A 454860-nucleotide genomic window follows, 5' to 3' on the forward strand; every position below is an offset into this window, starting at 1 on the left:
ATGAGGTCCTTCAACCAGAGCATGGGCGTCTCCTCGGTTCGAGCGGCGTCGGTCGCCGCGGCAGGCGTTTGCGGGCTCCGATCAGCATGCACGCTTCCTCATCGATCGCGGCGCGGCCTTGCGGATCATGGATCCAACCCCACCCTAGAGGAATCTTCGTGGCTACGGTAGATGTTATATTGGATCCGATTTGAGGTGGTGACTGTGAGCATATGCCTGCTCAGGCGTCGATCGTGAGAGTCGATTCCCCCTCCGCTCCGGGCGGACGCTGGCAGTGGGCGATCGGGGTCCAGGCCGCCGGCAGCCAGGCGGCGTGGCAGGGCATCCGCCTCATGCTCGCGTACCAGGCTCTCGCCGAGACCGGCTCCGTCGTGTTCGTCGGGGTGGTCGCCGCCGTCATCGCTCTGGCGGGCCTCCTCGTGTCGATCCCCTCGGGTCGCCTCATCGATCGATTCGGCGGAGCCAGGGTCGCGTTCGCGGGCATGGCTGTCTCGCTCCTGTCGGTGGTCGTGGTCCTGGTCGCCCACAACGTGGTCGGACTCCTCATCTGCTCCGTCCTCGTCGGCGCCGGCTATCTGCATGTCGTGGTGGCGCAGCAGGGGATGGTCGCCCGGCTGTCGGCCGGCTCGAGCCCCGACGAGGCGTTCGGCACGCTCACCGCGGCCGCGTCGATCGGCCAGCTCATCGGTCCGCCGCTGGTCACGATGGCGGCCATCGTCTGGGCCGCCGACGCGGCCCACCCCAACACATGGGCGGGTTCGGCTGCGTGCGGACTCCTCTTCCTCGTCTCGCTTCCCCCCTCTTTCCGGCTCCGTCGTGCCGAGCGGCGCGTTCCTGCGCCGCGGCCGGCCCCCGGCGCGCCCGCCGCTTCGCTGCGCACGGTGATGCGGATGCCCGGGATCATGCGGTCGCTCGTGGTCGGCGCGGCGATGATCGTGACCGTCGACCTGCTCGGATCCTTCATCCCCGTCTGGGCGATCGCCAACGATGTGCCCGCCGACGCCGTCGGCTGGCTGCTGGCGCTGCGCGCCCTGTTCACCATCTCGAGCCGCTTCGGCATCGCCCGGCTGGTGGCGCGGTTCGGGAGGAAGGTGCTGCTGATCGGCACGCTGTCGCTCACGGTCGTGGCCCTCATCGCGTTCCCTTTCAGCAACGTGTGGTGGGCGATCCCGATCATGATGGCCATCGGCGTCGGCCTCGGTCTCCCCCAGCCGCTGACGCTCGCGTGGATGTCGTCCCTCGCCCCGGCGCACGCCCGCGGCGCCGTCTTCGGCGCCCGCATGACCGTCAACCGTCTCGCCCAGGTGACCCTGCCTCTGCTGGTGGCGTCGGTGGCGGGGCCGGCCGGTGTCGTCGCGGTCTTCTGGGTGACCGCCGGCATCCTCGCCAGCAGCGTGTTCGTGGTCGCCACCACGCACTCGGCGGCGCTGAACGAGCATGCATCGCCAGACGACGTCGACCGGGATGCCGGCAGCCCCGAGAGCGGCTGACGGCTCGGCGAAATCACGACGCACAGACCTCGACGAAGAGAGAGAGGAGACGCTCATGTCTCATGCCGATGTCCCCCGGTACGCGGAGCTGCGCACCCGCACCGATGGCCCTCCTGGATCGTCGTGGGGGGTGTTCGGCGAGAAGGACGAACTCGGGATGCTCAACTTCCTGACGCCGGAGATCACCCGCGACGCCGCGCGTCTGGTGCGCCGCGGCACGACCTTCAACCTCGACTATCCGATCAATGCGTTCGTCCCGAGCATCGCCGGTACGCGGCCGGCGACCGCGCACCACATGTTCGCGAACAACCCCAACCACCGCGACGACTGGCTCGACTCGTTCTATCTCCAGTCGACATCGCAGGTGGACGGCCTTCGCCACATCCGTGCCCCGCAGTACGGGTTCTACAACGGCGTCGCCGACGAGGAGGTCACGTTGGCGTGGCCCGACAAGCCCGCTCTCGGAGTGCAGCTGCTCGCCGAGACGGGGATCGCGTCCCGGGGCGTGCTGTTGGATGCGAAGCGGCACTTCGAGGTTGCGGGGGAGGAGTGGCGACTGGACCGTCCGCGGCACCTCTCGCCGGGCGACCTCGATGCCATCGCCGCCGCGCAGGGTGTGGAGATCCGGCCCGGCGACCTCCTGCTCCTCCATGTGGGGTGGGCGCAGTGGTGGCTCGGGGCCGGCGACGAGGAGCGCAAGGGCCGCACCGGCACCCCCGGCATCGCGCAATCCTTCGAGATGCTCGAGTGGATCTGGGATCACCGCATCGCGATGTTCGCCGCCGACAACTCCGGCCTCGAAGGGTCTCCGAAGCTTCCCGACAGCGGGCTCTTCCTCGAGGACGATCCGCTCCCGGAGAGGGGGCCCAACCACAACGGCGGCCTTCACCGCCACCTCATCCCGCTCCTCGGCCTCATCATCGGCGAACTGTGGGACTTGACCGCGCTCGCGGCGGACTGCGCCGACGACGGCGTGTACGAGTTCTTCCTGACCTGTTCTCCACTCAATGTGGTGGGAGGGGTGGGCGCGCCGCCGAACGCGATCGCGATCAAGTAGGCGATCGTCGTCCGCATCAGATGCTGTTCGCAATATTGGATACAGTTGACTGTTGATTACCGACGGGGCAACCAGTAGGTTGGTCCCCACAGCAACCCGACCCGCATGACGACGATCAGTCCCCGGGTGACATCAATGAGGATGGAGCAACACATGAGGCTTTCGCGCACGTTGACGCGCCTGACCGCGGTGGCGGCGGCCGTCGTGCTCGCCGCGGGGATGACCGCCTGCGGGCCCACCGACGGCACGGCGGCGCCGGGCGACGATGAACCGCGCGTCCTCCGCGTGGGGACCAGCGCCGCCTTGACCTCTCTCGACCCGGCCCGCTCGGCCGCTTTCGGCGTGGCCTTCCTCACGCCGGTGTACGAGACCCTGATCCTGCGCGACGCGGAGGGCCTCCTCGAGCCCGGTCTGGCGACCGAGTGGACGCTCAACGACGACGCGACGCAGCTCGAGCTCACGCTCCGCGAGGGCGTCGAGTTCCAGGACGGCGAGGTGTTCGACGCCGAGGCGGTGAAGGCCAACATCGAGGCGGCCGCCGACCGCGGCGGTCAGATCGCCACGCAGCTGTCGGTGGTCACGCAGGTGGACGTCGTCGACGACCACGCCCTGACGCTGACGATGAGTCGGCCCGCGGCCGACATCCTCGGCGTGCTCGCCAGTGAAGCCGGGATGATGATCAGCCCCGCAGCGCTCGGAGCCGACGACATCGAGACGAATCCCGTCGGCACCGGTCCCTTCACCGTCGTGGAGCAGAACCAGAGCGGGATCTCCTACGAGGCGTGGGACGGCTACTGGAACGCCGAGCGCATCAAGCTCGACCGCATCGAGATCCTCACCGGGCTCGACGACGACCAGGTGCGGCTGAACGCGGTGCTCACCGACGAGGTGCAGGTGGCGCAGACGCGCTACAGCGCGATCGAGGAGCAGGAGCAGCGCGCTCCCGACACCGTGGTCAGCCTCACCGGCAACCGGGCCACGGTCGTGGGCATCATGCTCAACACGGCCGAGGGCGAGTGGGCGAATCCTGCGATGCGGCTGGCCGCTCAGCACGCCATCGACCGGCAGGGCATCAGCGACGCGCTGTACGACGGTGGCTGCGAGCCCGTCGCCCAGCCGTATCCCACGTCGTACTGGGCGAGCGACCCCGCTCTGGAGAGCTCCGACGACGCGGCGTACGATCCCGACCTGGCCCGCGAGCTGCTCTCGGACGCCGGCCTGACCGGCACGCCCGTCACCCTCTACGTCGGCGCAGCCACGCTCTACCAGAACATGGCGGCGGCGGTGCAGCAGCAGCTGAACGACGTCGGCATGGACGTCACCGTCGAGTCCTTCGACACCGCGACGCTGGCCGACCTGCGCGCCAGCGGCAGCTTCGAGGCGAGCATCGCCCTGGTCAACTCGGCCCGACCCGACCCGGCGCAGTTCGTGCAGCAGTTCTACGCGTCCGACGGCGTGTTCAACTACGGCAAGTACGCGTACGAGGGGATCGACGAGCCGCTCGCGGCGATGAACTCCACCGCGGACCAGGAGCAGCGCGCCGCGAGCATGCACGAGATCATGGCGCGCGTGCTCGAGCAGGGCCCGCTCATCATCCCGATCTGCGCGCCCACGGACGTCGTCATGCACAGTGCGGCGATCTCCGGAGTGACGATCCCGGTCAACTACGACAACGACTGGACCTACGTCTACTACACCGAGGACGAATGACACGTGGCACGCGATGGGTTCCGCCGACGACGTGGGGGTGAATGAGCTGTGCGGTTGGCAGTGATCGGCCGGCGTGTGCTCTCAGGAGTGCTGGTCCTGTTCGGGGTGTCGATTCTGGCCTTCAGCCTCATCCAGCTGCTCCCGGGGGACACGGCCGCCGCGATCGCGGGCGAGTTCGCGACCCCGGAGCAGATCGAGGCGATCCGCGAGGAGCTGGGACTCAACCAGCCCGTCGTGGTGCAGTACTTCTCCTGGCTCCTCCAGGTGCTCCAGGGCGACTTCGGCACGTCGCTGGCCACCGGGCGCCCTGCGGTCTCGATGATCCTCGAGGCGGTGCCGCCGACCCTCTCGATCGCGGTGGTCTCGCTGACCATCTCCACCCTGGTGGGGCTCGGTCTCGGGCTGCTGGCCGCACTCAACCGGGGCCGGTGGGCCGACCACGTGCTCTCGTTCCTCGCGAGTCTCAGCATCGCGGCACCGGCCTTCTGGATCCTCCTGCTGCTGATCCTGGTCCTGGCGATCCTCAATCCGGTGTTCCCGGCGGTCGGGTACGTCCCGCTGTCGGCGGGATTCTGGCCGTGGCTCAGCTACATCCTGCTCCCCGCGATCGCGCTGTCCTTCACCCACGGCGCGGAGATCGCGCGCTACACCCGCGGGTCCGTGATCGACGTGCTGGCGTCGCCCTACATCCGGGCGGCGCGGGCGCGTGGGGCGAGCGGCGCATGGCTGTCGCGCCACCACCTGCTGCGCAACTCGGCGATCCCGATCGTGACGGTGCTGGGGCTCCAGCTCGGCAACATGCTCGGCGGGGTGATCGTGGTCGAGAGCGTGGCGGGCATCAACGGACTGGGCAGGTTCGCGGTGACCGCGGTGCTCCAGCGCGACTACATCGCGCTCCAGGCCTACGTCCTGTTCGCGGCGATCGTCATCGTGGTCGTGAACCTCATCGTCGACATCCTGTACACCGTCATCAACCCGAAGGTGCGCTCGTGACCACTGAACTCTCCGTCCGCGCGCCCAAGATCGCGCCGAAAAGGGTGCGTCGCGCGGCGGCCGGCACGATCAGGGGGCGCATGCGGCGGCCGGCGGTCTATCTGTCGGTGGGGTTCCTGCTGCTGCTCGTGGTCGTCGCCCTCCTCGCCGAGACGATCGCCCCGTACGACTACGCCGCCCAGGACCTGCAGAACCAGCTGCAGCCGTGGTCGTCCGAGCACTGGCTCGGCACAGACCACCTCGGTCGCGACGTGCTCAGCCGCCTGATGTACGCGACGCGGCTGACGCTCCTCGCGCCGCTGCTCTCCGTGGGGATCGCGCTGCTGATCGCCCTGCCGACAGGACTGTTCGCGGGATATGCGCGCGGGTGGGTCGATCAGGTGACCAGCCGGGTGGCGGAGGTCTTCCTCGCCCTCCCGGGCCTCGTGTTCGCGCTCGTGATCGTCGCCATCCTCGGGCGAGGGCTCTTCAATGCGATGCTCGCCCTCGGGATCGCTTTCGCCCCGGGGCTGTTCCGTGTCGTCCGGGCGGCCACACTCGGGGTGGCGGGGGAGACCTACATCGAATCGTCCCGCTCGATCGGGAGCTCGACGCTGCGCACGGTGTTCGTGCACGTCGTGCCCAACATCATGGCTCCGCTCGTGGTGCAGGTCACGATCCTGATGGGCATCGCGATCATCGCGGAGTCGGCGCTGAGCTTCATCGGCGTCGGCGCGCAGCCGCCTGCGGCGAGCCTCGGATCGATGCTGCGGGACGCGTACGACTTCCAGTTCCGTGCGCCCCTCGCCGTGCTGCCTCCGGGCATCCTGCTCATGGTCACCGTGCTCTGCTTCAACACGCTGGGCGACCGCTTCCGCGACGCGCTTCTGGGAGAACAGCGATGAACCACTCACAGACCCCGACCGACGTAAGGCGACCGGTGCTCGAGGTCGAAGACCTCTCGCTGCGGCGCGTCGGATCGGCCAACCCGGCTTCGCTGGTGCAGTCGGTCTCGTTCGACGTGCGACACGGCGAGTGCCTCGCCCTCATCGGCGAGTCGGGCTGCGGCAAGACGCTCACCTCGATGTCGGTGCTCGGGCTTCTTCCGAGCGCCATCAGCGTCGCCGGCGGTGCCGTGCGACTGAACGGCACGGACATCCTCGGCAGCAGCGAGGCGGAGTACGCGCGGATCCGCGGCAAGTCGATCGGCGCCATCTTCCAGGACCCGATGTCGAGCCTGGATCCGACGATGCGCATCGGCGACCAGATCGCCGAATCGCGCCGCATCCATCTCGGGGAGTCGCGCTCCGATGCGTCCCGCCGCGCCGTCGAGCTGCTCGATCGCGTCGGGATCACGAATGCGAAGAGCCGTCTCGGGTCGTACCCCTTCGAGCTCAGCGGCGGGATGCAGCAGCGAGTGATGATCGCCGCCGCGATCGCCTGCGAGCCGGACATCCTCATCGCCGACGAGCCGACCACGGCGCTCGATGTCACCGTGCAGGCCGGAGTGCTCGATCTGCTGCGCACGCTGCAGGCCGAGCTCGGTCTCGCCGTGCTGCTGGTCACCCATGACCTCGGCGTGGTGGCGGACTTCTCCGACCGCCTCGCGGTGATGTATGCGGGGCAGATCGTGGAGCGCGGCGCCACGAGAGAGGTGCTCGACGAGCTCCCCCTCCATCCCTACACGAAGGCGCTGTCGGCGAGCGTGATGCAGACCGCGCGGGCCCACTCGATCCTCCCGACCATCCCGGGCAGGGTGCCGTCGGCGGACGAGATGCCCCTCGGATGCCGCTTCCAGAAGCGGTGCGCGTTCGCCGACCCCGACCGGTGCTCGCAGCCGCAGGAAGAGGTGCCCGTCGGGCACGCGCGCACGTCGCGGTGCGTGCGCGTGCACGAGATCAACAACCTGGAGGTTCTGGCACGTGCGTGATCACACTCCCGCCGACGGCCGGAGCGCCGAGGTCGCCACGCGGTTCGCCGTCGAGGGCATCGGCCTTCGCAAGGTGTACCCGCTCCGGCGCTCCTTCTTCGGCCGCGTCACAGAGAGCGTCGTCGCCGTCGACGGCGTGAGCGTGGCCGTGGAGCCCGGCAGGACCCTCGGCATCGTCGGCGAATCGGCGTCGGGGAAGAGCACCGTCGCCCGGCTCCTCGCGAAGCTCGTGCCCGTCGACGACGGCGAGATCCGCTGGGACGGCGTGGACGTCACGGCTGCGCGCGGCCGGGCGCTGAGGCCCCTGCGCGGACGCACCCAGATGATCTTCCAGGACCCCTACGGCTCGCTGGATGCGTCCTACTCGATCGGCTATTCCGTGGCCGAGCCGCTGCTCGTGCACCGCAAGGCGAGCAGGGCGGAGGCCAAGGAGCGCGTGGCCGACCTGCTCGAGCGGGTGAACCTCGACCCGCGTCTGGCGGACCGCCGCCCGGGTGAGCTCTCGGGAGGCCAGCGTCAGCGAGTGTCGATCGCGCGTGCCCTGGCGCTGCAGCCCACCACGCTGATCGCGGACGAGCCGACCTCGGCGCTGGACGTGTCGACGCGTGCGGAGATCCTGAACCTCCTGCTGGAGCTCCAGGAGTCGATGGGCCTGGCGATCCTGCTGATCTCCCATGACTTCGCCACGATCCGTCACCTGTCGCACCGCGTCGCGGTGATGTACCGCGGGAAGGTCGTCGAGGAGGGACCGGCCGATCAGGTGGTCGACGATCCGCAGGATCCCTACACCCGGCGCCTGCTGGACTCGGTGCCGGTGCCGAACGTCGCCGAGCAGAGGAAGCGCCGCGAGAAGTTCCGCCTCGACGAGGCCGCGTGGCGCAAGACGAACCCGCCGGGAACCACCGGCACGCTCCGGCTGTGACTCAGGTCGCCGGCGCGGCAGCGGTGCTGTGCTGCGCGCGCACGACGCGGAGGGCCTGCTCGAGGCTCCGCTCGCGGCGTTCCGACACGATCGCCCGCACGCGCTCGACGTCGCGGGTCTCCACGGCGCTGATCACCGACTCGTACTGGCGCTGCAGGTGCTCGGGGTCGGGGGTCTCGTCGTAGTAGAGGGCGCGGTAGCGGTCGCAGGTGTCCCAGAGCTGGCTAAGGAGCGACGTGAGCAGGCGATTGCCGCTCGCGGAGAAGAGCAGGAAGTAGAAGGCGCGGTTGCGTTCGATCCGCTCGATGCGCGACTCGGTGGGCGAGATCTGCGTCAGGGTGGCGCGCATCGCCGCGATCGTCTCGTCGGTCAGCTGGGGGATCGCCTGCGCGATGGCCATCGACTCGAGCGTCTCGCGCAGCTCGTGCGTCTGGAGGAGATCCTGCTCGTCGAGGACCGCGACGACGTAGCCCTTGTGCTGGGTGTAGTCGACCAGCCGCTCGGACTGCAGCACGACCAGAGCCTCCCGGACGGGGAGTCGGCTCACGCCGAGCTCGGAGGCCAGCACCTCCTGGCGGATCGCCCTGCCCGGGGGGACCTCGCCTCGGATGATCCGCCGGCGCAGCTCGGTGAGCACCGCGGCCTGCGCGGTCACCGGCCTCTCGAACTTGCGGGTCACGGTAGGGCCTCCACATCCATCCGACTTCAACGGATCATGGATCCAACGTCGCCCCTCCAGGCTACCGCATCCACCCGCACGATCGCGATAACGGCGCTGACGGCGCCGACGCGCAGCAGGGGAAGGTCAGGCGTTCATTCCGGCGAAGCGATGGCCGCCAGCGCCCGCTCGTTGTGCGCGTGCACCACACGAAGGGCCTCGGCGAAGGCCCATTCCCGCCGCTCGGTCAGCAGCTCCTTCAGGCGCTCGCCGTCCCGCGCCTCGGCGGCCTCGATGATCGACCTGTGCCCGCTCACCTTGTCGACGGCCGACTTCTCCGGATAGTAGAGCGCGCGGTAGCGGTCGCACGTGTCCCACAGCTGGTTGAGGAGCGAGATCAGCCGGTTGTTGGCGCTCGCGGAGAACAGCGTGAAGTGGAAGGCGCGGTTGGCCTCGATGCGCTCCGACTTGCTGGCGGACGGATCGACGTGGAGCATCTCGTCGAGGATGGTCCGCATCTGCGCGATGTCCTCATCGGTGAGCCGGCCGATCGCCTGGTCGACGGCCACACCCTCGAGGATCTTGCGAAGCTCGTAGGTCTGCGCCAGGTCGTCCTCGTCGAGCACGGCGACGACGTAGCCCTTGTGCTGGGTGTAGTCGACGAGGCGCTCGGACTGCAGCACGACCAGGGCCTCCCTGACGGGGAGGCGGCTGACGCCGAGCTCGGAGGCGAGCACCTCCTGCCGGATCGCTTGCCCGGGGAGCACTTCACCGCGGGTGATGCGGCGTCGAAGCTCCTTCAGCACCGCAGCCTGCGCGGTGACGGGGCGTTCGAATTTCCTGCTCATTCCTACCTCTGATCCGCGCCATCTGCGCCGATGGGCCCTGTGGCCGCCAGCATATCCGACCGGTTCGGGGCGAGTCGGGACCGCCGCCGGCCGATGTCCCGCATCGTCATATCGAATCCTGGATCCAACTCTTGCGCCCAGCGCAGCTCGGGAATATTGTATCCAAGTAGTCAATGACGAAAGGTTGTCTCAATGCTGAGAAGCGACTTCTACAACGAGACCGATGAATCGCGGAAGACGCCCGATCCCCAGGTCGACGAGCTGCTGAAGGGCGCGGTGGATCTCCACCAGCACCCCGGGCCCAGCCCCCTCCCTCGTCGTCTCACCATCATGGAGGCGGTCGAAGACGCCTCGCTGGCAGGGTTCCGCGCGCTCGTCGTGAAGTCGCACCACGACAACACCGCCACGATGATCGACGTTCTCAAGACCGCCGGGCTGAACGACTTCGGAGTCCAGGTCTTCGGCGGCGTCGCGCTCAACTGGTACACGGGCAACGTCAGCCCTTACGTGGTGGAGAACGCGCTGTACGGGGGCGCGAAGCTCATCTGGCTTCCGACCATCTCGTCCCGCGCGCACATGGCGAAGGACCACCCCCCGGGGAGCACCTTCGCCAACCCGGTGCTGAAGGAGGGTGCGGCCAACCGCGTCACCGACGACGACGGCAACCCGACCGACGATGTGCGGACGATCTTCGAGCTGATCGCCTCGTACGACGCGATCCTCAACTTCGGCCACCTCTCCGCGGACGAGATCGACGCCGTTCTTCCCGCCGCCGTCGAAGCCGGCGTCACCCGCATGATCGTCAGCCACCCGCCGCTCCTGGAAGGAGGCAGCCCCGAGCGCGCCGCCAACTGGGCGGCCAAGGGCGCCAAGATCGAGCACGTGGCGGGCACTCTCCGCCGGATGGAGGTGGCCGACCTCGAGCGCTATGTCGACGCCACCGGCATCGAGAGCACCTATCTCGCATCGGACTACGGTCAGCGGGCCAATCCGCTCCCCGTGACCGGCTTCCGCATGACCGCCCGCCGACTCCTCGACGCGGGCTGGCCGGAAGACCGGGTGCGTCGCTTCATCGCCGGCACCGCCAGCGAGCTGATCGACGGATTCGAGTGACCCGGTCCGCAGCCGAGGCGGCCATCATCGGCGCGTACGAGCATCCCGCGCGGAAGATCCCCGACGGCACCGTCGCCGACGTCATCGCCGACGTCTCGTTCGGCGCCATGGCCGACGCCGGCGTGACGCCCGCCGACATCGACGGATTCTTCTTCGCAGGCGTGCACCAGGGGCTCTCGCTGGTGGCGATGGCAGATCATCTGGGACTCGACGGTCTCCGCCACCTGGACAGCACCGACATCGGCGGCGCCTCGACACTCTCGCAGATCGGCCACGCCGTCGAGGCGATCCGGTCGGGCACCTGCCGGATCGCCCTCGTGGCGATGGGCGGGAAGCCGCTGTCGGCGGCCCCGCGCCCTGCTCCCGTCGACGCGGGAGCGCGCTATCAGCAGGATGTCGATCTGTCGCAGATCGCCGCCTACGCCCTGGTCGCCCAGCGTCACATGTACGAGTACGGCACCACCCGCGAGCAGCTCGCCATGGTGAAGGTCACCGCATCCCGGCATGCCAGCCTCAACCCGAACGCCCGGCTTCCCTTCGAGGTCAGCGTCGAGGAGGTCATGGACTCGCCGCTCATCAGCGACCCGCTCCGGCGGCTCGACTGCTGCGTCACCACCGACGGCGGCGGCGCGATCGTCATCGCGGCGCGCGACGTGGCGGAGTCCGCCGGCCGTCCGGCGGCGTGGGTGCACGGCTGGTCGGAGACGGCCCGCACCACGAGCGGAGGGCGCGTGGATCTGATGCGCGGGGGCGCCGAGCGCACGAGCGCTCTCGCCTACGCGCAGGCGGGCGTGACGGCATCCGACATCGGCTACGCGTCGATCTACGACTCGTTCACCATCACGGTTCTCCTCGGCCTCGAGGGCCTGGGGTTCTGCGAGCCGGGCCGATCGGGTCGGTTCGTGCAGGACGGGGGGCTTCTCGCACCTCACGGCGGCCTTCCCACGAACACCGACGGCGGTGGGCTGAGCAACAACCACCCCGATCGCCGCGGCGGGATGGCGCGGACGATCGAGGCGGTCAGGCAGGTCCGCGGTCAGGCTCACCCCGACCTGCAGGTGCCGGACCTCCAGCACGCGATCGTCCACGGCACCGGCCACTCTCTCGGAACGATCGCCTCGGCGGCCACCGTCGTGCTCGGAAAGGAGTCGCGATGAGCAGCGTGCACGAGCGATTCCTCGAGGAGCGACGCGCGGGCAGGTTCGTCGTGCCCTCGTGCGAGACGTGCGGGCGCACGCACTGGCATCCTCGCTCGCACTGCCCCGCGTGCGGTTCCCCGAGCATCGCACTCGTCGAACCGGCCCTGCCCGCCCGCGTCTACACGTACACGGTCAACCGCCGGCCACGCCGGAGCGGCGACGCCGAAGGCGGCGACCACGGCGCGACCGCCATGATCGGCTACGTCGAGTTCGAGGACGGCATCCGCATCCTCGCGAACCTCGACCGCATCGACCCCCGTCACGCGATCGGATCCGCCGTGCGGCCGGAGGCCCGTCGCGTCGGCGAGGAGACCCTGTTCGTGTTCGTCCCGGCAAGCGACTGTTGAGTGGCCGGGTCGACGCGGACCGCGACGTCGCCGACGTCTCGGAGGTGGCAGTGGGCGCTCGGCGTGCAGGCGGCCCTGGGGCAGGCGGCATGGCAGGGGACGCGTCTCATGGTGGCCTACGCGGCGCTCGACGCCACCGGATCACCGGCGTTCGTCGGCCTCGTCGCCGCTGTCTTCGCCCTCTCCGGCTTCGTGGTCTCGATCCCGTCGGGACGCCTGATCGACCACTACGGAAGCGCCCGAGTGGCGCTGATCGCGACGCTCGTGTGCCTGGCGGGGATCGGTGTCGCGTTCGCCGTGCCGCCGGTCGTGGGGATGCTGCTCGTCGCGGTGGTGATCGGAGCGGCCCACATCTACGTCATCGTCGCCCAGCAGGGCTTCGTGGCGCGGGCGGCCTCGGGGAACCTGGATTCGGCGTTCGGCACCCAGACCGCGGCGGTGTCGATCGGTCAGCTCATCGGCCCTCCGGTCGTGACGATCGTCGCGGCGTCTGCGGGGACCAGTGCCACCCACCCCGACACCGGGGTCGGACTGATCGTCTGTGCAGCTCTCCTGCTGCTCGCTCTGCCCACCTACTTCGGCCTGCGACCGGTGGAGCGGAGGCTGCCCCCGCAGCGCGCCCCGGAGCAGAGGGCGGCCAAGCTCGGCGACATCCTCCGGGTGCCCGGGATGATGCGTGCGCTGCTGGTGGGTGCGGCCGTGCTCGTGACCGTCGACCTCCTCGCCGCGTTCACGCCGGTGTGGGCCGTCGCGCAGGACATCCCCGCCGCGGTCGTCGGGTGGCTGCTGGCGCTGCGTGCGCTGTTCACGATCTCGAGCCGCTTCGGGGTGAGCCGTCTGGTGCGGCGCTACGGGCGGAAGCCCCTGCTCCTGCTGGCGATCTCGCTCGCGGCGCTCGCCATCGCGCTGCTCCCGTTCGCCGATGCGTGGTGGGCGATCCCCGTGATGGCGATGATCGGCCTCGGGTTGGGGCTTCCGCAGCCCCTGACGCTCGCCTGGATGTCGGCGCTCGCTCCGGCGCATGCCCGCGGTGCCGTCTTCGGCGCGCGCATGACGGTCAACCGGCTCGCGCAGGTGGGGCTCCCGCTCATCGTCGCCTACGTCGCCGGACCGATCAGCGTGCTCGCCGTCTTCTGGACCACCGCCGCGATCCTCGTCAGCAGCGCGGTGGTCGTCGCGACCACCGGGGCGCAGGTGCTGAACGAGAACGCGTCGACGGACGACGTGGACCGTGACGCCGGCTCGCCGGACAGTCCCTCGTAGGACGCGCAGCCGATGGAAAACCGAAACCACCACCGAGAGAATCACCGTGACGAAGGAGTGACATGCCTCATACCGAAGGCCTCATAGGCACATACCGGCAGTTCTGGGAAGACGAGCCCGACGAGACGTCGGGCGACGCATCCATCTGGTACCACCGCACGCAGAACGGCGTGTCGGTGTACCTCAGCGGCCCGAAGGGCTCGACCTACACCCGCACGGGGAACCCCGACGAATCGTTCGTGTGGGCGCTGTTCACCGGGGTACGGGTGACGGCGGGGGGCGACGAGATCGTCGGCCAGGCCGGTTCGGTGTTCATCGTGCCGCCGGGCGACAGCACCGTCGAGCTCACCGAGGACGGATCGGTGTGGCTGGGATTCACCGCCCACGCCGACGACCTCGTGGCGAAGTGCCCGAACAAGTCGGAGTACGAGCCGCCCGTCGACAACATCGCCCCCATCACCCCTCTGGGCGAGCCCGTCGACGGATACGCGCTCAAGCACTGGGATCTCAACGCGTCCCCGGATGGTCCCCGCTGCTTCGTGCACCGCACCGCGATGTCGAAGTTCCGATGGCCGTTCCGCTCGCAGCCGCGCGACCCCGAGAAGATGAGCCCGCACGACCACGAGGACTTCGAGCAGGCGTCGCTCATCATCGCCGGCACGATGGTGCATCACATGCGCCGGCACTGGACGCGCAACTCGCGCGAATGGAAGGCCGACGAGCACTACGTCGTGGTGGCACCCGCGGTCGCCATCTCGAAGCCGCCGGACATCCACACCACCCAGGCCGTGACCAGCGGCGCGACGGTCGGGCTGATCGACTACTACGTGCCGCCGCGCTGGGACATCGTCACCACCCCCGGCATGGTCACGAACGAAGGCGAGTATCCGATCCCGGACGAGGCGCCGCGCAGCTACGGGCGATCGGACTTCGTCTATGCCGCCGACGATCCTCGCCGCGCCCTCGAGACCAAGTCCGCGGGATAGGAGGTCCTCCGGACGTGGGTGCCCGCGTGATCCGGCCCGGCATCGCTGCCGTCGCGCAGCCGATGCCGGGCCATCCGCTCGGGTCCTCGAACTGCTATCTGATCGCCACCGACGGCGGCGCCATCGTCGTCGACCCCGGCTACGAGCGGCCGGGCACCCTGCGCCGCATCGCCTCGGGGCTCGCATCGATCGATCGTCGGCTCGCGGATGTGCGCACCGTCGTGCTGACCCACCACCACCGCGATCATGCGGAGGCGGCACACGCCGTCCGGGTGCACACCGGCGCGGCTGTCGCGGTGCATCCGGCGGACGAAGGGATGCCTGCCGTCGGGGTGTGGGGGGCGACGCCGGGGTCGCCGGTGCCCGCTTCCTGGGGCGTCCCGGCGCCACTGCGGACGCGAATGCTCGCCCGGCCGCCCGCGCTCGTCGTGCACGCCGACCTCGATCTTGCACACGGAACCGCGCTGGCGACGACCCAGGGGGCGATGCGCGTCGTGCACACGCCGGGACACACCGGCGGGTCCATCTGCCTGGTCATCGACGACGCCCGTGTCGTTCTGATGGGGGACCACGTCCTGCCCGACATCCACCCCGGCGCCGGCCTGGGCGGCAGATTCGCGGCGAACCCTCTGCTCGCCTATCGAGAGTCGCTGCGCGCGATGGGCGAGTACGACGGATTCGTCGGCCTTCCCGGGCACGGCGCCCCGCTCCACGCGGTGCCGCGGCGAGCGGGGCAGATCGCGCGCCACCACGGACGGCGCACGCGGGAGGTGGCGGACGTCATCGCCGGACACCCGGACGCGACGGTGTGGGAACTCGCGAGGCGGGTCGGCTGGAGCGGAGGCTTCGAGGCCCTCGACGACGGCCGCATGCTCTCCGCCCTGCGCCAGACCTTCTGGCACGCGCAGCTCGCTCCGCGAGACGGCAGCTGAAACTGGTGCCGCCACCGCCGTGCCGAGGTGCCCGGCCGGCTAGCCGGCGGACGCGGAGGGGATCGCGGGGGAGACCGGATCGGCCGTGCTCGCCGACGTCGCGTCGAGGAACGGATACAGCCAGTCCTCGATGACCTCGAAGCGGTCGGGAGCGAGGCTGTGCAGCGCGGACAGGCCGACCCGATCCGCGGTCACCAGGCCGCACCGGCGGAGGATGGCCAGGTGCCTCGACGCCGAGAAGCGGGACAGCTCGGCCTCCTGCGCCAGTGCGTTGATCGGCATGCCGGATGAGTCCGCATCGCCGTGGTCCGCCCGATGAGCGCGCAGCACCTGAAGAAGCTGGAGTCGGTCGCGATTGGCGAGAGCGTGGAACAGCGAATCGAGGTCACCGTCCCTGTCGTCCGGCTCGGACATGATCCCTCCTTCAGCGCGCGTCGACGTGTCGAGAAATTGTATCTTGGATCCAACCGTGCCGATCGGCGGACTCGCCCCTCACGTCGTCGCCGAGGGGCTCCTACTGGCTGAGTTCCCGGCTGAGCCGATCGAGGAGGATCTCGAGCGATGCCTCGAACTCCTCGTCGCTGCGATCCTCACTCAGGAGGCCTCGGAGGCGCATGACCTCCGGCGCATCCTCCACGCTGCGGGCGGCGTCCCCCTCGGGGATGTCCGCGTCTCCCTCGTCGAGAGGCTCGTCCGCCGGGGAGACCGCCGCACCACGGACGGCGGATTCCAGGAGCAGCTGGCCCAGGAGGAAACTCGTGAACGACCGGTAGGCGCCCACCGCCTGCACATCGGTGAACCCGTAGCCGAGGAGGGCCGCCAGGAACGCGTCGACGACCTCGATGCTGCGCAGCGGCGGTCGCAGCCACGGCGCCGCGGGGTGCCGGGTCGCCACGAGCGGGAAGGCCTTCGGGTGGTCGACGGCGATCAGTCGCACCTCATGGGCCAGGCTCTGGAGGAAGCCCTGCCAGTGCTCGGTGAGCTCGGCGTTGAGTCGCGAGATCAACCCGCCCATCAGCGCGTCGACCACGCCCTCCAGGAGGTCCTCCCGGCCGTGCACGTACCGATACAGCGACATCGCCTCGACGCCGAGCTCCTTCGCGAGCGAGCGCATCGACAGGCCGTCGGTGCCGGCGCGATCGATCTGGGAGAGCGCCGTCCGCACGATCAGCTGCCGGCTCAGGCGGCCACTGTACGACGTCGTCTCGTCGCTCTGCGCCTGGCTCGACATCACCGCCCGAATCTCGCTGCGGTCTCGGTCAGCTCACTCCGCAGCGTCCGCCCACACTAGCTGCCTTACTTTGTAAGCAGCATCCTCCGTCCTCGGATAGAGTGCGACCGTGGGAACCATCTACTACGGCGGCTCGGCGACACCCGTCCATATCGAAGACCGGGCGCTGGCGCATCTGAAGGTCGTGGTCGCCACCAAGCTGCGCCGAGGCGAGAGCTTCACGCTCTCCTGGCAGCATCCCGACGGCCAGGAACGCGGGCGCAGCACGCTGTGGCTCCATCCGTCGATACCTCTGCGATTCGTGTTCGACGAGCCCGATCCCCCCGAACTCAGTCGGGCGTGGCTCGAGGAGCTCTCGCAGACGGCGAGCTCCTCCGGTGGGATCTCGCTCGTGGCGGAGCACATCGCATCCACGCCGCCCGAGGTGCCGGACCCGTCTCCGCAGCAGGTGGTGGTGGCCAAGGCCCCGACCGCGTGAGCGGTCCCCCGCACGAGCTCCGGGTCGGCACGCCGTCCTAGACGCGATCCGCCGGTCGCGCAAGGCCTTGTCCCGGGCTCGGCCGTGCCGTGAGACTCGGGCGATGGCGTTCATCGGATATCACGCATCGCACGAACAGCTGCCCCCGAGTGAGCTGCGGGAGACCGTGGTCCTCGCCGAGCGCGCCGGATTCGACGGCGCGATGTGCTCGGACCACCTCGCGCCCTGGGGCGTCGCACAGGGGCAGTCGGGGTACGCGTGGAGCTGGCTCGGGGCGGCGCTCGCCTCGACGTCCTTCTCGATCGGCGTCGTGACCGCACCGGGGCAGCGCTACCATCCCGCGATCTCGGCGCAGGCGATCGGCACCCTGGAGGAGATGTTCCCGGGCCGGTTCTGGGCGGCGCTGGGCAGCGGCGAGGCGATGAACGAGCACGTCACCGGCGACCCGTGGCCCCCCAAGCCGGAGCGCAACGCGCGGCTGCAGGCGTCGGTCGAGACGATCCGCGACCTCCTGGCCGGGCGCGAGGTGACCCGCGACGACGAGATCCGCGTGCACCGCGCGAGGGTGTGGAGCCGCCCCGAGACCCCGCCGCCGCTGTTGGGCGCCGCCGTCACCGCCGAGACCGCCGCATGGCTGGCGGGGTGGGCCGACGGGCTCGCGACCGTCAACCAGTCGCCCGACGCGCTCGCACGGGTGATCGCCGCCTACCGGGGCGCGGGCGGCCGCGGTCCCGCGGTGCTGCAGGTGCACATCTCCCTCGAGGACACGGAGGACGCGGCCCTGGCGGTGGTGCGGGACCAGTGGCGGCAGTCGGCGGTCCAGGGCGTCTCGCCGTGGGACGTCGAGCAGCCGGAGGACTTCGACGCCCTCGCGGGCAACCCGAGCGACGACGCTCTGCGCACCGGGGCACTCGTGTCCACCGATGCCGAGGAGCTCGCCGGGCGCATCGCGGGGCTCGTGAGGCTCGGATTCGACCGGGTCTACCTGCACGGGATCAGCACCGATCAGCGCGCGTTCCTCGACCGGGCGGAGCACCAGCTGCTCCCCGCGCTGAGGGGGCTGCTGTGAAGATCACCGACACGAGCGACCTCTGGTGGAAGTCGGCGGTGATCTACTGCCTCGACGTCGAGACGTATCTCGATTCCGACGGCGATGGGATCGGGGACTTCACCGGGCTCGCCCGGCGCATCGACTACCTGGCCGACCTGGGCGTGACCTGTCTGTGGCTCATGCCCTTCTACCCGACCCCGGATCGCGACGACGGCTACGACATCAGCGACTTCTACGGGGTCGATCCGCGACTCGGGAGCCACGGCGACGTGGTCGAGGTGATCCGGACCGCGCACGATCGCGGCATGCGGGTGATCGTGGACCTGGTGGTCAACCACACCTCCGACGCGCACCCGTGGTTCGTCTCCGCGCGTCGCAGCCGCAACTCCCCGTACCGGGACTTCTACGTCTGGCGGGACGAGCCGCCCCGCCATCAGCAGCCGACCGTGTTCCCGGGTGAGGAGGCGACCGTGTGGGAACTCGACGAGCGGTCCGGCCAGTACTTCCAGCACGTCTTCTACAAGCACCAGCCCGATCTGAACATCGCGAACCCCCGGGTGCGGGACGAGATCGCCAAGACGATCGGCTTCTGGCTGGCGCTCGGGGTCAACGGGTTCCGCATCGATGCCGTGCCGTTCCTCATCGAGCCTCCCGAGGGCGTCGACCTGGGCGATCCGCACGAGCTCCTGCGCGACATCAAGCGGTTCCTGCAGCGGCGCGTGGGAGACGCGGCACTCCTCGGCGAGGTCAACCTCCCCTTCGCGGAGCAGCTGGACTTCTTCGGCGGCCCGCGCGGCGGCGAACTCGACCTGCAGTTCGACTTCGTCTCGATGCAGGCGCTGTACCTCTCCCTCGCACGCAGCGATCCCGCACCCCTGGCCGACGCGCTCCGGTCCCGCCCCGTCATCCCGTCCGAGGCGACGTGGGCCAACTTCGTCCGCAACCACGACGAACTCACCCTCGACAAGCTGAGCGACGCGGAGCGCGAGGAGGTGTTCGAGGCGTTCGCCCCCGACGAGGCGCAGCGCGTCTACGGGCGGGGGATCACCCGCCGCCTCCCGCCGATGCTCGCCGGCGATCCTCGCCGGGTGCGGATGGTCTACAGCCTCATGTTCTCGCTGCCGGGAACCCCCGTCCTGTTCTACGGCGAGGAGATCGGGATGGGCGAGAACCCCGAGATCACCGGGCGCCAGGCGGTGCGGACGCCGATGCAGTGGAGCGACGAGCGCAACGGCGGGTTCTCGACGGCCCCGCCCTCGCGCCTGGTCGCGCCGCCGCCGAGCGACGGCTACGCGCCGGCCCACGTGAACGTGCGTCAGCAGCGCACCGACGACGACTCGTTGCTGCTGTTCATCCGCCGGCTCATCGGCCGTTACCGGGCCTCACCCGAGATCGGATGGGGAAGCCTGGAGATCCTCGACCACGATGCGGCCGGGGTGCTCGCGCACGCGGTGGACTCCGAGCTCGGGCGCATGATCCTGCTGCACAACTTCACGGACGCGCCGGTGGCGCTGCGTCTGGACATCGGAGCGCAGGAGGAGGGCACGCGACTCATCGACCTCGACCGCCCCGAGCGCGTCCCCGTCGGGGCCGAGCGGCGCATCGACGTGGAGCTCCCGGCCTACGGTCACCGGTGGCTCCGGGTCTCGCCTCCCGGCGACACGCGGATCGGCTGAGAAGGTGGAGCGATGATGATGCCGAAGGAATGGGTGCTCGTCCGCCACGGCGAGAGCGAGGGAAACGTCGCGGCGACGCGCGCGGAGAGGCTTGGCGCGGAGGTCATCGAGCTCGACGTCCGCGACGCCGACGTGCCCCTGTCGGGGACGGGCGAGGAACAGGCCCGCGCTCTGGGGGCGAGGCTGCGCGCGCTCGAGCCGGCGCCGCAGGTCGCCTGGGTGTCGCCCTATGTGCGCGCGCGGCAGACCTTCGCGCTGAGCACCGAGGACGGGCCGCTCATCCCGCGGGTGGTCTCCGACGAGCGGCTGCGCGACCGAGAGCTCGGGGTGCTGGACCTGCTGACGCGTCGCGGCGTCGCGGCCCGCCACCCCGAGGAGGCGGAGCGGCGGGCCCACCTCGGGAAGTACTACCACCGGCCGCCCGGCGGCGAATCGTGGGCGGACGTGGCGCTGCGCCTGCGCTCGTTCCTGCGCGACGCGGCCGACGCGGCGGACGGCTCCGGTGGACCGGGGACGACAGCGGGCACCAACCCGGGCACGATGCTCGTCGTCGCCCACGACGCGGTCGTCATGCTCCTGGTCGCGCTGCTGACCGGCATGGAGGAGTCGCAGCTGCTCGACTTCGCCGCCGCCCATACGGTGCTCAACGCGTCGATCACCCGCGTGGTGTGGGACGGCGCGCGCTGGGAGGTCGTGGAGTTCTCGGACGTCCGGCACCTCGAGCGCGCCGGTGCCGATGTCACGGTCCATCCGGGGAGTCCCGATGTCGAACCCGAGTGATCCCGTCGCCGTCACTCCCGGCCTGCTGCGGACGTGGGGCCTGCCCGAACCGGGCGAGTCGAAGAACTCCCGCGGCCGGGTGATGGTCGTGGGCGGGTCGCGGACCTCGCCGGGGGCGGTGGTGCTGGCCGGAGAGGCGGCGCTGCGCGTGGGGGCCGGGAAGGTCGGCGTCGTCACCTCGCCGGGCGCGGCCGATGCCGTCAGGGCCTCGTTCGCCGAAGCGGGGATCCACGAGCTGGCCGCCGGCGGCGGCGCGACCGCCCGGGAGGTCGTCGCGGACCTGGAGGCGGCCGATGTCGTCCTCGTCGGGCCCGGGATCGACGATCCGGATGTCGCGCGTGCGCGGCTGGGGCTGCTCGCCGAGGCGCACGTGCGATGCGCGGTGCTCGACGCCTTCGCCGTCGGGGTGCTCCCGCAGATCGATCGCCGCGCGCTGCCGGCGTCGCTCATCGTCAACATGAACCTCGACGAGGCGGCCCTCCTCCTGGGGCGCGAGGTGGACGACCCGATCCGCGACGCCGTGGACATCGCGGCGCGCCTCGATGCCGTCGTCCACTGCTACGAGGCGGTCGCCACGCCCGCGGGCGCCGTCTGGCGCGTGGCCCCCGGCGGCCCGGGACTGGGGACGGCCGGGTCGGGCGACGTGCTCGCCGGCGCGATCGCCGGCTTCGCCGCCCGCGGCATGGACCTCGAGCGCGCGGCGTCGTGGGGCGCGTGGTGTCACGGCCGGTCCGGTGATCGGCTCACCGAGCGGATGGGTCTCGGCTTCCTCGCCCGCGAGCTGGCGTCCGAGCTCCCGTACGCCGTGCGCGAGGCCGAGGGCAGCGCCTCCTAGGCGGGCGCGCCGCACGGACCGGCCTCGGCGCCGTACCCGGGATGGGGGCGCGGTGCAAGGCCCTGGAGGGATCGCGGCGGCCGACCTTGACTGGCGGGCATGGACTTCACACCTCGGCACGCCATCGTCACCGCCTCCGACTCGGGCATCGGCGCCCAGACCGCCATCGCCCTCGCCGACGCAGGGATGGACGTCGGCGTCACCTGGCACAGTGACCGCGAGGGCGCCGAGAGCACGGCGGCGGCCGTCCGGTCGCGCGGCTCGCGTGCGGTCGTGACGCGCCTGGACGTCACCCGGCTGGACGAGGTCGCGGCGGTCGTCGACGGGCTCGCCGACGAGCTCGGCGGGGTGGACGTGTTCGTCAACAACGCGGGCGGCGGGGGCGGGACGCCGTTCCTCTCCCAGTCGCTGGAGGAATGGCGCGACGTCGTCGGCCTCAACCTCGACGGGGCCTTCGTCGCCATGCAGGCCGCGGCCCGCCGCATGGTGGCGGCCGGGGGAGGCGGGCGGATCATCGCGGTCACGAGCGTGCACGAGCGCCAGCCGCGCGTGGGCTCGTCGGCGTACGTCGCGGCCAAGCACGGACTCGGCGGACTGGTGAAGACGATGGCGCAGGAGCTCGGCGCCGAGGGCATCACCGTCAACGCCGTCGCGCCGGGGGAGATCGCGACGCCGATGAACGACATGAGCTCGGAGGACGCCGAGAGGACCCACCGCCCGGGCATCCCCCTCGGGCGGCCGGGGCGGCCGGAGGAGATCGCGGCGGTCGTCGCGTTCCTGGCCTCGCCGGCGGCGGCGTACGTGACCGGCGCCAGCTGGACCGTGGACGGCGGGATGCTGCAGATGGGCCCGCAGGCCGGGTCGCACCTGCTCGACGACCGGTGGCGCGACGGATGACGCGCTGAGGTGGCGGGTGCGTCGGAGGCGCCCCGGCTGGGCGTGCTCGGCGTCGGCACCATGGGCGGACGCATCGCCCTCCGTGCTGCGGAGCGCGTCCCCGTCGCGGTGTTCGATCGCGACCCCGACCGTGCGCGGAGTCTCGGCGCCGCCGTCACGGCGGTCGCGTCGGCCGCCGCGCTCGCCGAGCGCTGCGACGTCGTCCTGGTGGTGCTTCCCGATGCCCGGGCGCAGCGCGAGGCACTGTGCGGAACCGGCGGATCCCGGGGGCTGGTCGAGGCGATGGTTCCCGGTGCCCTGCTCGTCGACCTGACCGGCGGCGATCCGGCCGTCTCGCGCGAGGTCGCCGAACGCGTCCGGAACCGCGGCTGCCGGTTCGTCGCGGCTCCGGTTCGCGGCGGGCCGCGCGACGCGGAACGCGGGACGCTGCGCGCCTGGACCTCCGGCGATCCCGACCACGTGGACGCCGCCGCCCGGGTGCTCGCCGCGGCGGGCTGCGTGGCGGAGACCACGTTCGCGGGCTCCGATCCCGGCGCCGCGCTCACGGTGAAGCTCCTCACGAACGCGCTCTGGTTCACCCAGGCCGTGGCGAGCGCCGAGGCCGTCGTGGCGGCGCAGGTGGCCGGCATCGAGCCGGCGAGGTTCGCCGCACTGCTCGCCGACGGCCCCGCTGAGAGCGCGTTCGTGCGCGACTATCTCGGCCGGCTGATCGACGGCGACACCGTGCCGGACTTCGCCCTGAGCGCGGTCGTCGGACAGCTCGACGTGGCGACGCGGCTGGTGGCCGATGCGGGCGGCGGCAGCGGTGCCGTGGCCGCCGTCCGAGACGTCCACCGCGCTGCGCTCGCGCGGTACGGGCCGGTCGCCGGCGAGCTGCTCGGGGCCCGGCACGTGCTCGACGCCGTCGACGGTCGCGTCCCGCAGGCCGAGGGAGGTCCCGCGACCACCCAGCGCTGAGCCTCACCCCTGCGGGCTCACCGCTCCTCGTCGACGGGGGCGGGGAGCGTGATGCGGACGACCGTCCCCTCGCCGAGGACCGACGTCACCGACACGTCGCCCCCGTGCACGCGCACGACCTCGCGCACGATCGCGAGCCCGAGGCCGGTCCCCTGCACCGCCTGATCCTGCGCATTGCTCGCGCGGAAGAAGCGGTCGAAGACCTGGGGCACCTCGTCGGTGGGGATGCCCATCCCGGTGTCGGTGACGCTGATGCTCGTGCGCGGGCTCCCGTCCGGCGCCGTGCCCGGCCGCACCTCGACGCGGACCTCGCCCCGCGCGGGGGTGAACTTGACGGCGTTCTCCACGACATGCGCGAGCGCCTGCTCGAGCGAGCCCTCGTCGCCGTCGACCGTCGTCCCGGCGTCGACGTCGAGCGAAAGGCGCACGTCACGGGAATCGGCGAGCGTGCGGAGGGAGGCGTCCACGCGGTGCAGCACCGGGTCGAGGTCGAACAGGGCCGCGTGCGCCTCGCCGTCGGCCGCCTCGAGGCGCTCGAGCAGCAGCATGTGCCCCGCGAGATCCTGGAGGCGGCGTGCGTGGCGCTCGATCACCCAGAGGCGGGTCCGCGTGTCGGCGGGCAACGACGCCTCGTCGTCGAGCACCAGGTCGAGGTAGCCCAGGATCGACGTCAGGGGCGTCCGCATCTCGTGGCTCATCGTCCGGATCATGTCGCTCTTGGCGCGGTCGAGTCCCTCCAGCTGCCGGAGCAGCCGCTCCCTGCTCGCCAGCATCCGGGCCAGTGCGGCGTGGCGGGACAGCACCGAGACGGCGGCGAGCACGACGGTGGCGGCGGCCAGCACGAGGGCGATGGCGGGGACGGCGGTCTGGGTGGCGACCAGGAGCACCCCGAGGCCCGCCAGGACCGCGAGCGCGGGAACGGGGAGGGTTCGCGGGTTCTCCGCTGCCGGAGGGGGGTCGGGCTCGAGCCGGGTCACGCCGTCCACCCAGATCGCGGCACAGGCGACACCCGCCGGCCACAGGGCGTCCAGCAGCGTCCCGGCGGCATAGGCGCCGTGGTGGACCAGGAGCGCGTAGGCGATGTCGGCGCCGGCGAACAGGAGGAAGCCCGCGACGAGGAACTGCCAGCGCGGGCCCAGTCGCAGGACCGGGGAGGCGGAGATCGCGACGACGGCCGTGATCAGGAGGAGGTCGAAGAGCGGATAGAGGGCGGCGATCGCGCCGTCGAGCACGGTGGTGCCGCGGGTGGCGTCGGAGAAGACGGGCGCGAGGATGACGGCGAGCACCGCGGCCGCGCCCAGCGAGGCCACCGCGCCGTCGAAGAGCGCCGACCTGATCGATCCCTGCGACTGGCGCACGACCAGCACCAGCAGCGCGGCCATGGTGAGGGGGTAGTAGAGGAGGTAGCCGAGATCGGCGAGCGAGGGGGACGGCAGCGTGCCGCTGGAGTCCATCGCGAGCGCGTAGAACGTGTCGCCCGCGGCGTTGAAGGTCACCGCGGCGGCCGCGAGCAGCACCTCCGGTCGCGTGAAGCGGGTGCGCACCGCCACCAGCCAGAAGACGCCGACGGGGACCCACTGGGCCACGAGCGAGAGGACGGCGACCGGTGTCGGAGCCGGGTTCCCGGGCACGAGCAGTGCGGCCACGAACAGGACGTTGACGAGCACGGTGAGGCCGATCAGCACGCGGATCGCCGTGTTCAGCGCCCCGCCGCGGGCACCGTCGAGGGAGGTCCCGCCGGGCTCGGAAGTGGCCCTCACGGTCGAACCTCCTCGCCCTGACCGTCGCTGCGCTTCGCCGCGCGCGACCGCATCCCGAGCATACGGTCTCCGGGCGCTCAGACCCGCGAGAGAAGTTCAGACCCGCGAGAAGTTCAGGCCCGAGAGAAGTTCAGACCCGCGAGAAGTTCAGACCCGCGTTCACGACGTGGCGTCGAGGTCCGCCTCCAGGTCGGCGAGCGCGCGGCGGGCCTGCGCGATGCGGCGCGCCACCGGCTCGTCCCACCACGCCGGGCCCCGCTCTCCCAGGCCGTGCTTCGCCAGCCCGACTCGGCGCCGGGCCGCGGCCACCGCGTCGGCGTCTCCCCGCCTGCGGGCGGCTCCGACCGCGGACCGAGCGCGGCCGAGGTGCGAGGTGAGCGCGTCGACGAGATCGGGCGGCAGCGCGGGATCGGTGCGGCGCCATCTCCGCCCGTCGACGACGAGCCATCGCTCCGACGTCTGCTCGCCATCGTGGGTCATGCGGCGATCCTCGCTGCAGCGCGACCCGGGCGGCAGCGCCTTGACATCCTTCTCGGGCGGTGCACGGCGTGCAGACGCCGGGGGTCAACCCCCTCCGCCGTGACCTCGACGATTCGTAGTGTCGCCGGAGGAGGTGCTGCATGAACAGCGATCAGCGCGGCGGAGACCGTCGCGACATCCAGTCCATCGAGCCCGGCGTCGACGAGGGCGCGGCGCGGTCGACGAAGGCTGCGAGCCCGGAATCGCTGAGCGACGCGGGGCTCGGCTCCCGCGCGTCGGCGCGCACGACCGATGCCGAGCACCGTGACGGCGCGGGCGGCATCCGCCGAGCAGTGTGGCTGGCGGTCGGGCTCGCCATCGCCGTCATCGCGATCGCCGTGCTCGCGTTCCTCGTGCCGACGGCACCGGCGCTCGCGTGGATCGGCATCGCGCTCCAGGTCGCGCTCGCCGCGCTGCTGGTGGTGAGCGCCCTCGCCCTGCCCGCGGGCGGCTACCGGGCCTCGCGCTTCGCGTGGATCACGGGCTTCCAGGCGGCGGCCGTCGTCGTCGTGCTCGTGCTGATCCTCGTCGTCGCGCTGGTCTGACCGGCGCGACGACGTTCTCGCGCTAGATCTTGCCGCGTAGCCGCATCGAGAGCGCCCCGGCGGAGATCTGCGCGGCGGCGCCGAGCTGCGGCCAGATGCCCGCGTCGACGGCGATCTTGCGGAACGTGATCCCCACGGCCGCCGCGGGATAGCCGTTGTGGTCGAGGGCGGCCACCGCGACGGAGGCGCAGTCCGGGGTCACCTCGCCCGTCTCGACGGCGTAGCCGCGCGTGCGCGTCTCGGCGAGGATGTCCTCGAACTCGCGGAGCGTCGCCGGCCCGCGGCCGTTGCGCGTCGTGAGGCTCGCCGGGTGCGGGTAGAGCGCGCGGACCTGCTCGCGGGGGAGCAGGGCGAGGATGGCGCGCCCGGTCGCGGTGAGGTGCGCCGGCAGGTGCACGCCGATGTCCGTGACCAGCGACGGCGCCCGCGGCGCGGCGTGCTTGACCACGTACTCCACGTCGTCGTTGTGCAGCACCCCGAGGTGTCCGACCACGGGCAGGCCCGTGCGCCTGACCAGCTTCTCGAGGAGGGGCTCGGCGAGCCTGCTCACCTTGCCGGCGCGCAGGTAGCCGCTGCCGAGCTCGGACATGAGCGGCGACAGCCCGTAGGCCCGGTCCTCCGGGAAGTGGACGAGGTAGCCCTCCTCCTGCATGACCTTGATGAGCTGGAAGGTCGTCGACCGGGGCAGGCCGACCTCGCGCATCACCGTGGCGGCGCGCACCGGTCCGCTCTGACTCGCGACGAAGCGCAGGACGCGGAGGGCGTGACGGGCAGCGGGGATGTCGCTCATGCGCACACGGTACCCCGCAGTCCGGTATCCCGGACTGCATCCCGGGATCCCTCTGGGCAACCCGGCACGGGCCCGGAACGGATGGGAAACACGGGCGAAACGACGACCGGGCAGGTCTGAGATCCCGGACTCGGGGATGCTCCCGGCCCCTGCAGACCGCGATTTCGGGTTCCTACCATGGCTCTCAACTCCTCGGCTCAGCCCGGGAGCGGGGGTCCCGAAACCCATGCCGAACGGCCGCGGCGCATCCTGCACCACCCGACATCGACGCACCACAGAGAGGTAAGACCATGCACACCGCACGTCTTCGCACCGCTGCCGCCGCCGGCATCGTCCTCGCCGCAGCCCTGGCCCTCGCGGCCTGCAGCTCGGCGGACCCGGCGCCCGCCGAGTCCGCCAGCCCCGCCGCCGAGGTGTCCACGCCGTTCGCCGGCGAGACGCTGACGCTGGCGACCGACGCCAACTACCCGCCCTGCCAGTTCTTCGAAGAGGGCTCCGACGTGATGATCGGCTACGAGGTCGACCTGTGGGACGCCATCGCCGCCAAGCTCGGCGTCACCCTCGAGGTCGAGAACACGCAGTTCGCCAGCCTCATCCCCGGCGTCCAGTCCGGTCGCTACGACATCGCCATGGAGTGCATCAGCGACAACGCCGAGCGCGAGCAGGAGGTGTCGTTCGTCAACTACATCTTCGACAAGACCGACGTCGTGACCATCGAGTCCTACGACGGCCCGATCACCGAGGGCGACGACCTCAGCCTCTGCGGCGAGACCATGGGCGCCCAGACCGGCTTCGACACGATCGACAAGGTCAACGACATCCTCAACCCGGCGTGCGCCGAGGCGGGGCTCGACCCGGTGGTCATCCAGGAGTACCCGAACGCCGCCGACACGTACAACGCGCTGAACTCCGGCCGTGTCGACTTCATGATCCTCGGCACCTCGGCCGCCGCCTACCTCAACCAGACGGCGCCCACTCCGATCAACTACGCCTCGATCCAGTCGTTCCCGCAGAAGTACCTCGGCATGGTGATCGCCAAGGACAACACCGAGCTCCAGGAGGCCATGCTCGCCGGCCTCGAGGCCGTGATCGCCGACGGCACGTACATGGAGATCCTCGAGAAGTGGGGCATGGAGTCGCTCGCCCTCGAGGAGCCCGGCATCAACCTCGCCACCACCCGCCCGCTCGACTGACCCGACGCCGCCAGGGGGCGGCGGCACCGTCCGCCCCCTGGCCGCACCCACCCGCTCCCGACCCGATGGAGGACACCATGACCCTCACGACACCCGAAGGCGCGCCCGCCCCGGCGGCGCACTTCGTCGCCCGACGCCACCCCTGGCGGGGCGTGGGCATCGTCGCGGTGCTCCTGGTCGCCCTCCTCGCCGCGGTCACGGTGATCACCAACGAGCGCTTCGCCTGGCCGACCGTCATCTCGTACCTGTTCGACCCGAAGATCCTCTCCGGACTGTGGATGACGATCTTCCTCACCTTCATCGCGATGGTGATCGGACTGCTGCTGGGCGTCGTCATCGCCGTCATGCGGGTCTCGGAGAGCCGCACGCTGCGCTGGTCGAGCGGTCTCTACGTCTGGTTCTTCCGGGGCACGCCCGTGCTGGTGCAGCTCGTGTTCTGGTACAACCTCGGCTACCTGTTCCCCGAGCTGACCCTCGGCATCCCGTTCCTCGAGCCGTGGGTGTCGGTCACCACCAACGACGTCGTCACCCCGCTGCTCGCCGCCATCCTCGGGCTCGGCCTCAACGAGGGCGCCTACCTCGCCGAGATCATCCGCGCCGGCATCCTGTCGGTGTCGGTGGGCCAGCGCGAAGCCGCCACCTCGATCGGCATGACCCGCGCGCAGTCGTTCCGCCGCATCATCCTCCCGCAGGCGATGCGGGTCATTATCCCGCCCACGGGCAACGAGACGATCGGGATGCTGAAGTCCACGTCGCTCGTCTCGGTCATCGCGCTGTCCGACCTGATGTACAGCGCGCAGAGCATCTACTCGCGCACCTTCGAGGTCATCCCGCTGCTGCTCACCGTGTCGATCTGGTACCTCGTGCTCACCTCGGTCCTGAGCCTCGGGCAGAGCAAGATCGAGGCCCACTACGGCCGCGGCGTCACCGCCGCCGAGATCGGCGGGCCGGCCCGCAACGACCTGTTCCCCCTGTTCCGCCGCACCGGAAAGGCAGCGTGAACGCCATGAGCATCACGGACCGCAGCACCGCCGTCGACGTCGTCGACGTGCACAAGAGCTACCACCACCACGAGGTCCTCAAGGGCGTCTCGCTGCACGCCCCCGCCAACACCGTCACCTCGATCCTCGGGCCGAGCGGGTCGGGCAAGTCGACCCTGCTGCGCTCGATCAACCGGCTCATCCCCATCGACTCCGGCATCATCCGCGTCGGCAACCAGATCATCGGCTACGAGGAGCGCGGCGGCAAGTACCACGCCCTGTCGGACCGCGAGATGTGCCGGCAGCGGCAGCGCATCGGCATGGTGTTCCAGAACTTCAACCTGTTCCCCCACAAGACCGTGCTGGCCAACCTCGTCGAGGGACCGCAGGTGGTGCAGCGCCGCCCGCGCCGCGAGACGGAGGCCGAGGCGCGCGAGCTGCTGGCCTCGGTGGGCCTCGCCGAGAAGGCGGACCAGTATCCGGGACAGCTCTCGGGCGGCCAGCAGCAGCGGGTCGCCATCGCGCGCGCCCTCGCCATGAAGCCGGAGCTCATCCTGTTCGACGAGCCCACGAGCGCGCTCGACCCGGAGCTGGTCGGCGAGGTGCTCGACGTGATGCGGCGCCTCGCGGACGGCGCGGAGACCACCATGATCGTCGTCACCCACGAGATCGGCTTCGCCCGCGAGGTCTCCGACCAGGTGGTGTTCATGGCGGACGGTGTCGTGGAGGCGGCGGGCACGCCGTCGGAGGTGCTCGACCCGGAGCGCTCGCCGCGGATCCGCGGCTTCCTCGCCCGGGGGCTCCATTGACCGGGCGGCGCGTGGTGCTGGCCGGAGCGACCGGCGCCCTCGGCCACGCCATCGCCCACGACCTGGCCGAGTCGGGCCATCGCGTCGCCGTGCACGCGCATCGCCGGGCCGACGCCGCCCGCGCCCTCGCCGGCGAGCTGCGCGGCACCGGGCACCTGGTGGTGCAGGCCGACTTCGCCGACGCCGCCCAGACGGATGCGGCGGTCGACGCGATCCTGCGGGCCTGGGGCGACGTCGACCACGTCGTGAACGCCGCCTGGCCCGCCGTCCCCGCCGCGACCGTCGCCGACACCGACGACGCGGCCCTCGAGGCGGGGATGCGCGGCTACCGCGCCCACGCCCACCTGTGCCGGGCGACGGTGCCGAGCCTGCGGCGCACGCGCGGATCGGTCGTCTTCCTCGGCGGCGCGCTCTCGACGCGCCTGCACCCGGGCCTTGGGCAGTTCGGCGCCGGCAAGGCCGCCGCCTCCGCCCTCACCCACGTGCTCGCCCTCGAGGAGGGTCCCGCGGGCGTGCGCGCCAACGTCCTGAGCCTCGGCCGCGTGGCGGTCGACCCCGGCGACGATCTCGCCGAGTCCGCCCCGGTCTTCGCCGCCCTCGACCGCATCGGCGAGCTCCGGCGGGTGCTGCCCCTGCCGACCGCCCGCGAGGTGGCCGCCACCGTGCGATGGCTCATCGCCGACGAGTCGTCCGCGCTGACCGGGCAGACGATCACGCTGGCGGGGGGTGAGCGCGTATGAGCGCCCCGACCCTCCTCATCACCGGCGCCGCCGAGCGCGCCGGGGCCGAGATCGCCCTGGCGTTCGCGGCGCAGGGCTACGACGTCCACCTCAACCACTGGGGCCAGTCCGGCCAGGCCGCCGCCGTGATCGAACGGGCCCGCGACGCCGGCCTCCCCGGCGCCGTGCGCGCCGTCGAAGCCGACGTGTCCGACCCGGCGGCGGCGCGCGCGATGGTCGCCGACGTGGTCGCGCACTCCGGGCGGCTGGACCTGCTGCTGCACAACGCGAGCACCTTCCGCCCGCGCCCCTTCGCCGAGCTCACCGAGGACGACGTGGACACGTCGCTGGGGGTCAACCTGCGCGGACCGCTCTTCCTGTCGCAGGCCGCCGCCGCGGTGATGGTGCCCCAGGGCGGCGGCCGCATCCTCGCGATCCTCGGCAACTCCCTCGAGGAGTCCTGGCCCGATCTCGTGCCCCACATCGTCGCCAAGAGCGCGCTGGCGCGGCTGATGGAGCAGCTCGCCGTCGCGCTCAGCCCCCTGGTGCCCTGCAACAGCGTCGCCCCGACGCAGTTCTACCGCTCCGACGACGGCGTGAACGACGAGCTGCGCCGCGCGCGCGGCGAGGACCCCGTCGCCTCGTCCCTGACCCGGATCAAGGGCGTGCCCGTCCGCGAGACCTCGCTCGCCGACGTGATCGACGTCCTCCTGTTCCTCGCCGCGGCGCCCGCCTCGGTGAACGGCGTGACCATCCGCGTCGACGGGGGCCGTGCGCTGATCTGATCCTCCCGTCCGAACTCCACCTCGACCACCACCTGAAAGGACCACCATGTCTGTAGTCGACGACGTCATCGCCGAACTCGACGCCGAACGCGAGCGCATCTGGCTGACGCTCCCCGAGGACGTCCGCGACCTCGGCAACGGCGTGCTCCCGCGCCTCACCGGGCCGAAGAAGCAGTACTTCACGTCGCTGCTGTACGCCGAGGGCGAGGCGCGGACCCTCGCCGACGAGATCCTCTGGGGATTCATCGAGGTCGCCCGCGACCCCGAGACCGACCTGGCCACCATGAAGAAGCTCGTCACCCAGATCATCGACTACAAGGCCGACTTCTTCGACTTCGTCGGCCTGCCGCTGACCTGCACGTGGATCCATCGCTACGCCGAGGGCGCGCGGGCGGCCGAGACGCTCGAGGAGTTCGCCGCCGTCACCGGCGCCGCCCTCTCGTACACCAACCGCGTCCACATGTGGATCCAGAGCGTCTTCCCGTGGGGCATCGCCAGCGCCTTCCCGCGTGCCGACGCCAAGCAGACCGCCTGAGACCGACCCGACACCCAGAAGGAAGAACCGAGCATGATCATCGATTTCATCGTCGACGGGAAGTACGTCTGCGGCATCCGCATCTTCGAGGACCTCGTCCCGAAGACCGCCGCCGAGTTCCGCCGCCAGCTGCCGCTGCGCACCAAGCTGCAGCACGCCACCCTCGTCGGCGACCAGCTGTTCGCCGTTCTCCCGCTGGTGATCCCCATGGAGAACTACATCCTCACGCAGGACCTCGGCGACATGCGCCGCAAGGAGAAGGGCACCGTCGCCGGCACCGTCGTCTTCTACAGCCCGCGCCAGGTGTTCGGCGTGACCTACAGCGACGACCTCGCCATCGAGCCGCTGGGCAACAGCTTCATCGGAGAGGTCATCGACGGCCTCACCGAGCTCGCCCTGGTCGGCGAGGAGACCTGGCGCAAGCAGGACAAGTTCGTCGAGCTGCGCATCAGGGACGAGGCGGCCGCCGCGGCCTGACCCGCCCCGCTTTCGACGGTCGGAGCGCGCATCCGTGCCCCGACCGCTGGTCGAGCGCGCCCTCGACCGGCCCGAGCAGACCCCCACACCGAAGGAAGGAAGGAACGACATGAGCATCGTCACCGACGTCATCGCGGAGCTCAACACCGAACGCGAGCGGATCTGGCTGGAGTGCCCCCAGGAGATCGTCGACATGGGCAAGGGGATCATCCCGCGCCGCACCGGCAGCCACGGGCAGTACCTGACCACGCTGATGTTCGCCGAGAGCGAGGCCCGCACGCTCTCCGACGAGTACCTGTGGGGCATCATCGAGGCCGCCGAGGAGAACCACCTCGACCTCGCCACCCTGCAGATCCTGACGAGCCAGATCGTCGGCTACAAGGCCGCGTTCTTCGACTTCGTCGGGATGCCGGAGGCCGGCGGCTTCGTCGCCCGCTACGTGGAGGCGGCCGCCGCCGCCACGACCCTCGAGGAGTTCCTCGAGCTCACGGGCGCGGCCATCAGCTACGTCAACAAGGTCCACATGTGGGTCGACGCCGTCTTCCCGTGGGGCGTCACCAACGGCTTCAAGCGCGTCGACGCCTGAACGACCCCGAGAACACGAAGGAGAACCCACTCATGAAGCTCATCATGTCCGTCGACGACACCAAGGTCTGCACGATCCAGGTCTTCGACGAGCTCGTGCCCGGCATCGTCGCGGCACTCAGGGAGAACCTGCCGCAGAAGAGCATCCTGCAGCACGGGAAGATCGTCGGGGAGATGGTCTTCTGGACCATGCCGATCGTGGCGCCCTGGGAGAACGTCTACCTGACCGAGGAGGTCGGGGCCATGCGCCGTGCCGAGAAGGGCTACGCCCGCGGCTCGGTCTGCTGGTACAACCCGCGTCAGCAGTTCTGCGTCGTGTACGGCGACGACCTCGCCGACGAGCCGCTGAAGATCAGCTACATCGGCGAGGTCGTCGAGGGCGAGCTCGAGCTCGCCCTGGCCGGCATGAAGAACTGGCTCCAGCAGGGCCAGGTCGTCTCGCTCGAGATCGCGAGCTGACATCCCCCGTCTCCGACGGCGCCGTGAGTCCGCCGGCGCCGTCGGAGATGCATCCATCCCCTCCCCCCGTTCAGTGAGGTAACCCGTGAACACCGCAGTCCTGCCCCGCACCGCGACAGTCGACGTCACCGTCGGCATCGGTGCGCTGACCTTCGAGGACGTCGTCGCCGTCGCGCGCCACGACGCACCCGTCCGACTCGCCGACGAGGCGCTCGCGGCCATGGCCGCCAGCGCGGACGTGATCGCCGCGCTCGCGTCGGACACCGAGCCGCACTACGGCGTGTCCACCGGCTTCGGCGCACTCGCCTCGAAGCAGATCCCGCTCGAGCGGCGCGCGCAGCTGCAGCGGTCCCTCGTGCGCAGCCACGCGGCGGGGTCGGGCCCGGAGGTCGAGCGCGAGGTCGTCCGCGCGCTGATGCTCCTGCGCCTGTCGACCCTCGCCACCGGCCGCACCGGGGTGCGACCCGTGGTCGCCGAGACCTACGCGGCGGTCATCAACGCGGGGATCACCCCGATCGTCTCCGAGTACGGCAGCCTCGGCTGCTCCGGGGACCTCGCACCGCTCGCCCACTGCGCGCTCGCCCTCCTCGGCGAGGGCGACGTGCGCGACGCTGCCGGCGAGGTGGTCCCGGCGGCCGACGCGCTCGCCGCCGCCGGGATCGCCCCCCTCGTGCTGCGGGAGAAGGAGGGGCTCTCCCTCATCAACGGCACCGACGGCATGCTCGGCATGCTCGTGCTGGCCCTCACCGATCTGCGCGACCTGCTCGCCCTCGCCGACCTCGCCGCCGCCATGAGCGTCGAGGGGCTGCTCGGCACCGACAGCGTGTTCGCCGCCGATCTGCAGGACCTGCGCCCGCATCCCGGGCAGCGCACGTCGGCCGCGAACATCCGCGCCGTGCTCGCCGGATCGGGGCTGCTCGCCCGTCCCGAGGGCTTCACCCGCGTGCAGGACGCCTATTCGCTGCGGTGCGCGCCGCAGGTGCACGGCGGGGCGCGCGACACGATCGCCCACGCGCGCGGCGTGGCCGAGCGCGAGCTGGCGTCCGCCGTCGACAACCCGGCGGTCACCCTCGACGGCCGCGTCGAGTCGAACGGCAACTTCCACGGCGCACCCGTCGCCTACGCGCTCGACTTCCTCGCCATCGTCGTCGCCGACCTCGCGAGCATGAGCGAGCGCCGCACCGACCGCTTCCTCGATCCCTCCCGCAGCCACGGCCTGCACGCGTTCCTCGCCGACGACCCCGGCGTCGACTCGGGGCACATGATCGCCCAGTACACGCAGGCGGGCATCGTGAGCGAGCTCAAGCGTCTCGCGGTGCCGGCGTCGGTCGACTCGATCCCCTCGAGCGCGATGCAGGAGGACCACGTGTCGATGGGGTGGGCCGCCGCCCGCAAGCTCCGCCGCGCGGTCGACGGGCTCGCCCGGGTCGTCGCGATCGAGCTGCTCACCGCGGCCCGCGCGATCGACATGCGCGCACCGCTGCGGCCCTCGCCCGTCACGGCCGCCGTGATCGCACGGCTGCGCACCCGCATCGACGGTCCCGGCACCGACCGTCATCTGGCTCCCGAGATCGCCTCTGCGCACGCGATGGTGGCCGACGGCTCGCTGCTCGAGGCGGCCCGCACGGCAGGAGGAGACCTCGCATGACCACCCTCGGACCCCGTCCCGTCCGCGCCCACCGCGGCACCGGGCTGCACACGCTCGGCTGGCCCCAGGAGGCCGCGCTGCGGATGCTGCAGAACAACCTCGACCCCGAGGTCGCCGAGCACCCGGACGAGCTCATCGTCTACGGCGGCACCGGCAAGGCCGCCCGGGACTGGGCGAGCTTCGACGCGATCTCCCGCACGCTCCAGACCCTGCGCGGCGACGAGACGCTCCTGGTCCAGTCGGGCAAGCCGGTCGGCGTGTTCCAGACGCACGAATGGGCACCGCGGGTGCTGCTGGCCAACTCCAACCTCGTCGGCGACTGGGCCACCTGGGACGAGTTCCGCCGGCTCGAGCACCTCGGGCTCACCATGTACGGCCAGATGACCGCCGGCTCCTGGATCTACATCGGCACCCAGGGCATTCTGCAGGGGACCTACGAGACGTTCGCAGCGGTGGCGGCCAAGCGGTTCGGCGGCACCCTCGCCGGGACGATCACCCTCACCGGCGGCCTCGGCGGAATGGGCGGCGCCCAGCCGCTGGCCGTCACGATGAACGACGGCGTGGCCGTCTGCGTCGACGTCGACGACTCGCGCATCCGGCGCCGCATGGAGCACCGGTACCTGGACGTGCGGGCCGATTCGGTCGCCCACGCGGTGGAGCTCGCCGTCGCGGCCCGCGACGCGCGCCGGCCCCTCAGCATCGGCCTGCTCGGGAACGCCGCCGACGTGTTCCCGCAGCTGCTGGCGATGGGGGCGCCCATCGACATCGTCACCGATCAGACCAGCGCCCACGACCCGCTGGCCTACCTCCCGCGCGAGTACGCGTTCGACGAGTGGGAGTCCGCCCGTCTGGCCGACCCCGCGGGGTTCGCCGACGCGGCGCGGCAGTCGATGGCCCGCCAGGTCGAGGCGATGGTGGGCTTCGCCCAGGCGGGGGCCGAGGTCTTCGACTACGGCAACAACCTCCGCACCGAGGCGCGCGCGGCGGGGTACGCCGACGCGTTCGCGTACCCCGGCTTCGTGCCCGCCTACATCCGCCCGCTCTTCGCGGAGGGGAAGGGGCCGTTCCGGTGGGCGGCGCTCAGCGGCGATCCCCGCGACATCGCCGTCACCGACCGGGCCATCCTCGAGCTCTTCCCCGAGAACGAGTCGCTGGCCAAGTGGATCCGCATCGCGGGGGAGCGGGTGCACTTCCAGGGCCTGCCGGCCCGGATCTGCTGGCTCGGCTACGGCGAGCGGGACCGGGCGGGCCTGCGCTTCAACGAGCTCGTCGCCTCGGGAGAGCTGGCCGCCCCGCTCGCGATCGGGCGGGACCACCTCGACTCCGGAAGCGTCGCGAGCCCCTACCGCGAGACCGAGGCGATGAAGGACGGCTCGGACGCCATCGCCGACTGGCCGCTGCTGAACGCGCTCCTGAACACCGCCTCCGGCGCCTCGTGGGTGTCGCTCCACCACGGCGGCGGCGTGGGCATCGGCCGTTCGCTCCACGCGGGCCAGGTCGCCGTCGCCGACGGCACCGCGCTGGCGGCGGAGAAGCTGGCGCGGGTGCTCACCAACGATCCCGGCATGGGGGTCATCCGTCACGTCGACGCCGGTTATCCGGAGGCGGAGGCGGTGGCCGCCGAGCGCGGCGTGCGGATCCCGATGGGCGCGGCATGACCTCGGTGGTCGGCGGCCTACTGGCCGAGCTCGCCGACGTCGGTCGCACCCGCTCGGGCGGGTACGACCGCGCCGCGTGGACGGCTCCCGACCTGGAGAGCCGGCAGTGGTTCGTGCAGTGCGCGGACGCGCTCGACCTCGAGGTCGAGACCGACCGCAACGGCAACCTCTGGGCGTGGTGGCATCCCGAGCTCGAAGGGTCCGCGCTCGTGCTCGGATCGCACCTGGACAGCGTGCCCGACGGCGGTGCCTACGACGGGCCGCTGGGGATCGCCTCGGCCTTCGCGGCGGTGGCGTCGCTGCGCCGCGACGGCTTCGTGCCCACCCGGCCCCTCGCGGTGGCGGCCTTCGCCGACGAGGAGGGCGCGCGCTTCGGCACCGCGTGCGCCGGTTCCCGCCTGCTGACCGGCGCGCTGCCCGCCGACCGGGCCCTCGCCCTCCGCGACGCCGACGGCACGACCATGGCCGAGGCGATGGCGGCGGCGGGCGTGGACCCCGCGCACGCGGGCGTCGATGCGGCGCGCCTGGCGCGGATCGGCGAGTACATCGAGCTGCACATCGAGCAGGGGCACCTGGCCACCGACGCGGGCGCCGCGGGGCTGTCGGCGGCCGGCGCGCCGGTGGGGGTCGCGGACCGCATCTGGCCGCACGGACGCTGGCGGGTCGACCTGCCGGGTCAGCAGAACCACGCCGGGACCACCCCGATGGCCGCGCGCCGCGATCCGATGGTGCGGCTGGCCCACATCGTCCTCGCGGTGCGCGAGGGCGCGCTCGCGGCGGGTGCGCTCGCCACGGTCGGGAAGGTCACCGTGACCCCCGGGGCGGTGAACGCGGTCGCCGGGAGCGCGTCGCTGTGGATCGACGCGCGCGCAGAGGAGGAGGCGGCGGTGCGGCGGGTGCTCGCCCACGTGCGACGCGTGACGGGGACCGAAGCCGCCGAGGAGTCGTGGACGGCCGAGACCGCGTTCGACCGGGGCCTCACGGCGTCGGTCGCCGCGGCGCTGGGGGGCGTGCCCGTCCTGCCCTCGGGAGCCGGGCACGACGCGGGCGTGTTCGCCCTCGCGGGGATCCCCACCACGATGCTCCTCGTGCGCAATCCGTCGGGCGTCTCGCACGCACCCGAGGAGCGCGCCGACGACGCCGACTGCGAGCACGGGGTCGACGCGCTCATCACCGCCATCCGACACCGGGCCGGCTGATGGACGCGTTCTGGTGCGAGCGCGCGGTCCTGGGCGACGGCGTCGCCCGGGGCGTGCGCATCGAGGCGGGCGACGGCATCATCCGCGACGTCGAGGTCGACGCCGATCCGCGGCCGGGCGACCTCCGCCTGCACGGCGTCGCGCTGCCCGGACTGGCCAACGCGCATTCGCACGCCTTCCATCGTGCGCTGCGGGGGGTCACCCACGCCGACGGCGGCACGTTCTGGACGTGGCGCACCGAGATGTACCGGGTGAGCGCGCGGCTGGACCCCGACACGTATCGGCGGCTGGCGACCGCGGTCTTCGCGGAGATGGTGCTGGCCGGCTACACGGTCGTCGGCGAGTTCCACTACGTCCACGGCCGGCCCGACGGCACCCCGTATGCCGACGCCGACATGGAGCGCGCGCTGCTCGAGGCCGCGACGGCCGCGGGCATCCGCCTCACGCTGCTCGACACCCTGTACCTGCGGGGCGGACTGGACGCCGACGGCGCGCCGGTGCCGCTCGGGGAGGAGCAGCTGCGGTTCAGCGACGGATCGGTCGAGGCGTGGGCGTCCCGGCGCGCACGCCTCGCGCCGGGACCCACCGCGCGCATCGGCGCCGCCGTGCACTCCCTGCGCGCCGTGGGCGCCGAGGATCTCGCCGCCTTCCGGGCGGCCACCCGCCGCGCGCCGGTGCACGCGCACGTCTCCGAGCAGCCCGCCGAGAACGCACAGGTGCGCGCGGCGACCGGGACGACGCCCACCGGGCTGCTGGCGGCGGCCGGCCTCCTCGGTCCGGACTTCACCGCCGTGCACGCCACCCACCTCGACGACGCCGACGTCGCCGCCCTCGGAGGCACCGGCTCCGGGGTCTGCTTCTGCCCCACGACCGAGCGCGACCTGGCCGACGGCATCGGTCCCGCCCACGCCCTCCACGCGGCGGGTGCGCGGCTGTCGCTGGGCACCGACCAGCACGCGATGGTCGACCCCTTCGAGGAGCTACGGGGGCTGGAGATGGACGACCGGCTCGCCTCCGGGCGACGCGGCAGGTTCACCCCGGCCGCGCTCCTGCGCGCCGCGTCGGAGACGGGCTACCGCTCACTCGGCTGGGAGGGCGGTGTCCTCCGCCGCGGTGCGGCCTGCGACCTCGTCGTGCTCGACGACGCGAGCCCGCGGACCGCCGGGGCCCGCGCGGACCAGCTGTGGCTCGCGGCCACGGCGGCCGACGTCACCGACGTGATCGTCGGCGGACGGCGCGTCGTCGCCGGGGGCCGGCACGAGCTGGGCGACATCGGCCGCCTGCTGCGCGACGCCATCGCGGCGGTGCGGACGTGAGCACCCTCGTCGACCGGATCGGCCTCCTCGTCACCAACGACGAGGCGATCGGACCGGGCACGGCGGAGCTGCGCGATGCCGCCGTCGTCGTCGAGGCGGGACGGGTGGCGTGGGTCGGCCCCGCGGCGGGCGCGCCCGCGGCCGACGACCGGATCGATGCCGCCGGCCGCTGCGTCATCCCCGGCTTCGTCGACAGCCACGCGCACCTCGTCTTCGCGGGCGATCGGTCCGAGGAGTTCGTGCACCGGATGCGAGGGGAGGCCTATGGCGCCGGCGGCATCGCCCACACCGTCGCCGCCACCCGTGCGGCCTCCGACGAGCTCCTCCGGGACGGCGCCGCGGCACTGGTCGCGGAGATGCGCGCGCAGGGCACGACGACCGTCGAGATCAAGAGCGGCTACGGCCTGACCGTCGACGACGAGGCCCGGTCGTTGCGGATCGCGCGCGGGCTCACGCCGGAGACGACGTTCCTCGGAGCCCACGTGCCGCCGCCCGAGTACCGGCACGACGTCGCCGGCTACGTGGACCTCGTGACGGGTCCGATGCTCGCCGCCGCCGCACCGCACGCCCGCTGGATCGACGCGTTCTGCGAGCGCGGCGCCTTCGACGTCGACCAGGCGCGCACCGTGCTCGAAGCCGGACGCGCACAGGGGCTCGGTCTCCGCCTCCACGCGGGGCAGCTGGGACCGTCGGACGGCGTCCGGCTGGCCGTCGAGCTGGATGCCGCGGCGGTCGACCACTGCACCCATCTGACCGCGGACGACGTCGATGCGCTCGCCGCCGGGCGCACCGTCGCCACGCTCCTCCCGGGCGTCGAGTTCTCCACGCGGCAGCCCTACCCCGACGCGCGCGCCCTCGTCGATGCCGGCGTCGCCGTCGCCATCGCCACCGACTGCAACCCGGGGTCGAGCTTCACCTCGTCGATGGCGCTGTGCATCGCCCTCGCGGTGCGCGAGATGGGCCTGACCCCCGCGGAGGCGCTGCGTGCGGCGACGGCGGGAGGCGCCGCCGCCCTCCGCCGCGACGACGTCGGCGTGATCCGGCCCGGGGCCGCGGCCGATCTCGTCGTCCTGGGGGCGCCGTCGTACGTGCATCTGGCCTACCGGCCGGGGGTGCCGCTCGTGGACGACGTCATCGCGGGCGGCGTGCGGGCGCGGCCCTGACTCCCGTGTCAAGCCACTGGGGTCCCGGTGATCCCCCGCCTAGCGTGGGCGGGGCCGCCGTGAGACCACGGCGGGCGCGAGGGGAGCACGGGATGCCGACACGAGAACGTCTGTCCGCGGCCGGAGGGCTCGTCCTGCGTGCGCTGTTCGCCGCCCTCGCCGCGGTGCGCCGTCCCCGGCCGATCCACCCGCGCGGCGTCGCGCTGGTGGGGACGGCGACGTGGATCGGCGCCTCGCAGTCCGGCATCCGCTGGGTCGACGATCCGCCGCCTTCGCCGCAGCAGGTCACCGCCCGGGTCTCCCGCTCGGCCGGGTTCCCCGCGCCCCTTCCCGACGTCATCGGCCTGGCGCTCCGGTTCCGCACCGACGAGGTCCCGGCCGATCTCGAGCTGGCGTCGACGGGCGCGGGAGTGCCCGGCCGGTTCGCGCTGCTGCTCCACGGCTCGCCGTCGCGGGCGCACCTCGGCACGCTGCTGCCCTACACCGGCGACCGCGGGCCGGTTCTGCTGGCGGCGCGCACGGTGACGCCGACCGACCTGCCGACGGCGCTTCCGGCGCTCGGCGCCAGGCTGCGGCAGGAGCCGTGGCGCCTGCGGCTCTTCGTGGCCACGCCCCGCGGCGCCTGGCATCCCTTCGCCGACCTCGAGCTGCGCAGCGCCGGGCTGCCGTCGGACACGGCGGACCGGTTCGATGCGGGTCGCCGGCTCCTGCCCGGGGCGCGGATGCCGCCGTGGGTGCGCGCCCTGCGCCAGCCCTCGTACGACGCGGTCCAGCGCGACCGCTGAACCGCCGCGCCGCGCCGGAGCGCGTTCAGGAGCTGCGGGGCGTCCGGTTCTCCGCGCTGATCATCCACGCGTACTGCTCGAGCTTCTCGATGACCGCGTGCAGGATGTCGGCGCTCGTCGGGTCTTCCTCGTCGACGGCGTCGTGCACGTCGCGGCAGGTGGTGACGGTGTCCTCGAGCCGCACGGTCACGAGGTCGATGACCTCGGTGGTCGAGATCTCGCCCTGCGGGAACTCCGGGAGCGTGGTCGAGGCCGAGACCGTGTCGCTGCGCCCATCGGGAAGGGCGTGGAGTGCGCGCATGCGCTCGGCGATCGTGTCGCTGAACTCGCGTGCGGCCTCGATGATCTCGTCGAGCTGCAGGTGCGTGTCGCGGAAGTTCGTGCCGATGACGTTCCAGTGCGCCTGCTTGCCCTGCGAGGCGAGCTCGATGAGGTCGACGAGCACCTTCTGCAGGTTGTCGCCCAGCGCCTTGGAGGCGGTGAAGCCGCTCTCGGCGTTCTGCTCCTCGGTGAGACGGGCGCCCCGGGCGGGCTTGCGCTTGTTCTTCGTGGTCGTCGTGGTAGCCATGGGGCGAACCTACGTCCTCGGGCCCGGGAAGCGAACGGGGATTGCACGGTGCTCCGCGCGGTGCTAACGCCGGTGCGACGCCCGGTGACGCACCGGCGAAGAGGATCTCCGAGCCGATGCGAGGATGGGTCCGTGCCCGACCTCTCCGCGCTCGCCTGGGCGCTGCTCGCGCTCGGGGCGGTCGTGGTCGGCCTCTCCAAGACCGCGATCCCCGGGGCCGGCTCGCTCGCGGTCGCGGTGTTCGCGGCGGTGCTGCCGGCGCGAACCTCGACGGCGACGCTGCTGGTCCTGCTGATCGTCGGCGACGTGATCGCACTGGCCCTCTACCGCCGGCACGCGGACTGGGCGACCCTGCTGAGGCTGGCACCGGCGGTCGTCCTGGGGATCGTGGTGGGGGCGGTCTTCCTCGCCGTCGCCGACGACACCGGCGTCCGCCGCGTGATCGGGGTCATCCTCCTGGCGCTCGTGCTGACGACGCTGTGGCTCCGACGGCGGCAGGGCGAGAAGGCGCGCTCGGGCGTCGGGGCGCTCATCGGCTACGGCACCCTCGGCGGGTTCACGACCATGGTCGCCAACGCCGGCGGCCCCGTGATGTCCATGTACTTCCTGGCCGCCCGCTTCGACGTGCGCGCGTTCCTCGGGACCGCGGCGTGGTTCTTCGCCATCGTGAACGTCTCGAAGGTGCCGATCGCGGTCGGTCTCGGTCTCCTCACCCCGCAGAGCCTGCTCGTCGACCTCGTGCTCGTCCCCGCCGTCCTCGTGGGCGGCGCCATCGGCTGGCGGATCGCCGGACGCCTCACGCAGGCGGCGTTCGACCGCATCGTGCTGACCCTGACGACGCTGACGGCGCTGTACCTCATCGTGGCGCCCTGACCGCTCCCTGCTCCGGCGGCGGCGGGGATCAGTTCGGCTGGATCCGCGTCACGGCCACGGCGTCGGCGAACAGGCCCGACGTGGTGGCGACGGTCAGCCGCGCGGCGTCCCTGGCGAGCGGCAGCTGGATGCGGAGGGCCCGATCGAGCGTCAGGTCGTAGCTCGCCCCGAACCGGCGGCCGCCGATCACCCCCGAGACCTGCGCCTGCGCCGGTCCCGCGAGCGCGTCGCCGACCAGCTCCCACCGGCCGATGCCGGGGCGGACGTTGAGCGTCAGCGGTGCGGCCGACTCCGCCGGCAGGTCGACGAAGCGGGCCTGCACGACGTCGCCGCGCAGCCCGACCCGATTGGTGACGGCGACGGTGACCCGCCGGCCCGTCCCCGGGGCGACGGTCAGCGTGTTGGCCGCCGTGCGCAGGTTCTGCCCGGCGATCCGCAGCACCGAGCCGGGGCGGCCGTCGTGGTGCACGACGTACTCCCGCAGCGCGTGGGCGATGGCGATCCGCCCGCCGTCGCCGTGGACGGCGACCGTGTCGAGCACGAAGTCGTCGCTGTACAGCGCCTTCACGATGGCCCCGACCTCCGAGGCGAGCCCCTCGCCCAGGCGCCCCCGGAAGGACGACCGTGCGAGCAGGCCGAGCGGTGCCGCGTCGGATGCGAGCTCGACCACGGCGGCGCGCTCCTCGCCCTCCGGCAGGCGCGCGGCGAGCGCCAGCAGTCCGGAGCGCAGCGGCGGAAGCTCGGCGAGCGACTCCGCCGCCGGCACCGCCTGCCGGGCCGCAGCCTCGGCGTCGCGCGCAGCGACGACGAGCGGCGTGCGGTCGAAGGCGATCGCGTCCAGACGCAGTCGCCTGCCGCCGTGCAACCTCTCCGACCCTTCCAGCGCCCCGCGTCCGATGACGACGCCGAGGTCGATGCCGCCGAGCTCGTCCCGCAGCCGTCGGTGTCCTCCGCGCGGTCCGCGCCGGTGCAGCGCGGGCTCCCGCCGGGCGCGGGCGAGCAGGCCCGACGCCTTCGCGAGCCGTCGGACGACCTGCGGCGTGAGGCGGTCCTCGAAGCGCGCGTCGATGCGCAGGTCGTCGATGCGCAGGCCGTCCGTCACCCGCCGCCCCGGGTCGCCCGTGCGCGCGTAGTCGGGCACCGGGACGAACCCGTTCGGCGCCCCGGCGCTCCGGGCCGCCGGCGACGGCTCGCCCGTCAGGAGCAGGTTCTCGCCCTCGGGGGTCGTGATGCCGGTGGCCGCCTCGCCGTCGCCGAGGATCGCGATGGTGCCGCCGAGGATCAGACGGAGCGCATCCCAGATCGGGAGCCGTGCCGCGCCGGCGAACGTGTGGAACGGCAGGAAGTACAGGCGTCCGCCCGACCACTCCCCGCCGGCGTACGAGCTTCCGCCGGCGTACGAGAACGTGTTCGCGCCCGGGTCGACGAGGACCTTCCGCGGTCCGCCGGTGAAGTTGGGGTCGAGCACCTCGATCTCCCAGACCGGTGTCGTGTCGTTCCAGCGGATCGGCCGCACGACGTGTGGCGCCCCCGAGAAGTCGTAGTCCTGCGCGAGGCACAGCACCGGGTCCTGCCCTGCCGCGTGCGCGGCCCGCGTCATCCGGAAGACGTCGACCGGGTCGTGCGTGTTGCCCGAGAGGAACAGCGCGACGAACGCCCAGATCGCCTCGGAGCCGACCTGCGACTGGTGGCGGATGTTGATGAACTCCTCGAGGCCCGATGCCCAGGCCGCCGAGCCGAACCGGTCCAGCGGCAGCTGGTAGATGCCCGAGCCCTTCTCGGCGAGGATCCCCGCCGCGCTGAAGCCCATGCAGTTGCCGTTCGCGGACAGCCCCTTCGAGACGAGCTCGTAGAAGATGCTCTCGATGCCGTCGGTGATGTCCCACCACTCGGGCTCGCTGTCCACCTCGGGGAACGCCTTCGCGAACGTGTTCCGCGAGACGCGCTCGGTCGACGGGTTGCCCGTGCCCCAGTGCCGCTGCGCGTCGGTGAAGCCCCCCGGGGGCGGCAGGAGCGAGACCGACGCCGTGATGCTCTTGATCATCCGGAAGGCGCCGGAGTTCAGGATGCCCTGGTTCTCGCGCAGTCCCCAGCCGTTGCCGGCGTCGAGGCGCTTCTGCCAGAGCCCCAGCCGCGGCCGGTCCTCGGGGTCGCGCTCATGGACGTCGACCCGCAGCTCGTACGAGCGTCCGGGCCACGGCTCGATCCGCGCCGCGAGATCCCGGTCGATGTGGCGGATGTTCTGGCCGTCGCTGACGTCCTGGAAGCCCGCGACCTGCACGCCGTCGCGCAGCAGGGCGACGTCGATCGTCAGATCGTTCTGCCCTCGGCCGAAGCCCTCGTCCTCCTTCGTGTCGACGGTGCCGATGCGGACCATCAGGGGTGCGAGCTCCATGGCGCCCGCGTCGGGATACCAGGCGATCGCGCCGCGCTCGAAGGTGTTGTACCGGGCGCCGGGGGCGTCGGGAAGGTCGAGCTCGTCGGAGGTGGGGAAGCCGAGCCGTCCCTGGGGCCCGCCGACGCTGCGGTAGAAGTCGGCGATGGCGCCGTAGACGACGTGGGCGCCGGTGGCAGGACTCCAGAAGAAGGTGCCGTTCGCGAAGCGCGAGTAGCGGCCGAGGTCCGTGCCGCCGCCGGGGCGGACGATCGGGAGCTCGTGGGTCTTCGGGAAGCCCCAGGCCGCGACGCCGCCGGTCGCGTGGAAGGCCTGCAGGATCGCGCCGTGCACCTCGAAGGCGGTGGACGTGCCGTCCTCCAGGTAGATCTCCCCGCCGGTGAAGCGCTGGAACAGCCCGCCGGCGACGGCCTGCTCGGCGGCGACCGGGGTGCCCAGCAGCGCCGCCTCGCCGACCGACTCGTAGGCGACGTAGATCTCCTCGAACACGGGGAAGGCGCCGGTGGCGGCCGTCCAGTAGACCGCCCCGTGCGAGAACAGGTTCTTGCGCACCGTCGGCAGGGCGCCCGTGATCTCGTCGGAGACGGGGAACCCCAGGAGCGCCCGCTGCGTGAGCCGGCCGTACTCGTCGCGGATGGCGCCGTGGATCTCGAAGGCCGCGCCGACGTCGGCGGTGTAGCGGATGTCGGCCCCGGCGAAGCGGCGCACCGTGGACTGCGCCGCGGCGTCCGTCTCGGGCGGGCCCGCCGGCGCACCCGCGTCGAAGGGGAGGGTCCACCGCTTGGCGTCGATCATGCCCGCGGGGGAGAGGCGCCAGTCGTCGACCAGGGCGTCGAGGCCGGACGGGACGTCGTCGGCCCACGCGGCCGCCGCGAGGTCGCCGGCGAACGGGAACGTCGTCCCGTCCGGGAGCGTGCCGATGCTCAGCGAGGTGCCGGCTGCGGGGGCGATCGTCGCCTCCGGCAGCGCAGTCGCCGCCAGGAGCACCCCCGCCGTCTCGTCGAGGACCGCCACGACGTCGTCGTCCACCACGAGCGCGACCGATGACCACTGGTCGATCGGATGGGTGGCGTCGGCGACGGCGAGGCGCCACGATCCCGCCACGGTCTGCACCGCGCCGCACACGCGCACCGCGGTGGCGTCTCCCGCGACCGGCTCGATCCACAGGACGGCCGGCACCTGGGCGGACTCGATGAGGTTCTGGCGCTCGGTCACCGTTCCCCGCGCGGCGAACACGACGCGGAAGACGAACCGCTCCCGGTCGGCCGGCGCCGGCGCGGCGGCGAGCTGCGCCCGGGCGCCCGGGCCGAACCGGACCGCGTCGGCGAACGTGCCGAGGGGTGTCGTCCCGGGCCCGGTCACGGCGGTCAGACCGCTCTGATCGACGGGTGCCGCGGCGACCGAATCGGTCAGGATCCCTGCGGCGGCGCTGAGGTGGACGAGCTCTGTCATGACGACTCCTTCGATCACCGGTGAAGAGCCGCACCGCCCGCGACTGATACATCACGGGCCGCGCCGGACGCGCCCCGCGGTGAGGGGGGTTATGCACGGGGCGCGCGGGGCGTACTGTGCAGAGGAAGCCTCTCTGGCTCCGGGTCGAGTCGGGGGGCTCCCCGGAGTCAGCTTTCCCGCGTCGGACCGCTCGGACGCCGCACCTGCTAGGCTGGGTGTCGGTCTCGAGCCGGTTCGTCCCCAAATCGTCTGCCTCGCTGAAGAGCTGCAGATGGGTTGATGATGGTTTGCTCGACACCCCCGACATCTCTCCGGCGCTGTGCGCCCCTTCGAAGGCTTCCTGATTCTCCCTCCTTTCTCTCCTGCGTCGCTGCACTGGCGCCAGGCCGATGACGACGTGCACGTCGCCGTCGACGACTCCGGGTACGCCGGGTTCGTCGCCGCGCTCCCCGAGGGCTTCGAAGCCCACACCGGTCTCGGCAGGATGCTCGGCGTCTTCCCGACCTCCGATGCCGCGCGCCAGGCCGTCACGGCCGCGCAGGCCCTCCCCGCGCTTCGGCGCGCCCCCCATCGTCCGCGGCGGATTCATCGTCGCGGCAACCCGGGCCGCTCCGGCGGTCCAAGAAACAAGAAGAGGAACACGATGGCCACTGGCACCGTGAAATGGTTCAACTCCGAGAAGGGCTTCGGGTTCATCGCTCCCGATGACGGCTCGGCCGATCTCTTCGCGCACTTCAGCGCGATCGCTGGTGAGGGCTTCAAGGAGCTCCGCGAGGACCAGAAGGTGGAGTTCGACGCTGAGCGCGGACCCAAGGGCATGCAGGCTGCGAACATCCGCGCACTGTGATCGCCCGGTCGGCCGGCGCACGCTCCTGTGCGTCGGCTGACCATCCGCTCCGAGTCTCGGAGCATTCCGATCGGGACATGTCGACGCGCGTACAGTCAGTACCAGCGATCGGCTTCCGCCCTTGGCTTCCCGGCCTCCCCGGCCTCGGCCTTCGGGTCCCGATCACACCAGGGGCGAATCCATCTCCGCCACAGTCACTGAGGCCCGTCTCGGGCCCGTCCGTCAGACCTACGCAGGCACCGCCGAATTCCCGCCGCTGACGCGTGCGTACACCGAGGTGTCGCAAGTCGTCCGCGAGACCGGGCTCCTCAGACGCACCCCGTGGTTCTACACGATGGTCGCCACCCTCATCGCGCTCGGCTTCGCCGGCTGCGTGACCGGGTTCGTGCTGTTCGGCCACAGCTGGTTCCAGCTGCTGATCGCCGGTGCCCTCGGCATCCTGTTCACGCAGGTCGCCTTCCTCGGGCACGAGGCCGCCCACCGTCAGATCCTGACCTCCGGTCCCGGCAACGACCGGCTGGCCCGGGTGCTCGCCAACGGCGTCGTCGGCATGAGCTACTCGTGGTGGACCACCAAGCACACCCGCCACCACGCGAACCCGAACCGCGTCGGCAAGGATCCCGACATCGAGATCGACACGATCTCGTTCCTCGACACCGATGCCGCCTCGGCGCGGGGCCTGCGTCGCCTGATCACCAAGAAGCAGGGCTGGCTGTTCTTCCCGCTGCTGACGCTCGAGGGGCTGAACCTCCACGCCCTCGCGATCCGCCACCTCGGCAGCCGCGAGCCCGTCAAGGGCCGCTGGACCGAGATCGGACTGATCGCGCTGCGCTTCGGCATCTTCGTGGTGCCGGTCTTCATCTTCCTCCCCCTCGGCATGGCGTTCGCCTTCCTGGGAGTGCAGCTCGCGGTCTTCGGCGTCTACATGGGTGCCTCGTTCGCCCCGAACCACAAGGGGATGCCGGTCATCGCCCCCGACGCCAAGCTCGACTTCTTCAGCAAGCAGGTCCGCACCTCGCGCAACGTCGGCGGCGGCTGGTGGGCGACCTGGCTCATGGGCGGGCTGAACTATCAGGTCGAGCACCACCTGTTCCCCAACATGCCGCGCCCGCACCTGGCCCGCGCCCGCGAGATCGTGCGGGAGCAGTGCCGCACCCTGAACGTCCCGTACACGGAGACCACCCTGTGGCGCTCCTACGGGATCGTCATCGAGTACCTGAACCGCGTGGGCCTGGCCGCCCGCGACCCGTTCGACTGCCCGATGGTCGGCACCTACCGCCGCGTCTGAGCCGCGCTCGGGGCACAATGGGCCCATGCCGACCGACGACAGCGATGTGCTCGACGCGATCGTCGTCGAGCTGTACGCGCTCCCGCCGGCGGACTTCACCGCAGCGCGCGCCGCTCGGGGCGCGCAGGAGGACGGCGCTCTCGCCGCGCGCGTCGCGAAGATCCGCAAGCCCGTGGTGTCGGCGTGGGTGGTCGACCTGCTCGCCCGTGAGGGGCACCTGACCGAGGCGCTCGAGCTCGGTGCGGCGCTGCGCACCGCGCAGGACGACTTCGACGCCGCCGAGCTGGCCCGGCTGGGACGGCAGCGACGGCAGCTGGTCGCCGCTCTGGCCCGCACGGGGGCCGACCTGGCTGCGGAGCGCGGCGTGAGCGTCGGCGCCGGCGCGCAGCAGGACATCGAGGCGACGCTCAACGCCGCGCTCCTCGACCCGGTCGCCGCGTCGGCCGTGGCGTCGGGACGGCTGGCCAAGCCGCTCGACGCGGCCGGCGACGTCGATCCGGCGGACGCGCTCAGCGGCTCGACGCCGACCGCATCGGCACCTCCGCCTCCTGACGACGAGCTGGCCGAGCGCCGCGCGCGTCGCCAGGCGGAGAAGGCCGCGCGCGACGCCGAGCGCGACGCCGACCGTGCCGAGCGCGAGCAGACGCACGCCGAGGCCGCGCGCGAGCGTGCCGCCGACCGGGCGCAGCGCCTGCAGGAGCGCGTGGAGGAGCTCCGCCGGGAGCTCGAACGCGTCGCTCGCGAGGCGGACGCCGCAGCGGCCGCGCTCGAAGAGGCGGAGAGCGCCGCCCGCGACGCCGCCGCTGCCGCGCGGTCCGCCGCCCGGCGTGCGGAGGCGGCACGCGGCGCCCTGCCGGCCGACGGCTGAGCGGTGCCGGGATGCGTGCCCGGTCATGGGGATTGCGCGCGCCGGGCGAGGACGTGCGCGCGGGGCGGTCGCCGACTAACGTAGGCCGACGAGCGAGACGGCGACGGGGTTGTCGTCGTCGAGGATCATCGACGTGAGGAGCGCACATGCCCTTCCGGAGCAAGGAGACACTGGAGAAGTGGCTCGCCGAGTTCCACGCCGCCCGCGGCGCCGGTGACCTGATCCGCGTGATCGTCCAGGACGGTGCGGGTGGGGCCGACACGGGACTCGTGGTCGTGCCGCTGAACCAGGCCACCGTGTCGGTGTTCATGGAGCCGATCGAGATCGGTGACGCCCACTGGCGCATCACCCTCGAGCCGCAGCCCGACACGACCATCCTGAGCAGCCACCAGCTCCACGCGCTGGCGGTCGAGCTTCAGGTCGCGGCCGAGCTGTGCGCGTTCCTCGAGGCGAAGTCGAACGGATTCGAGGAGCCCGACACGGACGACTGAGGCCGCCGCCCACCGCCGTCCCGGGGACGCACGCGGAAGACGCACAGAAGGGGGTCGGCGACGCTCTGCAGCGCACCGGACCCCCTTCAATGGCCCCCCAGGGTACTTCTTCGTCTGACCCCCATCAGACGCTCTCAGCGTACCCCGCGCGATCGCCCCGATCGCCCGATTTCCGCGTCTTCACGCAACCCTGAGGGAGTGCTGAGGAAGTCTTCACACAACGCCCCCGGTCCCCTCTTCCCCGCCGCGAGCCGACAAGATTCGACCGAGCCGACACGCTCCGCGCGGCTCGAATCGTGTCGGCTCGCACACAGCGTGTCGGCTCGCGATCCGCCGCCGCGGGCGGCGTCAGCCGAGGACGTCGCGGCGCGCCAGGGCCACGGTGCCGAGGGCCACGAGCGCAGCGGAGCCGAGCCACAGGGCCGCCACCCCCGGCAGGTCCCAGCCCTGGGCGAGCGGCGCCCGCCCGAACGCCCACGCGTACGGGGAGAACGCCCGCAGGCCGTCGAGGCTCTCGCTGTTGTTGGCGACGGCCTGCAGCGCGTAGCCCGCGACGGCCACGCCGGCCCCCGCACCCACGGCCACGATCCGCCGTCCCGACAGCGCACCGCCGGCGAAGCCCGCCGTGGCCGAGAAGAGCCCGAGCCCGACCCACGACACCACGACCGCCAGGAGGTTCCCGGGATCGAGCTCCAGCTGGGCGGGGGAGTCGATCGCCCAGACGACCGCCCAGGCGAGCGCCCCGAGGAGGCAGAGCTTGCACAGCACCGCGAGGGCCGCCTCCATCGCGTACTGCGTGCGCCCCACCCCGTGGGCGAGGGTGAGCTCCAGGCGCCCGGACTCCTCCGCGCCGCCGGTCACGTCGCCCGCCCAGGCCACGCCCGCGATGGTGAGCAGCACGAAGCCCATCAGACCGAAGAACGTGGACTGGGTGTAGCCGCTGCCGCTCGTGATGTTCTCGTAGCCGAGCGTGCGGATCAGCTCGGGCGGGAGCGAGTCGAGCAGGCCCTGCAGCTCGGGGGTCTGCATCGACGGGAACAGCGGCAGGTACAGGAGCGCGACCGCGGTGAGCCCCAGCCCCCAGCCGATGAGGCCCCGCGCGCCGTCGCGCAGGAGCCGGCGCGTGATGGGCAGAGGCCGGCGCCGGATCGCGAGGGCGCTCATCGGTCCGTCTCCGACCGGGAGTACAGATCGAGGATCGACTCCTCGAGGTCGGGCTCCTCGACGGTGAGGTCCAGGAGGCGCCCGGCCATCAGGGCGCGCACGACGGCGTCGACCTCGCCCCGGACGGTGGCGGCGACGTGCACGGCGCCCGCCGAGGGCGAGGTGGTCACGGCGACGTCGGTGGCCGCCGGCACGCCCTCGAGGGCCGCCCGCAGCGTGTCGGCGGAGGCATCCACGATCACGGCCCGCAGGCGCCGGACGCTCGCCGACCGCAGCGACTCGACGGAGCCGCGCGCCACGATCCGCCCCTGCGCCAGGACGACCACCTCGTCGGCGGACTGCTGGATCTCGCTGAGCACGTGCGAGCTCAGCAGCACGGTCTGCCCGGCGTCGCGGGCCTCCCGCACCATCGTGAGGAACTCGCGCTGCACCAGCGGGTCCAGTCCGCTGGTGGGTTCGTCGAGCACGAGCAGCGGCGGTCGGTGCATGAAGGCCTGGACGAGCCCGATCTTCTGCTTGTTGCCCTTCGACAGCGTGCGCACGGGGCGGCCGAGGTCGAGGCCGAGGCGCTCGGCCAGCGCTTCGATCGTGCCGGGGGCGACGGGGCCGCTGATCTCCGCGAGGTGCGCGAGCAGCGCGCGGCCGCTGGTGCGGCCGTCGAGCCGCAGCTCGCCGGGCACGAACCCGATGCGGCGGCGCAGCGCGGCGCCGCCCGTGCGCGGGTCGGAGCCGAGCACCCGCACGGTGCCGGCCGAGGGGCGGATGATGTCCAGCAGCAGCCGGAGAGTGGTGGTCTTCCCGGCGCCGTTGGGGCCGACGAGGCCGAAGACGGTGCCGGGGTCGACGACGAGGTCGAGGTCGTGCAGGGCGGCGTGCGATCCGTAGCGCTTGCTGAGCGCGCGGGTCTCGATCACCGGGGTCATGGTGTTCCTTTCGAATCGGAGAGGGATCAGGGCGCGCGCGGCGCCGGCGGATCCGGATCCTGATTCGGGTCGCCCTCGCCCTTGTCGGACCGCGGCCCGACGCTGCGACCAGCGGGGCGCCCGTCCGTGAGGGCCTCCTCCGCCATCCGGAGGAAGCGATCGTCGGTGTAGAGGCCGTGGGTGTAGAGATCGATGATGGGCAGGGTGGCGCGCCGGGACAGCGCCGCCGACATCTCGGGCTCGCCGAAGGCGGCGGCCAGATGCTCCTGCAGGAGCAGCGGGGCCAGGCCGAGCACGGTCAGGTAGGCGCCGATCACCTCCCGGTCGGCGACGTCGCGCATGATGCCCGCGTCGATCTGCTCGTCGATCATGCGCCGGGTGCCGTCCAGGAACGCGGCGAACAGGTCGGCGCCCGCCTGCGATCCGTCGGTGAGCATGCGCGAGATGTAGCGCAGCAGCGGCCGGAAGGCCTCGACGTCGGCGAGCCACGACCGTATCGCGTCGGGGGCCGACGGGGAGGCGAGGGCGTCCTTGCGGGCGAACAGCTCGTCGGTGACGAGTGCGTCGCAGGCGTGCCGGAGACCCACCTTCGAACCGAAGTGGTGGAGGACGAGGCCCGGACTCACGCCGGCCCGCTCCGCGATGTCGCGCACGCGCGTGTGGGCGAAGCCGTGCCGGCCGAAGAGGTCGATCGCGGCGTCGCGGATCCGCGCACGGGCGGTCAGATCCGAGGCTGAACTCACGTTCAGTACGCTATACCGCCGTTCAGTTTCGGGCAAGGGTGGCGGCACCGCCGGCTCCATGTCCCCCGAAATACCGACTGACGGACGGCCGCGACCTTGTTACCGTCGCTCTATGACCCCCACCGAACAGACCGCGGTTTCGCGCGCGACGGGGCACGGACTCGGGATCACCGCTCTCGCCCTCGCGATCGCGACGCCGGTCGCCGCCGTGGCGGGGTGGATCTGGGCGGCCTCGACGCCCGGCATGGCAGCCCTCGGCGTCGGCATCCTCGCCCTCTACGCCGTCGCGGGGCTGGCGGTCATCGCGATCATCGTCGGGCTGGTGTCGCTGGCCGTCTCCAAGCCCAACAGTCTCGCCAAGGTCTCGCTGCTGCTCATCGCGGCGACGGCGATCGTGCTCGTGATGCTGATCTTCCCGCCGACGCTCTGGTTCGCCTGACCCGGCCGTTCGCCTGACCCGGCCGTTCGCCTGACCGGCCCCTCGCCTGACCCGGTCCCGGCCGCTAGAGCCGGTTGCCGGCCTCGGTGAGCACGGCGCGCAGGATCGCCTCGATCTCGTCGAACTGCGCCGGCCCGATCGTCAGGGGCGGAGCGAGCTGGATGACCGGGTCGCCGCGGTCGTCGGCGCGGCAGTAGAGGCCGGCGTCGTAGAGGGCGCCCGACAGGAACCCGCGCAGCAGCCGCTCGGACTCGTCGTCGTCGAACGTCTCCTTCGTCGCCTTGTCCTTGACGAGCTCGATGCCGAAGAAGTAGCCGTCGCCGCGCACGTCGCCCACGATCGGCAGGTCGGTGAGCCGCTCCAGCGTCGAACGGAAGACGGGGGAGTTGTCGCGCACGTTCTGGAGGAGTCCCTCGTCCTCGTAGATGTCGAGGTTCGCCAGCGCCACCGCGGCGGCGACCGGGTGACCCGCGAACGTGTACCCGTGAGGGAAGGACATGTCGCCGTGGGCGAACGGCTCGTAGATGCGGTCGCTGATGATCGTCCCGCCCATCGGCACGTAGCCGCTGGTGACCGCCTTGGCGAAGGTGATCATGTCGGGCTGGTAGTCGTAGGCGTCGCACGCGAAGTACTCGCCGATCCGCCCGAAGGCGCAGATCACCTCGTCGCTGACGAGCAGCACGTCGTAGCGGTCGCAGATCTCCCGCACCCGCTGGAAGTAGCCGGGCGGCGGCGGGAAGCATCCTCCGGAGTTCTGCACGGGCTCCAGGAACACCGCGGCCACCGTGTCGGGCCCCTCGAACTGGATCATCTCCTCGATGCGGTCCGCCGCCCACACCCCGAACTCCTCGGGGGTCGAGCCGGTGAAGCCCTGCTCGCCGGCGCGGTAGTAGTTGGTGTTCGGCACGCGGAAGCCGCCGGGGGTGACCGGCTCGAACATCGACTTCATGCCGGGCAGGCCGGTGATCGCCAGCGCTCCCTGCGGCGTGCCGTGGTAGGCGATGAAGCGCGAGATCACCTTGTGCTTGCCGGGCTTGCCCTGGATCTTCCAGAACTGCTTGGCGAGCTTGAACGCGGTCTCGACCGCCTCGCCGCCGCCGGTCGAGAAGAACACGTGGTTGAGGTCGCCGGGGGCGAGGTCGGCGAGGCGCGCGGCGAGCTCGATCGCCGACGGGTGCGCGTACGACCAGATCGGGAAGAAGGCGAGCTTCTCGGCCTGCGCCGCGGCCGTCTCGGCGAGCACCCTGCGGCCGTGGCCGGCGTTGACGACGAACAGGCCCGACAGGCCGTCGATGTACTGCTTGCCCGCGGCGTCCCAGATGTGGTGCCCCTCGCCGCGCACGATGACCGGGACGCCCCGCTCCATCGTGGACTGGCGTGAGAAGTGCATCCACAGATGGTCCTTCGCCATCCGCTGGAGCTCGGCCTCGGTCCGCTGCATAGCCACCATGACCCGAACCTACTCGCGCGGCCGCTCCCTTCGCGCCGGGGGCGCCGAAATCGCACGAACTGCGCGGGCCGGCCCGTCCGGCGCACACTTCGTGCGATCTGGGCCGCCGAGACGGGGGAGGATGGAGGGATGAGCCGCACATTCGTCGTCACCGGCGCGGGATCGGGCATCGGCGCCGTCCTCGCCCGCCGCCTCATCGGCCGAGGGGACCGTCTCGTCGTCGTCGCCCGCGATGCCGACCGCGCGCAGGACCTGCTCGCAGACCTCCCCGGCAGCACCGCGGTCATCGCCGACCTCGCCGACCCCGCGTCGCTCGAGGCGGCCGTCGCGACGGCCGATCTGCCGTCGCACATCGACGCGGTCGTCCACGCGGCCGGGATCGTCGAGCTGGGCGAGGTGGGCGCACTGCCCGTGTCGGCGTGGACGTCGCAGCTCGCGGTCAACCTCGTCGCTCCCGCCGAGCTCACCCGGCTGCTCCTCCCGCGGGTGCGCGCCGCACGCGGGCAGGTCCTGTTCGTGAACTCCGGCGCAGGGCTCACCGCCCACCCGCAGTGGAGCGCCTACGCCGCGAGCAAGCACGGTCTGCGGGCCCTCGCCGACGCCCTGCGCGGCGAGGAGGCCGCCCACGGCGTGCGGGTGACGAGCGTCTACCCCGGCCGCACCGCCACGCCGATGCAGGCGCAGGTGCACGCGCAGGAGGGCGCCGCCTACGACCCCTCCCGCTTCATCGACCCCGACTCGGTGGCCGCCGCGATCCTCGCCGCGCTCGACGCGACGCCCGACGCCGCCCTCACCGACATCACGGTGCGTCCCGGGCCGCGCTGAGCGTCCTCTGTCGGCGGGCGCGGCGCATGCACTAGGGTCCCCGTCAGGCCCTCGACACAGGCGAGCGGCCCGGGTCGCCGGCGCACGGGAGCGTCGCGCCCGCACGGGACGGCGCGCGTCCGACGCGCCGGAGAGGGGATGCCATGAGCGACTTCGGCTCGACGACGCCGATCCGCCTGGACCGCAGCGACGGGAAGGGCCTGGCCCGCGGCACCCTGGGCCTGTGGGGCTCGACCGTGATCGGCCTGGCCTCCACCGCGCCGGTCTACTCGCTCGTCGCCACGCTCGGCTACGTCGTGCTGGCGGTCGGCGGGCAGGCGCCCATCGCGTTCGTCATCGCCTTCGTGCCGATGCTCTTCATCGCCTTCGCCTACCGCGAGCTGAACAACGACGTGCCGGACTGCGGCACGACGTTCACCTGGGGGACGAAGGCGTTCGGCCCGTGGGTCGGGTGGATGGGCGGCTGGGGCGTGGCGGTCGCGGGCATGGTCGTGCTCGCGAACCTCGCCCAGATCGCGTCGGTCTACTTCTGGTCGCTGATCGGCTTCGACATCGAGAGCGACGACTGGCGGATCGTCGCGGTGGGCGTGTTCTTCATCGCCGCGATGACGTACATCAGCTGGCGCGGAGTGGAGATTGGCGAGCGGATCCAGAACATCCTGCTCGCCGTCCAGTACCTCGCCCTGTTCATCTTCGTGGTCGCCGCCCTCACGCAGTTCTTCTCCGGCGACGCGCCCGACCCGACGCCGTTCGACTGGCAGTGGCTGAACCCGTTCGCCTTCGCCGACTGGGCCGGATTCACCCAGGCCGTGCTGCTGGCGCTGTTCATCTACTGGGGCTGGGACACCTGCCTCGCGCTGAACGAGGAGACGAAGGACCCGAAGCGGATCCCCGGGCTCGCAGCGCTGCTCACCTGCATCCTCCTGCTCGTCACCTACGTCTCGGTCACGATCGCGGCGATGATGTACGCCGGACTCGGCGAGGACGGCGTGGGCCTCGGCAACGAGGCCAACGCCGACGACTTCTTCCTCGCGATCAAGGACGGTCTGCTCGGGCCGTGGGGATGGCTCCTGGTCGTGGCCGTCCTCATCTCGGCGGTCTCCTCGACGCAGACGACGATCCTGCCGACGGCGCGGGGAACGCTCGCGATGGGCGTGTACCGGGCCCTCCCCGCGCGGTTCAAGCAGGTCCACCCGACCTACAAGACGCCGTCGTTCTCGACCCTCGTCATGGGCGTCGTGGCGTCGCTGTACTACATCGGCATGACGCTCGTCAGCGACGACATCCTGCAGGACTCCATCCTGTCGCTCGGCCTCGCGATCGCGTTCTACTACGCGATCACCGGCTACGCGTGCGTCTGGTACTTCCGCAAGGACCTGTTCACATCGCCGCGCAACGTCGTCTACCGCCTGGTGCTGCCGCTGCTGGGCGCCCTCATGCTGACGTACGCGTTCGTGCAGTCCGCGATCGACATGTGGGACGTGGACTACGGCTACTCGGGGGAGCTCCTCGGCGTCGGCAGCACGTTCGTCATCGGCATCGGCGCGCTGCTGGTGGGCGTCGTGCTGATGTTCGTCTGGTTCCTGTTCCCCCGGTCCAAGCCGTTCTTCCAGGGCAGGAGCCTCAACCGCGACACCGAGGTCATGGTGCCCGAGGAGCCGGAGGTCTACACGCGCTCCATCGACGGCGGGGTGTGAGGGCGCTCAGCGACGCGCGGCGCGCGACGCGCGGCGGGTGCGCACGGCGAGCGGACGCACGCGCGAGCGCGATCCCCTGAGGCTGTCGGCCCGACGGTCTCCGTTGTCCGTCGCGCCGCGTCGTTCCGACAACACCCTGCTGCCCGACATGGCTCCGCGCCCCGGCCGGCGCACGGCCACGGTGCGGCCGCGAGGGGCCGACACGGCGACGAGGGGAGCACGGCGGCGCCCGCCGCGTGCGACCATGTCGCCGCGCGCGGACCGGGACTCGCGGACGGGCTCCGGCGCGAGGGCGTCGCGCGTGGACACGGCGGCGCCGGCGGGGGCGACCGCTCCGAGGCGCCGCACGGCGCGCTCGAGCAGGTGCACCCAGGACAGCACGCCGCCGAAGGCGAGCACCTCGAAGGCGGCCAGGTTCAGGATGCCGGTGAACATCAGCACGATGCCGACCACCAGCACCGCGACGGCGGTCATCGCGTAGCGCGACAGGAAGCGGGGCAGCTCGGGCAGGGTGCGGCGGCTGACGATGACCAGGCCGAGGAAGCTCAGCATGACGCCGTTGGCAGCGCGATCGTGCAGGAATTCGTTCAGCGTGAGCGGGATGACGCCGATGAGGGCCAGGCACACCCCGAGCGTCACCAGCAGCGGCGGCAGCAGGCGTGCGGCGCGGGCGTCGGCGATGCGCCCTTCGGACATCGCGTTCGCCAGATGGACGGCCAGCGGAATCCCCGCCGCGGCGATCACGAGGCCGCTGAGGATCACGCCCGTGTTGAAGGTGTACCCCGAGGTGTCGGCGAACATGCCCAGGCGGCTGAAGTGCAGGTGCCACCACACGGGGTCCACGGTGCCGGACGCGGCCAGCAGGATCGCTGCGCACAGAATCGCAGCGCCCCACATGGCAGAGGGGCGCTGTGCGCGGGCAAGGTTCGAGAATCGCCGCACGGTCGGGTGCGGTTCGGGTAGGGCGAAGCTCGAGGACATCGGGCGCCTCTTCATCGTGGTCCGGGTGGGGCTTCCCAGCGTGCTGCCTGCCCCCTCCGGATGTTTTCCGGACACGAACTCCCCCAGGAGTTCGAGTGAGTCATACTCGAATCTACGCAATTTCTCGATTCGAGTTTGTCCCCCGAATGGGGGACATGTATTGTGTCATCAGCGCCGGCCACCGGGGGGAGGTTCGGCGCCCCAGACGGATCTCGGGGGGACTGGGGCCACAACGTCACCGTTTGGGAAAAACGATGAGAAAGGTTCCCCTCAGGAGCGGACATCACAGCGATGGCTCCTGAGGGGAACCTGGATCGCGACGCCTAAAGCCGTTTGGGGGAACGGCCGCAGGTGGAGCTGGGGGGCATCCGTTGCGGGCGCGCATGCGTTCCGCCACAAGAGTACCGTGTCAACCTGGGAAATTCATCGTTTCAGCACTATGCGACCCGTCGTTGCCTTCTGAGCAGCCGGTCGCATCGTCCCAGGGCGCACAATGGGCCTGTGACGGATGCTCTCGGTCCCACCGCGGCCGCGGTGCTCGACGCGGCGCGCGCGCGTCTCGCGACGGCGCCGCGCGAGCCGCTCGGCGAGTGGGCGTCGAGCCGCCGGCTGCTCGGACTGGGCCGGTCCCCGCGCATCGTGCGGGTCGGCGAGGCATGGCATCTCGGGGTGCTGCTGGTGGCCGAGGACGCTCTGTACGCGACGGGCGAGATCCTGCGCGCCCGGGAGGACGTCGTCCGCGGCTTCACCGCGCAGTCCCAGCGCGAACGCGCCGAACGGGCCGCCGCCGCCTTCCGCGGCGGCTTCGCGGAGGGTGAGGCCCTCCACCTCGGCTGGTCGCCGATCGACGTCGACGCGGTCGACGCGGGCGGCTCGTCCGGGCCGCTCAGCAGCGCCGGCGGGGCCCCGATGATCCGCTGGAGCGCGAGCGGCGCGGTGCGCCCGCTCGCCGACTACGTCGCGGACCAGCTTGCGCTCACGGGCCGGTGACACGAGATGGACACGCGAGCGAAGTAGGGTGTGCATCAGGAGGTTTCGCATGCAGGTATGGCCGGGAGCTCCGTATCCCCTGGGGGCCACGTTCGATGGCAACGGCACCAACTTCGCGCTGTTCAGCGAGGGCGCCGAAAGGGTCGAGCTGTGTCTTTTCGACGATGACGGCGCCGAGACGAGGGTGGAGCTGCGCGACGTCGACGCGTACGTGTGGCACGCCTATCTTCCGACGATCCAGCCGGGGCAGCGGTACGGCTACCGCGTGCACGGACCGAACGATCCCGCGAACGGGCTCCGCTACAACCCGAGCAAGCTGCTCCTGGACCCCTACGCCAAGGCGGTCGACGGCGAGGTCGAGTGGGGACAGCCGGTCTTCGGCTACACGTTCGGCGATCCCGACTCGCACAACGACGAGGACTCCGCCGCCCACATGATGAAGGGCGTCGTCGTCAACCCGTTCTTCGACTGGGCCGGCGACCGCCTGCCCAAGACGCCGTACGCCGAGAGCGTGATCTACGAGGCGCACGTCAAGGGGCTCACCCAGCTGCACCCCGAGATCCCCGAGGAGATCCGCGGCACCTACAGCGCCATCGGGCACCCGGTCATCATCGAGCACCTGAAGAAGCTCGGCGTCACGGCCATCGAGCTCATGCCGGTGCACCAGTTCGTCAACGACTCCACGCTCCAGGAGAAGGGGCTGTCGAACTACTGGGGCTACAACACGATCGCCTTCCTCGCCCCGCAGAACACGTACTCCGCCCTCGGCCAGCGCGGCCAGCAGGTGCAGGAGTTCAAGGGGATGGTGCGCGCGCTCCACGCCGCCGGCATCGAGGTGATCCTCGACGTCGTCTACAACCACACCGCCGAGGGCAACCACCTGGGACCCACGCTGTCGATGAAGGGCATCGACAACGTCGCGTACTACCGGCTCGAGGACGACGACAAGCGCTACTACACGGACTACACCGGCACGGGCAACAGCCTGAACGTCGGCAACCCGCACACGCTGCAGCTGATCATGGACTCGCTGCGCTACTGGGTGCTCGAGATGCACGTCGACGGGTTCCGCTTCGACCTCGCCGCGACGCTGGCCCGGGAGTTCTACGAAGTCGACCGCCTGGCCGCCTTCTTCGAGCTCGTGCAGCAGGATCCGGTGGTCTCGCAGGTCAAGCTCATCGCCGAGCCGTGGGACATCGGTCCCGGCGGCTACCAGGTCGGGAACTTCCCGCCGCAGTGGACGGAGTGGAACGGCAAGTACCGCGACACCGTCCGCGACTTCTGGCGCGGCGAGCCGTCGACCCTGGGCGAATTCGCATCCCGTCTCACCGGCTCGGCCGATCTGTACGAGCACTCCGGCCGGCGGCCCGTGGCGTCGATCAACTTCGTGACCGCCCACGACGGGTTCACGCTGCGCGACCTCGTCTCGTACAACGAGAAGCACAACGACGCGAACGGGGAGGACGGCAACGACGGCGAGTCGCACAACCGCTCCTCCAACAACGGCGTCGAGGGCCCCACGGACGACCCCGCGGTCCTCACGCGCCGGGCGCGCCAGCAGCGCAACTTCCTGGCGACGCTGCTGCTCAGCCAGGGCGTGCCGATGATCAGCCACGGCGACGAGCTCGGCCGCACGCAGGGCGGCAACAACAACGGGTACGCGCAGGACAACGAGGTGACCTGGGTCGACTGGACCTCGATCGACCAGCCGCTCATCGAGTTCACCGCGGCGCTGGCGCGGCTGCGCCGGGAGCACCCGACGTTCCGCCGCAGCCGCTTCTTCAACGGCCGCCCCGTGCGCCGCGAGGAGGGGGCGCCCATCCCCGACATCGCCTGGGTGCGTCCGGACGGCACGCAGATGCAGCCCGAGGACTGGGACTCCGGCTTCGGTCGGGCGATCGGCGTGTTCCTCAACGGCGACGGCATCCGCGAGCGCGACCGCCGCGGCGAGGAGATCCACGACCGGCACTTCTTCCTCCTCTTCAACGCGGGCGACGAGCCGGTGGACTTCACGATCCCGGACGTCGACGCTAGTCCGCGGTGGGAGGTCGTGATCGACACGTCCGGTGAGCGCGCGGACAGTGAGCCGCTCGCGGGCGGCGACGCATTCGCACTCCAGCCGAAGGCGCTGGTGGTGCTGCGCGACCACGAGGAGACCGAGCCCGACGTCGACCACTCCGTCGCCGCGTCGCTGGCGGCGCGCACCACTCCCATCGACACCATCCCGGCGCACGCGCCGCAGGCCGAGCTGCCCGGCTGAGCGGGCGGGAAGTCATGACCCGTCGCCCCGTCTCGACCTATCGGCTGCAGATCCGGCCCTCGTTCGGCCTCGACGACGCCGCGGCGCTCGTGCCGTACCTGCACGATCTCGGCGTGGACTGGGTCTACCTCTCGCCCATCCTGCAGGCGGCCGAGGGGTCCGAGCACGGCTACGACGTCGTCGACCCCACGCGCGTGGACGAGTCCCGCGGCGGGCCGGACGCGCTCGCCCGCTTCGCGGCGGCCGCGCGCGGGGAGGGCCTCGGCATCCTCGTCGACATCGTGCCCAACCACCAGGGCGTCGCCGATCCCCGGCACAACCCCTGGTGGGCGGACGTGCTCCGTCGGGGCCGGGACTCGACGCTCGCCGCAGCCTTCGACATCGACGGGGACCACGGCGACGGCCGGGTGCGCCTGCCGGTGCTGGGATCGACGCTGGACGAGGTGATCCGCGCCGGTGAGCTGACCGTCTCACCCGGGCTCCCGGCGGGCGTCGGCGACGCCGGGCCCGCGGGGTCCGGCACCGCTTCCGACGAGCGCGGGGCGGACGCGATCGGGTGGGCGGGGGCGACGGGTTTCGCACGCTACTTCGACACCGTGCTGCCGCTGGCGGACGGCACGGCCCCGGCGGCGGAGACCTCGGATGCCGAGGAGGTGGCGGCCGTGCTCGCTCGTCAGCACTGGGAGCTCGTCCACTGGCGCGACGAGGCCCACGCGCTCAACTACCGCCGGTTCTTCACGATCACGACCCTCGCGGGGGTGCGGGTCGAGCGCCCCGAGGTGTTCGAGGCCAGCCACCGCGAGGTGCTCCGCTGGTTCCGCGACGGACTCGCCGACGGGCTGCGCATCGATCATCCCGACGGCCTCGCCGATCCCGGCGGGTATCTCGACGACCTGGAGCGGGCCGTACGCGGCGTGCGGGACGACGACGAGGCACCCTACGTCGTCGTGGAGAAGATCCTCGAGCACGGCGAGACGCTCCCGGGCTGGTGGGCGACCGACGGCACCACCGGCTACGACGCGATGGCCGAGGTCGACCGCGTGCTCATCGATCCCCGGGGCGAGGCGGGGCTCACCGCCCTCGACGCACGCCTGCGCGCCGACACGGGCCTCCCGCCGTCGCCCGGCTGGGCAGACCTCACCCACGAGACCAAGCGCGGCGTGGCCGACGGAGCGCAGGCTGCGGAGGTCGGCCGGCTCGTGCGGTGCCTTCCCGCGCCGGTGCGGGACGCGCTGGGCGCCGATGTCGCCCGCGACGCGCTCGCCGAGCTGCTCGCCTGCTTCCCCGTCTACCGCTCCTACCTTCCGGACGGCCGCGAGCATCTGGACCGCGCGGCCGCCGAGGCTGCGTCCCGCCGTCCGGACCTCGCTCCGGCGGTGGCTGCGATCGCGCCGCTTCTGGCGGATCCAGGCCTCGAGCTGTCACGCCGGTTCATGCAGACGACCGGGCCGGTGATGGCCAAGGGCGTGGAGGATGCCGCGTTCTATCGCGACACCCGCCTGGGCACCCTCACCGAGGTCGGCGGCGACCCGTCGGTGTTCTCGCTCGACGTCGACGGATTCCACGCCGCGGCCGAGCGCCGCCAGTCCGCGTGGCCCCACGCGATGACCGCGCTGTCGACGCACGACACCAAGCGCAGCGAGGACGTGCGCGCCCGGCTGTCGGTGCTGGCCGAGGTGCCCGAGCGCTGGGCGACGGCGCTGGACCGGCTCCGGGAGGTCGCCTCGACCGGGCACGGCCCCTTCGACGCCCTGGTCTGGCAGGCGATCGTCGGCGCATGGCCCGCGGCGTCCGCACGGCTCCGGGACTATGCGATCAAGGCGGCGCGCGAGTCCGCCGAGCGCACCTCGTGGGCGGCGCCCCACGCCGGGTTCGAGGAGCGCATCGACGACCTCGTGGCCGCGGCGCACGGCCGCGCCGTGTCGATCGTCAACGACCTCGTCGCAGACATCGCGCCGGCCGGGTGGTCCAACGCCCTTTCGGCGAAGCTGCTGCAGCTGGCGGGCCCGGGTGTCCCCGACGTCTACCAGGGCACCGAGCTGTGGGATCTGTCGCTCGTCGACCCCGACAACCGCCGGCCGGTCGACTTCGCCGCGCGGCGACGCCTGCTCGCCGAGCTCGACGAGGGGCTGCTGCCCCCGGTGGACGATTCGGGCGCCGCGAAGCTGCTGCTGACCTCGCGCGCGCTGCGGCTGCGCCGGGACCGTCCCGAGCTGTTCACCCGGTACACGCCCATGACGGTCGCCGGGCCGGCGTCCGGGCATGCGATCGCGTTCGACCGCGGTGGCGCGCTCGCCGTCGCCACGCGGCTTCCCGTGGGCCTGGCCGCTGCCGGCGGATGGCGCGACACCGTCCTGCTCCGCCACAGCGGCCCGACCGTCGACGTGCTCACGGGTCGTCTCTTCGCGGGCGGCGAGCTGGCCCTCGCCGAGCTGCTCGACCTCTATCCGGTGGCGCTGCTGGCGCCGGTCGAGTGAGTGCGATGACCGCCTGCCGTTCCACGCGGATGACGACCCGCCGTTCGCGGCGATGACGAGAGAGAGGCCGGGGATGATCGAGGTGTGGGCGCCGCGGGCGGCGCGCGTGCGACTGCGCAGGCCGGGACTCGACGACGTCGAGCTGGCGGAGGACGCCGGCTGGTGGCGGTCGGAGATCGCCCTCGCGAGCGGTGACGAGTACGGCTTCGTCCTCGGCGACGGCGACGACCTCCGTCCCGACCCGCGGTCGCGTCGCCAGCCGCGCGGGGTGCACGAGGCCTCGGCCTGGTTCGATCCGACCGCCTTCGCCTGGACCGATGCCGCGTGGACCGGCCGGCAGCTGGCGGGCGGACTGATCTACGAGCTCCACGTCGGCACCTTCACGCCCGAGGGGACCCTCGATGCGGCGGCGGCCCGACTGTCCCACCTGGTGGGGCTCGGCGTCACCCACATCGAGCTGCTTCCCGTGAACGGATTCAACGGCACGCACAACTGGGGCTACGACGGCGTGCTCTGGTACGCGGTGCAGGAGGAGTACGGCGGCCCCGCGGCCTACCAGCGGTTCGTCGACGCGGCGCACGGCGCCGGACTGGCCGTCATCCAGGACGTCGTCTACAACCACCTGGGCCCGAGCGGCAACTACCTTCCGGAGTTCGCGCCCTACCTGCGTGACGCGGAGCACAACACCTGGGGCGCGAGCCTGGACCTGGACCGGCCGGAAGTGCGCGCCTTCATCGTCGACAACGCGCTGTCCTGGATGCGCGACCACCACGTCGACGGGCTGCGCCTGGACGCCGTGCACGCGCTGCGCGAGTCGCCCGACAGCCCGGTGCACATCCTCCGCGAGCTCGCCGAGCGCACCGATGCGCTGAGCGCCCACCTCGGCCGTCCGCTCACCCTCATCGCCGAGAGCGACCTGAACGATCCCGTCATGATCCTGCCCCGCGAGGCCGGCGGGCACGGCCTCACCGCGCAGTGGTCGGACGACTGGCATCACGCCGTGCACGTCGCGGTCACGGGAGAGGTCGAGGGCTACTACGCGGATTTCGACGCCCTCGAGGCGCTCCCGAAGGTGTGGGCGTCGGGCTTCTTCCACGACGGCACGCACTCGTCGTTCCGCGGACGCGACCACGGCGCGCCCCTGCCCGACGACGTGCCCTCGTGGCGTCTGGTGACCTTCGCCCAGGACCACGACCAGATCGGCAACCGCGCGGCCGGCGACCGCCTCTCCGCGACGCTGTCGCCGGAGCGGCTGGCCGTGACGGCGGTCCTGACCCTGACCGCGCCGGGCACGCCGATGCTCTTCATGGGTGAGGAATGGGGGGCCTCGACGCCCTGGCAGTTCTTCACCTCCCACCCCGAGCCCGAGCTGGCGGCGGCCACCGCCGCGGGACGCAAGGCGGAGTTCGCACGGATGGGCTGGGACGAGTCGCTCGTGCCGGATCCCAACGACCCCGAGACCTTCCGGCGATCGGTCCTCGACTGGAGCGAGCCGGAGGGCGGCGACCACGCCCGTCTCCTGGACCTCTACCGGCGGCTGGCGCGGCTGCGCCGTGAGCGGCCGGAGCTCACCGACCCGCGCTCGGCAGGTCACGGCGGGGCGGCGGCCGAGGCGATCGGCGGCCGCGTCTACGAACTCGCCCGCGGCGACGCGCGCGTGCTCGTGAACCTCTCCGCCGTGCCGTGGGAGGTGCCCGTCCGCCCCGGCGAGACGCTGTGGCTCACGACCCGCGGCGAGCCGGGCGACGGCGAGGGCGGCCGCACCGAGAAGTGGGTGCTCCCGCCCGAGACCGCGCTGGTCGTCGGACCGGCCTAGCCCCGGGCACTGTCAAGGCCCTGTCGCCGGCCGCCGGCAGCGCCTACGTTCGGATCATGGCCTCCCCCACGCCCCGCGCCGATATCGTCCGACAGGTCGCCGTGCTCTCCGCGGTGAGCTTCATGATCGTCGCGGCCATGGTCGGCACCGGGCTGTTCGGCGGCACCAACGTGCGTGATCTGCAGGGCGGAGCGCTGGACGCGGACTCGACGGTGCTGGCCCCCGACCGTCCCGCGTTCGCCATCTGGTCGGTCATCTACGTGCTCATGGCGGCCTACGCCGTCTGGCAGGCGCTCCCCGGGCAGCGCAGCCGTGCCCGGCAGCGCGCGGTCGGCGGCTGGATCGCCCTCACCGCGGTGCTCAACGGGGCCTGGCTGCTGGCCGCGCAGTTCCTGAACCTGATCGCCACCGTCATCGCGATCGTCGTGCTGCTCGTCGCCCTGGCGGCGACGCTGCGCGTGCTCGTCGCCCAGCCGCCGGAGGGACCCCTCGACGTGGGGCTCATGGACGTCACGGTGGGCCTCCACCTCGGCTGGGTGGCCCTGGCGACGGTGGCCAACGTGACCGCGTGGCTCACGGCGGAGGTCGCCCCCGCATCGTGGGCCGGTGCCGCCGAGCCGGTCGCGATCGGCGTGCTCGCCGTCGTGGCCGTCATCGGGTCGGCCCTCGCCCTCGGCACCGGAGGACGCCTCGCGCCGGCGGTCGCCATGGCGTGGGGCCTCGTGTGGATCGGCGTCGCGCGGGCCACGGGCGAGCCGGCGTCGACGCCCATCGCCATCGCCGCGATCGTCGCGGCGATGGTCGTCCTCTTCGCGGCCGTCCTCGTGCGCGTCGCGTGGCGTCCCGGGGCGGCGACGTCCGGTACGGCCGCCTGACCGCGCCGCACCGGGCGACGGCTCAGGCCGATCCGCGGCGGACGAGCCGCGTCGCGAAGTCCCGCGGGCCGGGGGAGCCGGGGCGTCCCTCGACGATGTCGGCCACGGCGGTCACCGCGGCGGCGGCCATGTCGCGGATGGGCTGTCGCACCGTGGTGAGAGGCGGGGAGAGCCACGCCGCGGCGGGGATGTCGTCGAAGCCGACCACGAGCACGTCGCGGCCGACCGCCAGCCCGAGGTCGTCGGCCGCGCGGTAGACGCCCACCGCCATCTCATCCGAGCAGGCGAACACGCCCACGGTCCCGCCGCCCGCCGTCGCCCGGCGCAGGGCCGGGCGGGCAGCTGCTCGCGCCTCCTCCGCACCCCACGACGCGTGCACCCGCTCGCACGGCACATCGTCTCCGAGCCCGGCGAGGAAGCCCGCCACGCGGTCACGGCCGAAGCGGTACGACGGCGCCCCCTCGACGACCACGACGGCGGAGACGCCGCGCGTGCGCAGCAGGCGGGCGGCGTCGCGCACACCCGTGCGGTCGGTCGAGCGCACCGACGGCAGGGGGTGGCGCTGGTCGGAGCGCGGATCGAGGAGCACGACGGGGATGCCGGTGGCCGACACGACGCGCAGCTGCGCGTCGGTGGGAAGGAGGAGCCCGAGCACGACCCCAGCCGGGCGGCGGGCCCGCAGGCGCTCCGGCCAGTCGTCGCCGGGGGCGTCGCGCTCGCCGGTGAGGACGAGGTCGTACCCGCGGTCGGAGGCCGCCGCCCGCGCACCGGCGATCACCTCGTCGGCCCACGGTCCCCCGAAGTGGGACAGCACGAGATCGATGAGGTCGTCAGCCTGCCGGCGGGGGCGGCCGCGGGCGGTGGCGCCGCGGTCGTAGCCGACACGGCGGGCCTCGGCGGCGATCCGGGCGCGCGTCGCGGGGGACAGGTCACCCGCCCCGCGCAGGGCCCGCGAGACGGTGCTCGCGCTCACGCCGCAGGCGGCGGCGATCGCGGCGAGGGTCGGCGAGGAGCGCATCCTCTATTTTTGCGCACACCGATGGCGCGCGCGCGGCGGGTTTGCGAGGGTCGTCCCAGGAAGGGAGCACCAATGTCCGCCGCTCACGCCGTCGTCGATCTGGATGTCACCGGAGACACCATCAGCCGCCACCTCTACGGGCACTTCGCCGAGCACCTGGGGCGGTGCATCTACGGCGGATTCTGGGTCGGGGAGGACTCCGACATCCCGAACGTCCGCGGCATCCGCTCCGATGTGGTCGACGCCCTCCGCGCCCTGCGCGTGCCGAACCTGCGCTGGCCGGGGGGATGCTTCGCCGACGAGTACCACTGGCGCGACGGGGTCGGCCCCCGCGCAGAGCGCCCGACCATGGTGAACACGCACTGGGGCGATGTGGTCGAGGACAACGCCTTCGGGACCCATGAGTTCATGGACCTCTGCGAGATGCTCGGCGCCGACGCGTACGTCAACGGGAATGTCGGCAGCGGCACCGTGCAGGAGATGAGCGAATGGGTCGAGTACCTGACCCGCTCCGGCGACAGCCCCATGGCGCGGCTGCGGCGGGCGAACGGGCGGGACGAGCCCTGGCAGGTCGCGTTCTGGGGCCTCGGCAACGAGGCATGGGGATGCGGCGGCCACATGACGCCCGACTACTACACGTCGCTGGCGCGGCGGTATGCGACGTTCTGCCGCGACCACGACGGCAACCGGCTCACGCGGATCGCCGCGGGCGCCGCCGACGCGGACCTGCGGTGGACCCACGCCCTGATGGCGTCGGCGGTCTCGTCGAACACCCCCGACCCGCAGGCGTCCCCGTACCAGGCGATCTCGTTCCACTACTACACGCATTCCGGAACGGGCATACAGCGGGAGTCGGCCACCGAGTTCGACGCCGAACAGTACTACCGGACGCTCGCGCACGCCGCCGGCGTCGAGCGGGTGATCTCCGCCCACGAGGCCGTGATGGACGCGTACGATCCCGAGCGCCGCATCGGACTGGTGTGCGACGAGTGGGGGACCTGGTGGCGGGTGGAGCCGGGCACCAACCCGGGCTTCCTCTTCCAGCAGAACACCGTGCGCGACGCGCTCGTGGCGGGACTGCACTTCGACGCCTTCCATCGGCACGCCGGGCGGCTGCGGATGGCCAACATCGCCCAGACCCTCAACGTGCTGCAGGCGATGATCCTGACCGACGACGAGGGAGGGCTGGTGCTCACGCCGACCTACCACGTGTACGAGATGAACGTCGGTCACCACGACGCCGCCTCGGCGCCCTCGCACGTCGTGCGCTCCCCGGCCGCCACCGTCGGCGACGAGGAGCTGCCCCTCCTCTCGCTGTCGGCGTCGACGCGCGGGGCCACCGCGCTGCTCTCACTCACCCACTCGGGGATCGAGGGTCCGCTGCCGGTGACCGTCGACCTCCGCGGCCGTCGGGCCGTCGTCGCGCGGGCGCGGGTGCTCACGGGGCCCGACGCGCAGGCGCACAACACTCCCGAGGCCCCCGACGCGGTCGCCCCCGCGCCGCTCGACGCCGAGGTCGGTGCCGACGGCGTCCTCCGCCTCACCCTCCCGGCGCACGCCTTCGCGACGGTCGAGCTGACGCTGGAGTGAGGGGCGCGGCGGCGAGCCGCGGAGCCGCCGGCGGGCGTCAGCGCCGGATCGACACGTCGACGATCCGGCGATCCGCCGCGGTGACCTCGTGCACCGCTCCGGTGAGCTCGAGCACGGCCGTCGTCTCGCGCTCCGCGCACGACGGGCCGACCCACAGGTCGATGGCGCCCGGCTCCACGATGCGGCGGCCGTCCCTGCCGGCGAAGGCCAGCCGCGTGGCCGGCACGTCGAAGTGCACGGTGACCTCCTCGCCCGGTTCGAGCTCGACGCGGGCGAACGCGACGAGCTGCGCCACCGGCCGGGTGACGCTCGCGAACCGGTCGCGGGCGTAGAGCTGGACGACGTCCGCCCCGCGCCGGGAGCCCGTGTTGCGCACCCGCACGCTGGCCGGGAATCCCGCCCCCGCGTCGGCCCCGGCCGGCACCTCGAGGGCGTCGTGGGCGAACGCGGTGTACGACAGTCCGTGGCCGAAGGGCAGCGCGGGGGTGTTGTCGGCGCTCGTGACCTCGTTCGGGCCGCCCAGGAGCGGGTGGAGGTAGGAGTAGGGCTGCACCCCGGCGGAGCGGGGGAGCGAGACCGGCAGGCGTCCGGAGGGCGAGACCCGCCCGGTCACGATGTCGGCCAGCGCCGTGCCGCCCTCCTCGCCCGGGAAGAAGGCCTGTACGGCCGCCGCGGCGGCGTGCTCGCCGCGCAGTGCCCAGTCGATCGCGTAGGGGCGGCCCGATACCACCACGAGCACGACCGGCGTGCCGGTGGCGAGGATCCGCTCCGCGAGCTCGCGCTGCACGCCGGGCAGCTCCAGCGACTCCGCATCGTTGCCCTCTCCGACGGTTCCCCGGCCGAACAGACCCGCGCGGTCGCCGACGACGACGAACGCGACGTCCGCGGAGCGGGCGGCGTCCTCGGCCGCGGTGAAGCCGGACCGGTCCTCGCCCTCGGCGTCGCAGCCGTGTGCGAGGGTGACCTCTGCGCCGTCCAGCGCGTCGGTCAGCGCGGCGGCGAACGAGGGGATCTCGAACCCGAGGGGGACCCCGGGATGGTGGGCGAGCACGTGATTGGCGAACGAATAGCAGCCCATGAGCGCCTCGGCGCTGTCGGCGTTGGGCCCGACGACCGCGACCCGGAGCGGCGCCTGCGCCGGCGCCTGCAGCGGCAGGGTGCCGTCGTTGGTGAGGAGGACGATCGAGGCGGTCGCCAGATCGCGGGCCGCCTGACGGTGAGCCGGGGAATCGAGGTCGACGGACGTCGGCGGCTCGTCGAAGACGGCGTCGAGCAGGCCCAGCTCGTCCTTCTGGGTGAGCACCCGCAGGACGGCGCGGTCGATGATCTCGGGGTCCAGCCCTCCGGAGCGCGCCAGCTCGATCAGCGGCCCCGTGAACGCGTCGCCGGTGGGCAGCTCGACGTCGATGCCGGCGGACAGCGCGAGCACGGCCGCCTCGCCGAGGTCCTGTGCGACCCCGTGCATGGTGTGCAGGAACGCGACGGAGAAGTAGTCCGACACGACCACGCCGTCGAAGCCCCACTCCCCGCGCAGGAGATCGGTGAGGTATGCCGGCGTGGCCGCCACCGGCACCCCGTCGATCTCGGCATAGGAGTTCATCACCGAGCGCACCCCGCCGTCGCGCACCGCCATCTCGAACGGCGGCAGGAAGACGTCGGCGAGCTCGCGCGGGCCGGCGTGGACCGGCGCGTGGTTGCGCCCGCCCTGCGATCCCGAGTACCCGACGAAGTGCTTGAGCGTGGCGTGCACGCCGGCGTCCTGGAGGCCGCGCACGTACGCGGTGCCCAGGACGCCCACCACGTACGGGTCCTCGGCGATGCACTCGTCGACGCGTCCCCAGCGCGGGTCGCGGATGACGTCGAGGACCGGGGCCAGCCCCTGGTGGATGCCCAGCGCGCTCATCGACTCTCCGATGAGGCGGCCCATGCGCTCGACGAGCTCGGGGTCGAACGATGCTCCCCACGCGAGCGGTGTGGGGAAGGTGGCCGCCTTCCAGGCGGCGAGCCCGGTGAGGCACTCCTCGTGGACGATGGCGGGGATGCCCAGCCGGGTCTCCTCCACCAGCCGGCGCTGCTCGCCCCACAGCCAGCCGGCGCGCTCGACCGGATCGACCGGCCGGGTGCCGTAGACGCGCGTCAGGTGCCCGATGCCGTGGCGGGCGGCGTCTTCGTAGCGCGTGGAGCTGGCCATCTCGCCGGCCATCGGCGCCACGAGCTCGTCGCCCTGGTCGACCCAGAACCCGACGAGCTGGGCGATCTTCTCCTCGAGGCTCATGCGGGCCAGGAGGCTCGCGACGCGGGTCGAGACGGCGGGGGAGGTGAGGGTCACGATCGGGATCTCCTTGGTGCGCGGTGGTGCGCGGTGGTGCGAGGGACGGGTGCGCGGGCCGGGGCCGGCTCAGCCCTTGACGGCCCCGGTGAGGCCGCCGACGATGCGGCGCTCGAAGAGGCTGAAGAACACGAGCGCGGGGATCATCGACAGCGAGGTGAAGGCGAGCACCTTGGCGGTGTCGACCGAGTACTGCGATGAGAAGGCCTGCACCCCGAGGGGCAGCGTGTAGCTGGCCTCGTTGTTGAGGATGAACAGCGGCAGGAGGTAGCTGTTCCAGCTGCCGATGAACGCGAGGATGCCGACGGTGATCACGCCCGGCACCGACAGCGGCAGCACCATGCGCCAGAAGAAGCCGAGCCGGCTGCAGCCGTCGATGAACGCGGCCTCCTGGATCTCGTCGGGGATCGCCCGCAGGAACGGCACCAGGATGATGATGGTCGTCGGGAGGGCGAAGGCGATCTGCGGGAGGATGATGCCGCCGAGCGAGTTCATGAGCCCGAGGTCGCGGATCACGATGTACAGCGGCGTGATCGCGACGGTGATGGGGAACATGAGGCCCGCGGCGAACAGCGCGTAGAGCGCGCCGCGCCCGCGGAAGCGGTAGCGGGCGATGACGTAGCTGGCCATGAGCCCGAGCGCCACGACGCCGGCGGTGGTCGCGGTGGCCGTGATCACCGAGTTCAGCACCTGGTTCCAGAACTGCGGTCCCGTGAGCACCGTCAGGTAGTTCTCGATGTTCCACGGGTCGGGCCAGCCCGCCGGGTCGACGGTGATCTGGGAGTTGCTGCGGAACCCGCCGATGATGATGTACAGCACCGGCGCGAGCATGAGCGCGATGACCACGAGGGCCACGAAGTAGACGACGGGGTTGCCCCAGGGGAGCTTCTCCCGGCGGCCGCGACGCCCTCGGGGGGTGACGACGGCGACGGTGGCGGGTGCGGCGACGGCGGTCATCGGCCCTTCTTCCCTTCCGTGAGGGCGCCTTCGGTGTCCCGGCGGAGCACGAAGCGCTGATAGATGAGCGCGACGATCAGCGAGATCACGAAGATCACCACGGCGACGGCGTTGCCGTAGCCGAAGTTGCCGGCGTTGCGTCCGTTGACGACCATGTAGGTCGCCATCGTCGAGGTGCCGGCGGTGGAGGCGACGTACTGTCCCCAGATGATGTAGACGAGGTCGAACAGCTGCAGCGCCCCGATGATCGAGAGGAACGCCCAGATCCGCAGGGTCGGTGCCAGCAGCGGCAGCGTGATGCGCCAGTGGGTCTGCCAGTAGCCGGCGCCGTCGAGGGCGGCGGCCTCGTAGAGCTCCTCCGGGATGCCCTGGAGTCCCGCGAGGAAGAGGATCACCGCGAACCCGACGTACTTCCACGTGAGGATCGCCATGAGGGTCCAGATCGCGATGGACGGATCGGAGATCCAGTCCTGGGCCAGGTTCCCCAGTCCGAGGTCCTGCAGGAGCCCGTTGAGCGCGCCCTGGGTCTGCAGCATGAGGCCGAAGCCGGTGCCGACGACGACCTCGGCGATGACGTAGGGCACGAAGATGAGCACCCGGATGAGGGACTGCCCGCGCATGCGCCGGTTGAGGAGGAGCGCGAGCAGCACCGCGACCGGTCCCTGGAGCACGATCGACGCGATGACGATGAAGCCGTTGTGGCCGAGCGCCTCGAGGAACGTGGGGTCGGTGATGATCGTCAGGTAGTTCTGGAGGCCGACGAAGTCGGTGGGCGGCCCGTAGCCCTGCCAGCGGAAGAAGCCGTAGTAGGCCGCCATCGCGACGGGGAAGATGACGAAGCCGAGGAAGATCAGCAGCGCCGGTCCGACGAGGAGGGCGATCTCCAGTCGGCCGGACCAGCCGATCCCTCGCGGACGGCGGCGCGGCGAGGGCGGGGGCGGCGTGTGGCCGCCCCCGCCGTGCTGCGCGAGATCCGTCTGCGGCGCGTGCGTCACAGATGTCTCGCTGAGGGTCATGATGCCCGTCAGCCCTTCTTGGCCGCGTCGGCGACCGACTGCATCATCTGCTCGGGCGTGCTCTTGCCGGCGAGCAGGTCGACGACGGCGACGTTGAGCGCGTTGCCGACGTTCTGGCCGAGCACCGTGTCGAGCCACTGCGAGACGAACGGCGCCTTGTTGTAGGCCTCGAGCACCTGCTGCAGGTACTCCTCCTGCACCGCGCTCTGGGCGACCGTGTTGACCGGCGGGGCGCTGAACGCCTCGTAGTAGGCCTTCTGCTGGTCGGCGGAGGCGACGAAGTTCAGGAAGTCGGCGCACTCCTTGGGCGCCTTGGCCGAGCACGAGTACCCGTCGACGCCGCCCATCATCGAGCCGGGCTCACCGGCGCCGCCGGACAGCTCCGGGAACGGGAACCAGGCGAGGTCGGGAAGGGGCTGCTCGTCGGGCGTCAGCGAGGCGATCACACCGGGATCCCACGCACCCATGAGCTCCATGGCGGCCTGGTGGTTGGCGACCAGGCCCGCGGAGCTTCCGGCGCCCTGCTGGGCGGAGGTGGTGAGGAAGCCCTCGTTGAACGGCTCGATGGCCGCGAAGTCGGCGAGGTCCTGCGCCGCCTTCAGCCAGCACGCGTCGCTGAAGTCCTTCGAGTCGCCGGTGGCCTCGATGGTCGCCGGGCTGCACTCGCGCAGCGCGAAGTTGTAGTACCAGTGCGCAGCGGGCCAGGCGTCCTTGGCGCCGAGGGCGATGGGGGCGATGCCGGCGTCCTTGAGGGAGCCGACGACGTCCTTGAGCTCGTCGACGGTGGTGGGCGTCGTGGTGATGCCGGCCTCCTCGAAGAGGTCGGACGCGTACCAGAAGCCCGACGGGAGCACGGCCAGGGGCATGGCCCAGACCTTGTCCTGGTAGGTCTCGGCCTTGAACGACCCCTCGGAGATCTCGCTGCGGGCGGTGTCGCTGATGAGGTCGGTGAGGTCCATGAGCTGTCCGGCCTGGACCATGGCGGTCATCTTGCCGCCGCCGCGCTGGAGGAAGATGTCGGGTGGGTCGCCGGCGTTGAGCGCGGTCTGCAGCTTGCCGTCCATGTCCTCGTTCTGCACGGACTGCATCGTGATCGTGACGTTGTCGTTCTCCGCCTCGAAGGCGGCGATCGCGTTCTTCCAGAACTCCTGTCCGGGACCGGTGGTGGAGTTCTGCCAGAGCGTCATCTCCACCGGACCGCCCTCGGCGGCCGGTTCACCCCCGCCGCCGCAGGCGCTGAGCGCGAGCGAGCCGGCGATCAGGAGCGAGGCCCCGGCCAGGATCTTGTGGGCTTTCATGTGATTCCTGTTCTCTTCGTCGAGTCGGCATCCCGGCGGTGCGGCCGGTTGCATAAGTTTCTAAACACAACAAAACGGTGTCAAACGTTTTCGAAACCGTTTTCCAGCCGGCTATCCTGGCGACATGACCCAGCGGCGACCGACGATCCACGATGTCGCCGCGCGCGCAGGCGTCTCGGTGGCCACGGTCTCCAAGGCCATGAACGGCCGCTACGGCGTGGCGACGGAGACCGCCGACAGGGTGCTTCGCGCCGTCGCCGAGCTCGGCTACGAGTCCAGCCTCATCGCCAGCAGCATGCGCTCGCGCCGCACCGGGGTCATCGGCGTGCTGGTCGCCGACTTCGAGCCCTTCAGTGCCGAGGTGCTCAAGGGCGTGGGCGAGGCGCTGCGCGACTCCCGCTACGACCTCCTCGCCTACACCGGCTCCCGCGGCGACGACGACGGCTGGGAGCGCCGCTCGCTGTCGCGCCTGAGTGGCACGCTCATCGACGGCGCCATCATGGTGACCCCCACGGTGGTCAACGTCAGCACCGAGGTGCCGCTCGTGGCCGTCGACCCCCACGCCGGGCCGGCCGACCTGCCCATCGTCGAGTGCGACAGCTTCGGCGGGGCCCGGGAGGCGACGCGCTACCTCATCGAGCTCGGGCACCGGCGCATCGGCTACATCGCAGGGCGGGCCGACCTGCGCTCCTCGATCGCGCGCGACGCGGGCTACCGCCGCGCGCTCGCCGACGCCGGGATCCCGTTCGATCCCGCGTACGTCGGCGCGGGCCGCTATCAGGAGTCGACCGCGCGGGAGGTCGCGATCGACATGCTCTCGACCGCCGATCGGCCCACCGCGATCTTCGCCGCGAACGACATCTCCGCGCTCGCGATCCTGCAGGTCGCGGCGGACCTGGGGCTCGAGGTGCCGCGGGATCTGTCGATCGTCGGGTTCGACGACATCCCCGAGGCCACCCGGCACGCGCCGGCGCTCACGACGGTCCGTCAGCCCATGGGACGGCTGGGCGCGGAGGCGGCAGGCATGCTGCTCGCGCTGCTGCGGGGGGAGGAGCCGGAGGTCACCCACCTGCGGCTTCCGACCAAGCTCATCCCTCGCGCGACGACGGCTCCGCCGGCGACGACGACCCGGCCGAGCTCGGTGATCCGCTCGAGCTCAGGGGGTCGCGCAGCAGCTCGCTGAAGGCGGCCTCCGCGGCGCCGATGAGCAGCCGATCCTCGCCCAGTGCGGCGGGCAGCAGCGCGACGTCGGCCGCGTTCGCGGGCATCGACTGGGCGCGCACGAGGTCGGTGAGCTCGGGCAGGTCCCAGGTCGCGAGGGTCGCGAGGAAGCCGCCGAGCACGACCACCTGCGGGTTGAGCACGTTCACGGCGTTGGCGAGCGCGGTGGAGAGGATGCGGCGCTGACGCGCCACCTCGTCGCCGACGATGGCCGAGGCGTCCGCCTGGGCGGCCTCGGCCAGCGCGGCGGCGAGCGTCGGCTCGTCGGCGCCGGCGAGACCGACGGCCTCCAGCAGCCGCGACCGGCTCACTTCGTCCTCCAGCACGCCTCCCGGGGCGCGGCGGTCGGCGGCGTCGGCGATGCCCGGCCGGTTCTGGCCGAACTCGCCCGCGTAGCCGCCGGCACCGGTCACCGGCATCCCGTTGACGATGAGTCCGCCGCCGATGCCGCTCGCGCCGCCGTTGAGGTAGACCGCGTCGTCGACTCCGACGGCGGCGCCGAACAGGTGCTCGGCGAGCGCCCCGAGGCTCGCGTCGTTGGCGACGAAGGCGGTGAGGCCGGTCGCCGCCTGGAAGAGGTCGCCGAGAGGGGCGTCGGTCCAGCCGAGGTGCGGAGCCTCGCGCACGAGGCCGTCGACGCGGCGCACGAGGCCGGGCACGGCCACGCCGATGGCGACGATCCGGGCGGCGGCGAGGTCGCCGTCACGCCACGCGGCGAGCTGGGCGGTGGTGAGCGCGACGGTGCTCTCGGGCGTCGGCGGCTCGGGCACCTCGATGCGCGCGCGGGCCGCGATCCGGCGATCCAGCCCCACCGCCGCGACGGTGACGGCGTCGACCTCCGGGTTCACGGCCAGGGCGAGCACCGTGGGGTCGGCGGCGACCATCGGCGACGGCCGTCCCACCCGCCGGCTCGGGTCGGGCGCGCGCTCAATGACGAGGCCCTCGCCGACGAGCTCGGCGACGAGGTCGGCGATCGTGGAGCGATTGAGCCCGGTCGCCTCCGTGAGTGCGGCGCGCGAGATCGGCCCGCTGTGGTGCACGAGGTGCAGCAGCCGGGCGAGGTTGGCCTGGCGAACGCCCACCGTCTCACGCACTCGTCCACTGTAGAGCCCGGGCGGCTTTTGTTGCGCTGATTCCGAAATGCGCTGCCCGCGGGCGAGGCGGGCGACGATCATCCGGCGTCTGCCACTGGACGGGCACGGGCCGCGGGTATAGGTTGTAGACCACAACAATTCCCCGCACGTCGCGCAAAGGAGCGTCATGCCCATCTCTCCCACCCCGGCCGACCGGTTCACCTTCGGGCTCTGGACCGTCGGATACAACGGCACCGACCCGTTCGGCGGCCCCACCCGTCCCGCCCTCGACGTCGTCCACGTCGTCGAGAAGCTGGCGGAGCTCGGCGCCTACGGCCTCACCTTCCACGACGACGACCTCGTCGCCTTCGGCTCGTCCGAAGCCGAGCGCCAGTCGCAGATCGACCGACTGAAGGGCGCGCTCGCCGACACCGGCCTCACCATCCCCATGGTGACCACGAACCTCTTCAGCGCGCCCGTGTTCAAGGACGGGGGCTTCACCTCCAACGACCGCGACGTCCGCCGGTTCGCCATCCGCAAGGTGCTGCGGCAGATCGACCTCGGCGCCGAGCTCGGTGCGCAGACCTTCGTCATGTGGGGCGGCCGCGAGGGCGCCGAGTACGACTCGGCGAAGGACGTCCAGGCGGCGCTGGAGCGCTACCGCGAGGCGGTCAACTTCCTCGGCGACTACGTGGTCAGCAAGGGGTACGACCTGCGCTTCGCCATCGAGCCCAAGCCGAACGAGCCGCGCGGCGACATCCTCCTGCCCACGGTCGGACACGCCCTGGCGTTCATCGACTCCCTCGAGCGCCCCGAGATGGTCGGCCTCAACCCCGAGGTCGGGCACGAGCAGATGGCGGGGCTGAACTTCGCCGCCGGTATCGCGCAGGCGCTCTACCACGGCAAGCTCTTCCACATCGACCTCAACGGCCAGCGCGGGATCAAGTACGACCAGGACCTCGTGTTCGGTCACGGCGACCTGCACAACGCCTTCGCGCTCGTCGACCTCCTCGAGCACGGCGGCCCGCAGGGCGGTCCGGCCTACACGGGTCCGCGGCACTTCGACTACAAGCCGAGCCGCACCGAGGACGAGACGGGCGTGTGGGAGTCCGCCGCCGCGAACATGCGCACCTACCTGCTCCTCAAGGAGCGCGCCGCGGCCTTCCGCGCCGACCCCGAGGTGCAGGAGGCGCTCGTCGCCGCGCGCGTCGCCGAGCTGTCGCAGCCGACCTTCGGCGAGGGCGAGACGTACGACGACTTCGTCGCCGACCGCTCCGCCTACGAGGACTTCGACGCCGACGCCTACCTCGGCGGCAAGGGGTTCGGCTTCGTCCGCCTGCAGCAGCTCGCGACCGAGCACCTGCTCGGCGCACGCTGATCGGCCGCCGCCGCACCGCCGCAGCGCCCTCGGCGCCGGGACGACCTCTCGGCGCCGAGACGCGCGCGCGGCAGTCAGAACACGGAAGGATGCCGCCATGGCACTCGTGATGGGCGTCGACAGCTCGACGCAGTCGTGCAAGGTCGTGATCGTCGATACGGACACGGGAGCGATCGTCCGCGAGGGGCGCGCGTCGCACCCCGACGGGACGAGCGTCGACCCCGAGGCGTGGTGGACGGCGCTGCAGACGGCGATCGCCGCTGCCGGCGGCATGGATGACGTCGCCGCGTGGTCGATCGGCGGGCAGCAGCACGGCATGGTCGCCCTCGACGCGCAGGGTCGCGTCGTGCGAGACGCGCTGCTGTGGAACGACACGCGTTCGGCCGGCGCCGCCGCCGACCTGATCGCCGAGTTCGGCGCCGACGCGCTCGCGCGTCGCACCGGGCTCGTGCCGGTGGCGTCGTTCACGATCACCAAGCTGCGCTGGCTGCGCGACCACGAGCCCGACAACGCCGCGCGCGTGGCGGCGGTGGCGCTGCCCCACGACTGGCTGACCTGGCGCCTGCGCGGCTTCGGTCCCGTCGCGGACGGATCGGGGGAGACGGCGGAGGCGGCGCTGGACGAGCTCGTCACCGACCGCTCCGACGCATCCGGCACGGGGTACTGGAACCCCGCCGACGACGCGTACGACCGCGAGCTGCTCGTCGCGGCCCTCGGTCACGATGCGGTGCTGCCGCGCGTGCTCGGCCCGCGCGAGTCGGTCGCCGATTCCGCCGGCCGCCGCGTCGGCCCGGGCGCCGGTGACAACGCGGGTGCCGCCCTGGGCGTCGGCGCCGGTCTCGGCGACGTCGTCGTTTCGATCGGCACGAGCGGCACCGTCTTCGCGATCAGCGCCGAACCGGTCCGCGACGTGTCCGGGACGGTGGCCGGCTTCGCCGACGCCGACGGGCACTTCCTCCCGATCGTCGTGACCCTCAACGCCGCGCGCGTGCTCGACGCCGTCGCTCGGCTCCTCGGCGTGGACCATGCCGAGCTGTCCCGTCTCGCGCTCGCCGCCGAGCCGGGCGCGGCGGGGCTGACGCTGGTGCCGTACTTCGAGGGCGAGCGCACTCCGAACCTGCCGGATGCCACGGCATCCCTCACCGGCATGACCCTCGCCTCGACGACGCGGGAGAACCTGGCGCGTGCGGCCGTGGAGGGCATGCTGCGGGGGCTCGGCGCCGGAGTGGACGCGCTGCGGGCGGCCGGCGTGCCGATCGAGCGGGCGCTGCTGATCGGCGGTGCCGCGCAGTCCGAGGCGGTCCGACGCGTCGCGCCCGACGTGCTCGGTGTGCCCGTCGAGCTGCCCGCGCCGGGCGAGTACGTCGCCCTGGGCGCCGCCCGGCAGGCCGCCTGGATGGTGTGACACCGGGGCGCCCCGGTCCCCGGGTCGAGGGTGGTCTCGTTTCGTCTCGCTGCGCTCGCTCAACGACCGAGCGTCCTTCCCCCGGTCGTTGAGCGAGGAGCGCAGCGACGAGACGAAACGTCGCCCAACGACCGAGCGTCCTTCCCCCGGTCGTTGAGCGAGGAGCGCAGCGACGAGACGAAACGTCGCCCAACGACCGAGATGCTTCTCCCGGTCGTTGAGCGGGGAGCGCAGCGACGAGACGAAACGCCCCGCCCCCGCGTCAGAACGTCTCGGCGAAGGCGCGGAGGATGCGCACCGGCTCGGTGAGCGAGGCGGCCAGCACGCGTGCGGCGATCGCGTCGTAATCCGACGCGGCGAAGTAGCCGTCGTCGCGGTACACCGCCATGCGCTCGGTGAAGGCCCGGCCGGTCGGCTCGGGATGGAACTGCGTCGCGTAGAGGCGGTCGCCCACGCGGTACGCCTGCACGGGGCACGCCTCGTTCGTGGCGAGCAGCACCGCGCCCTCGGGCACGCGCCCGGTGCCCTCCTTGTGGGCGGTCAGAGCCGCGAACGTGTCGGCGAGCCCGCCGAAGAGCGGATCGGCGGCGGCGTCGGCGGTGAGCGACACGGTCGTCGGACCGGTGTCCTCCGGGTAGGCGCGGGTGACGTCGCCGCCGAGGGCGCGGGTCGCGACGCCGATGCCGAAACAGGTGAACAGTGCGGCTACGGACCCGGCGGCGGCCTCCCGGGCGAGGCGGGCCAAGTCGGCTTCGAGCCGGCGCTGCACATCGGTCTTCGTCGATTCGGGATCCGTGACGTTGAACGGGCTCCCGCCGACGACGACCCCCCGCCAGCGCTCGACGGCGTCCGCGGGAAGCGGCGCCGTGACGAGGTCCCAGCGCTCCAGTGACTGCTCGTCCAGCCTCATGGCGCTGCGGAACGACTCGTACTCGGCGGCGGCCGCACCCTGCTGCGGACGGACGCAGAGGTAGACGAGCGGGCGCATGGCCCGAGTCTAGGCGGGGTCCGAGCACACGACCAGGAACGTGTCATCGCCGATGTATCAGGGGCGCTCTGGCCCGCTCTTCAAGATGTGGCCACAATGGGCGGTATGACTGCAACCGACCCGTCGCACGTGCGGGACGACCCCGACGACGACGGTCGGTCGGTCGGCGACGTCTCGATCTGGGACCGGGCAGCCGCGGCGTTCACCCGCTGGCGCGGCGGCGACACCCGCGCCATGGACGACCTCGTGCGCCTCATGACGCCCGTGCTGTGGCACGTCGTGCGCGCGTACGGGCTCGAGCGCTCGCTCGCCGAGGACGTCGTCCAGACCACCTGGCTGACGCTCGTGCGCCGCCACGAGACCATCGCCGAGGACCGTGCGGTAGCCGGCTGGCTGACCACATGCGCGCGCCGGGAGGCGTGGCGCACCGCGAAGGCGCACCAGCGCGTGCGCGCCACGGACGACACCGAGATCGAGCCGCATCTGCCGGTCGAGGTCTCCGCCGAGGAGCGCGCACAGGTCGCCGACAGCGACTCGCGGCTCTGGCGCGCCGTCGGCATCCTCGACGAGCGCTGCCGGCGTCTGCTGCGGATCGTCGCCTTCGAGGAGCGTCCCGACTACGCCCGCATCGCACAGGACCTCGCGATGCCCGTGGGATCGATCGGACCGACACGGCAGCGGTGCCTCGCGAAGCTGCGCACCGCCCTGACGGGTGACGGATGGACAGGAGACGCCTCATGAGCGCTGAGACCGACGCGGAGCTGTTCCGGGCCCTGCGCCGCACCTGGGAGGACGTCGACCCGGCCCCGGCCGACCTCGTCGACCGGATGGTGGCCGCCGTGGCGACCGCCGACCTGTCGCGGGAGTACGCGCTGCTGACGCTCGTGTCGCAGACCGACCTGGCGGCGGTCCGCGGCGACGCGGACGCGCTCACGCTGCAGTTCAGCGACGGCACGGCCAGCGTCCTCATGCACGTGGTGCCGGTCGAGTCCGGCCTGCGGCGCGTGGACGGCTGGGTCGACGCGCCCGCCGTCTCCATCGAACTCGAGCAGGACGGCCGCTCCTGGACGACGGCCCCCGAGCACGGCCGCTTCGCCTTCGACGGCATCCCGGTCGGCATGACGCGGCTGCGCGTGATCCTCGCCGCGGCGACGGATGCCGGAACACCGGCCGAGCTGCGCACGCCCCGCTTCGAGGTGTGAACGCCTGACTCACCGGCCGCCCCCGCGGCACACACGAGAGGATGACCCATGGTCGACGAGCGACGCGGTTCCGAACCCCCGCAGCCGAAGGGATGGTCGTGGCGCGACCGCGCCCGCGGCTCGGTGATCTCGGCGGTGGCGCTGGACCCCGGCACGGAGCCGCTCGACGGCATCGAGGCGTTCCAGACCGTCTATGTGCCTCACCGGCTGCTCGTGAGCTTCGCGCCCGACGACAAGGAGCTGGAGCGGGAGGACGGTCCGTACGGCCGGGTCCGCGAAGCCGCGCGCTCGTTCGGCTGGGGGGTCGTGCCGGAGCTGCTCGACGGCTCCGATCTCGAGCAGGGCGAGCTGCCCGCGCCCCGTCTGCCCGGCGCACCGCGGGTGATCCGGGTGCGGCTGACCACGCCCGACGAGAAGGTCCGCGGCATCTCGCCCGCCCTTCCCGATGCGTGGCGGGTGCTGCAGCAGGTGCGTCGCGACGCGCTCCAGGGCGACGCGGTCCGGGGCCGGGACGGCGAGGTCGACGTGGCGGCGACGCTGCGGGCCGCCGGCCTCGACCGGGTGGGGCTGGACCACGTGCTGACCGTCGACCCCATCGGGATCAATCCGTTCACCAAGACGAACCCGTTCACCAAGACGAACCCCTTCACGAAGACCAACCCGTTCACGAAGACGAATCCGTTCACCAAGACCAACCCGGTCGGCGAGTACGCCGACAACGGGTCCGGTGGCCGGCAGCCGGTCGCGTGGGTCGGGGCGGCGCCGCTGCGCACCCCGGTTCCCGACGGGCACCGTCGTGCGGTCGTGGCCGTGCTCGACACCGGCGCGGGCACCCACGACTGGCTGCCCGACGACATCGTCGATCGGCACGTGACCATCGACGGGCGCCCGGTCGGCCTCGACGACGAGGCGAACCCCGAGATCTATCCCGACCTCTACGGACCTCTCGACGGACAGCTCGACGAGGTGTCGGGGCACGGCACCTTCATCGCCGGCATCGTCCGCCAGGCCGCGCCGGATGCCGACATCCTCGCCGTGCGCGTCGCCGACGCCCAGGGGCTCGTCGAGGAGTCCAACCTCCTCGCCGTCATCGAGGACCTGGGGGTGCTCGTCTCCCGCTACCAGAACGGGGATGAGGGCGGACGCCCGATCGATGTGCTCAGCCTGTCTCTCGGCTACTACCACGAGACGCCGGAGGACGGTCTGTACACGCGCGACCTCTACGACCTGCTCACCGTGCTCCGCGACCTCGGCACGGCCGTGATCGTGTCGGCGGGCAACGACGCGATCGACCGCCCCACGTTCCCGGCGTCGCTGTGGGCGTGGCCCGGCGCCGACAACGGCATCGTCCCCGACGGCGGCGCCCCGCACATCTCGGTGGGGGCGCTGAACCCCGACCGGCGCACCACAGCGCTCTTCTCCAACGTCGGTCCGTGGGTGCGGACGTACGCGGTCGGGGCCGCGGTCGTGAGCACGCTTCCCGACTTCTACGGGGGACTGCAGGCGTCGGCGCGAGATGACGAGTACGAACGGCAGCGCCTGACGATCGGCCCCGAGGACTTCCGCGGCGGCTTCGCCGTCTGGAGCGGTACGTCGTTCGCCGCACCGCTCGTGGCGGGGCGCGTTGCGGCCGCCCTCTCGCCGAGCTCGGCACCGACGCCGCCGGAGAAGAGCATTCCTTCGGTGTGCGAGATCGTCGAGAAGGTGGTCGCCGCCGAGGCCTGACGCGTGCGCGTCGCGCGAAGGGCGGCAGGCACGGCATGCTGTGGGGGTGACCCCCACGGCAGAAGAGCTGTATGCGCGCGGCCGCGAGCTGTCCGCGCAGCGGCGCTACGCCGACGCCGCCGACATGCTCGCGCGGGCGGCCGCCGCGGCCGACGACCCCGACCTCGCCGCGCGGATCATCGGCACCCGCGCGTTCTCCCTGACGCAGACCGGTGACTCCGAGACGGGGGAGCGGACCTGCCGGGAGGCGCTTGCCGACCCGCGCATCAGTCCGCACACACGCGGTGTGCTCGCGGGACAGCTCGGGAGCGTGCTCGTCAACCAAGGCCGCCTCGACGAAGGGCTGGAGTGGCTCGGTCGGGCGATCGACACGATCCCCGACGATCCGATCGCGGTGGCCAACCTCCGGCTGAACCGCAGCCTCGTCCACATGCAGCGGCGGGACCTCGCCGCCAGCACCGCCGACCTCGAGAACGCTCTCGTCGTGTACCGCGAGCACGGCGGCCCCGCCGACATCGCCGAGACGCAGCACAACCTCGGCTACACGGCTCTCCTCGGCGGCGATCTGGTCCGCGCGATGCGCGAGATGAGCGCCGCCCGGCCCGTGTTGGCCGGCTTCTCGCCCGCGAACGCGGCCATCTGCGACAGCGATCGCGCCGAGGTCCTGCGCGACGCCGGGCTCGTCACCGAGGCCGAGCGTCTCCTCGAGTCGGCCGCGGCCGCATTCGGTGCAGACGGGATGCCGCAGGCGCGCGGCGAGGCCGAACTCCATCTGGCCTCCTCCCTGCTGCGCCACGAGCCGGCGCGCGCCGAGCAGGTCGCGCGGACGGCCGCCCGGCGGTTCCGCAGCGTCGGGTCGGCGTCGTGGGCGGCGCGGGCCGAGGGCATCCGACTGCGGTCGCGGATGTCGCGGGGTGCGATGGACCGGTCCGGGCGCATCCGCGGCAGCGCGCGTCGCGTCGACGACGCCGAGGTCGACGCGGTCGCGCGCGAGCTGGCGGGAGCCGGCTTCCGCAACGAGGCGGCCGCGCTCCGGCTGACACGCGAGCTGTGGCGCGCGCGCAGCGGACGGGAGCCCGGACGGATGCCGCGGCTGGCGCCCGGGGCGTCGCTGGATGTGCGGCTCATGGCGTACGAGGTGCGGGCGGTGCGCGCCGCCGCGGCAGGCCGCATCCCCACGGTGCAGCGCGAAGCGGCCGCCGGCCTGGACGAGCTGGCCCAGTGGCGCTCCGCCTACGGCAGCCTCGACCTGCAGACCTCCGTGGCGATGCACGGGCAGGGACTCCTCTTGGCAGGTATCGACTCGGCGGTGCGCTCACGGCGACCCGACCGGGTGTTCGAATGGTCGGAGCGGGCGCGGCAGCTGAGCCAGCAGGTCGTGCCGCTGCGTCCTCCCCCCGACCCCGAGGTGGCCGCCGACCTGGCGGAGCTGCGGATGCTCCGCGCCGACCTCCCCGGCGCGGACTGGCTGTCCGACCCGCGCGCGGTGACGCTCGGCGACCGGGTCCGCCAGCACCAGTGGTCGCGCACCGGCGCCGCCGACGTCGAGGCGCGCGTCGAACTGACGCAGCTGCAATCGCGCCTGGACGAGGACACCGCGGCGCTCGCCTACGTCTACGGGAGCGCCGGCCTGTCGTGCGTGGTCGTGACCGCGAGTGACGCGGCTCTCGTCGAGCTGGAGGGCTGGGCGGCCGCTCGCGAAGCCATCCCCGGGCTCCGCGCCGACCTCGACATGGTCGCCTCGGTGCGCACCGGCCCCATGGCCGACGTCATCCGTCGCTCGCTCGCCGCACGTCTGGCCGACCTGTCCCGCGCGCTCGTCGATGTTCCCCTGCGTCACGCCGGAGATCGGCGGCTCGTCATCACGACCCCCGGGGTGCTCGCCGGCGTCCCGTGGAGCATGCTCCCCGCTCTCGCGGGCCGGCCGTTCACGCTGGCGGCGTCGGCCTCGCGCTGGGCGCGCAGCGAGGTCGTGCCGGCCCGGCGTGCGGGATTCGCCGCGGGACCGCGAGTGCCGCGCGGCGAGGAGGAGATCGCCGTCGCCGCCGCGTCGTGGCAGGGTGCACGACAGCTGCGCGGCGAGGAGGTGACCGTCGCCGAGGTCACCGCGCTCGCTCGCGACGTGGATCTCCTCCACGTGGCGGCGCACGGGCGTCACGCCGCCGACAACCCCCTCTTCTCCGGTCTCGAGCTCGCCGACGGCGTGCTGTTCGGCTACGACGTCGACCAGGTGCGACCGGTGCCGCGGACCGTCATCCTGTCGGCCTGCGAGGTGGGTCGCTCGTCGGTGCGCTGGGGCGAGGAAGCGGTCGGCATGACGCGGGCGTGGCTGCACGCCGGCGTCGGCTGCGTGATCGCCGCTCCGGTGGTGGTCGCGGACGACGACGCCTGCGAACTGCTGGGAGCCCTGCACGTCGAACTCGCTGCGGGCGCTGCGCCCGCCGTCGCGCTGGCCACGGCCCAGACCCGCACCGGCGTCGTCGCCCCCTTCCAGTGCCACGGCGCCGGACTCTGATCGACACGTCCCCGAACTCCCGATCCGACGGGACTTCCGGGCCACCGGAAGAAATCTTCGCGGCGCGTGTATCAGGATGCCTGCAGGCCGCTCCTGATCAATGAACGACCTGGTGACGCCCGCATGGGGATGCGATCGTCGTCCCCGCGGGGGATCAGCAGGTCGTTCATGAAGGCCGGACGGGATCTTTGGGGGAATCGGTCTTCGGGCCGGCGGGGTCGGGGGGCACCGCCGGCCCCTCGTCGTGCGCGCTCGGCGTCGCGCGCTCGCTGGGGGTCAGCCGCGCGAGGAGTTCGCGGTGCGCCCGCGGACGATGCCGACGAAGACGTCGACGAGCTCGGACGGGTCGCCCGACGGCCACGCGAGGGCGACACCCGACAGCGGACCGCCTGTGAGCGGCCGGAAGTCGACGTCCTTGCGGTGGTGCAGCCGCGCCAGCGACATCGGGACGATGACCACCCCGACGCCGGCGGCGACGGTGGCGATCGCCTCCTCGGTGGTCTCGGGGGCGGCGAAGCGCGGCGCCACGACGCCCGGCAGCTCCAGCCCGAGCACGTCGTCGCGGGGGGTGATCGCCACCTCGCCGACCAGGTCCGCCGCGGTGAGCTCCTCGGCCGCGGTCAGATGCGAGTCCGCGGCGCACACCACGACGGGGATCTCCTCGTAGAGAGCGATCACGTGGAGCCCGTCGCGCTCGATCGGCAGGCGCACCAGCGCAGCGTCGACCGCGCCGTCGTCCAGGGCGCCACGTTGGTCGGCCACGGCGACGGGGATCAGCTCCAGCGGCGTGCGCGGCATCCGCTCCTGCCAGATGTCGATCCACTTGCCGGGCGTCGTCCCGGCGACCGCGCCGAGCCGGAAAGGTCCGGCGGGTTCGGTGGGGTCGGCGGCAGCCGACGGCGCAGCGGCGCGGGCGGCCGGTGCGGACTTCTTGCTGGGCGGGGTCTTCGCGCCGCGCTGCGTGCGGGGGGTCGTGCCCTTCGCGGCCTTCCGCGACGGAGACGACGGTCGCCGCGCGCCCTTCGATCCCCGTCCCGCAGCCATGCAGTCAGCGTAGTCGCGCTATCGTCAGGACATGGTGCCGATCATCGCGACGATCGCGGCCGCGCTGGCCGCTCTCCTCCACGTCTACATCTTCGTGATGGAGAGCATCCAGTGGAGCCAGCCGAAGGTGTGGCGCCGCTTCGGCGTCGCCGATCAGGCCGCCGCCGACACCACCAAGCCGATGGCCTACAACCAGGGCTTCTACAACCTGTTCCTGGCGATCGGCGTGATCATCGGGCTCGCGCTGTTCTGGGCGGGCGACCCCGCCACGGCCGCAGGGGTCGCCGGACGCACGCTCGTGCTGTTCAACCTCGGCTCGATGCTCGCCGCCGCGCTCGTGCTGGTGACCTCGGGCGCGAAGTACCTGCGGCCGGCGCTCATCCAGGGAACGCTGCCCCTGCTCGGCTTCGTCCTCTTCCTCTTCGCCTGACCCCCTGCCCTCTTCGCCGAGCCGACAAGCTTCTGCCGAACCGACACGATTTATCGCGTCGGGATCGTGTCGGCTCGCATGAATGTTGTCGGCTCGGCGATGAGCACACCCGGGGGCGCGTCAGCAGGAACCCCAGCGGCCGCGACCTGACGCGCGTGCTTGCTCCTCCGCGGCGGCGAACAGGTCGGCGTGACGCAGGTTCGGTCGCACCGGCATCGCCTCGGCGTGACCGGCGGCGACGAGGTCGAGGTTCGCGAAGATGCCGTCGTCGGTCCACAGGTAGAAGAGGCGGCGCTCGTACCGGTCCGATGAGTCCCGGTCCACCGAGGCCCAGACGCGCGCGCCCTCGGGGAGCAGCTCCCGCAGATGGGCGGTCGCCGCGTCGGCCCCGCACTCCACGGGCGGCGTGACTTCCGGGGTGTCGATGCCGATGAGGCGGATGCGGATCTGCTCCCGCGTCGTCACGACCTCGTTCGGCACGACCACCGTCGCGCGCAGGGTGTCGCCGTCGACGACATGGTCGACGGTGAGCGCGAAGGCGTCGCTCGGACGTTCCGGTACCTCCGAAGCGGGCGAGTACGACCTGCCCTCGCTCCCCGGCAAGGTCGGAACGACCCCCGCTCCGACCCAGACGGCGATCACCACCGCCGCCGCCACGATGAGCGCGGCGATCACCGCCACGACGAGACGCGCGCGACGTCGTCCGGTCGTCGCGCGTCTCACGCCCTCACCCTAGGCGAGGGCACGGACGTGGGGACGGTCTCAGGCCGCCAGGTGCAGCCCGCGCCGGTCGGTGGCCACGGCCTCGCCGTCGCCGATCGACTCGTCGTCGCCGATGAGCGACCCGCCGGCCACGCGGGCGTTCGCACCCACGAAGGCGCGGACGCCGATCTTGGCGCGCGGCCCGATCGCCGCTCCCGGTCCGATGTGCGCGTGCGGCGCGATCTCGACCTCCGGACCGATCACCGCATCCGGTTCGATCCAGGCGCCGCGTCCGATGTGCGCGCCTGCCGCGATCTGTGCTCCGGGTTCGACATACGCGCCGGCTTCGACGAGCGCGCTGGCGTGTACCTTGGCCCCGTTCGCGATGAGGCCCCGACCGTTGACGTGCTTGCGGTAGCGCAGCGTCTCGCCCCGGTCGTTCTCGATGTCGACGTAGTTCTTGCCCACTGGTCCTCCTGACAGTGAAGACAACGCATGCAGCGGCATGTTCATTCCCAGACGGGCATCGGAGCCGGCGATCGCTCCGCCGGGGATCGGGCCGGTGCGAACACCACCGCGCGCTGCACGGCGAAGCTCACGACGAACAGCGTCGCATCGGTCACGAGCTTGGCCGCCGGCAGGGGGAGACCGAGGTCCGACAGGGCGGTGAGCAGGCCGTAGCTGGCCGTCAGGAGCAGGCCCGCGAGCGAGAAGTACCGTGCGGCGGCCGTCCGCAGCGGCACCGTGCGAGCTGCCCCGAAGACGAGCGAGCGGTTGACCGCGAAGTTGAGGCTCGCGCTGATCACCCGCGCGGCGACGACCGAGAAGAGCAGCCAGCCGGTGAGCGTGTGGAGGAGGAGCAGCGCGAGCGTGTCGACGGCGAAGGCGAGCAGCGCCGACGCCGTGAACCGCAGCAGCGGCGCGGAGACGCGCACCGAGTCCGACAGGGGGCGGAAGTGGCTCGACGCGTTGCCGTCGAGGTACACCGTCGCGATCGGCACCTCGGCCAGGGCGATGCCCGTCTCGCGGGCCCGCAGCAGCATCGCGAACTCGTACTCGAACCGGTCGCCGCGCAGCCGCTGCAGCCACGGCAGCACCGGAGGGGGGTAGCCGCGCAGTCCCGTCTGGGTGTCGGTCAGGCGCTGCCCGGTCGCGAGACGGAACAGGCCGCGGGTGATGACGTTCCCGACACGGCTGCGCATCGGCACCGCACCGCCGCCCGCGCCGGTGAAGCTCCGCGCGCCGAGCACGATCGTCGGCGTCGCGCCGCTCGCGCGACGGAGGGCGACGGCGACCCGGCGGATGTCCTCGGGCGTGTGCTGGCCGTCCGCATCGGCCGTGACGACCGGCGCCGCCGGCCACCGGCGGGCGATCTCCGCGAACCCTGTGCGCAGCGCCGCACCTTTGCCGCGGTTGCGGGGGTGGGCCACCACGACCGCTCCGGCGGTCTCCGCCGCGGCGAAGACGTCCCTGTAGAAGGCGCCCGACCCGTCGTCGACGATCAGCACCGGCGTGCGCTCCGGCCCATCCCTCAGAACACGGACGAGCTCGACCAGGCGCCCGTCGGGCTCGAAGGCGGGGATCAGGATCACGTGCACGCCGGTCACCCCGCCAGGTAGAGGATGTCGCTCGTGGCGCGCTCGCCGCCGTTGGAGGGCTGGTTGACGACCTCTCCGTCGAACCACATCTCGCTGGAGCCGCCGCCGTCGAGGTTGTACGCCGTCGTCGCCCCCAGCGAGACCATGATCCGGGCGAGCTCGGTCATCGTGACGCCCCGGCTGTACCCGGTGTCGCGGCCGTCGACGACCACGATCACGAGGTGGTTCTCGTCGACGACCCCGATCGCGGTCCTCGGCTGCTCGCCCTGGATCGAGTGGTTGCCGAAGTTCGTGTCGATCTCGACCTCGTCGATGCCGTCGACCGCCACCCCGTCCTCCACCACGGCGGGACCGAAGCTGAGCGTGTTCCACGCGCCGTCGGCCAGAAGCTCCGCGGCCGTCGTCTCCGTCTCGTCGTACACGGCGACCGTGCCGTCCTCGTAGAAGACGAGCCCCTCGCGGGCCCCCTGGTCGCGGTACACCACGCCGTTGCGGATGACGATGCCGCTGTCGCGGAAGCCGTAGTAGTCGCCGTTGACGGCGAACACCGCGCCGTTGTCCTCGGCGATGGTCGACACGAGATCGGTGATGTTCTCGCCGAACTGGTTCTTCGCGAAGGCGCTCCGCAGCACGGTCGCGTCACTCAGCTCGATGTCGGCCACGTGATACGTCACGGTGTCGTCGCCGGCGCCCTCGGTGACGGTGGTGATCTCCACCGCGGCGTCGTCCGAGGTGAAGGTCGTGTCGGTGATCACCGGCTCCGCCCCGTCGTCTGCCGCCTCGTCGGTGGTCGTCGTCGCGCCGGACTGGGCGGCCTCGTAGGCGGCGACGTCCTCGACCACGACGTGCGGCACGACGAACCGGTCGAGCGCCCAGACGGCGCCGCCCGTCGCCGTCAGTGCTACGACGACGCCGCCGGCGATCAGTCCCTGCTTCAGTCGCGTCTTCATGTCGGTCAGTGTCGCGGCCCGCCTCATGCGGCCCGTGTGGCCGGTCTAGGCGAGGCCTATGAGAGCAGGGCGGCGCGGACCGTGGATGCCGGGCGCGACCCGGATGCGAGGATGGGTGCCGTGACCACCCCCGATCGCACCCCCGCGGAGGAGCCCGACCCGACGACGGGGCCCTCCCTGGTCTTCGACGACAAGGCCACCGAGCACAGCGTCCTCGAGGACGTCCTCGGCATCCTCACCGGGACGTTCGCCGCCTCGCTCGGCCTCCACCTGCTCCACGCGGCGCACGCGGTCACCGGCGGCACCGCGGGTCTCTCCCTGCTGCTCGGCTACGCCACGCCGTGGCCGTTCTGGCTGCTGTTCGCGGTCATCAACGTGCCGTTCGCCGTGCTCGCGGTGTGGAAGAAGGGCTGGGATTTCACGATCCGCACCATCGTGTCGATCGCCCTGGTGTCGGGTTTCGCGATCGTGCACCAGACGTACCTCCCCGTCGGCGACATCGACGCCGTCTACGGCACCCTCGCGGGGAACCTGCTGGCGGGCGTCGGGGTGCTGATCCTCTTCCGCCATCGATCCAGCGTCGGCGGCGTGCACATCATCGCCCTGCTGCTGCAGGAGCGCACCGGCATCCGCGCCGGGTGGACGCTCATGGTGTTCGACGTGCTCGTCATCGTCGCGGCCCTCCTGGTCGTGCCGTGGCCCAACGTGCTGATGAGCGCCGCCGGCGCCGTGCTGCTGAACCTCGTGCTCGCCCTGAACCATCGCCCCGGCCGCTACCTCGGGCATTGAGGGCCGCAGACGTCACACCTGGCAGCGCGGGCACCAGAAGACGATGCGCTCCTCGGTGGGGTCGGCTCCGAGCTCGGTCTTCCGGATGAGCGTGCCGCAGCGCCGGCACGGCTTGCCCTCGCGCCGGTAGACCCAGTCCTGCTGCCCGGGACGGGAGTCGCCGGTGAACGTGCGGCCGTGACGGTCCCGGTTGAGCCGGATCATCCGCGCACCGGTGTCGAGCAGGCCCGCGACGTCGACGTCGGTGGCGGGCCGGGTCGGCAGGATGCCGCGGACGAACAGCAGCTCGTTCGCGTATTCGTTGCCGAACCCCGCGACGTTGCGCTGATCGAGGAGCGCCACGTGCACGGCGCGGTCGTCGCCCGACAGGCGCCGCGCGGCCTCGGCGGCATCCCATGAGGGCGACAGCGGGTCGGGACCGAGATGCCCGACGACGCGGCCCTCGTCGGCTGTCGGGAGGACCTCCACCATCGCGAGGTCGAACCCGACCGCCTCTGCCGCTGCCGTCCCGACGATCGCGCGCGCCCGGAAGGCCGGGGCGCGCCAGCGCTGGCCCGGACGGTACACGTCCCACCGGCCCTCCATCTTCAGGTGCGAGTGCAGGGTGAACCCGCCGACGCGGAGCAGCAGGTGCTTGCCGCGCGGCACCACCTCGCGCACCCGCTCGCCGGTGAGGTCGGCCGTGGCACTGCCGGGCACCCGGATGTCGAAGCGGGTCGCGATCCCGCCCGCGAGCGCCTCGTGGAGCCGCCGCGCCGTGCGGAAGACGGTGTCACCCTCGGGCACTGGTCACCTCGGCCCTCACCGGGCCCGTCGCAGGGTGAGTCCGCGGGCCGACTCCACGAAGCCCGCGTCGAGCAGCGCGCGGCCGGCGGGGGTGCCGTAGACGAAGGCGCCGCCCACCTGCTCGATCGTGAGGGTGTCGAGCCGGCGCCCCCGTGCGGTGTCGACCAGGCTGCGTGCAGCCGCCGCGAGCACCTGGTCGTCGTCGCTGTACACGAGCGCCGATCGTCCGCCGCGTTCCAGGTAGATCACGAGCGCGCCGTCGACCAGTACCACCAGGGCACCCGCCTTGCGTCCCGGACGGTGCCCGCCGTCCTGGGCGGGCCAGCCGAGCGCCGCACCGTACGGATTGGCGGGATCGGTCGCGGCGAGGGCGATCGCGTGCAGTCGCGGGCTTCCGTCTCCGGGGTCGGGACCGGTGAACGTGCGCAGGCGGTCCACCGTGGCCGACGTCGCGAACTGCGCGGCGCCGAGCTTCTCGATGAAGTAGCCGCGGCGGCAGTGCCCGGCATCCTCGAAGCCTGCGAGGGTCCGATAGGCCTGCGCGAATCCGCCCGGCAGCTCCTCGGCCTGCACGGACCCGCGGGTGACCACGCCGTACCGTTCGAGAAGCAGGCTCGCGGAGGCGGCCGTCCGCAGCGCGGGATCCGCCTCGGGCGCCGGGAGCAGCGACCAGCGCCCTCCGACGAGGGGCGGGCGCTGCGGCGCCGTCTGCGGGCGCGCGATCGGCGTGCCCCGGAACAGGCGCGCCCGCGGCGTGCGCCGCACGGTGCGGTGCGCCTGCGAGCCGCCGCCGAGCAGCATCCGGATCGGCGCGAACGTGTCGTTCGTGATCCGCGAGGTCCACGCGAGGTTCCACAGCGCCTCGACCACGGACTGCTCGTTCTCCGCTCCGACGAGCGGGACGAGCTGCCCGGCGAAGAAGGCGCCGCCGCCGGCCAGGGCCGCCAGCAGCCGCTGCTCGAGGGGGCTTTCCTCCTGCGCGTCGGCGGGGCGCAGGGTGAGGGACGCGGTGTCGACCGGGTGGAGCGCGATCCAGCCGTCACGGCCGGGCAGTGATCCGTGGCCGGACCAGATCACCTCGCCGGTCGAGGTGAGCTCGTCGAGCATGCCGGGTGTGTAGTCCACGACGCGGCTCGGAAGGATCAACGACTCCCAGGCGCTCGCCGGGAGGGGGACGCCCGCGAGCTGCTCGATCACGGCCAGGACGCCGTCGACGCCCTCGAGCCCGCGCCCCTCGGCGGCCCCGGAGAGGTGCTGCCAGGCGGGGAGGAAGCGCGCGAAGGCCTCGGGGGCGACGGGCTCCACGGCGCCGCGGATCGCGGCGAGCGATCGCAGCCGCAGCCGGCGCAGCACCTCGGTGTCGCACCACTCGAGGTCGCCGCCGCCGGTGACGGGCTGATCCGCGGTGGCGGCTCCGCCCGCGCGGTCGGGCAGGAAGAACCCGCCCGACAGGCGCCCCTGGGATTCCAGCCGCTGGAGCGTCTGGCGTGCGACCGCCGCGCCGATCCCCAGGCGCACGGCGACGTCGGAGGTGCGGAACGGTCCGTGGGTGCGGGCGTGCCGGGCGACGAGGTCGGCGAGCGGGTCGACGACGGGCTCGAGGAAGGCTGTGGGGATGCCGACCGGCAGCGCGGCGCCGAGCGCGTCGCGGAGGCGTCCGGCATCCTCGATCGCCGCGACGCGGTCCACTCCGGCCAGGGTGACGCGGATCGCGCGTCGCGCGTCGATGAGCGCGTCGAGGTGGGAGGCGGCCTCCGCGACGGTGGCGTGCGCCGCCTCGTCGGCGTCCGGGGTCGCGGCCTCGGTCGTCGGCTCGGCGGGCTCCAGCCGCAGCGCCACCTCCTCGGCGTCGAGCGGACCGAGCAGGCGCAGCAGGTCGGCGACGCCCTCGAGGCCGCGGACGCGACGGGTCGGGTCGAGGCGCTGCACCTCCCGCTCGAACCGGGCGATGATCCCGGGGTCGAGGAGCTCCCGCATCTCGACCTTGCCGAGCAGCTCGCTCAGCAGCGCGGGGTCGACCGAGAGCGCCGCGGCCCGGCGTTCGGCCAGCGGTGAGTCGCCCTCGTACATGAAGGCGCCGACGTAGCCGAAGAGCAGATCGCGCGCGTAGGGAGAGGGCTGCGAGGTCGTGGTCTCGACGAGCCGGATGCGACGGTCGCCGATCGACCGAGCGATCCGAAGGAGGGCCGGCAGGTCGTAGACGTCCTGCAGCACCTCCCGCAGCGTCTCGAGGATGATGGGGAAGGTCGGATGGTTCTTCGCCACCTCGAGCAGCTGCGCGGACTTCTGGCGCTGCTGCCACAGCGGGGAGCGCCGGTTAGGGTTCAGTCGCGGGAGCAGCAGCGCCCGTGCCGCGCACTCCCGGAACCGCGAGGCGAACAGCGCCGATCCGCCGACCTCGTCGGTGACGATCTGCTCGAGCTCGTCGGCGTCGAACACGAACAGCTCCGCGTCGGGCGGCTCGGACTCGGTGTCGGGGACGCGCGCGATGATCCCGTCGTCGCTCGCGACGGCCGAGCCCTCCACGCCCAGCCGCTCCCGGATGCGCGCGTTCACGGCCAGGGCCCACGGCGCGTGCACGTGCATGCCGTACGGGGAATGCAGGATGATCCGCCAGTCGCCGACCTCGTCGCGAGATCGCTCGACGGTCAGCGTCTTGTCGGTCGGGAGGGTGCCGGTCGCCTCGCGCTGCTCCGTCAGATAGGCCAGGAGGTTGCCGATCGCGTTGTCGTCGAGTCCCGATTCCCGGAGGCGCTCGGTCGCCTTCTCGGGAGTTGCCGCAGCGACCTCGCGCGAGAACTTCCCGAGCGCCTCGCCGAGTTCCGCAGGGCGCCCGAGCCCGTCGCCGTGCCAGAAGGGCAGCTTTCCCGGCTGTCCGAAAGCGGGGAGCACGTTGACGCGATCATGAGTGATCTCGGCGATCCGCCAGCTCGTCGTGCCCAGGGTGAACACGTCGCCCACGCGCGACTCGTAGACCATCTCCTCGTCGAGCTCGCCGACGCGGGCGTTGCGCGTCTCGCCGGCGACGAAGACGCCGAACAGGCCGCGGTCGGGGATCGTCCCGCCGCTGGTGACGGCGATCCGCTGCGCGCCCGGACGCCCGGTCAGAAGCCCGTGATCGCGATCCCAGACGACGCGGGGACGCAGCTCGGCGAACTCGTCGGAGGGGAAGCGGCCGGAGAGGAGGTCGAGCGTCGCCTCGTAGGCGGAGCGTGGGAGCGTGCGGAACGGGGCGGAGCGCTTGACGGTCTCGTACCAGCCCTCGACGTCGACGGGACCCGTCGCGCATGCCGCCACGGTCTGCTGCGCGAGGATGTCGAGCGGGTTCTGCGGCACGGAGATCGCCTCGATCTGCCCGGCGAGCATGCGTTCGGTGACCACCGCGGTGTGCAGCACGTCGCCGCGGTGCTTCGGGAAGAGCGCGGCGCGGCTCACCTCGCCCACCTGGTGCCCGGCGCGACCCACCCGCTGCAGTCCGGAGGCGGCCGAGGGCGGGGCCTCGACCTGGATCACGAGGTCGACGGCGCCCATGTCGATGCCGAGCTCGAGGCTGCTGGTCGCGACGACGCAGCGCAGCCGGCCCGACTTCAGCTCGTCCTCGACCTGCGCACGCTGCTCCTTGGACACCGAGCCGTGGTGGGCCTTGGCGAGCACGGGGTCGGCGCCGGCGGAGATGCCGGCCTGCGCCATCATCGCCGCAGGCACGGCCGGGTCCGGGACGCTCAGCCCCTGGCGCTCGGCGTAGATCTCGTTGAGACGGCCGGTGAGGCGCTCCGCGAGACGCCGTGAGTTGGCGAAGACGATCGTCGATCGATGCTGGAGGATGCGATCCACGATCGCCTCCTCGACGTGCGGCCAGACGGAGCCGGTCACCTCGGGCGCACCACGGTCGGTCCCGCGGGCTCCACTCGGGCCGGGTGCCGTCTCGTACCAGGCGGGCGCGTCGTCCTCCGCGCCGCCGTCGTCCGCCCGGTCCGCACCCGTCGCCGGCTCGGAGGCGGCCGGCTCGTCGCTTCCGGGCGGGGGCGGGGGGTTGAGCATGTCGTCCATCGGCACGACGACCGACAGGTCGAACGCCTTGCTCGCCTTCGGCGCCACGATCTCGACGGGGGCCGAGCCGCCCAGGAAGCGGGCGACCTCGTCGATCGGCCGCACGGTCGCCGACAGGCCGATCCGCTGCGCCGGGGGCACCGTCTCGTCGTCCTCGCGCCGCAGCGCGTCGAGCCGCTCCAGGCTCACCGCCAGGTGGGCGCCGCGCTTGGTGGCGGCGACGGCGTGCACCTCGTCGATGATGACCGTGTGCACGCTCTTGAGCGTCTGGCCCGCCTGCGAGGTGAGCATGAGGTAGAGCGATTCGGGCGTCGTGATGAGGATGTCGGGCGGGTCCGACACGAGCTTGCGGCGGTCGGCCGACGTGGTGTCGCCGGAGCGCACGCCGACGGTGATCTCGGGCACGGCGATGCCCAGCCGCCGCGCCGACTGCCCGATCCCGACCAGGGGCGACCGGAGGTTCCGCTCGACGTCGACGCCCAGGGCCTTGAGCGGTGAGATGTAGAGCACGCGCGTCCGCGTCGAGCGATCCTCTTTCGCGCGCGCCTTCGGCTCGCGCGAGCCCTTCGACCGTGCGGCGACCTCCTGCTTGTCGTGGAAGAGGCGGTCGATCGACCACAGGAACGCCGACAGCGTCTTGCCCGATCCCGTCGGCGCCACCACGAGCGCGTGCTTTCCCGCAGAGGTCGTCTCCCAGGCGCCGATCTGGGCATCGGTCGGCCGCGCGAAGGCGCTCCGGAACCAGTCCTGCGTCGCAGGACCGAACCTCGCCAGCACCTCGGCCATCAGTACATCTTCGCGCGGACCGCCGACATCGGCGCCAGCCCTTGCGCGGACGGATGTCAGTGGTAGAGAGAGACCTCGAACGAGCCCCGATCGGCGTCCGAATCGCTGCCCAGCATGACTCCCGCCGCGAACCAGGTCTCCAGCGGATCGTCGAAGCGCCAGGCCTCGGCGCCGTCGAGGCCGCGAGCGGTCACCGCTCCTCTCTCACTGATCGAGAGAACCTGACCCGATGCGCTGAGCGCGTCGTCATGCGTCATCAGTCCCGCCTCCTCGCCGCCCTCGAATACCCGGTTGCGGGCCGCCTCGTCCGAATTCTCGACGAGGACGAGGCGCCCACCCGCGACCGTCAGCCACGCGTCGGCGGATGTCTCCTCGACGATGACATCCCGCGTCTTTCCCGTCAGAGGATCGATCTCCTCCACCGCGCGCTCCGCCGTGATGATCCAGACGGCGTCCTCCCAGGCGGCCACCGACCAGACGTCGCGTGACCAGCAGCTCTGCCCCGAGGTGGTGTCGAGTCCCGAGAGGGCGAGCAGGTCGGGGCCGTCCGAGAGCGGCAGCTGGAGGGTCGCACCGCTGCCGGGGAACACCCAGCCGCCCGCCGACTCCCACCCGAGTGGCTCGCCCGTCGCGGCATCGAGCGCGTGCGATCCGACGAACGCCACATCGCCGGCGACGAAGAAGGGGACACCCCCCTCGAAGTCGCCCACGTCGTACTCGTCGCCGGACGCCGTCCACACGTCCTCGAGCGTCGATGCGTCGATGAGGTGGAGGGTCTCGCGGTCCGTGGTGAAGAAGGACGTGGCACCCGGCCGAGCGATATCTGCCGAACCCTCCCGGTTCGGCAGCCCGCTGTGCGCCGCCGCGGTCGGGCGCTCGGTCCGCAGGGTGCCGTCGGACAGGTCCAGCGAGAGCAGGCGAGTCTCGCCGCCGTTCCAGACCGTGAAGACGAGGATGCCCTCGACCCCCGTGGACTGCGGTGTCGAGACGATGTCGGCAGCGCCGGCGACCTCGGTCGTCCACGCGACGGCTCCCGACTCCCGGTCGACCACGCTGATCGACGAGAGCGTGTCGCTGTCGCCGGTCTGCACGATCACGCCGAAGAGGTCCTCATCGATCGCGAACGCGCGGGACTCCGCTCCCGCGCCCACTCCGGTGAGCTCCACGATGGGCGTCGCCGTGATGTCGCCGTCGGCCGGCGCGGCGATGACGTCGTTGTCGACCCAGCGGAGATCTCCCGCCGCCGACGCGTCGCAGACCGGTGGGGTGGTCGGCGAGCCGGTCGGGGTCGGGCCTGCGAGCTCCGACGTCGGCGACGGTGCGGGCACGGCGGCCGGTGTGTTCACCATCGACAGGACGATCGCCGTTCCCGCGACGACGGCTGCCAGCGCGCCGATCCCGCCCCACAGCCACCCTCGGCCCGTCGCCGTCCGCTCCGACCGCTCTTCCGTCACCGTGCCCGTTCTCCGGTTCCGTGCAGCAGGTAGACGTCGATGATGCTGACGTCGCCGTCGCTGGTCTCGCGGTGCTGGAGGAGGCCGCCGGCCGCGGCGTCGGGATACGCATCCTCGAGCTTCGCCCGCCAGACCCGATCGGTCGAGGGAAGGTCGTACGCGGTGAGGGACGCGGGGGTCGTGCTCGTCCCCCTCTCGTAGACGACGAGCTGGTCGCCGGATCCGTAGAGCTCGGCGCCCGACGACAGCGTCAGTTCGCCGACCTGCGTCGAACCATCGAACACGGTGGCGGTCACCGGTGCCGAGTAGTCCTCCTCGTCGCCGTCGTACGCGACGAGGAAGCGTCCGGCCGTGTGGAGCGTGTCGGCCGACGTCTGGGCGAGAGTCTCCTCCGTGGCACCCGTGGCCGGGTCGATCCGCTCGACGGCTCCGTCCGTCGTGAGCACCCACAGTGTGTCGGCGGTTCCCGCCATGCTGATGATCTCCCGCGACCAGCACGTCTCTCCGGTCGCCGTGTCGAGGCCGGAGAGGTCGTACGGGCCGACGTGGTCGTACATCACCATCGTCTGCAGGGTCGCTCCGCCGGCGAGGAACACCGCGCCGGCCGACTCCCACCCCAGGGACTCACCGGTCTGCGCATCGAGGGCATGGCTGCCGACGAAGACGACGTCCTCCGTCACCCAGAACGGCACGCCGCCCTCGAACTCGTCGACCCCGAAATCGGAGCCGCTCGCGCTCCATTCCGTCTCCAGCGTGTCGGCGTTCACACGCGACAGCGTCTCGCGGTCGCTCACGTAGAACGCATCGGCGGATGCGGGGGCCACCGCGGCCGAACTCGCGCGCGAGGCCTTGGCGAAGACCGCGAAATGCTCGCCGAAGGGCCGCTCGGCGAGCGTCTCACCCGTGGCGAGATCGAGTGATCGCATGACCCAATCGGTGTCGACGGCAACGCTGACGACGATCCGGTCGGCGGCCCCCGTCAGCGCCGGCGACGAGACCGGCGCGAGGGAGCCCTCGATCTCGCGGGTCCAGAGCACTTCTCCGTCGCGCTCGGCGACCGTCAGGACGGAGACCGAGGAGGATTCGTGGAAGGTGATGATGCCGAAGCGGTCGTCATCGATGAGGAAGCCGGTCGAATCCAGGAAGTCGAACTCGTCCGCCCCCCGGATCCGCTGCACACGGTCTGCAGTGAACTCCCCGTCGGCGGGAAGCGCGAGCTCCCTCACGTCGAACCAGGCGACCGACGGCGTGGTGACCGTGCACGTGGCGGTGGGCGTCGGCGTGGGGGTCGACGTCGCGCTGGGCGACGGGCCGACGGCGTCGGTCTGCGTCGGGGTGGGTGACGGTGCGGAGGCCGGCGCGAGCAACGGGACGACGACGACCGCTGCCACCACCGCGACGGCGACCGCCCCACCTGCCACCGCCCACGGCACCCAAGGGCGGCGAGGGGAGGGCGCGGGGCTCGGCTGCGTCATCATCGATTCCTTCCGAGAACAGGTGGTTAGGCTCGATCATAGGGACGTCTCATGCCGTCATCGGTATGCGGTCTCGGTGAATATGCGCTCGGAGAGCATCCCGTCCCGCAGCTCGAGCACGAGATCCGGCCCGATCCGCTCCAGGAACGCGTCGTCATGGCTGACGACGAGCACCGCCCCGCGATAGCCCGCGAGGGCGTCGACCAGCTGATCGACCGTCTCGAGGTCGAGGTTGTTGGTCGGCTCGTCGAGCACGAGGAGCTGCGGCGGCGGGTCGGCGAGCATCAGTCGTGCCAGCGCTGCGCGGAAGCGCTCGCCGCCCGAGAGCGCCGACACCGGCCGGAGCACCGCGTCGCCGCGGAGGAGGAACCGCGCCAGCCGATTGCGCAGCTCGACGTCGCCGATCCCCGGGGTGCGGAGGTTCTCCATCACCGAGGCGTCGTCGTCGAGACCGTCCACGCGCTGAGACAGGTAGCCGATCCGGTCGGTGTAGGCCTCTGCGTGCAGGTCGGGCATCGCCGCCCCGCCAGCGCCGACGAGGCGCTCGACGAGCGTCGTCTTGCCCGCGCCGTTGGGGCCGACCAGCGCGACCCGCTCGGGACCTTGCACCACCCACGCCCGCTCGGCGTCGCCGACCATCGCGATCCGGCGACCCGCCGCGACGCCCGGATCGGGCAGGTCGATGTGGACCGACTCGTCGTCGCGCACGCGCCGCCCGGCCGCGTCGAGGTCGGCGCGGGCCGTGGCGACGCGATCGGCCGCCTCGGTCCGGAGCTTGCCGGCCGACACCTGCGCCGATCGCTTCCGCGCCGCGGCGATGATGCCCGGCACGCGCTTCTCCACCTGCGCCTTGCGGCCGACGGCCTGCCGATGCGCGATCTTCGTCTCGGCCTCGATACGGTCGCGCTTCTCACGACGCACGGCCTGGCGCGCCGCCGACTCCGCCTGGCGCGCCGCCGCCTGCTCGACCTCCAGGGCCTCGCGCCACGCGGTGAACGGGCCGCCGTAGACCGACAGGCCGCCGGCGTACAGCTCCGCGGTCTCGTCCATGAGGTCGAGCAGTCGGCTGTCGTGACTCACGACGATGAGCGTGCCGCGCCAGGCGCGCACGAGGTCGTGAACCCGGGCGCGCGCATCGCGGTCGAGATTGTTCGTCGGCTCGTCCAGCAGGGCGATCGGCGCGCCGCGCAGACGCACCCCGACGAGCGCGGCGAGCACCGCCTCGCCTCCCGAGAGCGCGCCGATGCGCCGGTCCAGGGCCCCGCCGGGCAGTCCCGCCTCGGCGAGGGCGGCCGTGGCGCGGGCCTCGACGTCCCAGTCGTCCCCGACCGCGTCGAAATGCGCGGGATCGACGTCGCCCTGTTCGATCGCGCGGACGGCGCGCAGCGCGTCGCCGACGCCGAGCAGGTCGGCGACCGGGCGCTCCACGTCGAGGGTCAGCTGCTGCGGCAGCCGGTCGACCGCGCCCGACACGGTGAGCTGGCCGGACGTCGGCGTGCGCTCCCCGGCGATGAGCGAGAGGAGCGTGGACTTGCCGGCGCCGTTGCGGCCGACGAGCCCGGTGCGTCCCGAGCCGAAGGCCCCGGACACCTCGCTCAGCGCGGTGGTGCCGTCGGGCCAGATGAAGGAGATGCGGTCGAGGGTGACCGCGGAGATGTTCGCAGGCATGGAGCCTCCCTGATGTCGGGTCGTCGTGGGTGCGCCGACGGCGGACACCACGAGCCCGGATCATCCGGTGGCCGGAGGACGGGAGGGAGTCGACGACGTCAGCGCGGGATGGAATCGCTGACGCGTCGCGGAACAGGCCCTGTCGGAGAGACGGAGGGTGCGACGGCTCAGCGCGGGATCACAGCGCGGCGTCGAAACCCTTCAACGGTCTTCCTCACACTCGGGACGGGGAACACGACGATCCTACCCGAGGGCGTCAAGCGGCCTCCAGACGCTTCTCGAGGAACACCCGCACGTCGTCGAGCTCCTCCTGCGACACGCTGTGGGTCAGCCCGGCGTAGACCCGCCCGCTGAGGTCGACGTGCTCCGGGAGCCACTGCACGGTGTGCGCGACCCGATCCGCGGGGATCACCTCGTCGCGCGCGCCGCGGCCCCAGAACACCGGCGGACGACGCTCGGCGAGCTCGGCGTCGGTCGGGAGCGGTGCGGCGTCGACGTAGCCGGCGAGGTTGACCGCGAAGGCGAAGCGCTGGGGACGGAGCCGCATCGCCTGGAGCGCGACGACCGCGCCCTGGGAGAACCCGAGCAGGCCGACGGACTCGGCCCCGCCGGCGGCGTCGTCGAGCCAGGCGAGGAACCCCTCGGCCGCCGCCGTCGTGCCCTCGGGATCGCGGCCGCGCAGGCCCTCGATCGGGAACCACGACCAGCCGGGGGTCGGGAACGGCGGGCTGAGGGGCGCGCGCACGGCGGCGACGACGTAGTCGGCCGGCAGGTGCGGCGCGAGGCCGAACAGGTCCCGCTCCTCCGAGCCGTAGCCGTGCAGCAGCACCAGCAGCGGACGGCCCGCCCGGTCGGCGGGCGGCGCGCTCCACAGCACGGCATCGGGGTCCAGCGCGGGGCTCATGCGCCCATTCTCGCAAAGCGCACCCGCACGCCGCCGTGTCCGCCGCGCGGCGGGTCCCCGGTTCGCCCGCGCGGCACGAGCGGGTATACATGGTGCATGGCCGTCCGCACCCCCGACCCCGACCCGAGCGACCGCGACGACGACGGGAACGCGCGCGATCCGCTGCGCGCCTACGACCGCCAGGGTCACCCGGTCGGCGACGGCTCGTTCGGCTCGCCTGCGCCGGGGAACGCCGCCAATCCCGGATGGCTCACCGAGATCGAGCTCGCCGAGGCGCGCCGCCGCCTTCCGATCCTCTACGTCGAGGCGGTGCCGGTGCGCACCGACGGCACCGGCACGGTCACCGAGGTCGGCATCCTGCTGCGGGCGACGCCGCTCGGCGAGATCACCCGCTCGACCGTGTCGGGCAGGGTCCGCTACGGCGAGACGGTGCGCGACGCGCTGTTCCGTCACCTCGAGAACGACCTCGGCCCCATGGCGTTCCCGCTGCTGCCGCCGCAGCCGGTGCCGTTCACGGTGGCGGAGTACTTCCCGATGCCCGGTCTCAGCGCCTATCACGACGACCGCCAGCACGCTGTCTCGCTCGCGTTCGTCGTGCCGGTCACCGGCACGTGCGAGCCTAGGCAGGATGCGCTCGAGGTCACGTGGCTCACGCCCGAGGAGGCGGCCTCCGATTCGCTCGCCGCCGAGATGGAGGGCGGGCGCGGCACCCTCGTGCGGCTCGCGCTGGCCTCCGTGGGCGCCCTGCGCTGACCGGCTCCCCCCGCCGCGCCGACGACGCGGGCTCCGGGCCTGCGCATAGGCTCGGATCCATGAGCGCTCCCGAGCCCTTCGTCTTCCCCACCACGCGCGACGGCTGGCTGGCCGCCGCCGCCGAGCACGCCGAGGCCGCCATCCGGCTCGTCCGCCACTTCGACGCCCAGCTCACGGCGGGTGCGTCGTCGGCCACCGAGGCTCTCGACCTGTGGAACGACGCCGATCTGGCGCTGCGCGGGACGATGAGCGAGGCGTACCTGCTGAGCGAGGCGCACCCCGACCCGGCCGTCCGCGCCGCCGCCGAGGAGGCCGTGCAGAAGCTGGAGGCGCTGTCGTCGTCGCGGCTGCTCGACCCCGCGCTGTTCGCTGCGCTCGCCGCCTTCGAGGGCGCCGAGATGGACGCGGAGCAGGAGCGGCTGCTCACCCACACCCTTCGCGACTTCCGCCGCGGCGGCGTGGCGCTCGGCGAGGAGGACCGGCAGCGCGTCCGCGAGCTCACCGACCGCGATACGGAGCTGAGCCTCACGTTCGCGCGCAACATCCGCGAGGGAAGGCGGGAGATCCGCGTGCGACCGGCCGACCTCGCCGGTCTCCCGCAGGACTTCCTCGACGCCCACCCCGCCGGCGACGACGGCCTGGTCGTCCTCACCACCGACTACACCGACCTCATGCCCGTGCGCGAGTACGCGACGGTCCGGGAGACGCGCACCGCCCTCGTGTCCGCGTACAACGACCTCGCCTGGCCCGACAACGACGCGGTCCTCACCGAGCTGCTGGATGTCCGCGCCGAGCGGGCGGCGCTCCTCGGTTACGCGGACTGGGCCGACTTCGAGACCGAGCCCCGGATGATCGGCTCGGGAGCGGCGGTGCGCGCCTTCCTCGACCAGCTCGACGACGCCTCGCGCGCGGCCGCCGATGCCGAGTACCCGCTGCTGCTCGAGCGACTGCGCCGCGACGAGCCGGATGCCGACGAGGTGACGATCGCGGACTTCTTCCACGTGCTCGGCCAGCTGCGGCAGGAGCGCCACGACGTGGATGCGCAGCTCGTGCGGTCCTACTTCACGTTCGAGCGCGTGCTCCCGGGCGTGCTGGAGACGGCCGGACGTCTGCTCGACCTGTCCTTCGTGCCGGTGGATGTCGCGACCTGGCATGCGGACGTGCGCTCGTACGACGTCGTCCGCGGCGAGGAGCGGCTGGGTCGCGTGCACCTGGACCTCCATCCCCGTGACGGCAAGTTCAGTCACGCGGCGTGCTTCCCGCTCGCCCCCGGTATCGCGGGCCGCATCCTCCCCGAGGCGGTCCTGCTGTGCAACTTCGCGCGGGGGCTCATGACCCACGACGAGGTCGTCACCTTCTTCCACGAGTTCGGACACCTCGTCCACGACATCCTCGGGGGCGCCCAGCGCTTCGCGCGATTCACGGGGGTGGCGACCGAGTGGGACTTCGTGGAGGCGCCGAGCCAGCTCCTCGAGGAGTGGGCGTGGGACCCCGGGGTGCTCGCGACGTTCACCGCGGGCCCCGACGGCCAGCCCATCCCCGCCGATCTGGTCGAGCGCATGCGGGTGGCCGACGGCTTCGGCCGGGCCCTGGAGGTACGGCGCCAGCTGGGGCACGCGAACGTCTCGTACCACCTCCACGTGGACCGTCCGGCGGATCTTCAGGCGGCGACCGAGCACTGGTACACGGTGACCTCGCCGGTCCAGCCGCTGCGCGGCCTGCACCCCTACGCCGGGTTCGGGCATCTCACCGGCTACGGATCCTGCTACTACACGTACCAGTGGAGCCTCGTGATCGCGCGCGACCTGCGCTCGGCGTTCGGCGACGATCTGATGGATCCCGAGGTCGCCGCGCGCTACCGCCGGGAGATCCTCGAACCCGGCGGCCGGCGCGACGCCGCCGACCTCGTGGAGTCGTTCCTGGGGCGCCCGTACGCGTTCGACGCGTACCGGGAGTGGCTGGGCGGGCACTGACGGGATCCGCCGCTCCGCGGCGGGGGCGGGAGCGGTAATCTTCGAAGTGCCGGTGTGGCCACCCGGCATCCCCCACACCCTCGCGGAGTCCTCATGCCCGACCTGCACACCTCATCCGGCGACGAGAACTCGCCGTTCGACGACCTCCTCCGCTCGCAGGAGGGAGGCTCCGACGGCGCCGCCGAGGCGACGTTCACGACCGCCTTCCGCGGCTACGACAAGGGCGAGGTGGAATCGGCGATCTCCGAGCTGACGACGCGGCTGCGCGTGCAGGGGGAGGAGCTGTCGCAGCTGAAGGACCGCTACCGCCGCACGGTCGCCTCGGCGAAGGCGCAGCGGTCCCAGCGGGTGGAGGAGCTGGAGGCCGAGCTCGCCGTCGCCAACGCCAAGGCCGCCAACGCCGAGGAGCAGGTGCAGACCCTCACCGAGGAGCTCCTGGGGTCGTCGGGCGAGTCGGGCAACCGCCGCCAGTTCGAAGAGGTGCTGCACGTGGCCGAGGAGCAGGCGAGCCTGCTCATCAAGAACGCGAGCATCCAGGCCGATCGGCTGCTGGAGTCCGCGAACGCCGAGATCCAGAACCGCCGCAAGGAGGCCCAGGCCGACGCCGACGCGATCATCGCGCGTGCCGAGCACGACGCCCAGCAGGTGCGGGTGCGGATCGACACCGAGCTGACGGCGCACCAGGCGCAGCTCGATCGTGAGCGCGCCCACGCCGCCGAGAAGGTGGCGCAGGCGGAGCAGGAGGCCGCCGTCGTCCGCACCGAGTCCGAGAAGGGCGCAGCCGCTCTGCGCGCCCTCGTGACCCGCGAGACCGAGCAGGCCCGCGCCGAGGCGGAGGAGGCGGTGCGCGCGCTCCGGATGCGGGCGCTCGAGTTCGAGGAGTCCCTCACCCGCCGCCAGGACGACGCGCAGCAGGAGTTCCTCGTCCTGCACAACCAGGCGGTCGCCCATGCCGAGCGCATCACCAAGGACGCCAACGACCAGGTCGCCGCGTCGCTGGAGCACGCGCAGCGCATCACCGCCAAGGCCGACGACTTCGACCGGCTGATGCGCGCACAGGCCTCGCAGATCGAGGCCGACGCGCACCTGAAGGCCCGCGATCAGCTCGACCGCGCGCGCGTGAAGGCTCAGCAGATCATCGACTCGGTGACCACGCACGCCGAGTCGGTGCTGCGCGACGCCGAGGATCGCACCCGCCAGCTGCGCTGGCAGCAGCATCAGCTCACGAGCTTCATGTCGGAGGTCCGCGAGCTCATGCGGACGGAGTCGGTCGCCGATGCGCAGCCCGCCGGTCGGGACGCCGACGACATCCCGACCGAGGATGCCGACGAGACGCCGGCGGAGGATGCCGAGGGCACGCCGGCGGAGGTCGAGCTGGAGCAGACGGTCGAGTCCGTCTCCGCCGTCGAGAAGTCCTGACCGCTCCCGAGCCCGCCTCGACCCGCCGAGCCCGCCTCAACCCGCCTCAACCGCCGAGTGAGATGGCAGTCGTCGTCGTCTCCCGGCCGCCGAAGCGACGACGACTGTCATCCGATCGGTCTACGGCGACAACGAGTGCCACTCCACCGGGCCCCGAGCGAGGCCGGTCCTCGTCGAGGGGTCAGCGCGTCGTGAGCCGGCCGAGCTCGGCGACGAAGGCGTCGACGTCGGTCTCGCTGGTGTCGAACGAGCACATCCAGCGCACTTCGTTGCGCGCGGCGTCCCAGTCGTAGAAGCGGAAGCTCTCGCGGAGGCGATCCGCGATGCCGTCGGGCAGCGTCGCGAAGACCCCGTTGGCCTGGGTCGGCTGCGTGAACGAGACGCCGGCGATCGAGCCGTCCGCCAGCCCGGCCTCCACGGCGGCGCGCAGGCGTGCGGCCATCGCGTTGGAGTGACGCGCGTTGCGCAGGTACAGGTCGCCCTCCAGCAGCGCGATCAGCTGCGCCGACACGAAGCGCATCTTGCTCGACAGCTGCATGTTGAGCTTCCGGAGGAACAGCAGCCCCTCGGAGGCCGCCGGATCGAGGACCACGATCGCCTCGCCCAGCATGGCGCCGTTCTTGGTGCCGCCGAAGCTCAGCACGTCGACGCCGACGTCGCGGGTGAAGGCGCGCAGCGGCAGGTCGAGGGCCGCGGCGGCGTTGGAGATGCGCGCGCCGTCCAGGTGCAGCCGCATGCCGCGCTCGTGCGCGTGGTCGGCGATGGCGCGGATCTCCTCCGGCGTGTACAGGGTGCCGAGCTCGGTGGACTGCGTGATCGAGACGACGAGCGGCTGCGCGCGGTGCTCGTCGCCCCAGCCCCAGGCCTCGCGGTCGATGAGCTCGGGGGTGAGCTTGCCGTCCTCGGTCGGGACGTTCAGGATCTTGATCCCCGCGACCCGCTCGGGGGCGCCGCCCTCGTCGACGTTGATGTGGGCCGTGGAGGCGGCGATGACCGCGCCCCAGCGGGGGAGCATCGACTGCAGTCCGGTGACGTTCGCGCCGGTGCCGTTGAACACCGGGAACGCCTCGACGCCCTCGCCGAAGTGCTGGGCGAACACCTCCTGCAGCCGAGCCGTGTACGCGTCCTCGCCGTAGGCGATCTGGTGCCCGTCGTTGGCGGCGGCGATGGCCGCGAGCACCTCGGGGTGGACGCCGGAGTAGTTGTCGCTGGCGAAGCCGCGGATGGTCGTGTCGTGGAGGGTGGTCACGGCATCCCAGCCTAGTTCGCGGCAGACCGCCTATCGCGTGTCGGCGGGGGTCGCTACCCTCGCGGTATGTCGCAACCCCCTCCTGATCCCGCCGCCGCGAGCGGGCTGCGCGCGGTGCCCGCGAACGGCATGCGCACCTTCCTCCACGTGCTGGTGAACACGGCCGCCGCGAACATCACGACGAGCTTCCTGTGGTTCGCGCTCACCTTCTGGGTCTACCTCGAGACGAAGTCGGTGCTCGCCACGGGCATCATCGGCGGCGCGTACATGCTGCTGCTGGCCGTCTTCGGCATGGTGTTCGGCACGTTCGTCGACCGCCACCGCAAGCACCGCGTCATGATCCTGTCGGGGTTCGTCACGCTCGTCGCGTTCCTGCTGGCCGGCGGCATCTACCTGTCGCAGCCCGAGGGCACGCTGCTCGATCTGGGACAGCCGTGGTTCTGGCTGTTCTCCGGGATCATCCTCGCCGGCGCCGTCGTCGAGAACCTCCGCAACATCGCGCTGTCGACGACGGTCACCCTCCTCGTGCCGACCGAGCGTCATGCCAACGCGAACGGCCTCGTCGGCACGGTGCAGGGGCTCGCCTTCCTCGTGACGAGCGTGTTCTCCGGCTTCGCCATCGGGTTCCTCGGCATGGGGTGGACACTGGTGATCGCGCTGGTGTTCACGCTGGCCGCCCTCATCCACCTGTTCACCCTCACCGTGCCCGAGGACGAGCCCGACCGCGACCCGGACGCGAAGTTCATCGACGTGCGCGGCGCGGCGGCGGCGATCCGCGCGGTCCCGGGCCTGTTCGCGCTGATCCTGTTCTCGACGTTCAACAACCTGGTCGGCGGCGTCTACATGGCGCTCATGGACCCGTACGGCCTCACGCTGTTCCCCGTCGAATGGTGGGGCGTGGTGCTGGCGGTGTCGTCGACGGGCTTCCTCATCGGCGGCGGCATCATCGCGGCACGCGGACTCGGGCGGAACCCGATCCGCACGATGCTGCTGCTGGTCATCGTGATGGGTCTCCTCGGCTCGCTGTTCACGATCCGCGAATGGTGGTGGCTGTACGCGCTCGGCATCTGGCTGTACATGATGCTCATCCCCGCGATCGAGGCGGCGGAGCAGACGGTCGTGCAGAAGGTGGTCCCGTTCGAGAAGCAGGGCCGGGTGTTCGGCGCGGCGACCGCGATCGAGGTGTCGGCCGCTCCGATCACGTCGTTCCTCATCGCGCCGATCGCCGAGTTCTGGATCATCCCCTACATGGACTCGGATGCCGGTCAGGACACGTGGGGCTGGCTCCTGGGCGAGGGCGAGGCCCGCGGCATCGCGCTCGTGTTCTTCTTCTCGGGCCTCATCATGGTCGTGTTCGCGATCCTGGCGTTCGCGACGAGGTCCTACCGCACCCTCTCGGCGGAGTACCGCGAGGCGCCGGAGACGCCCGTCGAGGGCGGTGGCGATGCCGGCGCGGACGCCCCGGACGGGGCCGCCGAGACCCCCGCGGAACGGCACGTGCCGCCGGCATCGTCTGCGCAGGCGCGTGGCGGCGTCGCCGACCAGGGGGTGGCCCGAGGCGACTGATCCGCCTCAGTCGGCGAGAGTGACGACGGTGTCGTTCACGGCATCGGGAGCCGCATCCCACAGGTGGACGAAGGCGCTCGCGAGGTCGGCTTCCCTCCCGGCCAGGGTCTTCACGCGGAAGACGACGGCGGCCGCGCGCAGCGGCTCGCCGGCATCCCGCGCCGTCTTCGTGAAGCCGTGCGCGAGGGCGCGCGTCCATGCTTCGGTGGCCGCTTTCACGGCGGCGTAGTTCGCGCCTCCGGCGAGGGGTCGAACCACCGCCGTCGAGGACACGACCGCGACCCGCGCTGACGCGGAGTCGACCAGATCGTCCCAGAAGGCGCGCGAGAGGTGCCGCCACGCCGTGAGCGACTTCTCGAGGAAGCGGTAGTCGTCGTCGGTCTGACCGGCGACGCCGCCGCCCCCGCGCCATCCGCCGACGAGGTGCAGGACGCCGTCGACCCGGTCGCCCGTCGCGGCGAGCTGCGCCGCCAGCGCCCGGACCGCGTGCTCGTCGGTGAGGTCGCACACCGCCGCCCGCGCGCCGAGCCGTGTCACGGACGCGAGTCGCTCCTCGTCGCGCCCGACCGCGACGACGCGTGCGCCGGCGTTCACCAGCGCACGCGTCGCCGCTTCCCCGCTCGCGCTCGTCGCCCCCGCCACGAGCACCAGGCGCCCCCCGACGCCTGCGGCCTGCCGAGGAGCGTCCTCAGCCATCGGCGCCGGTGATCCCCGACGTCGACGCGATGACGTCCCGCATCTTCTTCTCCAGCGCCTCGAAGAACATCGACAGGGGGAACTCGTCGTCGAGCACCGCGTCCGTGTAGCCCTTCGGCGGACCGGCGAGGATCTCGTCGGGCAGACCGCGTGCCCACGCCGACGCCGGGTGCGGCGTCACCGTCGCGCGGACGAGGTCGTACGCGGCGAGCCAGTGCGCGATCTTGGGACGGTCGATCGAGCGCCAGTAGAGCTCGTCGATCGCCTCGCCGAGCGCGACGACGGCGGCCGGGACCTCATCCCAGTCGAACGCGAGGGCGGTGTCGGTCCAGTGCAGCACGCCGCGCTGGTGAAGCCACGCGAACAGGAGCTGGCCGCCGAGCCCGTCGTAGTTGCGCACGCGGGTGCCGGTGATCGAGAAGCGGAAGATGCGATCGAAGATCACCGCGTACTGCACGAGCCTCGCGTGCTCGAGCATCTCGGCCTGGACCGCGGTCAGCGACTCGCGCTCCCGCAGATCGCGCTCGATCGCGACGCACTCGCGGAAGGCGGTGAGATCGCAGCGCAGCTCCTCCAGCGAGTAGAGGAAGTACGGCATCCGCTGCTTGATCATGAACGGGTCGAACGGAAGGTCGCCGCGCATGTGGGTGCGGTCGTGGATGATGTCCCACATCACGAACGCCTTCTCGGTGAGGGCCTGGTCATCGAGCATCCGCGCTGCGTCGTCCGGGAGATCGAGCTTCGTGATCTCGGATGCCGCACGCACCACCCGGCGGTACCGGGCGGCCTCGCGGTCCTGGAAGATCGCCCCCCACGTGAACGTGGGGATCTCGCGCATGGCGACCGTCTCGGGGAACAGCACCGCGGAGTTGGTGTCGTAGCCGGGAGTGAAATCGAGCAGGCGCAGCGAGACGAAGAGCTTGTTCGTGTAGGTCGTCTCCAGCTCGGCGATGAACTCCGGCCAGATGACCTCCACGAGCACCGCCTCGACGTAGCGGTTGCGCGAGCCGTTCTGGGTGTACATCGGGAACACCACGAGGTGGGTGAGGCCGTCGATGCGGTGCTGCTGAGGCTGGAACGCCGTCAGGGAGTCGAGGAAGTCGGGCACGCCGAACCCGCCGTCGGCCCAGCGCTCGAAGTCGTGGATGCTCGCGGCGAGGTACTCGGCGTCGTGGGGGAAGAGCGGGGCGAGGGTGCGGATGGCGCCGATGATCGTCTCGACGTAGGCGCGCGCTTCGGCGGCGTCGCCGCTGACGGAGCCGTCCTGCTCCTGGAGCTCCTGCAGTGCCGTGGCGGCGTCCTTCAGTGCGAGCCACGCCGGCTGCTGCGCGAGCGACAGGACGTCTTCGACAACCTCGGGCTCGCCGATGACGGACGTCGAGGAATGCGTGGTCAGGGACATGATGAACCTCCGATCGGGCTCGAGGACGGGTGCGCGTGCGGCGCAACGCCAAGTCTACGAGAGAAGTTCCGCCGTGATAAATGGTGTGCCGTAAATTTTCCTGTAACGTCGCTCGCATGGCACTCTCTGACGTCGACGGCGGCATCGTCCGGGCACTCTCGCGCGACGGGCGGGCGACGCTGTCGCAGCTGTCCGTCGCCGTCGGACTTTCGGTCTCGGCCGTCCAGGCCCGGCTGAAGCGGCTCGAGGCCGACGGGACCATCACCGGCTACCGCGCCACGATCGACCCCGAGGCCGTCGGAAAGCCGCTTGCGGCGTTCATCGAGATCACGCCGCTCGATCCGGCCCAGCCCGACAACGCGCCGGAGCTCCTCGCCCACCTCGATGAGATCGAGGCCTGCCACTCTGTGGCCGGGGTCGCCGCGTACATGCTGTTCGTGCGCGTCGCCACGCCGCGCGCCCTCGAGGAGCTCATCCGCGAGATCCGCGCCGCGGCCTCCGTCAGCACGCGCACCACGATCGTCCTGCAGACCTTCTTCGAGGGCCGTCCCCTCACGCCCGCGCGCGCATGAGCTCCCGCGGGATACATCGCGCGGCGGATGCCGCGGCGAGCGCGCTCGCGTAGCGTCGAGGGGTGCTCCGCCCGCTTCTGAGATACCAGCTGACCGTCGACGTCGTCGTCGCGGTGCTGTTCTTCCTGGGCTCGGTGCTGTTCATCGTGATCCCGTACGGCTTCTGGACGGGCGTCGACACGCGCGCGAGCCTCCTCGTCGCCGTGATCGTCACGGCGGGCTTCTCGATCGCGCTGGGCATCCGTCGCTGGTCGCCGCCGCTCGCGCTCGGGCTCGTGTGGCTCCTGGCGCTCGTCCAGATGGCCTTCGGCCTGCCGCCGCTGCCCTCGAACGTCGCGATCTTCGGCGTGCTGTACGTGACCGCCGCCTACGGCAGCCGGCTGCTGTTCTGGCTGGGCTTCGCCTCCGCGATGGTCGGCGCCCTCGCGATCACCCTCTATCTGATCGTCCCGCCGCTCATCGCGGGCGGGTGGAGCCTCATGGGGGCGATCGAGGCGAATCTCCTCGTCGGCGTCACGGTGTTCTTCAGCGCCGCCCTCGCGCTCCTGCTCTCGTGGACCGTCGGCGCGCTCGTCCGCACCGCCCTGCGGGCGCGCGCCAACCGCCAGGCGCAGGAGCGCGCCGAGGAGGAGACGGCGGTCGAGGCGGAGCGCAACCGCATCGCGCGCGACATGCACGACGTCGTCGCCCACTCCCTGGCGGTCGTCATCGCGCAGGCCGACGGGGCACGGTACGCGGCCGCCGCCGACCCGCAGGCGGCGAACGAGGCGCTCGGAGCCATCTCGACGACCGCGCGCTCGGCGCTCTCCGATGTGAGGATGCTCCTCACCCAGCTCCGCCACAGCCAGGCCGACGGCCCCCAGCCGACGATCGCCGACCTCGAGAAGCTCTACGCGCAGGTGCGCGGTGCGGGCGTCGACCTCCGTATCGACGTCGACCCCGCCCCGACCCAGGAGGCCCCCGCGTCCGTCCAGCTGGCGGTGTACCGGATCCTGCAGGAGGCACTCACCAACGCGCTCCGGCACGGCTCCGGCGGGGCGGTCGACGTGGCGCTGGCGTGGCATCCTGACCGGGTGCACCTGAACGTCCGCAACCCCGCGCCCGATCCGCCGACCGCTGTCGCCGGCGACGGCCGGGGGCACGGCCTCATCGGCATGCGCGAGCGCGCTCAGCTGGTCGGCGGGACCTTCGAGGCCGGGCCGCGCGAGGGCGAGTTCGTCGTCACGGCGACGCTCCCCTTCGCGGGTGTCGGGATGGGTGCGCGATGAGCACGCCCATCCGCGTGGTCCTCGTCGACGACCAGGCACTGTTCCGCGCCGGCATCCGCATGGTCATCGACTCCCAGCCCGACCTCGAAGTCGTCGGCGAGGCCGGCGACGGGGCCGAGGCGCTCGCCGTGGTGCGCGCACAGCGACCCGACGTCGTCCTCATGGACATCCGGATGCCGGTCATGGATGGGCTCGCCGCGACGGCTGAGCTCCTGCGCGACCCCGCCTTCGGCTCCGAGCCGCCGAAGGTGGTCATGCTCACCACCTTCGATCTCGACGAGGCCGCCGCGCGCGCCATCCGTCAGGGGGCGAGCGGCTTCCTCCTCAAGGACGCCGATCCGGAGTTCCTGCTGGCGGCGATCCGCACCGTCCACGCCGGTTCGTCGGTCATCGCCGCCGCCGCCACGCGTGAGCTGTTCGCCCACTTCGGCGCGTCCACGCAGGCCCCGCCGCCGAGCTTCGCCGCGCTCACCGACCGTGAGCGGGAGATCTTCGCGCTCGCCGCGCGCGGCCTCTCCAACGGGGAGATCGCCGCGCGGGAGTTCCTCTCCGAGGCGACCGTGAAGACGCACATCAGCAGGATCCTCACCAAGCTCGGCCTGCGCGACCGCGTGCAGCTGGTGGTGTTCGCCTTCGAGCACGGGCTGGCCTGAGCGGTCCGTCCAGCCCGTGCCGGATCATCCTTCCGATGTACGCGGTCGCGACTGCGGACCGACGACCGCGCGCCTCGCCGTCCGTAGCGTCGAAGGCATGGAGATCACAACCACAGACCTCGGCCTGGCTGCCCGGGTGCAGAACCTCACCAAGACCTTCGGCGCGGGGGAGAGCGGCGTGCGCGCCCTCGACACGGTCACCGTCGGCATCCGCCGCGGGGAGTTCACCGCGATCATGGGTCCGTCCGGCTCGGGCAAGTCGACCCTCATGCACATCATGGCGGGTCTGGACGCCCCCACCTCGGGACGGGCGTGGATCGGCGACACCGAGATCACCGGCCTCTCGGACCTCGAGCTCACCATCCTGCGCCGTCGTCGCGTCGGCTTCGTGTTCCAGGCGTTCAACCTCGTGCCCACCCTCGACGCGCTCGGCAACATCATGCTGCCGTTCGACCTCGACGGCCGGCGTCCCTCGGCGCTCGAGAAGGCGCGCATCGACGGGCTGATCGAGTCGCTCGGCCTGTCGGCGAGACTGCGCCACCGTCCGCACCAGCTGTCGGGAGGCCAGCAGCAGCGCGTCGCGATCGCTCGCGCCCTGGCGACGGCCCCCGACCTGGTCTTCGCCGACGAGCCGACGGGGAACCTCGACTCCCGCTCGAGCCGCGAGGTGCTCGCGCTGCTGGCGGCGGCGAGCCGCGAGCACGGTCAGTCCATCGCGATGGTGACGCACGACCCGGTCGCCGCCGCGTACGCCGACCGCGTCGTGTTCCTCGGCGACGGCCGCATCGTCGCCGACAAGCCGAAGCAGACCGCCGAGCAGGTCTCGGCCCACATGCTCGCCGCGGAGGTGGCGGCGTGACCGCCGTCGCCGAGCCGATGCCGGCGACCGTCGCGGTCCCCCGCACCGCCGGACGCTGGTCGTGGCTGCGCGAGCGCGGCATGGGCGCGACGGTCCTCGTGGCGGCGATCTCGACCGCGTTCGGGGTCGCGCTCATCAGCGCCACCGGATACATCGGCGCCACGATGCTGGCGACGCCCTACTACGGCTCCTCCGAGACGCTCGCGTTCGTCGTCGGCATCCTGGGGATGCTCCTGCTCGCGGTCGCCGTGTACGTGGCGGCGATCGTGACCGCCAACACGTTCGCGACCATCGTCGCCGGACGGACGCGACGGATCGCCCTCATGCGGCTCATCGGTGCCTCGGCGCGCTCGCAGCGTTCCGAGATCGCGACCCAGGGCTTCGTCGTGGGCGCCATCGGGGCCCTCCTCGGCCTGGTCGCCGGGGTGGTGCTCGTCGCCGCGGCGCTGCCGATCCTCGACCGGGTCCTGGAGGGCGGCGCGGACTACGCGGTGCTCCAGCCCTCGCTGCTGCTGCCAGCGGCCGCCGTCACCCTCACCACCTGGGCGGCCGCGTGGGCGGGGTCGCGCCGCGTGCTGACCGTGACCCCGCTGCAGGCGCTCGGGGGCTCGGTCGAGCAGACGCACGAGGACGTCTCTGGCCGCCACGGGCGCAATGCCGCCACCATCGCGCTCGGTGCCGTGGGGGTCGCGCTGCTCGCCGGCGGCCTGCTCCTGGGCCTGCTCAGCCCCCTCGGGGTAATTGTCGCGTTCTTCGGCGGTCTCTTCTCGTTCACCGCGCTCACCCTGGCCGCGGCGGTCGTCATGCCTCCGCTGCTGCGGCTCACCGGACGCCTGTTCGGCCGGTCCGCGACCGCCCGGCTGGCGGCGGAGAACGCGCTCCGGTACCCGGAGCGCTCCAGCCGGATGGCCATCGGCGTCGTCATGGGTGTGGCGCTCGTCACGATGTTCGCGGTGGCCGCCGAGTCGGCCAAGGCGCTGGTCGCCGCCTCCAGCGGCGGGGAGGCGGACGTCTACTTCACGCAGATGGTCGACTCGTTCGCCGGCGTGATGATGGCGCTCGTCGCCGTGAGCGCGGTGATCGCCGCCGTCGGCCTCGTCAATCTGCTGACGATCGGGGTCGTCCAGCGCCGGCGCGAGCTGGGACTGCTGCGCGCGCTCGGGCTCACCGCCGGGCAGGTGCGCCGGATGGTGCTGCTGGAGGCGACGCACATCACCGTCACGGCTCTGGCCTTCGGACTCGTGCTCGGCACCGTCTACGGCTGGATCGCCGCGCAGTCGGTGCTCGGCTCGGTGCCGATGCCGCCGCTGTGGCAGGCGCCCACGTTCGTGCTGCCGGCGGTCCCGCTCGTGCCGACGCTGGTGGTGGTGGCGGCCACCGCCGTCCTCACCCTGATCGCCGCGGTGGTTCCCACCCGGCTGGCGACCCGCGCGACGCCCGTCGAGGTGCTGGCCGAATGATCGGCCGCGCACATCTCCTGCGATCCGGTGGGCTGGGGGAGGGGATCGGCCCTTCTCGGCCGGTTCGTCACCGGATTTCAGGAGTTACGCGCGTGGGGTAGTCGCTGCCTCCGGGGCAGCCGGGGCAGCCGGGGCAGCCGGGGCAGCCGGTGCCTCCGGTGCCTCCGCGGGCGCCGGGTCGTGCGCCCAGGACGGAGCGAGCTGCCGGAGGCGCATGCCGCGCCACTGCCAGGTGGTCCACAGCACCGGCCACAGGACCGCCGCCGCGGGTCCCCCGATCACGAGCCGCTCGCGCCACAGCGTCCGCGCCGGGTCTCCCGGTGCCGGAGAGACGGCCATCTGGTGGTCCCAGACGTCGAGCGAGGCGAGCGGTCCGGTGAGCGGGATGCCGCTGTCCCGCAGGATCCGCACCGGCCCGTCGGGCCCGTCGAGGCGCCGGTCCTCGACATGGATGAGCTGGGCGCCGAGCGGGACGGCGCCGGCCAGCGAGAGCTGCACCGGCACGTCCATCCCCTGCTCCAGCGACGTGGGGAGCCCCACGGAGGCCATCGGCTCCAGCTCCAGGAGCGGGCCGTACAGCTCCGCGACGACGCGCGGGGAGTGCAGCGCGCGCCAGGCGGCATCGGCGTCGCAGTCGAGGACGAGCTTCAGCAGGATGCGCATGCTCCAGTGTCGCACCGCACCCGGCACGCGAGCGGACGCCTAGCCTGGAGCGGTGACTTCCGCGTTCGATCAGTCCCGCTACCAGGTCCGTTTCGAGTGGGGCGCGACCGGCCTCGAGCGTCTCGCCCCCTCCGACGTCGTCGTCGTGGTCGATGTGCTCCGGTTCTCGTCGACGGTGGCCGACCGGGTCGCGGTGGGGGAGCCGGTGGCGCTGGACGCCGACGCCCACGCCGTCTCGCTCAACGGCGCGGCCGTGGCCGAGCGCGCGGCGGGGGCGGGGGCGACGGTGCTGCTCGGCTGCCTTCGCAACGCCTCGGCCACCGCGCGCGCGGCGCTCGAGGAGCAGGTGCGCCGCGGAGCCCGCACGAGCATCGCCGTGATCGCCGCCGGCGAGCTGACCTCCCGCGAGCCGCACGCCCCCCTGCGATTCGCCGTCGAGGATCAGCTCGGTGCCGGCGCGGTCATCGACGCACTCGGAGCCCTCGGCGTCGATCACACCTCGCCCGAGGCGGCCGCGGCGTGCGAGTCGTTCCGCGGCCTGCGGGGCGCCGTCCGCCATCTCCTCACCGCATCGGGTTCGGGTCAGGAGCTCCTCGAGCGCGGCGCACGCGACGAAGTGCTCCGTGCCGCAGAGGTGGATGCCGTGGCATCGGCGGCGGTGCTCCGTGACGGCACGTTCGTCGCCGCCTGACGGATCCGGTGCTGCGCGGCCCCGCTGATACGGCCGCCGCACGCGGGTCGGATGACACTCGTTGTCGCATCAGACCGCTCGGATGACAGTTGTCGTCGCTTCGGCGGACGGGAGACGACAACGACTGCCATCTGAGTCGGGTCCTGCTCCGGGACCGCCCCCTCGACGGGCTCGGGAAGTCGTCGGGTCTTGCTCCGGCTAGCGCGGTGTCATCGCGGCGAGCCGCGTGGCGGGCGTGATCTCACGTCGCGTCCACGCGAGCAGGAACCGCTCGTCGAAGCGCGGCGAGCACTTCGCGCACGACGTGGCCCGTGTGGCGCGACGGTGACGATAGGCCACGTGCCCCGCGGGACAGACCCCCACCCAGGGGGCGAGCTCGGTCGCGGTCTCGCCGCGGTGCGTGACGCCGCCGGTGTAGCCGAGCTCGCGGGCCGTGCGCTTCCAGGCGGCGCCGTGGCCGGCGCGCGCTCCGGCCAGCGCGTGGGCGATCTCGTGGAGCATCGTCTGGCGGTTGGTCTCGGCGTCGTAGCGGGCGGACAGGTAGCGAGATAGGGTGATGCGCTGACGGGTGTAGTCGCAGGCTCCGGCGCGGCGCTTCGCGTTGTCGAAGGCGAACGTCCACGACCCGTCCAGGTGCGCCGCCATGAGCGCCTCCGCCTCGCGGCGGACGTCCAGCAGATCGGTCATGCGAGAAGAGTAGGTCGGCGGTCCGACACTCAGCTGGCGACCGCGGTGCGGCGCCGGTCGGCCGCCTCGATGGCCAGCAGCGTCGACTCCAGCTGCTCCTCGGGGGCGCCGGACTCCTGACGCAGGAAGAGGGCGCGCTTGAAGTCGCTGCGCGCGGCGGCGTAGTCCTCGGCGTCGTAGCTGACCTTGCCGCGGTGCTGGTAGGCGAACGCCGCCAGCGCCGCCCAGCCCTGCCCCTCGGCCTCCTCGGCGCAGGTGGTCAGCTCCTGCAGCGCGGCGGCGTACGCGCCGCGGAACTGGAGGATCGTGGCGTGCAGGATGCGCGCGCGCAGCAGGTCCTTCCGCGTGCCGCCCATGCGCGCCACGCGCACCGACTGCTCCGAGACCACCAGGGCGTCCTCGAGGCGGTCGAGCACCTTGAGCAGCCACACCCGCTCCAGGAGAGCGGGGAGGCTGCGCTGGTCGCCCAGCTCGCTCAGGCGCTCCTTGCAGCGACGGGGATCGACCTGCTCGCGCAGAGTGTCGGGATCGTATCCGAGGATGTAGCTCACCGTGTCTCCCTCCGACGCCGCGCGGTTCGCCCATCCAGTGTCACCCGGGCGGCTCGGAACGCCCCGAGGACGCGCCGGGTCAGCGTTCGAACACGGACGCCGCCGGCTTGGGCGAGGCCTCGGCATCCGCATCGACGCTCACGCGCGCCCCGCGCGCGAACTCGTCGAGCTCCGCACCCTGCGCCACTTTGGCCGGATGGGGACCGGCCGCCATCAGCCGGGGCAGCCACCGCGTGGGAAGCGGCGACGCCGACGCGGCGATGACGAGGTTCCCGAAGCGCCGTCCCTTCAGGGTCTGCACCTCGGCCAGGACGATGACGTGATCGAGCACGGCGCGCACCGTGGCCACCTGACGCCGCGCGAACGAGAGCCCCGCGCCGTCGGCGACGTTCACGAGGAGCACGCCCTCGGGGGCCAGGAGCGCGGAGAGCGTGCGGAAGTACTCGACCGTCGTCAGGTGGGCGGGTGTCTGCGCGCCGGCGAACACGTCCGACACCACGAGGTCGGCCGCTCCGGCCAGGCCCGCAGGCAGGCGGCCGGCGACATCGCGGGCGTCGCCGATGCGCACCCGGATCTGCGCCCCCCGCGGCAGCGGCAGCTGCGCGCGCACCAGGTCGACGAGCGGCTGCTCGAGCTCGATCACCTGCTGGCGGGAGCCCGGACGCGTGTGCTCGACGTAGCGGGGGAGGGTGAGGGCGCCCGCCCCGAGATGCACGGCGGTGAGCGGTTGTCCCGGCAATCTGAGCAGATCGACGACGGCGGCCATGCGCGCGATGTACTCGAAGTGCAGGTGGGTCGGATCGTCGAGGTCCACGTGGGACTGCGGTGTGCCGTCCACGTCGAGCTCCCAGCCGCCGGCGAAGCGGCTCGGCACCACGCGCGCGATCGTGCCGTCGGACAGGCGCGCCGACGGCCCCGCCTCCTCGATCCGTGCGCGCGCCATGGTCCCACGGTAGTCGGCCGGTTCGAAACAGGATCGAGACAAAGGTGTAACCGTGGCACAGCGCGTTCACAGGTAGCGTCGATCGCATCCCCCGGCGGGCGCATGCCCGCGCCTGGACGCCGGGCCCGCATAACGGAAGGTGCACAATGCTCTCCACTTCGAGAAGGCGCGCGCTCGCCACGATCGCGGCGGTCGCCATCAGCGGCCTCGTGCTCACGGCGTGCAGCAGCCAGCGCGGTCAGGAGGAGTCCGAGGCTCCGAGCGATGTCGACACGACGTTCGTGTTCGGCGCGTCGGGCGACCCGTCGAGCCTCGACCCCGCATTCGCCAGCGACGGCGAATCGTTCCGCATCTCGCGGCAGATCTTCGAGGGCCTCGTCGGCGTCGCACCCGGGACGGCGGACCCCGCTCCGCTCCTCGCCGAGTCGTGGGAGCAGTCCGAGGACGGGCTCTCCTACACGTTCCAGCTGAAGGAGGGCGTGACCTTCCACGACGGCACGCCGTTCAACGGCGAGGCGGTCTGCTTCAACTTCGACCGGCAGAACAACTTCACCGGCGTCGCGCAGAGCGCGAGCATGTCCTACTACTGGGGCTCGCTCATGCGCGGCTACGCCGACACCGGCACGTCGATCTACGACGGCTGCGAAGTGGGCAGCGATACCGAGGTGACCATCTCGCTCACGCAGCCCTTCGCCGGGTTCATCCCCGCCCTCTCGCTCCCCGCGTTCGCGATCCAGAGCCCGACCGCCCTCGAGGAGTTCAACGCCGACGAGGTGGGCGGCACCGCCGAGGCGCCCACGCAGAGCGAGTACGCGACCGGCCACCCGACGGGCACCGGCCCGTTCAAGTTCGACTCGTGGGAGCCGGGCGCCGAGACCACCGTCTCGGTCTACGGCGACTACTGGGGCGAGCAGGGCCAGGTCGAGAAGGTCATCTTCAAGGTCATCGGAGACACCACCGCGCGTCGCCAGGCGCTCGAGTCCGGCTCGATCGACGGCTTCGACCTCGTGGCGCCCGCCGACCTCGGCGCGCTGGAGGATGCCGGGTTCAACCTGGTCAACCGCGCCCCGTTCAACGTCCTGTACCTCGCGTTCAACCAGGCCGCCGAGGGCCTCGACGACATCAAGGTGCGCCAGGCGCTCACGCAGGCGATCGACAAGGACGCGCTCATCTCGCAGGTGCTCCCGGAGGGCACCGTCGCGGCGACGCAGTTCATGCCCGACACGGTCGTGGGCTGGAACCCCGACGTGACGACGTACGAGTACGACCCCGAGGCGGCCAAGGCGCTGCTCGCGGAGGCCGGCTACGACGAGTCGAACCCGCTGGAGATCATGTTCAACTACCCCGTGAACATCTCGCGCCCCTACATGCCCAACCCCGAGCAGATCTTCGCGAACCTGCAGAGCCAGCTCGAGGCGGTCGGCGTGAAGATCACGGCGGAGTCCAACGAGTGGGGCGAGTACCTCGACCGGATGCAGGGCGGCAGCGACCACGGCATCCACCTGCTCGGCTGGACCGGCGACTACAACGACCCGGACAACTTCGTCGGCGTCTTCTTCGGCGCGGCCACGAACGAGTGGGGCTTCGACAACCCCGAGCTGTTCCAGGCGCTGACCGACGCGCGCGGACTGAAGACCGAGGAGGAGCAGGTCCCGGCCTACGAGTCCATCAACGAGCAGATCGCGCAGTTCATCCCGGGCGTCCCGCTGGCCCACCCCGTGCCGACGCTGGCCTTCGCGCCGCGCGTCACGGAGTACCCGGCCAGCCCCGTCCAGGACGAGGTGTACAACATGGTCGTGCTGTCCGAGTAGACGGCTGACCCGGCGGATGCCGCGACCGGAGCACCCGGTCGCGGCATCCGCGTCACCTCCCCTCCCACCCACCGGAGTCGCATCCCGTGCTACGCACCATCGGTCGGCGCATCCTGCTGCTGATCCCCACCCTTCTTGGGCTCACCATCCTGCTGTTCTTCTGGGTCCGCGCCCTGCCCGGCGGACCGGCCGTCGCCCTCCTGGGCGAGCGGGCGACACCCGAGGCCGTCGCGGAGATCAACCGCCTCTACGGCTTCGACCGCCCGCTGGTCGAGCAGTACATCACCTGGCTCGGTCGCCTGCTGCAGGGCGACTTCGGCAGCTCGATCCAGACCGGACGCCCGGTGATCGAGGAGTTCGCCCGGCGCTTCCCGGCGACCATCGAGCTGTCGATCGCGGCCATGATCATCGCCGTGGGCATCGGTGTGCCGCTGGGCTACTGGGCCGCGCGCCGCCACGGCAAGTGGAGCGACCACGGCGCGGTCGCCCTCAGCCTCGTGGGCATCACCATCCCGGTGTTCTTCCTGGCGTTCATCCTCAAGTACGTCTTCGCGGTCCAGCTCGGCTGGCTCCCCTCCGACGGGCGCCAGGACGCGCGGATGGATGCCACGCACTACACGAACTTCTACGTGCTCGACGGCCTGCTGACGGGCGAGTTCGACGCCGCGTGGGATGCCGTGCTGCACCTCATCCTGCCCGCCGTCGCGCTGGGGACCATCCCGCTGGCGATCATCGTCCGCATCACCCGGGCCTCGGTGCTCGAGGTGCAGAACGCGGACTACGTGCGCACCGGCATGGCCAAGGGCATCTCGCGCCAGACGCTCCGGAGCCGCTTCATCCTCCGCAACGCCATGCTGCCCGTGGTGACGACGATCGGCCTCCAGACGGGCCTGCTGATCTCGGGCGCCGTCCTCACCGAGACCGTGTTCGCCTTCCCGGGCATCGGCTCGTTCCTCGCGCGGGCGATCTTCACCCGTGACTTCCCCGTGCTCCAGGGGTTCATCCTCTTCATCGCCGTGCTGTACGCCCTGATCAACCTGCTGGTGGACGTGTCGTACAGCCTCATCGACCCGAGAGTGAGGGTCCAGTGACTTCCGCGATGCTCCCGCCCGCCCCGGGCGGCGGACCGGCCGACGACACGGCCGCGCAGCTGCTCGCCACCTCGACCGCCGGGCAGAAGGGCGGTTTCTGGCGCGATGTGTTCGCCCGCCTGCGTCACAACCCGTCGGCCTGGATCGGCGCGATCATCGTGCTGCTCTTCCTGCTCGTGGCCGCCCTGGCGCCGCTGCTGGCGCCGTACGGCCCGACCGAGCTGCCGGGCCAGCGGTACATCACCCCGACGCACATCCCGGGTCCCGGCGAGCTCGCCGAGTTCCCGCTGGGGCTCGACCGGTTCGGCGGCGACGTGCTGTCCAAGCTCATCTGGGGCGCCCAGGCGTCGCTGATGATCGGCGTCATCTCGACCGCGCTCGGACTCCTGGGCGGCATGCTGCTGGGCCTGTTGTCGGGCATGTTCGGCGGCTGGGTCGACAACGTCATCATGCGCTTCGTCGACATCCTGCTCTCGGTGCCGAACCTGCTGCTGGCGGTCTCCATCGCCGCGATCCTCGGCCAGTCCCAGACGGCGGTCATGATCGCCATCGGAGCCTCGCAGGTGCCCGTGTTCGCGCGGCTGCTGCGTGCGTCGATGCTGCAGCAGCGCTCGGCCGACTACGTCCTGTCCGCGCAGACGCTCGGCCTCGGCCGCGGCAAGATCACGATGAGCCACGTCCTGCCGAACTCCGTCGGGCCCGTCATCGTGCAGGGCACGCTGTCGCTGGCCACCGCGGTGATCGACGCGGCGGCGCTGTCGTTCTTGGGTCTCGGCGGCGGACTGCCGCAGACGGCGGAGTGGGGGCGCATGCTCACCTACGCGCAGGCGGAGCTGGCGATCGCGCCGTGGCTCGCGTTCCTCCCCGGCATCTGCATCTCGATCACCGCCCTCGGCTTCACCCTGCTGGGCGAGGCGCTGCGCGAGGCGATGGATCCCCGCACCCGCGCCCGCTGACGCCCCCGCGGCGTCGGCCCTGCTCTCCACGCCGAGCCGACAACATTCTCGCGAGCCGACACGTCGCGTACCGCACGCAGCGTGTCGGCTCGGCGAGAGCGTGTCGGCTCGGCGAAGCGGCGACGTCGCCGGGTCAGACGGCGATGTCGAGCTCGTTGCCGGGGATGGATGCCAGCAGGCGACGCGTGTACGGGTCGCGAGGGTTCGTGAAGATCTCCTCGCTGGAGGCCGCCTCCACGAGCCGGCCGTCCTTCATGACGCAGACGTAGTCGCTGATGAGGCGCACGACGGCGAGGTCGTGCGAGATGAAGAGGTAGCTGAGGCCGTACTCGGACTGCAGATCGCGCAGCAGCGTGAGGATCTGGTCCTGCACGAGCACGTCCAGCGCCGACACCGGCTCGTCGCACACGATCAGCTCGGGGTTCAGGGCCAGCGCCCGCGCGATCGCGACGCGCTGACGCTGCCCGCCCGACAGCTCCGACGGGTAGCGGCGGAGCATCGTCTGCGGCAGGGCCACGTCGTCGAGGAGCTTGCGGACGCGCGCGTCGCGGTCCTTCGCGGAGCCGCGCTTGTAGAAGTCGAGCGGCTCGGAGATGATCCGCTCGATCGTGAACATCGGGTTCAGCGACGAGTACGGGTCCTGGAAGATGGGCTGCACCTTCTGGCGGAAGTCCCGCAGCGCCCGGCCCTTCAGTCCCACGACGTCCTGGCCCTCGAAGCGGAGCGACCCGGACGTCGGCTCCACGACCTTCAGCAGCATGCGGGCCGTGGTGGTCTTGCCCGATCCGGACTCGCCGACGATCGCGACCGTCTCGCCGCGCGGGATGGCGAAGGACACGTTCGACACCGCCGCGAAGTCCTCCTTCTTCCCGCGGATCCGATACACCTTCGTGAGGTCCTCGACCTCCACGATGTTGTCGCGCGCTGCCGGCGAAGCTGCCGGTGCCGGTGCCTCCGCGGGCTCGGTGACGGCGACGGGGACAGCCGTGGGGGCGGTCGCGGGGCGGGTGAAGACCTCGGGACGCAGCCGGGCGACCGCGACCGAGGGCGCGGCCTGGACGAGGGCCTGGGTGTACGCGTGCTGCGGGTCCTCGAGGATCTGCCGCGCCGGGCCCTGCTCGACGATCCGGCCGCGGTGCATGACGATCACGCGCGCGGCGCGCTCGGCCGCGAGACCCAGGTCGTGCGTGATGAGGAGCACCGAGGTGCCGAGGTCGCTCGTCATGCGGTCGAGCTGATCGAGGATCGTCTTCTGCACGGTGACGTCGAGGGCGCTGGTGGGCTCGTCGGCGATCAGCAGACGCGGGTTGCAGGCGAGGCCGATCGCGATCAGGGCCCGCTGACGCATGCCGCCGGAGAATTCGTGGGGATACTGCTTCGCCCGCTCCTCCGCATCCGGCAGTCCCGCCGCCGCGAGGGTCTCGACGACCTTGCGGTCGACGTCCTTGGGCGTGGCCAGCCCGTGCGCCAGGAGGGTCTCGGCCACCTGCGTGCCGATCTTGGACACCGGGTTCAGATTGGACATCGGGTCCTGCGGGACGAGTCCGATCTGCGCGCCGCGCACCTTGCGCATCCGCGACTCGGACGCTCCGACGAGCTCCTGTCCGTCGAGGGTGATGCTGCCGCGCACGACCTTGCCGTTGCCGGGGAGCAGCCCGATGACGGCCATCGCGCTCGTGGACTTGCCGGAGCCGGACTCACCCACGATCGCCACGGTCTCGCCCGGGGCGATCTCGAGGTCGACGCCTTCGACGGCGTGGACGACTCCGCCGACGGTGCGGAAGTCGACCGCCATGTCTCGGACCTGGAGGAGCGGCGTCGCTGCCGCGTGGTGCGCCGGGCGCGTCTGGAGGGGCATGCGACCATCCTGCCCCGCCGCCGTCCGCGACGCACGGCGGTGGGCGCGGTCTTTACGCAGTCGTAACGCGCGGTGGCCATCAGCGACCGGGTCCGGGACTCCGCGTGTGCACAACTCCGGAGACCCGGCCACCCGAGGCCGTGCAGAGCCTTCCGGAGGCGCATACGGTGTCGGATTTCCGGAGTTGTGAACGCGGCGACGCCGGTACCGTGGCGGTATGACGGCCATCGACCTCAACGCGGACCTCGGCGAGACCGTCGACGGCGTGCCGACGGCCGACGACGCGGCGATGTTCGCGGTCATCTCCAGCGCATCGGTCGCGTGCGGCGGCCACGCGGGGGACGCGGCGTCGATGCGCGAGGCCGTCGCCCGCGCCGCGGTCCACGGCGTCGCGGTGGGCGCGCACCCGTCCTACGCCGATCCCGCCGGGTTCGGTCGCGTCGCGCTCGCCGTGGAGCCCGCGACGCTGCGCGCGCAGGTGCGCGGCCAGCTGGAGGCGCTCGTCCACGCCGGGGGAGCGCTCCGCTACGTCAAGCCCCACGGGGCGCTCTATCACGCCGTCTCCGCCGATGCCGCCGTCGCCGGCGCGGTCGTGTCGGCGATCGCCGACGTGTCCGCGGCCCTCGGTCGGGCGCTTCCGGTGCTCGGGCTCGACGGCGCCGTGGTGCGGGCGGCGGAGTCGGCCGGGCTGCCGTTCGTGCGGGAGGCGTTCCTCGACCGCGGCTACCTGCCGGACGGGCGGCTCGTCCCGCGCTCGGCGCCGGGCGCGCTCCTGCACGACCCCGATCTCGTCGCCGCCCGGGCGGTGCGTCTCGCGCGCGACGGCGAGGTGGAGGCCGTCGACGGCACGGTGGTGCACGCCGATGCGGTCTCGCTGTGCCTCCACGGCGATTCGCCCGGCGCCGTCGCGATGGCCCGTGCGGTGCGCGCGGCACTCGATGCCGCAGGCGTCGGGGTGGCCGCGCCGTGGTGAGGCTCCTTCCCTTCGGCGAGCGCGCGGTGCTCGCCGAGGCCGGCTCGCTGGCAGAGGTGCTCGGCCTCCGGGCCGCGCTGGCCGCATCCCGCCCCGACGGCGTCGTCGACCTGGTTCCCGCGGCCCGGACCGTGCTCGTGCGGGTGGATCCGCGCCTGCTGCCGGTCGCGGCCGCGCGGGCCTGGATCGAGCGCGCCGCGGCGGGCCCGACGGCCGGGGTCGCCGCGTCCGCCGATGCCGTCGTGGAGCTCCCGATCCGCTACGACGGCGACGACCTCGCCGCTGTCGCCGCGCACCTGGGAGTCACCCCCGACGAGGTGGCGACCCGCCACGCCACCGCCGAGTGGACGGTCGCCTTCACGGGCTTCGCGCCGGGCTTCGGCTACCTCGTGAGCGAGGACTGGCCGTTCGATGTGCCGCGGCGGTCCTCGCCGCGCACGCGCGTCCCCACCGGCGCGGTGGGACTGGCCGGCGAGTTCACCGGGGCGTATCCGCGGGAGACGCCCGGCGGGTGGCAGCTGATCGGGACGACGACGGCGCCGCTGTTCGATGCCGCCGCGGAGACCCCCGCGCTGCTGACCCCGGGCACGCGCGTGCGGTTCGCGCCGACCGCGCCCGCTCCGGAAGACGCGGCCGACGCGGAGGCGGGTCGCGACCGACCCGGCGACGAGCCCGCCGCCGCGCGGACCGCCGCGAGCGCCGCCGTGCGGGTCGTCGATCCGGGTCTCCGTGCCACCCTGCAGGACCAGGGTCGTGCCGGGCACGCGGCGGCGGGAGTGGCCGCCTCGGGTGCCGCCGACCGCGCCGCGCTGCGCACGGCCCAGCGCCTGGTCGGCACGGCGGAGGACGCCGCGGGCATCGAGATCGTCATGGGCGGATTCCGCGCGGTCGCCCTCGTCGACCTGTGGTTCGCGGTGACCGGCGCCTGGGGGCCGATCCGGATCGACGGCCGCCTCGTCGACCCGTACACCGCGCAGCGCTGGCCGGCGGGCGGGGAACTGCACGTGGACCGGTTCGACCACGGCGTGCACGGCTACCTCGCCGTGCGGGGCGGGTGGGATGTCCCCCGCGTCATCGGCTCGCGCTCGACCGACACGCTGGCGGGGATCGGGCCCGCACCGCTGGCCGCCGGCGACACGCTCGCGGTGGGCGCGGACGACATCGCCGCCGTCCCCGCCGACGACCTCCACCCGTGGGGAGCACCCGCCGACGACGCGATCGAGGTCGGCCTCGCGCCCGGACCCCGCGCCGACTGGTTCGCCGCCGATGCGGTGCCCCTGCTGTTCGAGTCGGTGTGGACCGTGTCGGGCGACGCCGATCGCGTCGGCGTCCGGCTGGACGGTCCCGTGCTGCAGCGCAGCCGCGAGGGGGAGCTGCCCAGCGAGGGGATGGTGCCGGGGGCGATCCAGGTGCCGCCGTCCGGGCAGCCGGTGATCCTCGGTCCCGACGGTCCGGTGACCGGGGGCTATCCGGTGATCGCCGTGGTCGTCGACGCGTCGCGGGACGCGCTCGCGCAGGCCCGGCCGGGCACCCGGATCCGGTTCCGGCACGCGCGCTGACGCATCCCGGTGCCCGCGTCAACGGGTTGCGCCGGATCCGCGCCGCCCTCCTAGAGTGGCTGCATGTCGCGCACACGGAGTTCCGCCCTCATCCTCGCCGCCGCCGTCCTGCTCGCGGGCTGCACCGCGACGACCGAACCGGGCTCCGACCCGCAGCCGGCGGCCTCCACGCCTGCGGCTCCGGCCGCCGAACCCGCCGCGGGCGACACGATCAGCGGCACCGGCTACACCTACGCGGTCCCCGAGGACTGGGGCGACCCGGGTCCCGTCGAGGGCTTCGACCCCGACAGCTTCGCGGCCGACCTGGACGACCAGGACGGCTTCGCCGACAACGTGAACGTGATCCTCTCGCCCGCCGGGCGGGTCGAGCTCGATCAGGTCGAGAGCGCCGGCCCGGGCGAGCTCGAGGGCGGCGGCGCCACCGACGTGGTCGTCGAGCCGCGGCTGACGGTCGCGGGCGCCGAGGCGGCGCACATCTCCGCGGGCCTGGCCTCGGAGGGCACCGAGTACCTGATCGAGCAGTTCTACCTCAACAGCGAGGACCAGACGTTCATCGTCACGTTCTCCTTCAGCCCGGACGTCGCCGACGCCGACCGGCAGGCCGTGACCGACGCCGTCCTGGCGTCCTGGACCTGGACCTGATCCCGAACCGACACCCTTTCACCGAGCCGACACGTCCCGACCGCACGGGGCGTGTCGGCTCGTCGTTTTCGTGTCGGCTCGGCGGCGCCAGCGGCGGCAGCGGCAGCGGCGGCGGCGGGGCGGCGGCGGGGCGTCACCAGTGGGCGAGCGCGTCGGCGGCGGCGGCGCCCTCGGTCTCGGGGAGGGCCCGCGAGACCGCCTCGGCGAGGGTGAGCATGCGGCCGCGCGCCTCTCCGGCGGCGACCTGCTCCGGATGCCGTGAGCGCACCTCGTCCAGCGACAGCGCGTGGACGGTGAACGCCTCGACGTCGAAGACGCCCACGCGGTGGCGGATGGCGGCGGCCGCAGCGGAGAGCTCCCCGGCGCGCTCGGCGTCGTCCCGGGCGGCGGCGACCGCGCACAGGCCCTCCAGGCCGTAGGCGACCCCTTCTTCGTGGTGGAGTCGGACCGACTGCATGAGAGTGGTGACGAACACGTCCTCGGCCTCGTCGACCGCGCCGCGGACGATGAGCAGGCGGCCCCGCTGGTTGCCCGCGATCGACAGGGTGAACCGGTCGCCGTTGGTCTCGGCGATCGCCGAGGCGCGCTCCAGGTGCGCGAGCGCGTCGTCGATCGATCCCCGCAGCCACGCGACGCGTCCGAGCGAGACGCGCGTAATCGCCTCGGCCCACGGGTTCCCGACCTTCTGCAGGCGCTCCACCGCGTCGCGCAGCTCGCGCTCCGCGAGATCGATGTCGGGATCCGGGAGCTGCACGCGGGCGGTGGCGCGCGCGGCGAACGCCATCGCGGAGGCGTCGTCGTCGCCGCTCTCGGCGAACAGCCGTGCGACCTCGCCCAGGCCGGCGACCACCTCCTGCGCCGGGCGCTGCCACAGCTCGCCCCACAGCGCGAAGAACCATGCGGTGGCGCGCGAGCGCTGGGTGATCGGCTCGTCCTTGGCGAGCAGCTCCAGCATCCAGACCCGGACGCCGCCGAAGAGCCCCATGATCCACCAGTAGATGAGCATCTCCCACGCGAAGTCGGCGGCGTCGTCGAGCCGGCCGGTGTAGACGAGGTGACGGATCGCGGCGCGCAGGTTCGCCAGCTGGAGCCCGAGCTCGGGCAGCACGGCCGCCTGCCCCGTGCCGCGCAGCTGAGGCGCCAGTCGCTGCACGAGCAGGTGGTAGTAGTCGGCGTGCGCGGCGCGCATGAGGTCGGCCTCGCCCCGCTCCTTCAGGCGTCCCATCGCGTACTCGCGCACGATCGCCAGCAGCGACAGCACGCCCCGCCCCGCGACGTCGGTCTGCTTCACGAGCGATGCGTCCACCAGGGCGCCGAGCGCGTCGAGCGCCTCGCCGCCCCAGGTGCGCCCGGCGCCGATCGCCTCGACCGCGTCGAAGGTGAAGCGCTCCGCGAACACGCCCAGATCCTCGAGCATCTCCCGCTGCGGCGGGGTGAGGAGGCTGACGCTCCACTGCAGCGTCGCCCGCATCGTCCGGTGACGCTCCGGCAGGTCGCGCACCGCGGCGGTCAGCAGCGGGAGCGCCTGGCCGAGCCGCTCGGCGATGGTCTGCGGCGACAGCATCCGCGCCTTGGCCGCCGCCAGCTCGATGGCGAGGGGAAGACCCTCCAGGCGGCGGCAGATGTCCATCACCGCGCCCGCGTTGTCGGCGGTGAGGACGAAGCCCGGCGCCGCGGCGACGGCCCGGTCGACGAACAGCGCGCACGCGCTGGACATGCCCGCGCGCTCCAGAGTGGCGGGTGCCCCGTCGGCGGGGGCCACCAGGGGCGGCACCTCGAAGACGCGCTCGCCGCGGATGCGCAGCACGATCCGGCTGGTGACGAGGAAGCGCGCCAGCGGGGCGACGGTGAACAGGCGCACGAGCACGGGGGCGGCATCGACGATCTGCTCGAAGTTGTCGAGGACGAGCAGCACGCGCCGTCCGGCCAGCGCCAGGGACAGGCGCTCCTCCAGTGCCGCCTCGCCGTTGTCGCGGATGCCGAGCGCGTACGCGATCGTCGGCAGGAGCAGCGCCGGCTCGAGGACGTTCTCGAGGGCGATGAAGTAGGTGCCGTCGGGGAAGAGGTCGTCGACGGCGAGAGCGGACTCGATCGCCAGCCGGCTCTTGCCGATCCCGCCGGGCCCGATGAGGCTGATCACCCGGTCCTCGGCCCGCGCGAGCAGGTCGCGGACGGCGGCGATGTCCCCCTCGCGGCCGATCGTGCGCGTGTACGGGACGGGGACCCGCGCGGCCAGCGAGGTCGCGGGGGCGCCGGGAGCGGACGCGGGGGCGCGCGACTGGTCGAAGCGCTCCGCGAGCAGGGTGGCGAGGTCCTCGGCGATGCGGGCCGCGAGGTCCTCGGGCGCGTCGAAGGAGAGGTAGGCGGCGGTGTCGTCCGTGCGGATGCGGTCGATCAGGGCCTCCAGCCGCTCCTCCCGCTCGCTGCCGCTCTTGAGATAGATGAGCTTGGGCATCCCGGGCGGCGCGAGGCGGTACTCGTCCTCCAGGCCGGAGATCTCCTCGCCGGGGGCCACCCAGCCGTAGCTGGCTCCGTAGATGCCGACGAAGACGTCGCTCTGGGCGAGGTAGGAGCGGTACAGCGCCCGCGGCGGATGCGGACGGGCGCCGAGCTCGAACATCACCGGGGCCAGTCGCAGGCCCTCGATGGCGGCACGAGCCGCGCGACGCTCGTCGGCGAGCTCGCGCAGGGTGGAACTGACGAAGACCCGGATCCGCTGGTCGGGTGTGCGGATGACGGGTTCGGCGACCCCGGTCATGACGACATCATGGCGTGCGATGCGGCGCGCCACCAGATTCCCGGCGCGATTTCGCGCGTTTATACCGCAGCATCCGACCCTCGTCAAGAATCCGACTGGACACGGCGTGCCGCGCGGCCTATAGTAGGTAGTTGCGCTCCCTTCCGCATGCCCTCATATGGTGGTCGGCTTGTGCCCGCATCCCCGTCGCCCCGCGACGGCGCGCGTGGCAGGTTTCGGATCGGGAAGCGTTTCACCTGACGACAAGGAAAACCCGCCCTGCCCGGGCTCACGGAGGTAATCCCCTTGGCTGCTGCGCGCAACGCAACCAATTCCACCACCACCCCGAAGAACGGTCGCGGAGCATCCCGCCTCTCGTTCGCCAAGATCTCCGACACGCTGACGGTCCCCGACCTTCTCGCGCTGCAGACGGAGTCGTTCGACTGGCTCGTCGGCAACGAGGCCTGGAAGGCCCGGGTCGCCGAGGCCCAGGCCGCCGGTCGCACCGACGTCCCTGCCACGAGCGGCCTCGAGGAGATCTTCGAGGAGATCTCGCCCATCGAGGACCTCGGCGAGACGATGCAGCTCTCGTTCACGAACCCGTACCTCGAGCCCGAGAAGTACTCGATCGAGGAGTGCAAGGAGCGCGGCAAGACCTACGCCGCCCCGCTGTACGTCGAGGCCGAGTTCATGAACCACCTCACCGGCGAGATCAAGACCCAGACGGTCTTCATGGGCGACTTCCCGCTCCAGACCGGCAAGGGCACGTTCATCATCAACGGCACCGAGCGTGTCGTCGTCTCGCAGCTGGTGCGCTCTCCGGGCGTCTACTTCGACAAGACGCCCGACAAGACCTCCGACAAGGACATCGTCTCGGCGCGCGTCATCCCGAGCCGCGGCGCCTGGCTCGAGTTCGAGATCGACAAGCGCGACCAGGTCGGCGTGCGCATCGACCGCAAGCGCAAGCAGTCCGTCACCGTCTTCCTCAAGGCCCTGGGCCTGTCGAGCGAGGACATCCTGAACGAGTTCGCCGGCTACGAGTCGATCGAGGACACGCTCAGCAAGGACACGATCCTCACCAAGGAGGACGCGCTCCGCGACATCTACCGCAAGCTCCGTCCGGGCGAGCAGGTGGCCGCCGAGGCCGCCCGCGCGCTGCTGGACAACTTCTACTTCAACCCGAAGCGGTACGACCTCGCCAAGGTGGGTCGCTACAAGATCAACCAGAAGCTCGGCCTCGACGCGGCCCCGAGCGACTCGGTGCTGACCGTCGCCGACATCGTCGCGACGATCAAGTACCTCGTCGCCCTCCACCGCGGCGACGCGACGCTGCCCGGCATCCGCGACGGCAAGCCCGCCGAGATCCGCCTCGACGTCGACGACATCGACAACTTCGGCAACCGCCGCATCCGCGCGGTCGGCGAGCTCATCCAGAACCAGGTCCGCACCGGACTGTCGCGCATGGAGCGCGTCGTCCGCGAGCGCATGACCACGCAGGACATCGAGGCGATCACGCCCCAGACCCTGATCAACGTCCGCCCCGTGGTGGCCGCGATCAAGGAGTTCTTCGGCACCTCGCAGCTGTCGCAGTTCATGGACCAGAACAACCCGCTGGCCGGCCTGACGCACAAGCGTCGCCTGTCGGCGCTGGGCCCCGGCGGTCTGTCGCGCGAGCGCGCCGGCGTCGAGGTCCGCGACGTCCACCCGTCGCACTACGGCCGCATGTGCCCGATCGAGACGCCCGAAGGCCCGAACATCGGTCTGATCGGCTCGCTCGCCTCGTTCGCCCGCATCAACGCGTTCGGCTTCATCGAGACGCCGTACCGTCGCGTGGTCGACGGCAAGGTCACCGACCAGATCGACTACCTGACCGCCTCGCAGGAGAGCGACTACATCGTCGCGCAGGCCGGTGTCGAGCTGAAGGCCGACGGCTCGTTCGCCAACGACCGCGTCCTCGCCCGCCGCGGCCAGGGCGGCGAGGTCGACCTGTTCCACGCCGAGGAGATCGGCTACATGGACGTCTCGCCGCGCCAGATGGTGTCGGTGGCGACCTCGCTCATCCCCTTCCTCGAGCACGACGACGCGAACCGCGCCCTCATGGGTGCGAACATGCAGCGTCAGGCCGTGCCGCTGCTGCGCAGCGACTCGCCCGTGGTCGGCACCGGTATGGAGGGCTACGCAGCCGTCGACGCCGGTGACGTCATCACCGCGCAGAAGGCCGGTGTGGTCGCCGAGGTCTCGGCCGACGTCGTCACCGTCCAGCTCGACGAGGGCGGCACGCAGGACTACTTCCTGCGCAAGTTCGACCGCTCCAACCAGGGCACGAGCTACAACCAGCGCGTCGTGGTCTCGGCCGGCGACCGCGTCGAGGTCGGCGAGGTCATCGCCGACGGACCGGCGACGGAGAACGGCGAGCTCGCGCTCGGCAAGAACCTCCTCGTCGCGTTCATGACGTGGGAGGGTCACAACTTCGAGGACGCGATCATCCTCAGCCAGGACCTCGTCAAGAACGACACCCTCTCCTCGATCCACATCGAGGAGTACGAGGTCGACGCGCGCGACACCAAGCTCGGCAAGGAGGAGATCACCCGTGACCTCCCCAACGTCAGCCCCGACCTGCTGAAGGACCTCGACGAGCGCGGCATCGTCCGCATCGGCGCCGAGGTCCGCCCCGGCGACATCCTCGTCGGCAAGGTCACGCCCAAGGGCGAGACCGAGCTGAGCGCCGAGGAGCGCCTGCTGCGCGCGATCTTCAACGAGAAGAGCCGCGAGGTCCGCGACACGTCGCTGAAGGTGCCCCACGGTGAGCAGGGCACGATCATCGCGGTCAAGGAGTTCAACGCCGAGGACGGCGACGACGAGCTGGGCTCGGGCGTCAACCGCCGCGTCGTGGTCTACATCGCCCAGAAGCGCAAGATCACCGAGGGCGACAAGCTCGCCGGTCGTCACGGCAACAAGGGCGTCATCGCCAAGATCCTCCCGGTCGAGGACATGCCGTTCCTCGCGGACGGCACGCCGGTCGACGTCGTGCTGAACCCGCTCGGCATCCCGGGCCGCATGAACTTCGGCCAGGTGCTCGAGCTGCACCTCGGCTGGATCGCCATGCAGGGCTGGAAGGTCGAGGGCAACCCGGAGTGGGCGGCGAACCTGCCGAAGGAGGCCTTCGAGGCCCCCGCGGGCACCAAGGTCGCCACCCCGGTGTTCGACGGCGCCTACGAGGCGGAGATCGCGGGTCTGCTCGACTCGACGAACCTCAACCGCGACGGCCAGCGCCTGATCGGCAGCTCGGGCAAGACCCAGCTGTTCGACGGTCGCTCGGGCGAGCCGTTCCCCGCCCCGATCTCGGTCGGCTACATGTACATCCTGAAGCTGCACCACCTCGTGGACGACAAGATCCACGCGCGCTCGACGGGCCCGTACTCGATGATCACCCAGCAGCCGCTCGGTGGTAAGGCGCAGTTCGGCGGTCAGCGCTTCGGTGAGATGGAGGTGTGGGCCCTCGAGGCCTACGGCGCCGCCTACGCGCTGCAGGAGCTCCTGACGATCAAGTCCGACGACATCGTCGGCCGCGTCAAGGTGTACGAGGCGATCGTCAAGGGCGAGAACATCCAGGAGCCCGGCATCCCCGAGTCCTTCAAGGTCCTCATGAAGGAGATGCAGTCGCTCTGCCTGAACGTCGAGGTCCTCTCGGCCGACGGCACGGAGGTCAACCTCCGCGACACCGACGACGAGGCCTTCCGCGCAGCGGAGGAGCTCGGCATCAACATCTCCAGCCGCTTCGAGTCCTCGTCGATCGACGAGATCTGACCCGGCCAGGCAACGAACAGAATTCCGACACAGGAGAATAAGTGCTCGAGTCACACACCTTCGATCAGCTTCGTATTGGCCTGGCCACCGCCGACGACATCCGTCGGTGGTCCTACGGCGAGGTCAAGAAGCCCGAAACCATCAACTACCGCACGCTGAAGCCGGAGAAGGACGGCCTCTTCGGCGAGCAGATCTTCGGGCCCTCCCGCGACTGGGAGTGCGCCTGCGGAAAGTACAAGCGCGTCCGCTTCAAGGGCATCGTCTGCGAGCGCTGCGGCGTGGAGGTCACCAAGTCCTCCGTCCGTCGTGAGCGCATGGGCCACATCGAGCTCGCCGCCCCCGTCACCCACATCTGGTACTTCAAGGGCGTGCCCTCGCGCCTGGGCTACCTGCTGGACATGGCGCCGAAGGACCTCGAGAAGGTCATCTACTTCGCCGCCTACATGGTGATCTCGGTCGACGAGGACGCCCGCCACCGCGACCTGCCGACCCACGAGGCCAACCTGCGCCTCGAGATCAAGAACCTCGGCGACCGCCGCGACGCCCGCGTGGCGGCGCGTCTGGCCAAGCTGGAGGAGGAGCTCGCCGCCCTCGAGGAGGAAGGCGCCAAGGCCGACCAGAAGAAGAAGGTCAAGGACGCCGCCGAGAAGGACATGGCCGGCATCCGCAAGAACTCGGACGAGCAGATCGCCAAGCTCGAGCGCATGTGGGAGGAGTTCCGCACGCTCGAGGTGGGTCAGCTCAAGCAGGAGGACGACGTCTTCCACGAGCTCCAGGACCGCTTCGGCCAGTACTTCGAGGCCTACATGGGTGCGGAGTCGATCCAGCGCCGCCTGCAGGCGTTCGACCTGGCCGCCGAGGCCGAGAGCCTGCACCTGCAGATCTCGGAGGGCAAGGGCCAGCGCAAGATCCGCGCGATCAAGCGCCTCAAGGTCGTCAACTCGTTCCTGTCGACGGGCATGAGCCCCGCCGCCATGGTCCTCGACGTCGTCCCGGTGATCCCGCCGGAGCTGCGCCCGATGGTCCAGCTCGACGGTGGCCGCTTCGCCACGAGCGACCTGAACGACCTGTACCGCCGCGTGATCAACCGCAACAACCGCCTCCGTCGCCTGATCGACCTCGGTGCCCCCGAGATCATCGTCAACAACGAGAAGCGGATGCTCCAGGAGGCCGTCGACGCGCTGTTCGACAACGGTCGCCGCGGTCGCCCCGTCACCGGTACGGGCAACCGTGCGCTCAAGTCGCTGTCCGACATGCTCAAGGGCAAGCAGGGACGCTTCCGTCAGAACCTGCTCGGCAAGCGCGTGGACTACTCGGGCCGTTCGGTCATCATCGTGGGCCCGCAGCTCAAGCTCCACCAGTGCGGTCTGCCCAAGCAGATGGCGCTCGAGCTGTTCAAGCCCTTCGTGATCAAGCGCCTGATCGACCTCGGTCACTCGCAGAACATCAAGGCGGCCAAGCGCGCCGTCGAGCGCACCCGTCCCGAGGTCTGGGACGTGCTCGAGGAGATCATCCGCGAGCGTCCCGTGCTGCTCAACCGTGCGCCCACGCTGCACCGTCTGGGCATCCAGGCGTTCGAGCCGCAGCTCGTCGAGGGCAAGGCCATCCAGCTCCACCCGCTCGTCTGCGCGGCGTTCAACGCCGACTTCGACGGTGACCAGATGGCCGTCCACCTGCCGCTGTCGGTCGAGGCCCAGGCCGAGGCCCGCGTGCTCATGCTCGCGTCGAACAACATCCTCAAGCCGTCCGACGGCCGCCCGGTCACCCTGCCCTCGCAGGACATGATCATCGGCCTGCACCACCTGACCACGGTCATCGAGGGTGCTGCCGGCGAGGGTCGCGTGTTCGGCTCGGTGGGCGAGGCGATCCTGGCCAAGGACGAGGGCACCCTCGACCTGCAGGCCAAGGTCCGCATCCGCATCCCGGGTCTCGCGTTCCTCGAGGGCGAAGCCCCCGAGGGCTACGAGCGCCACGGTCTCGTGGACGCCTCGCTCGGCCAGGCGATCTTCAACGACACGCTCCCGAAGGGCTACCCGTTCGTGCGGGGCCAGGCCGACAAGGGCAAGCTGTCGCAGATCGTCAACAAGCTGGCCGAGGAGTACCCCAAGGTCGAGGTCGCGGCATCGCTGGACCGGATCAAGGACGCCGGCTTCTACTGGGCCACCCGCTCGGGTGTCACGGTGGCGCTGTCCGACATCCTGACGCCCCCGAACAAGGGCGAGATCGTCGCGGGCTACGAGAAGCAGGCCGCGAAGGTCCAGGCGCAGTTCGAGAAGGGTCTCACGACCGACGCCGAGCGTCGCCAGGAGCTCATCAAGATCTGGACCGAGGCGACCGACGCCGTCCAGAAGGCGATGCGCGACAACTTCCCGGCCGAGAACACCATCAACCGCATGGTGAGCTCGGGTGCCCGTGGTAACTGGCTGCAGATCCGCAACATCGCGGGTATGCGAGGCCTGGTGAACAACCCCAAGGGTGAGATCATCCCCCGTCCGATCATCTCCTCGTACCGCGAGGGTCTGTCGGTGGCGGAGTACTTCATCGCGACGCACGGTGCCCGCAAGGGTCTGGCCGACACGGCCCTCCGTACCGCCGACTCGGGGTACCTGACGCGTCGACTCGTCGACGTCTCGCAGGACGTCATCATCCGCGAGGACGACTGCGGCACCTCGAAGGGCCTGGAGTTCACCATCGCCGCGCCCGGCGCCGACGGCACGCTCGTGCGTGACGCCAACGTCGAGAACTCGGTGTTCGCCCGCACGCTCGCGGCCGACGTGGTCGACCCCTCGGGCACGGTGCTGGCCGAGGCCGGCGACGACGTGGGCGACGTGCTCATCGACAAGCTGGTCGAGGGCGGTGTCGAGACCATCAAGGTGCGCTCGGTGCTGACCTGCGACTCGGCCGTCGGCGTCTGCGCGAAGTGCTACGGACGTTCGCTCGCCACCGGCAAGCTCGTCGACATCGGCGAGGCCGTCGGCATCATCGCGGCCCAGTCGATCGGTGAGCCCGGCACGCAGCTGACGATGCGTACCTTCCACACGGGTGGTTCGGCCTCCGCCGACGACATCACCCAGGGTCTGCCCCGCGTCCAGGAGCTGTTCGAGGCGCGCACCCCGAAGGGTGCCTCCCCGATCGCCGAGGCCGACGGTGTCGTCAAGATCGACGAGACCGACAAGGCCAAGAAGGTCATCCTGACGCCCGACAACGGCGACGAGCCGCACGTCTACCCGGTCCTGAAGCGCGCGACGCTCCTGGTCGAGGACGGTCAGCGCGTCACGGTCGGCCAGCCGATCCTCGTCGGAACGCTCGACCCCAAGGAGGTCATGCGCGTGCAGGGTGCCCGCGAGGTGCAGAAGTACCTCGTCGGCGGCGTGCAGGGCGTGTACCGCTCGCAGGGTGTGCCGATCCACGACAAGCACATCGAGGTCATCGTCCGGCAGATGCTGCGGAAGGTCACCGTGGTCGACCACGGCGACACCACGCTGCTGCCGGGTGAGCTCGTCGACTTCAAGAAGTACCAGAGCATCAACCGCGAGGCCGTGGCAGAGGGCAAGCGCCCCGCGTCCGGTCGCCCGGAGCTCATGGGTATCACGAAGGCGTCGCTCGCGACCGAGTCGTGGCTGTCCGCGGCCTCGTTCCAGGAGACGACCCGCGTGCTCACGCAGGCGGCCATGGAGGGCAAGAGCGACCCGCTCGTCGGCCTCAAGGAGAACGTCATCATCGGAAAGCTCATCCCCGCCGGAACGGGACTTGCGAAGTACCGCAACGTCGCCGTCGAGGCGACGGAGGAGGCCAAGAGCGAGCGGTACCCCAACCGCATCTTCGCCTCGGACGGCGCGTACAGCGACGCCGACCTGAGCTACGTCGACTTCGACAGCTTCTCGACGGACGACTTCACGCCCGGCACCTACAACTGACGCAGTCGTGAGCACCGCTCACTGACGGAGTCACGGAAGCCCCGCAGGACGCATGTCCTGCGGGGCTTCCGCCGTTTCCGCCGTACCGTGGGGGCATGGCACGAGTCGGCGGCAGGAGCACGTCCCTGGCGTGGGTGGTGGGTCTCGCCTGCGTCGCGGTCGTGGGCGCTCTGGCGTGGATCGCGGCGCCCCTGCTGCCGGGCACGGTCCAGTTCGTCGGCGACCAGCTGAACCCGCCGACGTCGGTCCCCGCCGCCGGCGACGGGTACGAGGCGTCCTCCGGCGAGATGGGCGAGTGCCGCGACCTCTACGCCGACGCGCTGTGGACCGCGCTCGTGTGGACCCCCGACGCCGTGCTCACTCCGTCGACGGACGCCCCGGAGTCCTCTGCATCGGGGCTTCTCGATGCGCTATCGCCGCAGGTCCGGTTCACCTGCTCCTGGACCTCGGCCGAGGGTGCCATCTCGACGACGCTCGCCGACGTCCCCGCCGATGCCGGCGCGATCGCCCGCACGGCGCTGCCGGCACTGGGCTTCGCGTGCGACGCCGTCGACGATCGCACCCGCTGCATCCGCGAGGGCGAGGACGGCGCGCGGGAGACGATCGAGGCCGGGCGCGGGGTCTGGCTCTCGAGCGTGCAGGACGGCTGGCAGCCCGCCGGCTACGCGGAGCGGATCGCCGACCGGGTCTGGACCGACTGAGCCGCGTCCGGGCGTCCCGGGTGCCGGGACGTCAGGGCGTGGGCGTGGGGCGGATGCCGTCGCTCGGCCACATGGCCGCGATGATCGCGTTCGTGTAGCCGGTCGGCGCGAGGTTCGAGTACTGCGTGTCGACGATGATGCCGTCGCGGTAGTAGAGCGTCCGTCCCTGCGTGACGGGGAGGGTCTCGTGCTCCCACGTGCGCTCGCAGCGCACGCCCTCGTCGGGCTCGTAGCAGGTGTATCCCTCGTTGCCGAGTGCGAACAGTGCGTCGGTCGCCTCGCGGTACGGGGCGAACCCGATCACGGTGACCAGCCACGTGCCCGCTGCGCCGGGCTCGCCCCACGCGCACACGCGGCTGCTGTCGGGACGGATGCCGCCACCCATGCCGGGAGCGTTCAGCGGCACCCCCTCGAGCTCGGCCAGCACGCTGTCGGTGAGGATCGCGCGGCAGTCGTCCGGCAGCGGCGTCGTCGACGTGGAGGGTCCGAACGGGAAGTCGGCGAGCACCGGTCCCGTCGGCGTCGGCGTCGCCGACGCGCTCGGCGTCGGGGCCGCGCTGGGCGGCGGCGTCGGGGCGGGGGAGCCGGTGCACGCGGCCAGGAGGATCGACGCCGCGGCGGCGGCCGCCGCGATCGCGCCCGCCCGCGCGCGTCGGCGGGTGGCGGGGCGGGAGGCTGCGGTGTGCGGGAGCATTCGCACACGATACGCACACGGGGACCGTCGAGGGTGCAGACACGTCGGCACGCCTTCGCGCCGTCGCGGATGCCGCGGGTTACGCTCACAGTCGAGCGGTGGCACGCGCCTCCGCGTGAGGAGCACACCGCACATGAGCGATCCCCGTACCGGCGAGCCCGCAGAGCAGCCGACGCCCGCTGATGAGGCCACGCACGTGGACGACGTCGTCGGCCGTGCCAACGAGGGCCTCGCGGAGGCGGAGGCCGCCTCCCGCGACGCCGTGGCTCCCGAGGAGCTCGCCGCGGCGCACCACGACCTCTCCTACATCGAGGCGGCCGGCCCCGAGCCGGAGCCCGAGACCACCGTCGCCGCCGCGCCCGCCGACACCTCCGCCGACCGCACCGCGGTGATCACCCCGAGCGAGCCGGTCACCGAGCGTGCCGAGCCCGCCGTGGTGGCCGCGCCCGCCCCCGCCGAGCCGGCTCCGCAGCCGATCTTCGTGCAGGCTCCCGAGGCCCCCCGCCCCCGCGGCAACCGCGGCGCCGCCGGCGCGATCGGCCTGCTGGCCGCCCTCGTGTTCGCCCTGCTGTACCTCGCCGCCTCGCTCGGTCTGGGCGCCGCCGCCGGAGACGTCACCGCGGGCAACCTCGCTCAGCAGCTGACCGACGCCGTCACCTCGTGGTGGTTCTGGGTGCCGGTCGCCGTCTTCTTCCTGGGCTTCTGGGTGCTCGGCGCGATCATCAACCGCGGACGCTGGGGCCAGTGGGTCGTGCTGGGCCTGCTCGTCGGCGCCGTCTCGTACGGCGGACACCTGCTGGGCCAGCTGTTCGAGGCGCCGTTCTGGACGCTCACGGCGAGCCAGGGCTCCGCTCTCGTCGAGGACCAGCTGCTCGCGCCGCTGGCCATCGTCGCCTTCATCCTCGGTCGCGAGATCACGATCTGGTTCGGCGCCTGGGTGGCCGCGCGCGGTGCCCGGGTGACCGAGCTGAACAACGAGGCACAGCGCGAGTACGAGCGCACGCTCGAGGCGGGCCCGCAGCTGCACCGGCTGTGAGCGCACCGGCATCCCGATGACCTCCTCGCCGGGTCCGGCCGCGCCGGGTCCGGTGCGTCCGCTCGCCGCGCTCGCCTACGGCACCGCGGGATTCGTGGCGCTGGTGATCGCGGGCTTCGGGCTCACGAGCCTGGTGACCGACACCGAGGTGATCGCGGTGCCGGGGCTCGGTGCGCTTCCGGGGGCGGCCGGCGTCGTCGCGGCTACCGCGGCGTTCGTCGCGGTGACGTGGCTGATCGTCCGATCGGCGCGTCCCGCGTACGGAGCCACGGCCGCCGTGATCCCGGCCGTGCTCCTGGCGCACCTGGCCGGAGTGTGGCTCGGAGCGATCGTGGTGGGCACCGATCCTGCCCGTGCCGCGGCGGCCGCGGGTGGCTTCGCGATCAGTCCCTTCGCGGCGGTGCTGCTGGCATCCGCCTTCGTCTGCGCCTGGGCCGCGGTCGCACTCGTCCGCACCCGCGCCTCCCGCCCGCGCTGGCCCTGGGAGGGCGAGGACGAGGACGCCTGACCTCCGCCGGAGCCCCCGCCGCGCGCAGGCGACCGCAAATCCCGCGCGAGACGCCCCGACAGGGGACAATGGTGCGCGTGGAGCGGTCGATCGAGACCCAGGTCAGCCAGGCGGTGGACGCCTGGCTGAAGTGGCTGCCCCGGTGGGAGCCGGCCACGCACCGCGGCCGCGTGGCTCCGTGCCGGCGCTGCTTCGGCTCCCCGGTGCTGTCGGCGGCCGGTCTGGGCGCCGACGTGCCGCACGGCGTGCAGCACGGCCTGTCGACCCGGATCAAGACCATCGTCGATCACGCCGTGGCGGAGTACACGTCGCGGAACCTGCCGATGCTCCAGGCGGAGCTCGATCAGCAGGCGGCGCGCAATCGCGCCCGCAGCTACCGTCCGGCCGAGGGCCTCGACCCCGAGTTCGAGGGGCTTCCGCTCGATCCGGAGCCCGTCCCCGGCGCCCCGTTCCTCTTCACGATCTCCGGCCTCGCCGACGAGGAGAACGCCGACATCCCGGCCCTCCCGCCGCTGTCCGACGACGCGAAGGCGGCGCTCCGGCAGGAGGTCGGCCTCGCCGACGACTACGCCAACATGGTCGGCCGCGAGGTGTGCACGATCCTGCTCCATCACCGCCTGCGCATCCAGGCGGCCGTCGGGGAGTACGTCGAGCCGCAGATCGCGGCCATGCTGGACGAGCTCACCAAGTCGCTCGACGCGCCCTTCGACCCCGGAGCGGAGCCAGGGCTTCCCGAGCTCTGACGGTGCGGCAGCCGACGCACCGCCCCGAAATCCAGGCGTGGATCGCGCGGAGCGCCCCATAAGGTGGAGGGCATGAGCGACACGATCGACACTTCGCTGGCGCCCCTGGTGGGTCTGCTGGCCTTCGTCATCGGTATCGCCCTCTACGTGTGGATGTCGCTCGCGCTCTCCGCGATGTTCCGCAAGATGGGCGAGGAGGCCTGGAAGGGCTGGGTGCCGCTGCTCAATCAGGCCACGGTCCTGAAGTGGGGCGGGTTCTCGCCGCTGCTGATCCTCCTGCTGCTCGTGCCCATCGCCGGACCGGTCATCGTGCTGGTGCTGCTGGTGATCTCCGCTCACCGCATCAACCCCGGGTTCGGGTACGGCACCGGCATGACCGTGCTGTCCGCGCTCCTGTTCGTAGTGTGGGCGAGCATCCTGGGATTCGGTCCGGCCCCGTGGCGCGGAGCGCGCCCGTCGGTCGCCCCCGCCTCGGCTCCGCCGTCGTCCGCGGGCATGCCGCCGGCCCCGCCGCGCCCGCCGCTTCCGCCGACCAGCGCCGCGTACGCCGCCGCGGTCCCGGGCGCCGCTGCCGGATTCCCTCCCGTGCCGCCGGTGCCGACCTCCTTCCCCGCCGCGCCGCCCGCGCCCCCGGCCGCGTTCGCCGCCGCCGACCCGCTCGCCGCGCAGCCGGTCGTCCCGCCGGCCCCCGTGCCCGCCGGCTGGGCCCCGCCGCAGCCCGGCGCCGCCTCGCGGGGATCGGCCGACGACGCCGAGCCCGACGTGGCCGCCTGGCCGTCCGAGATCGACGACGTGTCCGCCGTCTCGCCGTCGCCCTTCCCGCCCAGCGCGGCCGCCACGGCCGGCCCCCGCCGGGCCTCGGCCCCCGAGGGGGCGCAGGTCACGCCGCCCGCCCCGGCCGACGAGGTCCCCGGGCTCATCTCCTTCGTCCCGGGCCGCCGCTCCGACGATGCGGAGCCGGTCACCCGGATGCCGGTGACGGCGCCCATCGAGACGCCGCTGCCCTCGCGGGCGGCCGCCCGCGCCGAGGCGGATGACGCCTTCCCCGAGCTCTCGGGCGAGGTCTCCGCCGTGGTGGGGTCGCCGATCGCGGGCACCCCGCTGTCGGCGCGATCGTCGGTGGCGGCCCAGCAGCGCGCGCAGCAGCACTCCGACCTCCCCGATGCCGCTCCTGCCTCCGCCGTCTTCGACGACGGCCTCCCCGACGAGGACGAGACCGACCAGACGGTGATGGTGAGGCGCAAGAAGATCACGTGGCAGCTGGTCCCGGCCAGCTCGTCGCCGGTGCCGCTCACGGCCGACGTCGTCGTGCTCGGGCGCCGGCCGGCCGCCGATCCGTCGTTCCCGCAGGCGCAGCTGATCGCGGTGCAGGACGACGCGCGCACAGTGTCCAAGACCCACGCCCGCCTGGAGCTGCGCGGCGAGAAGTGGCTCGTGACCGACCTCGGCTCGACCAACGGGGTGCTGGTGCGCACCCTCATGGGCGAGGAGGTCGAGGTCGAGCCCGGCACCGAGCTCGAGGCGGGGGAGCGGTTCTTCCTCGGCGACGAAGAGTTCCACCTCCAGCACGACTGAGACCCCTGGCGACGGACCGTCGCCCGCCCCCCGAGGAGCATCGATGACCGACGACGTCCGCGCGGACGCCGCCCCGACGATCACCGACCCCGGAGATCTCGGCGAGCGGCTCGGCATGGTCCCCGCAGCGCCCGGCGTGCGCACCTGGGCGTTCGTGATCGACCTGCTCGTGCTGGCGGTGCTGGCATCGCCGGCGCTCATCGGGTACATGATCGACACCCCCGTCGTGACGACCGTGCTGGTGATCGTGGGTGCGGCACTGCCGGTGGTCTTCGGCATCGTGCAGCTCCTCCTCCACGGCCGGCGCGGAGTGACCGTCGGCAAGGCGTCCATGCGGCTGCGCTCGGTCAGGGTCGACGACTTCACCCGGCCCGGATTCTGGCGCATCGTGCTGCGCGCCCTCGTGCTCGGCGTGTCGGGCATCGTCCCCGTCATCGGTCCCCTGGTCCTGCTCACCTCGAACCTGTGGGACCGTCGCGGCCGCAGCGTCCTCGACAAGGTCGCCGGCTGCTGGCTGCTCGACGTGCGCGCCGGCATCGATCCGTTCGATGCCTCGCAGCTGCGGCGCGCGCGCCGCGCGCTGGAGGCGCCGGACCGCGACATCTCCGAGCACCTCCCGTCGCTGGCGACCGTGGCGACGGGCGAGCGGCCGCGGCTCGAGGAGCGCCGCTCCCGCGCGGGCATCGTGGGGGTGTCGCGGCAGACCTGGAGCGAGCGCCCCGACGTCGCGCCGCCGCCGGTGGCCGAGGTCGCCGACCCGGCGGCGCCGTTCCTCGTCTTCGAGGACGGCTCGACGGTGATCGTGCCCTCGTACGGACTGATCGGGCGGATGCCGGAGGCGCCGGCCGGCCGGGCCGCCGACGTCCTGCTGACCCTCGAGGACCCCCAGCTCCTCCTGTCGAAGACGCACCTGGCGTTCGGCGTCGAGGAGGGCACCGTGTGGCTGCTCGACCAGGGGTCGAGCAACGGCACCGCGGTCGTCGGCGCCGACGGGTCCGACTCGCCACTGCCGGCGGGCACCCGCGTGGCGGTCGCCCACGGCACCGTCGTCCGTGTCGGCGGCCGGATGTTCCAGGTGCGTTATGGAGGACTCGGCGCATGAAGATCAAGCTCGCCCTGCGTCGCGAGGCCGCCCCGCCGGTCGACGTCATCGTCACGGCCGACGCCACGGCCACCGTCGAGGACGTCGCCCGCTCGCTCGTGGACCCCGCGCGCCTGTCGCCGTCGGTCACCCCGACGCTGCTGGTCGCCCCGCCCGCCGGCGAGCCGGTGCAGCTCGATCCGACGGCTCTGCTCGGCGACGCGCCCGTCGGCTCGGGCTTCGACGCGTCGGTGGTGCCGGCAACGGTCGAGGCGTACGCCTCCGGCGGCGAGACCGCCGCGGTCCTGCAGATCCTCAACGGCCCCGAGGCCGGCCGGGTGGTGCCGCTGACGCGGGGGACCACGATCATCGGCCGCACCGAGCCGGCCCACGTCGTGCTGTCCGACCCGCAGGTCTCCAAGCGCCACGCGCGCATCGAGATCGACCAGGAGATCGAGGTCATCGACCTGAACTCCGCGAACGGCCTCCTCGTGGACGGCGGGCTCGTCCAGCGCGTGCGCGTGCTCCCGGGCCAGGTCATCACGATCGGCTCGACCGACGTCACGTTCGTCAAGACCGAGTCGGCGCCGGGTGTCGACGACGACCGGGTGCTCGAGCGGGGCGGCACGCTGCTGTTCAACCGCTCGCCGCGCGTCGAGAAGCGCTACCCCGGCAAGGAGCACCGGCACCCGGTGATCCCCGCCGAGGCCGATCCGCGCATCTTCCCGTGGCCGATGATCGCCGCGCCCGTGCTGCTCGGATTCGCGATGTTCGGCTTCACCGGGCGCTCCTCGTCGCTGCTCATCATCGTCATGGCGCCGCTGATGATGCTCGGCAACTTCATCGGTCAGCGCACGCAGCAGGGCAAGAAGCTGCGTCAGGAGATCGAGACCTTCGAGCGTCAGCTGGACGAGCTGGAAGACGCGATGGCGGCGGAGGAGATCGTCGAGCGCGAGCGCCGGCGCGAGGAGGCCCCGCCGACCGCGACGATCTACGAACAGGCGATGCGCCTCGGTCCGCTGATGTGGACGCGGCGCCCCGAGCACTGGAACTTCCTCTCGCTGAGACTGGGATCGGGCACGGCGGCCAGCCGCAACACGATCAAGGAGGTCAACGACCAGCGCGGCATCGCGCAGTACGCCGACCAGGTGACCGCCGTCGGCCAGCGCTTCGCGCGCATCGACGACGTGCCCCTGATCGAGCTGCTGCCCTCCGCCGGCGCGATCGGCCTCGCGGGCCCCCGGCAGCCGGTGGGCGATGTGCTGCGGGGCCTCAGCGTGCAGCTGTTCGGGCTCCACGCGCCCAACGAGGTCATCACGGCGGCGATCGTCGATCCCGCCTGGACGCCGGACGTCGAGTGGATGAAGTGGCTCCCGCACACGACGAGCCCGCAGTCGCCGTTCGCCGAGATCGCGCTGGCGGACAGCCAGTCCGCGGGCACGGTCCTGCTGAACGCGCTCGAGGAGGCCATCCTCGAGCGGCTGTCGGGATCGCCCTCGCATCGCGGTCCGCTGGCGACGGCGGACATGTCGATGGAGGCGGGCAAGCACGTCGGCGAGCGGCCCGGACAGGCCTCGAAGACGGCGGGTGACGTCGCGCTCGTCCTCATCGTCACCAATGACGCGCCCGTCGATCGTGCGCGCCTGACCCAGCTGATCGAGCGAGGCCCGGACGCCGGGGTGTACACGATCTTCGTCGCCCCCACCGTCGAGTCCCTCCCGGCCGCCTGCCGGACCTACCTCGACGTCACCGGCGGCCTCGACGACGCGTCGGTCGGCTGGGTGCGCGCGGGGGAGCGGATCGACGACGTCCGGGTCGAGGGCGTCTCGCGGGAGTACGCGGAGCACTTCGCCAAGCGCCTGGCCCCGGTGGTCGATTCCAGCTCCGTCGCGCCCGACTCGTCCGACCTGCCGCAGAGCGTCTCGCTGCTGCGCCTGGTGGGCACCGACCGCGCCGCCGAGACCTCGGCGGTCCTGGAGCGGTGGCGGCAGAACGCGTCGATCGTGGACCGCTCGCGCACCCCGCGGCCGCGGCTCAAGCGCGCCGGCACGCTGAAGGCCTACATCGGCCAGGGGAGTCCCGACGCGATGTCGCTCGACCTGCGCACCCAGGGCCCGCACGCCCTCGTGGGCGGGACCACCGGCTCGGGCAAGAGCGAGTTCCTCCAGGCGTGGGTGCTCGGCATGGCCGCCGAGTACAGCCCCGACCGGGTGACGTTCCTGTTCGTCGACTACAAGGGCGGGTCGGCCTTCGCCGACTGCGTCGAGCTGCCGCACTGCGTGGGCCTCGTGACCGACCTCAGCCCTCACCTCGTGCGCCGGGCGCTCACGAGCCTGCGCGCCGAGCTGCACCACCGGGAGCATCTCTTCAACCGCAAGAAGGCGAAGGACCTCCTCGAGCTCGAGAAGCGGCAGGACCCCGACACCCCGCCCGCCCTCGTCCTCGTGATCGACGAGTTCGCGGCGCTGGCCACGGAGGTGCCCGAGTTCGTGGACGGCGTCGTCGACATCGCCCAGCGCGGCCGGTCGCTCGGGATCCACCTGATCATGGCCACCCAGCGCCCCGCCGGCGTCATCAAGGACAACCTGCGCGCGAACACGAACCTGCGGGTCGCGCTGCGGATGGCCGACGCCGCGGACTCCAACGACGTCGTCGGCGATGTCGTCGCGTCCACGTTCGACCCCTCGATCCCCGGTCGCGGCATCGCCAAGACCGGTCCCGGCCGCCTCGTCCCGTTCCAGTCGGCCTATGCCGGCGGCTGGACCACCGACGAGCCCGACCGCGCGCAGGTGCGCGTGGCGGAGCTGCGGTTCGGCTCGGTCACCCTCTGGGAGCGCGAGGAGGACCGTCAGGAGTCCGACACCCACGACGAGGACCTCGGCCCGAACGATCAGAAGCGGCTCGTGGCGAACCTCGTGGCGGCCACGCGCGAGGCGGGTCTTCCTGCCCCTCGCCGCCCGTGGCTCGACGACCTCGCGACGACGATCGACCTCCGCGAGCTCCCCCTCGAGGGCGACGGCCGCATCCCGCTCGGCCTCGCCGACATCCCCCAGCGCCAGCTGCAGGAGGCGGTCTCCTTCCTGCCCGACACCGACGGGCACCTGCTGGTGTACGGCACGAGCGGCGCGGGCAAGTCCGTGGCCCTGCGCTCGATCGGCATCGCCGCCGGCGCACGCCCCGAGGCCGGTCGCGCGGCGGTGTACGGCATCGACTTCGGCACCGGCGCGCTGCGCTCGCTCGAGGTGATGCCCCACGTCGGCTCCGTCGTCTCCGGCGACGACGTCGAGCGGGTCCAGCGACTGCTCCGCACCCTCCGCAGCATGCTCGACGACCGTGCCAAGCGCTTCTCCGAGGCCGGCGCGGCCACCCTCAGCGAGTACCGCACGATCACGGGGGACCGCGACGAGCCGCGCATCCTCCTGCTGCTGGACGGCTTCGGCGTCTTCAAGCAGGACTGGGAGACGGTCTCGGCGCGGGCGCCCTTCTACGCGATCTTCATGCGGATCCTCGGCGAAGGCCGGCCCCTGGGCATCCACGTCGTCGCGACCGCCGACCGCTACGGCGCCGTGCCCACGGCCGTCAGCGCCAACGTGACGAAGCGCATCGTGCTGCGCATGTCGGACGAAGGCGCGTACGCGATCCTCGGGGTTCCCAAGGACGTGCTCAGCGAGCGGAGCGTGCCCGGCCGTGCCATCGTCGACGGGCTCGAGACCCAGATCGCCGTGATCGGGGGCACGACCAACGTCGCCGAGCAGAACGCCGCGAGCGCGGAGTTCGCCCGGGATCTGCGCGCCCGCGGCGCCGTCGAGGCGCGCAACATCGGGTCGCTTCCCACCGAGCTCGAGCCGTCGTCGCTGCCCGACCGCATCGACGACATGCCGGTGCTGGGTGTGGGCGACGACACGCTCGGGCCCAAGGGCTTCGAGCCGGTCGGCACATTCGTCGTCGCCGGCCCGCCGCAGTCCGGGAAGACCACGGCGCTGCGTGCGATCGTCGGCGCCGTGGAGAGGTTCGATCCCCAGGTCGAGCTGTTCCACATCGGCGGGCGCCGCGCGGCGCTGCGCGACCTGCGGCCGTGGCGCCGCGCGGCGACGGGCATCGAGGACGTCCGAGCACTGGCGAAGGAGCTCAAGGACGTCGTGGCCGACGAGTCCATTCCGACGCGGATCCTCATCGTCGTCGAGAACGTGACCGAGTTCGGCGACACCGATGCCGAGCGGCCGCTGAAGGAGCTGTTCCAGGCGATCAACCGCAGCGATCACTTCCTGATCGCCGACGGCGACGTCACGCAGCTCTCCAGCGGCTACGGCCTCATCGGCGAGCTCAAGGCGGGACGCCACGGCATCGCGCTGCGCCCCGAGAGCTACGACGGCGAGTCGCTCTTCAAGGTCCCCTTCCCGAAGGTGCAGCGCCACGAGTTCCCGCCGGGCCGCGGTCTGTTCGTCGAGAACGGCCGCTTCGTGACCGTGCAGCTGCCGCTGGCGGACTGAGCGGCGCGGACATCGGGGAGTTCTCCCCATCGTCCCGGCGGCCGTCGTTTCGTAGTCTGAGAGCGCCGGAGAGACCGGCGGAGATTTCCGAGGAGGAACCATGGCTGATTTCAAGGCTTCGTACGGTGAGATGGAAGCGATGTCGGGCAAGCTCGACTCGGGTCGTGAGGAGATCGGCGACGTCCTGCGTCGGCTGAAGAGCGATGTGGACCGTCTGCTGGGCGATGACTTCAAGACGCAGCACGCGTCGGGGAAGTTCGGTGAGGGCTACAACGAGCTGACGACCGGTCTGGAGAAGGCGATCGAGGGCATCAGCGACATGGGCGAGTCGCTCCGCAAGATGCAGCAGGCGATCAAGGACACCGACCAGGCGCTCGCCGGCAACTGACGGCGCGACGTGGAGGACGCTCGGCGGGGGACCGCCGGGCGTTCTTTCGCATCTGCGGCGCGCGGCGCGACGCGGCACGGGGATCGGGGAGTTCTCCCCATTGGCCGATGGGGGTGGCTTTCGTAGCCTGGTCAGTGCCGGGAGGTCCGGTGTTTCTGAGAGGGAGATGGATCGATGGCTGATTTCAAGGCTTCGTACGGTGAGATGGAAGCGATGTCGGGCAAGCTCGACTCGGGTCGTGAGGAGATCGGCGACATCCTGCGCCGGCTGAAGAGCGATGTGGACCGTCTGCTGGGCGATGACTTCAAGACGCAGCACGCGTCGGGGAAGTTCGGTGAGGGCTACAACGAGCTGACGACCGGTCTGGAGAAGGCGATCGAGGGCATCAGCGACATGGGCGAGTCGCTCCGCAAGATGCAGCAGGCCATCAAGGACACCGACCAGGCACTCGCCGGCAACTGATCGACCGATTCGCGTGCCCGGCGGCCGAGGTCGCCGGGCACGGACGAGCGCGTGAGGGGAGAGCGCCATGGCGGGTGACGGGATCGACGTCGACCTCGACGATCTGAAGCTGATGACCGAACGGCTCGGACGCTTCGTGAGGGAGTTCGAGGAGCTCGGCGGGGCGACCGACGACGTGGAGGACGCGGTGGGCCGTCCGACGGGCGACGGCCGCCTGCGGAGCCGGGTCGGCGACTTCGAGTCGGGCTGGAACGGCAATCGCGAGGTCGTCCAGGAGTCGCTCGACAACGTGCACACCCACCTGTCGGACTTCATCGCCGACATCGAAGAGCTCGACCGCAACCTGGCCAGCGACGAAGGCTGACGGAGGATCGCCATGACGTTCGGACACCTGACCTCCCCGACCCGGCACTTCGTGCTGCAGACCATCGAGGGCACGCCCGGGACGATCTCCGCGGCCGGCCACCGCTACACGCGCATCGGCACGCAGATGGAGTGGACGGCCGACGAGCTCGACAAGCTCGCCGCGAGCACCAAGTACACCGCCGAGGGACTCGACGCCATCCGCGAGTCGGCCGGCGAGCTCGCGGGCGAGCTGCACAAGGTGGCCTCGCGCTACAGCGGCACCGGTCCGGTGCTCGTCACCTACGCGACGGCCCTGCGAAAGGCTCAGCGCACGACCGTCGACCCGCTCGTGCAGCCGATCCGCGACGCGCACCAGGCCGCGCAGGAGGCCGCGGACGAGCTCCGCCGCGCGCAGAACGCCTCCGACGACCTCGACCACACCTGGCCGTGGGAGGACGAGCCGACCGAGGCGGACCGGCAGGCCGCGGCCTCGGGCGTCTCGACCGCCCGGACCGCCGCCCGCACCGCCGACGGGGCGCTGGAGGACCTCTGGGAGTCCTTCGAGACCGGCTACGACGAGTGGGAGAAGGCCTATGAGGCGGCTGTCACCGGCGTCGAGAACGCGTGCGAGGCCTCGGGCATCGACGACACCTGGTGGGAGGATCTGCTCGACGGCCTGGCCACGGTCGCGACCGTCATCGGCACGATCGCCGTCATCGCCGCGATCATCATCTCCGGCCCGATCGCCGGCGTCCTGCTGGCCATCGCGGCGATCGCCAGCTTCGTCGCCCTCGCGGCCCACCTGACGATGATGATCGCCGGCTCGAAGCGGGTCAGCATGACCGACATCGTCTTCGACCTCATCGGGGTCGTGCCCTTCCTCGGCGCCTTCGGCAAGGCGCTCAAGGGCGGCCAGGGCGTGCTGGGGTCGCTCCGGGCGGCCGCCGGCCTCGGGGGCGCGACCCGCGGAACGCTCAGCGCCGGACGCAACGCGGTCGCCTACGACCTGCGGAGCATCGCGGGCGCCGGCGGGCGCTACGGCGGTCGTGCCGCCCGGGAGGCGCGCGCCGCCGGCATCGCCGACGACTTCTTCCGCGGGATCCAGAACAGCTGGGGACGGAACGCGTGGAACGCCATCCGGCAGGGTGGCACCCAGCTCGACGGCCAGGCGGCCACGATGGCCGAGCGCCTGGCCTCGGCGTGGCCCGGGGGCCGCGCGGGCAACGCGACGCGCAACTGGCTGGCCGGCGTGGACGGTCCCGGCGCGCTGATGCAGGGGACCAATGTGTGGAACCTCGGCTACGGCGGGTACCAGTCCCTCCAGGGCGCCGGAGTGCCCCTCCCGGACCTGCCCGACGTCGTCCCGAACCCCTTCGCCGGTCGATAGGCTGACCGGCGATCCCCCAACTGCCCGACCGCCCACCGGCGTCGCCGTGCCGCGACAGGATGGAAGCATGCCCGGAACCCCGATGAGCGTCGCCTACGACGCCGACCGCTGGATCCACATCCCGCTCGACTACGCCGGCACGCCCTGGGCCGACGCCGGGGAGTGGTCGGGGTGGCTCGCCGATGAGGCGACGCGCGGACGTCCCGACGCGGAGGCGCTGCGCGAGGCCGTCGCCGCCGAGGCCCTGGCGATCGCGCTCTTCCCCGCGGCGCACGTCTCGCTCCGCTTCTGGCACTACCCGTCCGACGGTGCGCCCACCGGGTTCGTCGACCTGTTCGTGCAGGCCCGTGACGACGACGGAGCCGAGCCCGCCGACCTCCTGCCCGACCCCGGCTTCACGGTCGTGCCGCCCGTGGTCGAACCCGTCGCCGCGGCGGCGATGCCGACGGCCGTGCGGCGCCTGAGCATCCAGGCGACCCTGCCCGCGCCGGACGCGGAGCCGGTGCTCGTCCCGAAGGCGGAATGGATCGGCGCCGCCGGCGGCTGGGTCGTCTACGCCGTCTCGACCGACTTCGACGTGAACCAGCTCGAGAGCCGTCTCGCCGACGGCGATGCGCTCTTCGCCGCGGTCGATCCTGCCGAGCTGGCCATCCGATGAGCGCGCCGCCGGGGAGGGTGCTCGACCGCATCGACGCCCTCGTCGAGGACGCCGACTACCGCGACGCCGAGTCGGCCGTCGAGGACGCGTGGCGGGTGGCGGTGCTCGCATCGACGCCGGGTGCGGCGCGGGACCGGGAGGCAGCCCGGGCGGCAGCTGTGCGCGCCGCCAACGCGCGGCGGCAGCCCGATGCGCCGGTGGTGCGGTCCGCCACCACGGTACATCGGGTGCTCCTGGTCGTCGCCTTCCTGCTCGGCGCCGCGGCCGTGGCCGTCATCGCCATCTCGCCGCGCACGGGCGGCGCCGCCTTCACGCTCCAGGAGGGCGCGCTGCTGGCGGGGGTGCTGGCGGTGCTGTCGGCCGGCCTTTTCGTCTGGCTCGAGCCGGTGCGGGCGAACGGGTCGCTGTGGGGAGGTCACCTCCCGGCGCGCATCCACCTCTTCTTCGGTCTCCTCTGGCTGCTGTTCGCGGCATCCGTCGTCATCCTGCGCTGGGACGAGGTGGACCGCCATCAGCCCTTCCCGGTCATCGCGGGCCTCCTGCTGTTCGTCGTCGCCGGGGCCACCGCGCTCGTCCTCTGGCGGCGGGCGCGGCGCGCCGACCGCAGCGGCCCGCCGTCCGGCCCTGGCCGCCTCACGCGCGACCTCCTCGACGAGGCGGACGCCCCCGACGTGCTGGCGGCCCTCGACGCCTGGTGGGCGGCCGCCGGCCCGGCGGCCCTGACGGCCGACCGCGGGGGACTGGAGCAGGCCCGCGCGGCCGTCCTCGCCAAGCTCCGCACCACGCGCTACATCACCGAGCGCGAGGAGCGCGCCGCGCTTCGCAGGACCGCGCCCCCGGAGTGGAAGGAACGTCGACGATGAACTCGCTGCGCGAGGAGCTGGCTGGTGCTCCCGTCACGACCGCCACGCCGTACACGCTCCTATGCCCGCCCGGGTGGCGGCGCCTGCCCGCCGCCGCTCTCGCCGACGACGCCCTGACCGCGCCGGCGCTGGCGCAGCTGAAGGCCGCCGGGCGACCCGACCTCATCATCTCGTTCCGCGGCATGCTCGCCCGCTACCGCGCCGCCGTGCGCGAGTCGGGCGCGTTCCAGGCCTACCTCGCGCCGCTGGCCGACGGCATCCCGCTGCCCGCGGTCATGCTCGTCTCGCCCTTCGTGCTCCCCGGGACCACGACGTGGGAGATGTCCCTCCCGCGCATCGCGCGCGGCGCGGCCGTGGCCGACGCCGACTTCACCGAGACGCCCATGTGGGTGTGGCGCAGTGCGGAGCGCACCGGCGACGACGGCGCCGTCATGGTGGGGCGGTCCTCGCATTACCTCGTGCCGACCGCGGAGGAGGGATCGCGCCGCGCGCTCCACTTCCACTTCACAGCGCTCGCCGCCGACGACCCGCAGGCGCACGCTCTGGTGGAGACGCTCGTGGAGATCGGCGACCTCATCATGGGCACCATGCGGTGGGTCGAGACGCCGCCGCAGTGAGGTGAGCGCGTCCTCGCCCACCGCCGCGGATCGGGGAGTTCTCCCCATTGGCCGATGGGGGTGGCTTTCGTAGCCTGGTCAGTGCCGGGAGGTCCGGTGTTTCTGAGAGGGAGATGGATCGATGGCTGATTTCAAGGCTTCGTACGGTGAGATGGAAGCGATGTCGGGCAAGCTCGACTCGGGTCGTGAGGAGATCGGCGACATCCTGCGTCGGCTGAAGAGCGATGTGGACCGTCTGCTGGGCGATGACTTCAAGACGCAGCACGCGTCGGGGAAGTTCGGTGAGGGCTACAACGAGCTGACGACCGGTCTGGAGAAGGCGATCGAGGGCATCAGCGACATGGGCGAGTCGCTCCGCAAGATGCAGCAGGCCATCAAGGACACCGACCAGGCACTCGCCGGCAACTGACGGCTTCCGGTCGCGGCGGTCGTGCCCCTGCGCTCCGCGGGGCGCGGGCCGCCGCGACCGCCGTCCGCGCCGCACATCCCGCGGCGCTCTCTCGTTCCGACTCCCCTGCGAGGCATCCGATGACCGACATGGTGAAGCTCGACCTCGGCGAGATCGCCGGTACGGCCGGTCGCGCCCAGAGCATCCGGCGCACCTTCGAGTCGTCCGACGACTCGTCGCGGCAGGCCGCCGACGCCTGCGGTCACGCCGACCTCGCCGAGACCGTCCGGCGCTTCGCCAGCACCTGGGACGACCGCCGCCGCGGCATGGCCGAGGCGCTCGGCACCCTGGCCGGTGTGCTGAGCGACATCCACGACGCGTTCGAGCAGGTCGACCGCGACCTCGGATCCTCGATCGGGAGCCGCTGATGGATCCGCTCGACGGCGACCCGGTGGTCCTCCGCAGCACGGGGCAGCGCTATCGCGAGACCGCGACCGCCATCCGCGTCGCCGTCGCGACCCTCCAGGACATCGCCCGCCCGGGCGCCATGGTCAGCGTCGCCATCGATCGGGTGCGCACCGACGCCGCCCACCTGGCCGACGAGGTGCACGCCGCCGAGAGCCGCTACGGCGAGACCGGCGAAGCGCTCCTGGACTACGCCACCGCCCTGGCCGACGCCCAGGAGCGGGCCGTGCGGGCGATCGCCGATCACGACGCCGCGACCGCGGACCTGGGCGCCGCCCAGCGCCGCGAGCGCACGCTGCGCGCCGAGCGCACCACCCTCCTCGCCTCCGACGGGGAGGGGGCCGGCGACCTGACGAGCCTGGACCGCCTGCTGCGGTCGGCCGGAGGAGACGCGGCCGACGCCGACGCCGCCGCGGCAGCCGCGCGCCGGCGCTACGACGACGCCGTCGCCGATCGCGATCGCGCCGCCCGCGCCGCCATCGGCCGCATCCACGACGTCGTCGAGGGGAGCGACCTCAACGACTCGTTCTGGGACGACGTCGGCGGCGTGTTCCACGACCTCGTCGACTTCCTCGCCGATGCCCTCGAGGCGATCGTCGACGCGATCGTCGCCGTGCTGAACGCGATCGCGACCCTCATCGTCGCGGTGCTCGCGGTGATCGCGGCGATCGTGCTGCTGGGGCTCGCGATCCTCGCGGTGCTGGTGCTCGCACTCGTCGCGTTCGCCGTGCTCGTGCTCCTCGTGGCCGCCGCGCTCGTCGTCCTGATGGTCGCCGCCCTCGTCGTGCTCGGACTCGTCGTCGCCGCTCTCGTCCTGCTCGCGATCGTCGTCGCCCGCGTGCTCATCGGACTGTTCGTCTTCGTCACGGGCTTCGCCTGGCTGTTCGCGGTCAACCTGCTGCGGGGCATGGACCCCGTCCAGGCGCTGGTGCAGGCGGCGATCCCGGCGCTGCTGACGGCTTTCCCCGAGCTGTGGGCCGTCATCGCCCTCGCCTCGCTGCAGGAGACCGGAACGCCCGACTTCGTCGACGCCGAGAGTCACCGCCGCCGCCGCCACGAGTCGCTGGACACCCTCTTCAACGACCTCATCGCCATCGACGACGCCGGCCACCTCGACCCCGACGACGACGCGACCAACCACGAGTCCGTCGTCCGCATCATTCCCTTCGTGGGACCCGACGGCGAGATCATCTACCGGGTCCACATCCCGTCTACCCAGCAGTGGACCCCGGGCGGCACGAGCGGCAACGACGTGACGAGCGATGTCGTGGCGAAGATGAACCAGGCCCAGCAGACGCAGCTCGAGAAGATGGTCATCGACGCCATGCAGCGCGCCGGCATCCAGCCGGGCGACCACGTCATGCTCGCCGGCTGGAGCCTCGGGGGCATCACCGCCGGGAACCTCGCCGCCGACCCGGCGTTCAACAGCACCTATCAGGTGGATGCGATCGTCGTGGCCGGCTCCTCCGTCGACGATCTCGACATCCCGCACACGACCCGCGTGCTCGACGTCTCGCACACGACCGACCCCGTGCCGCGCACCGAGAACCCGTATCTGCCCGATCACTCCGACGATCCGAACCGCTACAAGATCGACGTGCCCGTCGATCCGTCGGACGACCTCGGTCACAACGCGAAGAAGTACCAGGAGACGGTCAACTCGCAGGTGACCGCCGGCGGCAGCCAGGCGGGCCGCGATTTCCTGGCCGACGACCCCGACGCGCCCGGCGGCGTCCAGGTGTCCGACTACTTCGGGACGCCCGCCAAGCACGACGAGGACGGCAACCCCATCGGCTCGACCGACTACGCCTACACGCGAGGCGACTGAGGATGCGCCCGGCAGTTGGCAGGATGGGAGCAGGCATCAGGAAGGCGGACGGCATGCGCAGGCGGATCATCGTGACGGCGCTCGCGCTCACGTGCGGGATGCTGCTGGCCGCCTGCACGGGGCCGACGGCCGCACCGTCGCCCGACGGCACGCCGAATGCGGGACCCGGAGAGGGAGCTGACATGGACAAGCAGGCTGTGGCCGCGGCGATCGAGGAGATCCCGGGGGTCGAGGAGGCCGCCGTCGGCGCGTTCAACACCGGCACCCCCGACTCCTATGGAGCGCTCGTGCAGATCACCGTGGACGAGGACGGCCTGGCCGCCGTCGGCGACGTGATCGATGCGAGCGTCCGGATCGTCGCGGCGGACCCGGGGGACTACCGGACGTACGACTTCGAGCTGTCGGCACCCGACGAGACGGGGGAGCTCATCATCGACACCCTCTCCCTGTACCGCGACCGCATCCCCTTCGCGGAAGGCTCGTATCTCGGGTCGAACCTGTCGCTCACGGCCGACGAGCTGGCCGCCGTCGCCGCACGATGAGCGCGGCGTCCCCCGCGCTCCGCCTCGTGCTGCCCGGCACCTGGCAGGAGCTTCCGCTCGGCGACGACGCGTCGATCACCGACGCCGTCGCGGCACTCGTGCGAGCGCACTACGGCCGCCGCGACGATCAGGCGACCTTCCGGGCGCGGCAGCGCGATCGCCTCGCCGAGGCGGCACGGCGCGCCCGCGACGCCGGCGCGACGCAGTACCACCTGTCGCTCGCGGCTCCCGGCGGGCTCGCGTTCGCCTCCTCCGTCGCCGAGTACCGCCCCGGCCTTCCGCTCGGCGCCGTCGACGATCCGGCGGCCGTCGCCGACGAGCTGGTGCGGGTGCTGTCACCGGGGGAGGCCGGCGCGCACTGGGACCGCTTCGCCGCGGCCGGCGGCGCGGCGTTCGAGAAGGGCGACGGCCTGGTGCTGCGCACCGAGCGCCGGCTCGATCCCCCCGCCGACGACCGCGATGCGCCGGTCGCGATCGCCGACTACTGGCTGACCGTGCCGGGCAGCGCCGCGGTCGTCCTCCTCAGCTTCACCACGGCACTGGCCGCACTCGCGCCGCTGCTGACCGAGCTGTTCGACGCGGTCGTCGGCGCCGCCGAGTGGTCGCCGGGCGGCGGTTCGCCCACCGGTTCGCTGAGGGCGGAGCTCATCGGCTGACGAGGGGCCTCTCGCGTTTGCCCGCCTTCGTCATACGGCGTATCATTGATCGGGTGTGCGCTCTTGCGCGCCCTGCGTCGTGCTTCGGTGCGGACGGGGCCGGGGTCGCACATTCCGGGATCGGCCTGCGAACAGGTCGCCCCCACGGCATATCCACCACGCAAACGCCCGGCGCTCTCGCGCTTGGCCGGTGGATCTGTGGTGAAACCACGAACGCTGTCACCGTGCAGCACCTGTGCGGTCCGAGAAGGCCGCACAGCCCAACAAGGAGAGAACGTGCCAACCATTCAGCAGTTGGTTCGCAAGGGTCGCTCGCCGAAGGTCACCAAGACCAAGGCGCCCGCCCTGAAGGCGAACCCGCAGCAGGCGGGTGTCTGCACCCGCGTGTACACGACCACGCCCAAGAAGCCGAACTCGGCCATGCGCAAGGTCGCCCGTGTCAAGCTCCGCAACGGCACCGAGGTCACCGCCTACATCCCCGGCGAGGGCCACAACCTGCAGGAGCACTCGCTGGTGCTCGTCCGCGGCGGTCGTGTGAAGGACCTCCCCGGCGTGCGCTACAAGATCGTCCGCGGCGCCCTGGACACCCAGGCCGTCAAGAACCGCAAGCAGGCCCGTAGTCGCTACGGCGCCAAGAAGGGCTGAGTCAGATGCCTCGCAAGGGACCCGCACCCCGCCGCGTCGTCGTCAACGACCCGGTCTACGGTGCTCCGATCGTCACCCAGCTGGTGAACAAGATCCTCGTCGACGGCAAGAAGTCGCTCGCCGAGTCGATCGTCTACAACGCCCTCAAGGGCGTCGAGGCCAAGAACGGCCAGGACGCCGTCGCGACGCTCAAGAAGGCGCTCGACAACGTCCGTCCCACCCTCGAGGTCAAGAGCCGCCGCGTCGGCGGCTCGACCTACCAGGTGCCCGTCGAGGTCAAGCCGCACCGCGCGAACACGCTCGCGCTGCGCTGGCTCGTCAGCTACGCGAAGGGCCGTCGTGAGAAGACGATGACCGAGCGCCTGCAGAACGAGATCCTCGACGCCTCGAACGGCCTGGGTGCCGCGGTCAAGCGCCGTGAGGACACCCACAAGATGGCCGAGTCGAACCGGGCCTTCGCGCACTACCGCTGGTAACCCGTCGACAGGCTCGGGGAGCGTCGCATCCGCCGCTCCCCGGGCCCGTCCTGGGCTGCTCGCCCGAATCCACTCCACCAAGTAAGGAAAACCCCGTGGCACAAGAAGTGCTCACCGACCTGAACAAGGTCCGCAACATCGGCATCATGGCGCACATCGATGCCGGCAAGACGACGACGACCGAGCGCATCCTGTTCTACACGGGCGTCAACCACAAGCTCGGCGAGACGCACGACGGCGCCTCGACCACCGACTGGATGGAGCAGGAGAAGGAGCGCGGCATCACGATCACGTCGGCCGCCGTGACCTGCTTCTGGAACAAGAACCAGATCAACATCATCGACACGCCCGGCCACGTCGACTTCACGGTCGAGGTCGAGCGCTCGCTCCGCGTGCTCGACGGCGCGGTCGCCGTCTTCGACGGCAAGGAGGGCGTCGAGCCCCAGTCCGAGACCGTCTGGCGTCAGGCCGACAAGTACGACGTCCCGCGCATCTGCTTCGTCAACAAGATGGACAAGCTCGGCGCCGACTTCTACTTCACCGTCGACACGATCGTCAGCCGCCTGGGCGCCAAGCCGCTCGTGCTCCAGCTGCCGATCGGCGCCGAGAACGACTTCGTCGGCGTCATCGACCTCGTCGAGATGCGCGCACTGGTGTGGCCCGGCGATGCCAAGGGTGACGTGACCATGGGCGCCAAGTACGAGATCCAGGAGATCCCGGCCGACCTCGCCGACCGCGCTGCCGAGTACCGCGAGAAGCTGCTCGAGACGGTCGCCGAGAGCGACGAGGCGCTGCTGGAGAAGTACTTCGGCGGCGAGGAGCTCACGATCGCCGAGATCAAGGGCGCCATCCGCAAGCTCACCGTCGCCGGCGAGCTCTACCCGGTGCTCTGCGGCTCCGCGTTCAAGAACCGCGGCGTCCAGCCGATGCTCGACGCGGTCGTGGACTTCCTCCCCTCGCCCCTGGACGTGCCCGCCATCGAGGCGCACGACCCCAAGGACGAGGAGAAGGTCATCGAGCGTCACCCCGACGCCAACGACCCGTTCGCCGCGCTGGCCTTCAAGGTCGCCGTGCACCCGTTCTTCGGTCGCCTGACCTACATCCGCGTCTACTCGGGTCACCTCGACTCGGGCGCGCAGGTCATCAACTCGACCAAGGGCAAGAAGGAGCGCATCGGGAAGATCTTCCAGATGCACGCCAACAAGGAGAACCCGGTCGACTCGGTCACCGCGGGCAACATCTACGCCGTGATCGGCCTCAAGGACACCACCACCGGTGACACCCTGGCCGACCCCGACCAGCCCGTCGTCCTCGAGTCGATGACGTTCCCCGAGCCCGTCATCGAGGTCGCCATCGAGCCGAAGACCAAGGCCGACCAGGAGAAGCTGGGTCTGGCGATCCAGAAGCTCGCCGAAGAGGACCCGACCTTCCGCACCGAGCTCAACCCCGAGACCGGTCAGACGGTCATCAAGGGCATGGGCGAGCTGCACCTCGACATCCTCGTGGACCGCATGAAGCGCGAGTTCCGCGTCGAGGCCAACGTCGGCAAGCCCCAGGTGGCCTACCGCGAGACCATCCGCAAGGCGGTCGAGCGTCACGACTACACCCACAAGAAGCAGACCGGTGGTTCGGGTCAGTTCGCGAAGATCCAGTTCGCGCTCGAGCCCCTCGAGGTCACGGCCGACAAGACGTACGAGTTCGAGAACAAGGTCACCGGTGGCCGCATCCCGCGCGAGTACATCGAGCCGACCAACCAGGGCTTCCAGGACGCGATGAACGTGGGCGTGCTCGCGGGCTACCCGATGGTGGGCGTCAAGGCGATCCTGCTCGACGGCGCGTCGCACGACGTCGACTCCTCGGAGATGGCGTTCAAGATCGCCGGCTCCATGGGCTTCAAGGAGGCTGTCCGCAAGGCCAACCCCGCGATCCTCGAGCCGCTCATGAGCGTCGAGGTCCGCACGCCCGAGGAGTACATGGGCGACGTCATCGGCGACCTCAACAGCCGCCGCGGTCAGATCCAGTCGATGGAGGACGCGGCCGGCGTGAAGGTCGTCCGTGCCCTCGTCCCGCTGTCCGAGATGTTCGGCTACATCGGCGACCTGCGCTCGAAGACCTCGGGCCGCGCCGTGTACTCGATGGAGTTCGACTCCTACGCCGAGGTCCCCAAGGCCGTGGCCGACGAGATCGTCCAGAAGACCAAGGGCGAGTAACCCTTTCCCTGCTCGGATGCCGGGGCCTCGGCTCTTCGGTGAGGCGAGAGCCCCGGCATCCACCCAGCCGGTCGTCGAGCGAGGGCCCGAGGCCCGAGACGAGACGGCACCCAAACTGAATACAGAACCGTCAACTACACTGACAACATCCCCGTAGAACGCCGGTCGCAATCCAGCGCCCGGAGATCTACAACGACCGTCCTGAGGAGGACCCAGTGGCTAAGGCCAAGTTCGAGCGGACCAAGCCGCACGTGAACATCGGAACGATCGGTCACGTCGACCACGGCAAGACGACGCTCACCGCGGCGATCTCGAAGGTGCTCGCCGACAAGTTCCCGTCCGCGACCAACGTCCAGCGCGACTTCGCGTCGATCGACTCGGCTCCCGAGGAGCGTCAGCGCGGCATCACGATCAACATCTCGCACGTCGAGTACGAGACCCCGAAGCGTCACTACGCGCACGTCGACGCGCCCGGTCACGCCGACTACATCAAGAACATGATCACCGGTGCCGCTCAGATGGACGGCGCGATCCTCGTGGTCGCCGCCACCGACGGCCCAATGGCTCAGACGCGTGAGCACGTGCTGCTCGCCAAGCAGGTCGGCGTCCCCTACCTGCTCGTCGCGCTGAACAAGTCGGACATGGTCGACGACGAGGAGATCCTGGAGCTCGTCGAGCTCGAGGTCCGCGAGCTGCTCTCGTCGCAGGACTTCGACGGCGACAACGCTCCCGTCGTGCGCGTCTCGGGCCTCAAGGCTCTCGAGGGCGACGAGAAGTGGACCCAGTCGATCCTCGACCTCATGGAGGCCGTCGACGAGTCCATCCCCGACCCGGTGCGTGACAAGGACAAGCCGTTCCTCATGCCCGTCGAGGACGTCTTCACCATCACCGGCCGTGGCACGGTCGTCACCGGTCGCGCCGAGCGCGGCACCCTGGCGATCAACTCGGAGATCGAGATCGTGGGTCTGCGCCCGACGCAGAAGACGATCGTCACCGGTATCGAGATGTTCCACAAGCAGCTCGACGAGGCCTGGGCCGGCGAGAACTGCGGTCTGCTCCTGCGCGGCACCAAGCGTGACGACGTCGAGCGCGGCCAGGTCATCGTGAAGCCGGGCTCGGTCACGCCGCACACCAACTTCGAGGGCACGGCGTACATCCTGTCCAAGGAGGAGGGTGGCCGTCACAACCCCTTCTACACGAACTACCGTCCGCAGTTCTACTTCCGCACCACCGACGTCACCGGTGTCATCTCGCTGCCCGAGGGCACCGAGATGGTCATGCCCGGCGACACCACCGACATGACGGTCGAGCTGATCCAGCCGATCGCCATGGAGGAGGGCCTCGGCTTCGCGATCCGTGAGGGTGGCCGCACCGTCGGCGCCGGCACGGTCACGAAGATCGTGAAGTAAGTCTCTTCAGACACCATCGAGAGGGTCGGATCCGAGAGGATCCGGCCCTTTCGGCATTCCCGGAGGCTCCCGCGGCCGGCGCACCGGCAGGATGCGAGGGCAACCCGGGCCCTGGGGCGGAACCCCCTGGACCCGGCGGCGACGAGCGGTCATGATGAGTGCGGGCGGCGGCAGTGGCCGCGGCTCACGTCGACCGGGAGGAGAACATATGGGCATCGAGGATCTCGTGAACCAGGGCAAGGATTTCCTGGAGAAGAACAAGGACAAGATCGAGGAGACGCTCAAGTCGGATCAGGCCGAGGATGTCAGCGACAACGTCCTGGACGCCGCCGCGGACTTCGTCAAGAAGGTCGCTCCCGACTCCATCGACGACAAGGTCGACGACGTGCGTAGCACCATCGACTCGAAGATCGGCAACGAGTAGTCGCCTCACCGACCGAGGGGCGGATGCCACGGCATCCGCCCCTCTTCCTTTTGCGCCGGTTGGGGGGTGGTCGGAGGTGGCTGAGTGCTCTGCGTCGCCCCGTTAGAATCGAATCATTGGAGTTGCCTGAGAGCGGATGCGAGGGCCGAGACGAGGGCGGGGATCGACGTGAGCGGCATTCTCGTCCACGAGTGGCTCTCGCCCACCGGCGGTTCCGAGAACGTCTTCGAGCAGCTCGTGCGCATCTTCCCCGGCGCCGAGCGATGGTGCCTGTGGAACGCCAGCGAAGGGCGATTCGCAGACGTGAACGAGACCTGGCTGGCCCGCACGCCGCTGCGTGGCCGCAAGGCCGCGGCCGTCCCGCTGATGCCACTGGTGTGGCGGACGATGCCCCGCAGAGAGGCCGAGTGGATCCTCACGAGTTCCCATGCGTTCGCCCACCAGGTGCGATTCGGAGGGGCGGCCTCGGACGCCCCCAAGCTCGTCTACGCACACACGCCGGCGCGCTACGTGTGGGCGCCCGAGGCGGACTCGCGTGGGCAGGGCGTCGTCGCCCGGACGGCCTCCGCGCTTCTCCGGCCGGTCGACCGTCGGCGCGCGGGCGAGGCCCATGCGATCGCTGCCAACAGCAAGTACGTGGCCGACCGGATCGCCCGCACCTGGGAGCGGGAGGCGACGGTGATCTATCCTCCCGTCGACACTGCGCGCTTCGGTCCGGAGCCGGCGCTGACGGAGGAGGAGTCCCAGCTGCTGGACGAGCTACCCGACTCCTTCGTCCTCGGCGCGTCACGGTTCGTCCCCTATAAGCGTCTGGAGGACGCCATCCGGGCTGGATCGGTCGTCGACGTTCCGGTCGTCATCGCGGGAGGCGGCCCCGACGAAGAACGGCTGCGCGCCGTCGCCGCTGAGGCGCGCGTGCCGGTGACCTTCATGATCGATCCGTCCCATGAGCTGCTCAGCGCGTTGTACCGCCGCGCCACGGTGCTCGTGTTCTCTCCCGTCGAGGACTTCGGGATCATGCCCGTCGAGGCGATGGCGGCGGGAACGCCCGTCATCGTGAATGTGCGCGGAGGCGCCGCGGAGTCCGTCGTGGACGGGCGCACCGGCGCGCACGTGGAGGGCTGGCAGGATGCCGAGCTCGCCGCGGCCGTCACACGGGCGGCAGCATCCTCGGCGGCGGCCTGTCGAGCGCGAGCGGACGAGTTCAGCACCCGGATCTTCCACCGTGAGGTGGACGCGTGGGTGAGATCCGCGGTGAAGGGATGAAGATGGCATGTCGTTCGAGCGCGAGGTCCCGATGACCATCCGAGCCCTGGTCCTGAACTGGCGGGACGCGCGCAGGACGCAGGAATGCGTCGAGGCTCTCCTCGCGGTGCCGACGATCGACCTCGTCGTCGTCGTCGACAACGAGGCGGATGGAACACTCCGAGCGCTGCTCGCGGAGCGCGATCGCGTCAGCCTGATCGAGCTCGAGGAGAACCGCGGCTTCTCCGGCGGCGTCAACGCGGGACTCGCGCTTGCCGCCGAGGCCGATTCGGTGCTGGTCATCAACAACGATGCCACGATCGATGCTGCATCCGTCGACGCGCTGGAGCGCGCGCTGGCGGCCGACCGCTCCGCGGGAGTCGTCTCGCCGAGGATCCTCAACCCCGACGGCTCGGTCCAATCGATGGGCGGTCGGGTGAGCCGGTTGTCGGGGGTCGCTCGTCAGAACACCACTCTCGGTGAGCGCATCGACTACCTCTCGTGGGCATGCGTCCTCGTGAGGTCGGAGGTTTTCTCGCGGGTGGGGATCCTCGACGAGCGGTTCTTCATGTACTGGGAGGACACGGAGTTCTCGCACCGGGTGCGGGCGGCTGGTTATGGGCTCTCGATCGTCGAGGACGCGCACGTGCACCACGAGCTGTCCGCGTCGGGATCGAGTGCGGGTCGACTGTTGGCCACGTACTACGCATGGAGCCTGCTCGCGTACGGCGACAAGCTGGGTGGACTCGCCAAGATCCGATCGCGCGTCGGATTCGCAGCACTCTTCCTCAAGCGCCTCGCCGCACGAGATCTGACCGGCGCCCGCGCGATCGCCCGCGCCCGTGGCCTGCAGGGTGCGGAGCCCGCGTGGCGGCGCAGGAGCGACGCACTGTCGCGACCCGCGGATCGAAGGGTCTACGTCAACGCCAAGTGGCTGTCGCAGTCCACGACGGGCACGCAGCGCTATGCGACGGAGGTGACGAAGCGCCTGGTGGCCGATCATGGGCGACGGATCGTCCTCGTGGTGCCGGCCGATGCGACGGTTCCCGAATGGGCCCGCGGTGCACGCATCCGCCGGTCGCGTCTGCGGGGCATGGCGTTCGAGCAGATCGCCTTGCCGCTCGCGACCGGGGGAAGGTATCTGTTGACGATGTCGGGCGCGGCTCCCCTTCTGAAATGGCGGCAGGGAATCGTCATCCACGACGCCAGCGTCTTCCGCTTCGGGGACACCTTCAGCCGCGCCTTCACGACCTGGTATCGCCTTTCGTACCGCACGGCGCCTCGGCGCGCCCGCCACATCTTCACCGTCTCGGAGTTCAGTCGGGGCGAACTCTCGCAGTTCCTCCACGTGCCCAGCGAGCGCATTATCGTCGCGCCCTGCGGAGCGGATCACTGGCTCGACGTGCGTCCGGGAGACCGCCAGGTCCCCGCAGAGCCATATGTCGTTGCCGTGGGGAGCCTCACAAAGCGCAAGAACCTCTCGCCGACTCTGCAAGCACTGGCCCGCCGAGGTGTGCCTACCGTGGTGGTCGGCGCGGGTGATCGATTGGTCTTCGGTGGCTCGGCCATGCCCGCGGATGACCGCGTGGTGACCGTCGGGCGGATCTCCGATGGCGACCTCCGTAGGCTTCTCGGCGGCGCCATCGCCATGATCTTCCCCTCCAGATACGAGGGGTTCGGGTTGCCGATCGTGGAAGCGCAGAGCGAAGGTTGCCCGGTCGTCTGCTCAACCGCGTCCTCGCTTCCGGAGGTTGCGGGGGACGGCGCCCTCTTCTTCGATGTGGATGATCCGGACGCCGCCGTGGCCCACGTCGAGTCCCTCCGGGACAACGCGGTGATCCGGGCCGACGTCGTCGAGCGCGGTCGGCGCAACGCGGATCGCTTCACGTGGTCGGCGACCAGCCGCATCATCGCGCACCACGTACTCGAGAGGCAGCAGCCGTGACAAACGCGCCACGTATCGCGCCCCTTCGCTTCAGGGACCGCCCGGTTCGCGAGCGTCTCGTTTATTGCCTCGTTGTCGCGGTCGTGGCGGCATGCGGGGCGGACCGCATCGATTTGGGGGCTGGCGCGCTCCCCGTCACCGTGACACCTTCGCTGATCCTTTACGTGCTCGCGGTCGCAGCCGCGGTAGCGGTCCTGTGGACCGCCGCGCCGCGACTCGAGAGGTTCGGGTGGTGGGGCATTTCGCTCGCCGGGACTCTGGTAATTGTGGCGGGGATCAGCGCTCTTGTCGCAGGCGCGCCGTCCCAAGGCCTCCGTCGTGTCGCGCTGCTCGCGCTCACGATCGCAGGGGTCTGGTCCGCGATCATTCTCGCCCGTCGTCTACAGCTGCTCACAGCGCTTCGAATCGGAGCGTGGGTCGCGCTGGGTGCCGGGCTTGCCCTTACCGTCGTGCAGGTGGCGAGTTGGTCGCCTGCGGTGGCCGGCGTGCCTCACTGGCTCGGTCCGCTGTATGTCACGGCTCCGACCTACGGACCGCTCGCCCCACGACCGTCAGGGCTCTCACTCGACCCCAACCGTGCGGCGTTCGGTGTCGCCGTGATGCTCTACATCCTCGTCGTGGATCCCGTCACCCGCTATCGAGGCCGGCCGCGGCTGACCTGGTTGGCGCTCGCCCTGGCGGCGCTGGTCGCTGTGCCGACGTTTTCTCGAACGGGGCTGTTCGCATGGGCGGCCGTCGTAGTCGTGGCACTCGTTCTCCTCGTACGAGAGGTGGGAGCGAAGCAGGTCGTCATCGTTGTGTCCGCCTGTGCGCTGATCGGTGTCGCGGCCGTCGCGGCGGTCCTTGTCGTCGGCCACATCGACCTCATGAGGCTGTTGCAGGAGCGGCTGTCGATCTCGCTCGATGATTCGGGCGGCCACCACTTCCTCCTGATTGGCATCGGCCTCGACACGCTGAATCAGGACATATCGCGTTGGATTACCGGAGTCGGCTTCGGGAACTCGCCCGCCTACCTCGGCGACTTTTTCGGAGGCCGCGACGACGGCAACTTTCACTCCTTCTATGTCACTTTCTTGGTGGAGATGGGAGTCATGGGACTCGCTCTCGCTCTCGCACTTACAGTTGCTCCACTGCTGAGGCGCGGTCGTCGTGTCCTGGCCATCTCAACAGTGCTGTTCTGCGTCCTCTACCAGGCTCATCTGGACGGCATCTTCTGGCTGGCGCTCGCGATCCTCTGGCTGATGCCTACGAGTGATCGGGGAGCGCACCGCGAAGGAGAAAGCGAATCGTCGCCCGAAGGTCACCGCGACGAGGAAAAAGTCGAGATATCGGAATCCGAGTAGCAGTCGTAGACGCGGCTGCGGTGACGAGGTAGCCAAGGGTTGACGCCACAGCAGCACCGACAGCGCCTAGCGATGGCCCCAAGAGCAAGAGCAGGGCCATGCCGACGGTCAGACCGCTCACTTGCGAGAGAGTCATCAACCAGCCCCGTCCCTGCGCAACCAGCACGGAGTTGAGCACGTAAGTGCTGGCCACTGCCGTAGAACCAATCAGCGCGAGGAGGGTCGGGATCACGGCTGGCGCAAACTGAGAGCCGAAGACGAAGGGCACCGCCCAGGGCGTCATGACTGCGAGCAGCAGCGACGCCAGTGTTGCTGCGACAAATCCGAAGCGGACAACCGTTGCTGAGAGATTCAGCTGGCGTTCCCTTCCGCCGGATTCGTCGGCGAGCCGTTGGAATGCCGCCGCCCCCACGGCCTGTCCGGCGGCGAAGGGAACCATAGCAACAGTGGCCGCAACGGCGTAGAACCCTGCCTCGGTGCTCCCGATGAGCGCAAGAGCGAGCGCTTGGTCCAACCGGTAGGACGCGGCCTCCGCCAGCTGGCTGCCAGCGAAGCTTGCTCCTTCCCGGAGGAGCGGGATCGGCCGGGCGCGACCACCGCGCATATCAATCCTGACCATGAGTGACGACACGATGAGCGTGACAACCGTCGACCCCACGTTGGCGGCGAGGACGAAGCCCACGGAGAGGGCGTCCACGGGCCACGCGATACCGACCGCGATCAGGAATGTCGCGCTGGGCAGCACGTTGAGCACCGAGTAGGCAACCAACCTGGACTGAGCGAGAAGAATGTTCGCGTCGCACATCCACAGGAGTGCCAGCGGTGCAGCCCCGCACCCGATGACGAATGCATGTGTTGCGTAGATGTCGACAGTGGGAAGGAGGATCGGGGCGATCAGGTAGCCCAGCGCAGCGGCGGGCAGCACCGCGGCGAGTGCGAGAATCCGAACCGTTCGCACAGCGTCACCCAGTGCGGCAGGCATCGAAGTTCGACGTCGAACGACGAGAGGAAGGCCGAAGCCGACGAGCACAGGCATCAGGGCGAGGATCGCGAGCGCAGCTGCAGAGGCGCCCCGACCATCCGGCCCTAGTGCACGCGCGACAACCGGCGCGCTGGCGAAGGCCAGCACGATCCCGACGAGACGGCTCGCGAGGACCAGGGTCGGTGAGTTGGGTAGCCGCACGATCGACTCGCTCAGCGTCCGGCGTAGGCCGCGTTAAGGACTCTCTCCGTGTTCGACCACGACAGTCGTTCCAACTCACCCGAGTGCGCTAGACGGGCGTCGTGGGGGACGCGCAGCGCCCGGGCCACGCCGTCCGCGAGGTCGGTAGCGGCGACGGGGGTGGCCGATACCTCTCCGCCCCACGACTCGAGGTACGCGCCCAGCTTGCCGATGCCTGAAAGGGGGACGAACGGGGTCCCGTAAGCCATGGAGGTTATGGCGCCGTGCAGGCTCGTTCCGACGAAGATTGACGCTCCCGCGATCGCGTCCGCAATCGTCCACACCGTGGTCGGTTCGACAACTGTGGCAGTGACTCCGTAAGCGGCGAGGTCTCCACGAACTGACTCCAGCGCTTCTCTGTCAGCGTGCGCGCCCGCTAGTCCGATCGGCAGGAGTTCAACTCTTCCGAATCGTGGGGCCACGGTGCGGAGCGCATCGGAGAAGGCCCGTCGATGCGTCCGCATCCATGCTCGGGAGGCCTGAACGACCATGACCTCGTCGTCTGCTCGGGGCGGGGCGGCGGGGTGGAGACGCGCCAGGATCGCGACACTGTCGGGCGCGAGCTCTGACTGAACGCCGATGCGTGCGAGCTGTGCGTGCCCGGCCGAGTCGCGAACGCTCGCATAGCTCGCGAGTCGAAGTGACTCGGCGACGCGTGAGCGCGTGCGCTCGTCGAGTACAGCGAGGGACGAGGCCCCGATCGCATTCAGTGCCAAGGGCATACCCCGGACCGAGTCCGCTGACGGAACATAGGGGGTCGGCCAGCTCCCGCTCAGCAGCAGCCTCCCGACAGCGTCGTAGGCCCGACTCGACAGCTTCCGCAGCGCCAAGAGGGGAATGTCGAAGGGAACCGGAGTAATGGTCGCCGCCGCCTGCCCCCATGTTGCACCGAGGATTTCGCCGCCCCCCAGGACCACGCCGGTCGGTCGCGAGGTTCTTCCGTCATACACGTCGGAGATCGACCTCGTCGGGACTGCGCCGACGGGGGAGAGGTCGGATCGCTGCGGCGCGATGTGTGTGAGATCGGGATAGCCCAATTCACGCGCAGCAAAGTCAAGCACGAGTGGAAAAAGCAGGTCGCCATAGTTGAAGCGGTCATACGCCCCGATGGAGACGACACCGAAACCGGAAGAATGAGTCATGGATGATGAAGGGGCTTCCTCGTTCGATGGTCCGGAGTGTCTGCTCAGCACGTCGTTTCAGCCTAGTCGCGCGAGATCGGGGCCCCTGGCGTTGAGCTCTTGTGGGCGCGAAGCACCACGGCTTGCTAGCCTGTCCCGGGGTCGTGATCAGTCGATGTTCTCTCGGACGGATGGCGCCGCGAGCACTCCTCCCACCACTGAACGAAGGATTCCGCGCTTCATGTCATCGACGCCTATCTCCGCCACCTCCTGGATCGGGCAACGCCTGGCACGCGCCGTGGCGACCGTTGCAGCCTCAGGCCTTCTCGTTGGCGGCCTCGTGCTCGACGCGTCGGCGACCGTGGCCTCCGCCGAGACAGCTCCGCTCGCCGCAAGTGTGCCCGCAGCCACGGTGTCGACCGTATCCCTGCCTCGCGCGGCCCGTGCCGAGGGTGCAATCGCCGACTGGACCCTGGCCGGCCCCGAGACCGTGGCCGAGGTCTGGCCCGAGGTGGGCGGCACGAAGTCCGGCAGTATCGCGCTGGGTATCGATGCACCCGTCGTTCCGTCGACGCGCACCGCGGCGTCAGTGCAGGTGCCGGTGCAGCCGGCCACCACCTACACGTTCGAAGCCTACGTCCGCGTCATGTCCAAGACCGCGAAGTCCGTCCCGGCATGGTTTGCGATCGGCGGTACGGCCATCGTCCTTCCGAAGCTCAACGCGTCGTGGAAGCTCGTGACGGGGACGTTCACCTCCGGGGCCGAGGCCAGCTCCGCCACCCTTGCGGTGCGGGTGTCGAAGGCCCTTCGCGGCCTGTCCATCGATGGGGTGAAGCTCTACGCCGCCGCTGACACGGCCAAGACGAATCTCGTCCCCAACGGTTCCTTCGAGACGGTCACGGCCAAGCGCGGAATCGTCAGCACCTCGCTCATCATGACGACGCCGACGGCCGCCGTCGCCGTCGCGCTCCCGGCCGGCCGCATCACGTGGGCCGTCACCCGCAGTGGCAAGACGATCAAGTCGGGCTCCCTGACCCGGGCGGGTGCAATCACCGCGATCTCGCTGAGCGGTGTGCCCCAGGGGTACTACACGTTCAAGGTGCGTGCCAGCGACGGCAGGCTCACCAGCACGCCGATCGCCATCGTCGACAGCCCGAATCCGTGGATCGCCCCCGACGCACGATTCGGCGTCGGGCTCCACGTCGAGAACGCCACGTACGCCGACGCGGCGCGGCACGCACGAGTCCTCGGAATCTCCGAGGTACGCAACGACATGTACTGGGGCATCATCGAGAAGACGAAGGGCGTCTACGACTTCAGTGTCTATGAGGCCCCCTTCACGCGAGCCCGCCTTCAGGGCCTCAAGATCCTCGGCATCGCCGGCTACGGGAACTCGATCTACGGTGCCTCCAACGCCTACGCCCCGCGCACCTCGGCGGCGGTCTCGGCGTATGGCAAGTACGCTGCGGCGATCGCGAAGCGGTTCAACCTCGTCGGCCTCGAGGTCTACAACGAGTTCAACCACGCCCCGAAGAACAAGTCGAACTGCACGTCGGCCGCGTGCTATCTGCCCATCCTGAAGTCGGTCAGCACCGCAGTCGGCAAGGTGAAGCCCTCGTTGCCGATCGTTGCCGGTGCGACGGCGCGCTACCCCGCCACCTGGTTCCGTGACCTCTGGAAGAAGGGCGGCCTCAGGTACGCCGATGCCATGAGCTTCCACCCGTACGAGATCACCGGCAAGCCCGAGGGGCTGGCGAGTATCGTCACCACCGCTCGCAAGAGCATGAAGACCTACGGTGGCACGACCAAGCCGGTATGGATCACCGAGCTTGGCACATCCTCCCGGACCGGCAACCGCACGACGACGGAACAGGCGTCGCTTCTCGTGCGTGCAGCGATCTCCGGCTTCTCGACGGGCGCGCGGAAGTACTACTGGTACGACCTCATCAACGACACTCCGAGGCTGACGGACCAGGAAGGCAACTTCGGCCTGTACTCGCACCCCACCGCGGCGCTCGCCGCTGTCGCGCCCAAGCCGGCCGCGTTCGCGCAGGCGCTGACGATCACCCAGCTCGGCGGTCGTGCCTTCCGGGCGAATGAGAAGCTCGGCACGGGCGTCGTCTCGACGGCTTTCGGCACCTCGACCAACCTGGTGCGCGTCGTGTGGGCGCCGACGGGAACGAAGACCGCCACGATCAGGACATCGAAGCCGGTGGTCGTGGTCGACTTCACGGGCGCGAAGCGCACGGTGAAGCCGAAGAACGGCGTCGTGAAGATCGCGGTCACCAAGAATCCCGTGTTCGTCCGCAGCGGATCGGCCACCGCCGGAGTCACGCGCTGACCCGCACCCCGCCTCGCCCGCGCCCCTCTCAGACAGCCGTCAGGGAGGGGCGCGGACGTTTGCTTAGGATGAGAGCATGACCTTGCCGACGCGCCGCGAGGCCCGAGAAGAACAGCGTCGGTCGGCAGAGCCGACCGAGCGCCCGCGCCGTCGACGGCTCCTTCTATGGATCGGCATCCCGGTGCTGATCCTCGTCGCGCTCGTCGGCTGGCTCGGCTTCAAGGCGCTCACGGTGAAGGGATCGCTGGAAGCCGCGCAGGCGTCGCTGCAGCAGGCCCAGGACGGTGGCGACATCGCCGCCGCGATCGACGTCGTCTCCCGCGAGGCGGGCACGGCCGCCTCGGCGGCCAACGACCCGATCTGGCGCGCCGCGGAGGTGTTCCCGTGGGTGGGCGACAACCTGCGAGGAGTGCGGGTCGCCTCGGAAGCGCTGGACGTGGTCGCCAATGACATCGGCAAGCCCGTCCTCGACATGCAGGGCGACGGTGAAGGCAAGCTGCTCGCGCGGGCGCTGCCGATCATCGAGTCGGGAGCGACGTCCCTCGCGCCGCTGACTGCCGAGCTCGCGTCGCTCGCCTCGAACGAGGCGCTCATCGGCCCTGTGAAGGGCGGCGTCGTACAGATCAGCGACGTGCTGTCGGGCGTGCAGCCGGTCCTCGATCTCCTCCCCGGACTTCTGGGGGCGGACGGCGCGAAGAATTACCTGCTCGTCTTCCAGAACAACGCAGAATCACTGCCGCTCGGCGGGTCCGCCGCATCGGAGACCATGATCCGCGCCGACGCGGGAGACCTTGAGATCACCGGGCAGGCGAGCAGCGGCACCTTCGACGCCGACCGGCGCGACATCGGCATCGAGATCTCCGAGCCGCTGCGGAACCTCTGGGGCAACAACTACGGCGTGCGCGTGAACATGTCGACGACGCGGCCGGACTGGCCGTCGGCGGCGCAGATGGTCGCCGCGTTCTGGAACCGCACGGTCGACGACACCCGCATCGACGGGGCGATCTCCATCGATCCCATCGCCCTATCGAGGATTCTCGTCGCCACCGGCCCGGTGACGGTGCCGGGTCCGGACGGCGAGTTCCAGCTCGACAGCGCGAATGCGCTCGAGGTGCTGCTGAGCAAGTCCTACGCCTGGTGGGATGCCTACACACCCGAGGGTGCTGTCGCGTCCGATGCCTTCTTCGCGGCTGTCGCCTCGAAGGTCTTCGAAGCGGTGTCGTCGGGGAGCATGAACCTGAAGGACATGGCCTGGGCCGTCAACGAGAGCATCTCGCAGGGCAGCATCATGGCGTGGATGTCCGATCCTGCACAGCAGTCCCTCATCGAGGAATCCGGCAAGCTGTCCGGCATCCTGCCGACGGACAACACGACCGAGACGGCGATGGGCGTGTACTTCCGTGACGCGTCCGCCTCGAAGATCGACTACTACCTGAACACCGCCATCGACGCCTCGATGACGTGCGCGGACGGCGTCACTAGGGTGACGGCGAAGGCGACGATGAAGCTGGACATCACGCAGGAGGCCGCTGAGGCTCTTCCCGCCTACGTGCAAAGCTTCCGCAACGGCAGCGAGTACTACTCCAAGCACGTCTTCGTCTACGCTCCTCCCGGCATGGAGGTCGAGAGCATGCGGGTAGAGGGCGACTGGGTCAAGCCGTTCCGCGAGGGGAACATGGATCTCGGTCGTGTCGTCGCGCCCTTCGAGAGCAGGATGCCCCCCGGGAGCACGGTGACCGTCGAGGTGACGTTCATCGGGTCCGGTGACTTCGGACCGCTGAGCGTGCGATCGAACCCCATGGTGAAGCCCACCCAGGTTGCCATCACCGACGAATGCAATTAATGACGGTCGAGGGTGGTTCTCTCATTCGGATGAAGTCGGGTTAGATTGTTGGGGAATCTGCTGAGAGTTCGGGGTGAACTCTCGGTGTACACATCCGACGTTGAGGCGAAGAGCGAGTGGCGATCACCGGGGCTCAGGCGAACTGGCGGGCACGCCTCATCCCCGCACGCCGGTCCTCTCGCGACTGGCCGCGCCGGTACGGCTCCTGGCTGATCGTCAGCGACGTGGCCGTGGTGGTCGCCACGCTGGCGGTCTATCGCCTCGTCGCCATCCCCCCGGGTCCGACCCGGATGGCGTGGTCCTCGGAGGGGCCGTTCCTCTCCTACACCTTCGGACTGATCATCACCGCCGCCCTGTGGCTGGCCGCGCTGGCCCTCTTCGAGACGCGTGAACGGCACATCGTCGGCAGCGGCCCGAACGAGTACCGACGGGTGGCCAACGCGTCGTTCGCCCTCTTCGCGCTCCTGGTGTCGATCTGCTTCTTCTTCCAGATCGACGCTGCTCGGACCCTCTTCCTCGTGGCCCTGCCGATCGGCACCCTCGTGCTGATCTTCTCGCGATGGGCGTGGCGGCAGTGGCTGCGCACGCAGCAGCGCGGCCGGAAGTACGTGTACCGCACGGTGGTGATGGCCGAGCCCGGGAAGGCCGCCCACGTCATCGAGTCCATCGACCGCTCGCCGGGCACGGGCTTCGACGTCGTGGGAGTCGTCACCAGCCGGCAGGGGGATGCGATCGGCAGGGTGCCGATCCTGGGCGGGTTCTCGGACGCTGTGCGCGCCATCGACCTCGTCGACGCCGACACCCTCATCATCGCGGGGGCCGACGAGCTCGATCCGCGCACCATGCGCCGGATCGGCTGGGAGGTCGCCGACCGCGACGTCGACCTCGTGGTGGCCCCGGCGCTCACCGACGTCGCCGGTCCCCGCATCCACGCGACCCCGGCCGCCGGGCTTCCGTTCATCCACGTCGAGTTCCCGCGGCTGGAAGGATTCCGCCGGTTCGCCAAGCGGGCGTTCGACCTCGTCGCGTCCTTCCTGCTGATCGCCATCCTCTCGCCCATCATGATCGCCACGGCGATCGCGGTGCGCGTGGACTCGCGCGGGCCCATCTTCTACCGCCAGGTGCGGATCGGCCGCGGCGGTCGCGAGTTCGGCATGATCAAGTTCCGCTCGATGAACGCGGACGCCGACGATCAGCTCGCAAGCCTCCTGGACCTGCAGGGCACGAGCGACCAGCCGCTCTTCAAGGTGACCGACGATCCGCGCATCACGCGGGTCGGCCGCTTCCTGCGCAAGCACTCGATCGACGAGCTGCCGCAGCTGTTCAACGTGCTGACGGGCGACATGAGCCTCGTCGGCCCGCGGCCGCAGCGGGAAGGGGAGGTGGCGCTCTACGATGACGCCGCCCATCGCCGGCTGCTGGTGAAGCCCGGTATGAGCGGGCTCTGGCAGGTCAGCGGCCGCTCTGCGCTCAGCTGGGACGACGCCGTGCGCCTCGACCTCTACTACGTCGAGAACTGGTCATTCGTGCAGGACATCCAGATCCTGTTCCGCACATTCAGGGCCGTGCTCGCTCCCGGGGAGAGCGCGCACTGAGAAACGGCCGTGCGCGACACGCCCGAGTTTGCGACACGCCCGGGCGGCACGTAGACTAGTCAGGTTCCACATTCTTGCGTGCGCGCGTCAGCGCCGCGCAGGATCACTGCCAGGGCAGTGCATAGGCGGCGCCTCCTCTCCGAGGGCATGGTGCAGGGTCCTAGGCCGCGGGCAGCAGAACAACACATCCGACTCCTCACCTGGAAACAGGTTCCGCATGCGTGCGGGGAGAAGGACTGACATCAGAACAGCGGTGCAGCATCCCTCGACACGATCGGGAACCGGCCGGAAGGCAGGTGCCCGGACTCCGAGGACGAAGTACCCGGCGTAACCGCGCCACGTGCGTCCAATGCCCTCGAGGTACGACGCGAGAAAAGAGAGTGAGCAGACAATGGCGGGACAGAAGATCCGCATTCGCCTGAAGTCGTATGACCACGAGGTCATCGACACGTCGGCGCGAAAGATCGTCGACACCGTGACCCGTGCGGGCGCGACTGTCGTGGGCCCCGTGCCCCTTCCGACCGAGAAGAACGTCGTGTGCGTCATCCGGTCGCCCCACAAGTACAAGGACAGCCGCGAGCACTTCGAGATGCGCACCCACAAGCGTCTGATCGACATCATCGACCCGACGCCCAAGGCCGTCGACTCCCTGATGCGCCTCGACCTGCCGGCCGACGTCAACATCGAGATCAAGCTCTGAGGACGACGACCATGGCACACATCAACGAGAAGATTTCGAAGGGTCTGCTGGGCACCAAGCTCGGCATGACCCAGGTTTGGGACGAGAACGGCAAGCTCGTTCCCGTCACCGTCATCGAGGTCGCGCCGAACGTGGTCACCCAGGTTCGCACGCCCGAGAAGGACGGCTACAACGCGGTCCAGATCGCCTACGGGCAGATCGACCCGCGCAAGGTGAACAAGCCGCTGACGGCCCACTTCGAGGCCGCCGGTGTCACCCCGCGCCGCCACCTCACCGAGGTGCGCACGGCGGATGCCGCTGACTACTCACTCGGTCAGGAGCTCACCGTCGACGCCACCTTCGAGGCCGGCCAGCTGATCGACGTCGTCGGCACCAGCAAGGGCAAGGGCACCGCGGGTGTCATGAAGCGCCACAACTTCAAGGGCGTCTCCGCCTCGCACGGTGCGCACCGCAACCACCGCAAGCCCGGCTCGATCGGCGCCTCGTCGACCCCCAGCCGCGTCTTCAAGGGCATGCGCATGGCCGGCCGTATGGGTGGCGAGCGCGTGACCGTCCTCAACCTCACGGTGCACGCCGTCGACGCCGAGAAGGGTCTGCTGCTCGTCAAGGGCGCCGTCCCCGGTGCGCGCGGCCGCATCGTCTACGTCCGCAACGCAGTGAAGGGTGCCTGATCATGGCTGACTCGACTCTCGCGCTCGACGTCCACAGCGCCAGCGGAAAGAAGGCCGGTTCGGTCGAGCTTCCCGCCTCGCTGTTCGACGTCAAGACGAACATCCCGCTCATCCACCAGGTCGTCGTCGCGCAGCTCGCGGCGGCTCGCCAGGGCACCCACTCGACCAAGCGTCGCGGTGAGGTCTCCGGCGCCGGCCGCAAGCCCTTCAAGCAGAAGGGCACGGGTAACGCCCGTCAGGGCTCGATCCGCGCGCCGCACATGACCGGTGGTGGCATCGTCCACGGCCCGAAGCCGCGCGACTACTCGCAGCGCACCCCCAAGAAGATGATCGCGGCGGCCCTGCTGGGCTCGCTCAGCGACCGTGCTCGCGGTGGCCGTCTGCACATCGTCGACTCCTTCGGCATCGAGGGCGCGCCCTCGACCAAGGCGGCCGCGGCGGTCCTGACCGGCCTGTCCGCCGTCAAGAACGTCCTGGTCGTCATCGACCGCGACGACGAGCTCACGATCAAGAGCGTGCGCAACCTCGCGTACGTCCACGTGCTGCCCGTCGGCCAGCTCAACGCCTACGACGTGCTCGTCTCGGACGACATCGTCTTCACCAAGGCCGCCTACGACGCGTTCGTCGCTGCGAAGGCCGGCGCCACCGAGGAGGTCTCGGCATGACCGCCGTCAACAAGGACCCGCGCGACATCATCCTGAAGCCGGTCGTCTCCGAGAAGAGCTACGGGCTCATCGACGAGGGCAAGTACACGTTCCTCGTGGACCCCCGCGCGACCAAGACCGAGATCAAGCTCGCCATCGAGAAGATCTTCGGCGTCAAGGTCGCCGCGGTGAACACCATCAACCGCGTGGGCAAGGCCCGTCGCACCCGCTTCGGCATGGGCAAGCGCAAGGACACCAAGCGCGCCATCGTCACGCTGAAGTCGGGCACCATCGACATCTTCACGGCAGTCGGCTGACGGTCGGGATAGAGGACAACCAACATGGCTATTCGCAAGTACAAGCCCACGACCCCGGGTCGTCGCGGTTCGTCGGTGGCTGACTTCGCCGAGATCACGCGATCGACGCCGGAGAAGTCGCTGCTGCGCCCCCTGTCCAAGACCGGTGGCCGCAACAACCAGGGTCGCATCACCACGCGTCACATCGGTGGCGGCCACAAGCGCCAGTACCGCGTCATCGACTTCCGTCGCAACGACAAGGACGGCGTCAACGCCAAGGTCGCTCACATCGAGTACGACCCCAACCGCACCGCGCGCATCGCGCTCCTGCACTACTTCGACGGCGAGAAGCGCTACATCCTCGCGCCGAACAAGCTGCAGCAGGGCGATGTCGTCGAGTCGGGTGCCGGCGCGGACATCAAGCCGGGCAACAACCTGCCGCTGCGCAACATCCCCACCGGTACGGTCATCCACGCGATCGAGCTCCGTCCCGGCGGCGGCGCCAAGCTCGCCCGCTCGGCCGGCACCTCGGTGCGCCTGGTCGCGAAGGACGGCCCCTACGCCCAGCTGCGTCTGCCCTCCGGCGAGATCCGCAACGTCGATGCGCGCTGCCGCGCGACGATCGGCGAGGTCGGCAACGCCGAGCAGTCGAACATCAACTGGGGCAAGGCCGGCCGCAAGCGCTGGAAGGGCGTCCGCCCGACCGTCCGCGGTGTCGCGATGAACCCGGTCGACCACCCGCACGGTGGTGGTGAGGGCAAGACGTCCGGTGGACGTCACCCCGTCTCTCCTTGGGGCCAGGCTGAGGGTCGCACCCGCCACGCCAACAAGGAAAGCGACAAGTACATCGTCCGTCGTCGCAACGCCGGCAAGAAGCGCAAGTAGGAGTAGAGGAAGATGCCTCGCAGCCTTAAGAAGGGCCCCTTCGTCGACGAGCACCTGCTTCGCAAGGTCGTCTCGCAGAACGAAGCCGGTACCAAGAACGTCATCAAGACCTGGTCGCGCCGTTCGATGATCATCCCCGCCATGCTGGGACACACCATCGCCGTGCACGACGGACGCAAGCACATCCCCGTGTTCGTGTCCGAGACCATGGTCGGCCACAAGCTGGGCGAGTTCGCGCCCACCCGCACCTTCCGCGGCCACGAGAAGGACGACAAGAAGGGTCGCCGCCGCTGACGCGGGGGCGCTCCAGAGAGGACTAGAGGAGGAGAGACATGGTGGAATCCATCGCACGCGTGAAGCACATCCGCGTGACCCCTCAGAAGGCTCGTCGTGTCGTCGCGCTCATCAAGGGCAAGCAAGCTCAGGAGGCTCTCGCCATCCTGAAGTTCGCGCCCCAGGGTGCCAGCGAGCCGATCTACAAGCTCGTCGCCGCAGCGGTCGCCAACGCCCGCGTGAAGGCGGACAAGGACGGCGAGTACCTGGACGAGCAGGACCTGTACGTGAAGAACGCGTACGTGGACGAGGGCACGACGCTCAAGCGTTTCCAGCCCCGCGCCCAGGGCCGCGCCTTCCAGATCAAGAAGCGCACGAGCCACATCACGATCGAGCTGGCGACTCCCGAGGTCGCCGAGGCTCCGGCCGCGACCACGACCAAGAAGGCGAGCAAGTAATGGGACAGAAGGTCAACCCGTACGGCTTCCGCCTCGGCATCACCACGGACCACGTGTCGCGCTGGTTCTCCGACTCGACGAAGCCGGGCCAGCGTTACGCCGACTACGTGGCCGAGGACATCAAGATCCGCAAGCTCCTGCAGACGCAGCTGGACCGCGCCGGCGTGAGCGGGATCGAGATCGAGCGCACGCGTGACCGCGTTCGCGTCGACATCCACACCGCCCGCCCGGGCATCGTCATCGGCCGCCGCGGCGCCGAGGCCGAGCGCATCCGCGCCGACCTCGAGAAGCTCACCGGCAAGCAGATCCAGCTGAACATCCTCGAGGTCAAGAACCCCGAGGCCGACGCTCAGCTCGTCGCGCAGGGCATCGCCGAGCAGCTGTCTGCTCGTGTCGCCTTCCGTCGCGCGATGCGCAAGGGTCTGCAGGGCGCCCAGCGCGCCGGTGCCAAGGGCATCCGCATCCAGGTCTCCGGCCGCCTCGGCGGCGCCGAGATGAGCCGCTCGGAGTTCTACCGCGAGGGCCGTGTGCCCCTGCACACGCTCCGCGCGAACATCGACTACGGCTTCTACGAGGCCAAGACCACCTTCGGCCGCATCGGCGTGAAGGTCTGGATCTACAAGGGCGACCTCACCAACAAGGAGCTCGCTCGCGAGCAGGCCAACGCCCCGAAGTCCCGCGGTCGCGACGACCGCGGTGGCGACCGTCGCCGTGGCCCGCGCAGCGAGGCCCCCGTCGCAGAAGGAGCGTCTGCCTGATGCTTATCCCCCGCAAGGTCAAGTACCGCAAGCAGCACCACCCGGGCCGCTCGGGCCAGGCCACCGGTGGCACCAAGGTGTCGTTCGGTGAGTTCGGCATCCAGGCGCTCACGCCGGCCTACGTGACCAACCGTCAGATCGAGTCCGCTCGTATCGCGATGACCCGTCACATCAAGCGTGGTGGAAAGGTGTGGATCAACATCTACCCCGACCGCCCGCTCACCAAGAAGCCCGCCGAGACCCGCATGGGTTCCGGTAAGGGCTCGCCCGAGTGGTGGGTCGCCAACGTCAAGCCGGGCCGCGTCCTCTTCGAGGTCGCGGGTGTCAACGAGGAACTCGCTCGTGAGGCACTGACCCGTGCAATCCACAAGCTGCCTCTCAAGGCACGCATCATCAAGCGCGAGGAGGGCGACGCGTAATGGCCGTCGGCACCAAGACGCTCGCCCCGAGCGAGCTCGACACGTTCGAAGACCAGCGCCTCGTCGAGGAGCTGCGCAAGGCCAAGGAAGAGCTGTTCAACCTGCGCTTCCAGTCGGCCACCGGCCAGCTCGAGAGCCACGGCCGCATCCGTGCGGTCAAGCGCGACATCGCGCGGCTCTACACCGTGATCCGTGAGCGCGAGCTCGGCATCCGTGCCACGCCCGCGCCGGTGGAGGTCGCGACGAAGGCGAAGAAGACCAAGGCCAAGAAGGCGGACGCCGCCGACGAGGCCGCGAAGGAAGAGGCCGAGTGATGGCTGAGACTGAGAAGAAGGCGCCCGCCAAGAAGGCGCCGGCCAAGAAGCCTGCCGCCGCCAAGGCCGACGCCCCCGTGGCCGACGTCGCGGTCGCCGAGGCGCCCGCCAAGGGTCACGAGTCCGCCGCGCACGACGTGCGCGACGCCGACGCCCGTGGCTACCGCAAGGCCCGTCGCGGCTACGTGGTCAGCGACAAGATGGACAAGACGATCGTCGTCGAGGTCGAGGACCGCGTGAAGCACCCGCTCTACGGCAAGGTCATCCGTCGCACGTCCAAGGTCAAGGCCCACGACGAGGCGAACACCGCCGGCATCGGCGACCTCGTCCTCATCAACGAGACCCGTCCGCTCAGCGCCACCAAGCGCTGGCGTCTGGTCGAGATCCTCGAGAAGGCCAAGTAAGGCCCCGGCCTTCTTGGAACCCAAGGAGTAAGAAGTGATTCAGACCGAATCCCGCCTCAAGGTCGCCGACAACACCGGCGCCAAGGAGCTGCTCACCATCCGCGTGCTCGGTGGCTCGAACCGCCGCTACGCGGGTCTGGGCGACATCATCGTGGCGACCGTCAAGGACGCGATCCCGGGCGGAAACGTCAAGAAGGGCGACGTGGTCAAGGCCGTCGTCGTCCGCACCGTCAAGCAGACCCGTCGTGCCGACGGGTCCTACATCAAGTTCGACGAGAACGCCGCCGTCATCCTGAAGAACGACGGGGAGCCCCGCGGCACCCGCATCTTCGGACCGGTCGGTCGTGAGCTTCGTGACAAGAAGTTCATGAAGATCGTCTCGCTCGCCCCGGAGGTCATCTGATCATGGCGAACATCAAAAAGGGCGACCTGGTCCAGGTCATCACCGGCAAGAAGCAGGACAAGGGCGGCGACCGCGGCAAGCAGGGCAAGGTCCTCGAGGTCCTGACCGAGCAGAACCGCGTGATCGTCGAGGGCGTCAACTACGTCACGAAGCACAACCGCGTGGGCCAGTCCCAGCGCGGCACCAAGACGGGCGGCATCGAGACGATGGAAGCCCCGATCCACATCTCCAACGTCGCCGTCGTCGACCCCTCGACCAAGAAGCCGACCCGTGTCGGCCACCGTGTCGAGGAGCAGACGAAGGACGGCGTGAAGCGCACGGTTCGCGTGCGCTACGCGAAGAAGAGCGGCAAGGACCTCTGAACATGAGCACCACCACTGCCGCGGCGGCTGGCAAGATCCAGCCCCGCCTGAAGCAGAAGTACCAGGGCGAGATCAAGAAGGCGCTGCAGGACGAGTTCGGCTACTCGAACGTCATGCAGATCCCCGGGATCGTCAAGGTCGTCGTGAACACCGGTGTCGGCGAGGCTGCTCGCGACAGCAAGGTGATCGAGGGCGCGGTTGACGACCTCGTCAAGATCACCGGCCAGAAGCCGATCGTCACGAAGGCCCGCAAATCCATCGCGCAGTTCAAGCTGCGCGAGGGCCAGGCCATCGGCGCGCACGTCACCCTCCGCGGCGACCGCGCGTGGGAGTTCCTGGACCGCCTGGTCAACCTGGCGCTGCCCCGCATCCGCGACTTCCGCGGCCTGTCGCCCAAGCAGTTCGACGGCCACGGCAACTACACGTTCGGTCTGCAGGAGCAGTCGGTCTTCCACGAGATCAACCAGGACAAGATCGACCGCGTCCGCGGCTTCGACATCACGATCGTCACCACGGCGAAGACGGATGACGAGGGTCGCTCGCTGCTGCGCCAGCTCGGGTTCCCGTTCAAGACGGACGACGCCCAGTAACACCCATCACGAAGGTCGGCTGTCGTGTAACGGCATCCGAAACCGCTGAACAAAGGAAACACACGAAATGACGATGACAGACCCGGTCGCAGACATGCTGACCCGTCTGCGCAACGCGAACTCGGCGCACCACGACACCGTGTCGCTGCCGAGCTCCAAGCTCAAGACCCACATCGCCGAGATCCTCCAGCAGGAGGGCTACATCGCCGGCTGGGAGGTCTCGGACGCCCGTGTCGGCCAGACCCTCACCATGACGCTGAAGTACGGCCCGAACCGCGAGCGGTCGATCGCCGGCATCAAGCGCGTCTCGAAGCCCGGTCTCCGCGTGTACGCGAAGTCCACCGAGCTCCCCACGGTGCTCGGCGGCCTGGGCGTCGCGATCCTGTCCACCTCCTCCGGTCTTCTCACCGACCGCCAGGCCGAGCAGAAGGGCGTGGGTGGGGAAGTCCTCGCCTACGTGTGGTGATCTGACATGTCGCGTATCGGACGTCTTCCCATCGACATCCCCGCCGGCGTGACCGTCACGGTCGCCGGCCAGGACGTCGCCGTCAAGGGCCCGAAGGGCGAGCTCTCGCTCACCGTCGCGAGCCCGATCGAGGTCACGGTCGAGGAGAACCAGGTTCTGGTCTCGCGCCCCGACGACGAGCGCGCCTCGCGCTCGCTGCACGGGCTCACCCGCACCCTGATCAACAACAACATCATCGGCGTGACCCAGGGCTACACCAAGGGCCTCGAGGTCGTCGGCACCGGTTACCGCGTCGCGCAGAAGGGCGCCGCGGTCGAGTTCGCCCTCGGCTTCTCGCACCCGGTGCTCGTCGAGCCCCCGACCGGCATCACGCTGACCGTCGAGGGCAACAACAAGCTCACCGTCAGCGGCATCGACAAGCAGGCCGTCGGCGAGGCAGCAGCGAACATCCGCAAGATCCGCAAGCCCGAGCCGTACAAGGGCAAGGGTGTGCGGTACGCCGGCGAGGTCGTTCGCCGCAAGGCCGGAAAGAGTGGTAAGTAATCATGGCTGTCAAGTCGAAGACCGACGCTCGTACGCGTCGTCACCTCCGCCTTCGCAAGAAGGTCGTGGGCACCGAGGTGCGTCCGCGCCTGGTGGTCACCCGTTCGGCCCGCCACGTCTTCGTCCAGGTCGTGGACGACAGCAAGGGCCACACCGTGGCCTCGGCCTCGACCCTCGAGACCGACCTGCGCGGGTTCGACGGTGACAAGACCGCCAAGGCCCGCAAGGTCGGCGAGCTCGTGGCCGAGCGCGCGAAGGCCGCCGGTGTGTCCGACGTCGTGTTCGACCGTGGCGGCAACCGCTACGCCGGACGTGTCGCCGCGATCGCCGAGGGCGCCCGCGAGGGAGGTCTGAACCTGTGAGCGATGCAGTGAACAACCAGAATGTGGAGAACGAAGTGACCGCCACTGAGCAAGCAGCCGGGCAGACGGCCACGGCTGCGGCCGAGGCGCCCGCCGAGCGCGAGCCGCGTCGCGGTGGTCGCGAGCGCAACCCCAACCGGGACCGCAACTCGCGCGACCGCAACGAGAGCCAGTTCCTCGAGCGCGTCGTGACGATCAACCGCGTGTCGAAGGTCGTCAAGGGCGGTCGCCGCTTCAGCTTCACGGCGCTCGTCGTCGTGGGCGACGGCAACGGCCTGGTCGGCGTCGGCTACGGCAAGGCCCGCGAGGTGCCCCTGGCCATCTCCAAGGGTGTCGAAGAGGCCAAGCGCAACTTCTTCCGCGTTCCCCGTGCCGGCTCCACCATCCCGCACCCGGTGCAGGGTGAGGCCGCCGCCGGCGTCGTGCTCCTTCGTCCGGCCGCCGCCGGTACCGGTGTCATCGCCGGTGGCCCGGTGCGTGCCGTGCTGGAGTGCGCCGGCATCCACGACGTGCTGTCCAAGTCGCTGGGTTCGTCGAACACGATCAACATCGTGCACGCGACGGTCGAGGCGCTCAAGCAGCTCGAAGAGCCCCGTGCGGTCGCCGCGCGCCGTGGTCTGGACTTCGACCAGGTCGCGCCGGCCCGTCTGATCCGTGCCGAGGCCGAGGCCATCAAGGCACAGAAGGTTGGTGCCTGATGGCTGCTCGTCTGAAGGTCACGCAGGTCAAGTCCAAGGTGAGCGAGAAGCAGAACCAGCGCGACACGCTGCGTTCGCTCGGTCTCAAGCGGATCGGCGACTCGGTCGTCCGTCCGGACGACTCGCAGACGCGCGGGTACGTCAAGACCGTCGCACACCTCGTGAAGGTTGAGGAGATCGACTGATGGCCGAGAAGGCTGAGAAGGCGACCGACGCGGTCGTCGAGAAGAAGGACGCTCCGGCCAAGAAGGCTTCCGCTTCGGCGGCCGCCAAGGCCGAGGCCGCCCCCAAGAAGGCTGCGCCCAAGAAGGACGACGCCAAGAAGGCGGCGCCCAAGAAGGACGCCGTCGAGTCGCGCCCCGGCGTGCTCAAGGTCCACCACCTGCGTCCGGTCCCGGGTGCCAACACCGCCAAGACCCGTGTCGGTCGCGGTGAGGGCTCCAAGGGCAAGACCGCCGGCCGTGGCACCAAGGGCACCAAGGCCCGCTACCAGGTGAAGGTCGGCTTCGAGGGTGGGCAGATGCCCCTCCACATGCGTACGCCGAAGCTGCGCGGGTTCAAGAACCCGTTCCGCGTCGAGTACCAGGTGGTCAACCTCGACAAGCTCGCCGAGCTGTACCCGACCGGTGGCGACGTCACCGTGAGCGACCTGGTCGCCAAGGGTGCGGTGCGCAAGAACGAGAAGGTCAAGGTGCTCGGCACCGGCGACATCTCGGTCAAGCTCACCGTCGCCGTCGACAAGGTCTCGGGTTCGGCCGAGCAGAAGATCGTCGCCGCGGGCGGTTCGGTCAAGTAGTCCTGTGACAGGGGCCGACCCGGCTCGACAGCCGGGTCGGCCCCTGTTGCCGTACTCTGGTTGACGGCGTGTCCCGACACGCCGCCGTCCATCTGGAGGAATCTCTTGTTCAGCGCCATTGCGCGGGTCTTCCGCACGCCGGATCTTCGGCGGAAGATCGCCTTCACCCTGGCGATCATCGCCATCTACCGCCTCGGTGCGCACGTGCCGACGCCGTTCGTCGACTTCCCCAACGTCCAGACGTGTCTGGACCAGACGGGATCGACCGACGGACTGCTGTCGCTCGTGAACCTGTTCTCCGGCGGCGCGCTGCTGCAGCTGTCGATCTTCGCGCTCGGCGTCATGCCGTACATCACCGCGACGATCATCGTGCAGCTGCTGCGCGTCGTGATCCCGCACTTCGAGACGCTGTACAAGGAGGGTCAGGCCGGCCAGAGCCGCCTCACCCAGTACACGCGGTACCTGACGATCGCGCTCGCGCTGCTGCAGTCGACCACCCTCGTGACGGTCGCCCGCTCGGGTCAGCTGTTCCCGACCGGCACCGGCGTGCCCGAGTGCGAGGCGCTGCTGACCGAAGAGGCGTGGTGGGCGCAGCTGCTCATGATCATCACGATGACCGCCGGAACGGGCCTCATCATGTGGTTCGCCGAACTCGTCACCGAGCGCGGCGTGGGCAACGGCATGTCCATCCTCATCTTCACCTCGATCGCCGCGACCTTCCCGGCGGCGCTGTGGGCCATCCAGGCCACCAACGGCTTCGAGGTCTTCCTGCTCGTCCTCGCCGTCGGCATCGCGGTCGTGGCCCTCGTCGTCTTCGTCGAGCAGTCGCAGCGGCGCATCCCGGTCCAGTACGCCAAGCGCATGGTCGGGCGTCGCACCCTGGGCGGCACGAACACCTACATCCCGATCAAGGTGAACATGGCCGGCGTCGTGCCCGTCATCTTCGCCTCGTCGCTGCTGTACATCCCCGCGCTGATCGCGCAGTTCAACCAGACCCCCGACGCCGACGGCAACGTCCCCGGTTGGGTCTCGTGGATCCAGGCGTACTTCACGACCGGCGACTCGCCGATCTACATGGCCGTCTACTTCCTGCTGATCATCGGCTTCACCTACTTCTACGTCGCGATCACGTTCAACCCGGTCGAGGTCGCCGACAACATGAAGAAGTACGGCGGGTTCATCCCCGGCATCCGCGCCGGCCGTCCCACCGCCGAGTACCTCGACTACGTGCTGACGCGCATCACGCTGCCGGGCTCCATCTACCTCGGTCTCATCGCCCTGCTGCCGCTCATCGCCCTGGCCACCGTCGGCGCGAACCAGAACTTCCCGTTCGGCGGCGCGTCGATCCTGATCATCGTCGGCGTCGGCCTCGAGACGGTGAAGCAGATCGACGCCCAGCTGCAGCAGCGGCACTATGAGGGACTGCTGCGATGACCGCGGCGCGGCTCCTGATCATCGGCCCGCAGGGCTCCGGCAAGGGTACGCAGGGCGTCCGCATCGCCGAGGCACTCGGTGTTCCGGCAGTCTCGACCGGCGATGTGTTCCGGGCCAACGTCAAGGACGGCACGGAGCTCGGCCAGCAGGTCAAGGCGCTCATCGATGCGGGCGACCTGGTTCCCGACGAGCTGACGAGCGCGATCGTGCGCGACCGGCTCTCGCAGGACGACGCGGCAGGGGGCTTCCTGCTCGACGGCTACCCCCGCAACCTCGGGCAGGTGGGCGACCTCGACGCGTTCCTGGAGTCGCGCGGCGAGCCGCTGACCGCGGTCATCGAGCTCTCGGTCCCGCGGGCGGAGTCGATCCAGCGTCTGTCGCTGCGCGCGGCGGAGCAGGGTCGCGCCGACGACAACGAGGAGTCGATCGCCAAGCGCCTCTCGATCTACGAGTCGGAGACCGCCCCGATCCTCGACGTCTATCGTGAGCGCGGCATCGTCGACGAGATCGACGGCGTCGGGTCGCTCGACGAGATCACCGACCGCATCATGGCGGCGCTGTCCGCCCGCGGCATCACCGCCTGACCGTGGGACTGCGCCGCTCGCTCTACAAGACGCCCGCACAGCTGCGGTCGATGGTCGAGCCCGGACTCATCACGGCTGCCGCCCTCGACGCGGTGCGCGCGCTCGTGGCGCCCGGCGTGACGACGGCGGAGCTCGATGCGGCGGCCGCCGAGGTGGTGGCCGCGCGCGGCGCCGAGTCCAACTTCCAGCTCGTCCGCGGCTACCGTCACACCACGTGCGTGTCGGTGAACGAGCAGGTCGTCCACGGCATCCCGGGCTCGCGCGTCCTCGAGCCGGGCGACATCGTGTCGATCGACGCCGGAGCGCAGTTCAAGGGCTGGAACGGCGACTCGGCGATCACGATCGTCGTCCCCGATCCGTCGCGTCCCGAGCTGGTCGCCGCACGCGAGCGACTGTCGGAGGTGACGCAGACCTCGCTGTGGGCCGGGATCGCCGCGCTGGCGTCGGCCGCGCGCGTGGGCGAGGTCGGCGACGCCGTGCAGACATCGATCGAATCCTCCGGCGAGGGATACGGCATCCTGCGCGACTACGTCGGGCACGGCATCGGCCGCCGCATGCACGAGGGGCCGACCGTCTTCAACTACCGGGTCGCCGACCTCGGACCCGCCGTCCGCCCGGGACTGTGCCTGGCGATCGAGCCGATGGTCGTCGCCGGCTCCGAGGCCACGCTGGTGGAGGACGACGACTGGACCGTCTCGACGGTCGACGGCTCCGACGGCTGCCACTGGGAGCACAGCGTCGCCGTCCACGAGAACGGCATCTGGGTGCTGACGGCCGCCGACGGTGGCGCGGCAGGACTCGCGCCCTTCGGCGTAACTCCGACGCCCATCGTCTGACCCGTCCCCTCCTTCTTCCGCCGAGCCGACACGCTTGTGCCGAGCCGACACGCTTTGCGCGGTTCGGGACGTGTCGGCTCGCACCTACCTTGTCGGCTCGGCTCGGTGCAGGGGCCCCTCCCCAGCCGCGCGAAACGGAGGAGGCACCACCGACCGCGGTGCGGAGGGATGACGCGGAGGCGACGGTGACGACCATGGGGCGATGCGACTCGACGATGCATCCCGCTGGCTCCGCTCCCGCTCGCAGATCGAGCAGACCGGCGTACCCGCGCGCACGCTCGCGGCGCACGTGCGTCACGGCCGGCTGCACCGCGTCGATCGGGGGTGGTACGTCGACGGCGCGAGCTGGCGGGAGTGGTCCACGGAGGATCGGCATCTGATCCGCGTGATCGCCGCACAGCGTCGGCGCGGCGGGGGCACGGCAGGCGGGGTGTTCTCACACGTGTCGGCCGCAGTGCTGTGGGGCCTGCCGCTCGCGCGCTGCGAGCCCCCGCGGGTGCACGTCAGCGGTGCGGCGACCAACGGGCACGTCCGGGCGGGGGAACCGGCCGTCGCACGGCATGAAGTCTCCGTCGAGGAGAACGACGTCGCCGTGATCGGCGGCATGCGCTGCACGTCCCTCCCGCGCACCGTCGCCGACGTGCTGCGCTCCTCATCGGAGGAGACGGGCATCTCCCTGCTCGACGCGGCGCTTCGCGCGGTCGCGGGCAGCGGGGACTTCGCCCACTACGACGAGACCGCCGACGAGGACCTGCGGGAGGAGGTGGCGCGTCGCCTCCCTCCCGGCGCGCGCGGAGTCCGCCGTGCCCGTGCACTCCTCGAGATGGGCGACGGCCGCGCGCAACTGCCCGGCGAGAGCATCAGCAGGCTGTATCTCCGGCACATCGGCTTCGCGCCGCCGCGGCTGCAGGTTCCGATCGACGGTCCGAGGGGGACGCGCTACTTCGCGGACTTCGGGCTCGACGACGCCGGCGTCTGGGGGGAGTTCGACGGTCGCGCCAAGTATCTCGACCCGGCCGTCCGGGGGACCGGCATCGACGTGGCGGCGACGATTCTCGCCGAGAAGGAGAGAGAGGACTGGATCCGCGGCACGACCGGGCGCCGCGTCGTCAGGTGGACCGGTCAGGACATCCGCGACGCCGGCACGCTGCGTGCCCGCCTGGCCGCGTTCCGTGTCTTCCCCCGCTCGCAGCGATGAGGCCCGGGTGCCGAACCGACACCCTGCGTGCGAGCCGACAAGGTGCGTGCGGTAGGAAGCGTGTCGGCTCGCACGAAGCATGTCGGCTCGGCAACTCCCGGCCACGGCGGGAGACGGAGGGGAGGGGAGGGGAGGGGGGATAGTCACGGGGCGGTGCACAGGGGGCGCATAGCGCCGGGTGCGAGAATGGATGGTCGGTCGGTGGCCGACCGGAGAGAGGCGTGGGCATGGCGAAGGCAGCAGCGGGCAGGACCAACTGGTTCGCGATCTGGACGAGCGTGGCGGTCGTGGCCGTCGTGGCGATCCTCGTCGTCCTGGTCATGTGGATGAACAACCGCGCCACCGACCCGGGTGTGGCCCCCGACGCCAGCGGGATCAACCAGGAGACGGGAGCGATCGTCTTCGGCGACGGCCCCGACACGGTGTCCACCTGGGTCGACTTCATGTGCCCGTTCTGCGCCCAGTTCGAAGCGTCCGAGGGGGAGACGATCACCCAGCTCGTCGAGGACGGCCGGATCACCCTCGAGGTCCACCCCGTCGCGATCCTCGACCGCCTCTCGCAGGGCACCGAGTTCTCCAGCCGCTCCGCGTCGGCGATGTACGCGGTGGCCGAGGCCGATCCCGACAACGCCTACGCGTTCCTGGTCGCGATGTACGACAACCAGCCCGCGGAGCAGTCGCCCGGTCTCACGGACGAGGAGATCGTGCAGATCGCGAAGGATGCCGGCGTCGACGTGACCGCCGATCTCGAAGCGGCCATCCTCGACCACAAGTTCCTCGACTTCGCGAAGAGCCAGTCGCTCCCCGAGGGCGCCACCGGCACGCCGACCCTCGCGGTCAATGGCGAGCTCGTGCAGGTGACGGGCGACCCGCAGACCGACATCGTGGCGCGCCTCACGCAGTAGGCGTCCTGCGGCGGCCACGGTTTGCCGGGTCGCCTCCTATCACGTACACTGGATCTTTGGTGCCTTGCGCCTTCATTGGCGTGTCGACAGCACTGAATCCCAACCACCCGCAGACCGGCCGGTCTGCACAAGCGTCAGCGAGGCTATGGCTAAGAAAGACGGTGTCATCGAGATCGAGGGCACGGTGTCCGAGGCGCTCCCCAACGCGATGTTCCGCGTGGAGCTCACCAACGGACACAAGGTGCTCGCCACGATCTCCGGAAAGATGCGGCAGAACTACATCCGCATCATCCCCGAGGACCGTGTCGTCGTGGAGCTCTCGCCCTACGACCTCACCCGCGGGCGCATCGTCTACCGCTACCGCTAGACCGGTCGAGAAGTAACACCCCAGGCACAGCGCCTGCCCGGTGAAGACAGCGAAACAGGAAATCATGAAGGTCAACCCCTCCGTCAAGCCCATCTGCGACCACTGCAAGGTCATCCGCCGCCACGGGCGCGTGATGGTCATCTGCAAGTCCAACCCGCGTCACAAGCAGCGCCAGGGCTGAACCGGCGGATGCCACGGCATCCGCCCCGCGCACTCCACAACTGAACACACACAGGCAGTCTCAGAACCCGCGTCCGGCGAACGGACGCGGGGGACACCCCGGGCAGGAGGCCCGGGCACCGATTCTGCTCCACACCTCCACCTACTCCCAGGAGAAACCGCATGGCACGTCTTGCCGGCGTTGACATCCCGCGCGACAAGCGCGTGGTGATCGCCCTCACGTACATCTACGGCATCGGCCGTACCCGCTCGGTCGAGATCCTCAAGACCACCGAGATCGACGAGTCGATCCGCGTCAAGGACCTCACCGACGACCAGCTCGTCGCCCTCCGCGACTACATCGAGGCCAACTACAAGGTCGAGGGCGACCTCCGCCGCGAGGTGGCCGCCGACATCCGTCGCAAGGTCGAGATCGGCTCGTACGAGGGCCTTCGCCACCGTCGCGGCCTTCCCGTGCGCGGTCAGCGCACCAAGACGAACGCGCGTACCCGCAAGGGCCCCAAGCGCACCGTCGCCGGCAAGAAGAAGGCCGGCCGCAAGTAAGCGGGCCCTGAAGGTTTAGGAGAGAATTCACATGGCACAGGCCAAGTCCGCCGCGCGCAAGCCGCGCCGCAAGGAGAAGAAGAACATCGCGCTGGGCCAGGCCCACATCAAGTCGACGTTCAACAACACGATCGTCTCGATCACCGACCCGTCGGGCGCCGTCATCAGCTGGGCGTCCTCCGGTGGCGTGGGCTTCAAGGGCTCGCGCAAGTCGACCCCGTACGCGGCCGGCATGGCCGCCGAGTCGGCCGCCCGTCAGGCCGCCGAGCACGGTGTCAAGAAGGTCGACGTCTTCGTGAAGGGTCCCGGCTCGGGCCGCGAGACCGCGATCCGCTCGCTGCAGGCCGCCGGCCTCGAGGTGGGGTCCATCCAGGACGTCACCCCGCAGGCCCACAACGGCTGCCGCCCGCCCAAGCGCCGCCGCGTCTGATTTCCGGCTGCCGGGACCGCCGTCCGCGGTGGGTCCCGGCATCCGCCTTGAACAACTCAACATCTCAGAACACCCACGTGTCATATAGCGGGCACGTGACTGAAAGGAACACATAGTGCTCATCGCACAGCGTCCCACTCTGACCGAGGAGAAGATCGGCGAGTTCCGCAGCCGCTTCGTCATCGAGCCGCTGGAGCCCGGCTTCGGCTACACGATCGGCAACGCGCTGCGTCGCAGCCTGCTCTCCTCGATCCCCGGTGCCGCCGTCACCAGCATCCGCATCGACGGCGTGCTGCACGAGTTCAGCACCATCCCGGGTGTGAAGGAGGATGTCACCGAGATCATCCTCAACATCAAGCAGCTCGTCGTGTCGAGCGAGCGCGACGAGCCGATCACGGCGTACCTGCGCAAGACCGGTGCCGGTGAGGTCACGGCCGCCGACATCTCCGCTCCCGCCGGCGTCGAGGTCCACAACCCCGAGCTGGTCATCGCGACCCTCAACGACAGCGCCCGCTTCGAGCTGGAGCTCACGATCGAGCGCGGTCGCGGCTACGTGTCGGCCACGCAGAACCGCAACGAGTACGCCGAGGCGGGCCAGATCCCGATCGACTCGATCTACTCGCCGGTGCTCAAGGTCAGCTACCGCGTCGACGCCACCCGTGCCGGTGAGCGCACCGACTTCGACAAGCTCGTGCTGGACGTCGAGAGCAAGCCGTCGATCGCCCCGCGCGACGCCGTCGCCTCGGCCGGTCGCACGCTCACCGAGCTGTTCGGTCTCGCCCGCGAGCTGAACGTCGAGGCCGAGGGCATCGAGATCGGCCCCGCGCCGGTCGAGCAGGTGCTCACCAACGAGCTGTCGATGCCGATCGAGGACCTGGACCTGTCGGTGCGGTCGTACAACTGCCTCAAGCGCGAGGGCATCAACACGGTGTCCGAGCTCGTCGCCCTGTCGGAGACGCAGCTCATGAACATCCGCAACTTCGGTCAGAAGTCGGTCGACGAGGTGCGCGACAAGCTCGTCTCGCTCGGCCTGTCGCTGAAGGACTCGGTCCCCGGGTTCGACGGCGCGCACTTCTACGGCGGCTACGACGACGAGACCCTCTGAGCGGATACCGGCTCCGCCCGGGTCTCTCGCTGACACTTTTCTACTGGAGTAACTGACATGCCCAAGCCCACCAAGGGTCCCCGCCTCGGAGGCGGCCCCGCCCACGAGCGCCTTCTGCTTGCGAACCTCGCCGCGGCGCTGTTCACGCACAAGTCGATCAAGACCACCGAGACCAAGGCCAAGCGCCTGCGTCCGCTCGCCGAGCGCCTCATCACCTTCGCCAAGCGCGGCGACCTGCACGCCCGCCGCCGGGTGCTGTCGGTCATCGGCGACAAGGAGGTCGTGCACGTCCTCTTCGCCGAGATCGCGCCGCTCGTCGCCGAGCGTGAGGGCGGCTACACCCGCATCACGAAGGTCGGCAACCGCAAGGGCGACAACGCCCCCATGGCCGTGATCGAGCTCGTCCTCGAGCCCGTCAACCCGAAGCCGAAGTCGGCGAAGAAGTCGGCCGCGCAGGCCGCTCCCGCCGCCGCCCCTGTCGAGGAGGCTCCGGTCGAGGAGGAGGCCCCCGCCGCCGAGTCCGCCGATGCCGGTGCGGAGTCGCAGGAGGAGGGCGCCGCTGCCGAGGCGACCGCGGAGGATGCCGTCGAGGCGCCCGCCGAGGAGAAGTCGGAGTAACACCCGCCGCATCGCGTCACGAAGCCCGCACCCTCCGAGGTGCGGGCTTCGTCGCGTTCCGGGCCGGGGCGGCGGCTTCCGGGCCGGGGTGCGGGCGGATCGCCGCCGGAGCCGCGCCGTCACAGCCCCCGGGTAGGCTGGCGCGGTGAACGCCGCGCAGAACCTGACCGAGCGGATCGGCCCCGCCCACGCCCCTGTGCTCCCCGAGCACGATGCGATCGCCCTCTGGCGTACCGCGACCGTGGATGACGTCGACGTCATCCACGGCATCCACGCGGCCGCCGACGCCGTCGACCACCCGACCTGGGTCACGCCGCGAGAGGACATCGCCGACACGTTCGAGCTGAGCCACATCGACCACACCCGCGACACGATCATCGGCTTCACCGCCGACGGCACCGCGATCGTCTTCTCCAGCGCGTTCCTCCACCCCTCGCGGGCCGGCACCCTGACAGTGCACATCGGCGGTGCCGTGCACCCGCAGTGGCGCCGGCGCGGCATCGGGTCGGCAGCCCTCGGGTGGAGCCACGCGCGGGCACGGGAGCAGCTGGCGGAGGTCGCCCCCACACTGGACCCGGGGGAGTGGGAGCTGGAGATCAAGGTGTACGCGGAGGAATCCACTCCCGACGTCATCGCGATCGCCGAGCCCCTGGGATTCGCCATCGAGCGCTGGTTCACGACCATGGTGCGCGACATGGCGGAGGCCCTGCCCACGCCGCCCGCGGTCGACGGCGCGACGATCGTGCCGTACAGCCCGGACCGCGCGCTCGACGTGCTCGCGGCGCGCAACGACGCCTTCCGCGACCACTGGGGGAGCCTGCCCACGAGCGAGGAGAGCTGGCGCAAGTTCGTGGACGGCGAGTTCCTGCGTCCCGATCTCTCGCGTCTGGCGCTCGACGCGGACGGTGCGGTCATCGCCCTGTGCCTGGCGTCGGTCAACGAGGCCGACTGGGAGGCACTGGGCGCCACCCACGCCTACATCGATCTCATCGGCGTCGTACGGGCGCACCGTCGCCGCGGTCTCGCGCCGGCGGTGATCGCCGCGTCTCTGGAGGCGATCGGGCAGGCCGGCCTGCAGAAGGCGGTCCTCGACGTGGACACCGCGAGCCCCACCGGCGCCAACACCCTGTACGAGGGCCTCGGGTTCTCGGCCACCGAGCGGTCGCTGGCCCTCGTCCACCGTCTCTGACGGGCCGAGGCTCCGCCCTCTCGGGCCGCAGTGCGGTAAGACTGGATGCCATGGACACCCGCGCGCTCGTCATCGGTGAGGCCCTGATCGACATCGTCGAGGGAGCGGAGGTGCGGGAGCTCGTCGGCGGCAGCCCCGCCAACGTCGCGGTGGGCCTCGCGCGGCAGGGGCACGACGTGCAGCTGCTCACCCGCATCGGTCGCGACCCCCGCGGTGAGCGCATCGCCGAGCACGTCGCCTCGGCCGGTGTCGCCCTCACCGCCGCCTCGTGGGGCGCGGCCGCCACCTCCACGGCGCGGGCGCGGCTGCAGGCGGACGGCTCGGCGGAGTACGAGTTCGACATCGACTGGACGGTCCCCGAGCCCGGTCTCGACGGGATCGCGCTCGTCCATTCCGGTTCGATCGCCCTGTTCCTCGAGCCGGGCGGCGGGACCGTGATCGACACGCTGCAGCGCGCGTCCGGATCGGCGCTGGTCACCGTCGACCCCAACATCCGCCCCGCGCTCGTCGGTGAGCGGGGCGCGGCGCTCGACCGGTTCGTCCTGGCGGCGCGCGCGGCCGACCTCGTCAAGCTGAGCGATGAGGACGCCGCGTGGCTCTACCCGGGACTCCTCCCCGAGCAGGTGCTGTCCGAGATCGCCACGCAGGGTCCGCGGGTGGTCGTCATCACGCGCGGGGGCGAGGGGGCGATCGCGCTCGGTCCGGCCGGTGTCGTGGAGGTGCCCGCGATCTCCGTCGAGGTGGTCGACACCATCGGGGCGGGCGACGCGTACATGGCGAGCCTGATCTCGAGCATGCTCGACGACGCGGAGCTGCTCGCCTCGCCCGTCTCCCTCGAGCGCGCCCTGCGGCGCGCGGCCGTCACCGCCGGGATCACGGTCTCGCGCGCGGGGGCCAACCCGCCCCGGCGCGCGGAGGTCGACGCCGCGTTCTGACGGCGACGGCGCGAGCGGGCGAGCCGCCGTCGGTAGGCTGACGGGGTGCGGCTGCGTCTCGATATCGCCTACGACGGCACGGACTTCCGTGGCTGGGCGCGCCAGCCGGGGCTGCGGACCGTGCAGGGCACGCTCGAGGGCGCCGTGGCGCGGATCCTCGGCGGCGAGCCCCGCCTGGTCGTGGCGGGCCGCACGGATGCCGGCGTCCACGCGACCGGCCAGGTCGCCCACCTGGACCTGACCGAGGCGCAGCTCCGGCGGCTCGACGCCGCGCGCAACCCCGCGCCGGAGGCTCTCGCGGCGCGATTGACGGGCATCCTGGGGCAGTATCCGGACGTCGTCGTGCGGCGCACGTCGCCGGCGCCGGAGGGGTTCGACGCCCGCTTCTCGGCGGTCTGGCGTCGCTACGCTTACCGCGTGGCCGACCGCGTGAGCGGGTACGACCCGCTCGCGCGCGCCCGCACGACGAGCGTCGCGGCCGACCTGGACGTCGAGGCCATGGACGCCGCGGCCCGCTCGCTGATCGGGCTCCACGACTTCGCCGCGTACTGCAAGTGGCGCGAGGAGGCGACCACCATCCGCACGCTCCTGGAGTTCGACTGGCACCGCGACGCGGACGGCATCCTCCTCGCCAACGTGAAGGCGGACGCCTTCTGCCACAGCATGGTGCGCGCCCTCGTGGGGGCCTGCGTGGCGGTCGGGCAGGGCAGGCTCGGCATCGCCGACGTGGCCGAGATCCGCGACGCGCGCGAGCGCACCAGCGAGACCAAGGTGCTCGCCGCCCGCGGGCTCACCCTCACCGAGGTCGGCTACCCCGCCGACGAGCTGCTGGCAGACCGCGCCGAGCAGACGCGCAGACGGCGCTCGCTCGACGGGGACTGACACCGGCGGAACGCAGAGTCAACCCCGAGGGCGGTCACAGGTGGGCGGCATAGGCTGGTGGGCGGCATGAAGGTCATCTCGTACAACCTCAACAAGCACAAGGCCGCCCACGAGCTCGAGCAGCTGGTCGATGCGCACGCGGCCGACATCCTGTGCCTGCAGGAAGCCGTCAGCGACGACCTGCCCGCGCAGATCGCGGGACTGCGGCTGGCGGAGGCGACGGTGCGCAACCGCCTCGGGCTGGCCGTGTACCACCGCGAGAACACCTACACGGCGCTCGAGGTCCGCTCGATGGCCCTCAAGAAGTCGCTCCACGACCGCGTGCTCAAGCCCGCCGAGGAGCGGATGCTGGGGGTGCGGATGCGCGACATCGACCACGGGCAGGAGTTCCTCGTCGCGAGCTTCCACGCGGCGCCGCTGACGGCGCTGAACTCGCTCCGCCGCAAGCAGATCCATGCGGCGCTCGCCGAGTTGAGCACGCTGGGGGTGGGCCTGCCGATCCTCATGGTGGGCGACTACAACTACCCGGTGTTCAAGGAGAGCCTCAGCCAGCGGATCCGCGACGCGGGCTACGAGCTCACGCTCAGCGACGCGCGCACCTACACGCGGTACAAGTTCTTCCGCGGCCACTACGACTTCGCCACGAGCGTCGGGGTCTCGATCGCGTCGATCACGACGCTGCCGCAGGGCAGCAGCGATCACCTCCCGATCCTCATCGACGCCGAGCTCACCCCGCGCCGCTGATTCCCTCGGCCCGGGACCCTCGTCGGCCGGGTTTTCACGGTCGGCCCCGGGTGCCGCGCGGAGCCTGCGAGGCGTAGCGTGGAGGGGCAGCTGGATCCCAACGGAGGGACGGGCCATGAACGACACGATCATCGTCGCAGTGACGGCAGCACCGGTGACGGCGCGGGCCGTGGAGTGGGCCGTGGCCCGCGCGGTGGAGCGCAGACAGCGGATCGAGCTCGTCAGCGTCGTCGGGGGCGTGGTCGGCGCGGTCGGCGAGGCCGACGTCCTGTCCGAGGCGATGGAGCGGGCGCGTTCGACCCTGCAGGAGTACGAAGCCGTGGTCGCGGCCGCCGGGGTGCCGGTGACGATCCGCGTGGACAGCGGCAACCCCGTCGCACACCTGATCGCCGCGAGCGCGGGGGCGGCGCTGATGGTGATCGGGAGCGACTACCGCGGACCGGGCAACGGTCGCCCGCGGGGTGCGCACGGCGTGCGGATCGCGGCCGGAGCGCGGTGTCCCGTCGTCGTCGTGCCCGACATCGACCGCACCGGATGCCGCGGCGTCGTCGTCGGGGTGGACGGCTCCGAGGTGTCGGAGAAGGCGGTGCGGTTCGCCGCGGCGGAGGCCGACCGTCTTCGCGAGCCGCTGATCGCGGTGAGCGTGTGGACGCCCCTGCACGCGCCGCGCAACGACCTGGCGGTGTATCCCGAGCTCTACCTCACGAACATGGCCGCCGCGACCGAGGAGATCCTCGCCCTGGCGATGGCGGGCATCGCCGCCGACTACCCCGACCTGGAGGTCCAGCGGCGGGTGGAGCGCGGCTATCCGGCGCAGGTGCTCAACGAGATCGCGGCGACGGCGCGCCTCGCCGTCGTCGGCACCCACGGCCGGGGCGCGGTCGCCCGGTTCCTGCTGGGCTCGATCAGCCAGGAGGTGCTCACGCGCCTCGCCACGGTCACCGCCGTGGTGCGCTGAGGGTGTCGCCGGCCCGTCAGCGCGCGTAGCCCGTCTTGGCCGACGTGCGCGTCGCCGTGGCGTAGCCCGCCTTCTTCCCCGTCACCTTGACGGTCAGCGTGTGCCCGCGGTCCGCCTTGGTGAGCACGTAGGTCTTCCCCGTGGCTCCCGAGATCGCGACGCCGCCGCGGTACCAGCGGTAGGAGTAGGTCGTCCCCGTGGTCCACTGACCGCGGATCGCCTCGACCCGCTGTCCCACGGCGACGGTGCCCGCGATGCGGGGGGTGACCGTCGAGAGGGTGCTGAGCTTCGCGATCTCGCGGGTCGGGTTCGAGACGCGGGCGGTGGGGGCGTAGCCCGTCTTGCTCCCGGTGACCTTCACCTTGAGGACCTTGCCCGCGTCGGTGGACTTCGGCGTGTAGGTCTTCGAGGTGGCGCCCGAGACCGAGGTGCCGTCGGCGTACCACTGGTAGCGGAGGGTCGTGCCGGTGGTCCAGGTGCCCGTCTTGGCGGTCAGGGTGATGCCCGCCTTCGGCGTGCCGCTGATCGCGGGCGTGCTCGTGGCCAGGGTCTTGTAGCCGCCGAAGACCTGCGTGTAGTACGGGCGGCCGGCGTCGCTGCAGGCGACGCCGATGCCGATGTGCGTGAACGAGGTGCGCAGGATGTTGGCGCGGTGGCCGGGGCTGTCCAGCCACGCACGGGTCACGCTCGTCGGAGCGTAGCCGTAGGCGACGTTCTCGCCGGCGGCCGACCATCCGGCGGGGATCTGCGACGTGTAGTCCGGGTTGTGGCTCATCGTCTCGCGGGCCGCCTGCTTCTGCGACCACTTGATGGCCACGGAGTGCATGGCGGAGTTGGCCGTGAGCGGCTTGACCCCGACGCGCCCGCGGGCGGCGTTGACATCGGCGAGGATGCGCGCCTGGACCTGGGCGACGGTCAGAGACGACGTGCAGGACGTGGCACCGGTGGCGGCGGGGGCGGGGGCGACGGCGCCGATGAGCGCCAGCACCAGTGCCGCCGCCGCCCCGGCGGCGACGCCGAGGCGTCGCCGAGGGCGACTGGACATGTGATCCTCCGGGGGGAAAGGATGCTTCTTCTGCACAGTGGTATCACACGTCACATGCGACACGCCAATCACAATCACCCCAAAAGGGGCGTTCTGGGTGTATCTGCCCGCGGTTCAGCCCCTCGTGTGGCGTCTCCGACGGATCTGACGTAGACTTGATCCTTGGTGTCCGGCTCAGCTGACCCGGCATCACGAACGTGAGCCCTCCACTGGCGCCCTTCGACCGTCACCCGGCGAAGCGCCCCGGAGTGGGATTCACGAACCTCTCCGTTCGATCAAGAAAGCAGCACTACTGTGACGCGCACCTACACCCCCAAGGCTGGCGAGACCCAGCGTGAGTGGCTGGTCATCGACGCGAGCGATGTCGTCCTCGGACGCCTCGCCTCGCACGCGGCCGCCCTGCTCCGCGGCAAGCACAAGCCGACGTTCGCCAACCACATCGACACCGGCGACTTCGTCGTCATCGTCAACGCCGCCAAGGTGGCGCTGACCGGTCAGAAGCTCCTGCAGAAGAAGGCGTACCGCCACTCGGGCTACCCGGGCGGCCTCACGGCCACCACCTACGCGGAGCTCCTGGAGAAGAACCCGGTCCGCGCCGTCGAGAAGGCCGTCCGCGGCATGCTCCCCAAGAACAGCCTGGGCCGCCAGCAGCTGTCGAAGCTGAAGGTCTACGCCGGTGCCGAGCACCCGCACGCGGCCCAGCAGCCCACCCCGTACACCTTCGACCAGGTCGCCCAGTAAGCGCCGCCGAAACAGACTGAGGACATCCCATGGCGAAGATCGCTGACTCCCTCGAAGAGACCCCCGACAACTACACCACCGAGACCCCGGCCACCGAGGCTGCCGCTGCAGCCCCGCGTCCGGTCCTGTCGGTGCCCGGTGCCGCCGTCGGCCGCCGCAAGCAGGCCATCGCCCGCGTGCGCCTCGTGCCCGGCTCCGGCACCATCACGGTCAACGGCCGCACCCTCGAGGACTACTTCCCGAACAAGCTGCACCAGCAGCTCATCAACGACCCGTTCACGGTGCTCGACCTCGCCGGCGCCTACGACGTGATCGCCCGCATCTCCGGCGGCGGCCCCTCGGGCCAGGCCGGCGCGCTGCGTCTGGGCATCGCTCGTGCGCTCAACGAGATCGACGTCGAGAACAACCGCCCGACCCTGAAGAAGGCCGGCTTCCTCTCGCGCGACGCGCGCGTCAAGGAGCGCAAGAAGGCCGGTCTCAAGAAGGCGCGCAAGGCACCTCAGTACTCGAAGCGCTAAACCTTCATGGCGCTGTTCGGTACGGACGGTGTGCGGGGGCTGGCCAACGGCCCCCTCACCGCGGACCTCGCGCTCACCCTGGCCCAGGCGACAGCTGTCGTCCTGGGCCAGGGGCGTATCGCGGAGGCGCGGAAGGCCGCGGGCAAGCGGCTCACCGCCGTCGTCGCCCGCGATCCGCGCATCTCCGGGCAGTTTCTCAGCGCCGCCGTCGAGGCGGGGCTGGCCTCGTCCGGTGTCGACGTGCTGGAGGCGGGCACTCTGCCCACGCCGGCGGCGGCCTTCCTCATCAGCGACATCGACGCCGACTTCGGCGTGATGATCTCCGCCTCCCACAACCCCGCTCCCGACAACGGCATCAAGATCTTCGCCCGCGGCGGTGTGAAGCTCCCCGACGAGGTCGAGCGGCGCATCGAAGAGGCGATGACCGGCGAGAAGCTGCGGCCCACCGGGGGCGACGTCGGCCGCGTGTCGCGCTTCTCGGACGCCGAGGACCGGTACGTCCTCCACCTGCTCGCCTCGCTCCCGCACCGTCTCGACGGCATCCACGTCGTGGTGGACTGCGCGAACGGCGCCGCATCGGGTGTCTCGCCCGAGACGTTCCGCAACGCCGGCGCGCGGGTCACCGTGATCGGCAACGACCCCGACGGCCTGAACATCAACGACGGCTACGGGTCCACCCACCTGGACCGGCTCAGTGCCGAGGTCGTGCGCGTGGGCGCCGACGTGGGCATCGCGCACGACGGCGACGCGGACCGCTGCCTCGCCGTGGACGCCCAGGGCCGCGTCGTCGACGGAGACCAGATCATGGCGATCCTCGCCGTGGCGATGCGCGACCGGGGACGGCTGCGTCACGATACCCTCGTGGCGACGGTCATGAGCAACCTGGGACTTCATCGAGCGATGAGCGCGAACGGCATCCGTGTCGAGACCACCGGTGTCGGTGATCGCTATGTCCTCGAGCGGATGACCGAGGGCGGCTTCTCGCTCGGCGGCGAGCAGAGCGGGCACGTCATCATGAGCGCGTATGCGACGACCGGCGACGGTCTGCTCACCGGGCTGCACCTGTGCGCCGAGATGGCACGCCAGCGCAAGACGCTGGCTGAGCTCGCCTCGATCATGACGGTCTTCCCGCAGGTGCTGGTCAACGTCCGGGGCGTCGAGCGCACCCGGGCGGCAGACCCCGATGTGCTCGACGCGGTCGCCGCCGCCGAGGCGGAGCTCGGTGAGACCGGACGGGTGCTGCTGCGTCCGTCGGGCACCGAGTTGATGGTCCGCGTGATGGTCGAGGCGGCCGACGCCGAGACCGCGCAGCGCATCGCCGACCGCCTCGCCGACGTGGTGCGCGGCTGACGGGGATGTCCACACCCCCTGCGCGCGTTCGGTCACGGCTGACGGCCGTCGCGGGGCACTGGTGGGAGGCCGTCTCCAGCGGACGGTTCTTCACGAGGTGGACGCTCCTCGCGTCGGGCGTCGCCGCGGTGCTGATCCTCAGCCCCTACGGCGGGCTCGACGGCGTGACCGAGCACCTGGCCGCCATGGCCGCCTCGCTGCTGGCGTGGCTGGTCATCGTCGTGCTCGTGCTGCCGGTGGCCGTCGCCGAGCGTCGCCTCGACAGCGCCCTCGCGCGCGGGGTGCTGGTGATCGGCACCCTGATCGCCGTCTCGATCGCCCGCCCCTTCCTCAACGACCTGACCGCCGCGGCGCTGTTCGGGCACGAGGGCACGGGGGAGTGGCTGCAGCGCATCGCGACCAACGCCCTCAGCTGGTTCGCGGTGCTCCCGCTGGTCGCGGCCTCGGCCGCCTGGTACGCCGACGCGAAGGAGTCCGCCAACCGGCTCGCGGCCGCGCTCGCGGTGTTCGACGACCTGCGGGGCCGCGTCATCCGCTACGGGCAGCAGAACGCCGCGCTCCTGACCGATGCGGTCGCCGACGTCCGCCGGCGCCGCGACGCGCTCCTGGCGGGCACGATCGACTTCGACGCGGTGAGGGCGTTCGCCGATGAGGTGCGCGCGGCCAGCCACCGGCTGGACGATCGGCTGCGCTCGCGCCTGGACGGCGTCGTCGACGGCGGTGCCGCCGAGACGGCGCGCGGCCCGGCCGTGCCCTTCCTGGCGCGGCTCGCCCGGCCGAACCCGCTGCTGGTCGTCGTGCTGTACTACCTCGCGAGCACCCCCTACACCTTCGTCCTGGGCGGGATCCCGCTCATCCTGGTGGCCCTCGCCCTGCTGCTGCTGCTCGCCTACGCCGCCGACCTCGTCATCCGCGTGGCCGGCCGGGGCCACGGACCGGTGCTGCGCGGAGCGATCGTCCTCGCCAGCTGGGTCGGCGTCGGGGTCGGGATCGTCCTCATCGGCTTCCTCCTCACCTCCGCCGACGGCATCGTCCTGGCCATCCCCCTCGTGACGGTGCCGGCTCTGGCGGTCGTCGTGGGTCTCACCGCGGACGCCGTCGAGCGCTCGCGCGAGCAGAGCCGCACCCTCACCGAGCTGCTGGCCCACACCGCCGCCCTGGCGACCGCGCAGACCGCCCAGGCCCGTGAGCCGCTGTGGCGGGCCGTCGACCTCCTGCACGACCGCGTCCAGAGCCGCTGCGTGATCTTCGCCGCGCGCGTGGACGACCGCCCTCCCACCGCGGAGGAGATCCGGCGCTTCCGCATCGATACCGAGTCGGCGTTCGCGGAGATCCTGGTCGGAGCGCCCGAACGCTCCGACACCACCGACCTCGACGGTCTGCTGGCGATCTGGTCGGGCATCCTCGACGTGCGCGCCGACATCGACGCGGCCGCCGTCGTGGCCCTCCAGGACGCCGAGGTCGCCGCGGCGGTCGGCGCGGTCGTCAGCGAGGGCTTCGTCAACGCCGTCAAGCACTCGGCGGCGCGCGCTGCCCGCCTCTCGGTCTCGACGAGCGCGGACGAGTCGGAGCTGAGGGTCGCCGTGTCCTCGTCGGGGACGCTGCGGGGCACCGGCACCCCGGGCCTCGGACTCGCGTCGTTCGGCGAGCGGGCGCACCTGCGTCAGGTCGGCGACCAGGTGGTGCTCGAGGTCATCGTGCCGCTGAGTCATCACGAGGCCACGACGTTCGACACCTCGCACCGTCGGCGCCGGCCGCCCACCATGGCGGTCCGGGTCCCCTGATCCGCGCGGTCGCTCAGCGGCCGGGGTCGCTCCACGACAGCGACTCGATGTAGCGCAGCAGCACGCCCTCCCGCAGCGCCCAGGGCGAGACCTCGAGCTCGTCGACGTCGAGCACCGTCATCGCGGTGTGCAGGACGACGGCGCCCGCGACGATCTGGAACGTCCGGTCGGCGGTGATGCCGGGGAGCTCCTGCCGCGCGGAGGCGGGCAGCCGGGCCAGGCGGGGGATCCAGGAGCCGAGCGCGCCGCGGGGCAGGCGCATCGCGTCGGTGCCGCTCCAGCCGGGGACGGGGTAGCCGGCAAGCTTCGCGAGGGAGCGGATCGCCTTGGACGACCCCACCACGTGGTGCGGTGCCGGCTGGTCGCGCATCAGCTCGGCCACGGGGGCGAGCGTGGCCCGCGTGTGCTCGCGCAGCACTTCCACCGCTTCCTCCCCGGGCGGGTCGTCGGGGAGGAACTCGATCGTCATGCGTCCCGCGCCCAGGGGGACCGAGGCGGCGACGTCGGGGAGCTCGTCCGACCCGGCGGCCAGTTCGAGGGAGCCGCCGCCGATGTCGAAGAGCAGGATCTGCCCCGCCGACCAGCCGAACCAGCGGCGCACCGCGAGGAAGGTGAACCGCGCCTCGGACTCGCCGCCGAGCACCTGGAGCTCCTGCCCGAGCGCCGCCTCGATCCGCGCGATGACGTCGGCGCCGTTGCTGGCCTCCCGCACCGCGCTGGTCGCCGTCGCGAGCAGCTCCTCGACGTTCTCCGCGTCGGCGACGGTTCGCGCGGCGGCCACCGCCTCGACGAGCGCGGCGACCCCCTCCTCCGAGATGGAGCCGTCGGGCTGGACGTACCGCATGAGGCGCAGTACGGTCCGCTTGCTCGTGGTGGCCAGCGGCCGGCCACCGGGGCGCACGTCGGCGACGAGCAGGTGGACGGTGTTCGAGCCGATGTCGAGGACTCCGAGGCGCATCCCGTCAGGCTAGCGAAACCGATGCGGCTCGAGGGATAGAGTGGCGGCGATGGCCACCGAAGACACCGCCATGGGCGAATCGCTCTACCGTGAGATCGACCGCGCGGACTGGGCGCGACTGGCTCCGGGCATCTCCAACCCGCTCACCGAGACCGAGATCGTGCAGCTGCGCGGAATCGGCGACCGCCTGGACATGGCCGAGGTGCGCGAGGTGTACGTGCCGCTGAGCCGGCTGCTGAGCGCCTACGCCGAGAACACGAAGCGCCTCGGTGCCGAGACGGCGTCGTTCCTCGGCGAGCCGGACTCGACGACGCCGTTCGTCGTCGCCGTGGCCGGTTCGGTGGCGGTCGGCAAGTCGACGGTCGCACGGCTGCTCCGCGAGCTCATGAGCCGCTGGCCGGGCACGCCCCGCGTCGAACTTGTCACCACCGACGGGTTCCTGTATCCCAACGCGGAGCTCGAGCGCCGGGGCCTCATGGCGCGCAAGGGCTTCCCGGAGTCCTACGACCGCCGCGCGATGGTGAGCTTCCTGTCCGAGGTGAAGTCCGGGGCGGCGGAGGTGCGGGCGCCCTTCTACTCGCACATGCGCTACGACATCATCCCCGACGCGTACGTGACCGTGCGGCGGCCCGACGTCGTGATCGTCGAAGGCCTCAACGTGCTCGCGCCGCCGCCGACGCCGCACGACGTCGCCGTCAGCGACCTGTTCGACTTCTCGATCTACGTCGACGCCGACGTCGAGCACATCGAGTCGTGGTTCGTGAACCGGTTCCTGACACTCCGGGAGAGCGCGTTCAGCAACCCGAACTCGTTCTTCAAGGTCTTCGCCACCATCTCGGACGAGGAGGCCGTCGAGCAGGCCCTCGGCTTCTGGCGCGACATCAACCTGCCGAACCTGCGCGAGAACGTCGAGCCCACCCGGCACCGCGCGAAGCTCGTGCTCAACAAGGCCGCCGACCACACGGTGGCGTCGGTGCAGCTCCGCAAGCTCTGACGCGTCCGCGTCGCGGCGGTTCTCCCGGTCATTTGTCAGGGCTCCGACCAAACTCGCACGCCTACGATTGACGGCATGTGTGGAATCGTCGGATACGTCGGCCCGCGGCCGAGCCAGGACATCCTCCTGTCCGGGCTGGCGCGCCTCGAGTACCGGGGGTACGACTCCGCCGGCATCGCCGTGATCGACGGCGACGGACAGCTCGGACTGCGCAAGCGCGCGGGCAAGCTGAAGGTCCTCCGCGACGACCTGGTCGACCACCCGCTCGCGGACGGCACGACGGGCATCGGCCACACCCGCTGGGCCACCCACGGCGGCCCGACGGACGCCAACGCGCACCCGCACCTCGCCGACGAGGACCGTCTCGCCGTCATCCACAACGGCATCATCGAGAACTTCGCCGAGCTCAAGGCCGAGCTCGTCGCCGAGGGGTTCACCTTCCGCAGCGAGACCGACACCGAGGTCGCCGCCGTGCTGCTCGGACGCGAGTACCGCGCCACGGGCGATCTCGTCACCGCCTTCCGCGCGGTGGCGTCGCGGCTGGAGGGCGCCTTCACGCTCCTCGCGATGCACCGCGACGAGCCGGGGCTGGTCGTGGGCGCGCGCCGCAACTCCCCGTTGGTGATCGGTCTCGGCGAAGGGGAGAACTTCCTCGGGTCCGACGTCGCCGCCTTCGTCGAGCACACCCGCAGCGCGCTGGCCATCGGGCAGGACGAGATCGTCGCGATCACGCCCGCCGGCGTCACGGTCACCGACTTCCACGGCGAGCCGGTCGAGGTCGAGCCCTTCGAGGTCGTGTGGGACGCCGCCGCCGCCGAGAAGGGCGGCTGGTCCTCCTTCATGGCCAAGGAGGTCTCCGAGGAGCCCGAGGCCGTCGCCAACACCGTGCGCGGCCGCATCCGCGACGGCGAGGTCGTGATCCCCGAGCTCGACGGTCTCGACGACCTGTTCGCGGGGATCACGCGCGTGATCGTGATCGCCTGCGGCACCGCCGCCTATGCCGGCATGGTGGGCAAGTACGCGCTCGAGCAGTGGGCGCGCATCCCGGTCGACGTCGAGCTGGCGCACGAGTTCCGCTACCGCGACCCCGTCATCGGTCCCGACACTCTCGTGGTGTCGATCTCGCAGTCCGGCGAGACCATGGACACGCTCATGGCGGTCAAGTACGCCCGCGAGCAGGGGGCCAGGACGCTCTCGATCTGCAACACGCAGGGCGCGACGATCCCCCGCGAGTCCGACGCCATCGTCTACACCCACGCCGGGCCCGAGGTCGCCGTCGCGTCGACCAAGGCCTTCGTGGCGCAGATCACCGCGCTGTACCTGCTGGGGCTGCACATCGGACGGATCCGCGGCACGCTGTCGCCGGCGGACTCCGCGCGCTCGGTGGCCGAGCTGGAGGCGGTGCCCGGAAAGATCTCCTGGGTGCTCGAGAAGGAGCAGGCGCACATCGCGCAGTTCTCGCACTGGATGGCCGACACGCAGTCGGTGCTGTTCCTCGGCCGTCACGTCGGGTACCCGATCGCCCTCGAGGGCGCCCTCAAGCTCAAGGAGATCTCCTACATCCACGCCGAGGGATTCGCGGCCGGCGAGCTCAAGCACGGACCCATCGCCCTGATCGAGCCGGGGCAGCCCGTGTTCGTCATCGTGCCGTCGCCGCGCGAGTCCGCCGAGCTGCACAAGAAGGTCGTGTCGAACATCCAGGAGATCCGCGCCCGCGGCGCCCGCGTGATCGCCGTCGCCGAGGAGGGCGATGCCGCCGTGCTGCCCTTCGCCGACGAGGTGCTGCGCATCCCGCTGGCCGGTCCGCTGTTCGAGCCGCTGCTGGCCGTCGTCCCGCTGCACATCTTCGCCATGGGCCTGGCCACCGCCAAGGGCCTGGACGTCGATCAGCCTCGGAACCTGGCCAAGTCGGTCACCGTCGAGTGAGCGCGGCGGCCCCTCCGGGTGCGGCGGTAGGCTGACGGGATGATCGTCGGAATCGGCGTCGACCTCGTCGACATCCCCCGGTTCGAACGATCGCTCGAGCGCACGCCCCGGCTGATGGAGCGGCTCTTCGCGGTCGCCGAGCGCAGCCTGCGACCGCACTCCCTGGCGGCGCGCTACGCGGCCAAGGAGGCGCTGATCAAGGCGCTGGGCGGCTCCGACGGCGTCCACTGGACCGACATCGAGGTGGCCTCCGAGCCCTCGGGACGTCCGGTGTTCTCGTTGAGCGGCCGGACCGCCGAGACGGTTGCGCAGCGCGGCATCCGCTCTCTCCATCTCTCGCTCTCGCACGACGCAGGGGTCGCGATCGCCTACGTCGTCGCCGAGACGGGTGACCCCGCACGCGGCGGGAGCGACGCGTGACCGATCAGCGGATCCCTCCCGGCCCGATGCGCGAGGCGACGATCGACGTCGGAGCGATCGCGGCCAATGTCGCGAGACTACGCCGGCTCACCGGTGTCGAGGTCATCGCGGTCGTCAAGGCCGACGGCTACGGACACGGCGCCGTCCGCTCCGCGGTCGCGGCCCTCGAGGGCGGGGCGACCCGGCTCGGCGTCGCCGACGTCGGCGAGGCGCTGGCGCTGCGGCGCGCCGGGATCGAGGCCCCGATCATGGCCTGGCTCCACGCCCCCGGCGAAAAATTCGAGGAGGCCGTCGCCCTCGGCATCGAGCTCGGCATCTCGTCGTACGACCAGCTGCTCGCGGCGGCCGCCGCAGGGGGTGAGCGGGCCGCCGTCGTCCACCTGAAGGTCGAGACCGGCCTGGGGCGCAACGGGCTGCCGCCCGCCGAGCAGCATCGCGTGTTCGCCGAGGCGGCGAGGCTGGAGCGGATCGGCCGGCTGCGCGTCGTCGGCATCTTCAGCCACCTCTCCAACACGAGCGAGGCCGACGACCGGGCCGCTCTCGCGCGGTTCCACGAGGCCCTCGTCGCCGCCGCCGCGCGGGGGCTCGCCCCGCGGCTGCGTCACCTCGCCGCCTCGCATGCCGCCATCGCTCTGCCCGAGGCGCGGTTCGACGCCGTCCGCATCGGGATCGCGATGTACGGGCTGTCGCCGTTCGCCGACCGCACCTCGGCCGACCTGGGGCTGCGCCCCGCCATGACGCTGCGCGCGGCCGTCGCGGCGGTGCGCCGCGTGCCGGCCGGTCAGGGCGTCTCGTACGGGTATCAGCACCGCACCTCGGCCGAGACGACGCTGGCCCTGGTGCCCCTCGGGTACGCCGACGGCGTGCCGCGCGGCGCATCGGGAGGAGGCGCCGTGCGGATCGGCGGCCTCGTGTTCCCGGTGGCGGGCCGCATCGCCATGGACCAGTTCGTCGTCGACGTCGGGGACCACCCGGTCGCGGTCGGCGATCCCGTGACCCTCTTCGGCGATCCGGAGCGAGGCCTTCCCGCCGTCGAGGAGTGGGCGGACTCCGCGGGCACCATCAACTACGAGATCGTGACGCGGATCGGACCGCGCGTGCCCCGCCGGCAGGTGTCCACGTGAGCGGGCTCGCCGCCTTCGCGGGGGAGAGGATCGTCTCGTCCGTGGCGGCGATGGAGGACCTGGGCCGCCGGATCGGCGGCGCACTGCGCGCCGGAGACCTCGTGGTGCTCACCGGCGCGCTCGGTGCGGGGAAGACGACGCTCACCCGCGGCATCGCGGACGGGCTCGGGGTGCGCGGGCCCGTGCAGAGCCCCACGTTCGTGCTCGCCCGCACGCACCCCTCGCTCGTCGACGGTCCCCCGCTCGTGCACGTCGACGCCTACCGCCTGGGGTCGGCGGCCGAGCTCGACGACCTCGGCCTGGACCTGGACCGCTCCGTCACCATCGTCGAATGGGGGCGCGACATGGTCGACGGGCTGGTCGACCAGTGGTGGGAGATCGAGCTCGACCGCGAGTGGGCCGGCGCCGCAGCCGCCGACGCGGCTGATGACGCGGCCGCCGACATGGAGGACGTCGCACCCCGGCGGGTCACCGTCAGCCGCCGTCCCTGACGACGGCGCCGCCGCACCCGCGGCTACGCTGGAGGGATGATCCTGGGCATCGACACCTCGCTCGGCACGGCGGTCGCCGTCGTCGAGGCGGACGGCGTCGTGCGGTCCGAGGCCGCGAGCCCCGACCCCCTCGCCCACGCGGAGGTGATCGGGGTGCTCCTCGAGCGGGCACTCGCCGACGCGGCGCTCGGGCCGGTGGGCGCGACCGCCGCGCCGACGCCCGTCGAGCTCACCCACGTCGCCGCCGGCATGGGCCCCGGCCCCTTCACGGGCCTGCGGGTGGGCATCGCCGCTGCGAGGGCGTTCGCGCTCGCGCGCAGTATTCCCGTCGTCGCCGTCCCCAGCCACGACGCCGCAGCGCTCGCCGTGCTCCTGGCCGACCCGCACGCGCCGTCGGAGCCGTTCGCGGTCGTGACCGATGCCCGGCGCCGGGAGTTCGCCTACACCGTCTACGACGGCCTCGACGACGACGGGCTCCCGGTGCGGATCGCCGAGCCCGCGCTCTCGCCGCGCGACGCCCTCGACGAGCTCCTCGCCGCGCGCGGTGTGCGCCGCATCGACGTCTCCGCCGTCCCGGCCTCGATGGTGGCGCTGGCCGCCGCGCGCGCCGTCGCCGCCGGCCGCACGCTCACGGGCGGGGAGCCGCTCTACCTCCGCGCTCCGGACGTCACGCTGCCCGGTGCGCCCAAGAAGGTGGGCGCATGAGCCTGCGCACCGCGACGGCCGCGGACCTCCCCGACATCATGGCGCTCGAGCGCGACTCCTTCCCCAGCGACGCGTGGAGCGAGGCCATGATGGCAGCCGAGATCGCGTCCCCGCACGGCCGCTACGTCGTCGACGTCGAGGCGGGCACCCTCCGCGGCTACGGCGGGGTGCGCGCGGTGCAGGGCGCAGCGGATGCCGACATCCAGACGATCGCGATCGCCCCCGCCGCCCGGGGCCGCGGCCGCGGACGTGCGCTGCTGGCCGAGCTCATCGCCTCTGCCCGCAGCCGCGGCGCGCGCGAGGTCTTCCTGGAGGTCCGCGCGGACAATCCCGTCGCCACCGCCCTGTACGCGTCGGAGGGCTTCGTCGAGATCGGCCGCCGGCCGCGCTACTACCAGCCCGACGACGTCGACGCCGTCGTCATGAAGCTCGACCTGGCGGGATGGGCGCGCGCGCACGAGGCCCGACCCGAGGACGAGACGCCCGGGAAGGGGTGGTGCTGATGGGCGCGGAGCCCCTGGTGCTGGGCATCGAGACCAGCTGCGACGAGACCGGCATCGGGATCGTCCGCGGCCGCACCCTGCTGTCCAACACCATCGCCAGCTCCATGGCCGAGCACGCCCGGTACGGCGGCGTCGTGCCGGAGGTCGCTGCCCGCGCCCACCTCGAAGCCCTGCAGCCGGCGATCGAGGCCGCCGTCTCCGAGGCCGGGGTCTCCCTCGCCGACCTCGACGCGGTCGCCGTCACCAGCGGTCCCGGGCTCGCGGGCGCCCTCATGGTCGGCGTCGGAGCGGCCAAGGCGCTCGCCGTCTCGCTGGATCGACCGCTGTACGCCGTCAACCACCTCGTGGGGCACATCGCTGCCGACATCCTGACCGGCGAAGAGGTCGAGTACCCGACGGTCGCGCTGCTCGTCTCGGGAGGTCACACCTCCCTCCTCCTCGTGCGCGACCTCGTCTCGGACGTCGAGCTGCTCGGCGAGACCATGGACGACGCGGCCGGGGAGGCGTTCGACAAGATCGCCCGCATCCTGGGGCTGCCCTACCCGGGCGGGCCGGAGATCGACCGCGCCGCCGCAGAGGGCGACCACGACGCCATCCGCTTCCCGCGGGGCCTGTCACGCGCCTCGGACATGGCGGCCCATCGCTACGACTTCTCGTTCTCGGGACTCAAGACGGCGGTCGCCCGCTGGGTGGAGCGCGCCGAGGCGGCGGGGGAGCGGGTGTCGGTGCCCGACGTCGCCGCGTCGTTCCGCGAGGCGGTCGTCGACGTGCTCGTGACCAAGGCGCTCGACGCCTGCGAGCGGCACGACGTGCCGCGCCTGCTCCTGGGCGGCGGGGTCATCGCGAACCGGCGGCTGCGCGAGGTGGCGCTGGAGCGGGCTGCGGCGGCCGGCGTGGCGGTGCGGATCCCTCCGCTGTCGCTGTGCACCGACAACGGCGCGATGATCGCGGCGCTCGCCGCCGAGCTGATCCGCAGCGGCCGGCCGGCGTCCACGCTCGCGTTCGGCGCGGACTCGACCCTGCCGGTGACCGAGATCCAGGTGGCGGTCGGCGCATGAGCGGCGACCGTGAGCCCCAGAGTCCGCCGCCGGACGGCACCGCCCTGCCCGCGGACGTCCCGCAGGTGCCCGTGCCGATCGTCGAGACGCCGTCTCCCGATGTCACCGCCGCCGAGTCGTCGGGGCTGCCCGGTGAGCACCGCGGCGGCTTCCAGCGCGCCTTCACCGAGCCGGTCGCGGTGACCTCGCCGGTCCACACCGAGGTGCGGTGGGCGCCGGCCCCCGCAGCTCCGCTGCCGCGCAGCGGTCCGTGGGCGCTGACCTTCGGCATCCTCGCGCTGATCTTCTCGCTGCTGGTGGGCTGGGGCTTCCTCGTCGGCCTCGTGGGCGCAGGGCTCGCCGTGGTCGCCCTGCGCCGGCCGTGGGAGAGCCGGGGCGTCGCCGTGTGGGCGCTGTGCCTGAGCCTGCTCTCCCTGGTCTACAGCGCCGGCTGGCTCTGGTGGGCCTCCACGCAGGGACCGCTCTTCGGCTGAGCGTCAGACCCGGTCGGCGAGCAGTGCCACCCGGCTGCCGTCGACCCTCGTCAGCAGGAGGGTCGCGGAGTCATCGCCCGCGAGCTTCAGCTTCGGACGCAGCGCGGCCGGATCCACGTCGACGCCGCGCTTCTTGATCTCCAGCGTGCCGATGCCCCGCTCGCGCAGGGCGCGGCCGAGCCGCTTCACGTCGAAGGGCAGCTGTTCGCGGACGCGGAAGGACTGGACGAGCGGGCTCGTGAGCTCGGCGTCGGAGGTCAGGTAGGCGATGCCGTCGGCGAGCATCCCCGCGTCGAGCCGTCTGGCGACCTCGCCGATGAGCCGCGCCCGGATGACCGAGCCGGCCGGCTCGTGCACGTAGGCGCCGAGAGCGCGCACCGGCTCGTCGTCGGCGTCTGCGGGCGCGGTCAGCTCGTGCGCGGCGTCGCCCTGCACCACCAGGGCCGCACGGGAGACGCCCGGTCGGGCGAGGATCCCCGACCAGAGCACCAGCTCGATCGTGGACCCGTCGACGGTGATCCACTGCGCCTCGACGCCGGCGGGAATCGCCGCGCGGTCGAGCCCGGGTCCGAGCTTGATGCCCACCGGCATCCGCGCCGCGAGGTCCAGGGCCCACTCCAGCGACGGCGTCCAGTCCTCGGGACGGGTGCGCCGGGTCTCACCGTGGCCCGCGGACCGGCGCGCGGGGTCGAGCCAGACGGCGTCGATGCCGGAGAGGTCGGTCTCCTCGGCGCGGGCGTGGCGCACGACGGCCGCGCCGCCGAAGGGCGCGAGGTTGTAGGCGGCGATCGCGGCGGTGACCTCGTCGGCGTCGACGGCGAGCACATCGAGTCCGATGCCGGCCAGGCCCAGGGCGTCGCCGCCGATCCCGCAGCCGAGGTCCGCGACGCGGGCGACGCCGGCGTCGCGGAAGCGCCCCGCGTGGCGAGCGGCCATCGAGAGCCGTGACGCCTGCTCGAGTCCGGCGCGGGTGAAGAGCATGCGGGCGGCGAACGGGCCGAACTTCGCGCCCGCGCGGGTGCGCAGACGCGCCTGCCCCACCACGGCGGACACCAGCTCCGGGGCGATGCCTGCGGCGCGCAGCCGCGAGACCGCGGCGGCCACGTCGGCCGTGGAGTCGACCGGACCGAGGTCGTCGAGGAGGCGCAGTGCCTGAGGAGTCAGGAGGGTCGCGAGCTCGGCGTGGTCCACCCGGCAAGCCTACGTGCGCGCCCGACCCCGCGCGGAGGCGGCTGGCACTCGCGTTGCACGAGTGCCAGCGGCGCTCTACACTTGGCGTTAGCACTCGAAGTGTGCGGGTGCTAACGAGTCTTGAAGCACAGACCCCTGAAGCAAGAAAGAGGTAGACCGTGTCGGTTTCCATCAAGCCGCTCGAGGACCGCATCGTCATCAAGCAGGTCGAGGCTGAGCAGGTCACGTCCAGTGGACTGGTCATCCCCGACACCGCGAAGGAGAAGCCCCAGGAGGGCGAGGTCGTCGCGGTGGGCCCGGGTCGCATCGACGACAACGGCAACCGCGTGCCGCTCGACGTCGCCGTCGGCGACCGGGTGATCTACAGCAAGTACGGCGGGACCGAGGTCAAGTTCGGCGGCGACGAGTTCCTCGTCCTGTCCGCGCGCGACGTCCTGGCGGTCGTCGTCCGCTGATCGCAGACGTCTCGAAGGGCCCCGATGCCGACGCATCGGGGCCCTTCGTCGTCGGCGGGGTCCGGGCGTCGTGGCAGGCGGACCGCGACGATCGGCAGGATCCCGTCGACCCTGCCGGGGCTCGGGTGGTCATGACCGTCCTAGGCTTGGACCCATGACACCCCGCTCCTCCGCCACCCGAGACGACGGAGAGCAGGTGCGCGGCGGCGTCCTCGCGTTCATCGCCTACTTCCTCTGGGGCTTCATGCCCCTCTACTTCCTGACGCTCGTCCCCACCGGGCCGTGGGAGGTCGTCGCGTGGCGGATCATCCTCTCGCTGGCGTTCTGCGCGATCCTGCTGACGGTGACGCGCACGTGGGCGAAGCTGTGGGCCATCCTGCGCACGCCGCGCCTGGTCGTCTGGACGATCGTGGCGGGACTGCTGATCTACGTGAACTGGCAGGTCTTCCTGATCAGCACGCTGACCGGTCACGTCATCGAGGGCTCGCTCGGATACTTCATCAACCCGATCGTCACCGTGCTCCTCGGCGTGCTGGTGCTCGGCGAGCGGCTGCGGATCGCCCAGTGGGTCGCCATCGGGATCTCCGTGCTGGCCGTCGTCGTGATCGTCGTCGGCTACGGCGCCTTTCCGTGGATCGCCCTCACCCTCGCCGCGAGCTTCGGCGCCTACGGTCTCGTCAAGAAGCAGATCGGCCCGAGCGTCGACGCCATCAGCGGACTCACCCTGGAGTCGCTGTGGCTCCTTCCGGTCGCCCTCGTCCAGCTCGTGGTGGTCGCCACCACCACCGGGCTGACCATGGGGCAGGCCGGTGCCGGGCACACGCTCCTGCTGCTCCTGGCCGGAGCGGTCACGGCCACGCCCCTGCTGTTCTTCGCGGCGGGCGCCCGCCGGGCGCCGCTGACGGTCATCGGACTGCTCCAGTTCGTCGCCCCGATCCTGCAGTTCATCACGGGTGCCTGGATCATGGGAGAGCCCATGCCCCTGGAGCGCTGGATCGGCTTCGGGCTCGTCTGGCTGGCGCTGGTCGTCCTCATGGCCGACTCGCTCCGGCACGCGCGCCGGCCGGTCGTCGCCGAGCCCTCCTGAGAGCGCTCCCCGCCCGGGAACAGGCGGGAGGAGCGGGTCCGGCGGTGCCGTTATCGCATCGTGACCATGCCGTATCACAGCGTTAACGGATCGCAACATTGGCGACGCGTCGTGGCGATTAGGTTATTCCCAACTGGGACGGCACCCGAGGTCGTCCCTTGTTCATCCATAGCAAGGAGCAACATGACCGTCTTCACACGTTCGCGTGCGGGCAAGGTCCTCGGCGCCATCGCCGTCGCCGGAGCCAGCGCCGTGGTCCTCGCAGGCTGCGCCGGGGGCACCACCCCGACCGAGACCTCGTCCGAGGCGCCCGTCGAGACGCGCGATCTGACCCTCAAGATCGGCACGATCCTCCCGCAGTCGGGCAGCCTGTCCTTCCTCGGCCCGCCCGAGGAGGCCGGTGTCGGTCTCGCCGCCGCGGACATCAACGAGGTCGCCGACACCACGGGTCTCACGATGGACGACATCGTCTGGGGCGACTCGGGCGATGCGACCAACAACGCGTGGCAGACCACCGCTCCCCGCCTCATCCAGGAGGGCGTGTCCGCCGCCATCGGCGCCGCCTCGTCGGGTGTGACGAAGCTCTTCCTCGACGACATGGTCTCGGCGGGCATCATCACCTTCTCGCCGGCCAACACGTCGGCCGACTTCACGACCTGGGACGACAACGGCCTCTACTGGCGCACCGCTCCCTCGGACGTCCTGCAGGGCGAGGTGCTCGGAAACCTGATCGCCGAGGACGGCCACGAGAACGTGGCGTCGATCTACCTGAACGACTCGTACGGCACGGGCCTGAACCAGTTCTTCAGCGAGGCGTTCGAGGGCGCCGGCGGCACGGTCGTCGAGTCGCAGGCGTTCAACGCCGGTGACACCTCGTTCGACGCGCAGATCTCGGCCGTGATGGCCTCGAACCCCGACGCGATCGCCCTGATCACGTTCGACGAGGTCTACACGATCGCTCCCGCGCTGATCGCGGCCGGCTACCCGGCCGAGGACCTGTACTTCGTCGACGGCAACCTGAAGCAGTTCGGTGCCGACGAGAAGTGGCCCTCCGACGTCAGCCTCGAGGGCGCCAAGGGCACCACGCCCGCCGGTCCGTCGACCCCGGAGGACTTCCAGGCGCGCCTGGTGGAGTTCTGGAAGACGGCTCCGACCAGCGACGGCAGCGACCTGACCGACTTCTCGTACGCCAACGAGTCGTACGACGCCGTCGTGCTCATCGCCCTGGCCGCGCTGAAGGCGAACTCGACCGACGCCGCCGACATCGCAGAGAACCTGCAGGCGGTCTCCGGCGGCGGCGACGCAGCCGGTGAGAAGTGCACCACGTACGCCGACTGCGCCGACATCATCCTCGGTGGCGGCGAGGCGGACTACGACGGCTTCTCCGGCCCGATCACCTTCGACGAGAACGGTGACCCGACCGAGGCGACCATCGGCATCTTCCAGTTCGACGACACCAACACCTTCACCCGCATCGACCTCTGATCGACGCAGTGAGGAAGGGCCCCGGAGCGATCCGGGGCCCTTTCGCGTGCCCGGTGCGCCCGCGTGCCCGGTGCGCCCCGTGCGCCGTCCTCGCGGGCGCCGGCGGCCGGACGCGGCCGGCACGGCAGGCGCGACGAAGGCCGGTGGCAGGCACGACGAAGGGGGCGGGATGCCGTGCATCCCGCCCCCTTCGTGGCGCGCTCAGTCGGTGCCGAGGGCGCTCAGTCGGTGCCGAGGGTGCCCAGGTACAGGCCGATGACCTTCGGGTCGTTCAGCAGCTCGCGGCCGGTGCCCTCGTACGCGTCGCGGCCCTGGTCCAGCACGTAGCCGCGGTCGCAGATCTGGAGGCAGCGCCGGGCGTTCTGCTCGACCATGATGGTCGTCACGCCCGCCTTGTTGATGTCGGAGACGCGGATGAAGGCGTCGTCCTGGCGGACCGGCGACAGTCCCGCGCTCGGCTCGTCGAGCAGCAGCACGGCGGGATCCATCATGAGCGCGCGGCTCATGGCGACCATCTGGCGCTCACCGCCCGACAGCGACCCGGCGCGCTGCTTGAGGCGCTTGCCGAGCTCCGCGAAGATGCCCGTGACGAACTCCAGCCGCTCGGCGTAGGCCTTGGGCCGCTGGAAGAGCCCCATCTGCAGGTTCTCCTCGATCGTGAGCGAGGGGAACACGTTGTTGGTCTGGGGCACGAATCCGACCCCGCGCTGCACGAGACGGTCGGACTTCAGCCCGACCACGCTCTCGCCGTTGACGGTGATGTCGCCCTCGCGGACCTTCACCATGCCGAAGATCGCCTTCAGCAGCGTGGACTTCCCCGCCCCGTTCGGGCCGATGATCCCCACCAGCTCGCCCTTGCGGGCCGTCAGGTTGGCGCCGTTGATGATGTTGATGCCCGGGAGGTAGCCCGCATACAGATCGGTCACGTTCACGACGAGCTCGTCGCTCTTGACCGGGGCATCGACGACCTGGGTGGTCGGCGTGGACGCGTCGCTCACTTGTTCTCCTCCTCGGCCTCGGCGATCGCCGACTGCTCGACTTCCTTGATCTCCTCGAGGAGCTCCTGCGCCGACGCGTCGAGTTCGCCCTCGATGCGGCCGGTGACGACGCCGAGGTCGACGTCCTGGTGGCTGCCGAGGTAGGCGTCGATGACCGCCTGGTCCTCCATGACGGTGTCCGGCGGCCCCTCGGCCACGACGCGCCCCTCCGCCATCACGACGACCCAGTCGGCGATGTGGCGGACCATGTGCATGTCGTGCTCGACGAACAGGACCGTCATGCCGAGGTCCTTGAGGTCGAGGATGTGGTCCAGCAGCGACTCGGTGAGCGCCGGGTTGACGCCGGCCATCGGCTCGTCGAGCATCACGAGGGTCGGGTCGCTCATGAGGGCGCGCGCCATCTCGAGGAGCTTGCGCTGACCGCCCGACAGCGACGCCGCGTAGTCGTCCTGCTTGGTGTCGAGCTTGAACCGGGCCAGCAGCTCCTTGGCCTTGGCTTCGATCTCGTCGTCCTGCGAGCGCCAGATGAAGGGGAGGATGCTGCGCCAGAGGCTCTCGCCCTTCTGGCCGGTCGCGCCGAGCTTCATGTTCTCGAGGACAGTCAGGAGCGACAGGGCCTTGGTGAGCTGGAAGGTGCGCACCTGGCCCATCCGCGCCACCTTGAACGACGGGATGCCCGACAGGTTGGTGCCGTCGAACGACCACTGTCCGCTGTTGGGCTTGTCGAACCCGCAGATCAGGTTGAACAGCGTCGTCTTGCCGGCGCCGTTGGGGCCGATGAGCGCGGTGATCGCGCCGCGGGGGATCTCGAGGTGCTCGACGTCGACCGCGGTGAGACCGCCGAAGCGGCGGGTCACGCCGTCGATGATGACGATCGGGTCGGTCTTGGCGACGCCCGGCACCGGAGCGCCGGTGGCCAGCCCGCCGGTCTTGGGGCGGCGGATGCTGCCGGTGGTCACGGGCACCGCGCCGGTGTCGCCGGGAGCGGGACTCGGCGTGCTGCTGCCTGCTTCGTTACTTGACAAAGGTCAGCTCCCTCTTGTTGCCGAAGATGCCCTGCGGGCGGAAGATCACGATCAGCATCAGGGCGACACCGACCAGGACGTAGCGGAGGTTGGCCGCCTGGATCGAGGAGATCGGCAGCACCCCCTGGGAGGCGAGCGCCGGCAGGACCGCGTCGAGGAAGGCCATCAGCACCCAGAAGATGACCGCGCCGACGACGGGACCGAACACGGTCGCCGCGCCGCCGAGCAGCAGGATCGTCCAGATGAAGAACGTGAGCGAGGTCTGGTAGACCGACGGCACCACGGCCGAGGGCAGCGAGAGCACGACGCCGCCGAGGGCGCCGAACACACCGCCGATGACGAGCGCCTGCATCTTGTAGGCGAAGACGTTCTTGCCGAGCGAGCGCACGGCGTCCTCGTCCTCGCGGATGCCCTTGAGGACGCGCCCCCACGGGCTGCGCATGAGCGCCCACACCAGGTACACCGCGATGGCCAGCAGGATGATGCCGAACACGCGCACCCACAGCTGGTCGGCGGTGTAGACCCACGGGCCGAACCCGTAGGTGCCCTCCGGGAACGGGTTGGCCCCGCGGAACCCGGCGTGGTAGCCGCCCAGGCCGTCGGCGGAGTTGGTCCACTCGTCGAACACCTGGGTGGTGAACAGGAGGCGCACGATCTCGGCCGCGGCGATCGTCACGATGGCGAGGTAGTCCGCGCGCAGTCGCAGCGTCGGGATGCCGAGGATCACCGCGAAGATCGCGGCGCCCACCATGCCGATGAGGATGCCCACCCACCAGGGGAGGCCGAAGCTCAGGATCGAGATGGCGTAGCCGTACGCGCCGATGGCCATGAAGCCGGCGACACCGAAGTTGAGGAGTCCCGCGTACCCGAAGTGCACGGCGAGTCCGACCGCCGCCAGGGCGTACGCGATCGTGACGGGGCTGAGGATATAGCCCAGGCTGAGGTTGATGATCTGCCCGAAGTCCACGGTTATCCGAGCCTTTCCTTGCGCCCCAGGATGCCCTGCGGTCTCACGAGCAGAATCACGATCAGGATCGCCAGCGCGCCCACGTACTTGAGGTCCGGCGGCAGCCACAGCGTCGAGATCTCGACGAGCAGGCCCACGATGATCGAGCCGATCAGGGCCCCGAAGGCGGTGCCGAGACCGCCGAGGGTGACCGCGGCGAAGATGAGCAGCAGGACGTGCATGCCCATGTCCCACTTCACACCGGGGCGGAAGTACGCCCACAGCACGCCGGCGACGCTCGCGAGCGCCGTGGCGAGCATCCAGACGATCCGGATGACGCGGTCGACGTTGATGCCCGACGCGGCGGCCAGGCCGGGGTTGTCGGAGATCGCGCGGGTGGCCTTGCCGATGCGGGTGCGCAGCAGCCAGAACGCGACGGCGACCAGGAGCACGACGCTGATGGCCATCGACCACATGTCGATGACCGACAGGGCGATGGGGCCGAAGAGCGGGATCTTGGGGGAGCCGGCACCGGGGAGCTGGTAGGTCGCGCCGCCGATGATGAGGTTGAAGAAGTAGCGCGCCGCCAGCGACAGGCCGATGCTGACGATCATGAGCTGCACGAGCCCGAGGCCCTTGCGTCGCAGCGGCTTCCACAGGCCCGCGTCCATCACCCACCCGAGCGCGACGCCGGCGATCACCACGATCGGGATCACCAGGTACATGGGCAGCGCGCTGGCACCTGTGCCCAGCGCCAGCGCCACGATCGCGCCGAAGGTGAGCATCTCGCCGTGGGCGAAGTTGGTGAGCCCCGTCGTGCCGAAGATGAGCGAGACGCCGACGGCGGCCAGGGCCAGCAGGAGGCCGAAGTTGAGGCCGTTGACGAAGCGCTCGAAGAACTGGTCGGCGAAGGAGGTGGTGATCCGCTCGCCCTCGCCCAGGAAGAGGTTGAGGATCTTCGACCCCGTGAGACCGAACTCCACCTCGAACGACGCCGTCGTGCCGCTGATGGGCTGCGTGCCCTCGGGCAGCTGCGCGGCGTCGACGATGACGCCCTCCGGCAGGGTGGTCTCATCGACGGTGAGGGTGAAGGTGTCCTTCTCGGGCACGTAGATGCGCCAGCGCCCCTCGGCGTCGGTGATGGTGGACGCCTCGAAGCCGTTGCCTTCGATCGACATCACGACGTCGCCGACCGGCTCGTCGTCGAACTTGATCACACCGGCGAAGTAGAACGGCGTCTTCTCCTGGTCGCCGCCGGGCGTGTCGGGGGCGGATGTCGCGGCGAACGCGGCCCCCGGACTGCTCAGCAACAGGAGTGCGGCCGCCAGCACGGCGCCCAGGGTCAAGACGAGCCATCTCACAGGATGGCCCGCTCTCACGGTCGTGGGACTCAACAGATCCTCCAGTCCGGGCGCACCTCGGGCGGTGCGGTCGCATCGGCATTGATCAACGACGGTACGAGCGTAATGTGTCGGTTCTGTTTCGCCTACCGCACGATCTGTTCCGCCACCCCGGAAAGGGGGTGACCGCGCGGGCTCCACCGGAATTAATCGCGGCTCCGGCGACTTAGAATCGGAGAGTCCCCGAAACGGCCATCGGGGCACGCGGCAACAGCGGAAGATCGGCACGCAGGAGAGCGCATGGAGCACAACGACCCGTTCGGTTTCGTCGGACTGACGTATGACGACGTCCTGCTCCTCCCGGGGCACACCGACGTCATCCCCTCCGAGGCCGACACCTCCTCGCGGGTCACCCGGCGCATCACCGTGGCCACGCCGCTGCTGTCGGCGGCCATGGACACCGTCACGGAGTCGCGCATGGCGATCGCGATCGCCCGCGAGGGCGGCATCGGCATCCTGCACCGCAACGCCTCCATCGAGGAGCAGGCTTCGATGGTCGACCGCGTGAAGCGCAGCGAGTCCGGCATGATCACCGATCCGATCACGACAACGCCCGACGCCACGATCGAAGAGGTCGACGGGCTGTGCGCGCAGTACCGCATCTCCGGGCTCCCCGTCGTCGACGAGGAGGGACGCCTCGTCGGCATCATCACCAACCGTGACATGCGCTTCGTGTCGGGCTTCGAGCGCCAGACCACCAAGGTCCGCGACGTCATGACCAGCGAGGGTCTCGTCACCGGCCGCGTCGGCATCGGCGCCAACGAGGTCATCGCCCTGTTCGCCCAGCACCGCGTCGAGAAGCTGCCGCTCATCGACGACGAGGGCAAGCTCGCCGGGCTCATCACGATCAAGGACTTCGACAAGAGCGAGAAGTACCCGCTGGCGACCAAGGACGAGCAGGGCCGCCTGCGCGTCGGCGCGGCGATCGGCTTCTTCGGCGACGCGTGGCAGCGCGCCGAGGCGCTGCGCGACGCCGGGGTCGACGTGCTGGTGGTCGACACCGCCAACGGCCAGTCGGCGGGCGTCATCGACATGATCCGCCGCATCAAGGCCGACTCGTCCTTCGATCACATCGACGTCATCGGCGGCAACGTCGCGACCCGCGAGGGCGCCCAGGCGCTCGTCGACGCGGGCGCGGACGCCGTCAAGGTCGGCGTGGGGCCCGGCTCGATCTGCACCACCCGCGTCGTCGCCGGCGTGGGCGTCCCGCAGGTCACCGCGATCTGGGAGGCCTTCCAGGCCACGCGCGACGCCGGCATCCCGGTGATCGCCGACGGCGGACTGCAGTACTCGGGCGACATCGCCAAGGCCCTCGTCGCCGGCGCCGACACCGTCATGCTCGGCTCGCTGCTGGCCGGCACGGACGAGTCGCCGGGCGAGGTCGTCTTCCAGGGCGGCAAGCAGTACAAGCTCTACCGCGGCATGGGGTCGCTCGGCGCGCTCCAGACACGCGGCAAGAAGACCTCGTACTCGAAGGACCGCTACTTCCAGGCAGACGTCCCCAACGACGACAAGCTGATCCCCGAGGGGATCGAGGGACAGGTCGCCTACCGCGGCCCGGTCTCGGCCGTCGCGTACCAGCTGGTCGGAGGCCTGCGTCAGTCGATGTTCTACGTGGGCGCGCGCACCATCGACGAGCTGAAGGCGCGCGGCAAGTTCGTGCGCATCACCGCCGCCGGGCTCAAGGAGTCGCACCCGCACGACGTCCAGATCGTCGTCGAGGCACCGAACTACAAGAAGTGAGGCGCGCGTTCGGCGCAGTCCCAGGCGCCGAGCCATATAATCGACACCCGTGACTGACGCCGCCCTCGCGACGCCCGGGACCACCGTCCCCGGAGGGCTCCGTCGACGCTCCGCGCGACGCGGGCCGCAGCGATTCCGTGCGGACATCCAGGCGCTGCGTGCGATCGCCGTGCTCCTCGTCGTCGTCTATCACCTCCGTCCGAACCGCCTTCCCGGCGGTTACATCGGCGTCGACGTCTTCTTCGTCATCTCCGGATTCCTCATCACGAGCCATCTGGTCCGCGACGCGGCGCGCACCGGCCGGGTGCGGCTGGGGGCCTTCTGGGCCGCCCGCGCGCGCCGCATCCTGCCGGCCAGCCTGGTCGCGATCGGCGCGACCGTCGCGGTGACCTCCTGGTTCGCGCCCGTCACCGCCTTCGCCGACCTCGCCAAGCAGGCTCTCGCCTCGATCTTCTACGTGGAGAACTGGGTGCTCGCCGGCGACGCCGTCGACTACTCCGCCGCGGAGAACGACGCGACCCCGTTCCAGCACTTCTGGTCGTTGTCGGTCGAGGAGCAGTTCTATCTCTTCTGGCCGCTCATCGTCTTCGCTGCGCTGTGGATCGTAGCCCGTCGGAAGGGCGCTGCGGACGGGCACGACGGGCGGCGTCTGCGGCTGGTGCTGCTCGTGATGTTCGGTGCGGTCGTCCTGGCCTCCTTCGCCTACTCGGTCTACGCCGTGTCGCAGGGGCAGGTCGACGCCTACTTCGTGACGACCACCCGGGTCTGGGAGCTGGGAGCGGGAGGCCTGCTGGCGGTCATCGGGGTGAGGCGGCTCCCACGCGGGGTGCGCGCGCTCCTCGTCTACGCCGGACTGGCGGCGATCGCCGTCTCCGCGTTCACGCTCACGAGCGAGTCCCCGTTCCCCGGCCTGGCCGCCCTCCCCGTCATCCTCGGGACGGTGGCGGTGATCGTCGGTGGCACCGCCGGGCAGGACGCCCCCGCGCCGGTCCCGCCGTCGTGGGATCGCTGGGATCCCTGGACCCGCGCGTCGCGACTGCGGGCCGTGCAGTGGATCGGTGACCGCTCCTACTCGCTGTACCTGTGGCACTTCCCCGTCATCATCATCTGGACGATGATGGCGGACCGCACCGTGGACTACCTCGACATCATCGCGATGTCGGTCGTCTCTGTGGTGCTCGCCCACTTCAGCTACGAGTTCATCGAGCAGCCGGTCCGCCGCGCCTCGTACTTCAGCTCCTCGACACCGCGGACCCTGATCGCGGGTCTGGTCGCGATGGTCCTCGTGGCCGGGACGACCTTCGCGTACCCCGTCATGACGGCGCGTGCGGCGGGCGGCGGCGACTGGGATGCGCTGGCGCAGCAGGCGAGCGCGCTGCCGCGGACGGGCGCTGCGGCGGTGCTGCGCGCGGGTGATGTTCCGACGTTCACGACCGCCGACGCCGCCGTGACCCCCAGCCCGCTCCTCGCCGGGAGCGACCGCAATGCGATCTTCAGCGACGCGGAGTGCGTCGCCGGGCAGCGCGACGCGGTCACCCCGGAATGCACCGCCGGGGATCCGTCCGCCGACCCGTCGGTCGTGCTCGTGGGCGACTCGCACGCACGCATGTACTCGACGGCGCTGGCCGAGCTGGCCGAGCGCGATGACTGGCATCTGCGCACCTATCTGCACAACGCCTGCCCCTTCAACCCGGTTCCGCGGGAGATCGAGGTGCAGAAGGAGTCGGTGTGCACCGCCCCGAACGAGGTGGTGATGAATGAGCTCCTCGCCTCGCGCCCCGACCTCGTCGTCACGACGTGGTCCTCGTCTGCGGCGATGGTCGACGACGGCGCTGAGGGGGCGCCCGGTGCTGCGGGCTTCGCGGAGTACTGGAACCGCCTCGAGGACGCCGGCATCCAGGTGCTCGTGATCCGCGACACCCCCCGCATGAGCGTGGACGTCCCGGACTGCGTGGCGCAGAACTACGACGACCCTGACGAGTGCGCCGTCCCGCGTGAGAAGGGCCTGCGAGGGGAAGCGGTGTTCGCCGATGCGACCCGCATGGCTCCGCGTGCCAGCGTCGCCGATTTCACCGATCGTCTGTGCACGGCGAAGGTCTGCAAGGCCGTGGTCGGCAACGTGGTCGCCTTCACCGACCGTCACCACCTGAGCGACACGTTCGTGCGGACCCTGAAGCCGGAACTCGCTGCGGCGCTGACGTCCGCCCTGGCCGCCGGGTGACGTCGCCCCCGGTCAGCGCAGCCGGAACGCCGGTGCCGCGCGGGCAGCGGGATCGATGACCAGGTCGGCCAGCACCGCTCCGATGCCCGGGGCGAACTTGAAACCCTGACCGGAGAAGCCCGCTCCGAAGACGATGCCCCCGCGCCGGTCCAGGACGAAGGACTCGTCGTCGGTCGACGTGTAGGTGCAGCTGATCGGCGCCGCCGAGTGCGGGTCGAGGCCGGGAAACCACGCGCGGACGTACTCGCGCAACTCTGCCTGGCGGGTGGCGGCGAACGGTCGGGCGTCGGGATCGACCTCGTCGCCGACGCCGTGGAAGCCGACTTTCACGCCCTCGCCCGGTGTGGGCATGCCGTAGACGTTCGCCGGCCACGATCCGGGAGCGACGAAGTGGTTGAACGACGGCCACGACGACGCCCGGTCGCGGGGTGCGAAGTGGGCGGGGCTCTCCTCGGTCACGCGCAGCCGGGGGAGCGCTTCGCCGAGGATGCCACCCAGCAGCGGAGTCGTCCAGGCGCCGACTGTCACCACGGCCGCGTCCGCGACGAGGTCGCCCGCGGGGGTGCGCACCGTCACTGTGCCGTCTGCATCGGACACCGCGGAGACGGGAGTGCTCCAGCGCACCTCGCCACCACCGGCGAGGATCCGGCGCTCCAGTTCTCGCATCGCCACGGCCGCGCGGGCGACGCCGGCGTCCGGCGAGTACAGTGCGTCGCCGTCGAACCGCATGCCGGGCCAGCGGCGATGCGCCTCGCGCGGGCTCAGCATCTGGGCGGGCAGCCCGCGTTCCCGCAGTCGGTCGGCGACGGCGGTGAGTCCCACGCCGGCAGCGCTCCCCAGCGCCGTTCCCGACCCGTGCGACACCAGCCCATGCAGCCGGAGGAGGGGCTCGCCCTCGACCTCGCCGAGCGCGTCCCAGCCGTCGCGGGCGCGGACCAGCAGGTCGAGGTAGTGCTCCTCGGCGTAGGCATTGTTGAAGTTGCGCGTCGCGCCGTGGGAGGCGCCGCGGGTGTGTCCGCGGGCGAAGCGCTCCAGCACGATCGGGCGCTCGCCGCGCCGGGTCAGCTCCCAGGCGGTCGCGAGCCCCATGATTCCGCCGCCCACCACGATGATCCGCATGCGCACATCCTCTCGCGTCGGAGCCAGGCTCTCGCGCCGGGGCGGCCCGGTAGGCTGGGGGTGTGAGCATGGAGATCGAGCTCGGCCGCGCCAAGCGCGCCCGCCGCGCGTATGCGTTCGACGACATCGCCGTGGTGCCCTCCCGCCGCACGCGCAACCCGGAGGACGTCTCGACCGCGTGGTCGATCGACGCGTTCGGATTCGAGATTCCGGTCCTCGGCGCGCCCATGGACTCGGTGATGAGCCCGCAGACGGCCATCATGCTCGGGCGCCTCGGCGGGCTCGGCGTGCTCGACCTCGAGGGCCTGTGGACGCGCTACGACGAGCCCGAGCCCCTGCTGGCGGAGATCGCGTCGCTTCCTGCCGACGTGGCGACGCGCCGCATGCAGGAGCTGTACGCCGCGCCCATCAAGCCCGAGCTCATCCGCGACCGGCTCGCCGAGATCCGCGAGGGCGGCGTGACGGTCGCCGGCGCCCTCACCCCCCAGCGCACCCAGGAGCTGTACGAGACGGTCGTGGCCGCCGGCGTCGACCTGTTCGTCATCCGGGGCACGACCGTCTCCGCCGAGCATGTCTCCAGCGACGCGGCTCCCCTGAACCTCAAGAAGTTCATCTACGACCTCGATGTGCCCGTGATCGTCGGCGGCGCGTCGACCTACACGGCGGCGCTCCACCTCATGCGCACGGGCGCGGCGGGCGTGCTCGTCGGCTTCGGCGGAGGGGCGGCCTCCACCACGCGTGCGACGCTCGGGGTCCACGCGCCCATGGCGACGGCGGTCGCCGACGTCGCCGGTGCGCGACGCGACTACCTCGACGAGTCGGGCGGGCGCTACGTGCATGTCATCGCCGACGGCGGCGTGGGCACGTCGGGCGACATCGTGAAGGCGCTCGCGATGGGAGCGGACGCCGTCATGCTGGGCGTTGCACTCGCTCGGGCCATCGACGCGCCCGGCCGCGGGTACCACTGGGGTCCCGAGGCGCACCACCCCAAGCTGCCGCGCGGTCGCCGCGTCGAGGTCGGCCAGGTCGCCCCGCTCGAGGAGATCCTGTACGGCCCGGCGCCGGTCGCCGACGGCACGGCCAACCTCATCGGCGCGCTCCGCAAGTCGATGGCCACGACGGGCTACTCGGACCTCAAGGAGTTCCAGCGCGTCGAGGTCGTCGTCGCGCCGTACTCCTCCCACTGATGACCGGCGAACCCTCCACGGGCCCGGCAACCGAGGTGTTCCCGCCGACGCTGCGCGAGGTCATGCTGCGTCCCTGGTGGATCGGGATGCTCGTCTTCGCGCTCGTCGTCGCGGGCGTCTTCGCCTGGCTGGGTCAGTGGCAGCTGGGTCGTGCGATCGACACCGACCCGCCGCCGCCCGGAGCCACCGAGGCGGTGCGTCCGATCGCCGACGTCGTCGCGCCGGGGGAGTACCTCTCCGAGCCGCTCGTCGGGCAGCGGGTGGAGGTGTCCGGGCGCTGGGTGCCCGAGGACTTCCTCGTCGTGTCGTCGCGCTACAACGGCGGTGTGCAGGGCTTCTGGGTGACGGGCCAGCTCCGCGTCGACGAGGCCTCGGCAGGGGTGGAGGGTCCGACCTCCCTCGCGGTCGCGATCGGGTGGACGGCCGACCGCGCGACCGCCGACGCAGCGGCGGCCGCCCTGAGCAGCGCCGTGGCGTCGGCGGGTGAGGTCGCCGCGACTCTCCGCGGGCGGCTGGTCTCGGACGAAGGCCCCCGCCTCCCCGCAGCCGGCGCGCCGATCACCGAGATGACCACGATGTCGCCCGCCGCCCTGCTGGGATGGTGGCACGACACCGACGGCCTGTCGGTCTACCGCCCCTACCTCGTCGCAGACGTCGACGGCCTGGGCCTGCCCGCGGCGGGCCCGGAGCTGACGGCGATCGATTCGCCCGCTCCGACCGAGCTGTCGAACGTCAACTGGCTCAACATCTTCTACGCCGTCGAGTGGGCGGTGTTCGCCGGCTTCGCCTTCTACATGTGGTACCGGCTGGCCCGCGACGCGTGGGAGAAGGAGGTCGAGGCGCTCGAGGAGGCGGCCGGGGCCGCCCCGCCCGGCGACTAGACTGGGAGCCATGCCTCAGCCCAAACTCGCCACCTTTCCGGCGATCCGCGGAGCGCTGAAGTTCTACCAGGTGGCGTCGATCATCACGGGCGTCGGGCTGCTGCTGCTGGTCGCCGAGATGATCCTCAAGTACACCCCGCTGCACGTCGAGCTCTTCGCGGGCGGCTCGGGCGGCCTGCTCTGGTTCGCCCCGGCGATCCCGGGCCCCGGCTGCGAGTGGTTCTCGCTGTTCATCCCGGGCGGCAACGGCTGCGAGATGGCCTCCGCCGGCGACGGCTTCAACATCTCGCTGTTCATCCTGGTCGCGCACGGCTGGTTCTACGTCGTGTATCTGTTCTCGTGCTTCCGCATCTGGAGCCTCATGCGCTGGCCCTTCGTGCGCTTCGTGCTCCTCGCCCTCGGCGGCATCGTGCCGCTCCTCTCGTTCATCATGGAGACGCGCGTGGCCCGCGAGGTGCGGACCTATCTCGCCGACCGCGAAGCCGCCGAATCCGTCCCGTCCGTCCCCGCCTCGGAAGGCTCCCGGTGACCACACAGACCGAAACGGCCCAGCGCCCCGTCCTCGTCGTGGACTTCGGCGCGCAGTACGCGCAGCTGATCGCGCGGCGCGTCCGCGAGGCCGGCGTCTACAGCGAGATCGTCCCGCACACGGCGACCGCCGAGGACATCGCCGCCAAGGACCCCGTCGGGATCATCCTGTCCGGCGGACCGTCGTCGGTGTACGAGCCGGGAGCGCCCACGCTCGACCCGGGCGTGCTCGAGCTCGGCATCCCGACCCTCGGCATCTGCTACGGCTTCCAGGTGATGGCCCAGCAGCTGGGCGGCGAGGTCGCCAACACGGGGCTCCGCGAATACGGCGCCACGGATGCCGTCGTGGCCAACGACGGAGGCGTGCTCCTGGGCGGCCAGCCCGCGCAGCAGAACGTGTGGATGAGCCACGGCGACCAGGTGTCCGCGGCCCCCGCAGGCTTCGAGGTGCTCGCCTCGACGGCGGCGACGCCGGTGGCCGCCTTCGGCAATGCCGAGAAGTGCTTCTACGGCGTGCAGTGGCACCCCGAGGTCAAGCACTCCGACTACGGCCAGGACGTCATCGTCAACTTCCTCCACAAGGCGGCCGGCCTTCCCGCCGACTGGAACAGCGGCAACGTCATCGCCGAGCAGGTCGAGAAGATCCGCGCCCAGGTCGGCTCCGGCCGCGTGCTGTCGGCGCTGTCGGGCGGCGTCGACTCGGCCGTCTCCACCGCCCTCGTGCACGAGGCCGTCGGCGATCAGCTCATCGCCGTGTTCATCGACCACGGCCTCCTCCGCAAGGGTGAGCGCGAGCAGGTCGAGAACGACTACGTGGCCTCCACGGGCGTCCGCCTCATCACCGTCGACGCGCGCGAGACGTTCCTGACGGCGCTCGCCGGGGTGAGCGACCCCGAGCAGAAGCGCAAGATCATCGGTCGCGAGTTCATCCGCGCGTTCGAGAAGGTGCAGTCCGACCTGATCGCGGAGGCCGCGGCCGAGGGCGACCCCATCCGCTTCCTCGTGCAGGGCACGCTCTACCCCGACGTCGTCGAGTCGGGCGGCGGAACGGGGACGGCCAACATCAAGAGCCACCACAACGTGGGCGGCCTGCCGGAAGACCTCCAGTTCGAGCTCGTCGAGCCGCTGCGGACGCTTTTCAAGGACGAGGTCCGCGCCATCGGGCGCGAGCTGGGCCTTCCCGAGGTCATCGTCGCGCGCCAGCCGTTTCCGGGCCCCGGCCTCGGCATCCGGATCGTGGGTGAGGTCACCGCTGACCGCCTCGAGATCCTGCGTGACGCCGACGCCATCGCCCGCGAGGAGCTGACCAAGGCCGGCCTCGACGGCGAGATCTGGCAGTGCCCCGTCGTGCTGCTCGCCGACGTCCGTTCGGTGGGCGTGCAGGGCGACGGCCGCACCTACGGGCATCCGATCGTGCTGCGTCCGGTCTCCAGCGAGGACGCGATGACCGCCGACTGGACGCGGATCCCCTACGACGTGCTGTCGAAGATCAGCAACCGCATCACCAACGAGGTGCGCGAGGTCAACCGGGTCGTGCTCGACGTCACGAGCAAGCCCCCGGGGACCATCGAGTGGGAGTGACGGCGGGTCAGCGCCGCGACGCCCACGGATCGTAGTCGGAGAGGAGCGGTTCCTGCGGGGGCCGCTCCTCTTCGTCGATGTGCTGCAGGTTGACGCGCACGCGGTACCAGAGCGAGCTCGACCCGCGCATGCCGTCGACGAGCACATCGGCCGGGTGGAGCTGCGCGGCGACGGCGGGATGCCGTGACCGCCACTCGTCCAGCGCCGCCTCGGCCTCGGGCTTCGTCTTGGTGCGGGCGATCTCGATGAGAGGCATGACGGACGCGCGCCGGCCGTCGCCGGAGCCCGTCGCGCTCGAGCCCCGCGGCGGCTTCTCCGCCGGCCCGAGCCGCTCGGCGAGGGCGAGGAGGCCGTCGAGGGCCCCCGGCGCCTCGTCGATCCCGGCGTGGGCATCGCCCTGGTCGGCGAACCGTCGCCGCACCGTCGGCACGGTGAACTCCTCGGGGCGGATCGACCGCACCTCTTCCCACGTGAGCGGCGTCGACACCCGCGCGTCGGGGAGGGAACGCACCGAATAGGCGGAGGCGACGGTGCGATCCTTGGCGTTCTGGTTGAAGTCGACGAAGACGCTCTCGCCGCGTTCCTCCTTCCACCAGCGCGCCGTCGCCAGCCCGGGAGCGCGCTCGGCGACCTCGCGGGCGAGCGACTCGGCCGCCAGCCGCAGCTCGGGGTACGTCCAGCGAGGCGCGATCCGCACGAGGATGTGGAGTCCCCGGGATCCGCTCGTCTTCGGCCAGCCGACGAGGCCGTGGTCTTCCAGGACATCCCGCGCGACGAAGGCGGTGTCGACGATCTGACTCCAGTCGACGCCGGGCATGGGGTCGAGGTCGATGCGCAGCTCGTCGGGATGGTCGAGGTCCTCGGCGCGGACCGGATGCGGGTTGAGGTCGAGGCAGCCGAGATTGACGATCCAGGCGAGGCCGGCGGCATCCCGGATCACCGCCTCCTCCGCCGAGGTTCCCGAGGCGTAGTGGAAGGTCGCGGTGTCGATGAAATCGGGGTGGCCTTCAGGTACGCGCTTCTGGAAGAAGGGCTCGGCGGCGATGCCTTTCACGAAGCGCTTGAGCACCATCGGCCGGCCGCCGGCGCCGCGGAGGGCCCCCTCGGCGACCGCGAGGTAGTACTCGACGAGGTCGAGCTTGGTCAGCCCGGCCTCGGGGAATACCACCTTGTCGGGGCTCGAGATGCGCACCTCGTGCCCCCCGATGTCGAGGAACGTCTCTTTCCCGGCTGCCACGGGTTCACGCTAACCCCAGGGCCGCCTGCTGTCACGGGGTCGACAGGAGGGCGGCCGCATGCATGCCTCCGTGTTCCTCCCTCCCTCGTTCCGATGGTTCAGCGCGCGAAGCGCAGCGTCACGATCTGGAAGGGGCGGAGGGCGAGTGTCGCCGCAGCCGTCTCTGCGCCCGTCTCCACCGACCGCACCGCGGCCGGCGCCGTCTCGCGTTCGAGCAGATCGGTCTCGACCACACCCTGCGCACCGAACGACGCCGTGATGGTCGCGGCCGCGCGCACGCCTCGTGCCTCGTAGAGGCGGACGACCACGTCGCCGCTGCCGTCCTCGGCGAGCTTGACCGCCTCGACCACGACGCCCGGGTCATCGACGGTCACGATCGGTGCGATCTCGTGCGCGGCGCCCTCGACCGTGCGGACCGGAAGGTTGATGCGGTATCCCTCCGTGACGGCGTCCACCACGCCGGCCCCGACGACGAGACCCACTTGCAGCGCGTGCTCCCCGATGTCCTGCGTCGGGTCGGGGAAGAGCGCCGAGCGGATGAGCGAGAGTCGCACCGTGCTGATGGTCCCGCCCCCGGCCGCCCGTGCACTGCGGGTCACGTCGTGCCCGTAGGTGGAGTCGTTCACGACCGCGACGCCGAAGTCGGGCTCGGCGACCCGGATCCAGCGGTGCGCGACCGTCTCGAACCGCGCCGCATCCCACGAGGTGTTCGTGTGCGTGGCGCGCTCGATGTGCCCGAACTGGATCTCGGAGGTCGCCGAGTCGGTGTGCACGTCGATCGGGAAGGCGAGCTTCAGAAGCTTCTGGGTCTCCTGCCAGTCGATGTCGAAGCCGAACGAGACCACGCGAGCGCCCGCGTCGAGCGAGATCCGCTGCACGATGCGCGAGCGGCCGAAGCGGCGTTCCACGACGATCGCGTCGCCGTCGGCGCGCACGTCGACCGCGTCGGTCAGGTCGGTCACCGTGTTGCGATAGTGCACGTCGACGTCCCACGCGTCCCACTGAGTCGGGGTGTCGCGGTGCAGCTGGAGGAGTCCCGCGGGGGTTCCCGGCGCGACCGCGTCACGTCCCGAGGCGAGGTCCACGGCGGACGTCACGAGCCCCCGGGCGTCGACGCGCACGCGCACCACGCCGTTGTCGAGGATCCATCCGTCGCCGTCGGGCTGCGGCGCCGTCCGCGCGGCGCCCGGAGCGGCCGCGGCGCCCAGGGCGGGCACTCCGCTGCGGTCGTGCGGGGCGGCGTTGACCTGCAGCGTTCGCTCGCCGGTGCCGGCGAGGGCGCGCAGGCTCGTCGCGATGATGTCCTCGAGCTCGCGCGCCACCGCCGCGTAGTTGCGCTCGGCGTCCTGGAAGACCCACGCGATCGAGGACCCGGGCAGGATGTCGTGGAACTGCTGCAGCAGCACCGTCTCCCACGCCCGGGCGATCCGCTCGGCGGGATACTCCGCGCCGGTCCGCACGGTCGCCGCCGTCGCCCACAGCTCGGCTTCGCGCAGCAGGTGCTCGCTGCGGCGGTTGCCCTGCTTGGTGGCGAGCTGGCTCGTGTAGGTGCCGCGGTGGAACTCGAGGTAGAGCTCCCCGACCCACACCTCAGGGTCCGGGTACTCCGCCTCGGCCGTCTCGAAGAAGGTGCGGGGCGTGCTGTGCGCGACGCGCGGCGATCCCTCGAGGGATGCCGTCCGCGCGATCGCCTGGGTCATCTCGCGCGTCGGTCCGCCGCCGCCGTCGCCGAAGCCGTAGGGGAGGAGCGACACGGTGCCGCGGCCCTTGTCGGCGTAGTTGCGCTCGGCGTGGGCGAGCTCGGCCGCCGAGATGACGGAGTTGTACGTGTCGACCGGCGGGAAGTGCGTGAACAGGCGCGTGCCGTCGATGCCCTCCCAGCGGAAGGTGTGGTGGGGCATGCGGTTCGTCTCGTTCCACGACGTCTTCTGCGTGAGGAACCAGCGTGCGCCGGCTGCCCGCGCGATCTGCGGCAGCGCTCCGCTGTAGCCGAACGAGTCCGGCAGCCACACCTCGGGGGTGTCGAGGTCGAACTCGCGCAGGAAGAATCCCTTGCCTGCGACGAACTGGCGGGCCATCGCCTCACTGCCGGGCATGTTCGTGTCGGACTCGACCCACATGCTGCCGACGGGCACGAAGCGTCCCTCGGCGACCCGCTGCCGGATCCTCTCGAAGAGGTCGGGGTAGTACTCCTTCATCCACTTGTACTGCTGCGCGGAGGACGCGGCGAAGACGAACTCCGGATCCTCGTCCATGAGCGACAGGACGTTCGAGAAGGTGCGCGCCACCTTCCGCACGGTCTCGCGCACCGGCCACAGCCACGCCGAGTCGATGTGCGCGTGACCCACGGCGTGCAGCGTGTGGGCGCTCGCCGCCGCGGGGCTGGCGAGCAGCGGCGCCAGCACGGCGCGCCCGGCGCGCGCGGTGCCGGCGACGTCGTGGGGGTCGACGGTGTCGATCATCCGCTCAAGGGCGAGCAGGATGTCGGCGCGGCGAGGCGAGCCCGCGTCGAGCTGTCCGGCCAGGCCCCGCAGCGCGCGGGTGTCGGCCAGCAGGGCTGCCACCTCGAGGTCGCGCAGGCGCACCTCCACGTGACGGAGCGTATAGATGGGGTCGGTGCCCGCGGTCGACGGGTCGCCCACGGGCGTGGGATCGAACGTGAAGAGGCTGCCGACGTCGGGGTTGGAGGCGCCCTCGATGTACACGTCGATCGATCCGTCGGCGGCGACGGCCTCGGCGACCGCGTTGTTCAGCGGTGCGATGCCGCGCACCGGGTGGCCGGCGGTGTCCCAGACCATCGCCTCGCACTGGAAGCCGGGCTGTCCGGTCGTGTACCCGAGGTCGACGACCACTTCCGCCCGCGTGCGGGCCGGGAGGTCCCCCGACTCCTCGCGCCACGCCTCGGGCACGGCCCCGCGCACACGGAACCAGGTGGTCCCCCACGGGCGGCCCCAGCGGTCACCCGCGGCGATCGGGCGGTACTCGCCCGCGGCCGCCTCGTCGAACGTCACCGGCTCGCCGGGGGCGTTCCAGTGCTCGAGGACGAGCGGCTCGGCGGCCCGGTGGATGCTGCTCTCGAGACGCTCGCGGACGAACCGGTCGATGCGGAGCGCGGCGAGGGCGGAGCGGTCGTGCATGGGTACTGCCTTTCAGGTGGCGGGATGTGGTGCGGCGCCGGGCGCTCAGCCCTTGACCGATCCGGCCAGCGCGAACGCGCCGCCGGAGAGTCGCTGCACCAGGACGTAGAGGAGGACCATCGGCGTCGCGTAGAGCACCGAGTACGCGGCCAGCTGGCCGTAGGCGATCGAGCCGTACTGTCCGAAGAAGTTGAAGATCGACACGGCGGCGGGGAACTTGTCGGCCGAGAAGAGCAGCACGAACGGGACGAAGAAGTTCCCCCACGCCATCGTGAACACGAAGATGAACACGACGCCGAGGCCCGGTCGCATGAGCGGCAGCACGACGCGGGCGAGGGCCTGCATCGAGCCGGCGCCGTCGACCCAGGCAGCCTCCTCGAGGGAGATCGGCACCGAGTCCATGAAGTTCTTCAGCATCCAGATCGCCATCGGCAGCGACGTCGCGGCCATGAACAGGATGACGCCCCAGACGGAGTCCAGGAGCTTCAGCGTCACGAACAGCGAATAGACCGGCACCATCATCGCGGTGATGGGCAGGCCGGTGCCGAAGAGGATCGCGTACATGAACGACCGCTGGAAGCGCATGCGGTACCGCGACAGCGGGTAGGCGGCGAGCACCCCGGCGATGACTGTGATGACGGCGGTGCCAAGCGAGATGGCGATGGAGTTCAGCAGCGGCTGCCACGTGAGCTCCCACGTCATGACCTGCGTGTAGTTGTCGAGCGTCCAGTTCTCGGGCAGCGACATCGACACCGTCGCGTTCTCGTTGACCGAGGCGAAGACGATCCACAGCAGGGGGACGAGGAACAGCACGCCGATCACCGCGAGGATCACCGAGGCGAGCAGGGTCTGCGTGCGCTTGCGGGGCGCGGCGACGCTGACGGGCGAGGAACGGCGGGCCATGTCAGTCCACCTCCGGCTTCAGGATCTTGATGTACACGATCGAGAACACGGCGCCGATCAGCAGGGTGACGGTGGCGATGGCGGTGCCGTAGCCGACCTGCGCGAACTTGAAGGCCTCCTGGAAGGCGAGCACCGGCAGGGTCGAGGACTGCGTGCCCGGACCGCCGCCGGTCATCACCCAGATGAGCGTGAAGACGCCCAGGGTCTGCAGTGTCGTCAGCAGCAGGTTGGTGGAGATGGAGCGCCGGATCACCGGCAGCGTCACCCGCGTGAAGCGCTGCCACGCGCCCGCGCCGTCGATGGTGGCCGCCTCGGTGAGCTCGGGCGGTACCTCTGCCAGGGCGGCGTTGTAGACCATCATCGAGAACGCGGTGCCGCGCCAGATGTTCGCGACGATCACCGACAGCATCGGCAGGTAGTAGAGCCAGCTGGTCCCTTCGAGACCGAACCAGCCGAGGATGAGGTTGAGCGTGCCGTCCTTCGAGAAGAACGCGTAGAGCGCGAAGGCGGCGACGATCTCGGGCAGCACCCACGCGAGGACGACGAGGCCGCCCACGAGAGAGCGCAGCGGCTTGACCGCGCTGCGCAGGAGCACCGCGAGCAGCATCCCGAGCACGTTCTGGCCGATGACGGCCGACGCGAGGATGAACACCACGGTCAGCCAGAGCGAGTTCCAGAAGTCGGGCGAGGCGAACAGCGCCGCGTAGTTGTCGAGTCCGATGAACTCGGGGTTGGCCGCGCGCGGGCCGGTCATGGCGCGGTCGGTGAGCGACCCGTACAGCGAGTAGACGATCGGGCCGAGCATGAACGCGGCCAGCAGCAGGATCGCGGGCAGGAGCGGAAGGGCGCGGGCGAGGGCGCGGATGAGCGCACGGTCGGTGGCGCGTGGCCGGGGGGAGGACCCCCGGCCACGGCCGACCGTGCCGCGCGAGGCGACGGCGGTCATGGGCGGATCAGCCGGCCTGCGTGTTCTCCTCGCCGACGATGCCGACGAGAGCGGAGTCGTACTGGGCCTGGGCGTCCTCGGGCGTGGCCTGCCCGGTGAAGACCGCCTCGGTCGCGACGGGGATGTTCGACGAGATCTGCGAGTAGTCGGGCGTGGCCGGACGGAAGTGCGTGTACGGCACGAGCGAGGAGAAGAACTCGAACGACGGGTTGAAGTCGAGGTACTCCTGGCTCGACGCGACGTCCGAGCGCACCGCGATCTGACCCGCCTCCTGGTGGTACATGAGCGCGTTTTCGGGCGTCAGCGCCTGGGCGATGAAGTCGAAGGCGGCCTGCGGGTCGGAGGCGTTCGCGCCCATCGCGAGCGTCCAGCCGCCCGACATCGAGGTGAATCCTCCGGCGTCCTTCGTCGGCATCGCCGCGAAGCCCATCGTCTCCTGCCACTCGGGCCACTCGTTGTCGCCCGAGATCCAGTTGCTCGGCAGCCACGACCCGTCGAGGGCGATCGCGAGCTTGCCCTGCGGGAGGAGCTCGGTGCTCACCTTCGAGCCCCAGCCGGCGTCGAGCGCCTCGGCAGGATCGGGGCCGAGGCCCTCCTCGGCGAGCGTCTGGTACAGGCCGAGCGCGTCGCGGAACCCCTGGGACCCCGTCACCCACTTGTTGGTGTCGGTGTCCATGAGCTCGTCGCCCGTGCCGTAGAGGAGCATCTCGAAGCCCTGCATCGACGTCGCCTCACCGAGCGACTTGGAGGCGTAGACGTTGAACGGGATGACGTCGGGGTTGCTCGCCTTGATGGTGCGGGCGGCCTCGAGGATGTCGTCCCAGCTGGTGGGTGCCCAGTCTGTCGGAAGGCCCGCCGCCTCGAAGATGTCCTTATTGAAGTACAGGCCGCGCGTGTCGGTGCCGAGCGAGATGCCGTAGGTCTTGCCGTCGTCGCCGAGGCCGGCCTGCTTTGCGCCGTCGTCGTAGAGGCTCCAGCCGTCCCAGTCGGCGATGAAGTCGTCGATCGGCTGCAGGTAGCCGGCGGCCGCGTCGGAGCGGATCTGGAACGTGTCCTCGTAGATCACGTCGGGGGCGGTGTCGGGGGAGCCGTTCATCAGCGCGAGCTTGGTGAAGTACTGGTCCTGCTCGGCCTCGATCGGAACGAGCTCGACGGTCTTGCCCTCGTTGGCAGCCTCGTACTCGTCCTTGGCCTTCTTCATGAGCTCGTCCATCGCGGTGAACGAGGCGGTCTTCTGGTAGGCGACGCGGATCGTGTCGTCGTCCGCAGCATCTCCGCCCCCGCCCGCGCAGCCGGCGAGGCCGACCGTGAGCGCGGCGACGCCGATGAGGCCCACGGCGCTGAGTGATCGGGACGTGAGTGATCTCTTCATTCGAAGCTCCTTTGCTGTTCGATGCGCGCGGTGCGCCGCGCCCTCCTTTTTCTAAACCAAATGGATTAAAAGATCAAGAGGACCGCGGGGAATCGCGCAGGCGATCAGCGCGGGGTGATCATGAGCCCCGCGGGACGGGCGGTGAAGGCGCCGTCCAGGACGAGGCAGGCGGCGCCCAGTGCCGCGATGTCGGTGCTCAGCTGCGTGCCGACGAGCGTGATGGCCCGCGTCGTGGTGATCTCGGTGCTCTCGGCGAGGGCGCGCCGGAGGTGCGGCTCGATGGCGGCGGCGATGCGGCTCCACATCGCCCCGCCGATGACGACCACATCGGCGTCCATGAGGTTGTTGATGATCACCATCGCCCGCGCGAGCGACTGCGCAGTGCGCTCGAACACGCGCGACACCGCCGCGTCGCCGTCCACCGCCCGCTGAGCGAGGTCGCCCAGCATCGACCGCAGCTGCGCCGGCGAGGCGACCACATCCGCACCGACGCCCTCCGCGATCAGGCGTTCGGGCGCCACGGCCACGCCCAGGCAGCCGCGCTGCCCGCAGTGGCAGAGCGGGCCGTCGGCCTCGACCACGATGTGCGCGACGTCGCCGGCGTTGCCGGTGCGGCCTCGCACGGGCGTCGCGTCCACGGCGAGCCCGACGCCCACGCCGGCGCCGTAGTAGAAGAACATCGCCTCGCTCAGCTGCTGGTCGGCATCCACCCACAGCTCGCCGACCATCGCCGCCACGACGTCCTTCTCGACCATGACCGGCAGGCCGGTGGCGTCACGCAGGTCGTCGCGCAGGGTGACGTTGTGCCAGGCCGGGAGCAGCGGGGGCTCGAGGAGCGCGCCGCGCGCGACGTCGATGGGGCCCGGGGCGGCCACGCCGATCCCCAGTACCCGGTCGCGATGGACCCCCGCGCCGTCGAGCAGCGAGTTGGCGTGGCGGGCGAGGGTGGCCAGGAGGTGCTGCGGCCCGTCGGTGTGGCGGGGTGCGTGCTCGGCATGGGCGAGGACCGTGCCCCGCATGTCGACGAGCACGAAGGTGTCCACGGCCGGGTCGAGATGGATGCCGACGGCGTAGCGCGCCTGCGGATTCAACTGCAGCGGCGTGCGCGGCTTGCCCTTGCCCGCGACGATCGGGGGACCCTCGACGACCATGCCCTCGTCGACGAGCTTGCGGGCGACGTTGCTCAGGGTCTGCGCGGACAGGCCGGTGCGCTCGGCGAGCTCGCTGCGGCTCACCCCCGCAGCGGATCGGCGGATGAGATCGAGCACGAGCGTCTGGTTGTACGTACCCACCGCAGGCAGGTTGGAACCGCGTCTCATGGTGATCCCGACCGTACGCCACATCGGCGTCGGGGGTGAACTCGCCGCCGCGCTCACGTACGACGACGGGCCGCCCGGAGTACCGGACGGCCCGTCGTCGACGGATCGATCGCGTCAGTTGCTGCCGCGGATGATCGCGATGATGCGCAGGATCTCGATGTAGAGCCAGACGACCGTGACCATGATGCCGAAGCCGCCGAGCCATCCGAACTCACGCGGGGCGCCGTTGCGGACGCCCTGCTGGATGAGGTCGAAGTCCTGCACCAGCGAGTACGACGCCAGCAGCACCACGAAGACGCCGATGATGACGCCCCACGGGATGCCGAACAGCGGGCTCGGCTCGCTGTAGAGGCCGAACATGCCCTGCGTGACGCCGGTCCACATCAGCACGAGGTTGAGGAGGCCGAAGACGGCGTAGCCGATGATCGCGACGAGGAAGATCTTGTTCGCCCGGGCCGAGGCGCGCACCTTGCCGCTGGCGAAGAGGGCGAGCACCACGCCGACGACCGCGAGGGTCGCCAGGGCGGCCTGGATGACGATTCCGGGCCACAGCAGCTCGAAGTACGCGGAGATGCCGCCGACGAAGAGGCCCTCGAAGGCCGCGTAGGCGAAGATCAGCGCGGGGCGGACCTTCTTGCGCGAGGTGAACGAGACGACCATGGCCAGCACGAAGCCGCCCAGCATGCCGATGATCCACGGCATGATCGTGACCTGCTCGGCGCTGACGATCTGGTCGGGGCTGAAGGCGCCGCCCAGGGTCCACACCCAGCCGACGACGGCGGTGACCAGCAGGACGGCGAACAGGCCGAGCGTCTTGGCGACGGTGTCCTCGACGGTCATGCGGCCGGTCTGGATGGAGCCCGCCGGGGGAGCGGCGAACGCGCCCTCGAGCTGGGCGTTGGCAGCGGCGTCGACGCCCTGGTGTGCGGCCGACGCGTACTGGGTCTGCGCGCCCGCCTGCGTGGCGGACGGAGGCGTGAGCCCCGGGCGCTGCTCTTGGAACGCCGGGTTGTTGAATGCGAAGTTGCCGGAGGCCATGGTCTCTCTCACTCCAGAGTCGGTACACAGCGCGGTGCTGTGCAATCCAGCGTATCGGACCTGATTTCCGGCGTCTCGGGAGTGGCGCTGTGAGTGCCCTATGAACGGCTCGCCCTGAGCGAACACGACGGCCTCTAGCCTGGACCGGTGACCCGTCCCTCCCGTCCGCTCGTCATCGGCCACCGCGGCGCGCCGGGCCTGCGCCCCGAGCACACCCGGTCGTCGTACGAGCTCGCCGTGGCGCTCGGCGTCGACGCCGTGGAACCCGACGTGGTGTTCACGAAGGACGGCGTGGCCGTCGTCCGTCACGAGAACGAGATCGGCGGCACGACGGATGTCGCCGCCCGCCCGCGCTTCGCCGACCGGCGCACGACGCGGATCGTCGACGGGGTGCCGCTCGAGGGCTGGTTCACCGAGGACTTCACCTGGGACGAGCTGTCGACCCTCCGCTGCCGCGAGCGCCTGCCGGAGCTGCGGCCGGAGAGCGCGGCCTTCGACGGACAGGAGCCGCCCCTGCGGCTGCGTGAGCTCCTCGACCTCGTGCGCGCGGCGTCGCGCGAGGTCGGCGTCGTGCTCGAGGTGAAGCACGCCACGCACTTCGGGGCGCTCGGCCACGACGTGGCGGGTCTGCTGCACGCCGAGCTCGAGGCCGCCGGCTGGGCGCACGGGGAGGGAACGCTCATCGTCGAGTCGTTCGAGCCGACGATCCTCTCGCAGCTGCGGGGCCGGGGCGTCCGGGCCCAGTACGTCTTCCTCTTCGAGGCGGACGGCCGTCCGTACGACCTCGTCGCCGCCGACGGCGAGGAGGCGCCGACGTACCGCGCGCTCTCGTCGCCGGTGGGGCTCGACGGGCTGGTCGGCGCGGTCGACGGGATCAGCGTCGACAAGCTGATGCTCGTCGGCCCGCAGGGCGCCGCGCTCCCGGGCCTGGTCGCCGACGCGCACGAGCGGGGCCTGCGGGTCTTCACCTGGACCTGCCGTCCCGAGAACCTCTTCCTCGAACCGCGGCACCGGCTCGGCACGGATCCCGCCGCTTTCGGCGACTACGCGGCCGAGTGGCGGGAGATCGCCGCGACCGGCGTCGACGGCGTCTTCGTCGACCACCCCGATCTCGCAGTCGCGGTCTTCGGCGGACGCGAAGACTGAGCGGATGCCGGGACTGCGTGCGCCGCGTTGGCGCCCGTCCGCAGCCAGCCCCTAGGGTGAGCGCATGACCACCCCCGGCATCGTCGCCCACGGCGTCCGGCGCTCCTTCGGGAACGTCCACGCCGTCCGCGACGTCTCGCTCGACGCACGTGAGGGGGCCGTCACCGGTCTCGTCGGACCGAACGGCTCGGGCAAGACCACGCTCCTCCTCATGCTCGCCTCGCTCCTGACCCCCGATGCCGGCGACATCCGGATCGCGGGTGTCGACCCGGTGTCCGACCCCGCGGCCGCGCGCGCCCTGCTGGGGTGGATGCCCGACTCCCTCGGTGCGTGGCCCTCGCTCACCGCGCGGGAGACCATCGTCACCACCGGGAGGCTGTACGACCTCGACCGGCGGGTCGCCGAGGAGCGCGCCACCACGCTGCTGGCCGAGGTCGGTCTGGTCGAGCTCGCCGACGCCCCCGCGAAGGTGCTCTCCCGCGGGCAGAAGCAGCGCCTGGGGCTGGCCCGTGCGCTCGTGCACGACCCGCGCGTGCTGCTGCTGGACGAGCCGGCGTCGGGCCTGGACCCGCAGGCGCGGATCGACCTCCGGCGCCTGCTGCGACGCCTCGCCGCCGACGGCAGGACGATCCTGATCTCGAGCCACATCCTCTCCGAGCTCGAAGAGGTCGTCGACGACGCGGTGTTCCTCGTGCAGGGCGCGACCGTCAGCTCCGAGCGGGTGGCGGAGGCCGCCACCCGCACCCGCACGTGGCGGATCAGGCTGGCCGACCGGGACGCCACGGCGGCCGTGCTGCCCGTCGCCCAGACGCTCGGAATCGACGCCGCGCTGGTCCCGGTCGACCGGCGCGACATCCTCATCGGGTTCGCCTCGGACGCCGACGCCGCCTCCGGGCTCGCCGCCCTCATCGGGGCGGGGCTCCCGGTGGCGGAGTTCTCCGCCGCCACCGGCATGCTCGAACACACCTTCCTCGACCTCGAAGGGGGTGCGCGATGAGCCTCGGCCGTCTCTGGACGATCGCCCGGCTGGAGCTGCTCCAGCGGGTGCGCACCGTGTCGTGGTACGTCCTGCTGGGCGTGTTCGCCCTTCTGCTCGTCGGGGCGACGTTCCTCGCGTTCCTCTCGTTCGGCGGCCAGGAGCAGACCGGTCCCGGCGTCTACTCGACGGTCGTGTACATCACGCTCCTGCTCGCGATCCTCGTGTCACCGACGCTCAGCGGGAACAGCATCAACGGCGACCGGGACGCCGCCACGCTGGCGCCGGTGCAGGTGACCCTGGCGACCACCGGCGAGATCCTGCTCGGCAAGTTCGTGGCCTCCTGGATCACCGGACTGGCCTTCGCCGTCGTCGCGGCGCCGTTCCTCGTGATCGCGACCCTCGCCGGCGGTGTGCACCCCGCCACCGTGGCGGTGTCGCTCGTCGTCCTCGTCGTCGAGATCGGCGTCATCGCCGCGATCGGCGTGGCGCTCAGCGGCATCCTCGCGCGGCCGCTGTTCTCCGTGGCCACGACCTATCTCGTCGTCGCGGCGCTGGCCATCGGCACCGTGATCGGCTTCGGGCTGGTCGGATCGAGCATGGTGACGGAGGTCACCGTCTCGGAGCGCTCGGCCGTCTACGACGAGAACGGGCCGGTCTGCAAGGACGGCTCCACGGAGTGCTGGGACGACCCCGAGAACATCGTCTGCGAGGACTGGACGACCTACACGCAGCCCGTGATGCGCTTCGATCGCGTGTGGTGGATGCTGGCGGCCAACCCGTTCGTCATCCTCGCCGACGCGACGCCGACGCAGCTCGACCGCGACGGCAACCCCGAGGACGTGTTCGGCTACCTGAAGATCGGCGTCCGGCAGACGCAGATCCCGCCGGACACCGAGTCGGTGGGATGGGACGAGTGCTCGCCGATGGAGGCGGGCGACTACCGCACCCCGCAGGAGATCCTCGATCAGACGGTGCCGAGCTGGTTCGTCGGCCTCGGCGTCCAGCTGCTGCTCGCCGTCGGCCTGCTCGGATGGGCGTTCGCGCGCACGCGGACGCCCGCCCGCGCACTCCCGCCGGGCACGCGCATCGCGTGAGGACGCTTCCGATCGGCTCTCCCGGATGAGAGTCCTCTCATACCGGTTCCGTCGGCGTACGGCGGATGCATAGCCTCCTTTCAGCCCCCGCTCAACAAGCGGCGGTCCTGACCCCTGCACGAAAGGCGGTTCCACCTTGCAACGACGCACTCTGGCAGCAGTCGGCGCGATCGCGCTGATGTTGCCCTCGACCGCGGCCCTGGCCGCAACCGACGACGATCCGTCGTCGCGCTTCACGCAGTCCGATTCCCGCGGCAGCGTCGACAGCACGCTCTCGGCCTCCGCGATCGGCTCCGACGGGCGCGTCACGGTCATCATCGAGATGACCGGCGATCCCGTCGCCGTGGTGCAGGCCGAGAAGGGGAGGGATCTCACCTCTGCAGAGCGCTCGTCCGTGAAGGGCAAGCTGAAGAAGGCGCAGGACTCGATCCGCGGCTCGATCACCGGCAAGGGCGGCAAGATCCAGGCCCAGATGCAGTCGGCCTACAACGGCATCCAGGCCTCCGTCCCCGCGGACGAGCTCGACGCCGTCGCCGAGCTGCCGGGCGTCGTCGCGATCCACCCCGTGCGCACCTACGAGCTCGACAACGCCGTGTCCGTGCCGTTCCTCGGCGTGCCGCAGGTGTGGGAGAACACCGGCTACACGGGCGAGAACGTCAAGGTGGCGATCCTCGACACCGGCATCGACTACACCCACGCCACCTTCGGGGGCCCGGGCACCGTCGCCTCCTTCGAGGCGGCCGCGGCCACCTCCGACCAGCCGGCCGACCCTGCGCTCTACGGGCCCGACGCCCCGCGCGTCAAGGGCGGCATCGACCTCGTCGGCGACGACTACAACGCCGACCCGGGCAGCGACTCGTACCAGCCGGTGCCCCACCCCGACTCCAACCCGCTCGACTGCAACGGCCACGGCTCGCACGTCGCCGGCACCTCGAGCGGTTCGGGCGTGCTCGCCGACGGGACGACCTACACCGGCGCGTACGACTCGACGACGTCGTCGAACGAGTTCCGCGTGGGCCCGGGCGTCGCGCCCGAGTCCGACCTCTACGCGGTCCGCGTCTTCGGCTGCGACGGCTCGACCGACGTCGTCGTGCCGGCCATCGACTGGGCCGTCGCGAACGGCATGGACGTCATCAACATGTCGCTGGGCTCGTCGTACGGGCGTGGGGACGACCCGGACGCCGTCGCCGCCGCCAACGCCGTGGGCGCGGGCGTGGTCGTGGTCGCCTCGGCCGGCAACTCGGGCCACAACCCGTACCTGACCGGTTCGCCGGGCACCGGTGACGGCGTGATCGCCGTCTCGGCGGTCGACAGCACCGAGAGCTTCCCGGGCGCGACGATCACCGTCGGCGGCAACACCGTCGAAGCGATCAACGCGAACGGCGCGTCGCTCGAGGGACTCGGCGACCTCACCGTCGTCCGCGTCGCCGACGACCCCGCGACCTCGGAGAACGAGGCGCTCGGATGCTCCGCGGAGGCCTTCACCAAGGCGGGCATCGTCGAGGGCGGCAACCAGCTCGCCGTCGTCACCCGCGGCACCTGCGCGCGTGTCGCCAAGGCGATCTACGGCCAGCAGGCCGGTGCCGCCGCGGTCGTCATGGTCAACTCGACCGACGACCTGCCGCCGTACGAGGGACAGATCACCTCGAACCCCGACACCGGCGAGGAGTACGTCGTGACGATCCCGTTCCTCGGGGTGCGCTCCTCCGACGGCGCCGACCTCACGGCGGGCGAGACGGCGACCATCGCCGCCGCGACGATCACGAACCCCGGCTTCCGCGGGTACGCGTCGTTCACGTCCTCGGGTCCGCGATCGGGCGACAGCGCGATCAGCCCCGACGTGGCGGCTCCGGGCGTCTCGATCTCGTCGGCGGCCGTCGGCTCCGGAAACGGCGCGGCGATCCTGTCGGGCACCTCGATGGCGGCCCCGCACGTGGCCGGCGTCGCCGCGCTGACGGTGCAGTCGCACCCGACGTGGTCGGCCCCGCAGGTCGCAGCGGCGATCGTCTCGACCGCCGACCCCGACAAGGTCGCCGGTCAGAGCCTGACCCTCGGCGGCCTGGGACTGGTCGACACGGCGCAGGCCGTGGCGACACAGGTCACCGCCACCGGTGACGCGTTCCGCACCGAGAGCGGCTGGGCGCGCGAGGCGGCGCTGAGCTTCGGCTTCCAGGAGTCGGCACTCGGGTTCGGCGGCGTCAAGACGGTGACGATCAAGAACCACGGCAAGAAGTCGGTGACCTTCTCGGTCTCGGCATCTCCCTCGGAGCAGTCGGCCAAGGCGAGCGTGAAGTTCAGCAAGAAGAAGATCACGGTCCGCGGCGGCGGCAGCGCCAAGCTCGTCGTCGCCGTCGGCGCGGCGGCTCGGGACATCCCGACCTCGGTGCTCAGCGACGACCAGTACGCGTTCTACGAGATCTCCGGCGACGTCGTGCTGACGTCGGCGAACTCCACGCTGCGGGTCCCGTACCTGCTGGTGCCGCGCTCGAACAGCAAGGTGAGCGCGAACGTCTCGACCCTGTTCTCCCACAAGGACAAGGTCAAGGACGGCACCAAGAAGATCACGCTGCGCAACACGCTCGGCGCGCTCGATGCCGGCGCGGACGTCTACACGTGGGGCCTGTCCGACAAGAAGGACGCCCCGAAGGCGATCGCCGACACCGGGTACGACCTGCGTGCCGCCGGTGTGCAGTCGTTCGCGGACGGTGACGACCACCTGCTGGTGTTCGCCGTCAACACGCACAAGCGGTGGTCCAACGCCGCATCGAACGAGTTCGACGTCGTCCTCGACGTCGACGGAGACGGCGAGCCGGACTGGATCGTGTTCTCCTACGACTCGGGCGCGGTGCGTGCGGGCAGCGTCGACGGTGTCGCGGAGGTGTTCGTGCAGGAGATCGCCACCGGCAACCTCTACGCGAGCGGCTTCCTCGCCCAGGCTCCGACCGACAGCAGCACGATCCTGCTGCCGGTGTGGGCCAGCGACGTCGACGTGGACGGTGAGTTCGACTACACCGTGCAGTCGTTCAGCCTCACCAACAGCGGGACGGACGCGATCTCCGGAACGGCGACGTACGACCCGACGGCCCCGGCCATCAGCAACGGCCAGTTCGCGACGGTCCCCAAGCGGGGCAGCGCGAGCGTGTCGGTGACGGTCGACGGCGATGCCTACAAGACGCAGAAGCCGCTCGGCTCGATGGTGGTCGTGTTCGACAACCAGTCGGGTGCCAACGAGGCGCTGCTGCTGAAGGTCAAGTAAGGCTCCCCAGCCCGGAGGGGCGGTGCGTGATGCACCGCCCCTCCGGTGTGTCCGCGCGGTGTCAGCGCGTGCAGAGCTTGAGGACGCCCTCGCCGAGGCGGTAGTCGTACGTCGTGCCCTCGACCGACACGATCACCCGCATGCCGTCGACCATCGCCTGCGTGTAGGACTGCCCCGGCTCGGCGCAGCCGAGCGACCCGTCGCTGAAGGTGACCTGCTCGGCGGAGACGAGCTCGGGCGTGCCGGTGACGCCGCGGGCGGCGAGGTCGTCCTCGATCGCCGTCCACCGATCGGCCGGGACATCGGCCGGCGTGCCGGTCGGGCCGATCGCGCCGGGCGTCGTGGTCTGGAACGGCGGGCGGGACGAGGACTGCTCGGGCATGGGTGCTCCTGTCGCGCAGGCCGTGAGGACGAGGCCGGCGATCGCGAGGGATGCCGCGGCGAGCTGTCTGCGCATGATGCCTCCTGACGATCACCGCCAGGCTACGACCGGCGGCTGAGGATCAGCGGGGAGTCGGCGGATCGGCGTCGAGGGTGAGCTGGAGGAAGGTCAGGTCGAGCCAGCGACCGAACTTCGTGCCCACCTGCGCCGCGGTGCCGACGTGCGTGAAGCCCAGCGCCTCGTGGAGCCGGATCGATCCGGCGTTGCCGGCCTCGATCCCGGCGATCATCACGTGGACGCCGGCGCTGCGCGCCCGCGCGATCACGGCCTCCATGAGCGCCGTGCCGAGGCCCCGGCCGCGCTGATCGCCGCGGACGTACACCGAGTGCTCCACCGTGTGCCGATAGCCGTCGTGCGGCCGCCACGGCCCGTAGGTGGCGTAGCCGATCGCCTCGTCGCCGGCGTCGACCGCGACGATCACGGGGTGACCGGCGTCCTGTCGGGCCGCCATCCAGGCCACCCGGTCGGCCGCGTCCACGGTCGTCTCGTTCCAGATCGCGGTGGTGCGGGCGACCGCGTCGTTGTAGATCGCCGCGATCGCCTCGCCGTCACGGGCCACGGCGTCGCGGAGGCGGGGCTGCGGGAGCGCGGTCACGTCAGTCCCAGTCGAGGTAGTCCTCGATGACGGCGGCCGTCTCGCCCGCGTGGGTCGCGGCGAACAGGTGGCCGGCGCCTTCGATCGTCACGAGGCTCACGAGCCCCGGCGCCGCATCGCGCAGCGCCTCGCCGTTGGCGGGCGGGGTGATGTCGTCGTCGGAGCCCTGCAGCACGAGCACCGGGATCCCCTCGGCGAGGGCGGCCTCGGCCGGCACGTCGGCCTCCACCGACAGGAGCAGCACGCCGTTGACGCGGTCGTGGTGGGCGCGTGCGACCGCCCGTGCGACGGTGCCGCCGAACGCGTGCCCGCCCACCCAGGCGTCGGCGATCCCGAGATGGTCCATGACGTCGACGACGTCCTGTGCGGCCTCGAGCAGGGTCGTTCCCTCGTCGGCCCCGGAGTGGCGCGACCCGATCCGCACGATCCGGAAGTCCTCCTCGAGGATCACGTGAGCGAGGGTTCCGAGGTGCACGGGGTCCAGTCCCTTGCCGGGGACGAGGACCAGCGCCGGACCGGCTCCCTCGTCGACGAACGGGATGGCCCGGCCGTCGGGCTCGAAGATGTGGCGCTCTGTGTCAGTCATGGATCCCTCTCGCGCAGACGCGTACGTCGTCCGGTCTATCAGCGTACGGTGAGGCGCGCCAATCGCACGACGTGCCAGGTGCCGGGAGCGACCGCAAGCCCCCTGGCGCCCGGGGTCGCCGTCGCTAGGGTGGAGACGGGCCTGCGAACGCAGGCGTCGGGTCGGTCGCCCCCCACCGTCCCCCCGCGCGACGTTGCGGACGGCGATCGCGGAGCGCGAGGTGTGACGCATGACGTTCGCGGATCAGACGGTCGACATCGAGACTCGGCGCCAGCGCGCCGTCGAGGCGCTCGGCATCCTCGACACGCCGCCCGATGAGCGGATCGACCGCGTGACGCGGCTGGCGCGGGACTTCTTCGACGTCCCGATGGTGAGCGTCACCCTGCTCGACCGGGATCGCCAGTGGCGGAAGTCGGAGCTCGGGCTGGGCGGCAACGAGGCGCCCCGCGAGGACTCCTTCTGCGACGCCACCGTCGCCCGCGGTCGCATGCTCGTCGTCGAGGACGCCGAGAAGGACGACGAGTTCGCCGACAACCCGTTCGTCGTCGGCGACCCGCGACTGCGCTTCTACGCCGGGCAGCCGCTCGAAGCGCCCGGTGGCGAGCACATCGGCACCCTGTGCATCCTGGACACCCGCCCGCGGCGGCTGACCGAGGCGGACCGCACCGTCCTCACCGAGCTGGCGGCGTGGGTGCAGGCCGAGCTGACCCGCGAGCACGAGTTCACCCAGGCCACGATCGTCCAGCGCGCGCTCCTGCCGCACGACACCCCGGCCATCGAGGGGTACACGCTCGCGGCGGTCGCCGTGCCGGCCGGCCAGGTGATGGGCGACTTCTACGACTGGTACCTGCACGACGGCCGGCTGAGGCTCTCGCTCGCCGACGTCATGGGCAAGGGGATCGGCGCCGGTCTCGTGGCGGCGGGCGTGCGCGCCGCGCTCCGCACCGCGCCCGACCGCTCCCTCGTGGCGGCGGTCTCCGAGGTGGACCAGCGCCTGGCCGACGACCTGGAGGACGTGCACATGTTCGTCACCGGCCTCCACGCCGAGCTGGACCCCGCCGACGGCGTGGTCACCTTCGTCGACGCCGGCCACGGGCTCGCCTACATCCTGCGCGCGGACGACACCTGGGAGCCGTTGCGCTCGACCGGTCTGCCGTTGGGGATGGGGATGTACGAGCCGCGCTCCGAGGGGACGGCCACCCTCGCCCCCGGCGACATCCTGATGTGCTGCTCGGACGGCCTGCTCGACATCCTCGACGAGGAGGACCCGTTCGGGCACGTCCAGCGCGAACTGCGCGCCGGCGGCCCCGCCGCCGCGGTCGCCGAGGCGGAGCGCCTGGCACGGTCATCGTCGGCGCCGGACGATCTGACGGTCCTCGTGGTGCGGAGGGACGCATGACCGCGCGGCACCTCGTCATCCGCGTCCTGGCGCTGCTGTCGGTGCTCCTCGGGGCCAACTACGTCGTCTGGCGCTGGCTCGCCTCGGTCAACTGGGAGGCGTGGTGGATCGCGGTGCCGCTGGTGATCGCCGAGACCTACAGCCTCATCGACACCTTCTTCTTCGCCCTCACGATGTGGCGCGCGCGCGAGCGTCCGGCGCCGCGTTCGGCCCCGCAGGGCACCGCCGACGTCTTCATCACCACCTACAACGAGCCCGTCGAGATGGTGATGGCGACCGCCCGGGCGGCGGTGCGGATCCGCTACCCGCACCGCACCTGGATCCTCGACGACGGCGCGCGGGCCGACATGGCCCGGGCGGCTCAGGCGGCGGGCGTCGGCTACATCACCCGCACCGAGGACTGGGTGGGAAAGCCCCGTCACGCCAAGGCCGGCAACCTCAACAACGCGCTCCTGCAGACGGACGGCGAGTTCCTGCTGATCCTCGACGCCGACCAGGTGCCCCACCCGGACATCCTGGACAAGACCCTCGGGTACTTCGCCGACGACCCGGAGGTGGCGCTCGTGCAGACGCCGCAGTGGTTCGTCAATGTGGACGACGCCGATCCGCTCGGAAGTCAGGCGCCGCTGTTCTACGGCCCGATCCAGCAGGGCAAGGACGGCTGGAACGCCGCCTTCTTCTGCGGGTCGAACGCCGTCCTGCGCCGCGACGCCCTCATGCAGCTGGGGATCGTCGGGTACGTGCGCAGCCTCGAGGACTCGCTGACGTCCGCCCTGCGCGCGGCGAGCCGCATGCTGCAGCGGGCGGCCGCGGATCGATCTGCGCCGCCCGAGCTCCAGCGCGAGCTGTCGGAGCTGCAGGGCGTGGTGACGGCCGCGCGGGGCGAGGTCGCCGCCGGTGCGCCGATCGGCGACGTCACCTACCGGGTGCAGGCGGCGATCCACGAGGCGTCGCGTCGTCTCGTCGACCGTGACCTCGCCGGGATGAACGCCGATCTCGCGGCGATCGGAGAGCTGCCCGTCCAGCGGGATGCCCAGCTCGACGCGGTCGTCGTCGACGAGGGCGGCCTCGACGCGCTGGCCGTGCGGGAGCTCTCCCCGCTGGGGGCGGTCGCGGCGGTCGACGGACTGCTCGCCGCGCTGCGGGTCGACCGCCCGGACGAGGCCCAGCCCCTGCAGCCTCTGGCCACCATCTCGGTCACCGAGGACATGGCCACCGCCATGCAGCTCCACGCGCTGGGATGGCGGAGCGTCTACCACCACGAGACGCTCGCCGAGGGCCTCGCCCCCGAGGACCTGCGCACCATGCTCACCCAGCGGCTGCGGTGGGCCCAAGGCACGCTGCAGGTGCTGCTGCGGGACAACCCGCTCACGAAGAAGGGACTGGATGCCGGGCAGCGCCTGATGTACTTCGCGACCATGTGGAGCTACCTCTCGGGGTTCACCGCGGTCGTCTACATCGCCGCCCCGGTCATCTACCTGCTGTTCGGCGTCCTGCCGGTGACGGCGTGGACCGTCGACTTCTTCGCGCGCTTCCTGCCGTACTTCCTCGTGAACCAGATCCTCTTCGTCGTCGTCGCGAAGGGACTTCGCACCTGGCGCGGTCAGCAGTACTCCCTGGCACTGTTCCCGGTCTGGATCGCTGCGTGCGTCTCCGCGTTCCGCGACGTCGTGCTGGGGAAGTCGCTCAACTTCGTCGTGACCAAGAAGGACGGCCGGGCATCCGGCGGGCCGCCGTGGCGCCAGATCTGGCCCCAGCTCACCGCGATGGCCCTGCTCGCCGTCGCCGCCGTCGTCGGCCTCGTCCGAGTGGCCCTCGGCACCGCCGACGGGACGGGCACCCTCGTCAACACGGTCTGGGTCGTGTACGACCTCGCCGTCCTCAGCGTCATCATCCAGGCCGCGCGATACCGCGGCTTCCGCCCCGAAACCGCAGCACTCGACGAGAGACAGGACGCATGAACATCACCCTCACCACCCACGACGACTACGCCGTCGTCGCCGTCGAAGGACGACTGACCGCCACCGGGGCGCCGCGCCTGCGCCAGTCCGTCGACGACGCGGTGGCGGCGGGCCGCCCGAGGGTGGTCGTCGACATGGCGGCGGTCGAGTTCATCGACTCCTCGGGCATCGGCGCCCTGATCGGCGGGCTCAAGTCGGCGCGCCTCGCCGAGGGCGACCTGCGGATCGCCGCGGTGCCCGAGACCGTGCGACGCGTGCTCAAGCTGACCAACCTCGACCGTGTCCTCCGGGAGTACCCGAGCGCGGAAGCCGCGTTCGATGTCCAGTGACGTGCTCGCCCACGCCCTGGTCGAGGGCCCGGCCGACCTGAACCTCGTCGACGCGGTGCACGCGGCGCTGGAATCGCTGTGGAACGCGGTCCCCGACGTCTCCGACGAGGACCGCATGCTCTTCGCGCTCGCCGTGAGCGAGGTCGCGACGAACGTCGTCGAGCACGCGGAGGGTCCCGATCATCCTGCGGTGTCGATCCGCCTCGAGGTCGATCCGGGCGCGCTGACCGCGGTCCTGACCGACGACGCCGATCCGGCACTGATCCGGCTCGATGAGGTGTCGATGCCGGGAGCGGAGGCCGAGTCCGGTCGCGGTCTCGCCCTGGCGCTCGCCGCGCTCGACGAGCTCGTGCACGAACCGGGCCAGGGCAACACCTGGCGGCTGCGACGGAGGCGACGGCCCGCCTGAGCCGTGGGCGACGGCGTCGCCGGGCTCCTCGCGAGACCGCGATCAGTCCTTGCCGGGCTTGCCCTTGCCGCCGGGCTTCTTCTCGTCCTTGCGCGCCGCGTCCTCCGCGGCCTTCTTCGCCTCGCGCTCGGCGGCTTCGGCGGCCTTGCGGTCCTCCCGCGTCTGCCCGGAGGTGTCGCCCGTGTCGTCGGAGGTCGTCGACGCGGTGTCGGTGTCGGTCGACGGCGACGGCGCCACCTCGGGGGTGATCGGTGCGGTCGGAGAGGGGGATCGTGACGTGCTCGGCGATCCCTGCCCCGGCCACCATGCGGCCCCCGCGCCGATCACGGCCACGAGGACGATCGCGGCGGCCGCGAGCAGCATGCCCCGACGGCGGCGCCGGCCGGAGGGGGCCGCCGCCGAGGACGGAAGCGGAGGAGGCGGCGGGACGGCCGCCGACGGGGTGAGGGATGTCGCCGCCGGGAGGGGAGGCGGCGGCGGCACCGCCGCGGGCGCGGCCAGCACGGCCGTCGGCCCCGTGGCGGGCATCACGGCCGTCTCCGAGGCGGCGGACGGAGCGGAGATGGACGAGGGCAGACCGCCTGCCGCCTCGTAGACCTCGTGGGCGGTCGGGCGGTCTGCGGGATCGGCGGCGGTCATGCGGGTCAGAAGTCCCTGCCACTGCGGTCCGACCCAGGCCGGCACGTCGGGCGAGTCCACGAGGCGCGCCATGGCGGCCCCGATCCCCTCGGCGTCGGGGTAGGCGCGCTCGCCGAGCAGTGCCTCGCGCAGCACCAGGCCGAGCGCGTAGATGTCGGCCGGCGGAGCGGGGGCAGCGCCGCGCAGCTGCTCGGGAGCCAGGTATGCGGCCGTGCCGACGACGAGGCCGGGAGAGGTGAGGCGCTCGCCCTCCATCATGTGGGCGATGCCGAAGTCGGCGAGCTTCGCGCGCCGGCGGCCGGGGGTCCCGGCGAGGAGGATGTTCGAGGGCTTGATGTCGCGGTGCACGACGCCTGCCGCGTGGACGGTGTCCAGGCCGTCCGCCAGCTCCGCGGCGAGGGTGGCCACGGCCGCCGCCGGCAGCGGTCCGCGGGCGAGCTCCGCGGCCAGGGTCGGGCCGTCGACGAGCTCCATCACGAGGAAGGAGACGCCGCCCGGCTCGACCGACCCGTCGTAGAGCGTGACGAGGGCGGGGTGGTTGAGCGAGGCGAGCAGGGCCATCTCGGTGCGGGCGCGCGGTGCGGGGTGCGATCCGTCCGCCGACACCCGCATGACCTTCAGCGCCACGTCGCGGCCGAGCAGCACGTCCTCCGCGCGGTAGACGTCCGCCATCGCTCCACGGCCGAGCAGCTCCTTACGGGCGTACCGGCCGGCGAGCAGCTCGCTGGTCTCGTCCTCGGTGGGGGGTGTCATCTCGCAGTCCTCCGCCCCCACTGTAGACGTGCGGTCCGCGTCGCGCCCGGGGTTGACAGCACCGTCAGGCGCGCCCCTGCAGGATCAGGTGCCAGTAGATCTGCGGGAACACGTAGCGGTCGATGATCCAGCTGAGCCGGCTCTCGCGGTACGAGCGCGTCCACGCGGGCAGGGTCGGCGTCAGCCGGCGGCGGTCGTCGAACTCGGCGAACACCGCCGTCGAGCGCGACACGGTGAACGGGCAGACACCGTAGCCGTCGTACGACGCCGACGGTTCCGCCCCCGCTCGCACCGCGACCAGGTTCTGGGCGAGCACTTTCGTCTGCGCGCGCAGGGCTCCGCCCGACTTCGAGTTCGTCGTCGCGGCGGCGTCGCCGAGCGCCCAGACGTTCGGGAACCGGCGGTGCCGCAGGGTGCGAGGATCGACGTCGGCGAAGCCCGCCGCCTCCGGTGCCGACAGGCCGCTGTCGGCGATGAAGGGCGGCGCCGACTGGGGCGGCTCGGCGAGGAGCGCGTCGTAGGTGATGCTGTGCGCGCGGGAGCCCGAGCCGGTGGTGAAGACGATCGTCCGGCGATCCGCGTCGACCTCGCGCACCGCTGCGCCCAGGTGGACCTCGATGCCGTACTCGGCGATCTTCCGGTCGAGCTCGGCGTCGATCTCCGGAATGCCGAAGATCGTGTCGTCCGCCACGAGGAGGACCACCCGGAGATCGGGCAGCACGCCGATGCGCCGCCAGTAGTCGCACGCCTGATACATCGGCTTCTGCGCCGCGCCCGCGCACGAGGCGGGCCCGGTGGGCTGGACGAACACGACGGTGCCGCGGCGGAGGTCGCGCAGCAGCGGCGAGGCCTTCGCGGCCAGGTCGAACACGTAGTTCGACGCTCCATGCGGTGACAGCATCGCCGCCGTGAGACCCGGCACCGCATCCCAGTCCTGCCGGATCCCGGGAGCGAGGATCAAGTGCCGGTACGAGAGCGTCCCGCCGTGGCCGAGCACGACACGGTCGTCCGCGGGCTCCACGGCGGCGACGGCGTCCTGGATCCAGCGGACGCCGCGGGGCATGACCTCGGCCTGCGGACGCACCGCCTGCCGAGCCCGCGCCGTGCCGCCGGCCACATGGGAGAACAGCGGCTGGTAGTAGTGGTCCTCACGCGGCTCCACGACCACGATGTCGCGCACGCCCGCGCGACGCAGGCGTCCCGCGACGGAGAGGCCGCCGTTGCCGCCCCCCGCCACGACGATGTCGGCGGTGCGGGGCTCGCTGGGTGTCGGATCCATCTGGCGAGCGTACGGCGCGTCACCCAGCGGGGGGAGCGCCCTTGACACCGTCGCCCCGGGGTGCGATGCGCCGAGGACGGATGACCGGGGCCGCCCGTCAGGCACCGGCCTAGTCGCGGCCGGGCTTGCCCTTCTTCCGGGGGTCCTTGGCTGCCTCTCGCGCCTGCTTCTCCGCCTCGCGCGCCTGCTTGTCCGCCTCGCGCTGCTGCTCCTCCGCCTGCTTGCGGGCCTCGCGCTTCGCGGCGTCCGCGGCCTTGGAGGCGTCGTGCTCCGCCTTCCGCACGGCCTTGTCATCGACCCGTCCGTCGTCCGCTCCGTCGGAGGTGTCGACGGCGGTCCCGCCGCCGTCCGCGCCGTCGTCCGCGGTGTCGTCTGTGGTGTCGGTGGTCACGCTGGACACGGGAACGATGTCGCCGTCCGTGTCGGCCGGCGCGTCGACGACGGACTCGGCGTCCGCCGGAATCGTCTCGGACGGCGCGGGCTCGTCCTGGACGGTCGTCCATCCGCCGCTCACGCTGCCGACCCATGTCGCCGCGTTCACGCCGATGAAGGCGGCGACGGCCAGCGCCGACCCGACCAGGATGATCGTGCGGGCGCGCCGTCGGCGGCGACGTCCCGACCGGTCGCGCCGCGAGACGTGGTCCGAGACGGCGGCCGGAGACGGCATGAGCGCGGTCGCCGTCGGCTCGTCGCCCGCCGGCGGGGCGGGTGCGGTGCGGCGCGGCAGCGTGACCGCCGGGAGCGCCGCGGCCAGCTCCGCGACCTCGAGGGCGTCGGGACGCTCCTCGGGGTCGAACGCGATCATGCGGCTGAGCAGCGCGATCCACTCATCGCCGAGGTCGTCGGGCAGGGACGGGCTCTCGATGAGCCGGGCCGTGATCGCACCGATGCCCGAGGCGTCCGGGAAGGCCCGCTCACCCGTCAGGCACTCGCGCAGCACGAGTCCGAGCGCGTAGATGTCGGCGGCAGGCGCGGGCGGCGCACCGCGCACCTGCTCGGGCGCGAGGTAGGCGGCGGTGCCGACCACCATCCCCGGCGACGTGAAGCGCTCGCCGTCGGCGAGATAGGCGACGCCGAAGTCGGCCAGCTTCGCACGGGGGCGACGACCGGGCACCGGGTCCGTGGCGAGGAGGATGTTGGAGGGCTTCACGTCGCGGTGGACGATTCCGGCCGCATGCACGACGTGCAGCGCGGAGGCGAGCTCGACGGCGAGCTGCGCGACGTGCGCGGGGAGCATCGGCCCGTTCCGCAGCTCTGCGGCGAGGGTCGGACCCTCGACGAGCTCCATCACCAGGTACGGGGTCTGCCCGGGCTCCACCATCGCGTCGTACAGAGTCACCAGCGAGTGGTGGTTCAGGGAGGCCAGCAGCGACATCTCGGTGCGGGCGCGCGGCGCGAGCAGCGCGCCGTCGGGAGCGGTGCCCAGCAGCTTCACCGCCACGGCACGGCCGAGCACGACGTCGTCGGCGCGGAACACCTCGCCCATCGCTCCGCGACCGATGCTGTCGCGGAGCACGTACCTGCCGCCGAGGAGCGCGGCCGTGGGCTCCTCTTCCGTGGGTGGTGTCACCGGGACCTCCGTCGTCGACGCGGGGCTCATCCGCCGGGGGATCCGTACGGGTCACCGTGATCGCGCGTCGCGGGTGCCCGCGCGAAGGGCGTGGCACGACTCTAGAAGCCGGTGATTCCTCTGCGCGCGGGGTTGACATCCGCGCGGTTTCCTGCGTGTCGACTCAGCCGCGGAGGTCGCCGAGGAGCGAGAGCGCCTCGGTGACCGGCCCTCGCAGGAGCGGAAGCCGTGCCAGCGGAAGCACCGTGCCGAGGAGGTTCAGGCCGCGGTCGAGCAGGAACCGGGTGCGGCGCTGGCCGGGCGTGGCGTCGTAGACCCACGAGAGCGCCAGCAGCAGGTGGCCGAGCACGAGCGCGCGAGGGAGGAGTCGGCGGATCTCGTCGGGGAGGCGTACGCCCGTCGCCCCCGCCACGGCGCTGCGGAAGAGGTCCTCGACGATCGCGAGCGAGGCGGCCGACTCCTCCGACAGCGGGTTGATCGGCGAGCGGGGCGAGGCGGCGGCGGCGAGGAACTCGCCGGCGTGCGCATGGTACGGGCCGAGCTGATCGAGGCCGCTCGAGAAGACGATCCGCAGGCGCTCGATCAGGCGGGTCTCGGTGGCCAGCGCCGGTGCCGCGGCGTCGCGATGGGACTCCTGCACGTCGCGGTACAGCTCCTGGACGAGCTGATTCTTCGAGGCGAAGTGGTAGTTCGTCGCGCCCACTGACATCCCTAGCGTGTCGGCGATGCCGCGGATGGTCGTCGCCTCGTAGCCGTTCTCGCGGAAGGACGCGAGCGCGGCCGTGCGGATGCGCTCCCGCGTGCGCGCGCCCTTGGTGCCGCCCTCGTCATCGCGCATCGCGCAGCGCCTCCTCGAGGTCGGGGTGCCGGAACGCGTAGCCCGCGCCGGTCAGGCGTCCGGGCAGCACCCACCGGCTCTTCAGGATGAGCTCGGGCTCCGTGCGCAGCGCCCACATGGCCGGCTCGAGCATCCACCGCGCGGAGGGGAGACCGACCGGCATCCCCACGACCCGTCGGAGCGTGCGCATCAGCGTGCGGTTGTCGGAGGGATGCGGCGACGAGATGTTGACGGGACCTGCGATGGCGTCGTCGTCGCGGAGCAGGCGGATCGCGCCGACCACGTCGTCGATGTGCACCCAGCTGAACCGCTGCCGCCCGTGCGTGCGGTACCAGGGCGCCGTGTCGGGACCGGTGGGACGGTCGCCGATGCCGCGGTAGCGGCGGTGGGGAAGGCTCCACCCGTCGTGCTGCGCCCCGCCCAGGCCGAGGCGGGCGATGCGGAACAGCATCCGCGTCGCCGGGCCGTCGCCGATCACGATCGCCATGCGCAGTGCCACGCGGCGGGTGCGGGGGAGGTCGTCCGCGAACAGCTCGCGCTCCCACGCCCGCGCGACGTCGGGCGAGAAGCCGGTGCCGAGCTCGCCGGCCTCGGTGTGCGGCCGGTCCATCGCGTGCCGGTAGATCGTCGCCGTCGATGCGTTGAGCCACACGCGCGGCGGATGCTCCGCGCGCGCGACGGCCTCGCGCAGGGCGCGGGTCGTCTCGACGCGGGAGCGGAGGATCTCCTCCCTGTTCGCGTCGGTGTACCGGCAGTCGACCGACTTCCCGGCGAGGTTCACGACGACGTCTGCGCCGTCGACCGCGGCCGTCAGCGCCGGGGCGTCGCTCCACCGGACGGCCGCGCTCCGGCCCACGCGGCGGATCTCGTAGCCGTCGGCCGCGAAGGCCGCCTCGACCGCGGGCCCGATGAAGCCGCTCGCCCCGGCGAGGACGGCGATCGGACGGGACACGTTCTGCATGCCGCGAGCGTACTACATTTCTGAACATGTTCAGTTATGCCGGATCCGACCGGCGGCGGCCCGGTCGCGGCTAGCGTCGTCACGTGGACACCGTGGTGCGTTTCTGCCGCCACCGCGCCGGCGGGCGGCGTTGCACACGCCCGCTCGGCCATGCGGGGCTGCACCGTCATCGCACGATCATGTGGAGCGACCTCGGCTCCGATCCCGCCCGGTGCGACGGCTCGGGACGCCCGGCGGTGCCGGCTGCCCCGCGTGCCGACGGCTACCCGCACGGCCGGGCGCTGTGCGAGCGGTGCCAGCGCTTCGTCGTGCTCGACGAGGCGGGACGGCTCGAGCCCCACGACGCCTCCGATGCCGGCGAGCCGGACGACGAGATCGCGCGGCGACGCGAGTGGCTGAACGAGCACGGCTGGTGAGAGGGCATCACCCGATCGAGTGAAATCGGCGGTCGGGTCCTCGCCGCTGCGCACGATGGCCGACGCGGCGCCGTAGGTGTTCCCACCCGCGTCCGCACGGGGCGCCCGGGGGCCGGACCGGCCGCGCGCCGCCCCATCCGGCGCCCGGTCGCATGTCGCCCGTGACAGGGCGCCGTCCGCGCGGCCGGTAGGCATGAGGGCATGAGATCGACCGGACGGTGGGTGCCCGCGGCCGCGGTCGCCGCCGCGATCCTCGGGAGCACCGGCTGCGCCGCCGGCCCCCAGGTCGCCGTGCCGCCGGGGTCGGAGGGCCTGCCCTCGTGCGCGCGCACGACGGTGGAGGTCTCCGGCGTCGACCGCTGGCCCGCGCGCACGTGCGATCCGGCGGGATCGTCGGTGCGGTTCACCGACGGCCTGGTCCTGGAGATCCCCGGGATCGGCGGGGTGGTGAGCTCGGAGGCGGGGGCTCCGGGGGTCACCCACCAGGTCGTGAACTGGGGTGTCGCGGGAGTGGGCGCCGCCAGCGTCGGCGACGAGGGGGAGGTCGTCGGCGTCTGGGGATCGACGGACCGGGCCCGCACCCTGCAGGCGGAACAGGTGTCCGCCGGACGCGACTGAGCCGGACGGTCTCCGCCGGGCGACCGGCACAATGGGATCGGGCAAGCGCCCTGGGGAGGGACTTGCCCGATCCCCGCACGAAACAGGCGAGGATCGTGCCCGCCCCGCCGAGGAAGGTGACGCGATGCCCACGCCCGACCCGTCTCCGAGCTCGCCCGCGGGCCCGCCGGCCCGGTCGGTGGTGCGTGATCCCGCCGTCACGCGGATCCTCGGGAACACCCGGGCGTCCGTGCTGTTCGCGCTGACGGTGTTCGTGGCGACGGCCGTCCAGGTGCTGTCGACCCCGCTCGCCGCCTTCGCCGAGGGGATCGAGGAGTGGCCGTTCGCGCTGTCGAGGCCCGCGGTGATCGCGCTCCTGGTGCTCGGCTGCGCGGCGCAGGCGGCGGTGCTCGGCGTCGCCGACCGCTTCCCGCAGACGGCCGTCGCCGTCGTGGCCGCGATCCACCTCTCGCTGGCGCTGGGCCTCGCCGCGCCCACCTGGCTCACCGGCATGTACCTCGTCATCGCGCTGGCGCTGTTCCTGCTGGCCACGCGGCGGTCCGCGGCGCTGGCTGTGACCTGGCTCGCGATCACCTCGCTCACGATCCTCGGGGGCCTGCTGGCGCTCGTGATCTCGCTCGGCACGAGCCCCGGCGTCGCGGTCCTCTGGCTGTCTGCCGAGGCGGCGAGCCTGGTCGCCCCGTCGGCGGCGGCGACGACGCTGGGCATCTGGTGGGCGGGACGGGTGCGGCGGATGCGCGCGGCGCGCGAAGAGGCCGACCGGGCCCGGGACGAGCACGAGGCACGGGTCGCCGAGGCGCAGCGGCAGGAGCGCGCACGGATCGCACAGGAGCTGCACGATGTGGCGGGCCAGCACCTCGCCGGCCTCATCACGCTCGCCGACGCGGCGCTGGCGATCGCCCCGGGGCGTCCCGAGCAGGCGCTCCAGCTGGTCGAAGAGGTGCGCGACGAGGGGCGCTTCGCCGCCGCGAGCCTGGCGGGCGCCCTCGCCGACCTCCGCGCCACGTCGCCCGACTCCGCCGCGTCCGTCCCCGACCTGCGCGCCCTCGACGGGCTGGTCGCGTACTGGCGCGACCGGGGCATGCCGGTGGAGCTCCGCCAGCAGGGCGCGCTCCACGACCTCCCCGCGGTGGTATCGACGACGGCGTACCGCTGCGTGCAGGAGGCGCTGACCAACGCGGCCCGGCACGCGCCGGGGGCGCCGGTGGACGTCGAGGTCGCCGTCGCCGGCCACGCCCTCCGGGCCACGGTGGTCAACGGCCCGACCGCGGCCGGCGACCCCATCCCCGGCATCGGCCTGGGGTGGGGGCTGCCGGCGATCACCGAGCGGATCGAACTGCTCCAGGGGACCCTGTCGACCCGGGCCCTCGACTCCGGCGGATGGCATCTCCGCTTCGACATCCCGCTGTCCGCGGCGGGATGAGGGACGAACCGTGACGCCCCCTCCGATCCGCGTGCTCATCGCCGACGACAACCGTTCCGTCCGCCGCGGCCTCCGCCTGCAGCTGGACGCCGCCTCGGGCATCCGGGTCATCGGCGAGGTGTCCAACGGCGCCGACGCCGTGACGGTCGCCCGCCACGAGAGCGCGGACGTCGTGCTGATGGACATGCAGATGCCCGGCATGACCGGCGCCGAGGCCACGCGCGAGCTCACCGCAGCGACCGAGGGGCGGCCAGTGGCGGTCATCGTGATGACGAGCTTCGCCGTCGACGGCTATGTCACCGCCGCCCTGGACGCCGGTGCGGTGGGCTACCTCCTGAAGAGCCACGACTCCGACCAGCTGGTGGCGGCGATCCAGGCGGCCGCCCGCGGCGAGGCGGTGGTGTCCTCCCGTGTCGCCGGCACCGTGCTGCGGGAGTTCGTACGACGGGGCGCGGCTGCTCCGGAGCGGTCCGACCTCAGCGGGCTGACCGCTGCGGAGCGGAGGATCGTGGCGACCCTCGCCTCGGGCGTCACCAGCAACGACGCGCTCGCCGACGCCCTGCACGTGTCGGTGCACACCGTGAAGTCCCAGCTGCAGTCGGCGCTGCGCAAGACGGGGCTGAGCGATCGCACGCAGCTGGCGCTCTGGGGCGTCCGCAACCGCGTGGAGGCCGAGCCCGGCGAGCGGGCGGTTGACGCGACGGCGGGAGTCGAACCCGCAACGCGACCGGGTATGAACCGGTGCCCGGGCCCGCCCGGATCGCCGCGATGACCTCGTTCGGAGCGCCTGCCCTGTGAGCGAGCGCCCGTCCGAGGAACCGTCCCCACGCTAACCCGCGGCTGCGACAGCCGCCAGATGTGTGACCTGTGATTCCGTCATGAGTCCTCGTGTGACGCCGACGGCGGGGCGGACGACGCCTCGGCGACGCGCCGCACTGTCACGCGAAGGCGCCGTCCCGGGTGGAGACGATGTCCTTGCCGAGCGGCATGAGGGAGATCGGGATCATCTTGAAGTCGGCGATCGCCATCGGGATCCCGATGATCGTGAGGCACAGCGCGATGCCGCTGACGAGGTGGCCCAGGGCGAGCCACCAGCCGGCGAGGATCACCCAGATGACGTTGCCGAGGAACGATCCGACTCCGGCCGTGGGCTTGCTCACGATCGTGCGGCCGAACGGCCAGATGACGTAGCGGGCCGTCCGGAACGACGCGACCGCCCACGGGATGGTGACGATCGGGATGCACAGCAGCACGCCCGCCAGCACGTAGCCGAGGAACAGCCAGAAGCCGGCGAAGACGATCCAGATGATGTTCAGCAGTGTGCGCACGGCTCGATTATCGCCGGGATGCCGCGACCTGCGCGCGCCGCAGGAGCCCGACGAGTCCGCCGATCAGCAGCAGGCCCCCGACAGTCAGCAGCCCGTAGCCCACCGCGGCGCCGGGATCGAGGTCGAGAAGCCAGGCGGAGAGCCCGTCGAGCCGGTCGAGTCCCGAGCTCAGCCAGATTCCCCCCGCGGCGATCGCTCCCAACGCGAGCCCCCACACGATGCCCGCCCAGCGGGTGCGAGGACGCGGCGGCTGCGGGTCGCCGGTCTCGACCGGCGGTTCCGACGCGAGGGGAAGGGTGTCGTCGCTCATTGGTCTTCTCCGATGGGGGTGTCGATCAGGTACAGCTCGATGTAGCCCGAGTCCTGGTCGATGACGATGGTCTCGCGCGTGGTGATCGGCTCGGTCCCCGCCGCCACGACCGCTCGGTAGCGAAGGCGGCCGTCGGGGAGGGTCTCCGTCGTCGTGCCGGCTGCGCGAGTGAGGTCTTCGGACGTGTCGTCCGACCCGCCGTAGTAGAGGGCGGCGTTGCTCGTCGTCGCCTCCAGCGTCACCTCGACACCCGGCTCGATCGTGACGAACGTCGCACCCGAACGCTTGTCGATGTAGGTCGTGCTGTCGTCTCCCGTGGCGCCGAGGAAGACGCTGAGGTCGCCCCACGGCTGAGTGAACGGGGCGGAGGCGGGATAGCGCTGATCGCCCGTGTTGGAGATGCCGTAGTTCCCGAGGTGCAGCGCCTGTGCGGCCGGCACGGCCGTCGCGGCTGCCCCGCCGACGAGGGCCAGCAGCGTGACGAACGCGAGGAATCCGCTGCGTCGTCGCAGCGCCCCCGCGACGACCATCCCCGCGGCGAGCACCAGGGCCGCGACGAACAGTCCGTGTGCGGGCGCGAGCGGGCCGCCCTCGGTCAGCGCCGCAGCCGTTCCCACGACGACCGCCAGTCCCAGCGCGACCACGACGGCTGCGGCCGGGGTGCGCGGGTGGGTCGCCCGGCGCACGCGGCGCCGCTCGGCGGCCTCGGCCGCGAAGGCGGTCGCTCGGGCCTGACGCTCGCGGCGCGCCTCCTCGCGTGCGGCGCGGACGGCATCCTGCTGCTGCTGACGCCACTGCTGGTCCTGCTCCTTCCAGGCGGCGTGCTGTTCCTTCCAGGCGGCGAGGTCTGCGGCAGGCGGCCCCTCGGGAGCACCGCCACCGTCGTCGAGAGGTGCGGGGAGGGATGCCGTGTCGCCGGTGGCGAGGGCATCCACCCCCCGCGAGTCCGCGACGTCGTCCGGTTCCCGGCCGGACTCGTCGGCAGACGGACCGGGCGCGTCGGATGCTGCGGAAGCCGTTCGCAGATCGGGTTCGCCCGGGGTGCGGCGCGCGGCACGCACGATCAGGAAGAGGAGGCCGCCGGCGAGGAGGACGCCGACGAAGAGGACGAAGCCGAGCGCGGAGACCCAGGCGACGGAGACGAGGCCGAACGAGCCGCCCCACATGAGAACCGGGAACGGGACGAAACCGGCGAGCACGAACAGACCCGCTCCGATCTGCGACGCGGCGAATCTGCCGCGGACGGCCTCCTGCAGCGGAATGCGCCCGTCGAGGTCGGGCAGGAGCGCCCAGGCGACGCCGTAGAGCAAGAGGACGGGGAAGCCGAACAGGCCGATGACGAGGAGGATGCCGCGCACGATCAGCGGCTCGATGCGCAGGCGCGCCGCGACACCCGCGGCCACGCCGCCGATCCAGCCCTCACCGCGCACGAGGCCGAGCCCAGCGGTCCAGGAGAAGAACCCGTCAGACCGGTATGTCGTCGTCGGTGCGGCCGGCGGCGGGCCGGGATCGATCGGGGGCGCGGTGGTCATGTCTCGATCCTCCCCGGCGCGGTGGTGGCCGGCCATGGGGTGAACCCCTGAGCACCCCCTGATTGTGCGCGCCGGGCGTACCGCGGGTGCGGGTGCGGGTGATTGGATGACGGCATGTCCTCCTCCGCCCCCGTCGGGGCTCGGCCCGGCACGGGGTCGCCGTCGATCGGCGCGGCCCGCCCGCCGCGCCCTGCACGCCCGCCGCGTCCCGCGCGTCCGGTGGCCGCCGCGCCGCCGCGGCCGCCTCTCGTGCGGCCCCGCGAATGCCTGGTGGCCGGGGTCGCGGAGGGAGTGGCCGTCCACCTCGGCGCCCCGGTGTGGGCGGTGCGCGCCTTCTTCGTCGTGACCGCCGGCATGCTCGGTGCGGGGGTGCTGCTGTACCTCTGGTGCTGGGCGTTCATGCCGTGGGCGGCGGGCGAGGCTTCGCCGACGCGGCGCGCACCCGTCGCCTGGCTGCTGACCTCGGCGTCGACGGCGCTCGCGCTCACCTTCGTGCCCCTCTCCCTCGACCCGTGGGCATGGAGCGTCTGGGGAGGGTACGGCGGACCGGATGCCGTCGCGGCGATGCTCCTCCTGGTCACGGCCGTCGCTTTCGCGATGACCGCGGGGATGTGGGCGGCACTCGTGGATCGCGCCGACCCGGCGCGTGGCATCCGCCATGCCCTCGTCGTCCGGGCTGCGGTGATCGTGCTCCTCGCGGTGCTCCTCGCTCTGGAGCTGTCGCGGCTCGCGTCGGGCGGCGGAGTGACGCAGCTGGTGCGGACGGCGATCCCCCTGGTGGCGCTCGTGGCCGTGTCGTCGACGACGCTCATCGAGCGCTGGCGCGATCTCAGCGGTGAGCGCGTCAAGCGCATCCGTGAGGAGCAGCGTGCCGAGATGGCCGCGCATCTGCACGATTCGGTGCTGCAGACCCTCGCGCTCATCCAGAACCGTGCCGGCGCATCCAGTGAGGCGGCCCGGCTGGCCCGTGCGCAGGAACGCGAACTGCGTGCGTGGCTGTACGACGGCGACGCTCCCGCCGACAGCGACCTGCCCACCGACCTGCGCGACTACGCGGGCGCGCTGGAACTCGACTTCCCGGTGCGCATCGATGTCGTCTCCGCGGGGGCCTCCGACGAGCGCGCGAGCGGCGAGGTCGCGGCGGCGGCGCGGGAGGCGATCCTGAACGCGGCGCGGCACGCCGGCGGCGAGATCTCCGTGTACCTGGAGGGCACCGCGGCATCCGTCGACGTGTACGTGCGCGACCGCGGTCCCGGGTTCGATCCCGACGCCGTCCCGGCCGATCGGCTGGGAGTGCGCGAGTCGATCATCGGGCGGATGCGGCGCATCGGCGGCTCGGCCACCATCCGACCGGGCGGCGGCGGCACGGGGACCGAGGTGCACCTCCGATACGCGCCCGGTCCTGGACGAGCCTCCAGCGGGCAGGGGCGTCATGGGTGAGTCGCTGCGCGTCGTGATCGTCGACGATCACTCCATCTTCCGGTCGGGTCTGCGGGCCGACCTTGACCCGTCGGTCGACGTCGTGGGCGAGGCCGCCGATGTCGCCACGGCGATCGCGGTGATCGCGGCCACCGTCCCCGATGTCGTGCTGCTCGATGTCCACCTTCCGGGGGCCTCGGGCGTAGCGGAGGCCTCGGGCGGCGAAGCGGTCATCCGGGGCTCCGCACCGACCGCATCCCGCTTCCTCGCGCTCAGCGTGTCGGACGCCGCGGAGGATGTCGTGCGGGTCATCCGCGCCGGTGCCCGCGGCTACATCACGAAGGGCTCGTCCGGTGGGGAGGTGAGCCGCGCGGTGCACGCTGTCGCCGGGGGCGACGCCGTGTTCTCGCCCCGGCTGGCGGGCTTCGTGCTCGATGCGTTCGGCGCCGTCGCGGGCGAGACCGCCGTCGTCGACGACGAGCTCGACCGGCTGTCGGCGCGCGAGCAGGAGGTGATGCGGCTGATCGCCCGGGGCTACGCCTACAAGGAGGTCGCCACGGAGCTGTTCATCTCCATCAAGACGGTCGAGACGCACGTCTCGTCGGTGCTGCGCAAGCTGCAGCTGTCGTCGCGGCACGAGCTCACCGTGTGGGCGTCGGAGCGCCGCCTGCTCTGACCGTGACACCCCGGTCGTAGCCCAGGGAACGGCCAGGGGCAACCCGGATGCTGTCGTGCCCCGGGTGTCGGAAGACTCCTGTCCATGAGCTCACCGAGGGTCGCCCTGTCCGCATTCCTTCCGCTCGTGTGCTGGCTGGCGGCGGTCGCCCCGCTGACGGTGTGGGCGTGGTCGACGGGCACGATCGCGGCCGCCGCCTTCGCCGTCGCGACGTCGATCCTGTGGGCGACGGGGACGCGCGCCGCCGCGCTGTGGGTGAGGTCCGTGCGGCAGCGGCCCCGTCCCGCGGACGCTCCGCAGCACGATCCCGCGCCCCTGCGCGTCGCCCTGCTCTTCTGCGTCGCCGACGACTTCGACGCGGCGGCGGTGGCGGTGAGCATGCGGCAGGACGTCGACGTCGACACCGTGATCCTCGACGACTCGCGCGATCCCCGGCTCCGCGAACAGATCGACCGGTTCGCGGAGGAGTCGGGATGCCGCGTCGTGCGTCGCTCGGACCGCACCGGGTTCAAGGCCGGCAACCTCAATCACGCCCTCCGGGTGCTGCGGGGGAGCTACGACGCGTACGCCGTGTGCGACAGCGACGTCGTGCTCTTGCCCGGGTTCGTGCGCGCATGCGCGGCGGAGCTCGCCGATCCCGCGGTCGCCGTGGCCCAGGCCACGCCGGTCGCCGCCCCGGGCCGGAGCGAGTTCGCACGATACTTCGGTCCGCTGCTCGCCACGCATCTCACCGTTACGCGTCGCGGCCGCGCCGGCCACGGTGTGACGGCGTTCCTCGGGCGCGGTGCGCTGCTGCGCGCCGCCGCCCTCGACGATGTCGGAGGAGTTCCGGAGGTGGTCGCGGAAGACCTCGCCCTGACCGTCGCGCTGCGCCGCCGCGGTTGGCGTCTGGTCGACGCGGACATCGCCTTCACGGAGGACTTCCCGGTGGACTACCGCGCGTTCCGCACGCAACTGCGCAAGACGGCCGAGGGCGCCGTGGAGTTCCTGCGGCGACCCGCCGTGCGCGGCCTCCCCGTCCGCGAGGCGATCGACGTGATGGGGGAGACCGCCCTCGTCCCGGGCGCGGCACTCGCCGGGGCGGCCGCGATCGTGTCCGGAGCGGCACTCGCGGCGGGCGGGTCGGTCCCGCCGCTGTGGGCACTGATGCTGTCGGCGCTGAGCGGGCTCATGCCCCTCCTGCCCGAGGCGGTACGGCGTGCACGGTCGCACAGGCTCGCCGCGGGCATCGCTTTCGCGATCGTGGCGGGCGCCTTGTACGCCTCCACGATGTTCGTCGTCGTCGCGGCCGTCGTGGGCGGCCTCCTCGGCCGGCGCGCGGTGTTCCGGGTCACGCCCAAGCGTGCAGTGTCGCTCGGCGTGCGCCAGCGCATCGACCTCTTCCGCGCGGAGCTGCTCGTCGTGCCGCTCCTCGCGGGCGGGGCGGTCGTGGCATCCGGGAGCGTATGGGCCGCCGGCGGCGTCGCCTGGCCGCTGGCACTGGCGGTCGCCTTCGCGCTTCCGGTGGTGGCGCCGGCGGCGCCCGGGGCGCCCGCTCGGCGGCATCCGGCGTCTCGGGCGGGCATCGCCGCCCTTCCCGCCGCTGACGACCGGTCCGGTGTCGGGGCGCGAGCCTAGACTTGACAGGTCATGAGCAACCCGATCAAGCCCGTCATCGTCGGAGGTGGCGCCCCGCGCCCGGGCACCGGGGGCACGTCCGGCGTCCGCGCCGATCAGGACCTGCTCGAGGGCCTCAACCCGCCCCAGCTCGAGGCGGTCACCTACCGCGGGAACGCGCTGCTGATCGTCGCCGGCGCGGGCTCGGGCAAGACGCGCGTGCTCACGCATCGCATCGCCTCGCTCCTGCGCAACCGTGAGGCCTGGCCGAGCCAGATCCTCGCGATCACCTTCACCAACAAGGCCGCCGGGGAGATGCGCGAGCGCGTGCAGCACCTCGTCGGCGAGGCGGCGCAGGGCATGTGGATCTCCACGTTCCACTCGGCGTGCGTGCGGATCCTCCGCCGCGAGGCCCAGCAGTTCGGCTTCACCAAGAACTTCACGATCTACGACTCCGCCGACTCCCGCGCGCTCATCAAGCGTCTGGTCAAGGAGCACGAGGCCGACGCCTTCGGCCTCACCCCCGCCTCGGTGCAGGGGCGCATCTCCAAGCTGAAGAACGAGCTGGCCGACGCCGAGTCGTTCGCCCGCCAGGCAAATCTCAGCGACCCGGCCGAGCGGCTGTTCGCCGAGATCTTCAGCGACTACCAGCGCGCGCTGCAGAAGGCGAACGCCTTCGACTTCGACGATCTCATCGGGCAGACCGTCTACCTGTTCCGCGCGTTCCCCCACGTCGCCGACGTGTACCGTCGCCGCTTCCGGCACATCCTCGTCGACGAGTACCAGGACACCAACCACGCGCAGTACTCGCTGATCCACGAGCTCACCCGCCCCGTGGTCGGCAAGGCCGCCGACGCCTTCGAGTCCGGCGGGATGATGATCTTCGACCCCGTCGACGCCCCCGAGCTCGAGGGCGCCTCGCTCACCGTGGTCGGCGACTCCGACCAGTCGATCTACGCGTTCCGCGGCGCCGACATCCGCAACATCTCGGAGTTCGAGCGGGACTTCCCGGGCGCGCGGGTGGTGCTGCTGGAGCAGAACTACCGGTCGACGCAGAACATCCTCTCGGCGGCCAACGCGGTCATCAGCAACAACTTCGACCGCAAGGACAAGAAGCTGTGGACCGACGTGGGGGCCGGGGACCCCATCATCGGCTTCACGGGCTACTCGCAGCACGACGAGGCGCAGTTCGTCGCCGACGAGGTCGAGGCGCTGCACCGCGCCGGGCTCCCGTACGGCCAGATGGCGGTCTTCTACCGCACCAACTCGCAGTCCCGTGCGCTGGAGGAGATCCTCATCCGCTCGGCGGTGCCGTACAAGATCATGGGCGGCACGAAGTTCTACGACCGCGCCGAGATCAAGGACGCGCTGGCGTACCTCGTCGCGGTCGCCAACCCCGCCGACGAGCTCGCGGTGCGCCGCATCCTCAACAAGCCGCGCCGCGGCATCGGCGACGTGACCGAGACGTCGATCTCCCGGTACGCGGCAGAAGAGGGCATCACCTTCCGCGACGCTCTGGCGAACGCCTCGGCGCTCGGTGTCGGGCCGAAGATCCAGCAGGCGATCGCGCGGCTCGATGCCGTGCTGAGCGAGGCGGCCGAGGTCATGCTGCCGTCTTCGGGCGAGGTGGCGCCGTCGACCTCCGTCACCGAAGGGCTCTCGCTCCTGCTCAACAGGAGCGGCTACTACGACGCCCTGCGCATCTCGAAGGATCCGCAGGACGAGGCGCGGGTCGAGAACCTCGACGAGTTCCTCGCCGTCACGCGCGAGTTCGCCCGCAACAACCCCGAGGGCACGATCCTCGACTTCCTCACCGAGGTCGCGCTCGTGTCCGATGCCGACGACCTCGACGACGCGTCGGGCACCGTGTCGCTCATGACGATGCACACCGCCAAGGGCCTCGAGTACGACGCGGTGTTCGTGACCGGGGTCGAGGAGGACCTCATCCCGCACCGGATCTCGGCGGGGGAGCCCGGGGGCCCGCAGGAGGAGCGGCGGCTGTTCTACGTGGCACTCACCCGCGCCCGCAAGAAGCTGCACCTGTCGCTGGCGATGACGCGTGCGCAGTTCGGCGAGGTGTCGGTCGCGATGCCCAGCCGCTTCCTGCAGGAGATCCCGCACGAGCTCATCGACTGGCGCCAGTCGCCCGGAGACGTCAACTCCCGCGGCGGCATGCAGTCGCGCGCGCTCAACGCGCGCCGTCCCGGGGGCGGCAGTGCCAACCGCTACGGCGACGACCTCGTCCCGCTGCCTCGTCGCGACAAGCCGGCCGGCGACATCGCCAAGTTCGCCAACCGCATCCCCGCAAAGGTCCGAGACAACGGCGATCTGGAGCTCGCGCCGGGCGACCGCATCCGCCACGACGACTTCGGCGAGGGACGCGTCGACATGGTGACGGGCGAGGGAGCCAAGCGCGTCGCCCATGTGCGCTTCGATTCGGCAGGACCGAAGAAGCTCCTCATCAAGATCGCCCCGATCACGAAGCTGTAGCGGGTGGCGCGCCGCGCCGGGGGTGACGCGGGAGCTCATCCGCGCTAGAAAGAGGGTGTCGTGCGCGGCAGCGGAGCCGCGCACCCGCATGCCGGGGGTCCGTCGCGGTGCACGCATCGTTTCGCAGGGTGGTCGCCGTCGCTCTCGCTGTCATCGGGTCGGCCGCGGTGCTGACGCCCGCGGCGACGTCGGTCGCCTCCGCCGCGCCCGCCGGTGACGCCAGCCTCTCGGGGACGGTGACGCGTGCCGCCGACGGGACCCCGGTGGCCGGGGTGACGGTGTACGCGGACGGCGACGCTGGCGCCGCGACCGCGGAGACGGGCGCGGACGGCCGCTACACGATCGCGGGTCTGGCCGCCGGTGCGTACATCCTCGAGTTCTCACCGCCGATCGTCGACGACCGGCCGCCGGAGCTCGCCCACGAGTACTGGGACGGCGTGCGCGCGCCCGACCTCGCGACGCCCGTCGAGGTGCCGGCGGGTGGGGCGGTCTCCGGGATCGACGCCAGCCTTGAGGCCACCGGCTCGATCTCCGGCGTCGTGACCCGGGCCGGCAACGGGCACCCGGTCGCCGGCGCGACGGTGCACTTCCAGCCCGAGGATCACACGATGGGGTTCTCCACGACATCGGGCGCCGACGGCACCTACACGCTCGTGGGGGTCGTTCCCGGCCGTCACTTCGTGGAGTTCTGGACCGACGACGAGGGCCTGCTCGACGTGACGTGGCCCGACGCCCTCGACCGGGGTGCCGCCGAGCCCGTGACGGTGACGGCGGGCGCCGAGACCCCGGGGATCGACGCCGCACTTCCCGCTGCGGCGATCGTCTCCGGCGTCGTCCGCAGGGACGGTGCGACATGGACGGACGGCGGGACGGTGATGCTCGACGCGGTGGACGGCGGCGCCGACGCGAGCACGGTCGTCGGCCTCGACGGTGCCTTCCGGGTCGGCAAGGTCATGCCCGGCAGGTACGTCGCATCGGTGCGCCCGGCCGTCGGCGCGGCTCGGGGCGCCCTCCAGTTCTACGACCGCGCCGATGCGCCGAGCGCCGCGACGACGCTCACGCTCGCGGGCGGGACCACGCGGGCAGGCGTCGACTTCGATCTGCGCGTGGGGGTCGATCTGAGCGGCACGGTGACCGCGGAAGGCGAGCTCGCAGCCCCCGTCGAGGTCGTCGCCTACGTGCGGGTGGGGAGCCGGTGGGAGGAGGTGGCCCGCACCTCGACGTGGCGCGACTTCTCGTTCGCCGACCCGCCCGGCGATGTCGAGGGGGTGTACCTGCCGCCCGGGCGCTACGCGGTCGGGTTCTTCGCCGAGGGCCACTGCCCCGAGTACTTCGACGACGTCCCGTCGCTCGCAGACGCGCACGCCACGGATCTCGCGCCCGGTGCGGAGGCGTGGGACGTGAACGCCGACCTCAGCGCAGAGTGCACGCTGACGCCGGTGCGAGCGGGGACGCCGAAGGTGGTCGGTGAGCCCGTGGTGGGCGAGACCCTCGTCGCGCGACCCGGGACCTGGCATCCGCGCGGGGTGTCCTTCGCCTACCAGTGGCTGATGGACGGTGATCACATCGCGGGGGCGACCGCGTCCCGCCTGGAGCTCACCCCCACGATGAAGGGCCGGCGGATCGCGGTGGCGGTCACCGGCACGCGGGAGGGGTACGCCGGAACGACGGTGCGCAGCCGGTCGACCGCACCGGTGTCGGTCGCCGTCGCCGCGCTGCCGACGCTCGAACTCGCCGGCGGCGCGGTGGTCCGGGGCGGGCAGGTGCGGGTGTCGGGCGCGGGGTTCGGCCCGGGCGCGTCCATCGATCTCAGCCTGAGGTCCGCGCCGGTGCACCTCGCAACGGCGCGCGCGGATGCTGCGGGCGCGTTCGCGATCACCGTCCGGATCCCTTCGGACGCGGCGGTCGGGGTGCACGCCGTGGTCGCCGAGGTCGACGGCGCCGAGGTCGTGCGCATCGACCTCCGCGTGGTCGCCGGCACACTCCCGCAGGCCGGCGGCAGCCCGCCGTGGGGACTCGCCGCCGGCGGGTTGCTGGCGCTGGTGGTCGGCATCCTGATGCTCCGCCACCGCCCGCGGCACGGTGCTCCCTGACGGAGCGACCCTCAGCTTTCCCCGAAGAGCCTGTTGCGATCGATGAGAATGCTCTAATCTTTCGCCAGACCCACCGTCGAACGGGGCTTCGGCGGTTCTACGGGAAAACGGGGCAGAACCGGACGGGACCACGTGCCCGTCCGGTTCGCCTCGCCCGACCGAACTCTCGGGGGAGATGAGTCGATGTCGACGACGCGCGTGAAGACGCTGACGGCCGTGTTGCTGGCGGCGGCGATGGCGCTGTCCGGAGTGCTCGCCGCGCCGGCGTCGTTCGCGGCCGGGGGCGGATCGATCGCCGGCGTCGTCACCCAGGCGTCGGGCATCGCCGCGCCGGACGTCGACATCGAGGTGACACGCATCGGCGGATCGACGACGTACGCGGTCACGAGCGACGAGAACGGCGCGTACCGCATCGACGACCTCGCCGCCGGCACCTACCGCGTCTTCTTCAACGCGTCGGCTCAGCCCGAGCGCTTCCTCTCGGAGTGGTACCAGAACGCCCGCCTCGAGGATGAGGCCACGGGCGTCGCCGTCACCGCTAGCGGGACCGCGACCGCCGATGCGATCCTCGACGCGCCGGCATCGATCTCCGGCACCGTGATCGGCGACGACGACCTGCAGCCGATCGTCGACCTCGAGGTCGTCGCCTACCGGAAGACCGGAGAGGGGCTCTCGTGGTTCACGTCGGCGACGACGGATGCCGGCGGCGCCTACGCACTCACCGGTCTCTGGCCCGGGTCGTACCTCGTCTCGTTCGAACCGACCTCGACGTACGCGGCGGAGTACTGGAACGACGCTTCCACGCCCGCGTCGGCAGAGCCCGTCGTCGTCGCCGCCGGCGACGCGGTCGCGGGCCGGGACGCCGAGCTGGGAGAGGCCGGCGTCGTCTCGGGGCGTGTGACCGACCCCGAGGGCGATGGCGTGGGACAGGCGACGGTCCGCGTGTACGCAGCGGGCGTCCCGACGTCGTCCGACAGTGCGACGACAGACGAGAACGGCGACTACGCGGTCCGGGGCCTGGCGTCGGGCGAATACGTCGTCGAGTTCGAGGCTCCGTTCGACTCGGGACTGCGCGGCGAGTGGTGGGACGATGCGCCGAACCGAGGCGGTGCGACCGTGCTCGACCTGAACAGCCGCTCCGCGTCCGGGGTCGATGCGCAGCTGAGCCGTGGTGGGGCCATCGCCGGCACGGTCGAGGACGCGTTCGGCGGGCTCGCAGACGTCCCGGTCTACGCCTTCCCGGACACCTGCGCCGAGACCACCGTCGCGACGGTCACCGCGCGCACCGACGACGCCGGCGCCTACGTGCTCACCGGGCTGGCGCCGGGTGCGTACCGCATCCGCGTCGGAGACGAGGCCCTGACGTCGCACGCGTCGATCTGGCGGGGCGGGGCTGCCACGTGCCCGTCCAGCGCCGCCCTGACGGTGAGCGGTGCGACGACGATCGAAGCGGGCGTCACACTCCTCGGCGAGGCCGTGTCCGGCACGGTCTCGGGCACCGGCGGCACACCGCTCGCCGGCGTCTCGGTGGCCGTCTACCGAGTGACCTCCGACGGGCTGCGGGCCGCGGGCGGGATGACCACGGCGTCCGCCGGCACGTTCTCCGTGCGCGGGCTGCCGCGCGGCACCTACAAGGTCGCGTTCGGCGAGACGGCTCGGCCCGGACAGTACCTCGCGGAGTGGTGGAAGGACGCCGCGACGGCGGCGGCGGCCACAGCCGTCGCGGTCCAGCCGGGACTGGCTCCGGCGTCGCTCGCCGCCCTCCTCGCCCCGCCGGTCGTCGCTCCGTCTCCGACGCCCACTCCGACGCCCACGCCGTCTCCGACGCCGACGCCCACGCCGACGCCGACGCCGACGCCCACGCCGACGCCCACTCCTACTCCGACGCCGACTCCTACTCCTACTCCGGCGCCGACTCCGACGCCCGTGCCGCTGGCCGTGCCGACGATCACGGGCGTGGCGCAGGTCGGGCGAACGCTCACGGCGCCCGCCCCCGCCGCGCACGCCGGCGGCACGCCGACCCACGCGTACCAGTGGCTGGCGGGCGGCGCGGCCATCTCCGGTGCGACCACGCGGACGCTGACCCTGTCCGCCGCGCAGCTCGGGAAGGCGATCACCGTGCGGGTCACGGCATCCCAGGCCGGCTTCACCGCCACCACGAAGACCTCACCGGCGACGAAGGCCGTGATCGCGGGGGTGCTGACTGCCGCTGCCCCGACCATCGCGGGAACCGCCGCGGTCGGGTCGAAGCTGACCGCGAAGCCGGGCTCCTGGGCGAGCGGCACCTCCTTCAGGTATCGCTGGCTCGCCGACGGCAGGCCCATCTCCGGCGCGGACTCCGCCACCCTGACGCTCACGACCGTGCAGCGCGGTGCGGTCATCTCCGTCAGGGTGGCAGGCGCGAAGCCGGGATACACGACCGTCGTGAAGGTCTCGAGGGCGACCGCGAGGGTCATGACGGCGGGCACGCCGAAGATCTCGGGCACCGTGCAGATCGGCAAGAAGCTCTCTGTGAAGCCGGGAAGCTGGACCACCGGCGCGCGCCTGTCGTTCCAGTGGTACGCGAACGGCACGGCCATCCGGAAGGCCACGGGAACGACGTTCACGATCACCCGGGCGCAGCGGGGCGCGCGCATCACCGTCACCGTGACAGGCCGGAAGTCCGGGTACGCGACGGTGGCGAAGACCTCGAGGGCGACCGCGAAGGTGCTCGCCACGTCAGCTCCCACCGTGAGCGGCCGCGCCATCGCGACGGTGACCGTGTCGGCGAAGACGGGCTCCTGGACCCCCGGCACGTCGTTCACCTACCAGTGGTACGCGGACGGACGGGCGCTGTCGGGAGCCACCGGCCGCACTCTCACGCTGACCCGCGCGCACATCGGCAAGCGGGTCTCCGTGAAGGTGACCGGTCGGCTGGCGGGCTACGCCGGCGTCTCGCGGGTATCCGCGGCGTCGAGCGCCGTCAGATCGGGGAAGGCGCAGCCCGCGACGGAGACGACATGTCCGTCGGGGTATCCGATCAAGGGGAACCAGACCACCCGTCACACGACGGACTGGATCTATCACGTCCCGGGCGGGCAGTACTACGACGACACCCATCCCGAGGAGTGCTTCGCGACCGAGGAGGCCGCGAGGCAGGCCGGATATCGAGCGTCCCTGCGCTGAGGCGGATGGTCCCGGCCTGAGCCCGCCGGACCCGTCCGAACGCGGCGCCACCCGAGCGGATCCGGACCGACCGGGTGCGGCGTCGGCCGTTCGGCGGCTGACATAGGCTTTCCCCATGGCACTGTTCTCGCGTCGTGGCGCCTCCGACGAGCACGACCCGGTCGAGCAGGAGCAGGAGCAGGAGACGCAGCAGGAGCAGGAGCCGGCCGCCGTCACCCTGCCGGAGGAGATCGTCCCCGAGGTGGGCATCTCCTTCTCGACGTACGGCAGGGCGGCCGCCGTGCCGGCGACCACGCGACCCGCCGCTCAGCCGCCCGAGCGCACGCAGACGGTCCCGGGACTCCCCGACAACGCCGTGGTGAAGCAGGCGCTCGCCGCGCTGCCCGACAAGCCCCAGAACACCGACGTCATGAATGTCATGCGCCAGGCCCTGCAGGGGCATCTGTACGTGCGCGTGCAGGGCGATGCGAAGGCGCTCATCGCCGACGGTCAGGGGCTCACCCTGGCGGTGACGGTCATCGACGACAAGCGCTTCCTCCTGGCCTTCAGCGGCGGCTCCGCCCTGCAGGACTCGGTGCGCGCCGACGGCGACGCGGCGACCTCCGCGGTCGGGCAGCTCGCGTCGACGGTGTTCCAGAACGTCGTCGCCGGTCCGTACGCCGGACTGTTCCTCGACCACGCGACACCCGGTGCCCGCCTCATCCTCCCCGCCGAGCTGATCGCCAAGGCACTGGAGGAGGGTGATCCCGCCTTCACTCTCAAGACGCTGCTGGTCAGCGAGCGCACCGACAAGACGCCCATCGACGTGGCGGAGGCCCTCACGCGCGTGAAGATCTGGGTCGCGGGGAACTCCGACCCGTCCGGCCGGATCGGGCTCGCCGAGGCCCGGAGCTCCGACGGACGGCGGCGCCTCGAGGTGTTCTCCCACCCGCTCGAGGTGATCGCGCTCGGCCGCGGTGACCGTCCGCTCCCGCTGACCGGCGAGCAGCTCGCGAAGGCGCTGGCGTCCGACGAGGGCATCACGGGGGTCGTCGTCGACCCGGCCGGGCCCTGGATCGAGCTCGGCCGCACCGAGCTCGCCCCCGTCATCGCGCTCGCCGGCTGAGCCGGGCTGTCGCCGGCGCGGCCCACCATCTAGGGTCGTGCCATGGCCTCAGAGCGGATCACCCTGACCGTCGGCGACCGGGACGTGTCGCTGTCGAGCCCCAATCGGATCATCTGGCCAGAGGTCGGGATCACCAAGCACGAACTGGCGGAGTACGTCATCGCGGTCGCCGAGCCCTTCCTGCGTGCCAACGGTCATCGGCCGGTCTCGCTGGAGCGGTTCCCCGACACCGTGGACGGCGAGCGGTTCTTCTCGAAGAACCCGCCGAAGGGGGCGCCGGACTACGTGCACCAGGTCACGTGCACCTACAACAGCGGCCGGCGGCACCCGCAGGTGGTGCTCGACGAGGCGGCGGCGATCGTGTGGGCGGTGCAGATGAACACGGTCGTCTTCCACCCGTGGGCCTCGCTCGCATCGGACACCGACGATCCCGTGGAACTGCGGATCGACCTCGATCCGCAGCCGGGAACCGATTTCGCCGACGCGGCGGCGGTGGCTCCGGCTCTTCGCGAGGTGCTCCGCGACGCCGGGCTGGAGGCGTGGCTGAAGACGAGCGGCAACCGCGGTATCCACGTCTTCTGCCCCATCGAGCCCACGCACGAGTTCCTCGATGTCCGTCACGCCGTCATCGCCGCCGGGCGTGAGCTGGAGCGGCGGATGCCCGACAAGGTCACCACCAACTGGTGGAAGGAGGAGCGGGGCGAGCGCATCTTCATCGACTTCAACCAGGCGAACCGCGATCGCACCATGGCGGGCGCGTACAGCGCCCGGGCGCTGCCGCAGGCGACCGTGGCCACCCCCATCACGTGGGAGGAGCTGGCCGCGGGCGTCGACCCCGCCGCGTTCACGGTGAGGACCGTGCCGGCGCGCCTGGCCGAGATCGGCGACCCCTGGGAGGGGCTGCAGGATTCCCCGGGGCGCATCGACACCCTGCTGGAGTGGTGGGAGCGCGACCTCGCCGCCGGGCTCGGAGAGCTCCCGTTCCCGCCCGAGTTCCCCAAGATGCCCGGGGAGCCTCCGCGCGTACAGCCCAGTCGCGCGAAGTCTCCGGACGCCTGAGCCTCGTCAGCCGTTCTCGCGCTGCAGCTCCCGCTGCAGCTCCCGCTGCACCTCGCGTTCGACCTCGCGGTGCTTCGGCCGCGCCCATCGTGCGGGGAGGTCGGGGCCGTCCCACACCTGGACGATGCCCCAGGCGACCGCGGCGATCGGGACGGCGAGCACGGCGCCGATGATGCCGCTGAGGACGGTGCCGATGGTCAGCGCGATGAGGACGACGAAGGCGTGGAGCTTCATCGTGCGACCCATGAGGAACGGCTGGAGGAAGTTGCCCTCGAGCTGGTTGACGAGCACGACCACGCCGACGACGATCAGGGCGATCACCCAGCCGTTGGCGACGAGCGCCACGAGGGCCGCCAGGATGCCGGCGACAGTGGCGCCGACGATCGGGATGAACGCCAGCAGGAAGACGAGCACGGCGAGCGGGATGGCCAGCGGCACCTGCAGGATCAGCAGACCCACCAGGATGCCGAGGGCGTCGACGGCGGCGACCGTGGCCGTGCCGCGCACGTAGGAGCCGAGCGTCGACACCGTCTTGTCGCCGATGCGCACCGCGCGGTCGTACTGCTCGCCGCGGAACGGCCGCAGCACGAACGCCCACATCTGCGGTCCGTCCTTCAGGAAGAAGAACAGCATGACGACCATCAGCACGAGGCCGGTGACGAAGTTGGCGACCGCGCCGACGCCGGCGAGCGCGCCCGAGCCGAACTGGGCGCTCGTGACGAAGTCGGTGAGGGTCGCGACCCATTCGTCGATCTGTCCCTGGTCGATGTCGAAGGGGAGCGTCCCGACCCACGCCATGAGGTCGTCGAAACCCTGCTGGGCCCTGCTGTACAGCTCGTCCCACTGGTCGCGGACGGCCCAGACGATCAGCCACGACACGGCACCGAGGAGGAGGAGGATCGCGAAGAGCGCGAGCAGCGTGGCGACGATCGAGGGCACGCCGCGGGCGCGCAGCCAGGTCATGACCGGGGCGAAGGCGGACGCGAAGATGAGCGCGAGCACCAGCGGGATCGTGACCACGGTGATCTGCTGGATGCCGATGATGACGGCGGCCGTGATCGCGGCGACGATCATCACCTGCAGCGAGCGGATCGCGAACGTGCCGAGCCCGTCGGACCACAGGCTCCAGGGTTTGCCGGCGGCGGAGACCCGCAGCGGCGCGGCGCCGACGGGGGTGTCGACGCGGACGGTCTGCGGGGAGGAGCGGAAGAGGTCGAAGAGGCCCATGGGTTCGACCGTAGACGACGCGGCCCCGTCGCAGGGAGCTGACAGTCGTTGTCGGCTCCCCGCCATCGTTCCGACAACGAGTGTCACTCTTCCGGCACGGCTGGCGAGAGCATGGCGGTCGTTGCCGCCTCACGGCAGCCGTGGCGACGACGAGTGCCGCCCTTTCGGGAGCGGTGTGCGTCAGCGAGCGGGAAGCTGCCACTCCCGTTCGGTGAGCACGCGGGCCACGGTGAGGCCGATCGCCAGGGCGACCACGACGAAGACCGCCTGCATGCCGTTCTGGATGGCGGCGAGGGTGTCGCCGTCGATCACCCCGGCGATCGACCGGTACGCCGCGGCGCCGGGCACCATGATGAGCACCGCCGGCACGGTGAGGGTCACCCGCGGTGCGCGGAGGCGATCGCCCACGAGGTACGCGCCGAGTCCGACGGCCAGCGCGGCGGCGGCGGCCGCGACGGCGGGCATCACGCCGGCATCGACCAGGGCCAGCCGGCCGACGTTGGCGGCCGAGCCGAGCAGCGCCGCCGCCAGGGCGATCGCGGCGGGCGTGGAGAAGAGGACGGCGAAGCCGACGACGCCGACGATCCCCGCCATGAACCGCACGAGCGACAGCAGCGGCTCGGCGAAGGCCGGACTCGCCGTCTGGGTGACGGTCGCGTCGAAGACCGCCGCGACCCCCCACACCGCGGTGCCGGTCGCCAGCAGGATCAGCACCGCGTACGTCACGCGGGCGATGCCGGAGTTGAGGTCGAGGCGCGCGAGGTCGAGCGCGCCGGTGACCAGCGGGAACCCGGGCACGAGGAACAGCACCGCGCTCGTGAGGGCCGCATCGTGCTGCCCGCCGGGGAGACCGACCAGGGTGAACACCTGCGCGACGAGCAGGTAGACCAGGAGCGCCGTGGCGGCGGAGGCGAACACCACGAGGAACTCGTTCGTCCGCAGCCGGTGGATGGCCATCCGCACCGCCTGTCCGGTGCCGGCCGCGACGCCGACGGCCACGAACTCCTGCCACCCGCCGTTGTTGAGCAGGGCGAACGCCGCGCAGGCGAGCGCGGCGGCGAGGATCCGCAGCGGGTCGCCGTAGCGCCGGGGCATCCGCTCGACGGCGTCCAGCTCGGCCTGGAGCTCAACCGCGGTCATTCCCGGCCGGAGCCGGTTGGTCAGCCGCTTCAGCGCCGTCAGCCGGTCGGCGTCGACCGCCGGAGTGCGGATCTCGGCGACCCGCGTGCGGAACATCTGGCCGCGGCTGGCGGTCGAGACGATGTCCTTCATGCCGACCCGGGAATGCAGCTCCTCGATGCCGACCGCCTGAGCTGCCCTCGACATGCTGTCGCTGACCCGCGCCGACGACGCGCCGGCGCCGAGCATGAGGGCGCCGAGTCGCATGACGGCGTCGGTGCGCGCGATGAAGCCGATCGGCTCGAGACGCAGCTCCGCCGTGTGCGTGGGGTCGGGGTCCGCAGCGCCCGGGGCATCGGCCATGCCTCGATCCTGGCACCCCGGCGCCCGGCGTGCACCGTGACAAATCCGCCGCACGTCGCACGGATTTGTCACGGCCGGGCGGGCGTCGCGCCGGCGCGTGGCGCGCGTAACGTCGGTGACACGAAGCCGGAGCCCCCCCGATGGCTTCACAGATCTCGGGCCCGTGTGTCCGGCCGCCGGAGTCCGGCGCCGACACGGGCCCGTTTCTGTGCACGTCTCGCCCTCGGGTGCGCGCCGCGGGGGCTCAGTCGAGGACGTCGCCGAGATCGTACGAGGCGACCGCCTCCAGCTGCTCGTACGTGCACGAGCGGGCGTCGCGGTCGGGCCGCCAGCGCTCGAACTGCACGGTGTGGCGGAAGCGGTCGCCCTCCAGCTGGTCGTAGCGCACCTCGAGGACGCGCTCGGGTCGCAGCCGCACGAACGACACGTCCTTCGACGACGAGAAGCGCGACCGGTCGGTCTCGCCGACGACGGCGTCGCCCTCGTCGTCGCGTTCCACGAGCGGCGCGAGCTCCTCGACGAGCTCCAGCCGGCGCGCGTCGCTCCACGCGGCGACGCCGCCGACGTTGCGGATGACCCCGTCGGGTCCGTACAGGCCGACCAGCAGCGACCCGACGCCCCGACCGCTCTTGTGCACGCGGTAGCCGACGGCGACGACGTCGGCCGTACGCGCGTGCTTGATCTTGAACATCGTCCGTTTGCCGGGCGCGTAGGGGAGGGCGAGCGGCTTGGCGACGACGCCGTCGAGCCCGGCCCCCTCGAACTCCTCCAGCCAGCGCGCCGCGAGGTCGGCGTCGCCGGTCGTGCGGGTGAGGTGGACGGGGTGCGGCACGCCCGCCAGCAGGTCCTCGAGATGTGCACGACGGACCCGGAAGGGCTCGTCGTGGAGCAGGGCGTCGCCGCGCGCGAGGAGGTCGAACGCGATGAACATCGCCGGCGTGGTCTCGCTGAGCATCGTCACGCGCGACGCCGCGGGGTGGATGCGCTGCGAGAGCGCCGGCCAGTCCAGCCGCTGCGCCCCGGGCTCTCCGACCGCGACGACGATCTCGCCGTCCAGCAGGCACGGCTCGGGAAGCAGGCGCGAGAACGCGTCGACGAGCTCGGGGAAGTACCGGGTCAGGGGCTTCGAGCCGCGGGATCCGATCTCGACCTCCGTGCCGTCCCAGGCGACGAGGGCGCGGAATCCGTCCCACTTGGGCTCGTACGACAGCCCGCCCTCGACCCGGTCGGCGGCCGGCACAGTGGGGACGGACTTCGCGAGCATGGGGGCGGGGATGTCGTACATGGGTTCCATCCTGGCCGCTCCCTCCGACGCTGGCGAGGGGTCAGGCGAAGGCGCTCACCCCGGTGATGTCACGCCCGATCAGCAGCGCCTGCACGCTCTCGGTGCCCTCGTACGTGTGGATCGCCTCGATGTCGGCCATGTGCTGGATCACGCCGTTCTCGAGCAGGATGCCGTTGCCCCCCAGCAGGTCGCGGGCCGTGGCGGCGATCCGGCGCGCGGCGCGGGTGTTGTGGTACTTCGCCAGCGACGCCTGGGTGGGACGCAGGCCGCCCGACGCCTCGAGGTCGGCCAGGTGCCGGCAGTACAGCTGCATGGCCGTCAGCTCCTCGAGCATCTGGGCAAGCCGCTCCTGCACCATCTGGAAGCGGGCGAGCGGCTTGCCGAACTGCGTGCGCTGCTGCGCGTACTGCAGGGCGGCCTCGTAGCACGCGGTCGCGTGGCCGAGCGCCGACCACGCGACGCCCGAGCGGGTCGAGTAGAGCACCGTCGAGGCGTCGCGGAAGGTGCGGGCTCCGGGCAGCACCGCGTCGGCGGGCAGGGGGACGTCGTCGAGGGTGATGTGCGCCTGGTGGATGCCGCGCAGCGCGCCCTTGCCGGTGATGACGGTGCCGGTGTAGCCGGGAGCGGACTGCTCCACGAGGAAGCAGCGCACCGCCGCATGGTCGTCGGCGCCCTCGTCGTCCACGCGTGCCCACACGAACGTCACGCCGCCGGCGGCGCCGTTCCCGATCCACTTCTTGGCCCCCCGCAGCACCCATCCGCCGTCGTCGGCGCGTCGTGCCGTCGTCTCCAGCGACACGGAGTCCGAGCCGTGGTCGGGCTCGGTGAGGGCGAAGGCGGCGGGCACCTCGGCGCGCGCGATCGGGGCGAGCCAGGTCTCCTGCTGCGCAGGGCTGCCGAAGAGGGCGAGGGTGCGCAGAGCGAGGCCGCCCTGGACGGCGATGACCGTGCCGAGCGATCCGTCGCCGCGCGACACCTCCATGTTCACGAGCCCCGCCGCGAGGGGCGAGAAGCGCGTGAGGGCCGGGTGGTCGATGCCGTCGTTGAGGAGGTCGAGCGCACCGAGGCGACGGGCGATGTCCATCGGATAGTCCGCGGCGTTCCAGGCCGCGCGCATGGCCGGGCCCACCTCGTCGATGTAGGCCTGCGCGCGCTCCCAGACGGCGCGGTCCTCGGCCGGGATGTCGGCGAAGACGGCGTAGTAGTCGGTGCCGAGCCGGCCGGTGACGTCGTACGAGGAGACGGACTGGCCGGGGAACGCCGAGGGATCGGGGGAGGTGCCCATACGCGACAGGATAACCCGTTACGGCATCCAGTGTCATCATCCGCGGTACGCAGTATCACCGTGACATCCCGGGGAAACACGCCGGGCGTACGCTGAGCGGGTGCCACAGCTGAGCCCCCATGTCGCCGCGGTGCCCGGCAGCGGCATCCGTCGCCTGTTCGAGATCGCGCTCACCCTGGAGGGCGTCACCTTCCTCGCCGTCGGCGAGCCGGACCTCCCCGTCGCCCCGCACATCGCGGCCGCGGCGAAGGCCGCGTGGGACGCCGGCGACACCAACTACACGGCCAACGGCGGCATCCCGCCGCTGCGGCGCGCATTCGCCCAGCGATTCGCCCAGGACCGCGGCGTCGCGCTCGATCCGGAGCGGGTGTGGGCCACGATCGGCGGCACGCAGGCGCTGCATCAGGCGCTCGGTCTGATGCTCGACCCGGGCGACGAGGTGCTCGTGCCGGATCCCGGCTACACCACCTTCTCGATGAGCCCGCGGATGCTCTCGGCCGTGCCGGTCGCCTACTCGCTGCGCGAGGAGGCGGGCTTCCTGCCCGAACTGGACCGTCTGGAGCGACTGGTGACCCCGCGCACCCGCGCGATCATCGTGAACTCGCCCTCCAATCCGCTCGGCACGGTGCTGGACGAGCACCACGCGCGGGGGCTCCTCGACTTCGCGCGCCGTCACGATCTGTGGGTCCTCAGCGACGAGGTCTACGCCGAGCTCGCCTGGGATGCGCCGCACGTGAGCCTGACGGCGCTCGACACCCGCGAGAGCGGAGGCGAGCGCGTCGTGGGGGTCTTCTCCCTGTCCAAGACGTACGCGATGACCGGGGTGCGGGTGGGCTTCCTGGTCGCGCCGCGCGCCTGGGCGGCGCCGCTGCGCTCGGCGCAGGAGGCGATGATCTCCTGCGTGAACGCGCCGGCGCAGCACGCCGCGATCGCCGCCCTCACCGGTGACCAGTCCGCCGTCGCCGATGCGCGCGTCCACTACCGGGAGAACCTCCGCGCCGCCACGGCACTCCTCGACGAGCGGGGCATCGGCTACCTGGAGCCGTCCGGCGCGTTCTACCTGTGGATCGACGTGCGACACGTCAGCGGGGGCGATGTCGCCGCGTGGGCCGAGGACTTCCTGCGCCGGCAGCGCGTGGCCGTGGCGCCCGGCTCGGCGTTCGGTCCCTCCGGCGAGGGATGGATCCGCGTGTGCGTGGCCGCGTCGCGCAGCGACCTGCTCCACGGCCTGTCGCTCCTGCCCGCGCCGTGAGGGGCGCGGGTCGCCGCGTCAGCTCAGCTCGGACTTGAGCCGGCGCGCGACCTCCGCCGCCGGCATCCGGCGCGGGAAGGCCGCGATGACGAGGTCGTCGCGCGCGGGCGTCTCGCCGTCGGGGTGCACGCCGAAGCGGTGCATGAGGTCGTCGTACGCGGCCGACAGCACCGACGCCGGCACCTTCTTGGTGTCGCGCAGGAGGCGGCGCAGCACGTGGTTGTGCACCGCGGTCACGGCGGCCGAGAACGCGACCGACTCCACGGGGTCGATCCCGGGGAGCGCGCCGCGGAGGTAGTCGTCGAACACCCGCTCGTACTGGAACACCGTCACGATCTCGCGCTCGCGCAGCGCCGGCACCTGCCGCACGACGCTGTACCGGCGGCGCGCCAGCTCGGGGTCGGCGGCGAAATGGCGGAAGACCTGCACGGACGCCTCGCAGACGGCCGCCCACGGGTTCTCGTGGCGGCCGTCGCGACTGCCGAGGAAGGTGCGCAGCTGCGCGAGGAGCTCGTCGTGGTCGGTGAAGACCACGTCGTCCTTGCCCCCGAACTGGCGGAAGAAGGTCGATCTCGAGACGCCCGCCGCCTGTGCGATCTGCTCGACGGAGGTGGATTCGAACCCCTGCGTGGCGAACAGCTCGAGGGCGGCCGCGACGACGGTGTTGCGGGACGGCGGGGGAGCGGGCTCACTCATGAGGCAGAGCCTACCCAGGCGGGGGCCGCGGACAGGGCACTCAGCGGCACGTACTAGGCTGGGGGACTGGTCGATATCTCGACATCGAGACTTCTCCGTCCTCGAAAACCCACCGTCGCCCAGCGAAGGATTGCACGTGGATCTCTACGAGTACCAGGCACGAGACCTGTTCGAAAAGTACGAGGTGCCGGTGCTCGCCGGCATCGTCGCCGACACCCCTGAGGAGGCGAAGGCAGCAGCCGAGAAGCTCGGCGGCGTGGTCGTCGTCAAGGCCCAGGTCAAGACCGGAGGCCGCGGCAAGGCCGGCGGCGTCAAGGTCGCCAAGACCCCCGACGAGGCGTACGAGGCGGCCCAGGCCATCCTCGGCCTCGACATCAAGGGCCACGTCGTCAAGCGCGTCATGGTCGCCGCGGGAGCCCGCATCGCCAAGGAGTTCTACTTCTCGGTGCTGCTGGACCGCGCCAACCGCTCCTACCTGTCGCTCGCGAGCGTCGAGGGCGGCATGGAGATCGAGGAGCTCGCCGTCGAGCGTCCCGAGGCGCTGGCGCGGGTCGAGGTCGACCCCCTCACCGGCATCGACGCCGCCAAGGCGCTCGAGATCGCCAAGGCCGCGAACTTCGACGACGAGCTGGCCCCGAAGGTCGCCGACGTCTTCGTCAAGCTCTTCCAGGTGTACAAGGGCGAGGACGCCACCCTCGTCGAGGTCAACCCGCTGATCCTCTCGGAGGAGGGCGAGATCATCGCCCTCGACGGCAAGGTCTCCCTCGACGAGAACGCCGACTTCCGCCACGCCGGACACGCCCTCCTCGAGGACAAGGACGCCGCCGACCCGCTCGAGGCCAAGGCTAAGGCCAACGACCTCAACTACGTCAAGCTCGACGGCGAGGTCGGCGTGATCGGCAACGGCGCGGGCCTGGTCATGTCGACCCTCGACGTCGTCGCCTACGCCGGCGAGAAGCACGGCGGCGTCAAGCCGGCGAACTTCCTCGACATCGGCGGCGGCGCGTCGGCCGAGGTCATGGCCGCCGGCCTGGACGTCATCCTCGGCGACCCGCAGGTCAAGAGCGTCTTCGTCAACGTCTTCGGCGGCATCACCGCGTGCGACGCCGTGGCCAAGGGCATCGTCGGCGCGCTCGCCGAGCTGGGTGCGAGCGCCTCCAAGCCGCTCGTCGTCCGCCTCGACGGCAACAAGGTCGAAGAGGGCCGCGCGATCCTCCGCGACGCCGCCCACCCGCTCGTGACCCTGGCCGAATCGATGGACGAGGGCGCCGACAAGGCCGCCGAGCTCGCCAACGCCTGACCCGGATAAGGAACGCAGAACAATGTCGATCTTCCTCAACAAGGACTCCAAGGTCATCGTCCAGGGCATCACCGGCGGCGAGGGCACCAAGCACACGGCGCTCATGCTCAAGGCGGGCACCAACGTCGTCGGCGGCGTGAACGCCCGCAAGGCCGGCACGACGGTGCTCCACACCGACGCCGACGGCAACCCGGTCGAGCTCCCCGTGTTCGCCTCGGTCGCCGAGGCCATCGAGGCCACCGGCGCCGACGTGTCCATCGCCTTCGTGCCGCCGGCCTTCACCAAGGCCGCGATGGTCGAGGCCATCGACACCGACATCCCCCTCCTCGTGGTCATCACCGAGGGCGTCCCGGTCGGCGACACCGCCGAGGCGTGGGCCTACGCGCAGAGCCGCGGCAACAAGACGCGCATCATCGGCCCGAACTGCCCCGGCATCATCACGCCCGACGAGGCGCTCGTCGGCATCACGCCCGCCAACATCACCGGCAAGGGCCCGATCGGCCTCGTGTCGAAGTCGGGCACGCTCACCTACCAGATGATGTACGAGCTGCGCGAGATCGGCTTCTCGACGGCCATCGGCATCGGCGGCGACCCGATCATCGGCACCACGCACATCGACGCGCTCGCCGCGTTCGAGGCCGACCCCGAGACGAAGGCGATCGTCATGATCGGCGAGATCGGCGGCGACGCCGAGGAGCGGGCGGCCGACTACATCAAGGCGAACGTCACCAAGCCGGTCGTCGGCTATGTCGCCGGGTTCACCGCCCCGGAGGGCAAGACGATGGGCCACGCCGGCGCCATCGTGTCGGGCTCGGCGGGCACCGCACAGGCCAAGAAGGAGGCCCTCGAGGCCGCCGGCGTCAAGGTCGGGAAGACCCCGTCCGAGACCGCCGCTCTGATGCGGGAGATCATCGCGGGACTCTGATCGCACGCGAGAGGGGCCGGATGCCGAGCGGCATCCGGCCCCTTCGTCGTTCGGCGTCGAGGCGCGCGGGGAGTCGGCCCGGGCCCGCCGCGGGCGGCGCGCGATCAGCCGGCGAGCAGGGCCTCGATCGGGCCGCGCGCGAAGTAGATCACGAAGCCGGCGGCGACCACCCACAGGAGCGGGCTGATCTGCTTCGCCTTGCCCGACAGCGAGCGGATGACGACCCAGCTGACGAAGCCGGCGCCGATGCCGTTGGCGATCGAGTAGGTGAGCGGCATCACCGTGACGGTGAGGAACACCGGCACGAGCGCCGACAGGTCGGTGAGGTCGACGTGACGGATCTGGGCCATCATGAGCGCACCCACGATGACGAGCGCCGCGGCCGCGATCTCGGTCGGGACGATCGTGGTCAGCGGGGTGAAGAACATCGCAAGGAGGAACAGCCCGCCGGTGACGAGGTTCGCGAGCCCCGTCTTCGCGCCCTCGCCGATGCCGGCGCCGGACTCGATGAAGACGGTGTTCGACGACGACGAGGTGAGGCCTCCCGCGACCGCGCCGATGCCCTCGACGACGAGCGCCGAGCGCAGGCGCGGGAAGTTGCCCCTCTCGTCGGCCAGTCCCGCCTCGCGCGACAGGCCCGTGAAGGTGCCCATCGCGTCGAAGAAGTTGGTGAACAGCAGGGTGAAGACGAGCATCGTCGCCGCGAGGATGCCGATCCGGTCGAACGAGCCGAAGCTGATCTGCCCGACGAGGTTGAGGTCGGGCCAGGAGACGAGCGTCGACGGCAGCTCGGGCACCGACAGACCCCAGCCGCCGGGGTTGGCGACCTGGCCGTCGGCGCCGATCTTCGGACCGAGGTTCCAGATCGCCTCGACGACGACGGCGGCGACGGTGCCGCTCACGAGGGCGATGAGGATCGCGCCCTTGACCTTGCGGGCGATGAGGACGGCGGCCAGCAGCAGGGTGAGGACGAACAGGAGGGTGGGCACGGTCGCGATCGAGCCCGCGGCGCCGAGACCGACCGGCGGGGAGTTCGCTCCGGTGGCGGTGACGAAGCCGCTGTCGACGAAGCCGATGAAGGCGATGAAGAGGCCGATGCCGACGGTGATCGCGGTCTTCAGCGCCATCGGCACGGCGTCGAAGATGAGCCGCCGGAGACCGGTGACGGCGAGCAGCACGATGAGCAGGCCGTTGATGACGACGAGCCCCATCGCCTCGGCCCACGTGACCTGGCCGACGACGGCGACGGCCAGGAACGAGTTGATGCCGAGGCCGGCGGCGAAGGCGAACGGCAGGCGGGCGACGAGACCGAAGAGAACGGTCATCGCCCCCGCGGTGAGCGCCGTGGTCGCCGCGACCTGCGCGAAGTCCAGCTGCACCCCCGTCACGTCGGTGCCGCTCGAGAGGATGATCGGGTTCAGGATGACGATGTACGCCATCGCCACGAAGGTGACGAGGCCGCCGCGGACCTCCGCTCCGACCGTCGAGCCGCGCCGGGTGATCTCGAAGAAGCGGTCGAGGGCGGATTCGGGACGCTCGGTGCGGGCGGTGGGCGTGGTGCTGTCAGTGCTCAAGGGGGACCTCCAGGGACGAAGGTAGCGCGCCCGCGCGCCCTCGGTGAACGTCGGCGCGCTGTCGGTAGGGTCGAAGCCGCATGAACCGCCTCCTCGTCGCCCTCCTCGCCGCCTTCGACGCCGTGATCGTCGTCGCCGTCGGCATCGCCGCGGCCCTCGCCCCGATGACGCTGCTCTGGGTGTTCGGCGTCTCCGATCCCGACTGGGCCGCACTGTGGCCCGCGGCGGCGACCCTGTGGCAGGCGGGGCACCTCGTGCCGCTGAGCATCACGCTCGACGACCAGTACGCGGCGATCGCCGGGATCCCCGCGGAGGCCGCGAGCTTCACCTTCTCGCTCGCCCCGCTCGCCTTCACGCTGTTCACCGCCGTCTTCGCCGCCCGGTCCGGAATGCGCGCCGCGCGGGCCGGCGCCTGGCCGGCCGGGGTCGTCGCGGGGACGGCGACCGTCGCCGCCCTCGCCGCGCTCGTCGCCGCCACCTCGTCGCTGGCTGTCGTGGCGGTCCCGACGTGGCAGGCGATCCTCCTCCCCACGGCCGTCTTCTTCGCCGCCGCGGCCGCCGGGGCCCTCGTCCACGCCTGGCGGGAGGGCGACGACGGCCTCCTCGACCTCGTCCGGGACCGGATCGACATCGACGACACCGGCATCGTCGAAGCCGCTGCGCGCGGCATCGCCGCCGCGCTCGTCGGCCTCGTCGCGGTGGGCGCGGCGGTGACCGCGATCGCGGTGCTCGCCGGTGGCGGGCGCGTGGTCGCCCTCTTCGAAGCGGCTCACGTCGACCTCGTCGGCGCACTCGTGGTCGGCACCGGCCAGCTCCTCTACCTGCCGACCCTCATCGTGTGGGGCGCCGCGTACGCCGCCGGCCCCGGCTTCGCGCTCGGGAGCGGCACGACCGTGTCTCCGGGCGGCACCGACCTCGGGGTCGTCCCCGGGATCCCGGTGCTCGGGATCATCCCCGAGGAGCCGTCGGCCTGGCTGCTGCTGCTGGCGCTGCTCGTCGTCGCCGTCGGAGCCGGGGCCGGCTGGATCGCCCGCACGCGACTGCTCGCCGCCCACCGGGGCGACGAGCCGCTGGCGCCCCGTCTCATCGTCCTCGGCCTCGTCGTCGCGGGTGCGGCCGGCGGCGCCGCGCTCCTGGCACTGGCGTCCTCGGGAGCGCTCGGGCCCGAGCGGCTGCAGCAGACCGGCCCCGCCGCGGGGTCGTTCGCGCTCGCGGTCGCCGTGGAGATCGCCATCGGGGCGGCGGCCGTGCTGCTGGCCCCGCGCGGCGACGGGTCGTCCGCGGTGCCGCCGGCGGCCACGGGGCAGACGTCGCCGCCGGTAGACTGAGCCGGTGCTGACCCTCGCCGTGCTGATCTCGGGCGCGGGTTCGAATCTTCGGGCCCTGCTGGAGGCGGCGAGCGACCCCGATTTCCCCGCCCGGGTGGTCGTCGTCGGCGCCGATCGCCAAGCCGACGGCTTCGCCCACGCGGAGGCCTACGGCATCCCGACGATCATGGTGCCGTTCCGCGAGTTCGAGACCCGTGAGCACTGGGGCGCCGAGCTGCACGAGCAGCTGTCGGTGTGGCGCCCCGACCTCGTGGTGCTGAGCGGCCTCATGAGGCTGCTGCCGCCCGCCGTCGTGGACGCCTGGGCGCCGCGGCTCATCAACACCCACCCCGCCTACCTGCCCGAGTTCCCCGGAGCGCACGGCGTGCGCGACGCGCTGGCGGCGGGCGCGACCCAGACCGGTGCCAGCGTCATCGTCGTCGACAGCGGCGTGGACACCGGCCCGATCCTCGCCCAGGAGCGCGTCCCGGTGCTCCCCGGCGACACCGAGCACAGCCTGCACGAGCGGATCAAGCCCGTCGAGCGGCGGCTGCTCATCGACGTCGTCCGGCGGATCGCCACCGGCGAGCTCGACCTGACGACCTACGACACCCACTGAACGACGCCCATCATCGCGACAACAGGAGCCCCCATGGCCGGACCGACCATCGACCCTGCCCTCTACCGCCCGCGCGACATCGTCCCGATCCGCCGCGCCCTGATCTCGGTCAGCGACAAGACGGGGCTGCTGCCGCTCGCCGAGGCGCTCGCCGCGGCCGGGGTCCAGATCCTCTCCACCGGCGGCTCGGCGGCGCTGCTGCGGGAGGCCGGGATCGCCGTCACCGACGTGTCGGAGATCACCGGATTCCCCGAGTCCCTCGGCGGCCGCGTCAAGACGCTGCACCCGAGCGTCCACGCCGGCCTGCTGGCGGACCTGCGTCTCGAAGACCACGAGACCCAGCTCGCGGAGCTCGGCATCGAGCCGTTCGAGCTCGTCGTCGTGAACCTCTACCCCTTCGCCGAGACCGTGGCCTCGGGGGCCCAGGGCGACGCCGTCGTCGAGCAGATCGACATCGGCGGACCGGCGATGGTCCGCGCGTCGGCGAAGAACTTCGCCAACGTCGCGATCGTCGTCTCGCCCGAGTCCTACCCCGCGATCGTCGCGGCCGTCGCCGACGGCGGCACGAGCCTCGCGCAGCGCCGCGACCTGGCCGCGCGCGCGTTCGCCCACACCTGCGAGTACGACCGCGCCGTCGCCACCTGGTTCGCCGATGAGACCCTCGCCTCCGACGAGCTGCCGCAGCACCTGACGATCAAGGCCGAGCGCCTCGAGACGCTCCGCTACGGCGAGAACGCGCATCAGCGCGCCGCCATCTACACGCGCCTGGGCGGCCACGGCATCGCGCAGGCGACGCAGCTGCAGGGCAAGGAGATGTCCTACAACAACTACGTCGACGCCGACGCCGCCCTCCGGGCCGCCTTCGACCTGGTCAAGCCGGCCGTCGCCATCATCAAGCACGCCAACCCGTGCGGGATCGCCATCGGCGCCCCCAACGCCCTCGACCCGATCGCGTCCGCGCATCTGCGGGCGCACGAGTGCGACCCCGTGTCGGCGTTCGGCGGCGTCATCGCGGCCAACCGCACGGTGACGCTCAAGATGGCCGAGAACCTGCGGGACATCTTTACCGAGGTCATCGTCGCGCCCGACTTCGAGCCCGAGGCGCTCGAGGTGTTCAAGCTCAAGAAGAACCTCCGCGTCCTGCGCCTCCCCGCCGACTGGAAGCAGGAGCGCATGGACGTGCGCCTGGTCTCCGGCGGCCTGCTCCTGCAGGATGCCGACCGGTTCCCCGACGAGATCGAGTCCGTCGCGAAGGACTGGCAGCTCGTCTCCGGCGAGCGTCCCGCGCCCGGTGAGCTGGAGGGCATGATCTTCGCGTGGAAGGCGTGCCGCGCCGTGAAGTCCAACGCGATCGTCCTCGCGCAGGGCTCGGCGACGGTCGGCATCGGCATGGGCCAGGTCAACCGCGTCGACTCGTGCCGCCTCGCGGTCGAGCGCGCCGGCGACCGTGCGGCGGGATCCGTCGCCGCCTCCGATGCGTTCTTCCCCTTCGCCGACGGCCCGCAGGTGCTCATCGACGCCGGGATCAAGACGATCATCCAGCCGGGCGGCTCGGTGCGCGACCAGGAGGTCATCGACGCGGCGCGCGCGGCGAACGTCACGATGTTCTTCACCGGAGAGCGCCACTTCTTCCACTGACCGTCGGCGTCCGCACGGCGTTCTCGCCGTCCGCTGCGCCCCGGATTCGCAGATCGTCGCCGGATTCGGATGCCGGGCCTCCGCCCCTCCGAATCCAGTGGCATTCTCCGAATCCGCCGCGACGGCGGGGCGCACCGTGATGTCCGATTCCCGCGAGCCGGTGTCGCCGGCGCGTGCGAGAGTGTAGGCATGAACGGTCCGGGGATCACGATGACGAGCGCGACGTTCGACGAGCGCTATCGCGCCATCGACGCGCGCGACGCGCGTTTCGACGGGCAGTTCGTCACCGCGGTGCGCTCCACCGGCATCTACTGCCGTCCCTCGTGCCCGGCGCGCACCCCCAAGCCCTCCAACGTGACGTTCTACCCGACGTCGGCGGCCGCGCACGAGGCGGGCTACCGCGCGTGCAAGCGCTGCCTTCCCGAGGCCGCGCCCGGCTCCCCGGCGTGGAACCTGCGCGGCGACACCGCGGCGCGCGCCATGCGGCTCATCGCCGACGGCGTCGTCGAGCGCGAGGGGGTCCCCGGTCTCGCCGCGCGCCTGGGGTATTCGAGCCGTCACCTGACGCGGCTGCTCGCCGCGGAGCTCGGCGCCGGCCCGCTCGCCCTCGCCCGGGCCCAGCGGGCGCACACCGCGCGCATGCTCCTGGTGGGCACCGACCTTCCCGCCGCCGACGTCGCGTTCTCGGCCGGGTTCGCGAGCGTCCGCCAGTTCAACGACACCATCCGTGAGGTCTTCGGCCTCACGCCGATCGAGCTGCGGTCCCGCCGCGCCGCCGGGGGCGCGGGCCGTGGCGCCGCCGGGGCGATCGACCTCGTCCTGCCCCACCGCGGCCCGCTGGACGCCCCGGGGCTGTTCTCCTGGATGGCCGTGCGCGCCGTGAGCGGAGCGGAGGTCGGCGCCGCCGACCGGTTCGCCCGCACGCTGCGCCTGGAGGGCGGGCCGGCCTGGTTCGAGCTGCGCGTGGATCCGTCGGGCCGTGTGCGCCTGCGGGCCCGGCTGACGCAACTGCGCGACCTCGCGCCGCTCGTCGCGCGCGCCCGGCGGCTGTTCGACCTCGACGCCGATCCCGTCGCCGTCGACGCGGCCCTGTCCGTGCATCCGGAGATCGCCCCCCGTGTCGCCGCGCTCCCCGGCATCAGGGTCCCGGGGGCGGCCGACCCCCACGAGATGCTGATCCGCGCGATGGTGGGCCAGCAGATCACGGTCGTCGCCGCCCGGACCGCCCTGACCGCCCTCACCGAGGCACTCGGCGAGCGGGTCGAGGCCTTCGAGGGCACTGACCGCCTGTTCCCGACGATGACGGCGATCGCCGAACGGGGCGGCGAAGTGCTCCGGGGCCCGGGTGCGCGCATCCGGGCGATCACCTCGGCCGCAGCGGCACTGGCCGCCGGCGAGCTCTCGTTGACGACGGCCGACGACGGCGCCGAGCAGCGTGCGGCGCTGCTGGCGCGGCCGGGGATCGGGCCGTGGACGGCCGACTACGTGCGCATGCGCGTGCTGGGCGATCCCGACATCACCCTGCCGGGCGACGTCGCCGTGCGCGCGGGGGCCGCCGCCGTCGGCATCCCCTCCGACCCGCGCGGCTTCGACAGCTGGGCCGTCCGCGCCGCCCCCTGGCGCAGCTACCTCACCGCGCACCTGTGGCGCGCGGCCGATCAGAACAGGAAGAGCGCATGACCGCCCTCATCGAGACCATCGACACGCCCGACGGGGCCTTCACCCTCCTCGTCGACGAGCAGCAGCGCGTGCTCGCCTCGGGGTGGACGGCCGAGCCCGAGGCGGTGCTCGCACGACTGACGGCACGTCCCGAGGTGCGCGAGGGTCGGACGGAAGCGGCCGCCGCGGCGGCGGCGTACTACGCCGGCGACCTGCGGGCCATCGACGAAGTGGCGGTCGCGCAGTCCGGTACCCCCCTGCAGCTCGCCGGATGGGCGGCCCTGCGGCGCATCGCGCCGGGGGAGCCGCTGACCTACACCGGGTTCGCCGCGGCACTCGGCCGTCCCAGCGCCGTCCGTGCGGCCGCATCGATCTGCGCCCGCAACGCGCCGGCGCTCTTCGTCCCCTGTCACCGCGTGCTGCGCGGCGACGGCACCCTCGGTGGCTTCGCCTGGGGCGTGGACGTCAAGCGACGTCTGCTGGAGCGCGAGGCGCACTGATCCGGACGGATGCCGAAGAAGGTGTTGCGCTCAGCGAATTCTCAGGCATAGGCTGGAGGGCTGTCGCGTCGTTCGCCGACGTGACAGCGTCCCTGTCGCCGACTCGAGGAGGAATCATGTTCCGGACCATCTTCGCCACGAAGCCGTCTGCCATCCTCGCCGTCGCCGGACGCGACCGGTACTGAGACCCCGCTCCGCCACGTCGCGGAGCGCACCTCCCCGGGGAAGCCCCACGGGAAGGTGTCGCCTCCTCCCCGCGTTCTGACCGGCATGGCCACGCCTGCCGGAGTTCCGCGTGCCTCCGACCCCCTCTTCGCCGTCCTCGGCATCCGCTCCACCACCACTCCTCAAGGATCATGACCTCTTCCACCGAGAGACCCGCCACGTCGCCACGACTGTCCACCCCCCGGGCGCTCGCCCGGCTCTACCCCTTCGCCAAGCCCGTGCTCCCGCGACTCGTGCTCGGCGCCGTCAGCGCGCTCATCGCGAGCCTGCTGGCCCTGTCGATCCCTCTCGTGCTCGAGGTCGTGGTCGAGGGACCGATCTCGTCCGGCGACCTCACCCAGCTCACCTGGGGAGCCGTCGCCGTCCTCGTGCTCGGCCTCCTCGAGGCGCTGATGGTGTGGGCGCGGCGGTTCTTCGTCATGGCGCCCGCGACCAAGGTCGAGTACGACCTGCGCACCGGGTTCTACGAGCGCCTCCAGCGCCTGCCGGTGTCGTTCCACGACAAGTGGCAGTCCGGCCAGCTGCTGAGCCGCATGATGCAGGACATCAGCATGATGCGCCGCTGGATGGCGTTCGGCCTCGTGCTGCTCGTCGTCAACGTCCTGACGATCCTCGTGGGCGCGGTGCTCCTGTTCCGCTGGCACTGGCTGCTCGGCACGACGTTCCTCATCGTGTGCGCGCCGCTGTGGTACGCCGGGTACCGGTTCGAGAAGACGTACGGCACGCTGGCCCGGCAGAGCCAGGACCAGGCCGGCGACCTCGCCACCTCGGTCGAGGAGTCGGTCCACGGCATCCGCGTCCTGAAGGCCTTCGGCCGCGGCAAGCACGCGCTGCAGAAGTTCACGCGCCAGGCCGAGACGCTGCGCGAGACCGAGCTGAGCAAGGCGCGGGCGATCGGCTGGATCTGGTTCTGGCTCGTGCTCCTGCCCGACATCGCCTTCGCACTGTGCCTGGGCGTCGGGATCCTCCTCATCCAGACCGACCAGCTGCAGATCGCCGAGCTCGTCGCCTTCTTCGCGATGGCCACCGTGCTGCGCTGGCCGATGGAGTCGATCGGCTTCCTCTTCTCGTTCCTCCTCGACGCGCGGACGGCCACCGACCGCATCTTCGAGGTCTTCGACGAGGAGAACACGATCGTCGACCCCGAGCAGCCCGTCGCACTCGCCCGCACGCGGGGCGCGCTGCGGTTCGAGGGCGTGCACTTCCGCTACCAGGACGCCGCCGAGACCGAGCGCGACCTGCTCGACGGCATCGACCTCGAGCTGCTCCCCGGCGAGACCATGGCCCTGGTCGGCCTCACCGGTTCGGGCAAGACGACGCTCACGACGCTGCCGGCGCGCCTGTACGACGTGACCGCCGGTCGCGTGACCCTCGACGGGGTCGACGTGCGCGACCTCCCGCTGCACGAGCTGCGCACCCAGGTGGGCATGGCCTTCGAGGACGCGACGCTGTTCTCGCAGACCGTGCGCGACAACGTGCTGCTCGGCCGCGAGGACCTGGCCGCAGGCTCCGACGAGGCCGAGGCCGTCATGCGCGAGGCGCTCGGAGTGGCCCAGGCGGCCTTCGTCGACGACCTGCCCGACGGGGCCGACACCGTGATCGGCGAGGAGGGGCTGTCGCTGTCCGGCGGTCAGCGCCAGCGCCTCGCCCTCGCCCGCGCGGTCGCCGCCCGCCCCGCCGTGCTGGTGCTCGACGACCCGCTGTCCGCGCTCGACGTCGACACCGAGGCGCTCGTCGAGGACGCCCTGCGCGAGGTCCTCCACGAGACGACCGCGCTGGTGGTCGCCCATCGCCCCTCGACCGTGACGCTCGCCGACCGCGTGGCGCTCCTCGAGGACGGGCGCATCACCGCCGTCGGCACCCACTCCGAGCTGCTGCGCACGAGCGAGCACTACCGCCACGTGATCTCCAGCCTCGAAGACGAACAATCCCGCATCCGCGAAAGGGAGGTGAACCTGTGAGCACCACGGTCACCGGCACCAGCGGCGAGGACCGCTCCGACTACACGCGCGCCGAGTCGCGCTCCATCCGTCAGCGATCGCTGCGCCTCCTCGGCTCGCTCGTGCGCCCGCTGCGCCGGCAGCTCGTGCTCGCCGCCACCGTGCTCGTCGTCTCGACGGCGCTGCGCGTGGCGGGGCCCGCGCTCATCGCGTACGGCATCAACCAGGCACTGCCGAAGGTGCTGTCCGAGGGCGACTGGATGCCGACGGCCGTCGTCGTCCTCGTCTACCTGACGGCCGGCATCGGCGGGGCCGCCCTCATCGGGTGGTACGCGGTCGTGGCCGCGCGGCTGACCCAGGCGGTCATGCTGGACCTGCGCAAGCGGATCTTCCTCCACACGCAGCGCCTGAGCCTCGAGTTCCACGAGTCCTACACTTCGGGCCGCATCATCTCGCGCCAGACGAGCGACCTCGACTCGATCCGCGAGCTGCTCGACGGCGGCCTCAACGAGCTCGTCTCCGGTGTGCTCTACGGCGGGTTCACGCTCATCGCGCTGCTCCTGCTCGACTGGCACTCCGGCGTGATCCTGCTGGTCATGGGCATCCCGCTGTGGTTCGTCATGCGGTGGTTCTACCTGAACTCCCAGCGCGTCTACCGCGAGTCGCGGGTCGTCAGCGCGAAGGTCATCGTCAAGTTCGTCGAGACGATGACCGGCATCCGCGCGGTCAAGGCGTTCCGCAAGGAAGGGCGCAACGACGAGGAGTTCGGCGATCTGTCCAGCCAGTACCGCGACGTCAACCTGCGCTCCATCAAGCTGTTCGGCATCTTCGAGCCGGCGATGATGGCGGTCGCCTCGGTGTCCGTCGCGCTGGTGCTGCTGTGGGGCGGCATCCGCGTCGCCGACGGGGCCATGCTCGTGGGCACGCTCCTGGCGGCCGTGCTGTACGTGCGGAACTTCTTCTCGCCGCTTCAGGAGATCGCGTTCTTCCTGAACTCGTACCAGTCCGCGACCGCCGCGCTCGAGAAGGTCTCCGGCGTGCTGGAGGAGGAGCCCACCGTGCCCGACCCGCGCGAGCCGGTCGACCTGTGGACCGCCCGGGGACACGTCGAGTTCCGCGACGTCACGTTCGGCTACTCCGAGGACCGCACGATCCTGCCGCACTTCTCGCTGGACATCCCGGCGGGGCAGACGATCGCCCTCGTGGGCACCACCGGCGCCGGCAAGTCGACGCTCGCCAAGCTCGTGTCGCGCTTCTACGATCCCTCGAAGGGCGCGGTCACCCTGGACGGCGTCGATCTGCGGTCCTTGCACCCGAAGGACCTGCGCCGCGCGATCGTCATGGTCACGCAGGAGGCGTACCTGTTCAGCGGGACCGTGGCCGACAACATCGCGCTCGGCAAGCCCGACGCGACGCTCGATGAGATCCGCGCCGCCGCACGCGCGGTGGGCGCCGACGCGTTCATCGAGCGCCTGCCCGACGGCTACCACACCGACGTCAACAAGCGCGGCGGTCGCGTGTCGGCGGGACAGCGGCAGCTGATCTCGTTCGCGCGGGCGTTCCTCGCCGATCCGGCGGTGCTGATCCTCGACGAGGCGACGGCGTCGCTGGACATCCCGTCCGAGCGTCAGATCCAGCAGGCGCTGCAGACGCTGCTCGCCGACCGGACGGCGATCATCATCGCCCACCGCCTCTCGACGGTGGCGATCGCCGACCGCGTGCTGGTCATGGAGCACGGCCGCATCATCGAGGACGACCGTCCCGAGGTGCTCATCGCCGGCACGGGCAAGTTCGCGCAGCTGCACGCCGCGTGGCGGGAGTCGCTGGTCTGAGATCGTCGTAGCCTCCGCCGTCCGCCGCGTCAGCGGATTCGGATGATCGCGCCGGATTCGGAGCCCCCTCACCCTGGGCTCCGAATCCGGTGACGACCTCCGAATCCCGTCGGACGATCAGGCTCGGCGGCGCTGCGCGAGAGCGCGGGCGATCGCGTGCTCCACGCGGTCCCATCCGTAGACGACCTCGGAGTACGAGAAGCGCAGCACCGTGTAGCCGCGCGCCACGAGCTCCCGGTCGTGCGCGAGGTCGCGCGTGCGTTCCGCCGATGACGAGTGATAGCGGAAGCCGTCGAGCTGGACGACGAGCCAGCCGTCGATCACCGCGTCGACGTCGTGACCGGCGAGCCCGACCTGCACCCGCACGGTCACATCCCAGCGGCGGAGCCGGTCGACGAACACCGTCTCGAGCCCCGAGCCCATGAGGCCGGTGAGGACCGATGCCAGTTCCCGCGCGCGCGGCGAGCGCCACGCGACACGTCGGAGCACATCGGCCGGCAGGTTCTCGGAGCGGGCAGCATCCTCCCACAGCACGAGGGCGGTCTCCCGCGGCTGACAGTCCGCGAGGTGCTGGAGGGTGTCCTCGACGGATTCGACGAGGAGGCGGGAATGGAGCGCGCCGATCGGGACGGTCCAGTGGCGGACGACGCCGGCCTCCCGAGCGCCCTCGGCATGGGGACGCACGTGGAGGTGGAGCCGGTCGTCCACCTCGGGCGGCATCCACCAGCCACGGTGGCGCGCGGCCGAGACGCAGGCCAGACGCGCGGTCGCCTCAGCGGCCGCCACCAGCTGCGGCGGGGCGTCGGGCACGGCGACCCAGTACCGCCGCACCCGCAGGACGGCGCCGTCGGCGATCGCTCGGCGAAGGGCCGGTGCGCTCATTCCGCGGTCGAGGATGTCGCTGCGGTGCACGATCCCGCCACGGGCAGCGACCCACGCGTTCAGATCCATCCGACCAGGGTCGCGTCGCGGGCCCGGGGTTCGTCCCGGTCCGCCGCCGCTCGTGCACAGCGGCCACGCTCGCGTCGCTCGGGAGGAGGCGCCGCGGTCGCCCGGGCCGCCCACCTCGCGCGAGCGGATTCGGATGATCGCGCCGGATTCGGATGCCCGGCGCCCGAGGCCCCGAATCCGCTCGCATTCTCCGAATCCGGTGGCGGGGTCCGGCGGCGGCGTCCGGTGGCGGCGTCCGGATCCGCGGGCGCGGACGAGGGCGGCGAGACCCCGATGGGGGAGGGTATACGAGGTCTCGCCGCCGGTCGGACTCCCACGGCTGTGGGAAGGAGGCGGGAGGGGTGTTACAGGCGGATCTCGGCGACGACCTCGCCGTACTCCGTCTCATCCACCGGCGTGAACCCGACGCGGCGGAAGAACGCCTCGGGTCCTCCCTCGCCGGCTTCGTAGATGACGTCGATGTGGTCCATGCCGCGGCTGCGGGCCTCGTCGAGCAGGCGCTCGACGGCGAAGCGCCCGACACCGCGGCCCTGGTCGTCGGCGTCGACGTTGATGCGCCACAGCACGGAGCGGAAGTGCTCCTGCGGCGCCTCGGGGTCGAAGTTCGCGCTGACGAAGCCCACGACCTCGTTGTCGTCCAGGACGACGCGCTGCCAGGCCGTGGCCGGATTGATGACGGCGGCCGCGACGGCATAGCTCGTGGGGGCGAGGAACTGCTCCTGGCCGGGCTTCAGAGACATCGCGTTGACGGCCACGATGGTCGCGGCCGACAGTTCCACCAGGCGAAGCTCGGTCATGGGCCCAGGCTACCTGCCGCACGGGTGTGCCGCACTCCCGATTCTCCGACCGGGTCGAGATATCTCGACGTCGAGATACTTTCCGCGCGTGCGATAGGCTGGGCGGCGATGCCGTGACGCCCCTCCAGACGCCGCTCAGACGCCCTACAGACGCTCATCAGGAGATACACCCGTGCCCGACTCCACCATCATCTACACCCACACCGACGAGGCCCCGGCTCTGGCGACCGCGTCGTTCCTGCCGATCGTCCAGGCCTTCGCGGGGCAGGCGGGCGTCGAGCTCGACACCCGCGACATCTCCCTGGCGGGGCGCATCCTCGCCGCCTTCCCGCAGCGGCTCACGCCGGAGCAGCAGGTGGGCGACGCGCTCGCGGAGCTCGGCGGGCTGGCGACCCTGCCCGAGGCGAACATCATCAAGCTGCCGAACATCTCGGCCTCGCTCCCGCAGCTGAAGGCGGCCATCGCCGAACTCCAGTCGCAGGGCTACGACATCCCGGACTACCCCGACGACGCGGCCTCGGTCGAGGACAAGGACATCCGCGCCCGCTACGACCGCATCAAAGGCTCCGCGGTGAACCCCGTTCTCCGCGAGGGCAACAGCGACCGTCGCGCGCCGCTGTCGGTCAAGAACTACGCGCGCAAGCACCCGCACCGCAACAAGCCCTTCGCCGAGGGCTCCCGCACGCGGGTCGCCACGATGGGCCACGACGACTTCCGCAGCAACGAGAAGTCCTGGGTCGCGGCGCACGACGACGTGCTGACGGTGCGTCACGTCGCCGCCGACGGCACGGTGACCGTGCTGAAGGACAACCTCAAGGTGCTCCCGCGCGAGATCGTGGACGCCACGTTCCTCTCCGCCGCCGCCCTCGACGCCTTCCTGGCCGACACGCTCGAGACGGCGGTCGCCGACGACGTGCTCTACTCGGTGCACCTGAAGGCGACGATGATGAAGGTCAGCGACCCGATCATCTTCGGCCACGTCGTCAGGTCGTACTTCGGCGACGTCTTCGACCGCTTCGGCGACCGCATCGCCGCGGCCGGGCTCACGCCGAACAACGGCCTCGGCGCGATCCTCGCCGGGCTCGGCGAGGTCGAGGGGGGCGAGGAGATCGCGGCCGCGTTCGCGCAGCGCCTCGCCGACGGCCCCCGCCTCTCCTACGTCAACAGCGACAAGGGCATCACGAACCTGCACGTGCCGTCCGACGTCATCGTCGACGCCTCGATGCCCGCGCTCGTGCGCAACGGCGGCAAGCTGTGGGGCGTCGACGGCGGCGAGGCCGACACGATCGCCGTCATCCCCGACTCGTCGTACGCGGGCGTCTACCAGGCGGTCATCGACGACGTCATCGCCAACGGCCCGCTCGACCCGGCCACCATCGGCACGGTGCCCAACGTCGGTCTCATGGCCCAGGCGGCCGAGGAGTACGGCAGCCACGACAAGACCTTCGAGATCGCCGCCCCTGGCGTCGTGCAGATCGTCGACGGCTCGGGCGAGGTCGTCATCGAGCACGACGTCGAGACGGGCGACATCTGGCGCGCGACGCAGACCAAGTACCTGCCCGTCGTCGACTGGGTGCGCCTGGCCGTCGGGCGTGCCCGGGCCACCGGCTCGCCGGCCGTGTTCTGGCTCGACGTGAACCGCGCGCACGACGCGCAGATCATCGCGAAGGTCTACCAGGCGCTGGCGACGATGGACACGCACGGCGTGGAGATCTCGATCCTCTCGCCGGCCGAGGCCACCCGCTACACGCTCGCGCGCATGCGCCACGGCCTGGACACCATCTCGGTGACCGGCAACGTGCTCCGCGACTACCTCACCGACCTGTTCCCGATCCTCGAGGTCGGCACGAGCGCCAAGATGCTCTCGATCGTCCCGCTCCTGGCCGGCGGCGGCCTGTTCGAGACCGGCGCGGGCGGGTCCGCTCCCAAGCACGTGCAGCAGCTCGTCGAGGAGGACTACCTGCGCTGGGACTCGCTGGGCGAGTTCTTCGCACTCGCGGCGTCCTTCGAGCACCTCGGCGAGTACACCGGCAACGCCAAGGCGAAGGTCCTGGCCGACACGCTCGACGCGGCCACCGGCACCTTCCTCGAGAACGACAAGTCGCCCGGCCGGGCCCTGGGCACGATCGACAACCGCGGCAGCCACTTCTACCTCGCCCTGTACTGGGCGCAGGAGCTGGCCGGTCAGACCGCGGACGCCGAGCTCGCCGCCGCGTTCGCGCCGATCGCCGAGAAGCTCGCCGCCGCCGAGGAGACGATCGTCTCCGAGCTCCTCGCGGTCCAGGGGAACCCCGTCGACATCGGCGGCTACTACCACCCCGACACCGAAAAGGTCGCTGCGGTCATGCGGCCGTCGGCGACGCTCAACGGCATCATCGACGCGCTGTAGGACGCGCTACTCCCGCACCGTCCGCGACGCGAGGAACTCGGCCTGCGCGAGCATCTGGAACGCCAGGCCGCCCTCGTGCTCGTTGTGCGTGTAGACCTCGATGCGGCGGTCGCTCGCCGCGTAGTGGTTGAACGCGGCGAAGACGGTGGAGGGCGGGCAGATCGGGTCCAGGAGCGCGACGGAGAACAGCGCCGCGGCTGAGGCGCGGCGCGCGAAGTTCACGCCGTCGAAGTAGCTCAGCGTCGAGAACACCCGCTCCTGCGCATCCCGGTGCACGGCGAGGTAGCGCACGACCTCCTGATACGGGTCGGAGCCGGTCATCCCGACCGCGCGCTCGAAGTGGCACAGGAACGGCACGTCGGGCATGGCCGCGACGAGATCGTCGCGGAGCCCGGCGACGGCCAGGGCGATGCCGCCTCCCTGGCTTCCGCCGGTCACCGCCACGCGGGAAGCGTCGACCATGTCGAGGCCGCGGACCGCGTCGACGGCCAGCACGGCGTCGGTGAAGACCCGCCGGTAGTAGTACGCGGACGGGTCCTCGATGCCGCGGGTGAGGAAGCCGGGCACGGACGGGCCGGTGGCGTGGGGGTCGGCGGTGTGCCCGCCCGAGCCCCAGCCGGAGCCCTGGCCGCGGGTGTCCATCAGCAGGTGGGCGTATCCGGCGGCGGACCAGAACAGACGGTCTACCGGGAGGCCGCGACCGCCTCCGTAGCCGAGGTACTCCACGACGGCGGGGAGCGGCTCCGAGGCGCCGCGGGGGACCGTCAGCCAGGCCTTGACGGGATCGCCCGCGAAGCCCGAGAAGGTGACGTCGAACACATCGACGGTGCTCAGCGGCGTCGCATGCGGGGTGAGGGTCGCCGGGCTCGCCTGCGCACGCGACGAGGCGAGGGTCTCGCGCCAGAAGTCGTCGAAGTCCTCGGGTTCGCGGACGACGGGGGAGTAGTCCTCGAGTTCGGGCAGGCTCAGGTCGAAGCGGGGCACCCCGCCACACTATCGACGGTCAGGCGTGGATCCAGACGTCCACTCCGACGGGCGACCAGTCGTAGATCATCTTCGCCTTCGCGGGCGGCATGTTGACGCAGCCGGCGCTCATGACGTTGCCGAAGTTGTTGTGCCAGTACGCGCCGTGGAACGCTTGGTTGCCGTTGAAGTACATGACCCACGGGACGTCTTCCTGCGTGTACTTCTTGCCCGAGTCGCGGGCCGTGCCCTGCATGTCCTGGGACGCCGTCTTCCAGCCGATCGAGAAGTGGCCGGGGTAGGTGACCGCTCCCGGTCGCCCGCTGGAGATCAGCCAGGTGTCGACGACCTTCCCGTTCTCCTTCAGGTACAGGCGCTGCTTGCTGAGGTCGACCTCGAGCAGCCGTTCGAGCTCCGTCGTCTTCTGCGGGGTCACCATGACGGGGAGCTCGAAGGCTGCGGAGCCCTCTGCCAGCTGGGCGGCGAAGGCGGCCGCGACACCCGATGTGTCGCCGAGCACCCGGCCGTCCTGGCCCGCCACGATGTCGCGGAGCACGTCGCCGGCGGCGTTGACCACGACGGTGCCGTCCACGACCTCCTGGTCGATGTCCAGAGCGTCGACCGCCACCTGGATCTTGGCGGGGTCGGCGGCGATCGTGAAGGCCCCGGACTCGTCGGTGCCGATGCTCAGCCAGGATGCGGCCTCGGCGGGGCTCACCGGCACGGTGCGCTCCGCTCCGACGTAGAAGCCGATGTCGCCGAGCATGGCGTTGAGCCGGTCGACGGCCTCCTGGGCCTCCGCGGTCGTCGACACGGGCTCGACGGGCACGAGGACGGGATCGACGACGACGTCCGCGGTGCCCGACGAGAAGGCATCCTGCAGCGCCTCGGCGACCACGGCGACGTCGACCCCCTCGCCGTCGACGGCGGGGGTGAGCTCGTAGGCGCTGCCGGTGAAGGACACCTCGGCGGACACGGGAGCGGTGAACAGGTCGGGAGCGGCTGCCTGCAGGGCGGCCATCGCCGTCGTCGCGTCGACGGCGATCTCGGCGTCGGCGGTGTCGCCGAACCACTGGCTGACGTTCCAGAGGGGACGGTCGTGGTAGGCCTGGCCGGCGAGGGTGCCGGAGTCGACGATGGCGCCGAGCTGCGCGCCGGTGAGCGTCGGACCGCCCTCGCCGAGGGTCACCGTCGTGGTGGCGAGGCGCTGCGCGATGGCGTCGCTCGCGGCTCCGGCGGTGAGGAAGCCGACCGGGACCCCGGCGACGGCCGTGCCGGGGGCGATGAGGACGAGGGAGGCGGCCACGGCCACGACGCCGACGGCACCCGCGGGGACCCCGATCCTCAGTCCCCAGCGCGCGCGCTTCGGACGGGGCTCGGCGGGGGCCCACTGCACGGCCGGTGCGGCGGCATCCGGTGCGGACACGGTCGCGGTCGACGACGTATCGGTCACGGTCACCCCCACGAGAGAATTCGCGCTGCAGCGCCCCTCCATGGTACGCGACGGCGCGTGCGGGCCGGAGCGGGCGCGCGACGGCGCCGGCCGCGACGCCGTCGTCACCCCATGAGTCGCGAATGTAACAGTTTTGTAAATGGTCCTGCCGAATTCACCGAACTCCTTGCGGGGGAGGTGTTCGTAAGGTGTACTAACAAACATGACCGGAACTGAGACGCGCTCCTTCGGCGGTCGCGTGCTGCGTCAGGTGACCAAGGTGCTCCCCGAGCACGCGCGGGCCCACAACCGCTCGCTCGTGCTGCAGACGCTCTTCCACCAGGGCGCGATGAGCCGCGCCGACCTGTCCCGCGAGACCGGCCTCACGCGGGTCACGATCTCCGACCTCGTGGCGGAGCTGATCTCCGACGGCTACGTCGCCGAGCGCGGCACCCGCGAGGCGTCCGGCCCCGGCAAGCCCGCGATCCTGGTCGACCTCGATCGCGAGGGCCACCGCATCGTCGGCCTCGACCTCTCCAACACCGACCGGTTCCTCGGCGCGGTGCTCACCCTCGACGGCGAGATCGTGGCGCGCCACGACGTGGCCGTGCCCGCCGATCGCGAGGACATCCTCGGCGTCGTGACGCAGCTCGCCCGCGACCTCGTCGCCGATGCGCACGCGCCGGTGCTCGGCGTCGGCGTGGGCACCCCGGGCGTCGTGGACGACCGCGGCATCGTGCTGGCCGCGCCGAACTTCGGCTGGACGGGCGTCGATCTCGAGGGCGTCCTCTCCCGCGAGCTCGGTCTGCCCGTGCTGGTCGCCAACGATGCGAACGCCGCGGTCCTCGCCGAGTACACGTTCGGCGGCGCGCCCGACGACGTCCTGCTCGTGCGGGTGGGCCGAGGCGTCGGCTCGGGCCTGCTCGCGGGCGGACAGCCCATGCGCGGCAGCCGCTTCGCCGCGGGCGAGATCGGCCACGTCACGGTCGGCACCGACGGGGGACCGGAGTGCGTCTGCGGCAAGGTCGGCTGCCTCGAGGCGTGGCTGTCGGTCCCGTCGCTGGAGAGGAGGCTCGCCGTCGACGACGCCGGCCGCGACGCGACGCTGCGCGATGCCGGCGAACGCCTCGGCATCGCGTTGGCGCCCATCGTCGGCGCCCTCGATCTGTCGGAGATCGTCCTCTCCGGCCCCCTCGAACTTCTCGACGGCGCGCTGGCGCAGGCGACCGTCGAGACACTCCGCGCACGCACGCTCGCCCGGTTCCACGACGGCGTGCAGGTGCGGATGACGGCGCAAGGCGAGGACATCGTCCTCCGCGGCGCGGCCGTCATGGTCCTGTCGGGACAACTCGGGGTGTCCTGACACCCTGCACCACCCTCGGGTGGGGTCGCCGACCCCGCCTCCGGACGGGTCGCCCGATCCCTCCGGAACACCAAGAGATAACGAAGGAAGACACCATGAACAAGAAGCTCGGAGCCGTGGCGCTCCTCGGCGCTTCGGCTGTCGTTCTCGCAGGCTGCGCGGGCGGCGGAGCAACGACGCCCACGTCCGCGGGCACGCCGGAGCCGGGTGAGCTGCGCGTGTGGCTCGTCGGCACCGACACGCCCCAGGTGGCGCGCGACTACCTCATCGACACGTTCGCCGACGAGAACCCGGGCAGCACGCTGGTCATCGAGGAGCAGCAGTGGACCGGTCTGGTCGACAAGCTCACGACGAGCCTCTCCTCCAGCGACAGCCCCGACATCGTCGAGATGGGCAACACCCAGGCGGCGGCCTTCACCTCCGCCGGCGCGCTGCTCGACCTCACCGACATCCAGGAGCAGCTCGGCGGCTCGGACCTCCTCGACGGCTTCGTCGAGGCGGGCACGTGGGACGGCAAGCTGTACGCGGCGCCGTACTACTCGGGTGCGCGCGTCGTCTTCTACAACACCGCCCAGTACGAGGAGGCCGGTGTCGAGGTGCCGACCACCCTCGACGAGTACGTCTCCAACGGCGTGGCGCTGGCCGACGCCCTCGACGGCGTCTCGGGTGTCTACTTCCCGGGCAAGGACTGGTACAACGCGCTGCCCTTCGTGTGGGAGAACGGCGGCGAGGTCGCGGTGCAGAACGACGACGGCACGTGGGACGCGCAGCTGTCCTCCGAGGCGTCCGTCGCCGGCCTCACCCAGGTGCAGGAGCTCATGACCGAGGCGTCGCTGGCTGCGAAGGACGGCGACGAGACCGAGGCATGGGTGCCCTTCCGCACCGAGAAGGCCGCCACGCTGTCGGTCCCGAGCTGGGCCTACTGGTCGATCGTCGCCGACGAGGACCAGAAGGAGACGGCGCTGACCGACACGCTCGGCTACTTCGCCCTCCCGGGCAAGGACGGCGGCGCCGCGCAGGTGTTCGCCGGCGGCTCCAACGTGGGCATCGCCGCGAAGTCGGCGCACCCCGAGCTCGCCAAGAGCGCGCTGGAGATCATGCTCAGCGACGACTACCAGTCCCTACTGGCCGCCGGCGGTCTCGTCCCGGCCAAGAAGAGCCTCGGCAGCAAGGTCGCCGCGGCGACCCCCGAGCTGGCTGCGGTGATCGCCGAAGCGGCCGCCAACGCGAAGCTCACCCCGGCGTCCCCGAAGTGGGCCGACGTCGAGGCGAAGGGCCTCCTGCAGGACTTCTTCGTGAAGGTGGCAGGCGGCGGCGACGTCGCGTCGCTCGCGGCTGAGCTCGACACCCAGATCGAGTCGATCCTCAACGGCTGACGCCGTGCGCTTCCCCCGGGGTCTCCACGCCCCGGGGGAAGCGCCCCGCACCATCCGGGCACATCCGCCCGAGCCCCCTCACCGGGCCCGCCACGCGGCGCGCCCACCCAGACACAGACACTTCCCCCGGATCATCGAAGGAGAGGACCGTGTCGGCCCTGACCGCGCTTCCCGCTGAGCGGACGGCTTCCGCATCACCCCCGCCCCCGCGACCCCGCCGTCGCTTCGACGCCACCCCGCTCGCACTGCTGATCCCGTCGCTGATCATGCTCGTCGTGTTCATCGGCTGGCCGCTCGTCCAGCTCGTGATCATGTCGTTCCAGGAGTACGGCCGCGAGCAGATCTTCGGCGCACCCGCCGACTTCATCGGCATCGAGAACTACCTCCGCGTGCTCGGCGACGCCGAGTTCTGGACGGTCCTCGCCCGCAGCATCGGCCTGTGCGTCGTCAGTGTGGCGGCCACCATGGTCCTCGGCGTGTCGATCGCGCTCATGATGAAGGCGCTCGGGAAGGTCATGCGCACGGTCGTGTCGGTCGGGCTCCTGCTGGCCTGGGCCATGCCCGCCCTCACCGCGACGATCGTCTGGGGCTGGATCTTCGACACCGAGTACGGCCTGGTCAACTACTTCCTCACGCAGGTCACCGGTGAGAGCTGGCAGGGGCACAGCTGGCTGAGCGATCCGCTGAGCTTCTTCGCCGTCGCCGCGATCATCATCACGTGGGGCGCTGTCCCGTTCGTCGCCTTCTCGACGTACGCCGGTCTCACGCAGGTCCCCGACGAGGTCATGGAGGCCGCATCGCTGGACGGCGCCGGCGGGTGGCAGCGCTTCCGCCTGATCGTCGTCCCCTACGTGCGATCGATCCTGATCGTGCTGCTCATCCTGCAGATCATCTGGGACCTGCGGGTGTTCGCTCAGATCTACGCGCTCCAGACCATCGGCGGCGTCCGCGCCGACACCAACACGATCGGCGTCTACATCTACAGCGTCTCGATGGCCACCGGCGACCTCGGCTCCGGAGGGGCGATCGCGGTGATCCTCGTGCTGATCCTGCTGGCCATCTCCGCCTACTACATCCGCACGATGCTCAAGACGGAGGACGAACTGTGAACGCGCGCACGCGCCGCACCGGAGGTCGCGTCCTCCTCAACGCCGCCGCGATCGTCGTCTTCGTCTGCTCGGTCTTCCCGGTCTACTGGATGGTGAACACGGCGTTCCTGCCCGGCTCCGCGGTCAAGACCGACACCCCGCACCTGTGGCCGGACGAGTTCACGCTCCGCAGCTTCGAGGCGGCGTGGAACGACGGCGGCTTCCTGCCGGCGCTGGGAGTCTCGCTCGCCGTGACCGTGCTGACGGTGGTGACGGCGCTGCTGTTCGCCTTCCTCGCCTCGATCGCGGTCTCCCGCTACCGCTTCCGCTCGCGCAAGACCTTCATCATCGCGATCCTCGTGATCCAGATGATCCCCGCCGAGGCGATGATCATCTCCACCTTCCGCGTGCTCGACGGCTGGCAGCTGCTGAACACGATCGTCGGCCTCTCGGCCGTGTACATCGCGATGGTGCTGCCCTTCACGATCTGGACGCTGCGCGGCTTCGTGAACGGCGTGCCCGCCGACCTCGAGGAGGCGGCGATGATCGACGGCTGCAGCCGCAATCAGGCGTTCTGGCGCGTGACCTTCCCGCTGCTGGCCCCGGGCCTCGTCTCCACGGGCATCTTCGCGTTCATCCAGGCGTGGAACGAGTTCGTCTTCGCGCTGGTGATCATGACGCGGCCGGAGACCCAGACCCTCCCCATCTGGCTGCGCAGCTTCGTGCAGGCGACGAAGGCGACCGACTGGGCGGTGGTGATGGCCGGGTCGACGCTGATGGCGATCCCGGTGATCGTCTTCTTCCTCATCGTCCAGGGCCGGATGACCAGCGGACTCATGTCGGGAGCGGTGAAGGGCTGACATGCGCCTCGGATTCGACGTCGGCGGCACCAAGACCGACGCAGTGGTCGTCGCGTCCTCGGGCGAGATCGTCGCCCGGATGCGGCGCCCCACCGGATGGGGGCGGGACGCGGTCGTGGCGACCCTCGTCGACGCCGTGTCGGATCTCGCCGCGGAGGTCGGCTGCGCGCCCGTGGAGTTCGCCTCGATCGGCATCGGCATGCCGGGACAGGTGCTGCCGGGCACCGCGCGGGTGACGCACGCCGTGAACCTCGGCATCGACGAGCTCGACCTGCGCGATGCCATCGGGCCGGAGTTCGGGGTGCCGGTGCGCGCCGAGAACGACGTCAAGGCCGCGGCGGTGGGCGCCTTCGCGCTGCGCGGCGTCGAGCGCGGCGCCCAGGGGCACGCGTCGTCGATGGCCTACCTGAACCTCGGCACAGGCATCGCCGCCGGGCTCGTCACCGACGGCGCGCTGTGGCGCGGCGCGCGCGGCGCCGCCGGCGAGGTCGGGCACATCTCCGTCGACCCCGCCGGACCGCTCTGCCGGTGCGGGCAGCGCGGCTGCATCGAGGCGTTCGCCGGCGGGGGCGCCCTGGCCCAGCGCTGGGCGCGCCCCGGCGCGCTGCCCGTGCGCGACATCTTCGACGCCGCCGACGACGGCGACCCGGCCGCGCGCGAGCTGCGGCGCGGGCTGGCGTACGGGGTGGCGGCGGCGGTGCGGGTGCTCGTACTCGCCGCTGATGTCGAGCTCGTCGTGCTGGGGGGAGGCGTGAGCGCGCTCGGCGACCGTATGCTGAACCTCGTGGTGAGCGAGCTCGAAGCCAGCGCCGCGGCGTCGCCGTTCCTGCGGTCGCTGCACCTTCCCGATCGCATCGAACTGCTGCCGGCGGGGTCGCCGGCGGCAGCCCTCGGAGCCGCGCTGATCGGCGCGACCGCCCACGAACAGGAGGCCCTCGCCCATGGCTGAGATCGTCATCGTCCCCACCGCCGCCGACGCGGGAGCCCTCGTCGCCGACGAGATCGTCCGCCTCGTCTCGGCACGGCCCGACGCCGTGCTCGGGTTGGCCACCGGCTCCACGCCGCTGCCCGTCTACGAGGCGCTGCGGCCGCGCCTGGCCGGTGTCGACGTCTCACGCGTGCGCGGGTTCGCCCTCGACGAGTACGTCGGCATCGACCCGCAGCACCCCGAGAGCTACCGGTCCGTCATCACCCGCGAGGTGGTCGAGCCGCTGGGGCTGAATCCCGACCTGATCCAGACACCCAACGGCGCGCTCGCCACGATCGAGCACGCGGGGGAGGACTACGAGGCCGCGATCGCCGCCGCCGGCGGGGTGGACCTGCAGATCCTCGGCATCGGCACCTCGGGCCACATCGGGTTCAACGAGCCGGGCTCCTCCTTCGCGTCGCGCACACGCGTGAAGACGCTCATCGAGCAGACCCGCGCCGACAACGCGCGCTTCTTCGACTCCGTCGACGACGTGCCGATGCACTGCATCACCCAGGGTCTCGGGACGATCCTCGCCGCACGCCACCTCTTCCTGCTCGCCTTCGGCGAGGGCAAGGCGCGCGCCATCGCCGGTGCCGTCGAGGGGCCCGTGACCTCCTCGCTCCCCGGCTCGGCGATCCAGCTCCACGAGCACGTGACGGTCGTCGTCGACGAGGCCGCCGCATCGCAGCTGCGCAACGCCGACTACTACCGGTACGCCTACGCGAACAAGCCGGCCTGGCAGGGGCTCTGATCGTCGCGCCGGGTCGCTAGAGTCGACGGCATGACCGATGACCGTCGGTCGGCGACGACGCCGGCGTGGATCTGGGGCGGCGGACTGCTGCTGGCCAGCGCGGTGCTGCCTCTGATCACCGGCAGCGCCGGGTTCGTGACGGCGGGCGGCGCCGTCTTCGCCTGGATCGGCATGCTCGCCTTCGCGGCGTCGATGGTCGTCTTCGCCCTCGGGCCGGGCGGACGCGGCTCGGTCGTCGCGCGGCGCCCGGCCGGGATGACCGCCCTGATCGCGCTGGCCGCCGTCACGCCGATCATCTGGGTGCTGACGGCGGTCTTCCCGTACTCCGACGCCGACCCCGGAGCGTACGCGGTGTGGGGCTACGCGGACGCCGCCGTCCGGTTCGGCGCGGCGCTGGTCGCGGTGGTCGCGGTCGGCCGCGCGCGCGTGGTGCCGCCGCCGTGGAACTGGGCACCGGCCTGGGGACTCGCGGCGGTCGTGGGCACCGCAGTGCTGGCGCAGGTGTCGGCGGTCGCCATCGCCGGACGGCCGGGCGATCAGGAGACCCTGCTGACCCTCTTCGCCTTCTCGTCGCTGGTGGCCGTGGTCGTGCCCTCGCTGCTCGGGATCCTCGCGATCGTGCTCGGGTCGCGTGCCGAGCCGCGCGCGACGGTGCCGGTCTACCCTCCGCGCGCCTGAGTCAGTCGGCGAACACCTTGCCGGGGTTGAGGATGCCGGCGGGGTCGAACACGCGCGCGATCTGGCGCTGGAGCTCCCACTGATCGTCGCCGAGCTCGTCGGCCAGCCAGCGACGCTTGAGGATGCCGATGCCGTGCTCGCCGGTCAGGGTGCCGCCCAGCCGCAGCGCGGCGCGGAACAGATCGTCGGCGGCGGCCCAGATGTGCGCCGGCACGACGACCTCGTCGGCATCCGCGCCGGCGGGGGCGTCGAAGACGAAGTTCGGGTGCAGGTTGCCGTCGCCGGCGTGGCAGACGGTCGGGATGCGGATGCCGTAGGCGGACTCGATGCGGGCGATCTCGTCGAACATCTCCGGAAGCCTGCTGCGGGGCACCGACACGTCTTCGATGAGGGTGGTGCCCAGGGACTCCATGGCCGGGTGCATGGCGCGGCGGACCGCCCACAGGCGCTCGCCCTCGGCCTCGTCGGCTGCCAGGGCGACCTGCCCTCCCAGGGTGGAGAGGAGACCGGCGATCGCCTCCGCCTCGGCGTCGGCGGCGACGCCGTCGGCCTGGATGGTCAGCTGAGCGGCGTCGGGCGGCGGGGTCGGCAGGCCCAGCAGCCGGTGGACGGCCGCCAGCGACAGCGCGTCCATCAGTTCCATGATCGCCGGCTGGAGCCCCGACGCGGTGACCGCGGCGGCGGCCACGGCGGCGGAGCGGACGTCGGGGAAGACCGCGGTCAGGGTGCGGGTCGTGCCCGGCACGCGGGGGCGGAGCTTGAGGGTGGCGCCGACGATCACGCCGAGGATGCCCTCGGACCCGATGACGAGCGACGTGAGGTCCAGGCCCGTGACCCCCTTGACGCTCCGGTGCCCGAGCCGGAGCAGCCGCCCGTCGGCGAGCACCAGATCGACGCCGAGGACGGCGTCGCGCACCACCCCGTACTTGGCGCAGAGCAGCCCGCCGGCACCGGTGGCGATGTTGCCGCCGACCGTCGAGATGGCCCGGCTGGCCGGATCGGGTGCCCACCACACCCCGTGCTCGGCGAGCACCGCGTTCAGGACCGCGTTGAGGATCCCTGGCTCCACGACGGCCAGGAGGTCGTCGGGGCGGATCTCGAGGATGCGGTCCATCCTCGCCACGGAGAGCACGATCTCGCCAGGCCCGGCGTTGGCTCCGCCTGCGAGCCCCGTTCCCGCGCCGCGGGTGACGACCGGCGTACCCGTCCGATGCGCGATGCGCAGGGTCGCCTGCACGTCGGCGACGCTCTCGGCGTGGACGACGGCGAGCGGGGGACCGGCCGAGACATGGCCCGACTTGTCGGCGCGGGCTGCGCGCAGCGCCTCCGCCGCGGTGTCCACGCGGTCGCCGAGCTGCCTGCGCAGCTCTGCGACGACGTCGTGCTCGCTCATGCGAGCCGGCGGCGCCCGGCGAGGAGTCCCGCGGTGACCGCGACCACACCGAAGACGAGGCCGACCCAGGCGTGACCCATGCTCCACCAGGCGATGGTGGCCGCCGCGTAGACGAGCAGCTCCACCAGGGCGCGCACGAACGGGTGCACGCGGACGACGGCGCGCGGCGACACGAACAGCGCCCACACCAGGATCGCGAGGATCGGCGCCCCGACGCCGGCGACGATGTTCCACGGGAGCGGCCAGGCGGTGAACCCCCACAGCGCGAGCGTCGCCAGGGCGAACAGCTCGCACACGAAGGCGAGCACGTCGATCGCGTGCAGGGGCGCGCGGGTGCCGGCGGGAAGCGGCTCCGCCGGTGCTTCCGGGCGCACGTGGGGGAGTTCGGCCATGGCGGCCATTCTACCGTTCGGACCGTCGCTAGCCTCGCCGGACGACGAGGGTGAGGACCTCGCCGACGCGGTCGCCGGCGACGTAGGCCATCGAGACGCGCGCCCCGGCGGTGAGCTCTTCGTCGGTGAGCGAGAACGAGAGCGTGCCGGTGCCGTCGGCGCCGAGCGCTGACTGCGTCACCCGGTCGTCGTCGGGGAACCACACGCGGACCGTTGCGCCGGCGGGCCCTTCGACGAACAGGGAGACCATCGTCGTCCCGTCGTCGGCGATCGCGGAGTCGAAGCCGACGAGATCCGGGATGCCCGCGGGCAGCTGGGGTGTCGGTGTCGGGGTGGGTGTGGGCGTGGGTGTCGGGGTGGGTGTGGGCGTCGGCGTGGGTGTCGGGGTGGGTGTGGGCGTCGGCGTCGGGGTGGATGTGGGCGTCGGCGTCGGGGTGGGCGTGGGTGTCGGGGTCGGGGTCGGGGTGGGCGTGGGTGTCGGACTGGGTGTCGGCGTCGGAGTCGGACTGGGCGTCGCGGTGCGCGTCGGCGAGGGCGTCGGCGCCGGAGTGGGCGTCGCCGTGGGGCTCGGGGTCGCGCTCGGGGTCGGGTCGAACGTCGGCGTCGGCGCCGGTGCGGGCTCGGCGGTGGGGCTGGTGGTCGGGGTGGCTTCAGGCACCTGTGTGGGCGAAGGGCCGGGGGCCGGGAGGGTGATCGGATCGTCGTCCCCCGCGGGCGGCAGCGGCTTCCCCGGCACACCGTCGCCCGGCGCGGCCACGTGCGTCGACACGAGCTGCGGGATGGCGACGGCGGCGCCGACGGCGACGCCCGCGACGACGAGGGTGACGAGCGCCGCGAGGCTGCCGGCACCGGCCAGGACGCCGCTCGCGCCCGCGCCGGCGGCGGCGCCCGCGCTCCCGACCGAGGAGGCCCCGAGCCCGGACCCCGACGAACCGGCGGTGCTCCCGCCGCCGACCAGGACGGCACCCGGCGCCGCCGTCGAGGCGCCCGCGGCCATCGCGACCAGTGGCGCTCCGCCGCCCTGGACGGTCGCCAGGTACGCGGTCGCGGCACCGGTGCCGACCGTGAGCGGCAGGAGGATCATCGCCAGTCGATGCGAGACCTCCCGTGCCTCCGACGCCACGATCGTGCATCGTGCGCAGTCGGCGAGATGTGCCTCGACCTTCGCGCGGTCGCGTTTGCCGAGATTGCCGCGGGCGTAGGCGCCGAGCCGATCGATGGTCCAGTGGCACGCGGAGTCCTCGGCCACCGACCGCAGGTGCGCCTGGATCCACGCCTCGCGGAGCCCTTCGCGTGCGCGGAACGCCAGCTGCGCGACCGCGGTCGGCTTCATCCCCAGCAGGGGGGCGATCTCGGCCGGCTTCATCTGCTCGATCTCCGTGTACCAGAGCACCTCCTGCCAGCGCGTGGGCAGGCTGCGGAAGGCCTGGTGCGTGAGGCTGCGGTCGAGGGCCTCGTCGGTGGCGTGCGCGCTCGCGTCGGGATCCTCGACGGCCTCGAGCTCGTCGATGGTCGTCTCTCGGCGTGCGCGGCCCCACCCCGCGGCGGTGTTGCGGATGCTCGTGAACAGGTAGGCGCGGAACGACCCGGTGGGCCCGCCGCCGTTCTGGATCGAGCGGAAGATCCTCGTGTAGGCCTCCTGCACGAGGTCGTCGGGATCGATGCTCGACGTGATCGACTGCGCCACCGAGAGCCCGGAACGGTAGTGGCGGCGCCAGAGCTCGCCGAATGCCCCGGCGTCGCCCGACCGTGTGCGCAGCACGAGGTCGGCGTCGGCGAGGTCGGGCGCGTCGTCGCGCGTGTCGTCGGTCGTGGTCATCGCAGTCGTCGAGAGGCTTCCGTGGGTGAGGAGGGCGGCGTCGGGTTCGGGGCCCACCCAAGAGACGCGTCAGCGTGCATGCTATGACGCGATTCTCGGAAAATGCCGTCCGGGCATCCGAGCGGGGGTTTTCTGCGAAGTCGCGTAATAGACCGGGGCCACCCCGGTCTCACCATCTGAGGTCGTCTACCCGACGCCCGGCGGCTCTGCCGCGGAGCGGGACGACATCGCGTGCCGCGGTCCTGGGGCTCAGACCGCGGACGAGGTCGCGCGCCTGGGGGAAGGCGCGGCGCCCACGGGGACAGGCGGGGCGGAGTGCGCTGGGGGGCGTACCCGCCCCGCATCTCCGCCGGGTCGGATGCCGTCAGGCGCGGGCCGCGCGGACGCCGTCGACCCACACCGCGCGCACCGAGAGCGCGTCGTCGAGCAGCACCGCATCGGCCGCTGCGCCCGCGCGGAGGGAGCCGTAGCGCCCCTCCTCGCCGATGGCGCGCGCCGGCACGGAGGTGAGGGCGGACACCGCGGAGGCCAGGTCGACACCGGCGCCCACCGCGACTCTCAGCGCGGCGTCCTGCGTGAGGGTGGAGCCGGCGATCGCACCGCCGTCGTCGAGGCGAGCCGTGCCGCCGGCGACCGTGACCGCGAGTCCGCCGAGCTCGTAGTGACCGTCCCCCACGCCGGCGGCGGCCATCGCGTCCGTGATGAGCGCGACGCGCCCCGGCGCGCCGGTGAAGGCGAGGGCCACGACGGAGGGGTCGACGTGGATGCCGTCGGCGATCACCTCGAGCGTGACGCGGTCGTCGCCGAGCGCCGCCACGATCGGTCCGGGCGCGCGGTGGTGGATGCCCGGCATGGCGTTGAAGGCGTGTGTGAGCAGGGTGGCGCCGGCGTCGAACGCCGCCGATGCCTGCGCGGCGGTGGCGCCGGTGTGGCCGACGGCGACCCGGGCGCCGCCGGCCACGAACCGGCGGACGGCGTCCAGCGCGCCGGGAAGCTCCGGAGCGAGCGTCACCTGTCGCACGGTCCCCGCGCCCGCGGTGAGCAGGCGGTCGACCGTCGCCGCATCCGGCGGGCGCAGCAGGCCCTCGGTGTGCGCACCCTTGTGCGCCGGGTCGAGGAAGGGGCCTTCCAGGTGGCTTCCGAGGATCGTGGCGTCGTCGCCCGCGAGGCGCGCGATCGTGCGCACCCGCTCCGCGAGGTCGTCGACGGACGCGGTCACGAGGGAGAGCACGGCCCGCGTCGTCCCCCGCGCGAGGTGGACGGCGCGGGCGGTGCGGATCGCCTCCGGACCGTCGTCGAACGCGCATCCGCCGCCGCCGTGCCCGTGCAGGTCGATGAAGCCGGGGGTGAGGATCCCGCCGTCGCCGTCGAGCGCGTCGGAGGCGGGAAGCGCGCGCCAGCCGTCGCCGGTCCCGGTGGCGATCACCACGCCGTCGCCGAACGCCGCCCACGCGTCGTCGGTGATCCGGCCGTCGTCGACCAGACGCACGGAGTGCACGACGGTGGTCATCGCGACCCGCCTGCTTCTGCGACGGCCGCGGTGACGCCCTGGCTGCGCCACAGCGGGACCAGGGCGGCCGCGCGATCCCGGAACGAGTCCCACGTGCGGTCCGGATGCGAGCCGGTGCGCGGCGACCACGCGGCCTCGGCCGCGGCGGCGATGCGGGGGAACGCGAGGGCGTCGATGTCGGCGAGGTCCCGCACCGTCTCGGTCCACAGCGGGGCCTCGACGCCGAGGATGTTCTCTTCGCCGACGCCGCCCACGACCTCCGCCGGCTCCCACGAGTACGCGCGCTCCAGGGAGGTCGCCCCGCGCGCCCAGGTGAGCCCGATCGGGAAGTCTTCGCTCGGCTTCATGTCCAGGTAGATCGCGTCGGCCGGCGAGAGGACCACGCGGCCGCCACGGGCGACGAACGCCCGCGTCTTGTCGTCCATGCCGTCGGTCGGGGTCACGAAGCCCCAGTACTGGCCGATCGTGCCCGCTGCGAGCCCTGGCGCTGCGCCGGCCTCGTGCCAGGTCACCGGTGTCTTGCCGAGTCCGGTCACGATCTCGGTCGCCCGCGCCATGGCGTAGGAGAAGTCCTCCGCCGACGTGCCGAGGGCCTCGTCGCCGCCGACGTGCAGGTAGGGGCCGGGGGTGAGGGAGGCCACGTCGGAGAGCACGTCCTCGAGGAAGGCGTACGTCTCCTCCTCGCGGATGCGCAGCGACGAGAAGCCCACCGCCATCCCCTCGTAGGGCTCGCCGTGCTGCGGCAGGCCGCCGCCGAAGACGCGGACCGTGTCGCGGACGTGATCGCTGAGAACGGGCTGCTCGGCCAGCTCGGGATAGGCGAGCGAGACCGCGTGCGTGTGCCCCGGGAGGTCGATCTCGGGGACCACGGTCATGTGCCGTGCCGCGGCGTAGGCGACGATCCGCCGGTAGTCGTCCTGGGTGAAGAAGCCGCCGCCGTCACCGCCCACCGACGAGCCGGACGCGCGCTCGGTCAGCAGCGGGCGCGACGGGATCTCCAGCCGCCAGCCCTGGTCGTCGCTGAGGTGCAGGTGCAGCACGTTGAACTTCAGCGCGGCGGCGCGGTCGATGTAGGCCTCGACGGTCGCCACGGGATGGAAGTGGCGTGCCACGTCGAGCATGACGCCGCGGTAGGCGAAGCGCGGTGCGTCGTCCACGCGGACGGCGGGGATCCGCCACGCCCCGTCGTCGTCGCGGGTGAGAAGCTGCCCGAGCGTCTGGACGCCGTAGAAGAGCCCCGCCGCGTCGGCGCCCGCGATGCGCACCCCGTCCGCGTCGGCGACGAGCCGGTAGGACTCGGGTGCGCCGGCGCCGTCCACGACGAGGTCGATGTCGCCCGTCGTGCCGTCGGCGTCATGGCCGATCGGGGCTCCGACGGCCCGCAGGATCCTGCGCAGGGCGGCGGCGGCGCTCGGGTCGCCCGAGAGTGCGGCGGCGTCCGAGAGGCGGAAGGCCGCACCGGGGGAGCGCTCGGCCGACGAGGGGAGGGGGACGACCGGGGGTGGAGTCACCATGGCTCTCATTCTGCCCGCCGGCGACTCCGGCGGAGGCATGTAAAGGTTCCTAACAAAACCGTCCGGGCCAGCCTATCAGCGCCGCATCCGGTATGCTCGGGGGGTCGCGACTGGCGTTGAGGTGGGACACCACCGGGGAGCGACCGACACGGCATTCGACCGCACGCCTGGGCCGATGCGAGCACCTCGACACCCGTCGCCGGTGCTCAGCACACAGAATCCGAAAGCCGTCGTCAGGAGATCGTCATGACCGATTCCGTCTTCAACGCCCCGCTCGCCGAGGTCGACCCCGAGATCGCCGAGGTGCTCGACCGCGAGCTCCAGCGCCAGCGCGGCTACCTCGAGATGATCGCCTCCGAGAACTTCGTGCCGGTCTCGGTGCTCCAGTCGCAGGGATCGGTCCTGACGAACAAGTACGCCGAGGGCTACCCCGGGCGTCGCTACTACGGGGGCTGCGAAGAGGTCGACGTCGCCGAAGAGCTCGCCATCCAGCGCGCCAAGGACCTGTTCGGCGCCGAGTTCGCCAACGTGCAGCCGCACTCGGGCGCCACCGCCAACGCCGCCGTGCTCCACGCCATCGCGCGTCCGGGCGACACGCTGCTCGGTCTCTCGCTCGACCAGGGCGGCCACCTCACCCACGGCATGAAGATCAACTTCTCGGGCCGGCTCTACGACATCGTCGCGTACGGCGTCGACCCGGAGACCTCGATCATCGACATGGAGGAGGTCCGCCGGCTCGCGCTCGAGCACCGCCCGAAGGTGATCATCGCCGGCTGGTCGGCCTACCCGCGCCAGCTGGACTTCGCGAAGTTCCGCGAGATCGCCGACGAGGTCGGCGCGCTCCTGTGGGTCGACATGGCGCACTTCGCCGGTCTCGTCGCCGCGGGCCTGCACCCCTCGCCCGTGCCCCACGCCCACGTCGTCTCGTCGACCGTGCACAAGACCATCGGCGGCCCCCGCTCGGGCTTCATCCTCACCAACGACGCCGACCTCGCCAAGAAGATCAACACGGCCGTCTTCCCCGGCCAGCAGGGCGGGCCGCTCATGCACGTGATCGCCGCCAAGGCGACCGCCTTCAAGCTGGCCAAGACGCCGGAGTTCGTCGAGCGGCAGGAGCGCGTGCTGCGCGGCGCGCACATCATCGCCGAGCGCCTCTCGCAGCAGGACGTGAAGGACGCCGGCATCTCGGTGCGCTCCGGCGGCACCGACGTGCACCTCGTGCTCGTCGACCTGCGCGACGCGGAGATCGACGGCAAGCAGGCCGAGGACCTCCTCCACGACATCCACATCACGGTGAACCGCAACGCGGTGCCGAACGACCCGCGCCCGCCGATGGTGACGTCGGGGCTGCGCATCGGCACTCCCGCGCTCGCCACCCGCGGGTTCGGCGACGCCGAGTTCGCCGAGGTCGCCGACATCATCGCGCTCGCGCTGCTTCCCGGCGCCGACGTCGAGGCGCTGCGCGCCCGCGTCGCGGTGCTGACCGAGGCGTTCCCCCTCTACCCGGGCCTCCAGCAGTGACGGCGCAGAAGCTCGACGGGGTCGCCACCGCGGCCGCCATCAAGGCCGAGCTCGCCCAGACGGTCGCCGCGCTCGCCGAACGGGGCATCGTCCCGGGCCTGGGCACGCTGCTCGTCGGCGACGACCCGGGATCGCGCTCCTACGTCACCGGCAAGCACCGCGACTGCGCCGAGGTCGGTGTGGCCTCGATCTCGGTCGAGCTGCCCGCGACCGCGACGCAGGACGAGATCGCCGACGCCGTCCGCGCCCTCAACGAGGACCCCGCCGTCACCGGGTTCATCGTGCAGCTGCCGCTGCCGAAGGGGATCGACGAGAACGCCATCCTCGAGCTCATCGACCCGGCGAAGGACGCCGACGGGCTCCACCCGACCAACCTCGGACGGCTGGTCCTGGGCGTCGACCCCGCGAACGCGATCGCGGCGCCCCTGCCGTGCACCCCCGCCGGCATCGTCGAGCTCCTCGAGCGCCACGGGGTCGCCATCGCGGGCAGGCACGTGACGGTCATCGGCCGCGGCATCACCGTCGGACGGCCGCTGGGCCTGCTGCTGACCCGCAAGGGCACCGATGCCACGGTGACGCTGACGCATTCGCGCACCCCCGACCTGGCCGCCGAGGTCGCCCGCGCCGACATCGTCGTCGCGGCGGTCGGGCAGCCGCATCTGGTCAAGGCCGAGTGGATCAAGCCCGGCGCCGCCGTGCTCGATGTGGGCGTGACCCGCGTCGGCACGACCGAGTCGGGGAGGGCCAAGCTCGCGGGCGATGTCGACCCCGCCGTCGCCGAGGTCGCCGGCTGGCTCTCGCCCAACCCCGGAGGCGTGGGGCCGATGACTCGGGCGATGCTCGTCGCGAATGTCGTGGAGACCGCGGCGCGCCTCGCCGGCTGACGGCGCCCTGTCGGAGCGGCGTTTCGTCTCGCTGCGCTCGCTCAACGTCCGGAGCGCGCTTCCCGGTCGTTGAGCGAGGAGCGCAGCGACGAGACGGAACGGCGCTGCCCGGCCCTCGGTCGTTGAGCGAGGAGCGCAGCGACGAGACGAAACGGAGTTGCCCGGCCCCCGGTCGTTGAGCGAGGAGCGCAGCGACGAGACGAAACGGCGCTGCCCGGCCCTCGGTCGTTGAGCGAGGAGCGCAGCGACGAGACGGAACGGCGCTGCCCGGCCCTCGGTCGTTGAGCGAGGAGCGCAGCGACGAGACGGAACGGCGCTGCCCGGCCCTCGGTCGTTGAGCGAGGAGCGCAGCGACGAGACGGAACGGCGTCGTGTCGGAGCGGCGTGTCGTCTCGCCGCGCTCGCCCAACGACCGGAGCGCCGACCCGCGTCAGGCGGTGAAGCGCGCCAGGAACTCCCGGGTGCGCGCGTGCTGCGGCGCGGTGAACAGCTGCGCGGGCGGTCCCTGCTCGACGATGACACCGTCGTCCAGGAACACGACCCGGTCGGCCACGTCGCGCGCGAAGCCCATCTCGTGCGTGGCCATGAGGATGGTCGCGCCGTCGACGACGAGCTCGCGGACGAGCTCGAGCACCTCGCCGACCAGCTCCGGGTCGAGGGCCGAGGTGATCTCGTCGAGCAGGAGCACCTCGGGGTCGGTCGCGATGGCGCGGACGATCGCCGCGCGCTGCTGCTGGCCGCCCGACAGTCTGTCGGGGTGCTCCTTCGCCTTGTCCGCGAGGCCCACCCGCGCCAGCAGTGTCCGTGCGCGCTCCTCGGCGTCGCGCCGCGGCATCCGGTGCACCACGCGCGAGGCGAGGGTGACGTTGTCGAGCACCGACAGGTGCGGGAACAGGTTGTAGCTCTGGAAGACCGCGCCGAACCGTGCGCGGATGGCGTTGGCGTCGGCGCGGGGATCGGAGATGTCGACGTCGGCGAGGAAGATCTGCCCGTCGTCGATGGGCTCCAGCAGGTTCAGGCAGCGCAGGAGCGTCGACTTGCCCGAGCCGCTCGCACCGATGACGGCGACGACCTCGTGCCGGGCGAGCTCCAGGTCGATGCCGCGCAGCACCTCGCGCTCGCCGAACGCCTTCCACAGACCGCTCGCGCGCAGCAGGGGAGCCGGGGCCGGCACGGTCACAGGATCGCTCCCGCCTGCTCGCGTTCGCGCAGCCGCGCGGTGTACCAGTCGGCCAGGCGGATCGTGGGGATCGCGAGCAGCACGAAGAGGATGCCGGCCACCACGTAGGGCGTGAAGTTGTAGGTGAGCGAGGCGACCGAGCGCGCGCCGGCGATCGCATCCATCGCGCCGAGGATCGAGATCAGCCCCACGTCCTTCTGCATCGAGATGAAGTCGTTCATGAGCGGCGGCGTCATCTTGCGCAGCGCCTGGGGCAGCACGACGCGGCGGAGCGTCTGCACGTACCCGAGCCCGAGGGCGCGGGCGGCGAGCCGCTGCGAGGGGTGCACCGCCTCGATGCCCGCCCGGATCACCTCGGCGACGTACGCGGAGTAGGTGAGCGTCACTGCGATGACGCCGAGCAGCACCACCGGCATGCGCGTGTTGGTGATCGTCGGGAGGCCGAAGCCCACGAGGTACAGCACGATGATGAACGGGAAGCCGCGGAACAGGTCGGTGTAGCCGGCGGCGATCACCCGCACCGGGAAGAACACGGGCCCGCGGAGGGTGCGCAGCACCGCCACCAGCAGCGCGACGAGCGCGACGGTGATCACCGAAAGGCCGAGCACCTGCAGGTTGATGAGGAACCCGTCCCAGACCTTGGGAAGCGCCTGCAGGGCGACGTCGGGAGCGAAGAAGCTCTGCTGGACCGATGCCCAGCCGGGCGTGTTGATGACCGTCGCCCAGACGATCGCCGCGAAGACGAGGGTCGAGGCGATCGCGACGAGCACCGACCGGCGCTCACGCCCCCGTCGGAAGGCGCGCCGGTCGAGCTCGAGCGCGCTCGGCTGATGCGATGTCACAGAACGACGCTAGCGCGACGTCACTGCAGGAGCGTCACGCCCTGGCCGGAACCCAGCCACTCGTCGGTGATCTCGGCGAGCGTGCCGTCCTCGCGGAGCGCGTCGACCGCGGCGGTGACCCGCTCGGTCAGCGGCGAGTCCTTCGCCAGCAGAAGGCCCCACTCGTCGGGCACGCCCGCAGCAGGGAGCTCCCCGACGATGAAGGAGTTCTCGATGTAGACGCCGGTCGCGTAGTACGCGGTCGGCAGGTCGAGCACGATCGCGTCGATCTGGTTCGCCTTCAGCGCGGCGACGGCGTCCTCGTTCGACGCGTAGAGCTGCGGGGCGGTCGTCGGCTGCACGGCCTCCTCGAGCGTCGTGGCGCTCGTGGAGCCGGTCATGGCGCCGAGGGTGAGGTCCTTCAGGCCCGCGAGGTCGGTGACCCCGTCGGCGGCGCCGCCCTCGATGGCGACCACGGCCTGGCTCGCGGAGTAGTACGGCGACGAGAAGTCGACGGCCTGCTTGCGCTCGTCGGTGATCGTGTACTGCTGGATGTTGAAGTCGAAGCTCTTGGGGCCCGGCGCGATGGCCGACTCGAAGCTCGTCCGCACCCACTCGACGTCATCGTGCGCGAAGCCGAGCTCGTCGGCCACGGCATACGCGACAGCCGCCTCGAAGCCCTCGCCGCTGGCCGGATCGTCGTCGATGACGTACGGGAAGTAGGCGGTCTCGCCCGTCGCGATGGTGAGCTTGCCGGGGGTCACGTATCCCTCGTCGGCGGCAGGCGACTCCGAGGAGGAGGGCGTGGTGCCCGACGCGCACCCGGTGGCGAGCAGGACGGATGCCGCGAGCGAGGCGACGATGACGGTGCGCAGGGAAGGACGAGACATGTGAGTTCTCCGTGATCAGGTGCGATCGGGTGGATCGGGACGCGGCGCCGCCCGCGTGCTGTGCGGCAGCGCCGTGGCATCCATTCTCCCGCCTCGCCGCGCACGGAGGGCGCTCGGGCGTCGCTTTGTTACAGCAACTTCATGAGCCGAGCTCGTCGAGCATGCGGCGCTGCTCGGGGGTGAGGCCGTCGCGGGTCTCCGCTGCGTCCGCCGACGGCGTCGCAGCTGCGGAGGCGCCCGGCGCGACCCGGCGTCCGGTCGCGCGGTCGTAGATCGCGCCCGTACGCGATTCGACGCGGTCGTCGACGAGGTCGTACACGACCCACGCGAGCAGGAGCAGGATCGGGGGGATCACGTAGCCCCAGAACCAGCCGCGCACGTCGACGCCCGAGAAGACGACCACGAGGATCCACACGATCAGCTCGACCACGAAGACGATCCCGTACTGCACGAGCTTCTCGCCGACGAACGTGCGACGCGAGGCGGACTTCTTCGCGGCGCCCGTGAAGAGGCGGGTGACGAACGGCTTCAGCCAGATGGTGGCCGCCGTGAGGATGACGCCGGCCCACAGCGACGCCCATCCCACGCTCACGCTCGGGAGGAGCAGCCCGATCAGGAGCAGCACGACGACGTTGAACACGTACAGCGAGGCGAACCTCACGACCCAGGACTTCATGCTCCTACAGTGGCACGCTCCGCCGCAGGCGGGAAGGCGACCCGGCGCCTGCGGGCTGAGGCGCCGGCATCCTTCTCGCCCAGGTGGCGGACACGATCGAGCCACGCGCCGCGCGCGGCGTCGTCGCTGAAGCGGACCGGCGAGAATCGCGTGACGCCGATGGTCTTCACTCCGCAGTAGCCGAGGGTGGCGCGGGTGAGCGAGGTCTCCGCGGCGTTCCGATAGACGAGGCGGTTCCAGAAGCGCGGCGAGTCCATCGTCATGACGACGCGCGCCGTCCGTCCGGACAGGAGACGGTCCGACACCGCCGATCGCTCCCGGTAGCGGAACGTGCCGCCGGAGAGGAAGACGCGATCGATGAACGCCTTGAGCGCCGCCGGGACCGTGCCCCACCACTGCGGATGGAGGACGACGAGGTGGTCGGCCCACAGCACGTCGTCGAGGTAGCGCGCGACGTCGGGGTCGAGGGCGAGATCCGCGTCGGTGCGCGGGACGCGCAGCTGGTCGCGCACGCGCGGGTGGTCCGGGATGGGGTCGCGGGCCAGATCGATGACGCGCACCTCTGCCCCCGCCCCGCGCACCCCCTCGAGGTAGGCGCCCGCGAGCGCGTGGGTGAGCGTGTCGGGCAGCGGCGTTCCCACCACGACGAGGATGCGACGGTTCATGCGGGGTGTCCCTTCTCGATGACGATGGCGGTGAGGGTGGCCAGATGTCGGTTCAGGCGCTCGCGGTCGATCGCGGCGGGGGAGACGGCGGGATCGAGCCGCGGGTCGGCGAGCATGTCGGTGAACTCGGTCTCCAGCTCGCCGCCGGCGGACTCGACCAGGTCGGCACCCCTCGGCGTCAGCGACAGGACGATCCGTCGCCCGCCGCCGGACTCGGTGGTGATCCACCCGTCCGCCACGAGCGCCGGCACGCGCTTGCTGACGGCGGCCTTCGTGACGCGCAGGCATCGGGCGAGCCCGGTGATGTCGATGGGGCCGAGCTCGGCGAGGGTCGCGAGGAACTCGAACAGGTTGTACGAGACTCCGTGGCGTTCGCGCAGCACGGCATCCGCGTAGATGTCGAGCTCGGCCACGAGCTCGTGGAGGGTGACGGTGATACGCGCGGCCATGGCACGAGTCAACCAGTTGACATGAGAGATGTCAACAGGTTTACTCGCGGAGTGTCAGCCGATGGCCACCAGTTCGTCGAGGTCGTCGTCCGGGAGCACGTCGGCCACGGCGGAGACTTCGACGTCGACCAGGTCGGCTCGGCCGCTCATCACGTTGAGGAAGGCGGTGTCCGCGGCGTCGCGGCCGGTGGCGATCCGCACCAGGCTGGAACGCGGCGCCAGGGTCGTCGCGTCGACGACCCGCCACGCGCCCTCGATCCACGCCTCTGCCACGGCGTGGAAGTCCATGGGGTGCAGTCCGGGCGCGTACACCGCGACCAGGCGCGCCGGCACGCCGCGGGCGCGCAGCAGCGCCACGCACAGGTGGGCGTAGTCGCGGCACACGCCACGGCGGGCCAGGAGCGTCTGGGTCGCACCGTCGGTCGGGAGCGACGAGCCCGGCACGTAGGAGAGCTGCGTGCCCACCCACGACGACACGGCCGTCAGCAGGTCCCTGCCCTCGGGGATGCCGCCGAACTGCGCGGCGGCGGTCGCGGCGAGGGTGTCGGAGTCGGCGTAGCGGCTCGGACGGCCGTAGACGAGCAGGTCGGTCTCCGTCGTCTCGAGCGCGGTCGCGGGGTCGCTCACGCTCGCGCGGTACTCGACGACGAGCTCGCCGGGCTCCGCGGTGAGGCGGTGCAGACGTCCGCCGTGGACGTCGGAGAGCTCGCGCACCTCCACCGGCGCGCCGTCGAGACTCGCCGTCAGCGACTCCGTCGCGGAGTAGGCGGAGGCCACGGCGATCGCGAACACGAGGTCGGCGGTCTCGGTGACCTGCAGGACGATGCGGCTCGTGACATCCCTCTTCATGCGCCCAGCCTGTCACCCCAGGGGCGGATGTCCCACTTCCGGTTGCTTGCGGGTTACGGAATGCGCCGAAATGGGGACACGGTGCGAAGAGAGTGGGACATCGGGCGCAGCGCGCTCAGGCCCAGTCGGCCGCGAAGTCCTCGGAGGCGCGGGCGAGGATCGACACGTCCGCGCCGACGAGCACGAAAGAGGCGCCCGCATCGACGTAGTCGCGCGCGACCGCCGGGTCGAAGGCGTTGACGCCCACGGGGGTGCCGGTCGCACGGACCGCGTCGAACGTGCGGCGGACCGCGGCCACGACGTCGGGGTGGGTCTGCTGACCGAGCAGCCCCATCGAGGCGGCGAGGTCGGAAGGGCCCACGAAGACGCCGTCCACGCCGTCCACCGCGGCGATCTCGGCCGCGGCGGCGACGCCCTCGGCCGTCTCGATCTGCACGAACAGCGACGTGTGGCGGTCGGCGTCCTGCAGATACCCCTCGACGCGGTTCCAGCGGGCCGATCGGGACAGCGCCGAGCCGACCCCTCGCTGCCCGCGCGGCGGGTAGCGGACGGCCGCCACGGCGGCGCGCGCCTCGTCGGCCGACGACACCATGGGCACGAGGATGTTCTGCGCCCCCAGGTCGAGGACCTGCTTGATGGTCACGACATCCCCGATCGGCACGCGGACGACCGGCGTCGCCGGGTATGCGGCGACCGCCTGCAGCTGAGCGAGCGTCGACTCCAGGCCGTTGGGCGAGTGCTCCATGTCGATCAGCAGCCAGTCGATGCCCGATCCCGCCAGGATCTCCGTCACCAGCGGCGAGCCGGCGCAGGCCCAGAGGCCGGCGAGCGGCCGGGAGCCGGCGGCCGCGAGGCGGTCCCGGAAGGTGTCCGTCAGATGAAGCGGCATGAGATGGTCCCCATCGGTCCGTAGTCGCACAGCACCTCGTCGCCGCGCGCGACCCACACGGGTCGGGTGAACGATCCGGCGAGGATGATCTCGCCCGCCTCGAGTCTGTCACCGTGCGGATGGATCTTGTTCGCGAGCCACGCCACGCCGGTCGCCGGATGACCGAGGACGCCCGCAGCCACCCCGGTCTCCTCCACCTCGCCGTTCTTGCGGAGCACCGCCGGCACCCAAGGCAGGTCGACCTCGTCGGGGCGGCGACGGGTCTCGCCGAGCACCATCGCGCCGTAGGCGGCGTTGTCGCTGATCGTGTCGACGATCGTCCGGCCCTCGAGCTCGATGTGGGAGTTGAGGATCTCCAGCGCCGGCACGACGTAGTCCGTCGCGCGCAGCGCGTCGGCCAGTGTGGCGTCCGGCCCCGCAAGCGGCTCCTTCAGCACGAAGGCCAGCTCGACTTCGACGCGGACGTTGGAGAAGTGGTCGACGGGGACGCCGTCGCCGCTGCGGAACACGGTGTCGTCGAACATCACGCCGTAGTCGGGCTCGGCGATGCCGGTCGCCTGCTGCATGGCGCGCGAGGTGAGCCCGATCTTGCGGCCGACGAGCCGGCGGCCCGCCGCCGTCATGCGATCGCGCCACACCCGCTGGATCGCGTACGAGTCCTCGACGGTGGCCTCGGGGTGCCGTGCCGTGATCCGCGGGATGACGCCGTGCGTGCGGTCCGCCTCCGCGAGCTCGGCCGCCAGCGCCGCGATGGTGGCGTCATCGAGCATCGTCCGCCCCCGCTCCGCGGGCCTGTCGGTCGGGTCCCTGAGCCTGTCGACGGATCACAGCTGGTGACCCAGCTTGTACTCGCCCTGCTTGTACTCCGGCAGCTCGTCCTCGCCCGGGCGGGTGTAGGAGAAGCCGTCGGCGCCGATCGTCACGGCCATCTCCGACGAGTCGGTGCGGGCGACCACCGGCTGCGGGTTGCCGTCGAGGTCGAGCACGAGGGAGGCCTCGGTGTACCAGGAGGGGACCACGGGGTTCCCCCACCAGTCGCGGCGCTGGTTGTCGTGGACGTCCCAGGTGACGACCGGGTTGTCGGGGTCGCCGGTGTAGTAGTCCTGCGTGTAGATCTCCACGCGATGGCCGTCGGGATCGCGCAGGTACAGGTAGAACGCGTTGGAGACGCCGTGGCGGCCCGGTCCGCGCTCGATCGCGTCGGACCGCCGGAGCGCGCCCAGCTTGTCGCAGATCGCGAGGATGTTGTGCTTCTCGTGGGTCGCGAACGCCACGTGGTGCATGCGCGGGCCGTCGCCGCCCGTCATCGCGGTGTCGTGGACGGTGGGCTTGCGGCGCATCCACGCGGCGTACACGGTGCCCTCCTCGTCCTGGATGTCCTCGGTGACGCGGAAGCCGAGCGACTGCATGAAGTTCACCGCGCGCGGCACGTCGGGGGTCACCTGGTTGAAGTGATCGAGTCGCACGAGCTCGCCCGGCGTGTGGAGGTCGTATCGCCACGACAGGCGCTCGACGTGCTCGGTCTGGAAGAAGAACTCGTAGGGGAAGCCGAGCGGGTCGGTCACGCGGACCGCGTCGCCGATGCCGCGGACGAACCCCTCCGCGCGGCGCTCCACGCGGCAGCCGAGCTCCTCGTAGAAGGCCACCGCCTTGTCGAGGTCGTCGGCGGAGCGCACCCGGTACGAGAAGGCGGCCACGGCGGCGACCGGACCCTGCCGGAGCACGAGGTTGTGATGGATGAACTCCTCCGTCGAGCGGAGGTAGATCGCCTCGTCGTCCTCCTCCGTCACGTACAGGCCGAGGACGTCGACGTAGAACGCGCGCGACGCCGCGAGGTCGGTGACGACCAGCTCCATGTAGGCGCAGCGCAGGATGTCGGGCGCCGGAGCCGTCGGCGTCGGGATGGGGTCGTCGGAGCGGATCGGCGCCTCCTGGCTCACGAAGAAGCCCGAGGAGGTGAGCGTCATCTCATCGCGGTGGGTCATGTCAGCGTCCTTGCTTACTTGCCGAAAGTGGGGTTGTGGACCTCGCCGAGCGTGATGTGCACGGCCTGCTGGTCGGTGTAGAAGTCGATGGAGCGGTAGCCGCCCTCGTGTCCCAGTCCCGAGGCCTTCACCCCGCCGAACGGGGTGCGGAGGTCTCGCACGTTGTTCGAGTTCAGCCAGACCATTCCTGCCTCGACGGACTGCGCGAAGGTGTGGGCGCGCGTCAGATCGTTCGTCCACACGTAGGCGGCGAGGCCGTACTTCGTGTCGTTCGCGAGGGCCAGGGCCTCTTCGTCGGTGTCGAACGGGGTGATCGCCACGACCGGGCCGAAGATCTCCTCCTGGAAGATCCGGGCCTCCGGGGCCACGTCGACGAACACGGTCGGGGCCACGAAGTTGCCGAAGGCGAAGCCCTCCGGCTGCCCGCCGCCGGCGACGAGGCGCCCCTCGCCCTTGCCGATCTCGATGTAGCCCATCACCTTCTCGAAGTGCTCGGGGTGCACGAGCGCCCCCACCTCGGTCGCCGGGTCGTGCGGGTAGCCGACTTTCACGCGCTTCGCCTGCGCGGCATAGCGCTCGACGAACTCGTCGTAGACCTCCCGCTGCACGAGGATGCGGCTGCCGGCGGTGCAGCGCTCGCCGTTGAGCGAGAACACGCCGAAGATGGTCGCGTCGACGGCCGCGTCGAGGTCGGCGTCGGCGAAGACGATCGCGGGCGACTTGCCGCCGAGCTCCATCGACAGGCCTTTGAGGTGGGGCGCCGCGTTGGCGAAGATGAGCTGCCCCGTGCGGCTCTCGCCCGTGAACGAGATGAGCGGAACGTCGGGGTGCTTCACGAGGGCGTCGCCGGCCTCCTCGCCCAGTCCGTTGACGAGGTTGAAGACCCCGGGCGGCAGCCCCGCCTCCTCGAAGATCCCCGCCCACAGCGACGCCGACAGCGGCGTGAACTCCGCGGGCTTGAGCACGACCGTGTTGCCGGTGGCCAGCGCGGGGCCGAGCTTCCACGACTCGAGCATGAACGGCGTGTTCCAGGGCGTGATGAGCCCCGCGACCCCGATCGGCTTGCGGTTGACGTAGTTGAGCTGGCGTCCGGGCACCTTGAACGTGTCGTCGGACTGGGCGACGATCAGGTCGGCGAAGAAGCGGAAGTTCTCGGCTGCGCGGCGGGCCTGGCCGAGGGCCTGCGTGATCGGCAGTCCGGAGTCGAAGGACTCCAGCTCGGCGAGGCGGGCGTCGCGCGATTCGACGATGTCGGCGATCCGGTGGAGCACCCGCGAGCGCTCGCGGGGAAGCATGCGCGGCCACGGGCCGTCGGTGAACGCCCGGCGCGCGGCGGCGACGGCCCTGTCGATGTCGTCCTTCTTGCCGGCCGCGGCCTGCACGTAGGTCTCGTTGGAGACGGGCTCGAGCACGTCGAAGGTGTCGCCGTCGAGCGAGTCGACGAACTCCCCGTCGATGTAGTGCCGGATGCGGCTCGGCAGGTCGGCCGGCACGTGGCGGGTGTCGAGGGAGGGAGTGGTCATGGTGCTCCTTGTGGTGACGGGAGGCGGGTCGGAAGGCCGGGGCTCAGAAGGCGGGAAGACCCAGCGCTTCGTCGGGGTGCTCGTGGATCATGTAGGCGTCGAGGGTGGCCGACCGGTGGCGGCGGGCCGCCTTCTCGATCTCGCCCAACGGCGCGCCGTGCTCGATGAGGCGGACGATGTTCTCGTGCTCGTGCACCGACTCCTGCGCGCGGCCGGGGACGAAGCTGAACGTCGAGTCGCGGAGATTGCCCAGCCGGCCCCACTCGGCCTCGACGAGCTCGAGCAGCCGCGGATTGGGGCATTTGCCGAACAGCGCCGCGTGGAACTCCTGGTTCAGGCGCGTGAAGGCGTGCGGGTCGAAGTGCTCGAGCGTCTCGATCATCAGCTCGTTGATGCGCCGTGCGGCATGGAGATCGTCGACGGTCAGCCGCCGGGCCGCGAGCGCCGTCGCGGTGCCCTCGAGGATGCTGAGGGCCTGCATGCTGTGGCGGTACTGGGTGTCGTCGACCATCGAGACGCGGGCGCCGACGTTGCGCTCGAAGGTCACGAGGCCCTCGGCCTCCAGCTGGCGGATCGCCTCGCGCACGGGCACGACGCTCATGTCGAGCTCGTGCGCGATGGTGCCGAGCACCAGGCGATAGCCCGGGGTGAACACCTGACCGGCGATGCGCTCCTTGATCCAGTGGTAGGCCGTCTGGGACTTGCTCTGGCTCGCGATCTCGGTCACGGGGTGGTCCTCTCGGCCTCGTAGCGTTCACGCCAGGCGGCGTTCATCGGGAACAGGCCGTCGACGGGGTGCCCCTCGGCGACGCGGGCCGCGATCCACGCGTCCTCGTCCTCGCGGGCGAGCGCGGCGTCGACCACCTCTTCGGCCAGGCCCGGGGGGATGACGATCACGCCGTCGGCGTCGCCGACGATGACGTCGCCCGGCTGCACCGTGGTCCCGCCGCACGCGATGGTGAGGTCGTGGTCCCACGGCACGTGCTTGCGGCCGAGGACGGCGGGGTGGGCCCCGGCGGCGTAGACGGGGAGCCCCACGGCGGCGACGGCCTCGGCATCGCGCACGCCGCCGTCGGTGACGATCCCCGCGGCGCCCCGGGCGCGGGCGCGGATCGCCAGGATGTCGCCCAGCGTGCCCGAGCCCGCTTCGCCGCGGGCTTCGATGACCACGACCTCGCCCGCGCCCACGGCGTCGAACACGCGCTTCTGCGCGTTGTAGCCGCCGCCGTGGCTCTCGAAGAGGTCTTCGCGGTTCGGGACGAACCGCAGTGTGCGGGCCGTGCCCACGAGCTTCGCGCCCGGCTGCAGGGGGCGCACGCCGTCGATCGTGACGTTGTCCAGCCCGCGCTGGCGCAGCTGCTGCGAGAGCGCGGCCACCGTAACGCGTTCCAGCTTCTCGCGCAGGGATGGGTCGAGCGCCGGGCGCTCGGGCGCCGCTCCCCAGGCCTCGGCGCGCTGCGTGTCGTCGACGGCGGGGAGCGAACCGAGGGTGTCGTCGTAGCCGGGGCCGTCGCCCTCGACGACGGTCGTCACGAGCCGTCCCGAGGAGGCGCCGGTGGCGGGGGAGTCGACCTCCACCTCGACGACGTCACCCGGCGCGATGACGGACGAGCCCGCCGGCGTGCCGGTGAGGATCACGTCGCCCGGCTCGAGGGTGAGGTGCTGGCTGAGGTCGGCGACGAACTGCGCGAGCGGGAAGATCAGCCCGGCGGTCGTGTCGTCCTGCGCGAGGTCGCCGTTGACCCACGTGCGCACCCGCAGCTGCGCAGGATCGACCGTGCGGGCGTCGATCAGCCGCGGACCGATCGGGGTGAACCCGTCGCCCCCCTTGGAGCGGGCGTTGGAGCCCTTGTCGGCCGCGCGCAGATCGTAGAGCCCGAGGTCGTTGGCTGCCGTTACCCATCCGACGTGATCCCAGGCCTCGGCGAGGTCCACCTGCCGGGCCTCCGCACCGATCACCAGGGCGATCTCGCCCTCGAACGCCAGCAGCTCGGTGCCGGCGGGGCGGGCGATCGTCGAGGGGGAGGAGGCCACCGAGCTCGACGGCTTGAGGAAGTACGACGGGGCGCTGGGCCGGCGGCCGCGCTGGGCGGCGCGCGAGGCGTAGCTGAGGTGCACCGCGATGATCTTCCCGGGACGGCCGGGAAGCCCCGCGAACCGCGGATCGGTGGTGTCGTCGATGGTCATGAGCTCCCTCGCTCTTGCGTCGTATCTGAAATCGTATATGATCCTGAGTCACCGGGCAAGCACAGCCCGCCCCGACAGCGACGTCACCGACACAGGAGTCACCATGAGCACAGCCTCGCCCGCTCCCCACCCGGGTTTCACCCCCACGGGCACGATATCCACCGCCGCCGACCGGCGCCGCGTCGTCTTCGCCACGGTGGTCGGCACCACCGTGGAGTGGTACGACTTCTTCATCTACGCGTCCGCCGCCGGACTCGTGTTCGGGCAGCTGTTCTTCGCCCCCGCCGGCGAGCAGTTCGCCCAGATCATCTCGTTCCTCACCGTGGGGATCAGCTTCCTCTTCCGGCCGTTCGGCGCCTTCCTCGCCGGACACCTCGGCGACAAGTACGGCCGACGCCTCGTGCTGATGCTGACCCTGGTGCTGATGGGCGTCGCGACCACCTTCGTCGGGCTGCTGCCGACGTATGCCCAGATCGGCATCATCGCCCCGATCCTCCTGGTCGTCCTGCGGATCCTGCAGGGGATCTCCGCCGGCGGCGAGTGGGGCGGCGCCGTGCTGATGGCCGTCGAGCACGCGCCGAAGGCCAAGCGCGGGCTCTTCGGCGCCTCGCCCCAGATCGGCGTGCCCCTCGGGCTCCTGCTGGCTTCCGCCGTGCTCGCGATCGTCGCCCTCCCGGGTGAGGAGTTCTTCCTCACGTGGGGCTGGCGCATCCCCTTCCTGCTGAGCGTCGTGCTCATCCTCATCGGCTACTACGTGCGTCGCCGTGTCGAGGAGAGCCCGGTCTTCCTGGAGCTCGCCGAGCGCAAGGAGGAGACGCGCATGCCGATCGTGCAGCTGTTCCGCACGCACGCGCTCCTGGTCGTGGTCGCCGCGCTGGTCTTCGCCGGCAACAACGCCGTCGGCTACATGACGACCGGCGGATACATCCAGCGGTACGCGACCGACCCGAAGGGTCCGCTCGGCCTGGCCACGTCGGACGTGCTGTGGGCGGTCACCCTCTCGGCCGTCTCGTGGCTCGTCTTCACGTGGATCGCGGGCTGGCTGTCGGACCGGCTCGGCCGACGCACCACCTACATCATCGGCTGGGTGCTGCAGCTCGTGGGCGTGCTCCTGCTGTTCCCGCTCGTCAACACCGGCGAGATCGCGCTTCTGACGGCTGGCCTGGTGATCCTCACCGTGGGCCTCGGATTCACCTACGGACCGCAAGCGGCGCTCTACGCGGAGCTGTTCCCGGCGTCGATCCGCTTCTCGGGCGTCTCGATCTCGTATGCGATCGGCGCGATCCTCGGTGGCGCCTTCGCGCCGTCGATCGCCACCTGGCTCGTCCAGCGCACCGGCTCGACCGACGCCGTCACGTGGTACCTCGCCGGCATGACCGTCCTGGGGCTGATCGCGACGCTGCTGCTGCGCGACCGCAGCGGCATCCCCCTCGGCCCCGACCACGAGGCCGAGCAGGCCGTGAGCCCCATCCGCGGGCTCGCACGGGCCTGAGCGGCCCGTCCCGCCGGCCTCGGACTCGGAGGGTCGCACCGGATTCGGAGCCTCATCGCTGACGGCTCCGAATCCGGGCGCCGGCTCCGAATCCGTTCCGGCCGAATCCGCGAGAAGATGGCAGCAGCCCGACCGAGACGTCGGGGAAGGATCGAAGACGATGCAGTTCCACCACCACGGGTACGTCTCGGGCGACCCTCGCGTCCAGCCCTCCGCCGGCACCGGCGTCGACCGCCCGGCCGATCTCCCCGACGAGATCGACGTACTCATCGTCGGCTCCGGTCCGGCGGGCATGCTGCTGGCCGCGCAGCTGTCGCAGTACCCGACGGTGGTGACCCGCCTGGTCGAACGGCGGGACGGGCGGCTCGTCCTCGGGCAGGCCGACGGCATCCAGCCGCGGAGCGTCGAGACGTTCCAGGCCTTCGGCTTCGCCGAGCGGATCACCGCCGAGGCGTACAACATCGGCTGGATGAACTTCTGGGGGCCCGACCCGGACGATCCGCGCCGGATCGTGCGTCGGTCGCGGACGGCGGACTACGCGTACCAGATCAGCGAGTTCCCCCACCTGATCGTGAACCAGGCGCGCGTGCTCGACTACTTCGCCGAGGCCGCCGCGCACGGTCCGGGCCGGATCGTGCCCGACTACGGCATCGAGTTCCTCGGGCTCACGGTGCAGGGTGCGGGCGAGTATCCCGTCGAGGTGCGGCTCCGCCACGTCGCGGGCGAGCGTGCCGGCGAGGAGCGCACGGTGCATGCCAAGTACGTCGCCGGATGCGACGGGGCCCGCAGTGGCGTGCGCGAGGCGATCGGCCGCCGGCACGTCGGCGACATCTCGCAGCACGCCTGGGGCGTCATGGACGTGCTCGTCGAGACCGATTTCCCCGACTGGCGGATCAAGTGCGCGATCAACGCCGAGGCGGGGAACATCCTCCACATCCCGCGCGAGGGGGGCTACCTCAGCCGCATGTACATCGACCTCGGCGCCGTCGCCGCCGACGACGACCACCGGGTGCGACAGACGCCGATCGAGGAGATCATCCGGCGGGCGAACGAGATCCTCCACCCCTACTCCATCGACGTGAAGCAGGTCGCCTGGCACAGCGTGTACGAGGTCGGGCACCGTGTCACCGACGGCTTCGACGACGCGCTGGACGATGACCGCGACCCGCGGGTCTTCCTCACGGGCGACGCGTGCCACACCCACAGCGCCAAGGCGGGGCAGGGCATGAACGTGTCCATGCAGGACGGCTTCAACCTCGGCTGGAAGCTCGGCTCGGTGCTCACCGGGCGCAGCCCCGCGTCGCTGCTCGCGACCTACGGCGCCGAGCGGCGACCCGTGGCGCAGCAGCTCATCGACTTCGACCGCGAGTGGTCCTCGCTCATGGCGCGCAAGCCCGAGGAGATCTCCGACCCCGAGGATCTCGCGACGTACTACCTCGCGACGGCGGAGTTCCCCTCCGGCTTCATGACGCAGTACGGGCCGTCGGCGATCGTCGGATCCGGCGAGCACCAGGCGCTCGCGGCGGGCTTCCCGATCGGCAAGCGGTTCCAGAGTGCGCCGGTCACCCTCGTCGCCGACGGCAACGTCGTCCATCTCGGCCACCATGCGAGAGCCGACGGCCGCTGGCGGCTGTACGCCTTCGCCGACCCCGCGGCGTCCGGAGCGCATCCCGCGCTCGATGCGTGGGCGGAGTGGCTGGGGTCCTCGGCGGAGTCGCCGCTGATCCGATTCCGACGGGGCGACGAGGAAGCCGATGCCCTGTTCGATGTGAAGGTCGTCTACCCGGAGGGCTTCGAGGCGGTCGACGTGGCGGCGGTGCCCGCCGTGTTCCGCCCGCAGAGCGGCCCCATCGGGCTCACCGATTGGGAGAAGGTGTTCGCGGCGGGTCCGTCGGCCTGGAACGACGTCGACATCTTCGCCGAGCGCGGGCTGTCGCGCGACGGGGTCGTGGTCGTCGTGAGGCCCGACCAGTACGTCGCGGCCGTCCTGCCGCTGACCGCGACCGCCGAGCTCGCCGCCTTCTTCGACGGGGTGCTGCTCCCTTGACGTAGAGCTGGCTGACCCCCGCGACGGGAAGCCGCGTTGCTGACCCGGGAGATTCCCGCTGCTGGATTTCGAACCGATCAGTCGCGACCGGACACTTACAAGTGTGAATGATGATGATGCCGCCGACTGGGCGCTCGTGCTCGCCGACGACACGCGCGGCCTCACTCGCCTCTTCGACCGGCACGAGCGACGCCTGCTCGCTCACGCCAGTCGCATCGTCGGGGTGAGGGACGACGCGAAGGATGCCGTCGCCATCGCCCTGTTCGAGCTCTGGCGGCGTCGGCGCGCCGTGAACCTCGTGGATGGGTCGCCGGTCGCGTGGCTGTTCACGACGGTCGCCAACTCCGCGCTGAATCTCGAGCGCTCACGACGTCGTTATCGCGATTTGCTCCACCGCGCGCCGGTCCACGCACCTCCGCAGCGGCACCGCCTCGACGAGTCGGGTGTGTTCGCCGCTCTCAAGCGCCTCCCTACGAAAGAACAGCACGTCATCGTTCTCGCCGTGCTCGAGGGGTACTCCGAGCGCGAGACCGCGCAAGCACTCGGCATCCCCGCCGGCACGGTGAAGTCCCGGCTCTCGAGTGCGAAATCGAGACTCCGCGGCGAACTGGAAGGACTGGTGGCACAATGAACGTCCCCGACCTCACCCCCGCCGAGCGGCACGAGTTCCACGAACTGCTCGAAACCGGTGCGGCGCGCATCACGCGCCGTCGCCGTCTCCGTGGCCAGCTGATTGCCGGAGCCAGCGCGGTCGCGCTCGTCGTCGCGATCGCCGCCGGCGCGATCGTCGCGGCGTCGGGACTGGCGTACCGCCCCCCGATCGCGGTGTCGCCGAGCGTGACGCCGACGCCGACGCCGGCGGCTTCGACGCCGACGCCGACGCCACCGGTCACTCCAACTCCGCCGGCCACGAGTGAGCCACCGGCCGCCACCGAGCCGCCGGCCACCGAGCCGCCGGAGTCGAGCACGGCGCTGTCCGAGGACGAGTTGATCTCGCTGTGCATCGAGTTCGCAGGACGAGCCGGCGAGCCGATTCGACGGCAGCTCGCCTCCGCAGACGTCCGGTCAGACGAAGCGCGAAGCGTGCTCCGGCCTGATGGCGTGTGGTTCATCTTGGTTCCCTTCAGCACGGCACAGGTCGAGGCTGCTGAACTGGGTTGCATGATCACTCAGGACCGACGCAGCGAGGCGGCGTGGGTGCGTATCCCGCCCGAGACAGATGACTTCGACCAATGGGCCACCGGAGTCCTCCCGAATCGCGAACCGTGAGGCGCACCGTCCGCGCGACCGTCCCGCACTGACGCCCGCGTCGGGGAGCTGGACCATCGCGCGGGGAGATACTTCCGACTTCCGACCACTCAGCGGTTCACGCGGATGATCTCCTGCTGGTACGGCGCGATGACGTCGCCGGAGATGCGGCAGTCGAGCAGGAGGAACGGCCGGTCGGATGCCGGACGGGCGGCCCATTCGTCGAGCACCTCCAGGTCGGCGAGCTCCCGCACCACGACGCCTTGGGCCCCGACCGAGCGGGCCAGGCCGGCGAAGTCGACCTCGGGGATCAGCATCGGCTCCCGGGCGAGGCCCTGGAGCCCGTACAGGTTCACCTCCGCGCCGTAGGCGGCGTCGTTCCAGACGACGGCGAGGCCGCGTCCGGCGGCGACGCGCACGGCGGACTCCAGGTCGGCGAGCGCCATGAGGCCGCCGCCGTCGCCGGTCGTGAGCACCACCGTGGCCTCCGGTTTCGCGAGTGCCGCGCCGGGCACCGAGGGGAAGCCCAGTCCGATCGACTGGTACGCGGTGCCCACCATGAGCATGCGGTCGGGCGACGCGACCGGCCAGTACATGTTCGCCCACCCGATGAAGTGGCCGCCGTCCGAGACGACGACGCGGTCGCGCGTGGACGGGTGCGCCTCGAGCAGCTCGCCGATGCGCGCGGCGACGGAGCGGGGGTCGAGGCGGCCGTCGGCGGCGAGGGCGTCGCCGGGCTCGCGGGCGCGCAGCGGTGCGAGGTCGACGGATTCCCGCCAGCCGGACGACGGCGCGCCCTCCAGCGCCTCGACGAGCGCGGAGGCCACGACCGCCGCGTCGCCGCGGAGGAACCCGCCGACGTGCGGATGCGTCGCCGCGGGCGCGACGTCGACCTGTACCACCCGCGTGCCGGGCGCGAACAGCTCGCCGAACCGCATCGTGAACTGGTTGAGCCCCGCGCCGAACACGACCGCCACGTCGGCGGTGCGGACGAGCTCCATCGCGCCGTCGGCGCCGAATCCTCCGGTCACGCCGAGGTCGAACTCGGGGCGGGGGAAGATGCCGCGGCCGAGCGCTGTCGTCGCGGTGAGGGCGCCGGTGGCGTCCGCGAGCCGACCGAGCGATTCCCCGGCGCCGGCGACCCAGGCTCCGCGTCCGGCGAGGAGGAGCGGCCGCTGCGCCCGGGCGAGCGCGCCGGCGAGGTCGGCGATCGCGGCGCGGGCGAAGGGCGACGGCGCGAGGGGCGCCGGAAGCGACGGCGAGGGTGCGTCGGGCACCGGCCCGGCGTCGAGCCGCGCGACGTCGTACGGGATCGCGAGCACCGTCGGCACGCGATACGACAGGGCGTGCTCGATCGCGATGACGGTGGTGGCGGCGGCATCCGCTCGCCCGACGGTATAGGTGCGCGCGCCGACGGCCGAGGCGAGGGCGATCTGGTCCACGTCCCACGGGCGGGGGCCCGACGTCGGCTCGTCGCCGACCACCAGGATCAGCGGCACGTGCGCCTGCACCGCCTCGGCGAGGGCGGTGAGAGTGTTCGTGAAGCCGGCGCCGTAGGTGGCGGTGGCCGCCGCCAGCCCGCCGCCGGCGCGGTGATACGCGTCGGCGGCCACGACGCCGCCCGCCTCGTGCCGGACGGCGGTGAAGGACACCGCCGTCGAGCGCTCCAGGGCGTCGAGGAAGTACGCGTTGCCGTTGCCCATCACCCCGAACACGTGGTCGATGTGGTGGGCGAGGGTGTGCGCGACGTGCGCGGAAACCGTGGGCATGGGAGCTCCAGCGAAGACGGGACGGATGCGAGGCCGTATGTGTCTCGCTCGCGGACATCGACGTCGCGCGGCTGCGTGCCCCTTTTCCGAGCACCGGCGGCCGTGGCCGCCGGACAGTGCGAGTGTATACGATCCGGTGAGGGCTGCCGCCGGGCCGCATGTCCCTGATTCGGCTGGATCGAGCGCCCGCGGGCGACCGAAAGCGGGACATGCGTGACCGAAAGTGGGACATCCACGGCAGGATGAGCGCATGGAACTCGACCGGCTGCGCAGCGAGCGGCTTCGCCACCACCGGCTGAGCGCTCCCGCCGCATCCGTCACCGAGGCGGCGACCCACATGACGGCGACCCAGGGGCAGGAGTTCTGGGGCGGACGGTGGGCGCTCGCCGCCCGTACCCGCGGCGCCCCGACGCTCAGCGACGTCGACGCCGCGTTCGCGGAACCGGATGGGCTCGTCCGCTCGTGGACCCAGCGGGGGACGCTGCACATCCTGCCGGCGCGGGACCTCTCCTGGATCCTCCGGGTCACCGCCGAGCGGCAGACCAAGCAGTACGCCGGGATCCACCGGAGCCTCGGCATCGATGCGGACATGCTGGCGCGCGCCGAGGCGGCGGTGCGCCCCGTGCTCGCGGACGGCAACCGGATCACCCGCCCCGAGTTCGCCGCCGTCCTGTCGGGCGTCGGCATCGACCCGTCCGGGATGCGCGGCAACCACATCTTCTCGGCGCTGGCGCTGCGGCTGGTGGTCGTGCTCGGACCCGTCGTGCCCCGCGAGAGCGGCCCGACGCGCGACCAGTACGTCGTCGCGCCCGAAGGGTGGATCACCGATTCCGCGGAGCCCGCCGATCCGCTCGCGGAGCTGTTCGTCCGGTACGTGCGCGGCCACGGGCCGGCGGGCACGGGTGACTTCGGATGGTGGGCGGGCCTGCCGAAGGGACTGTCGCAACAGGCGCGGGACGGTGCGGGCGACCGGGTCGTCGAGGTCGAGGAGGGGCTGTTCGTCGCCGCTGGACCGACGCCGCGCCGAGCCCGCGTCGACCAGGTGCAGGCGCTGCCGCCTTTCGAGGAGTACTACCTGTCGTACGTCGACCGCACGACGCCCTGCGCACCGGAGTTCACCCGGCGGATCGGGCCGAGCATGAACGGGATCGTCCAGCCCGTCCTCGTCGCGGACGGCGAGATCGTCGGCGTGTGGTCGCATTCGGTGGCCGTCGGAAAGCACCACCTCGCCCCCGTGCCGGAGCTGTTCGGCGATGCGGACGCCGTTGCCGTCGAGGCGGCGCTCGGTCGCTTCGCGCGATTCATCACCGGCTGAGGCCTGCCCGCGGTGCGGATGCGGAGCCGGCCGCCGTCAGGCGAACAGCTCGGCGCCGACGTACGACCCGGGCGCCGCGCCGCGCGGGATCGCCCAGATCCCGGAGCCGACGTGCCGCAGATACTCGTTCATGAGGTCTGTCGACAGCGAGCGCTGGAGCGCGACGAACTGCGCGGGGGAGCGCTGGTACGACAGGAAGAACAGGCCCGCATCGAGGCGGCCGAGCTCGGTGTTGCCGTCGACGAAGTTGTAGCCGCGCCGCAGGATCCGGATGCCCCCGTTGGTCTCGGGGTGGGCCAGGCGCACGTGCGAGGCGGCGTCGATCGCGGGAGCGCCGGTGGCGTCCGCCGCCGCGAAGTCGGGGGCGGAGCCCTCGCGGCCGCCCGAGAGGGGGGCGCCCTCGCCCTTGTCGCGCCCGATGATCCGCTGCTGCTCCGACAGGCGCACCCGGTCCCAGGTCTCGATGAGCATCGCGATCCGCCGTGCCACCAGGTACGAGCCTCCCGTCAGCCAGGCCGGTTCGTCGCCCTCGCCCACCCACACGTGCTCGGCCAGGGCCTCGTGGTCGTCGGCGAGGATGTTCGCGGTGCCGTCCTTGAAGCCGAAGAGGTTCCGGGGCGTGGCCTGCGCGGACGTCGTCCGCGACGTCTTGCCGAAGCCGAGCTGCGACCACCGCAGCCGCGCCCGGCCGAACGCGATGCGGCTGAGGTTGCGCACCGCATGGACGGCGACCTGCGGGTCGTCGGCGCACGCCTGGATGCACAGGTCGCCGTGGGATCTGGCGGGGTCGAGGTCGTCGCCGAGGAACGCCGGCAGCCTCTCCAGCAGCGCCGGCCGCCGCGCCGCCAGCCCGTACCGGTCGTCTCCCTCGGCGGTCTCGAACAGGGTGGGACCGAACCCGAAGGTGATCGTGAGACCCGATGCCGGCAGCCCCAGCGCCTCGCCGGTGTCATCCGGCGGGGCCTCCGGTGAGCCGCCGATCGCGCCGGTCGCACTGACGTCCAGACCCTGCGTCATCCGCGCGGCGGCGTAGCTCCAGTCCTGCAGGAGCGAGACGAGGTCGGCGCGATCGGTGCGGGCCATCATGTCGAAGGACGCGAAGTGCAGGTGGTCCTGCACGGGCGTCGTGATCCCGGCCTGGTGCGCGCCGAAGAAGTCGTGGACGGGCGACGCCCCGTCCCGCTCACGCGCCCGGCCGACGGCGACGCCGGCCGCCGATCCGGCGCCGGCTCCGAGGGCGAGCCCGGCCGCCCCGACACCGGCGGCGAGTCCGAACAGGCCGCGGCGGCTCAGGCCGGAGGGCGGTCCGGACCGCTCCGCGGCACCGCCGTCGGCGCCGGCCTCCACGTCCGCGCTCACGCCAGGACGGTCGACGTGAGCTGCGACAGCGGCTCGGCCAGGGCGTTCAGCAGGTCGGTGAGCTCGCGCTTGTCGTCGTCGGTCAGTTCGCCGTAGGCGACGAATCCCTCGGCGAGCGAGCCGTGCGCGGAGAGCGCCGCGTCGAGGGCCGCATAGCCCTCGTCGATCTGCTCGGCGAGCGCCGCGCCCTGGTCGCCCTTCGCGACGGCGAAGTCGCGGGCGAGCGAGAACGCCATCTTCGAGCCCTCGACGTTGGCGGCGAAGTCCCAGAGGTCGGTGCCCGACCACCAGTCCTCCTCGCCGGTGATCTTGCCGGTCGCGACTTCGTCCAGCAGCGAGATCGCGCCGTTGGAGATGCCGGCGACGCCCTGCGCGTCGAGCGCCGTCTGGAAGTCGGCGGAGTGCACGTAGTCGTTGAGCTCTGCCACATCCGCGATGAGCTGGTCGCCGAACGCGGCGCGCTCGGCGTCGGTCGACGGCGCCCAGTCCTGCCAGGCGGGCGTCTCGCCGTCGGCGTTCAGCGCGTCGCGGGCGGGCACCCAGAGGTCCTTCTCGATGCGGTGGAACCCGGTCCAGTCCAGGCCCTCGGCGACGGCGTCGACCTCGCGGTAGTCGATGCGCGGGTCGAGGTCGCCGAGCGACTCGGCCACCGGCTCGATGCGCTCGTAGAAGGCGCGCACCTGCGGGAACTGTGCGCGGGCCGCCTCGTCGTCGCCGGATTCGTATGCCGCGACGAAGTCGTCGACGGCGGGCACGAGCTGCTCGACCTGATCCTTCACGAACGCCGCGTAGAGGTCGACCGCCTGCTGCTTCTGCTCGGCATCGTCGCCGGTCGCGGCGACCGCGTCGCCGGAGACCGAGAACCCGGCGCGGCCGACGCCCTCGCCGACCATGCCGGGCTTGCACAGCGTGAAGTACTCGCCGGGCTGGGCCACGACGGTGAGGGTGCGGGAGGCGCCCGGTGCGATGTTCTCCACTTCGCCGACGATCCGCAGGCCGTCCTCCGCGAGCAGATAGAACTCCGTCACCTGCGAGCTGTCGTTGGCGACGTCGAAGGTCAGGGTGCCGCTGGTCGCGGCTCCGGTCGAGACCTCGCACGCGGTGTCGGTCGAGGTGACGGTCAGCGTGTCGGCGGCCGCCACGTCGGCCTTCGCGACGCAGCCGGCCAGGGCCAGGGCGGCGACTCCGACGACGGCGAGGGCGCCGAGGCTCCTCGCGGCGCCGGTCGTCTGCAGCGGAAGGGTGCGGGTCATGATGCTCCTTGAGGTGCGCGGGAAGGGGCGGAGGGGACGGAGGGGGTCGCCGGCGCCGCGGCGTCCGTGACGCGTGTCGGGCGAGGGCGCAGACCACGGACGAAGAACGAGCCGACGGCGGCGATGTAGACGGCCCAGGCGATCACCTGCAGCCAGGTCATCTGCGGCATGAAGCCGACCGTGGCCTGGAGGACGGCGGCCGCCCATCCGCCCGGGGCGATGGTGGCGCTGAGGTCGAAGGCCCAGCCGAACGGGAAGCCGACGAGCCCCACGGCGACCGCGCCGGTGACGGGGTCGAGCGGAGCGGACGCCGAGAAGGGGCCCGGCAGGACGCCTGCCTCCTGCAGATCGTGGATCGCGTAGGCGAGCACGCCGGCCGCGACGACGACGAGGAAGGCGCCCGTCCACGCGAAGAAGCGGCGGAGGTCCAGGCGCACCATGCCGCGGGCGAGCAGCCAGCCCAGGAGCACCGCGGCGGCGAGCCCGAGCACGGCGCCGAGGAGCGCCGTCGGCGCATCGCCGAACGACTGCACCATCGACCACAGCAGCAGGGTGGTCTCGATGCCCTCTCGCGCGACCGATACGAACCCGATGACGACGATGCCCCACAAGCCGCTGGTCGCGAGGGCGCGATCGATCCCGCCTTCGAGCGTGGCCTTCATGGTGCGGGCGGTGCGCTGCATCCAGAAGATCATCCACGTGACCATGCCGACCGCGAGCAGCGACAGGAGCCCGCCGATGAGCTCCTGCGCCTCGAAGGTGAGCGCGTAGGAGCCGAAGGTGAGCACGGCGCCGATGCCGAGGGCAAGCGCGATCGCCAGGGCGACCCCCGCCCAGAGCCGGGGGAGCACGTCGCGGCGGCCGATGCGCGTGAGGTAGGCGACGAGGATGCCGACGACGAGGGCGGCTTCGAGGCCTTCGCGGAGGCCGATCAGGAAGGTGGCGAGCACGGGGTCTGTTTCGGTGAGCGGAAGCGAGGCCGGTGCCGCTGCCCCGTTGCAGCCCTCGGTCGAGCGCCGTCCGGCGAGCGACGTTAGGTTAGGCGAACCTCACCTGCGAGAGAGTACACCCGCGCCGTCGCCGTTTCCAACCCTGGAAGGGGGGTGTCGGGTCCGGCGAGCACGCGAGCATGTCCCACTTTCGGTTGCAGCGGCAGCCCGGAACCGACCGAATGTGGGACACGCCCGGCCGAAAGTGGGACATGCCCCGCCGAAAGTGGGACATGCCAGCGGCACGGAGCGCGGGTCAGCCCTGCGCGTGACGGTCGAGGAACGCGTACACCTCACCGTCGTCGACGCCCGGGAAGGCGCCGCGGGGGAGCGGCGAGAACATCTGCATGTGCACGCGCGCGCTCGGCCAGGCCTTGCCTTCCCAGCGCCGCGTGAGCTCGGCGTCGGGGCGGCGGCAGCAGCTCTCGTCGGGGCAGGTGGAGACGGCTCGCTTCTGGGTCTCGCGGCCGCGGAACCACCGTGCATCGTCGAACGGCACGCCGACGGTGATCGAGAACTCCCCGTCGGAGGTCGTCCCGGTCTGGCTGGAGCACCAGAAGGTGCCCGCGGGGGTGTCGGTGTACTGGTACTGCTCGGTCGTGCGGTTCTGCTCGCCGAAGGACGACCGCGCCGCGAACTTCCGGCAGACGATCTGCCCCTCGACGGAGCCGGTGACGTCCATCGGCAGCGGGAGCTCGTCGTTCTCGTAGACGCGGCTGATGGCGCCCGAGCCGTCGACGCGCAGGAAGTGCAGGCGGATGCCGAAGTGCTGGGTGAGGAGGTTCGTCAGCCGCATGCCTGCCGCCTCGTGGGTCACGCCGAACGCGTCGCGGAAGTCCTCGACGGCGAGGTTGCGATCCTTCTTGGCCTGCGCGAGGAAGGCGACCGATGCCGTCTCGGGCATGAGGCAGCACGCCGCGAAGTAGTTGATCTCGAGCCGCTGCTGCAGGAAGTCGGCGTAGTCGGTGGGCGGCGCGTGCCCGAGCAGCCGGTGCGCCATCGCCTGCAGCGCCATCGAGCGCAGCCCGTGCCCGCCCGGGATCGACGCCGGGGGCAGGTAGATGCGGCCGTTCTCGAGGTCGGTGACCGAGCGCGCCGAGTGCGGCAGGTCGTTGGCGTAGATGAGCTCGAAACCGAGCTGCTCGGCCATGATGCTGACGGTGCGGTGGGTGAGCGCGCCGGAGGTGTGCCCCGCCGCCTTCAGCTGCTTCTCGGCGAGCCGCTCGATGTCGGCGAGGTAGTTGTCGCGCTCGCGGAGCTTCAGCCTCAGCTCGGTGTTGGCCCGCCGCGCCTCCTCGGGCGTCGCGATGGCCTCGCGCTCGCGACGGTGCAGCTCGCGGTGCAGCGCGAGCACGGACTCGATCGTCTCGTCGGTCATCGTGCGGGTGACCCGCAGCGGCGGGATGCCCAGGCGGCGGAACACGGGGCTCGTCTGCGCGCGCTCCAGTTCCAGCTCCAGGGCCGCCCGCCGGTTGGGCGGCTCGGTCGACAGCAGGTCGGTCACGTCGGTCCCGGTGGCGGTGGCGATCGCCTGCAGCAGCGAGAGCTTGGGCTCGCGCTTGCCGTTCTCGATGAGGCTCAGCTGGCTGCCGGCCACGCCGACGAGCGCGCCGAGCTCGTCGAGGGTGTAGCCGTGGGAGACCCGCTGGTGGCGGATGCGGTGGCCGAGGGTCGACAGTTCCAGCGCGGTGGGCATTCCTTGAGCATATCGAAAGAATCGACATTCTTGACACGAACAGGATCGGAAAATGCGCTCGAACCAGAGGGATAGTGGGGGCACGACCCAGCCGTAGGACGCTTCATCGAAGGAGATCGACATGGCCCTCGCGGACCTCTTCACCCGCCCCGTCGCACCCCGCACCGACGCGCGCATCGAGGGCGGCACGCGCTCCGCCGGCTACGACGCCTCCGCCTTCGGTCGCGCGCCGGCCGACAGCGACGGGCTGGCGGAGCTGCGCGCCTGGGTCGACGAGATCGCCGCGCTCACCCAGCCGGCGCGCATCCACTGGGTCGACGGCTCGCGCGCCGAGAACGACGCGCTGCTGCGCCAGCAGGTCGACGAGGGCAAGCTGATCCGGCTGAACCCGGAGTGGCGGCCGGGCTCCTACCTCGCCCGCTCGCACCCGAGCGACGTCGCACGCACCGAGGGTCGCACCTTCATCGCCTCCGAGCGCGAGGAGGACGCCGGTCCGACCAACAACTGGATCGCGCCCGACGAGATCCGCGCGACCCTGACGCCGCTGTTCGCGGGCTCCATGCGCGGACGCACGATGTACGTCGTGCCGTTCTCCATGGGCGCCGTCGGCGGCCCCCTGTCCCACATCGGCGTGCAGGTCACCGACTCCGCCTACGCCGTGACGTCGATCGGCATCATGACGCGGGTCGGCACGTCGGTCCTCGACCAGATCGCCGCCGGCAAGCCGTGGGTCAAGACGGTCCACTCGGTCGGCGCGCCGCTGGCCCCGGGGGAGCAGGACGCCGCCTGGCCCTGCAACGACGAGAAGTACATCGTGCACTTCCCCGAGACGCTGGAGGTCTGGTCGTTCGGATCCGGCTACGGCGGCAACGCGATCCTCGCGAAGAAGTGCTTCGCGCTGCGCATCGCGTCGGTGATCGGGCGCGACGAGGGCTGGCTCGCCGAGCACATGCTGCTCATCCGCGTCATCAGTCCCGAGGGCCGCGCCTACCACCTCGCCGCCGCGTTCCCGTCGGCGTGCGGCAAGACGAACCTCGCCATGCTGCGCCCCACCATCCCCGGCTGGCGCGTGGAGACGCTCGGCGACGACATCGCCTGGCTGCGCCCGGGCGAGGACGGACGGCTCTGGGCCATCAACCCCGAGGCGGGATTCTTCGGAGTCGCGCCGGGCACCGGGCAATCCACCAACGTGACGGCCGTCGAGACCCTGTGGGGCAACACGATCTTCACCAACGTCGCCCTCCGTCCCGACGGCGACGTGTGGTGGGAGGGGCTCACCGACGACGTCCCCGCCGAGCTCACCGACTGGGAGGGGAAGCCCTGGACGCCCGCGTCGGGCCGCCCGGCCGCTCATCCCAACTCCCGCTTCACGGTCAGCGCCGGCCAGTGCCCGCAGATCGCGCCGGACTGGGATGCCGCCGAGGGCGTGCCCCTGGACGCGATCCTCTTCGGCGGACGTCGGGCGACCAACGTGCCGCTCGTGCTCGAGGCGACCGACTGGACGCACGGGGTCTTCCTCGGGGCGAACATCTCCTCCGAGCGCACCGCCGCCGCCGAGGGCACCGTGGGGGAGCTCCGGCGCGACCCGTTCGCGATGCTGCCCTTCTGCGGCTACAACATGGCCGACTACTTCGGACACTGGCTGAAGGTGGGCCAGTCGCTGCGGTTCGACCGCGCGCCGCGCATCTTCCAGGTGAACTGGTTCCGCAAGGGCGCCGACGGACGCTTCCTCTGGCCCGGCTTCGGCGACAACGCCCGCGTGATCGAGTGGATCATCCGCCGCATCGACGGCTCGGTGGGCGCCGAGGACAGCCCGATCGGCCGGCTCCCGCACACCGACGACATCGACGTGGACGGGATCGACGTGCCGCAGGCCGACCTCGACGAGCTGTTCGAGGTCGACCCGGCGCTGTGGCTGCAGGAGGCCGACCTCACCGAGCAGTTCTTCTCGACGTTCGGCGGCCGGGTGCCGGCGGCGCTGTACGCCGAGCTGGCCGCGCTGCGCTACCGGCTCACTCTGGCCGCGCGGGACTGAGGCGGCTCACGCGCACCGTCACCGTCGCCTCCGGCTGACCGAGTGCGTCGCGCACCCGCGCGGCGACGGCCGAGGCGACGGTGTCGGCGCGCGCGTGCTCCACCCCGATGCTCGCGGTGACCTCGTAGGCGCCGTCGCGCTCCGTGACGACCGAGTAGGCCTCGGTCCGCTCCACGGCGACCCGCCACAGCCGGGCGGGCAGCGGCGCCGCGAAGTACAGCTCGGCGACGCCGGGGACCTCCCGGATGGCGGCGTCCACACGCAGGGCCAGTTCGCTCGTCCCGCTCATGACCGCTCCTCCCGCATCCGCAGCGAGTCGATCGTCACGTCGATCTCGCCGACGTCCCACGCAGCGCTTCCGGCGATGGCCGCATACACCTCCGCGCGCACCTGCGCGGCGACCTCCGCCAGGGCAAGCCCGTACAGCACGCTGACCGTCAGCGCGACATCGACCCGTCCGTCCTCGACGGTGACGTCGACACGCTCCACGAGCACGCCGTCCACGCCGTCCCCGGCGTCGCGGACGAGGCCGCGCACCGCGCCCTCGGTCACGACGAGGGTCACGTCGTCGCCCGTCTCGAGCGGGAGGTCGCGCCCCGCGCGGGACTCGCGGGCCACCTCCCCGATGATCTGCTCGAACCACGACTCCTCGAGGCCCTGCGCCGCATCGGTCTCGATGAGCTCGCGGGAGAGTGCTCCGAGCCTGTCCATCGAGTCCAGGACAGCTCGGCACTGCGGGTCGCCGTCGATCGCGGCGATCGCGGGGAGTCGTCCGCGGTCGTGGTACTCCGACAGCTCCTCGAGCGTGTAGCCCGACTCTCCGATCGTCTCCGTGGCCATGCCGTTCACCTCCACTCCTGCATGCGTTCGAACACGGTGGCACGTGCGCGGGCGAGACGCCCCCGCACGGCCGTGGCCGAGATCCCCAGTTCCCGGGCGATCTCGTCGTAGCTGTAGCCGCTCACCTCGCGCAGCAGCCACGCGGTGCGCTGCTCGGCGGGCAGCTCGTCGAGGACCGCGCGGAGCGCATCGAGCTGCGACGACGTCAGCGCCGACTCGTCGGGGCCGGGAAGGGTCGACAGCGGCTCCGCGTCCTCGATCGGGGTCGACGGTCGACGGGACCGCAGGCGGTCGGTGGCCTTCCGCGCGACGATCGTCGAGAACCACGCCCGCACCCGGTCGGGCTCGCGCAGCTCCGGCAGCCGGCGCCATGCGACGATCAGGGCCTCCTGCACGCAGTCGTCGGCGTCGGCCCGCGAGCGGAGGATCCTCGTCGCGAACGCCACGAGGAACGGACCGTGCCGGCGCACGAGCACCCCGAACGCGCGCTCGTCGCCGTCGGCGGCGCGCTGGGCGAGGATGCCGTCCTCGACGGAGACCAGTCGATCCACGTTCCCCCTGGCGTGATCCGTGCGGCCACCGCCGCGTCGGATTCGACCCTGCCACACCTGCCCGCGCGTGTCAGTGCCCGGATGGATGGTCCGCCGCGGCACTCAGGCAACTGCCAGGAAATACATCGTGACGAATACACCGCGGCACCCGTCACACCCGCAGAGGCCCCCGATCGGGGCCGGACGAAAGGAATCAGCATGGCCACCAACACCACCGGCAGCAGCACCGCGAACGTCGTCCCCACCCCGGGCGCCGGCAAGACCGTGATCGTCGACCCGGTGATCGCGAAGATCGCCGGCATCGCGGCGTCCTCGGTCCCGGGCGTCCACGCCCTCGGCGGCGGGGCCGCCCGCGTGATCGGCACCATCCGTGAGGCCGTCGGCGCGAAGGACCTCAGCCAGGGCGTGAGCGTGGAGGTCGGCGAGACCCAGGTGGCCGCCGACATCTCCATCGTCGCCGAGTACCCCGAGCAGCTGCAGCGCGTCGCCACCGACGTCCGCAACGCCGTCGCCGACGCCATCACGCAGCTCGCCGGCATGGAGGTCGCCGAGATCAACGTGACCGTCGTCGACGTCCACATCCCGGGCGACGACGCCCCGGTCGAGGAGCGTGTGCAGTGACGACGGTGCACGGGGCCTCGGTCCTCGGCGCGGCGGCGGGCGCCGTCCTGGCGTTCGCCGCCCTCGCCTTCGGCTTCTGGGGCATGGTGCTCGTCGCGGTGCTCGCCCTCGTGGGCTGGCTCGTCGGCGCCTCGCTCTCCGGGACGCTCGACCTCCGCGCCGCCGTCGCGGCGGCCCGCGGACGGCGGGCGGGCTGACCGTGGACCGCGCGCAGATCCCCGGCCGGGTGGTCGTGACCTCCCGTGCCTACGAGCGGATCGCGGCCGCGGTCTCGGCGGAGGCGCTGGGCGTCCCGCGGCGCGCGGCCTCCGCGCGCGTACGGGACGACGCCGGCCGCATCGCGGCGGAGGTCTCTGCGGGTGCACGGGTCGGCGGCGAGTCCATCCTCGCCCGCGCCGCGCGCACGCGCGAGGTCGTCGCCGCGCGACTGACCGATCTCACCGGCGCGTCCGTCTCGGACGTGCGGATCCATCTCACACATCACATCGACGACGACAGGAGGACATCGTGACCACCCCGCTCACCCAGCGGTCCGCGCGTCGTATGCTGCGGCGATCCCGCAGCGTCTGGGCGGCGGCAGCCGTGCTGGTCGCCGCCGTGGCCACCGGGTTCGTGGTCTTCGAGACCGTCCGGTTCGCGCTCGGACTCCCGGCATGGGTCGCCGGCCCGCGGACGATCATCGACACGGTCTCCGGCGGCACGCCCGTCGGCGTCGCGATCGGCGCCGTGGCCCTCGTGTTCGGCGTCGTCTGCCTGTGGGGCGCCGTCAGCCCCGGCCGGGCCGGACGACGCCTGTCGGGCGACGAGCGCGCGCCGCTCGTCGTCGACGACGCCGTGCTCGCCGGCTCGCTCTCGCGGAGCGCGGCGCGGACCGCCGGCGTCGCCCCCGACCAGGTGCGGACGCATGTCGCCCGCCGTCGGGCGGACATCGAGGTCACGCCCTCCTCCGGCTTCCCCGTCGCGGCGGACGAGGTCGCCCGCGCCGGCAGCGCCGGGATCGCGTCGCTGGAGCTCACGCCGCGGGTGCGCACCCGCGCGCGCGTCACCGGGCAGGGGGCGCTGTCGTGACCGGGGCAGGGCGCCGGACGGCGAACCGCCTGGTCCTGGCCGCGCTCGGGATCGTCGGCCTCGGGGTCGCCGCGATCGCGATCTGGCCGCTGATCGCACCGACCCTCGGCGGTGCGCCGCTCCCGGTCGACGACACCGTCGCCGACGCGGTGACGGCCACAGGTCTCGGCGTCGTCGCCGTCGCGTGGATCCTCGCCGCGGCGGCCTCCCTCGTCGTGCTGCTCGCCGTCCTCTGGGCGGTCGGGTCCCGCCGGGGTCGCACCCGGAGCGCCGTGGACGCCGACGGCATCGTCGTCGACACCGCGGTCGTGGAGGGCATCGTCCGCTCCTCGCTCGCCGCGGCCCCCGACGTCCTCGCGGTCCAGGCGACCACCTACGCCCGGCGCGGGCAGCGGTTGCTGCGTCTGAAGGTGCAGCTGCGGCCGCGTGCCGACCTCGCCGACGCGGCCGGGCGCGTGCGCGGCGCCCTGGCCGATCTCGACGCCGCGCTGGGGATCCCGCTCCCCGCCGTCGTCCACCTGACCACCGGCATCCGGACCGCGCTGGCGCGGGGCCGGCGCGTCGACTGAGACCTCCCGCCACCGCGCGGGATGTGGGAAACACAACGAAAGGAGAGCCTCATGGGCTTCGCAGACGACATCAAGAACACCGCTGAGAACCTCGCCGGCAAGGCGAAGGAGGCGGTCGGCAAGGCCACCGACAACGACAAGCTCGTCGCCGAGGGCAAGGCCGACCAGGTCAAGGCCCACGCGAAGGACGCGGCCTCCGACGTCAAGGACGCCGCGAAGGACGCGAAGGACGCGCTCGACGGCAAGTGACCGGCCCGGACGCGGCGCATCCCCCGGGTGCGCCGCGTCCGCGCGTCCCCCTCCACCTCCGCCGAGCCGACAAGGTTGTGACGAGCCGACACGCTGCGTGCGTGCAAGAGCGTGTCGGCTCGTCGGAATCGTGTCGGCTCGCGCACGGGGCGCGGGAGCGGCGGTCAGGTCAGCAGCTGGTGGGCGGCCAGGTCGCGGTACAGCGGCACGGTCGCCACGAGCTCCGCGTGGGTGCCCTGCCCGACCACCTCGCCGCCGTCGAGGACGACGATGAGGTCGCTGTCGACCACCGTCGACAGCCGGTGCGCGATCACGACGAGCGTCCGCCCGCTCGCGACCGCGTCGATCGCCTCGCGCATGCGCTGCTCGTTGAGTCCGTCCAGCGACGACGTGGACTCGTCGAGGAGAAGGATGGGAGGGGCGGCCAGCAGCGCCCGGGCGATCGCCAGGCGCTGACGCTCGCCGCCGGAGAGCATCACCCCGGCCTCGCCGACCGGGGCGTCCAGCCCGAGCGGATCGCGCTCCAGCACGCCGCCGAGGTTCACGGCGCGCAGCACCCGCTCGCAGTCCTCGTCGCTCGCGCCCGGCGAGGCCAGCCGCAGATTGTCGGCGATCGTCCCGGCGAGCGTGGGCGCGTCCTGCTCGACGTAGCCGAGCTGGGCGCGCAGGCGGTCGCGGTCGATCGCGCGGACGTCCACGCCGTCGAGCAGGATCGCGCCGGCGGTGGGGTCGTAGAACCGCTCGATGAGCGCGAGCGTCGTGGACTTCCCCGCGCCGGAGGGTCCGACGAGGGCGACGCGGGCCCCGCGCGGCACCGAGAAGGACACCCCGCGCAGCACCTCACCCTCGGCCACCGGCGCGACCTCCACCGTCGCCGGGTCGACGTGGGCATCCGTGAGGGCGCGTCGCGCGGCGTCCTCCGCCGTCCGGCGCGCGGCGACGACCGCGGCGGGATAGGCGAAGCGCACGTCCCGGAACTCGATCGCGGGCACCGCTCCCGCGTCCGTGTCGGCGCCGGCGCCGATCGCGCCGGTGTCGGCGGTGAGGGCGGCCGCGACGCGCTCGTCGTCGTCGGTCTCGCGCGGCAGGTCGAGCACCTCCTGGATGCGCCCCAAGGCTCCGAGCGCCTGGTTCACCGACGTGATCGCCCCGAACAGGGTGCCCAGGGGACCGATCAGCAGGAAGAGGAACATGACGAAGGTCACCAGCTGCGCGATCGTTATCGCCCCGTCGGCGACGCGGAAGCCCCCGAAGCCGAGCACGACCAGCAGCGACGCCTGCAGCGCCACCCCCGCCACGGGCACGACGAGCGCCGACACCTTCGCGATGCGCACGCCGATGCCGTACACCTCGGTGGCGCGGGCGGTCACGTCGGCGGACTCGCGGGCCGTCGCGCCCGCGGCGCGCACGGTGCGGATCGACCCGATCGCGCGCTCCACGCCCGAGGCGAGCTCGCCGACCTTCTCCTGCTGCTGGCGCGTGGCGGTGCGGATGCGTCCGCTCAGAAGAACCACGGCCGTCAGCGCCAGCCCGAGGACGACCGCGATCGCGATGAGCAGCACCGGGTCGATGAGCGCCATCGCCACGATGGCCCCGACGAAGATGAGCGCGTTCCCCACCGCATCCGCGAGTCCCTGCGTCAGCACGGCGTAGAGGAGCGTCGTGTCGGTGCCCACGCGCGAGACGAGGTCCCCGGTGCGACGGGCGTCGAACTCGCCGATCGGCAGGTGCAGGATGCGGGAGATGAGCTTGCGGCGGCTGGAGTACACGACCGCGGTGCCGGTGCGCTGCAGCAGGTAGTGCTGGTATCCGGCGACGACCGAGGCGACGACGACGAGGGCGACGATGACCCAGACCAGGATGCCGAGGGTCTCGCCGGCCTGCACGCGCTCGATGACCTGTCCCACCAGCAGCGGCTGGGCCAGGGTGACGACGGCGCCGACGATGCTCAGCACCGCGACGACGACGAGGACGCGCGTGTGCTCGAGGAGGAAGGGCAGGAGCTGGCGGAGGCTCGCCCGGGGGCCGTCGTCGGCGGAGGGGCGGCGGCGGCCACGCGTGGCAGATGACATGGAGGTGCGTCCTCAGAGGAGATGCGGGTGATCCGGGGCGACGCTGCCCGTGTGTTCTATCTTCCCTCCGTTCGGCGGGTGTCCGCGCCGCGCGGGTCAGCGTCGTCCGAAGCGGCGGTGCGCGGCCTGCTTGCTCACCCCGAGCGCGCCGGCGATCGCCTGCCAGGAGTAGCCGAGGTTGCGCGCCCGGCGCACCTGCGCCTCCTCGGAGCGGGCGACCTCGCGACGCACCTCGGCGAGGCGGTGCAGCTCGGCGATGGGCTCGCGGTCGGGCGCCGATCCGATCAGGGTGCGGATGTCGTCGCTGCTCATGCGGAAGCCTCTCGTCTGCGCGGGGTGTCAACGATAGTTGACGAACCGACCGCCGTCAACACACGCTGACGGACTGCGGCGGATCCTCGACGTCCGGCGGTGTCCGAGGCGACGGATAGTGTGGTGCGGTGCCCCAGCCCGTGATCTCCGCCCAGAACCTCGTCAAGGCCTACAAGGTCAAAGGCAAGCCCGACTTCCTCGCCGTCGACGGACTGAGCTTCGAGGTGGCGCCGGGGGAGTCGTTCGGCCTCCTCGGGCCCAACGGCGCCGGCAAGTCCACGACCATGAAGATGATCGGCGCCGTGTCGACCCGCACCTCCGGCGACCTCGAGATCCTGGGCCTGGACCCCGACCGCTACGGTCCCGAGATCCGCTCGCGGCTCGGTGTCGTCCCGCAGCAGGACAACCTCGACGGCGAGCTCAACGCGCGCGAGAACCTCTACATCTACGGTCGCTACTTCGGACTGCCCGGAAAGGTCTGCCATCAGAAGGCCGACGAGCTGCTGGCGTTCGCCCAGCTCGAGGACAAGGCCAAGAACAAGGTCGACCAGCTCTCCGGCGGCATGAAGCGCCGGCTCACGATCGCGCGCGGGCTCATCAACGACCCGCGCATCCTGCTCCTGGACGAGCCGACGACCGGTCTCGACCCGCAGGCGCGGCACGTCCTGTGGGACCGCCTCTTCCGCCTCAAGGAGCGCGGCACGACGCTCGTGCTGACCACGCACTACATGGACGAGGCCGAGCAGCTGTGCGATCGTCTCATCGTCGTCGACAAGGGCCGCATCATGGCGGAGGGAACCCCGTCCTCCCTCATCCGCGAGCACTCCAGCCGCGAGGTGCTCGAGGTGCGCTTCGGCTCCGACCGCAACGAGCAGGTCGCCGCGCAGCTGCAGGGGATCGGCGACCGGGTCGAGGTGCTGCCCGACCGGGTGCTGATCTACGCGGGCGACGGTGAGGCGGCGCTCGAGCGCGTGACCGCCGCCGGCCTCCACCCGATCACGAGCCTCGTGCGCCGCTCCAGCCTGGAGGACGTCTTCCTGCGCCTCACCGGACGGTCGCTGATCGAATGAGCACCACGACGCATCCCACCCTCGACGAGCTGCGCGCCGAGGCGATGGAGTGGGGCAGCAGGCCCCGGCGGTTCGGCAGCTGGTACGTCACCGAGCACATGGTCCGCGCGATGCGCGCGTACGGCTGGACGATCATCGTCGGCGCCCTCGGGCAGCCGATCATGTACCTCCTCGGCCTGGCCGTGGGGCTCGCGGCACTCATCCAGGTCCCGGTCATCGACCGCGGGCACGAGGTGGACTACCTCGTCTTCGTCGCCCCGGCGCTGCTGGTGACCGCGGCGATCGCCGTGGCGTCGGAGGAGATGACCTACCCGGTCATGGCGGGGTTCAAGTGGCGGCGGTACTTCTACGGCTTCAACGCCTCGCCGCTGGCGAGCCCGCAGATCGCGCACGGCGTGATCGCCGGCGCTGCGGCGCGCATGTTCGTCGCCGTGGGCGCCTACTACCTGTTCCTGTGGATCTTCGACCTCTTCGTGGAGACGGTGCCCTCCCCGGCCACGGGCTGGCTCGCCATCCCCGCGGGCGTCGCCGCGGGCCTCGCGTTCGGCGTGCCCCTCATGGCCTACGCGGGGTCGATCGAAGACGACAAGGGCCAGTTCGCGCTGGTGCAGCGCTTCCTCTTCATGCCGATGTTCCTGTTCTCGGGCACGTTCTACCCGCTCGACACGCTGCCGGTGTGGCTCCAGTGGATCGGCTGGATCTCGCCGCTGTGGCACGGCGCCGAGCTCGGCCGCATCGCGACCTACGGCGAGTCGGTCGGCGCGGGCGAGGTCGTGTTCCATGTCGGCTACCTGGTCGTGCTGACGGTCCTCGGGTACCTCTGGGGTCGCCGCATCTTCATCGAGAGGCTCGCGAAATGACGGCCGTCGTCGACACCTCCGTCCGCCGCGGCGGGGTCCGCGCCCTGTGGGCGGGCAACCCCGGCGCGGTGGTGCAGCGCGGGCTCATCGCCGCGCGGTCCTCGAGCTGGATCATCGTGCTGTCGGGCTTCTTCGAGCCGGTGTTCTACCTGCTGTCGATGGGCATCGGTCTCGGCGCTCTCATCGGCGACGTGCAGACCTCGCAGGGCGTCACGGTCGAGTACGCGGCCTTCATCGCCCCGGCGCTGCTGGCCGTGTCGGCGATGAACGGCGCGATCTACGACTCGACGTGGAACGTCTTCTTCAAGCTCAACTACGGCAAGCTCTACGAGGGCATGCTCTCGACCTCGCTCGGCCCGCTCGACGTCGCCCTCGGCGAGATCCTCTACGCGCTCCTGCGCGGCCTGCTCTACGCGACGGGGTTCATGATCGTCATGCAGGTGATGGGGCTGAACCTCGCCTGGACGGCGGTGCTGGCGCTGCCGGCGGTGCTGCTCATCGCCTTCGGCTTCGCCAGCGTCGGCATGGCGATCACGAGCTACATGAAGACCTTCCAGCACATGGACTGGATCAACTTCGTGCTGCTGCCGATGTTCCTCTTCTCGGCCACGTTCTACCCCATCTCGGTGTATCCGGGCTGGGTGCAGCAGATCGTGATGGCCCTGCCGCTGTGGCACGGCGTGGAGCTCATCCGCGGGCTCACGACCGGCATCCTGAGCGCGGGCATGCTGTGGCACGTGCTCTACTACGTCGTCATGATCGCGGTCGGCCTCGTCTTCACGACGAAGCGGCTGCGCGCCCTCTTCCTCGACTGAGGATCGCGAAGAGCCCCGGAACCGCGAGGTCCCGGGGCTCTTCGCGCAGCAGGCGCGTCGTCAGAGCGACGCGGTCTCGCCGAGGCCGATGTTGGTCTCGTACTCGACGTCCTTCGTCTCCTTCGACAGCCACAGGGCGACGAAGGTCAGCACGGCGGAGCCCGAGAGGTAGACGCCCACCAGCCAGGGCTGCCCGTCGGCCGCCGCCCACAGCGCCACCGCGACGATCGGCGCGAGCGCCGCGCCGAGGATCGACGAGACGTTGTACGAGATCGCCGAGCCGGTGTAGCGGACGTTCGTCGGGAACAGCTCGGGGAGGATGGCGCCCATCGGGCCGAAGGTCGCGCCCATGAGCATGAAGCCGAAGATGAGGAACGCCTGCACGAGCGCGCCGCTGAACTTCGGGTCGAGCTGCGGCAGCAGGAAGACGTTGAAGAGCAGGCCGAAGACGCCGATGCCGGCGGTGATCCACAGGAGGAGCTTCCGGCGGCCGATCGCGTCGGCGACCGGGCCCGACAGCAGCGTGAAGATGCCGAAGAACACGACGCCGATGATCTGCATGATCACGAAGTCGGTGTATCCGAACCCGAGGCCGGCGACGTACGTGGCGGCGTCGAACGGCGTGCCGGCCGCCTCGGCGGCGGCCTCGGCTCCCTCGAGGGTCGCCTTCGTGCCGTACGACAGCGTGAAGCTCGTCATGAGGTAGAAGAGCACGTAGGTGGCGAGCATGATGAACGTGCCGAGGATGAGCTGACGCCAGTGGCCCCGGATGACCTCGCCGAGCGGGAACTTGCGGATCGCGCCGCTCTGCTCGGCCCGCGCGAACGTCTCGGACTCGACGAGCTTCAGGCGCACCCACAGGCCGACGATCACCATGACCGCCGAGAACAGGAACGGCACGCGCCAGCCCCACTCCAGGAACGCCTCGGAGCGCTGCGCCGGACCGTCGGGGTGCGGCAGGGCGAAGTTGATGACGAGGAAGACCGTGTTGGCGATGATGAAGCCGATCGGTGCGCCGAGCTGCGGGAAGGTGCCGTACCAGGCCCGCTTGCCCTTCGGAGCGTTCTCGGTGGCCACGAGGGCGGCCCCGGACCATTCGCCGCCGAGCGCGAAGCCCTGGAAGAGACGCAGGATCAGCAGCAGCAGGGCCGCCCACCACCCGATGTTGTCGTAGGTGGGGAGGCACCCGATGAGGAAGGTGGCGATGCCCATGGTGAGAAGCGACGCCACGAGCGTCGCCTTGCGGCCGAAGCGGTCGCCGAAGTGGCCGAAGACCACCGCGCCGATCGGTCGGGCGACCATGGCCGCACCGAAGACGGCGAAGGAGGAGAGGAGGGCGGTCGTGTCGTCGCCGGTCGGGAAGAAGAGGATCGGGAAGACGAGGACGGCCGCGGTCGCGTAGACGTAGAAGTCGTAGAACTCGATCGTGGTGCCGACGAGGCTCGCGGTGATGACGCGCGAGCGGGGGTTGGCGGGAGCGGTCGGGGAGGCGGTGTGTGACATGAGGAACCTGAACTGACGCGGAACGAGATGCGCGGTCCTCGTGGGACGAGCCGGGGGCGGGTCGCGCGGCGCGCGGGGTGGTGCGCGGGGCGGCTCGGGATGTCGGTGACGGCCGGCGGATCGCCGACGGACAACGGGTCAGCCTAAGCGGGTGCCCGCCCCGCGGCGGCGCACACGACGAACCGCCCGCCGCTGATGCGACGGGCGGTGGTGTCTGTGCGACGGACGGTCAGCGCCAGAGCACGGCGATGCCGGCGTTGAGGAGCGTCAGCAGGCCGATGCCCCAGAAGATCGCCGGGGGCACGCTCCCCGCCTTGCGCTGACGCCCCGCGCCGATGCCCAGGAGCGCGCCGATCACGAGGAGCACGACGAGCTTGGTGCCGATCTTGATGTAGTTGAGGTCGTACTCGATGCCCCACGGCGCGGCCAGCGCGAGCCCGGCGACGGCGGCGATCGCGAGGCCGAGGTGCTGCAGGCGGGTGATGCGCCGCTGGCCGGCGGCCTCCACCACCCAGGCGCCGAAGAGCACGGCGAATCCGACGAGGTGGACGAGGACGACGGCGTGGCGCAGGATCTCCATGCTCTCAGTCTAACTGAAGGTTGAGGCGAACATGTCGGACGGGGCCGTCACACTGGGGTGATGCTCTCTCCCGGTGATCCGCTCCCGCCCCCGCCCGACCGCGCGGCGGACTTCGCCGACGACTTCGCGGGGCCGCTGTCGGAGGACCGGTGGGTCGCGCACTACCTGCCGCAGTGGACCACTCCGGAGCGCTCGGCGGCGCGCTGCCGAGCGGTGGCCCGGGGGATCGAGCTGCGCATCGAGGCGGATCAGCCGGACTGGCGGCCCGAGGATGCGCCGCTGCGGGTGTCGAACCTGCAGACGGGCATGTTCTCCGGCCCGCTCGGCTCGGACGTCGGCACGCACCGCCATCGCCCGGACGGCGTGACGGTGCGCACGCCGGTCCCGACGCGGCTCCTGTTCGCCCCGTCGGCCGGGCGGGTGGAGATCGAGGTCAGCGCGAGCCGCGACCTCGGGTGCATGACGGCGGCGTGGCTCATCGGCACCGAGCACCGCACGCCTGCCGAGGCGGGGGAGATCTGCGTCTTCGAGATCGACGCCGAGGCGATCGGCGCGGGCGACCGTGTCGGGAGCACGCGCGCCCGCGTCGGGATCAAAGCGCACGGCGACGGCGGGCTCACGACGGACATGGCCGCGGTCTCCGTGCCCGTCGACGCGGGCCGCCGGCACACCTGGACCGTCATCTGGGGCGACGGCGAGACGATCGTCGGCTGCGAGGGGGTCGTGGTGCGGGTCGTGCCGCAGGCGCCGGACTACCCGCTGTTCCTGATGCTCGACGTGTTCGAGGTCGCGCCGCCCGCGGGGCGGTATCCCAAGTCGGCGGTCTTCCACGCCGTGCGCGGCTGGGAGGAGCCTCCCGCGCGTCCCGCGAGCTGAGGCCGGAGCTTCGCACGCACGCGGGCGGGCGTCAGCCGCGCAGCTCCCGCAGCAGCAGCGCGGTGCGCAGGGCGGCGTCGGCCGCCTCGGCGCCCTTGTCCTCCTTCGAGCCCGCCAGGCCTGCACGATCCAGGCCCTGCTGCTCGTCGTCGAGGGTGAGCACCCCGAAGCCGACGGGCTTGCCCGTCTCGAGCGCGACCCGCGTCAGCCCGTCGGTCGCCGCCGACGAGACGTACTCGAAGTGGGGCGTACCGCCGCGGATGATCACACCGAGCGCGACGACCGCATCGGCGCCGGCGTCCAGCGCGACCTTGCTCGCGACCGGCAGCTCGAACGAGCCGGGCACCCGCACGAGGCGCCAGGATGCGCCGGCGGCGTCCAGCACGCGCTCGGCGCCGGCGATGAGGCCGTCGGTGATCGTGTCGTGCCAGGTGCCGGCGACGACCACGACCCGCAGGCCCGTGCCGTCGATGCGGTCGACCCGGGGTGCGCCGTGTCCGCTCATGCGTGCTCCTCCTGGGATCCTGCCAGGGCGTTGTCGAGGGCGGTGCCGTCGATGATGTGCCCCATGCGCTCGGCCTTCGTGGCCAGGTACTGGTGGTTGTTCGGGCCGACGCCGACCAGCAGCGGCACCTGCTCGACGATGTCGAGCCCGAGTCCGCGCAGCTGGTTGACCTTGTCGGTGTTGTTGGTCAGCAGGCGCACGCGCTCGATGCCGAGGTCGGCGAGGATGCCGGCGGCGGCCGCGTAGTCGCGCGCGTCGGCGGGCAGGCCGAGGGCCAGGTTGGCGTCGACGGTGTCGAGTCCGCGCTCCTGCAGGCTGTAGGCGCGCAGCTTGTTGATGAGTCCGATGCCCCGGCCCTCGTGGCCGCGCATGTAGATGACGACGCCGCCGTCCTGCTCGATCGCGTCGAGCGCGGCGTCCAGCTGCGGTCCGCACTCGCACTTCAGCGAGCCGAACGCCTCACCCGTCAGGCACTCGGAGTGCACGCGCACGAGCGCCGCGCCGTCGGACAGGTCGCCCGACACGACGGCGATGTGGTCGGTCCCCGTGACGCGGTCCTTGTAGGCGAGGAAGCGGAACGAGCCGTGCGAGGTGGGCACCTTCGCCTCGGCGCGCAGGCTCACGCGGCGACGGGGGCCCTTCTCCGCCGCGGCCCCCGCGGTGCTGGTGCCGTCGAGGTGGGCGATGAGCTGCTCGATCGTGATGACCGGGACGCCCTCGCGCTCGCCGAGCTCGAGAAGACCGGGAAGACGCATCATGCTGCCGTCCTCGGCGACGACCTCGCCGATCGCGCCGACCGGCTGCAGCCCGGCGAGCCTCATGAGCTCGACCGCGGCCTCGGTGTGTCCGGCGCGCTCGCGGACGCCGCCGTCGACGGCGCGCAGCGGCAGGATGTGCCCGGGGCGGATCACCGATGCCGGCGTCGATGCGGGATCGGCGAGCACGTTCAGGGTGTGCGAGCGGTCGGCGGCGCTGATGCCCGTCGAGACGCGGTCGGCCGCGTCCACGCTGACCGTGTAGGCGGTGCCGCGGCTGTCCTCGTTGACCGCGACCATCGGCGGGAGGTCGAGGCGGTCGGCCCAGTCGGCCGGCATGGGGGCGCAGAGGAAGCCGCTGGACCAGCGGATCGTCCACGCGAGCCACTCGGGCGTGGCCAGCTCGGCCGACAGGATGATGTCGCCCTCGTTCTCGCGGTTCTCATCGTCGGCGACGATGACGGGGCGTCCCGCGCGCAGGGCGTCCAGCGCGTCGGGGATGGTGGCAAGGCTCATCGGGAGCCTCCTTCTTCGATCTGGTCGGGGTGGAAGGCGAGGAGGCGCTGCACGTGGCGCGCCAGGATGTCGGTCTCGAGGTTCACGCGCGCGCCGGGGGCGAGGGCGCCGAGCGTGGTCTTGTCGAGCGTCTCGGGGATCAGCGACACCTCGAACCAGTGCCCGGTGTCCGCGCCATCGGCGGACGACACGGCCGACACGGTGAGCGAGACGCCCTCGAGGCTGATCGATCCCTTGTCGACGACGAGCGGCGCGAGGTCCGCGGGCAGCGAGACGCGGATGACCCGCCACTGGTCTCCCGGGCGCACCTCCTGCACCTCGCCCGTGCCGTCGACGTGGCCCTGGACGATGTGGCCGCCCAGACGGGCGTGAGCGGCCAGCGCGCGCTCGAGGTTGACCTCGGTGCCGACGGCGAAGCCGCCCAGCGAGGACATGTCGAGGGTCTGCTTCATCACGTCGGCGGTGAACCAGTCCGGGCCCTGCTCGGTCACCGTCAGGCACACGCCGCTGACCGAGATCGAGTCGCCGCGCTGCGCGTCGGAGACCGCCAGCGGAGCGTGGACCGTGAGTCGCACGCCGTCGCCCGACGGCTCGACGGCGGTGATCGTGCCGCGTTCTTCGATGATGCCGGTGAACATCAGGAGATCTCCTCGGAGGTGGTGAGAGGGCGCGCGATCATGAGGAGATCGCGGCCGAGCCGTTCGACGGATGAGAGGTCCAGTCGCCGCTGGGCGTCGATCGTGCCGACGCCGATGTCGCCGACGGCGAGCCTGCTGCCGCCGATCAGCGTCGGGGCGAGGTAGACGAGGACCTCGTCGACGAGGCCCTCGCGGAGGAAGGCGCTGGCCAGCGTCGGGCCTCCCTCGACGAACACGCGGTGCGCACCGAGCTCGCGGAGGCGGCTCAGGAGGTCGGGGAGATCGTCCCCCTCGTCCTGCATGAACGGGCGCGGGTGACGCCGCACCTGCGCGTCCTGCGGCACGGCGCGGGTGCCGACGACCACGGGACGCGGCTGCGCGTCGAAGAGCGACCCGTCGGGCCGGCGCGCCGTGAGGGCGGGGTCGTCGGCCAGCAGCGTGCCGGTGCCCACGAGGATGGCGTCCGCCTCGCTGCGGCGGCGGTGGACGTCGGCGCGCGCCTCGGGGCCCGTGATCCACTGGCTGGTGCCGTCGTCGGCGGCGGCGCGGCCGTCGAGGGACTGCGCCCACTTCAGCGTGACGAGCGGGCGTCCCAGACGCTGGACGGTGAGCCAGCTGTCGAGCAGGGCCCGCCCCTCTGCGGCGAGCACTCCCGCTTCGACGTCGACGCCGGCCTCGCGCAGACGCCGGCCGCCTCCCGAGGAGTGCGCGCCCGGGTCGTCGACCGCGTAGACGACCCGCGCGACGCCCGCCGCGATGAGGGCCTCGGAGCACGGCCCGGTGCGTCCGGTGTGGTTGCAGGGCTCGAGCGTCACGACAGCGGTCGCCCCGCGGGCTCCGCCCGGAGCGAGCTTCGACAGGGCGTCGACCTCGGCGTGGGGGGTCCCGGCGCCGCGATGCCAGCCCTCGGCGATCACCTCGCCGTCGGGGGAGAGGAGGACGGCGCCCACCTGCGGGTTCAGCCCGCGGGGACCGTGGAGCGCGAGCGCCAGAGCGCGCCGCATCGCGGCGATCTCGCGGTCGGTGGCGGCCATCCTGCGTCCTTCGTCGGGTCCATCGTTCGGACTCCGGGGACGGGCGACGCCCGGGCGGATGCGCGCGTGCGCGACACCGCCTGTGCCTCCTCCCATCCGGACTAGCGCAGATGCTCTTCTCAGAACACCGTCGCATCACCGTCGGTCCCGGATTTCCACCGGATCAACCCCCGCCGAAACGCGGGCTCGCGGACTGTCACCGCCGGTTCGGATTCCCACCGACCCCGGAGCACTTCTGCTTCCGAGCTTACTCAACGCGCGACGGGACGTTTCATTCCCCGGGCCGCCAGGACGTCGACGGGCCCCGATCGTCAGGACGAGAAGGGGACGCTGCCGGCGCTGCAGTACGAGCCGGGGGAGTGCACGCCGTGCGCGATCCGCAGCTCCGCCTCGTCGTCGCCCGCCGCGCGCGGAGCGAGGTCGGCCGGGATGTTCCAGGCGAAGGCCTCCGCAGCGGGGTTGCGGCGGGCGTGCTCGCGGAGGGCGACCGGGATCAGGCGCAGCCGGCGATCGATCCACTCCGCATCCCACGGGCCCTCGGCGAGGATCTGCGCGGCCGAGCGGAACTCGTAGTAGATCGTGCGGCGCAGGCGGTTGCCCTGGACGGCTTCACTCCCGTGGACGATCATCACGTCGTGGACGAGGACGTCGCCCGGGTCGAGCTCGACCTGCACCACCCCCGGCGCGTCCCACCCGTACTCGTCCTGGAGCTGGCAGACGTCCACCGGCGCCCGGTGGGATCCGGGAGCGACCCGCAGGGCGCCCTCGCCGATGCGCGAGGCGTCGAGGTAGACGTCGACGTTGAAGATCCGCCGCGTGCGAGGGTGCACGGCGTCCTGGTGCCAGTCGATCGGCGCCCCGTCGCCGGCGTCCTTGAAGACGAGTGACTCATACGTGGGGACCGCGTCGGCGCCGGCGAGGCTCTCGGCGATGCCGAGCACCGCCGGGCTCCCGAGCAGTTCCAGCGACGCGGGCTGCCCCTTGCCGTGCAGGTAGTCGACCCGGAACAGGCGGGAGGCGCCGCCGCGGTGCGCGAACTGGTAGTCGGCGCGGGCGGGATCGTCGGCGGCGACCGCGCGTCCGTCGCGGATCCACGCGTCGGCGGCGTCCTGCAGGCGTGCGAGCAGCTCGGCGGGGATCCGGTTCTTGAGGACGAGGTATCCGTCGCGGTCGAACTGCTCGATCTGCGCGGCGGTGAGGTGGTAGTCGCGGGTCCGGGGTGCGGTGAGGGTCGAGGCGGCCATGATGCTCCAGAGGTCGGATGGCGGGTGTTCTCTCACGCTACGGACGCGTATCCCGTGATTCTTCCGCCCATACGTGCAAGAATTCCGGGATCATGAGTGCGCACGACGTCGACCGGCACACCTTCGGGATCGACTGCTGGCGCGGGCCCGTCCAGCCGATGGTGCGCGCGCACCGTCACGACGACATCGAGGTGAACGTCGCCGACGTGGACCTCACCTACGTCATCGACGGGCGGACGCACGTGCTCCCTGCCGGATCGGTGTCGCTGTTCTGGGCGGCGCGTCCGCACCGGCTGGACGCGTCGTCGGGGGCCGGCCGTCAGGCGTGGGTGACGATCCCGCTCGCCCGCGCCCTGGCGTGGGGGCTGCCGGGCGAGGTGGTCCGGCGCCTCGTGCACGGCGAGGTGCTCACGACGCGCACCCACCTCCCGCTCTCGGCCGGCGCCGCCGAGGAGTGGGCCGAGCGCGTGGGGCGCTGGCAGCGGGAACTGCACGACGCCGGTCCGCACGCCGAGGTCTCGCGGCGCGTCGCCCTCATGGAGATCGAGGCGGCGGCCTCGCGGTGGGCGTGGACGGTGGACGGCGAGGACGGCGACGCGGTCGGCGACGCGCCCCGACCGGCGACCGGTCACGCCGGCGCGATGATCGCCTACCTCTCGGAGCACGCCCGCCACGACGTCACCGTCGCCGATGTCGCGGCGCACGTCCACCTGCATCCGCAGTACGCGATGACCCTCTTCCGGCGCGCGGTGGGCATCACCGTGGGCGAGTACCTGGCCCAGTGCCGCGTCGCGCACGCGCAGCAGCTGCTGCTGTCGACCGAGCTCCCGGTGCCCGACGTCGGCTTCGCCGCGGGGTTCCGCTCGCTGAGCCAGTTCTACGACCGCTTCGGGCGGATGTGCGGCGAGTCGCCGGGGGCCTACCGCCGGCGACTGCGCGAGGCGGGGCCCGCCGGCCTCGGCGAGGCGCGCACGGGCGCCCTCACGCCGACTCGCGCCAGATGACCTCGCACTCGAGGAGCACCTCGCGGGGAGGGCTCTCCCCGCGCAGCTGACCGAGCACGAGCGCCGCGGCGTGACGCCCGAGGTCCTCGGCGGGCTGACGCACCGTCGACAGCGGGGGGAGGGTGCGTCCCGCCCAGGCGCTGTCGTCGAAGCCGACCACCCCGACATCCCCCGGCACGCTCCGGCCGGCCGCGCGCAGGGCTTCCATCGCCCCCGCGGCGACCGCGTCGGAGGCGGCGAAGACGCCGTCGATCTCGGGGTGGCGGCGGAGGAGGGCTTCCATCGCCGTGCGACCGGAGGAGTAGGAGTAGAGCGGCACGGGCTCGACCAGATCGGGATCGAAGCGCGCGCCGAGGGCGTCGGTGAACCCGGCCAGCCGCTCGGACCCGGAGTCGCGGTCGAGGGCGGCGGCGATCATGCCCACCCGCCGGCGCCCGGTGGCCAGCAGCCGCTCGGTGATCGTGCGGGCCGACCCGCGGTTGTCGATGACGACGAAGGCCGCCGAGGTCGCGCCGGGGGGATGCCCGACGAACGCCGCCGGCAGCTTCAGCCGCTCCACCACGCGTCCGACGGGGTCGTTGGCGCGTGCCGACACGATGATCGCGCCGTCGACCGCGCCGCCCGACAGGTAGCGCGCGACGCGGTCGGTGTCGCGCTCGGAGTCGACGATGAGCACCGCCATCTGGTGATCGGCGTCGGAGAGCGCGGCGTTGGCGCCCAGGAGGATGCCGCCGATGTTGGGGTCGTCGACGAACAGGGAGTGCGGTTCGTGGACGATGAAGGCGATCGACTCGGTGCGCTGCATCACGAGATGCCGGGCGGCGGTGTTCGGCACGTAGCCCACCTGGGCGATCGCCGCCTCGATCGCTTCGCGCGCACTCGCCGAGACGTACGGGTCGCCGTTCACGTAGCGGCTGATCGTGCCGCGCGAGACGCCCGCGACGACAGCCACGTCGTGGACTGTTGCTCGCCGCGGTCGCGGTCCGTTGGCCGACACGCCCCCACCTTAGCGCTCGCGGGGGTTGACACGGCCGTTCGTCGCTGTCATTCTGTGTACGTTCACAGAAGCTCAGAGCCGAACTTCGCTCTCCGAATCTGTGCACGTGCACATATCGCCGAAGACGCCGATGGGGGAATGTCGTGAACATCGCTGTGGTCGATCTCGAGCGCTCCTCGACGAAGCCGCGCTACGAGCACCGCGGGGTCGACTTCGGCTGCGACTACAACCCCGAGCAGTGGGACAGCGCCGTCTGGCGCGAGGACGTCGCCCTCATGCGGCAGACCGGGATCTCGCTGGTCGCGATCAACGTCTTCGGCTGGTCGGATCTGCAGGGGCCCGACGGCTCCTTCGACTTCTCGCGCCTGGACGAGATCATCGGGCTGCTCCACGAGAACGGCATCCGCGTGAACCTCGGGACGGGCACGGCCTCGCCGCCGCCGTGGCTCACGACGCGTCACCCCGAGATCCTGCCGATGGCCGACGACGGCACCCGGCGCTTCCCCGGCGGCAGGCAGGCCTGGTGCCCGAGCTCGCCGGTGTTCCGCGCGGCCGCGCTGGAGCTCACCCGCGCCGTCGCCGAGCGCTACGGCAGGCATCCGGCGCTCGCGCTCTGGCACGTGTCGAACGAACTGGGCTGCCACAACGCGCACTGCTACTGCGAGGAGAGCGCTGCGGCGTTCCGCGGCTGGCTGCGCCGTCGCTACGGCTCGATCGACGAGCTGAACCGGGCCTGGGGCACGAGCTTCTGGTCGCAGCGCTACACCGCCTGGGACGAGATCGGCACGCCCCGCCGCACCCTCTCCACCCGCAACCCCTCGCAGGTGCTCGACTTCTCGCGGTTCAGCTCCGACGAGCTGAGGTCCCACCTCGTCGCCGAGCGCGAGATCATCCGTCGGCACAGCGAGGTGCCGGTGACCACGAACTTCATGGTCACCGCGCACATCCGCGAGCTCGACTACTGGCAGTGGGCGCCCGAGGTCGACGTGATCGCCAACGACCACTACCTCGATCACCGCCTCGACGACCCGACCTCCGAGCTCGCCTTCGCCGCAGACCTCACGCGCGGTCTCGCCGGCGGCGACCCCTGGATGCTGATGGAGCACGCCACCGGCTCCGTCAACTGGCAGCCCCACAACCTGGCCAAGCTCCCCGGCCAGATGCTCCGCGACTCGCTGGCGCACGTGGCCCGCGGCGCCGACTCGGTGTGCTTCTTCCAGTGGCGCGCCTCGCTCCAAGGATCCGAGAAGTTCCACTCGGCGCTCGTCCCGCACGCCGGCACCGACTCCCGTCTCTGGCGCGAGGTGCAGGAGCTCGGCGACGCTCTGGGCCGGCTGGGCGAGGTCGCGGGAACGCGCGTGCGCGGCGACGTCGCGCTCCTGTTCAGCTGGGAGGCCTGGTGGGCCTTCGACGCCGAGAACCGCCCGAGCGAGTCGGTCGCCTACCTCGACCAGGTGTGGGCGACGCACCGGGCGCTCCGCGAGGCCGGCGCCACGGTCGACGTGCTCGCGCCGGGGACGCCGCTCGACGGATACCGGCTCGTCGTCGTGCCCGGCCTCCATCTGGTGCGCGACGCTCACGCGGCTCTCGTCGACGACGCGGTCCGCGCGGGCTCCCACGTCCTCGTCACCTTCTACAGCGGCATCGTCGACGAGCAGGACCGCGTCCGTCCGGGCGGGTACCCGGGCGTCTGGCGCGACCTGCTCGGTCTGCGCGTCGAGGAGTTCGCACCGGTCCTGCCCGGCGACGCGGTGCGCCTCGCGTCGGGAGCGCTCGCCTCGCTGTGGACGGAGCGCGTCGTCGCGGTCGACTGCGAGGTGCGCGACCGGTTCGACGGCGGCCCCGCCGACGGCGCGCCGGCCCTCACCCGGCGCCCCGGTGCCGCGGGCGCGGGCGATGCCTGGTACCTCGCGACCTTCCCCGATGCGTCCGGGCTGGCCCGCATCGTCGACGAGGTCCTCGCCGGCGCCGGCGCCGCGCGGCTGGACGGTGCCCGACCGGGCGTCGACGTCATCCGGCGGGTCGGCGGGGACCGCAGCTACCGCTTCATCATCAACCACACCGCCGCCGACGCGGTGGTCCCTGTCCGCGGCCGTGAACTCCTCACGGGCGCCGCGGCGACGGGGGAGCTGCGCGTTCCCGCCGGCGCCGTCCGAGTGATCCGAGAGGATGCTGTGCGATGACCGCCACCGAGGCACTGCTCACGACCGAGCGCACGCGACGGGCGTCGCGACGCGCGCGGGTGCACCACAAGTCCGCGATCGCGTTCTTCGTCGTCCCCTTCGCGGCGCTGTTCGTGATCTTCTACCTGATCCCGATCGGCTACGCGATCGGCAAGTCGCTGATGGTCGTCGAGCGCGAGGGCACCTTCGGCGAGGCGCGCGAGGTGTTCGGCGGACTCGCCCAGTACGCCCTCGTCTTCCAGAGCGAGCCCTTCTGGTCGTCCGTGGGCCGGGTCCTGCTCTTCGGCATCGTGCAGGTGCCGGTCATGCTGGGCCTCGCACTGGTGTTCGCCCTGCTGCTGGACTCCCCGCTCCTGCGCGGCAAGCGGTTCTTCCGGCTGGCGTTCTTCGTCCCCTACGCCGTTCCCGGCGTCATCGCGGCCATCATGTGGGGCTTCCTGTACTCGCCGAACCTCTCGCCGTTCGCGGTGCTCACCGGCTCGGTCGACTTCCTCTCCGCCGACCTCGTGCTGTGGGCGATCGCCAACGTCGTCACGTGGGTGTTCGTCGGCTACAACATGCTGATCATCTACTCGGCGCTGCTGGCGATCCCCACGGACATGTACGAGGCCGCGCGGCTCGACGGCGCCGGTCAGTTCAGGATCGCGTGGTCGATCAAGATCCCGATGGTGCGCTCCTCGCTCGTGCTCACCGCCATCCTCTCGATCATCGGAACCCTCCAGCTCCTCGCCGAGCCGCAGGTCTTCCGCTCCTTCAGCTCGGCCGTCACCAGCACGTACACGCCCAACATGACGATCTACGCGACCTCGGCGATCCCGAACGTCAGCCTCGCGGCGGCGTTCTCGGTCGTGCTCGCCCTGGCGACCTTCGCGCTGTCGTTCACGTTCCTGCGCATCACCCGACGGAAGGCAGACGCATGAGCCGCACAGCCGAACTCACCGTCCCCGCACGGCGTGCCCCGCGTGTCGCGCGCCCCCGCCGGCCGAAGGAGAACCCGTTCTCGCGCACGGCCGCGATGCTCATCATGGGGGTCTTCACCCTCTACTTCCTGGTGCCCGTCTGGTGGCTCCTGGTGGCCTCCACCAAGAGCCGGGGAGACCTGTTCTCGACCAATCCGCTGTGGTTCGCCGATCTCGCCTTCGGCGAGAACCTGACCGCGCTGCTCTCGTACGACGACGGCGTCTACCTGCGCTGGATCCTCAACAGCCTCGGCTACGCCGGCGGCGGGGCGCTGGTGGCCACCCTCCTGGCCGGCATGTGCGGCTACGCGCTGGCGAAGTACCGCTTCCCGGGCCGGGAGCTGATCTTCAACGTCGTGCTCGGCGGCGTGCTGGTGCCGGCGACCGCCCTGGCCCTCCCGCTGTTCCTGCTCTTCAGCCAGGTGCAGCTCACCAACACCTTCTGGGCGGTGTTCCTCCCGAGCGTCGTGAGTCCCTTCGGCGTCTACCTCGCCCGCGTGTTCGCCGAGGCCAGCGTGCCGGACGAGCTGCTCGAGGCGAGCCGGATCGACGGCTCGGGCGAGATCCGCACCTTCTTCACCGTCTCGATCCGCCTGATGGTCCCCGCCCTCATCACGGTGTTCCTCTTCCAGTTCGTCGGCATCTGGAACAACTTCTTCCTGCCGCTCATCATGCTGCGCAGCGACGAGCTGTTCCCGGTGACGTACGGGCTCTACGCGTGGAACTCGACCATCAACCAGTTCCCCGAGCTGCGCACCTTCGTGCTGATCGGCGCGCTGCTGTCGATCGTCCCGCTCATCATCACTTTCCTGCTTCTTCAGCGGTACTGGCGCTCGGGTCTGGGCGCCGGCGCGCTGAAGTCCTGACCCGGCCGGTACCAGCCGGAAACCCTGCACGTCCCACCAAGAAAGAGAGATCATGCGACACATGAAGAGAGCCGCCGGTGTGGCGGCTGCCGCCACCCTGGCCCTCACACTCGCGGCCTGCTCCTCGGGCGGCGAAGGCGACACCGGCGACGCCGCCGGCGCCTGCGAGCCGTCCGGGGGCGACGTCACGCTCACGTTCACGTCCTGGATCCCCGGCATCGAGGATGCCGTCGAGATCTGGAACGAGGCCAACCCCGACATCCAGGTCGAGGTCCAGACCGGGCCCTCGGGCAACGCCGGCACCTACCAGAACTTCTTCAACCAGCTCGAGGCCGGCAACGCGCCCGACCTCGGCCAGATCGAGTACGACGCCCTCCCGAACTTCCGGGTGCAGGACGGCCTCGAAGATCTGGGCGCGTGCGCCGACGTCGTCGCCGCGGAGGATCAGTTCGTCGACTGGACCTGGGGGCAGGTGACCCTCGGCACCGACGACGAGGTCTACGGCATCCCGCAGGACTCCGGACCCATGGCGCTGTTCTACCGCAGCGATCTGTTCGAGGAGAACGACATCCCCGTGCCGACCACGTGGGAGGAGTACAAGTCCGCGGCGGAGAAGATCCGCGAGCTCGGCGGGTACATCACGAACTTCTCGCAGACCGACATCAACCAGTTCGCCGGGTTCGTCTGGCAGGCCGGCGGTCAGTGGTTCGCCAACGACGGCGAGGCCTGGACGGTCGAGCTCACCGGAGCGGAGTCGACGACGGTCGCCGACTACTGGCAGGACCTCATCGAGAACGACCTGGTGTCGACCTACCCGGCGTGGACCGACGAGTGGAACAACGCGTACAACTCGGGTGAGGTCTGGACCTGGAACTCCGCAGTGTGGGGCGCCAACTCCATCGCCAGCGGCGCACCCGACACGGCGGGATCCTGGTCGGTCGCGCAGGCCCCGCAGTGGAACGCGGGCGAGTCGACCGCCGGAAACTGGGGCGGCTCGTCGATCGCCGTCTTCTCCGGTACCGACCACCTCTACGAGGCGGCGAAGTTCGCGCTGTGGCTCAACACGTCCGAGGAGGCGCTGACCTCGCTCAACACGACGGCCGCGATCTACCCGGCGACCACGGCGGGCCTGGAGCTGCCGGCCCTCCAGGAGGGTGTGGAGTTCTACGGCGGCCAGAAGATCTACGAGGTCTTCGCGGAGGCCGCGGGACAGGTGAGCCCCGACTTCGTCTGGGGTCCCACCATGACCCAGACCTACGCCGACGTCTCGGACGGGTTCAAGAACGCCGTCTCGGGCTCGGGTACGCTCGCTGATGCCCTGGCCGCCGGTCAGACCTCGACGATCGCGGCGCTGAAGGCCCAGTCGATCCCCGTGGCGGAGTAAGGACCAGCGTGATCCATCACCTCCGCGCCGCGGGCGTCGGGTTCATCCTCGACACCCGCGGCGCGGCGGCGCCCGCCGTCCTCCACTGGGGACGTGACCTGGGCCCGCTCACCGACGCCGATCTGATCGAACTGGCCGACGCCGCCGTGCCCGCCGTCGCGCCGAGCTCCGTGGATGCGCCGCTGCGCGTCTCCGTGCTGCCGGCCCTCGCCGACGGGTGGACGGGGCGTCCCGTGCTCTCCGCCGACGGCGTGCGCGGACCCGGCACCCTCACCGGCAGCCGGCGCGCCGAGCGGGAGCTGCGGACGACCACGTCCTGGGGCGACCTGCACGTGGACACCCGCTGGGAGCTCACCGACGAGGGGGTGCTGCTCGTCGCGCACACCGTGCGCAACGACGGCGACGCCCCGGTGCGCCTCGGTGCGGCCGACCTGGCCCTGCCGCTTCCCGGGCGGGCGCGCGAGCTCCTGGACTTCCACGGCCGCTGGGCGGCCGAGCGCCGGCCGCAGCGGCAGCAGCCGGGCGTCGGCGTGTGGCTGCGCGAGACGCGCCACGGCCGCGGGGGACACGACGATCCGTTCCTGCTGCTCGCCGGGGTGTCCGGCTTCGGCTTCCGCGACGGCGAGGTCTGGGCGCTCCATCTCGCATGGAGCGGCGACAAGCGACTGTGGCTCGAGCGCTCCGAGCTCGGGGCGACGGTGTGCGCGGCGGGCGAGGTCCTCGACGATCTGACGCTCGGCCCCGGCGAGCACTACACGTCGCCGACCCTCGTCGCGGCGTGGTCCGGCGCCGGCATCGACGGGCTGTCGGACCGCTTCCACCCCTGGATCCGGTCGTGGGCGGGCGGGCCGTCGCGGGCGGGCGGGCTGAGGCCCCGTCCGGTCACGCTCAACACGTGGGAGGCGCTGTACTTCGACCACTCCCTGGAGCGGGTCGCACCGCTGGTCGACCGCGCGGCGGAGGTCGGCGTGGAGCGATTCGTGCTCGACGACGGCTGGTTCCGGGGTCGCACCGACGACCGGCGCGCGCTCGGGGACTGGGAGGTCGACGAGACCAAGTGGCCCGAGGGCCTGGACCCGCTCATCGCCCGCGTCCACGAGGCGGGCATGGAGTTCGGGCTGTGGATCGAGCCCGAGATGGTGAGCGAGGACTCCGACCTGGCCCGCGCGCACCCCGAGTGGATGCTCACCGCACCGCCGGCCGTGACGTGGCGCTGGCAGCACGTGCTCGACCTGGACCATCCCGATGCCTGGACGTACGTGTACGACCGGGTGGACGCCCTCCTGCGGCGCTATCCCATCGCCGCCCTCAAATGGGACCACAACCGCGATCTCCTCGCACCCGGCACAGGACGTCAGGTGCGCGCGCTGTACCGGCTGCTCGACGCGCTGCGCGCCGCGCATCCGGCCGTCGAGATCGAGTCCTGCGCGTCGGGCGGCGGCCGCGTCGACCTCGAGATGCTGCGGCGCGTCGAGCGCTTCTGGCCGAGCGACACGAACGACCCGCTCGAGCGCCAGGGCATCCAGCGCTGGACGGGCATCCTGATCCCGCCCGAGCACCTCGGCTCGCACGTGGGCGACGCGCGCGCTCACACGACGGGTCGGGTGAGCGACCTGTCCTTCCGCCTCGCGACGGCGCTCTTCCTGCACGCCGGGATCGAGTCCGATCTCACCCGGCTGTCCGACGCCGAGCGCGACGGGCTGCGACGGGGCATCGCGGTGCATCGCGAGCTGCGCCCCCTGCTGCACTCCGGCCGGGTCGTCCGCGCCGATCTCGCCGACGGGGTCCTGGTCCACGGCGTCGTGAGCGCGGACGGCCACGAGGGCGTGTTCAGCTACGCCGTCCTCGACCGCCCCGGCGGGGCGATCGTGCCCCCACTGGCTGTCCCCGGCCTCGATCCGTCGCTGTTCTACCGGGTCGACGTCGTCGGGCTGGGGGAGACCACCGCGATCCAGGACGCAGCCCCGCCGTGGTTCGCGCACGGTGCCCGGCTGTCGGGCGCCGCCCTCGCGGAGGGCGTCCTGGCGATGCCGCTGCTGGCACCCGGCGGCGCCGTCGTGCTGCGGGTGCGGCACGCAGCCCTTCCACGGGAGAGCGACGTAGCCTGGACGCAGGGGAAGGACGCATCATGAGCACCACACAGGCACCGGGCGGAACCGCCGCGCTGCGGGCGCGCCCGTACGCGGATGTGCTGATCATCGGCGGCGGGATCAACGGCCTCGCGACGTTCCGCGACCTGGCGCTCCAGGGCGTCGACGTCGCCCTCGTCGAGCGCGGCGACTTCGTGTCCGGGGCGTCGGCGGCGTCCAGCCACATGATCCACGGCGGCATCCGCTACCTCGAGAACGGCGAGTTCCGGCTCGTCCACGAAGCCGTCACCGAGCGCAACGACCTCCTCCGCATCGCACCGCACTACGTGCGCCCCCTGCAGACGACGATCCCCATCTACTCGACGTTCTCCGGCATCCTCTCGGCGCCGCTGCGGTTCCTCCGCCATGGCGGGGGCGCCCACCGCGAGCGCGGCGCAGCGCTCATCAAGATCGGGCTCGTGATCTACGACTCCTTCTCGGGCGGCGGCGGGCTCTTCGGACGCAGCCGGGTGCCGCGGCACACCTTCCACGGCCGTCGCCGGTCGCTCGAGCAGCTGCCCCAGCTGAACCCCGGTGTGCGCTACACGGCCACGTACTGGGACGCGTCGCTGCACGACCCCGAGCGACTCGCCCTCGACGTGCTGCGCGACGGCGTGGCCGCCGGCGGCGACCGCGCGCGTGCCGCCAACTACACCGCCGCCGTCGGAGCCGACGACGGCAAGGTCGTCGTGCGCGGGGAGGACGGCGAGGACTTCGCCTTCACCGCGTCCGTCGTGGTGAACGCCTCCGGCCCCTGGACCGACCTCACGAACCTGGCACTCGGCGACCCCACGCACTACATGGGCGGGACGAAGGGCTCGCACGTCGTCCTGGACCACGATGAGCTCCTCGCCGCGACCGGCGGGCGGGAGCTGTTCTTCGAGCACTCCGACGGGCGCATCGTGCTGATCTACCCGCTCAAGGGACGGGTGCTGGTCGGCACGACCGACCTCGAGCACGACATGGCCGACCCGATCGTGTGCACCGAGGCCGAGGTCGACTACTTCTTCGACCTCATCGGCCACGTCTTCCCCGGCATCGCCGTGGACCGCTCGCAGATCGTCCACCGGTTCGCGGGCGTGCGCCCGCTTCCCGGGCACGGCGACCTCGCGCCCGGGTTCGTCTCGCGCGATTACCGCATCGAGGTCCAGCGCCTCGGCGGATCGACCGGCGCGGCCGTCCTCAGCCTCGTCGGCGGCAAGTGGACGACCTTCCGGGCATCGGCGGCCCACCTCGCCGATCGCGTGCTGGAGCTCCTCTCGGTGCCGCGACGGCGGACGACGAAGGGGCTGCCGATCGGCGGCGGAGCCGGCTACCCGCTGACCGAGCGGGCACGGCGCCAGTGGGTCGCCCCCTACGCCGCGACTGTCGGCACCGAGCGTGCCATCCGCCTGCTCGACCGCTACGGCACCGTCGCGGCCGATGTCGTGGCGGCGCTGGGCGAGGACGACCGGCCGCTGCGGACGGCCCCGGACTACAGCACGGGCGAGCTGCGCCACCTGGCGCGCACCGAGCAGGTGGTCCACCTCGACGACATCCTCCAGCGACGCACCAGTCTCGCCTTCGTCGGGCAGGCCTCGGCCGAGGTGGCCGCCGAGATCGCGGAGGCGGTCGCGCCGGTGCTGGGATGGGATCCCGAGCGCCAGGCCGCAGAGGTCGCGCGCGCTCTGGCGGCGGTGCGCGCCGCCGAGCCGTCGCCCTCCGACCGGGCCGACCGCGTCACGCGGTAGCGTGGCAGCATCCGTGCGCCGGCGCGTTCGCGCGCCCGATCCGATGAGGAGACGACGATGTCCAGCCACGTGATCGCCCTCGACCAGGGGACGACCTCCACCCGCGCGATCGTGTTCGACCACGCGGGTGCGATCGTCGCGACCGCCCAGCGCGAGCACGAGCAGATCTTCCCCCGCGCCGGGCGCGTCGAGCACGACGCCCGGGAGATCTGGACCAACACGGAGTGGGTGCTCGCGCAGGCTCTCGCGAACGCGTCGCTCACGGCCTCCGACATCGCGGCCGTCGGCGTCACCAACCAGCGCGAGACGGTCGTCGTCTGGGACCGCCGCACCGGCGAGCCCGTCCACAACGCCCTCGTGTGGCAGGACACCCGCACCCAGCCCGCGGTGGACCGCATGATCGCCGCCCGCGGCGTGGACGCCTTCGCCGAGCAGACCGGGCTCCCGCTCGCGACCTACTTCTCCGCATCCAAGCTCGCGTGGATCCTCGAGCACGTCGACGGCGCCCGCGCGGCCGCCGAGGCCGGCGACCTGCTGTTCGGAACGCCCGACAGCTGGGTGGTGTGGAACCTGACCGGCGGCGTCGACGGCGGCATCCACGTCACCGACGTCACCAACGCCAGCCGCACGCTCCTCATGGACCTCCGCACCCTGGACTGGTCCGACGAGCTGCTGGAGGTCTGGGGCGTGCCGCGCGCGATGCTGCCCGAGATCCGCTCGTCGTCCGAGGTGGTGGGCGAGGTGGCGCGTCCGGCGGAGCTGGCCGGTGTGCCCATCGCCGGCATCCTCGGCGACCAGCAGGCGGCCACGTTCGGGCAGACGGCCTTCGACGCCGCGGAGTCCAAGAACACCTACGGCACCGGCAACTTCCTTCTCGTGGGGACCGGCACCGAGATCGTGCGATCACGCGCCGGGCTCATCACCACGGTCGCGTACCGGTGCGCAGACGAGCCGGCGCATTACGCCCTCGAGGGGTCGATCGCGGTCACCGGCTCGCTCGTCCAGTGGCTGCGCGACAACCTCGGCATCATCCGCAGCTCCGAGGAGGTCGAGACGCTCGCCGCGACCGTCGACGACAACGGCGGCGCCTACTTCGTGCCCGCCTTCTCGGGACTGTTCGCCCCGTACTGGCGACCCGATGCGCGCGGAGCCCTCGTCGGTCTCACGCGGTACGTCACCAAGGCCCACATCGCCCGCGCGGCCCTGGAGGCCACCGCCTTCCAGACCCGCGACGTGATCGAGGCGGTGCAGGCCGACTCGGGGCACACCCTCGACGAGCTGCGCGTGGACGGCGGCATGACCCGCAACGACGTGCTCATGCAGTTCCAGGCCGATATCCTCGGCATCCCGGTGGTGCGCCCGGAGGTGATCGAGACGACCGCGCTCGGCGCCGCCTACGCGGCGGGGCTGGCAGTGGGGGTCTGGCGCGATCGCGACGAGCTGCGCACGCACTGGCGGGAGGGCGCCCGCTTCGAGCCGCAGATGGATGCCGACGAGCGCGCCCGCCGTTACCGGCAGTGGAAGAAGGCCGTCACGAAGTCGATCGACTGGGTCGACGACGACGCGCGCATCCTCATGGGGACCACCGGCTGAGCCGTCGCTCGGCGCCGTGTGCCGCCGGGCGACGAACAGGTGACAGTCGTCGTCGCCATCCGGGGTCCGCCGCGACGACGAGTGCCCACCGAACGCGCTCGGTCCGCGCGCCGCATGAGCCGGACGTCACTTCAGCAGGCGGGACAGGCGCCGGTCGGCGAGGATCTTGCCGCCGGTCTGGCACGTCGCGCAGTACTCCAGGCTGTTGTCCGCGAAGAAGACGCTCCGCACGACGTCGCCGCACACCGGGCAGACCTCGCCGCGACGCCCGTGCACGGACATGCCGCGTCGCTTGGCGTCCTTGAGTTCCGCCGGCGGCTTGCCGGTCGCGGCGGCGACGGCCTCGGTCAGCGTGTCCCGCGTGGCCGCGAAGAGCCGGTCGACCTCGGCGTCGTCCAGCGTCGCAGCCAGCGCGTAGGGCGACATCTTCGCGGCGTGCAGGATCTCGTCGGAGTACGCGTTGCCGATCCCGGCGACGACGGACTGGTCGCGCAGCACACCCTTGATCTGCGTGCGCCGCCCCGCCAGCAGTCCCGCGAGGGTGTCGCGGGTGAACGCGGGATCGAGCGGATCGGGCCCCAGGCGGGCGATCCCCGGGACGTCCTCCGGACGGCGGGCGGCGTAGACCGCGAGCGACTTCTTCGTCCCGGCCTCGGTGAGGTCGAAGCCCGACCCGTCGTCGAACCCCACGCGCAGGGCGATCGGCGTCTTGCCCGGCCGGATCACGGTGCCCGGCAGCTCGTCGTACCACCGGAGCCAGCCGGCCTTCGCGAGGTGGAACACCAGATGGGGCACGCCCGTCTCGTCCGAGGCATCCGTCGCGAGGTCCACGAACTTGCCGTGCCGCTGGGCACCCGTGACCGTCGCGCCCTTCAGGCGGTCGATCGGCGGGTCGTACGTCTTCAGCGCGGCGATGTTGGCCACCGTGACCTTCGTCACGGCGAGCCCCCTCAGTCTCGCGTCGAGGAAGTCGACCAGACCCTGCACTTCCGGCATCTCGGGCATGACGCCATCCTGCCACTGCCGGACGACCCGCCGTCAGCCGGCAAGCACCGGCCACTCCTGGGGCGTGCGGTCATCGCCGGGGAGGAGCCCGGCGATCCACGCGTCGTCGCGTCGTCCGGAGCTGTGCAGCAGCGCCTGCCGCAGCAGTCCCTCGTAGCGGAAGCCGAGCGCGCGCGCCGCGCGTGCCGAAGCGATGTTGCCGGCCACTGCGCGCCACTCGATGCGGGCCAGGCCAAGACCCCGCTCGCCCTCGGCGGGGGAGAAGCCCCAGTCCACGACGGCCCGCGCCGCCTCCGTCAGGAAGCCGCGGCCACGCGCGTCGGGCGCCATCCAGTAGCCCAGCTCGCCGTCGCCGCGCCCGAGGCGGTGAAGCCCCACCATCCCCGACAGCATCCCGTCCCGGCGGACGGCCCACGTCGTCTCGGTGCCGGCGTCCCACCACGCGGCGGCCTTCTCCACGAAGCCCTCCGCGTGCGCGCGCCGGTACGGCGTGGGCACGGTGGTGTAGCGCTGCACCTCGGGGTCCTGGCAGGCCGCGAAGATCGCGTCGACGTCTCCGGCCGTCGGGACGGAGAGCTCGAGACGGTCGGTATGCAGGGTCACCGGTCGCATGCCCCGACCCTAGCGCCGTGGCTCGGACGGCGTCGGATCACCGGGCCGTGCCTACGGGCGAGCCCGGCGCGAGGATCACACGCGGCGGAGGAGCCCCACCTTGTCGTACACGTCGGCGAGCGTCGCGCCGGCCACCTCGTCGGCGCGGGCGGCGTTGGCGGCCAGCACGCGGTCGAGCTCGGCGGGGTCGGCGAGAAGCTCGAGGGCGCGCTCGCGCACCGGACCGAACTCGTTCACGACGACCTCGGCGAGCCCCTTCTTGAAGTCGCCGTAGCCGCGGCCCGCATACTCGTCCTCGATCGAGCCGATCTGGCGTCCGGTGAGGGCCGCGTAGATCACCAGCAGGTTGGACACGCCCGGCTTGGCCTCGCGGTCGTAGCGCACCGAGCCCTCGGAGTCCGTGACCGCGCGCATGATCTTCTTCGCCGAGACGGCCGGGTCATCCAGCAGCCACAGCACGCCCGCGTCGGACTCCGCCGACTTCGACATCTTCGCGGTCGGCGTCTGCAGGTCGTAGATGCGCGCGGTGTCCTTCTGGATCACGGGCATCGGCACGGTGAACGCCGTGCCGTAGCGCGAGTTGAAACGCTCGGCGAGATCGCGGGTCAGCTCGACGTGCTGCTTCTGGTCGTCGCCGACGGGCACGATGTCGGTCTGGTAGAGCAGGATGTCGGCGGCCATGAGCACCGGGTAGGTGAACAGGCCGACGTTGGTGGCATCCGTGCCGTAGCGCTGCGACTTGTCCTTGAACTGCGTCATCCGCCCGGCCTCGCCGAAGCCCGTCAGCGTCGACAGGATCCACTGCAGCTCGGCGTGGGCGGACACGTGGGACTGCACGTACAGCGTGGACTTCGAGGGCTCGATGCCGGCGGCGATGTACTGCGCCGCCGTGCGACGGGTCTTCTCCCGCAGCTCGGACGGATCGTTGGGCTGCGTGAGCGCGTGCAGGTCGACGACCGAGAAGAACGCGTCGTAGGCCTGCTGCAGGTCGCGCCACTGCATGAGCGCCCCGATGTAGTTGCCGATCTGGAGGGAGTCGGCCGAGGGCTGCATTCCGGAGTACAGGCGGGGTTTGCTCACCTCCCAATCCTACGGGCGCCGGCACCGCGCGGATATTCACGGCCCGGGGGCCCGCCGCGCCGGCGACGGGCGTCCTAGCGTGGGATCTGGTGGACCAGAGATGTCCGCCGGGCCCGCAGGCACGATCATGGACGATCGACAGACGACGTTGACGGGGGCGCTCGGCGACGAGAGCCCCGGACGGAGTGCGCCGCGACAGCGGAGGGCCGCCTTCTTCGTGTCCGACTCCACCGGCATCACGGCCGAGACCCTGGGCAGCGCGCTGCTGGCCAACTTCCCCGGCATCGACGTGGAGCACCACACCCTCCCGTTCGTGGACGGCGACGTCCGGGTGGAGGAGGTGCTCGCCGAGGTGGGGAGAGCCGCCGCGGCCGGGCTGGCGCCGGTGGTCTTCACCACCGTCAAGCAGGCGTCGCTGCGCATCGGACTGTCTGCCGCCCCCGCGCTGGTGATCGACCTGCTGGGCGGGCCGCTCGCCCGGCTGGAGGAAGCCTTCGGCGTGCGTTCCTCGGAGCTCCCGGGCGCCTACCACGGCCTCGGCGACCTGGAGAAGTACCACCGGCGCATGCGGGCGGTCGAGTATGCGATCGAGCACGACGACGGTCAGAGCCTGCGCGCGCTCGACCTGGCCGACGTGATCATCGTCGCGCCGAGCAGATGCGGCAAGACGCCGACGACGATGTATCTCGCATTGCAGTACGGCCTGCTCGTCGCGAACTATCCGCTGACCGACGACGACTTCCCGACCGAGATGCTGCCGGGTCCGCTCGTCCGCTTCGCCGCGCGCTGCTTCGGGCTGACCACGACGCCGGTCCGGCTGACCGAGGTGCGCACCCAGCGCCGCCCCCGGTCGCGCTACGCGAGCCTCGAGCAGTGCACGCTCGAGCTGCGCCGCGCGGAGGAGCTCTACCGGCGCGCGGGCGTCCCCTTCGTGAACTCCTCGACGAAGAGCGTCGAGGAGATGTCGGCCGTCATCCTGCAGACCATGAAGCTGCGGACGTGACGGCCCCGATCCGAGGTGAAAGAGAAGTACGAGGTGAATGAGATGGACAACATCCTGTGGTTCCACGACATCGGCATGGCGGACCTGCCGCAGGTGGGCGGCAAGAACGCGTCTCTGGGGGAGATGGTCTCGGCCCTGACCGGTGCCGGCGTCCGGGTGCCCGGCGGATTCGCGACGACGGCCGACGCCTACCGCGCGTTCCTCGCCCAGCAGGGCCTGGCGGAGCGCATCCAGGCCGCCGTCGGCGCCCTGGACATCTCCGACGTGGCGGAACTGGCTCGCGTGGGGGCCGAGGTCCGGGGCTGGATCGAGGCGCAGCCGTTCCCCGCGGATCTCGAACGGGACATCCGCGACGCGTTCGGCGAGATGCTCGCGGGCGACCCCGAGCCCGCCCGCGTCACCTGGGCCGTGCGCTCCAGCGCCACCGCCGAAGACCTCCCCGACGCGTCCTTCGCGGGGCAGCAGGAGACCTTCCTGAACATCGGCGGCATCGAGAACGTCCTCGCCGCCGTGCATGAGGTGTTCGCGTCGCTCTACAACGACCGCGCCATCGCCTACCGGGTGCACAACGGATTCCCGCACGAGGAGGTGGCCCTGTCGGCGGGCATCCAGCGGATGGTCCGCTCCGACATCGGCGCGTCCGGCGTCCTGTTCACCGTCGACACGGAGTCCGGGTTCGATCAGGCGGTCTTCGTCACCAGTGCCTACGGACTGGGCGAGGCCGTCGTGCAGGGTGCGGTGAACCCCGACGAGTTCTACGTGTACAAGCCCGCGGTGCGCGCCGGTCGCCCGGCGATCCTGAAGCGCCAGCTGGGGGAGAAGGCGGTCGCCATGCGCTACGCCGATGACGTGCAGGTGGGCGCGTCGACGCGGTTCGTCGACGTCGAGGCGGACGACCGGGCCCGCTTCAGCATCACCGACGCCGAGGTGGAGGAGCTCGCCCGTCACGCGCTGGTGATCGAGGACCACTACGGTCGCGCGATGGACATCGAGTGGGCGCGCGACGGCGTCGACGGCCTGCTCTACATCCTCCAGGCGCGGCCCGAGACGGTCGTCTCGCGCAGCGGCGGTGCCGTGCTCACCCGCTACGTGCTCGCCGAGCGGGGCGAGCCGCTCATCACCGGGCGCGCGATCGGGCAGCGCATCGGCGCCGGGCCGGTGCGCGTGCTGGCGAGCATCGCCCACATGGACCGGTTCCAGCCCGGCGACGTGCTCGTCGCCGACATGACCGACCCGGATTGGGAGCCCATCATGGCGAAGGCGTCGGCCATCGTCACCGACCGGGGCGGACGCACCTGCCACGCCGCGATCATCGCGCGCGAACTGGGCATCCCCGCGGTGGTCGGCACGGGCTACGCGACGCGCGCGCTGCACGACGGCGCGGAGGTCACCGTCTCGTGCGCGGAGGGCGACGACGGGATCGTGTACGCGGGCAGGCTCGCGTTCTCCGAGGAGGAGACGAGGCTGGACGACATGCCCCCGCTGCCGGTGCGGATCATGATGAACGTCGGCACGCCCGACCAGGCCTTCGGGTTCTCGCGGCTGCCGCACCGCGGCGTGGGCCTGGCCCGGCTGGAGTTCATCATCAACCGCCAGATCGGCATCCACCCGCGGGCGCTCCTGGAGCGGGACCTGTTGCCCGAGCCCCTGCGCACCGAGATCGATCGCCGCACCGCCGCCTACGCGAGCCCGCGCGAGTACTTCGTCCGGCGCGTCGCCGAGGGTGTCTCGATGATCGCGGCGGCGTTCGCGCCCGAGCCGGTGATCGTGCGGCTGAGCGACTTCAAGTCGAACGAATACGCCGGCCTGCTGGGCGGTGAGCGCTACGAGCCCGTGGAGGAGAACCCGATGATCGGCTGGCGCGGCGCCTCACGCTACGTGTCGCCCGACTTCGCGGCGTGCTTCCGCATGGAATGCGACGCGCTGCGCTTCGTGCGCGAGGAGATGGGGCTCACCAACGTGAAGGTCATGGTGCCGTTCGTCCGCACCCTCACCGAGGCCCGCGACGTGGTGGCACTGCTGGCCGAGAACGGTCTGCGCCGCGGTGAGAACGGCCTCGAGGTCGTCATGATGTGCGAGATCCCGTCCAACGCGCTGCTGGCCGACGAGTTCCTCGACGTGTTCGACGGGTTCTCCATCGGCTCCAACGACATGACCCAGCTCATGCTCGGCCTCGACCGGGATTCGGCTCTGGTCGCCGCCGGGTTCGACGAACGCGATCCGGCGGTGCTGCGGGTGCTCGGACTCGCGATCGACGCGTGCGTGCGACGCGGGCAGTACATCGGCATCTGCGGACAGGGCCCCTCCGACCATGCGGACTTCGCCCAGTGGCTGGTCGAGCGCGGCATCGGATCGATCTCGCTCAACCCCGACACGGTCGTCGAGACGTGGCTGGCGCTCGCGCGCCGGCATCAGCAGCTGCTGCCGGTCGGGTGAGGCAGCGCACGAGCGAGACGCGCCGTGCGGCAGCGGTCGCGCGCCCTCAGCCCTCGCCGAACGCGTAGTCGGCGACGACGGGCGCGTGATCGCTCCACCGGGTGTCCCACGACGGCGCCCGGACGACGCGGTAGTCGGTCACCCGCTCGGCCAGGCGCGGCGTCGCGAGGTGGTAGTCGATGCGCCAGCCGGTGTCGGTGTCGAACGCCTTCCCGCGGCTCGACCACCAGGTGTACGGACCGTCGACCTCGCCCGCCCAGCGCCGGCCCACGTCGACCCAGCCGAGCCCCGGACCCGACGAGCCGTCGGCGCCCACCACGTCCTCGCCCTCGGCGCCGGTGAAGCGGTCGAAGTACGCCCTCTCGCGGGGGAGGAACCCGGCCTTCTTCACGTTCCCGCGCCAGTTGCGGATGTCGAGCTCGCGATGACCGACGTTCAGGTCGCCGGTGATCACAGCGAGGTCGCCCAACCGCGGCATGCGGCGCTCCATGGCGTCGAGGAACGCGTACTTGGCCACCTGCTTCTCGGTGTCGGCCTCGCCGGTGAACACGTACGCGCTCACGACCGTGACCGTCTCGCCGCCCACCGCGATGTCGGCCTCGACCCAGCGCCCCCGGGTGTCGAGCTCGCCCGCTCCCTCGCTGCCGACGAGGTCGATCCGCCAGATGTCCAGCGGCTCGCGCGCGGCGATGGCGACCCCGGCGCGCCCTTTCGCGAGCGCCTCGTCGCCGACGATGTGCCAGCCCGGCAGCGCCGCGGCCAGGTCCGAGGCCTGCGCCCGCACCTCCTGCAGCGTGAGGATGTCGACGCCGGCCTGCTCCAGCCACGGGTGCATCCCCTTGCGTGCGGCGGCACGGATGCCGTTGACATTGACGGAGGCGATGCGGAGCGTGCGGGTCACCCGACGAGCCTAGCGAGCGGCCCCGACAGCGCCGCTCAGGCGGGCCCCCGCCCCGGCGTCCGCCGGCCCGCGTCGCCGTCGGCCTCCGCCTGCAGACGGGCCAGCTCGTCCTCCGCCCGGCGCAGCTCATGACCGGCGCGCCAGCGGCCCCACCACGGGGCGGCCCCGCGGGCCAGGTGGGCGTCGCGCACCCGGACGCGCGCGGCGAGGAGGACGGCCTGCCGCTCCGCCTTCCGGCGCTCCTCCTCGCTCTCCTCGACGAGCGGGACGTCGCGGTCGTGCGCGGAGACGGCCACCCACGACGCGGCGACGAGGATCACGATCCCCGCCAGCCGGAACCACAGCAGGAACCCGATGAACACCGAGAACGTCGCCAGCAGCGGGTTGGCGGGGGTGTAGTAGAGCAGCAGGCCGGCGGCGAGCTGCAGCACGACGAGGGCGCCCGCCCCGAGCGCGGCGCCGGGCCAGATGCGCGCCCACGGCAGCGAGGTGCCGGTGAGCAGGCGGATGAGGGCGGCCAGGGCCGCGGAGTTGATCACGAACGCGATGCCGACCGACGCGACGCGGCTGAACACACTTCCCCACGTCGAGAGGATGTCGCCGCCGAGCCACCGGAAGAGCACGTCGACCGCCCCGCCGGCGGCGTAGCCGAGCCCGGCGCCGAGCACCAGCGCGGCGCCGAACAGCACGCCGGCGACGAAGTCGCGGGCCTTGAGGATCAGGTAGTTGCGGCCGTCGAAGGGCAGTCCGAAGATGTCGCGCACCGCGCGGCGGGTGAACGTGACGAACCCGATCGCGGTCCAGATCGCCACGAGCACCGCGACGGCGCCGGTGACCGCGAGCAGGCTCGACGACCCCCGCGCGATCTCCGTCACTGCCTCGTCCGAGACGAGGCCCTGGCCTTCGGGGCCGATCAGTCCCGGGATGTAGGAGTTGATGAGGGCGACCAGGCCGTCGATGGCCGACTGGCTCCCGCCGAGCCACAGCCCCACCACCGCGAAGGCCACATAGAGCACGGCGAAGATCGCGAAGATCGACTGGTAGCTGATGGCGGCCGCCAGCAGGAAGCCGTTGTGACGGAGGAAGTGCCGCCAGACCCGGATCGGGAACCAGGCGAGCGTGCGGCGGGTGATCTGCGTCGCTCGCTCGATGGGCTCGTCGAGACGCTCACGCAGGGGCGACTGCTCCCAGCGTTCGCGCCAGGGCTCGGACGGTTCGCCGGTGCGGTCCTCGCTCACGCGTCCAGCGTAGCGACGCGCGTGCTCAGCGTCCGCGGAGGACGGCCTGCTTCACCTCGGCGATCGCCTTGGTCACCTCGATGCCGCGGGGGCACGCCTCGGTGCAGTTGAAGGTGGTGCGGCAGCGCCACACGCCCTCCTTGTCGTTGAGGATGTCGAGGCGCACATCGCCCGCGTCGTCGCGCGAGTCGAAGATGAAGCGGTGGGCGTTGACGATCGCCGCGGGTCCGAAGTACTGGCCGTCGGTCCAGAACACCGGGCACGACGACGTGCACGCGGCGCAGAGGATGCACTTGGTCGTGTCGTCGAACACCTCGCGGTCGACGATCGACTGGATGCGCTCCTTGCCTGGCTCCGGGGTGGAGTTCGCGATGAGGAACGGCTGCACCTCGCGGTACGACGCGAAGAACGGCTCCATGTCGACGACGAGGTCCTTCTCCAGCGGCAGGCCCTTGATGGCCTCGACGTAGATCGGCTGCGAGATGTCGAGGTCCTTGATCAGCGTCTTGCAGGCCAGGCGGTTGCGGCCGTTGATGCGCATGGCGTCCGATCCGCAGATGCCGTGCGCGCACGAGCGGCGGAAGGTCAGCGAGCCGTCGACCTCCCACTTGATCTTGTGCAGCGCGTCGAGCACGCGGTCCGTCGAGTAGAGCTCGACGTCGTAGTCCACCCAGCGCGGCTCGCTGTCGACCTCGGGGTCGAAGCGTCGGATGATGAAGGTGACGAGGAACGACTGGATGCCGGTGTCGTTCGCAGCCGGTTCGTTCACGGTCCCCGGAGCATCGGCGACGAGCGTCATCTCAGTACTTCCTCTCCAGCGGCGGGTACCGCAGTTCGCCGGCCTCGTTCTTGGTGAACACGACTGGCTTCCAGTCCAGGCGGATGTGGTCCTCGGCGTGCGACGAGTGGGGATCGCCCGACAGATAGGCCATCGTGTGCTGCATGTAGTTCTCGTCGTCGCGCGTCGGGAAGTCGTCGCGCATGTGGCCGCCGCGGCTCTCCTTGCGGTTGCGGGCGGTGACCACGACGACCTCGGCGATGTCGAGGAGGAAGCCGAGCTCGACGGCCTCCAGCAGGTCGGTGTTGAACCGCTTGCCCTTGTCGTCGACGTGCACGTTCTTGTAGCGCTCGCGCAGGTCGGCGATGACGGTGAGCACCTCGCCGAGCGACTCGTCGGTGCGGAACACCTGGGCCTTCCGGTCCATCTCGTCCTGCAGGGTCTTGCGGAGCACGGCGATCCGCTCGTTGCCGGGGTTGTTGCGCAGGCCCTCGAGCAGGTCGCGCACCTCGGCGGCGGGGTCCTCGGGGAGGGGCACGAAGTCGGCGGTCTGGACGTACTGGACGGCCCGGCGGCCGGCGCGCTTGCCGAACACGTTGATGTCGAGGAGCGAGTTGGTGCCCAGGCGGTTGGAGCCGTGCACCGAGACGCACGCGCACTCGCCGGCGGCGTAGAGCCCCGGCACGACGGTCGTGTTGTCGCTCAGGACCTCGGCGTCGGTGTTGGTGGGGATGCCGCCCATCGCGTAGTGGGCGGTCGGCATCACCGGCACCGGCTCGACGACCGGGTCGACGCCCAGGTAGGTGCGGGCGAACTCGGTGATGTCGGGGAGCTTGGTCTCGAGGACTTCGGCGCCGAGGTGGGTGCAGTCCAGCAGGACGTAGTCGCGGTGCGGGCCGGCTCCGCGGCCCTCGGCGACCTCCTGCACCATGCAGCGGCTGACGATGTCGCGCGGGGCGAGGTCCTTGATGGTGGGGGCGTAGCGCTCCATGAAGCGCTCGCCCGAGGCGTTGCGCAGGATCGCACCCTCGCCGCGGGCGCCCTCGGTCAGGAGGATGCCGAGGCCGGCCAGGCCGGTGGGGTGGAACTGGAAGAACTCCATGTCCTCCAGCGGCAGCTTCTTGCGCCAGATCACGCCGACGCCGTCGCCCGTGAGGGTGTGGGCGTTGGAGGTGGTCTTGAAGATCTTGCCGAAGCCGCCGGTCGCGAAGATGACGGCCTTGGACTGGAAGACGTGCAGGTCGCCGGTGGCGAGCTCGTACGCGACGACCCCCGCGACCTGGGTGTCCTTACCCTCGCCGACGGTGATGAGGTCGAGGACGTAGAACTCGTTGAAGAAGTTGATGCCGAGCTTGACGCAGTTCTGGAACAGCGTCTGCAGGATCATGTGGCCGGTGCGGTCGGCGGCGTAGCACGCGCGGCGCACCGGGGTCTTGCCGTGGTCGGCGGTGTGGCCGCCGAAGCGGCGCTGGTCGATCTTGCCCTCAGGGGTGCGGTTGAAGGGCAGCCCCATGTTCTCGAGGTCGATGACGGCGTCGATCGCCTCCTTGGCGAGGATCTCGGCCGCGTCCTGGTCGACGAGGTAGTCGCCGCCCTTGACCGTGTCGAACGTGTGCCACTCCCACGAGTCCTCTTCGACGTTGGCCAGCGCCGCCGCCATGCCGCCCTGCGCCGCGCCGGTGTGCGAGCGCGTGGGGTAGAGCTTGGTGATGACGGCGGTCTTCGCGCCGGGGCCGGCCTCGATCGCCGCCCGCATGCCGGCGCCGCCGGCGCCCACGATGACGATGTCGAACTGGTGGTAGTGGACGCCGTCCTTCACGACGGCGTCCGGGTACGCGGTAGTCACAGTCAGGATGCCTTGCAGATCTCGGACAGCATGCTGTCGGGGCTGAGGTTGGGGATGCACGGGTCGAAGGTGAACACGACGAGCGTGCCGAGCAGGATGAGGAAGCCGGCGGTGATCCACAGGGCCCACACGAGCGTGGTGCGCACCTTGGGGCCGGTGACGTAGTCGTTGACGATCGTGCGCATGCCGTTGGCGCCGTGGATGAGGGCGAGCCACAGCATCAGCACGTCCCACCACTGCCAGAACGGCGTGGCGAACTTGCCGGCGACGAACGCGAAGTCGATGCCGTGGATGCCCTCGCCGAGCATCAGGTTGACGAACAGGTGGCCGAAGATGAGGACGACCAGCAGCACGCCGGAGACGCGCATGTAGATCCAGCCCCACTTCTCGAGGTTGGCGCCCTTCTTGCGGGGAGCGGCGCTGCGCGGAGCGGCGAGGTCGGCGCTCGGAGCCTGGACGGACATCAGTGCCCCCCTCCCATGGTCGAGAAGACGATCGGCAGGTGGCGCGCGGCGAAGCCGCCCACGGTCACCACCCACAGGACGAGCACGGCCCACCACAGCTGGCGCTGGTGACGGGTCGCCCACGGCCAGAGGTCCACGGCGATGATGCGCAGGCCGTTGTAGGCGTGGTAGACGATCGCCGCCACCAGGACGGTCTCGCCGAGGCCCATCACCGGGTTCTTGTAGGAGCTCATGACCGCGTCGTACGCGTCGGGCGCGACGCGGATGAGCGCCGTGTCGAGCACGTGCACGAGCAGGAAGAAGAAGATGGCGACGCCGGTGATGCGGTGCAGGACCCAGGACCACATGCCCTCGTTGCCGCGGTACAGGGTGCCGCGCGGCGTCCGGGACGTGGTCTGGGCCACCGACGGTGTGACGCGTGCTGGTGCGGACACGGTCGTCCTCCCTTGGTGTGAACGGCACCTCGTCTCGGCGGGGACGACTACATCCCTGGGGCTTCCGACCCCGACGTCGCACACGGGTGCTCTCTCATCCTAGATCGGCTCCCGCGGGGCGGGCGAGGAAGGCGGGCCTAAGTTCTCTCGATATCGAGACACCGGCAGGAAATCACGTTCTTTCGGAGGGGGTGGCGGCGCACTCGGGGGCGCGGCGGCGGCGCCCGCTACGCTCGACGCATGGTCGAACCGATCGAGGACTTCTACGCCGTCATCCCCGCCGGCGGGGTGGGCAGCAGGCTGTGGCCGCTCTCCCGCGCCGACGCGCCCAAGTTCCTGCACGACCTCACCGGATCCGGCCACTCGCTGCTGCGGGACACCTGGGACCGGCTCGAGCCGCTGACGGGGCACGATCGCATCGCCGTGGTGACGGGGCGCGCGCACCGCGCCGCCGTCGAGGCACAGCTGCCCGGCATCCCGGACGAGAACGTCTTCCTGGAGTCCGAGCCGCGCGACTCCGCGGCGGCCATCGGCCTGGCCGCCGCCATCCTCCACCGCCGCGATCCCGACGTGATCATCGGCTCCTTCGCGGCCGACCACGTGATCCGGGTGCTCCCGGTCTTCCACTGGGCGGTGCAGCAGGCCGTCGCGGTGGCGCGCGAGGGCTACATCTGCACGATCGGCATCACGCCCAGCGAGCCCTCCGTCGGCTTCGGCTACATCAAGAAGGCCGACATGCTCGCCGTGGCGGGGGCTCCCGAGGCGGCCCTCGTCGAGCGGTTCGTCGAGAAGCCCGACCTCGAGACGGCCAAGGAGTACGTGCAGTCGCGCGATCACCTGTGGAACGCCGGGATGTTCATCTCCCGTGCGGACGTGCTGCTGGCCGAGCTGGCGGCCAACGAGCCCGAGCTGCACGCCGGGCTGCTGGAGCTCGCCGAGGCGTGGGACGACCGGGAGCGGCGCGGGCCGGTCGTGGACCGCGTGTGGCCGGAGCTCCCCAAGATCGCGATCGACTACGCCGTGGCCGAGCCGGCCGCCGAGCGCGGGCGCCTCGCGGTGGTGCCGGGTCACTTCGACTGGGACGACGTGGGGGACTTCGCGAGCCTCGCCAAGCTCAACTCCGGCGGGCGCAAGAACGACCTGGCCATCCTGGGCGAGAACGCGCGCATCCTCTCCGACGCCGCCAGCGGCATCGTCGTCAGCCACACCACGCGCGTGATCAGCCTGATCGGCGTGAAGGACATCGTCGTCGTCGACACCCCCGACGCTCTCCTGGTGACCACCAGCGAGCACGCCCAGCGGGTCAAGGGCGTCGTCGACGCGCTCAAGCTGACCGGTCGCGGCGACGTGCTCTGAGGCCCCGTCGAGGGCGTCCGATTGAGCAGGATGCCGCGAGCGTGACGGATTCATTGCGTCTTTGTAACCATTCGCCTGAACCCGCCTGCTCAGCGTGCAAATCCGTCGACACAATAGGTAATTTCATCCTGCACACCCGCGAAGTCCGCGGGTTCTCTTCCGTGGAGGCACACTTGACCATCTCGACCACCAAGAAGCTCGCGGGTATCGCGGGCGCCGCGCTGCTCGTCGCGGCCCTCGCCGGCTGCGGCACGGCACCCGAGGCCAGCCCCTCGACCCCCGGCGCCGAGGCGCCCGAGGTCGTCGAGGGCTTCCTGCCCTGCCTGATCTCCGACGCCGGCGGCTGGAACGACAAGTCGTTCAACGAGTCCGCGAAGAACGGCATGGACATGGCCGCCGAGGAGCTGGGCGTCGAGCCGCTCGAGTTCGAGTCGACCAACGACAACGACTACGCCCCGAACATGGAGACGGCCGTCTCCGAGGGCTGCACGCTCATCATCGCCGTGGGCTTCAAGCTGGCCGCCGCGACCGTCGAGGCCGCCACCGCCAACCCCGACCTCCAGTTCGCGATCATTGACGACTACGCCGACGGCACCACCGTCGACGACGAGGGCAACCCGGTCTACGACGGAGCCCCCGACGCGCCGAACATCAAGCCGCTCGTCTTCAACACGGCCGAGGCCGCCTACCTCGGCGGCTACGCCGCGGCCGCATGGTCGGCCCAGTCGGGCGTGAACAAGGTCGGCACCTTCGGCGGCATGCAGATCCCGTCGGTCGCCGTGTTCATGGACGGCTACCAGCTCGGTGTCGAGAAGTACAACGAGGACAAGGGCACCGACGTCCAGGTCTTCGGCTGGGACACCGCCACGCAGGAGGGCGCCTTCACCGGCGGCTTCGACGCCAACGACACCGCCAAGCAGACCGCGCAGTCGGTCCTCGACCAGGGCGTGGACGTCATCCTCCCCGTCGGCGGCCCGATCTACCAGAGCGCTGCGGCGGCCATCGCCGACGGCGGCACCGACACCGTGATGCTCGGTGTGGACAGCGACCTCGCCGTCGCCGACACGAGCGTCACCGACGTCACGCTGGTCTCGATCATGAAGGCGATCGACGTCGCCGTCCACGACGCGACCATCGCCGCGGCCGCGGGCGACTTCGACCCGGCGCCCTACGTGGGCACGCTGGAGAACGAGGGCGTGAAGCTGTCGAGCTTCCACGACTTCGAGTCGCAGCTGCCGGACGGACTGCTCGACGAGATCGCCGCCCTGCAGGCGTCGATCATCGCCGGCGACATCACGGTGGAGTCGCCGAACTCCCCGTGATCTGACCGATCACCACTCGGGGCGGGCCTGCGTCAGCGGCCCGCCCCGAGTGCCGTTCGCAGAACGTCGATGGTGCCCTCCCGCGGGGGAGCGAGTGCCGGATAGGGTGCTGATATGAAGCTCGAGCTCCGCGGAATCACGAAGAGATTCGGCAGCCTCGTCGCCAACGACCACATCGATCTCGTGGTCCAGCCGGGGGAGATCCACGCCCTCCTCGGCGAGAACGGCGCGGGCAAATCCACGCTGATGAACGTGCTGTACGGCCTGTACCGCGCCGACGAGGGCGAGATCCTGCTGGACGACGTCGTCCAGCACTTCCGCGGCCCGGGCGACGCCATGAACGCCGGGATCGGCATGGTCCACCAGCACTTCATGCTGATCCCCGTCTTCACCGTCGCCGAGAACGTGATGCTCGGTCACGAGGAGACCAAGGGCCTCGGCCGCCTCGACCTGCCCCGGGCGCGTCAGCACGTGCGCGAGGTCGCCGACCGCTTCGGCTTCCAGATCGACCCGGATGCGCTCGTGGGCGACCTCCCGGTCGGCGTGCAGCAGCGCGTCGAGATCATCAAGGCGCTGTCGCGCGATGCGAAGGTGCTCGTCTTCGACGAGCCGACCGCCGTGCTCACCCCGCAGGAGACCGATGAGCTCATGGCGATCATGCGCCAGCTCCGCGACGAGGGCACCTCGATCGTCTTCATCACCCACAAGCTCCGCGAGGTCCGCGAGGTCGCCGACCGCATCACCGTCATCCGCCTCGGCAAGGTCGTCGGCGAGGCCTCTCCGACCGCGACCAACGCCGAGCTCGCCTCGCTCATGGTCGGCCGGGCGGTCGAGCTCACCGTCCACAAGGACCCGCCGCAGACCCGCGAGGGCGGGCTGGAGGTGCGCGATCTCCGCGTGCTCACGCCGTCGGGCGCGATCGTCGTCGACGGCGTCAGCTTCGACGTCCGCCCGGGCGAGGTGCTGGCCGTGGCCGGGGTCCAGGGCAACGGCCAGACCGAGCTCGTCGAGGCCATCGTCGGCCTCGCCGCCCGCACGGAGGGGTCGATCCGCCTCGACGGCGAGGAGCTCGTCGGCAAGAGCGTGCGCGGCATCCTCGAGTCCGGTGTCGGGTTCGTCCCGGAGGACCGCACGGAGGACGGGCTGGTCGGCGGGTTCTCCGTCGCCGAGAACCTCATCCTGGACCGCTCCACCGACGCGGACTTCTCGCGCTTCGGCACGATCCTCCGCGGCCCGCTCGAGGAGTTCGCCCGGGCCCGCATCACGGAGTACGACATCCGCACGCAGGGTCCCGCGACCCCCGCCGGCACGCTGTCGGGCGGCAACCAGCAGAAGGTCGTGATCGCGCGCGAGATGAGCCGCGATCTGAAGCTCCTCGTGGCGGCCCAGCCGACCCGCGGCGTCGACGTCGGGTCGATCGAGTTCATCCACAAGCGCATCATCGAGACGCGCGACGCCGGCATCCCCGTCGTCGTCGTCTCCACCGAGCTCGACGAGGTCACCGCCCTCGCCGACCGCATCGCCGTCATGTACCGCGGCACCGTCGTGGGCATCGTGCCCGGCGACACCCCCCGAGACACCCTCGGCCTGATGATGGCCGGCGCAACCGACCCGGAGGTGGCCGCATGAGCGGCTCGACGCCCGGCGCCGCGGACGCGGCGCGTCCCGTGGACCCGCAGCTGCCCCCGGCGAGCGGGCCCCTCACCGGCGAGCAGGTGCCCGGGCCGCCCCGGTCCAACGTCTTCATCAAGGAGCTGCTGCGCGGCAGCGCGTTCACGACGTTCCTCGCGATCGTCCTGGCGATGGTCGTCGGCGGCGTGCTGATCGCGATCACCAACGAGGACGTGCAGGCGGCGGCGGGCTACTTCTTCTCGCGGCCCACCGACACGCTCACCGCCATCTGGAACGCCGTGTACAACGGCTACGAGGCCCTCTTCCGCGGCGCCGTCTTCAACACGCGCGCCCCGTCGTTCGAGGCGCAGATCCGGCCGATCACCAACTCGCTCGGCTTCGCCGCTCCGCTCATCGCGGCCGGCCTCGGCGTGGCGCTCGCCTTCCGGGTGGGCCTGTTCAACATCGGCGCGCGCGGCCAGATGCTCATCGGCGCGCTGTTCGCCGGGCTGTTCGCGTTCAACCTCAGCCTGCCGATGTGGATCCACCTCCCGCTCACCCTCATCGCCGGCATCGTCGGCGGAGCGCTCTGGGGCGGGCTGGTCGGCCTCCTGAAGGCCAAGACGGGTGCCCACGAGGTGATCCTCACGATCATGCTCAACTACGTCGCCTTCTACCTGCTGCTGTGGATGCTCCGCAGCCCGGGCCTGCTGCAGATGGCGGGGAGCAACCAGCCGCAGACCAAGCCCACGCCGACCACGGCGCAGTTCCCCGACCTCATCGGGCCGCTCTTCCCGGCGCTGGACTGGGGCTTCGTGATCGTCCTCCTCGCCACCGTCTTCGTCTGGTGGCTGATCGAGCGCTCCAGCCTCGGCCTGCGCCTGCGCGCCGTCGGCGAGAACCCGCACGCCGCCCGGGCGGCGGGCATCAACGTCGAGCGCCTCTACGTCTACGCGATGCTGTTCGCGGGCGGCCTGGCGGGCCTGGCGGCGATGAACCAGATCCAGGGCAACGTGACCACCGGCTTCGGCGCGACGATCGACGCCGGCATCGGCTTCGACGCGATCACCGTGGCCCTCCTCGGACGCAGCCGCGCGTGGGGCACGTTCGCCGCCGGCATCCTGTTCGGCGCGCTCAAGGCCGGATCGTTCTCGATGCAGGCGCAGGGCATCCCCGTCGACATCGTGCTCGTGGTCCAGTCGCTCATCGTGCTGTTCATCGCGGCGCCCCCGCTGCTGCGCGCGGTGTTCTTCCTTCCCAAGACCGATCTCGAGAAGGCGGCCAAGGCGCGAGCCAAGGCCGCGAAGAAGGCGGTGGCGGCATGAGCGCGCTCACTCCCGCACTCGAAGCAGACGACGGGACGATCCAGCTCGCGGTCGTCAAGGAGCGTCGCTTCAAGGTGCCGATCGTCTTCGGCATCGTGGTCGTCCTGCTCGGCGCGCTGTTCGCGCTCGCGCCGCGGGGCGGCATCTCGACCTTCCGCCTGGGCGACCCCTCGTCGGCGATCGCCCTGCCCGACGTCGAGCTGCCCACCGGGGCGACCAGCTGGATCCTCGTGGTCGTGCTGGCGCTGCTCGCGCTGTGGGCGGCGTGGGAGGCGTGGTCGTACCGCAGCGTGCCGCTGTGGCTGACCGCCGCGTTCGCGGTGATCGGGGTGTTCGCCTTCCTCGTGTGGGCTGCCGCCGGCGGCCTCGTGCCCGTCTCGAGCCTGCTGTTCGGCGCCGTCTCGCTGTCGGTGCCGCTCGTCTTCGGCGCCCTGGGCGGCGTGATCGGCGAGCGCGCCGGTGTCGTCAACGTCGCGATCGAGGGGCAGCTGCTGCTGGGGGCGTTCTCGGCGGCGCTGCTGTCGAGCATCACCGGCAACCCGTTCGTGGGCCTCATCGGCGCCATGATCGGCGGCGTGCTGGTGTCGTTCGTGCTCGCGGCGTTCGCGATCAAGTACCTCGTCGATCAGGTGATCGTCGGTGTCGTCCTCAACGTCCTCGTGACGGGCCTCACCGGGTTCCTCTACGGCGCCCTGCTCGTGCCCAACGAGACCGAGCTGAACCGTCCGGAGCGCTTCGGGCGCATCGAGATCCCGCTGCTGAGCGACATCCCGATCATCGGACCGGTGCTGTTCAACCAGACCTTCATCGTCTACCTGATGTTCGTGACGGTCGCCATCGTGGCGTGGGGCCTGTACCGCACGCGCTGGGGCCTGCGTCTGCGCGCGGTCGGCGAGCACCCGCAGGCCGCCGACACCGTCGGCATCAAGGTGAACATGACCCGCTTCTGGAACGTGTCGCTGGCCGGTGCGATCGCCGGCATCGGCGGCGCGTACTTCACCCTCGTCTCGGTGCCGCAGTTCGGCAAGGAGATGACCGCCGGCCTCGGCTTCATCGCGCTGGCCGCCGTCATCTTCGGCCGCTGGGATCCGATCCGCGCGACGCTCGCGGCGCTGCTGTTCGGCTTCGCGACCAACCTCCAGAACCTGCTGACGATCCTCAAGACGCCGATCCCCAGCGAGTTCATGCTCATGCTCCCGTACGTCGTGACGATCCTCGCGGTCGCCGGCTTCGCGGGACAGATCCGGGGCCCTGCGGCATCCGGCAAGCCGTACATCAAGGGATGACACCGTGACAGACATCGACTGGGACCACCTGCGGGCGGTCGCCACCGACGCCATGCAGCGCGCCTACGCGCCCTACTCCCGCTACCGCGTGGGCGCCGCGGCTCTCGTGAGCGACGGGCGGATCGTGTCGGGCTGCAACGTCGAGAACGCCTCGTACGGCGTGGGACTGTGCGCCGAGTGCGCCCTCGTGGGCGACCTCCACATGAGCGGGGGCGGCCAGCTCGTCGCGTTCGTGTGCGTCAACAACGACGGCGAGACGATCATGCCGTGCGGGCGCTGCCGTCAGCTGCTGTACGAGTTCTCGCTGCCGGGCATGCTGCTGGAGACCGTCTCGGGGATCCGCACGATCGACGAGGTGCTGCCCGACGCCTTCGGGCCGCGCGACCTGGAGGCCACGCGATGACGACCGCCGCGGGCGTCGAGCCCTTCGACGCCGTCGACGTCATCCGCACCAAGCGCGACGGCGGCGCCGTCCCGGACGACGCGCTGCGCTGGATGGTCGACGCCTACACGCGCGAGTACGTCGCCGACTCGCAGATGGCGGCGTTCGCGATGGCCGTGCTGCTCAACGGCATGACGCGCGACGAGATCCGCGTGATGACCGACGCGATGATCGCCTCGGGGGAGCGGATGAGCTTCGCCGGGCTCGGCAAGCCCACCGTCGACAAGCACTCCACCGGCGGGGTCGGCGACAAGATCACCCTTCCGCTCGCGCCGCTGGTCGCCGCCTTCGGCGTCGCGGTGCCGCAGCTGTCCGGTCGCGGGCTCGGCCACACGGGCGGCACGCTCGACAAGCTCGAGTCGATCCCCGGCTGGCGCGCCGCGCTGTCCAACGACGAGATGTTCGCGCAGCTGCGCGAGGTCGGGGCGGTCATCTGCGCCGCCGGCTCGGGTCTGGCGCCCGCCGACAAGCGGCTCTACGCGCTGCGCGACGTCACCGGCACGGTCGAGGCGATCCCGCTCATCGCCTCGAGCATCATGTCCAAGAAGATCGCCGAGGGCACCGACTCGCTCGTGCTCGACGTGAAGTTCGGCTCCGGCGCCTTCATGCGCGACGTCGACAAGGCGCGGGAGCTGGCGCGCACGATGGTCGCCCTCGGCACCGACTCGGGGGTGGCGACCACCGCCCTCCTCACCGACATGAACACCCCCCTGGGGCTCGCCATCGGCAACGCGAACGAGGTGCGGGAGTCCGTCGAGGTGCTGGCCGGCGGAGGCCCCGCCGACATCGTCGAGCTGACGGTGGCGCTGGCGCGGGAGATGCTGACCCTCGCGGGACAGCCCGACGCCGACGTCGAGGCGGCGCTGCAGGACGGCCGGGCGATGGACGCGTGGCGCCGCATGATCCGCGCCCAGGACGGCGACCCCGACGCGCCGCTTCCGGCGCCGCGAGAGACCCACACCGTCCTCGCCGAGGCCGACGGCGTGGTCACACGGATGGAGGCGCTGCCCTTCGGCGTGGCCGCCTGGCGCCTGGGAGCCGGACGCGCCCGCGCGCAGGACCCGGTGGTCCACGCCGCCGGGATCGACCTGCACGTCAAGCCCGGAGACCGCGTCACCGCGGGGCAGCCGGTCTTCACGCTGCTCGCCGATGACGCGGGCCGCTTCGCCCGCGCCCTCGACGCCCTCGAGGGGGCGTGGGAGCTCGGCGACCAGGCCCCCGACTCCGGTCCGCTCGTCCTCGAGCGCATCACCGCCTGACACCCGCACGACACCCCCGACGAACCCAGGAGAATCATGGCCATCGACCAGCACGGCGACGCGAAGCTGCAGGGCGTCTCGATCCGCTCGCTGCCCAAGGTGTCGCTGCACGACCACCTCGACGGCGCGCTGCGCCCGCAGACGATCCTCGAGCTCGCCGATGAGATCGGCCACGAGGTCCCCGCCGCCGCCGCCGACGAGCTCGCCGACTGGTTCGAGCAGCAGAGCGACTCGGGCTCGCTCGTCGAGTACCTGAAGACCTTCGATCTGACCATCGCCGTCATGCAGACCCGCGAGGGCCTTCGCCGCGTCGCGAAGGAGTTCGTCGAGGACCTCGCCGCCGACGGCGTGATCTACGGCGAGGTGCGCTGGGCCCCCGAGCAGCACCTGGCGGGAGGGCTGTCGCTCGAAGAAGCCGTCGAGGCCGTCCAGGCGGGCATCGAGGAGGGCGAGGACGCGGTCGAGAGCCGCGGCGACGACATCCGCGTCGGGCAGCTCGTCACCGCCATGCGCCACACCGACCGCTCGCGCGAGATCGCCGAGCTGGCCGTCGCCTACCGCGGCCGCGGCGCCGTCGGATTCGACATCGCCGGGCCCGAGGACGGCTTCCCGCCGTCCAACCACCGCGCCGCGTTCGACTACCTGGCGTCCGAGTTCTTCCCGGTCACCGTCCACGCCGGGGAGGCGGCCGGCCTCGACTCGATCCGCTCCGCCCTGATCGACGGGCGCGCGCTGCGCCTCGGCCACGGCGTGCGGATCGCGGAGGACCTCGACGTCGTGTCGCAGAAGGGCGAGGAGACCTTCGTCACCTTCGGCGACCTGGCCCACTGGGTGCGCGACCGCGAGATCCCGCTGGAGCTCTCCCCGTCGTCGAACCTGCAGACCGGAGCGATCGCGCGCTGGGGGACGACGCTCGAGGACCACCCGTTCGACCTGCTCTACCAGCTGGGATTCTCGGTCACCGTCAACGTGGACAACCGCACCATGAGCCGCACGTCGCTGACGCGCGAGCTGGCGCTGCTGGCCGAGACCTTCGACTACTCCCTCGACGACCTCGAGGCGTTCCAGCTGAACGCCGCGGCGGGCGCCTTCCTGTCGGTCGAGGAGCGCGAGGAGCTCATCGAGCTGATCGGCGAGGGCTTCGACCGCTGAGGCGACGCCGGAGGCGCAGCTCGTGCGCTCTTGCCGTGCCGAGGCGTTCATGACTCCGGAACGACGGTGCGCGGCGACGCCCTCAGCCGGCTGCGGCGACCTCCGGCCCCGGATCTTCCGGAGTCGTGAACCGCCGGGCGCTGTGCCACCACGCGACGAAGCTGCTCCCGCACCCAGTCGGGGCGACGGAAGACGTCGTCCGCGAGCAGTCTCACCGTCGTGTAGCCCAGCGCCGCGGCGGCGAGGTCGCGACGTCGGTCCTCCACCTGCGCGCTCCAGTCGCTGTGATGGCGGACGCTGTCGCACTCGAGGATCAGCCAGCCGTCGACCAGGAGGTCCACGCGTCCGACGCCGTCGATCCGCACCTGCAGCTCGATCCGACATCCGAAGCCGCGCAGGATCAGGCGCACGAGCGACTCGGTGCCGGACTCGCTCCGCCGGTCCAGGACGCCGCGCAGCACCCCGTACCGTCGAGGGAGAAGGCCGAACACTTCACGGATCCCGGCCTCATCGACGAGGCCGAGATGCCATGCACTGTCGAGCGTGGCGACGGCTGCGCGGGCGCCCTGGCACCGGACGGCCTGCGCAAGGGCTTCGGGTACGGGAACGACCGCGGCATGCGGGTGCGCGACCGTGGCGCGCCAATGGCGGATGACGCCGCGCGCGGGCGCCGGCAGACGAGTGGCGTCGCGCTCGAGCTGCACGTGGGGCTGCGGCGTCTCGAGCACGAACACCCCGAGCAGTGCCAGGAGCGCCACGCAGTCGAGCCTACCCCCGCAACGCACCGCCTCGACCTGGTGCGGATGCGCGTCCGGCGGAAGGTAGTGGTCCCGGCGCGGGCGGAGCAGCCGTCCCCCGCGGACGGCGGCCGTCAGTCCGCGGGCGGTCATGCCCGCCGTGATCAGGTCGGCGCGGCCTGCAACGGAGGCCACCAGGCGGGACGGAGCGGGACGATCGGTCGGCGACGGCTGCATGGGAGCACCCTCGCGCATGGAGCGGTGCCGCGGACGACGCAGGGTGCGGCCCGGGAACCGTCGCCGCCGGCGGCCGGTTCGGGAGGAGCCGACGGTCGGTCGCTCACAACTCCGGAATCTCTGCCTCGACACCGCGGGGGGCCGCCCCGCGGACTGGCCGCACGGCGGATCTTCCGGAGTTGTGGACGCAGGGTCGATGGTGCCGGCCGGAGGCAGCGGCCAGGCGCCGGATCGATCCGCCGTTCGCCACTCCGGAATTCAGGGCGTGTAAGGGCACGCGCGGCGGTCGTAGGGGTCTTGCGAGCCAGAACATCCGGAGTTGCGAACACACCCGGGCCGGACCCTGCCGCTCCGGCTAGACCCGGGCGACGCCGGGGTGGGTGGCGAGATAGGCCTCGAAGGCCTCGCGCGTGGACAGTGCCGGCGTGAAGCCGAACACCTCCGAGAGGGCGTCGGCGGCGAGCACCGGGCGGTGGCGGAGGAAGTTCACCTGCTCGGGACCGTGGTCGGTCAGCCGCAGCGCGCGTCCGACGCCCAGCAGCGACGCCAGCACGCCGGCGGGGACGGTGAGCGTCGGCTTGCCGAGCCGCCGGGCGATCTCGTGGACCGTCATCGTCCCGGCCCCGGCGACGTTGTAGATCCCGGGCGGGCCGTCGGTGGCGGCACGGGCCATCGCGCCGGCGACGTCGTCCACCCAGACGAAGACGAACGGGGAGTCCGACCCGCGGACCGCGAGGATCCGCGGCCCGTCCCACAGCGCGGTGATCTGGTTGCGCACCGTCGGGCCGAGGATCGTCCCGATGCGGAAGATCACCTGCTCGAGCTCCGGGTGCGTCCCACGATGGGCGGCGAGCATATCCTCGACGAGGCGCTTGTGACGCGCGTAGGGGAACTCGTCGTTGCCCCGCAGCGGATCGCTCTCGCGCAGCGGCACGGGGTTGTCGGGGTGATAGCCGTAGGCGGCGCCCGAAGACGACACGACGATCCGGCGGACCCCGGCGGCCGTGCACGCCGACAGCACGTTCCGCGTGCCCTCGACGTCGACCCGGTACTCCTGGGCGTGGTCGCGGCCGGGGGTGACGACGGCGGCCAGATGCACGACGACGTCGATCGCGTGACGGCGCAGCATCGGCGCGAGCGCACCGGGATCGGTGACGTCGACCGACTCCGACACCACGTCGCCGCGCGTCGCTGCCGGGCGCACATCGGCTGCGACGACCGCCTCGACGTCGCCGCGCGCGGTGAGCGCGGTCACGACGTGCGAGCCGAGGAAGCCCGCCCCGCCGGTGACGGCGACCCGGGTCACGTCCGCTCCTCCGCCGCCGGGGATCCCGCGCCATCGCGGGGCGCGCGTGCGGTCGCGTCGCCCTTCGCCGATCCCGTGCGGCGACGCGTGTGCCGCGCCCACAGCGAGGCGACGACGAGGCCGGCCACGATGTCCCAGATGCCCCACCAGCCGGCGACGATCGCCATGCCGCCGAGCCCGCCGAAGAAGGTGAAGACGAGACCGAGCCCCAGGCCGGCGTTGCGGATGCCGACCTCGAACGTCATCGCCTTCCGCTCGCGCGTGCCGAGTCCGCCGACCGCGGCGGTCGTCCAGCCGATGCCGAGGGCGACGGCGTCGTGGATCGTGACGGCGAGCACGATGATGCCGAGGAAGGCGATGAAGTACTGCCAGTTCCCCGCGAGCGCCGCGGCGATGAAGGCCAGCAGCGCGAGCAGCGAGAACCACTTCACGAACGGCTGCACCCGCGCCGCGAGGGCGGGCACGCGGTGGCGCACCGTCAGGCCTACGGCGAAGGGCACCCCGATGATGAGGACGATCTCGAGGAGCATCTGCCAGCCGTTGAGCGAGACCGCCGAGAGGAGCTCCCGGGTGTCGGCGCGCAGCGATCCCCAGAAGGCGATCGACAGCGGCAGCGCGAAGATGTAGAGCAGGTTGGAGACCGCCGTCATCGACACGGAGAGGGCGACGTTGCCGCCGGCGCGATGGGTGAGCACCTGCGAGATGTTCCCGGGAGGGCAGCACGCGACGAGGATCATCCCGAGGGCCATCGACGGCGTCACCGGCAGCAGGAAGGTGAGGCCGAAGGTGACGGCGGGAAGCACCAGCAGCTGCGCCACGATCGCGATGATCATGGGCCGTGGCCGTCGGGCGACGACGCGGAAGTCGTCGAGGGTGACGTCGAGGGCGACGCCCAGCATGATCAGGGCGAGCACGACGTTGAGGATCGTGAGCGTGCCGGGGGTGAAGTTCAGCAGGACGTCGTCGGGGTTCATGCCGCCTGCCTTCCCGAGGCGCCGCGCGTGGCGGTGAGGGAGCGGGTGAGGGCGCGGACCGTGCCGCGGTAGGCGTCCTTGTTGACGTAGTACGCCATGCGCTCGAGCCCGAGGTAGCGGTATCCGCCGGTGAGGTCGGGCCAGGGGTCGTCCACCCGGCGGCGGAACAGCGCCGCGCGCTCGGGGTCGCCGGCGTCGGCGCGCAGGTAGGCGGCGATGAGCTCGGCCTGCTCGTAGCGGCCCTGCCATCCCAGGCCCGAGGCCTCGACCATGCCCATCACGAACAGCCCGTTGAACGAGGGCGGGAAGATGTTGACGAACAGCCGCGGCGCCATGCCGGTCCAGTTCAGCGCGGCGCGGTCGACGAACGGGTAGTCGAGGCGGTAGCCGGTGGCCAGCAGGACCGTGTCGTAGGTGCCCGAGGTCCCGTCGCGGAAGCGGACGGTGTCGCCGTCGAAGCGCGCGACGTCGGCGCGGATGCGCAGGTCGCCCTGACCGAGGTGGCCGAGGATCAGCGTGTTGACGATGGGGTGCGACTCGTAGATCCGGTAGGTCGGGCGTGGGAACCCGAAGCGCACGGGGTCGCCGGTGAACGCGCGGAGCACGCGCGTGTCGACGAACTGCTTGAGCCGCGCCGGGAGCGGGCGCCCCTGGTTGAGGGTGTCCGCGGGGCGGCCGAAGAGGTAGCGCGGCACGAAGTAGTAGCCGCGGCGGACGCTCATGTCCACCGATGCTGCGCGGTGCACGGCGTCGACGGCGATGTCGCAGCCGGAGTTGCCCGCTCCGACGATGAGCACCCGGCGACCGTCGAGCTGGGCGGCGCTCTTGTAGGCGCTCGTGTGCAGCAGCTCGCCGGAGAACTCTCCCGGGAACGTCGGGATCTGCGGCTCGGCCAGCGTGCCGTTGGCCAGGATGACGCCCGTGTAGGCGGTCGTCACCGGGCCGTCGGGGCCTGCAGCGGTGAGGTCCCAGTCGCCGTCCGCGCGCCGGGCGAGCGCGGTCACGCGCGTCTCGAAGCGGTAGTGCGGGGCGAGCGCGAACTCCGCTGCGTAGGCGCGGAAGTAGCGGACGAGCTCGCGGTGGCCGGGGTAGTCGGCGGTCGTGTCCATCGGGAACTCGGCGAACTCGGTCGTCGTGCGCGACGAGATGAGGTGGGCGGACTCGTAGACGGTGGAGCGCGGGTTGTCGATGTCCCAGAGCCCGCCGACGCCGGAGGCCGCCTCGTATCCGTCGAAGGCGATGCCGGCGCGCTGCAGCGCACGTGCCGCGGCCAGGCCCGACGGGCCCGCGCCGATGATCGCGTAGCGGCGCTCGCGCATTCCCCAGACTCCTTCGTCCAGACCGTTCGGTGCGGCGCCGCGACGTCGCGGCCCGGCCAGGTCCCTGCCGCTCGATGCTATCGGCAGGGGGGCGGGACGCTATCGCCGGCGCGGGCGCGTCACTCCAGCTCGGACGCGAGCGCGCCGACGGCGTCGGTGATCTCCGCGACCATGTCCTCGAGCGAGACGGAGGGCGTGCCGTCGCCGTCCTGCGGACCGTAGGCGCCGAAGGACGCGTGGGCCGCGCCGGGGATCTCCACGAATCGGGCGTCGGCGGGCAGCAGGTGGCGCGCGTCGTCGATCTTCGCCGGGGTCGAGAGGCCGTCCTCGCTGCCGGAGAGGCTGAGCACGGGCAGGCCGGAGCCGGACAGGTCGGTCGCGCAGTACGAGGCGAACAGGGCGAGCGCGTCGGCGTCGGCGGCGAGGGTGCAGGCCCGCACGCCCCCGAGGGAGTGCCCGCCGACGATCCAGGTGCCGACGTCGGGGGCGAGGTCCGTGAAGGCGGTCAGGGGGCGCACGTCGAAGAACGCGAGGTTCAGCCAGGGCTTGGTGATGACGACGGTCAGATCCGCATCGCGCACGAGTCCCGACAGCGTCGCCGCGTAGGCCCAGGGGTCGACCTTCGCGCCGGGGATGAAGACGAGCCCCGCATCTCCCGTCGCCGCACCGCTCGACTCCGCGTCGGCGGGGGAGAGGACGATCCCCGCGGGGCCGTCGACGAGCGAGATCCCGGGATCGGCGCGCACGGCCGCCAGGGGAGCAGGCTCGGCCTGGTACACGCCGACCTGGCTCCACACCACCACGCCGATCACCGCGGCGAGCAGGAGCCCGCCGACGCCGCCGAGCGTCCACCAGAGGACGCGGCGGCGACGGCGGTTCGGGGTCATGCCAGTTCGGCCTGACGGGCGGCGACGAGCTCCTCGACACGGGCCGCGAGCGGGTGGCCGGGCTCGAGCCCGGTCACGGCTGCCGTGAAGTCCGCCGCGGTCTCGGTGCGCAGACGCTGCTGGAGCTCGACGGACTGCTCGTCGTCGGGGTCGTCGAAGCGCAGAGCGGCGCCCATCGCCGCCAGCAGGGCGTCGACCGGCAGCCCGCGCTCGGCCGCTTCGGCCGCGGGGCCGACGAAGCGCTCGTGGCGGGACAGCTTGCGCAGCGGCTGCCGTCCGACGCGTCCGACGGTGTCGGGCAGGGCCGGGTTGGCGAAGCGGCGCAGGATGGTGGCGCGATACTCGGCGAGCTCCGCCGGGTCGAGGCCGTGCTTGGCGGCCAGGAGCGCGGAGGTCTCCTCGAGCGCGGCTCCGACCTTGCCGGCGATGACCGGATCGGCCAGGGCGTCGGAGATCTTCTCGACCCCGGCCTCGGCGCCGAAGTAGGCGGTGGTCGCGTGACCGGTGTTGACCGTGAAGAGCTTCCGCTCGATGTAGGGCGCCAGGTCGTCCACGAAATGGGCGCCGGGGATCACCGGCGGCTCGTCGCCGAACGGCGGGCGCTCGATCGCCCACTCGAAGAACGGCTCGACGGTCACGTCGACGCCGGCGCCGGCGGGCTGGGCCGGCACGATGCGGTCGACGGCGGTGTTGGCGAACACGGCGCGGGCCTCGAGGGCGTCCCAGGCCTCGCCGGCCTGCGCCTTGATCTCCTCGCGGAGGAGGTCCGTCGCATTGATCGCGTTCTCGCACGCCATGATCTGCAGCGGGGGAGAGGACGAGTCGCGCAGGGCGAGCCCCGCGACGATCGGGGGAGCGACGAAGCGGAGGATCGTCGGTCCGACGGCCGTCGTGACCACGTTCGCGCCGGCGATCTCCTCGATGAGCTCATCGGGCTGCGTCGCGCTGTTGATCGCTCGGAAGCCCGTCACGACCTTGTCGGCTCCGCCCTCGCCCACCTCGTGGACGGTGTAGGAGTCGACGGCGTTGATCGCGTCGACGAGGGGGGCCGCGACGTCCGAGAAGACGAGCTCGTATCCGCCCTCGTGGAGGAGCAGGCCGACGAAGCCCCGGCCGATGTTGCCGGCGCCGAAGTGGACGGCCTTCATCAGGAGTTGACCGACGCCAGCAGGCCGAAGAGCTCTTCGGGCGTCTGCGCCGCCTTGAGACGGGCGACCTCGTCGTCGTCGGAGAAGAGCAGGGCGATCTGCGACAGGATCTCCAGATGCTCGTCGCCCTTGCCGGCGATGCCGACGACGAAGGTCACCGGGTTGCCGTCCCAGTCGACGCCGCCGTCGTAGCGGACGAACGAGAGCGCCGACTCGAGGATCGCGTCCTTCGTCTCGTTGGTGCCGTGGGGGATGGCGAGCTCGTTGCCCATGTAGGTGGACACCGTCTCCTCGCGCTGCTTCATGGCGTCGAAGTAGGCGCCGGTGACCGCACCGGCGGCCTGGAGGATGTCCGCCGCCTCCTTCATCGCTTCTTCGCGGGTCGCGGATCCGGTGTGGATGCGGACCTGCCCGACATTCAGGACTTCACGTGTCATGACAAACCTCTGTTCGATGGATCTCAGGCTTCGGTGGGGCGCGGGCCTCGGGCTGCGAGGCCGGGCGCATCGCGCAACCCGGCCCCGCAGCGGTCTTCCGAGGCTACGCGTCGTGCTGGTCGACGACCAGCTTCACGACCTCGTCGTACTTCGGCGAGTTCATGAAGTTGTCGACCGACACGTGCAGCGCGTCCGGCGTGCGCGACTTGGCGCGCTCCGTGAGCTGCTGCTGCGTGATGACGAGGTCCTCACTGCCGTCGAGGTTCGCGATCGCCTTGTTGGTGACCGTGACGTCCTCGACGCCCGCCTTCTTGATCTTGTTGCGCAGGACGCTCGCGCCCATCGCCGAGGAGCCCATTCCCGCGTCGCACGCGAACACGATCGTGGAGACCTTCTTGTCGGTGGCGACGCCGCCGGCGGCGGCTCCCGACGAACGCAGCGCGTCCATCGCGGCGGACGACTTGCCCTTATTCGCCTCGGTCTGCGCGATCGCCGCGCCGAAGCTGTCGGCCTCGGCGGCCAGGTCGCGCTTGCGCGAGGCCCGCAGGATGACCGCCGTGATGAGGAAGGTCACCGTGGCGGACAGGATCACCGAGAGGTAGACGACGAGCAGGTTCGGCACGCCGGCACCGATCGCCGCGGCGGTGACCGCGATGATGCTGCCCGGGGCGGCGGGGAACTGCAGGCCGCCGTTGAAGAGCATGTTCGTCGTGACACCGGTGGCACCACCCGCGATGAGCGCGAGGATCGTGGCCGGCTTGCTCAGGGCGTACGGGAAGTAGATCTCGTGGATGCCACCGAGGAACTGGATGATCGCCGCGCCCGGGGCGGAGGCCTTGGCCTGGCCGACGCCGAAGAACGTGAAGGCGAGCAGCAGGCCCACGCCGGGGCCGGGGTTGGCCTCGATGAGGAACAGGATCGACTTGCCGGTCTCCTCGACCTGCTGGAGGGCCAGCGGGGTGAACACGCCGTGGTTGATGGCGTTGTTGAGGAACAGGACCTTTGCAGGCTCGACGATGATCGACAGCAGCGGCAGCAGGCTCAGCGAGACGAGCCAGTCGACGACGCCGCCGAGGAACGCGCTGATGCCGAGCATGATCGGGCCGAAGGCGAAGAAGCCGACGATGGCGAGGATCATGCCGAGGATGCCGGCGGAGAAGTTGTTCACCAGCATCTCGAAGCCCGGCTTGATCTTGCCGTCCCAGATCTTATCCATCCACTTCGTGATCAGTGCGGCCAGCGGGCCCATGATCATCGCGCCGAGGAACATCGGGATGTTGGTGCCGACGATGACACCCATCGTGGCGATCGTCGCGACCACGCCACCGCGCTCGCCGTAGACCATGCGGCCCGCGGTGTTGGCGATGAGCAGCGGCAGCAGGTAGGTGACCATCGGGCCGACGAGGCCGACGTACGCGGCGAAGTTGCCCGCGTCGCCCTCTGCCAGGGACGTCATCGCACCCTGCCAGCCGATCGCGGCGGAGTCGCCGCCGCCGCCGATGATCTCCGCGACGGGGAACCAGTGCCAGCCGAAGGGGCTGCGGGCACCGAAGAACCCGTCGGGGATGAAGAGCATGGTGATGAATCCCCATGCGATGAAGGCCGCGATGTTCGGCATGATCATGCCGGACAGGAACGTGCCGAAGCGCTGGACTCCGACCCGTGCGCGGTTGACCCCCGTGGTGGGGGTGGACGCCGTTGTCATGTGCTGGTTTCTCCTTCTTCGGGTGACCGCGCTCAGGCGGGGGATCCGGCCGCGGCCTGTGCCGCGGTTCGGGCGGTTGCCGCATCGGATGCGGCGAGGGCTGCCGTGGCGATGCGCTCGGCATCCTCACGGCTGTACTGCAGGAGCGTGGCGCGCACGTCGGCGAGCGCCGTGGGTGCCATCGACAGGGTGGTGGCCCCGAGGCCGACCAGGACGACCGCCAGCAGCGGGTCTGCGGCGGCTTCGCCGCAGATGCCGACGGGCTTGCCGTTGGCCTTCCCGCCGTCGCCGGTCGTCTTGATCAGCTGCAGCACCGCAGGGTGCCACGGGTCCTGGAAGCTCGACACCGACCCGAGCAGGCGGTCGGCGGCGAGGGTGTACTGCGTCAGATCGTTCGTGCCGATCGACGCGAAGTCCGCGATCTCGAGCACCTTCCCGGCCAGGAGCGCCGAGGAGGGGACCTCCACCATGACGCCGGCGGTCCTGATGCCGTACTCCTTGGCCAGCGAGACGAAGTAGTCGGTCTCCTCGACGGTGGACACCATCGGCGCCATGACCCACAGGTCGGCCTCGGTGGCGGCGTCCGCGTTGGCGAGCGCGGTGAGCTGCTCGCGGAGGATGTCCTCGCTGGCGCGGAGGGCGCGCAGGCCCCGCAGGCCCAGCGCCGGGTTCTCCTCGTGGGCGTCGTTGAGGAAGGCGAGGGGCTTGTCGGCGCCGGCGTCGAGCGCGCGGACGACCACCTTCTTTCCCGGGAACGCCTGGAGGAGCTCGGTGTACGCCTTCGTCTGCTCCTCGACCGTCGGGGCCTGGGTGGCCGACAGGAACAGGAACTCCGTGCGGAACAGTCCCACTCCCTCGGCGCCGAGCTCGACGGCCTCGGCCGCGCCGCCGGGCTTGCCGAGGTTCGCCAGGAGCGGCACCGCGGTGCCGTCGGCGAGGGCCCCCGGGGTGATCGGCGCCGACGCCGCCGACGCCCGCGCATCGGCGCGGTTCTGCGCCTGGCTGAGCTCGTCGGCGGTGGGCTGGGTGGTGACGATGCCCTTGGCGGCGTCGACGATGACCGTCTCGCCGTCGGTGAGTCCCTTGGCCTCGGCGGCGCCCACGATCGCGACGATCGACTTCTCGCGCGCCAGGATCGCTGTGTGCGAGGTCGGCCCGCCGTCGGTGGTCACGAGCGCGAGGACCTGGTCGAGGTCGAGCAGTGCGGTGTCGGCGGGGGCGAGGTCCTTGGCCACCAGGACGAACGGGTGGCCCGGGTCGGGGATGCCGGGGGCGGGGAGCCCGCGCAGCCGCGCGATCACGCGCTGGGCGACGTCGTCGAGGTCGGCGGCGCGCTCGCCGAGGTAGCCGCCCATCGCCGAGAGCATGTCGCGGAAGGTCGCGAAGGCGTCGTGCACGGCGAACTCGCCGGTCTTGCCGGCGGCGACGCGGGTGGAGACCTCCTGGTCGAGCGTGGGGTCCTCGGCCATCATCGCCTGCGCCTCGAGCACCTCGCGGGCCAGGCCCCCGGCCTGCGTGCCGCGCTGCTCGAGCTCGCGGGCGACGGCGGCGACCGCCTCGCGCACCCGGGCGAGCTCTTCGTCGGGCGTGCGGGTGGAGGGCTCGTCGACGGGAGCCGGCAGCGGCTCGGCCATCCGTGCGACGGGTCCCTGGGCGACGCCCAGTCCGATGCCGACTCCGCGCAGTTCGCTCATGGTGTGGATCTCCTTGTGGTTCTTTACTCGTCGTGGTCGGTCGTCAGCAGTTCGGCGAGGGCGTCGAGGACGTTCTCGGCACCCTCCCCGTCGGCGGTGAGGGTGAGGTAGTCGCCCTTCTCGGCGCCCAGGGCGATGATCCCGAGGATGCTCGCGGCGTTGACGGGCGCTCCGGAGCCCTTCGAGACGGTGACCGGGATCCCGGCCTCCTTCACGGCCTGGGCGAACAGCTTCGCGGGGCGGGCGTGCAGACCGTGGGACGAGCCGATGCGGACGGTGCGGGACGCGACGGTCATGCGTGTTCCTCTCGGTGGGCGCGGTGGAGGTCCGCCGCGGCGGTCATGGCCTCGTCGACGAGCGCGAGCGTGCGCGAGCCGTCGAAGTCGGTGAAGATGTCCGGCGGCAGGAGCACGACTCGGGTGCCGCGCGGGGCGGCGTCGCGCTGGATGCGCTCGATGGCGTGCTGCAGGTGAGGACCGACGAGCACCACATCCGCGGCGTCCAGGTCGATCGGCAGCGACTGCTCGGTGCCGGCGACCGCGCTGATGTCGCGACCGCGGTCATGTGCCGCATGCCGGACGCGCTGTGCCACGAACGTGCTCGACGCTCCCGCGCCGCACACCACGAGGATCCTCATCGATCCGCCTCCTTCGGCCCCATTCTTGTGAAAGCGCTGAGAGCGGACAACCACGCCTGTTTCCGCGGGGGCGGAAACCCCCGGCGGTGGCCCGTGGTTGACTGGTCCGGTGAGCAGAGCCCGCCAGGATCGCGTCCTCGGACTGCTGGCGCGCACTCCGGAGTGGACCACCGCCGCCGAATTGGCGGACGCCGTCGGGGTGACGCCCCGCAGCATCCGCTCCTACGTGACCGCGATCAACGCGCGCGTGCCCGACGGCGTGGCGATCGAGTCCGGGCCCCAGGGCTACCGAGCGGGGGCGGATGTCGCGGCCGCGCAGCGGGCGGGCGGAGTGGAGGCGGGCACGCCCCGCGACCGGCTGCACCGCCTCGTGCGGGCCGTGCTGGCCGCTCCCGACGGCATCGACGTCTTCGAGACGGCCGACCTCTTCCACGTCAGTCCCGCCACCCTCGATGCGGACCTCGCGCGGGTGCGCGCGCTGCTGGGCGGCACCGAGCTCGTGCTGGAGCGCACGGCGGCGCGGGCCCGGCTGCGCGGCACGGAGATGGCGCAGCGGCGTCTGCTCAGCCGCCTCGCCCACGACGAGACCGAGGACGGCGCCTTCGACCTCGACGCGCTGCGCCGGGCGCTCGGCGAGGACTCCATCGGAGCGGCGGCGTTCGGCCCCTTCAAGGCGGACCTCGTCGCCGGGCTCACCGAGCTGGGCTACTTCGTCAACGAGTTCGGCATCGGCGACGTCATGATGCACGTGGCCATCGCCGCCGACCGGGTCGCGCGGGACCACGGCCTCGACGAGGCGGGCATGGCGGAGGGAGGCGAGGCCGCCGTCCGCATCGAGGCCCTCATCGACCGGCTCAGCATCGCCCACCTGGGCGTCTCCTTCGGCACGGGCGACCTGCGTCACCTCGCCGCGCTCGTCCAGAGCCGCGTGGTGGCCCCCGGCGCCGCCGAGCCGGCCGCGGTCATCCGGGAAAGGCTCGATCCGGAGGTCGAGGACGCCGTGCGCGACGTCGTGGCGAGGGCGGCGGCGGAGTTCCAGGTCGACATCGACCACGAGGACTTCGTGCTGCGCCTGGCCCTCCACGTGCAGAACCTCCGCCTCCGCGCGCAGGAGCAGGCCTGGTCGCGCAATCCGCTCACGCGCTCGCTGAAGACGACCTACCCGATGATCTTCGAGGTCGCCGTGTTCATCTCCGACGGGCTCCGCGGACTCCTGGGGATCTCCCTCATGGACGATGAGATCGCCTACATCGCGATGCACGTGGGCGGCCGGCTCGAGCGCAGCCGCCGCGCGGGCACCGTCCTGTCGGCGACCATCGTGTGCCCGGGGTACTACGAGCTGCACGAGCTGCTGCGCTCGAGCATCGCGCAGTCGCTCGGGCAGGCCGTGACGGTCGTCGGCGTCGAGACGCGCGTCGATCCCGACTGGGCCTCGATCGACACCGATCTGGTGCTGACGACGATCGATCCGCCGGTGCCCGGGGACCGCTTCGTGCGGATCCAGCCCTTCCTCACCGAGGCCGACGTCGAGCGCGTCCAGGCCGCCGCGGGCCGCGTGCGGCGGGGACGCCGGCTGGCGCGCCTGCGCGCCGAGCTCGAGCGCTACTTCGCCGCCGACGCGTTCGTGCACGGGCTGACGGCCGCCGAGGGCGAGGAGGGCGTCATCACGCGTCTGGGCGCACTGCTGGTGCGCCAGGGCGTCATCGACGACGACTACGTGCAGCGCACCCTCGAACGGGAGCGGCTGTCGTCGACGGCCTTCTCGGATGCCCTCGCCGTGCCGCACGCGCTCGGCATGACCGCCACCCGCACCGCGATCGCCGTGGGGATCGCCGACCCGTCGATCCCGTGGGGGGACGGACGGGTGCAGGTGGTCGCGATGGTCGCGTTCAGCGAGTCCGACCGCGCGGCGTTCCAGACCGTGTTCGAGCAGCTCGTCGAGGTGTTCAGCGAGCGGGACAGCGTGCAGCGGATCGTCCGGAAGGGCACCACGTTCGGCGCGTTCCTCGACGAGCTCGTCGCCGTCGTCGACGGCTGAGCGGGCCGCTCAGCGCTCGAGCCGGCGCTGGAGGCCGAGCCGGACGGCGGGCCACTCGTGGGGCAGGATCGAGTAGACCACCGTGTCGCGGAGGCTGCCGTCGGGCCCGAGCCGGTGGTTGCGCAGCACACCGTCCTGCCGTGCCCCCAGCCGCTCGATCGCGGCGCGGGACGGGCGGTTGTGCCAGTGGGTGCGGAACTCCACCGCGATCGCGTCGCACGTCTCGAAGGCGTGCGTCAGCAGCAGGAGCTTGGCGGCGGTGTTGACCGCGGTGCGCTGCACCGAACGGGCGATCCACGTGTAGCCGATCTCGACGTGGCGGTTGGCCTGGTCGATCTCGCAGAACGTCGTCATCCCCACCGCGCGACCGCTCGACACGACCGCCCAGGGGTTCATCCGGCCCGCGTCACGCTCGGCGAGCCGCCGGTCGATCTCCTCCGGCACCGAGACCGGGACCGACGTGTACCACGCGTAGTCGAGCCCTTCGCGCGCGGCGGTCAGGTCGTTCGCGTGGCGGGGCTCCAGCGGCTCCAGCCGCACGTGGGCGTTCTCGAGGGCGATCGGTTCGGTCAGCAGCACGTCCCGAGCCTAGCGGCGGGGCTGCGTGTCCCACTTCCGGTCGCATTCGGGTAGCGAGGACGACCGGAAGTGGGACACGGAGCACCGGAAGTGGGACACGGAGCGCCGGAAGTGGGACGCGGAGTCAGGCCTGCGCCGCGGCGAGGAGGGCCCGGGCGCCCGCCTCGATCGCCGCCAGGCGCTCGGCGGCGTCGGCGGTCGAGGTGCCCCGCACGTCGAGGTAGACCTTCAGCTTGGGCTCGGTCCCGCTCGGGCGCACGATCACGCGCGAGCCGTCGGCGAGCCACAGGCGCAGCACGTCGCTCGGCGGGAGTCCGTCGACCCCGGTCAGCAGGTCGTCGATCCGCTCGACCGCGACGCCTCCGACGTGCGCCGGCGGCGCGGCCCGCAGCGCGGACATGATGCGCCCGATGAGCGACAGGTCCACGACCCGCACCGACACCTGACCCGAGGCGAAGACGCCGAAGGTCTCGTCGAACTGCCGCATGAGGTCGGCGAGGGTGCGTCCCTGCTCCCGCGCCTCGGCGATGAGCCCGAGCATCGCCACCGCCGCCGAGATGCCGTCCTTGTCGCGCACGGTCTCGGGGTTGACGAGGTAGCCGAGCGCCTCCTCGAAGCCGAAGACGATCCCGGGCGCGCGCGAGATCCACTTGAATCCCGTCAGGGTCGCGTGGAAGTCGAGCCCGTAGTGCTCGGCGACCGCCTGGAGGCCCGGCGAGGAGACGAGCGAGCAGGCCAGCGCCCCGCCGCCGCCGGCCGAGGCGGCCCGTGCGGCGCGCCAGCCGAGCAGCAGTCCCACCTCGTTGCCGGTGAGGCGCCGCCAGCCCTCCGGTGCGCCCGGATCGGGCACGGCGACGGCGAGGCGGTCGGCGTCGGGGTCGTTGGCGATGATGAACTCCGCATCCGCGGCGCGCGCCGTCGCGTACGACAGGTCCATCGCGCCCGGCTCCTCGGGGTTGGGGAACGACACCGTCGGGAACGCGCCGTCGGGCTCGATCTGCTCGGCGACGACCGTCGGCAGCGGATACCCCGCGGCGAGGAGGATCCGCTCGAGGGTCTCGTGGCCCACGCCGTGCATGGCCGTGTAGACCCAGTTCATTCCGGCGGCTCCCGCAGGGGCGGGCGCGACGGTCGCGGTTGCGGCGACGTAGGCGTCGACGACCGACTCGTCGGCGATCTCGTACGCGCCGCGGGGGAGCGCGCCGATGTCGCCGGCCGCGGCCACCTCGAGGATGCGGGCTGCGATGGCGGCATCGGCGGGCGAGACGATCTGCGACCCGCCGTCGCGTCCGCCCAGGTACACCTTGTAGCCGTTGTCGTCGGGCGGGTTGTGGGATGCGGTCACCATGACGCCGGCCGCGGCGTCCAGATGCCGGACGGCGAAGGCGAGCACCGGCGTGGGCAGCAGGCGCGGCAGGAGCACGGCCCGCAGACCCGCCCCGGCGAACAGCTCCGCGCTGTCGCGGGCGAAGACGTCCGAGTTGCGGCGTCCGTCGTAGCCGACGACCACCGTCGGGCGGGCATCCTCCGACGTCTCCCGCAGATATCGGGCCAGACCGGCGGCCGCCTGCGCGACGAGGACCCGGTTCATGCGGTTGGAGCCGGCCCCCAGGCGCCCGCGGAGACCGGCGGTGCCGAACTCGAGCCGTGCGCCGAAGCGGTCGGCGAGCTCGGCGCGCGCGGCGTCCTCGCCGGCGTCGGCCGCGGCGATGAGCGCGGACAGCTCGGCGCGCGTGGCCTCGTCGGGATCCTGCGCGAGCCAGGCGCGCGCCGCCTCGATCGTCGACGGCGCGGGGGAGGCGCCCATCACAGCTCGCCGATCACACGGGCCAGGAGCGCCGAGATCACCGGCTCCGCCTGCTGGCCGGCCTCGATCACCTCCTGGTGGCTGAGCGGCGTCGTCTGGATGCCCGCGGCCATGTTGGTGATGAGCGAGAAGCCGAGCACCTCCATGCCCGCCTGGCGAGCGGCGATCGCCTCGAGGGCCGTCGACATGCCGACGATGTGGCCGCCGATCGTCTTGGCCATGCGCACCTCGGCCGGCGTCTCGTACTGCGGGCCGCGGAACTGGCAGTAGACGCCCTCGTCCAGGGACGGGTCGATCCGCCGGGCGAGGTCGCGCAGCCGCGTCGAGTAGAGGTCGGTCAGGTCGATGAAGGTCGCCCCCTCCAGGGGCGAGTCGCCGGTGAGGTTGATGTGGTCGCTGATGAGCACCGGGGTGCCCGGCTTCCAGGTGGGCTTGATGCCGCCGGCGCCGTTGGTGAGCACCATCGTGCGGGCGCCCGCGGCGGCGGCGGTCCGCACGCTGTGCACGACGCGGCGCACGCCGTGGCCCTCGTAGTAGTGGGTCCGCGCGCCGATCACGAGCACCCGCCTGCCCGACGGGGTCACCACGCTGCGCAGCGAGCCGACGTGGCCGGCGAGTGCAGGCTTGCTGAAACCGGTGACGTCCGTCGCGGCGAGGGTGGCGGTCGTCTCGCCGATGAGGTCGGCGGCCTTGCCCCAGCCGCTGCCGAGGGTGAGGGCGATGTCGTGCCGGTCGACGCCGGTGAGCCGGGCGATGTCGTCGGCTGCGCGTGCCGCGACCTCGAACGGGTCGGTGGCGGGATCGTCGAGCGGGTGGTGGATCGTGTCGGACATGAGCCCACTCTAGGAACACCGAAGCCGGGGTGCCAGGAGCGCCCGCCGTGAGCGTGGCTGAAGGTGCCCCGGAGCCCTGAGACAATGGTTGTCATGTCCTCACCGAGCCTCCCGTCCGTGAGCTTCGAGCGCACCCAGTCCGTCGCCGTCCTCGGCGGTGGCCCCGGAGGGTACGAGGCGGCGCTGGCCGCGGCGCAGCTGGGCGCGGAGGTCACCCTCGTCGAACGCGCGGGCGTGGGAGGGTCGGCCGTCATCACCGACGTCGTCCCCTCCAAGAGCCTCATCGCGACCGCCGACGCCGCCGTCGCGATCTCGGAGGCGTCCGACCTGGGCGTGCAGCTGTTCGCGAAGACCGACAGCGGCAAGCCGCTCAAGCCCGAGGTGGCCATCAACCTCGCCGCGGTCAACAAGCGGCTGCTGTCGCTGGCCCGCCAGCAGTCGGACGACATGCGCGCGCACCTCGTCGAAGCCGGCGTGCGCATCCTCTCGGGCCACGGGCGCATCGACGGCACGCACGCCGTGGTCGTCTCGACCGGGCCGGGAGGGACCGACTTCGACCGGATCGAGGCGGACACCCTCGTGGTGTCGGTGGGGGCCTCGCCGCGCGAGCTCGACAGCGCCAAGCCCGACGGCGAGCGGATCCTCACGTGGACGCAGCTCTACGACATGAAGGCGCTGCCGGCGCACCTGATCGTGGTCGGATCCGGCGTGACCGGTGCGGAGTTCGCATCGGCGTACATGAACCTCGGCGCGAAGGTCACCCTGATCTCCAGCCGCGATCAGGTCCTCCCGGGCGAGGACCGCGACGCCGCGACGGTGCTCGAGAAGGTCTTCACGCGCGGCGGCATGACCGTGCTCTCCAAGTCCCGCGCCGAGCGGGTCGAACGGGTCGGCGACGGGGTCGTCGTGACGCTCTCCGACGGGCGCACCGTCGAGGGCAGCCACTGCCTCATGGCCGTCGGATCGGTCCCCAACACCGCCGGCATCGGCCTCGAGGAGGCCGGCGTGCAGCTGACCGACTCGGGACACATCCGGGTGAACCGCGTCGCGCGCACCTCGGTGCCGAACATCTACGCGGCGGGGGACTGCACCACCTTCGTCCCGCTGGCCTCCGTCGCCTCGATGCAGGGGCGCACCGCGATCTTCCACGCGCTGGGCGACACCGTGATCCCGCTGGAGCGCCGCCGCATCACGGCGAACATCTTCACGGCGCCGGAGATCGCGACGGTCGGCCGGCAGGAGAAGGACGTCGAGTCCGGCGCCATCAACGGCTACGTCTACAAGCTGCCGCTGGCCGCCAACGCGCGCGCCAAGATGATGGGCATCAAGGACGGCTTCGTCAAGCTGATCGCCCGCGAGGGATCGGGCACCGTGATCGGCGGTGTCATCGTCGGGCCCCGCGCTTCGGAGCTCATCTACCCGATCGCGATCGCGGTCGAGCGGCGCATGACCGTCGACCAGGTGTCGCGCGTGTTCGCGGTGTACCCGTCGCTGTCGGGCTCGATCACCGACGCCACCCGCGCGATGCACCTCGTGAACCGCGACGACGACTTCTTCGGCTGAGTCGCCGCTGCGCGGTCACTCGTTGCTGATCGTGAGCTCCTGCATCAGGCGGACGTAGGCGTAGGTCGCGGTCTCGCTGCGCGCCTCGATGAGCGCGGAGGAGCCGACCCGTCCGTCCAGATCGATCTCGTGGACGTCCTCGTCGCAGGCGATCTCGGCCCCGAACGAGTCGGACTCGATCGCGTCGCCGGTCGTCGTGAAGACGGTGACGGCGACCTCCACCGTGCCGCCGCCGTAGCAGGAGGCGTCCGCGCGGGTGAGGGTGGCGTCGGCGGGGAACTCCAGACGGACGCTGCCGGCGGGATCGTCCTCGCCGTCGTCGTCGACCACGGTCGGGTCCACGAGGAGGGTCGCCGTGCCGGCGGCGCCGGGGCCGTCGGACTCGTCGGCCTGCACGCCCTCGACCCATTCGCGGGCCGCGTCGAGGTCGACCGCGGGCGTCGCCGCGCCGCACGAGGCGAGCAGAAGTCCCCCCGTGGCGGCCACGGCCAGGGCGGTCAGGCGTGTGGTCAGGCGTCTCATCTGCCCACGCTAACCCGCGAGGGCGGTGTTGTCAGCAGGCCCCGGCGCGTCGGCGCGGGTCAGGAGATCGTGAGCAGCTGGTGCCCGGCGGGCACGGTCGTGCCCGGCTGCGCGTTGATCGCGCCGATGACGCCGTCCTTGTGCGCCTGCAGCGGCTGCTCCATCTTCATCGCCTCGAGGACGACGACGAGGTCGCCCTTGACCACCTGCTGGCCCTCCTCGACGGCGACCTTCACGATCGTCGCCTGCATGGGGGACTTCACGGCGTCGCCGGAGGCACCCGCGTTCACGGTCGGCGCATGGGAGCGCCGGGACGGCGGCACCGCTGCGGGGCGGCCGACCTTGGTGGGGGCCTGGGCGATGCGGTCGGGCAGGCTCACCTCGAGGCGCTTGCCGCCGACCTCGACGACCACCGTGTGGCGCGCCTCGCCGGACTCGGGCGACTCGAGCTCGCCGTCCCACGGCGCGATGTCGTTGTCGAACTCCGTCTCGATCCAGCGGGTGAACACGCCGAACCGGCCGTCCTCCGCGGTGAAGGCGGGATCGCGGACGACCTTGCGGTGGAAGGGGAGCACCGTCGGCATGCCCGAGACCTCGAACTCGTCGAGCGCGCGCCGCGAGCGCTCGAGCGCCTCGGCGCGGTCGCGGCCGGAGACGATGATCTTGCCGAGCAGGGAGTCGAAGGCGCCCGAGACGCTGTCTCCGGCCGTCACGCCGGAGTCGAGCCGGATGCCGGGACCGCCGAACGTCTTGAACTGGTGGATGCGGCCGGGCTGGGGGAGGAATCCGCGCCCCGGGTCCTCGCCGTTGATGCGGAACTCGAGGGAGTGACCCTGCGGCTCGGGGTCGGGGTAGTCCAGCACGCCGCCCTCGGCGAGACGGAACTGCTCGCGCACGAGATCGATGCCGGTGACCTCCTCCGACACGGGGTGCTCGACCTGGAGTCGCGTGTTCACCTCGAGGAACGAGATCGTGCCGTCGGCGCCGATCAGGAACTCGCACGTGCCGGCGCCGACGTAGCCGACCTCCTTGAGGATCGCCTTGGACGATTCGTAGAGGATGCGGTTCTGCTCCTCGGTGAGGAACGGGGCGGGCGCCTCCTCGACGAGCTTCTGGTGACGGCGCTGCAGCGAGCAGTCGCGCGTGGAGACCACCACCACGTTGCCCTCCGCGTCGGCGAGGCATTGGGTCTCGACGTGGCGGGGCTTGTCGAGGTACTTCTCGACGAAGCACTCGCCGCGCCCGAAGGCGGCGATGGCCTCGCGGGTGGCCGACTCGAACAGCTCGGCGACCTCGTCGAGCTCGCGGGCGACCTTCAGGCCTCGTCCGCCGCCGCCGTAGGCGGCCTTGATCGCGATCGGGAGGCCGTGCTCCCGGGCGAAGGCGATGACCTCGTCGGCGCCGTCGACCGGACCGGGCGTCCCCGGAGCCAGCGGAGCGCCGACCTTCTCGGCGACGTGCCGCGCGGTGACCTTGTCGCCGAGCGCCTCGATCGCCTCGGGCGACGGGCCGATCCAGGTGAGGCCGGCGCCGATCACCGCGCGGGCGAAGTCGGCGTTCTCGGCGAGGAATCCGTAGCCGGGGTGGACCGCGTCCGCGCCGGAGCGGCGGGCGACCGAGAGGATCTTCTCGATCGACAGATAGGTCTCCGCGCTGGTGGCGCCCTCGAGGGCGTACGCCTCGTCGGCGAGGCGGGTGTGCATGGCGTCGCGGTCCTGGTCGGCGTAGACCGCCACCGACGCCTTGCCGGAGTCGCGGGCGGCGCGGATGACGCGGACGGCGATCTCGCCGCGGTTCGCGATGAGGACCTTGGCGATGTGAGGCATGGGTGCCAGCCTACCCACGACGCGGCGACCACCTTTGGATCACTCGCACAAGATCGCCGCGGGATCGTGTGCGGGACCCTACGAGGCCGGGGCGGTGTCGCCGCGGTTCCAGAGCCGTGTCCACGGCACGCCGAGCTCCGCGGCCAGGCGTCGCACCGTCGAGAGCGACATGCCGACGACGGTGGAGGGGTCGCCGACCACGCGCGTGATGAAGGCGCCGCCGAGGCTGTCCACGGTGAAGGCGCCGGCCACCAGCAGCGGTTCGCCCGTGGCGACGTAGGCGTCGATCTCGGCGTCGGTGACGTCGGCGGCGAAGGTGACCTCGGCGTCGGCGACGGCGTGGGCCTCGACAGGGGCGGCCCCCGGCACCACGAGGAAGACGCTGTGGCCGGAGTGGAGGGTGCCCGTCCTTCCCCGCATCGCGTGCCAGCGGGCGGTGGCGGCCTCGGGCGTGTACGGCTTGCCGAGCACCTCGCCGTCGAGCTCGAACATCGAGTCGCCGCCCACCACGAGGCCCTCGAAGCCGGGCTCGTCCTCGGCGAGGGCCGCGACCACGTCGGCGGCCTTGCGCCGCGCGAGCAGGAGCACGTGCTCGCCGGGAGGCAGGGTGCGGCCCTCGCGCGCCTCGACCTCGGCGATCACCGCCTCCTCGTCCACACGCGGGGCGCGCGCCGACGGCTCGATGCCGGCCTGACGCATGAGCATGAGACGGGCCGGGGAGGTCGAGGCGAGGCAGACGTGCATGCCCCCACGCTATCGAGCGGCGGTGTGGGAGAGTCGGAGGATGGCCACGAGCGAAGACAGCCCGGAGATCGAGCTGGACATCACCGACGTCGCGCACGGGGGCGTCTTCGTCGCGCGCCTCGACGACGGGAGCGCCGACCGCGGCGGGCGTGTGGTCTTCGTCCCCGACGCCATCCCGGGCGAGCGGGTGCGCGTGCGGTTGACGGACCGGTCGAAGCCGTCCTTCTGGCGCGGCGAGGTGCTCGACGTGGTGACCGCGTCCCCCCACCGGCGCCCCCACGTGTGGGCCCAGGCGGACGTGGGAGTGCCGCCCGAGGGGCGGCCCGGCGGCGCGGACTTCGGCCATATCGCGCTCGCCCATCAGCGCGAGCTGAAGACGCGGGTCGTTCGCGACGCGCTCCAGCGGATCGGGGGCCTCGACCTTCCGGTGTCCGTGTCGGAGGCGCTGCCGAGCGGGACGGGCGGGGCCGAGAGCGCGGACGGGACCGGCTGGCGCACGCGGGTCAGCATGCACGTCGACGCCGACGGGCGCGTCGGGCCCTTCGCCGCGCGCAGCCATCGCGTGATCGAGGTGGACGAGCTGCCGCTGGCGACCCCGGGGATCGCGGCCGCCGCGCTGCAGGGGCGGCAGGCGGCACCGGGCCGGCTGGACTTCGTGCAGCCCGCCGACGGAGGGGTGCGCGTGATCGCCCGCCCCGACGCGGCGGACCGTCCGCGGCGGGGACCTCGCCGCGGCGGGGGGCCCGCGCGCGCTGCGACGGATCCCGCCGCGGCGGAGACCGTCGTGGAGATGGTCGGCGGCAGGCCGTTCCGGGTGGACGCCGGAGGATTCTGGCAGGTGCACCGGCTCGCCGCGCACACGCTCAGCGCGGCCCTGACCGCGCTGCTCGGCGAGGCGGGGACGGGCGCGGACGGGGTCGTCGACCCGGACGCGTGGCACCTGGACCTCTACGGCGGCGTGGGCCTGCTCGCCGCCGCCGTCGCCGGCGTCGGCGGCCCCGCGACGCGCATCACCACGGTCGAGTCCGATGCGCGCGCCACCGAGCACGCGGGGGCGAACCTCGCCGACTGGGTCGGGGCGCGGGCGGAGACGGGCCGTGTCGACCGGTGGCTCGCCCACCTCGCGTCGTCGGCCTCGGCCGCCGAGCGGACGCGGCTGCGCGGCGGCGTGGTCGTCCTCGACCCGCCGCGCGCCGGCGCCGGCCGCGAGGTCGTGGAGCGCGTCGCGTCGCTCCAGCCCGCCCACGTCGCCTACGTCGCGTGCGATCCGGTCGCCCTGGCCCGCGACCTGGCGACCTTCGCCGCGCTCGGATACCGGGCCGGCGCCGTGCACGGCTACGACCTCTTCCCGAACTCTCATCACATCGAAGCGCTCGTCCTCCTCACTCGTGACCACTCGCGTCGTTAGGCTGGGGCCATGACTCGTGTGGCGTTCATCGACGACCACGAATCCGTGCGCCTCGGACTCGAGGCGGCATGCGCCCGTGAGGCCGAGAAGGACGTCGTGTTCTCGGGCGACACGGTCACGGACTACATGAAGTGGCGTGTCCTCGATCCGAGCGGACCGGCTGACGTCGTGGTCCTCGACCTCACCCTCGGCGACGGCACGACGGTGACGGAGAACGTCGTGCGGCTCACCGCCGACGGCTCCGAGGTCATCATCCACAGCGTCGCCGACCGGCCCGCAGCCGTGCGCGAGGCGCTCGCCGCCGGTGCCGCCGGTGTCGTCAGCAAGTCGTCCCGCATCGACGACGTCATCCGCGCCATCCGCATCGTGGCGGCCGGCGAGCCGCTGGACAACGTCGAGTGGGCCAGCGCCGTCGACGGCGACCGCGCCTTCGCCGACGCCCAGCTGTCCTCGCGCGAGCGCGACGTGCTGCGGCTGTACGCGACCGGCCTGCCGCTCAAGGCCGTGGCGGACCGCCTGGGCATCGCGTACTCCACGGCCAAGGAGAACATCACGCGGGTGCGGGTGAAGTACATCGACGTGGGACGCCCCGCGCCGACCAAGGTCGATCTCCTCCGCCGCGCGATGGAGGACGGACTCGTGACCGAGGCCGAGGGTGACGTCTGAGCTCCCGTCCGGGGCCGTGTCGCTCCGGCCGATCCTTCCGCCCGGCGAGGCCGCGGCGGCGGGCAGCGAGCGGTTCTCCCAGGCTCGGGTGGAGCGGATCCTCGGCGTCGTCGTCGGATTCGGCTGCTCGGTCCTGGGCGCGCAGGCGTTCTTCAACGCGCTGACCTCGGTGCAGGAGGGTCCGCTCTGGCGGATGGCCTTCGTCGTCGCCGTCTTCGTGCCGCTCATCGTCATGGTGGTCGCGAGCTCGACGGGGCTGGCCACCCGCGCCTGCGCCGGCGTGTTCGCGATCGTCTTCCCGCTCGTGCTCATCGCGTGGCCGGCCGCCACGGCGGGCCGCGACAACGCCGGCAGTTCCGAGCCGTGGATCTGGTTCCTGCTGAACGTCGGGACCGTCGCCGCCGTCCTGGCCTTCTCCATGCCGCTGCAGATCGTCTGGGCGGTGCTGATCCCGGTGCTCTACGGCATCGTCCGCACCATCCAGGTGGGACCGGCCGGACTCCAGGCGACCCTGCTCGACGTCGTGTTCGCCATCATCCTGGCGCTCGTGTTCCTCGTCCTCGGATGGATGCTCCGCAGTGTGGCCGTGCAGATGGACACCGCCCGGCGCGACGCCGTCGGCTCCTACGCCGCCGCGGCCGCCGCCGACGCCTCGGAGCGGGAGCGGGTGGCGGTGGCCGCCCTCATGCACGACAGCGTGCTGGCCGCCCTCATCGCCGCCGAGCGCGCCCGCACCCCGCGGGAGCGCTCGCTCGCCGTCTCGATGGCGCGCGAGGCGCTCACCCGGCTCGCCAACGTCGACCAGGACGCGGGCGAGGGGTCCGACGCGCCCGTTCCGCTGGCCTCCTTCGTCGCCGATCTGGACCGCGCCTCGGCGGAGTGCGGGGGTCCGCCCGTGTCGGGCCGCCTCCCCGCGCAGACGTGGTCGCTGCCGGGCCGCGTCGCGCGCGCCCTCGTGCTCGCGACCACGCAGGCGATCGCCAACTCCGTCGAGCACGCCGACGCCGCCGGCCTCGTCGTCGTCGTCACGGCCGGGGATCGGGACGTCGAGATCCTCATCGGAGACGAAGGGCCCGGCTTCGATCCCGACGCGGTGCCCGACGACCGCCTGGGCATCCGCGGATCGATCTCCGCGCGCGTGGCGGCCGTCGCCGGCAGCTCGCGCATCGAGAGCGGTCCCGGCGGCACCCGCGTGACGCTCTACTGGGAGAGGCAGGCATGAGGGTCTCGATGCGCTCGGCGCTCTCGTCGCTCGGTGTGGTCTTCACGGCCTACCTGGCCGTCGGCGGCATGATCTGGACCGTCACGCCCGATCATCCGCTGCTCATGGTCGGGGCGATCGGCCTCTACCTCGTGACGGTGTGGCTGTGCATCTTCTGGAATCCCGTCACCGCACCGCTGCCGGTGTGGCTCGTGGTCCTCTCCCTGGTCACCGCGGTGATCGTCCCCAACGTCACCTGGTTCGCCGCGGGCACCGACGCACGACTGCAGGCCTACGCCACTTGGGGCCTCGGCGGCATCAGTGCGCTGATGGCGATCCTGGTGGTCCGCCGGCGCGTGTGGGCGGCCTGGTTCGGCGTCGCGATCATCGTGGTCACCGGGAGCTTCTGGATCGGCATCGTCAACGCGCTGTCCCTGGGTGCGGTGGGCGCCGTGGTGTGGGTGGGGATCGCCCAGCTGGTGACCGGTCTCATGGCGCGCGCCGCCCGCGACACCGCGGAGCTGACCGAGCTCCAGCGCTCCTCGTCCGAGTGGCTCGCGTCGCAGTCGGGACGCCGTCGCGAGCGGCGCGTCACCGTCCAGCGCGCCATCGCGCTCGCCGGTCCCGTGCTGACCCGGGTCATCGAGACCGGGGGAGTCCTCGACGACGAGGAGCGGGCCCAGGCGCGCCTGACGGAGGGACGGCTGCGGGACGAGCTGCGCGGTCGCCGCCTGCTCGACGACGACGTGCGCGTGCAGCTGGAAGCGGTGCGCCGCCGCGGCACCGAGGTCACGATGCTCGACGAGGGCGGTCTCGACGGGGTCGACGAGGATCAGCTCACCGTCATCCGCGGGGAGCTCGCCAAGGCGCTGTCGGATGCGCGCTCCGAGCGCGTGTTCATCCGCACGTCGCAGCACGAGAGCATCGCGGTGACCGTGGTGGGCCGCTCGCGCAGCGAGGACGATCCCGACGGCGAGGACGTCGTGGACCTCTGGCACGAGATCCGCTGGCCGGCCGTCCGGGAGCCCGAGGCCGTCGAGGGCGCGGCGGAGGCCCAGGATCGCGTGGGCGTCGAGGACTGAGACGCCGAGATCCGCCTGCGGACGGCCTGCGGAGCGTGTCCTGACGCGCATCCTGACGCGGTGTCCTGCGCTGCGCACGACGTTCGCGCGTGCGCGCCGACGACGGTGGTCGAAGGAGGGGGAGGGAGGCGAGGGGCGGCGAAGCCGCCCGCCCCTCGCCTGCGCGAGCGGTTACCCGAAAACCGACTCGCTGGCCGATCCGTACTCAGAGAGGAGATCGACCGAACGCAGAAGCGTTCCAGCAGTTCAAGTGTGCGACGGGGCCCCGGGAATGTCTGTAGGTATTTTGGGGGACATCTCCGCGGAGGCCTGCCGGACCCCGTGGCAGGGCGCTCTCAGCCGCCGAAACGGCCCCATCCGAGCTCGCGCCGCAGGGGCTGGCGCATGGCCCGCGCGCTGAGCTGCCAGGCGGTGCGGGCGCGTGCCTCCTCGGCCACTGCGGCGGCGGCCTCGGAGCGGTACGACTCGCTCACGACTGCGACCGCCGCCGCCAGTTCCTCGGCGTCGGGATTGCCGCGCAGCACCTCGATGCGCAGACCCGGATCGGCGGGGGCGGCCCCGCCGTCGTCGCCGCCCACGCCGGTCACAGCGGGATGTTCCCGTGCTTCTTGGCGGGGAGGCTCGCGCGCTTGCCGCGCAGCGCCCGCAGGGCCTTGGCCACCGCGACGCGGGTGGCGGCCGGCTCGATGATGCCGTCCAGTTCGCCGCGCTCGGCCGCAAGGAACGGAGAGGCCACGTTGTAGGTGTACTCGTTGGCCAGGCGCGTGCGGACGGCGGCGACATCCTCGCCCGCCTCCTCGGCCCGCTTGATCTCGCCCCGGTAGAGGATGTTCACGGCGCCCTGGCCGCCCATCACCGCGATCTCGGCCGTGGGCCACGCGAGGTTGATGTCGGCGCCGAGCTGCTTGGATCCCATGACGATGTACGCCCCGCCGTACGCCTTGCGGAGGATCACGGTCACCAGGGGCACGGTGGCCTCGGCGTAGGCGTAGAGCAGCTTCGCGCCGCGCCGGATGACGCCCGTCCACTCCTGATCGGTGCCCGGGAGGTAGCCGGGGACGTCGACGAGGGTCACGATGGGGATGGAGAACGCGTCGCAGAACCGGACGAAGCGGCTCGCCTTCTCGCCGGCTTCGATGTTGAGCGTTCCCGCCATCTGCGACGGCTGGTTGGCGATGATCCCGACCGAGCGGCCCTCGATGCGCCCGAAGCCGATCACGATGTTCGGGGCGAACAGCGGCTGCACCTCGAGGAACTCGGCGCCGTCGACGATGCCGCGGATCACCTCGTGGATGTCGTAGGGCTGGTTGGGGGAGTCGGGGATGATCGTGTTCAGCAGTCGGTCGGCGTCGGTGGTCTCGAACTCGAACGAGTGCTCGTAGTCGGGGAGCTCGGCCATGTTGTTGTCGGGGAGGAAGCCGAGCATCGTGCGGACGTAGTCGATCGCGTCGTCCTCGTCCTCGGCGAGGTAGTGCGCGACCCCCGATCGGGTGTTGTGCGTGTACGCGCCGCCCAGCTCCTCCATGCCGACGTCCTCGCCGGTCACGGTCTTGATCACGTCGGGCCCGGTGACGAACATCTGGCTGGTCTTGTCGACCATCACCACGAAGTCGGTCAGCGCGGGAGAGTAGACGGCGCCGCCGGCGGCCGGCCCCATGATGATCGAGATCTGGGGGATGACGCCGGAGGCCGCGGTGTTCAGGCGGAAGATCTCGCCGTACTTGCCGAGGGCCACGACGCCCTCCTGGATGCGGGCGCCGCCCGAGTCGAGGATCCCGACGATCGGCATGCCGCCGCGCAGGGCGAACTCCATGACCTTGATGATCTTGTCGCCGGCGACCTCGCCCAGCGACCCGCCGAACGTGGAGAAGTCCTGCGAGTAGACCGCGACCGTGCGGCCGTGGATCGTCCCGACGCCGGTGACGACCGAGTCGCCGTAGGGACGGGAGCGATCCATGCCGAAGGCGCTGGTGCGGTGGCGCACGTACTCGTCGAGCTCGACGAAGCTGCCGGGGTCGACGAGCTGCTCGATCCGCTCGCGCGCCGTCCCCTTCCCCTTCGCGTGCTGCTTCTGCTGGGCGACCGTCTCGGCGTCGAGGACGGCCTCCTGGAAGCGTGCACGCAGATCGGCGATCTTGCCGGCGGTCGTGGACAGGTCGGGCTGGTCGGTCACGCGTTCCACCCTAGCGAGCGCATCCCGCCGCCGGTTGGCAGGCGGCCACAACGCGCGGGGGCAGGCGTTGTCGGTCCCGGCCAGACGGGTTGCCGCCGCGGACGGGCGTATCGTGGCGGCCATGTCTCACGCCGATCCCGGATATCCGCTCGCCGCCGCCGTCTCGCCTCGCCTCCAGGTCGCCGACACGGTCGATTCGACCAACGCCGCGCTCCTCGCCGACGCCGCAGCCGATCCGCTCGGCCACCCGCACCTGTCCGTGCTGCTGACCCGCGATCAGCGGGCCGGTCGCGGACGGCTCGGACGCTCGTGGACGGCCCCGCCCGGAACCGCCCTCGCGGTCTCCGTGCTCCTGGAGGTCGGTGCCGTCGCCCACGCCGACCGCGGCTGGATCCCCCTCGTCGCCGGGGCCGCGATGCGGCGGGCGATCGCCGCGCAGCTGGTGGGGCTGGAGGTCGCGCTGAAGTGGCCCAACGACGTGCTGGTCAGCGATCTGAAGATCAGCGGCATCCTCACCGAGGTGCTGGCGTCGGACCCGCACCGCGTCGTGGTGGGGGCCGGAGTGAACACGACGATGACCGAGGCGGATCTGCCGCTGCCGACGGCGACCTCCTTCGCCGCGCTCGGACGGGAGGTCGACGAGGACCGCCTGGTGGCCGACTACCTCACGGCGCTGCGCGACGGCATCGCCGCGCTGTCGGTGTCGGGGAGCGGCGGCGTTGCGGAGGAGATCGCCGCGGTGTGCACGACGCTCGGGTCCGATGTCGCGGTGTCGCTGCCGGACGGCACCACGCTGGACGGTCGCGCGGAGCGGCTGGACGCCGAGGGCCGCCTGGTGGTGGCGACCGCGGGCACCGAGGCGGTGGTCTCGGCCGGAGACGTCGTGCACGTGCGCGCCACCTCGGGTCCCGCGCCCTCGTGATCGGAGCTCGCGGCGCGGGTGACCGGAGCTCGCGGCGCGGGTGAGCGGACGTCACCGGCCCGGCGGCGCGCCGACCCCGCCGTGTCGCAGGCCTCGGTGACAATGGACGCGTGACCCAGCCGACCGCGTACTCCGGACGGCCGCTGACGCCGGCTCCCGGCGCGGCCGCGCCCGAGCTCCGGCTCGTGCGTCTGCGCCGTCATGCCCGACGGCTGTTCTGGAGCGCCCTCGTGCTCGTCGTCGTCGCCGGGGCGGTGGGGTACTTCTCGGGCAACCTCCCCGCGCCGTTCGAGGACTGGATGCTGTGGTCCGCCGCGGCGCTCGTCGTGCTCCTGCTCGTCGTGGTGCCCTACCTCCGGTGGCTCGCGCACACCTACACGATCACGACGCGACGGGTCGTCGAGCAGTCCGGGCTGGTCAGCCGCACCCGCCGCGAGGTCACCCATGCGCGGGGCTACACGATCTCCGAGAAGCGCGGCCCGCTGCAGCGCCTGTGGGGAGCGGGGACCCTCTCGCTGTCCAACGGCGTGGACGCCCCGCTGCGCCTCGCCGACATCCCGGCGGTGCGGCTCGTGCACGAGACGCTCGCCGATCAGGTGGAGATCAGCCAGATCCTCGCGCACCGCGACTCGCACGCGACCCCGACGATCGCCGACGCGCGCTGACGAGCGGTCGCGGCGCGCGACCTGGGAAGATGGAACCCGCCGGACGACGCAATCCCGTCGGCCAGGCGCTCGCGCAGCGGAAGGGCATCATGTCGGTAAAGGTCGGAGTCGTCGGCGGAGGGCAGCTGGCCCGCATGATGATCGCGCCCGCGGTCGAGCTCGGGATCGAGATCCGCGTGCTCGCCGAGGAGGAGGGCATGGCGGCCGGGCTGGCCGCGACCGCGGTCGGCGACTACCGGGACCTGGAGACGGTGCGGGCGTTCGCGCGCGGCGTCGACGCCGTCACCTTCGATCACGAGCACGTCCCGCAGGAGGTGCTCCGCGCCCTCGTCGCCGACGGCGTCGCCGTCCACCCCGGGCCCGACGCACTCCTCTACGCGCAGGACAAGCTGCTCATGCGCGCCCGACTCGAGGAGCTCGGCCTTCCGCAGCCGGAGTGGGCGGCCGTCTCGGACGCCGCGGGTCTCCAGACGTTCCTCGACGGCCACGACGGCCGGGGCGTCGTGAAGACCCCCCGCGGCGGGTACGACGGCAAGGGCGTGCGGGTCGTGCGGGATGCGGACGAGGCCGCGGACTGGCTCGCCGCGCTCGCGCCGGGGGAAGAGCTGCTCGTCGAGGAGCTCGTCGCGTTCTCCCGCGAGCTCGCCCAGCAGATCGCCCGCCGCCCGTCGGGTCAGACCCGCGTCTACCCGGTCGTGGAGACCGTCCAGCGCGACGGCGTCTGCGCGGAGGTCATCGCACCCGCACCCCACGAGGGAGGGCGGGTCGCCGCCGTCGCGGCCGAGATCGGCTCGCGGATCGCCGAGGGACTCGGCGTGACGGGCATGCTGGCCGTCGAGCTGTTCGAGACCACCGACGAGCGGCTGCTCGTGAACGAGCTGGCCATGCGCCCGCACAACAGCGGCCACTGGAGCCAGGACGGCGCCGTCACGAGTCAGTTCGAGCAGCACCTGCGCGCCGTCCTCGATCTGCCGCTCGGCGATCCGTCGCCGCGGGCGCCGTGGGCGGTCATGGTCAACATCCTCGGCGGACCCGTCGACGATGCGCTCGAGGACCGCCTGCCGGCGGCGCTGGCCGCCCACTCGTCGGCCAAGGTGCACACCTATGGCAAGGCGCCGCGCCCGGGACGCAAGGTGGGGCACGTCAACGTCGTGGGCGACGAGCTCGACGCGGTCGTCTACGAGGCGCGAGCGGCGGCGGCGTACTTCGCCGACTGATCCGCCCCGACTCTGCCCCGTGAGCGCGCGCCGTTCCGGGGACTTTCCAGACTCGACGCCTAGCCTGGTCGGGTGACTCGACCCTTGCACTCCTCCGCATCGCCGCTGGTCGGCGTGGTCATGGGCTCCGACTCGGATTGGCGGGTCATGAGCGACGCCTCGCAGGCGCTGAGCGACTTCGGCATCGCCCACGAGGTGGAGGTGGTCTCGGCCCACCGCACGCCCGACAAGCTCCTGAGCTACGGTCGCGGCGCGCGCGCCCGCGGACTGCGCGTCATCATCGCCGGCGCCGGCGGCGCCGCGCACCTGCCCGGCATGCTCGCCTCGGTCACGGCGCTGCCGGTGATCGGCGTTCCCGTGCGGCTGGCGACCCTCGACGGCATGGACTCCCTGCTGAGCATCGTGCAGATGCCCGCCGGCATCCCGGTGGCGACGGTGTCGATCAACGGCGCGAAGAACGCCGGCCTGCTCGCCGCCCGCATCCTGGGCGCCGCCGATGACGCGGTCGCCGACGACGTCGAGCGCTACGCCCGCGACCTGGAGCGCCAGGTCGAGGAGAAGAACCGTCGCCTGAAGGAGTCGCTGTGACGCGGGCGGCCACGCCGGGGACGACCCGGTGAGCGTCGCGAGCCCGCCCCGCCGCGCGGGGACGGCACCCGCCGCGCCGAGGTCGTCCGCGCAGTGGAACCCGTACTCCCTGCGCACCCCGGACACCTCGTCGGACGCCGTCATGACCCGCCGCGGCTGGTGGCTCGTCGTGCTGAACTTCCTCCTTCCCGGCGCCCCGCAGTCGCTGGCCGGTCACCGCCGCCTCGGGCGGATCGGCATCGCCTCCACCCTCGTCCTCTGGACCCTCCTGGTCCTCGTCCTCGGTGCCGCGCTGATCTCGTGGCAGGCGACCGTCGGCATCCTCGCGAACTGGTTCGTGCTCCTTGTGGCGCAGTTCGTGCTCCTGGCCTATGCGGTGCTCTGGGTGGTGCTGACGATCGACACGCTCCGGCTCGTGCGCCTGGTGAAGGTGCGCGGGCGGGCGCGGGTGGGTATCGCCGCGCTCGCCGTCGGGCTGCTGGTGGTCTCGTCGGGCAGTGCCGTCTACGCCTCGCAGGTCGCGGGCTCGGCCCGCGACACGATCGCGTCCGTCTTCGGCGGCGGCCCCAGCGTGCCGCCCTCCGACGGCTACTACAACTTCCTCCTCCTGGGTGCCGACAGCGGGTCGGGACGCACCCACATGCTCTTCGACAGCATCTCGGTGGTCTCGGTCAACGCCGACTCCGGCGCCGTGACGATCACCGGCATCCCGCGCGACATGCGCAACGTGCCGTTCTCGGACGGGCCGATGAAGGACCGCTACCCGAACGGCCACGAGGGCCACGCGGACGCGAGCTGCGGGTGGGACAACAAGATCAACCAGCTCAACACCGAGGTCGGGCTCTGCCTCGACGGCGAGGCGATGTATCCCGAGGCGGCCGCGCTCGGCTCGACTCCGGGCATCGAGGCGACCCGCGACGCGGCGGAGGGTGTGCTCGGCGTCGAGATCCCGTACTTCGTCTTCGTCGACATGGACGGCTTCGCCGCGCTCATCGACGCGCTCGGCGGCGTGGACATCACCGTGAAGGAGCGACTGCCCAAGGGCGCCCTGCACAAGAACGCGGACGGGTCGCTGTCGGGCATCACGGGCTGGATCGAGGCCGGCCGGCAGCACATGGACGGCGACACCGCCCAGTGGTACGCCCGGTCGCGGTACACGACGAGCGACTACGACCGGATGAAGCGCCAGCGCCAGCTGCAGGCGGCGATCCTCGACCAGTTCACCCCGGCGACGGTCCTCACCCGCTTCCAGGACATCTCCAAGGCGGGCTCGGAGATCGTGCACACCGACATCCCGGCCTCGATGCTGTCCTACCTCGCCGATCTCGCGGTGAAGGCCAAGGAGCAGGAGATGTCGACGATCGAGCTCACGCAGGAGAACGGGATCGATCCCGACGATCCCGACTTCACCGTCGTCCACGAGCTCGTGGACGCGACGCTTCACCCGGCGACCCCCTCGCCGTCTCCGGGCGACGGCGATCAGTAGGCTCGACGCATGACCGCGACCCTGCGTATCGTGCTCGACCGGCCGATCGCGCCGGGGCGACTCGCCGCCTCCGAGCCGGCCGTTCCGGCGGCCGACGCCGACCTCGCGACCGCCGCCGTCGAGCTCGCGCGCGGGCTCGTGGCGACGGCGCCGGAGGGGTGCGAGGTCGAGGCGATCGCGCCGGCCAGGGCCGCGTCGTCGGCGAGCGGCGAGGGCGGCCCCGATGTGGCCGACCTGGTCCCGGGGATCGCCGGGGTCACCCGGCTGGCCCTCGGGCGTCGCGAGCTCATCGCCGCATGGCAGCTCGGGATGCCGACCGGCGTGGGCGGCGGGCTCATCCACGCACCCTCGCTCATCGCGCCGCTCGTCCGGCACGACCGTGTCCACGACCACGATCAGACCGTCGTCACGCTCTGGGACCTGGATGCGTGGGAGCGGCCGGAGGAGCTGACGCGGGGGCAGCTGGCCATGCAGCGCGCGCTGCTCAAGCGCGCCGTGCGCCACGCGGACGCCGTCGTCGTCCCCACGCACGCCGCCGCCCAGCGCCTCGCCGGCATCGCGAAGCTCGGCGACCGGCTGCGGGTGATCTCCGGCGCTCCGCCCGCGGGGTTCCGCGTGCCCGCCGACGAGATCGGGCGGCGGCGCTCCCTCGGGCTGCCCGAGGGATTCGTCCTGCTGAGCGGGTCCGCGCAGGCCTCCGACGGGCTCGCACACGGCTTCCAGGCGGTGACGCACGCCGCGGTCGACCTCCCGGTGGTCGTCATCGACGCCCCCGAGGGAGCCGAGCCGGCGATCGCCGAGCTCGCCGCCGCCGCCGGCATCGCGGAGTCCCGGGTGCACGTGCGTCCTGCCCTCGAGGTCCACGACCGCGCCGCGGTCTTCGGCGGCGCCGTGGCCCACGTCGCCGCGGCCACCGCGTCGGCGTTCCCCTGGCGGCTCATCGAGTCCCTGCGACTGGGTGTGCCGGTCGTCGCCGCCGCATCCGACGTGCATCGCGAGGTGCTCGCCGAGGGCGGTCTGCTCGTGGATGCCGACGGTGGGGACATCGGCGCTGCGCTGGGGGAGGCGCTGGCGTCGGCGCTGGGCTCGACGACCACCGCCGAGCGGCTCGCCGTACTGGCAGGCGACAGAGGACGTGCGTTCTCGTGGGACGGCGCCGCCGAGCGCGTCTGGCAGCTGCACGCCGACCTCTGAGCGTTCTGGAAACGGCGTGTCGGACCACGGGTTCCGAATTCGGGGTGGTAACGGAAGTTGACTTCCGTAACAATGGTCACATGTCCCCCCGACTGGAACCCCGTCGCGCCCTTTCCCCCCTGGCGCTCGTCGTCGCTGTCCTGTCGCTTGTCGCGGGGATGCTGACCTTCTCCCCGCCCGCCCCCGCTCAGGCTGCGACCGCGCTCCCGTCGACGATCCAGGACGGCGGCTTCATCATCAGCGACGCCGAGTTCTTCGACAGCGACTCGATGACGACCTCGCAGATCCAGTCCTTCCTCAACAGCAAGGTCCCCACGTGCCGGGCGACCTCCGGCCCCGAGTGCCTGAAGAACTTCCGGACGGACGTGCCCGCCAAGGCCGCCGACAAGTACTGCACCTCGGTGACGGCCCGCAAGGCGGCCTCGGCCGCCACGGTCATCGCCGCCGCCGCGGCGGCGTGCGGGATCAACCCGAAGGTGATCCTCGTGATGCTCCAGAAGGAGCAGGGCCTGGTGACTTCGAGCGCCCCCTCCGAGTGGTCGTACCGCGCGGCCATGGGCCAGGCGTGCCCGGACACGGCGCCCTGCGACGAAGCGGCCGCGGGATTCGTGAACCAGGTGCTCAAGGGCGCGCGGCAGATGCAGGTGTACACGAAGAACCCGACGTCGTACAACTACCGGGCCGGGCAGGTCAACACGATCAAGTGGCACCCGACGAGCTCCTGCGGCTCGTCGAAGGTGTTCATCAAGAACCAGGCGACGGCGAACCTGTACATCTACACGCCGTACCGGCCGAACATCGCCGCTCTCGCCGCCGGATCCGGAACCGGCGACAGCTGCTCGACCTACGGCAACCGCAACTTCTACAACTACTACGTGAGCTGGTTCGCCCCGGACGCCTCGAGTGCCACGGGCGCTCCGGGACAGGTCGCCGCGTGCACCGTGCCGGCCTCCGCCGACGTCACCGCCGGCTCGGGGACCGCGTCGGTCACGACCGCGACGACCGGCCGCAAGGCACCGACCACCAAATGCGCGTCGGGGACGGTCGCCCTCGCCAAGGGCGCCACCGTCACCGTGACCGGGACGTACGGCGCCTGGCTGCGCGTGAAGAGCGGCTCTGCGAGCATCTGGGTGGCGAAGTCGGCGCTCAAGGTGACCACCGGGACCCCGGCGGGCGACGCCTGCGCCGTGCCCGCCAGCTCCAGCATCACGAAGGCCTCCGGCAAGGCCGTGGTCGCCACCGCCAGCCTCAACGCGCGCAAGGCGCCCTCGACCGCGTGCGACACCGGCCGCATCACCGTGAAGCTCGGCGCCGTGTACACCCGCACCGCGACCTACGGCGTGTGGTGGCGCATCACCGTCGGCAGCTCGTCGTACTGGGTCCACAGCGCCTACGTCTCGCTGCAGCCCGCCTCCGACCCTGCGCCGATCCCCACGCCGAAGCCCACGCCCACCCCGTCGGCGACGCCGAAGCCGACTCCGACGCCCACCCCGACTCCGACTCCGACGCCGACCCCGACTCCGACGCCGACCCCCGCCCCGAGCTCGACGATGTTCGCGAGCTCGCCGACGCACCTGCGGCCGGCCGCGGGATCGTCGACGCTCGTCACCACCGTCCGGACCGGCGCGAAGGTCACCGTGACCTCCGCGCAGGGGGAGTGGAGCGCGGTCACCCTCGGTGCGCAGAGGGGCTGGATCGCGACGTCCAAGCTCGTCGCCGCCGCGCCGCAGGCCGAGGCCCCGCGCACGCGCCAGACGAAGGTCACCGCCTCCGTCCGCGTCACCGCATCGGCGTCCGGGAAGGTCGTCACGAAGGTGGCGCCGGGGACGAAGGTCACCGTCCTGGACACGTTCGGGACGTGGCGCGCCGTGAAGGTCGGCACGAAGACCGGATGGATGCCGGGCAGTCAGCTGGGCGTCGTGCCCAAGCCGGTCGCGATGCAGACGACCACGTCGCTGAACCTCCGCGCCAGCGCGTCCACGTCCGCGAAGGTGCTCGTCGTCCTGAAGAAGGGGACCAAGGTCTCGGTGACCGCCACCAGCGGCGCCTGGCGCAAGGTCACCGTCGGCAGCCGCACGGGCTGGGTCGCCGGGAAGTATCTGAAGGCCGTCACCGCGACCTCGACGACGATCAGGACGACGACCACGGGGGTGAATCTCCGCAGCTCCGCGTCGACGAGCGCGAAGGTGATCACCGTGCTCGCCAAGGGGACGAAGGTCAGGGTGACCGCGACGAGCGGCGTGTGGCGGAAGGTCGTCGTGGGAACGCGGACCGGATGGGTGCACGGCTCGTACCTGAAGTGAGGCCCGCGTCCAGGGTCGGCTCAGCGGCGTTCCGTTAGGATGGCCGTTGGCCTGCCTGGCCGTACCCTCCGCCAGGAGCCCTCATCTGCTAGGAAACCCGTGACACAGATCGACTACAGCGCCTTCGACACGCCTGGGCGCGGCCGCGGCATCCTCGACGTCATCCGCTACCGCTACCTGCTGCGGCTGCTGATCGGCAAGAGCACGTCGCTGCGCTACCGCAACTCCGTGCTCGGCTGGTTCTGGTCGTACGTGCGACCCACGGTGCAGTTCCTCGTGTACTACCTCGTCGTCGGACAGATCCTCGGCATGCACCGGAACCTGCCGTCGTTCCCGCTCTACCTCTTCAGCGGTCTCGTGCTCGTCAACCTGTTCAACGAGACGCTGTCGGCGGCCACCTCCTCGATCGTCAGCAACAAGGCGCTTGTCCGCAAGATCTACCTGCCGCGCGAGCTGTTCCCGCTCGCGGCGATCGTCGGCGCCTTCACGCACTTCCTGCCGCAGCTCGCCGTTCTGGTCTTCGTGAGCCTGCTGTTCGGCTGGGTCCCCACGATCGGGTCGATCGCCATGATCCTCACGGGCATCGCCGTCGTGATCGCCTTCGTCGTCGGGCTCGGCCTGTTCTTCTCGGCCGTCAACGTGCGCTTCCGCGACGCGGGCAACGTGGTCGAGATCATCCGCACGATCGCGACGTGGTCGGTGCCGATCCTCTACAGCTGGGCGATGGTCGCCGAGGCCGCCAAGGACATCCCCTGGCTCTTCCACCTCTACATGTCCAACCCCCTCGCGGTGGCCGTCGAGCTCTTCCACCACGCCTTCTGGGCGACCCTCCCCGGCGTGCAGGCACACCGGCCCGCCCCGGCGAACCTCATGTGGGCCCCCGGATTCGAGTGGCACCTGCTCGCCGCGGGCGGTGTCATCGTCTTCTCCCTCGTCGTCGGCCAGTACGTCTTCCGCCGGTGCGAGCGCACCTTCGCCCAGGATCTGTGATGACCACCACCACCGCTCAGCAGCAGCCCCGCATCGTCGTCGAGCACGTCTCGAAATGGTTCAACCGCCGCAGCACCCGTTCGATGAAGGACGCCTTCATCAACGTGATCAAGCGCCGGCCCGTCCGCGCGACCCAGTTCCAGGCGCTCAACGACGTGTCCTTCGTCATCGGCGAGGGCGAGTCGGTGGCCATCATGGGGCTCAACGGCTCGGGCAAGTCGACCACCCTCAAGCTCGTCTCGGGCGTCCTGAAGCCCGATGAGGGCCGCGTGTTCACTCGCGGCCGCGTCGCGGGCCTCATCGAGGTCGGCGCGGGGTTCCACCCCGACCTCACCGGTCGCGAGAACGTCTTCCTGAACGCGGCGATCCTGGGGATGACCGAGAAGGAGACCCGCGAGCGGTTCGACGAGATCGTCGCCTTCAGCGAGATCGGCGACTTCATCGACCAGGAGGTCAAGCACTACTCGTCCGGCATGTTCATGCGGCTGGCCTTCAGCGTGGCGATCCACGTCGAACTCGACGTGCTGCTCGTGGACGAGGTGCTGTCGGTGGGCGACGCCCCCTTCCGAGCGAAGTGCAACAAGAAGCTCAAGGAGCTCGCCGAGCGCGGCGTGACCATGATGGTGGTCAGCCACAGCAAGAACACCGTCCGTTCGCTGTGCACGCGCGGTGTCGTCATCCGCAAGGGGAACGTCATCTTCGACGGACCGATCGACGAAGCCTTGACGCACATCGAGACCAAGTGACGACCACCTCCCGACCCGAAAGACGACACATGACCGACGACACCGCGCGCCGTCCGCGCATCCTCTGCGTGGGCGCCTACGAGCGCGACAACTTCGGCGATCTGCTGTTCCAGATCATCACAGCGCAGTACCTCGGCGACGCCGACGTCGTCTACGCGGCCCCGTTCGCCGCCGATATGACGGATCTCATCGGGCTCGAGATCCCCACCTACGGACCGCTGCTGGAGTCGGAGGCCTTCGACGCGATCTGGACCGTCGGCGGAGAGGTCGGCGGCACGAGCGTCGACTACGCGTTCCGCACCCGCCATGACAAGGAGGCGACGCGCGTCTACGACGCGGCGACTCCCGAGGAGCGGCGCGAGATGATCGCCGCCGAGTTCGGCGCGGTGCCGATGGAATCGCCCTACATCCCGCGTCCGTCGGCTTACCCCAAGAACGTCCGCGCGGCGCTGGTGCTCAACTCCGTCGGTCTCGCCGGCATCCGCGGGCTCGGCTCGATCCGCCGCGCCGGAATGCTGGGCCTCCTCCACGAGGCCACCCGCATCACGGTGCGCGACTCCGCCGCCAGCCGTTTCCTCGCCGCCGAGGGCATCGAGCATCGCCTCGAGCCCGATCTCGTGCACTCCATCGCGATCACCCGCCCGCGTCCGGCCGACGCGGTCCCCGGAGACTACGTCCTGCTGCAGGCGTCGACGACCCACGTCAAGCGATACGGCATCAAGGCCTTCGCGCAGGCGATCATCGACAGCGACGTGCTGCGCGACCACCCGGTGCGGCTCTTCACCGCCGGCACCGCTCCCGGGCACGACTCGTTCGAGCAGTACGAGCAGATCCGCGACCTGGTCCTGCGGGCAGACCCGTCTCGCCGTCTGGAGATCAGCCGCACCATCGACCCGTGGGAGCGCGTGGACGAGATCGCGGGGGCCAAGCTGTGGATCGGCAGCTCGCTGCACGGGCGCATCATCTCCGCCGCCTACGGTGTGCCGCGCGTGAGCTTCGCCAAGCGCAAGGTCGACGACTACGTGCGCACCTGGGATGCCGACATGCCCTGGCGGATCGATCACACGCAGATGAACGAGGCCGCCGCGCAGGCGCTCGCGATGCCGGCGGACGACCGCGGCCAGGAGCTCGGCCGCCGCGCTCACGAGAACATCCTCTCGGTCGTGGAGCACGTGAAGGAGTGGGCGGCCACGGGCGGCCCTGCCGACCGTGTCGAGGAGGTGCTGGCGATCCGCAACGCGCAGTGGAGCCGCATGACCCTCGAGATCGCCCGCGCCGAAGCCGCGCGTGCCGCCGCCGAGGCCGCGCCGGCGACGCCCTCCGCCCCCGCCGCACCGGTCGGGTTCGCGCGCCGCGTCCGCCGGCGTCTCGGCCGGGTCGTGCGGCGCGTGCGCGGCCGCTGAGGTCAGCGCAGGTAGTCCTCGAGCGTCGCGGCCGGGCGGAAGCCCGTCGCCGCGAGCTTCGACAGGTCGAGCACGCTGTTGCGCGGCCGCGGCGCGATCGGTGAGGTCGCCGAGGCGAAGTACTCCTCGGTCGTGACCTCGGTGACCCGCGCCGGGTCGTGGCCGGTGAGCGCGAACACGTCGCGGGCGATCTGCGCCCACGAGGTCGGCGCCCCGTCGCCGGTCAGGTTGTAGACGCCGTAGGCCGGCGCGTCGTCGAGCAGATGGCGGACGCCGCGGGCGATGTCGCTCGTGAAGGTCAGGCGGCCGGTCTGGTCGCCGACGACGCGCGGGTCGATCCCGCGCTCGGCGAGGCCCGCCATCGTGCGGACGAAGTTCCCGCCCTCGCCGATCACCCACGACGTGCGCAAAATGTAGTGGCGGGGGGTCGTGGCCGCCGCGAGGTCACCGGCGGCCTTGGACTGCCCGTACACGCCCAGGGGGGACAGCGGGTCGTCCTCGGTGTAGGGGCGGTCGGCGGTGCCGTCGAAGACGTAGTCGCTGGAGACGTGCACGAGGGTGATGCCGTGGGACGCGGTGATCGCGGCGAGGGTCGCGACGGCCCGGGCGTTGGCGGCCCAGGCCTGCGGTCGCCCTTCCGTGGTCTCCGCCCCGTCGACGGCGGTGAACGCCGCCGCGTTGACGATCGCGTCGTAGTCGCGCCAGCGGCGGGCCGTCGCGATGCCGGGGGCGGTGAGGTCGAGGTCGGCGCGTCCCGCGAACTCGACGTGCGACTCGCCCGCGAACTCGGCCCGCAGCGCGCGTCCCAGCTGTCCGTCGGCCCCCAGGACGAGGATCTTCCGCCGCGGGACGGGCACGACGTCGGCGAGCCGGGGATGGGCGAGGTCCTTGGCGGACACCTCCACCTCGGCGAGCGGGATCGGCCAGGGGATCGCGACCGTCTCGTCGGCCAGGTTCAGGAAGGAGTACTCGGCATCGGGGGACCAGTGGTCGTTGACGAGGTACACGTACGCCGTGTCGGGCTCGAGGGTCTGATACGAGTTGCCGACGCCCCGGGGGACGAAGATCGCCGTGGACGGGTCGAGCTCGGCCGTGAACACCGTGCCGAAGCTCGGACCCTCGCGCAGGTCGACCCAGGCGCCGAAGATCCGGCCGGTCGCCACCGAGACCCACTTGTCCCAGGGCTCGGCGTGGATGCCGCGCGTCGTGCCGACCGCGTCGTTGAAGGAGATGTTGTTCTGCACCGGCCCGAAGTCGGGGAGTCCGGCGGCGACCATCTTCTCGCGCTGCCAGTTCTCCTTGAACCAGCCCCGGGAGTCACCGTGGACCGGGAGGTCGAACACGACCAGGCCGGGGATCGGCGTCTCCCGTCGGCCGAGCTCCTTGCCGAACTCCGTCACCGCTACTGGCCCTTCGCCGCGTAGAACGCCTCGACGCCGTCCTTGGCCGGAGCCCACCAGTCCTCGTGGGCCCGGTACCAGTCGATCGTCGCCGCCAGTCCGGACTCGAAGTCGGCGTACTGCGGCTTCCACCCGAGCTCCGTGCGGAGCTTCGAGGAGTCGATCGCGTAGCGCAGGTCATGGCCCGGCCGGTCGGCGACGAGGTCGTAGGCGTCGGCATCCTGCCCCATGAGAGTGAGGATGAGCTCGACGACCTGGCGGTTGTCCTTCTCGCCGTCGGCGCCGATCAGGTAGGTCTCGCCGATGACCCCGGTGTCGAGGATCGTGAGCACCGCCGACGAGTGGTCGTCGGCGTGGATCCAGTCGCGCACGTTTTCGCCCGTGCCGTAGAGCTTGGGCCGGATGCCGCGGATCACGTTCGTGATCTGTCGCGGGATGAACTTCTCGACGTGCTGGTAGGGCCCGTAGTTGTTCGAGCAGTTGCTGATCGTGGCCTGCACGCCGAAGGAGCGCACCCAGGCGCGCACCAGGAGGTCCGATCCCGCTTTGGTCGAGGAGTACGGAGAGGACGGGTTGTAGGGAGTCGACTCGGTGAAGCGTGCCGGGTCGTCGAGCTCCAGGTCGCCGTAGACCTCGTCGGTGGAGATGTGGTGCAAGCGCGTGCCGTGGCGGCGCGCGGCCTCCAGCAGCGTGTAGGTGCCGATGATGTTGGTGTCGACGAAGGGACGCGGATCGTGCAGCGAGTTGTCGTTGTGCGACTCGGCGGCGTAATGGACCACGGCGTCCGCCTTGCCGAACAGCTCGTCGACGAGCGGCGCATCGGCGATGTCCCCCTGCACGAGCTCGACGCGGTCGTCGGGCAGGCCCGCGAGGGAGGCGCGGTTTCCCGCGTAGGTGAGCTTGTCGAGCACCGTCACGTGGTGGTCGGTGTGCGCCACGACGTGGTGCACGAAGTTCGATCCGATGAAGCCGGCTCCGCCGGTGACGAGCAGTCGCGACATCAGCGACCCCTTTCCAGACATTCGAGGAGGTATGCGCCGTAGCCGCTCTTCACGAGCGGCGTGGCCCGCTCCCGCAGCTCGGCGTCGCTGAGGAAGCCCTGCCGCCAGGCGACCTCCTCGGGGACGCCGATCGACATCCCGGTGCGGCGCTGCATGGTCCGGACGTACTCGGCCGCGTCGGTCATCTGATCGAACGTGCCGGTGTCGAGCCAGGCCGTGCCGCGGGGGAGGATCTCGACCTGCAGCGCGCCGCGGTCGAGGTAGGCCTTGTTCACATCGGTGATCTCGTACTCGCCGCGCGGTGACGGCGTCAGTCCTCGCGCGATCTCCACGACGTCGTTGTCGTAGAAGTACAGGCCGGGGACCGCGTAGTTGCTCTTGGGGACGGCGGGCTTCTCCTCGAGCGAGACGGCCCGTCCCTCGGCGTCGAACTCCACGACCCCGTAGGCAGAGGGCTCCGCCACCCAGTACGCGAACACGGCGCCGCCGTCGAGGTCCGCGTAGCGCTTGAGCTGGCGGCCGAGGCTCGGACCGTAGAGGAGGTTGTCGCCGAGGACGAGGGCCACCTTGTCGTCGCCGATGAAGTCGGCGCCGATCGTGAAGGCCTGCGCGAGGCCGTCGGGCGAGGGCTGCTGCGCGAAGGTCAGCGAGATGCCGAACTGCGAGCCGTCGCCCAGGAGCTTCTCGAAGAACGCGGCGTCGTGCGGGGTCGTGATCACCAGGATGTCGCGGATCCCGGCGAGCATGAGGGTCGAGAGCGGGTAGTAGACCATCGGCTTGTCGTACACCGGAATGAGCTGCTTGGAGACGCCCAGGGTGATCGGGTGCAATCGCGTGCCCGAACCACCGGCGAGGATGATCCCTTTCATCGGTTCATCCTCCCACATGGACGCTCCGGCCTAGAGTTGATGGGTGCTCAAGGTCTCCGTCGTCGTCCCGACCTACCAGACGCCCCCCGAGGGACTGAAGCGGCTCGTGGCCTCGCTCGATCGCCAGACGATGCCGGCCGAGGAGTTCGAGGTCGTCTTCGTCGACGACGGCTCGCCCGACGACACTCCGGCGCGGCTGCGGGAGATCCAGGAGACCCGGCCCAACGTGCGCGTCGAGCGCATCGAGAACTCCGGCTGGCCGTCCAAGCCCCGCAACGTCGGCGTCGACCTCGCCCGCGGCGAGTACATCGCGTTCATGGATCACGACGACGAGCTCTACCCCGACGCGCTCCGCGCCGCCCACGCGTTCGCCGTGGCCCACCGCTCCGACGTCGTCAACGGCAAGGAGGCGCGCACGAGCGTGCCCGGCTGGGCGATCGCCGTGTACACGGCCGACGAGCCGCAGTCGATCGGCAATCCCGATCGGCATCCGCTGCTGCCGATGAACCCCCACAAGCTGTACCGTCGCGACTTCCTCCTGGCACACGGCATCCGCTTCCCCGAGGGCCGCAAGGTGATGTGGGAGGACATCTTCTTCAACGTGCAGGTGGCGCGGCACGCCCAGGTGATCTCGACCCTCTCAACGGTGCCGTACTACCACTGGGTCACCACGGAGGGGAGCGGATCGACGACGTTCGTGAAGACCCGCGACGACTACTGGTACTGGCTCGAGCAGGTCTACGAGTACATCGAGGAGCAGCTCGCCGGCGACGAGAACCGGCTCCAGCGGGAGCAGCTGCTGATGCATCAGTACTCCTACCGCGTGCTCGGGGCGTTCGACCTCAAGTACGTCTCGCGCTCCGAGCGCAACCGCGAGTTCATCTTCGAGCACTGCCGGCGGCTGCAGGCCGCGCACGGCATGACGCAGTTCGACGATCGCGTGGGACCCTCCCGCCGCCTGCGGTCGGAGCTGCTGCAGGCCGGCGACCGGACACTCCTCGAGGAGGTGTGCCGCACCGACGCGTCGGTGCCCGGGTGGGGACGCGCACGCGAGCTGCGGTGGGAGGACGGGCGACTCCGCGTCGCCGTCGACATCGAGTGGTCGGACTCGCAGGGGCGTCGTCCGGCGCTCGAGCGCCGCGACGGCCGCATCCACAAGGTCGTGTCCGACGAGGTGCGCGCCGCGGTCACCGAGGCCGCGCTGGACGTCACCGACGACCTCGCGAAGGCGACGGCGAGCCTGGCCGTCCACTCGCGCCGCTCGCGCATCGCGTGGCCCGTCCCGTCCGAGACCCGCGTCGAGATCGTCGACGGACCGGGCGATGCGGTGGGGCTGTCCGCACGACTCGTGGCCGAGCTCGATCCCGCCGTCGCCGCGCTGGGCGCCGCCTTGACCCCCGCCACGCACTGGGACCTCAACCTGCGGGCCAAGCTCGGCAACGGCACGACGCAGCGCGGGGTCCGCACCGAGATCCCGGCTTCGGTGACCGTGACCGGCGGCGCCGCGCACCTCATCTACCCCAACGACGGCGGCAGCGCGACGCTGATCCCCGGCGGGCAGGTCGAGGCGGTCCGTCGTCTCACACCCGTCTCGGCCGAGGCGGGCGCCGACGGCGAGGTGCGGATCCGGCTGTCCGGAGTGCACGACGGCGACGGCGATGTCGCGACCTCCGTGGGGGTGTACGGTCCGCGGCGCGCGGTGACGACCGTGCCGGCGGTGCTCGCGGTGAGCGCCGGGGTCGCCACCCTCCGTGTGCCGCAGGGGTCGAAGCGCCTGCGGCTGCGGGTCGGCGACCGCACGCCGGGCGCGCCGCTGTGGTGGAACGTCGTGCGCACCCGCGAGGGCGTCGCCCTGACTCCGGGAGCCGAGCCCCCTCGGCCCAAGCCGCCGAAGCGCGTGAAGCGTCCGGCGCCGACGGTGGGCGCCCTGGTGCGACGCCTGCGCGCCAGGGCCGGCGGGCTGCTGCGCCGGCTGGGACTGCGCCGATGACGGCGTCCCGCATCCTGGTGCGCGCCGGCAAGGATCCGCTGACCCCGCTGTCCGCGGAGCGCTCCCTCTCGATCCGTCGCAACGGCGTGTTCGGCACCAACGCGGGCAACATGCTCTTCTATACCGCCGCGTGGCGGACGCTGCTCACGCGGGACGTGGTGCTCGAGGCGGACGCCTACGCCATGGAGCGCGAGGACCCCGCCCGTGTCGCGGCGCGCCTGAACGCGGAGTACGACCGCGTCGTCATCCCCCTCGCCAACGCCTTCCGCCGCAGCTTCCTTCCGAACCTCGACCGCCTGACCGAGGTCGTCAGGCGGCTGGAGATCCCCGTGACCGTGCTCGGCGTCGGTGCCCAGTTCGGCCTGAACGCCGCCGTCGAGGAGGCGCCGTCGGAGCTGCGCGACTCCGTGCGCGCGTTCGTCGCCGCCGTCCTCGACCGGTCGCCGTCGATCGGCGTGCGCGGCGAGACGACCCACGCGTTCCTGCGCGACCTCGGATTCGCCGACGACTCGGTCGAGGTGATCGGCTGCCCGTCGCTGTACGGCTTCGGTCCGGCGCCGGCCCTCGGTGCGGTCGGTCCGCTGACCTCCCGATCCCGGCTCGCCGTCACCTACTCGCCCTACCTCCGCGACGCGGGCACCTTCGTGCAGGCGGTCACCACGGCGTTCCCCGACAGCTATGTCGTCCCGCAGACGGTGGAGGCGCTCGCGCTGATGCTGTGGCGAGAGCCGACCGCGCACGCGGCCGACCGCAGGCTCCCCGAGAGCGCCGACCACGAGCTGTACCGCACCGACCGGATGCGCTTCTTCGTGGACGCGACGACCTGGATCGACACCCTCCGCAGCCGCGACCTCGTGGTCGGCACGCGCATCCACGGGACGATCGCGGGCGTGCTCGCCGGCGTTCCCGCCATCCTGATCGCCCACGACTCGCGGACGCGCGAGCTCGCGGAGTTCCACGCGATCCCGGTGGTGCGCAAGGCCGGCCTCCGCCGTGTCGACGTGGAGCGCTGGTACGACGCGGTCGACTTCGGGGCCTTCGCGGCGCGCCATCCCGCCAACGCGGAGCTGTTCCGCCGCTTCCTCGAGCGGCACGGACTCGCCCACACCCTCGCCGACCCGGCACCGCGGTTCGATCGCGAGCTGGCCGGGGTCGCCTTGGCGCCGCCGGTGCACACGGCCGACGCGAAGGGCGCGGCGGGACGCCGGTCGACGGCCGCACGCCTGCGGCGGGCTCTGCAGCGGCGCGTCCGGCGGTGACCCTCGGCGGCGCCGCCGCCGCCGCCTAGAGTTGAGGCGTGCCGAGCGTCTCCGTGATCGTCCCCACCTACAACACGTCCAAGGACGGTCTTGCGCGGCTCGTCGACTCGATCGACGCGCAGACCCTGCCGCCGTCGCGATACGAGGTGGTGTTCGTCGACGACGGCTCGACCGACGACACCTTCGACACGCTCCAGGAGATCGCCCGCGCCCGCCCCAACGTGCGCGCCCTGCGGATCGAGAACTCCGGGTGGCCCTCGCGGCCCCGCAACGTCGGCATCGAGACCGCCTCGGGCGAGTACGTCCTGTTCATGGATCACGACGACGAGCTCTCGCCGGACGCGCTGCGGGCCGGATACGAGCTGGCCGCCGCGAGCGGGGCCGACGTGCTCAACGGCAAGGAGGCCTACACGCAGACGGCGCACTGGGCCCTGGACACCTATCCCGCCGATTCACCCCAGGTGCTCGGGCACACCGACCTGCACCCCCTGGTGCCCCTGAACCCCCACAAGCTGTACCGGCGGGAGTTCCTGCTCGCGCACGGCATCCGATTCCCGGAGGGCCGGGTCGTGCTGTGGGAGGACCAGTTCTTCAACGTCGAGGTGGCGCGCCATGCACGGGTGATCGCGACGCTGGCCAGCGTGCCGTTCTACCACTGGGTGCGCACCGAGGGCAGCGGCTCCACCCTCTTCGTCCGCGCCTCGGAGCACTACTGGACGTGCTTCCGCCGCCTCCTCGACTGGACCGTCGAGCAGCTGTCCGAGCCGGCGCTGCGCGAGCAGCTCGACCAGCTGATGCTCCATCAGTACACGATCCGCATCCTGGGCGTCTTCGACCACCTGTACGCCGGCCGTCCCGAAGCGGACCGCGCCTTCCTGTTCGACCAGGTGCGCGCGATCCAGGAGGACTACGGCCTCCGACGCCTCGACGGCCAGCTGAGCGTGTCACGGCGGCTGCGCGCCGAGCTCCTCGCCGCGGGGGACCGGGCGGCGCTCGAGCAGCTCACCGTGACCGACCGCGACATCATCGGCGAGGGCCAGGCGACCTCCATCGCGTGGCGCGACGGCGTGCTGCACATCGAGGCGACCATGGAATGGACCGCGCCGGACGGCGGTCCGCTGGCGCTCGAGCAGGTCGGGGACCGCGTCCTCAAGCGCGTGCCGGACGGGGTGGCGCGGGCGCTGGACGGGCTCCCGGGCGGATCCCGCGACGTCACCGCCGAGATCGCGGCCGCGGAGCTCGACCTGTCGGTGCGGTCGCGCCCGTCGCGGATGGTGTGGCTGACGCCCACCGATCACACGGTGTCGGCAGAGGCGGCCGCCGACGGCGGCGTGCGCGTCACGGCGACCCTCACCGGCCGCATCGATCCCGAGACGGCCGCGCTGGGGAACGGACTGGACCCCGTGTACCAGGACGTGCTGCTGCGCTGCCGGCTGGGCGGCTCCCTCAACCATCGCGCCCTGCGCAGCACCCTTCCCGCCACGGTCACCGTCCGTCGCGGGCGGCTGCATCTCGTGTACCCCAACGACGGGGGCGCCGCCACGCTCATCCCCGACGGCCAGGTGGAGGCGCTGCGGCGGCTCCGGCCGGAGTCCGCGCGCCGGGTGGCACCGGGGCGCTACGAGATCGCGCTCGCGGGCGAGCACGACGGCTCCGGGCAGGTGGCGACGACGCTCGGCGTGAGCGCGATGACGACCCGTGGGCCGGCGTACGCCGATGTCCCCGCGACCCTGCGGGTCGAGGACGGGCGCGCGAGCGTGCGGTTCGCCTGGCCGGAGCCCCGCATGATCGTGCGCATCGGCGATCGTGCGCCGGGACGGCCGTCCGGGTGGGCCGTGGAGACCGCCGCCGACGGGGCCGCGTCGGTGACGCCGCTCGGCGGCGACGGTGAACGCCCGCGCACCCGAGTCCTCCTCATCACCAATCGCGACTCCGACAACGTCGGCGATCAGCTCATCGAGGAGTCCGCGCTCTCGCTGCTGCGCAAGGTGCTGGCGGACCTCGGGGTCGCGGCCGGCGACTACACGATCACGAGTCGCGCGGCCGGCATGATCCCCAAGCGGTATGCGGAGACGGGCGACCCCACGCTGCTCGCCGAGGCGCGAAGGGCGATCGGGGCGGCGGACGTCGTCGTCTTCGGGGGAGCGCCGCTGTTCAACTACGCCTACCAGGAGTTCTCCGCGCGGACCGCGGGAGCGCTGGCGGTCGCCCGCGAGCTCGACGTGCCGGTGATCTTCTCGAGCATCGGCATCGAGGGCTTCGACCCCGCCCACCCGCGGGCGCGCGCGCTGCAGGAGGCGGTCGCCGCGGCCGACGTGCGTCAGATCACCACACGCGACGACCTCGACTCCCTCCGCCGGCTGGTCGCGGGGACGCACATCCCCATCGCGCGGGTCGCGGACCCCGTCGTCCTCGCCGACGCGGTGTTCGCCGGGCTTCCCGCGCCGCGCCGCGCCGAGGGCGCACCGCGGAGGATCGGTCTCGTGGTCACCCGGACCGGTCTGTTCGCCGACAACGGGGTGCGCTTCTCCGAGGCGGAGCAGCGCCGATTCTGGATGGACGTCATCGCCGAGGTCGAGGCGCGCGGCGAGGACTACCGGCTGTTCACGACGGGGCACTTCTCCGACGAGGCGTTCCTCGACGGGCTCGTCCGCGCCGAGGGGATCCCCACCGGGAAGGTGGCGTTCGCGGTGAACTCGCCGGAAGAGCTCCTCGCCGAGATCCGCGCCTGCGACGGCGTGATCGCCTTCCGCCTCCACGCCAGCATCGCCGCGTACGCGTTCGGCATCCCCTCCGTCGGCCTCTCCTGGAACCCCAAGGTGCGGGCGTTCTACTCGTCGATCGGCCTCCCCGACCGCTCGCTGGAGCCCGCGCACTGGTCGGCCGCCCGCGCCGTGGCCGCGCTCGAGAAGGCGATGTCGGAGGGCGTCACGAAGGACGAGGACTATGTCCGGAGCGTCTACGACAGCCTCTTCTCGGCCATGAAGTCGGTCGTCGCTCCGGACAGCGAACGGGTGCCCGTCTCGTCGGCGGCGCTGCGCGACGAGCTTCCGCGCTTCGCGGGCACGACGCCGGGACAGTACCGGGACAAACTGCGCAGCAAGTTCCGTCGCACGTACGAGAGCTACCGGAAGTACTACCGGCACCCGGCGGCCATCGCGGGCGCGGCACCGCCCGGACCGACCCTCCTCCGGCGGATCGCGCGGCGACTGCGCCGGATGCTGGGAGCCCGCCCATGAACGCCCCGGACGGGTCGCGTAGAATCGCTGGAATGCCCGCACAGACCCACGGCGATGCCGGACACCAGCCCGAAGAAGCCGCTCCGACCGTCGCGGTCACCGGTAGCGCGGTCGTCGACCGGGACCTGGGCGAGATCCTCGGGGCCGCGCTGCCCTGGGACCAGCTCGCCGGCAAGACGGTGCTCGTCTCGGGCGCCGCGGGCATGATCCCCGCCTACGCGGTCTACACGCTGCTCGCACTCAACGAGGCGCACGGCGCGGGGATCACCGTCCTCGGACTCGTGCGCAACCTCGCCAAGGCCGAGACGGTCTTCGCGGCGCTGCGGGGCCGGGACGACTTCCGTCTCGTGGAAGGCGACGTCCAGGAGGAGATCCCGGTCTCCGAGCCCGTCGACCTCGTGATCCACGGAGCGTCTCCGGCGCGGCCGGCGCTGCACGCGGGGAGCCCCGTCGACACGATCCGCGCCAACGTCCAGGGCGCTTTCGGACTGCTCGACCTCTGCGTGCGCACGGGAGCGCGGTTCGTCCTCATGTCGTCCGCCGAGGTGTACGGACAGCGCGCGGACGACGGGTCGCTGGTGTCCGAGAGCGACTACGGCGCGGTCGACATCCTCAACCCCCGCGCGTGCTACACCGAAGGAAAGCGCGCCGCGGAGACGATCGCCGTCAGCTATCACGCCCAGTACGGCGTGCCGATCACGATCGCCCGCTTCGGGCACATCTACGGACCCGGCATGGCGCTCGACGACGGCCGCGTGCAGGCCGACTTCACGGCGGATGTCATCGCCGGTCGCGACATCACGCTGAACAGCGACGGCAGTGCACGGCGCACGTACACCTACCTCGGCGATGCGATCGCCGGCATGTTCACGGCGCTCCTGGTCGGGGAGAACACCGCCTACAACATCTCGGACCGCGACGGCTTCATCAGCATCCGCGACCTCGCCGAGGCCTTCACGGCGGCGCGACCGCAGAGCGGGCTCCGGGTGCGCTTCCGCGACGACGTCGACGTCTCGCAGTACAACCCGGTCAAGGGCCAGGGGCTCGACGACGCGCGGCTGCGCGCCCTCGGCTGGGCTCCTCACGTGGGGCTCCGCTCCGGCATCGATCGCACGATCGCGTGGCACGAGGAGCGCCGCGCGTGAGCACGCCGACCGACCCGCAGCTCCTGCACGACGGCGATCTCGGAGAGGCCGAGGTCCTGCCTCCCCTCCCGGTCGACCTGACCGTCCTGAGCGTCACCTGGGAGCGCGTCTTCGTGACCCTCCACCTCCAGGCCTCGCCCGGACCGGGCTCCCTCCTTCCCGCCGACCTGTCCTTCTCGTTCGTCGACGGCAGACGAGAGTTCGAGGTGCCGGCCACGCGCCGCTCCGACGGCGGCTTCGACATCCGCGTCAACATCACGACCTTCGAGGACCGCCGCGGCATCCCCAACGGCACGTGGCGGGTCCGCGCGCGGTCGGGCGAGCAGCTGTCGGCCCCGGCGGAGTTCGACGGCGAGCGACTGGGCGACCTCGACGACGCCTCGCGGGTGTTCCTCTACGACAGCAACCGGCAGGTGCTGACGGTGTCGTTCGGGATCGCCGAGAACGTCGACGACCTGGACCGACTCGACTTCCTCATGCGCACCTATCAGCTGGCGCGCGAGAAGCCGGCGCCGAAACGGCGGAAGCTGCGGTTCCGCCCGATCAAGCGCCTGCGCAAGGCCCTGTTCAGCGATACCCGCAAGCAGGCGTACGCCGGGATCATCTACCAGCTCGTGAACCGCTGGGTCGGTGTGAAGCCGGGGCGGATCCTGTTCGCGTCCGATCAGCGGCTGAAGCTCGACGGCAACCTGCTCCGCGTCCACGAGCGCCTCCTGGAGCGGGGCTACGGCGACCGGCTCGAGATGAAGTTCTCCTTCCGCCTTCCCCGCACCGGCGGCTGGCGCACGACGATCCGGATCATCTATCTGCTCGCCACGAGCGAGGTCGTCCTCCTCGACGACTACTTCGGCATCCTGAAGAGCGTGAAGATGGACCCGCGCACGAAGGTCATCCAGCTCTGGCATGCCGGCAGCGGGTTCAAGTCGGTCGGCTACAGCCGTTTCGGCAACCCCGGCTCGCCGAAGCTCTGGCACCCGCACCGCCAGTACACGTACGCGATCACCGGGTCGGAGCACCTGCGCCACGTGTACGCCGAGGCGTTCGGGATCGAGGAGAGCGCCGTCATCCCCACGGGTCTGCCGCGGGTGGACTGGTTCCTCGACGAGAAGCGCACCGCCGAGTTCACGGCGCGCTTCTACGCCGAGCACCCCGAGCTCGCCGGCAAGCGCATCATCCTCTTCGCACCGACCTTCCGCGGTCGCTCGATCTACACCGCGTTCTACGACTACGACCAGATCGACTTCGCGCGGCTCTACGAGGCGTGCGGTGAGGACACGGTGGTCCTGTTCCGCATGCACCACTTCGTCCATACGCCGATCGACATCCCCGAGCAGTATCGCGACCGGTTCTTCGACTTCACGACGTTCGCGGACGGACTGAACCTGCTGCACGTCACCGACGTGCTCATCACCGACTACTCGTCGATCATCTACGAGTTCTCCCTGCTCGACCGGCCGATGCTCTTCTTCGCCCCGGATCGGGTCAACTACGCGGCGACGCGCGGATTCCACCGCGACTACGACGAGACCGCTCCCGGGCGCGTGGCGACGACGTTCGACGAGGTCATCGACGCGATCACGACGGGGGAGTTCGAGCAGGAGAAGGTCGCGCGGTTCCGGGCCGAGAACTTCGACCGGATCGACACCGGCGCGGCGGACCGCGTCATCGACTGGCTGATCCTGGCCACTCCCGCCGAGGACAGCGGCCGTCGCGTCGCCGCCGAAGCGCACGGCGAGGTCAGGGACGAGGCGGAGGACTCCGCCGAGGCCGAGATCTCTGAGGAGGAGATTGCATGAACATCGCCGTTATCTTCGCGGGCGGGATCGGGTCGCGGATGACCTCGGCCACGCTGCCGAAGCAGTTCCTGGAGATCCACGGGACGCCGCTGATCGTGCACACGATCCAGCACTTCCAGGACCACCCGGAGATCGACCGCATCGCCGTGTCGATCCTGCCCGAGTGGCGCGAGAGGTTCGCCCGGCTCGTGGCCCGGTACGAGCTCACGAAGGTCAACCTGATCGTCGACGGGGGAGCGACCGGCCAGGAGTCGCGGCACAAGGCGCTGCGCGCCGTCGCGAACGACGCTCCCGGCGACGCGGTCGTCCTGCTCCACGACGGCGTGCGCCCCCTGATCAATGCCGACGTCATCTCCGAGAACATCGCCACGGTGCGCGCGAAGGGTCCGGCGATCACCAGCACCAAGTTCAACGAGACGATCATCTCCTCCGCTGACGGCGTGGTCGACGAGGTCATCCCGCGCGATCTGCTGTTCGTCGCGCAGGCGCCCCAGAGCGCGCGCCTCGACGTCGCGCTCGACGTGTACGACCGGGCGGTCGCCGACGGCGAGAACGACTCCATCGACACCTGCAGCCTGCTGCGCCGCTACGGGCACACGCTCTACCGCGTCGACGGCCCCCGTTCGAACATCAAGATCACCACGGCGGAGGACTACTACATCTGCCGCGCGTTCTTCGACGTGCTCGAGCGCAACCAGATCGGCGGCTGAGCGGGCTCAGGCCCGGTTCCCGGCCCCGCGCATCGCGGCGACCTGCACGGTCACGATCTGGCCGGTCAGCTCCGACGCCGCGACGTTGAGGGTGACGCGCGCGACGTCGGCGGGGTCGAGGAGCGAGTCCAGCGGCTCCTCGCCGAAGGCCTGGGTGCGCATGGGGGTGTTCGTGCGCTGCGGGTTGATGCAGTTGATACGCACCCGCGACGGCTCCCACTCCTCGGCGAGGGCCTGCGTGAGGTTCACGATGCCGGCCTTCGTCGCCGAGTAGGCGCTGTAGCCGGCGCGCCCGCGCGTGTAGGAGCTCGAGGTGAACAGCAGAACCTGCCCGGCCGTCTCGGCGAGGTAGGGGTGGGCCTCGCGCGCGACGAGCGCCGGCGCGATGAGGTTCACCTCGATCGTGTCCTTCAGGTCCCGCTTGGGGCTCTCGACCAACGGGGCGATCCGCAGCACCCCGGCGGTGACGATGACGACGTCGATCCGCCCGACGTTCTCGTGCACGTCCGCCAGCGCGCGGCGGACCGCCTTGGCGGATTTGATGTCCGTGCCGGTCGTGGACCGGCTGAACTCCGAGACGATCGCCCCGGCCTGGCGCGCCTGGTCGACGATGCTCTCGCCGATGCCGTAGCTGCCGCCGAAGACGACGACGCTCTTGCCGGACAGGTCGGGGACGGCTGTGGTGCTCTCCAGCGACAGGCTCGCCGACTGCAGCTGGAACAGCTTGTCGGCGATGTGCACGTCGATCGGCTCGGTCACCTTCATGTTCTCGGCCGTACCGTCGACGACGTAGATCGGGACCTCGGGGAGGTAGGTGAAGACGACGCCGCAGTCGTCGGTGGCCTTGAAGCCCGGATCGTCCGCCGCGATCTCGTAGGCGCGGCGGATGGTCGCCAGCCGGAAGGCCTGCGGCGTCTGACCGCGGCGCAGCATCGAGCGGTCGGGGATCCCCGTGATGAGCCGGTTCCCGTCGACCTGGATGATCGTGTCGGCCGAGGGGATCGCCGTGTCCACCGCGTCGTACTCGTCGAGCGCGCGCACGCAGTCCTCGATGATCCGGTCGTCGATGAACGGACGCACCGCATCGTGGAAGAGGACCTTCGTGTCGTCTCCGTCGATCGCCGCGATGGCCAGCTGCGTGGTGTCGTTGCGGGTCTCGCCGCCGGGGAGGATGCGGGTGAGCTTGGCGAAGCGGTCGTTGTCGAGCAGGTGGTCGAGCTCTCCGATCGCCGCGGCGTTCATCATGATGATGATCTCGTCGATGTGAGGGCTCGCGTCGAGGGCCTCGAG

The 454860-nt window shown here is 71.6% G+C and carries 409 protein-coding genes, 1 tRNA gene, 1 pseudogene and 2 riboswitches (2 of these 413 only partly in view); of the genes and pseudogenes, 261 read left to right on the top strand and 150 right to left on the bottom strand.

Annotation, left to right across the window (positions count from 1 at the left end):
* A protein-coding gene (locus ACPWUT_RS01565) for an HpcH/HpaI aldolase family protein (RefSeq protein WP_425839942.1) crosses the window boundary here: on the bottom strand, positions 1-23 show its start. 742 nt of this gene lie to the left of the window's left edge; the window shows 23 of its 765 coding nt (coding positions 1-23); the start codon lies at positions 21-23; its stop codon lies beyond the left edge, outside the window.
* A 210-nt stretch (positions 24-233) separates the two neighbouring features.
* Here ACPWUT_RS01565 and ACPWUT_RS01570 point away from each other — a divergent pair, with 210 nt between their 5' ends.
* From ACPWUT_RS01570 to ACPWUT_RS01600, 7 genes are all read left to right on the top strand, one after another.
* Positions 234-1490, top strand: a complete 1257-nt coding sequence (locus ACPWUT_RS01570) for an MFS transporter (RefSeq protein ID WP_425839945.1) — start codon at positions 234-236, stop codon at positions 1488-1490.
* 55 nt (positions 1491-1545) lie between these two features.
* A complete protein-coding gene (locus ACPWUT_RS01575) occupies positions 1546-2547 on the top strand; it encodes a cyclase family protein (RefSeq protein ID WP_425839948.1) in 1002 nt (333 codons plus the stop codon).
* 153 nt (positions 2548-2700) lie between these two features.
* Positions 2701-4257, top strand: coding sequence for an ABC transporter substrate-binding protein (locus ACPWUT_RS01580; protein ID WP_425839951.1), 1557 nt, complete (start codon positions 2701-2703; stop codon positions 4255-4257).
* 60 nt (positions 4258-4317) lie between these two features.
* Positions 4318-5250 (top strand): ABC transporter permease, encoded by a 933-nt coding sequence (locus tag ACPWUT_RS01585; protein WP_425842333.1) that lies wholly within the window; start codon positions 4318-4320, stop codon positions 5248-5250.
* On the top strand, positions 5247-6134 hold the full coding sequence (locus tag ACPWUT_RS01590; RefSeq protein WP_425839954.1) for an ABC transporter permease: 888 nt from the start codon (positions 5247-5249) through the stop codon (positions 6132-6134). The genes ACPWUT_RS01585 and ACPWUT_RS01590 overlap by 4 nt, the downstream gene beginning before the upstream one ends.
* A complete protein-coding gene (locus tag ACPWUT_RS01595) occupies positions 6131-7159 on the top strand; it encodes an ABC transporter ATP-binding protein (RefSeq protein ID WP_425839957.1) in 1029 nt (342 codons plus the stop codon). The genes ACPWUT_RS01590 and ACPWUT_RS01595 overlap by 4 nt, the downstream gene beginning before the upstream one ends.
* Positions 7152-8081, top strand: a complete 930-nt coding sequence (locus ACPWUT_RS01600) for an ATP-binding cassette domain-containing protein (RefSeq protein ID WP_425839960.1) — start codon at positions 7152-7154, stop codon at positions 8079-8081. Before ACPWUT_RS01595 ends, ACPWUT_RS01600 begins: the two co-directional genes overlap by 8 nt.
* Before the next feature lies 1 nt (position 8082).
* On the opposite strand, the gene ACPWUT_RS01605 is transcribed toward ACPWUT_RS01600, so the two are convergent.
* A complete protein-coding gene (locus tag ACPWUT_RS01605; RefSeq protein ID WP_425839963.1) occupies positions 8083-8760 on the bottom strand; it encodes a GntR family transcriptional regulator in 678 nt (225 codons plus the stop codon).
* Positions 8761-8894: 134 nt separating this feature from the next.
* Positions 8895-9587 (bottom strand): GntR family transcriptional regulator, encoded by a 693-nt coding sequence (locus ACPWUT_RS01610; protein WP_425839966.1) that lies wholly within the window; start codon positions 9585-9587, stop codon positions 8895-8897.
* 192 nt (positions 9588-9779) lie between these two features.
* On the opposite strand from ACPWUT_RS01610, the gene ACPWUT_RS01615 reads away from it, so the two are divergent.
* The 6 genes from ACPWUT_RS01615 (at position 9780) to ACPWUT_RS01640 (ending at position 15427) form a co-directional block, all read left to right on the top strand.
* Positions 9780-10700 carry a DUF6282 family protein gene (locus ACPWUT_RS01615; protein WP_425839969.1) on the top strand — a complete coding sequence of 307 codons (921 nt, stop codon included), beginning with the start codon at positions 9780-9782 and terminating at the stop codon, positions 10698-10700.
* Complete coding sequence (locus tag ACPWUT_RS01620; protein ID WP_425839972.1) at positions 10697-11857, top strand: thiolase domain-containing protein; 1161 nt, start codon at positions 10697-10699, stop codon at positions 11855-11857. Before ACPWUT_RS01615 ends, ACPWUT_RS01620 begins: the two co-directional genes overlap by 4 nt.
* A complete protein-coding gene (locus ACPWUT_RS01625) occupies positions 11854-12246 on the top strand; it encodes a Zn-ribbon domain-containing OB-fold protein (RefSeq protein WP_425839975.1) in 393 nt (130 codons plus the stop codon). The genes ACPWUT_RS01620 and ACPWUT_RS01625 overlap by 4 nt, the downstream gene beginning before the upstream one ends.
* Positions 12247-13509, top strand: a complete 1263-nt coding sequence (locus tag ACPWUT_RS01630) for an MFS transporter (protein WP_425839978.1) — start codon at positions 12247-12249, stop codon at positions 13507-13509. It begins immediately after the preceding gene.
* A 62-nt stretch (positions 13510-13571) separates the two neighbouring features.
* Positions 13572-14495, top strand: a complete 924-nt coding sequence (locus ACPWUT_RS01635; protein WP_425839981.1) for a hypothetical protein — start codon at positions 13572-13574, stop codon at positions 14493-14495.
* A gap of 14 nt (positions 14496-14509) precedes the next feature.
* A complete protein-coding gene (locus ACPWUT_RS01640; protein WP_425839984.1) occupies positions 14510-15427 on the top strand; it encodes an MBL fold metallo-hydrolase in 918 nt (305 codons plus the stop codon).
* Positions 15428-15466: 39 nt separating this feature from the next.
* Here the strand turns inward: ACPWUT_RS01640 and ACPWUT_RS01645 are convergent, their stop codons facing one another.
* Both ACPWUT_RS01645 and ACPWUT_RS01650 read right to left on the bottom strand, forming a co-directional pair.
* On the bottom strand, positions 15467-15841 hold the full coding sequence (locus tag ACPWUT_RS01645) for an ArsR/SmtB family transcription factor (RefSeq protein WP_425839987.1): 375 nt from the start codon (positions 15839-15841) through the stop codon (positions 15467-15469).
* A 100-nt stretch (positions 15842-15941) separates the two neighbouring features.
* Entirely contained in the window at positions 15942-16658 is a 717-nt protein-coding gene (locus ACPWUT_RS01650; RefSeq protein WP_425842336.1) for a TetR/AcrR family transcriptional regulator, read from the bottom strand.
* Between the two features lie 109 nt (positions 16659-16767).
* On the opposite strand from ACPWUT_RS01650, the gene ACPWUT_RS01655 reads away from it, so the two are divergent.
* The 7 genes from ACPWUT_RS01655 to ACPWUT_RS01685 all read left to right on the top strand — a co-directional run bounded on the left by ACPWUT_RS01655 (position 16768) and on the right by ACPWUT_RS01685 (position 23332).
* Entirely contained in the window at positions 16768-17136 is a 369-nt protein-coding gene (locus ACPWUT_RS01655; RefSeq protein ID WP_284528692.1) for a hypothetical protein, read from the top strand.
* Between the two features lie 103 nt (positions 17137-17239).
* Positions 17240-18205 carry a TIGR03885 family FMN-dependent LLM class oxidoreductase gene (locus ACPWUT_RS01660; RefSeq protein ID WP_284528693.1) on the top strand — a complete coding sequence of 322 codons (966 nt, stop codon included), beginning with the start codon at positions 17240-17242 and terminating at the stop codon, positions 18203-18205.
* Complete coding sequence (locus ACPWUT_RS01665; protein WP_284528694.1) at positions 18202-19863, top strand: alpha-amylase family protein; 1662 nt, start codon at positions 18202-18204, stop codon at positions 19861-19863. The genes ACPWUT_RS01660 and ACPWUT_RS01665 overlap by 4 nt, the downstream gene beginning before the upstream one ends.
* 12 nt (positions 19864-19875) lie before the next feature.
* Positions 19876-20643, top strand: coding sequence for a histidine phosphatase family protein (locus ACPWUT_RS01670; protein ID WP_284528695.1), 768 nt, complete (start codon positions 19876-19878; stop codon positions 20641-20643).
* Positions 20627-21478 (top strand): ADP-dependent NAD(P)H-hydrate dehydratase, encoded by an 852-nt coding sequence (locus ACPWUT_RS01675; RefSeq protein WP_425839992.1) that lies wholly within the window; start codon positions 20627-20629, stop codon positions 21476-21478. The genes ACPWUT_RS01670 and ACPWUT_RS01675 overlap by 17 nt, the downstream gene beginning before the upstream one ends.
* A 99-nt stretch (positions 21479-21577) precedes the next feature.
* The gene (locus ACPWUT_RS01680) at positions 21578-22375 is read left to right on the top strand and encodes an SDR family oxidoreductase (protein ID WP_425839995.1); all 798 of its coding nucleotides are present in this window, start codon (positions 21578-21580) and stop codon (positions 22373-22375) included.
* A 9-nt stretch (positions 22376-22384) separates the two neighbouring features.
* Positions 22385-23332 (top strand): NAD(P)-dependent oxidoreductase, encoded by a 948-nt coding sequence (locus ACPWUT_RS01685; RefSeq protein ID WP_284528698.1) that lies wholly within the window; start codon positions 22385-22387, stop codon positions 23330-23332.
* Between the two features lie 17 nt (positions 23333-23349).
* On the opposite strand, the gene ACPWUT_RS01690 is transcribed toward ACPWUT_RS01685, so the two are convergent.
* Together ACPWUT_RS01690 and ACPWUT_RS01695 are read right to left on the bottom strand one after the other, a co-directional pair.
* Positions 23350-25092 (bottom strand): sensor histidine kinase, encoded by a 1743-nt coding sequence (locus ACPWUT_RS01690; RefSeq protein ID WP_425839998.1) that lies wholly within the window; start codon positions 25090-25092, stop codon positions 23350-23352.
* Between the two features lie 159 nt (positions 25093-25251).
* Positions 25252-25572: a biopolymer transporter Tol gene (locus ACPWUT_RS01695; protein WP_284528700.1), complete on the bottom strand. Its 321-nt coding sequence runs from the start codon at positions 25570-25572 to the stop codon at positions 25252-25254.
* 140 nt (positions 25573-25712) lie between these two features.
* Here ACPWUT_RS01695 and ACPWUT_RS01700 point away from each other — a divergent pair, with 140 nt between their 5' ends.
* Positions 25713-26156, top strand: coding sequence for a hypothetical protein (locus ACPWUT_RS01700; RefSeq protein ID WP_425840001.1), 444 nt, complete (start codon positions 25713-25715; stop codon positions 26154-26156).
* Between the two features lie 22 nt (positions 26157-26178).
* Here the strand turns inward: ACPWUT_RS01700 and ACPWUT_RS01705 are convergent, their stop codons facing one another.
* On the bottom strand, positions 26179-26946 hold the full coding sequence (locus ACPWUT_RS01705; RefSeq protein ID WP_425840004.1) for an IclR family transcriptional regulator: 768 nt from the start codon (positions 26944-26946) through the stop codon (positions 26179-26181).
* 290 nt (positions 26947-27236) lie between these two features.
* Here ACPWUT_RS01705 and ACPWUT_RS01710 point away from each other — a divergent pair, with 290 nt between their 5' ends.
* The 15 genes from ACPWUT_RS01710 to ACPWUT_RS01780 all read left to right on the top strand — a co-directional run bounded on the left by ACPWUT_RS01710 (position 27237) and on the right by ACPWUT_RS01780 (position 41257).
* Complete coding sequence (locus ACPWUT_RS01710) at positions 27237-28139, top strand: ABC transporter substrate-binding protein (protein ID WP_284528703.1); 903 nt, start codon at positions 27237-27239, stop codon at positions 28137-28139.
* Between the two features lie 77 nt (positions 28140-28216).
* Positions 28217-29140 carry an amino acid ABC transporter permease gene (locus ACPWUT_RS01715; RefSeq protein WP_284528704.1) on the top strand — a complete coding sequence of 308 codons (924 nt, stop codon included), beginning with the start codon at positions 28217-28219 and terminating at the stop codon, positions 29138-29140.
* A 5-nt stretch (positions 29141-29145) separates the two neighbouring features.
* The gene (locus ACPWUT_RS01720) at positions 29146-29928 is read left to right on the top strand and encodes an amino acid ABC transporter ATP-binding protein (protein ID WP_284528705.1); all 783 of its coding nucleotides are present in this window, start codon (positions 29146-29148) and stop codon (positions 29926-29928) included.
* Entirely contained in the window at positions 29925-30668 is a 744-nt protein-coding gene (locus ACPWUT_RS01725) for an SDR family NAD(P)-dependent oxidoreductase (RefSeq protein WP_425840009.1), read from the top strand. Before ACPWUT_RS01720 ends, ACPWUT_RS01725 begins: the two co-directional genes overlap by 4 nt.
* The gene (locus ACPWUT_RS01730; protein WP_284528707.1) at positions 30665-31432 is read left to right on the top strand and encodes an SDR family NAD(P)-dependent oxidoreductase; all 768 of its coding nucleotides are present in this window, start codon (positions 30665-30667) and stop codon (positions 31430-31432) included. The genes ACPWUT_RS01725 and ACPWUT_RS01730 overlap by 4 nt, the downstream gene beginning before the upstream one ends.
* Positions 31433-31478: 46 nt before the next feature.
* The gene (locus ACPWUT_RS01735) at positions 31479-31967 is read left to right on the top strand and encodes a hypothetical protein (protein ID WP_284528708.1); all 489 of its coding nucleotides are present in this window, start codon (positions 31479-31481) and stop codon (positions 31965-31967) included.
* 33 nt (positions 31968-32000) lie between these two features.
* Positions 32001-32444, top strand: a complete 444-nt coding sequence (locus tag ACPWUT_RS01740; protein ID WP_425840014.1) for a hypothetical protein — start codon at positions 32001-32003, stop codon at positions 32442-32444.
* Positions 32445-32553: 109 nt separating this feature from the next.
* Positions 32554-33030 carry a hypothetical protein gene (locus tag ACPWUT_RS01745; RefSeq protein ID WP_284528710.1) on the top strand — a complete coding sequence of 159 codons (477 nt, stop codon included), beginning with the start codon at positions 32554-32556 and terminating at the stop codon, positions 33028-33030.
* 32 nt (positions 33031-33062) lie between these two features.
* Positions 33063-33488 (top strand): hypothetical protein, encoded by a 426-nt coding sequence (locus tag ACPWUT_RS01750; protein ID WP_284528711.1) that lies wholly within the window; start codon positions 33063-33065, stop codon positions 33486-33488.
* An 85-nt stretch (positions 33489-33573) separates the two neighbouring features.
* On the top strand, positions 33574-35136 hold the full coding sequence (gene hutH, locus ACPWUT_RS01755) for a histidine ammonia-lyase (RefSeq protein WP_284528712.1): 1563 nt from the start codon (positions 33574-33576) through the stop codon (positions 35134-35136).
* Positions 35133-36794: a urocanate hydratase gene (gene hutU / locus ACPWUT_RS01760; protein WP_284528713.1), complete on the top strand. Its 1662-nt coding sequence runs from the start codon at positions 35133-35135 to the stop codon at positions 36792-36794. Before hutH ends, hutU begins: the two co-directional genes overlap by 4 nt.
* Positions 36791-37993 (top strand): allantoate amidohydrolase, encoded by a 1203-nt coding sequence (locus ACPWUT_RS01765; protein WP_284528714.1) that lies wholly within the window; start codon positions 36791-36793, stop codon positions 37991-37993. Before hutU ends, ACPWUT_RS01765 begins: the two co-directional genes overlap by 4 nt.
* Positions 37993-39309, top strand: coding sequence for a formimidoylglutamate deiminase (locus tag ACPWUT_RS01770; protein WP_425840019.1), 1317 nt, complete (start codon positions 37993-37995; stop codon positions 39307-39309). The genes ACPWUT_RS01765 and ACPWUT_RS01770 overlap by 1 nt, the downstream gene beginning before the upstream one ends.
* On the top strand, positions 39306-40472 hold the full coding sequence (gene hutI, locus ACPWUT_RS01775) for an imidazolonepropionase (RefSeq protein WP_425840022.1): 1167 nt from the start codon (positions 39306-39308) through the stop codon (positions 40470-40472). Before ACPWUT_RS01770 ends, hutI begins: the two co-directional genes overlap by 4 nt.
* A 92-nt stretch (positions 40473-40564) precedes the next feature.
* A complete protein-coding gene (locus tag ACPWUT_RS01780) occupies positions 40565-41257 on the top strand; it encodes a hypothetical protein (protein ID WP_425840024.1) in 693 nt (230 codons plus the stop codon).
* Positions 41258-41282: 25 nt separating this feature from the next.
* Here the strand turns inward: ACPWUT_RS01780 and ACPWUT_RS01785 are convergent, their stop codons facing one another.
* Entirely contained in the window at positions 41283-41825 is a 543-nt protein-coding gene (locus ACPWUT_RS01785; protein WP_425840027.1) for a Dps family protein, read from the bottom strand.
* Between the two features lie 132 nt (positions 41826-41957).
* On the opposite strand from ACPWUT_RS01785, the gene ACPWUT_RS01790 reads away from it, so the two are divergent.
* Positions 41958-42698 carry a sulfite exporter TauE/SafE family protein gene (locus tag ACPWUT_RS01790; protein WP_425840031.1) on the top strand — a complete coding sequence of 247 codons (741 nt, stop codon included), beginning with the start codon at positions 41958-41960 and terminating at the stop codon, positions 42696-42698.
* A 28-nt stretch (positions 42699-42726) separates the two neighbouring features.
* Here ACPWUT_RS01790 and ACPWUT_RS01795 read toward each other — a convergent pair whose 3' ends face one another.
* On the bottom strand, positions 42727-46545 hold the full coding sequence (locus tag ACPWUT_RS01795) for a hypothetical protein (protein WP_425840039.1): 3819 nt from the start codon (positions 46543-46545) through the stop codon (positions 42727-42729).
* 643 nt (positions 46546-47188) lie between these two features.
* Here ACPWUT_RS01795 and ACPWUT_RS01800 point away from each other — a divergent pair.
* The 4 genes from ACPWUT_RS01800 (at position 47189) to ACPWUT_RS01815 (ending at position 50039) form a co-directional block, all read left to right on the top strand.
* A complete protein-coding gene (locus ACPWUT_RS01800; protein WP_284528818.1) occupies positions 47189-47392 on the top strand; it encodes a cold-shock protein in 204 nt (67 codons plus the stop codon).
* A 181-nt stretch (positions 47393-47573) separates the two neighbouring features.
* Positions 47574-48680 (top strand): fatty acid desaturase family protein, encoded by a 1107-nt coding sequence (locus tag ACPWUT_RS01805; protein WP_284528819.1) that lies wholly within the window; start codon positions 47574-47576, stop codon positions 48678-48680.
* A 25-nt stretch (positions 48681-48705) separates the two neighbouring features.
* Entirely contained in the window at positions 48706-49548 is an 843-nt protein-coding gene (locus ACPWUT_RS01810; RefSeq protein WP_425840042.1) for a transposase, read from the top strand.
* Positions 49549-49694: 146 nt separating this feature from the next.
* Positions 49695-50039 (top strand): hypothetical protein, encoded by a 345-nt coding sequence (locus tag ACPWUT_RS01815; protein ID WP_284528722.1) that lies wholly within the window; start codon positions 49695-49697, stop codon positions 50037-50039.
* Positions 50040-50387: 348 nt separating this feature from the next.
* Here the strand turns inward: ACPWUT_RS01815 and ACPWUT_RS01820 are convergent, their stop codons facing one another.
* The 3 genes from ACPWUT_RS01820 to ACPWUT_RS01830 are packed head-to-tail and all read right to left on the bottom strand — an operon-like array spanning position 50388 to position 52869.
* The gene (locus ACPWUT_RS01820; RefSeq protein WP_425840045.1) at positions 50388-51203 is read right to left on the bottom strand and encodes an ABC transporter permease subunit; all 816 of its coding nucleotides are present in this window, start codon (positions 51201-51203) and stop codon (positions 50388-50390) included.
* Positions 51200-52126: an ABC transporter ATP-binding protein gene (locus ACPWUT_RS01825; RefSeq protein WP_425840048.1), complete on the bottom strand. Its 927-nt coding sequence runs from the start codon at positions 52124-52126 to the stop codon at positions 51200-51202. The genes ACPWUT_RS01820 and ACPWUT_RS01825 overlap by 4 nt, the downstream gene beginning before the upstream one ends.
* Before the next feature lie 26 nt (positions 52127-52152).
* Positions 52153-52869: a TetR family transcriptional regulator gene (locus ACPWUT_RS01830; RefSeq protein WP_425840051.1), complete on the bottom strand. Its 717-nt coding sequence runs from the start codon at positions 52867-52869 to the stop codon at positions 52153-52155.
* Positions 52870-52981: 112 nt separating this feature from the next.
* Here ACPWUT_RS01830 and ACPWUT_RS01835 point away from each other — a divergent pair, with 112 nt between their 5' ends.
* Positions 52982-53308 (top strand): hypothetical protein, encoded by a 327-nt coding sequence (locus ACPWUT_RS01835; protein WP_284528726.1) that lies wholly within the window; start codon positions 52982-52984, stop codon positions 53306-53308.
* 64 nt (positions 53309-53372) lie between these two features.
* Here ACPWUT_RS01835 and ACPWUT_RS01840 read toward each other — a convergent pair whose 3' ends face one another.
* Positions 53373-54758 (bottom strand): aspartate aminotransferase family protein, encoded by a 1386-nt coding sequence (locus ACPWUT_RS01840; RefSeq protein WP_425840054.1) that lies wholly within the window; start codon positions 54756-54758, stop codon positions 53373-53375.
* A 129-nt stretch (positions 54759-54887) separates the two neighbouring features.
* Between ACPWUT_RS01840 and ACPWUT_RS01845 the strand changes: the two genes are divergently transcribed.
* Both ACPWUT_RS01845 and ACPWUT_RS01850 read left to right on the top strand, forming a co-directional pair.
* Positions 54888-55583: an SDR family oxidoreductase gene (locus tag ACPWUT_RS01845; protein ID WP_284528728.1), complete on the top strand. Its 696-nt coding sequence runs from the start codon at positions 54888-54890 to the stop codon at positions 55581-55583.
* Positions 55584-55726: 143 nt separating this feature from the next.
* The gene (locus ACPWUT_RS01850; RefSeq protein ID WP_284528729.1) at positions 55727-57280 is read left to right on the top strand and encodes an APC family permease; all 1554 of its coding nucleotides are present in this window, start codon (positions 55727-55729) and stop codon (positions 57278-57280) included.
* A 6-nt stretch (positions 57281-57286) separates the two neighbouring features.
* Here the strand turns inward: ACPWUT_RS01850 and ACPWUT_RS01855 are convergent, their stop codons facing one another.
* Positions 57287-58114, bottom strand: coding sequence for a DUF998 domain-containing protein (locus ACPWUT_RS01855; protein ID WP_425840059.1), 828 nt, complete (start codon positions 58112-58114; stop codon positions 57287-57289).
* A 648-nt stretch (positions 58115-58762) separates the two neighbouring features.
* Here ACPWUT_RS01855 and ACPWUT_RS01860 point away from each other — a divergent pair.
* From ACPWUT_RS01860 to ACPWUT_RS01880, 5 genes are all read left to right on the top strand, one after another.
* On the top strand, positions 58763-59251 hold the full coding sequence (locus tag ACPWUT_RS01860) for a glutaminase (protein ID WP_284528731.1): 489 nt from the start codon (positions 58763-58765) through the stop codon (positions 59249-59251).
* 49 nt (positions 59252-59300) lie between these two features.
* The gene (glgX, locus tag ACPWUT_RS01865; RefSeq protein WP_284528732.1) at positions 59301-61511 is read left to right on the top strand and encodes a glycogen debranching protein GlgX; all 2211 of its coding nucleotides are present in this window, start codon (positions 59301-59303) and stop codon (positions 61509-61511) included.
* A gap of 14 nt (positions 61512-61525) precedes the next feature.
* Positions 61526-63988 (top strand): malto-oligosyltrehalose synthase, encoded by a 2463-nt coding sequence (gene treY, locus ACPWUT_RS01870; protein WP_425840063.1) that lies wholly within the window; start codon positions 61526-61528, stop codon positions 63986-63988.
* A 73-nt stretch (positions 63989-64061) separates the two neighbouring features.
* On the top strand, positions 64062-65804 hold the full coding sequence (gene treZ / locus ACPWUT_RS01875; RefSeq protein WP_425840066.1) for a malto-oligosyltrehalose trehalohydrolase: 1743 nt from the start codon (positions 64062-64064) through the stop codon (positions 65802-65804).
* A gap of 56 nt (positions 65805-65860) precedes the next feature.
* Positions 65861-66679: a tryptophan-rich sensory protein gene (locus ACPWUT_RS01880; RefSeq protein ID WP_425840069.1), complete on the top strand. Its 819-nt coding sequence runs from the start codon at positions 65861-65863 to the stop codon at positions 66677-66679.
* A 22-nt stretch (positions 66680-66701) separates the two neighbouring features.
* On the opposite strand, the gene ACPWUT_RS01885 is transcribed toward ACPWUT_RS01880, so the two are convergent.
* The gene (locus tag ACPWUT_RS01885; RefSeq protein WP_284528736.1) at positions 66702-67697 is read right to left on the bottom strand and encodes a LacI family DNA-binding transcriptional regulator; all 996 of its coding nucleotides are present in this window, start codon (positions 67695-67697) and stop codon (positions 66702-66704) included.
* A gap of 72 nt (positions 67698-67769) precedes the next feature.
* Here ACPWUT_RS01885 and ACPWUT_RS01890 point away from each other — a divergent pair, with 72 nt between their 5' ends.
* Positions 67770-69287, top strand: coding sequence for an alpha-N-arabinofuranosidase (locus tag ACPWUT_RS01890; RefSeq protein WP_284528737.1), 1518 nt, complete (start codon positions 67770-67772; stop codon positions 69285-69287).
* A 37-nt stretch (positions 69288-69324) separates the two neighbouring features.
* Here ACPWUT_RS01890 and ACPWUT_RS01895 read toward each other — a convergent pair whose 3' ends face one another.
* The 4 genes from ACPWUT_RS01895 to ACPWUT_RS01910 form a co-directional block, all read right to left on the bottom strand.
* The gene (locus tag ACPWUT_RS01895; RefSeq protein WP_425842341.1) at positions 69325-71562 is read right to left on the bottom strand and encodes a beta-glucosidase; all 2238 of its coding nucleotides are present in this window, start codon (positions 71560-71562) and stop codon (positions 69325-69327) included.
* A 123-nt stretch (positions 71563-71685) separates the two neighbouring features.
* Positions 71686-72573, bottom strand: coding sequence for a carbohydrate ABC transporter permease (locus ACPWUT_RS01900; RefSeq protein ID WP_284528738.1), 888 nt, complete (start codon positions 72571-72573; stop codon positions 71686-71688).
* Positions 72570-73589, bottom strand: coding sequence for a carbohydrate ABC transporter permease (locus ACPWUT_RS01905; RefSeq protein WP_284528739.1), 1020 nt, complete (start codon positions 73587-73589; stop codon positions 72570-72572). The genes ACPWUT_RS01900 and ACPWUT_RS01905 overlap by 4 nt, the downstream gene beginning before the upstream one ends.
* An 8-nt stretch (positions 73590-73597) precedes the next feature.
* Complete coding sequence (locus ACPWUT_RS01910; protein ID WP_284528740.1) at positions 73598-74887, bottom strand: ABC transporter substrate-binding protein; 1290 nt, start codon at positions 74885-74887, stop codon at positions 73598-73600.
* A gap of 124 nt (positions 74888-75011) precedes the next feature.
* Between ACPWUT_RS01910 and ACPWUT_RS01915 the strand changes: the two genes are divergently transcribed.
* Positions 75012-76070, top strand: a complete 1059-nt coding sequence (locus ACPWUT_RS01915; RefSeq protein ID WP_284528741.1) for a LacI family DNA-binding transcriptional regulator — start codon at positions 75012-75014, stop codon at positions 76068-76070.
* On the opposite strand, the gene ACPWUT_RS01920 is transcribed toward ACPWUT_RS01915, so the two are convergent.
* Complete coding sequence (locus ACPWUT_RS01920; RefSeq protein ID WP_284528742.1) at positions 75976-77202, bottom strand: ROK family transcriptional regulator; 1227 nt, start codon at positions 77200-77202, stop codon at positions 75976-75978. The two genes, ACPWUT_RS01915 and ACPWUT_RS01920, sit on opposite strands and share 95 nt — an antisense overlap.
* A gap of 166 nt (positions 77203-77368) precedes the next feature.
* Between ACPWUT_RS01920 and xylA the strand changes: the two genes are divergently transcribed.
* Together xylA and xylB are read left to right on the top strand one after the other, a co-directional pair.
* Positions 77369-78559, top strand: a complete 1191-nt coding sequence (gene xylA / locus ACPWUT_RS01925; RefSeq protein ID WP_425840078.1) for a xylose isomerase — start codon at positions 77369-77371, stop codon at positions 78557-78559.
* Positions 78560-78656: 97 nt separating this feature from the next.
* Entirely contained in the window at positions 78657-79964 is a 1308-nt protein-coding gene (gene xylB / locus ACPWUT_RS01930; RefSeq protein ID WP_425840081.1) for a xylulokinase, read from the top strand.
* Positions 79965-80226: 262 nt separating this feature from the next.
* Here xylB and ACPWUT_RS01935 read toward each other — a convergent pair whose 3' ends face one another.
* A complete protein-coding gene (locus tag ACPWUT_RS01935; RefSeq protein WP_425840084.1) occupies positions 80227-80952 on the bottom strand; it encodes a glutamine amidotransferase-related protein in 726 nt (241 codons plus the stop codon).
* A 105-nt stretch (positions 80953-81057) separates the two neighbouring features.
* Here ACPWUT_RS01935 and ACPWUT_RS01940 point away from each other — a divergent pair, with 105 nt between their 5' ends.
* From ACPWUT_RS01940 to ACPWUT_RS01955, 4 genes are read left to right on the top strand one after another with little or no spacing between them, the layout of a single operon-like run.
* The gene (locus ACPWUT_RS01940; protein ID WP_284528746.1) at positions 81058-81693 is read left to right on the top strand and encodes an RNA polymerase sigma factor; all 636 of its coding nucleotides are present in this window, start codon (positions 81058-81060) and stop codon (positions 81691-81693) included.
* Positions 81690-82154, top strand: coding sequence for a hypothetical protein (locus ACPWUT_RS01945; RefSeq protein WP_284528747.1), 465 nt, complete (start codon positions 81690-81692; stop codon positions 82152-82154). The genes ACPWUT_RS01940 and ACPWUT_RS01945 overlap by 4 nt, the downstream gene beginning before the upstream one ends.
* Positions 82155-82202: 48 nt before the next feature.
* The gene (locus tag ACPWUT_RS01950) at positions 82203-83879 is read left to right on the top strand and encodes a S8 family peptidase (protein WP_284528748.1); all 1677 of its coding nucleotides are present in this window, start codon (positions 82203-82205) and stop codon (positions 83877-83879) included.
* A 46-nt stretch (positions 83880-83925) separates the two neighbouring features.
* The gene (locus ACPWUT_RS01955) at positions 83926-86394 is read left to right on the top strand and encodes a CHAT domain-containing protein (protein ID WP_425840089.1); all 2469 of its coding nucleotides are present in this window, start codon (positions 83926-83928) and stop codon (positions 86392-86394) included.
* A gap of 276 nt (positions 86395-86670) precedes the next feature.
* Here the strand turns inward: ACPWUT_RS01955 and ACPWUT_RS01960 are convergent, their stop codons facing one another.
* On the bottom strand, positions 86671-87438 hold the full coding sequence (locus tag ACPWUT_RS01960; RefSeq protein ID WP_425840092.1) for a LysR substrate-binding domain-containing protein: 768 nt from the start codon (positions 87436-87438) through the stop codon (positions 86671-86673).
* 31 nt (positions 87439-87469) lie between these two features.
* Here ACPWUT_RS01960 and ACPWUT_RS01965 point away from each other — a divergent pair, with 31 nt between their 5' ends.
* Positions 87470-87868 (top strand): DUF1304 domain-containing protein, encoded by a 399-nt coding sequence (locus tag ACPWUT_RS01965; RefSeq protein ID WP_425840095.1) that lies wholly within the window; start codon positions 87470-87472, stop codon positions 87866-87868.
* Between the two features lie 120 nt (positions 87869-87988).
* Here the strand turns inward: ACPWUT_RS01965 and ACPWUT_RS01970 are convergent, their stop codons facing one another.
* From ACPWUT_RS01970 to ACPWUT_RS01985, 4 genes are read right to left on the bottom strand one after another with little or no spacing between them, the layout of a single operon-like run.
* Complete coding sequence (locus ACPWUT_RS01970; RefSeq protein WP_425840098.1) at positions 87989-88591, bottom strand: thermonuclease family protein; 603 nt, start codon at positions 88589-88591, stop codon at positions 87989-87991.
* A gap of 39 nt (positions 88592-88630) precedes the next feature.
* Positions 88631-89038 carry a transferase gene (locus ACPWUT_RS01975; RefSeq protein ID WP_284528753.1) on the bottom strand — a complete coding sequence of 136 codons (408 nt, stop codon included), beginning with the start codon at positions 89036-89038 and terminating at the stop codon, positions 88631-88633.
* Between the two features lie 41 nt (positions 89039-89079).
* Complete coding sequence (locus ACPWUT_RS01980; protein WP_425840101.1) at positions 89080-90177, bottom strand: GtrA family protein; 1098 nt, start codon at positions 90175-90177, stop codon at positions 89080-89082.
* Positions 90174-91118: a phosphodiester glycosidase family protein gene (locus ACPWUT_RS01985; RefSeq protein ID WP_425840104.1), complete on the bottom strand. Its 945-nt coding sequence runs from the start codon at positions 91116-91118 to the stop codon at positions 90174-90176. The genes ACPWUT_RS01980 and ACPWUT_RS01985 overlap by 4 nt, the downstream gene beginning before the upstream one ends.
* A gap of 111 nt (positions 91119-91229) precedes the next feature.
* Between ACPWUT_RS01985 and ACPWUT_RS01990 the strand changes: the two genes are divergently transcribed.
* The gene (locus tag ACPWUT_RS01990) at positions 91230-91907 is read left to right on the top strand and encodes a YitT family protein (protein WP_425840107.1); all 678 of its coding nucleotides are present in this window, start codon (positions 91230-91232) and stop codon (positions 91905-91907) included.
* A gap of 12 nt (positions 91908-91919) precedes the next feature.
* Here ACPWUT_RS01990 and ACPWUT_RS01995 read toward each other — a convergent pair whose 3' ends face one another.
* The 6 genes from ACPWUT_RS01995 to ACPWUT_RS02020 form a co-directional block, all read right to left on the bottom strand.
* Positions 91920-92693 carry a DNA-formamidopyrimidine glycosylase family protein gene (locus ACPWUT_RS01995; protein ID WP_284528757.1) on the bottom strand — a complete coding sequence of 258 codons (774 nt, stop codon included), beginning with the start codon at positions 92691-92693 and terminating at the stop codon, positions 91920-91922.
* 15 nt (positions 92694-92708) lie between these two features.
* Complete coding sequence (locus ACPWUT_RS02000) at positions 92709-97529, bottom strand: Lhr family ATP-dependent helicase (protein WP_425840110.1); 4821 nt, start codon at positions 97527-97529, stop codon at positions 92709-92711.
* Positions 97530-97585: 56 nt separating this feature from the next.
* Positions 97586-98983, bottom strand: coding sequence for a hypothetical protein (locus ACPWUT_RS02005; protein ID WP_284528759.1), 1398 nt, complete (start codon positions 98981-98983; stop codon positions 97586-97588).
* Positions 98980-100458: a PQQ-binding-like beta-propeller repeat protein gene (locus tag ACPWUT_RS02010; protein WP_425840114.1), complete on the bottom strand. Its 1479-nt coding sequence runs from the start codon at positions 100456-100458 to the stop codon at positions 98980-98982. Before ACPWUT_RS02010 ends, ACPWUT_RS02005 begins: the two co-directional genes overlap by 4 nt.
* A 57-nt stretch (positions 100459-100515) precedes the next feature.
* Positions 100516-102126, bottom strand: coding sequence for an ABC-F family ATP-binding cassette domain-containing protein (locus ACPWUT_RS02015; RefSeq protein WP_425840117.1), 1611 nt, complete (start codon positions 102124-102126; stop codon positions 100516-100518).
* A 256-nt stretch (positions 102127-102382) separates the two neighbouring features.
* Complete coding sequence (locus tag ACPWUT_RS02020) at positions 102383-103030, bottom strand: alpha/beta hydrolase (RefSeq protein ID WP_284528762.1); 648 nt, start codon at positions 103028-103030, stop codon at positions 102383-102385.
* Between the two features lie 96 nt (positions 103031-103126).
* Here ACPWUT_RS02020 and ACPWUT_RS02025 point away from each other — a divergent pair, with 96 nt between their 5' ends.
* The 3 genes from ACPWUT_RS02025 to ACPWUT_RS02035 all read left to right on the top strand — a co-directional run bounded on the left by ACPWUT_RS02025 (position 103127) and on the right by ACPWUT_RS02035 (position 107175).
* Entirely contained in the window at positions 103127-103783 is a 657-nt protein-coding gene (locus ACPWUT_RS02025; RefSeq protein WP_284528763.1) for an NUDIX hydrolase family protein, read from the top strand.
* Positions 103784-103842: 59 nt separating this feature from the next.
* Positions 103843-105756, top strand: coding sequence for a M3 family metallopeptidase (locus ACPWUT_RS02030; protein WP_425840121.1), 1914 nt, complete (start codon positions 103843-103845; stop codon positions 105754-105756).
* 93 nt (positions 105757-105849) lie between these two features.
* Complete coding sequence (locus tag ACPWUT_RS02035) at positions 105850-107175, top strand: cell division initiation protein (RefSeq protein ID WP_425840124.1); 1326 nt, start codon at positions 105850-105852, stop codon at positions 107173-107175.
* A gap of 181 nt (positions 107176-107356) precedes the next feature.
* Here ACPWUT_RS02035 and ACPWUT_RS02040 read toward each other — a convergent pair whose 3' ends face one another.
* Complete coding sequence (locus tag ACPWUT_RS02040; protein ID WP_284528766.1) at positions 107357-108424, bottom strand: threonine aldolase family protein; 1068 nt, start codon at positions 108422-108424, stop codon at positions 107357-107359.
* Between the two features lie 66 nt (positions 108425-108490).
* Here ACPWUT_RS02040 and ACPWUT_RS02045 point away from each other — a divergent pair, with 66 nt between their 5' ends.
* Positions 108491-109990, top strand: coding sequence for an MFS transporter (locus tag ACPWUT_RS02045; RefSeq protein ID WP_425840127.1), 1500 nt, complete (start codon positions 108491-108493; stop codon positions 109988-109990).
* A gap of 6 nt (positions 109991-109996) precedes the next feature.
* Here ACPWUT_RS02045 and ACPWUT_RS02050 read toward each other — a convergent pair whose 3' ends face one another.
* Complete coding sequence (locus ACPWUT_RS02050; RefSeq protein WP_425840130.1) at positions 109997-110686, bottom strand: SDR family oxidoreductase; 690 nt, start codon at positions 110684-110686, stop codon at positions 109997-109999.
* Entirely contained in the window at positions 110679-112088 is a 1410-nt protein-coding gene (locus ACPWUT_RS02055; RefSeq protein WP_425840133.1) for a DUF6421 family protein, read from the bottom strand. Before ACPWUT_RS02055 ends, ACPWUT_RS02050 begins: the two co-directional genes overlap by 8 nt.
* Before the next feature lie 116 nt (positions 112089-112204).
* Here ACPWUT_RS02055 and ACPWUT_RS02060 point away from each other — a divergent pair, with 116 nt between their 5' ends.
* The 5 genes from ACPWUT_RS02060 to ACPWUT_RS02080 all read left to right on the top strand — a co-directional run bounded on the left by ACPWUT_RS02060 (position 112205) and on the right by ACPWUT_RS02080 (position 116900).
* The gene (locus ACPWUT_RS02060) at positions 112205-112660 is read left to right on the top strand and encodes an Lrp/AsnC family transcriptional regulator (protein ID WP_284528769.1); all 456 of its coding nucleotides are present in this window, start codon (positions 112205-112207) and stop codon (positions 112658-112660) included.
* A gap of 62 nt (positions 112661-112722) precedes the next feature.
* Positions 112723-113928, top strand: coding sequence for a sensor histidine kinase (locus ACPWUT_RS02065; protein ID WP_425840136.1), 1206 nt, complete (start codon positions 112723-112725; stop codon positions 113926-113928).
* Positions 113925-114581 carry a response regulator gene (locus tag ACPWUT_RS02070; protein ID WP_425840139.1) on the top strand — a complete coding sequence of 219 codons (657 nt, stop codon included), beginning with the start codon at positions 113925-113927 and terminating at the stop codon, positions 114579-114581. The genes ACPWUT_RS02065 and ACPWUT_RS02070 overlap by 4 nt, the downstream gene beginning before the upstream one ends.
* A 97-nt stretch (positions 114582-114678) precedes the next feature.
* The gene (locus tag ACPWUT_RS02075) at positions 114679-115440 is read left to right on the top strand and encodes an ABC transporter ATP-binding protein (RefSeq protein ID WP_284528772.1); all 762 of its coding nucleotides are present in this window, start codon (positions 114679-114681) and stop codon (positions 115438-115440) included.
* Positions 115437-116900, top strand: a complete 1464-nt coding sequence (locus ACPWUT_RS02080; RefSeq protein ID WP_425840142.1) for an FtsX-like permease family protein — start codon at positions 115437-115439, stop codon at positions 116898-116900. The genes ACPWUT_RS02075 and ACPWUT_RS02080 overlap by 4 nt, the downstream gene beginning before the upstream one ends.
* An 84-nt stretch (positions 116901-116984) precedes the next feature.
* Here the strand turns inward: ACPWUT_RS02080 and ACPWUT_RS02085 are convergent, their stop codons facing one another.
* Positions 116985-117563: a hypothetical protein gene (locus ACPWUT_RS02085; RefSeq protein ID WP_425840145.1), complete on the bottom strand. Its 579-nt coding sequence runs from the start codon at positions 117561-117563 to the stop codon at positions 116985-116987.
* 52 nt (positions 117564-117615) lie between these two features.
* On the opposite strand from ACPWUT_RS02085, the gene ACPWUT_RS02090 reads away from it, so the two are divergent.
* Positions 117616-118254, top strand: coding sequence for a 2-phosphosulfolactate phosphatase (locus ACPWUT_RS02090; RefSeq protein ID WP_425840148.1), 639 nt, complete (start codon positions 117616-117618; stop codon positions 118252-118254).
* Between the two features lie 198 nt (positions 118255-118452).
* Here ACPWUT_RS02090 and ACPWUT_RS02095 read toward each other — a convergent pair whose 3' ends face one another.
* The 3 genes from ACPWUT_RS02095 to ACPWUT_RS02105 form a co-directional block, all read right to left on the bottom strand.
* A complete protein-coding gene (locus ACPWUT_RS02095) occupies positions 118453-118941 on the bottom strand; it encodes a SprT-like domain-containing protein (protein WP_284528775.1) in 489 nt (162 codons plus the stop codon).
* 29 nt (positions 118942-118970) lie between these two features.
* Positions 118971-119492, bottom strand: a complete 522-nt coding sequence (locus ACPWUT_RS02100) for a hypothetical protein (RefSeq protein WP_284528776.1) — start codon at positions 119490-119492, stop codon at positions 118971-118973.
* Positions 119493-119571: 79 nt separating this feature from the next.
* Positions 119572-120435: a spermidine synthase gene (locus ACPWUT_RS02105; protein WP_425840152.1), complete on the bottom strand. Its 864-nt coding sequence runs from the start codon at positions 120433-120435 to the stop codon at positions 119572-119574.
* Between the two features lie 146 nt (positions 120436-120581).
* Here ACPWUT_RS02105 and ACPWUT_RS02110 point away from each other — a divergent pair, with 146 nt between their 5' ends.
* From ACPWUT_RS02110 to ACPWUT_RS02120, 3 genes are all read left to right on the top strand, one after another.
* Complete coding sequence (locus tag ACPWUT_RS02110; RefSeq protein ID WP_284528778.1) at positions 120582-122246, top strand: ABC transporter substrate-binding protein; 1665 nt, start codon at positions 120582-120584, stop codon at positions 122244-122246.
* Positions 122247-122332: 86 nt separating this feature from the next.
* Complete coding sequence (locus ACPWUT_RS02115; RefSeq protein ID WP_425840155.1) at positions 122333-123337, top strand: ABC transporter permease; 1005 nt, start codon at positions 122333-122335, stop codon at positions 123335-123337.
* An 8-nt stretch (positions 123338-123345) separates the two neighbouring features.
* A complete protein-coding gene (locus ACPWUT_RS02120) occupies positions 123346-124293 on the top strand; it encodes an ABC transporter permease (RefSeq protein ID WP_284528780.1) in 948 nt (315 codons plus the stop codon).
* Between the two features lie 133 nt (positions 124294-124426).
* Here the strand turns inward: ACPWUT_RS02120 and ACPWUT_RS02125 are convergent, their stop codons facing one another.
* Complete coding sequence (locus ACPWUT_RS02125; RefSeq protein ID WP_284528781.1) at positions 124427-126151, bottom strand: ABC transporter ATP-binding protein; 1725 nt, start codon at positions 126149-126151, stop codon at positions 124427-124429.
* Between the two features lie 217 nt (positions 126152-126368).
* On the opposite strand from ACPWUT_RS02125, the gene ACPWUT_RS02130 reads away from it, so the two are divergent.
* The 3 genes from ACPWUT_RS02130 to ACPWUT_RS02140 all read left to right on the top strand — a co-directional run bounded on the left by ACPWUT_RS02130 (position 126369) and on the right by ACPWUT_RS02140 (position 129325).
* Positions 126369-127124, top strand: a complete 756-nt coding sequence (locus tag ACPWUT_RS02130; protein WP_425840159.1) for a 5-oxoprolinase subunit PxpA — start codon at positions 126369-126371, stop codon at positions 127122-127124.
* Positions 127118-128683 (top strand): 5-oxoprolinase/urea amidolyase family protein, encoded by a 1566-nt coding sequence (locus ACPWUT_RS02135; RefSeq protein ID WP_425840162.1) that lies wholly within the window; start codon positions 127118-127120, stop codon positions 128681-128683. Before ACPWUT_RS02130 ends, ACPWUT_RS02135 begins: the two co-directional genes overlap by 7 nt.
* A 63-nt stretch (positions 128684-128746) precedes the next feature.
* Complete coding sequence (locus ACPWUT_RS02140) at positions 128747-129325, top strand: hypothetical protein (protein WP_425840165.1); 579 nt, start codon at positions 128747-128749, stop codon at positions 129323-129325.
* A 133-nt stretch (positions 129326-129458) separates the two neighbouring features.
* Here the strand turns inward: ACPWUT_RS02140 and ACPWUT_RS02145 are convergent, their stop codons facing one another.
* The gene (locus tag ACPWUT_RS02145; RefSeq protein ID WP_425840168.1) at positions 129459-132083 is read right to left on the bottom strand and encodes a DUF4062 domain-containing protein; all 2625 of its coding nucleotides are present in this window, start codon (positions 132081-132083) and stop codon (positions 129459-129461) included.
* A 285-nt stretch (positions 132084-132368) separates the two neighbouring features.
* Here ACPWUT_RS02145 and ACPWUT_RS02150 point away from each other — a divergent pair, with 285 nt between their 5' ends.
* The 3 genes from ACPWUT_RS02150 (at position 132369) to ACPWUT_RS02160 (ending at position 140487) form a co-directional block, all read left to right on the top strand.
* On the top strand, positions 132369-135869 hold the full coding sequence (locus ACPWUT_RS02150) for a DNA-directed RNA polymerase subunit beta (protein WP_284528786.1): 3501 nt from the start codon (positions 132369-132371) through the stop codon (positions 135867-135869).
* A gap of 41 nt (positions 135870-135910) precedes the next feature.
* A complete protein-coding gene (gene rpoC, locus ACPWUT_RS02155) occupies positions 135911-139786 on the top strand; it encodes a DNA-directed RNA polymerase subunit beta' (RefSeq protein ID WP_284528787.1) in 3876 nt (1291 codons plus the stop codon).
* A gap of 95 nt (positions 139787-139881) precedes the next feature.
* Complete coding sequence (locus ACPWUT_RS02160; RefSeq protein ID WP_425840172.1) at positions 139882-140487, top strand: hypothetical protein; 606 nt, start codon at positions 139882-139884, stop codon at positions 140485-140487.
* A 31-nt stretch (positions 140488-140518) separates the two neighbouring features.
* Here the strand turns inward: ACPWUT_RS02160 and ACPWUT_RS02165 are convergent, their stop codons facing one another.
* A complete protein-coding gene (locus ACPWUT_RS02165) occupies positions 140519-141181 on the bottom strand; it encodes a hypothetical protein (RefSeq protein ID WP_425840175.1) in 663 nt (220 codons plus the stop codon).
* Positions 141182-141314: 133 nt separating this feature from the next.
* Between ACPWUT_RS02165 and ACPWUT_RS02170 the strand changes: the two genes are divergently transcribed.
* From ACPWUT_RS02170 to ACPWUT_RS02295, 26 genes are all read left to right on the top strand, one after another.
* Positions 141315-142217, top strand: coding sequence for an ABC transporter (locus ACPWUT_RS02170; protein ID WP_284528790.1), 903 nt, complete (start codon positions 141315-141317; stop codon positions 142215-142217).
* Between the two features lie 16 nt (positions 142218-142233).
* Entirely contained in the window at positions 142234-142725 is a 492-nt protein-coding gene (locus tag ACPWUT_RS02175) for a DUF6121 family protein (protein WP_425840178.1), read from the top strand.
* A gap of 77 nt (positions 142726-142802) precedes the next feature.
* Positions 142803-143468, top strand: coding sequence for a spermidine/putrescine ABC transporter substrate-binding protein (locus ACPWUT_RS02180; RefSeq protein WP_284528792.1), 666 nt, complete (start codon positions 142803-142805; stop codon positions 143466-143468).
* Positions 143469-143540: 72 nt separating this feature from the next.
* Positions 143541-145043 (top strand): FHA domain-containing protein, encoded by a 1503-nt coding sequence (locus tag ACPWUT_RS02185; protein ID WP_425840180.1) that lies wholly within the window; start codon positions 143541-143543, stop codon positions 145041-145043.
* A gap of 43 nt (positions 145044-145086) precedes the next feature.
* The gene (locus tag ACPWUT_RS02190) at positions 145087-146145 is read left to right on the top strand and encodes an RDD family protein (RefSeq protein WP_425840183.1); all 1059 of its coding nucleotides are present in this window, start codon (positions 145087-145089) and stop codon (positions 146143-146145) included.
* Positions 146142-150614, top strand: a complete 4473-nt coding sequence (locus tag ACPWUT_RS02195) for an FtsK/SpoIIIE domain-containing protein (protein ID WP_284528795.1) — start codon at positions 146142-146144, stop codon at positions 150612-150614. The genes ACPWUT_RS02190 and ACPWUT_RS02195 overlap by 4 nt, the downstream gene beginning before the upstream one ends.
* 100 nt (positions 150615-150714) lie before the next feature.
* Positions 150715-151002, top strand: a complete 288-nt coding sequence (locus ACPWUT_RS02200) for a WXG100 family type VII secretion target (protein WP_194414517.1) — start codon at positions 150715-150717, stop codon at positions 151000-151002.
* Between the two features lie 174 nt (positions 151003-151176).
* Entirely contained in the window at positions 151177-151464 is a 288-nt protein-coding gene (locus ACPWUT_RS02205; RefSeq protein WP_144807092.1) for a WXG100 family type VII secretion target, read from the top strand.
* 67 nt (positions 151465-151531) lie between these two features.
* Positions 151532-151828 (top strand): hypothetical protein, encoded by a 297-nt coding sequence (locus ACPWUT_RS02210; RefSeq protein WP_284528796.1) that lies wholly within the window; start codon positions 151532-151534, stop codon positions 151826-151828.
* 12 nt (positions 151829-151840) lie between these two features.
* Positions 151841-153196 carry a hypothetical protein gene (locus tag ACPWUT_RS02215; RefSeq protein WP_284528797.1) on the top strand — a complete coding sequence of 452 codons (1356 nt, stop codon included), beginning with the start codon at positions 151841-151843 and terminating at the stop codon, positions 153194-153196.
* Positions 153197-153263: 67 nt separating this feature from the next.
* Positions 153264-153854 (top strand): hypothetical protein, encoded by a 591-nt coding sequence (locus ACPWUT_RS02220; RefSeq protein ID WP_425840190.1) that lies wholly within the window; start codon positions 153264-153266, stop codon positions 153852-153854.
* Positions 153851-154717, top strand: a complete 867-nt coding sequence (locus ACPWUT_RS02225) for a hypothetical protein (protein WP_425840193.1) — start codon at positions 153851-153853, stop codon at positions 154715-154717. The genes ACPWUT_RS02220 and ACPWUT_RS02225 overlap by 4 nt, the downstream gene beginning before the upstream one ends.
* Entirely contained in the window at positions 154714-155334 is a 621-nt protein-coding gene (locus ACPWUT_RS02230) for a hypothetical protein (RefSeq protein WP_284528800.1), read from the top strand. The genes ACPWUT_RS02225 and ACPWUT_RS02230 overlap by 4 nt, the downstream gene beginning before the upstream one ends.
* 121 nt (positions 155335-155455) lie before the next feature.
* Positions 155456-155743, top strand: coding sequence for a WXG100 family type VII secretion target (locus ACPWUT_RS02235; RefSeq protein ID WP_144807092.1), 288 nt, complete (start codon positions 155456-155458; stop codon positions 155741-155743).
* 119 nt (positions 155744-155862) lie between these two features.
* Positions 155863-156150 carry a hypothetical protein gene (locus ACPWUT_RS02240; protein WP_284530176.1) on the top strand — a complete coding sequence of 96 codons (288 nt, stop codon included), beginning with the start codon at positions 155863-155865 and terminating at the stop codon, positions 156148-156150.
* Positions 156150-158015, top strand: a complete 1866-nt coding sequence (locus ACPWUT_RS02245) for a hypothetical protein (RefSeq protein ID WP_425840197.1) — start codon at positions 156150-156152, stop codon at positions 158013-158015. Before ACPWUT_RS02240 ends, ACPWUT_RS02245 begins: the two co-directional genes overlap by 1 nt.
* Positions 158016-158068: 53 nt before the next feature.
* Positions 158069-158557 (top strand): hypothetical protein, encoded by a 489-nt coding sequence (locus tag ACPWUT_RS02250; RefSeq protein ID WP_284530179.1) that lies wholly within the window; start codon positions 158069-158071, stop codon positions 158555-158557.
* A complete protein-coding gene (locus tag ACPWUT_RS02255; protein ID WP_425840200.1) occupies positions 158554-159213 on the top strand; it encodes a hypothetical protein in 660 nt (219 codons plus the stop codon). The genes ACPWUT_RS02250 and ACPWUT_RS02255 overlap by 4 nt, the downstream gene beginning before the upstream one ends.
* 276 nt (positions 159214-159489) lie before the next feature.
* A complete protein-coding gene (gene rpsL, locus ACPWUT_RS02260) occupies positions 159490-159858 on the top strand; it encodes a 30S ribosomal protein S12 (RefSeq protein ID WP_018187369.1) in 369 nt (122 codons plus the stop codon).
* Between the two features lie 5 nt (positions 159859-159863).
* Positions 159864-160334 carry a 30S ribosomal protein S7 gene (gene rpsG / locus ACPWUT_RS02265; protein WP_005050524.1) on the top strand — a complete coding sequence of 157 codons (471 nt, stop codon included), beginning with the start codon at positions 159864-159866 and terminating at the stop codon, positions 160332-160334.
* 95 nt (positions 160335-160429) lie between these two features.
* A complete protein-coding gene (gene fusA / locus ACPWUT_RS02270; protein ID WP_284530182.1) occupies positions 160430-162544 on the top strand; it encodes an elongation factor G in 2115 nt (704 codons plus the stop codon).
* Positions 162545-162759: 215 nt separating this feature from the next.
* Complete coding sequence (tuf, locus tag ACPWUT_RS02275; protein WP_284530183.1) at positions 162760-163953, top strand: elongation factor Tu; 1194 nt, start codon at positions 162760-162762, stop codon at positions 163951-163953.
* Between the two features lie 208 nt (positions 163954-164161).
* Positions 164162-164377, top strand: coding sequence for an Rv0909 family putative TA system antitoxin (locus ACPWUT_RS02280; RefSeq protein WP_284530184.1), 216 nt, complete (start codon positions 164162-164164; stop codon positions 164375-164377).
* A gap of 168 nt (positions 164378-164545) precedes the next feature.
* Positions 164546-165643: a glycosyltransferase gene (locus ACPWUT_RS02285; protein WP_425840209.1), complete on the top strand. Its 1098-nt coding sequence runs from the start codon at positions 164546-164548 to the stop codon at positions 165641-165643.
* 7 nt (positions 165644-165650) lie between these two features.
* Positions 165651-167567 (top strand): glycosyltransferase, encoded by a 1917-nt coding sequence (locus ACPWUT_RS02290; protein WP_425840212.1) that lies wholly within the window; start codon positions 165651-165653, stop codon positions 167565-167567.
* On the top strand, positions 167564-168910 hold the full coding sequence (locus ACPWUT_RS02295) for an O-antigen ligase family protein (RefSeq protein ID WP_425840215.1): 1347 nt from the start codon (positions 167564-167566) through the stop codon (positions 168908-168910). Before ACPWUT_RS02290 ends, ACPWUT_RS02295 begins: the two co-directional genes overlap by 4 nt.
* Here the strand turns inward: ACPWUT_RS02295 and ACPWUT_RS02300 are convergent.
* Both ACPWUT_RS02300 and ACPWUT_RS02305 read right to left on the bottom strand, forming a co-directional pair.
* Positions 168813-170093 carry a lipopolysaccharide biosynthesis protein gene (locus ACPWUT_RS02300; protein ID WP_425840218.1) on the bottom strand — a complete coding sequence of 427 codons (1281 nt, stop codon included), beginning with the start codon at positions 170091-170093 and terminating at the stop codon, positions 168813-168815. The genes ACPWUT_RS02295 and ACPWUT_RS02300 overlap by 98 nt on opposite strands.
* 11 nt (positions 170094-170104) lie before the next feature.
* Positions 170105-171325: a polysaccharide pyruvyl transferase family protein gene (locus tag ACPWUT_RS02305; protein ID WP_425840221.1), complete on the bottom strand. Its 1221-nt coding sequence runs from the start codon at positions 171323-171325 to the stop codon at positions 170105-170107.
* Here ACPWUT_RS02305 and ACPWUT_RS02310 point away from each other — a divergent pair.
* The 39 genes from ACPWUT_RS02310 (at position 171273) to ACPWUT_RS02500 (ending at position 199982) form a co-directional block, all read left to right on the top strand.
* Positions 171273-173594, top strand: a complete 2322-nt coding sequence (locus tag ACPWUT_RS02310; RefSeq protein ID WP_425840224.1) for a glycosyl hydrolase — start codon at positions 171273-171275, stop codon at positions 173592-173594. The two genes, ACPWUT_RS02305 and ACPWUT_RS02310, sit on opposite strands and share 53 nt — an antisense overlap.
* 76 nt (positions 173595-173670) lie before the next feature.
* Positions 173671-175437 (top strand): DUF4012 domain-containing protein, encoded by a 1767-nt coding sequence (locus ACPWUT_RS02315; protein WP_425840227.1) that lies wholly within the window; start codon positions 173671-173673, stop codon positions 175435-175437.
* Between the two features lie 116 nt (positions 175438-175553).
* Positions 175554-177032, top strand: a complete 1479-nt coding sequence (locus tag ACPWUT_RS02320; protein ID WP_425840230.1) for a sugar transferase — start codon at positions 175554-175556, stop codon at positions 177030-177032.
* 391 nt (positions 177033-177423) lie between these two features.
* Positions 177424-177732 carry a 30S ribosomal protein S10 gene (gene rpsJ / locus ACPWUT_RS02325; protein ID WP_005050520.1) on the top strand — a complete coding sequence of 103 codons (309 nt, stop codon included), beginning with the start codon at positions 177424-177426 and terminating at the stop codon, positions 177730-177732.
* 11 nt (positions 177733-177743) lie between these two features.
* Positions 177744-178403 (top strand): 50S ribosomal protein L3, encoded by a 660-nt coding sequence (gene rplC / locus ACPWUT_RS02330; RefSeq protein ID WP_284530210.1) that lies wholly within the window; start codon positions 177744-177746, stop codon positions 178401-178403.
* A 2-nt stretch (positions 178404-178405) separates the two neighbouring features.
* Positions 178406-179068 carry a 50S ribosomal protein L4 gene (rplD, locus tag ACPWUT_RS02335; RefSeq protein WP_284530212.1) on the top strand — a complete coding sequence of 221 codons (663 nt, stop codon included), beginning with the start codon at positions 178406-178408 and terminating at the stop codon, positions 179066-179068.
* On the top strand, positions 179065-179364 hold the full coding sequence (gene rplW, locus ACPWUT_RS02340; RefSeq protein WP_284530213.1) for a 50S ribosomal protein L23: 300 nt from the start codon (positions 179065-179067) through the stop codon (positions 179362-179364). The genes rplD and rplW overlap by 4 nt, the downstream gene beginning before the upstream one ends.
* A 24-nt stretch (positions 179365-179388) precedes the next feature.
* On the top strand, positions 179389-180228 hold the full coding sequence (gene rplB / locus ACPWUT_RS02345) for a 50S ribosomal protein L2 (RefSeq protein WP_284530214.1): 840 nt from the start codon (positions 179389-179391) through the stop codon (positions 180226-180228).
* 12 nt (positions 180229-180240) lie between these two features.
* Positions 180241-180522, top strand: a complete 282-nt coding sequence (gene rpsS / locus ACPWUT_RS02350) for a 30S ribosomal protein S19 (RefSeq protein WP_018187348.1) — start codon at positions 180241-180243, stop codon at positions 180520-180522.
* A gap of 38 nt (positions 180523-180560) precedes the next feature.
* Positions 180561-180959 carry a 50S ribosomal protein L22 gene (rplV, locus tag ACPWUT_RS02355; protein ID WP_284530215.1) on the top strand — a complete coding sequence of 133 codons (399 nt, stop codon included), beginning with the start codon at positions 180561-180563 and terminating at the stop codon, positions 180957-180959.
* Positions 180959-181717 carry a 30S ribosomal protein S3 gene (gene rpsC, locus ACPWUT_RS02360; protein ID WP_284530217.1) on the top strand — a complete coding sequence of 253 codons (759 nt, stop codon included), beginning with the start codon at positions 180959-180961 and terminating at the stop codon, positions 181715-181717. Before rplV ends, rpsC begins: the two co-directional genes overlap by 1 nt.
* Positions 181717-182136, top strand: coding sequence for a 50S ribosomal protein L16 (rplP, locus tag ACPWUT_RS02365; RefSeq protein ID WP_018171451.1), 420 nt, complete (start codon positions 181717-181719; stop codon positions 182134-182136). Before rpsC ends, rplP begins: the two co-directional genes overlap by 1 nt.
* Entirely contained in the window at positions 182136-182450 is a 315-nt protein-coding gene (gene rpmC, locus ACPWUT_RS02370) for a 50S ribosomal protein L29 (protein WP_144807109.1), read from the top strand. Before rplP ends, rpmC begins: the two co-directional genes overlap by 1 nt.
* A 137-nt stretch (positions 182451-182587) precedes the next feature.
* Positions 182588-182854, top strand: coding sequence for a 30S ribosomal protein S17 (gene rpsQ / locus ACPWUT_RS02375; protein ID WP_067165812.1), 267 nt, complete (start codon positions 182588-182590; stop codon positions 182852-182854).
* 34 nt (positions 182855-182888) lie between these two features.
* A complete protein-coding gene (gene rplN / locus ACPWUT_RS02380) occupies positions 182889-183257 on the top strand; it encodes a 50S ribosomal protein L14 (RefSeq protein ID WP_018171454.1) in 369 nt (122 codons plus the stop codon).
* Between the two features lie 2 nt (positions 183258-183259).
* Positions 183260-183619 (top strand): 50S ribosomal protein L24, encoded by a 360-nt coding sequence (gene rplX, locus ACPWUT_RS02385; RefSeq protein ID WP_284530220.1) that lies wholly within the window; start codon positions 183260-183262, stop codon positions 183617-183619.
* Positions 183620-183621: 2 nt separating this feature from the next.
* Positions 183622-184209, top strand: coding sequence for a 50S ribosomal protein L5 (gene rplE / locus ACPWUT_RS02390; RefSeq protein WP_284530222.1), 588 nt, complete (start codon positions 183622-183624; stop codon positions 184207-184209).
* Positions 184210-184276: 67 nt separating this feature from the next.
* Positions 184277-184675: a 30S ribosomal protein S8 gene (gene rpsH, locus ACPWUT_RS02395; protein WP_183531529.1), complete on the top strand. Its 399-nt coding sequence runs from the start codon at positions 184277-184279 to the stop codon at positions 184673-184675.
* A 6-nt stretch (positions 184676-184681) separates the two neighbouring features.
* Positions 184682-185218: a 50S ribosomal protein L6 gene (gene rplF, locus ACPWUT_RS02400; RefSeq protein ID WP_284530224.1), complete on the top strand. Its 537-nt coding sequence runs from the start codon at positions 184682-184684 to the stop codon at positions 185216-185218.
* Positions 185219-185220: 2 nt separating this feature from the next.
* Positions 185221-185580, top strand: coding sequence for a 50S ribosomal protein L18 (gene rplR, locus ACPWUT_RS02405; protein ID WP_284530225.1), 360 nt, complete (start codon positions 185221-185223; stop codon positions 185578-185580).
* Positions 185577-186278: a 30S ribosomal protein S5 gene (gene rpsE / locus ACPWUT_RS02410; protein WP_284530226.1), complete on the top strand. Its 702-nt coding sequence runs from the start codon at positions 185577-185579 to the stop codon at positions 186276-186278. The genes rplR and rpsE overlap by 4 nt, the downstream gene beginning before the upstream one ends.
* Positions 186278-186463, top strand: a complete 186-nt coding sequence (gene rpmD / locus ACPWUT_RS02415; protein WP_144807117.1) for a 50S ribosomal protein L30 — start codon at positions 186278-186280, stop codon at positions 186461-186463. The genes rpsE and rpmD overlap by 1 nt, the downstream gene beginning before the upstream one ends.
* Entirely contained in the window at positions 186463-187074 is a 612-nt protein-coding gene (gene rplO, locus ACPWUT_RS02420) for a 50S ribosomal protein L15 (RefSeq protein WP_284530227.1), read from the top strand. The genes rpmD and rplO overlap by 1 nt, the downstream gene beginning before the upstream one ends.
* Before the next feature lie 105 nt (positions 187075-187179).
* The gene (secY, locus tag ACPWUT_RS02425) at positions 187180-188508 is read left to right on the top strand and encodes a preprotein translocase subunit SecY (RefSeq protein WP_284530229.1); all 1329 of its coding nucleotides are present in this window, start codon (positions 187180-187182) and stop codon (positions 188506-188508) included.
* Entirely contained in the window at positions 188505-189092 is a 588-nt protein-coding gene (locus ACPWUT_RS02430; RefSeq protein ID WP_425840256.1) for an adenylate kinase, read from the top strand. Before secY ends, ACPWUT_RS02430 begins: the two co-directional genes overlap by 4 nt.
* A 2-nt stretch (positions 189093-189094) precedes the next feature.
* Positions 189095-189928: a type I methionyl aminopeptidase gene (map, locus tag ACPWUT_RS02435; protein ID WP_425840259.1), complete on the top strand. Its 834-nt coding sequence runs from the start codon at positions 189095-189097 to the stop codon at positions 189926-189928.
* A gap of 202 nt (positions 189929-190130) precedes the next feature.
* Complete coding sequence (locus tag ACPWUT_RS02440) at positions 190131-191126, top strand: type IV toxin-antitoxin system AbiEi family antitoxin domain-containing protein (RefSeq protein WP_284530232.1); 996 nt, start codon at positions 190131-190133, stop codon at positions 191124-191126.
* Positions 191127-191353: 227 nt separating this feature from the next.
* Entirely contained in the window at positions 191354-192031 is a 678-nt protein-coding gene (locus ACPWUT_RS02445) for a DsbA family protein (protein ID WP_284530234.1), read from the top strand.
* A gap of 145 nt (positions 192032-192176) precedes the next feature.
* Entirely contained in the window at positions 192177-192398 is a 222-nt protein-coding gene (gene infA, locus ACPWUT_RS02450) for a translation initiation factor IF-1 (RefSeq protein WP_013583992.1), read from the top strand.
* A 64-nt stretch (positions 192399-192462) separates the two neighbouring features.
* Entirely contained in the window at positions 192463-192579 is a 117-nt protein-coding gene (rpmJ, locus tag ACPWUT_RS02455; RefSeq protein ID WP_005050492.1) for a 50S ribosomal protein L36, read from the top strand.
* A gap of 161 nt (positions 192580-192740) precedes the next feature.
* A complete protein-coding gene (gene rpsM, locus ACPWUT_RS02460; protein ID WP_284530249.1) occupies positions 192741-193121 on the top strand; it encodes a 30S ribosomal protein S13 in 381 nt (126 codons plus the stop codon).
* Positions 193122-193152: 31 nt separating this feature from the next.
* The gene (gene rpsK / locus ACPWUT_RS02465; RefSeq protein WP_047544506.1) at positions 193153-193551 is read left to right on the top strand and encodes a 30S ribosomal protein S11; all 399 of its coding nucleotides are present in this window, start codon (positions 193153-193155) and stop codon (positions 193549-193551) included.
* Positions 193552-193666: 115 nt separating this feature from the next.
* On the top strand, positions 193667-194656 hold the full coding sequence (locus tag ACPWUT_RS02470; protein ID WP_144807125.1) for a DNA-directed RNA polymerase subunit alpha: 990 nt from the start codon (positions 193667-193669) through the stop codon (positions 194654-194656).
* A gap of 57 nt (positions 194657-194713) precedes the next feature.
* The gene (gene rplQ, locus ACPWUT_RS02475) at positions 194714-195274 is read left to right on the top strand and encodes a 50S ribosomal protein L17 (protein ID WP_425840269.1); all 561 of its coding nucleotides are present in this window, start codon (positions 194714-194716) and stop codon (positions 195272-195274) included.
* A gap of 145 nt (positions 195275-195419) precedes the next feature.
* Positions 195420-196463, top strand: coding sequence for a GNAT family N-acetyltransferase (locus tag ACPWUT_RS02480; RefSeq protein WP_425840272.1), 1044 nt, complete (start codon positions 195420-195422; stop codon positions 196461-196463).
* Positions 196464-196513: 50 nt separating this feature from the next.
* A complete protein-coding gene (locus tag ACPWUT_RS02485) occupies positions 196514-197398 on the top strand; it encodes a carbohydrate kinase family protein (protein ID WP_284530256.1) in 885 nt (294 codons plus the stop codon).
* 45 nt (positions 197399-197443) lie between these two features.
* Positions 197444-198280, top strand: coding sequence for a tRNA pseudouridine(38-40) synthase TruA (gene truA / locus ACPWUT_RS02490; RefSeq protein ID WP_425840275.1), 837 nt, complete (start codon positions 197444-197446; stop codon positions 198278-198280).
* A gap of 66 nt (positions 198281-198346) precedes the next feature.
* Positions 198347-199024 (top strand): endonuclease/exonuclease/phosphatase family protein, encoded by a 678-nt coding sequence (locus tag ACPWUT_RS02495; RefSeq protein WP_425840278.1) that lies wholly within the window; start codon positions 198347-198349, stop codon positions 199022-199024.
* A gap of 115 nt (positions 199025-199139) precedes the next feature.
* Positions 199140-199982, top strand: coding sequence for a universal stress protein (locus tag ACPWUT_RS02500; protein ID WP_425840281.1), 843 nt, complete (start codon positions 199140-199142; stop codon positions 199980-199982).
* A 16-nt stretch (positions 199983-199998) separates the two neighbouring features.
* Here ACPWUT_RS02500 and ACPWUT_RS02505 read toward each other — a convergent pair whose 3' ends face one another.
* A complete protein-coding gene (locus tag ACPWUT_RS02505; protein ID WP_284530260.1) occupies positions 199999-201027 on the bottom strand; it encodes a CAP domain-containing protein in 1029 nt (342 codons plus the stop codon).
* A gap of 294 nt (positions 201028-201321) precedes the next feature.
* Between ACPWUT_RS02505 and rplM the strand changes: the two genes are divergently transcribed.
* The 4 genes from rplM to ACPWUT_RS02525 are packed head-to-tail and all read left to right on the top strand — an operon-like array spanning position 201322 to position 205420.
* On the top strand, positions 201322-201768 hold the full coding sequence (gene rplM / locus ACPWUT_RS02510; protein WP_284530261.1) for a 50S ribosomal protein L13: 447 nt from the start codon (positions 201322-201324) through the stop codon (positions 201766-201768).
* Between the two features lie 29 nt (positions 201769-201797).
* A complete protein-coding gene (gene rpsI, locus ACPWUT_RS02515; RefSeq protein ID WP_284530262.1) occupies positions 201798-202286 on the top strand; it encodes a 30S ribosomal protein S9 in 489 nt (162 codons plus the stop codon).
* Positions 202287-202292: 6 nt separating this feature from the next.
* Positions 202293-203636 carry a phosphoglucosamine mutase gene (glmM, locus tag ACPWUT_RS02520; RefSeq protein WP_284530263.1) on the top strand — a complete coding sequence of 448 codons (1344 nt, stop codon included), beginning with the start codon at positions 202293-202295 and terminating at the stop codon, positions 203634-203636.
* A gap of 5 nt (positions 203637-203641) precedes the next feature.
* Positions 203642-205420 carry a hypothetical protein gene (locus tag ACPWUT_RS02525; RefSeq protein WP_425840286.1) on the top strand — a complete coding sequence of 593 codons (1779 nt, stop codon included), beginning with the start codon at positions 203642-203644 and terminating at the stop codon, positions 205418-205420.
* A 13-nt stretch (positions 205421-205433) separates the two neighbouring features.
* Here the strand turns inward: ACPWUT_RS02525 and ACPWUT_RS02530 are convergent, their stop codons facing one another.
* Positions 205434-206378: a Ppx/GppA phosphatase family protein gene (locus ACPWUT_RS02530; RefSeq protein WP_284530265.1), complete on the bottom strand. Its 945-nt coding sequence runs from the start codon at positions 206376-206378 to the stop codon at positions 205434-205436.
* 49 nt (positions 206379-206427) lie between these two features.
* Between ACPWUT_RS02530 and coaA the strand changes: the two genes are divergently transcribed.
* The 9 genes from coaA to ACPWUT_RS02575 all read left to right on the top strand — a co-directional run bounded on the left by coaA (position 206428) and on the right by ACPWUT_RS02575 (position 214072).
* A complete protein-coding gene (gene coaA, locus ACPWUT_RS02535; protein WP_284530267.1) occupies positions 206428-207372 on the top strand; it encodes a type I pantothenate kinase in 945 nt (314 codons plus the stop codon).
* Positions 207373-207447: 75 nt separating this feature from the next.
* A complete protein-coding gene (glmS, locus tag ACPWUT_RS02540; protein WP_425840291.1) occupies positions 207448-209298 on the top strand; it encodes a glutamine--fructose-6-phosphate transaminase (isomerizing) in 1851 nt (616 codons plus the stop codon).
* Between the two features lie 39 nt (positions 209299-209337).
* Positions 209338-209718, top strand: coding sequence for a holo-ACP synthase (locus ACPWUT_RS02545; RefSeq protein WP_284530270.1), 381 nt, complete (start codon positions 209338-209340; stop codon positions 209716-209718).
* A 26-nt stretch (positions 209719-209744) separates the two neighbouring features.
* Positions 209745-210842, top strand: coding sequence for an alanine racemase (gene alr, locus ACPWUT_RS02550; RefSeq protein ID WP_425842344.1), 1098 nt, complete (start codon positions 209745-209747; stop codon positions 210840-210842).
* On the top strand, positions 210839-211333 hold the full coding sequence (gene tsaE / locus ACPWUT_RS02555) for a tRNA (adenosine(37)-N6)-threonylcarbamoyltransferase complex ATPase subunit type 1 TsaE (protein ID WP_425840295.1): 495 nt from the start codon (positions 210839-210841) through the stop codon (positions 211331-211333). The genes alr and tsaE overlap by 4 nt, the downstream gene beginning before the upstream one ends.
* A gap of 36 nt (positions 211334-211369) precedes the next feature.
* The gene (gene tsaB, locus ACPWUT_RS02560; protein WP_425840298.1) at positions 211370-212038 is read left to right on the top strand and encodes a tRNA (adenosine(37)-N6)-threonylcarbamoyltransferase complex dimerization subunit type 1 TsaB; all 669 of its coding nucleotides are present in this window, start codon (positions 211370-211372) and stop codon (positions 212036-212038) included.
* Positions 212035-212541, top strand: a complete 507-nt coding sequence (gene rimI, locus ACPWUT_RS02565) for a ribosomal protein S18-alanine N-acetyltransferase (RefSeq protein ID WP_284530273.1) — start codon at positions 212035-212037, stop codon at positions 212539-212541. Before tsaB ends, rimI begins: the two co-directional genes overlap by 4 nt.
* Positions 212541-213599, top strand: coding sequence for a tRNA (adenosine(37)-N6)-threonylcarbamoyltransferase complex transferase subunit TsaD (gene tsaD / locus ACPWUT_RS02570; RefSeq protein WP_425840302.1), 1059 nt, complete (start codon positions 212541-212543; stop codon positions 213597-213599). Before rimI ends, tsaD begins: the two co-directional genes overlap by 1 nt.
* The gene (locus ACPWUT_RS02575) at positions 213596-214072 is read left to right on the top strand and encodes a hypothetical protein (RefSeq protein ID WP_284530277.1); all 477 of its coding nucleotides are present in this window, start codon (positions 213596-213598) and stop codon (positions 214070-214072) included. The genes tsaD and ACPWUT_RS02575 overlap by 4 nt, the downstream gene beginning before the upstream one ends.
* 3 nt (positions 214073-214075) lie before the next feature.
* On the opposite strand, the gene ACPWUT_RS02580 is transcribed toward ACPWUT_RS02575, so the two are convergent.
* On the bottom strand, positions 214076-215263 hold the full coding sequence (locus tag ACPWUT_RS02580; protein ID WP_425840305.1) for a THUMP-like domain-containing protein: 1188 nt from the start codon (positions 215261-215263) through the stop codon (positions 214076-214078).
* Between the two features lie 158 nt (positions 215264-215421).
* Between ACPWUT_RS02580 and groES the strand changes: the two genes are divergently transcribed.
* The 3 genes from groES to ACPWUT_RS02595 all read left to right on the top strand — a co-directional run bounded on the left by groES (position 215422) and on the right by ACPWUT_RS02595 (position 218290).
* Positions 215422-215718 carry a co-chaperone GroES gene (gene groES / locus ACPWUT_RS02585; RefSeq protein ID WP_005050391.1) on the top strand — a complete coding sequence of 99 codons (297 nt, stop codon included), beginning with the start codon at positions 215422-215424 and terminating at the stop codon, positions 215716-215718.
* Positions 215719-215872: 154 nt separating this feature from the next.
* Complete coding sequence (gene rarD / locus ACPWUT_RS02590) at positions 215873-216805, top strand: EamA family transporter RarD (protein WP_284530281.1); 933 nt, start codon at positions 215873-215875, stop codon at positions 216803-216805.
* Between the two features lie 183 nt (positions 216806-216988).
* A complete protein-coding gene (locus tag ACPWUT_RS02595) occupies positions 216989-218290 on the top strand; it encodes an ABC transporter substrate-binding protein (protein WP_284530282.1) in 1302 nt (433 codons plus the stop codon).
* 221 nt (positions 218291-218511) lie between these two features.
* Here the strand turns inward: ACPWUT_RS02595 and ACPWUT_RS02600 are convergent, their stop codons facing one another.
* From ACPWUT_RS02600 to ACPWUT_RS02615, 4 genes are all read right to left on the bottom strand, one after another.
* The gene (locus ACPWUT_RS02600) at positions 218512-219222 is read right to left on the bottom strand and encodes an ABC transporter ATP-binding protein (RefSeq protein WP_284530357.1); all 711 of its coding nucleotides are present in this window, start codon (positions 219220-219222) and stop codon (positions 218512-218514) included.
* A 62-nt stretch (positions 219223-219284) separates the two neighbouring features.
* Positions 219285-220247 (bottom strand): ABC transporter ATP-binding protein, encoded by a 963-nt coding sequence (locus ACPWUT_RS02605; protein WP_425842347.1) that lies wholly within the window; start codon positions 220245-220247, stop codon positions 219285-219287.
* Positions 220248-220302: 55 nt separating this feature from the next.
* Positions 220303-221280, bottom strand: a complete 978-nt coding sequence (locus ACPWUT_RS02610) for a branched-chain amino acid ABC transporter permease (RefSeq protein ID WP_284530283.1) — start codon at positions 221278-221280, stop codon at positions 220303-220305.
* Between the two features lie 2 nt (positions 221281-221282).
* On the bottom strand, positions 221283-222605 hold the full coding sequence (locus tag ACPWUT_RS02615; RefSeq protein WP_284530284.1) for a branched-chain amino acid ABC transporter permease: 1323 nt from the start codon (positions 222603-222605) through the stop codon (positions 221283-221285).
* 294 nt (positions 222606-222899) lie between these two features.
* On the opposite strand from ACPWUT_RS02615, the gene guaB reads away from it, so the two are divergent.
* Together guaB and ACPWUT_RS02625 are read left to right on the top strand one after the other, a co-directional pair.
* Positions 222900-224402 carry an IMP dehydrogenase gene (guaB, locus tag ACPWUT_RS02620; RefSeq protein ID WP_425840312.1) on the top strand — a complete coding sequence of 501 codons (1503 nt, stop codon included), beginning with the start codon at positions 222900-222902 and terminating at the stop codon, positions 224400-224402.
* A 49-nt stretch (positions 224403-224451) separates the two neighbouring features.
* The gene (locus tag ACPWUT_RS02625; protein WP_425840315.1) at positions 224452-226623 is read left to right on the top strand and encodes an acyltransferase family protein; all 2172 of its coding nucleotides are present in this window, start codon (positions 224452-224454) and stop codon (positions 226621-226623) included.
* 12 nt (positions 226624-226635) lie between these two features.
* Here the strand turns inward: ACPWUT_RS02625 and ACPWUT_RS02630 are convergent, their stop codons facing one another.
* Complete coding sequence (locus ACPWUT_RS02630) at positions 226636-227742, bottom strand: FAD-dependent oxidoreductase (RefSeq protein ID WP_425840318.1); 1107 nt, start codon at positions 227740-227742, stop codon at positions 226636-226638.
* A 68-nt stretch (positions 227743-227810) separates the two neighbouring features.
* Here ACPWUT_RS02630 and ACPWUT_RS02635 point away from each other — a divergent pair, with 68 nt between their 5' ends.
* The 4 genes from ACPWUT_RS02635 to guaA are packed head-to-tail and all read left to right on the top strand — an operon-like array spanning position 227811 to position 231919.
* Positions 227811-228929 (top strand): GuaB3 family IMP dehydrogenase-related protein, encoded by a 1119-nt coding sequence (locus ACPWUT_RS02635; protein WP_425842350.1) that lies wholly within the window; start codon positions 227811-227813, stop codon positions 228927-228929.
* The gene (locus ACPWUT_RS02640; RefSeq protein ID WP_425840321.1) at positions 228929-229810 is read left to right on the top strand and encodes an SURF1 family cytochrome oxidase biogenesis protein; all 882 of its coding nucleotides are present in this window, start codon (positions 228929-228931) and stop codon (positions 229808-229810) included. The genes ACPWUT_RS02635 and ACPWUT_RS02640 overlap by 1 nt, the downstream gene beginning before the upstream one ends.
* 10 nt (positions 229811-229820) lie before the next feature.
* Positions 229821-230339 carry a DUF3817 domain-containing protein gene (locus ACPWUT_RS02645; RefSeq protein ID WP_284530288.1) on the top strand — a complete coding sequence of 173 codons (519 nt, stop codon included), beginning with the start codon at positions 229821-229823 and terminating at the stop codon, positions 230337-230339.
* A complete protein-coding gene (gene guaA / locus ACPWUT_RS02650) occupies positions 230336-231919 on the top strand; it encodes a glutamine-hydrolyzing GMP synthase (RefSeq protein ID WP_284530289.1) in 1584 nt (527 codons plus the stop codon). Before ACPWUT_RS02645 ends, guaA begins: the two co-directional genes overlap by 4 nt.
* Before the next feature lie 7 nt (positions 231920-231926).
* Here guaA and ligD (ACPWUT_RS02655) read toward each other — a convergent pair whose 3' ends face one another.
* The 7 genes from ligD (ACPWUT_RS02655) to ACPWUT_RS02685 form a co-directional block, all read right to left on the bottom strand.
* Positions 231927-233156: a non-homologous end-joining DNA ligase gene (ligD, locus tag ACPWUT_RS02655; protein WP_425840325.1), complete on the bottom strand. Its 1230-nt coding sequence runs from the start codon at positions 233154-233156 to the stop codon at positions 231927-231929.
* 98 nt (positions 233157-233254) lie between these two features.
* A complete protein-coding gene (locus ACPWUT_RS02660) occupies positions 233255-236293 on the bottom strand; it encodes an alpha-mannosidase (protein ID WP_425840328.1) in 3039 nt (1012 codons plus the stop codon).
* Between the two features lie 45 nt (positions 236294-236338).
* Positions 236339-237196, bottom strand: a complete 858-nt coding sequence (locus ACPWUT_RS02665) for a carbohydrate ABC transporter permease (RefSeq protein WP_284530292.1) — start codon at positions 237194-237196, stop codon at positions 236339-236341.
* A gap of 1 nt (position 237197) precedes the next feature.
* Positions 237198-238142 carry a carbohydrate ABC transporter permease gene (locus ACPWUT_RS02670; protein WP_284530294.1) on the bottom strand — a complete coding sequence of 315 codons (945 nt, stop codon included), beginning with the start codon at positions 238140-238142 and terminating at the stop codon, positions 237198-237200.
* Positions 238143-238149: 7 nt separating this feature from the next.
* Complete coding sequence (locus ACPWUT_RS02675; RefSeq protein WP_284530296.1) at positions 238150-239514, bottom strand: extracellular solute-binding protein; 1365 nt, start codon at positions 239512-239514, stop codon at positions 238150-238152.
* A 104-nt stretch (positions 239515-239618) separates the two neighbouring features.
* A complete protein-coding gene (locus tag ACPWUT_RS02680; RefSeq protein ID WP_425840334.1) occupies positions 239619-240833 on the bottom strand; it encodes an ROK family transcriptional regulator in 1215 nt (404 codons plus the stop codon).
* A gap of 114 nt (positions 240834-240947) precedes the next feature.
* Positions 240948-241871, bottom strand: a complete 924-nt coding sequence (locus ACPWUT_RS02685) for a Bax inhibitor-1/YccA family protein (protein WP_284530363.1) — start codon at positions 241869-241871, stop codon at positions 240948-240950.
* Between the two features lie 147 nt (positions 241872-242018).
* Between ACPWUT_RS02685 and ACPWUT_RS02690 the strand changes: the two genes are divergently transcribed.
* The 4 genes from ACPWUT_RS02690 to ACPWUT_RS02705 all read left to right on the top strand — a co-directional run bounded on the left by ACPWUT_RS02690 (position 242019) and on the right by ACPWUT_RS02705 (position 248346).
* The gene (locus ACPWUT_RS02690) at positions 242019-243017 is read left to right on the top strand and encodes a glycerophosphodiester phosphodiesterase family protein (protein WP_425840337.1); all 999 of its coding nucleotides are present in this window, start codon (positions 242019-242021) and stop codon (positions 243015-243017) included.
* 64 nt (positions 243018-243081) lie between these two features.
* Positions 243082-244014 carry an ABC transporter ATP-binding protein gene (locus ACPWUT_RS02695; protein WP_425840340.1) on the top strand — a complete coding sequence of 311 codons (933 nt, stop codon included), beginning with the start codon at positions 243082-243084 and terminating at the stop codon, positions 244012-244014.
* Positions 244011-245090, top strand: a complete 1080-nt coding sequence (locus ACPWUT_RS02700) for an ABC transporter permease (protein ID WP_425840343.1) — start codon at positions 244011-244013, stop codon at positions 245088-245090. The genes ACPWUT_RS02695 and ACPWUT_RS02700 overlap by 4 nt, the downstream gene beginning before the upstream one ends.
* A 136-nt stretch (positions 245091-245226) precedes the next feature.
* Entirely contained in the window at positions 245227-248346 is a 3120-nt protein-coding gene (locus ACPWUT_RS02705) for a S8 family serine peptidase (RefSeq protein ID WP_425840346.1), read from the top strand.
* A gap of 61 nt (positions 248347-248407) precedes the next feature.
* On the opposite strand, the gene ACPWUT_RS02710 is transcribed toward ACPWUT_RS02705, so the two are convergent.
* The 3 genes from ACPWUT_RS02710 to ACPWUT_RS02720 are packed head-to-tail and all read right to left on the bottom strand — an operon-like array spanning position 248408 to position 249969.
* Positions 248408-248803, bottom strand: a complete 396-nt coding sequence (locus ACPWUT_RS02710; protein WP_284530304.1) for a hypothetical protein — start codon at positions 248801-248803, stop codon at positions 248408-248410.
* Between the two features lie 46 nt (positions 248804-248849).
* A complete protein-coding gene (locus tag ACPWUT_RS02715) occupies positions 248850-249383 on the bottom strand; it encodes a GNAT family N-acetyltransferase (protein ID WP_425840349.1) in 534 nt (177 codons plus the stop codon).
* A gap of 1 nt (position 249384) precedes the next feature.
* Complete coding sequence (locus ACPWUT_RS02720; protein ID WP_284530306.1) at positions 249385-249969, bottom strand: alpha/beta fold hydrolase; 585 nt, start codon at positions 249967-249969, stop codon at positions 249385-249387.
* 229 nt (positions 249970-250198) lie between these two features.
* Here ACPWUT_RS02720 and ACPWUT_RS02725 point away from each other — a divergent pair, with 229 nt between their 5' ends.
* The 4 genes from ACPWUT_RS02725 to ACPWUT_RS02740 are packed head-to-tail and all read left to right on the top strand — an operon-like array spanning position 250199 to position 254067.
* Positions 250199-251368, top strand: a complete 1170-nt coding sequence (locus ACPWUT_RS02725; RefSeq protein WP_425840353.1) for a PP2C family protein-serine/threonine phosphatase — start codon at positions 250199-250201, stop codon at positions 251366-251368.
* Positions 251365-253329: a glycosyltransferase family 2 protein gene (locus tag ACPWUT_RS02730; RefSeq protein ID WP_284530308.1), complete on the top strand. Its 1965-nt coding sequence runs from the start codon at positions 251365-251367 to the stop codon at positions 253327-253329. Before ACPWUT_RS02725 ends, ACPWUT_RS02730 begins: the two co-directional genes overlap by 4 nt.
* The gene (locus tag ACPWUT_RS02735; RefSeq protein ID WP_284530309.1) at positions 253326-253658 is read left to right on the top strand and encodes an STAS domain-containing protein; all 333 of its coding nucleotides are present in this window, start codon (positions 253326-253328) and stop codon (positions 253656-253658) included. The genes ACPWUT_RS02730 and ACPWUT_RS02735 overlap by 4 nt, the downstream gene beginning before the upstream one ends.
* A complete protein-coding gene (locus ACPWUT_RS02740) occupies positions 253648-254067 on the top strand; it encodes an ATP-binding protein (protein WP_425840357.1) in 420 nt (139 codons plus the stop codon). Before ACPWUT_RS02735 ends, ACPWUT_RS02740 begins: the two co-directional genes overlap by 11 nt.
* 42 nt (positions 254068-254109) lie before the next feature.
* Here the strand turns inward: ACPWUT_RS02740 and ACPWUT_RS02745 are convergent, their stop codons facing one another.
* The 5 genes from ACPWUT_RS02745 to ACPWUT_RS02765 all read right to left on the bottom strand — a co-directional run bounded on the left by ACPWUT_RS02745 (position 254110) and on the right by ACPWUT_RS02765 (position 260107).
* Complete coding sequence (locus ACPWUT_RS02745) at positions 254110-255459, bottom strand: serine/threonine-protein kinase (protein WP_425840360.1); 1350 nt, start codon at positions 255457-255459, stop codon at positions 254110-254112.
* 64 nt (positions 255460-255523) lie between these two features.
* Positions 255524-256738, bottom strand: coding sequence for an NAD(P)/FAD-dependent oxidoreductase (locus tag ACPWUT_RS02750; RefSeq protein ID WP_425840363.1), 1215 nt, complete (start codon positions 256736-256738; stop codon positions 255524-255526).
* 109 nt (positions 256739-256847) lie between these two features.
* A complete protein-coding gene (locus ACPWUT_RS02755; RefSeq protein ID WP_425840366.1) occupies positions 256848-258308 on the bottom strand; it encodes a protein kinase domain-containing protein in 1461 nt (486 codons plus the stop codon).
* 163 nt (positions 258309-258471) lie between these two features.
* The gene (locus ACPWUT_RS02760) at positions 258472-259146 is read right to left on the bottom strand and encodes a TetR/AcrR family transcriptional regulator (protein ID WP_425840369.1); all 675 of its coding nucleotides are present in this window, start codon (positions 259144-259146) and stop codon (positions 258472-258474) included.
* Complete coding sequence (locus ACPWUT_RS02765; protein WP_425840372.1) at positions 259136-260107, bottom strand: epimerase; 972 nt, start codon at positions 260105-260107, stop codon at positions 259136-259138. The genes ACPWUT_RS02760 and ACPWUT_RS02765 overlap by 11 nt, the downstream gene beginning before the upstream one ends.
* An 83-nt stretch (positions 260108-260190) precedes the next feature.
* On the opposite strand from ACPWUT_RS02765, the gene ACPWUT_RS02770 reads away from it, so the two are divergent.
* The 4 genes and pseudogenes from ACPWUT_RS02770 to ACPWUT_RS02785 form a co-directional block, all read left to right on the top strand.
* Positions 260191-260523, top strand: coding sequence for a hypothetical protein (locus ACPWUT_RS02770; protein ID WP_425840375.1), 333 nt, complete (start codon positions 260191-260193; stop codon positions 260521-260523).
* A 201-nt stretch (positions 260524-260724) separates the two neighbouring features.
* Positions 260725-261141, top strand: coding sequence for a hypothetical protein (locus ACPWUT_RS02775; RefSeq protein ID WP_284530319.1), 417 nt, complete (start codon positions 260725-260727; stop codon positions 261139-261141).
* A gap of 124 nt (positions 261142-261265) precedes the next feature.
* Positions 261266-262564 carry a histidine kinase gene (locus ACPWUT_RS02780; RefSeq protein ID WP_425840378.1) on the top strand — a complete coding sequence of 433 codons (1299 nt, stop codon included), beginning with the start codon at positions 261266-261268 and terminating at the stop codon, positions 262562-262564.
* 31 nt (positions 262565-262595) lie between these two features.
* Positions 262596-263198: pseudogene (locus tag ACPWUT_RS02785) on the top strand (response regulator); the annotation flags it as partial.
* A 61-nt stretch (positions 263199-263259) separates the two neighbouring features.
* Here ACPWUT_RS02785 and ACPWUT_RS02790 read toward each other — a convergent pair.
* The 4 genes from ACPWUT_RS02790 to ACPWUT_RS02805 form a co-directional block, all read right to left on the bottom strand.
* A tRNA-Met gene (locus ACPWUT_RS02790) sits at positions 263260-263332 on the bottom strand.
* A 170-nt stretch (positions 263333-263502) separates the two neighbouring features.
* Positions 263503-263892 (bottom strand): YccF domain-containing protein, encoded by a 390-nt coding sequence (locus tag ACPWUT_RS02795; RefSeq protein ID WP_284530322.1) that lies wholly within the window; start codon positions 263890-263892, stop codon positions 263503-263505.
* A 7-nt stretch (positions 263893-263899) separates the two neighbouring features.
* Positions 263900-264202, bottom strand: coding sequence for a hypothetical protein (locus ACPWUT_RS02800; RefSeq protein WP_284530323.1), 303 nt, complete (start codon positions 264200-264202; stop codon positions 263900-263902).
* On the bottom strand, positions 264199-265734 hold the full coding sequence (locus ACPWUT_RS02805) for a PspC domain-containing protein (protein ID WP_425840383.1): 1536 nt from the start codon (positions 265732-265734) through the stop codon (positions 264199-264201). Before ACPWUT_RS02805 ends, ACPWUT_RS02800 begins: the two co-directional genes overlap by 4 nt.
* A 114-nt stretch (positions 265735-265848) precedes the next feature.
* Between ACPWUT_RS02805 and ACPWUT_RS02810 the strand changes: the two genes are divergently transcribed.
* The 8 genes from ACPWUT_RS02810 (at position 265849) to ligD (ACPWUT_RS02845) (ending at position 279337) form a co-directional block, all read left to right on the top strand.
* Positions 265849-267174, top strand: a complete 1326-nt coding sequence (locus ACPWUT_RS02810) for a PspC domain-containing protein (RefSeq protein ID WP_425840386.1) — start codon at positions 265849-265851, stop codon at positions 267172-267174.
* The gene (locus tag ACPWUT_RS02815) at positions 267167-267829 is read left to right on the top strand and encodes a LuxR C-terminal-related transcriptional regulator (RefSeq protein WP_284530326.1); all 663 of its coding nucleotides are present in this window, start codon (positions 267167-267169) and stop codon (positions 267827-267829) included. The genes ACPWUT_RS02810 and ACPWUT_RS02815 overlap by 8 nt, the downstream gene beginning before the upstream one ends.
* Positions 267830-267913: 84 nt before the next feature.
* On the top strand, positions 267914-269446 hold the full coding sequence (locus ACPWUT_RS02820; protein ID WP_425840390.1) for a glycosyltransferase family 2 protein: 1533 nt from the start codon (positions 267914-267916) through the stop codon (positions 269444-269446).
* 12 nt (positions 269447-269458) lie between these two features.
* Positions 269459-271915, top strand: coding sequence for an ATP-dependent helicase (locus tag ACPWUT_RS02825; RefSeq protein WP_425840393.1), 2457 nt, complete (start codon positions 269459-269461; stop codon positions 271913-271915).
* Positions 271916-272043: 128 nt separating this feature from the next.
* Entirely contained in the window at positions 272044-274008 is a 1965-nt protein-coding gene (locus tag ACPWUT_RS02830; protein ID WP_425840396.1) for an MSCRAMM family protein, read from the top strand.
* 183 nt (positions 274009-274191) lie between these two features.
* Positions 274192-277173, top strand: coding sequence for a carboxypeptidase regulatory-like domain-containing protein (locus tag ACPWUT_RS02835; RefSeq protein ID WP_425840399.1), 2982 nt, complete (start codon positions 274192-274194; stop codon positions 277171-277173).
* Between the two features lie 115 nt (positions 277174-277288).
* Positions 277289-278278 carry an SseB family protein gene (locus ACPWUT_RS02840; RefSeq protein WP_425840402.1) on the top strand — a complete coding sequence of 330 codons (990 nt, stop codon included), beginning with the start codon at positions 277289-277291 and terminating at the stop codon, positions 278276-278278.
* Positions 278279-278320: 42 nt separating this feature from the next.
* On the top strand, positions 278321-279337 hold the full coding sequence (gene ligD, locus ACPWUT_RS02845) for a non-homologous end-joining DNA ligase (protein WP_425840405.1): 1017 nt from the start codon (positions 278321-278323) through the stop codon (positions 279335-279337).
* A 6-nt stretch (positions 279338-279343) separates the two neighbouring features.
* Here the strand turns inward: ligD (ACPWUT_RS02845) and ACPWUT_RS02850 are convergent, their stop codons facing one another.
* From ACPWUT_RS02850 to ACPWUT_RS02865, 4 genes are all read right to left on the bottom strand, one after another.
* Positions 279344-280564, bottom strand: coding sequence for an AI-2E family transporter (locus tag ACPWUT_RS02850; protein ID WP_425840408.1), 1221 nt, complete (start codon positions 280562-280564; stop codon positions 279344-279346).
* A gap of 180 nt (positions 280565-280744) precedes the next feature.
* Positions 280745-282046, bottom strand: coding sequence for a threonine/serine ThrE exporter family protein (locus ACPWUT_RS02855; RefSeq protein WP_284530338.1), 1302 nt, complete (start codon positions 282044-282046; stop codon positions 280745-280747).
* Between the two features lie 244 nt (positions 282047-282290).
* Entirely contained in the window at positions 282291-283331 is a 1041-nt protein-coding gene (locus tag ACPWUT_RS02860) for an ATP-dependent DNA ligase (RefSeq protein WP_425840412.1), read from the bottom strand.
* Positions 283332-283371: 40 nt separating this feature from the next.
* Positions 283372-284616: an acyl-CoA dehydrogenase family protein gene (locus tag ACPWUT_RS02865; RefSeq protein ID WP_425840415.1), complete on the bottom strand. Its 1245-nt coding sequence runs from the start codon at positions 284614-284616 to the stop codon at positions 283372-283374.
* A 130-nt stretch (positions 284617-284746) separates the two neighbouring features.
* Here ACPWUT_RS02865 and ACPWUT_RS02870 point away from each other — a divergent pair, with 130 nt between their 5' ends.
* On the top strand, positions 284747-285868 hold the full coding sequence (locus ACPWUT_RS02870) for a pyridoxal phosphate-dependent aminotransferase (protein ID WP_425842354.1): 1122 nt from the start codon (positions 284747-284749) through the stop codon (positions 285866-285868).
* 18 nt (positions 285869-285886) lie between these two features.
* On the opposite strand, the gene ACPWUT_RS02875 is transcribed toward ACPWUT_RS02870, so the two are convergent.
* On the bottom strand, positions 285887-286564 hold the full coding sequence (locus ACPWUT_RS02875; RefSeq protein ID WP_425840417.1) for a TetR/AcrR family transcriptional regulator: 678 nt from the start codon (positions 286562-286564) through the stop codon (positions 285887-285889).
* 136 nt (positions 286565-286700) lie between these two features.
* Here ACPWUT_RS02875 and sucC point away from each other — a divergent pair, with 136 nt between their 5' ends.
* Both sucC and sucD read left to right on the top strand, forming a co-directional pair.
* On the top strand, positions 286701-287864 hold the full coding sequence (sucC, locus tag ACPWUT_RS02880; RefSeq protein ID WP_284530348.1) for an ADP-forming succinate--CoA ligase subunit beta: 1164 nt from the start codon (positions 286701-286703) through the stop codon (positions 287862-287864).
* A 22-nt stretch (positions 287865-287886) separates the two neighbouring features.
* The gene (gene sucD, locus ACPWUT_RS02885; protein ID WP_284530350.1) at positions 287887-288789 is read left to right on the top strand and encodes a succinate--CoA ligase subunit alpha; all 903 of its coding nucleotides are present in this window, start codon (positions 287887-287889) and stop codon (positions 288787-288789) included.
* Positions 288790-288893: 104 nt separating this feature from the next.
* Here sucD and ACPWUT_RS02890 read toward each other — a convergent pair whose 3' ends face one another.
* Positions 288894-290363: an NCS2 family permease gene (locus ACPWUT_RS02890; protein ID WP_425840421.1), complete on the bottom strand. Its 1470-nt coding sequence runs from the start codon at positions 290361-290363 to the stop codon at positions 288894-288896.
* Positions 290364-290443: 80 nt separating this feature from the next.
* Here ACPWUT_RS02890 and ACPWUT_RS02895 point away from each other — a divergent pair, with 80 nt between their 5' ends.
* From ACPWUT_RS02895 to ACPWUT_RS02925, 7 genes are all read left to right on the top strand, one after another.
* Entirely contained in the window at positions 290444-291691 is a 1248-nt protein-coding gene (locus tag ACPWUT_RS02895) for a DUF6350 family protein (RefSeq protein WP_425840423.1), read from the top strand.
* A 4-nt stretch (positions 291692-291695) separates the two neighbouring features.
* Positions 291696-292289, top strand: coding sequence for a phosphoribosylglycinamide formyltransferase (gene purN, locus ACPWUT_RS02900; RefSeq protein ID WP_284528279.1), 594 nt, complete (start codon positions 291696-291698; stop codon positions 292287-292289).
* Positions 292290-292322: 33 nt separating this feature from the next.
* A complete protein-coding gene (purH, locus tag ACPWUT_RS02905) occupies positions 292323-293927 on the top strand; it encodes a bifunctional phosphoribosylaminoimidazolecarboxamide formyltransferase/IMP cyclohydrolase (protein WP_425840426.1) in 1605 nt (534 codons plus the stop codon).
* Between the two features lie 189 nt (positions 293928-294116).
* The gene (locus tag ACPWUT_RS02910; RefSeq protein WP_425840429.1) at positions 294117-295607 is read left to right on the top strand and encodes a DNA-3-methyladenine glycosylase 2 family protein; all 1491 of its coding nucleotides are present in this window, start codon (positions 294117-294119) and stop codon (positions 295605-295607) included.
* Positions 295604-296086 (top strand): methylated-DNA--[protein]-cysteine S-methyltransferase, encoded by a 483-nt coding sequence (locus tag ACPWUT_RS02915; protein ID WP_284528276.1) that lies wholly within the window; start codon positions 295604-295606, stop codon positions 296084-296086. The genes ACPWUT_RS02910 and ACPWUT_RS02915 overlap by 4 nt, the downstream gene beginning before the upstream one ends.
* A 356-nt stretch (positions 296087-296442) precedes the next feature.
* On the top strand, positions 296443-298272 hold the full coding sequence (locus tag ACPWUT_RS02920) for an ABC transporter ATP-binding protein (RefSeq protein ID WP_425840434.1): 1830 nt from the start codon (positions 296443-296445) through the stop codon (positions 298270-298272).
* A complete protein-coding gene (locus tag ACPWUT_RS02925; RefSeq protein ID WP_425840437.1) occupies positions 298269-300083 on the top strand; it encodes an ABC transporter ATP-binding protein in 1815 nt (604 codons plus the stop codon). Before ACPWUT_RS02920 ends, ACPWUT_RS02925 begins: the two co-directional genes overlap by 4 nt.
* A 117-nt stretch (positions 300084-300200) precedes the next feature.
* On the opposite strand, the gene ACPWUT_RS02930 is transcribed toward ACPWUT_RS02925, so the two are convergent.
* Entirely contained in the window at positions 300201-301034 is an 834-nt protein-coding gene (locus ACPWUT_RS02930) for a DUF559 domain-containing protein (protein ID WP_425840440.1), read from the bottom strand.
* A gap of 344 nt (positions 301035-301378) precedes the next feature.
* The gene (locus ACPWUT_RS02935; RefSeq protein ID WP_284528272.1) at positions 301379-301831 is read right to left on the bottom strand and encodes a GNAT family N-acetyltransferase; all 453 of its coding nucleotides are present in this window, start codon (positions 301829-301831) and stop codon (positions 301379-301381) included.
* 172 nt (positions 301832-302003) lie between these two features.
* Here ACPWUT_RS02935 and ACPWUT_RS02940 point away from each other — a divergent pair, with 172 nt between their 5' ends.
* A complete protein-coding gene (locus tag ACPWUT_RS02940) occupies positions 302004-304220 on the top strand; it encodes an NADP-dependent isocitrate dehydrogenase (RefSeq protein ID WP_425840444.1) in 2217 nt (738 codons plus the stop codon).
* 6 nt (positions 304221-304226) lie between these two features.
* On the opposite strand, the gene ACPWUT_RS02945 is transcribed toward ACPWUT_RS02940, so the two are convergent.
* Both ACPWUT_RS02945 and ACPWUT_RS02950 read right to left on the bottom strand, forming a co-directional pair.
* Positions 304227-305204: an acetylxylan esterase gene (locus tag ACPWUT_RS02945; protein WP_425840447.1), complete on the bottom strand. Its 978-nt coding sequence runs from the start codon at positions 305202-305204 to the stop codon at positions 304227-304229.
* A 19-nt stretch (positions 305205-305223) separates the two neighbouring features.
* Complete coding sequence (locus tag ACPWUT_RS02950; protein WP_425840450.1) at positions 305224-306642, bottom strand: L,D-transpeptidase; 1419 nt, start codon at positions 306640-306642, stop codon at positions 305224-305226.
* A gap of 196 nt (positions 306643-306838) precedes the next feature.
* On the opposite strand from ACPWUT_RS02950, the gene ACPWUT_RS02955 reads away from it, so the two are divergent.
* The 7 genes from ACPWUT_RS02955 (at position 306839) to ACPWUT_RS02985 (ending at position 313701) form a co-directional block, all read left to right on the top strand.
* Positions 306839-307978, top strand: a complete 1140-nt coding sequence (locus tag ACPWUT_RS02955) for an ROK family transcriptional regulator (protein WP_284528268.1) — start codon at positions 306839-306841, stop codon at positions 307976-307978.
* A 95-nt stretch (positions 307979-308073) separates the two neighbouring features.
* The gene (locus ACPWUT_RS02960; RefSeq protein WP_425840454.1) at positions 308074-309354 is read left to right on the top strand and encodes an extracellular solute-binding protein; all 1281 of its coding nucleotides are present in this window, start codon (positions 308074-308076) and stop codon (positions 309352-309354) included.
* Positions 309355-309503: 149 nt separating this feature from the next.
* Positions 309504-310463, top strand: coding sequence for a carbohydrate ABC transporter permease (locus tag ACPWUT_RS02965; protein ID WP_284528266.1), 960 nt, complete (start codon positions 309504-309506; stop codon positions 310461-310463).
* Positions 310460-311302, top strand: a complete 843-nt coding sequence (locus tag ACPWUT_RS02970) for a carbohydrate ABC transporter permease (RefSeq protein WP_425840458.1) — start codon at positions 310460-310462, stop codon at positions 311300-311302. The genes ACPWUT_RS02965 and ACPWUT_RS02970 overlap by 4 nt, the downstream gene beginning before the upstream one ends.
* Before the next feature lies 1 nt (position 311303).
* On the top strand, positions 311304-312251 hold the full coding sequence (locus tag ACPWUT_RS02975) for an ROK family protein (protein WP_425840461.1): 948 nt from the start codon (positions 311304-311306) through the stop codon (positions 312249-312251).
* Positions 312244-313023: a glucosamine-6-phosphate deaminase gene (locus ACPWUT_RS02980; RefSeq protein ID WP_284528263.1), complete on the top strand. Its 780-nt coding sequence runs from the start codon at positions 312244-312246 to the stop codon at positions 313021-313023. The genes ACPWUT_RS02975 and ACPWUT_RS02980 overlap by 8 nt, the downstream gene beginning before the upstream one ends.
* A 30-nt stretch (positions 313024-313053) precedes the next feature.
* Positions 313054-313701, top strand: coding sequence for a hypothetical protein (locus ACPWUT_RS02985; RefSeq protein ID WP_425840464.1), 648 nt, complete (start codon positions 313054-313056; stop codon positions 313699-313701).
* Between the two features lies 1 nt (position 313702).
* Here the strand turns inward: ACPWUT_RS02985 and ACPWUT_RS02990 are convergent, their stop codons facing one another.
* From ACPWUT_RS02990 to ACPWUT_RS03010, 5 genes are all read right to left on the bottom strand, one after another.
* Positions 313703-315094 carry an FAD-binding oxidoreductase gene (locus ACPWUT_RS02990; RefSeq protein WP_425840467.1) on the bottom strand — a complete coding sequence of 464 codons (1392 nt, stop codon included), beginning with the start codon at positions 315092-315094 and terminating at the stop codon, positions 313703-313705.
* On the bottom strand, positions 315091-315486 hold the full coding sequence (locus ACPWUT_RS02995; protein WP_284528260.1) for a YrdB family protein: 396 nt from the start codon (positions 315484-315486) through the stop codon (positions 315091-315093). Before ACPWUT_RS02995 ends, ACPWUT_RS02990 begins: the two co-directional genes overlap by 4 nt.
* 28 nt (positions 315487-315514) lie before the next feature.
* On the bottom strand, positions 315515-317305 hold the full coding sequence (locus ACPWUT_RS03000) for a sigma-70 family RNA polymerase sigma factor (protein ID WP_425840470.1): 1791 nt from the start codon (positions 317303-317305) through the stop codon (positions 315515-315517).
* 364 nt (positions 317306-317669) lie between these two features.
* Positions 317670-318815, bottom strand: a complete 1146-nt coding sequence (gene nagA / locus ACPWUT_RS03005; protein ID WP_425840473.1) for an N-acetylglucosamine-6-phosphate deacetylase — start codon at positions 318813-318815, stop codon at positions 317670-317672.
* Positions 318812-320329: a family 20 glycosylhydrolase gene (locus ACPWUT_RS03010; protein WP_425840476.1), complete on the bottom strand. Its 1518-nt coding sequence runs from the start codon at positions 320327-320329 to the stop codon at positions 318812-318814. The genes nagA and ACPWUT_RS03010 overlap by 4 nt, the downstream gene beginning before the upstream one ends.
* 96 nt (positions 320330-320425) lie before the next feature.
* A riboswitch (ZMP/ZTP riboswitch) is annotated at positions 320426-320509 on the top strand.
* Between the two features lie 66 nt (positions 320510-320575).
* On the opposite strand from ACPWUT_RS03010, the gene glyA reads away from it, so the two are divergent.
* Positions 320576-321850: a serine hydroxymethyltransferase gene (glyA, locus tag ACPWUT_RS03015; protein WP_284529614.1), complete on the top strand. Its 1275-nt coding sequence runs from the start codon at positions 320576-320578 to the stop codon at positions 321848-321850.
* Positions 321847-322734 (top strand): bifunctional methylenetetrahydrofolate dehydrogenase/methenyltetrahydrofolate cyclohydrolase, encoded by an 888-nt coding sequence (locus ACPWUT_RS03020; protein WP_284529615.1) that lies wholly within the window; start codon positions 321847-321849, stop codon positions 322732-322734. Before glyA ends, ACPWUT_RS03020 begins: the two co-directional genes overlap by 4 nt.
* 430 nt (positions 322735-323164) lie before the next feature.
* On the opposite strand, the gene ACPWUT_RS03025 is transcribed toward ACPWUT_RS03020, so the two are convergent.
* The 13 genes from ACPWUT_RS03025 to ACPWUT_RS03085 form a co-directional block, all read right to left on the bottom strand.
* The gene (locus ACPWUT_RS03025; protein ID WP_425840481.1) at positions 323165-323908 is read right to left on the bottom strand and encodes an amino acid ABC transporter ATP-binding protein; all 744 of its coding nucleotides are present in this window, start codon (positions 323906-323908) and stop codon (positions 323165-323167) included.
* A 2-nt stretch (positions 323909-323910) separates the two neighbouring features.
* A complete protein-coding gene (locus ACPWUT_RS03030; RefSeq protein WP_425840484.1) occupies positions 323911-324756 on the bottom strand; it encodes an amino acid ABC transporter permease in 846 nt (281 codons plus the stop codon).
* 20 nt (positions 324757-324776) lie between these two features.
* Positions 324777-325625: a transporter substrate-binding domain-containing protein gene (locus ACPWUT_RS03035; RefSeq protein ID WP_425840487.1), complete on the bottom strand. Its 849-nt coding sequence runs from the start codon at positions 325623-325625 to the stop codon at positions 324777-324779.
* 139 nt (positions 325626-325764) lie between these two features.
* Complete coding sequence (locus tag ACPWUT_RS03040; RefSeq protein WP_284529621.1) at positions 325765-326301, bottom strand: hypothetical protein; 537 nt, start codon at positions 326299-326301, stop codon at positions 325765-325767.
* Positions 326298-326966 (bottom strand): NAD(P)H-dependent oxidoreductase, encoded by a 669-nt coding sequence (locus tag ACPWUT_RS03045; protein WP_425840491.1) that lies wholly within the window; start codon positions 326964-326966, stop codon positions 326298-326300. Before ACPWUT_RS03045 ends, ACPWUT_RS03040 begins: the two co-directional genes overlap by 4 nt.
* The gene (locus tag ACPWUT_RS03050; protein ID WP_284529624.1) at positions 326963-327415 is read right to left on the bottom strand and encodes a MarR family winged helix-turn-helix transcriptional regulator; all 453 of its coding nucleotides are present in this window, start codon (positions 327413-327415) and stop codon (positions 326963-326965) included. Before ACPWUT_RS03050 ends, ACPWUT_RS03045 begins: the two co-directional genes overlap by 4 nt.
* A gap of 54 nt (positions 327416-327469) precedes the next feature.
* Positions 327470-328264, bottom strand: coding sequence for a transglutaminase-like domain-containing protein (locus ACPWUT_RS03055; protein WP_425840494.1), 795 nt, complete (start codon positions 328262-328264; stop codon positions 327470-327472).
* A 115-nt stretch (positions 328265-328379) separates the two neighbouring features.
* On the bottom strand, positions 328380-329153 hold the full coding sequence (locus ACPWUT_RS03060) for an HpcH/HpaI aldolase family protein (RefSeq protein ID WP_425840497.1): 774 nt from the start codon (positions 329151-329153) through the stop codon (positions 328380-328382).
* Positions 329138-329923 carry a 2-oxo-hepta-3-ene-1,7-dioate hydratase gene (locus tag ACPWUT_RS03065; RefSeq protein ID WP_425840500.1) on the bottom strand — a complete coding sequence of 262 codons (786 nt, stop codon included), beginning with the start codon at positions 329921-329923 and terminating at the stop codon, positions 329138-329140. Before ACPWUT_RS03065 ends, ACPWUT_RS03060 begins: the two co-directional genes overlap by 16 nt.
* A gap of 54 nt (positions 329924-329977) precedes the next feature.
* Positions 329978-331138, bottom strand: a complete 1161-nt coding sequence (hpaD, locus tag ACPWUT_RS03070) for a 3,4-dihydroxyphenylacetate 2,3-dioxygenase (RefSeq protein WP_425840502.1) — start codon at positions 331136-331138, stop codon at positions 329978-329980.
* Between the two features lie 14 nt (positions 331139-331152).
* Positions 331153-332661, bottom strand: a complete 1509-nt coding sequence (hpaE, locus tag ACPWUT_RS03075; protein WP_425840505.1) for a 5-carboxymethyl-2-hydroxymuconate semialdehyde dehydrogenase — start codon at positions 332659-332661, stop codon at positions 331153-331155.
* 43 nt (positions 332662-332704) lie between these two features.
* A complete protein-coding gene (locus ACPWUT_RS03080; protein ID WP_425840508.1) occupies positions 332705-333388 on the bottom strand; it encodes a GntR family transcriptional regulator in 684 nt (227 codons plus the stop codon).
* A complete protein-coding gene (locus tag ACPWUT_RS03085) occupies positions 333385-334848 on the bottom strand; it encodes a fumarylacetoacetate hydrolase family protein (RefSeq protein ID WP_425840511.1) in 1464 nt (487 codons plus the stop codon). The genes ACPWUT_RS03080 and ACPWUT_RS03085 overlap by 4 nt, the downstream gene beginning before the upstream one ends.
* Before the next feature lie 103 nt (positions 334849-334951).
* Between ACPWUT_RS03085 and ACPWUT_RS03090 the strand changes: the two genes are divergently transcribed.
* From ACPWUT_RS03090 to ACPWUT_RS03105, 4 genes are all read left to right on the top strand, one after another.
* Positions 334952-336340, top strand: coding sequence for an MFS transporter (locus ACPWUT_RS03090; RefSeq protein WP_425840515.1), 1389 nt, complete (start codon positions 334952-334954; stop codon positions 336338-336340).
* 160 nt (positions 336341-336500) lie between these two features.
* Positions 336501-338387: an FAD-dependent monooxygenase gene (locus tag ACPWUT_RS03095; protein ID WP_425840518.1), complete on the top strand. Its 1887-nt coding sequence runs from the start codon at positions 336501-336503 to the stop codon at positions 338385-338387.
* 103 nt (positions 338388-338490) lie between these two features.
* Positions 338491-339018 (top strand): RNA polymerase sigma factor, encoded by a 528-nt coding sequence (locus ACPWUT_RS03100; protein ID WP_425840521.1) that lies wholly within the window; start codon positions 338491-338493, stop codon positions 339016-339018.
* Entirely contained in the window at positions 339015-339656 is a 642-nt protein-coding gene (locus tag ACPWUT_RS03105; protein WP_425840524.1) for a hypothetical protein, read from the top strand. The genes ACPWUT_RS03100 and ACPWUT_RS03105 overlap by 4 nt, the downstream gene beginning before the upstream one ends.
* An 89-nt stretch (positions 339657-339745) precedes the next feature.
* Here the strand turns inward: ACPWUT_RS03105 and ACPWUT_RS03110 are convergent, their stop codons facing one another.
* A complete protein-coding gene (locus ACPWUT_RS03110; protein ID WP_425840527.1) occupies positions 339746-341404 on the bottom strand; it encodes a thiamine pyrophosphate-binding protein in 1659 nt (552 codons plus the stop codon).
* 250 nt (positions 341405-341654) lie between these two features.
* Between ACPWUT_RS03110 and ACPWUT_RS03115 the strand changes: the two genes are divergently transcribed.
* Positions 341655-342719 carry a winged helix DNA-binding domain-containing protein gene (locus ACPWUT_RS03115; protein ID WP_425840530.1) on the top strand — a complete coding sequence of 355 codons (1065 nt, stop codon included), beginning with the start codon at positions 341655-341657 and terminating at the stop codon, positions 342717-342719.
* 36 nt (positions 342720-342755) lie between these two features.
* Here ACPWUT_RS03115 and efeB read toward each other — a convergent pair whose 3' ends face one another.
* The 4 genes from efeB to ACPWUT_RS03135 all read right to left on the bottom strand — a co-directional run bounded on the left by efeB (position 342756) and on the right by ACPWUT_RS03135 (position 348016).
* Positions 342756-344078, bottom strand: coding sequence for an iron uptake transporter deferrochelatase/peroxidase subunit (efeB, locus tag ACPWUT_RS03120; RefSeq protein ID WP_425840533.1), 1323 nt, complete (start codon positions 344076-344078; stop codon positions 342756-342758).
* A complete protein-coding gene (gene efeO, locus ACPWUT_RS03125) occupies positions 344075-345331 on the bottom strand; it encodes an iron uptake system protein EfeO (RefSeq protein ID WP_425840536.1) in 1257 nt (418 codons plus the stop codon). Before efeO ends, efeB begins: the two co-directional genes overlap by 4 nt.
* On the bottom strand, positions 345328-346281 hold the full coding sequence (gene efeU, locus ACPWUT_RS03130) for an iron uptake transporter permease EfeU (protein ID WP_425840539.1): 954 nt from the start codon (positions 346279-346281) through the stop codon (positions 345328-345330). Before efeU ends, efeO begins: the two co-directional genes overlap by 4 nt.
* A 295-nt stretch (positions 346282-346576) precedes the next feature.
* Positions 346577-348016: an XRE family transcriptional regulator gene (locus tag ACPWUT_RS03135; RefSeq protein ID WP_284529646.1), complete on the bottom strand. Its 1440-nt coding sequence runs from the start codon at positions 348014-348016 to the stop codon at positions 346577-346579.
* A 121-nt stretch (positions 348017-348137) separates the two neighbouring features.
* Between ACPWUT_RS03135 and ACPWUT_RS03140 the strand changes: the two genes are divergently transcribed.
* Positions 348138-350051: a phosphoenolpyruvate carboxykinase (GTP) gene (locus ACPWUT_RS03140; RefSeq protein ID WP_425840542.1), complete on the top strand. Its 1914-nt coding sequence runs from the start codon at positions 348138-348140 to the stop codon at positions 350049-350051.
* Here ACPWUT_RS03140 and ACPWUT_RS03145 read toward each other — a convergent pair.
* From ACPWUT_RS03145 to ACPWUT_RS03155, 3 genes are read right to left on the bottom strand one after another with little or no spacing between them, the layout of a single operon-like run.
* The gene (locus ACPWUT_RS03145) at positions 350029-350340 is read right to left on the bottom strand and encodes a hypothetical protein (protein ID WP_284529648.1); all 312 of its coding nucleotides are present in this window, start codon (positions 350338-350340) and stop codon (positions 350029-350031) included. The genes ACPWUT_RS03140 and ACPWUT_RS03145 overlap by 23 nt on opposite strands.
* Positions 350337-350891, bottom strand: coding sequence for an Asp23/Gls24 family envelope stress response protein (locus ACPWUT_RS03150; protein WP_425840545.1), 555 nt, complete (start codon positions 350889-350891; stop codon positions 350337-350339). The genes ACPWUT_RS03145 and ACPWUT_RS03150 overlap by 4 nt, the downstream gene beginning before the upstream one ends.
* Positions 350892-350896: 5 nt before the next feature.
* On the bottom strand, positions 350897-351442 hold the full coding sequence (locus ACPWUT_RS03155; RefSeq protein ID WP_425840548.1) for an RNA polymerase sigma factor: 546 nt from the start codon (positions 351440-351442) through the stop codon (positions 350897-350899).
* Positions 351443-351640: 198 nt separating this feature from the next.
* Between ACPWUT_RS03155 and ACPWUT_RS03160 the strand changes: the two genes are divergently transcribed.
* The 6 genes from ACPWUT_RS03160 to ACPWUT_RS03185 are packed head-to-tail and all read left to right on the top strand — an operon-like array spanning position 351641 to position 353949.
* Entirely contained in the window at positions 351641-352063 is a 423-nt protein-coding gene (locus ACPWUT_RS03160; RefSeq protein ID WP_425840551.1) for an Asp23/Gls24 family envelope stress response protein, read from the top strand.
* Complete coding sequence (locus ACPWUT_RS03165; protein ID WP_284529656.1) at positions 352060-352260, top strand: DUF2273 domain-containing protein; 201 nt, start codon at positions 352060-352062, stop codon at positions 352258-352260. The genes ACPWUT_RS03160 and ACPWUT_RS03165 overlap by 4 nt, the downstream gene beginning before the upstream one ends.
* 2 nt (positions 352261-352262) lie before the next feature.
* The gene (locus ACPWUT_RS03170) at positions 352263-352574 is read left to right on the top strand and encodes a hypothetical protein (RefSeq protein WP_284529658.1); all 312 of its coding nucleotides are present in this window, start codon (positions 352263-352265) and stop codon (positions 352572-352574) included.
* On the top strand, positions 352571-353131 hold the full coding sequence (locus tag ACPWUT_RS03175) for a hypothetical protein (RefSeq protein ID WP_425840555.1): 561 nt from the start codon (positions 352571-352573) through the stop codon (positions 353129-353131). The genes ACPWUT_RS03170 and ACPWUT_RS03175 overlap by 4 nt, the downstream gene beginning before the upstream one ends.
* Entirely contained in the window at positions 353128-353700 is a 573-nt protein-coding gene (locus tag ACPWUT_RS03180) for a hypothetical protein (RefSeq protein WP_425840558.1), read from the top strand. The genes ACPWUT_RS03175 and ACPWUT_RS03180 overlap by 4 nt, the downstream gene beginning before the upstream one ends.
* Positions 353701-353751: 51 nt before the next feature.
* The gene (locus tag ACPWUT_RS03185; protein ID WP_284529664.1) at positions 353752-353949 is read left to right on the top strand and encodes a CsbD family protein; all 198 of its coding nucleotides are present in this window, start codon (positions 353752-353754) and stop codon (positions 353947-353949) included.
* A 164-nt stretch (positions 353950-354113) separates the two neighbouring features.
* On the opposite strand, the gene ACPWUT_RS03190 is transcribed toward ACPWUT_RS03185, so the two are convergent.
* Positions 354114-356021 (bottom strand): ABC transporter ATP-binding protein, encoded by a 1908-nt coding sequence (locus ACPWUT_RS03190; protein ID WP_425840562.1) that lies wholly within the window; start codon positions 356019-356021, stop codon positions 354114-354116.
* Positions 356022-356117: 96 nt separating this feature from the next.
* On the bottom strand, positions 356118-356333 hold the full coding sequence (locus tag ACPWUT_RS03195; protein ID WP_284529666.1) for an AsnC family protein: 216 nt from the start codon (positions 356331-356333) through the stop codon (positions 356118-356120).
* A gap of 128 nt (positions 356334-356461) precedes the next feature.
* Between ACPWUT_RS03195 and ACPWUT_RS03200 the strand changes: the two genes are divergently transcribed.
* From ACPWUT_RS03200 to ACPWUT_RS03210, 3 genes are read left to right on the top strand one after another with little or no spacing between them, the layout of a single operon-like run.
* Complete coding sequence (locus tag ACPWUT_RS03200) at positions 356462-357403, top strand: ABC transporter ATP-binding protein (RefSeq protein ID WP_284529667.1); 942 nt, start codon at positions 356462-356464, stop codon at positions 357401-357403.
* Positions 357400-358263: an ABC transporter permease gene (locus tag ACPWUT_RS03205; protein WP_425840567.1), complete on the top strand. Its 864-nt coding sequence runs from the start codon at positions 357400-357402 to the stop codon at positions 358261-358263. The genes ACPWUT_RS03200 and ACPWUT_RS03205 overlap by 4 nt, the downstream gene beginning before the upstream one ends.
* Positions 358260-359078, top strand: a complete 819-nt coding sequence (locus tag ACPWUT_RS03210) for an ABC transporter permease (RefSeq protein WP_425840570.1) — start codon at positions 358260-358262, stop codon at positions 359076-359078. The genes ACPWUT_RS03205 and ACPWUT_RS03210 overlap by 4 nt, the downstream gene beginning before the upstream one ends.
* Before the next feature lie 60 nt (positions 359079-359138).
* Here the strand turns inward: ACPWUT_RS03210 and ACPWUT_RS03215 are convergent, their stop codons facing one another.
* Both ACPWUT_RS03215 and ACPWUT_RS03220 read right to left on the bottom strand, forming a co-directional pair.
* On the bottom strand, positions 359139-360581 hold the full coding sequence (locus ACPWUT_RS03215; RefSeq protein WP_284529670.1) for an MFS transporter: 1443 nt from the start codon (positions 360579-360581) through the stop codon (positions 359139-359141).
* A gap of 229 nt (positions 360582-360810) precedes the next feature.
* Positions 360811-361161 (bottom strand): Fe-S protein, encoded by a 351-nt coding sequence (locus ACPWUT_RS03220; protein WP_284529672.1) that lies wholly within the window; start codon positions 361159-361161, stop codon positions 360811-360813.
* A gap of 60 nt (positions 361162-361221) precedes the next feature.
* On the opposite strand from ACPWUT_RS03220, the gene ACPWUT_RS03225 reads away from it, so the two are divergent.
* Positions 361222-362037 (top strand): hypothetical protein, encoded by an 816-nt coding sequence (locus tag ACPWUT_RS03225; protein WP_425840574.1) that lies wholly within the window; start codon positions 361222-361224, stop codon positions 362035-362037.
* A gap of 31 nt (positions 362038-362068) precedes the next feature.
* On the opposite strand, the gene ribH is transcribed toward ACPWUT_RS03225, so the two are convergent.
* The 5 genes from ribH to ACPWUT_RS03250 form a co-directional block, all read right to left on the bottom strand.
* Entirely contained in the window at positions 362069-362542 is a 474-nt protein-coding gene (gene ribH, locus ACPWUT_RS03230) for a 6,7-dimethyl-8-ribityllumazine synthase (protein ID WP_284529675.1), read from the bottom strand.
* Positions 362539-363813 (bottom strand): GTP cyclohydrolase II, encoded by a 1275-nt coding sequence (ribA, locus tag ACPWUT_RS03235; RefSeq protein ID WP_284529676.1) that lies wholly within the window; start codon positions 363811-363813, stop codon positions 362539-362541. The genes ribH and ribA overlap by 4 nt, the downstream gene beginning before the upstream one ends.
* On the bottom strand, positions 363810-364451 hold the full coding sequence (locus tag ACPWUT_RS03240; RefSeq protein ID WP_284529677.1) for a riboflavin synthase: 642 nt from the start codon (positions 364449-364451) through the stop codon (positions 363810-363812). The genes ribA and ACPWUT_RS03240 overlap by 4 nt, the downstream gene beginning before the upstream one ends.
* Complete coding sequence (gene ribD, locus ACPWUT_RS03245) at positions 364451-365485, bottom strand: bifunctional diaminohydroxyphosphoribosylaminopyrimidine deaminase/5-amino-6-(5-phosphoribosylamino)uracil reductase RibD (RefSeq protein WP_425840579.1); 1035 nt, start codon at positions 365483-365485, stop codon at positions 364451-364453. The genes ACPWUT_RS03240 and ribD overlap by 1 nt, the downstream gene beginning before the upstream one ends.
* Positions 365486-365565: 80 nt before the next feature.
* Positions 365566-365720: riboswitch (FMN riboswitch) on the bottom strand.
* A 76-nt stretch (positions 365721-365796) separates the two neighbouring features.
* On the bottom strand, positions 365797-366729 hold the full coding sequence (locus ACPWUT_RS03250) for a phytanoyl-CoA dioxygenase family protein (protein ID WP_425840582.1): 933 nt from the start codon (positions 366727-366729) through the stop codon (positions 365797-365799).
* 92 nt (positions 366730-366821) lie between these two features.
* On the opposite strand from ACPWUT_RS03250, the gene ACPWUT_RS03255 reads away from it, so the two are divergent.
* Complete coding sequence (locus tag ACPWUT_RS03255) at positions 366822-367733, top strand: helix-turn-helix domain-containing protein (RefSeq protein ID WP_425840585.1); 912 nt, start codon at positions 366822-366824, stop codon at positions 367731-367733.
* On the opposite strand, the gene ACPWUT_RS03260 is transcribed toward ACPWUT_RS03255, so the two are convergent.
* Positions 367711-368685 (bottom strand): LacI family DNA-binding transcriptional regulator, encoded by a 975-nt coding sequence (locus ACPWUT_RS03260; RefSeq protein ID WP_284529682.1) that lies wholly within the window; start codon positions 368683-368685, stop codon positions 367711-367713. The two genes, ACPWUT_RS03255 and ACPWUT_RS03260, sit on opposite strands and share 23 nt — an antisense overlap.
* Positions 368686-368873: 188 nt before the next feature.
* Between ACPWUT_RS03260 and ACPWUT_RS03265 the strand changes: the two genes are divergently transcribed.
* From ACPWUT_RS03265 to glpK, 7 genes are read left to right on the top strand one after another with little or no spacing between them, the layout of a single operon-like run.
* Positions 368874-370913, top strand: coding sequence for a beta-galactosidase (locus ACPWUT_RS03265; protein ID WP_425840589.1), 2040 nt, complete (start codon positions 368874-368876; stop codon positions 370911-370913).
* Positions 370910-371833, top strand: coding sequence for a carbohydrate ABC transporter permease (locus ACPWUT_RS03270; RefSeq protein WP_284529685.1), 924 nt, complete (start codon positions 370910-370912; stop codon positions 371831-371833). The genes ACPWUT_RS03265 and ACPWUT_RS03270 overlap by 4 nt, the downstream gene beginning before the upstream one ends.
* Positions 371830-372738 (top strand): carbohydrate ABC transporter permease, encoded by a 909-nt coding sequence (locus ACPWUT_RS03275; protein ID WP_425840593.1) that lies wholly within the window; start codon positions 371830-371832, stop codon positions 372736-372738. The genes ACPWUT_RS03270 and ACPWUT_RS03275 overlap by 4 nt, the downstream gene beginning before the upstream one ends.
* A 52-nt stretch (positions 372739-372790) precedes the next feature.
* Positions 372791-374122, top strand: coding sequence for an ABC transporter substrate-binding protein (locus ACPWUT_RS03280; RefSeq protein ID WP_425840596.1), 1332 nt, complete (start codon positions 372791-372793; stop codon positions 374120-374122).
* Positions 374123-374130: 8 nt separating this feature from the next.
* Positions 374131-376254 (top strand): alpha-galactosidase, encoded by a 2124-nt coding sequence (locus ACPWUT_RS03285; RefSeq protein ID WP_425840599.1) that lies wholly within the window; start codon positions 374131-374133, stop codon positions 376252-376254.
* A complete protein-coding gene (locus ACPWUT_RS03290; RefSeq protein WP_425840602.1) occupies positions 376251-377981 on the top strand; it encodes an FAD-dependent oxidoreductase in 1731 nt (576 codons plus the stop codon). The genes ACPWUT_RS03285 and ACPWUT_RS03290 overlap by 4 nt, the downstream gene beginning before the upstream one ends.
* Positions 377982-378038: 57 nt before the next feature.
* Complete coding sequence (gene glpK, locus ACPWUT_RS03295; protein WP_425840605.1) at positions 378039-379574, top strand: glycerol kinase GlpK; 1536 nt, start codon at positions 378039-378041, stop codon at positions 379572-379574.
* A 126-nt stretch (positions 379575-379700) separates the two neighbouring features.
* On the opposite strand, the gene ACPWUT_RS03300 is transcribed toward glpK, so the two are convergent.
* From ACPWUT_RS03300 to trpS, 3 genes are all read right to left on the bottom strand, one after another.
* Complete coding sequence (locus tag ACPWUT_RS03300) at positions 379701-380579, bottom strand: Fpg/Nei family DNA glycosylase (protein WP_284529691.1); 879 nt, start codon at positions 380577-380579, stop codon at positions 379701-379703.
* A gap of 33 nt (positions 380580-380612) precedes the next feature.
* The gene (locus ACPWUT_RS03305; protein ID WP_284529692.1) at positions 380613-381191 is read right to left on the bottom strand and encodes a GNAT family N-acetyltransferase; all 579 of its coding nucleotides are present in this window, start codon (positions 381189-381191) and stop codon (positions 380613-380615) included.
* 75 nt (positions 381192-381266) lie between these two features.
* A complete protein-coding gene (trpS, locus tag ACPWUT_RS03310) occupies positions 381267-382271 on the bottom strand; it encodes a tryptophan--tRNA ligase (protein ID WP_284529693.1) in 1005 nt (334 codons plus the stop codon).
* A 127-nt stretch (positions 382272-382398) separates the two neighbouring features.
* On the opposite strand from trpS, the gene ACPWUT_RS03315 reads away from it, so the two are divergent.
* The gene (locus tag ACPWUT_RS03315) at positions 382399-383274 is read left to right on the top strand and encodes a pyruvate, water dikinase regulatory protein (protein WP_425840611.1); all 876 of its coding nucleotides are present in this window, start codon (positions 382399-382401) and stop codon (positions 383272-383274) included.
* A gap of 42 nt (positions 383275-383316) precedes the next feature.
* A complete protein-coding gene (ppsA, locus tag ACPWUT_RS03320; protein ID WP_425842169.1) occupies positions 383317-385710 on the top strand; it encodes a phosphoenolpyruvate synthase in 2394 nt (797 codons plus the stop codon).
* A gap of 46 nt (positions 385711-385756) precedes the next feature.
* On the opposite strand, the gene ACPWUT_RS03325 is transcribed toward ppsA, so the two are convergent.
* From ACPWUT_RS03325 to sdhC, 6 genes are read right to left on the bottom strand one after another with little or no spacing between them, the layout of a single operon-like run.
* Entirely contained in the window at positions 385757-386611 is an 855-nt protein-coding gene (locus ACPWUT_RS03325) for an endonuclease/exonuclease/phosphatase family protein (RefSeq protein ID WP_284529699.1), read from the bottom strand.
* Between the two features lie 35 nt (positions 386612-386646).
* Positions 386647-387849 (bottom strand): YihY/virulence factor BrkB family protein, encoded by a 1203-nt coding sequence (locus ACPWUT_RS03330; RefSeq protein WP_425840614.1) that lies wholly within the window; start codon positions 387847-387849, stop codon positions 386647-386649.
* 25 nt (positions 387850-387874) lie between these two features.
* A complete protein-coding gene (locus ACPWUT_RS03335) occupies positions 387875-388648 on the bottom strand; it encodes a succinate dehydrogenase iron-sulfur subunit (protein ID WP_284529701.1) in 774 nt (257 codons plus the stop codon).
* A 1-nt stretch (position 388649) separates the two neighbouring features.
* The gene (sdhA, locus tag ACPWUT_RS03340; protein WP_284529702.1) at positions 388650-390473 is read right to left on the bottom strand and encodes a succinate dehydrogenase flavoprotein subunit; all 1824 of its coding nucleotides are present in this window, start codon (positions 390471-390473) and stop codon (positions 388650-388652) included.
* Positions 390474-390475: 2 nt separating this feature from the next.
* Positions 390476-390937 (bottom strand): succinate dehydrogenase hydrophobic membrane anchor subunit, encoded by a 462-nt coding sequence (locus tag ACPWUT_RS03345; RefSeq protein WP_284529703.1) that lies wholly within the window; start codon positions 390935-390937, stop codon positions 390476-390478.
* Positions 390937-391371: a succinate dehydrogenase, cytochrome b556 subunit gene (sdhC, locus tag ACPWUT_RS03350; protein WP_284529705.1), complete on the bottom strand. Its 435-nt coding sequence runs from the start codon at positions 391369-391371 to the stop codon at positions 390937-390939. Before sdhC ends, ACPWUT_RS03345 begins: the two co-directional genes overlap by 1 nt.
* A gap of 240 nt (positions 391372-391611) precedes the next feature.
* Here sdhC and ACPWUT_RS03355 point away from each other — a divergent pair, with 240 nt between their 5' ends.
* The 8 genes from ACPWUT_RS03355 to ACPWUT_RS03390 all read left to right on the top strand — a co-directional run bounded on the left by ACPWUT_RS03355 (position 391612) and on the right by ACPWUT_RS03390 (position 401124).
* On the top strand, positions 391612-392727 hold the full coding sequence (locus ACPWUT_RS03355) for a mannose-1-phosphate guanylyltransferase (protein WP_284529707.1): 1116 nt from the start codon (positions 391612-391614) through the stop codon (positions 392725-392727).
* Between the two features lie 173 nt (positions 392728-392900).
* Complete coding sequence (locus ACPWUT_RS03360; protein WP_284529709.1) at positions 392901-394049, top strand: BMP family lipoprotein; 1149 nt, start codon at positions 392901-392903, stop codon at positions 394047-394049.
* Between the two features lie 114 nt (positions 394050-394163).
* Entirely contained in the window at positions 394164-395678 is a 1515-nt protein-coding gene (locus ACPWUT_RS03365) for an ABC transporter ATP-binding protein (protein ID WP_284529711.1), read from the top strand.
* A complete protein-coding gene (locus ACPWUT_RS03370) occupies positions 395675-396985 on the top strand; it encodes an ABC transporter permease (protein WP_284529712.1) in 1311 nt (436 codons plus the stop codon). The genes ACPWUT_RS03365 and ACPWUT_RS03370 overlap by 4 nt, the downstream gene beginning before the upstream one ends.
* Entirely contained in the window at positions 396982-398271 is a 1290-nt protein-coding gene (locus ACPWUT_RS03375; RefSeq protein WP_284529713.1) for an ABC transporter permease, read from the top strand. The genes ACPWUT_RS03370 and ACPWUT_RS03375 overlap by 4 nt, the downstream gene beginning before the upstream one ends.
* Before the next feature lie 4 nt (positions 398272-398275).
* Complete coding sequence (locus tag ACPWUT_RS03380) at positions 398276-398674, top strand: cytidine deaminase (protein ID WP_425840623.1); 399 nt, start codon at positions 398276-398278, stop codon at positions 398672-398674.
* Positions 398671-399972: a thymidine phosphorylase gene (locus ACPWUT_RS03385; RefSeq protein ID WP_425840626.1), complete on the top strand. Its 1302-nt coding sequence runs from the start codon at positions 398671-398673 to the stop codon at positions 399970-399972. Before ACPWUT_RS03380 ends, ACPWUT_RS03385 begins: the two co-directional genes overlap by 4 nt.
* A gap of 36 nt (positions 399973-400008) precedes the next feature.
* Complete coding sequence (locus tag ACPWUT_RS03390; protein ID WP_425840629.1) at positions 400009-401124, top strand: adenosine deaminase; 1116 nt, start codon at positions 400009-400011, stop codon at positions 401122-401124.
* Between the two features lie 47 nt (positions 401125-401171).
* Here the strand turns inward: ACPWUT_RS03390 and ACPWUT_RS03395 are convergent, their stop codons facing one another.
* From ACPWUT_RS03395 to ACPWUT_RS03445, 11 genes are all read right to left on the bottom strand, one after another.
* Positions 401172-402098, bottom strand: coding sequence for an endonuclease domain-containing protein (locus ACPWUT_RS03395; RefSeq protein ID WP_425840632.1), 927 nt, complete (start codon positions 402096-402098; stop codon positions 401172-401174).
* Between the two features lie 355 nt (positions 402099-402453).
* The gene (locus ACPWUT_RS03400; protein WP_425840635.1) at positions 402454-403404 is read right to left on the bottom strand and encodes an SDR family oxidoreductase; all 951 of its coding nucleotides are present in this window, start codon (positions 403402-403404) and stop codon (positions 402454-402456) included.
* Positions 403401-404378 (bottom strand): bile acid:sodium symporter family protein, encoded by a 978-nt coding sequence (locus tag ACPWUT_RS03405; protein ID WP_425840638.1) that lies wholly within the window; start codon positions 404376-404378, stop codon positions 403401-403403. The genes ACPWUT_RS03400 and ACPWUT_RS03405 overlap by 4 nt, the downstream gene beginning before the upstream one ends.
* Positions 404375-405697, bottom strand: coding sequence for a flavin-containing monooxygenase (locus ACPWUT_RS03410; protein ID WP_425840641.1), 1323 nt, complete (start codon positions 405695-405697; stop codon positions 404375-404377). Before ACPWUT_RS03410 ends, ACPWUT_RS03405 begins: the two co-directional genes overlap by 4 nt.
* Before the next feature lie 119 nt (positions 405698-405816).
* Positions 405817-406584 carry an alpha/beta hydrolase gene (locus ACPWUT_RS03415; RefSeq protein WP_284529723.1) on the bottom strand — a complete coding sequence of 256 codons (768 nt, stop codon included), beginning with the start codon at positions 406582-406584 and terminating at the stop codon, positions 405817-405819.
* On the bottom strand, positions 406581-407732 hold the full coding sequence (locus ACPWUT_RS03420) for a mannitol-1-phosphate 5-dehydrogenase (protein ID WP_425840644.1): 1152 nt from the start codon (positions 407730-407732) through the stop codon (positions 406581-406583). The genes ACPWUT_RS03415 and ACPWUT_RS03420 overlap by 4 nt, the downstream gene beginning before the upstream one ends.
* A complete protein-coding gene (locus ACPWUT_RS03425; RefSeq protein ID WP_284529725.1) occupies positions 407732-408169 on the bottom strand; it encodes a PTS sugar transporter subunit IIA in 438 nt (145 codons plus the stop codon). Before ACPWUT_RS03425 ends, ACPWUT_RS03420 begins: the two co-directional genes overlap by 1 nt.
* 103 nt (positions 408170-408272) lie before the next feature.
* Positions 408273-409874, bottom strand: coding sequence for a PTS mannitol transporter subunit IICB (locus tag ACPWUT_RS03430; RefSeq protein WP_284529726.1), 1602 nt, complete (start codon positions 409872-409874; stop codon positions 408273-408275).
* A 32-nt stretch (positions 409875-409906) separates the two neighbouring features.
* Complete coding sequence (ptsP, locus tag ACPWUT_RS03435) at positions 409907-411568, bottom strand: phosphoenolpyruvate--protein phosphotransferase (protein WP_284529727.1); 1662 nt, start codon at positions 411566-411568, stop codon at positions 409907-409909.
* A gap of 23 nt (positions 411569-411591) precedes the next feature.
* Positions 411592-411864: an HPr family phosphocarrier protein gene (locus ACPWUT_RS03440; RefSeq protein ID WP_284529729.1), complete on the bottom strand. Its 273-nt coding sequence runs from the start codon at positions 411862-411864 to the stop codon at positions 411592-411594.
* Positions 411861-412205 carry a PTS sugar transporter subunit IIB gene (locus ACPWUT_RS03445; protein WP_425840649.1) on the bottom strand — a complete coding sequence of 115 codons (345 nt, stop codon included), beginning with the start codon at positions 412203-412205 and terminating at the stop codon, positions 411861-411863. The genes ACPWUT_RS03440 and ACPWUT_RS03445 overlap by 4 nt, the downstream gene beginning before the upstream one ends.
* A gap of 109 nt (positions 412206-412314) precedes the next feature.
* Between ACPWUT_RS03445 and ACPWUT_RS03450 the strand changes: the two genes are divergently transcribed.
* The gene (locus tag ACPWUT_RS03450) at positions 412315-414243 is read left to right on the top strand and encodes a BglG family transcription antiterminator (RefSeq protein ID WP_425840652.1); all 1929 of its coding nucleotides are present in this window, start codon (positions 412315-412317) and stop codon (positions 414241-414243) included.
* Positions 414244-414252: 9 nt separating this feature from the next.
* Here the strand turns inward: ACPWUT_RS03450 and ACPWUT_RS03455 are convergent, their stop codons facing one another.
* From ACPWUT_RS03455 to ACPWUT_RS03465, 3 genes are all read right to left on the bottom strand, one after another.
* Positions 414253-414822, bottom strand: coding sequence for a GNAT family N-acetyltransferase (locus tag ACPWUT_RS03455; protein WP_425840655.1), 570 nt, complete (start codon positions 414820-414822; stop codon positions 414253-414255).
* Between the two features lie 124 nt (positions 414823-414946).
* Complete coding sequence (locus ACPWUT_RS03460) at positions 414947-416629, bottom strand: phospho-sugar mutase (RefSeq protein WP_425840658.1); 1683 nt, start codon at positions 416627-416629, stop codon at positions 414947-414949.
* A complete protein-coding gene (locus tag ACPWUT_RS03465; RefSeq protein WP_284529740.1) occupies positions 416629-417462 on the bottom strand; it encodes a purine-nucleoside phosphorylase in 834 nt (277 codons plus the stop codon). The genes ACPWUT_RS03460 and ACPWUT_RS03465 overlap by 1 nt, the downstream gene beginning before the upstream one ends.
* Positions 417463-417555: 93 nt before the next feature.
* On the opposite strand from ACPWUT_RS03465, the gene ACPWUT_RS03470 reads away from it, so the two are divergent.
* The gene (locus tag ACPWUT_RS03470) at positions 417556-419025 is read left to right on the top strand and encodes an NAD(P)H-quinone dehydrogenase (RefSeq protein ID WP_425840662.1); all 1470 of its coding nucleotides are present in this window, start codon (positions 417556-417558) and stop codon (positions 419023-419025) included.
* Positions 419026-419040: 15 nt separating this feature from the next.
* Here ACPWUT_RS03470 and ACPWUT_RS03475 read toward each other — a convergent pair whose 3' ends face one another.
* The 3 genes from ACPWUT_RS03475 to ACPWUT_RS03485 form a co-directional block, all read right to left on the bottom strand.
* Entirely contained in the window at positions 419041-419547 is a 507-nt protein-coding gene (locus ACPWUT_RS03475) for a hypothetical protein (protein WP_425840665.1), read from the bottom strand.
* A gap of 59 nt (positions 419548-419606) precedes the next feature.
* The gene (locus ACPWUT_RS03480; RefSeq protein WP_425840668.1) at positions 419607-421373 is read right to left on the bottom strand and encodes an acetyl/propionyl/methylcrotonyl-CoA carboxylase subunit alpha; all 1767 of its coding nucleotides are present in this window, start codon (positions 421371-421373) and stop codon (positions 419607-419609) included.
* Between the two features lie 78 nt (positions 421374-421451).
* Positions 421452-422117, bottom strand: coding sequence for a Maf family protein (locus ACPWUT_RS03485; RefSeq protein ID WP_425840671.1), 666 nt, complete (start codon positions 422115-422117; stop codon positions 421452-421454).
* A gap of 40 nt (positions 422118-422157) precedes the next feature.
* Between ACPWUT_RS03485 and ACPWUT_RS03490 the strand changes: the two genes are divergently transcribed.
* From ACPWUT_RS03490 to ACPWUT_RS03505, 4 genes are read left to right on the top strand one after another with little or no spacing between them, the layout of a single operon-like run.
* Complete coding sequence (locus ACPWUT_RS03490; protein WP_425840674.1) at positions 422158-423525, top strand: class I SAM-dependent RNA methyltransferase; 1368 nt, start codon at positions 422158-422160, stop codon at positions 423523-423525.
* A 9-nt stretch (positions 423526-423534) separates the two neighbouring features.
* The gene (locus ACPWUT_RS03495; RefSeq protein WP_284529747.1) at positions 423535-424191 is read left to right on the top strand and encodes a response regulator transcription factor; all 657 of its coding nucleotides are present in this window, start codon (positions 423535-423537) and stop codon (positions 424189-424191) included.
* Entirely contained in the window at positions 424181-425413 is a 1233-nt protein-coding gene (locus ACPWUT_RS03500) for a sensor histidine kinase (protein WP_284529748.1), read from the top strand. The genes ACPWUT_RS03495 and ACPWUT_RS03500 overlap by 11 nt, the downstream gene beginning before the upstream one ends.
* Positions 425410-426474 carry a hypothetical protein gene (locus ACPWUT_RS03505; protein ID WP_425840678.1) on the top strand — a complete coding sequence of 355 codons (1065 nt, stop codon included), beginning with the start codon at positions 425410-425412 and terminating at the stop codon, positions 426472-426474. The genes ACPWUT_RS03500 and ACPWUT_RS03505 overlap by 4 nt, the downstream gene beginning before the upstream one ends.
* A gap of 335 nt (positions 426475-426809) precedes the next feature.
* On the opposite strand, the gene ACPWUT_RS03510 is transcribed toward ACPWUT_RS03505, so the two are convergent.
* Together ACPWUT_RS03510 and ACPWUT_RS03515 are read right to left on the bottom strand one after the other, a co-directional pair.
* Complete coding sequence (locus tag ACPWUT_RS03510) at positions 426810-427061, bottom strand: acyl-CoA carboxylase epsilon subunit (protein ID WP_425840681.1); 252 nt, start codon at positions 427059-427061, stop codon at positions 426810-426812.
* Positions 427058-428647, bottom strand: coding sequence for an acyl-CoA carboxylase subunit beta (locus ACPWUT_RS03515; RefSeq protein WP_284529752.1), 1590 nt, complete (start codon positions 428645-428647; stop codon positions 427058-427060). Before ACPWUT_RS03515 ends, ACPWUT_RS03510 begins: the two co-directional genes overlap by 4 nt.
* A 121-nt stretch (positions 428648-428768) precedes the next feature.
* On the opposite strand from ACPWUT_RS03515, the gene ACPWUT_RS03520 reads away from it, so the two are divergent.
* The 10 genes from ACPWUT_RS03520 (at position 428769) to ACPWUT_RS03565 (ending at position 440161) form a co-directional block, all read left to right on the top strand.
* Positions 428769-429569 carry a biotin--[acetyl-CoA-carboxylase] ligase gene (locus ACPWUT_RS03520; protein WP_425840684.1) on the top strand — a complete coding sequence of 267 codons (801 nt, stop codon included), beginning with the start codon at positions 428769-428771 and terminating at the stop codon, positions 429567-429569.
* Positions 429570-429679: 110 nt separating this feature from the next.
* Positions 429680-430234: a PH domain-containing protein gene (locus tag ACPWUT_RS03525; protein WP_284529755.1), complete on the top strand. Its 555-nt coding sequence runs from the start codon at positions 429680-429682 to the stop codon at positions 430232-430234.
* A gap of 89 nt (positions 430235-430323) precedes the next feature.
* On the top strand, positions 430324-431451 hold the full coding sequence (locus ACPWUT_RS03530) for a 5-(carboxyamino)imidazole ribonucleotide synthase (RefSeq protein WP_425840687.1): 1128 nt from the start codon (positions 430324-430326) through the stop codon (positions 431449-431451).
* 120 nt (positions 431452-431571) lie between these two features.
* Positions 431572-432039, top strand: coding sequence for a 5-(carboxyamino)imidazole ribonucleotide mutase (gene purE / locus ACPWUT_RS03535; protein ID WP_425842172.1), 468 nt, complete (start codon positions 431572-431574; stop codon positions 432037-432039).
* 28 nt (positions 432040-432067) lie between these two features.
* Positions 432068-433525, top strand: a complete 1458-nt coding sequence (locus tag ACPWUT_RS03540) for an LCP family protein (protein ID WP_425840690.1) — start codon at positions 432068-432070, stop codon at positions 433523-433525.
* Between the two features lie 9 nt (positions 433526-433534).
* The gene (locus tag ACPWUT_RS03545) at positions 433535-434719 is read left to right on the top strand and encodes a glycosyltransferase (RefSeq protein WP_425840693.1); all 1185 of its coding nucleotides are present in this window, start codon (positions 433535-433537) and stop codon (positions 434717-434719) included.
* A gap of 80 nt (positions 434720-434799) precedes the next feature.
* Entirely contained in the window at positions 434800-437022 is a 2223-nt protein-coding gene (locus ACPWUT_RS03550; RefSeq protein ID WP_284529760.1) for an SH3 domain-containing protein, read from the top strand.
* A gap of 99 nt (positions 437023-437121) precedes the next feature.
* Positions 437122-438012, top strand: a complete 891-nt coding sequence (locus ACPWUT_RS03555) for an ABC transporter permease (RefSeq protein ID WP_284529763.1) — start codon at positions 437122-437124, stop codon at positions 438010-438012.
* The gene (locus ACPWUT_RS03560) at positions 438012-438758 is read left to right on the top strand and encodes an ABC transporter ATP-binding protein (RefSeq protein WP_284529765.1); all 747 of its coding nucleotides are present in this window, start codon (positions 438012-438014) and stop codon (positions 438756-438758) included. Before ACPWUT_RS03555 ends, ACPWUT_RS03560 begins: the two co-directional genes overlap by 1 nt.
* Positions 438759-438787: 29 nt before the next feature.
* Positions 438788-440161 carry a polysaccharide pyruvyl transferase family protein gene (locus ACPWUT_RS03565; RefSeq protein ID WP_425840698.1) on the top strand — a complete coding sequence of 458 codons (1374 nt, stop codon included), beginning with the start codon at positions 438788-438790 and terminating at the stop codon, positions 440159-440161.
* A gap of 2 nt (positions 440162-440163) precedes the next feature.
* Here ACPWUT_RS03565 and ACPWUT_RS03570 read toward each other — a convergent pair whose 3' ends face one another.
* Genes ACPWUT_RS03570 through rfbA form a run of 3 tightly spaced genes read right to left on the bottom strand, consistent with a single transcriptional unit; the run spans position 440164 to position 443431 of the window.
* Positions 440164-441561 (bottom strand): sugar nucleotide-binding protein, encoded by a 1398-nt coding sequence (locus ACPWUT_RS03570; protein WP_284529768.1) that lies wholly within the window; start codon positions 441559-441561, stop codon positions 440164-440166.
* A 2-nt stretch (positions 441562-441563) separates the two neighbouring features.
* Entirely contained in the window at positions 441564-442562 is a 999-nt protein-coding gene (gene rfbB, locus ACPWUT_RS03575) for a dTDP-glucose 4,6-dehydratase (protein ID WP_425840702.1), read from the bottom strand.
* Positions 442562-443431 (bottom strand): glucose-1-phosphate thymidylyltransferase RfbA, encoded by an 870-nt coding sequence (rfbA, locus tag ACPWUT_RS03580; protein WP_284529770.1) that lies wholly within the window; start codon positions 443429-443431, stop codon positions 442562-442564. Before rfbA ends, rfbB begins: the two co-directional genes overlap by 1 nt.
* A 43-nt stretch (positions 443432-443474) precedes the next feature.
* Here rfbA and ACPWUT_RS03585 point away from each other — a divergent pair, with 43 nt between their 5' ends.
* From ACPWUT_RS03585 to ACPWUT_RS03610, 6 genes are read left to right on the top strand one after another with little or no spacing between them, the layout of a single operon-like run.
* A complete protein-coding gene (locus tag ACPWUT_RS03585; RefSeq protein ID WP_425840705.1) occupies positions 443475-445421 on the top strand; it encodes a glycosyltransferase in 1947 nt (648 codons plus the stop codon).
* Positions 445418-446680, top strand: coding sequence for a polysaccharide pyruvyl transferase family protein (locus ACPWUT_RS03590; protein ID WP_284529775.1), 1263 nt, complete (start codon positions 445418-445420; stop codon positions 446678-446680). The genes ACPWUT_RS03585 and ACPWUT_RS03590 overlap by 4 nt, the downstream gene beginning before the upstream one ends.
* 38 nt (positions 446681-446718) lie before the next feature.
* Positions 446719-449919 (top strand): glycosyltransferase, encoded by a 3201-nt coding sequence (locus ACPWUT_RS03595; protein WP_425840708.1) that lies wholly within the window; start codon positions 446719-446721, stop codon positions 449917-449919.
* Positions 449920-449951: 32 nt separating this feature from the next.
* Positions 449952-451064, top strand: a complete 1113-nt coding sequence (locus ACPWUT_RS03600; RefSeq protein ID WP_425840711.1) for an NAD-dependent epimerase/dehydratase family protein — start codon at positions 449952-449954, stop codon at positions 451062-451064.
* Positions 451061-452860, top strand: coding sequence for a CDP-glycerol glycerophosphotransferase family protein (locus tag ACPWUT_RS03605; protein WP_284529780.1), 1800 nt, complete (start codon positions 451061-451063; stop codon positions 452858-452860). The genes ACPWUT_RS03600 and ACPWUT_RS03605 overlap by 4 nt, the downstream gene beginning before the upstream one ends.
* A complete protein-coding gene (locus ACPWUT_RS03610) occupies positions 452857-453570 on the top strand; it encodes an IspD/TarI family cytidylyltransferase (RefSeq protein WP_284529782.1) in 714 nt (237 codons plus the stop codon). Before ACPWUT_RS03605 ends, ACPWUT_RS03610 begins: the two co-directional genes overlap by 4 nt.
* Positions 453571-453576: 6 nt before the next feature.
* Here ACPWUT_RS03610 and ACPWUT_RS03615 read toward each other — a convergent pair whose 3' ends face one another.
* Positions 453577-454860 carry the 3' portion of an SDR family NAD(P)-dependent oxidoreductase gene (locus tag ACPWUT_RS03615; protein WP_425840716.1) on the bottom strand. Its footprint extends 117 nt past the window's final position, so only the last 1284 of its 1401 coding nucleotides appear in the window; its start codon lies off the right edge, out of view; its stop codon occupies positions 453577-453579.

The sequence above is a fragment of the Microbacterium sp. PA5 genome (assembly GCF_049860775.1).
Lineage (GTDB): Bacteria > Actinomycetota > Actinomycetes > Actinomycetales > Microbacteriaceae > Microbacterium.

What these genes read in the sequence shown, in the direction of transcription:
- ACPWUT_RS02955 (WP_284528268.1), top strand. Translation starts at nt 306,839, where the DNA reads ATGACCGGAACTGAGACGCGCTCCTTCGGCGGTCGCGTGCTGCGTCAG.
- ACPWUT_RS02190 (WP_425840183.1), top strand. Translation starts at nt 145,087, where the DNA reads ATGACCGACGACGTCCGCGCGGACGCCGCCCCGACGATCACCGACCCC.
- ACPWUT_RS02145 (WP_425840168.1), bottom strand. Translation starts at nt 132,083, where the DNA reads ATGACCGGGGTCGCCGAACCCGTCATCCGCACACCCGACCAGCGGATC.
- ACPWUT_RS03270 (WP_284529685.1), top strand. Translation starts at nt 370,910, where the DNA reads ATGACCGCCACCGAGGCACTGCTCACGACCGAGCGCACGCGACGGGCG.
- ACPWUT_RS01670 (WP_284528695.1), top strand. Translation starts at nt 19,876, where the DNA reads ATGATGATGCCGAAGGAATGGGTGCTCGTCCGCCACGGCGAGAGCGAG.
- ACPWUT_RS01770 (WP_425840019.1), top strand. Translation starts at nt 37,993, where the DNA reads ATGGACGCGTTCTGGTGCGAGCGCGCGGTCCTGGGCGACGGCGTCGCC.
- ACPWUT_RS02815 (WP_284530326.1), top strand. Translation starts at nt 267,167, where the DNA reads ATGGGTGAGTCGCTGCGCGTCGTGATCGTCGACGATCACTCCATCTTC.
- purH (WP_425840426.1), top strand. Translation starts at nt 292,323, where the DNA reads ATGGCCGGACCGACCATCGACCCTGCCCTCTACCGCCCGCGCGACATC.
- ACPWUT_RS02025 (WP_284528763.1), top strand. Translation starts at nt 103,127, where the DNA reads ATGGCCGTCCGCACCCCCGACCCCGACCCGAGCGACCGCGACGACGAC.
- ACPWUT_RS02675 (WP_284530296.1), bottom strand. Translation starts at nt 239,514, where the DNA reads ATGAAGAGATCACTCACGTCCCGATCACTCAGCGCCGTGGGCCTCATC.
- ACPWUT_RS01715 (WP_284528704.1), top strand. Translation starts at nt 28,217, where the DNA reads ATGACCCTCACGACACCCGAAGGCGCGCCCGCCCCGGCGGCGCACTTC.
- ACPWUT_RS03215 (WP_284529670.1), bottom strand. Translation starts at nt 360,581, where the DNA reads ATGTCACACACCGCCTCCCCGACCGCTCCCGCCAACCCCCGCTCGCGC.
- ACPWUT_RS02105 (WP_425840152.1), bottom strand. Translation starts at nt 120,435, where the DNA reads ATGGCGCGCGCACGGATCGAGGAGGCGGGGCCGTCGGCGCGCCTGTCC.
- ACPWUT_RS02505 (WP_284530260.1), bottom strand. Translation starts at nt 201,027, where the DNA reads ATGTCCAGTCGCCCTCGGCGACGCCTCGGCGTCGCCGCCGGGGCGGCG.
- ACPWUT_RS02195 (WP_284528795.1), top strand. Translation starts at nt 146,142, where the DNA reads ATGAAGATCAAGCTCGCCCTGCGTCGCGAGGCCGCCCCGCCGGTCGAC.
- ACPWUT_RS02130 (WP_425840159.1), top strand. Translation starts at nt 126,369, where the DNA reads ATGACGGCCATCGACCTCAACGCGGACCTCGGCGAGACCGTCGACGGC.
- ACPWUT_RS03145 (WP_284529648.1), bottom strand. Translation starts at nt 350,340, where the DNA reads ATGAGCGGGACGAGCGAACTGGCCCTGCGTGTGGACGCCGCCATCCGG.
- ACPWUT_RS02630 (WP_425840318.1), bottom strand. Translation starts at nt 227,742, where the DNA reads ATGCGGATCATCGTGGTGGGCGGCGGAATCATGGGGCTCGCGACCGCC.
- ACPWUT_RS03115 (WP_425840530.1), top strand. Translation starts at nt 341,655, where the DNA reads ATGGAACTCGACCGGCTGCGCAGCGAGCGGCTTCGCCACCACCGGCTG.
- glmM (WP_284530263.1), top strand. Translation starts at nt 202,293, where the DNA reads ATGGCGCTGTTCGGTACGGACGGTGTGCGGGGGCTGGCCAACGGCCCC.
- ACPWUT_RS01750 (WP_284528711.1), top strand. Translation starts at nt 33,063, where the DNA reads ATGAAGCTCATCATGTCCGTCGACGACACCAAGGTCTGCACGATCCAG.
- ACPWUT_RS02920 (WP_425840434.1), top strand. Translation starts at nt 296,443, where the DNA reads ATGACCTCTTCCACCGAGAGACCCGCCACGTCGCCACGACTGTCCACC.
- ACPWUT_RS02010 (WP_425840114.1), bottom strand. Translation starts at nt 100,458, where the DNA reads ATGACGCAGCCGAGCCCCGCGCCCTCCCCTCGCCGCCCTTGGGTGCCG.
- ACPWUT_RS02750 (WP_425840363.1), bottom strand. Translation starts at nt 256,738, where the DNA reads ATGGATCCGACACCCAGCGAGCCCCGCACCGCCGACATCGTCGTGGCG.
- ACPWUT_RS03405 (WP_425840638.1), bottom strand. Translation starts at nt 404,378, where the DNA reads ATGAACCCCGACGACGTCCTGCTGAACTTCACCCCCGGCACGCTCACG.
- ACPWUT_RS03315 (WP_425840611.1), top strand. Translation starts at nt 382,399, where the DNA reads ATGGACGATCGACAGACGACGTTGACGGGGGCGCTCGGCGACGAGAGC.
- ACPWUT_RS01835 (WP_284528726.1), top strand. Translation starts at nt 52,982, where the DNA reads ATGACCCCCACCGAACAGACCGCGGTTTCGCGCGCGACGGGGCACGGA.
- ACPWUT_RS02045 (WP_425840127.1), top strand. Translation starts at nt 108,491, where the DNA reads ATGTCGCAACCCCCTCCTGATCCCGCCGCCGCGAGCGGGCTGCGCGCG.
- ACPWUT_RS03335 (WP_284529701.1), bottom strand. Translation starts at nt 388,648, where the DNA reads ATGACGCTCGTCGCCGATGCTCCGGGGACCGTGAACGAACCGGCTGCG.
- ACPWUT_RS02975 (WP_425840461.1), top strand. Translation starts at nt 311,304, where the DNA reads ATGCGCCTCGGATTCGACGTCGGCGGCACCAAGACCGACGCAGTGGTC.
- rplD (WP_284530212.1), top strand. Translation starts at nt 178,406, where the DNA reads ATGGCTGACTCGACTCTCGCGCTCGACGTCCACAGCGCCAGCGGAAAG.
- ACPWUT_RS01940 (WP_284528746.1), top strand. Translation starts at nt 81,058, where the DNA reads ATGACTGCAACCGACCCGTCGCACGTGCGGGACGACCCCGACGACGAC.
- ACPWUT_RS03355 (WP_284529707.1), top strand. Translation starts at nt 391,612, where the DNA reads ATGGTCGAACCGATCGAGGACTTCTACGCCGTCATCCCCGCCGGCGGG.
- ACPWUT_RS01695 (WP_284528700.1), bottom strand. Translation starts at nt 25,572, where the DNA reads ATGACCCACGATGGCGAGCAGACGTCGGAGCGATGGCTCGTCGTCGAC.
- ACPWUT_RS02110 (WP_284528778.1), top strand. Translation starts at nt 120,582, where the DNA reads ATGCTCTCCACTTCGAGAAGGCGCGCGCTCGCCACGATCGCGGCGGTC.
- ACPWUT_RS02670 (WP_284530294.1), bottom strand. Translation starts at nt 238,142, where the DNA reads ATGACCGCCGTCGCCTCGCGCGGCACGGTCGGCCGTGGCCGGGGGTCC.
- ligD (WP_425840405.1), top strand. Translation starts at nt 278,321, where the DNA reads ATGGCCTCAGAGCGGATCACCCTGACCGTCGGCGACCGGGACGTGTCG.
- ACPWUT_RS01710 (WP_284528703.1), top strand. Translation starts at nt 27,237, where the DNA reads ATGCACACCGCACGTCTTCGCACCGCTGCCGCCGCCGGCATCGTCCTC.
- ACPWUT_RS02165 (WP_425840175.1), bottom strand. Translation starts at nt 141,181, where the DNA reads ATGCTCCCGCACACCGCAGCCTCCCGCCCCGCCACCCGCCGACGCGCG.
- rplC (WP_284530210.1), top strand. Translation starts at nt 177,744, where the DNA reads ATGGCACACATCAACGAGAAGATTTCGAAGGGTCTGCTGGGCACCAAG.
- ACPWUT_RS03195 (WP_284529666.1), bottom strand. Translation starts at nt 356,333, where the DNA reads ATGAGCAGCGACGACATCCGCACCCTGATCGGATCGGCGCCCGACCGC.
- ACPWUT_RS02225 (WP_425840193.1), top strand. Translation starts at nt 153,851, where the DNA reads ATGAGCGCGCCGCCGGGGAGGGTGCTCGACCGCATCGACGCCCTCGTC.
- ACPWUT_RS01850 (WP_284528729.1), top strand. Translation starts at nt 55,727, where the DNA reads ATGAGCGACTTCGGCTCGACGACGCCGATCCGCCTGGACCGCAGCGAC.
- ACPWUT_RS01780 (WP_425840024.1), top strand. Translation starts at nt 40,565, where the DNA reads ATGCCGACACGAGAACGTCTGTCCGCGGCCGGAGGGCTCGTCCTGCGT.
- ACPWUT_RS01660 (WP_284528693.1), top strand. Translation starts at nt 17,240, where the DNA reads ATGGCGTTCATCGGATATCACGCATCGCACGAACAGCTGCCCCCGAGT.
- ACPWUT_RS02595 (WP_284530282.1), top strand. Translation starts at nt 216,989, where the DNA reads ATGACCGTCTTCACACGTTCGCGTGCGGGCAAGGTCCTCGGCGCCATC.
- ACPWUT_RS02240 (WP_284530176.1), top strand. Translation starts at nt 155,863, where the DNA reads ATGACCGACATGGTGAAGCTCGACCTCGGCGAGATCGCCGGTACGGCC.
- rfbB (WP_425840702.1), bottom strand. Translation starts at nt 442,562, where the DNA reads ATGTCGCGACTGCTCGTCACCGGCGGAGCCGGCTTCATCGGATCGAAC.
- ACPWUT_RS03385 (WP_425840626.1), top strand. Translation starts at nt 398,671, where the DNA reads ATGACGACCGCCGCGGGCGTCGAGCCCTTCGACGCCGTCGACGTCATC.
- ACPWUT_RS03225 (WP_425840574.1), top strand. Translation starts at nt 361,222, where the DNA reads ATGCTCTCTCCCGGTGATCCGCTCCCGCCCCCGCCCGACCGCGCGGCG.
- ACPWUT_RS02740 (WP_425840357.1), top strand. Translation starts at nt 253,648, where the DNA reads ATGTCCAGTGACGTGCTCGCCCACGCCCTGGTCGAGGGCCCGGCCGAC.
- ACPWUT_RS03560 (WP_284529765.1), top strand. Translation starts at nt 438,012, where the DNA reads ATGACCACCACCACCGCTCAGCAGCAGCCCCGCATCGTCGTCGAGCAC.
- ACPWUT_RS02545 (WP_284530270.1), top strand. Translation starts at nt 209,338, where the DNA reads ATGATCGTCGGAATCGGCGTCGACCTCGTCGACATCCCCCGGTTCGAA.
- ACPWUT_RS02215 (WP_284528797.1), top strand. Translation starts at nt 151,841, where the DNA reads ATGACGTTCGGACACCTGACCTCCCCGACCCGGCACTTCGTGCTGCAG.
- rpsI (WP_284530262.1), top strand. Translation starts at nt 201,798, where the DNA reads ATGGCGAAGATCGCTGACTCCCTCGAAGAGACCCCCGACAACTACACC.
- ACPWUT_RS02315 (WP_425840227.1), top strand. Translation starts at nt 173,671, where the DNA reads ATGACCTTGCCGACGCGCCGCGAGGCCCGAGAAGAACAGCGTCGGTCG.
- ACPWUT_RS03105 (WP_425840524.1), top strand. Translation starts at nt 339,015, where the DNA reads ATGAACGTCCCCGACCTCACCCCCGCCGAGCGGCACGAGTTCCACGAA.
- ACPWUT_RS01960 (WP_425840092.1), bottom strand. Translation starts at nt 87,438, where the DNA reads ATGGCTGCGGGACGGGGATCGAAGGGCGCGCGGCGACCGTCGTCTCCG.
- ACPWUT_RS03065 (WP_425840500.1), bottom strand. Translation starts at nt 329,923, where the DNA reads ATGCTCGATGACGCCACCATCGCGGCGCTGGCGGCCGAGCTCGCGGAG.
- ACPWUT_RS02160 (WP_425840172.1), top strand. Translation starts at nt 139,882, where the DNA reads ATGGCACGAGTCGGCGGCAGGAGCACGTCCCTGGCGTGGGTGGTGGGT.
- ACPWUT_RS02800 (WP_284530323.1), bottom strand. Translation starts at nt 264,202, where the DNA reads ATGAGCGACGACACCCTTCCCCTCGCGTCGGAACCGCCGGTCGAGACC.
- rfbA (WP_284529770.1), bottom strand. Translation starts at nt 443,431, where the DNA reads ATGAAAGGGATCATCCTCGCCGGTGGTTCGGGCACGCGATTGCACCCG.
- ACPWUT_RS02700 (WP_425840343.1), top strand. Translation starts at nt 244,011, where the DNA reads ATGAGCCTCGGCCGTCTCTGGACGATCGCCCGGCTGGAGCTGCTCCAG.
- ACPWUT_RS03150 (WP_425840545.1), bottom strand. Translation starts at nt 350,891, where the DNA reads ATGGCCACGGAGACGATCGGAGAGTCGGGCTACACGCTCGAGGAGCTG.
- ACPWUT_RS03520 (WP_425840684.1), top strand. Translation starts at nt 428,769, where the DNA reads ATGTCTCACGCCGATCCCGGATATCCGCTCGCCGCCGCCGTCTCGCCT.
- rplB (WP_284530214.1), top strand. Translation starts at nt 179,389, where the DNA reads ATGGCTATTCGCAAGTACAAGCCCACGACCCCGGGTCGTCGCGGTTCG.
- ACPWUT_RS02440 (WP_284530232.1), top strand. Translation starts at nt 190,131, where the DNA reads ATGCGACTCGACGATGCATCCCGCTGGCTCCGCTCCCGCTCGCAGATC.
- ACPWUT_RS02685 (WP_284530363.1), bottom strand. Translation starts at nt 241,871, where the DNA reads ATGGCCTCCGGCAACTTCGCATTCAACAACCCGGCGTTCCAAGAGCAG.
- ACPWUT_RS01810 (WP_425840042.1), top strand. Translation starts at nt 48,706, where the DNA reads ATGCCGACCGACGACAGCGATGTGCTCGACGCGATCGTCGTCGAGCTG.
- ACPWUT_RS01615 (WP_425839969.1), top strand. Translation starts at nt 9,780, where the DNA reads ATGCTGAGAAGCGACTTCTACAACGAGACCGATGAATCGCGGAAGACG.
- ACPWUT_RS02020 (WP_284528762.1), bottom strand. Translation starts at nt 103,030, where the DNA reads ATGAGCCCCGCGCTGGACCCCGATGCCGTGCTGTGGAGCGCGCCGCCC.
- ACPWUT_RS02290 (WP_425840212.1), top strand. Translation starts at nt 165,651, where the DNA reads ATGTCGTTCGAGCGCGAGGTCCCGATGACCATCCGAGCCCTGGTCCTG.
- ACPWUT_RS03415 (WP_284529723.1), bottom strand. Translation starts at nt 406,584, where the DNA reads ATGACCCCGAACCGCCGTCGCCGCCGCGTCCTCTGGTGGACGCTCGGC.
- ACPWUT_RS01705 (WP_425840004.1), bottom strand. Translation starts at nt 26,946, where the DNA reads ATGAGCGACATCCCCGCTGCCCGTCACGCCCTCCGCGTCCTGCGCTTC.
- ACPWUT_RS02120 (WP_284528780.1), top strand. Translation starts at nt 123,346, where the DNA reads ATGCTCCCGCCCGCCCCGGGCGGCGGACCGGCCGACGACACGGCCGCG.
- ACPWUT_RS01580 (WP_425839951.1), top strand. Translation starts at nt 2,701, where the DNA reads ATGAGGCTTTCGCGCACGTTGACGCGCCTGACCGCGGTGGCGGCGGCC.
- ACPWUT_RS02095 (WP_284528775.1), bottom strand. Translation starts at nt 118,941, where the DNA reads ATGACCGATCTGCTGGACGTCCGCCGCGAGGCGGAGGCGCTCATGGCG.
- ACPWUT_RS02990 (WP_425840467.1), bottom strand. Translation starts at nt 315,094, where the DNA reads ATGAGCGAGCACGACGTCGTCGCAGAGCTGCGCAGGCAGCTCGGCGAC.
- ACPWUT_RS03390 (WP_425840629.1), top strand. Translation starts at nt 400,009, where the DNA reads ATGGCCATCGACCAGCACGGCGACGCGAAGCTGCAGGGCGTCTCGATC.
- rplO (WP_284530227.1), top strand. Translation starts at nt 186,463, where the DNA reads ATGGCCGAGAAGGCTGAGAAGGCGACCGACGCGGTCGTCGAGAAGAAG.
- ACPWUT_RS01765 (WP_284528714.1), top strand. Translation starts at nt 36,791, where the DNA reads ATGACCTCGGTGGTCGGCGGCCTACTGGCCGAGCTCGCCGACGTCGGT.
- ACPWUT_RS02680 (WP_425840334.1), bottom strand. Translation starts at nt 240,833, where the DNA reads ATGAGACGCGGTTCCAACCTGCCTGCGGTGGGTACGTACAACCAGACG.
- ACPWUT_RS01840 (WP_425840054.1), bottom strand. Translation starts at nt 54,758, where the DNA reads ATGGTGGCTATGCAGCGGACCGAGGCCGAGCTCCAGCGGATGGCGAAG.
- infA (WP_013583992.1), top strand. Translation starts at nt 192,177, where the DNA reads ATGGCTAAGAAAGACGGTGTCATCGAGATCGAGGGCACGGTGTCCGAG.
- ACPWUT_RS03275 (WP_425840593.1), top strand. Translation starts at nt 371,830, where the DNA reads ATGAGCCGCACAGCCGAACTCACCGTCCCCGCACGGCGTGCCCCGCGT.
- ACPWUT_RS03600 (WP_425840711.1), top strand. Translation starts at nt 449,952, where the DNA reads ATGCCCGCACAGACCCACGGCGATGCCGGACACCAGCCCGAAGAAGCC.
- ACPWUT_RS02915 (WP_284528276.1), top strand. Translation starts at nt 295,604, where the DNA reads ATGACCGCCCTCATCGAGACCATCGACACGCCCGACGGGGCCTTCACC.
- ACPWUT_RS02910 (WP_425840429.1), top strand. Translation starts at nt 294,117, where the DNA reads ATGAACGGTCCGGGGATCACGATGACGAGCGCGACGTTCGACGAGCGC.
- ACPWUT_RS01845 (WP_284528728.1), top strand. Translation starts at nt 54,888, where the DNA reads ATGAGCCGCACATTCGTCGTCACCGGCGCGGGATCGGGCATCGGCGCC.
- rpsH (WP_183531529.1), top strand. Translation starts at nt 184,277, where the DNA reads ATGACGATGACAGACCCGGTCGCAGACATGCTGACCCGTCTGCGCAAC.
- ACPWUT_RS02185 (WP_425840180.1), top strand. Translation starts at nt 143,541, where the DNA reads ATGAGCGACACGATCGACACTTCGCTGGCGCCCCTGGTGGGTCTGCTG.
- ACPWUT_RS02175 (WP_425840178.1), top strand. Translation starts at nt 142,234, where the DNA reads ATGACCTCCTCGCCGGGTCCGGCCGCGCCGGGTCCGGTGCGTCCGCTC.
- ACPWUT_RS02855 (WP_284530338.1), bottom strand. Translation starts at nt 282,046, where the DNA reads ATGGCCGATGCCCCGGGCGCTGCGGACCCCGACCCCACGCACACGGCG.
- ACPWUT_RS01650 (WP_425842336.1), bottom strand. Translation starts at nt 16,658, where the DNA reads ATGTCGAGCCAGGCGCAGAGCGACGAGACGACGTCGTACAGTGGCCGC.
- ACPWUT_RS03495 (WP_284529747.1), top strand. Translation starts at nt 423,535, where the DNA reads ATGACTCGTGTGGCGTTCATCGACGACCACGAATCCGTGCGCCTCGGA.
- ACPWUT_RS01935 (WP_425840084.1), bottom strand. Translation starts at nt 80,952, where the DNA reads ATGCGCCCGCTCGTCTACCTCTGCGTCCGTCCGCAGCAGGGTGCGGCC.
- ACPWUT_RS02780 (WP_425840378.1), top strand. Translation starts at nt 261,266, where the DNA reads ATGCCCACGCCCGACCCGTCTCCGAGCTCGCCCGCGGGCCCGCCGGCC.
- ACPWUT_RS02210 (WP_284528796.1), top strand. Translation starts at nt 151,532, where the DNA reads ATGGCGGGTGACGGGATCGACGTCGACCTCGACGATCTGAAGCTGATG.
- ACPWUT_RS03530 (WP_425840687.1), top strand. Translation starts at nt 430,324, where the DNA reads ATGTCGGTAAAGGTCGGAGTCGTCGGCGGAGGGCAGCTGGCCCGCATG.
- hpaE (WP_425840505.1), bottom strand. Translation starts at nt 332,661, where the DNA reads ATGACCACTCCCTCCCTCGACACCCGCCACGTGCCGGCCGACCTGCCG.
- ACPWUT_RS03000 (WP_425840470.1), bottom strand. Translation starts at nt 317,305, where the DNA reads ATGACCACGACCGACGACACGCGCGACGACGCGCCCGACCTCGCCGAC.
- ACPWUT_RS02665 (WP_284530292.1), bottom strand. Translation starts at nt 237,196, where the DNA reads ATGGCCCGCCGTTCCTCGCCCGTCAGCGTCGCCGCGCCCCGCAAGCGC.
- ACPWUT_RS03395 (WP_425840632.1), bottom strand. Translation starts at nt 402,098, where the DNA reads ATGCAGCCGTCGCCGACCGATCGTCCCGCTCCGTCCCGCCTGGTGGCC.
- ACPWUT_RS01880 (WP_425840069.1), top strand. Translation starts at nt 65,861, where the DNA reads ATGGCCTCCCCCACGCCCCGCGCCGATATCGTCCGACAGGTCGCCGTG.
- nagA (WP_425840473.1), bottom strand. Translation starts at nt 318,815, where the DNA reads ATGACCACCGTCGTGCACTCCGTGCGTCTGGTCGACGACGGCCGGATC.
- rpmD (WP_144807117.1), top strand. Translation starts at nt 186,278, where the DNA reads ATGGCTGCTCGTCTGAAGGTCACGCAGGTCAAGTCCAAGGTGAGCGAG.
- rpsK (WP_047544506.1), top strand. Translation starts at nt 193,153, where the DNA reads ATGGCACAGGCCAAGTCCGCCGCGCGCAAGCCGCGCCGCAAGGAGAAG.
- ACPWUT_RS02140 (WP_425840165.1), top strand. Translation starts at nt 128,747, where the DNA reads ATGTCGCGCACACGGAGTTCCGCCCTCATCCTCGCCGCCGCCGTCCTG.
- ACPWUT_RS02810 (WP_425840386.1), top strand. Translation starts at nt 265,849, where the DNA reads ATGTCCTCCTCCGCCCCCGTCGGGGCTCGGCCCGGCACGGGGTCGCCG.
- rarD (WP_284530281.1), top strand. Translation starts at nt 215,873, where the DNA reads ATGACACCCCGCTCCTCCGCCACCCGAGACGACGGAGAGCAGGTGCGC.
- ACPWUT_RS03440 (WP_284529729.1), bottom strand. Translation starts at nt 411,864, where the DNA reads ATGACCGTCGCGTCCCGCACCGTCCGCATCGGCTCGTCCCACGGTCTG.
- rplE (WP_284530222.1), top strand. Translation starts at nt 183,622, where the DNA reads ATGAGCACCACCACTGCCGCGGCGGCTGGCAAGATCCAGCCCCGCCTG.
- ACPWUT_RS03425 (WP_284529725.1), bottom strand. Translation starts at nt 408,169, where the DNA reads ATGACACGTGAAGTCCTGAATGTCGGGCAGGTCCGCATCCACACCGGA.
- ACPWUT_RS01825 (WP_425840048.1), bottom strand. Translation starts at nt 52,126, where the DNA reads ATGACCCCGGTGATCGAGACCCGCGCGCTCAGCAAGCGCTACGGATCG.
- ACPWUT_RS02735 (WP_284530309.1), top strand. Translation starts at nt 253,326, where the DNA reads ATGAACATCACCCTCACCACCCACGACGACTACGCCGTCGTCGCCGTC.
- ACPWUT_RS03085 (WP_425840511.1), bottom strand. Translation starts at nt 334,848, where the DNA reads ATGACCATCGACGACACCACCGATCCGCGGTTCGCGGGGCTTCCCGGC.
- ACPWUT_RS02525 (WP_425840286.1), top strand. Translation starts at nt 203,642, where the DNA reads ATGTCCACACCCCCTGCGCGCGTTCGGTCACGGCTGACGGCCGTCGCG.
- rplX (WP_284530220.1), top strand. Translation starts at nt 183,260, where the DNA reads ATGGCGAACATCAAAAAGGGCGACCTGGTCCAGGTCATCACCGGCAAG.
- ACPWUT_RS02220 (WP_425840190.1), top strand. Translation starts at nt 153,264, where the DNA reads ATGCCCGGAACCCCGATGAGCGTCGCCTACGACGCCGACCGCTGGATC.
- ACPWUT_RS02930 (WP_425840440.1), bottom strand. Translation starts at nt 301,034, where the DNA reads ATGGATCTGAACGCGTGGGTCGCTGCCCGTGGCGGGATCGTGCACCGC.
- ACPWUT_RS03040 (WP_284529621.1), bottom strand. Translation starts at nt 326,301, where the DNA reads ATGAAGTCCTGGGTCGTGAGGTTCGCCTCGCTGTACGTGTTCAACGTC.
- rpsJ (WP_005050520.1), top strand. Translation starts at nt 177,424, where the DNA reads ATGGCGGGACAGAAGATCCGCATTCGCCTGAAGTCGTATGACCACGAG.
- rplR (WP_284530225.1), top strand. Translation starts at nt 185,221, where the DNA reads ATGGCTGTCAAGTCGAAGACCGACGCTCGTACGCGTCGTCACCTCCGC.
- rplF (WP_284530224.1), top strand. Translation starts at nt 184,682, where the DNA reads ATGTCGCGTATCGGACGTCTTCCCATCGACATCCCCGCCGGCGTGACC.
- ACPWUT_RS02710 (WP_284530304.1), bottom strand. Translation starts at nt 248,803, where the DNA reads ATGCGCAGACAGCTCGCCGCGGCATCCCTCGCGATCGCCGGCCTCGTC.
- ACPWUT_RS02695 (WP_425840340.1), top strand. Translation starts at nt 243,082, where the DNA reads ATGACCACCCCCGGCATCGTCGCCCACGGCGTCCGGCGCTCCTTCGGG.
- ACPWUT_RS02775 (WP_284530319.1), top strand. Translation starts at nt 260,725, where the DNA reads ATGAGATCGACCGGACGGTGGGTGCCCGCGGCCGCGGTCGCCGCCGCG.
- ACPWUT_RS02660 (WP_425840328.1), bottom strand. Translation starts at nt 236,293, where the DNA reads ATGCACGACCGCTCCGCCCTCGCCGCGCTCCGCATCGACCGGTTCGTC.
- ACPWUT_RS03305 (WP_284529692.1), bottom strand. Translation starts at nt 381,191, where the DNA reads ATGCGACCGGTGACCCTGCATACCGACCGTCTCGAGCTCTCCGTCCCG.
- ACPWUT_RS03485 (WP_425840671.1), bottom strand. Translation starts at nt 422,117, where the DNA reads ATGCACGTCTGCCTCGCCTCGACCTCCCCGGCCCGTCTCATGCTCATG.
- rplQ (WP_425840269.1), top strand. Translation starts at nt 194,714, where the DNA reads ATGCCCAAGCCCACCAAGGGTCCCCGCCTCGGAGGCGGCCCCGCCCAC.
- ACPWUT_RS02075 (WP_284528772.1), top strand. Translation starts at nt 114,679, where the DNA reads ATGGAGATCACAACCACAGACCTCGGCCTGGCTGCCCGGGTGCAGAAC.
- ACPWUT_RS01785 (WP_425840027.1), bottom strand. Translation starts at nt 41,825, where the DNA reads ATGGCTACCACGACGACCACGAAGAACAAGCGCAAGCCCGCCCGGGGC.
- ACPWUT_RS03280 (WP_425840596.1), top strand. Translation starts at nt 372,791, where the DNA reads ATGCGACACATGAAGAGAGCCGCCGGTGTGGCGGCTGCCGCCACCCTG.
- tsaB (WP_425840298.1), top strand. Translation starts at nt 211,370, where the DNA reads ATGATCCTGGGCATCGACACCTCGCTCGGCACGGCGGTCGCCGTCGTC.
- rplV (WP_284530215.1), top strand. Translation starts at nt 180,561, where the DNA reads ATGGTGGAATCCATCGCACGCGTGAAGCACATCCGCGTGACCCCTCAG.
- xylA (WP_425840078.1), top strand. Translation starts at nt 77,369, where the DNA reads ATGCCCATCTCTCCCACCCCGGCCGACCGGTTCACCTTCGGGCTCTGG.
- ACPWUT_RS03610 (WP_284529782.1), top strand. Translation starts at nt 452,857, where the DNA reads ATGAACATCGCCGTTATCTTCGCGGGCGGGATCGGGTCGCGGATGACC.
- ACPWUT_RS03095 (WP_425840518.1), top strand. Translation starts at nt 336,501, where the DNA reads ATGCAGTTCCACCACCACGGGTACGTCTCGGGCGACCCTCGCGTCCAG.
- ACPWUT_RS01635 (WP_425839981.1), top strand. Translation starts at nt 13,572, where the DNA reads ATGCCTCATACCGAAGGCCTCATAGGCACATACCGGCAGTTCTGGGAA.
- ACPWUT_RS02445 (WP_284530234.1), top strand. Translation starts at nt 191,354, where the DNA reads ATGGCGAAGGCAGCAGCGGGCAGGACCAACTGGTTCGCGATCTGGACG.
- ACPWUT_RS02860 (WP_425840412.1), bottom strand. Translation starts at nt 283,331, where the DNA reads ATGTACGACATCCCCGCCCCCATGCTCGCGAAGTCCGTCCCCACTGTG.
- ACPWUT_RS02640 (WP_425840321.1), top strand. Translation starts at nt 228,929, where the DNA reads ATGACCGGCGAACCCTCCACGGGCCCGGCAACCGAGGTGTTCCCGCCG.
- glyA (WP_284529614.1), top strand. Translation starts at nt 320,576, where the DNA reads ATGACCGATTCCGTCTTCAACGCCCCGCTCGCCGAGGTCGACCCCGAG.
- ACPWUT_RS03420 (WP_425840644.1), bottom strand. Translation starts at nt 407,732, where the DNA reads ATGAAGGCCGTCCACTTCGGCGCCGGCAACATCGGCCGGGGCTTCGTC.
- rpsM (WP_284530249.1), top strand. Translation starts at nt 192,741, where the DNA reads ATGGCACGTCTTGCCGGCGTTGACATCCCGCGCGACAAGCGCGTGGTG.
- ACPWUT_RS01990 (WP_425840107.1), top strand. Translation starts at nt 91,230, where the DNA reads ATGGGTGCCGTGACCACCCCCGATCGCACCCCCGCGGAGGAGCCCGAC.
- rplW (WP_284530213.1), top strand. Translation starts at nt 179,065, where the DNA reads ATGACCGCCGTCAACAAGGACCCGCGCGACATCATCCTGAAGCCGGTC.
- ACPWUT_RS01915 (WP_284528741.1), top strand. Translation starts at nt 75,012, where the DNA reads ATGACCCAGCGGCGACCGACGATCCACGATGTCGCCGCGCGCGCAGGC.
- ACPWUT_RS03300 (WP_284529691.1), bottom strand. Translation starts at nt 380,579, where the DNA reads ATGCCCGAGATGCCGGAAGTGCAGGGTCTGGTCGACTTCCTCGACGCG.
- rplP (WP_018171451.1), top strand. Translation starts at nt 181,717, where the DNA reads ATGCTTATCCCCCGCAAGGTCAAGTACCGCAAGCAGCACCACCCGGGC.
- rimI (WP_284530273.1), top strand. Translation starts at nt 212,035, where the DNA reads ATGAGCCTGCGCACCGCGACGGCCGCGGACCTCCCCGACATCATGGCG.
- ACPWUT_RS02850 (WP_425840408.1), bottom strand. Translation starts at nt 280,564, where the DNA reads ATGGGCCTCTTCGACCTCTTCCGCTCCTCCCCGCAGACCGTCCGCGTC.
- treY (WP_425840063.1), top strand. Translation starts at nt 61,526, where the DNA reads ATGACCCGTCGCCCCGTCTCGACCTATCGGCTGCAGATCCGGCCCTCG.
- ACPWUT_RS01965 (WP_425840095.1), top strand. Translation starts at nt 87,470, where the DNA reads ATGGTGCCGATCATCGCGACGATCGCGGCCGCGCTGGCCGCTCTCCTC.
- ACPWUT_RS02760 (WP_425840369.1), bottom strand. Translation starts at nt 259,146, where the DNA reads ATGCGCGATGACGAGGGCGGCACCAAGGGCGCGCGCACGCGGGAGCGC.
- ACPWUT_RS03565 (WP_425840698.1), top strand. Translation starts at nt 438,788, where the DNA reads ATGACCGACGACACCGCGCGCCGTCCGCGCATCCTCTGCGTGGGCGCC.
- ACPWUT_RS02635 (WP_425842350.1), top strand. Translation starts at nt 227,811, where the DNA reads ATGGAGATCGAGCTCGGCCGCGCCAAGCGCGCCCGCCGCGCGTATGCG.
- ACPWUT_RS01910 (WP_284528740.1), bottom strand. Translation starts at nt 74,887, where the DNA reads ATGAAAGCCCACAAGATCCTGGCCGGGGCCTCGCTCCTGATCGCCGGC.
- ACPWUT_RS01890 (WP_284528737.1), top strand. Translation starts at nt 67,770, where the DNA reads ATGTCCGCCGCTCACGCCGTCGTCGATCTGGATGTCACCGGAGACACC.
- ACPWUT_RS02835 (WP_425840399.1), top strand. Translation starts at nt 274,192, where the DNA reads ATGTCGACGACGCGCGTGAAGACGCTGACGGCCGTGTTGCTGGCGGCG.
- rpmC (WP_144807109.1), top strand. Translation starts at nt 182,136, where the DNA reads ATGGCCGTCGGCACCAAGACGCTCGCCCCGAGCGAGCTCGACACGTTC.
- ACPWUT_RS01815 (WP_284528722.1), top strand. Translation starts at nt 49,695, where the DNA reads ATGCCCTTCCGGAGCAAGGAGACACTGGAGAAGTGGCTCGCCGAGTTC.
- ACPWUT_RS02030 (WP_425840121.1), top strand. Translation starts at nt 103,843, where the DNA reads ATGAGCGCTCCCGAGCCCTTCGTCTTCCCCACCACGCGCGACGGCTGG.
- ACPWUT_RS03375 (WP_284529713.1), top strand. Translation starts at nt 396,982, where the DNA reads ATGAGCGCGCTCACTCCCGCACTCGAAGCAGACGACGGGACGATCCAG.
- purE (WP_425842172.1), top strand. Translation starts at nt 431,572, where the DNA reads ATGGGCTCCGACTCGGATTGGCGGGTCATGAGCGACGCCTCGCAGGCG.
- sucD (WP_284530350.1), top strand. Translation starts at nt 287,887, where the DNA reads ATGTCGATCTTCCTCAACAAGGACTCCAAGGTCATCGTCCAGGGCATC.
- ACPWUT_RS03060 (WP_425840497.1), bottom strand. Translation starts at nt 329,153, where the DNA reads ATGCCGCTTCATCTGACGGACACCTTCCGGGACCGCCTCGCGGCCGCC.
- ACPWUT_RS02730 (WP_284530308.1), top strand. Translation starts at nt 251,365, where the DNA reads ATGACCGCGCGGCACCTCGTCATCCGCGTCCTGGCGCTGCTGTCGGTG.
- rpsG (WP_005050524.1), top strand. Translation starts at nt 159,864, where the DNA reads ATGCCTCGCAAGGGACCCGCACCCCGCCGCGTCGTCGTCAACGACCCG.
- ACPWUT_RS01625 (WP_425839975.1), top strand. Translation starts at nt 11,854, where the DNA reads ATGAGCAGCGTGCACGAGCGATTCCTCGAGGAGCGACGCGCGGGCAGG.
- ribH (WP_284529675.1), bottom strand. Translation starts at nt 362,542, where the DNA reads ATGAGCGGACACGGCGCACCCCGGGTCGACCGCATCGACGGCACGGGC.
- ACPWUT_RS02205 (WP_144807092.1), top strand. Translation starts at nt 151,177, where the DNA reads ATGGCTGATTTCAAGGCTTCGTACGGTGAGATGGAAGCGATGTCGGGC.
- ribD (WP_425840579.1), bottom strand. Translation starts at nt 365,485, where the DNA reads ATGGCCGCCACCGACCGCGAGATCGCCGCGATGCGGCGCGCTCTGGCG.
- ACPWUT_RS02530 (WP_284530265.1), bottom strand. Translation starts at nt 206,378, where the DNA reads ATGCGCCTCGGAGTCCTCGACATCGGCTCGAACACCGTCCACCTGCTC.
- ACPWUT_RS02895 (WP_425840423.1), top strand. Translation starts at nt 290,444, where the DNA reads ATGAACCGCCTCCTCGTCGCCCTCCTCGCCGCCTTCGACGCCGTGATC.
- ACPWUT_RS01905 (WP_284528739.1), bottom strand. Translation starts at nt 73,589, where the DNA reads ATGACCCTCAGCGAGACATCTGTGACGCACGCGCCGCAGACGGATCTC.
- ACPWUT_RS03550 (WP_284529760.1), top strand. Translation starts at nt 434,800, where the DNA reads ATGTCCCCCCGACTGGAACCCCGTCGCGCCCTTTCCCCCCTGGCGCTC.
- ACPWUT_RS01730 (WP_284528707.1), top strand. Translation starts at nt 30,665, where the DNA reads ATGAGCGCCCCGACCCTCCTCATCACCGGCGCCGCCGAGCGCGCCGGG.
- ACPWUT_RS03135 (WP_284529646.1), bottom strand. Translation starts at nt 348,016, where the DNA reads ATGCCCACCGCGCTGGAACTGTCGACCCTCGGCCACCGCATCCGCCAC.
- ACPWUT_RS01735 (WP_284528708.1), top strand. Translation starts at nt 31,479, where the DNA reads ATGTCTGTAGTCGACGACGTCATCGCCGAACTCGACGCCGAACGCGAG.
- efeO (WP_425840536.1), bottom strand. Translation starts at nt 345,331, where the DNA reads ATGACCCGCACCCTTCCGCTGCAGACGACCGGCGCCGCGAGGAGCCTC.
- glpK (WP_425840605.1), top strand. Translation starts at nt 378,039, where the DNA reads ATGTCCAGCCACGTGATCGCCCTCGACCAGGGGACGACCTCCACCCGC.
- ACPWUT_RS02825 (WP_425840393.1), top strand. Translation starts at nt 269,459, where the DNA reads ATGAGCAACCCGATCAAGCCCGTCATCGTCGGAGGTGGCGCCCCGCGC.
- ACPWUT_RS03110 (WP_425840527.1), bottom strand. Translation starts at nt 341,404, where the DNA reads ATGCCCACGGTTTCCGCGCACGTCGCGCACACCCTCGCCCACCACATC.
- ACPWUT_RS02060 (WP_284528769.1), top strand. Translation starts at nt 112,205, where the DNA reads ATGGCACTCTCTGACGTCGACGGCGGCATCGTCCGGGCACTCTCGCGC.
- ACPWUT_RS03055 (WP_425840494.1), bottom strand. Translation starts at nt 328,264, where the DNA reads ATGAAGAGGGATGTCACGAGCCGCATCGTCCTGCAGGTCACCGAGACC.
- ACPWUT_RS01675 (WP_425839992.1), top strand. Translation starts at nt 20,627, where the DNA reads ATGTCGAACCCGAGTGATCCCGTCGCCGTCACTCCCGGCCTGCTGCGG.
- ACPWUT_RS02720 (WP_284530306.1), bottom strand. Translation starts at nt 249,969, where the DNA reads ATGACTGACACAGAGCGCCACATCTTCGAGCCCGACGGCCGGGCCATC.
- ACPWUT_RS03445 (WP_425840649.1), bottom strand. Translation starts at nt 412,205, where the DNA reads ATGAGGATCCTCGTGGTGTGCGGCGCGGGAGCGTCGAGCACGTTCGTG.
- ACPWUT_RS03480 (WP_425840668.1), bottom strand. Translation starts at nt 421,373, where the DNA reads ATGCCTCACATCGCCAAGGTCCTCATCGCGAACCGCGGCGAGATCGCC.
- glmS (WP_425840291.1), top strand. Translation starts at nt 207,448, where the DNA reads ATGTGTGGAATCGTCGGATACGTCGGCCCGCGGCCGAGCCAGGACATC.
- ACPWUT_RS02995 (WP_284528260.1), bottom strand. Translation starts at nt 315,486, where the DNA reads ATGGCCGAACTCCCCCACGTGCGCCCGGAAGCACCGGCGGAGCCGCTT.
- ACPWUT_RS03590 (WP_284529775.1), top strand. Translation starts at nt 445,418, where the DNA reads ATGACGGCGTCCCGCATCCTGGTGCGCGCCGGCAAGGATCCGCTGACC.
- ACPWUT_RS02310 (WP_425840224.1), top strand. Translation starts at nt 171,273, where the DNA reads ATGGATGATGAAGGGGCTTCCTCGTTCGATGGTCCGGAGTGTCTGCTC.
- ACPWUT_RS03470 (WP_425840662.1), top strand. Translation starts at nt 417,556, where the DNA reads ATGTCCTCACCGAGCCTCCCGTCCGTGAGCTTCGAGCGCACCCAGTCC.
- ribA (WP_284529676.1), bottom strand. Translation starts at nt 363,813, where the DNA reads ATGAGCCTTGCCACCATCCCCGACGCGCTGGACGCCCTGCGCGCGGGA.
- ACPWUT_RS02985 (WP_425840464.1), top strand. Translation starts at nt 313,054, where the DNA reads ATGACCGATGACCGTCGGTCGGCGACGACGCCGGCGTGGATCTGGGGC.
- ACPWUT_RS03365 (WP_284529711.1), top strand. Translation starts at nt 394,164, where the DNA reads ATGAAGCTCGAGCTCCGCGGAATCACGAAGAGATTCGGCAGCCTCGTC.
- ACPWUT_RS02960 (WP_425840454.1), top strand. Translation starts at nt 308,074, where the DNA reads ATGAACAAGAAGCTCGGAGCCGTGGCGCTCCTCGGCGCTTCGGCTGTC.
- ACPWUT_RS02430 (WP_425840256.1), top strand. Translation starts at nt 188,505, where the DNA reads ATGACCGCGGCGCGGCTCCTGATCATCGGCCCGCAGGGCTCCGGCAAG.
- ACPWUT_RS01985 (WP_425840104.1), bottom strand. Translation starts at nt 91,118, where the DNA reads ATGAAGACGCGACTGAAGCAGGGACTGATCGCCGGCGGCGTCGTCGTA.
- ACPWUT_RS01950 (WP_284528748.1), top strand. Translation starts at nt 82,203, where the DNA reads ATGGTCGACGAGCGACGCGGTTCCGAACCCCCGCAGCCGAAGGGATGG.
- ACPWUT_RS03035 (WP_425840487.1), bottom strand. Translation starts at nt 325,625, where the DNA reads ATGTCTCGTCCTTCCCTGCGCACCGTCATCGTCGCCTCGCTCGCGGCA.
- ACPWUT_RS02745 (WP_425840360.1), bottom strand. Translation starts at nt 255,459, where the DNA reads ATGACACCCCCCACCGAGGACGAGACCAGCGAGCTGCTCGCCGGCCGG.
- ACPWUT_RS03140 (WP_425840542.1), top strand. Translation starts at nt 348,138, where the DNA reads ATGGCCCTCGCGGACCTCTTCACCCGCCCCGTCGCACCCCGCACCGAC.
- ACPWUT_RS03255 (WP_425840585.1), top strand. Translation starts at nt 366,822, where the DNA reads ATGAGTGCGCACGACGTCGACCGGCACACCTTCGGGATCGACTGCTGG.
- ACPWUT_RS02245 (WP_425840197.1), top strand. Translation starts at nt 156,150, where the DNA reads ATGGATCCGCTCGACGGCGACCCGGTGGTCCTCCGCAGCACGGGGCAG.
- ACPWUT_RS02055 (WP_425840133.1), bottom strand. Translation starts at nt 112,088, where the DNA reads ATGTCCCTGACCACGCATTCCTCGACGTCCGTCATCGGCGAGCCCGAG.
- ACPWUT_RS03240 (WP_284529677.1), bottom strand. Translation starts at nt 364,451, where the DNA reads ATGTTCACCGGCATCATCGAAGAACGCGGCACGATCACCGCCGTCGAG.
- ACPWUT_RS02085 (WP_425840145.1), bottom strand. Translation starts at nt 117,563, where the DNA reads ATGCGCATCCTGCTGAAGCTCGTCCTCGACTGCGACGCCGATGCCGCC.
- hpaD (WP_425840502.1), bottom strand. Translation starts at nt 331,138, where the DNA reads ATGACCCACCGCGATGAGATGACGCTCACCTCCTCGGGCTTCTTCGTG.
- ACPWUT_RS03475 (WP_425840665.1), bottom strand. Translation starts at nt 419,547, where the DNA reads ATGAGACGCCTGACCACACGCCTGACCGCCCTGGCCGTGGCCGCCACG.
- hutU (WP_284528713.1), top strand. Translation starts at nt 35,133, where the DNA reads ATGACCACCCTCGGACCCCGTCCCGTCCGCGCCCACCGCGGCACCGGG.
- ACPWUT_RS02575 (WP_284530277.1), top strand. Translation starts at nt 213,596, where the DNA reads ATGAGCGGCGACCGTGAGCCCCAGAGTCCGCCGCCGGACGGCACCGCC.
- tsaD (WP_425840302.1), top strand. Translation starts at nt 212,541, where the DNA reads ATGGGCGCGGAGCCCCTGGTGCTGGGCATCGAGACCAGCTGCGACGAG.
- ACPWUT_RS01745 (WP_284528710.1), top strand. Translation starts at nt 32,554, where the DNA reads ATGAGCATCGTCACCGACGTCATCGCGGAGCTCAACACCGAACGCGAG.
- ACPWUT_RS03460 (WP_425840658.1), bottom strand. Translation starts at nt 416,629, where the DNA reads ATGGGCGCCTCCCCCGCGCCGTCGACGATCGAGGCGGCGCGCGCCTGG.
- ACPWUT_RS02200 (WP_194414517.1), top strand. Translation starts at nt 150,715, where the DNA reads ATGGCTGATTTCAAGGCTTCGTACGGTGAGATGGAAGCGATGTCGGGC.
- ACPWUT_RS01595 (WP_425839957.1), top strand. Translation starts at nt 6,131, where the DNA reads ATGAACCACTCACAGACCCCGACCGACGTAAGGCGACCGGTGCTCGAG.
- ACPWUT_RS02725 (WP_425840353.1), top strand. Translation starts at nt 250,199, where the DNA reads ATGACGTTCGCGGATCAGACGGTCGACATCGAGACTCGGCGCCAGCGC.
- ppsA (WP_425842169.1), top strand. Translation starts at nt 383,317, where the DNA reads ATGGACAACATCCTGTGGTTCCACGACATCGGCATGGCGGACCTGCCG.
- ACPWUT_RS01895 (WP_425842341.1), bottom strand. Translation starts at nt 71,562, where the DNA reads ATGAGCCTCGAGGAGAAGATCGCCCAGCTCGTCGGGTTCTGGGTCGAC.
- ACPWUT_RS02230 (WP_284528800.1), top strand. Translation starts at nt 154,714, where the DNA reads ATGAACTCGCTGCGCGAGGAGCTGGCTGGTGCTCCCGTCACGACCGCC.
- ACPWUT_RS03090 (WP_425840515.1), top strand. Translation starts at nt 334,952, where the DNA reads ATGAGCACAGCCTCGCCCGCTCCCCACCCGGGTTTCACCCCCACGGGC.
- ACPWUT_RS03205 (WP_425840567.1), top strand. Translation starts at nt 357,400, where the DNA reads ATGAGCACCACGACGCATCCCACCCTCGACGAGCTGCGCGCCGAGGCG.
- rpsC (WP_284530217.1), top strand. Translation starts at nt 180,959, where the DNA reads ATGGGACAGAAGGTCAACCCGTACGGCTTCCGCCTCGGCATCACCACG.
- ACPWUT_RS02500 (WP_425840281.1), top strand. Translation starts at nt 199,140, where the DNA reads ATGAACGACACGATCATCGTCGCAGTGACGGCAGCACCGGTGACGGCG.
- glgX (WP_284528732.1), top strand. Translation starts at nt 59,301, where the DNA reads ATGCAGGTATGGCCGGGAGCTCCGTATCCCCTGGGGGCCACGTTCGAT.
- ACPWUT_RS02820 (WP_425840390.1), top strand. Translation starts at nt 267,914, where the DNA reads ATGAGCTCACCGAGGGTCGCCCTGTCCGCATTCCTTCCGCTCGTGTGC.
- ACPWUT_RS02000 (WP_425840110.1), bottom strand. Translation starts at nt 97,529, where the DNA reads ATGGCCGAGGTGCTGGCGAGGTTCGGTCCTGCGACGCAGGACTGGTTC.
- ACPWUT_RS02495 (WP_425840278.1), top strand. Translation starts at nt 198,347, where the DNA reads ATGAAGGTCATCTCGTACAACCTCAACAAGCACAAGGCCGCCCACGAG.
- ACPWUT_RS02805 (WP_425840383.1), bottom strand. Translation starts at nt 265,734, where the DNA reads ATGACCACCGCGCCCCCGATCGATCCCGGCCCGCCGCCGGCCGCACCG.
- ACPWUT_RS03290 (WP_425840602.1), top strand. Translation starts at nt 376,251, where the DNA reads ATGAGCACCACACAGGCACCGGGCGGAACCGCCGCGCTGCGGGCGCGC.
- ACPWUT_RS02035 (WP_425840124.1), top strand. Translation starts at nt 105,850, where the DNA reads ATGCCCGACCTGCACACCTCATCCGGCGACGAGAACTCGCCGTTCGAC.
- ACPWUT_RS02280 (WP_284530184.1), top strand. Translation starts at nt 164,162, where the DNA reads ATGGGCATCGAGGATCTCGTGAACCAGGGCAAGGATTTCCTGGAGAAG.
- ACPWUT_RS01610 (WP_425839966.1), bottom strand. Translation starts at nt 9,587, where the DNA reads ATGAGCAGGAAATTCGAACGCCCCGTCACCGCGCAGGCTGCGGTGCTG.
- ACPWUT_RS03465 (WP_284529740.1), bottom strand. Translation starts at nt 417,462, where the DNA reads ATGTCCGACACGATCCACCACCCGCTCGACGATCCCGCCACCGACCCG.
- ACPWUT_RS01795 (WP_425840039.1), bottom strand. Translation starts at nt 46,545, where the DNA reads ATGACAGAGCTCGTCCACCTCAGCGCCGCCGCAGGGATCCTGACCGAT.
- ACPWUT_RS02170 (WP_284528790.1), top strand. Translation starts at nt 141,315, where the DNA reads ATGAGCGATCCCCGTACCGGCGAGCCCGCAGAGCAGCCGACGCCCGCT.
- ACPWUT_RS01800 (WP_284528818.1), top strand. Translation starts at nt 47,189, where the DNA reads ATGGCCACTGGCACCGTGAAATGGTTCAACTCCGAGAAGGGCTTCGGG.
- ACPWUT_RS02050 (WP_425840130.1), bottom strand. Translation starts at nt 110,686, where the DNA reads ATGGCTGAGGACGCTCCTCGGCAGGCCGCAGGCGTCGGGGGGCGCCTG.
- treZ (WP_425840066.1), top strand. Translation starts at nt 64,062, where the DNA reads ATGATCGAGGTGTGGGCGCCGCGGGCGGCGCGCGTGCGACTGCGCAGG.
- ACPWUT_RS01680 (WP_425839995.1), top strand. Translation starts at nt 21,578, where the DNA reads ATGGACTTCACACCTCGGCACGCCATCGTCACCGCCTCCGACTCGGGC.
- ACPWUT_RS03490 (WP_425840674.1), top strand. Translation starts at nt 422,158, where the DNA reads ATGGCCACGAGCGAAGACAGCCCGGAGATCGAGCTGGACATCACCGAC.
- ACPWUT_RS02485 (WP_284530256.1), top strand. Translation starts at nt 196,514, where the DNA reads ATGGACACCCGCGCGCTCGTCATCGGTGAGGCCCTGATCGACATCGTC.
- ACPWUT_RS01700 (WP_425840001.1), top strand. Translation starts at nt 25,713, where the DNA reads ATGAACAGCGATCAGCGCGGCGGAGACCGTCGCGACATCCAGTCCATC.
- ACPWUT_RS03045 (WP_425840491.1), bottom strand. Translation starts at nt 326,966, where the DNA reads ATGAACCGTCGCATCCTCGTCGTGGTGGGAACGCCGCTGCCCGACACG.
- rpmJ (WP_005050492.1), top strand. Translation starts at nt 192,463, where the DNA reads ATGAAGGTCAACCCCTCCGTCAAGCCCATCTGCGACCACTGCAAGGTC.
- ACPWUT_RS03220 (WP_284529672.1), bottom strand. Translation starts at nt 361,161, where the DNA reads ATGGAGATCCTGCGCCACGCCGTCGTCCTCGTCCACCTCGTCGGATTC.
- ACPWUT_RS02015 (WP_425840117.1), bottom strand. Translation starts at nt 102,126, where the DNA reads ATGCCTGCGAACATCTCCGCGGTCACCCTCGACCGCATCTCCTTCATC.
- ACPWUT_RS03010 (WP_425840476.1), bottom strand. Translation starts at nt 320,329, where the DNA reads ATGGTGACTCCACCCCCGGTCGTCCCCCTCCCCTCGTCGGCCGAGCGC.
- ACPWUT_RS03345 (WP_284529703.1), bottom strand. Translation starts at nt 390,937, where the DNA reads ATGTCCGTCCAGGCTCCGAGCGCCGACCTCGCCGCTCCGCGCAGCGCC.
- ACPWUT_RS02865 (WP_425840415.1), bottom strand. Translation starts at nt 284,616, where the DNA reads ATGGGCACCTCCCCCGATCCCTCGGCGTTCCCCGGCCAGTCCGTCTCC.
- ACPWUT_RS02645 (WP_284530288.1), top strand. Translation starts at nt 229,821, where the DNA reads ATGCCTCAGCCCAAACTCGCCACCTTTCCGGCGATCCGCGGAGCGCTG.
- ACPWUT_RS01575 (WP_425839948.1), top strand. Translation starts at nt 1,546, where the DNA reads ATGTCTCATGCCGATGTCCCCCGGTACGCGGAGCTGCGCACCCGCACC.
- ACPWUT_RS01945 (WP_284528747.1), top strand. Translation starts at nt 81,690, where the DNA reads ATGAGCGCTGAGACCGACGCGGAGCTGTTCCGGGCCCTGCGCCGCACC.
- ACPWUT_RS03430 (WP_284529726.1), bottom strand. Translation starts at nt 409,874, where the DNA reads ATGACAACGGCGTCCACCCCCACCACGGGGGTCAACCGCGCACGGGTC.
- ACPWUT_RS02250 (WP_284530179.1), top strand. Translation starts at nt 158,069, where the DNA reads ATGCGCAGGCGGATCATCGTGACGGCGCTCGCGCTCACGTGCGGGATG.
- ACPWUT_RS01885 (WP_284528736.1), bottom strand. Translation starts at nt 67,697, where the DNA reads ATGCGCTCCTCGCCGACCCTCGCCGCGATCGCCGCCGCCTGCGGCGTG.
- ACPWUT_RS01900 (WP_284528738.1), bottom strand. Translation starts at nt 72,573, where the DNA reads ATGACCGCCGTCGCCGCACCCGCCACCGTCGCCGTCGTCACCCCCCGA.
- ACPWUT_RS02255 (WP_425840200.1), top strand. Translation starts at nt 158,554, where the DNA reads ATGAGCGCGGCGTCCCCCGCGCTCCGCCTCGTGCTGCCCGGCACCTGG.
- ACPWUT_RS01820 (WP_425840045.1), bottom strand. Translation starts at nt 51,203, where the DNA reads ATGAGCGCCCTCGCGATCCGGCGCCGGCCTCTGCCCATCACGCGCCGG.
- coaA (WP_284530267.1), top strand. Translation starts at nt 206,428, where the DNA reads ATGGCCACCGAAGACACCGCCATGGGCGAATCGCTCTACCGTGAGATC.
- ACPWUT_RS01720 (WP_284528705.1), top strand. Translation starts at nt 29,146, where the DNA reads ATGAGCATCACGGACCGCAGCACCGCCGTCGACGTCGTCGACGTGCAC.
- ACPWUT_RS03210 (WP_425840570.1), top strand. Translation starts at nt 358,260, where the DNA reads ATGACGGCCGTCGTCGACACCTCCGTCCGCCGCGGCGGGGTCCGCGCC.
- ACPWUT_RS02765 (WP_425840372.1), bottom strand. Translation starts at nt 260,107, where the DNA reads ATGCAGAACGTGTCCCGTCCGATCGCCGTCCTCGCCGGGGCGAGCGGC.
- ACPWUT_RS03250 (WP_425840582.1), bottom strand. Translation starts at nt 366,729, where the DNA reads ATGGCCGCCTCGACCCTCACCGCACCCCGGACCCGCGACTACCACCTC.
- rpsS (WP_018187348.1), top strand. Translation starts at nt 180,241, where the DNA reads ATGCCTCGCAGCCTTAAGAAGGGCCCCTTCGTCGACGAGCACCTGCTT.
- ptsP (WP_284529727.1), bottom strand. Translation starts at nt 411,568, where the DNA reads ATGAGCGAACTGCGCGGAGTCGGCATCGGACTGGGCGTCGCCCAGGGA.
- ACPWUT_RS02840 (WP_425840402.1), top strand. Translation starts at nt 277,289, where the DNA reads ATGGCACTGTTCTCGCGTCGTGGCGCCTCCGACGAGCACGACCCGGTC.
- ACPWUT_RS01645 (WP_425839987.1), bottom strand. Translation starts at nt 15,841, where the DNA reads ATGTCCGAGCCGGACGACAGGGACGGTGACCTCGATTCGCTGTTCCAC.
- guaB (WP_425840312.1), top strand. Translation starts at nt 222,900, where the DNA reads ATGGAGCACAACGACCCGTTCGGTTTCGTCGGACTGACGTATGACGAC.
- ACPWUT_RS03050 (WP_284529624.1), bottom strand. Translation starts at nt 327,415, where the DNA reads ATGGCCGCGCGTATCACCGTCACCCTCCACGAGCTCGTGGCCGAGCTC.
- ACPWUT_RS02070 (WP_425840139.1), top strand. Translation starts at nt 113,925, where the DNA reads ATGAGCACGCCCATCCGCGTGGTCCTCGTCGACGACCAGGCACTGTTC.
- ACPWUT_RS03410 (WP_425840641.1), bottom strand. Translation starts at nt 405,697, where the DNA reads ATGCGCGAGCGCCGCTACGCGATCATCGGCGCGGGCCCGTCGGGCCTG.
- ACPWUT_RS02935 (WP_284528272.1), bottom strand. Translation starts at nt 301,831, where the DNA reads ATGACCGAGCTTCGCCTGGTGGAACTGTCGGCCGCGACCATCGTGGCC.
- alr (WP_425842344.1), top strand. Translation starts at nt 209,745, where the DNA reads ATGCGCGAGGCGACGATCGACGTCGGAGCGATCGCGGCCAATGTCGCG.
- ACPWUT_RS02235 (WP_144807092.1), top strand. Translation starts at nt 155,456, where the DNA reads ATGGCTGATTTCAAGGCTTCGTACGGTGAGATGGAAGCGATGTCGGGC.
- ACPWUT_RS01740 (WP_425840014.1), top strand. Translation starts at nt 32,001, where the DNA reads ATGATCATCGATTTCATCGTCGACGGGAAGTACGTCTGCGGCATCCGC.
- xylB (WP_425840081.1), top strand. Translation starts at nt 78,657, where the DNA reads ATGGCACTCGTGATGGGCGTCGACAGCTCGACGCAGTCGTGCAAGGTC.
- ACPWUT_RS02125 (WP_284528781.1), bottom strand. Translation starts at nt 126,151, where the DNA reads ATGCCCCTCCAGACGCGCCCGGCGCACCACGCGGCAGCGACGCCGCTC.
- ACPWUT_RS03160 (WP_425840551.1), top strand. Translation starts at nt 351,641, where the DNA reads ATGGCCACCAACACCACCGGCAGCAGCACCGCGAACGTCGTCCCCACC.
- ACPWUT_RS03190 (WP_425840562.1), bottom strand. Translation starts at nt 356,021, where the DNA reads ATGTCATCTGCCACGCGTGGCCGCCGCCGCCCCTCCGCCGACGACGGC.
- ACPWUT_RS02875 (WP_425840417.1), bottom strand. Translation starts at nt 286,564, where the DNA reads ATGAGTGAGCCCGCTCCCCCGCCGTCCCGCAACACCGTCGTCGCGGCC.
- ACPWUT_RS02980 (WP_284528263.1), top strand. Translation starts at nt 312,244, where the DNA reads ATGGCTGAGATCGTCATCGTCCCCACCGCCGCCGACGCGGGAGCCCTC.
- ACPWUT_RS03370 (WP_284529712.1), top strand. Translation starts at nt 395,675, where the DNA reads ATGAGCGGCTCGACGCCCGGCGCCGCGGACGCGGCGCGTCCCGTGGAC.
- ACPWUT_RS03545 (WP_425840693.1), top strand. Translation starts at nt 433,535, where the DNA reads ATGACCGCGACCCTGCGTATCGTGCTCGACCGGCCGATCGCGCCGGGG.
- ACPWUT_RS03185 (WP_284529664.1), top strand. Translation starts at nt 353,752, where the DNA reads ATGGGCTTCGCAGACGACATCAAGAACACCGCTGAGAACCTCGCCGGC.
- ACPWUT_RS03505 (WP_425840678.1), top strand. Translation starts at nt 425,410, where the DNA reads ATGAGGGTCTCGATGCGCTCGGCGCTCTCGTCGCTCGGTGTGGTCTTC.